The sequence below is a fragment of the Devosia enhydra genome (assembly GCF_900119845.1).
In the GTDB taxonomy this organism is placed as follows: Bacteria; Pseudomonadota; Alphaproteobacteria; order Rhizobiales; family Devosiaceae; genus FPKU01.
This window is the reverse complement of the sequence record NZ_FPKU01000003.1, coordinates 421,895-781,909: the sequence shown is the minus strand read 5'-3', so window position 1 is coordinate 781,909 and position 360,015 is coordinate 421,895. Positions and strand designations below refer to the sequence as shown.

Annotated in this window: 335 protein-coding genes, 3 tRNA genes, 2 rRNA genes, 1 other RNA gene and 1 riboswitch (1 of these 342 running past the window's edge); of the genes, 190 read left to right on the top strand and 151 right to left on the bottom strand. The window is 66.1% G+C overall.

Going from position 1 to position 360,015, the window contains the following annotated elements; all coding sequences use genetic code 11:
- Positions 1-299: 299 nt before the first annotated feature.
- A 23S ribosomal RNA gene (locus BT183_RS18510) occupies positions 300-3,031 on the top strand.
- 86 nt (positions 3,032-3,117) lie between these two features.
- A 5S ribosomal RNA gene (gene rrf / locus BT183_RS18505) occupies positions 3,118-3,233 on the top strand.
- A gap of 339 nt (positions 3,234-3,572) precedes the next feature.
- On the opposite strand, the gene BT183_RS18500 is transcribed toward rrf, so the two are convergent.
- The 3 genes from BT183_RS18500 to BT183_RS18490 form a co-directional block, all read right to left on the bottom strand.
- The gene (locus tag BT183_RS18500; protein ID WP_072346211.1) at positions 3,573-4,586 is read right to left on the bottom strand and encodes a GGDEF domain-containing protein; all 1,014 of its coding nucleotides are present in this window, start codon (positions 4,584-4,586) and stop codon (positions 3,573-3,575) included.
- 258 nt (positions 4,587-4,844) lie between these two features.
- Positions 4,845-6,641, bottom strand: a complete 1,797-nt coding sequence (locus BT183_RS18495) for a phosphoenolpyruvate carboxykinase (GTP) (protein ID WP_072346209.1) — start codon at positions 6,639-6,641, stop codon at positions 4,845-4,847.
- A 99-nt stretch (positions 6,642-6,740) separates the two neighbouring features.
- A complete protein-coding gene (locus BT183_RS18490; RefSeq protein ID WP_072346207.1) occupies positions 6,741-7,265 on the bottom strand; it encodes a heme-binding beta-barrel domain-containing protein in 525 nt (174 codons plus the stop codon).
- 241 nt (positions 7,266-7,506) lie between these two features.
- On the opposite strand from BT183_RS18490, the gene BT183_RS18485 reads away from it, so the two are divergent.
- The 3 genes from BT183_RS18485 to BT183_RS18475 all read left to right on the top strand — a co-directional run bounded on the left by BT183_RS18485 (position 7,507) and on the right by BT183_RS18475 (position 11,756).
- Entirely contained in the window at positions 7,507-8,226 is a 720-nt protein-coding gene (locus BT183_RS18485; protein ID WP_072346205.1) for an ABC transporter ATP-binding protein, read from the top strand.
- Positions 8,226-10,787 carry an ABC transporter permease gene (locus tag BT183_RS18480; RefSeq protein WP_072346203.1) on the top strand — a complete coding sequence of 854 codons (2,562 nt, stop codon included), beginning with the start codon at positions 8,226-8,228 and terminating at the stop codon, positions 10,785-10,787. The genes BT183_RS18485 and BT183_RS18480 overlap by 1 nt, the downstream gene beginning before the upstream one ends.
- Before the next feature lie 141 nt (positions 10,788-10,928).
- Positions 10,929-11,756, top strand: coding sequence for an alpha/beta fold hydrolase (locus BT183_RS18475; protein WP_072346201.1), 828 nt, complete (start codon positions 10,929-10,931; stop codon positions 11,754-11,756).
- A 6-nt stretch (positions 11,757-11,762) separates the two neighbouring features.
- Here BT183_RS18475 and BT183_RS18470 read toward each other — a convergent pair whose 3' ends face one another.
- The 9 genes from BT183_RS18470 to infC form a co-directional block, all read right to left on the bottom strand.
- On the bottom strand, positions 11,763-13,049 hold the full coding sequence (locus BT183_RS18470) for an O-antigen ligase family protein (protein ID WP_072346199.1): 1,287 nt from the start codon (positions 13,047-13,049) through the stop codon (positions 11,763-11,765).
- Positions 13,046-15,469 carry a phenylalanine--tRNA ligase subunit beta gene (gene pheT, locus BT183_RS18465; RefSeq protein ID WP_072346197.1) on the bottom strand — a complete coding sequence of 808 codons (2,424 nt, stop codon included), beginning with the start codon at positions 15,467-15,469 and terminating at the stop codon, positions 13,046-13,048. The genes BT183_RS18470 and pheT overlap by 4 nt, the downstream gene beginning before the upstream one ends.
- Positions 15,466-16,098, bottom strand: a complete 633-nt coding sequence (locus BT183_RS18460) for a 3'-5' exoribonuclease domain-containing protein (RefSeq protein WP_072346195.1) — start codon at positions 16,096-16,098, stop codon at positions 15,466-15,468. Before BT183_RS18460 ends, pheT begins: the two co-directional genes overlap by 4 nt.
- Positions 16,095-16,532 carry a hypothetical protein gene (locus tag BT183_RS18455; RefSeq protein WP_143145884.1) on the bottom strand — a complete coding sequence of 146 codons (438 nt, stop codon included), beginning with the start codon at positions 16,530-16,532 and terminating at the stop codon, positions 16,095-16,097. The genes BT183_RS18460 and BT183_RS18455 overlap by 4 nt, the downstream gene beginning before the upstream one ends.
- Before the next feature lie 69 nt (positions 16,533-16,601).
- Positions 16,602-17,735, bottom strand: coding sequence for a phenylalanine--tRNA ligase subunit alpha (gene pheS, locus BT183_RS18450; RefSeq protein ID WP_072346191.1), 1,134 nt, complete (start codon positions 17,733-17,735; stop codon positions 16,602-16,604).
- A gap of 109 nt (positions 17,736-17,844) precedes the next feature.
- Entirely contained in the window at positions 17,845-18,246 is a 402-nt protein-coding gene (gene rplT / locus BT183_RS18445; RefSeq protein ID WP_072346189.1) for a 50S ribosomal protein L20, read from the bottom strand.
- A gap of 19 nt (positions 18,247-18,265) precedes the next feature.
- Positions 18,266-18,466 carry a 50S ribosomal protein L35 gene (gene rpmI, locus BT183_RS18440; protein ID WP_072346187.1) on the bottom strand — a complete coding sequence of 67 codons (201 nt, stop codon included), beginning with the start codon at positions 18,464-18,466 and terminating at the stop codon, positions 18,266-18,268.
- Between the two features lie 151 nt (positions 18,467-18,617).
- The gene (locus BT183_RS18435) at positions 18,618-19,379 is read right to left on the bottom strand and encodes a hypothetical protein (protein WP_072346185.1); all 762 of its coding nucleotides are present in this window, start codon (positions 19,377-19,379) and stop codon (positions 18,618-18,620) included.
- A 201-nt stretch (positions 19,380-19,580) separates the two neighbouring features.
- Positions 19,581-20,117, bottom strand: a complete 537-nt coding sequence (gene infC, locus BT183_RS18430; protein ID WP_177282628.1) for a translation initiation factor IF-3 — start codon at positions 20,115-20,117, stop codon at positions 19,581-19,583.
- Positions 20,118-20,289: 172 nt separating this feature from the next.
- On the opposite strand from infC, the gene BT183_RS18425 reads away from it, so the two are divergent.
- Positions 20,290-21,066, top strand: a complete 777-nt coding sequence (locus tag BT183_RS18425) for an alpha/beta hydrolase (protein WP_072346181.1) — start codon at positions 20,290-20,292, stop codon at positions 21,064-21,066.
- Here BT183_RS18425 and BT183_RS18420 read toward each other — a convergent pair.
- Genes BT183_RS18420 through BT183_RS18410 form a run of 3 tightly spaced genes read right to left on the bottom strand, consistent with a single transcriptional unit; the run spans position 21,040 to position 23,718 of the window.
- A complete protein-coding gene (locus BT183_RS18420; RefSeq protein WP_072346179.1) occupies positions 21,040-21,924 on the bottom strand; it encodes an SDR family oxidoreductase in 885 nt (294 codons plus the stop codon). The two genes, BT183_RS18425 and BT183_RS18420, sit on opposite strands and share 27 nt — an antisense overlap.
- A complete protein-coding gene (gene queG, locus BT183_RS18415) occupies positions 21,921-23,060 on the bottom strand; it encodes a tRNA epoxyqueuosine(34) reductase QueG (RefSeq protein WP_072346178.1) in 1,140 nt (379 codons plus the stop codon). The genes BT183_RS18420 and queG overlap by 4 nt, the downstream gene beginning before the upstream one ends.
- A complete protein-coding gene (locus BT183_RS18410) occupies positions 23,041-23,718 on the bottom strand; it encodes a glutathione S-transferase family protein (RefSeq protein ID WP_072346176.1) in 678 nt (225 codons plus the stop codon). Before BT183_RS18410 ends, queG begins: the two co-directional genes overlap by 20 nt.
- A gap of 96 nt (positions 23,719-23,814) precedes the next feature.
- Here BT183_RS18410 and BT183_RS18405 point away from each other — a divergent pair, with 96 nt between their 5' ends.
- Entirely contained in the window at positions 23,815-24,627 is an 813-nt protein-coding gene (locus tag BT183_RS18405; protein WP_072346174.1) for an undecaprenyl-diphosphate phosphatase, read from the top strand.
- A gap of 45 nt (positions 24,628-24,672) precedes the next feature.
- Here the strand turns inward: BT183_RS18405 and BT183_RS18400 are convergent, their stop codons facing one another.
- A complete protein-coding gene (locus BT183_RS18400; protein WP_072346172.1) occupies positions 24,673-25,638 on the bottom strand; it encodes a complex I NDUFA9 subunit family protein in 966 nt (321 codons plus the stop codon).
- A 142-nt stretch (positions 25,639-25,780) separates the two neighbouring features.
- On the opposite strand from BT183_RS18400, the gene BT183_RS18395 reads away from it, so the two are divergent.
- Both BT183_RS18395 and BT183_RS18390 read left to right on the top strand, forming a co-directional pair.
- Positions 25,781-26,143 (top strand): GFA family protein, encoded by a 363-nt coding sequence (locus BT183_RS18395; protein ID WP_072346409.1) that lies wholly within the window; start codon positions 25,781-25,783, stop codon positions 26,141-26,143.
- 78 nt (positions 26,144-26,221) lie between these two features.
- A tRNA-Leu gene (locus BT183_RS18390) sits at positions 26,222-26,306 on the top strand.
- A gap of 76 nt (positions 26,307-26,382) precedes the next feature.
- Here BT183_RS18390 and BT183_RS18385 read toward each other — a convergent pair.
- The 4 genes from BT183_RS18385 to BT183_RS21190 form a co-directional block, all read right to left on the bottom strand.
- Entirely contained in the window at positions 26,383-26,877 is a 495-nt protein-coding gene (locus BT183_RS18385) for an SRPBCC family protein (protein ID WP_072346170.1), read from the bottom strand.
- Positions 26,870-27,214: an ArsR/SmtB family transcription factor gene (locus BT183_RS18380; protein ID WP_072346168.1), complete on the bottom strand. Its 345-nt coding sequence runs from the start codon at positions 27,212-27,214 to the stop codon at positions 26,870-26,872. The genes BT183_RS18385 and BT183_RS18380 overlap by 8 nt, the downstream gene beginning before the upstream one ends.
- Before the next feature lie 57 nt (positions 27,215-27,271).
- On the bottom strand, positions 27,272-27,634 hold the full coding sequence (locus tag BT183_RS18375; RefSeq protein ID WP_143145883.1) for a hypothetical protein: 363 nt from the start codon (positions 27,632-27,634) through the stop codon (positions 27,272-27,274).
- Between the two features lie 67 nt (positions 27,635-27,701).
- On the bottom strand, positions 27,702-29,099 hold the full coding sequence (locus BT183_RS21190) for a peptidase inhibitor family I36 protein (RefSeq protein WP_072346165.1): 1,398 nt from the start codon (positions 29,097-29,099) through the stop codon (positions 27,702-27,704).
- Between the two features lie 229 nt (positions 29,100-29,328).
- On the opposite strand from BT183_RS21190, the gene BT183_RS18365 reads away from it, so the two are divergent.
- The 18 genes from BT183_RS18365 to BT183_RS18280 all read left to right on the top strand — a co-directional run bounded on the left by BT183_RS18365 (position 29,329) and on the right by BT183_RS18280 (position 46,318).
- Positions 29,329-29,943 carry a ribonuclease D gene (locus BT183_RS18365; protein WP_072346163.1) on the top strand — a complete coding sequence of 205 codons (615 nt, stop codon included), beginning with the start codon at positions 29,329-29,331 and terminating at the stop codon, positions 29,941-29,943.
- 24 nt (positions 29,944-29,967) lie between these two features.
- Positions 29,968-30,615, top strand: a complete 648-nt coding sequence (lptC, locus tag BT183_RS18360) for an LPS export ABC transporter periplasmic protein LptC (protein ID WP_084603662.1) — start codon at positions 29,968-29,970, stop codon at positions 30,613-30,615.
- Positions 30,612-31,115: an LptA/OstA family protein gene (locus tag BT183_RS18355; protein ID WP_072346159.1), complete on the top strand. Its 504-nt coding sequence runs from the start codon at positions 30,612-30,614 to the stop codon at positions 31,113-31,115. The genes lptC and BT183_RS18355 overlap by 4 nt, the downstream gene beginning before the upstream one ends.
- Complete coding sequence (gene lptB / locus BT183_RS18350; protein WP_072346157.1) at positions 31,112-31,855, top strand: LPS export ABC transporter ATP-binding protein; 744 nt, start codon at positions 31,112-31,114, stop codon at positions 31,853-31,855. The genes BT183_RS18355 and lptB overlap by 4 nt, the downstream gene beginning before the upstream one ends.
- A gap of 144 nt (positions 31,856-31,999) precedes the next feature.
- On the top strand, positions 32,000-33,550 hold the full coding sequence (gene rpoN / locus BT183_RS18345) for an RNA polymerase factor sigma-54 (RefSeq protein WP_072346155.1): 1,551 nt from the start codon (positions 32,000-32,002) through the stop codon (positions 33,548-33,550).
- Between the two features lie 266 nt (positions 33,551-33,816).
- Positions 33,817-34,389, top strand: a complete 573-nt coding sequence (gene hpf / locus BT183_RS18340; RefSeq protein ID WP_072346154.1) for a ribosome hibernation-promoting factor, HPF/YfiA family — start codon at positions 33,817-33,819, stop codon at positions 34,387-34,389.
- A 160-nt stretch (positions 34,390-34,549) separates the two neighbouring features.
- Positions 34,550-35,017 carry a PTS sugar transporter subunit IIA gene (locus BT183_RS18335; protein ID WP_072346152.1) on the top strand — a complete coding sequence of 156 codons (468 nt, stop codon included), beginning with the start codon at positions 34,550-34,552 and terminating at the stop codon, positions 35,015-35,017.
- Positions 35,018-35,181: 164 nt separating this feature from the next.
- Positions 35,182-35,901 (top strand): response regulator transcription factor, encoded by a 720-nt coding sequence (locus tag BT183_RS18330; protein WP_072346150.1) that lies wholly within the window; start codon positions 35,182-35,184, stop codon positions 35,899-35,901.
- Positions 35,902-35,909: 8 nt separating this feature from the next.
- Entirely contained in the window at positions 35,910-37,721 is a 1,812-nt protein-coding gene (locus BT183_RS18325) for a sensor histidine kinase (protein ID WP_244545381.1), read from the top strand.
- Positions 37,722-37,747: 26 nt separating this feature from the next.
- Entirely contained in the window at positions 37,748-38,227 is a 480-nt protein-coding gene (locus tag BT183_RS18320) for an HPr kinase/phosphorylase (protein WP_072346148.1), read from the top strand.
- A 70-nt stretch (positions 38,228-38,297) separates the two neighbouring features.
- Complete coding sequence (locus tag BT183_RS18315; protein WP_072346146.1) at positions 38,298-38,696, top strand: PTS sugar transporter subunit IIA; 399 nt, start codon at positions 38,298-38,300, stop codon at positions 38,694-38,696.
- A 77-nt stretch (positions 38,697-38,773) separates the two neighbouring features.
- Positions 38,774-39,085 (top strand): HPr family phosphocarrier protein, encoded by a 312-nt coding sequence (locus BT183_RS18310; RefSeq protein ID WP_072346144.1) that lies wholly within the window; start codon positions 38,774-38,776, stop codon positions 39,083-39,085.
- Positions 39,086-39,185: 100 nt separating this feature from the next.
- Positions 39,186-39,701, top strand: coding sequence for a DUF2937 family protein (locus tag BT183_RS18305; protein WP_072346142.1), 516 nt, complete (start codon positions 39,186-39,188; stop codon positions 39,699-39,701).
- 297 nt (positions 39,702-39,998) lie between these two features.
- Positions 39,999-41,399, top strand: coding sequence for an adenosylhomocysteinase (gene ahcY / locus BT183_RS18300; RefSeq protein WP_072346140.1), 1,401 nt, complete (start codon positions 39,999-40,001; stop codon positions 41,397-41,399).
- A 321-nt stretch (positions 41,400-41,720) separates the two neighbouring features.
- A complete protein-coding gene (locus BT183_RS18295; RefSeq protein ID WP_072346138.1) occupies positions 41,721-44,084 on the top strand; it encodes a sensor histidine kinase in 2,364 nt (787 codons plus the stop codon).
- Complete coding sequence (gene tsaE, locus BT183_RS18290; protein WP_072346136.1) at positions 44,085-44,555, top strand: tRNA (adenosine(37)-N6)-threonylcarbamoyltransferase complex ATPase subunit type 1 TsaE; 471 nt, start codon at positions 44,085-44,087, stop codon at positions 44,553-44,555. It begins immediately after the preceding gene.
- Between the two features lie 69 nt (positions 44,556-44,624).
- On the top strand, positions 44,625-44,819 hold the full coding sequence (locus tag BT183_RS18285) for a hypothetical protein (RefSeq protein ID WP_072346134.1): 195 nt from the start codon (positions 44,625-44,627) through the stop codon (positions 44,817-44,819).
- Positions 44,819-46,318: an amidase gene (locus BT183_RS18280; RefSeq protein WP_072346132.1), complete on the top strand. Its 1,500-nt coding sequence runs from the start codon at positions 44,819-44,821 to the stop codon at positions 46,316-46,318. Before BT183_RS18285 ends, BT183_RS18280 begins: the two co-directional genes overlap by 1 nt.
- A gap of 162 nt (positions 46,319-46,480) precedes the next feature.
- On the opposite strand, the gene BT183_RS18275 is transcribed toward BT183_RS18280, so the two are convergent.
- The 3 genes from BT183_RS18275 to BT183_RS18265 form a co-directional block, all read right to left on the bottom strand.
- Positions 46,481-48,061 carry an ABC transporter substrate-binding protein gene (locus BT183_RS18275; protein ID WP_177282620.1) on the bottom strand — a complete coding sequence of 527 codons (1,581 nt, stop codon included), beginning with the start codon at positions 48,059-48,061 and terminating at the stop codon, positions 46,481-46,483.
- A 199-nt stretch (positions 48,062-48,260) separates the two neighbouring features.
- On the bottom strand, positions 48,261-49,289 hold the full coding sequence (locus BT183_RS18270) for a dipeptidase (RefSeq protein ID WP_072346128.1): 1,029 nt from the start codon (positions 49,287-49,289) through the stop codon (positions 48,261-48,263).
- 132 nt (positions 49,290-49,421) lie between these two features.
- Positions 49,422-50,192, bottom strand: coding sequence for an IclR family transcriptional regulator (locus tag BT183_RS18265; RefSeq protein ID WP_072346126.1), 771 nt, complete (start codon positions 50,190-50,192; stop codon positions 49,422-49,424).
- A gap of 170 nt (positions 50,193-50,362) precedes the next feature.
- Here BT183_RS18265 and BT183_RS18260 point away from each other — a divergent pair, with 170 nt between their 5' ends.
- The 4 genes from BT183_RS18260 (at position 50,363) to BT183_RS18245 (ending at position 55,923) form a co-directional block, all read left to right on the top strand.
- A complete protein-coding gene (locus BT183_RS18260; RefSeq protein WP_143145899.1) occupies positions 50,363-51,865 on the top strand; it encodes a sugar ABC transporter ATP-binding protein in 1,503 nt (500 codons plus the stop codon).
- Positions 51,866-52,045: 180 nt separating this feature from the next.
- Positions 52,046-53,044, top strand: coding sequence for an ABC transporter permease (locus BT183_RS18255; RefSeq protein WP_072346122.1), 999 nt, complete (start codon positions 52,046-52,048; stop codon positions 53,042-53,044).
- 112 nt (positions 53,045-53,156) lie between these two features.
- Positions 53,157-54,098, top strand: a complete 942-nt coding sequence (locus BT183_RS18250; RefSeq protein ID WP_072346120.1) for an ABC transporter substrate-binding protein — start codon at positions 53,157-53,159, stop codon at positions 54,096-54,098.
- Between the two features lie 187 nt (positions 54,099-54,285).
- The gene (locus BT183_RS18245) at positions 54,286-55,923 is read left to right on the top strand and encodes an MFS transporter (RefSeq protein WP_072346118.1); all 1,638 of its coding nucleotides are present in this window, start codon (positions 54,286-54,288) and stop codon (positions 55,921-55,923) included.
- Between the two features lie 24 nt (positions 55,924-55,947).
- Here BT183_RS18245 and BT183_RS18240 read toward each other — a convergent pair whose 3' ends face one another.
- The 10 genes from BT183_RS18240 to BT183_RS18195 form a co-directional block, all read right to left on the bottom strand.
- A complete protein-coding gene (locus BT183_RS18240) occupies positions 55,948-57,000 on the bottom strand; it encodes a malate/lactate/ureidoglycolate dehydrogenase (protein WP_072346406.1) in 1,053 nt (350 codons plus the stop codon).
- A gap of 19 nt (positions 57,001-57,019) precedes the next feature.
- Positions 57,020-57,820 (bottom strand): SDR family oxidoreductase, encoded by an 801-nt coding sequence (locus tag BT183_RS18235; protein ID WP_072346116.1) that lies wholly within the window; start codon positions 57,818-57,820, stop codon positions 57,020-57,022.
- 7 nt (positions 57,821-57,827) lie between these two features.
- Positions 57,828-58,775, bottom strand: a complete 948-nt coding sequence (locus BT183_RS18230; protein WP_072346114.1) for an ABC transporter permease — start codon at positions 58,773-58,775, stop codon at positions 57,828-57,830.
- Positions 58,772-59,653, bottom strand: a complete 882-nt coding sequence (locus BT183_RS18225) for an ABC transporter permease (RefSeq protein WP_084603658.1) — start codon at positions 59,651-59,653, stop codon at positions 58,772-58,774. The genes BT183_RS18230 and BT183_RS18225 overlap by 4 nt, the downstream gene beginning before the upstream one ends.
- On the bottom strand, positions 59,650-61,728 hold the full coding sequence (locus BT183_RS18220; protein WP_244545380.1) for an ABC transporter ATP-binding protein: 2,079 nt from the start codon (positions 61,726-61,728) through the stop codon (positions 59,650-59,652). Before BT183_RS18220 ends, BT183_RS18225 begins: the two co-directional genes overlap by 4 nt.
- Positions 61,729-61,742: 14 nt before the next feature.
- Positions 61,743-63,290, bottom strand: a complete 1,548-nt coding sequence (locus tag BT183_RS18215; protein ID WP_072346110.1) for an ABC transporter substrate-binding protein — start codon at positions 63,288-63,290, stop codon at positions 61,743-61,745.
- Between the two features lie 44 nt (positions 63,291-63,334).
- Positions 63,335-64,855, bottom strand: coding sequence for a M81 family metallopeptidase (locus tag BT183_RS18210; RefSeq protein ID WP_072346108.1), 1,521 nt, complete (start codon positions 64,853-64,855; stop codon positions 63,335-63,337).
- 218 nt (positions 64,856-65,073) lie between these two features.
- Positions 65,074-65,886 (bottom strand): IclR family transcriptional regulator, encoded by an 813-nt coding sequence (locus BT183_RS18205; RefSeq protein ID WP_072346106.1) that lies wholly within the window; start codon positions 65,884-65,886, stop codon positions 65,074-65,076.
- 68 nt (positions 65,887-65,954) lie between these two features.
- Entirely contained in the window at positions 65,955-67,283 is a 1,329-nt protein-coding gene (locus BT183_RS18200; RefSeq protein ID WP_084603657.1) for a type III PLP-dependent enzyme domain-containing protein, read from the bottom strand.
- Positions 67,280-68,755, bottom strand: a complete 1,476-nt coding sequence (locus BT183_RS18195) for a M81 family metallopeptidase (RefSeq protein ID WP_072346104.1) — start codon at positions 68,753-68,755, stop codon at positions 67,280-67,282. Before BT183_RS18195 ends, BT183_RS18200 begins: the two co-directional genes overlap by 4 nt.
- 315 nt (positions 68,756-69,070) lie before the next feature.
- Here BT183_RS18195 and BT183_RS18190 point away from each other — a divergent pair, with 315 nt between their 5' ends.
- On the top strand, positions 69,071-70,570 hold the full coding sequence (locus BT183_RS18190; protein ID WP_072346102.1) for a M81 family metallopeptidase: 1,500 nt from the start codon (positions 69,071-69,073) through the stop codon (positions 70,568-70,570).
- On the top strand, positions 70,570-70,914 hold the full coding sequence (locus BT183_RS18185) for a RidA family protein (RefSeq protein WP_072346100.1): 345 nt from the start codon (positions 70,570-70,572) through the stop codon (positions 70,912-70,914). Before BT183_RS18190 ends, BT183_RS18185 begins: the two co-directional genes overlap by 1 nt.
- 149 nt (positions 70,915-71,063) lie before the next feature.
- Here the strand turns inward: BT183_RS18185 and BT183_RS18180 are convergent, their stop codons facing one another.
- Positions 71,064-72,929, bottom strand: a complete 1,866-nt coding sequence (locus BT183_RS18180; RefSeq protein WP_072346098.1) for an adenine deaminase — start codon at positions 72,927-72,929, stop codon at positions 71,064-71,066.
- A 175-nt stretch (positions 72,930-73,104) separates the two neighbouring features.
- Between BT183_RS18180 and BT183_RS18175 the strand changes: the two genes are divergently transcribed.
- The 6 genes from BT183_RS18175 (at position 73,105) to BT183_RS18150 (ending at position 79,522) form a co-directional block, all read left to right on the top strand.
- Positions 73,105-74,145: an ABC transporter substrate-binding protein gene (locus BT183_RS18175; protein ID WP_072346096.1), complete on the top strand. Its 1,041-nt coding sequence runs from the start codon at positions 73,105-73,107 to the stop codon at positions 74,143-74,145.
- A gap of 221 nt (positions 74,146-74,366) precedes the next feature.
- Entirely contained in the window at positions 74,367-75,191 is an 825-nt protein-coding gene (locus BT183_RS18170; RefSeq protein WP_072346094.1) for an ABC transporter permease, read from the top strand.
- Position 75,192: 1 nt separating this feature from the next.
- Positions 75,193-75,981: an ABC transporter permease gene (locus BT183_RS18165; RefSeq protein ID WP_072346092.1), complete on the top strand. Its 789-nt coding sequence runs from the start codon at positions 75,193-75,195 to the stop codon at positions 75,979-75,981.
- Positions 75,982-76,036: 55 nt separating this feature from the next.
- Positions 76,037-77,101, top strand: a complete 1,065-nt coding sequence (locus BT183_RS18160; RefSeq protein ID WP_072346091.1) for an ABC transporter ATP-binding protein — start codon at positions 76,037-76,039, stop codon at positions 77,099-77,101.
- 175 nt (positions 77,102-77,276) lie between these two features.
- A complete protein-coding gene (locus tag BT183_RS18155; protein ID WP_072346400.1) occupies positions 77,277-78,605 on the top strand; it encodes an amidohydrolase family protein in 1,329 nt (442 codons plus the stop codon).
- Positions 78,602-79,522, top strand: a complete 921-nt coding sequence (locus BT183_RS18150; RefSeq protein WP_072346089.1) for a nucleoside hydrolase — start codon at positions 78,602-78,604, stop codon at positions 79,520-79,522. The genes BT183_RS18155 and BT183_RS18150 overlap by 4 nt, the downstream gene beginning before the upstream one ends.
- A gap of 96 nt (positions 79,523-79,618) precedes the next feature.
- Here the strand turns inward: BT183_RS18150 and panC are convergent, their stop codons facing one another.
- The 5 genes from panC to BT183_RS18125 form a co-directional block, all read right to left on the bottom strand.
- Complete coding sequence (gene panC / locus BT183_RS18145) at positions 79,619-80,458, bottom strand: pantoate--beta-alanine ligase (RefSeq protein WP_425290583.1); 840 nt, start codon at positions 80,456-80,458, stop codon at positions 79,619-79,621.
- Between the two features lie 8 nt (positions 80,459-80,466).
- On the bottom strand, positions 80,467-81,675 hold the full coding sequence (gene coaBC / locus BT183_RS18140) for a bifunctional phosphopantothenoylcysteine decarboxylase/phosphopantothenate--cysteine ligase CoaBC (RefSeq protein ID WP_177282619.1): 1,209 nt from the start codon (positions 81,673-81,675) through the stop codon (positions 80,467-80,469).
- Positions 81,668-82,468: a type III pantothenate kinase gene (locus BT183_RS18135; RefSeq protein ID WP_072346083.1), complete on the bottom strand. Its 801-nt coding sequence runs from the start codon at positions 82,466-82,468 to the stop codon at positions 81,668-81,670. Before BT183_RS18135 ends, coaBC begins: the two co-directional genes overlap by 8 nt.
- Positions 82,461-83,309 (bottom strand): 3-methyl-2-oxobutanoate hydroxymethyltransferase, encoded by an 849-nt coding sequence (panB, locus tag BT183_RS18130; protein ID WP_072346081.1) that lies wholly within the window; start codon positions 83,307-83,309, stop codon positions 82,461-82,463. The genes BT183_RS18135 and panB overlap by 8 nt, the downstream gene beginning before the upstream one ends.
- A 209-nt stretch (positions 83,310-83,518) precedes the next feature.
- Positions 83,519-84,622, bottom strand: coding sequence for an ATP-dependent DNA helicase (locus tag BT183_RS18125; protein WP_072346080.1), 1,104 nt, complete (start codon positions 84,620-84,622; stop codon positions 83,519-83,521).
- Positions 84,623-84,803: 181 nt separating this feature from the next.
- Between BT183_RS18125 and BT183_RS18120 the strand changes: the two genes are divergently transcribed.
- The gene (locus BT183_RS18120) at positions 84,804-85,634 is read left to right on the top strand and encodes a transglutaminase-like domain-containing protein (protein ID WP_072346079.1); all 831 of its coding nucleotides are present in this window, start codon (positions 84,804-84,806) and stop codon (positions 85,632-85,634) included.
- A 151-nt stretch (positions 85,635-85,785) separates the two neighbouring features.
- Here BT183_RS18120 and BT183_RS18115 read toward each other — a convergent pair whose 3' ends face one another.
- The gene (locus BT183_RS18115; RefSeq protein ID WP_072346077.1) at positions 85,786-86,532 is read right to left on the bottom strand and encodes an SDR family NAD(P)-dependent oxidoreductase; all 747 of its coding nucleotides are present in this window, start codon (positions 86,530-86,532) and stop codon (positions 85,786-85,788) included.
- 238 nt (positions 86,533-86,770) lie between these two features.
- Between BT183_RS18115 and BT183_RS18110 the strand changes: the two genes are divergently transcribed.
- Positions 86,771-88,234, top strand: coding sequence for a DUF2793 domain-containing protein (locus BT183_RS18110; protein WP_072346075.1), 1,464 nt, complete (start codon positions 86,771-86,773; stop codon positions 88,232-88,234).
- Here BT183_RS18110 and BT183_RS18105 read toward each other — a convergent pair whose 3' ends face one another.
- From BT183_RS18105 to BT183_RS18090, 4 genes are all read right to left on the bottom strand, one after another.
- Positions 88,235-89,137 carry an ATP-grasp fold amidoligase family protein gene (locus BT183_RS18105; protein ID WP_072346073.1) on the bottom strand — a complete coding sequence of 301 codons (903 nt, stop codon included), beginning with the start codon at positions 89,135-89,137 and terminating at the stop codon, positions 88,235-88,237.
- Positions 89,134-90,039 (bottom strand): ATP-grasp fold amidoligase family protein, encoded by a 906-nt coding sequence (locus BT183_RS18100; RefSeq protein ID WP_084603653.1) that lies wholly within the window; start codon positions 90,037-90,039, stop codon positions 89,134-89,136. The genes BT183_RS18105 and BT183_RS18100 overlap by 4 nt, the downstream gene beginning before the upstream one ends.
- Positions 90,040-90,119: 80 nt before the next feature.
- A complete protein-coding gene (locus tag BT183_RS18095) occupies positions 90,120-90,863 on the bottom strand; it encodes an anti-sigma factor (protein ID WP_072346069.1) in 744 nt (247 codons plus the stop codon).
- Positions 90,860-91,402 carry a sigma-70 family RNA polymerase sigma factor gene (locus BT183_RS18090; protein ID WP_244545379.1) on the bottom strand — a complete coding sequence of 181 codons (543 nt, stop codon included), beginning with the start codon at positions 91,400-91,402 and terminating at the stop codon, positions 90,860-90,862. The genes BT183_RS18095 and BT183_RS18090 overlap by 4 nt, the downstream gene beginning before the upstream one ends.
- Before the next feature lie 189 nt (positions 91,403-91,591).
- On the opposite strand from BT183_RS18090, the gene BT183_RS18085 reads away from it, so the two are divergent.
- The 4 genes from BT183_RS18085 (at position 91,592) to nagA (ending at position 95,782) form a co-directional block, all read left to right on the top strand.
- Positions 91,592-92,383, top strand: coding sequence for a DUF4394 domain-containing protein (locus BT183_RS18085; protein WP_072346064.1), 792 nt, complete (start codon positions 91,592-91,594; stop codon positions 92,381-92,383).
- A gap of 395 nt (positions 92,384-92,778) precedes the next feature.
- Positions 92,779-93,564: a GntR family transcriptional regulator gene (locus BT183_RS18080; protein ID WP_072346398.1), complete on the top strand. Its 786-nt coding sequence runs from the start codon at positions 92,779-92,781 to the stop codon at positions 93,562-93,564.
- Positions 93,564-94,610: an SIS domain-containing protein gene (locus tag BT183_RS18075; RefSeq protein ID WP_072346062.1), complete on the top strand. Its 1,047-nt coding sequence runs from the start codon at positions 93,564-93,566 to the stop codon at positions 94,608-94,610. Before BT183_RS18080 ends, BT183_RS18075 begins: the two co-directional genes overlap by 1 nt.
- Positions 94,607-95,782 (top strand): N-acetylglucosamine-6-phosphate deacetylase, encoded by a 1,176-nt coding sequence (gene nagA, locus BT183_RS18070; RefSeq protein ID WP_072346060.1) that lies wholly within the window; start codon positions 94,607-94,609, stop codon positions 95,780-95,782. The genes BT183_RS18075 and nagA overlap by 4 nt, the downstream gene beginning before the upstream one ends.
- Positions 95,783-95,842: 60 nt before the next feature.
- Here the strand turns inward: nagA and BT183_RS18065 are convergent, their stop codons facing one another.
- Complete coding sequence (locus tag BT183_RS18065) at positions 95,843-97,768, bottom strand: alpha-amylase family glycosyl hydrolase (RefSeq protein WP_072346058.1); 1,926 nt, start codon at positions 97,766-97,768, stop codon at positions 95,843-95,845.
- Between the two features lie 240 nt (positions 97,769-98,008).
- Here BT183_RS18065 and BT183_RS18060 point away from each other — a divergent pair, with 240 nt between their 5' ends.
- Both BT183_RS18060 and BT183_RS18055 read left to right on the top strand, forming a co-directional pair.
- Positions 98,009-99,766 (top strand): glycoside hydrolase family 13 protein, encoded by a 1,758-nt coding sequence (locus BT183_RS18060; protein WP_084603686.1) that lies wholly within the window; start codon positions 98,009-98,011, stop codon positions 99,764-99,766.
- 123 nt (positions 99,767-99,889) lie between these two features.
- Positions 99,890-101,809, top strand: coding sequence for a diguanylate cyclase (locus BT183_RS18055; protein WP_072346056.1), 1,920 nt, complete (start codon positions 99,890-99,892; stop codon positions 101,807-101,809).
- Between the two features lie 31 nt (positions 101,810-101,840).
- On the opposite strand, the gene BT183_RS18050 is transcribed toward BT183_RS18055, so the two are convergent.
- Together BT183_RS18050 and BT183_RS18045 are read right to left on the bottom strand one after the other, a co-directional pair.
- Positions 101,841-102,776 (bottom strand): nucleoside hydrolase, encoded by a 936-nt coding sequence (locus BT183_RS18050; protein WP_072346054.1) that lies wholly within the window; start codon positions 102,774-102,776, stop codon positions 101,841-101,843.
- The gene (locus BT183_RS18045) at positions 102,773-103,471 is read right to left on the bottom strand and encodes a phosphoribosyltransferase (protein ID WP_072346053.1); all 699 of its coding nucleotides are present in this window, start codon (positions 103,469-103,471) and stop codon (positions 102,773-102,775) included. Before BT183_RS18045 ends, BT183_RS18050 begins: the two co-directional genes overlap by 4 nt.
- 119 nt (positions 103,472-103,590) lie before the next feature.
- Here BT183_RS18045 and BT183_RS18040 point away from each other — a divergent pair, with 119 nt between their 5' ends.
- The 16 genes from BT183_RS18040 to BT183_RS17965 all read left to right on the top strand — a co-directional run bounded on the left by BT183_RS18040 (position 103,591) and on the right by BT183_RS17965 (position 122,551).
- Entirely contained in the window at positions 103,591-104,757 is a 1,167-nt protein-coding gene (locus BT183_RS18040) for a M20 aminoacylase family protein (RefSeq protein ID WP_072346051.1), read from the top strand.
- A 94-nt stretch (positions 104,758-104,851) separates the two neighbouring features.
- Complete coding sequence (locus tag BT183_RS18035; protein WP_072346049.1) at positions 104,852-105,490, top strand: GntR family transcriptional regulator; 639 nt, start codon at positions 104,852-104,854, stop codon at positions 105,488-105,490.
- 68 nt (positions 105,491-105,558) lie between these two features.
- Positions 105,559-106,776, top strand: a complete 1,218-nt coding sequence (locus BT183_RS18030; RefSeq protein ID WP_072346047.1) for an ABC transporter substrate-binding protein — start codon at positions 105,559-105,561, stop codon at positions 106,774-106,776.
- Between the two features lie 287 nt (positions 106,777-107,063).
- The gene (locus BT183_RS18025; RefSeq protein ID WP_072346045.1) at positions 107,064-107,957 is read left to right on the top strand and encodes a carbohydrate ABC transporter permease; all 894 of its coding nucleotides are present in this window, start codon (positions 107,064-107,066) and stop codon (positions 107,955-107,957) included.
- Positions 107,954-108,790: a carbohydrate ABC transporter permease gene (locus tag BT183_RS18020; RefSeq protein WP_072346043.1), complete on the top strand. Its 837-nt coding sequence runs from the start codon at positions 107,954-107,956 to the stop codon at positions 108,788-108,790. The genes BT183_RS18025 and BT183_RS18020 overlap by 4 nt, the downstream gene beginning before the upstream one ends.
- The gene (locus tag BT183_RS18015) at positions 108,787-109,671 is read left to right on the top strand and encodes a sugar phosphate isomerase/epimerase family protein (protein ID WP_072346041.1); all 885 of its coding nucleotides are present in this window, start codon (positions 108,787-108,789) and stop codon (positions 109,669-109,671) included. The genes BT183_RS18020 and BT183_RS18015 overlap by 4 nt, the downstream gene beginning before the upstream one ends.
- Positions 109,668-110,663 carry a Gfo/Idh/MocA family protein gene (locus BT183_RS18010; protein WP_072346039.1) on the top strand — a complete coding sequence of 332 codons (996 nt, stop codon included), beginning with the start codon at positions 109,668-109,670 and terminating at the stop codon, positions 110,661-110,663. The genes BT183_RS18015 and BT183_RS18010 overlap by 4 nt, the downstream gene beginning before the upstream one ends.
- 85 nt (positions 110,664-110,748) lie before the next feature.
- A complete protein-coding gene (locus BT183_RS18005; RefSeq protein WP_210185500.1) occupies positions 110,749-111,513 on the top strand; it encodes an SDR family NAD(P)-dependent oxidoreductase in 765 nt (254 codons plus the stop codon).
- Between the two features lie 243 nt (positions 111,514-111,756).
- A complete protein-coding gene (locus BT183_RS18000) occupies positions 111,757-113,874 on the top strand; it encodes a hydantoinase/oxoprolinase family protein (RefSeq protein ID WP_072346035.1) in 2,118 nt (705 codons plus the stop codon).
- A complete protein-coding gene (locus BT183_RS17995) occupies positions 113,871-115,520 on the top strand; it encodes a hydantoinase B/oxoprolinase family protein (RefSeq protein ID WP_072346033.1) in 1,650 nt (549 codons plus the stop codon). Before BT183_RS18000 ends, BT183_RS17995 begins: the two co-directional genes overlap by 4 nt.
- Before the next feature lie 214 nt (positions 115,521-115,734).
- Positions 115,735-116,796 (top strand): threonine aldolase family protein, encoded by a 1,062-nt coding sequence (locus BT183_RS17990; protein ID WP_072346031.1) that lies wholly within the window; start codon positions 115,735-115,737, stop codon positions 116,794-116,796.
- Positions 116,793-118,766: a CocE/NonD family hydrolase gene (locus BT183_RS17985; RefSeq protein ID WP_072346029.1), complete on the top strand. Its 1,974-nt coding sequence runs from the start codon at positions 116,793-116,795 to the stop codon at positions 118,764-118,766. The genes BT183_RS17990 and BT183_RS17985 overlap by 4 nt, the downstream gene beginning before the upstream one ends.
- A gap of 55 nt (positions 118,767-118,821) precedes the next feature.
- Positions 118,822-119,373: a winged helix DNA-binding protein gene (locus tag BT183_RS17980; RefSeq protein WP_210185499.1), complete on the top strand. Its 552-nt coding sequence runs from the start codon at positions 118,822-118,824 to the stop codon at positions 119,371-119,373.
- A 164-nt stretch (positions 119,374-119,537) separates the two neighbouring features.
- A complete protein-coding gene (gene rirA, locus BT183_RS17975) occupies positions 119,538-120,032 on the top strand; it encodes an iron-responsive transcriptional regulator RirA (protein WP_072346027.1) in 495 nt (164 codons plus the stop codon).
- 64 nt (positions 120,033-120,096) lie between these two features.
- Positions 120,097-121,914, top strand: a complete 1,818-nt coding sequence (locus BT183_RS17970) for an ABC-F family ATP-binding cassette domain-containing protein (RefSeq protein ID WP_072346025.1) — start codon at positions 120,097-120,099, stop codon at positions 121,912-121,914.
- A gap of 421 nt (positions 121,915-122,335) precedes the next feature.
- The gene (locus tag BT183_RS17965) at positions 122,336-122,551 is read left to right on the top strand and encodes a hypothetical protein (protein ID WP_143145881.1); all 216 of its coding nucleotides are present in this window, start codon (positions 122,336-122,338) and stop codon (positions 122,549-122,551) included.
- A gap of 96 nt (positions 122,552-122,647) precedes the next feature.
- Here BT183_RS17965 and BT183_RS17960 read toward each other — a convergent pair whose 3' ends face one another.
- Both BT183_RS17960 and BT183_RS20860 read right to left on the bottom strand, forming a co-directional pair.
- Positions 122,648-122,848 carry a hypothetical protein gene (locus BT183_RS17960; RefSeq protein ID WP_072346021.1) on the bottom strand — a complete coding sequence of 67 codons (201 nt, stop codon included), beginning with the start codon at positions 122,846-122,848 and terminating at the stop codon, positions 122,648-122,650.
- On the bottom strand, positions 122,848-122,997 hold the full coding sequence (locus BT183_RS20860) for a hypothetical protein (protein WP_177282618.1): 150 nt from the start codon (positions 122,995-122,997) through the stop codon (positions 122,848-122,850). The genes BT183_RS17960 and BT183_RS20860 overlap by 1 nt, the downstream gene beginning before the upstream one ends.
- A 76-nt stretch (positions 122,998-123,073) precedes the next feature.
- Between BT183_RS20860 and BT183_RS17955 the strand changes: the two genes are divergently transcribed.
- Both BT183_RS17955 and BT183_RS17950 read left to right on the top strand, forming a co-directional pair.
- Positions 123,074-124,333, top strand: a complete 1,260-nt coding sequence (locus BT183_RS17955; RefSeq protein ID WP_072346019.1) for a glycerate kinase type-2 family protein — start codon at positions 123,074-123,076, stop codon at positions 124,331-124,333.
- A 16-nt stretch (positions 124,334-124,349) separates the two neighbouring features.
- Positions 124,350-125,288: a Gfo/Idh/MocA family protein gene (locus tag BT183_RS17950; protein WP_072346017.1), complete on the top strand. Its 939-nt coding sequence runs from the start codon at positions 124,350-124,352 to the stop codon at positions 125,286-125,288.
- A gap of 159 nt (positions 125,289-125,447) precedes the next feature.
- On the opposite strand, the gene BT183_RS17945 is transcribed toward BT183_RS17950, so the two are convergent.
- Positions 125,448-126,401, bottom strand: a complete 954-nt coding sequence (locus BT183_RS17945; protein ID WP_072346392.1) for an aldo/keto reductase — start codon at positions 126,399-126,401, stop codon at positions 125,448-125,450.
- Between the two features lie 5 nt (positions 126,402-126,406).
- Positions 126,407-126,811 (bottom strand): VOC family protein, encoded by a 405-nt coding sequence (locus BT183_RS17940; RefSeq protein WP_072346015.1) that lies wholly within the window; start codon positions 126,809-126,811, stop codon positions 126,407-126,409.
- A 213-nt stretch (positions 126,812-127,024) separates the two neighbouring features.
- Here BT183_RS17940 and BT183_RS17935 point away from each other — a divergent pair, with 213 nt between their 5' ends.
- The 7 genes from BT183_RS17935 (at position 127,025) to BT183_RS17905 (ending at position 133,361) form a co-directional block, all read left to right on the top strand.
- Positions 127,025-128,605: an ABC transporter substrate-binding protein gene (locus BT183_RS17935; RefSeq protein WP_072346013.1), complete on the top strand. Its 1,581-nt coding sequence runs from the start codon at positions 127,025-127,027 to the stop codon at positions 128,603-128,605.
- Between the two features lie 77 nt (positions 128,606-128,682).
- Positions 128,683-129,669 (top strand): ABC transporter permease, encoded by a 987-nt coding sequence (locus BT183_RS17930; protein ID WP_072346011.1) that lies wholly within the window; start codon positions 128,683-128,685, stop codon positions 129,667-129,669.
- Position 129,670: 1 nt separating this feature from the next.
- Positions 129,671-130,636 (top strand): ABC transporter permease, encoded by a 966-nt coding sequence (locus BT183_RS17925; RefSeq protein WP_072346009.1) that lies wholly within the window; start codon positions 129,671-129,673, stop codon positions 130,634-130,636.
- Between the two features lie 8 nt (positions 130,637-130,644).
- Complete coding sequence (locus BT183_RS17920) at positions 130,645-131,625, top strand: ABC transporter ATP-binding protein (RefSeq protein WP_072346007.1); 981 nt, start codon at positions 130,645-130,647, stop codon at positions 131,623-131,625.
- The gene (locus tag BT183_RS17915; protein WP_072346005.1) at positions 131,622-132,617 is read left to right on the top strand and encodes an ABC transporter ATP-binding protein; all 996 of its coding nucleotides are present in this window, start codon (positions 131,622-131,624) and stop codon (positions 132,615-132,617) included. The genes BT183_RS17920 and BT183_RS17915 overlap by 4 nt, the downstream gene beginning before the upstream one ends.
- Before the next feature lie 110 nt (positions 132,618-132,727).
- On the top strand, positions 132,728-132,919 hold the full coding sequence (locus BT183_RS17910; RefSeq protein ID WP_072346391.1) for a hypothetical protein: 192 nt from the start codon (positions 132,728-132,730) through the stop codon (positions 132,917-132,919).
- 10 nt (positions 132,920-132,929) lie between these two features.
- Positions 132,930-133,361, top strand: coding sequence for a type II toxin-antitoxin system HicB family antitoxin (locus tag BT183_RS17905; RefSeq protein WP_072346003.1), 432 nt, complete (start codon positions 132,930-132,932; stop codon positions 133,359-133,361).
- Positions 133,362-133,383: 22 nt separating this feature from the next.
- Here BT183_RS17905 and BT183_RS17900 read toward each other — a convergent pair whose 3' ends face one another.
- The 4 genes from BT183_RS17900 to BT183_RS17885 all read right to left on the bottom strand — a co-directional run bounded on the left by BT183_RS17900 (position 133,384) and on the right by BT183_RS17885 (position 135,643).
- Positions 133,384-134,001 carry an HAD family hydrolase gene (locus BT183_RS17900; protein WP_072346001.1) on the bottom strand — a complete coding sequence of 206 codons (618 nt, stop codon included), beginning with the start codon at positions 133,999-134,001 and terminating at the stop codon, positions 133,384-133,386.
- 61 nt (positions 134,002-134,062) lie between these two features.
- On the bottom strand, positions 134,063-134,608 hold the full coding sequence (locus BT183_RS17895; protein ID WP_072346000.1) for a TadE/TadG family type IV pilus assembly protein: 546 nt from the start codon (positions 134,606-134,608) through the stop codon (positions 134,063-134,065).
- Entirely contained in the window at positions 134,605-135,150 is a 546-nt protein-coding gene (locus BT183_RS17890; protein WP_072345998.1) for a TadE/TadG family type IV pilus assembly protein, read from the bottom strand. The genes BT183_RS17895 and BT183_RS17890 overlap by 4 nt, the downstream gene beginning before the upstream one ends.
- 34 nt (positions 135,151-135,184) lie before the next feature.
- Entirely contained in the window at positions 135,185-135,643 is a 459-nt protein-coding gene (locus BT183_RS17885) for a pilus assembly protein N-terminal domain-containing protein (protein WP_084603647.1), read from the bottom strand.
- 319 nt (positions 135,644-135,962) lie between these two features.
- Here BT183_RS17885 and BT183_RS17880 point away from each other — a divergent pair, with 319 nt between their 5' ends.
- The 8 genes from BT183_RS17880 to BT183_RS17845 all read left to right on the top strand — a co-directional run bounded on the left by BT183_RS17880 (position 135,963) and on the right by BT183_RS17845 (position 144,074).
- On the top strand, positions 135,963-136,175 hold the full coding sequence (locus BT183_RS17880) for a Flp family type IVb pilin (protein WP_072345996.1): 213 nt from the start codon (positions 135,963-135,965) through the stop codon (positions 136,173-136,175).
- A gap of 112 nt (positions 136,176-136,287) precedes the next feature.
- Positions 136,288-136,788, top strand: a complete 501-nt coding sequence (locus BT183_RS17875) for an A24 family peptidase (RefSeq protein ID WP_072345994.1) — start codon at positions 136,288-136,290, stop codon at positions 136,786-136,788.
- Positions 136,789-136,931: 143 nt separating this feature from the next.
- Positions 136,932-137,846, top strand: coding sequence for a Flp pilus assembly protein CpaB (gene cpaB / locus BT183_RS17870; RefSeq protein ID WP_072345992.1), 915 nt, complete (start codon positions 136,932-136,934; stop codon positions 137,844-137,846).
- Positions 137,843-139,258, top strand: coding sequence for a type II and III secretion system protein family protein (locus BT183_RS17865; RefSeq protein ID WP_084603646.1), 1,416 nt, complete (start codon positions 137,843-137,845; stop codon positions 139,256-139,258). The genes cpaB and BT183_RS17865 overlap by 4 nt, the downstream gene beginning before the upstream one ends.
- A 49-nt stretch (positions 139,259-139,307) precedes the next feature.
- Positions 139,308-140,582 carry a CpaE/TadZ family protein gene (locus BT183_RS17860; RefSeq protein WP_072345988.1) on the top strand — a complete coding sequence of 425 codons (1,275 nt, stop codon included), beginning with the start codon at positions 139,308-139,310 and terminating at the stop codon, positions 140,580-140,582.
- A gap of 4 nt (positions 140,583-140,586) precedes the next feature.
- Positions 140,587-142,074, top strand: a complete 1,488-nt coding sequence (locus BT183_RS17855; protein WP_072345986.1) for a TadA family conjugal transfer-associated ATPase — start codon at positions 140,587-140,589, stop codon at positions 142,072-142,074.
- Positions 142,075-142,084: 10 nt separating this feature from the next.
- A complete protein-coding gene (locus BT183_RS17850) occupies positions 142,085-143,065 on the top strand; it encodes a type II secretion system F family protein (protein WP_072345984.1) in 981 nt (326 codons plus the stop codon).
- Positions 143,066-143,075: 10 nt separating this feature from the next.
- Positions 143,076-144,074, top strand: coding sequence for a type II secretion system F family protein (locus BT183_RS17845; RefSeq protein ID WP_072345982.1), 999 nt, complete (start codon positions 143,076-143,078; stop codon positions 144,072-144,074).
- A 70-nt stretch (positions 144,075-144,144) separates the two neighbouring features.
- On the opposite strand, the gene BT183_RS17840 is transcribed toward BT183_RS17845, so the two are convergent.
- The gene (locus BT183_RS17840; protein WP_143145879.1) at positions 144,145-144,924 is read right to left on the bottom strand and encodes a tetratricopeptide repeat protein; all 780 of its coding nucleotides are present in this window, start codon (positions 144,922-144,924) and stop codon (positions 144,145-144,147) included.
- Positions 144,925-145,121: 197 nt separating this feature from the next.
- On the opposite strand from BT183_RS17840, the gene BT183_RS17835 reads away from it, so the two are divergent.
- Together BT183_RS17835 and BT183_RS17830 are read left to right on the top strand one after the other, a co-directional pair.
- Complete coding sequence (locus tag BT183_RS17835; protein WP_072346387.1) at positions 145,122-146,471, top strand: leucyl aminopeptidase family protein; 1,350 nt, start codon at positions 145,122-145,124, stop codon at positions 146,469-146,471.
- A 72-nt stretch (positions 146,472-146,543) separates the two neighbouring features.
- Positions 146,544-147,740: an AI-2E family transporter gene (locus BT183_RS17830; RefSeq protein WP_072345978.1), complete on the top strand. Its 1,197-nt coding sequence runs from the start codon at positions 146,544-146,546 to the stop codon at positions 147,738-147,740.
- A 188-nt stretch (positions 147,741-147,928) separates the two neighbouring features.
- Here the strand turns inward: BT183_RS17830 and BT183_RS17825 are convergent, their stop codons facing one another.
- Entirely contained in the window at positions 147,929-148,876 is a 948-nt protein-coding gene (locus tag BT183_RS17825) for a 2-hydroxyacid dehydrogenase (protein ID WP_072345976.1), read from the bottom strand.
- 134 nt (positions 148,877-149,010) lie between these two features.
- Positions 149,011-149,970, bottom strand: coding sequence for a c-type cytochrome (locus BT183_RS17820; protein ID WP_072345974.1), 960 nt, complete (start codon positions 149,968-149,970; stop codon positions 149,011-149,013).
- Positions 149,971-150,275: 305 nt separating this feature from the next.
- On the opposite strand from BT183_RS17820, the gene BT183_RS17815 reads away from it, so the two are divergent.
- From BT183_RS17815 to recR, 5 genes are all read left to right on the top strand, one after another.
- Positions 150,276-151,112, top strand: a complete 837-nt coding sequence (locus BT183_RS17815; protein ID WP_072345972.1) for a prephenate dehydratase — start codon at positions 150,276-150,278, stop codon at positions 151,110-151,112.
- Between the two features lie 420 nt (positions 151,113-151,532).
- Positions 151,533-151,628: signal recognition particle sRNA small type (ffs, locus tag BT183_RS17805), an RNA gene on the top strand.
- A 58-nt stretch (positions 151,629-151,686) separates the two neighbouring features.
- Positions 151,687-153,432 (top strand): DNA polymerase III subunit gamma/tau, encoded by a 1,746-nt coding sequence (locus BT183_RS17800; RefSeq protein WP_084603645.1) that lies wholly within the window; start codon positions 151,687-151,689, stop codon positions 153,430-153,432.
- Positions 153,429-153,752 (top strand): YbaB/EbfC family nucleoid-associated protein, encoded by a 324-nt coding sequence (locus tag BT183_RS17795; RefSeq protein ID WP_072345966.1) that lies wholly within the window; start codon positions 153,429-153,431, stop codon positions 153,750-153,752. Before BT183_RS17800 ends, BT183_RS17795 begins: the two co-directional genes overlap by 4 nt.
- Positions 153,753-153,944: 192 nt before the next feature.
- Entirely contained in the window at positions 153,945-154,541 is a 597-nt protein-coding gene (recR, locus tag BT183_RS17790) for a recombination mediator RecR (RefSeq protein ID WP_072345964.1), read from the top strand.
- Positions 154,542-154,547: 6 nt separating this feature from the next.
- Here the strand turns inward: recR and BT183_RS17785 are convergent, their stop codons facing one another.
- Positions 154,548-155,009, bottom strand: coding sequence for a hypothetical protein (locus tag BT183_RS17785; protein WP_072345962.1), 462 nt, complete (start codon positions 155,007-155,009; stop codon positions 154,548-154,550).
- Positions 155,010-155,205: 196 nt separating this feature from the next.
- On the opposite strand from BT183_RS17785, the gene BT183_RS17780 reads away from it, so the two are divergent.
- Positions 155,206-157,605: a bifunctional diguanylate cyclase/phosphodiesterase gene (locus BT183_RS17780; RefSeq protein ID WP_072346385.1), complete on the top strand. Its 2,400-nt coding sequence runs from the start codon at positions 155,206-155,208 to the stop codon at positions 157,603-157,605.
- 58 nt (positions 157,606-157,663) lie between these two features.
- Here the strand turns inward: BT183_RS17780 and BT183_RS17775 are convergent, their stop codons facing one another.
- The 3 genes from BT183_RS17775 to BT183_RS17765 form a co-directional block, all read right to left on the bottom strand.
- Positions 157,664-158,419: an SDR family NAD(P)-dependent oxidoreductase gene (locus BT183_RS17775; RefSeq protein WP_072346383.1), complete on the bottom strand. Its 756-nt coding sequence runs from the start codon at positions 158,417-158,419 to the stop codon at positions 157,664-157,666.
- 109 nt (positions 158,420-158,528) lie between these two features.
- Positions 158,529-158,605 (bottom strand) — tRNA-Arg (locus BT183_RS17770).
- A gap of 114 nt (positions 158,606-158,719) precedes the next feature.
- Positions 158,720-160,156 carry a sensor histidine kinase gene (locus tag BT183_RS17765; protein WP_177282617.1) on the bottom strand — a complete coding sequence of 479 codons (1,437 nt, stop codon included), beginning with the start codon at positions 160,154-160,156 and terminating at the stop codon, positions 158,720-158,722.
- An 83-nt stretch (positions 160,157-160,239) separates the two neighbouring features.
- On the opposite strand from BT183_RS17765, the gene BT183_RS20580 reads away from it, so the two are divergent.
- From BT183_RS20580 to BT183_RS17745, 5 genes are all read left to right on the top strand, one after another.
- Positions 160,240-160,482 carry a hypothetical protein gene (locus tag BT183_RS20580; RefSeq protein ID WP_143145878.1) on the top strand — a complete coding sequence of 81 codons (243 nt, stop codon included), beginning with the start codon at positions 160,240-160,242 and terminating at the stop codon, positions 160,480-160,482.
- 596 nt (positions 160,483-161,078) lie between these two features.
- A complete protein-coding gene (locus tag BT183_RS17760; RefSeq protein ID WP_072345958.1) occupies positions 161,079-161,477 on the top strand; it encodes a thioredoxin family protein in 399 nt (132 codons plus the stop codon).
- Entirely contained in the window at positions 161,477-162,199 is a 723-nt protein-coding gene (locus BT183_RS17755) for a cytochrome c biogenesis CcdA family protein (RefSeq protein ID WP_072345956.1), read from the top strand. The genes BT183_RS17760 and BT183_RS17755 overlap by 1 nt, the downstream gene beginning before the upstream one ends.
- Before the next feature lie 19 nt (positions 162,200-162,218).
- Positions 162,219-163,121, top strand: coding sequence for a sulfurtransferase (locus BT183_RS17750; protein ID WP_072345954.1), 903 nt, complete (start codon positions 162,219-162,221; stop codon positions 163,119-163,121).
- Positions 163,122-163,316: 195 nt separating this feature from the next.
- Positions 163,317-163,985 (top strand): DJ-1/PfpI family protein, encoded by a 669-nt coding sequence (locus tag BT183_RS17745; RefSeq protein WP_072345952.1) that lies wholly within the window; start codon positions 163,317-163,319, stop codon positions 163,983-163,985.
- Here BT183_RS17745 and BT183_RS17740 read toward each other — a convergent pair.
- The 3 genes from BT183_RS17740 to def all read right to left on the bottom strand — a co-directional run bounded on the left by BT183_RS17740 (position 163,982) and on the right by def (position 166,619).
- Positions 163,982-165,238 (bottom strand): hypothetical protein, encoded by a 1,257-nt coding sequence (locus tag BT183_RS17740; protein ID WP_072345950.1) that lies wholly within the window; start codon positions 165,236-165,238, stop codon positions 163,982-163,984. The two genes, BT183_RS17745 and BT183_RS17740, sit on opposite strands and share 4 nt — an antisense overlap.
- A 91-nt stretch (positions 165,239-165,329) precedes the next feature.
- A complete protein-coding gene (locus BT183_RS17735; RefSeq protein WP_072345948.1) occupies positions 165,330-166,070 on the bottom strand; it encodes a type 1 glutamine amidotransferase in 741 nt (246 codons plus the stop codon).
- Between the two features lie 36 nt (positions 166,071-166,106).
- A complete protein-coding gene (gene def / locus BT183_RS17730; RefSeq protein WP_072345946.1) occupies positions 166,107-166,619 on the bottom strand; it encodes a peptide deformylase in 513 nt (170 codons plus the stop codon).
- Between the two features lie 140 nt (positions 166,620-166,759).
- On the opposite strand from def, the gene BT183_RS17725 reads away from it, so the two are divergent.
- A complete protein-coding gene (locus tag BT183_RS17725) occupies positions 166,760-167,875 on the top strand; it encodes a DNA recombination protein RmuC (RefSeq protein WP_072345944.1) in 1,116 nt (371 codons plus the stop codon).
- Here the strand turns inward: BT183_RS17725 and msrB are convergent, their stop codons facing one another.
- The 4 genes from msrB to BT183_RS17705 all read right to left on the bottom strand — a co-directional run bounded on the left by msrB (position 167,876) and on the right by BT183_RS17705 (position 173,066).
- Positions 167,876-168,388, bottom strand: a complete 513-nt coding sequence (gene msrB / locus BT183_RS17720; protein ID WP_072345942.1) for a peptide-methionine (R)-S-oxide reductase MsrB — start codon at positions 168,386-168,388, stop codon at positions 167,876-167,878.
- A 240-nt stretch (positions 168,389-168,628) separates the two neighbouring features.
- The gene (locus BT183_RS17715; RefSeq protein ID WP_072345940.1) at positions 168,629-169,195 is read right to left on the bottom strand and encodes a fasciclin domain-containing protein; all 567 of its coding nucleotides are present in this window, start codon (positions 169,193-169,195) and stop codon (positions 168,629-168,631) included.
- Positions 169,196-169,329: 134 nt separating this feature from the next.
- A complete protein-coding gene (locus tag BT183_RS17710) occupies positions 169,330-171,222 on the bottom strand; it encodes an ABC transporter ATP-binding protein (protein WP_072345938.1) in 1,893 nt (630 codons plus the stop codon).
- Complete coding sequence (locus tag BT183_RS17705; protein WP_072345936.1) at positions 171,222-173,066, bottom strand: ABC transporter ATP-binding protein; 1,845 nt, start codon at positions 173,064-173,066, stop codon at positions 171,222-171,224. Before BT183_RS17705 ends, BT183_RS17710 begins: the two co-directional genes overlap by 1 nt.
- Before the next feature lie 206 nt (positions 173,067-173,272).
- Between BT183_RS17705 and fmt the strand changes: the two genes are divergently transcribed.
- Both fmt and truA read left to right on the top strand, forming a co-directional pair.
- Positions 173,273-174,199 (top strand): methionyl-tRNA formyltransferase, encoded by a 927-nt coding sequence (gene fmt, locus BT183_RS17700; RefSeq protein ID WP_072345934.1) that lies wholly within the window; start codon positions 173,273-173,275, stop codon positions 174,197-174,199.
- Positions 174,200-174,211: 12 nt separating this feature from the next.
- Positions 174,212-174,949, top strand: a complete 738-nt coding sequence (gene truA / locus BT183_RS17695; protein WP_072345932.1) for a tRNA pseudouridine(38-40) synthase TruA — start codon at positions 174,212-174,214, stop codon at positions 174,947-174,949.
- Here the strand turns inward: truA and BT183_RS17690 are convergent.
- From BT183_RS17690 to dapD, 3 genes are all read right to left on the bottom strand, one after another.
- Entirely contained in the window at positions 174,943-175,542 is a 600-nt protein-coding gene (locus BT183_RS17690) for a hypothetical protein (RefSeq protein ID WP_143145876.1), read from the bottom strand. The genes truA and BT183_RS17690 overlap by 7 nt on opposite strands.
- Before the next feature lie 103 nt (positions 175,543-175,645).
- On the bottom strand, positions 175,646-176,809 hold the full coding sequence (dapE, locus tag BT183_RS17685) for a succinyl-diaminopimelate desuccinylase (RefSeq protein WP_072345928.1): 1,164 nt from the start codon (positions 176,807-176,809) through the stop codon (positions 175,646-175,648).
- Positions 176,810-176,845: 36 nt separating this feature from the next.
- On the bottom strand, positions 176,846-177,691 hold the full coding sequence (gene dapD / locus BT183_RS17680) for a 2,3,4,5-tetrahydropyridine-2,6-dicarboxylate N-succinyltransferase (protein ID WP_072345926.1): 846 nt from the start codon (positions 177,689-177,691) through the stop codon (positions 176,846-176,848).
- Between the two features lie 148 nt (positions 177,692-177,839).
- On the opposite strand from dapD, the gene BT183_RS17675 reads away from it, so the two are divergent.
- The 5 genes from BT183_RS17675 (at position 177,840) to BT183_RS17655 (ending at position 182,828) form a co-directional block, all read left to right on the top strand.
- Positions 177,840-178,475, top strand: a complete 636-nt coding sequence (locus tag BT183_RS17675; protein ID WP_072345924.1) for a DNA-3-methyladenine glycosylase I — start codon at positions 177,840-177,842, stop codon at positions 178,473-178,475.
- 112 nt (positions 178,476-178,587) lie between these two features.
- The gene (gene hisS, locus BT183_RS17670) at positions 178,588-180,030 is read left to right on the top strand and encodes a histidine--tRNA ligase (protein WP_072345922.1); all 1,443 of its coding nucleotides are present in this window, start codon (positions 178,588-178,590) and stop codon (positions 180,028-180,030) included.
- Positions 180,027-181,112 (top strand): ATP phosphoribosyltransferase regulatory subunit, encoded by a 1,086-nt coding sequence (locus BT183_RS17665; RefSeq protein WP_072345921.1) that lies wholly within the window; start codon positions 180,027-180,029, stop codon positions 181,110-181,112. Before hisS ends, BT183_RS17665 begins: the two co-directional genes overlap by 4 nt.
- A complete protein-coding gene (hisG, locus tag BT183_RS17660; RefSeq protein WP_072345919.1) occupies positions 181,109-181,891 on the top strand; it encodes an ATP phosphoribosyltransferase in 783 nt (260 codons plus the stop codon). Before BT183_RS17665 ends, hisG begins: the two co-directional genes overlap by 4 nt.
- A gap of 85 nt (positions 181,892-181,976) precedes the next feature.
- Complete coding sequence (locus BT183_RS17655) at positions 181,977-182,828, top strand: LOG family protein (protein WP_143145875.1); 852 nt, start codon at positions 181,977-181,979, stop codon at positions 182,826-182,828.
- Here BT183_RS17655 and BT183_RS17650 read toward each other — a convergent pair whose 3' ends face one another.
- The 5 genes from BT183_RS17650 to argB form a co-directional block, all read right to left on the bottom strand.
- Positions 182,829-183,215 carry a type II toxin-antitoxin system VapC family toxin gene (locus tag BT183_RS17650; protein WP_072345917.1) on the bottom strand — a complete coding sequence of 129 codons (387 nt, stop codon included), beginning with the start codon at positions 183,213-183,215 and terminating at the stop codon, positions 182,829-182,831.
- Complete coding sequence (locus BT183_RS17645) at positions 183,212-183,466, bottom strand: type II toxin-antitoxin system Phd/YefM family antitoxin (RefSeq protein WP_072345915.1); 255 nt, start codon at positions 183,464-183,466, stop codon at positions 183,212-183,214. The genes BT183_RS17650 and BT183_RS17645 overlap by 4 nt, the downstream gene beginning before the upstream one ends.
- Positions 183,467-183,525: 59 nt before the next feature.
- Positions 183,526-184,230, bottom strand: a complete 705-nt coding sequence (locus BT183_RS17640; protein ID WP_072345913.1) for a pyrimidine 5'-nucleotidase — start codon at positions 184,228-184,230, stop codon at positions 183,526-183,528.
- A gap of 62 nt (positions 184,231-184,292) precedes the next feature.
- The gene (locus BT183_RS17635; RefSeq protein WP_072345912.1) at positions 184,293-185,666 is read right to left on the bottom strand and encodes a hypothetical protein; all 1,374 of its coding nucleotides are present in this window, start codon (positions 185,664-185,666) and stop codon (positions 184,293-184,295) included.
- 86 nt (positions 185,667-185,752) lie between these two features.
- Positions 185,753-186,643 carry an acetylglutamate kinase gene (gene argB, locus BT183_RS17630; protein WP_072346379.1) on the bottom strand — a complete coding sequence of 297 codons (891 nt, stop codon included), beginning with the start codon at positions 186,641-186,643 and terminating at the stop codon, positions 185,753-185,755.
- A gap of 199 nt (positions 186,644-186,842) precedes the next feature.
- On the opposite strand from argB, the gene BT183_RS17625 reads away from it, so the two are divergent.
- Together BT183_RS17625 and BT183_RS17620 are read left to right on the top strand one after the other, a co-directional pair.
- Positions 186,843-187,382 carry a sigma-70 family RNA polymerase sigma factor gene (locus tag BT183_RS17625; RefSeq protein ID WP_072346377.1) on the top strand — a complete coding sequence of 180 codons (540 nt, stop codon included), beginning with the start codon at positions 186,843-186,845 and terminating at the stop codon, positions 187,380-187,382.
- The gene (locus tag BT183_RS17620; protein ID WP_072345910.1) at positions 187,379-188,095 is read left to right on the top strand and encodes an anti-sigma factor; all 717 of its coding nucleotides are present in this window, start codon (positions 187,379-187,381) and stop codon (positions 188,093-188,095) included. The genes BT183_RS17625 and BT183_RS17620 overlap by 4 nt, the downstream gene beginning before the upstream one ends.
- A 9-nt stretch (positions 188,096-188,104) precedes the next feature.
- Here the strand turns inward: BT183_RS17620 and BT183_RS17615 are convergent, their stop codons facing one another.
- Both BT183_RS17615 and BT183_RS17610 read right to left on the bottom strand, forming a co-directional pair.
- The gene (locus BT183_RS17615; RefSeq protein ID WP_072345908.1) at positions 188,105-189,541 is read right to left on the bottom strand and encodes a dihydrolipoyl dehydrogenase family protein; all 1,437 of its coding nucleotides are present in this window, start codon (positions 189,539-189,541) and stop codon (positions 188,105-188,107) included.
- Entirely contained in the window at positions 189,519-190,376 is an 858-nt protein-coding gene (locus BT183_RS17610) for a TVP38/TMEM64 family protein (protein WP_143145874.1), read from the bottom strand. Before BT183_RS17610 ends, BT183_RS17615 begins: the two co-directional genes overlap by 23 nt.
- A 326-nt stretch (positions 190,377-190,702) precedes the next feature.
- Between BT183_RS17610 and rpmH the strand changes: the two genes are divergently transcribed.
- From rpmH to BT183_RS17585, 5 genes are all read left to right on the top strand, one after another.
- Positions 190,703-190,837: a 50S ribosomal protein L34 gene (gene rpmH / locus BT183_RS17605; protein ID WP_072345905.1), complete on the top strand. Its 135-nt coding sequence runs from the start codon at positions 190,703-190,705 to the stop codon at positions 190,835-190,837.
- 12 nt (positions 190,838-190,849) lie between these two features.
- The gene (gene rnpA, locus BT183_RS17600; RefSeq protein ID WP_084603643.1) at positions 190,850-191,254 is read left to right on the top strand and encodes a ribonuclease P protein component; all 405 of its coding nucleotides are present in this window, start codon (positions 190,850-190,852) and stop codon (positions 191,252-191,254) included.
- A gap of 2 nt (positions 191,255-191,256) precedes the next feature.
- Positions 191,257-193,098 carry a membrane protein insertase YidC gene (gene yidC / locus BT183_RS17595; protein ID WP_072345903.1) on the top strand — a complete coding sequence of 614 codons (1,842 nt, stop codon included), beginning with the start codon at positions 191,257-191,259 and terminating at the stop codon, positions 193,096-193,098.
- 70 nt (positions 193,099-193,168) lie between these two features.
- A complete protein-coding gene (gene yihA, locus BT183_RS17590; RefSeq protein WP_072345901.1) occupies positions 193,169-193,834 on the top strand; it encodes a ribosome biogenesis GTP-binding protein YihA/YsxC in 666 nt (221 codons plus the stop codon).
- Positions 193,835-193,884: 50 nt separating this feature from the next.
- Positions 193,885-194,220 (top strand): hypothetical protein, encoded by a 336-nt coding sequence (locus BT183_RS17585; RefSeq protein WP_143145873.1) that lies wholly within the window; start codon positions 193,885-193,887, stop codon positions 194,218-194,220.
- Positions 194,221-194,342: 122 nt separating this feature from the next.
- Here BT183_RS17585 and BT183_RS17580 read toward each other — a convergent pair whose 3' ends face one another.
- From BT183_RS17580 to soxX, 5 genes are all read right to left on the bottom strand, one after another.
- A complete protein-coding gene (locus BT183_RS17580; protein ID WP_072345897.1) occupies positions 194,343-195,527 on the bottom strand; it encodes an MFS transporter in 1,185 nt (394 codons plus the stop codon).
- A gap of 112 nt (positions 195,528-195,639) precedes the next feature.
- Positions 195,640-196,308, bottom strand: a complete 669-nt coding sequence (locus tag BT183_RS17575) for a tetratricopeptide repeat protein (RefSeq protein WP_084603642.1) — start codon at positions 196,306-196,308, stop codon at positions 195,640-195,642.
- Positions 196,309-196,423: 115 nt separating this feature from the next.
- On the bottom strand, positions 196,424-197,749 hold the full coding sequence (locus BT183_RS17570; protein ID WP_072345894.1) for a c-type cytochrome: 1,326 nt from the start codon (positions 197,747-197,749) through the stop codon (positions 196,424-196,426).
- Between the two features lie 136 nt (positions 197,750-197,885).
- Complete coding sequence (gene soxA, locus BT183_RS17565) at positions 197,886-198,674, bottom strand: sulfur oxidation c-type cytochrome SoxA (RefSeq protein ID WP_072345892.1); 789 nt, start codon at positions 198,672-198,674, stop codon at positions 197,886-197,888.
- A gap of 4 nt (positions 198,675-198,678) precedes the next feature.
- On the bottom strand, positions 198,679-199,113 hold the full coding sequence (gene soxX, locus BT183_RS17560) for a sulfur oxidation c-type cytochrome SoxX (RefSeq protein ID WP_210185498.1): 435 nt from the start codon (positions 199,111-199,113) through the stop codon (positions 198,679-198,681).
- A gap of 426 nt (positions 199,114-199,539) precedes the next feature.
- On the opposite strand from soxX, the gene BT183_RS21080 reads away from it, so the two are divergent.
- The 7 genes from BT183_RS21080 to BT183_RS17520 all read left to right on the top strand — a co-directional run bounded on the left by BT183_RS21080 (position 199,540) and on the right by BT183_RS17520 (position 212,488).
- On the top strand, positions 199,540-200,376 hold the full coding sequence (locus BT183_RS21080; RefSeq protein WP_244545378.1) for a thiosulfate oxidation carrier protein SoxY: 837 nt from the start codon (positions 199,540-199,542) through the stop codon (positions 200,374-200,376).
- A 481-nt stretch (positions 200,377-200,857) separates the two neighbouring features.
- Positions 200,858-201,319 carry a (2Fe-2S)-binding protein gene (locus tag BT183_RS17545; RefSeq protein ID WP_072345890.1) on the top strand — a complete coding sequence of 154 codons (462 nt, stop codon included), beginning with the start codon at positions 200,858-200,860 and terminating at the stop codon, positions 201,317-201,319.
- 10 nt (positions 201,320-201,329) lie between these two features.
- On the top strand, positions 201,330-203,498 hold the full coding sequence (locus BT183_RS17540) for a xanthine dehydrogenase family protein molybdopterin-binding subunit (RefSeq protein WP_072345888.1): 2,169 nt from the start codon (positions 201,330-201,332) through the stop codon (positions 203,496-203,498).
- Between the two features lie 236 nt (positions 203,499-203,734).
- A complete protein-coding gene (locus BT183_RS17535) occupies positions 203,735-205,570 on the top strand; it encodes a sensor histidine kinase (RefSeq protein ID WP_177282615.1) in 1,836 nt (611 codons plus the stop codon).
- The gene (locus BT183_RS17530) at positions 205,555-206,247 is read left to right on the top strand and encodes a response regulator transcription factor (RefSeq protein ID WP_072345885.1); all 693 of its coding nucleotides are present in this window, start codon (positions 205,555-205,557) and stop codon (positions 206,245-206,247) included. The genes BT183_RS17535 and BT183_RS17530 overlap by 16 nt, the downstream gene beginning before the upstream one ends.
- 221 nt (positions 206,248-206,468) lie before the next feature.
- Positions 206,469-211,886 carry an autotransporter-associated beta strand repeat-containing protein gene (locus BT183_RS20850; RefSeq protein ID WP_177282613.1) on the top strand — a complete coding sequence of 1,806 codons (5,418 nt, stop codon included), beginning with the start codon at positions 206,469-206,471 and terminating at the stop codon, positions 211,884-211,886.
- Between the two features lie 56 nt (positions 211,887-211,942).
- The gene (locus BT183_RS17520) at positions 211,943-212,488 is read left to right on the top strand and encodes an invasion associated locus B family protein (protein WP_072345881.1); all 546 of its coding nucleotides are present in this window, start codon (positions 211,943-211,945) and stop codon (positions 212,486-212,488) included.
- 221 nt (positions 212,489-212,709) lie between these two features.
- Here the strand turns inward: BT183_RS17520 and BT183_RS17515 are convergent, their stop codons facing one another.
- The 6 genes from BT183_RS17515 to BT183_RS17490 all read right to left on the bottom strand — a co-directional run bounded on the left by BT183_RS17515 (position 212,710) and on the right by BT183_RS17490 (position 218,981).
- A complete protein-coding gene (locus BT183_RS17515; RefSeq protein WP_143145872.1) occupies positions 212,710-214,299 on the bottom strand; it encodes an ABC transporter substrate-binding protein in 1,590 nt (529 codons plus the stop codon).
- A 35-nt stretch (positions 214,300-214,334) separates the two neighbouring features.
- The gene (locus BT183_RS17510; RefSeq protein ID WP_084603640.1) at positions 214,335-215,480 is read right to left on the bottom strand and encodes an NAD(P)/FAD-dependent oxidoreductase; all 1,146 of its coding nucleotides are present in this window, start codon (positions 215,478-215,480) and stop codon (positions 214,335-214,337) included.
- Positions 215,477-216,505, bottom strand: a complete 1,029-nt coding sequence (locus BT183_RS17505; RefSeq protein ID WP_072345871.1) for a dipeptidase — start codon at positions 216,503-216,505, stop codon at positions 215,477-215,479. The genes BT183_RS17510 and BT183_RS17505 overlap by 4 nt, the downstream gene beginning before the upstream one ends.
- A gap of 125 nt (positions 216,506-216,630) precedes the next feature.
- Positions 216,631-217,536 carry an ABC transporter permease gene (locus tag BT183_RS17500; RefSeq protein WP_072345869.1) on the bottom strand — a complete coding sequence of 302 codons (906 nt, stop codon included), beginning with the start codon at positions 217,534-217,536 and terminating at the stop codon, positions 216,631-216,633.
- Positions 217,529-218,476, bottom strand: coding sequence for a nickel ABC transporter permease (nikB, locus tag BT183_RS17495; RefSeq protein WP_072345868.1), 948 nt, complete (start codon positions 218,474-218,476; stop codon positions 217,529-217,531). The genes BT183_RS17500 and nikB overlap by 8 nt, the downstream gene beginning before the upstream one ends.
- A 13-nt stretch (positions 218,477-218,489) precedes the next feature.
- Positions 218,490-218,981 carry an Lrp/AsnC family transcriptional regulator gene (locus tag BT183_RS17490; RefSeq protein ID WP_072345866.1) on the bottom strand — a complete coding sequence of 164 codons (492 nt, stop codon included), beginning with the start codon at positions 218,979-218,981 and terminating at the stop codon, positions 218,490-218,492.
- 232 nt (positions 218,982-219,213) lie between these two features.
- Between BT183_RS17490 and BT183_RS17485 the strand changes: the two genes are divergently transcribed.
- The 4 genes from BT183_RS17485 (at position 219,214) to BT183_RS17470 (ending at position 222,558) form a co-directional block, all read left to right on the top strand.
- Entirely contained in the window at positions 219,214-220,281 is a 1,068-nt protein-coding gene (locus tag BT183_RS17485; protein WP_084603639.1) for an ABC transporter ATP-binding protein, read from the top strand.
- A complete protein-coding gene (locus BT183_RS17480) occupies positions 220,278-221,348 on the top strand; it encodes an ABC transporter ATP-binding protein (RefSeq protein WP_425290581.1) in 1,071 nt (356 codons plus the stop codon). The genes BT183_RS17485 and BT183_RS17480 overlap by 4 nt, the downstream gene beginning before the upstream one ends.
- 114 nt (positions 221,349-221,462) lie before the next feature.
- Positions 221,463-221,753 carry a hypothetical protein gene (locus BT183_RS17475; RefSeq protein WP_072345862.1) on the top strand — a complete coding sequence of 97 codons (291 nt, stop codon included), beginning with the start codon at positions 221,463-221,465 and terminating at the stop codon, positions 221,751-221,753.
- 100 nt (positions 221,754-221,853) lie between these two features.
- Positions 221,854-222,558, top strand: a complete 705-nt coding sequence (locus tag BT183_RS17470; RefSeq protein ID WP_072345860.1) for a DUF1045 domain-containing protein — start codon at positions 221,854-221,856, stop codon at positions 222,556-222,558.
- A gap of 12 nt (positions 222,559-222,570) precedes the next feature.
- Here BT183_RS17470 and BT183_RS17465 read toward each other — a convergent pair whose 3' ends face one another.
- Positions 222,571-223,302, bottom strand: a complete 732-nt coding sequence (locus BT183_RS17465; protein ID WP_177282611.1) for a GntR family transcriptional regulator — start codon at positions 223,300-223,302, stop codon at positions 222,571-222,573.
- A gap of 269 nt (positions 223,303-223,571) precedes the next feature.
- Between BT183_RS17465 and BT183_RS17460 the strand changes: the two genes are divergently transcribed.
- From BT183_RS17460 to BT183_RS17445, 4 genes are all read left to right on the top strand, one after another.
- Complete coding sequence (locus BT183_RS17460) at positions 223,572-224,894, top strand: ABC transporter substrate-binding protein (protein ID WP_084603637.1); 1,323 nt, start codon at positions 223,572-223,574, stop codon at positions 224,892-224,894.
- Between the two features lie 74 nt (positions 224,895-224,968).
- Complete coding sequence (locus BT183_RS17455) at positions 224,969-225,889, top strand: carbohydrate ABC transporter permease (protein ID WP_072345854.1); 921 nt, start codon at positions 224,969-224,971, stop codon at positions 225,887-225,889.
- Positions 225,889-226,782 carry a carbohydrate ABC transporter permease gene (locus tag BT183_RS17450; protein ID WP_084603635.1) on the top strand — a complete coding sequence of 298 codons (894 nt, stop codon included), beginning with the start codon at positions 225,889-225,891 and terminating at the stop codon, positions 226,780-226,782. The genes BT183_RS17455 and BT183_RS17450 overlap by 1 nt, the downstream gene beginning before the upstream one ends.
- A 45-nt stretch (positions 226,783-226,827) precedes the next feature.
- A complete protein-coding gene (locus tag BT183_RS17445; protein WP_072345853.1) occupies positions 226,828-227,877 on the top strand; it encodes a mannonate dehydratase in 1,050 nt (349 codons plus the stop codon).
- A 144-nt stretch (positions 227,878-228,021) separates the two neighbouring features.
- Here BT183_RS17445 and purU read toward each other — a convergent pair whose 3' ends face one another.
- The 6 genes from purU to BT183_RS17415 form a co-directional block, all read right to left on the bottom strand.
- Positions 228,022-228,873 carry a formyltetrahydrofolate deformylase gene (purU, locus tag BT183_RS17440; RefSeq protein WP_072345851.1) on the bottom strand — a complete coding sequence of 284 codons (852 nt, stop codon included), beginning with the start codon at positions 228,871-228,873 and terminating at the stop codon, positions 228,022-228,024.
- Between the two features lie 96 nt (positions 228,874-228,969).
- Positions 228,970-229,185: a hypothetical protein gene (locus BT183_RS17435; protein WP_072345849.1), complete on the bottom strand. Its 216-nt coding sequence runs from the start codon at positions 229,183-229,185 to the stop codon at positions 228,970-228,972.
- Positions 229,185-229,997 (bottom strand): ABC transporter permease subunit, encoded by an 813-nt coding sequence (locus BT183_RS17430; RefSeq protein ID WP_072345847.1) that lies wholly within the window; start codon positions 229,995-229,997, stop codon positions 229,185-229,187. The genes BT183_RS17435 and BT183_RS17430 overlap by 1 nt, the downstream gene beginning before the upstream one ends.
- A complete protein-coding gene (locus BT183_RS17425) occupies positions 229,997-230,998 on the bottom strand; it encodes an ABC transporter permease subunit (protein WP_342078975.1) in 1,002 nt (333 codons plus the stop codon). The genes BT183_RS17430 and BT183_RS17425 overlap by 1 nt, the downstream gene beginning before the upstream one ends.
- A complete protein-coding gene (locus BT183_RS17420) occupies positions 230,995-232,143 on the bottom strand; it encodes an ABC transporter ATP-binding protein (RefSeq protein WP_072345845.1) in 1,149 nt (382 codons plus the stop codon). Before BT183_RS17420 ends, BT183_RS17425 begins: the two co-directional genes overlap by 4 nt.
- A gap of 61 nt (positions 232,144-232,204) precedes the next feature.
- On the bottom strand, positions 232,205-233,290 hold the full coding sequence (locus tag BT183_RS17415) for a polyamine ABC transporter substrate-binding protein (RefSeq protein WP_072345843.1): 1,086 nt from the start codon (positions 233,288-233,290) through the stop codon (positions 232,205-232,207).
- 399 nt (positions 233,291-233,689) lie between these two features.
- Between BT183_RS17415 and BT183_RS17410 the strand changes: the two genes are divergently transcribed.
- Both BT183_RS17410 and BT183_RS17405 read left to right on the top strand, forming a co-directional pair.
- Positions 233,690-234,628: a pseudouridine-5'-phosphate glycosidase gene (locus BT183_RS17410; protein WP_072345841.1), complete on the top strand. Its 939-nt coding sequence runs from the start codon at positions 233,690-233,692 to the stop codon at positions 234,626-234,628.
- A 10-nt stretch (positions 234,629-234,638) separates the two neighbouring features.
- Positions 234,639-235,580 (top strand): carbohydrate kinase family protein, encoded by a 942-nt coding sequence (locus tag BT183_RS17405; RefSeq protein WP_072345839.1) that lies wholly within the window; start codon positions 234,639-234,641, stop codon positions 235,578-235,580.
- On the opposite strand, the gene BT183_RS17400 is transcribed toward BT183_RS17405, so the two are convergent.
- From BT183_RS17400 to BT183_RS20845, 5 genes are all read right to left on the bottom strand, one after another.
- Positions 235,559-236,044 carry an SH3 domain-containing protein gene (locus BT183_RS17400; RefSeq protein ID WP_177282609.1) on the bottom strand — a complete coding sequence of 162 codons (486 nt, stop codon included), beginning with the start codon at positions 236,042-236,044 and terminating at the stop codon, positions 235,559-235,561. The two genes, BT183_RS17405 and BT183_RS17400, sit on opposite strands and share 22 nt — an antisense overlap.
- A 119-nt stretch (positions 236,045-236,163) precedes the next feature.
- Positions 236,164-236,382, bottom strand: a complete 219-nt coding sequence (locus tag BT183_RS17395; protein WP_072345835.1) for a tautomerase family protein — start codon at positions 236,380-236,382, stop codon at positions 236,164-236,166.
- A 20-nt stretch (positions 236,383-236,402) separates the two neighbouring features.
- Positions 236,403-236,618: a tautomerase family protein gene (locus tag BT183_RS17390; protein ID WP_072345833.1), complete on the bottom strand. Its 216-nt coding sequence runs from the start codon at positions 236,616-236,618 to the stop codon at positions 236,403-236,405.
- A 3-nt stretch (positions 236,619-236,621) separates the two neighbouring features.
- Complete coding sequence (locus tag BT183_RS17385) at positions 236,622-236,852, bottom strand: tautomerase family protein (RefSeq protein WP_072345831.1); 231 nt, start codon at positions 236,850-236,852, stop codon at positions 236,622-236,624.
- A gap of 213 nt (positions 236,853-237,065) precedes the next feature.
- The gene (locus tag BT183_RS20845; RefSeq protein WP_177282607.1) at positions 237,066-237,233 is read right to left on the bottom strand and encodes a hypothetical protein; all 168 of its coding nucleotides are present in this window, start codon (positions 237,231-237,233) and stop codon (positions 237,066-237,068) included.
- 333 nt (positions 237,234-237,566) lie between these two features.
- Between BT183_RS20845 and BT183_RS17380 the strand changes: the two genes are divergently transcribed.
- Together BT183_RS17380 and BT183_RS17375 are read left to right on the top strand one after the other, a co-directional pair.
- Positions 237,567-239,501, top strand: coding sequence for an autotransporter assembly complex protein TamA (locus tag BT183_RS17380; protein WP_072345829.1), 1,935 nt, complete (start codon positions 237,567-237,569; stop codon positions 239,499-239,501).
- A complete protein-coding gene (locus BT183_RS17375; RefSeq protein WP_244545377.1) occupies positions 239,498-243,820 on the top strand; it encodes a translocation/assembly module TamB domain-containing protein in 4,323 nt (1,440 codons plus the stop codon). Before BT183_RS17380 ends, BT183_RS17375 begins: the two co-directional genes overlap by 4 nt.
- 18 nt (positions 243,821-243,838) lie before the next feature.
- On the opposite strand, the gene BT183_RS17370 is transcribed toward BT183_RS17375, so the two are convergent.
- Both BT183_RS17370 and BT183_RS17365 read right to left on the bottom strand, forming a co-directional pair.
- Positions 243,839-245,434: a gamma-glutamyltransferase family protein gene (locus BT183_RS17370; protein WP_072345827.1), complete on the bottom strand. Its 1,596-nt coding sequence runs from the start codon at positions 245,432-245,434 to the stop codon at positions 243,839-243,841.
- 114 nt (positions 245,435-245,548) lie between these two features.
- Complete coding sequence (locus BT183_RS17365) at positions 245,549-246,460, bottom strand: phytanoyl-CoA dioxygenase family protein (protein ID WP_244545376.1); 912 nt, start codon at positions 246,458-246,460, stop codon at positions 245,549-245,551.
- Between the two features lie 139 nt (positions 246,461-246,599).
- Between BT183_RS17365 and BT183_RS17360 the strand changes: the two genes are divergently transcribed.
- A complete protein-coding gene (locus BT183_RS17360) occupies positions 246,600-247,604 on the top strand; it encodes a LacI family DNA-binding transcriptional regulator (RefSeq protein ID WP_072345826.1) in 1,005 nt (334 codons plus the stop codon).
- Between the two features lie 7 nt (positions 247,605-247,611).
- Here the strand turns inward: BT183_RS17360 and BT183_RS17355 are convergent, their stop codons facing one another.
- The 5 genes from BT183_RS17355 to BT183_RS17335 are packed head-to-tail and all read right to left on the bottom strand — an operon-like array spanning position 247,612 to position 252,816.
- Positions 247,612-248,844 carry an AGE family epimerase/isomerase gene (locus BT183_RS17355; RefSeq protein WP_072345824.1) on the bottom strand — a complete coding sequence of 411 codons (1,233 nt, stop codon included), beginning with the start codon at positions 248,842-248,844 and terminating at the stop codon, positions 247,612-247,614.
- Between the two features lie 16 nt (positions 248,845-248,860).
- Positions 248,861-250,141: a neutral/alkaline non-lysosomal ceramidase N-terminal domain-containing protein gene (locus BT183_RS17350; protein ID WP_072345822.1), complete on the bottom strand. Its 1,281-nt coding sequence runs from the start codon at positions 250,139-250,141 to the stop codon at positions 248,861-248,863.
- Entirely contained in the window at positions 250,138-251,277 is a 1,140-nt protein-coding gene (locus BT183_RS17345) for an N-acetylglucosamine-6-phosphate deacetylase (RefSeq protein WP_072345820.1), read from the bottom strand. The genes BT183_RS17350 and BT183_RS17345 overlap by 4 nt, the downstream gene beginning before the upstream one ends.
- Positions 251,274-252,044 (bottom strand): sugar isomerase domain-containing protein, encoded by a 771-nt coding sequence (locus tag BT183_RS17340; protein WP_072345818.1) that lies wholly within the window; start codon positions 252,042-252,044, stop codon positions 251,274-251,276. Before BT183_RS17340 ends, BT183_RS17345 begins: the two co-directional genes overlap by 4 nt.
- On the bottom strand, positions 252,037-252,816 hold the full coding sequence (locus tag BT183_RS17335; protein WP_244545375.1) for a 6-phosphogluconolactonase: 780 nt from the start codon (positions 252,814-252,816) through the stop codon (positions 252,037-252,039). Before BT183_RS17335 ends, BT183_RS17340 begins: the two co-directional genes overlap by 8 nt.
- A gap of 149 nt (positions 252,817-252,965) precedes the next feature.
- Between BT183_RS17335 and BT183_RS17330 the strand changes: the two genes are divergently transcribed.
- Positions 252,966-254,012: a LacI family DNA-binding transcriptional regulator gene (locus tag BT183_RS17330; RefSeq protein ID WP_072345816.1), complete on the top strand. Its 1,047-nt coding sequence runs from the start codon at positions 252,966-252,968 to the stop codon at positions 254,010-254,012.
- Positions 254,013-254,051: 39 nt separating this feature from the next.
- Here BT183_RS17330 and BT183_RS17325 read toward each other — a convergent pair whose 3' ends face one another.
- From BT183_RS17325 to BT183_RS17315, 3 genes are all read right to left on the bottom strand, one after another.
- On the bottom strand, positions 254,052-254,942 hold the full coding sequence (locus tag BT183_RS17325) for a carbohydrate ABC transporter permease (RefSeq protein ID WP_084603632.1): 891 nt from the start codon (positions 254,940-254,942) through the stop codon (positions 254,052-254,054).
- Entirely contained in the window at positions 254,939-255,826 is an 888-nt protein-coding gene (locus tag BT183_RS17320) for a carbohydrate ABC transporter permease (protein ID WP_072345814.1), read from the bottom strand. Before BT183_RS17320 ends, BT183_RS17325 begins: the two co-directional genes overlap by 4 nt.
- Positions 255,827-255,930: 104 nt before the next feature.
- The gene (locus BT183_RS17315; protein ID WP_072345812.1) at positions 255,931-257,247 is read right to left on the bottom strand and encodes an extracellular solute-binding protein; all 1,317 of its coding nucleotides are present in this window, start codon (positions 257,245-257,247) and stop codon (positions 255,931-255,933) included.
- Between the two features lie 331 nt (positions 257,248-257,578).
- On the opposite strand from BT183_RS17315, the gene BT183_RS17310 reads away from it, so the two are divergent.
- The 3 genes from BT183_RS17310 (at position 257,579) to BT183_RS17300 (ending at position 259,715) form a co-directional block, all read left to right on the top strand.
- The gene (locus BT183_RS17310; RefSeq protein WP_072345810.1) at positions 257,579-258,808 is read left to right on the top strand and encodes a DUF2254 domain-containing protein; all 1,230 of its coding nucleotides are present in this window, start codon (positions 257,579-257,581) and stop codon (positions 258,806-258,808) included.
- Between the two features lie 80 nt (positions 258,809-258,888).
- Entirely contained in the window at positions 258,889-259,380 is a 492-nt protein-coding gene (locus BT183_RS17305) for a YciE/YciF ferroxidase family protein (RefSeq protein WP_072345808.1), read from the top strand.
- A gap of 68 nt (positions 259,381-259,448) precedes the next feature.
- A complete protein-coding gene (locus tag BT183_RS17300) occupies positions 259,449-259,715 on the top strand; it encodes a DUF2934 domain-containing protein (protein ID WP_177282605.1) in 267 nt (88 codons plus the stop codon).
- Positions 259,716-259,834: 119 nt separating this feature from the next.
- Here BT183_RS17300 and BT183_RS17295 read toward each other — a convergent pair whose 3' ends face one another.
- Entirely contained in the window at positions 259,835-261,076 is a 1,242-nt protein-coding gene (locus BT183_RS17295; RefSeq protein ID WP_072345804.1) for an aminopeptidase, read from the bottom strand.
- A gap of 124 nt (positions 261,077-261,200) precedes the next feature.
- Here BT183_RS17295 and BT183_RS17290 point away from each other — a divergent pair, with 124 nt between their 5' ends.
- The 4 genes from BT183_RS17290 to BT183_RS17275 all read left to right on the top strand — a co-directional run bounded on the left by BT183_RS17290 (position 261,201) and on the right by BT183_RS17275 (position 264,830).
- Positions 261,201-262,628 carry a mannose-1-phosphate guanylyltransferase/mannose-6-phosphate isomerase gene (locus BT183_RS17290; protein WP_072346356.1) on the top strand — a complete coding sequence of 476 codons (1,428 nt, stop codon included), beginning with the start codon at positions 261,201-261,203 and terminating at the stop codon, positions 262,626-262,628.
- Positions 262,629-262,711: 83 nt separating this feature from the next.
- On the top strand, positions 262,712-263,068 hold the full coding sequence (locus BT183_RS17285) for a GntR family transcriptional regulator (RefSeq protein ID WP_072346354.1): 357 nt from the start codon (positions 262,712-262,714) through the stop codon (positions 263,066-263,068).
- Positions 263,065-263,946 (top strand): ABC transporter ATP-binding protein, encoded by an 882-nt coding sequence (locus BT183_RS17280; protein ID WP_072345803.1) that lies wholly within the window; start codon positions 263,065-263,067, stop codon positions 263,944-263,946. The genes BT183_RS17285 and BT183_RS17280 overlap by 4 nt, the downstream gene beginning before the upstream one ends.
- Positions 263,943-264,830: a hypothetical protein gene (locus BT183_RS17275; RefSeq protein WP_072345801.1), complete on the top strand. Its 888-nt coding sequence runs from the start codon at positions 263,943-263,945 to the stop codon at positions 264,828-264,830. The genes BT183_RS17280 and BT183_RS17275 overlap by 4 nt, the downstream gene beginning before the upstream one ends.
- A gap of 4 nt (positions 264,831-264,834) precedes the next feature.
- On the opposite strand, the gene BT183_RS17270 is transcribed toward BT183_RS17275, so the two are convergent.
- Positions 264,835-265,380 (bottom strand): DUF924 family protein, encoded by a 546-nt coding sequence (locus BT183_RS17270; RefSeq protein WP_072346352.1) that lies wholly within the window; start codon positions 265,378-265,380, stop codon positions 264,835-264,837.
- Positions 265,381-265,543: 163 nt separating this feature from the next.
- On the opposite strand from BT183_RS17270, the gene BT183_RS17265 reads away from it, so the two are divergent.
- Positions 265,544-266,635 (top strand): threonine aldolase family protein, encoded by a 1,092-nt coding sequence (locus tag BT183_RS17265; protein WP_072345799.1) that lies wholly within the window; start codon positions 265,544-265,546, stop codon positions 266,633-266,635.
- On the opposite strand, the gene BT183_RS17260 is transcribed toward BT183_RS17265, so the two are convergent.
- Positions 266,613-267,530 carry a VOC family protein gene (locus tag BT183_RS17260; protein WP_072345797.1) on the bottom strand — a complete coding sequence of 306 codons (918 nt, stop codon included), beginning with the start codon at positions 267,528-267,530 and terminating at the stop codon, positions 266,613-266,615. The genes BT183_RS17265 and BT183_RS17260 overlap by 23 nt on opposite strands.
- A 169-nt stretch (positions 267,531-267,699) precedes the next feature.
- Between BT183_RS17260 and BT183_RS17255 the strand changes: the two genes are divergently transcribed.
- On the top strand, positions 267,700-268,479 hold the full coding sequence (locus BT183_RS17255) for an SDR family oxidoreductase (RefSeq protein WP_072345795.1): 780 nt from the start codon (positions 267,700-267,702) through the stop codon (positions 268,477-268,479).
- Between the two features lie 26 nt (positions 268,480-268,505).
- Positions 268,506-268,685 carry a hypothetical protein gene (locus tag BT183_RS17250; protein WP_072345793.1) on the top strand — a complete coding sequence of 60 codons (180 nt, stop codon included), beginning with the start codon at positions 268,506-268,508 and terminating at the stop codon, positions 268,683-268,685.
- Between the two features lie 4 nt (positions 268,686-268,689).
- Here the strand turns inward: BT183_RS17250 and BT183_RS17245 are convergent, their stop codons facing one another.
- A complete protein-coding gene (locus BT183_RS17245; protein ID WP_072345791.1) occupies positions 268,690-269,598 on the bottom strand; it encodes a sugar kinase in 909 nt (302 codons plus the stop codon).
- 101 nt (positions 269,599-269,699) lie between these two features.
- Between BT183_RS17245 and BT183_RS17240 the strand changes: the two genes are divergently transcribed.
- On the top strand, positions 269,700-271,169 hold the full coding sequence (locus BT183_RS17240) for a mannitol dehydrogenase family protein (protein WP_072345789.1): 1,470 nt from the start codon (positions 269,700-269,702) through the stop codon (positions 271,167-271,169).
- A 4-nt stretch (positions 271,170-271,173) separates the two neighbouring features.
- On the opposite strand, the gene BT183_RS17235 is transcribed toward BT183_RS17240, so the two are convergent.
- From BT183_RS17235 to ppk2, 3 genes are all read right to left on the bottom strand, one after another.
- Positions 271,174-271,587: a type II toxin-antitoxin system VapC family toxin gene (locus BT183_RS17235; RefSeq protein ID WP_244545374.1), complete on the bottom strand. Its 414-nt coding sequence runs from the start codon at positions 271,585-271,587 to the stop codon at positions 271,174-271,176.
- Positions 271,580-271,975 carry a DUF7662 domain-containing protein gene (locus BT183_RS17230; RefSeq protein WP_072345785.1) on the bottom strand — a complete coding sequence of 132 codons (396 nt, stop codon included), beginning with the start codon at positions 271,973-271,975 and terminating at the stop codon, positions 271,580-271,582. The genes BT183_RS17235 and BT183_RS17230 overlap by 8 nt, the downstream gene beginning before the upstream one ends.
- A gap of 82 nt (positions 271,976-272,057) precedes the next feature.
- Positions 272,058-272,909: a polyphosphate kinase 2 gene (gene ppk2, locus BT183_RS17225; protein WP_143145868.1), complete on the bottom strand. Its 852-nt coding sequence runs from the start codon at positions 272,907-272,909 to the stop codon at positions 272,058-272,060.
- A gap of 82 nt (positions 272,910-272,991) precedes the next feature.
- On the opposite strand from ppk2, the gene BT183_RS17220 reads away from it, so the two are divergent.
- From BT183_RS17220 to phoB, 7 genes are all read left to right on the top strand, one after another.
- Positions 272,992-274,263, top strand: coding sequence for an ATP-binding protein (locus BT183_RS17220; RefSeq protein ID WP_244545373.1), 1,272 nt, complete (start codon positions 272,992-272,994; stop codon positions 274,261-274,263).
- A 170-nt stretch (positions 274,264-274,433) separates the two neighbouring features.
- Entirely contained in the window at positions 274,434-275,471 is a 1,038-nt protein-coding gene (locus BT183_RS17215) for a substrate-binding domain-containing protein (protein WP_072345783.1), read from the top strand.
- Between the two features lie 63 nt (positions 275,472-275,534).
- Positions 275,535-276,914: a phosphate ABC transporter permease subunit PstC gene (pstC, locus tag BT183_RS17210; protein WP_072345781.1), complete on the top strand. Its 1,380-nt coding sequence runs from the start codon at positions 275,535-275,537 to the stop codon at positions 276,912-276,914.
- Between the two features lie 8 nt (positions 276,915-276,922).
- Entirely contained in the window at positions 276,923-278,209 is a 1,287-nt protein-coding gene (gene pstA, locus BT183_RS17205) for a phosphate ABC transporter permease PstA (RefSeq protein WP_072345779.1), read from the top strand.
- Positions 278,210-278,237: 28 nt separating this feature from the next.
- Positions 278,238-279,059, top strand: a complete 822-nt coding sequence (gene pstB / locus BT183_RS17200; RefSeq protein WP_072345777.1) for a phosphate ABC transporter ATP-binding protein PstB — start codon at positions 278,238-278,240, stop codon at positions 279,057-279,059.
- 14 nt (positions 279,060-279,073) lie between these two features.
- Entirely contained in the window at positions 279,074-279,784 is a 711-nt protein-coding gene (gene phoU, locus BT183_RS17195) for a phosphate signaling complex protein PhoU (RefSeq protein WP_072345775.1), read from the top strand.
- 3 nt (positions 279,785-279,787) lie between these two features.
- Positions 279,788-280,483 carry a phosphate regulon transcriptional regulator PhoB gene (gene phoB / locus BT183_RS17190; RefSeq protein WP_072345773.1) on the top strand — a complete coding sequence of 232 codons (696 nt, stop codon included), beginning with the start codon at positions 279,788-279,790 and terminating at the stop codon, positions 280,481-280,483.
- A 128-nt stretch (positions 280,484-280,611) separates the two neighbouring features.
- On the opposite strand, the gene BT183_RS17185 is transcribed toward phoB, so the two are convergent.
- Positions 280,612-281,184 carry a GcrA family cell cycle regulator gene (locus tag BT183_RS17185; protein ID WP_072345771.1) on the bottom strand — a complete coding sequence of 191 codons (573 nt, stop codon included), beginning with the start codon at positions 281,182-281,184 and terminating at the stop codon, positions 280,612-280,614.
- 196 nt (positions 281,185-281,380) lie between these two features.
- The gene (locus BT183_RS20555; protein ID WP_143145867.1) at positions 281,381-281,566 is read right to left on the bottom strand and encodes a hypothetical protein; all 186 of its coding nucleotides are present in this window, start codon (positions 281,564-281,566) and stop codon (positions 281,381-281,383) included.
- Between BT183_RS20555 and BT183_RS17180 the strand changes: the two genes are divergently transcribed.
- The 6 genes from BT183_RS17180 (at position 281,565) to BT183_RS17155 (ending at position 290,289) form a co-directional block, all read left to right on the top strand.
- Positions 281,565-282,767 (top strand): aspartate aminotransferase family protein, encoded by a 1,203-nt coding sequence (locus BT183_RS17180; protein ID WP_072345769.1) that lies wholly within the window; start codon positions 281,565-281,567, stop codon positions 282,765-282,767. The two genes, BT183_RS20555 and BT183_RS17180, sit on opposite strands and share 2 nt — an antisense overlap.
- A gap of 126 nt (positions 282,768-282,893) precedes the next feature.
- Complete coding sequence (gene argF / locus BT183_RS17175; RefSeq protein WP_072345767.1) at positions 282,894-283,826, top strand: ornithine carbamoyltransferase; 933 nt, start codon at positions 282,894-282,896, stop codon at positions 283,824-283,826.
- 159 nt (positions 283,827-283,985) lie between these two features.
- Complete coding sequence (locus BT183_RS17170; RefSeq protein ID WP_072346346.1) at positions 283,986-284,984, top strand: Hsp33 family molecular chaperone; 999 nt, start codon at positions 283,986-283,988, stop codon at positions 284,982-284,984.
- A gap of 177 nt (positions 284,985-285,161) precedes the next feature.
- Positions 285,162-286,463: an efflux RND transporter periplasmic adaptor subunit gene (locus BT183_RS17165; protein ID WP_244545372.1), complete on the top strand. Its 1,302-nt coding sequence runs from the start codon at positions 285,162-285,164 to the stop codon at positions 286,461-286,463.
- Positions 286,464-286,488: 25 nt separating this feature from the next.
- Positions 286,489-289,608, top strand: a complete 3,120-nt coding sequence (locus tag BT183_RS17160; protein ID WP_143145866.1) for an efflux RND transporter permease subunit — start codon at positions 286,489-286,491, stop codon at positions 289,606-289,608.
- A 75-nt stretch (positions 289,609-289,683) separates the two neighbouring features.
- Complete coding sequence (locus BT183_RS17155; RefSeq protein WP_072345765.1) at positions 289,684-290,289, top strand: CDP-alcohol phosphatidyltransferase family protein; 606 nt, start codon at positions 289,684-289,686, stop codon at positions 290,287-290,289.
- Positions 290,290-290,340: 51 nt separating this feature from the next.
- Here the strand turns inward: BT183_RS17155 and metZ are convergent, their stop codons facing one another.
- Positions 290,341-291,546: an O-succinylhomoserine sulfhydrylase gene (metZ, locus tag BT183_RS17150; protein WP_072346340.1), complete on the bottom strand. Its 1,206-nt coding sequence runs from the start codon at positions 291,544-291,546 to the stop codon at positions 290,341-290,343.
- A 60-nt stretch (positions 291,547-291,606) separates the two neighbouring features.
- Positions 291,607-291,686, bottom strand: a riboswitch (SAM riboswitch).
- A 115-nt stretch (positions 291,687-291,801) separates the two neighbouring features.
- On the opposite strand from metZ, the gene BT183_RS17145 reads away from it, so the two are divergent.
- From BT183_RS17145 to BT183_RS17130, 4 genes are all read left to right on the top strand, one after another.
- On the top strand, positions 291,802-292,914 hold the full coding sequence (locus BT183_RS17145) for a 2'-deoxycytidine 5'-triphosphate deaminase (protein WP_072345763.1): 1,113 nt from the start codon (positions 291,802-291,804) through the stop codon (positions 292,912-292,914).
- A 152-nt stretch (positions 292,915-293,066) separates the two neighbouring features.
- Positions 293,067-295,613, top strand: coding sequence for a membrane-bound PQQ-dependent dehydrogenase, glucose/quinate/shikimate family (locus tag BT183_RS17140; RefSeq protein WP_072345761.1), 2,547 nt, complete (start codon positions 293,067-293,069; stop codon positions 295,611-295,613).
- Positions 295,614-295,630: 17 nt separating this feature from the next.
- Positions 295,631-296,395 carry a cytochrome c oxidase assembly protein gene (locus BT183_RS17135; protein ID WP_244545371.1) on the top strand — a complete coding sequence of 255 codons (765 nt, stop codon included), beginning with the start codon at positions 295,631-295,633 and terminating at the stop codon, positions 296,393-296,395.
- Positions 296,392-296,889, top strand: coding sequence for a CopD family protein (locus tag BT183_RS17130; protein WP_072345759.1), 498 nt, complete (start codon positions 296,392-296,394; stop codon positions 296,887-296,889). Before BT183_RS17135 ends, BT183_RS17130 begins: the two co-directional genes overlap by 4 nt.
- Here BT183_RS17130 and BT183_RS17125 read toward each other — a convergent pair.
- Complete coding sequence (locus BT183_RS17125) at positions 296,870-297,418, bottom strand: DUF2231 domain-containing protein (protein WP_084603679.1); 549 nt, start codon at positions 297,416-297,418, stop codon at positions 296,870-296,872. The genes BT183_RS17130 and BT183_RS17125 overlap by 20 nt on opposite strands.
- A 42-nt stretch (positions 297,419-297,460) precedes the next feature.
- Here BT183_RS17125 and coxB point away from each other — a divergent pair, with 42 nt between their 5' ends.
- Genes coxB through BT183_RS17110 form a run of 3 tightly spaced genes read left to right on the top strand, consistent with a single transcriptional unit; the run spans position 297,461 to position 300,962 of the window.
- Positions 297,461-298,114: a cytochrome c oxidase subunit II gene (gene coxB / locus BT183_RS17120; protein WP_244545370.1), complete on the top strand. Its 654-nt coding sequence runs from the start codon at positions 297,461-297,463 to the stop codon at positions 298,112-298,114.
- A gap of 44 nt (positions 298,115-298,158) precedes the next feature.
- Complete coding sequence (ctaD, locus tag BT183_RS17115) at positions 298,159-300,621, top strand: cytochrome c oxidase subunit I (protein WP_084603628.1); 2,463 nt, start codon at positions 298,159-298,161, stop codon at positions 300,619-300,621.
- Positions 300,618-300,962, top strand: a complete 345-nt coding sequence (locus BT183_RS17110; protein WP_143145865.1) for a hypothetical protein — start codon at positions 300,618-300,620, stop codon at positions 300,960-300,962. Before ctaD ends, BT183_RS17110 begins: the two co-directional genes overlap by 4 nt.
- 45 nt (positions 300,963-301,007) lie before the next feature.
- Here the strand turns inward: BT183_RS17110 and BT183_RS17105 are convergent, their stop codons facing one another.
- Positions 301,008-301,838 (bottom strand): transporter substrate-binding domain-containing protein, encoded by an 831-nt coding sequence (locus BT183_RS17105; RefSeq protein WP_072345751.1) that lies wholly within the window; start codon positions 301,836-301,838, stop codon positions 301,008-301,010.
- Positions 301,839-301,989: 151 nt separating this feature from the next.
- On the opposite strand from BT183_RS17105, the gene BT183_RS17100 reads away from it, so the two are divergent.
- On the top strand, positions 301,990-303,840 hold the full coding sequence (locus BT183_RS17100; RefSeq protein WP_072345749.1) for a glycosyltransferase family 2 protein: 1,851 nt from the start codon (positions 301,990-301,992) through the stop codon (positions 303,838-303,840).
- An 11-nt stretch (positions 303,841-303,851) separates the two neighbouring features.
- On the opposite strand, the gene BT183_RS17095 is transcribed toward BT183_RS17100, so the two are convergent.
- On the bottom strand, positions 303,852-305,102 hold the full coding sequence (locus BT183_RS17095) for a D-amino acid dehydrogenase (protein WP_072345747.1): 1,251 nt from the start codon (positions 305,100-305,102) through the stop codon (positions 303,852-303,854).
- Between the two features lie 169 nt (positions 305,103-305,271).
- A complete protein-coding gene (locus tag BT183_RS17090; RefSeq protein ID WP_072345745.1) occupies positions 305,272-306,903 on the bottom strand; it encodes a glycosyltransferase in 1,632 nt (543 codons plus the stop codon).
- 104 nt (positions 306,904-307,007) lie between these two features.
- Here BT183_RS17090 and BT183_RS17085 point away from each other — a divergent pair, with 104 nt between their 5' ends.
- Entirely contained in the window at positions 307,008-308,201 is a 1,194-nt protein-coding gene (locus tag BT183_RS17085) for a hypothetical protein (protein WP_072345743.1), read from the top strand.
- A gap of 36 nt (positions 308,202-308,237) precedes the next feature.
- Positions 308,238-308,311, top strand: a tRNA-Gly gene (locus BT183_RS17080).
- Positions 308,312-308,464: 153 nt separating this feature from the next.
- On the opposite strand, the gene BT183_RS21185 is transcribed toward BT183_RS17080, so the two are convergent.
- Both BT183_RS21185 and nikR read right to left on the bottom strand, forming a co-directional pair.
- Complete coding sequence (locus BT183_RS21185) at positions 308,465-308,593, bottom strand: hypothetical protein (RefSeq protein ID WP_280173935.1); 129 nt, start codon at positions 308,591-308,593, stop codon at positions 308,465-308,467.
- Positions 308,594-308,939: 346 nt separating this feature from the next.
- A complete protein-coding gene (nikR, locus tag BT183_RS17075) occupies positions 308,940-309,434 on the bottom strand; it encodes a nickel-responsive transcriptional regulator NikR (protein ID WP_072345741.1) in 495 nt (164 codons plus the stop codon).
- A 182-nt stretch (positions 309,435-309,616) separates the two neighbouring features.
- Between nikR and BT183_RS17070 the strand changes: the two genes are divergently transcribed.
- From BT183_RS17070 to BT183_RS17025, 10 genes are all read left to right on the top strand, one after another.
- Positions 309,617-311,152 carry an ABC transporter substrate-binding protein gene (locus BT183_RS17070; RefSeq protein ID WP_143145864.1) on the top strand — a complete coding sequence of 512 codons (1,536 nt, stop codon included), beginning with the start codon at positions 309,617-309,619 and terminating at the stop codon, positions 311,150-311,152.
- A gap of 7 nt (positions 311,153-311,159) precedes the next feature.
- Entirely contained in the window at positions 311,160-312,146 is a 987-nt protein-coding gene (locus BT183_RS17065; protein WP_072345737.1) for an ABC transporter permease, read from the top strand.
- Positions 312,143-313,006 carry an ABC transporter permease gene (locus BT183_RS17060; RefSeq protein ID WP_072345735.1) on the top strand — a complete coding sequence of 288 codons (864 nt, stop codon included), beginning with the start codon at positions 312,143-312,145 and terminating at the stop codon, positions 313,004-313,006. Before BT183_RS17065 ends, BT183_RS17060 begins: the two co-directional genes overlap by 4 nt.
- A complete protein-coding gene (locus tag BT183_RS17055; RefSeq protein ID WP_072345733.1) occupies positions 313,006-313,800 on the top strand; it encodes an ATP-binding cassette domain-containing protein in 795 nt (264 codons plus the stop codon). The genes BT183_RS17060 and BT183_RS17055 overlap by 1 nt, the downstream gene beginning before the upstream one ends.
- Complete coding sequence (locus BT183_RS17050) at positions 313,793-314,485, top strand: ABC transporter ATP-binding protein (protein ID WP_072345731.1); 693 nt, start codon at positions 313,793-313,795, stop codon at positions 314,483-314,485. Before BT183_RS17055 ends, BT183_RS17050 begins: the two co-directional genes overlap by 8 nt.
- 21 nt (positions 314,486-314,506) lie before the next feature.
- Complete coding sequence (locus BT183_RS17045; protein WP_143145863.1) at positions 314,507-314,896, top strand: hypothetical protein; 390 nt, start codon at positions 314,507-314,509, stop codon at positions 314,894-314,896.
- 51 nt (positions 314,897-314,947) lie between these two features.
- The gene (locus BT183_RS17040; protein WP_210185497.1) at positions 314,948-315,475 is read left to right on the top strand and encodes a YcnI family copper-binding membrane protein; all 528 of its coding nucleotides are present in this window, start codon (positions 314,948-314,950) and stop codon (positions 315,473-315,475) included.
- 77 nt (positions 315,476-315,552) lie between these two features.
- Positions 315,553-317,154 (top strand): copper resistance CopC/CopD family protein, encoded by a 1,602-nt coding sequence (locus BT183_RS17035; RefSeq protein ID WP_072345727.1) that lies wholly within the window; start codon positions 315,553-315,555, stop codon positions 317,152-317,154.
- Between the two features lie 19 nt (positions 317,155-317,173).
- Complete coding sequence (locus BT183_RS17030) at positions 317,174-318,121, top strand: copper uptake system-associated protein (protein WP_143145862.1); 948 nt, start codon at positions 317,174-317,176, stop codon at positions 318,119-318,121.
- Positions 318,121-318,714 carry an SCO family protein gene (locus BT183_RS17025; RefSeq protein ID WP_072345725.1) on the top strand — a complete coding sequence of 198 codons (594 nt, stop codon included), beginning with the start codon at positions 318,121-318,123 and terminating at the stop codon, positions 318,712-318,714. Before BT183_RS17030 ends, BT183_RS17025 begins: the two co-directional genes overlap by 1 nt.
- A gap of 21 nt (positions 318,715-318,735) precedes the next feature.
- On the opposite strand, the gene BT183_RS17020 is transcribed toward BT183_RS17025, so the two are convergent.
- Both BT183_RS17020 and BT183_RS17015 read right to left on the bottom strand, forming a co-directional pair.
- The gene (locus BT183_RS17020) at positions 318,736-319,548 is read right to left on the bottom strand and encodes a sterol desaturase family protein (RefSeq protein WP_072345723.1); all 813 of its coding nucleotides are present in this window, start codon (positions 319,546-319,548) and stop codon (positions 318,736-318,738) included.
- A 4-nt stretch (positions 319,549-319,552) separates the two neighbouring features.
- The gene (locus BT183_RS17015; protein ID WP_072345721.1) at positions 319,553-319,960 is read right to left on the bottom strand and encodes a tellurite resistance TerB family protein; all 408 of its coding nucleotides are present in this window, start codon (positions 319,958-319,960) and stop codon (positions 319,553-319,555) included.
- A 198-nt stretch (positions 319,961-320,158) separates the two neighbouring features.
- Here BT183_RS17015 and BT183_RS17010 point away from each other — a divergent pair, with 198 nt between their 5' ends.
- A complete protein-coding gene (locus BT183_RS17010) occupies positions 320,159-321,769 on the top strand; it encodes a lysine--tRNA ligase (RefSeq protein WP_072345719.1) in 1,611 nt (536 codons plus the stop codon).
- Positions 321,770-321,878: 109 nt separating this feature from the next.
- Positions 321,879-322,898, top strand: coding sequence for a sensor histidine kinase (locus BT183_RS17005; protein ID WP_072345717.1), 1,020 nt, complete (start codon positions 321,879-321,881; stop codon positions 322,896-322,898).
- 19 nt (positions 322,899-322,917) lie between these two features.
- Here the strand turns inward: BT183_RS17005 and BT183_RS17000 are convergent, their stop codons facing one another.
- Positions 322,918-323,556, bottom strand: coding sequence for a S24 family peptidase (locus BT183_RS17000; protein WP_072346331.1), 639 nt, complete (start codon positions 323,554-323,556; stop codon positions 322,918-322,920).
- Between the two features lie 163 nt (positions 323,557-323,719).
- Here BT183_RS17000 and BT183_RS16995 point away from each other — a divergent pair, with 163 nt between their 5' ends.
- Positions 323,720-324,079, top strand: coding sequence for a DUF952 domain-containing protein (locus tag BT183_RS16995; protein WP_072345715.1), 360 nt, complete (start codon positions 323,720-323,722; stop codon positions 324,077-324,079).
- Entirely contained in the window at positions 324,076-325,188 is a 1,113-nt protein-coding gene (locus tag BT183_RS16990; RefSeq protein WP_072345713.1) for a quinone-dependent dihydroorotate dehydrogenase, read from the top strand. Before BT183_RS16995 ends, BT183_RS16990 begins: the two co-directional genes overlap by 4 nt.
- On the opposite strand, the gene BT183_RS16985 is transcribed toward BT183_RS16990, so the two are convergent.
- From BT183_RS16985 to BT183_RS21075, 3 genes are read right to left on the bottom strand one after another with little or no spacing between them, the layout of a single operon-like run.
- Complete coding sequence (locus BT183_RS16985) at positions 325,162-326,523, bottom strand: MATE family efflux transporter (RefSeq protein ID WP_072345711.1); 1,362 nt, start codon at positions 326,521-326,523, stop codon at positions 325,162-325,164. The genes BT183_RS16990 and BT183_RS16985 overlap by 27 nt on opposite strands.
- Positions 326,524-326,541: 18 nt before the next feature.
- Positions 326,542-327,219, bottom strand: a complete 678-nt coding sequence (locus tag BT183_RS16980) for a nucleoside/nucleotide kinase family protein (protein WP_072345709.1) — start codon at positions 327,217-327,219, stop codon at positions 326,542-326,544.
- Positions 327,216-327,527, bottom strand: coding sequence for a DUF6460 domain-containing protein (locus tag BT183_RS21075; protein WP_244545369.1), 312 nt, complete (start codon positions 327,525-327,527; stop codon positions 327,216-327,218). Before BT183_RS21075 ends, BT183_RS16980 begins: the two co-directional genes overlap by 4 nt.
- Positions 327,528-327,659: 132 nt before the next feature.
- Between BT183_RS21075 and BT183_RS16970 the strand changes: the two genes are divergently transcribed.
- Together BT183_RS16970 and pdeM are read left to right on the top strand one after the other, a co-directional pair.
- The gene (locus BT183_RS16970; RefSeq protein ID WP_244545368.1) at positions 327,660-330,140 is read left to right on the top strand and encodes a ligase-associated DNA damage response DEXH box helicase; all 2,481 of its coding nucleotides are present in this window, start codon (positions 327,660-327,662) and stop codon (positions 330,138-330,140) included.
- Between the two features lie 235 nt (positions 330,141-330,375).
- Complete coding sequence (gene pdeM, locus BT183_RS16965; RefSeq protein WP_072345703.1) at positions 330,376-331,041, top strand: ligase-associated DNA damage response endonuclease PdeM; 666 nt, start codon at positions 330,376-330,378, stop codon at positions 331,039-331,041.
- A 65-nt stretch (positions 331,042-331,106) separates the two neighbouring features.
- Here the strand turns inward: pdeM and mscL are convergent, their stop codons facing one another.
- Entirely contained in the window at positions 331,107-331,580 is a 474-nt protein-coding gene (mscL, locus tag BT183_RS16960) for a large conductance mechanosensitive channel protein MscL (protein ID WP_072345701.1), read from the bottom strand.
- Positions 331,581-331,836: 256 nt separating this feature from the next.
- Between mscL and BT183_RS16955 the strand changes: the two genes are divergently transcribed.
- Complete coding sequence (locus tag BT183_RS16955; protein WP_072345699.1) at positions 331,837-333,486, top strand: ATP-binding response regulator; 1,650 nt, start codon at positions 331,837-331,839, stop codon at positions 333,484-333,486.
- On the opposite strand, the gene BT183_RS16950 is transcribed toward BT183_RS16955, so the two are convergent.
- Positions 333,444-334,115, bottom strand: coding sequence for a response regulator (locus BT183_RS16950; RefSeq protein ID WP_072345697.1), 672 nt, complete (start codon positions 334,113-334,115; stop codon positions 333,444-333,446). The genes BT183_RS16955 and BT183_RS16950 overlap by 43 nt on opposite strands.
- A 231-nt stretch (positions 334,116-334,346) precedes the next feature.
- On the opposite strand from BT183_RS16950, the gene BT183_RS16945 reads away from it, so the two are divergent.
- From BT183_RS16945 to BT183_RS16930, 4 genes are all read left to right on the top strand, one after another.
- Positions 334,347-337,961: a peptidoglycan-binding protein gene (locus tag BT183_RS16945; protein WP_072345695.1), complete on the top strand. Its 3,615-nt coding sequence runs from the start codon at positions 334,347-334,349 to the stop codon at positions 337,959-337,961.
- Positions 337,962-338,152: 191 nt separating this feature from the next.
- Positions 338,153-339,082, top strand: coding sequence for a sulfite exporter TauE/SafE family protein (locus tag BT183_RS16940; protein ID WP_072345693.1), 930 nt, complete (start codon positions 338,153-338,155; stop codon positions 339,080-339,082).
- A complete protein-coding gene (locus tag BT183_RS16935; RefSeq protein WP_072345691.1) occupies positions 339,082-339,972 on the top strand; it encodes a TIGR02186 family protein in 891 nt (296 codons plus the stop codon). Before BT183_RS16940 ends, BT183_RS16935 begins: the two co-directional genes overlap by 1 nt.
- 382 nt (positions 339,973-340,354) lie before the next feature.
- A complete protein-coding gene (locus BT183_RS16930) occupies positions 340,355-340,990 on the top strand; it encodes a response regulator transcription factor (protein WP_072346329.1) in 636 nt (211 codons plus the stop codon).
- Positions 340,991-341,168: 178 nt separating this feature from the next.
- Here the strand turns inward: BT183_RS16930 and hemA are convergent, their stop codons facing one another.
- Positions 341,169-342,449 (bottom strand): 5-aminolevulinate synthase, encoded by a 1,281-nt coding sequence (gene hemA, locus BT183_RS16925; RefSeq protein ID WP_072345689.1) that lies wholly within the window; start codon positions 342,447-342,449, stop codon positions 341,169-341,171.
- 423 nt (positions 342,450-342,872) lie between these two features.
- On the opposite strand from hemA, the gene BT183_RS16920 reads away from it, so the two are divergent.
- From BT183_RS16920 to BT183_RS16910, 3 genes are all read left to right on the top strand, one after another.
- Complete coding sequence (locus BT183_RS16920; RefSeq protein WP_072345687.1) at positions 342,873-344,189, top strand: hypothetical protein; 1,317 nt, start codon at positions 342,873-342,875, stop codon at positions 344,187-344,189.
- A 60-nt stretch (positions 344,190-344,249) separates the two neighbouring features.
- Positions 344,250-345,026, top strand: coding sequence for an SDR family NAD(P)-dependent oxidoreductase (locus tag BT183_RS16915; protein ID WP_072345685.1), 777 nt, complete (start codon positions 344,250-344,252; stop codon positions 345,024-345,026).
- Positions 345,027-345,125: 99 nt separating this feature from the next.
- Positions 345,126-345,791, top strand: coding sequence for a YiaD family glycine zipper/OmpA-like lipoprotein (locus tag BT183_RS16910; RefSeq protein WP_072345683.1), 666 nt, complete (start codon positions 345,126-345,128; stop codon positions 345,789-345,791).
- 79 nt (positions 345,792-345,870) lie between these two features.
- Here BT183_RS16910 and BT183_RS16905 read toward each other — a convergent pair whose 3' ends face one another.
- The 5 genes from BT183_RS16905 to BT183_RS16885 form a co-directional block, all read right to left on the bottom strand.
- Entirely contained in the window at positions 345,871-346,179 is a 309-nt protein-coding gene (locus tag BT183_RS16905) for a hypothetical protein (protein ID WP_072345681.1), read from the bottom strand.
- Complete coding sequence (locus BT183_RS16900) at positions 346,179-346,463, bottom strand: hypothetical protein (protein ID WP_072345679.1); 285 nt, start codon at positions 346,461-346,463, stop codon at positions 346,179-346,181. The genes BT183_RS16905 and BT183_RS16900 overlap by 1 nt, the downstream gene beginning before the upstream one ends.
- Before the next feature lie 97 nt (positions 346,464-346,560).
- The gene (locus BT183_RS16895; protein WP_072345677.1) at positions 346,561-347,235 is read right to left on the bottom strand and encodes a L,D-transpeptidase; all 675 of its coding nucleotides are present in this window, start codon (positions 347,233-347,235) and stop codon (positions 346,561-346,563) included.
- Positions 347,236-347,566: 331 nt separating this feature from the next.
- On the bottom strand, positions 347,567-348,163 hold the full coding sequence (locus BT183_RS16890) for an acyloxyacyl hydrolase (protein ID WP_072345675.1): 597 nt from the start codon (positions 348,161-348,163) through the stop codon (positions 347,567-347,569).
- Between the two features lie 165 nt (positions 348,164-348,328).
- Positions 348,329-348,595, bottom strand: coding sequence for an usg protein (locus tag BT183_RS16885; RefSeq protein ID WP_244545367.1), 267 nt, complete (start codon positions 348,593-348,595; stop codon positions 348,329-348,331).
- Positions 348,596-348,769: 174 nt separating this feature from the next.
- Here BT183_RS16885 and BT183_RS16880 point away from each other — a divergent pair, with 174 nt between their 5' ends.
- Positions 348,770-348,979 carry a hypothetical protein gene (locus BT183_RS16880; protein WP_143145861.1) on the top strand — a complete coding sequence of 70 codons (210 nt, stop codon included), beginning with the start codon at positions 348,770-348,772 and terminating at the stop codon, positions 348,977-348,979.
- Here the strand turns inward: BT183_RS16880 and BT183_RS16875 are convergent.
- The 5 genes from BT183_RS16875 to BT183_RS16855 all read right to left on the bottom strand — a co-directional run bounded on the left by BT183_RS16875 (position 348,961) and on the right by BT183_RS16855 (position 354,097).
- Entirely contained in the window at positions 348,961-349,827 is an 867-nt protein-coding gene (locus tag BT183_RS16875) for an alpha/beta fold hydrolase (RefSeq protein WP_143145860.1), read from the bottom strand. The genes BT183_RS16880 and BT183_RS16875 overlap by 19 nt on opposite strands.
- The gene (locus BT183_RS16870) at positions 349,824-351,023 is read right to left on the bottom strand and encodes a glycosyltransferase (protein WP_072345670.1); all 1,200 of its coding nucleotides are present in this window, start codon (positions 351,021-351,023) and stop codon (positions 349,824-349,826) included. The genes BT183_RS16875 and BT183_RS16870 overlap by 4 nt, the downstream gene beginning before the upstream one ends.
- 16 nt (positions 351,024-351,039) lie before the next feature.
- Positions 351,040-352,344 carry a cytochrome P450 gene (locus tag BT183_RS16865; protein ID WP_072345669.1) on the bottom strand — a complete coding sequence of 435 codons (1,305 nt, stop codon included), beginning with the start codon at positions 352,342-352,344 and terminating at the stop codon, positions 351,040-351,042.
- Positions 352,345-352,411: 67 nt separating this feature from the next.
- Complete coding sequence (locus tag BT183_RS16860) at positions 352,412-353,497, bottom strand: Lpg1974 family pore-forming outer membrane protein (RefSeq protein WP_143145859.1); 1,086 nt, start codon at positions 353,495-353,497, stop codon at positions 352,412-352,414.
- Between the two features lie 129 nt (positions 353,498-353,626).
- The gene (locus tag BT183_RS16855) at positions 353,627-354,097 is read right to left on the bottom strand and encodes a hypothetical protein (protein WP_072345667.1); all 471 of its coding nucleotides are present in this window, start codon (positions 354,095-354,097) and stop codon (positions 353,627-353,629) included.
- Positions 354,098-354,210: 113 nt separating this feature from the next.
- Between BT183_RS16855 and BT183_RS16850 the strand changes: the two genes are divergently transcribed.
- Entirely contained in the window at positions 354,211-355,026 is an 816-nt protein-coding gene (locus BT183_RS16850) for an MBL fold metallo-hydrolase (protein ID WP_072345666.1), read from the top strand.
- 40 nt (positions 355,027-355,066) lie between these two features.
- Here BT183_RS16850 and BT183_RS16845 read toward each other — a convergent pair whose 3' ends face one another.
- From BT183_RS16845 to BT183_RS16830, 4 genes are all read right to left on the bottom strand, one after another.
- Positions 355,067-355,324 carry a hypothetical protein gene (locus BT183_RS16845; protein WP_072345665.1) on the bottom strand — a complete coding sequence of 86 codons (258 nt, stop codon included), beginning with the start codon at positions 355,322-355,324 and terminating at the stop codon, positions 355,067-355,069.
- 72 nt (positions 355,325-355,396) lie between these two features.
- Positions 355,397-355,780 carry a VOC family protein gene (locus BT183_RS16840; RefSeq protein ID WP_072346325.1) on the bottom strand — a complete coding sequence of 128 codons (384 nt, stop codon included), beginning with the start codon at positions 355,778-355,780 and terminating at the stop codon, positions 355,397-355,399.
- Positions 355,781-356,166: 386 nt separating this feature from the next.
- Complete coding sequence (locus BT183_RS16835) at positions 356,167-357,534, bottom strand: hypothetical protein (protein WP_143145858.1); 1,368 nt, start codon at positions 357,532-357,534, stop codon at positions 356,167-356,169.
- 459 nt (positions 357,535-357,993) lie between these two features.
- Positions 357,994-358,683, bottom strand: coding sequence for a response regulator transcription factor (locus tag BT183_RS16830; protein WP_072345663.1), 690 nt, complete (start codon positions 358,681-358,683; stop codon positions 357,994-357,996).
- Here BT183_RS16830 and BT183_RS16825 point away from each other — a divergent pair.
- A protein-coding gene (locus BT183_RS16825) for a sensor histidine kinase (protein WP_084603622.1) crosses the window boundary here: on the top strand, positions 358,661-360,015 show its 5' portion. Its footprint extends 772 nt past the window's final position; only the first 1,355 of its 2,127 coding nucleotides appear in the window; it begins with the start codon at positions 358,661-358,663; its stop codon lies off the right edge, out of view. The two genes, BT183_RS16830 and BT183_RS16825, sit on opposite strands and share 23 nt — an antisense overlap.

Below are 360,015 nucleotides of genomic sequence, written 5' to 3'. Positions count from 1 at the left end.
GGGATGCACTTCCTAGATCTACTGTTTGTTTTTGTCGCTTGGTTCAGAGAGCAAGTTTGGATGCTGTTCATCGCGATTGAGCGGTGAGGCGTCCGGATCTTTCGACATCGTGAAGAGATGGCTCGCTGCTTGTTTGACCCGCACCCCGGGGAGAGACAGCGCGCCACGTGAATTCTGGTTTTTTTTGATCTGACCGATCAAAAGCCACGCCGTGATGGCGTGGATTATCGTTCGGTCCCGTGGCTGCCCGTACCTTTACAAGAGGGGTCGGGCGGGTTGCGGGCATTGATAATGAGAACGATCAAGTGCCTTAAGAGCATCTAGTGGATGCCTTGGCGCATGCAGGCGATGAAGGACGTAATACGCTGCGATAAGCCTCGGGGAGCTGCGAATAAGCTTTGATCCGAGGATTTCCGAATGGGGCAACCCGACCATTTAGGTCACCCGAAAGGGAGCTAACCCAGGGAACTGAAACATCTAAGTACCTGGAGGAAAGGACATCAACCGAGACTCCGTTAGTAGTGGCGAGCGAACGCGGACCAGGCCAGTGGCCTGTGGGTAAGAACGGGAAGGACTTGGAAAAGTCCGCCATAGTGGGTGAGAGCCCCGTACCGGTAGAAAGCCCATAGGTCCTCGAGTAGGGCGGGACACGTGAAATCCTGTCTGAACATGGGGAGACCACTCTCCAAGCCTAAGTACTCGCATGCGACCGATAGCGAACAAGTACCGTGAGGGAAAGGTGAAAAGCACCCCGACGAGGGGAGTGAAAGAGTTCCTGAAACTGGATGCTTACAAACAGTCGGAGCCCAAGGTTTGTCCTGGGTGACGGCGTACCTCTTGTATAATGGGTCATCGACTTAGTCTGTCTAGCAAGCTTAAGCCGTTAGGTGTAGGCGCAGCGAAAGCGAGTCTGAATAGGGCGCGAAGTTAGACGGATTAGACCCGAACCCGAGTGATCTAGCCATGAGCAGGCTGAAGGTAAGGTAACACTTACTGGAGGGCCGAACCCACGTCTGTTGAAAAAGACGGGGATGACTTGTGGCTAGGGGTGAAAGGCTAATCAAACTCGGAAATAGCTGGTTCTCCGCGAAAGATATTTAGGTATCGCCTCGGACGAATACCTTGGGGGGTAGAGCACTGGATGGGCTAGGGGGTCTCACCGACTTACCAAACCTAACCAAACTCCGAATACCCAAGAGTACTATCCGGGAGACAGACGGTGGGTGCTAACGTCCATCGTCAAGAGGGAAACAACCCTGACCTACAGCTAAGGTCCCCAAGTCGTGGTTAAGTGGGAAAGCATGTGGGAATGCTTAGACAACCAGGAGGTTGGCTTAGAAGCAGCCATCCTTTAAAGATAGCGTAACAGCTCACTGGTCAAGCGTTCCTGCGGCGAAGATGTAACGGGGCTCAAACCACGCACCGAAGCTTAGGGTTTGCATGTTTACATGCAAGCGGTAGCGGAGCGTTCCGTAAGCCGGCGAAGGGAGACTCGTGAGAGCTCCTGGAGGTATCGGAAGTGCGAATGATGACATGAGTAGCGATAAAGAGTGTGAGAGACACTCTCGCCGAAAGTCCAAGGGTTCCTGCGCAATGCTAATCAGCGCAGGGTTAGCCGGCCCCTAAGTCGAGGCGGAAACGCGTAGACGATGGGAACCACGTTAATATTCGTGGGCCTGGTGGTAGTGACGGATCGCGCGGGTCTGTATCCCCTTATCGGATTGGGGATGCAGTGAGCCGGTTCCAGGAAATAGCTCCACCGACATAGACCGTACCCTAAACCGACACAGGTGGACTGGTAGAGCATACCAAGGCGCTTGAGAGAACGATGCTGAAGGAACTCGGCAAATTGCACGCGTAACTTCGGGATAAGCGTGACCTCATATTGGGCAACCGGTATGGGGTGGCACAAAAGAGGGGGTGGCGACTGTTTATCAAAAACACAGGGCTCTGCGAAGTTGCAAAACGACGTATAGGGTCTGACGCCTGCCCGGTGCCGGAAGGTTAAAAGGAGATGTGCAAGCATTGAATTGAAGCCCCGGTAAACGGCGGCCGTAACTATAACGGTCCTAAGGTAGCGAAATTCCTTGTCGGGTAAGTTCCGACCTGCACGAATGGCGTAACGACTTCCCCACTGTCTCCAGCATCGACTCAGCGAAATTGAATTCCCCGTGAAGATGCGGGGTTCCCGCGGTCAGACGGAAAGACCCCATGAACCTTTACTATAGCTTTGCGCTGGCATTCGTGTCGGCATGTGCAGGATAGGTGGTAGGCTTTGAAGCCAGGGCGCTAGCTCTGGTGGAGCCGCAAGATGAGATACCACCCTTATCGTCATGACTGTCTAACCGCGATGTAACAGCATCCGGGACAGCGCATGGTGGGTAGTTTGACTGGGGCGGTCGCCTCCCAAAAGGTAACGGAGGCGCGCGATGGTGGGCTCAGACCGGTCGGAAATCGGTCGTCGAGTGCAATGGCATAAGCCTGCCTGACTGCGAGACTGACAAGTCGAGCAGAGACGAAAGTCGGTCATAGTGATCCGGTGGTCCCGTGTGGAAGGGCCATCGCTCAACGGATAAAAGGTACTCTGGGGATAACAGGCTGATACTGCCCAAGCGTCCATAGCGACGGCAGTGTTTGGCACCTCGATGTCGGCTCATCACATCCTGGGGCTGGAGCAGGTCCCAAGGGTATGGCTGTTCGCCATTTAAAGTGGTACGTGAGCTGGGTTCAGAACGTCGTGAGACAGTTCGGTCCCTATCTGCCGTGGGTGTCGGAATATTGAGAGGAGCTGTCCCTAGTACGAGAGGACCGGGATGGACGCACCTCTGGTGGACCTGTTGTGGCGCCAGCCGCAGTGCAGGGTAGCTATGTGCGGAAGGGATAACTGCTGAAAGCATCTAAGCAGGAAGCCCCCCTTAAAACGAGTATTCCCTATCAGAGCCGTGGAAGACCACCACGTTGATAGGCCGGATGTGGAAGCGCAGCAATGTGTGAAGCTGACCGGTACTAATAGCTCGATCGGCTTGATCGTTCTCATTAATCAATGCCCGCAGCGCCAAACGGCACTGCACCAAAGGATCATCAAAACCAGAATTCACCAGTTGTGTTTTTCGCCGATCTGGTGGTTATCGCGCGGGGCCCAGAACCCGATCCCATCCCGAACTCGACCGTTAAATCCCGTCGCGCCAATGGTACTAAGTCTCAAGACTTGGGAGAGTAGGTCGCCGCCAGGTCTGCCAAAAACACAACACAATCTCTTCTCTGACAACCCAAAAGCCCCCGGATAAATCCCGGGGGCTTTTTTGCGTCCACAGCACGGGGGGACGGGGGCGTGCATGCCTAAATCCAGCCAGCGCGCTCGTCATCACTCATGCGGAGCTACATCCGCAATTCCGCTTGACTGCCATTGGGACCGTTCCAGCGCCGAGTGAGACTTTCGCAACGTGAATGTCCGCCGATCGATCGACTATTGGATCAGCCTCAGTCCCACGACCGCGCAGTTCTGCGTGAGCCGCGAACGCATCACGGACTGCCGATAAGACGCCGAGGCCCCTAGCCTAATCGCCGGCAGTCTACCCGGACAGATCGTCGCGGCCCGAAACCACCGTGCAATTCCGGCCCCTGCCCTTCGCGGCATAGAGCGCACAATCGGCAGCCGAGATCAGCGCAGAGAGATCGCCATGGGCGGGCCCGGCGCTGCTGATGCCGATGCTGACGGTCACGCCATGGCCTTGCGTAGCCGGCAGTGCGGCAATGGCATGTTGAAGACGCTGCGCCACGCCGAGGGCACGGCGCTCGTCGGCGCCCGGCAGCATGATGCAGAATTCTTCGCCGCCCAACCGCCCAATGATATCGCTCGAGCGCAGAACTGACCGGCACGATTCAACGATGGCCTGCAACACGGCATCGCCGGCGGCATGGCCCCTTGTGTCGTTGATGCGCTTGAAATGGTCGGCATCGAGCAGCAGGCAACTCAGGGCCTCGTTGCGCGCGCGCGTCTGGCGCATGGCCGTAGCTGCGCTGTCGATGAAGCTGCTGCGCCGCAGCGCGCCGGTCAGGCCATCGACAGCGGCGGTCTGGCGCAACTCGATCTGCTCCACCACCATGTCGGCGAGGTCGGTCAGAATGGCGATGTCGCGGGCGCTGGCCTTGCGCGGCGTGCTGTCGATGGCGCAGAGCGCGCCCAGCACATGGCCTTTGAGGGTGCGCAGCGGCGCGCCGATATAGAACCGGATATGCGGCGGCCCCACGACCTGGGGATTTTCGGCAAAGCGGGGATCTTCGCGCGCGTCCTCGACGATCAGGGGCGCGTTGGCCTGCACGGAATGATCGCAAAAGGATTCGCTGCGCGGCGTTTCGCAGATACTCAGCCCCTGCATCGACTTGAACCACTGCCGGTCGGCATCGACCAGCGTGACGGTGGAGATGGGGACGTCGAAAATCCGGGTGACCAGGCGCGTGATGCGATCGAATTCGGGCTCGGGCGGCGTATCGAGGATGTCATAGGCCTGAAGCGCGTCCAGGCGCTCGGCTTCGCTGCGGCGGATGGGCTCGAAGGGACGAGCAGGTTCGAGTGCGATCGACATTGTCTCTCCTTGCCGGACGCGCCTCTGGCGGGCTTTTGTCCGTCGAAGCCTTTCAGTGCAGGCTTCGACGGCAAAGCCGCTGAAACCCACCCGTGCCAAGTGGCTTCACCGCGACACTGGTGTCATTTTTTCGAAGCGCGCTCCAGACTGCTCTGCATCCAGGATGTTAACAAAAGTTGAACGGGCGACACCGTGATGATGCCGCCCGTTCATATCGCGAGGATGTGACAGCGGATCGGTGTCCGCTGCCTCGAAATGCTAATGCCGCGTCGCGGCTGCCGCGTCGAGCCGGTCGTGGATATGCCGGTACGACGGGGCGAAGGGGCCATCGAGGGCTTCGCCCATGCCGGCCAGATGTCGCTTCTGGCCTTCGAGCTCAGCGCGGATCTCGTCGGGGTCGGAGGCCATCAGGATATCGAAGCGCGCCGCATCGATGCTGCCCGAGCCATTCACGAGGTCCTCGTGCCGCGGCAAGCCGCCCAGAAGGCCCGAGCGGGCCTCGACCCGGCCACGCGCGCGCTCGACGACCCAGCGCAGGACGCGGGTGTTTTCGCGGAAGCCCGGCCAGATGAAGCGGCCGTTCTCGTCCTTGCGGAACCAGTTGACGCGGAAGATCGGAACGTCGACCGTGAGCTTGTCCTTGAAGGCGAGCCAGTGGGCCATGTAGTCGGCGATGTTGTAGCCGCAAAAGGGCAGCATGGCGAAGGGATCGCGCCGGATATCGGCCTGGCCTTCGGCAGCTGCTGTCGCTTCCGAGGAGAGAGTTGCGGCCCAGAGCACGCCTTCGGCCCAGTCCTGCGCCTCAAAGACCAGCGGGAAGGTCTTCGACAGCCGGCCGCCGAACAGCAGGGCCGAAATCTCGACGCCCTCCGGCGCATTCCAGTTGGCATCGAGCGTGCGGCAATTCGTGGCGCGCACCGTGAAGCGGGCATTGGGATGGGCCGCGGGACGGCCGGCATCGGGCGTCCAGGGGCGGCCCTGCCAGTCGATCAGCCGGTCGGGCGGGGTGCCCATGCCTTCCCACCACACATCGCCATCTTCGGTGAGGGCGCAATTGGTGAAGATGCAGTCATGGCCGACCATGTCCATGGCCACCGGGTTGGTCTTGGCGCTCGTACCCGGGGCGACGCCGAAAAAGCCCGCCTCGGGATTGACGGCGCGCAGTTCGCCGCGCGGGCCGGCAAAGAGCCAGGCGATGTCGTCGCCCACCGTGCTCACCGTCCAGCCCTTCATGTCCTCGGGCGGTTCGACCATGGCGAAATTGGTCTTGCCGCAGGCCGAGGGGAAGGCGCCCGCGACATAGGCCTTTTCGCCCTCAGGCGATTCGAGCCCGACGATCAACATGTGCTCGGCGAGCCAGCCCGACTTGTGGGCTTCGACCGAGGCCAGCCGCAGGGCGAGGCACTTCTTGCCCAGAAGCGCATTGCCGCCATAGCCCGAGCCGAACGACATGATCTCGGCTGTTTCGGGGAAGTGGGCGATGTATTTGTGGGTGGGGTTGCTCGGCCAGGACGAGCTGGTCTCGCCTTGGGCGAGCGGCGCGCCGACCGAATGTACGCAGCGCACGAAGGGCTTGCCCTCCATCCGCGCCAGAACATCGGCGCCCATGCGGGTCATGATGTGCATGGAAGCGGCGACATAGGCGGAATCGGTGACCTGAACGCCGAACATCTCGATGGGCGTGCCCGACGCCATGACGAAGGGCAGCACATAAAGCGTGCGGCCGGCCATCGCGCCATCCAATAGCGTATTGAGCTCGGCCCGCATCGCCACCGGCTCGCGCCAGTTGTTGGTGGGGCCGGCCTCGGCGGCATCGGTGGTGCAGATGAAGGTGCGGTGCTCGAGACGCGCCACATCGTCGGGCGTCGAGCGCGCGAGGTAGGAATTCGGGCGCTTTGCCGGATTGAGGGGGATCAGCGTGCCCTCCGACACCAGCCGGGCGCAGAGGGCGGAATATTCGGCCTCACTGCCATCGCACCAGTGAATGGCGGCCGGCTTGCACAGGGCCGCTATCTCCGCCACGAATGCGGCGACGCTCGAATTGGGAGCAGGCATGGTCGATCCCTCTGGCAGTGAACGCCTCAGGACATGCCCGGATAGGGCTCCCAGCCGCAATTGACCATTCCGACTAAGCCTTTTGGCGGGGGCCGCCGATCAGCGCCCGAACGGCACGCTGGAGGTGATGACCTGGCCGGAATTGTTGAACTCCACCTCGAAATCCACCGTGATGCCGGAATTGGCGAGGCTGATGGCCGAGCCGATGCGCACGTCGTTGCCGCCACGGTCGCGCTGCTTTTCGGCGAGGTCGAAGCGGATGCGATCGCCCTGCTGGCGCCCCACCGCGATGCCGGTGAAGCCGGCATTGGAGCTCATGGCGGCCTCGTAGCGGCGGTTCTGGTCGCTGTAGAGGATGGTGCCCGAGACCGACAGGTTCATGTTGGCGAGCGAGCAGCGGCCGGCATAGTTGATGCGCGCCTGGTTGCCCTTGGAAATGGTGAGGCGGCACCGGAAGCTTTCGGGTTTTTCCGTGCCGCGCGTAACGCCTTCGCCGCGCCATTCCCCGACATAGGATTCGAGCAGCGCCATCTCGGCAGGGCCGGCGAGGGCCGGGGCCGAGAAGGCCGTGGCCAGGCTCAGCGCCATGGTGGCCGCAACGGCGCGAAAGACTGTCTTGGTCATGTCACTTGATCCCTGATGACGCAGTTTGCTTCCCATCAACCTCACGAATCTGCGAGGGTCCCGAGCGGATTTGGCGTTAACCTGCCGGCCAGCAGCGGCGGAACGATGCCTGCCGCCGATTCGAAAGGACAAGCCCGTGAACGACATGCCGGCCTCGGAAGGGACCCCTGCAGCGCCGACAGGCAATCCGTCTTCGTCGTTAACTGCAAGTCAAAAAACCGCGTCCGGGATCGATTTGACCATGAGTGCAGCAAATTCGTCCCTCGCGCCGATCATTACGGTCAAGGATGTCGACTATACGCTCGATGTGGCGGGGCGCCCGCTCAACATCCTGCGCAAGATCAATCTCATTGTGCAGCCCGCCGAAGTCGTGGCCATTGTCGGCCCCTCGGGCAGCGGCAAGACCTCGCTGCTGATGCTGCTGGCCGGGCTCGAGCGCGCCACGGGCGGCGCCGTCACCGTGGCGGGTGAAAACCTGGGCAGTCTCAGCGAGGACGAACTGGCCGTGTTCCGCCGCAAGACGCTGGGCATCGTGTTCCAGAGCTTCCATCTTATTCCCTCGCTTTCGGCGCTCGACAATGTGGGGCTGGCGATGGAGATCGCATCACCGGGCATGCCCCTCGCCAAGACACGCGAGGCGGCGGCCGCCGCGCTCGCCGCCGTGGGGCTGGGCGACAGGCTCGATCACCGGCCGTCGGCGCTCTCGGGCGGCGAACAGCAGCGCGTGGGGCTGGCCCGCGCCATGGTGGCACGGCCCAAGCTGTTGCTGGCCGACGAACCGACCGGCAATCTCGACCAGAAGACCGGCGAAAAGGTCATCGACCTGATGTTCGGGCTGGCCCGCAAGCAGGGCACCGCCGTGGTGCTCATCACCCATGACCCCGGCCTTGCCGACCGCGCGGACCGCGTGGTGACCATGACGCAGGGCGAATTGACCGAAACCACGAAGGCCAAGGGCTGATGCGCGCGCTGCTTGCCGCCATCCGCATCGGCCTGCTCGACATGCGGGGCGACCTCAGGCGTTTCGGGCTGCTGGTGGCCTGCCTTGCCGTCGGCACGGCGCTCATTGCCGGGGTCGGCTCGGTCGGGGCCAGCATCACCGAGGCCGTGGAACGCGACGCCGCCGTGCTGATGGGCGGGGATGTCGAGCTTTCGCGTGCGGACCGCGCCGCCACGCCTGAAGAGCTGGCGGTGCTCGAAGGGTTCGGCCGCATCGCGCGCGTCATCGATACCAATGTGCGGGCCGAGGCCGAGGATGGCACGGCCGAGGCCTTTGTCGACCTGATGGCGATCGGCAGTTTCTATCCACTCTTCGGCTCGGTTTCGAGCCCGTCGGTTGTTGCGGGCACGCCGGTGCATGACCTGCTGAGCGCCGTCGACGGCGTGCCGGGCGCGCTCGTCGATCCCCTGATGATGGACGAGCTGGGCATCTCGGTGGGCGATACCTTCCTTCTTGGCGGTACGCCCTTCGCGGTACGCGGTGAGCTCGACGGGCTGCCCGATGCAGCCGTGCGCGGCTTCCGCCTGGGCTCGACCACGCTGATCACGATTGAAGGGTTGGCACTGCTGTCAGATCGCACCTCGCCGCTGCCGGGCCTGGGCACGTTCTTTCGCTACAAGCTGGCGCTCGAGGACATGGATGCCGAGGCCGGCAAGGTCGCCGTCGCCGAGGCCCTTGCCGATCCGGCATGGACGGTGCGCTCGGCCCGCGACGGGCTGGGCCCGATGGTGCGCTATTACGATCTCTTCATGTCCTATCTCGTCATCGTCGGGCTCGCCTCGCTGCTGATCGGCGGGGTCAGCGTGTGGACCGGCATCCAGGCCTATATCGGGGAGCGGGCCGGGGTCATCGCGGTGCTGCGCTCGATCGGCGCGGGACGCAACCGGGTGTTCATCCACTTCTTCTCGCAGGTGGCGATGCTGGCACTGGTGGGGGTGGGCCTCGGCCTCCTCGTGGGTGGCGGCACAGCCTGGGGCGTGCTGCCGGCCGTGGGCCAGGCCGTGGGCATAAACCTCAGCGCGACGCTGCACATCCAGCCACTGGCCGTCGCGGCAGGGGTGGGGCTGCTCATCGCCTTCGCGTTCTCCTATCTGCCGCTGCAGCAGGCGCAGGCGATTTCGCCCGTGTTGCTCTTTCGCTCCAAGGGGCTTGCGGCGCCGCCCATCGACTGGCGGCGCATGCTGGGCAGCCACCGCGTGCTGCCGCTTCTGGTGGCGGGGCTGGGCATTGCGTGGCTGGCCGTGCTGATGACCGGCGATACGCTGCTAGTGCTTGCCTTTGCGCTCGCTGCGGCGGGCGCCGTCGTGATCCTACAGGTGGCGGTGAACCTCGCCAAGCGCGGACTGCGCCGCCTGCCCGAGCCGTCCTTTGCGCTGCTGCGCCGGGCGCTCTCGGCCATTGCCTCGTCGGGCTCCAATGCTGGGGCGGTGGTGGTATCGGTGGGCATGGCGCTCGCCATGCTGGTGGTGGTGCTGGTTCTCGAGGCCAATCTGCGCCAGGAATTCCTCGGCGCCTCGGTGTTCGATGCCCCGACCCTCGTTGCCTCCGACCTCTTTTCCGACGAGGTCGCGGCGCTCGAGACCATGGCCGATGCCGAGGGCGACATCGCGCTCTTTACCGCTACGCCCATGCTGCGCGCCGCCTTTTCCGGCATAAACGACCGGCCCGCCTCGGCAATTGCCGCCAGCGGCCCGGAAGCGGCGTTCCTCATGTCCGGGGAAGTACCCATCACCTATCGCACGGCCCTGCCCACCACCTCGCGGCTGGTGGAGGGGGTGTGGTGGCCCGCCGATCATGCCGGTGCGCCGCTCGTCTCGCTGCACCAGAGCCTGCGGGACGGGCTCGGAGTGCGGCTGGGCGACACGATCCGGTTCGAGATCTTCGGGGAAACCATCAGCGCCGAGATCGCCAATTTCCGCGATTATTCCTGGCAGGGCGGCATCGATTTCCTCGCCACCTTCTCGCCCGGCCTGCTCGAAGCCTATCCCGCCACGCTGTTCGGCGCGGTGACGGCGGTGCCGGGGCGCGAGCAGGCGCTCGAGCGCGACCTGGCGCAGGCGCTGCCCGATGTGCGCTTCATCGCCATCGGGGCCACCCTGCAACAGATCACCAGCGCGCTGAGCCAGCTTTCCTTTGCGGCGGTGCTGGTGGGCGGTCTCGCTGTGGCCAACGGGCTCCTGGTGCTGATCGGCAGCCTCGCCACCGGACGACGCCAGCGCGAAGCCGATGCGGTGATCACCAAGGTTCTGGGCGCGCGCCGCTTCGAGGTGGTGGGAGCGGTGGTGATCCAGTTCCTGATCCTCGCCGCCTTCGCCGCGATCATCGCCACGCCGCTCGGCATCGGGCTCGCCTATGTGATCACCAGCGTGCTGCTGGCCGTGCGGTTCACCGTCGAGCCGCATGTGCTGATGCTCGTCAATGTGGGTGCGGTTGCGCTCACGGCGGTTCTGGGCGCAATGACCATCTGGCGGGTGCTGGGCACGCGCCCCGCGCTGATCCTGAGGCGGCTCGCAACCGACTGAGGTGCCGTGCCGGTGATCGCGAGGCGGCGGGGAGGAGCGCTATAGGCAGACGCCCCCGTGGCATGCGACAATGGCGTTGGCGTCGGGCCGCGATCGGGCCGGTGTCGCAGCTATCCGTCCTGCCCAGCGCCTGAGCCCGCCATGCCCTTATCCATCGCGACCCTGCCACCCCTGCGGCAAGTCGCGACACGCGATGGCGCCGAGATCGCCTATGCCGATTATGGCGGGCCCGCGACCAGAGGCACGGCGATGCTGGTGCATGGGCTGGGCGCCGGCGCGCTGCAATTTGCCCGCGACGCCGAGGCGCTCGCCGTCGAGGGCTATCGCGTGCTCGTGCCCGACCTCCGCGGCCATGGCGCCTCACGATCGCCTTCCGTGCCGCGCGAGGCCGGACACTTCGCCATCCCCGTCATGGCGGACGATCTGCTTGCGGTTCTCGCCGATGCCGGGGCGGGGCCGGTGCATTGGGTGGGCAATTCGTTGGGCGGCATCCTGGGCCTGCACCTGCTGGCGGCGCGGCCCGATGTGTTTGCCAGCTTTGCGATGTTCGGCACCTCCCCCCGGCTCGACCTGCCGGTGCTGGCCGCGACCGGCATTCCGCTGCTCTATCGGCTGCTGGGGCAGCGCCTGCTCGCCGGTACCACGGCCTGGGGCACGACACGCGCGCCCGAGGGCCGGGTCGTAGTCGCGCGCCTCCTCGCCGATTTCGATCCCATGGTGGGCGAGGCCATCGCCCGTAATGTGCGCCGCTACGACCTGCTCGGCGCTGCGCTCGCCCATGAGGGGCGCATGCTGATCCTGCGGGGCGGGCGCGACCGGGGCGTCAACCGGGCGCTCGACCCGTGCCTGCGGGCCTTGCAGCAGAAGCCCCGCCTGAGCCTCGTCAGGCTACCCGAGGCGGGCCATTGCGGCAATCTCGATGGGCCGGAGCGGTTTCGGGCCGAGCTTTTGGCGTTCTGGCAGGCCTGAGGGCGGTCAGGGCCGTGGGGCTGGCTTTTCGGCCCGGCAGAAGCCGAGCACGATGGCAGCGATGAAGACATAGCTCGCGGTCTGCAATTCCCAGCCGAACATCAGATTGGTCGCGCCCAGCACGGCGTAGGAGGACGAGAGGGCCAGCGCGCCATAGAGGCGGGCGCTGCGCCAGCCATCGGAGGGGGAGGCGAGGGCCCCCGCGATCGGGGCAAAAAGGATCAGCGCCAGCGCGGCAATGCCGAGCACGCCGGCGGCCACAGCGAAATCGGCAAGGTCGGAATGCAGATGCCCAAAGGCCGCATATCGCGAGGCCGGGCCCATGCGCTCGCGCACGATGGCATCGGTGGCCGCATAGAAGTGCGCCCAGCCATGCCCGAACCACGGCTTCTGCCAGAAGGCTTCGATCGCGGCGGTGTAGAGATCGAGCCGCACCGCCGCCGAGACTTCCGAAACCTCGCCGGTGCGGAGGAATTCGAGCACCATGGCAAAGCCGGTCAAGGCGCGGCGCTGGTCATCGAGCACGAGAACGGCAAGCGTCCCCGCGAGGACGAGCCCCACAACGGTCGCGACGCTCAGCCTGCGCGACACCCCGTAGTGGCGCAGTGCGACAAGGAGCGCGAAGAGCCCGAACACCGGATAGGCGAGCACCGCTCCGCGCGACTGGGTCCAAAGGACGGCGATGAACCCCAGCACCATTCCCACGATTCCTGCCAGCCGCACGACAGCTTTGCGGGAAAACAGCCCCATAAGCGCAATGCCGGAAAGCACAGTCAGCAGGGCTGCAAAATGCAGCGAATTGTCATTGGGCAGCTGCGCCCTGTCGACCGTATCGAGCGTCAGGCTGTGGCGCGCCACGAGCACCGCAAGGCCAAGGGCGGCGGTCGTGACAAGTGCTACGACCCGCACGCCCAGCGGGCTCGCCAGTCGCCGGCTGGCTGCATAGGCGGGCAAAAACAGTAGCAGCGGCAGGAAGTTGACGATCAGCAGGACATCATTGGGCTCGCGCGCCGAGAGCGAAAAGGCCATGAGCAGGAGCACAAAGGCGAGCGCAAGGAGACGCGAGGCCGGCTCGGCGAAGGTCGCTTCCCGGGCTGCCTTGTCCAGGACCAGCAGCGGCACGAGCAACAGGCACGCGATCATGCCGATATAGGCCCCGACCACCCCCAGCGTGATCGGAAAGACCAGCGCCGAGAGCAGAACAATGAACCAGAGCGTCCTGAGGACGGCGCGCCCGATGGCGCCACTCCCCACCGGGGGAGCGGCGGGGCGCGCCGGCGCCTCGGCCGTCACTGTCTCAGCACCGCACCGGTGGCCTTGGCGACGGCCGTAACGATGGTTTCGGAGACCGCCTCGATCTCCTTGTCGGTCAGGCTGCGCTCGGCAGGCTGCAGGGTCACGGCGAGCCCAACCGATTTCTGGCCTTCGGGCAGGCCGGTGCCGGCAAAGACGTCGAACACCGAGACATCGGTGATGAGCCCCTTGTCGGCTCCGCGCGCCGCCTTGATCAGCGTGGCGGCCGGCACGTCGCGATCGACCACGAAGGCGAAATCGCGCGAGATCGCCATGAGATCGGAAAGCACGAGCGCCGGCTTGGCGCGGGTCGCCTTGCGCTTGGGCTCGGGCAGGGCGCCCAGATCGAGCGCGAAGGCGGCGATGGGACCATCGATGTCGAAGGCCTCGAGCACCTGGGGATGGATTTCGCCGAACCAGCCCAGATGGCCCTTGGGCCCCAGCTGCAGGCGGCCGCCGCGGCCCGGATGGCTCCAGTCCGGCGCTTCGGCCACGAGCTGGACCTTGTCGGCCTCGATGCCCAGCGCATCGAGCGCCGCAAAGAGGTCGGCCTTGGCATCATAGACCGAGACCGGACGCCGCCCGCCCTGCCAGTGCCGGCCTTCGCCACCCATGGCCGCATGGCCGGAGCGGATGCCGGCGGCATGGCTGCGCTGGCCTTCGGGCGTGATGCCGACAAAGACCTGCCCGACCTCAAAGAGCGCGATATCGCCCAGCCCGCGGTTCTGGTTGCGTCGCGCCGCCGCGAGCAGGCCGGGCAGCAGCGAGGGGCGCATGTCGGTAAGGTCAGAGGCGATGGGGTTGGCGAGCTTGAGCGCCGGATCGCCGCCGCCGAAGGCGCGCGCATCGGCCTCCGAGATGAACGACCAGGTCACCGCCTCGACCATGCCGCGCGAGGCGAGCAGGCGGCGGGCGATGCGGCGGCGGTTCTGGAGGCCGGTGATCATGCGCGGGGCGACGTTGGAAAGGCGCGGCAGCGGCTCGACGGGCACGCTGTCGACCCCCGTCATGCGCATGACTTCTTCCACCAGATCGGCCTTCTGCGTCACGTCCGGCCGCCATGACGGCACCCTGACCTGCCGCACCGGACCCTCGCCCGAAACCGCGAAGCCGAGGCGAGAGAGAACCGCGACGATCTCGTCGGGCGTACTGGTGAGCCCGGTGAGGCGCCTGACCTCGGAGAGGGGGAACGCGATGCTGGTATCAGGGAAGACATCCTCGCCCGAAATCACCGGGGCCATCGCCTCGCCGCCGCAGAGCGACAGCACGAGGCGGGTGGCGAGCTCGAGACCCGGCTCGGTCAGCGCCGGATCGACATTGCGCTCGAGGCGGTAGCGCGCATCCGACACGATGCCAGTCTTGCGGCCGGTCTGGGCGATGAGATCGGGATCCCAGCTGGCGCATTCCATCAGCACTGTGGTGGTCGTTTCTGTGACGCCCGAGCGGATGCCGCCCATGATGCCGCCGAGGCAGAGCGGGCCCTGATCGTCGGCGATCACCGTCATCGTGCCATCGAGCGGATAGACGCGATTATCGAGCGCATCGAGGCTTTCGCCCTCGCGCGCCGGGCGCAGCACGGGCTGGCCGACGACCTTTGCGAGGTCATAAGCGTGCAGCGGTCGGCCCCAGCCGAGCGAGACGAGATTGGTGATATCGACCACGGCATTGATCGGCCGCAGCCCCACGGCGCGCAGGCGCTGCTGCAGCCAGTGGGGCGACGGGCCGTTCTTGACATTGGCGATGACGCGGCCGGCAAATTTCCGGATCGCCTTGGGCTCGCCCTCGGCGAACTGATGCGGCAGGGCGGCGACGGGGCTCGCTCCGGCCGATGGCACCGGGCTCATGTCGGTCGATTTGAGCGTGCCGAGCCCGAAGGCGGCAAGGTCGCGCGCAATGCCATAGACGCCGGTGGCATCGCCGCGATTGGGGGTGATGGAGATGTCGATCACGACGCCGTTGACCCCGGCATAGTCGACATAGGCCATGCCCACCGGCGCATCCTGGGGCAATTCGATGATGCCGTCATGATCGTCACTGAGTTCGAGCTCGCGGGCCGAGCAGAGCATGCCGTTGGAGGCCGCGCCACGAATCATGCCCTTGGAAAGCGTGATGCCCGTGCCCGGAATGAAGGTGCCCGGCAGTGCGAACACCGCCTTGATGCCGGTGCGTGCATTGGGGGCGCCGCAGACGACGTCGATGATCTCGCCGGTCCCGGCATCGACCTTGCAGACGCGCAGCCGGTCGGCATTGGGGTGCTGTTGGGCTGAAATCACATGCGCGACGCGGAACGGGGCGAGGGCCGCCGCCTGCCGTTCGACCGCCTCCACTTCGAGCCCGATGGTGGTCAGCGCCTCGGCCACGGCATTGGCGTCGGCATCGGTGTCGAGGTGCTCCTTGAGCCAGGCGAGGGTGAATTTCATCGATAAACGCTTTCACTCGCCTCGTGCTTGTCGAGGCCGTTGGAGATGGCGAACAGTTTGACGAGCACATTGGCAAAGCCGCGCGCATCGTCGATGGCCTTGTGTGTATGGGCGATGTGCCCATACCATTCGGGAGGCACGCGCTGCATGCCCCATTTGAGATAGTCGGCGCCGCGCAGCGTGCCGGCCATGGTGTAAAGACAGACCCCGCCGCCCTTGAAGATCTGGCGCGATTTGAACGGCCCGCCCAGCACCCGGGTATCGGCGAAGGTTTCGAGATAGTGGTCCATCCACAGCCCGTCAAAGCTGATCGGGGCGGCGGCGAAGACCTTGAAGCCCGGCAGCCCTTCCACCCAATCGGCAAAGCGCGGCATTACCGTCTCGGGCGGTTCGGGATCGGTGGTGGCGGCGGCCCAGGCCTCGGGCTGGGTCTGCCACCACGCCATGGTATCGGGGCTGGGAGCGCGATCGGGACGGGGCGCGAGCACCGCCTCGAATTCATCCAGCACCTTGCCCTCAAGCGTGATCGCCACCGAGGCAAAGCTCAGCATCGAGCTCTTGAGCGGGCTCGGGCCATCGGCCTCGATATCGGTGACGACGAAGGTGACGGGGGCTTGTGGGGCGGTCATTGCGTGCGCTCCACGCCATTGAAGAACTCCCGGCCCTGCGTCTGGACGCAGGTGCCGAATTCGAGCCCGCCATCGCGATCGGCGAAAACGAAGCGCATGGGGTCGCGGGACAAGGCGATGCGCAGGCTGGCAAAGCCGCCATGATCCTCGATCCCGACCCAGTGCTGCCGATAGCCCTCGCCATCGGCAAGCACGGTGAGGCTCGCGCCATCGCTGTAAAGCGCGGCGCTGCCGACGGTGCGATAGCGCCAGTCCCCTGTTTCCGTCTCGACCCAGAACTCGGCGCGACCGAGCGTTTCCTCATCATGCAAGGCGACGCGCGGCTCGGCCACGGCCCAGCTGGCCGAGGCATCGGCGAGGCAATAAAGCTCTTTTGCTGTCGCAGGCGCGGCCATTACAGATATCAGCCCAGCAAGCATCGTCATCCGGATCATGGCGGTATCCCCCATCTTGTCCTATGGGACGCGGATCCGCCGCTGCGTCTTGGCACGCTGGCCAGAGCCCTAGCTCGACAATCCCCCGAAAAGCGTGGGCAGGTCGAGGGGGCGGAAGCCGTAATGCTCGATCCACCGGCGGTCGCCATCGAAGAACTGGCGCAGGTCGTTCATGCCATATTTGAGCATGGCCAGCCGGTCGATGCCCATGCCCCAGGCAAAGCCCTGATAGACATCGGGATCGAGCCCGCAGTTCTTCAGCACATTGGGATGCACCATGCCGCAGCCCAAAATCTCGAGCCAGTCAGTGCCCGTGCCGATCCGGACCGCGCCGCCGGAGCGATCGCAACGCACATCCACTTCCATCGAGGGCTCGGTGAAGGGGAAAAAGCTCGGGCGGAAGCGGGTAGTGACGTCGTCGACCTCGAAAAACGCCTTGAGGAATTCCTCGAGCACCCAGCGCAGCTGGCCGATATGGGCGGTCTTGTCGATGACCAGCCCCTCGACCTGGTGGAACATCGGGGTGTGGGTCTGGTCGCTGTCATGGCGATAGGTGCGCCCGGGGATGACCACCCGGATCGGCGGGGCCATCGGCGCGGTGACCCAGGGCGCCTCCGGCTTGCCGGCCGCCGCGTTCATCACCCGCACCTGAACCGGCGAGGTATGGGTGCGCAGAACCCGCTTCCTGCCATCGGGCGAAGGCGCCATGAAGAAGGTGTCGTGCATCTCCCGGGCCGGATGGCCTTCGGGGAAGTTGAGCGCGGTGAAATTGTGCCAGTCGGTCTCGATATCGGGACCTTCTGCGATGGAAAAACCCATATCCGAGAAGATGGCGGTGATCTCGTCGATCACCTGCGAGATGGGGTGGATGCGCCCCGTGGCGGTGGGCGCGGCGCGCAAGGGCAGGGTGACATCGACCCGCTCGGCCGCGAGCCGTGCTGCCAGCGCTTCGGCCTTGAGGGCATCGCCGCGCGTTTCGATGGCGGCGGCGATCTCGGCCTTGAGCCCGTTGATCAGGGGGCCGGCAACCCGGCGCGCCTCGGGATCCATCTTGCCCAGGGACGCCAGCAGCGCCGAGACCGAGCCCTTCTTGCCCAGAGCCGCGATGCGCACCGCTTCGAGCCCCTGCTGGTCCTCGGCCGCGGCGATGGCGGCGTGGAGTTCGGCGCCGAGGCTTGCAATGTCCTGGTCGAGGCTGGGCATGGGTCTGTCCGGTTCGTGGGGGCTTCAGGTAAGGGCTGGAAAACAAAAAGCCCTGCGCCGGCCATGGGGTCGGCGCAAGGCTCGGATAGGCCTCGGAAAAAACCGGAGGCTAGGCGGAGATGCGCTCGTGGGTGGTCGTCTCGATATCGCCGAGATAGCCCAGCGCTTCCTTGGCGCGGGCGACCAGAGCGGCAAAGGCTGCCGGCTCGGTGATGGCGAGATCGGAGAGCACCTTGCGGTCAACCGCCACCTCGGCCTTGCCGAGGCCGTCGATAAATCGACCATAGGTCAGGCCATGGTCACGCACGGCGGCGTTGATGCGCTGGATCCACAGGGCGCGGAAATTGCGCTTTTTGACGCGACGGTCGCGATAGGCGTACTGGCCGGCCTTTTCCACTGCCTGCTTGGCAATGCGGATGGTCGACTTGCGGCGGCCATAATAGCCCTCGGCAGCCTTCAGGACCTTCTTGTGACGGGCGTGGGCGGTTACGCCCCTTTTAACACGTGCCATATGTCGGTTTCCTTACGGCTTAGCGGTTGTAGGGCATGTACCACTTGACAAGACCGGTATCGCCCTTGGCGAGCACCTTGGTGCCGCGGTTGGACCGGATGTACTTGCCCGAGTGGGAGCTGAGCCTGTGACGCTTGCCGGCGACGCCGGCCTTGACGAGGCCGGAAGCCGTCATCTTGAAGCGCTTTTTTGCGCCCGACTTGGTCTTCATTTTGGGCATTTCGCTGTCCTTTCAGTGCCGGCTGGGCCGGACGCATCAAAAACCGCCACGGCATGCCTTTTGGCCGGGCGGTTCGGAAGGTGGCCTTATAGGGAATGACGCCGCTGTGCGCAAGCCTTGCCGGGAACGAGCCTCCATGCCCGATGCGCCCTCAGACCACGATGTGCTGCCAGGCCCTCTGCGCCATGGTCGCCTGCGCCACCGATTTCACCTGCTGCTTTTCAGCGGTGGTGAGCATGTCGGAGACGAAATTATTGGCATTCGCCGGATCGATCGCTGCCCGGGCGACGAATAGGCTCGAAAAATGCGCAAGCACCGACCAGAGATTCATCGCAAGGGCCCCCGGCGGCTTGCCGCGCAGCGCCGCGATCACTGCGAATTCGAGATAGAGCGAGGGTAACTCCAGCCTGTTCTGGTCGCGCCAGAGCTTGATGAGGCGGATTTCCTCGGCCCGGCCGGCGCTGCGCACGTCATGCCGGTGCCAGAGCATGTTGGTGTCGAAGCCACATTCGCGCCGCTCGTTATAGAGCCGCACCTCGCTGGGGCGGCCGGGCAGGAGGCGGGCGGGAATGATGTCGACCATCATGTCATCCAGCCTGATGCCGATCGAGACCGGCCGGCGCACGGGATCGAGCCCCAGGGCATGCAGGTGAAGATGCAGCGATTCGTAGAGTGCCTCGATGGGGATGGGGCAGTCGGGCGTGATGAAGGCGACAAAATCGATCGCTACGCCGGAAGCATTGGCGGTGCCCTTTTCGAAGGCGCCGCCGGGGGCCACCTCCTGCAATGCGCTGCCGATCCAGTCGCCCAGGATCTGCACGATTTCGGCCTCGAGCAGGCGCAATGGCGCCCCCGGGCCGTCATCGACGGCTTCGCGGGCAAGAATTTGCCGCAGATAGTCGTCAGCCGTCACTAAACTTCCGCCATTCCCCCTAAAGCGGCCGGCATACTAGATGAATTTGCCGCCAATTGAAGAGAAACGTTAAAATCTGGTTACCAGACGCGGTAAACGCCGGGTGGCGCCCATCGGTTTGGGCTGCGAGAGGGGGCCCGAAAGAAAACGGCGGGCCCCGAAGGACCCGCCGCATGATGTCTCTGCAAACAGGAGGGGCGCTTATTTGGGCGCCAGCACCATCACCATCTGTCGGCCTTCCGAGCGCGGGGAGGATTCGACTTTCGCCTTTCCCTCGAGCTCGTCGCGCACCTTGAGTAGCAGACCCATGCCGATATCCTGGTGAGCCATCTCACGGCCGCGGAAGCGCATCGTCACCTTGACCCTGTCGCCATCATCGAGAAAGCGGTGAACCGCCTTCATCTTGGTCTCATAGTCATGGGTGTCGATGTTCGGTCGGAGCTGGATTTCCTTGACCTCGATCACCTTCTGCTTCTTGCGCGCCTCGGCCGCCTTTTTCTGGGCAGCGTATTTGAAGCGCCCGAGATCGAGCAGCTTGGCCACCGGCGGCGCCGAATTGGGCGCGATCAGCACCACGTCCAGCCCGGATTCCTGGGCGAGCGCGATGGCGTCGCGGGTGCGCATGACACCCTGATTCACGCCTTCGGCGTCGATCAGCTGGACTTCGGGGCTGTTGATGTCTTCATTGGCAAGCGGCCCATCCTTCTGGGGCGCTACGGGTCTCATAGGACGGCGAATGGCAAACGATCCTTTGCTATTGCAGGAAAGGGCGGAAAAACACGCTTAAAATCGGTGTTCGGGGCTACGAAGTCAACACCAATCCCCCAAACACGCGAGCATCTGCGAAGGTTGCCGTCGATTTTCCCGGCCGATAGACACAGGCCGGCAGAACGGTTGAGAGGAGCGCACCATGGCTGAGGCTTCACGGCTCGCGGTAGGGAGCGGCACAGAGGCGCGGGACATCGCCATTATGGCGCGAGAGGGCAGTGCGCCCGGGCTCTTCTGGCTCGGCGGCTTTCGCTCCGACATGCTGGGCTCCAAGGCCTCTGCGCTCGATGGGCTGGGGGCACGCGAAGGGCTTGCGGTGACGCGCTTCGATTATTCCGGCCATGGCCAGTCTGGCGGCAGGTTCGAGGACGGCAGCATCGGCCGCTGGCTCGAGGAGGCGCTGGCGGTGTTTGCCACCACCTCGGGCCCGCAGATCGTCGTCGGCTCCTCGATGGGTGGCTGGCTGGCGCTGCTGCTGGCGCGAGCGCTCGCGACGGTGGGCGAGAGCCGCGTCGCCGGGATGCTGCTCATCGCACCGGCCGTCGACATGACCAAGGACCTGATGGAGGACCTCTTCACGCCGGCCGAAAAGGCCGCGCTCGCGGAAGAAGGGGTGGTCGAGCAGCCTTCGGACTATTCGGACGCACCCTATCGGCTGACGCGCCTGTTGATCGAAGACGGGCGCAGCTGTTTGCTGTTCGGCGCAACGATCGCAACCGGCTGCCCGGTGGCGATCCTGCAGGGTGGCGCCGATAGGGATGTGCCGCGGGCCCATGCCGAAAAGCTCCTGAGCCACCTCACCCTCGACCCGGTGAGCTATACGCTGGTGCCCGATGGCGACCACCGGCTGAGCCGGCCGCAGGACCTGAAACTGATGGAGCGGCTGGTTCTGTCACTCGTCGCCGACGCTGCCCGCTGATTCCCTCGCCAATATGTCCGCGAGGCCCTCGCGATAGGTGGGGAAGGCGAGTTCGAGGCCCAGCGCCCGCTTGATGGCGGCATTCGAGACGCGCTTGTTGTCCGAATAGAACGAGCGCGCCATCGGCGTCATCTCGGCCAGATCGAAGGGCATTTCGGGCGGCGGGGCGAGGCCGATCAGCCCGGCGGCGTGGGCCACCACATCCTGGGGCGGGGCGGGCAGGTCGTCGGCGAGGTTGAAGAGCCCGGCCAGCCGGCGTTCGGCCGCAAGCGCTGTGACCGTGCCGATGTCGGCGACATGGATGCGGTTGAACACCTGCCCCGGCTTGATAATGCGCCGCGCCGTGCCGGCCCGGAGCTTGTCGAAACCCGAGCGCCCGGGCCCGTAAATGCCGGCAAGCCGCAGGATGGTGAGCGGTACGCCGCGCTTGGCGGCCAATTCCTGCCAGCCGGCTTCGGCGGCCACCCGCCAGGCCGAGCGCGGATTGACCGGGGCGGTGGGGGCGCTCTCGTCGATCCAGGCACCCTGATGGTCGCCATAGACCCCGACAGTCGAATAATAGCACAGCCATTGAAGCCTGGGCGCAGTGGCGATGACATCCGAAAGCGCTCGCAGCACGGGATCGCCATCGGCGCCGGGCGGGGCCGAAACGAGGATGTGGGTGGCCACGGCTACGGCCTCGGTGACATGAGCGCTGGCCGGGGGGCCGGAAAAGGCCAGAAGCTGCGTGTCCCCATCACGGTCGCGATCCGGCTGGCGCTGGGTGGCGACCACCGAAAGCGCATCACCCACTTGCTCGCGCAGGGCTTTGACCGCGGCGCGGGCGGAAAAGCCGAGCCCGAAAACCATCAGCTTCATGCCGCCATCTCCTCGTGCCATTCGTCCCGCACCTGCGCATCGGGATCGTCCGAAAGCCCAGCGGCCGCGCGAAGCCTCAGGGGATCGAGCCGCCCCAGCGCCCAGATCGCCGCGCCCCGGATGAGCGGGGCGGCATCGGTCAGCCGGGCCGCTACGGCATCCACGAGCCCCATCTCACCGCTGTTGCCGGCAGCGATCAGCACATTGCGCAAAAAGCGCGCATGGCCGATGCGTTTGATCGGCGAGCCGGCAAAGAGCGCCCTGAACCCGGCATCGTCGAGCTCGAGCAGGTCGGCGAGCGACGGGGCTTCGAGCGCCTCGCGGGCGGCGAGACCGGCCTCGGCGGTGGCCCTCGCGAACTTGTTCCATGGGCACACGGCAAGGCAGTCGTCGCAGCCATAGACGCGATTGCCCATCGGCGCGCGGAATTCGCGCGGAATGGGCCCCTTGTGCTCGATATTGAGATAAGCGAGGCAGCGCCGCGCATCGAGCTGGAAGGGGGCCGGAAAGGCCTTGGTGGGGCAGATATCGAGGCAGCGCTGGCAGCTGCCGCAGCTTTCGGCATGCGGCGCATCGGCGGGCAGTTCGGCATCGGTGAGGATCGCGCCCAGAAACAGCCACGAGCCGAACTGGCGCGAGACCAGCACCGTGTGCTTGCCTTGCCACCCCAGCCCGGCCGCCTCGGCAAGGGGCTTTTCCATCAGCGGAGCGGTATCGACGAAGACCTTGACATTGGCGCCGCTGCGCCGCGCCAGGAGCCCGGCGATCTCCTTGAGCCGGCCCTTGATGATGTCGTGATAGTCGCGGTTGCGGGCATAGGCCGAGATGACGCCGCGCTCCTTGTGGGCGAGCAGCGCCATCGGATCGCTGTCGGGCCCGTAATTGAGCCCCAGCATGATGATCGAGCGCGCCTCGCCCCAGAGCGCCCGGGGCGACCCGCGCCGCTCGGCGGTCTCTTCCATCCAGTCCATCCCGCCATGCCAGCCGGCGGCAAGCGCCTGCGCGAGCTTTTCAGGCAGGTCCGGCCGCGCATCGGCCGCAGCGATGCCGAAGGCTTCGAACCCCAGCGCCAAGGCCCGCGCGCGAAGCTCGGAGACAAGACCTTTCGCCGGGACCTCAGAAATCGAGGTCTGCATAGCCCTTGGCGGCCGGCATGCCGGCGATGCGATCGCTGAGGAGGGTGCGGAAGGCAGGGCGGGATTTGATGCGGGCATACCAGTCGCGGGTTTCCTGCGAGGTTTCCCACAGGACGTCGCCCAGATAGTCGAGGCTCGAAAGATGCGCCGCCAGTGCGAAATCGGCCAGCGTCATGGTGTCGCCGGCGATCCAGTGCCGAGTGGCGAACAGCCAGTTGAAATAATGCATGTGCTCGACGAGGTTGGCCTTGGCGATGCGCAGCACCGAGGGGTCGGGCACCCCGCCGCGCCGGTCGCGCTTGACGATCTTTTCCTCGATGACGTAGCGCGTCACCTCGTCATTGAGCTTGAGCAGCACCCAGTCGAGCAGCCGCCAGGTCTCGGCATTGGCCTCGGGGCTCTCTGGGATGAGGCCCGCCACCGTATCGGGGGCATAGCGGCTCTCGATGGCGCTGAGCACAGCCAGAACGCCCACAACCGGCAACCCGCCCTCATCGACGAGGATCGGAACGCTGGCGGCCGGGTTGATTTCGAGCAGCGCCGGGTCACGCGTCCAGGGCTTGATGTCCTCGAGGGTCACCGGCACGCCATATTCGGCGAGCATCAGCCGCACGAGGCGCGATGCCGGGTCGAGCCGGTGGATGAGGAGCCTTGGCATCTGTTCGGGTTCCGCTCTGGTCAGGCCATTGGCGCAGCGCCGGAATTCGGGCTAGAAGCGGGCCGCCCGACGCTGGCTCGATGAGTAGGGGAACTGATGAACGCCGATCAAGGTCTTTTTGTGCCGCTTCTTCTCGGCATCATCGAGGGGTTAACGGAATTCATTCCCGTCTCCTCCACCGGCCACCTGCTGCTTGTGGGCCATTTCCTGGGCTTCAACAGCCCCGGCCGCACCTTCGAGGTGCTGATCCAGCTCGGCGCGATCCTTGCCATAGTCGTGGCCTATTTCTGGCGACTCATCGGCATTGCCCGCGATGCGCTGGCCCGCAAGCCCGGCGCCCTGCGCTTCGTGCTCGGCGTGGTGGTGGCATCGGTGCCGGCGGCGCTGGCCGGCGTCCTGCTGCATGATTTCATCAAGACGGTGATCTACGAGACGCCCATCGTCATCTGCATCATGCTGATCCTGGGCGGCATCATCCTGCTTTATGTCGACCAGCTGCGGCTGCAGCCGCGCTATACCGACATCTACGCCTATCCGCCGCTTTTGTGCTTTTACATCGGGCTTTTCCAGATGCTGGCGCTGGTGCCGGGCGTCTCGCGCTCGGGGGCGACCATCGTCGGATCCCTGCTTCTGGGCACCGACAAGCGCAGCGCCGCCGAATTCACCTTCTTTATCGCCCTGCCCATCATGGGCGGCGCCTTCGTCTTCGATCTGTGGAAGAACCGCGAGCTGATCACGGCCGATCTCGGGCTCGGCATCGCGGTGGGTTTTGCGGCCGCCTTCCTCACCGCCTGGGTGGTGGTGCGGCACCTGCTCGACTTCATTTCGAAAAACGGCTTTGCGCCCTTCGCCTACTGGCGCATCTTCGTGGGCGCGGTGGGGCTGTGGGGCATCCTGCTCTTTGGCTGAGAGGCGCGGCACTCCGGCCCGCGCCTGCCCGGTTTCCGGCAGGCGTCAGGCCGCCGTGCTCTTGTCGAACTCGCCATGGCGGCGGAAGCGCCAGAGATAGGACGACAGCACGGCCCCCATCGGGGTGGGGGCGATGCTGAAGGCGGCGAGGGTGCGCTTGTCGCGCTGGGCCTCCTCGGAGACGATATTGTCCATCGAGAGGAGGGTGATCTGGTCGGGCGTGACGATCGGCGGGAGCGGCAGCATCGACAAGATGGTGGCGGGCAGCTTCATGAGGCTGCCCGGCACCGGGATCAGCAGCCGCTTGCGCCCGGTTTCGGCCATGATGCGCTCCATCAGCGCCTTGTAGGTCACGACCTCCGGCCCGCCGAGTTCGTAGACGCGCCCGCCCTTGACCGCGCCTTCGGCCGCCATCACGGCGGCCTCGGCAACATCGCCCACATAGACCGGCTGGAAGCGGCTTGAGCCGCCGATCAGCGGCATCACCGGGGCGATGCGCAAAAGCGTGCCCATGAAGTTGAAAAAACCATCGCCCGGCCCGAAGATCAGCGAGGGGCGCAGGATCACAGCCTGCGGAAAGGCGGCCAGAACCTCGCGCTCGCCCCGCCCCTTGGAGGTGGCATAAACGCTCGGGCTCTCCGGATCGGCACCGATCGCCGACATATGGACCAGCGATTTCGCCCCCGCCTCGCGCGCGGCGCGGGCGACATTGGCCGCGCCCTCGACATTGATGGCGCGGAAATTCTGCTGGCCCTTTTCGAAGCCGACGCCCACGAGATTGATGACGATGCTCGCGCCCGCCACGGCGCGGCGCACCGAATCGAGATTGCGGATATTGGCCTGGATGGGCGTGACCTGGCCCACCGCGCCCAGGGGGCGGACATGGCCGGCCAGATCGGGCCGCCTGACCGCCACGCGGATGCGATAGCCATGCCGGGCGAGAGCCTGAACCACCTGCGTGCCGACAAAGCCGGCGCCGCCGAAGATCGTGACCAGTGTGGTATCCGCCATGATGCGCCTTCCCGAGAGATGAGGGCCCGCGTTGCCCTGTCTGCATGCCTTCTAGACCAGCGGGCGCGGGGCTGTCGAGTGTGGCGGGCTTGACAGGATCGTCAGTCTGTTCCTACTCTGTTCTGGTATAAGGAGTGTGACCATGACGACCCCGGAAACATGGAAGGGACAGTGCCATTGCGGCGCGGTCCGGTTCTCCGTCACCACCGATCTCGAAGGGCTGGCGGACTGCAACTGTTCGCGCTGCAAGCGGCTGGGCTGGGTGATGAAGGGCGTGCCCGAAAGCGCCTTCACGCTCGAGGCCGGCGAGGACCGGCTGGTCGACTACCGATTCAATACCCATGCCATCTCCCATCTGTTCTGCCGCGATTGCGGCATCGAATCCTTCGGGCGCGGGCAGGATGGGGCGGGCAACAAGATGGTGATGATCAACGTCAATTGCCTCGAAGGCGCCCCCGACATCGACCGCAGCACCATCAAGCACTGGGATGGGCGAAACTTCTGACGGGCCATAAGTTTGCGCCAGCCTCAGAATGGCGTTGACAAGCCCGGGGCATCGCCCTAGTAACCCGCTGCTCCCTGTGCCCAGGTGGCGGAATTGGTAGACGCGCACGGTTCAGGTCCGTGTGCCGCAAGGCGTGGAAGTTCGAGTCTTCTCCTGGGCACCAAGGCTTCCGGTTTTACCAGCCGGAACGAGGATGCGCGATGGCGCAGGCTTTCTGCGCCTCTCCAGCCTTCACCTCCTCAAAGATCGTGCAGCACACCGTCGAGCTGCTGCAATTGCTCGGGCAGGGCGACTGCTGAACCCTGCAAAGCTTCCTCGAGCGCTTCGGGCGAGGGATAGATCTCGTGGAAGGTCAGGAGCGTCCTGCCGCCCAGATCCTCGAAGGTCACGGTGGTGATCGCGCCCTCTTCTCCCTCGTCATTGGTCCAGACGATGCGCTGGTTGGGCACCACCTCCAGATATATGCCGTAAAACGCCATTGTCTCGGCGCCGCCGGTGCCGAATTCCAGCCGGTATCGGCCACCGGTACGCATGTCGATGTCGCACGAGACCAGTGAAATGGGCGCCGATTTCGGCACCCACCAGCGCTGGAACAACTTCGCCTCGCTCCACGCCCTGTAAACGGTGCGCGGCGGGGCATCGAAGATCCGCGTGACGATGAGCTCGCGGTCCCCCCGGCGCTCGACCGATGTCGGATTTGGCGGGCCGCCGGCCTCCTCGACATGCTCAGTCATGACTGCCCTCCTCGATTTCGTCGATGATGTCGTCAAGCGCGGCAAAGCGCGCCTCAAATAGCGCGCGATGCGCTTCGATCCACTCGGCTTCGGCCGCAAGACCACGCGCGCCGAGCCGGCAGGTTCTCACCCGCCCCACCTTTTGTGTAACCACGAGCCCGGCCCGCTCGAGCACCTGCACATGCTTTTTCATCCCCGTCAGCGTCATCTGGAACGCCTCCGCGAGGCTGCTGATCGATGCATCCCCCCGCCCCAGCCGAACGATGATGCCGCGACGGGTCGCGTCGGCCAGCGCCGCGAAAGACAGGTCGAGGGTGTGGGGTAAACACTGAACCATTAGGTTCAGTATTAAACTGCGACGGCGGCAAGCGCAAGCTCATCGGACCCCTGTCGATCAAAAGCAGGTCTCGTCACGTGTTCCCGAGATGCTTTGGATGTTTCCCTCGCCCAGAGTCTGCCAGGTTATTCCGATCCTGGCGGTGCAGCCGGAGCGGTACAGCAGATAGTAGGCGGCCCTGGCATCGTCGGACGATTCGAACCCCCATTCCGCTACGCTTGCACGGAGCGAAGCCTCGTCGAATCCGTCTGGAAACGCCGTCGCGAGGATCGGCTGCATCGCCGACACAAAAGCGGCCGGCTCGGCAGGAAGGTCGCGAAAGGGAACGGGATAAGGCTTTTGCATCATCCATTCCGAAACGGAAAGCACGAGGATGGCGATGGCAGCCAGGCTCAGCCAGAGCGGTATCAACCTACCCATTCATCCCCCTTGACGAAAAGGGCCCGGTTGCCCGGGCCCTGCATCGATTGCGATCAGTGTTGCGGGCTCAGTTGGCCCAGGTAGTGTAGCCCAGATTCATCGTCGTGCCGGTAAAGCCATTGACGCGGAACTGGGAGATGCGGCCCTGGTCGGTGCGGGCGCAGACATAGCTGCCCACCGGAATGCTCCAGAGCGGCACGCGGTCGCCCGAAAAACTCGCCGCGCTGCACCCGGCAAAGCCGCGATTGGAGCGGTCGCCCACGGCCAGCAGCGCACCATTGCGGGGAGTGAGATATTTCTCGCCGGCATTGACCGCCTGATACCACAAGTCGACCCCGGGTCCGCCTGACTGGCCATTGTCGAGGTTGACGGTGAAGGTCTGCTGCAGGTCGATCGGTCCGGTCGAATAGGTCACCGGCGCGGGCGGAGCCGGAGGCGGCACGGGCGTGATCGGGGGCAGCGGGAAGATCGGCGGCACCGGCAACGGAACGAGGCCGACCGCCACTTCGAGCGAGGACGCCCGGTCATCGATCTGCGGGGGCAGGGTCGGGCTGTCGCTGCTCACCACGCGGCAGACCCCGTTGAGGTTGGTGTTGGCGCAGAGCCGCGCCGACGCGCCGCCAAAGAGCCGCACCGAGGAGATCTGGTCGTTGATGGCTGGAGGCAGCGCATTGCGCACCCCAACCGGATAGCAGCGCTCGGCGCCCGAGAAGTTGGTGCCGGTATAAAAGCAGGCTTCGGGCGGCTCGGCGGGCGCCGGAGGCTCGGGCACGAAGACGCTGGCCGAGGAGGCGCGATCATTGATCTGCGGGGGCAGGTTGGGCGTGTCGGCATCGAAGCTGCGGCAGGCGCCGCCGAGGTTCGGGTTCACACACAACTCCACCTGCGCATCGCCATAGAGGCGGAGCGACGAGATACGGTCGTTGATCTGCGGGGGCAGGGTGTTGAACGTACCTTCGCCAAAGCAGCGCTCGGTGCCCGAATAATTGGTGCCGGTGTAGAAACATGCTTCATCGCCTGCCGAAGGCGGTGCCGGCGGGCCGGGCGGGGGTGAGGGCGGCGATGGCGGGCCCGGAGGGGCGGGCGGCGTGCCGGTGCCGCAATTGATCGACAGGTTCGGGCCACCCGGCCCGAGGGTGAAGCCGAACGAGCAATCCTCGCCCGAGGCCGGCGGCGCGCCGGGCGGCGGCGCGGGCGGAGCGGCCGGCGGGGCGGTGAGATAGGTCGAGCTCACCCAGCCATCGGCGCCCTCACGATCGACGAAGCACCAGTTGGCGGCGGTGCATTCGCGGATGTCGACGCGCTCGCCGGGGATCATCCGGTCGACGATGGAGAAGGTGGTGCCCGGGCCGGTGCGCACATTGACATTGGTGGTGGCCACGGCCTCGACGGCCAGTGCGCCTCCCCCCAGTGCCAGAAGCGCCACACCGCCGAGCGTAGCCCGGATCAGCAGGTTTCTTGTCATGGCAGTCCCCCTCGGGACACGATCGTCCCATGGCGGCATCAAACCACGCCCAACCCGAACGCAGGATGAACGAGGATGGCGGCCTCCCTTGGCGGCGACAGCCCCGCGAGCCTTTCCATCGCCCGATTGCTGTGGCATCAACGGCGGATGCGCAGCGTTCCGCATGCGCGCCTGCCGGAGACCAGACGGTCGTCCGGCCCGTCATCCGACAATGGAGCCACGAGCGCCAATGACTGTCCGACTGCACCGGGGCGACCTGCCTGATCTTTCCCGCTATGGCCGGGAGGTCGCGATCGATACCGAGACCATGGGGCTCGATCCGCGCCGCGACCGGCTGTGCGTCATCCAGCTTTCGGCCGGTGACGGGCATGCCGATGTGGTGCAGATTCCGGCCGGGGCCGACCGCGCGCCCAATCTCGAAAAGCTGCTCGGCGATCCCGCCGTCACCAAGATCTTCCATTATGCCCGCTTCGACATGGCGGTGCTCAAGCATCGCTTCGGAGTGGTCACCGGCCCGGTCTACTGCACCAAGATCGCCTCCAAGCTCGTGCGCACCTATACCGATCGGCATGGGCTCAAGGATCTCGTGCGCGAACTGCTCAATGTCGACCTTTCCAAGCAGCAGCAGAGCTCGGACTGGGGCGCCGAAAAGATCAGCGACGCCCAGCTCGATTATGCCGCCTCCGATGTGCTCTATCTGCATGATCTCAAGCGTCATCTCGATCGCATGCTGGCGCGCGAGGGGCGTACGGAGATCGCGCGGGCCTGCTTTGAATTCCTGCCCACGCGCATCGCGCTCGATCTTCTGGGCTGGGACGAAACCGACATCTTCGCCCATAGCTGAGGGCGGCGGTAGCGGAGCAGGGCGATGAGCGCGGCGGCAGGCGGGTTGGAGGATCGTTCAGCGCTTTACCGGCGGCTGATGCGCCGCAACCGTGTTGTGGGGCTGCTGCGTCTCGTGGTGCCGGCGGCGGGCGTGCTGCTGGCGCTGGCCTTCGGAGTGCAGGTCTATATCGGCGGGCTGGCGCGGGACTTTTCGGTGGGTGGGGTCAGTATCGATCGCGACAATCTGGTGGTCTCCACCCCGCGCTATAACGGGGTGACCGCCGATGGCGGGCGGTATGCCGTCGTCGCCGAGACCGCCCGCGTCGCCATTGCCGATGCCGAACTGATCGAGCTCGACGCCCCGCGCCTCACGCTTTTGCGCAGCGCCGGTGCGGCGGAAATGACGGCGCGTGCTGCCATGGCGCGGTTTCACGCCACGCGCCAGCAGGTCGATATTCCGGGGGTGACCGAAGTGGGCGATGCCGATGGCATGACGGGTACGCTCACCGATGCCGAGGTCGATTTCGTCAGGCAGACGCTCGTCTCGCAGGGTCCGGTGAAGATCAGCATGGCCAGCGGCCTCGTCGTTGAGGGCGAAAACCTGAACTATGACGGATCGGCGGGCACATGGGTGTTCGAGCGGGCCACCGTGACGCTGCCTGCGATGCCGGGCGGAGACAGCCAGCCATGACACCGATCCGCGCCCTTATACTGGTCTCGATAACGATCGGGCTATTCTCCCTGCCAACGAGCCTAACGCCGGTCCTTGCTCAGGCGACGGCCGCCGCCGGAGCGGCGCAGAGTTCGGTCAAGATCACCGCCGACCGTTTCGTCATCGACGAGAAGGCGAGCACCGCCCAGTTCAGCGGCAATGTAGTGGTACTGCGCCAGGCCATGACGGTGTGGGCCGACCAGGTCGTGGTCAATCTCGGCGATGGCGGGGCCGAGGACATCCGCGATTTCGTCGCCACCGGCAATGTCCGCATCAAGACCGACACGCAGGAAGCGACGGGGCGCCGCGCCGTGTTCGATCCCAAGACCCAGCTTCTGCGCCTCACCGAGAATGTGCGCGTCACCAATGCATCGGGCACGGTGAATGCGCCCGAGCTCGTCGTCAATCTCGAGACCAACCAGACGGTATTTTCTGGCTCCTCGGGCAATCGCGTCACCGGCGTCTTCACCCCGCAATGAGCGAGGGGCTCGACCAGTCGGGCTGGCTGGTGGCGCTGGGGCTGGCCAAGAGCTTCGGACGCAAGAGCGTCGTGCGCGACGTGTCGATCGCCGTGCGGCGGGGCGAGGCGGTGGGGCTTCTGGGCCCCAACGGGGCGGGCAAGACCACCGTTTTCACCATGATCATGGGGCTCGTTCGGCCCGACAAGGGGCGGATCCTGCTCGATGGGCAGCCCATCACGCATCTGCCGCTCTTCCAGCGCGGGCGGCTGGGCATCGGCTACCTGCCGCAGGAGCCCTCGATCTTTCGCGGACTTTCGGTCGAGGGCAATATCCTCGCCATCCTCGAAGGCCATGTCCGCTCGCGCTCCGAGCGCAAGGCGCGGCTCCAGCAGCTGCTCGAGGAATTTGCCATCACCCATATCGCGAAATCGAGCGCTCTGGCGCTTTCGGGGGGCGAGCGGCGGCGCGTCGAGATTGCGCGGGCGCTCGCCGCCGACCCGGTCTTCATGCTGCTCGACGAGCCTTTTGCCGGCGTCGATCCCATCGCGGTCTCGGAGGTCAAGGGGCTGGTGCGGCAGCTGACGCGCAGCGGCATCGGCGTGCTGATCACCGATCACTCGGTTCGCGAGACCTTGAGCCTCGTCGATCGCGCCTATCTCATCCATGACGGCGCGGTGATGATCCAGGGGCGGCCCGACACCATCGCCAACGATCCCGAGGCGCGGCGGGTTTATCTCGGCGACAGCTTCTCGGTCTGATCCCGGCCTATATCGCGGCATCCGGCGCAATCTGGCACATGGCTTGCATGGAATTGTCGGCCGATGCCCCGACTTGGCCTTGACCCCGCCGCCACGAATTTGCCAAGCTTTGTTCCGGGAAGCGAAATCTGTTGGGAGACGGGCATGGGGCTCACTCCGCGCCTCGAGGTGCGGCAGGCTCAGTCATTGACGCTGACGCCACAGCTGATGCAGTCGATCCGGCTGCTGCAGCTGGGTCATCTCGAGCTCAATGCCTTCGTCGAAGCCGAACTCCTGCGCAATCCGCTGCTCGAACGGCAGGACGGGCAGGAGGGTGCGTCCGAGGGCTCGGAGGCTGCGCAATCGGCCGAGAGCGACCTCGCCGACCGGCCGGAGCGCCCCGTCGAGCTTTCGGCCTATGAGGACACGGTCGCTCACGGTGATCGCGTGCAATCGGCCGACAGCATCGCCAGCGGCTACGATACCGAAGTCGAGAACGTCTTTCCCGAGCAGGTGGCGCAGGACCGTCCGGAGGCTGGGGGAGCGGAGCGCATCGGCGCCAACGGGACCGGCGAGAGCACGGAAGCCGCTGATATCGACCAGTATGTCGCCGCCCGCCCGACGCTCGCCGAGCATCTTTCGTCCCAGATCGGGCTCATCCTCACCGATCCACGCGAGCGGCTCATCGCCCAATTTCTGGCGCAGAGCCTCGATGAGGCCGGGTATCTCGGCCAGCCCGTAGAAGCCATAGCCCTCCAGCTCGGCGCGCCTGTTGAACTGGTCGAGGCCGTGCTGAAAAAAGTGCAGGGCTGCGATCCGGCCGGGGTTTTCGCCCGCGACCTGGCCGAGTGCCTCGCCATTCAGTTGCGCGAAAAGAACCGGCTCGATCCGATGATGGCGCGGCTCATCGAGCGGCTCGATCTCGTGGCCGCGCACGACCTGCCCTCGCTGGCCCGTGCCGTGGCGTGCGACCGGGAGGATCTGCTCGACATGCTGGCCGAACTGCGCCGGCTCGATCCCCGCCCTGGCCGCGCCTTCGAATCGGGTCCGGTCGAAACCGTCGTGCCCGATGTCTATGTCCGCCCGGCTCCGCTCGGGGGCTGGCAGCTCGAGCTCAACAGCGACATCCTGCCGCGCGTCCTGGTCAATCGCGAATATTATGCGAGCGTCAGCCGACGCACCCGCGACGGGGCGGAAAAGAGCTTTCTCGTCGATTGCCTCGCATCTGCCAACTGGCTTGCCAAGAGCCTCGACCAGCGGGCCCAGACCATCCTCAAGGTGGCAACCGAGATCGTGCGCCAGCAGGACGGCTTCCTCGCCCATGGCGTCACCCATCTGCGCCCGATGACCCTCAGAATGGTCGCCGACGCTATCGAGATGCACGAATCCACCGTGTCGCGGGTGACCTCGAACAAATATATCGCCACGCCCAGGGGCTTGTTCGAACTCAAATATTTCTTCACCACCGCCCTGGCCTCGAGCAGTGGCGACGCCGATCATTCGGCCGAGACCGTGCGCCACCGTATCCGGCAACTGGTGGATGCCGAACCACCCGACGCCATCCTTTCGGACGATACCATCGCCGAGATGCTGCAAAAGGAGCAGGGCATCGAAGTGGCCCGGCGCACCGTGGCAAAATATCGCGAGGGCATGAACATCCCCTCCTCGGTGATCCGTCGGCGCCAGAAGCGGGCCATGGCCGAAATGATCCGATAGGGCCCGCTTTACGGCCATTTCCTTCTCTTATCGGCACTGCCAGGGCGAAATCGGCGCCGTACCGACCGGTTCCGATTCAAACCCGGTTCGGCTTGGGCTAGACTCCATGGGTCGGCATGACCACCTCCAAAGGAGCCGAAGCGCTGCGGGAGGCGTTCTTCCGGCGCACGGCGCGCCGCGCGAAGACTTTAGGGTCCGAGCGGGCGGGCACTAGACGCCGAAGTCCGATGACCCGGCCTTCGGCACCACCAGAGGAGAGGATTTCCATGACCGTCAGGGTTTCCGGCAAGAACATGGATGTTGGCGATGCGCTGCGCAGCAAGGCTGAGGAGCATATCGACGCCGTCGTGACCAAATATTTCGACGGAGGCTATAGCGGACACCTCACCCTCGAGCCGGAAGGGTCCGGCTACAACGCCCAATCGGTTGTGCATCTCGACAGCGGAGCGGTGCTGCGCGCCAGCGCCTATGGCGCCGATCCCACCCTTGCCTACGAGATCATGGCCAACGCCATCGAAAAGCGCCTGCGCCGCTACAACCGCAAGCTCAAGAGCCACCATCGCGGCACCGGCCAGGCCGACGTCGTCGCGGCGCAGAGCTATGTGCTGGCCGCCTCGAGCGACGACGAGGAACTCGACGAGGATTACGCGCCCCCGGTGATCGCCGAGGCGACCTCCAACCTGCGCCAGATGAGCGTGGGCGAGGCGGTGATGGAACTCGACCTCACCCAGTCTGAAATGGTGATGTTCCGCCATGCTGGACATGGCGGGCTAAATGTGGTCTACCGCCGCGCCGACGGGAACATCGGTTGGATCGATCCCGCGCTCAGGGCCAATTGAGCCCCGGGTGACCGCGCTTGATAGCGCAACCGGGCAGGATATTGCCCGCCTTCCGGGGCTGGAGGCCCCGGAGGGAATGCGTCGCGACACTGCATGAGCCCGTGCATCCCTGCGTTCTTATCAGGGCGTGGGCGATGGGCGAATGAACGTAGGGCCTTCAATGGAACTGAACGACATCCTGAGCGAACGGTCCGTGGTCGTTTTCACGGAACCGATGACCAAGGACACGCTCCTCCGCCGTCTCGCCGACATTGCCGCCGCCGAGCTCGACGAGCCCGGCGAGGCCATCTACGAGGCGCTCGCCGCGCGTGAGGAACTGGGCTCCACGGGGCTGGGCAACGGCATTGCCGTGCCGCACGGCAAATATGCCGCGCTGCCGCGCGTGGTCTCGGTCTTCGCCCGCCTCGAGCATCCGGTCGATTTCGACGCGGTGGACGACCAGCCCGTCGACCTCGTGGTCATGCTGCTCGCGCCGCTCGGCTCGGGTGCCGATCATCTCAAGGCGCTGGCCCGCGTTGCCCGCCTGTTGCGCACCGAGGACATGGTGGCCAAGCTGCGCAACACCAGCGATCCTGCCGAACTCCATGCCATTCTGACCGGACCCGAGGCCGCCTCGCGCGCAGCCTGAGGTCCCGTTTTCCTGTGTTTTCGGCTGCCGGCGCGCAATTCTGGCGCGCCCGGCATGGAACACTTGGCGCCTGCGCCTTATTTATGTGGAATTGTGGCAGTCTACCTCACCCGTGGAATCGGGGAGGCTCGCTGCCTCCCGGCGCAAGCAGGAAAGGGATTTGAATGCCCAAGATCGCCCTGGTCGATGACGACCGCAATATCCTCACCTCGGTATCTCTGACGCTCGAGGCGGAGGGTTATGCTGTCTCGACCTATACCGACGGGGCATCGGGGCTCGAGGGCCTGACCAATGACCGTCCCGATCTGGCCATTCTCGACATCAAGATGCCGCGCATGGACGGCATGGAACTGCTGCGTCGCCTGCGCCAGAAATCCGACGTGCCGGTGATCTTCCTCACCTCCAAGGACGAGGAAATCGACGAATTGTTCGGGCTCAAGATGGGCGCCGACGATTTCATCACCAAGCCCTTCAGCCAGCGCCTTCTGGTCGAGCGCGTCAAATCCATCCTGCGCCGGGCCGCGCCCCGCGATCCCCAGGCCATGCCCGGTACCGCCCCCGAACAGCCGGCGCCCGGCAAGGCGCTGATCGAGCGCGGCGCCCTTGTGATGGACGAAGAGCGCCACACCTGCACCTGGAAGTCGCAGCGCGTGACCCTCACCGTCACCGAGTTCCTGATCCTTCAGGCCCTGGCGCTGCGCCCCGGCGTGGTCAAGAGCCGCAACGCGCTCATGGATGCCGCTTATGACGACCAAGTCTATGTCGATGATCGCACCATCGACAGCCACATCAAGCGGCTGCGCAAGAAGTTCAAGGCGGTGGACGACGATTTCGAGATGATCGAGACCCTCTACGGGGTCGGCTACCGCTTCAAGGAGCAATAGGAGCCCCCTTGGCCATCAGCCAGCACGAGGCTGACGCCACCTCCGACGAGGCAGATGCGCCTCGCCGGCGGGGCTTCACGTGGCCGCGGCCTTTGAGGGCGGTGGCGCGCGGGGTTTCGGTCGCGGCCCGCGCCGTCACCCGGCTGCTCTCGATCACGCTGTTTTCGAGCCTCACCAACCGCATCGTGGTGCTCAACCTCGCCGGCCTCATGGTGCTGGTGGTGGGCATCCTCTATCTCAACCAGTGGCGCGCAGGCCTGATCGACGCCCGCGTGCAGAGCCTCAGGGTGCAGGGCGAAATCATCGCGGCGGCGATTGCCGCCTCGGCGACGGTCAACTCCGACGTCATCACCGTCAACCCGGATCGGCTGCTCGAATTGCAGCCGGGCAATAATTTCTCCTCGCTGTCGTTTTTCGATCCGGGGCTTGAATTCCCGATCAATCCCGAGCGCGTCGCGCCGCTGCTGCGCAACCTCGTGACGCCGACCCGCACCCGCGCCCGCATCTATGACCAGGGCGGGCTGCTGATCCTCGACAGCGCCAATATCTATGCGCGCGGGGAAATCCTGCGCGGTCCGGCCGCTGCCGGGCAGGCCGAGGAATTCTTCCTCTGGCGCTGGTGGAACGGGCTGCTCGCCTGGATGCCGGGGGACAATTTCCCCACCTATCAGGAATATGGCGCCGATGAGGGCCGCCGCTATCCCGAAGTGGCCGCCGCGCTCTCGGGGTCGGTGGCCGATCTCGTGCGTGTCGATGGCCAGCGCCGGCTTGTAGTCTCGGTCGCCGTGCCCATCCAGCGCGTACGCGCCACCGTGGGCGTGCTGCTGCTCTCAACCCAGCCGGGCGATATCGACGCCATCGTCGCCACCGAGCGCTGGGGCCTGCTGCGTATCGCCATGATCGCAGCCTCGGTGACCGTCATTCTCTCGCTGCTGCTCGCCGGCACCATTGCCGGCCCGCTGCGCCGCCTCTCTGAGGCCGCCGAGAAGGTGCAGGATTCCATGAACAGCCGGGCTGAAATCCCCGATTTTACCGACCGGAGCGACGAGGTCGGGCACCTCTCAAAGGCGCTGCGCGCGATGACCGAGGCGCTCTACAACCGCATCGAAGCCATCGAGCGCTTTGCCGCCGACGTCGCCCATGAGCTCAAGAACCCGCTGACCTCTCTGCGTTCGGCCGTCGAGACGCTGCCGCTGGCGAAAAAAAGCGAGGATCGCGAGCGCCTCACCGCCATCATCCAGCATGACGTGCGCCGGCTCGATCGGCTGATCTCGGACATCTCCAATGCCAGCCGGCTCGATGCCGAGCTGGCCCGCGGCACCTCCGAGCGCGTCGATGTGGCTTTGCTGCTCGAAACCCTGGCCTCGATACAGAAGGATCTGGGCAAGAAGCGCAATGTCGATGTGGTGCTCGACCTCGCCGAGATGCGCCAGCCCCCGGTGGTTCTGGGCCATGACAGCCGGCTCGCGCAGGTGTTCAACAACCTGATCGACAACGCCGTGTCGTTTTCCCCCGACGGCGGCACGGTCGCCATCCGCGTCGAGACGGTCGAGGACACGCTCACCGTTACCGTCACCGACGAGGGGCCGGGCATTCGCGGCGACATCACGCGCATCTTCCAGCGCTTTTATACCGACCGCCCCGACGCCGAGAAGTTCGGCGACCATTCCGGCCTCGGCCTCTCCATTTCGCGGCAGATCATCACCGCGCATAATGGTACGATCCGTGCCGAAAACCGCACCGATCGCAGCGGCGCACGGTTCACCGTGACGCTGCCGCGCGGCGGCGACGAGAAGGGCGCTCAGCGAAGCCGCAAATAGCGCCCGCCGGCATCTGGGGGGACGCCATGGATACGCGCATCAACATCCACGCCACCGGCATCGTGCTCGACGCGGCGGGCCTCGTCATCCGCGGGCCGTCGGGGGCAGGCAAGTCGCTGCTGGCGCTCTCCCTCCTGACGCTCTGGGAGGATCTCGGGCGGCCGGCTGCCCTTGTGGGTGATGATCGGCTCGATATCGCGCCGGAGGAGGGGGGCTTGCTGATGCTGGCACCCCCGCGCATAGCCGGGCTCATCGAATTGCGCGGGCGGGGCATCGTCGCGCGGCCCTGGCGGCAATCGGCCCCTGTCGATCTCATCGTCGACCTCGTGGACGCGCTCGACCGCATGCCCGAGGAAACCGAGCAGTCGGTGACCGTTGCGGGGGTCAAATTGTCGCGTTGCCCGGTGCCGCGCAACGGGCTGGTGGAACTGGGCCACCAGATGCTGCTGGTGCGCGAGGCGCTGCGCCTTCTGCCGGCCGATCCGCTGCGTCAAAAAACCACTTGAAACGGCGCCCCCATGAGGTGAGACTCCGCGCCGGGGTGCCGGACTGGCATGGCGAGCCTAGGGATACGCGATGATTGGTCTGGTTCTTGTGACGCATGGGGCGCTGGCCGTCGAATTCAAATCGGCGCTCGAACATGTCGTGGGCCCTCAGGAGCGGGTCGAGGCGGTCTGCATCGGCCCCGATGACGACATGGAAGCCCGCCGCCAGGACATCCTTTCGGCGGTCGATGCCGCCGATGACGGGCAGGGGGTGGTGATCCTCACCGACATGTTCGGCGGCACGCCCTCGAACCTTGCGATTTCCGTCATGCAGAGCCGTGCCATCGAGGTGATCGCCGGGGTCAACCTGCCCATGCTGGTCAAGCTGGCGCGCGTGCGCGGCGAGACCCCGATCAAGCAGGCGGTGCGCGACGCCGCCGAGGCCGGCCGCAAATATATCAATGTGGCGAGCGAGACGCTGGGCGCCTGACAGGGCTCACTATTTTGCCGTTCGCCCGGCGATTCGGGCAATTTTCTTGAGCCCAGAAATCCGCTAGCATTATCGGCATGAACACCTCCGCCAGCCCCGGCCGCGCCGTCGCGCAGCAGATGACCATCGTCAACCGCAAGGGCCTGCATGCCCGCGCCTCGGCCCGCTTCGTGCGCACGGCCGAGTGCTTCGATGCCGCGATCAAGGTTACCCGCGATGGCCAGACCGTCGATGGCAGCTCGATCATGGGGCTGATGATGCTGGGGGCCGGGCCGGGCTCGACCATTCTCGTGCAGGCCTCCGGCCGGCAGGCGCGCGAGGCGCTCGATGCCATCACTTTGCTCGTCGAGAACGGCTTTGACGAAGACAATGAGGGGCTCTCCGCCTGAGCGCGAGCAACTGCGGTCTCGCCCTGCGCATTAAGGATTGGCTCGGCACTTCCGGCTAGACTGGCCGGATGACAATGGAGTGGGCCATGGGAGCGCCACGATGCGCAGAACGCTGAGCCTTCTGGGCGGCGCGCTGATCGGGCTCGCCCTCGGTCAGTTCCCCGAATATGCCCAGCAATACACCCAGCGGCTGGGCGGCGCCGTCGATGAGTTGCGCATCATCACCGCTGATTTCGACCGCGCTGCGAGCGAGGCCGGCCTCAGCCGGCAGCAGGCGCTGGCGCGCTTTACCGCCACCGGCGACGATTTCGTGGGCGGGCGCGGCCGGTCGATGGAAGCCACGTTCCGCCGCTACGAGACCCTGTCGGCAACCCTCGCGCGGATCGAGACGGCCGACCCCTGGACCCGCGTGACGCTTCTGCCCGCCTTCCTCGATACCGATATCGGGCAGCGCACGCTGTCCGCCTACAAGCCGGCCTTGCCCGTGACGGCCGAGGGCCTGGCCTGGGCCGGCGCTGGCCTGGGGCTGGGTTATCTCGTCTTTTCGGGCCTCATCCGTTTCTGCATGCTGCCCTTTTCGCGCCGACACCGGCGTCGGTATCGCGAGGCGGATTAGGATTGCGCGTAGGTCGGCTGGCTTGCGCCACTCGAGCCTAGCTCTCGTGGCCTTGCTGCGCTCGAAAGCCTTCACCGGAGGCTTTCGTCCGGCTGCGCCGGATCGCTCCTAGCGCCATTCGCGCATAGCGCTCATGGCCTTGCCACCTCAAATCCCTCCACCGGAGGGATTTGGCCGCAAAGCGGCCGGTGGCAAGGATATAAGGTTTTCTTTATATCCGGTTGATCCGGCCGGGCGCCGCGCGTATAACCCGCGCAAATCCGCCCTTTCCAAGATCATCTGCCTGGAGTGCCCGTCATGGCCGCCTTCACCGACTACATCGTCAAGGACATCGGCCTCGCCGATTTCGGCCGCAAGGAAATCCTGATGGCCGAGCACGAGATGCCGGGCCTGATGGCCATCCGCGAGGAATTCGCGCCGAGCCAGCCGCTCAAGGGCGCCCGCATCGCCGGCTCGCTGCACATGACCATCCAGACCGCCGTGCTGATCGAGACGCTCAAGGCGCTCGGAGCCGATATCCGCTGGGTGTCGTGCAACATCTTCTCGACCCAGGATCATGCGGCCGCCGCCATCGCCGCCGCCGGCATCCCCGTCTTTGCCAAGAAGGGCGAGTCGCTCGAGGAATACTGGGCCTATACCGACCGCATGATGGATTGGGGCGATGGCGGCACGCCCAACATGATCCTCGATGATGGCGGGGACGCCACCATGCTGGTGCTGACCGGCGCGCGCGCCGAAACCGATCCCTCCATCCTCGACAAGCCGGGCAATGAGGAAGAGGAGATCTTTTTTGCCACCATCAAGCAGCGTCTTTCGACCCATCCGGGGTTTTACTCGCGCATCCGCGCCAACATCCGCGGCGTCTCGGAAGAGACCACCACGGGCGTGATGCGGCTCTACCAGCTGCAGCAGAAGGGCGAACTGCCCTTCCCGGCGATCAACGTCAACGACAGCGTCACCAAGAGCAAGTTCGACAACAAATACGGCACCCGCGAGAGCCTCGTGGACGCTATCCGCCGCGGCACCGACGTGATGCTGGCCGGCAAGGTCGCCATCGTGTGCGGCTATGGCGATGTCGGCAAGGGGTCGGCGCAGTCGCTGCGCGGCGCCGGCGCTCGCGTGCTGGTGACTGAAGTCGACCCCATCTGCGCGCTGCAGGCGGCCATGGACGGCTATGAGGTGGTGACGCTCGAGGAGGCCGCGCCGCGCGCCGATATCGTGGTGACCGCCACCGGCAACCGCGACGTGGTCACCGTCGACCATGTGCGCGAGATGCGCGACATGGCCATCGTGTGCAATATCGGGCACTTCGACAACGAGATCCAGGTTGCCGCGCTGCGCAACTTCAAGTGGACCAATGTCAAGCCGCAGGTCGATCTCATCGAGCTGCCCTCGGGCAAGCGCATCGTGCTGCTGTCGGAAGGCCGGCTGGTCAATCTGGGCAATGCCACCGGGCATCCGAGCTTTGTGATGTCGGCGTCCTTCTCCAACCAGACGCTGGCGCAGATCGAGCTGTGGCTCAATGGCGAACGCCTCGAGCACAAGGTGCATGTGCTGCCCAAGCATCTCGACGAGAAGGTGGCGGCCCTTCACCTGCCCAAGCTGGGCGCCAAGCTCACCACGCTCACCAAGAGCCAGGCAGATTATATCGGCGTTTCGAGCGAAGGGCCGTTCAAGCCGGACCAGTATCGCTACTGAGCCGATCACGGGTCCGTTAACGCTTCGTTCACTGTTCGGACCGAGGTCAACCCTCGAAAGCGGGCCTATGCCCGCTTTCAACAGGCAAGATGCCCCTTTTGCCGTGAATCCCCGGCCGCTATCTTGCCGTTGATTCGTCGGCCCTGTGTTGTGCCGACGACGCCGGAGCCGCCCGTCACGGGTTCCCGCTCCTGGCGCTGTAGTGAGGCGCTGTTGACCGGCGCCGGCGAGTAAGCGGCAAAATGCGGTATAAAGGGGCAGCTTATGGCGCCGGAATTGTTCCGGAACAGGCGGGGATTCGCGGTATTGGCCGCGGCCCCCATGGTTCTATTATCGACCGTTCCGGCTCTTGCGCAGTCCCTCAATGTCGCCAAGCTGATTGGCACCGTGCCGCTCGCTGTCGCCCTTGGGGGCGGCGCGTTCGCGCTGCTCGCCCTCATCCTCTTTCGCCGTCTCAAGCGCGACCGGCTCGCCGCCGAACGTGATTCGGCCGCCCAGGTCGCCTCGCTGCGGGCCCTGCTCGACGAATACGAAGCCCTGCTTGCGGGGGGACGCGAAGTTACGCTCCTCTGGAGCGAGACGGGCGGCAGCCCGCGCATCCTGGGCACGGTGGCCGAACTTGTGCCCGCTGGCCGACGGCCCGAGGCGGTGCTCGATTTCGCCTCCTGGACCACCGACACACAGGCCAAGCTGCTCTCGGGGGCCGTCGAGGGCCTGCGCGTGCATGGCCGGTCCTTCGAGACGAGCCTCAAGACCCGCGACGGGCGGCTCGTGCGCGCCGCTGGCTGGGTTCTGGGTGGGGGCGTCGCCATTCGCTTGAGGCTCGAGGATGAACCGCAGGCTGCGACTCCCGCTGCTCCCGCAGCACCGACCACAGTGCCCGAAATCGATCTGAGGCCCCTTGCCGATGCCCTGAGCCTGCCCGCCTGGGTGCGCGGGCGCGACGGGCGGCTGAGCCACGCCAACCCCGCCTATGGCACGCTGGTGGCCTCGCTGGGTCGCGCCTCGGGGCAGGGGGCGCTGGTCGATCTCGTGACCCCGCCGGGCGCCGAGCGCAGCGGACGCTGCCAGCTCGGACCGGCCGGTGCCTTCGCCTGGCAGGAGGTGGATATCGGCGGGCAGCGGCTGGGGCTTCTCACCCCCGAGCGGCGTGACATGCCGGCACCGGGCGCCGATCCGGCCGGCGGACATCTGGGCGGCATCATCGATGCCCTCGCCACCCCCATCGCAATCTTCAGTTCCCGGCGCGAACTGATTCAGTTCAACCGCGCCTATGCCGATCTCTGGGGGCTCGATCCCGACTGGCTGCGCACCGGCCCCGACGAACGCACCATTCTCGATCGCCTGCGCACCGAGAGCCTGCTGCCGGCCGAGCCCGACTATCACGGCTGGCGCGCCCGCCACCTCGAATCCTATACCCTCAAGACCGCACGCGAGAGCGACCCCTGGCACCTGCCCGATGGGCGCACGCTGCAGGTCATCGCTGCCCCGGCCGGTGGGCGCGGCGGGGTGATCTATGTGTTCGAGGACATCACCGCCCAGCTCAACCTGCGCTCGATCAACCGCGCGCTGCTAGATGTGCAGCGTTCGACCCTCAATGCGCTGACCGAGGCCGTGGCGGTGTTCGGCACCAATGGCCGGCTGACCCTCTCGAACCCGCAATTCGAGACGATGTGGTCTCTGAGCCTGCGCGAGCTCGGCCCCAATCCGCATATCGACCGCATCGCCGAAGCCAGCACACGCGGCCTGCCCGAGGATGGCCCCTCGCTCTGGCGTGACCTCAAGCGCGGCATCATCGACCTGACCCCGGCCCGCACCGATACCTCGGGCCGCGTCAGCCGGTCCGACGGGCGGCTGCTCGACTACAACCTTGTGCGCCTGCCCGACGGGCAGACCATGATGACCTTCCTGGATGTCACCGAGAGCGCCAATTACAGCCGCCTGCTCAAGGAGCACAACGACGCCCTCGTCACCGCCGACCGGCTCAAGGATGCCTTCGTGCAGAATGTCTCCTACGAGCTGCGTTCGCCTCTGACCGACATCATCGGCTTTGCCCATCTCCTCGCTTCGGAGGAGTTCGGCCCCCTCAACGCCCGCCAGCGCGCCTATACCGACTATATCCAGGCCTCGAGCGTCACGCTGGGCGTGCTCATCGACAACATCCTCGATCTCGCGACCGTCGATGCCGGCATCGCGCAGCTGCGCACCGAGCCGCAGGATATTCGCCAGCTGGTGGAAAAGGCGCGGGCCGGGCTGGCCGCGACCTTCCCCGAGATCGATGGCGAGCGGGCCATCGCGCTCGAACTCGATATTCCGCTCGGGCTGCCGCCCCTCGTCGCCGATGGCACGCGGCTCGTGCAGGTGCTCTACAATTTGCTCTCAAGCGCGGCGCGCTTTTCGGAAAAGGGCGGCCGGGTGCGGCTTTCGGCCGAAGCGCGCGGTGGACGCGTCGTGTTCATCGTCGAGGATGAGGGCCCCGGCCCGACCGAGGAGATGCGGGCGGCGCTTTCGGGCGGCGAGGACCTTTCGGCCCGCCAGCGCGGGGCGGGGCTCGGCCTCGCCATCGTGCGCAGCTTCGTGCACCTGCATGGCGGCACCGTCTCGATGGAAGCGCGCGAACCGCGCGGCACCCGCGTCGTGGTCAACCTGCCCCAGACCGCGGCCATGGCAGGCGCCGCCGAGTAGATGACGCAATATTGGCTCGCCGACGATGCCGCGACCGTCCGCTTCGGGCAGGCGCTCGCGGGCCGCCTCGTGCCGGGCGATATGGTTCTGCTCGAAGGCGATCTGGGCGCCGGCAAGACGGCGCTGGCCCGCGCCATCATCCGCGCCCTCTGTGCCGATGCCGATCTCGATGTGCCCTCGCCCACCTTTGCGCTGGTGCAGCCCTACGAGACACCGGCGGGCACGCCCGTGCTGCATTCCGATCTCTATCGCATCGCCGATCCGCACGAGATCGACGAGCTCGGCCTGCTCGATACCCCCGAGGCCATCGTGCTCGTCGAATGGCCCCAGCAGGCGCCCGAGCTCTATGCCCGCGCCACCCATCGCATCCAGCTTGCCATTCCGCCCGGAGGTAGCGGCCGGATGATCGACATGGAGGTCAAGAACGCCGATTTCTTGCGTGATTTCGAGATTCCATCTCGAAATCCGTAAGAAACTGCGCCAATCTCTCCTCATTGCGGAACGAGGGCCGTAGCGGTCCGCCGCCTGGGGGAGTTTGCCATGCCGCCGCGCCTCAGCCTTGACGACCTTGCCGCGCTGGTGCGCCGCGCCGGCCTGCCGATGACACCCGAACAGATCGCCGCCCTGCACCAGGGTAGCTGGGGCTATCTCGAAACCATGCTCGACCGCGTCAGCGGCGCGGGGGTCGACCGCTTCGCCGAACCTGCGGCGACCTTCGATCCGGAGCAGCGCTGATGGCCATTCCCACAATCGCCGAAGCCCATGCGCTTTTTGCCAAGAAGGCGCTTTCGCCCGTCGAACTCCTCGACCAGTGCCGCGAGCGCATCGAGGCGCTCGAAGAGACGCTGCATGTCTTCGTGACCCCCACCTTCGAGCGCGCAGGTGACGAGGCGCGGGCCGCCGAGGCCCGGATGATGTCGGGCGAATTGCTGGGTCCGCTCGATGGCATCCCCATCGGCCACAAGGATATTTTCTGCACCAAAGGCATCCGCACCACGGCGCAGAGCCGCATCCTCGCCGACTACGTGCCCGACGAGGATGCGACGCTGGTGCACCGCCTCGCCGAGGCCGGCACGCTGATGATGGGCAAGCTCACCACCTATGAGTTTGCCATGGGCGGCCCGAGCTTCGATCTCAACTGGCCGCCCGCCCGCAACCCGTGGGGCATCGAGCGGATGACCGCGGGTTCCTCCTCGGGCACGGCGGCGGGCGTTGCCGCGGGTTTCATCCTGGGCGGCACCGGCTCCGACACGGGCGGATCGGTGCGCGTGCCTTCGGGCCATTGCGGCATCGCCGGGCTCAAGCCGACCTACGGCGTGCTCTCGCGCAAGGGCGTGCTGCCGCTCTCGTTCTCGCTCGATCATGCCGGGCCCATGGCGTGGACGGCCGAGGACTGCGCGCTGATGATGAACGCCATGGCCGGGCATGATCCTGGGGATCCATCCTCGAGCCGCCACGACATGCCCGATTTCACCGGCAATCTGGGGCGCAGCCTCAAGGGCCTGCGCATCGGGGTGGTCGGCCATTTCCACGAAACCGATAACCCCGCCAATCCGGCGGTTCTGGGCGCGATCGGCGAGGCCGCCGCGTTCTTTGCCGAGGCCGGCGCCGAAATCACGAGCGTGACGCTGCCCTCGCTCCAGGCGTTCAATGCCGTCTCGCATGTGCTGATCACGGTCGAGGCCGCGGCCGTGCACCAGGGCGATCTGCGCAGCCGCTATGGCGAATATGGCGAATTGCTGCGCAGCCGGCTCACCCCCGGGGCGCTGATTTCAGGGGTCGACTACGTGCAGGCCCAGAGGCGGCGGCGCGAGATGGTGCTCGAAGTGGCGCGTGTGATGGAGGGCGTGGATATCCTCCTCACCACCAGCACGCCGGCCGAGGCCAAGCCGCTTTTCGGCGACCAGAAGCTGCGCAATCTCGACCTGCCGCCCTTTACCGCGCCCTTCAACGTCACCGGCCAGCCGGCCATTTCGGTCTGTGCCGGCTTCGGCGCCGAGGGCCTGCCGCTCTCGATCCAGCTCGCCGCAAGACCCTTCGAGGAGCCTTTGCTGCTCGCCGTCGCCGACGCTTATGAAAAGGCCCATGCCTGGCGCACCCGCCGCCCTGCGCTGCTGGGATACGCTGAGCCTCGTGCTGTGCCTTTGACGCTCGGACCTCACCCCGAGGCTTCCGAGCGACCCGAAAGGGTCCGGGCGCACCACTGGAGCGCCCGGAGCGCAGGAAGGCCATGAGAGCTATGCTCGAATGGCTGGCAGCGCCGCGTCTCGAAGGGCGAGGTCCACTGGCACATTGATTGCGGAGATAAACGCAAAACCCCATCCCGGTTTTGCCGGAACGGGGCTTCGCTCGGTTCTGGTGCTACCCGGCCGGATCACCGGCCGGGAGCTGGGATCTTACTGCTGGAGCCAGAGATTGCGGTAGAACCGGAAGCTCAGGCCGGCATCGCCATTGTAGCCCATGACCTTGTTGGCCAGGACGTCATAGGAGGCCGAGGCCCAGGTCATGCCGACCGGCCCGCGGGTGGCGAGGATGGTTTCGGCTTCCTGGTAGAGCTTTTCGCGCGCATCGCGGTCGAGCTCGGTGCGGGCCTTTTCGATCAGGGCATCATACTCCGGATCGCTCCAGTTGCCGTAATTGAGGCCGCCGCCGGTCGCGAATGCCGAGGAGAAGCGCTCATCCGGATCGAGCGTCATCGAGAAGCCGCTCTGGTAGATGTCGAAGTCGTTGGCCCGGATGGCTGCGTTGGCGACGGTGGATTCCGCCAGCTGCAGGTTCACCTTGATGCCGACATTGGCCAGCTGGTATTGCTCGACTTCAGCCGAACGCACCTGGAAGGCGGAGGTTGAGATCACGAGCAGATTGGTCTCGAAACCATCGGGATAGCCGGCTTCGGCGAGCAGCGCCTTGGCCTTCTCGATATCGGGCGCGCCGTAGATCGGCTCCTTGACCGAACCCCAGCGATCGGGCGGCAGGTAGCCGGCATTGAGCACGGTGCCGTGGCCCGAATTGGCGATATCGAGGATTTCCTGACGGTCGAGCGCATAGAACACCGCCTGACGCACCCGCACGTCATCCCACGGCTTGCGCGAGGTGTTCATACGGAAGTGCAGCGACAGCGAGCCCGAGCCGCCGAACCACTTGACGGCCGGATCGGTCTTGAGCGCATCGATGAATTCGGGCGCGGCGAACCACAGGAAGTCGACCGTGCCCGAGCGGATGGCGGCGGCGCGGGCGTTGTCGTCCGGGTTCCAGGTGATGTCGATGCCGTCGAGATAGGGCTGGCCTTCGCGCCAGTATTCGGTGTGCTTGTCCAGCACCACGCGCTGGCCCACGACATGTTCGCGCAGCTTGAACGCGCCCGAGCCGGCGTCCGTGGTCTGGTTGAGCCCGGTGCCCTCGATCACGGTGCGATCGACAATGGAGGCGCCATAGGTCGAGAGCAGGGTGAGGAACGGCGCGTTGGGCGCATTGAGGTTGAAGACCACCGTGTGGTCGTCAGGCGTCTCGATGCTGGTGATGTTGGAATAGGAGCGGGCGCGCGGCGAGGCGGTGGCCGGGTTCTGGATGCGCTCGATGGAATATTTCACATCGGCCGAGGTCACCGGATTGCCCGAGTGGAATTTGGCGTTCTGCCTGAGCTTGAAGGTGTAGGTCTTGCCGTCTTCCGAGATTTCCCAGCTTTCGGCAAGCGCCGGCTGCAGGCCATCCATCGTGGTTTCGAGCAGCGATTCATAGATCTGCTCGACGATCAGGAAGCCCGAGGTGTCGGACGTCACATGCGGGTCGAGCGTCTGCACGTCGAGGCGGATCAGCATGTTGATCCGGCCGCCCGGGGTCGGGGTCAGGCTGGTTTCCTCGGGGATGGAGAAGCGCTTCTCCATCTGCGCCATGGCCGGGGTCGCCATGCCGATCGCGGTGCCGGCGAGGAGGGCCATCGCGGCGCCGAACGTCACCATCCGGCGGAGTCTGTTCACTTTGGGCTGCTTCATCTTGGTCTCCATGGCACGGGGCCGCAACCCTGCCGGCTTATGCGGGTCTGCACGTCCGGGATGGAGGCGGCTCGTCCGTCCCGGGCCTCGGGTGGTGCCGTCACGCCTCCGCCAGGGGCGCGACGGGTGGTGCTCATGCCATGGCCGGGGGCAGCCCGGAGGCCGCCGCCCGGTAACGATCGGGTCAGGCCTTCCAGCTGGCGGCCATCACGCGCAGCCAGTTGCCGCCGAGGATCTTCTTGATGTCGTCGTCCGAATAGCCGCGCTTGACGAGGCCGGTCGTGATGTTGGGGAATTCGGCGGCGTCGTTGAGCGTCTTGCAGCGGCGTTCGCCCCACGGCCAATTGCCGAGCAGCGCGCCATGGCGGGCGGCGGCGGCCGCGCGCTTTTCGGGCGAATAGGTCTCGTCGAAATCGAGCCCGATGGCGACGCTGTCGATGCCGGCAAGCTCGACGATCTTGTCGATATGCTCCACCAGCCGGGCGATGTCGGGCTGGGTGGTCGGCTTGTCGGGATAGTAGAGATAGGGCGAAAGCCCGGTGATGCCCATCACGCCGCCATGCTTGCCGAGTTCGCGGATGGTGTCGTCGGTCTTGGCGCGGATATGGGGCGACAGGCTGGCGCAGAAGGAATGCGTGATCATGATCGGCTTGTCGGAGGCTTCCATCGCCTCCACCGTAGTGCGCTGCCCGCAATGGGAGACGTCGACCACGATGCCGAGCTGGTTCATTTCCTTGATGAACTGGCGGCCATAGTTGGAGAGGCCGTCATCGGTCTTTTCACCGCAGCCCGAGCCGATGAAATTCTGGCGCTGGTAGGTGAGCTGCATGATGCGGCAGCCCAGATCGTAGAACGTGCCCAGAAGCCCGAGCTCGAAGCCGATCATCTCGACATTCTGGGGCCCGAAGATGATGGCTTCGCGGCCCGAGCGCTTGGCTTCATGGATGTCGGCGACGGTTCGGGCCAGGAGCACCTTGTCGGTATTGGCCTCGATCCAACGACTGGCGCGGTTGAGTTCGAGAAACGAGGTGTAGAGGTCCGAATAGGGGCCAGTGACGGTGTGGTTCACGGCCGTGACCCCGCCGCTCTTGTAGCGGGTGAAGTGGTTTTCGCCCAGTTCCACCACGATGGAGCCATCGATCACGATGGCTTCGGCGTGCAGTTTCTCGATATGCGCCTGCTCGGAAGCGCTGAGGGTCGTCGTATCCAGCATCAATGAAGTCCTCGGTCGGGCGGGCCTTGCGCGGCCCTTTCCCACACCTTATCGCATCTGCGGCGTCCGTCGAGTGCTTTTTGACGAATTTTGCGATGATAAGGTGGTCGTTCTGCGAATTTCGTAAATTCGTCAGTCCACCGAAATGGCGCCGCCGGCCTCGCGCAAAAGATTGAGCGTCTCGGTGCGGCCGGGCTGGTCGGAGCGGTCGAGCCGTCGGATGAAGGGGCAGGTGAGGGCGGCGGCCGCATAGCCATCTGGCGAGAGCACGGGCACCGTCAGGTCTTCGACGCCCTCGATCTGCAGGCTCGGCGCGGCCCGATAGCCGGCCCGCCGGTATTGGGCGAGCGAGGGCTCGATGGCCTCCAGCCTTTGCGCCCTGTCGGTGCCCTGCCAGAACGCCAGCAGGTCCGCCACCGCCTCGGGGGCGCGGAAGGCCAGCAGCACCTGTCCCGATCCCGAGCCTAAAAGATCGATCTCGGTGCCGACGCGGATGCCGAATTCCCAGCTGCCCGAACTGCTGACCTGCTGGGCTACGACAGCGGTGCCCCGCTCGGGCACGACGAGATGGCAGGATTGCCCGGCAAGCCGCGCGAACCGGTCCATCACCGGGGTGGCGCGCGCCACGAGCCGGCGCACGGGCGGATGCCTGTGGGCGAGCACGAAGAGCTTGATGGTGAGCGCATAGCGGTCGCCCTCGGGCGAGCGGCTGACATAGTCGCGCGCCACGAGGCGCTCGAGCATGCGATAGATTTCGCTGGGGCTGCGCCCCATGGCCCGCACGATCTCGCCCCGCGTCATGCCACGCGGCTGCTCGGAGAGCAGTTCGAGAATATCGAGGCCCTTGTCGAGAGCGGGCGCACGATAGCGCTCGGCCGGGCCGTCCTTCACATCGCTGCTCATGCCGCCCCTCCCGTTGGCGTGAGCCTATTGCAGTCCGCGTTCATTTGTGAATAAATCATTCGTATATGGCAAGAGCCATGGCGCGATTGAGCTGGGAGGAGCGATCGGGCATGAGCATCCAGAGCGCGTCTGCGTCTGCTGCGTCCCCCCTTGCGACCCCCATCGTCGCGATGGAGGGCATCGAGAAATCCTTTCCCGGCGTGCATGCGCTCAAGTCGGTGCGGTTCGAGCTGCTGCCCGGCGAGGTCCATGCCCTCATGGGCGAGAACGGCGCCGGCAAGTCGACGCTGATGAAGATCCTGTCGGGCGTCTATGCCAAGGATGCCGGCACCATCCGCATCGACGGCCAGCCCGTGGAGATCGGCTCGCCGCGTGAGGCGCAGGCGCTCGGCATCGGCATCATTCACCAGGAACTGAGCCTGATGCGCGAGCTGACCGCCGCGCAGAACATCTTCATCGGACGCGAGCCCCGAAAAGCTTTTGGATTGCTGCTCGACGAGGCGGCCCTCAATGATGGCGCCGCCAGCATCTTCAAGAGCATGAACCTCGCGCTCGATCCGCGCGCGCCGGTGGAAAGCCTCACCATCGCCAAGCAGCAGATGGTCGAGATCGCCAAGGCGCTGTCGCACAAGAGCCGCGTTCTGATCATGGACGAGCCCACCGCGGCGCTCAACGATGCCGAGATCGCCGAGCTTTTCGCCATCATCCGCCGGCTCAAGGCGGAGGGCGTCGGCATCGTCTACATTTCCCACAAGATGGACGAGATCAAGCGCATCTCGGACCGGGTGACGGTGATGCGCGACGGCGAATATGTCGGCACGGTGCCGGCCGCCGACACGCCGATCGAAACCATCATCGCGATGATGGTGGGCCGGGCGCTGACCACCGAAGTCGCGGCGCCCAGGGCCAGCGAGGATGCGCCCATCGCGCTCGAAGTGATCGGGCTGAGGCGCGGTCGCGAAATCCGCGACGTGAGCCTCCATGTCCGCAAGGGCGAGATCCTCGGCTTTGCCGGGCTGATGGGGGCCGGCCGCACCGAGGTGGCGCGCGCCATCTTCGGGGCCGATCCGCTCGAAGCGGGCGAAATCCGGATCAACGGCAAGGCGGTCTCGATCCGGCGCCCCGAGGATGCGGTCAAGGCCGGCATCGGCTACCTGTCCGAAGACCGCAAGCATTTCGGCCTCGCCACCGGCCTCGACGTGCGCAACAACATCGCGCTGGCCAGTCTCGAGCGCTTCTGCGCCCCCGGCGGGGTGCTCAAGGATGGCGAGATGCGCGATATCGCCAAGCGCTATATCGGCCAGCTCTCGATCAAGACCCCTTCGGACCAGCAGGAGGCGCGCCTGCTCTCGGGCGGCAACCAGCAGAAGGTGGTCATCGCCAAATGGCTTTTGCGCGACTGCGAGATCCTGATCTTCGATGAACCGACACGCGGCATCGATGTCGGCGCCAAGACCGAGATCTACAAGCTGCTCAACGCGCTGGCCGCGCAGGGCCGCGCCATCATCGTGATTTCCTCCGAACTGCCCGAGGTTCTGCGGCTCTCGCACCGCATCGCGGTGATGTGCGAAGGCCGGCTCACCGGCTTCCTGCCCGCAGGGGCCAGCCAGGAAGCCATCATGCAACTCGCCACGCAGCGCCAGAGCGCGGTGGAGGCACCTCATGCAGCCTAGTCCGCGTCACGCGCACCCGGTCTCCTTTCACCTCTCCCTCGGGGGAGAGGTCGGCGCGCAGCGCCGGGCGAGGGGGCCTTTGCTTTCATATCAGCAGGAAGGCCCCCTCACCCCGTCCCTCTCCCCTGAGGGGAGAGGGGGCGCAGGAGCCGCGACGATCAGTTTGAAGGGCCAGACACAATGACCGACACGCTTGCCACCCCCGCCAAGCCCCAGGGCATCCGCATCACCGGGGCGTTCCACCGGCTCCTGGCTTTTTCCGGGCTCATCGCGCTGGTCGTGGTGTTCTCGTTGGCCTCGCCCAATTTCATGCAGACCAACAATGTGCTCGCCATCCTGCAGGCGACGTCGGTCAATGGTGTGCTGGCGATTGCCGCGACCCTCGTGATCATCACCGGCGGCATCGACCTCTCTGTGGGTACGCTGATGACCTTCTGCGCCGTGATCTGCGGGGTGGTGCTGACCTATCTGGGCATGCCCCTGCCGCTCGGCATCCTCGCCGCCATCGCCGCGGGCACCGCCAGCGGGCTGATTTCGGGCACCATCGTCGCCAAGCTCAAGGTGCCGCCCTTCATCGCCACGCTGGGCATGATGCTGATCCTCAAAGGTCTGTCGCTGGTGATTTCGGGCACGCGACCGATCTATTTCAACGACACGCCCGGCTTCACCCAGATCGCGCAGGGGTCCATTATCGGCTCCGTGTTCCCGGCCCTGCCCATTCCAAATGGCGTGCTGATCCTGTTCCTCGTCGCCATCATCGCGGCCTTCATCCTCGGGCGCACGGTGCTGGGGCGCTACACCTTCGCGCTGGGCTCCAACGAGGAGGCCGTGCGGCTTTCGGGCGTCAACACCGATCGCTGGAAGATCGCCGTCTATGCGCTGGCCGGCGGCATCTGCGGGGTGGCCGGGCTGCTCATCGCCAGCCGCCTCAATTCGGCGCAGCCGGCGCTGGGGCAGGGCTATGAGCTCGATGCCATCGCGGCGGTCGTGATCGGGGGCACTTCGCTCTCGGGCGGGCGCGGCACCATCCTGGGCACGCTGATCGGGGCGCTCATCATCTCGGTTCTGGCCAATGGCCTGCGCATCCTGTCGGTGGCGCAGGAATGGCAGACCGTGGTCACCGGCACCATCATCATCCTCGCCGTCTATGCCGATATCCTGCGCCGCAGGCGGCTCTGACGGCCATGTTTCCAGCGCGCCCGCCCTCATGCAGGCAGGCGCGCCAAGACCAAGAAGGGCGGCAAGCCCTCGCAAGGCTTCAACAACAGCAACTCCATCCGGGAGGACTTTCATGAACAGACGCACCCTCATTTCCGCCATCGCGCTTGCCGCCGCACTCGGGTTCGGCGCCCCTGCAATGGCCCAGGACAAGCCCGACATCGCGCTCATCTCCAAGGGCTTCCAGCACCAGTTCTGGCAGGCCGTGAAAGCGGGCGCCGACAAGGCCGCCGCCGAATTCAATGTCAACGTCACCTTCGAGGGCCCCGACAGCGAGACCCAGGTCGACCGCCAGATCGACATGCTGGCCGCCGCCCTCTCGCGCAATCCCGATGCCATCGGCTTTGCCGCCCTCGACAGCCAGGCCGCGACCCCGCTGCTCCAGCAGGCCAAGGATCGCAACATCCCGGTGATCGCCTTCGACTCGGGCGTCGACAGCGACATTCCGCTCACCACCGCCACCACCGACAACGTCGCGGCAGCCGCTCTTGCGGCCGACAAGATGGCCGAACTCATCGGGGGTTCGGGCAAGGTCGCCGTGGTCGCCCATGATCAGACCAGCCGCACCGGCATCGATCGCGTCGACGGCTTCGTCAACCGCATCAAGGAAGCCTATCCCAATATCGAGGTCGTGGCCGTCCAGTATGGTGGTGGCGACCATCTGCAGTCGACCGAGATCACCAAGTCGATCCTGCTCGCCAATCCCGACCTGAAGGGCATCTTTGGAGCCAATGAGGGCTCGGCCATCGGCGTGGTCAACGGCAAGCGCGAGCTTGGCAGCTCCATCGTCGTGATCGGCTATGATTCGGGCGCCCAGCAGAAGCAGGCGATCACCGAAGGCCTGATGAACGGCGCCATCACGCAGAACCCGGTGGGCATCGGCTACGAGACCGTCAAGGCCGCCGTAGCCGCCCTCAAGGGCGAGACGCTGCAGCCGGTCATCGACACGGGCTTTTATTATTACGATGCCTCGACCATGGCCAATCCCGAGATCGCCGCGGTCCTTTACGACTGATCACGCCTGACTGCCGGAGAGGCGGGGGAGTGCCCCGCCTCTCCACGGATGCTGCCGGAGCCCGCAAAGGCCTGACAAGGCTTGCCTTTGCCGGCCAATCGGCTCATGAAACTCCTGCGTCCTCCGTCGCAGTTGTCGTCCGGCACTTCCATCAGCCGGCCTCCGGGGGTCGTGAGGCTGGGAGGCCATGGAGGATACGCGCGTAAAACGGCCGGGGCCGCTGGCACCGTTCCGTCACACCACCTACCGCTCGATCTGGCTGGCCAATCTCGCCTCCAGCTTCGGCGGGCTGATTCAGACCGTCGGCGCCGCCTGGCTGATGACGGCGATCGCCCAGTCGGTGGACATGGTGGCGCTGGTGCAGGCCGCCACGACCCTGCCCCTCATGCTGTTCTCGGTCGTCGGCGGCGCCGTCGCCGATACCTTCAACCGCCGCCGCGTCATGCTCGGCGCGCAGATCTTCATGCTCTGCGTGTCGGTTGCCCTGGCCATCACCACCTATCTGGGGTTGATCAATCCCTGGCTGCTGCTGGCCTTCACCTTCCTCATCGGTTGCGGCACGGCGCTCAACAATCCCTCATGGCAGGCTTCCGTCGGCGATATCGTGCCGCGGGCCGACCTGCCGGGGGCGGTGGCTCTCAATTCGATCGGCTTCAACCTCTCGCGCAGCCTCGGCCCGGCCATTGGCGGGCTCATCGTGGGCGCGGCGGGTGCCACGGCGGCCTTCGGGCTCAATGCGCTCTCCTACCTGCCGCTGATCGTCATCCTGCTGCTCTGGAAGGCGCCGTCCGCGCCCAGCACCCTGCCGCGCGAGACCATGGGCTCGGCGATGATGGGCGGGCTGCGCTACGTCGCCATGTCGCCCAATATCGGCAAGGTCTATCTGCGCGGCTTCGCCTTCGGCATCGCCGCCATCGTGGTGGTGGCGCTGCTGCCGGTGGTGGCGCAATCGCTGCCCGGTGGCGGACCCGAACTCTATGGCCTGCTTCTGGGCGCCTTCGGCATCGGGGCCATCGGCGGGGCGCTGATGACCACGCGGCTCCAGGCCATGCTGCCGAGCGAAACCATCATCCGCATCGCCTTTTGCACCTATGCGCTGGCCGCCGTGATCGTGGGGGCGAGCCCCAATGCCTGGCTCACCGCCCTGGGCTGCGCGATCGCCGGATCCTGCTGGGTTCTGGCGCAATCGCTGCTCAACGTCACGGTGCAGCTCTCCTCGCCGCGCTGGGTGGTGGGGCGGACGCTCTCGCTCTACCAGACCTCCATCTTCGGGGGCATGGCGGCGGGCAGCTGGCTCTGGGGCGTGGTGGCGGACGGGCAGGGCGTGGCTGTCGCAATGGGTGGAGCTGCCCTGACGCTGCTCGCCGGAGCGGCCATCGGTCTCTGGCTGGCGCTGCCGCAGCGTTCGGCCGCCAATCTCGACCCGTTCAACCGCTGGACGGCGCCCCATCTCGAACTCGACGTGCAGCCGCGCTCCGGGCCCATCGTCATCTCGGTGGAATATCGCATCCTGCCGGCCGATGTCGCGGCCTTCCTCGACGTCATGGCCGACAGGAAGCGCGTGCGCATCCGCAACGGCGCCCGCCACTGGGTCCTGAAGCGCGATCTCGAGCATCCCGAGATGTGGACCGAGAGCTATATGTGCCCGACCTGGACCGAATATCTGCGCTTCAACCAGCGCACCACCCAGGCCGATGCCGAGATTACCACCCGCATCCGCGCCCTTCATCGGGGCGAGGGCATGCCGGTGGTGCGCCGCTGGATCGAGCGCCCGCCCGACTGGTTCGCCTCGGTCGAGCGCAAGGATACCATCGATCCGCCCTGAGGCGGCTCGGGATGCCGGGCGGGTTCAGCCGTGGAGCCGCACGCCGAGCCCGGAGGCCGCGAGCACGATCTGGCTCCAGGTCTCGTCGTCGAGCGGAATGCCGTTGGCGAGGCGCTCGGCCCGGTTGGCGCGTTCGGGCATGCCGGGCAGCAGCACCGTGCCGGGGCCGGTGGTGGTCTCAGAGGTGACAAAGTCAGCGACCTCCTCGAGCCGTTCGGCATAGGGGCCGGCCGTACCCAGCCGGTCGGGCGCCACGATCACCGAGAACATCGAATTGACGAGGCCGGTATCGCTGTCGTCGGTGTGCTGGACGGCTGCACCCGTCAGCGCCGCGCCCAGAAGCTCGCAGGCCAGTTGCAGCCCCCAGCCCTTGTGGCGGCCAAAGGTGGTGAGCGACCCCGGCGGGGTGGTGAAGAGATCGGCGGGGTTGGTTGTGGGACGACCGGCATTGTCGAGGAGAGCGCCCTCGGGCAGCGTTTCGCCCTTGTTGCGCGCCACCCGCACCTTGCCCATGGCGAGGGTCGAAGTGGCGAAATCCACCACCACCGGATCGCGGCCCGGCCGGGGGAAGCCGGCGGCGAAGGGGTTGGTGCCGAGCCGGGGCATGGTGCCCCCGAACGGCGCGACATAGGGGCCGGCCACCACATTGACGAAGTGGATCGAGACCATGCCGGCGGCGGCGCATTGCTCAGCCCAGTGCCCGATGCGGCCCACATGGTGGCTTTCGCGCACGGCCACCGAGCAGCTGCCGGTTTCGCGCGCTCGCGCGATGCCGAGCGCCATCGCGTCATGGGCCATCACCTGCCCGGCGCCGCGGCGCGCCTCGCACACCAGCATGCCCCCGGCATCGAGGCTGGTTTCGAGGACCTGGTTGAGCACCAGCCGCTTGAGCCCGGCATTGCGGATATAGGCCGGCACCACGCCCACGCCGTGGGAATCGTGGCCGCAGAGATTGGCCTCGACGAGATGGCGCGCAATGAGCCCGGCCTCGCGCTCGGACGAACCGGCGGCGCGGAACACATCGGTGATCTGCGCCTCGAGGCGGCCGGCCTCGTGACGGGTATACTGGTCTGCCATCATGTCCTCCGGAGTGCCCTCAGAGCTGGGCGGTCAATCCGCCATCCACCGTCAGCACGCTGCCATTGGTATAGGCTGCGGCGGGGGAGACGAGATAGAGGGCTGCCGCCCCGATATCGCTTGCCGGATCGCCCCAGCGGCCCGCCGGCGTCCGGTCCGAAATCTTCTGCTGGAATTCGGGCTGGGCGGTGCGCAGGGGCCTGTTGCCATCGGTCAGGAAATAGCCCGGCGCCAGCGCGTTGACGGTGATGCCATGGGGCGCAAGATCGGCGCAAAGCCCGCGCACCAGCCCGTGCAGCGCCGTCTTGGCGGTGACGTAGGAGCTGATCGAGGGCCGCGCGATGGTGGCGTTGATCGAGGAGACGAAGACGATGCGGCCGTAATGGCGCTCGGCCATCAGCGGGGCGGCGAGACGGGAAAGCCGCCAGCCGGCCAGGAGGCTCTGGTCGAGCACGCCCTGGAACTCGCCCTCTTCCAGCTCGAGGAATGGCTTGCGCACCGTCGATGCGGTGTTGGAATAGAGGATGTCGAGCCGCTTGTGCCGGGCCGCGATGATGGCGAAGGCGGCTTCGGCGGCCTTGGCGTCGCCAGTATCGAACGGCAAGGCCTCGGCTGAAAAGCCCCAGCCGGCGAGGAGGCTGCGCTTTTCCTCCACCGCCTCGGGCGTGCGGCCATTGAGGATGACATGGGCGCCAGCCGCTGCCAGGGCTTGGGCCGCCGCCCAGCCCAGCCCGCGCGAGGCGCCGGTGACGAGCGCCACCTGTCCGGTAAGGTCAAAGAGCTGAGCCGGTCCCGCCGGCTTTGCCACGGGATCGGTCATTTCTGCCTCAGCTGTATTCGATGCGCGGGTCGATATAGGCGTAGAGCACGTCGACCGCCAGGTTGATGGCGATGTAGATCACGAGGATCACGACGATGCAGCCCTGGATGAGCGGGTAGTCGCGATTGCTGATCGCCCCGATCATCAGCCGGCCGATGCCGGGATAGTTGAACACCGCCTCGGTCACCACGGCGCCGCCGATGAAGTTGGCCATCATCAGGCCCACGATGGTGATGAAGGGCAAAAGCGCGTTGCGCATGATGTGGGTGCCCACCACCTGCCGCTCGGGCAGGCCCTTGGATCGGGCTGTGCGCACGTAGTCGGCGCGCAGCTCGGAGACCAGCGACGCGCGGAGGAAGCGCGCGAGAATGCCCGAGACATAGATCCCGAGCGTCAGCGCCGGCAGGGCGACGCTGCGCAGCGCCTGCACCGGATTGTCCCAGAACGCCACATAGGTCGAGGCCGAGGGCAGCCATCGCAATTGCACGGCAAAGAGCAGGATCAGCAGGATGCCGAGCCAGAAGGTCGGCACCCCGAGCGCCAGCGCGCTCCAGCCCGAGAGGATCCGGTCGATCCAGCTGTTGGGGTAGAGCGCCGAGATGATGGCGACCGGAATGCCCAGCACCAGCGCCACGATGGTGGCGGCCACAGCCAGCTGGAGCGTCGCCGGCAGGCGCTCGCCGATGAGCTTGAGCACCGGCTCCTGGCTGTAGACCGAATTGCCCAGATCCCCGGTCAATGCCCCGACGAGCCAGTCGAAATATTGCACCAGCACCGGCCGGTCGAGACCCAGGTCGCGGGTGACGGCGGCGATCTGCTCGGCGGTGGCGTTTTCGCCCAGCAGCATGCCGACGGGGCCGCCCGGCACTGCATAGAGCATGCCCCAGATGCCCAGCGAGGCAATCAGCAGCACGGGCAGCAATTGCGCGATGCGGCGCAGCACATAGCCGATCATGCCTTGCTCCCTTCAGGCTTGAGGCCGGCGCCGGTATCGTGGCGGTCCTCGAGGATTTCGGTCAGCGCCCGCCCGATCGTGTCGAAGGAGAGGATGGTAAGGGTGAGCACGATGCCGGGCAGGATGGCGTAATAGGGCGCCTCATAGAGATAATTCTTGCCCGTGCGCAGCATCTCGCCCCAGCTCGGGGTGGGGGGTGGCACGCCGACGCCGAGAAAGGCCAGCGCCGCCTCGAGCAGGATCGCCACCGAGGAGAGCACCACCACCTGCACGAGGATCGGGCTCCAGCTGTTGGGCAGGATGGTGCGGAACATGTTGTAGCCCGAACTGCCCCCGAAGCTTTCGACGGCCGTGACGAAATCGCGCTTGCGCAACGCCAGTACCTGCGCGCGGGTGATGCGGGCAAAGCTCGGAATGCCGGTGACGCCCACTGCGATCAGCGCCGCCAACTGGCTGCGGCCCAGAACCGCGATCATCGCCATGGCAAAGAGGATGCCGGGCAGGGCCAGCAGCACGTCGATGAACCGCATCAGCACCGCATCGCGCCAGCCGCCGAAAAAGCCCGCAACAAGCCCGATCGGCACGCCCACTGCCGCAGCGATCGCCACCGCGCCTGCCGCCGTGATCAGCGAGGTCCGCGCGCCATAGACGACGCGGGCGATGATGTCGCGGCCCAGCTCGTCGGTGCCGAACCAGTTGGTGCCATTGGGCGGCATCAGCGCATTTGCGACGCGCTGACGCAGCGGGTCGAGCGGCAGGAAATCGGCAAAGATCGCGGCCAGCGTGATGGCGAGGAGGAAGATCACCGATAGCGCGGCGCCCGGCCGCCGCATCAGGGCGACGAGATTGCGCCGCAGCGCTTGGAGCCACTTTTTCATCGGACCATCTCCAGGTCGCGGGCCGGACCGGGCACCTCTTCGGGGCGGAGCGGGCCGGCATGGTGGCAGGCAGCGCGTGTCGGCAGCCCCGGATAGGGCAGGAAGGCGGGCACTTCGCTGCGGCAGCGCTCGGTGGCGCGGAAGCAGCGCGGATGGAAGGTGCATCCCGGCGGCGGCTTGGCCGGGTTGGGGATCTCGCCTTCGAGCACGATGCGGCGGCGCGCCCTGCGCCCCTCGGGGTTGGGCACCGGGGCCGCCGAGAGCAGGCTCTGGGTATAGGGATGGACGGGGCTGTCATAGAGCGCGTCGCGCTCGCTCTCCTCCACGATCCGCCCGAGGTACATTACCGCCACGCGGTCCGAGATGTGCCGGACGACCGAGAGATTATGCGCCACGAAGAGATAAGCGAGGTTCAGCTCCTTCTGCAGATCCTGCAAAAGGTTGAGCACCTGCGCCTGGATCGAGACATCGAGCGCGGCCACCGGTTCGTCGAGGATCAGCAGTTTCGGTTGCAGCGCCAGCGCCCTGGCAATGCCGATGCGCTGCTTCTGCCCGCCCGAGAATTCGCGCGCGAAGCGCCCGAACATGGTTCGCGACAGCCCCACCATGTCCATCAGCTCGGCGATGCGCTTGTCCCCGCCCATCTCGTCATAAAGCCCGTGGATGCGCAGGGGCTCGGCGATGATGTCCTCGACGGCCAGAACGGGATTGAGCGAGGAAAAGGGGTCCTGGAAGACATATTGCATCTGGCGGCGCGCCTTGCGCATCGCTCCGCGCGACAGGCCTACGATCGAGCGTCCCTCGAAACGCACGTCGCCCGACGTCGCCTTGATCAGCCCCATCACGGTGCGGGCGGTGGTGGTCTTCCCGCAGCCCGATTCACCCACAAGGCTCACCGTCTCGCCCGGATCGACCGAAAGCGTCACCCCGTCGACGGCGCGGACATGGCCAACCACCCGCCGCAGGATGCCCTTGCGGATGGGGAAATGCACCTTGAGATCGTCGATCGCCAGCAGCGGTTCGCCACCGGTCCGCGGCGCCGGGGCCGAGCGCACCGTGGCGGCCTGCGGGGTCGGGCGCGGCTCTTCGGCATAATGGCAGGCGGCCATCTGGGTGGGGCCGACTGGGCGCAGCGCCGGGTCCTCGCTCTGGCAGCGCGGCCGGCCATTGCCCAGCATGCAGCGGGGGTGGAAGGTGCAGCCGGTGGGCAGGGCGGCCGGTGTCGGGGGCGTTCCTGGGATGGGCTCGAGACGGGCCTCGGTGGCATCGATGCGCGGGATCGATTGCAGCAGCGCGCTCGTATAGGGGTGCTTGGGGCTCTTGAAGATGTCGCCCACCGGCCCGGTCTCGACGATGCGCCCGCCATACATCACCGCCACGCGGTCGGCGACTTCGGCCACCACCCCCAGATCATGGGTGATGAGGATGACGGCCGCGCCAGTCTCGGCCTGGCGCCTCGCCAGAACGGCCAGCACCTGGGCCTGCACCGTCACGTCGAGCGCGGTGGTCGGCTCGTCGGCGATGATGAGTTTCGGCTTGCCGGCCATGGCCATGGCGATCACGGCGCGCTGGCGCATGCCGCCGGAAAATTCATGCGGGTACTGATTGGCCCGGCCTTCGGGGTCGGCGATATCGACCTCGCGCAGGAGCTCCACCGCCCGGGCGGGCGCATCGGCGGGCTTGAGCCGACCATGGGCCAGTTGGCCCTCGGTGATCTGCCGGCCCACCGGCAGCACGGGATTTAGGGTGGTGGCGGGGTCCTGGAAAATGAACCCCACCTCCTGACCGCGCATCATGCGCAGCGTCTCGTCGTCGGCGCTGGTGACATCGGTGCCGTTGAGACCGATGCTGCCCCGGATGCGGGCGGTTTCGGGCAGGAGGCCCGATACCGCGAGCGCCGTCACGCTCTTGCCCGATCCGCTCTCGCCCACGATGCAGAGCACTTCATTGGGGTAGACGTCGAAATCCACCCCGCGGACCACGGGCACCGGGTGGCCGGAGCCGACAAAGTCGACCTCCAGCCCCCTGACCGAGAGAACCGGCTCGGATACGCTGCCGTTCCCCACGGTCGTCACGGTGCCCGCATCCATCAGTTGGTGAACCCGAGGGTGCGGGCGACCAGCAGGTTGTCGATGTCGAGCGTGAAGCCGCCCACATCGGGCGCCGCCACGATCAGGCCGGTCTCGTAGGAATTGGTGGGAATGCCGAAAGCCGACTCCACCAGCACCTTGTTGAGGTTGTCATAGGCGGCCTGCACATCCTCGCCAAAGGCCGAATTGACCTGCTCGATGGCCGCCACATACTCCGGATGCGGATGCGGGTCCTTGAGCACCGGGTTGTTGACCGTGCGGTAGATCGAGTTGGTGGCGACGCGCGAGGGGAATTTCTGCACGTTGCCGACGCCCCCGAAGGTGGCGAAGAAATCACCGGCCAGCAGCGCCGTGGTGAATTCGGCGCTCTGGCGCACGTCGAGTTCCACATTGATGCCGATTTCGGCCAGCGAGCCCTGCACGATCTGGCTGATGGCCACCGCATCTTCCTGCCCGCCATTGGTCAGGATGGTCCAGTCGCTCTTTTCGGCATCACTGAGACCCGAGGCGTCGAGCAGTTCCTTGGCCTTGTCGAGATTATAGGCGTAGGTCTCGTTATAGGCGGGATCGGCGGCCGGGCTCGCGGGAGCCCAGGGCAGGGCCGTGACTTCGCCGAGGCCGGCATAGCCCACGCGCAGGATGGCATCGCGATCCATCAGATAGTTGAACGCCTGGCGGAAGCTCTCGTTCTGGAACGGCCCGCGGGTGGTGTTGATGCGGAACACCTGCACGAGCTTGCCCGGGCCGGCGACGACGGTGTAGCCGGCATCGCGCAGACGCACGGCAGCGCGCGAGGAGCCGTTGTAGATGAGGTCGAGCGCGTCCGATTCGAGCGCCGCGGTCATCGAGGCGTCTTCGGTGAATACGGTGAATTCGACGCCCTCGAGGATCGGCTCGCCCTCGCGCCAGTAATTCTCGTTGGCCTCGAGCGTGATCGACTGGCCCACGACGCGGTTGGCGAGCTTGAACGGGCCCGTGCCGGCGGGGACCGCCTCGATATTGTCGACCCCTTCGGCTTCGAGCACGATGAGGAACTGCAGGAGGTCAAGGATCTGCTTGTCCGGCACCGCCTGCTTGAAGTTGAGCTTGACGGTGGTGGCGTCCGGGGTTTCCCAGTTTTCGACGACCGCCATGGTGGCAAAGACGTTCTTGCCGCGCTCGGGGTTGGCGCCCTTCTGGAGCGTCGCATCCACGTCGGCCGAGGTCATGGTCTTGCCGCTGTGGAAGGTGACGTCGTCGCGCAGCGTCACGGTCACCGAGCGGTTGTCCTCGGCGATTTCCCAGCTCTCGGCCAGGCTCGGCACAGGCTCGCCATTCTCGGTATATTCGATCAGGCTGTCATAGAGGTTCTTGATCAGCGGGAAATTGATGGTCGAGAACTGCTGCGGGTCGTAATTGGCGATGTCGTTGAGCGTGCCGACGCGCAGCGTGCCGGTCTGCAGATCCTGGGCGAGCACGGTGCTGCCCATGGTCAGGCTCAGCGGGGCGGAAGCGGCCATGAGGGCGACGCCCATGACGCGAAGGGAAGGAAGAAAGGTCATTCTCATTCGACTGCACTCCTGATTACGAGGGTTTCTCTAATGGGCTGCGTCTACTTCAGACCCTTCGGGCCCGGGCCGGGCTGGCTGGAATGGGCGCGCCAGTCGGTGAAGCGTTCAAGCGGGTACATGGGCCGCGGAATGTTCTTCCAGGGCAGGGTAAAGACATCCGACTGCCCCGGGCCGCGCGTGTCGGCACGCACCACGCCCGAGGAAATCGGCGCAAAGAACTGGAAATTGGACGCGGTCTTGACCACGGCGATCTTGTAGTCGGCCGGCTCGATGCCGAGCGCGCGGTAGGAATCGGGGGTATTGCCCGCCACCGCCCGCTTTTCGGTGATGAGCAGCGTCACCGGGCCCACCTCGAACAGCACCGCCTTGCCGAAATCCACCTCGGGTTGATGGTTGTAATCCGAGAGTGCAACGATGCCGCCGCCCACCGCCTTCACGGTGCCGGTGACCTCAAGCGGGGTGAAGAATTTCGTCGCCGCGTCGCCCCCGAGCGGCAGCGTCACGGTCGCCCCGACACCCGCGGCATGAAGCTGCGTTGCTGCCCTGGGCGAAATCAGCGGCACCAGCGCCGGCCCCTTGATCTTGAGGCGCAGCATGGCTTCGAGGATGAGGTTGCTGTCCCCCGCCGCGCCCCCGAAGACGGTATCGCCGGTGTCCGAGAGCACCACCACGCCCTTTTCGGCCGCATCGGCCTTGAGCACGGCCTCGTCCACCGAGATCGCCTCGCGCTCCTGGAAATCGTCGCGCATCGACCAGACGAGGTCGGCCAGTTCGTCGGCGAGGCGTTCGGCAAGGTCCTGGTCGTTGTCGGTGACCACGATGGTGGACCAGCCGCCCTCGGTCACGTCGAGCCAGGGCTGCATCGGATAGTTGGAGGCCTGGAGCACGCGCGGGTCGGCGGCCTCCATCTCGCGGGCCCGGTCGAACCAGCGCTTCATCGGGCCATGGGCGGTGAGGAACTGCTCCTGATGGCTGAGGAGCGGAATCTTGCGCCACGCCATCACCGGCTTCAGATTCTCGGTCAGAAGCCGGATCAGCAGCCCCGTGCCCAAGATGCCGGTGTCGTAGACATCATGCGGCTGGGTGCGGTGGCCCACGATGGCATCGACGTTATCGATGATCTTCTGCGTCACGTTACCATGGTGATCAAGACCCAGCACGATGGGGATGTCGGGCCCCAGGATCTGCCGGCAGAGCGCGGCCTGTTCGCCTTCGACATCGTCGAGGCCTTCGGCGGCGCAGGCGCCATGCAGTTGAAGGGCCAGCCCGTCGATCGGCCCGCAGGTCTCGAGCCCGGTGCGGATCTTGTCCTGGAAATACTCGAAGGCTTCGCGGGTGATGCGCCCGCCCGCCACCGCGAAGGCGCGGATGATCGGCACGGTCTCGATATCGAGCCCCGATCGCCGGATGGCTTCATAGTGCCCGCCGATCTGGCCATAGTCGCGCAGCTGCTCGATGTCGGCACCCTCATAGATGCCGAAGCTTTCATAATCGGCGAGCGTCGTGGGCAGCGGATTGAAATCATCCGTTTCCTGCGCAACCTGAATCAACGCAATGCGCATATCTGTCCCTCGATGCGGGCGCCCATGAACCGGTCAATAAAAGACCGTCATGCGCCAAGTATTGTCAGTCACCCTCCCCGGTTCCGTCCACGATCAACTTGGGACGTCCGGCCTTCATCGCCGGTCTCCCGCAGGAAGCTCGGCAGATTGAGGCTATTAACGGGCAAATTTCGTGTCAAGGACGGCCGGTTCCGCCTCAAGAAACAAGATCAACCCGTCTAGGCCGGCTCGACGACCCGGGTCTCCCCGGCATCCTCCTGGCTCGAGCCCATGGCCTGCGAGATGCGCAGCGCGATGCTTTGCAGGGCCTCGACCGCCGTGGCGACGGCTTCGGGCCGCATCCGCCGCTCGGGAGCCGAAAGGCTCATGGCTGCGAGCGGCAGCCCGTTGCGGTCGAGAATGGGCACGCCGATGCACATCAGCCCGTCCTCGTTTTCCCCGATCTCGATGGCATAGCCGCGCCGCTTGACGTCATCGAGCTGGCGGCGGAAGGCGCGCGCATCGGTGAGGGTCTTGAAGGTCTTGGCCTGCATGTCGAGGTCATCGACGAGATAGGGCGAGATATCGGGCAGGTGCGCCACCATCGCCTTGCCCAGCGCCGTGCAGTGCACCGGGTGCCGGTCCCCGATCCGCGCATGCATCCGCAACGCCCGGTCGGGCTCAACCATTTCGATATAGACGACATGGCGATCGGCGAGCACGGCGAGGTTCACCGTTTCACCGAAGCGCCGCATCAGGTCCACCATTTCGGGCTGGGCGATCTGGCGCAGGCGGTGCAGCGACTTGTCGAGCTTGGCGAGGGTGCGGAACCGCATGCCCACGCCATAGCGGTCGCGCTTGTGGTCATGCTGCAGGAAGGAGGCGGCCGACAGCGTCTGGAGATAGCGAAAGACCGTGGTCTTGGGCAGCTTCAATTCCGAGACCGCCTCGGTCAGGGTCACGTCATGGCCCTGGCGCGCGACATATTCCAGCACCTGCAACGCCTTCATCACGGGCTGCACGATGTAGTCGCCCTGCGGCTTGCTCGTCATGTCCTCGCTCCTTTCAGCCTGGCGCATGCGCGCTGGCCCTTGCCCGTCCCTGCGGCCCGCCCCGCCGCTCAGAAGAATGTCTTCACTGCATCGACAATGCGGTAGTTCTCATCCACCACCATCAGCAGCCCCCATTTGTCGAAGGTGGTGCAGGGGTGCCCGATGCCGAAGGCCACCATGTCGCCAACCTTGAGCGGGCTTTCATGGGGGACCTGCAGATGGGCGTGCTGGTCGTTGAGCCCGGTGAGCTGGTGGCCCTCGGGCATCGGCTCGGGTCCGCTCATCCCGCTGCCGGGGCGATACCAGCGTTCGGGGCGCGGCATGCCGGCATCATTGCCGATGTCGCGCTTGCCCATGGTCAGCAGTGCCTTGCCCGGCTCGGGCCGCGACTGCACATAGGCCCAGACTTCGAGCGCCGGCATCAACTCGCCCTCGGGAAGGGCGAGGCTGGTTTCGGCGACGATGCGCTTGAACGCCTTGGCATAGCTCAGCGCGTCATGGGTCAAATAGCAGCCCGAGCGCAGGAGCTTGATGACCGGACGCGAGAAACTCGCCGGTCCGAACCGCTCGCCCACCCGGTCGAAATAGGCCGAGCCGCCGGCCGAAAGGATGAGCGGCTGGTCGGCGCTCAAAAGCCCCTCGGCCTCGGCGGCGCGCGCCGCAGCCACCACCGCATCCACCATCGCATCCACGGTGGCGGTATTGGGCAACACGCCCTCGAAACACTCGAAGCCGGCCAGCATCAGCGCGTCTTGGCCCGCAACCGCGCGGGCCACCGCCTGTGCCGTTTCGGGCGATTGCGCCCCGGTGCGAGCGCCGGTCATGCCGATCTCGACGAGCACGCGAAGGGGGTTTCTGGCAGCGCCCTGATGTCGCCCGGCGCCTGCGGCAAGCTGCGCCACGCCCTCGAGACTGTCTGCGAGGCAATAGATTTCCACGCTCGGGTCGGCCGCGAGCGCCAGAAAGATCGCATCGACCGCCTTCGGCCCCACCGGCTGGTTGGCCAGCAGCACCCGGCGCGTGCCGAAGCGCAGCGCCACGCCCATCTGCTGGGTGGTGGCCACGGTGATCGCCCAGGCGCCGTCGCGTGCCTGCACATCGTAAAGCTGCGGCGCCATGGTGGTCTTGCCATGGGGCGCGATCCTGAGCCCGTTGAGCCCGGTGAACCGGCTCATCCAGTGGCTGTTGGCGTCGAGGACATCCTTGCGGATGACCGCCTGGGGCAGGGGCAGGTCCTCGGCAAGGAGGTTCCAGCCGGCCGCAGCGATGTCGTTGAGGCTCACCGCACCGGCGCCTGCCGGCAGCCCCTTGGTGGAGGGATCGAGCGGATTCGCCTTGAGCATATCGAGCTCGAGCGGAGGCAGGGCGGCATCGAAGGGCAGGGCTGGTCGGCTCATTGCGCGGCTTCCGTCCGGGCGGGCTCGGGATCGAGCGGATAGAAAGGCCGCCGCACCTTTTCGAGCTTCACCTTGGAGAGGTCGTAGGGGTAGGGGCCCCCGGTATTGAGATAGATCACCTCCGCCGCGATCGGCGCGAAGGCGGCGTAGAAATGGTTCGACGACTTGACCACAACGATCTTCTTTTTGGAAAGGTCGATGCCCAGCTTGGTGAATACCGGCGGGCTGAAGGTCTGCGCCCGTCCGGTGGCGAGGACGATATCGAGCGACCCGATCGAGATCGCTGCGGCCGGCCCCAGCGAGACCACCGACTGCTCGAAGGGATAAAGCAGATCGTCGGTCACCCCAATCACCTTGACCATCGCATCGATCGGCGGGCCGGAGGTTGCGGCCGCCTTGCCCCCGAAGCGCAGCGAAATTTCCGAGCCCACCCCCGCGGCGCGGCAAAAGCTCACCGCCACCGGATCCCACAGCGCGCCGATTGCGGCTGGGATATCGGGATGGGCGAGCAGCGCCGAAACCATCACGGTGGAATCCCCCGCCACCCCGCCGCCCGGATTGTCCCAGCGATCTGCCATGACGATGGGGCCCCGGGGCTGGCTCGCCGCATAGGCGATCGCCTCCTCGGGCGGGTAGTGATAGGGCTGGGCCGTCTTGTCCCAGGACAAGAGCTCTTTCCCCAGCCGTTCGGCCAGCGCCTCGGCCGTCCCGCGATTGGCCTCGCTATCGCCATAGACCAGAACCTTGGTGCCGAGGTCATGGACGTCGGCGGCCCCGAAACCATGCGCGATGGTCACCGACACGATGCCGTCCCTGCCCTCCATCGCCAGCATGCGATCGACGAAGGAGCGGCCGGGCTCGCGGCTCGACATGAAGGCGGCGAACCGGTGAAGGTCGTAGACGGCAGGTTGCGGGTCGATCTCCCCGCGCGCCGCAGCAAGGCACCGGTCGACGAGGTCCTCGCCCCGCGCCAGAAAATCGGTATGGGGGAATTCCTTGAACGCGACGAGGAGGTTGGCCGAGGCCACCATCTGGTCGCTCAGGTGACAATGCATGTCGAGTTCGGCGCCCACGATCGCCTTTGGGCCCGCCACGGCGCGGGCATGGGCCAGAAGGTCGCCCTCGCAATCATCATAGCCCACCGCGACCATCGAGCCATGCAGGCCGAACAGCACCACATCCACCGGCATGGCGGTCCGCAGCTGCCCGATGATCTCGTCGCGTAGGCTTTCGTAAGCTTCGCGCGAGACCGGCCCGGCCGGCTCGGCCCAGGTCGCCGTACCCTCGATCAGCGTGAAGCCGTCGGTTTTCGCCCGTGCGCGCGCCGCCACCATCGGGGCCGAGCACAGCGTGGGCGTGTCCGGATGCGTGCCGGGCGGGCAGTAGAAGGCCTCCTCGAAGGCCCTGCGGTCGACATAAAGGGGCGAGAAGGTGTTGGTCTCCGTCGCCAGCGACGCTACGAACACGCGCATGCCCGAACTCCCTTCCCGCACGGCGCCAGGTCCGTTGTACAATGGCGTACGTGATCCCTGCCGACGGCCTGATTGTAGAGTTGAGGTGGACACGCCTGTCAACTGTCGATGACATCGTTTCGTCACACGGAACAAAAAACACTACGAAATGCAGGGTTTTTGTTGCTTGCGACCGTGCGGATCGACAGGCATAGAATAGGGCGTCAGCAGCGCTCGCCGCTGTTCCACATCGTATGATGCCGGCCCCTGCATCCGCCGGCTCTGTCCCGCACCAGCCCGCAACCGGGCCTCTGCGTCTTGCTTGGAGGAGCATCGATGAGCCCACGCCGCATCGTTCTGGCCGGCATTTTCCACGAGACCCACAGCTTCGTCTCCGAAATTACCTCTTTTGCCGATTTCGAGATCAAGCGGGGCGATGAGCTGCTCGCGCGGCGCGGCGATGGCTCGATGGTCGATGGCTTCCTCGAAATTGCCGAACGCGAAGCCTGGCAGGTGCTGCCGGCGGCCGAATATAATGCCACCCCCTCCGGGGTCATCGACCAGGCGGTCGTCGATGCCTTCAGCGATGAACTCATCGCCGCCTTGCGCAAAGCCGTCGCAGAAGGCGGGGTCGATGGCGTGCTGCTCGCGCTGCATGGCGCCATGGTCTCAACCGGCTCGGTCGATCCCGAAGGCGACCTCTTTGCCGCGATCCGCGCCATCCCCGGCTGCGAGGGGGTGCCCATTGCAGGTGCCTTCGACCTCCATGCCAATTTCACCGAGAAGATGGCGAGAGGCGCAAACATTCTCGTCGGCTATCGCGAGAACCCCCATACCGACGCGCGCGAAACCGCCGTCCGTGCCGCCGATCTTCTCGCCCGTGCCCTCAATGAGGGGCAACTGCCGGTGATGCGCGCCCGCAATGCCCCGGTGATCTGGGCGCCCCCCGGCACTGGCACCGCCGATCGCCCGATGAAGGATCTCGAAGCCCTCGCGCGGCAGCTCGAAGCCGATACGCCCGATTTCCGCGTGGTCAACATCATCGGTGGCTACGCCTTCTCCGATGTGCCCTCGGCCGGCGTCGCCTTCTCGATCGCGACGGTCGGCGATCCGGCCGAGGCCGAGCGGGCCCTCGACCGGCTCGAGGCGCTGGCGGTGCAGTTGCGCGAACTCGGTATCCCGAAGGAATGGGACATCGACGAGGCCATCGGCCGTATCAAGGGCACGCCGGGTCCGCATGTCATCGTCGAGCCGGCCGACAATATCGGGGGCGGTGCGCCCGGCGACATGACCACAGTGCTCCGCGCCTTCCTCCGCCATGATCTCGATGGCGCCGCCGTCATCATCGCCGATCCCGAGGCGGTGGCGGCGCTCGATGGCGCCCATCCGGGCGAGGTGCGCACCCTCACCATCGGCGGCCGACAGAGCCCACTCGACGAGGGCCCGGTCGAGCTCGATGTCACCTTCGTGTCCGCCACCGACGGGCTGTTCGATCTCGAGGATCGCCACAGCCACGCCGCCGCCCGCGGCATCCACTGCAATATGGGGCCTTCGGCGGTGGTTACCGCCAATGATGGCAAGCTTACCATTCTGCTCAATTCGAAAAAGACGGCGCCCTTCGATCTGGGGCAATGGCGCTCGCAGGGCATCACGCCCGAAAACCTGCGCTATATCGGGGTCAAGGCGGCCGTGGCCCATCGCCAGGCCTATAACAAGATCGCCGCATCGAGCCACACCGTGCGCACCCCCGGCCCCTGCACCAGCGATCTGCCGAGCCTGCCCTACAAGCGGCTACGGCCCGGCGTGTTCCCCATCGATCCTGTCTGGAGGCCGTGATGATCGAATATCCCGCCAAGGACGATGCGCCCCGCTCGCACCTGCCCTTCAGCCCGGCCACCAAGGTTGGCGACCTGATCTTCGTGTCCGGCCAGGCCTCGGTGGACGGGACCGGAAAGATCATCTCGGACAGTTTCGAGGGCGAGATGCGCCGCTCGATCGAGAACCTGCGCAAGGTGCTGGAAAGCTGCGGCTCCGATCTCGCCCATGTGGTGCAGACGCGCAATTATGTCCGCGATGCCACCGACAATGCCGAATACAACCGAATCTACATGGACATCTTCAAGGCCCCGTTCCCGGCCCGCACCACCATCACCAACTGCCTCTCGCCGGCCCTGCGCTAAGAGATCGAGGCCATTGCGGTGGTGAAAAAGGGCTGAGCGCGAGCTCCGGGAAGCGTCCTCAATTCCCTTGTCGCCCCTGAGAAAGCAGGGACCTCCGTTGACGCGATCGAAACCGCTCGACCGAGTGCCCTTATCGACCGGCGTTCCCCCTACCACACCACCTTGTGGGTCTCGCCCGTCGCAACGTTGACGAACCCTTCCGGCGCGAGCGGAGAGGGCGCGACCAGCACCCAGCGCCAGGGTGCGCAGGTCAGCGTGGCAAAGGCCAGCCGCTCGGGGAAGCCGGGGAACCAGCGCGGCGAGAAGGTCGGCTCGAACATCCACTCGATCTTTTCGCCCTCGGCATAAAGCGCCTTCATCTCCGCATCGAGCGCCTCGGGCGGGCGCTTGGTCATTAGGCCGGCGATCTCGTAGCGCACCGTGGCCACGAGCTTGCCCTCGCGCACCAGCGCCCAGCCGCCCTGGATGGCGGTGAGCGCGTTGACAGCCTCGGCCATCGCCGCGTCGGACGATCCCACGACCCAGATATTGTGCTTGTCATGCCCCATCGAGCAGGCGAGGGCCGTATCAGGGGTGCGCGGGCCGGTGCCAAGCCAGAACATTTTCGAGGTTCTGCCCTCGCCCGAGAACCGGTCGACGATGGCGAATTTGGTGACGTTGCGGTCGGGGTCGCGCGCGACCAGCCCCTCCTTCACCGGCAGTTCCATGGTGATGAAATCATCGGCCCAGTGGAAGGGCCGCAGGATCGCCGCCTGCATGCTCGCGCGCCCCGGCGCGGCGGGAATGGCGAAATCCTCGGCCGTCATCTTTCGCTTGATATTGACCGTTCTCGTCGCCCAGTCCGGCCAGTCGATGGCCGGCACCTCGGGCAGGTAACGCCCGTTTTCGGCAACGGGCCGCCCGTCGGCCCAGACCTTTTCGACCACAACGCCCGGTACATCCGAGAGCAGTACGATATCGGCGTAGCGCCCCGGCGCGATCGACCCCACCCAGGGGGTGAGCCGCATGTGGCGAGCCGGGTTAATCGTTACCATCTGAATGGCGATCTCCGGGGCCAGCCCCGCCGCGATCGCCAGCCGCACATTGTGGTTGGTGGCCCCCAGCCTCAGCGTGTCGGAGGCGGAGCGGTCATCGGTGACGATGGCGAACTGGCTCCAGTCCGACAGCCCTGCCGCCATCAGCCCCTTGACCATGTCGGGCAGGGAATGGGGCCGCAATTCCATGAAGAGCCCGGCCCTCAGTTTGTCGAGCACCTCCTCAGCCGTCCACGCCTCGTGGTCGGAGGCCAGCCCCGCCGCCGCGAAGGCCGAGATCGAGGGCAAGTCGCGGATGCCGGCGGCATGGCCTTCCACCACGCCGCGCGCCGCAAAGGTCGCCTCGATCATGCCCCAGAGCCGTTCGTGCGAGGGATTGTCTGGGTTCCATACCGCAGGCCAGTCCATCACCTCGTCGAGCCCCGCCACCATCAGCGAGGCCGCCATGAAGCTCTGCTGCTCGTCATGGCCGAAATGCCCGCCGCCCCATTCATAGGCGGTGGGCGGCACGGCCGAGCCGGGCAGGGGGAAGATCTTGAGCGGAGAGCCGCGCCGGCGCGGCTCGAGCCAGAAATCGAGCGTCTGCGGGCCCGCGACATTGGAGAATTCGTGGCTCGCCTCGCAGGTCCAGGTCGTGCCGTGCGGCAGCACCAGCGCCGCCTCCCATTCGGGTGTCAAATGGCTCGATTCGATATGCTTGTGCGCTTCCCCAAAGCCGGGCACCGCTGAAAGCCCGGGCTCGTGCACCCGCTCGGCCGCTTCCCCCGGCCAGCTCCCCGCCGGACCGACATAGGCGATGCGGCGACCGAAGATGACGATCTCCTGATCCTTGAGCCACAGGCGCGAATGCACATCGAGCAGCCGGCCCACGCGCAGCACGCGATCGGCAGGCGCCTTGCCGAGTGCCACGAGCGTGAGCTTGCGGCGGATCAGGGTCTCGTCGGCGGCGGAAATCAGCAGGTCGTCAGGGGTGTTCAGCATGGGCGCACCCTAGCGATTGGGCAGCCGGGGATAAACGGGGTGCGCGGGGGTGCCGCACATTCTTTTGGCTTGCGGGAGAAGGGGCGAAAAAATAGGCTAAGCCTCTCAGGGAGACTGCCACGAGCCGCATCGCCGGCGCTCCCCCCGGGTCCGCGATGCAAGGGAACACCGCAAGATGAACACCACACTGCGTATCACTCTGGCCACGGCGCTTTCTGCGCTCTCGATGGCCTCGGCCGCGCCGGCCCTCGCGCAGGGCAAGACGCTCACCATCTCCTGGTGGGGCTTCAATGGCGAGAAGCTCGAGGAAATCATCCTCAAGCCGTTCCGCGAGCAGTGCCAGTGCGAAATCGTCTTCGAGACCGGCAACAATGCCGACCGTCTCAACAAGATCCAGATCCGCAATGGCGGCGGCGTCGACGTCGCCTATTTCTCGGACAGCTTCTCGCAGATCGGTGTCGAGGCCGGGCTCTTCCAGAAGCTCGATCGCTCGCGCCTGCCCAATCTCGAGGGCATCTACGACATCGCCAAGGATCCGCAGGGTGGCCACGGCCCGGCCTACACCATCGGCCGCGTCGGCATCACCTATGACAGCGCCAAGGTCGATCCCCCGATCACCTCGTGGAACGATCTGTGGCGCGAGGACATGGCCTCTTCGCTCTCTCTGCCCGGCATCACCACCACGGCCGGCCCGATGGTCGTGATGAAGGCCGGCGACCATGCCGGCGTCGATGCGTTCGCCGATTCGGACGCTGCCTTCGCCGCGCTCGAAGAGCTCAAGCCCAATGTGGTCAAGAACTACAATACCGGCTCCGAGATGATCAACCTGTTCTCGACCGGTGAGATCAAGGCGGCCATCGCGCAGGACTTCACCCTCGCACAGATCCGCGCCGCCATGCCAACCGCGACCTGGGCCGAGCTCGAGGAAGGCGCCATCGCGACCCTCAACACCATCAATATCCCGGTGGGCGCCGCCGAGCCGGATCTGGCTTATGAGTACATCAACTTCGTGCTCTCGCCCGAAATCCAGCAGAAGCTGGCCGAAGAGGGCGTCGACGCCCCGGTGGTCAAGTCCGTGACCCTGACGCCCGAGCAGGCCGCTCTCTGGACCTATGGCGCCGATGTCATCGAAGGCCTGCAGCGCATCGACTACCAGAAGATGAACGCCGCCAAGACCGGCTGGATCGACCGCTGGAACGAGCTGTTCGGCAGCTGATCCTGGCAAGCGCGCAGCGGACCTCGTCCTTCGAGGGTCGCTGCGCTCCCGCCTCAGGATGAGGTCCTTCCGAGAGCACCTATGACGCTTTTGGAAGACCTTTATCCTGCGGCTTGAGGGGACACACGCCCACAAGGTCGCCTCATCCTGAGGTGCTCGGGGCAACGCCCCGAGCCTCGAAGGACGAGGCGGCGGCCACTGTCCCAGGAATGACGACGATCATGAAAAAATTCGCCGGATGGACGCTGTCGACCCCCGCCACGCTGGTGGTGGTGGCGTTCCTCATCCTGCCCGTCGCCGCGACGTTCTGGACGACGTTCTCGACGCCCAACGGTCCGCTCGCGCCCTATTTCGCCTTCTTCAACAGCAATCTCCGGCGCACGGTGCTTTTGCGCACCATCAACGTGTCGCTGGCCACCACCGCCATATCGCTCGTCATCGGTTTCCTGACCGCCTATGTCATCTCGCGCACGCCGGGCTGGCTGAAATCGATCCTTATCATCGCGGCGGTCTTTCCGCTCCTGACCGGGGTCGTGGTGCGCTCGTTCGCCTGGCTCATCATCCTGGGGCGCAACGGCATTCTCAACACCTCGCTGATCTCGCTGGGCATCACCGACACGCCCTTCCAGATGCTCTACACGCAGGGCTCGGTGATCGTGGCGATGGTCTATCTCTTCGTGCCGCTGATGATCCTGACCTGCGTCGGGGTGCTCGAATCCATTCCCGACGACCTGATCCAGGCCTCCTCATCGCTCGGGGCCTCGCCCACCGCCACCTTCCTCCAGGTCATCCTGCCGCTCGCCACCCCCGGCCTCATCGTGGGCGCGGTGCTTGTGTTCACCGGCAGCTTCACCGCCTATGCGACGCCCCAGCTTCTGGGCGGAGAGCAGGTGATGATGATGGGCACGCTCATGTACCAGCAGGCCATGGTGGTGTTCGACTGGGTCTCGGCCTCGACCATCGCCGCGATCATGGTGGTCTTCACCATTGCCATCGTGCTGGTGATGACCCGCGTGGCGCGCCGTCTCAACCCGATGGCGGTTTAAGATGACCCGTCCCGTTCATCCGCTGCTGATTGCGCTGACCGTTCTGGTCTTCATCTTCCTTGTCGGCCCGCTGGTCATCGTGGTCGGTTCGGCGCTGTCGGATACGACCTATCTCACCTTCCCGCCGCAGGGCCTGTCGCTGCGCTGGTTCGAGAACATCTTTGCCATCGCCGCCTTCCGCCGCACCATCATCACCAGCCTCCAGATCGCCTTCATCTCGACGGCCATCGCGCTGGTGATCGGCATTCCGGCCGCCTATGCGCTCAACCGGCACCGCATCCAGCTGCCCGCCTGGCTCTCGACGCTGTTCGTGCTGCCGGTGCTGGTGCCAGAGCTGGTGCTGGGCTTTTCTCTGCTGAAATCGGTCGCCACCGGCTTCCAGGTGCCGATCTTTCCGGCGCTGATCATCGGGCACACCCTTTTGGTGCTGCCCTATGTGGTGCGGGTGATCAGCGCCAGCCTCGCCAATTTCGATTTCGCCGCCGAGGAAGCGGCGGTGAGCCTTGGCAGCCCGCCGCTCAAGACCTTCTTCACCATCGTCCTGCCCAATGTGCGCTCGGGCGTGATCGCAGCCTTCATCCTGTGCTTCATCACCTCGATCAACGACGTGTCGATCTCGATCTTTCTCACCGGGCCGGGCATTTCGACCCTGCCGATCCAGATCCTCGCGCATGTCGAGCAATTCTTTGATCCCACCATCGCGTCGGTGTCGGTGCTGCTGATGGCGTTGACCGTGGCCGTGATGGCGGTGGTCGAGCGCACGCTCGGCCTCACCTTCCTTGCCAAATAGAAGCCTTTCCCTGCATGTCGTGCCCAGCCCGCATCGCCCGCCAGAGTAGCCGCAAGTGACCCAGAAGCTCTCCATTAGCAACATTTCGGCCCATTACGGGCAAACGAAGGTGCTGGAAGATCTCTCCCTAGAGGTCGGGGAAGGCGAACTCGTGTCGCTGCTCGGCGCCTCGGGCTGCGGCAAGACCACGACGCTGCGGCTTGTGGCGGGTTTCCTCACCCCCACCTCCGGCACCATCACCCTGGGCGGCAAGGATCTGACCCGGCTGCCCGCCCACAAGCGCGATATCGGGCTCGTCTTCCAGAACTACGCGCTCTTTCCCCATATGAGCGTGGCCGACAATGTGGGCTTTGGCCTAAAGCAGCGCGGCATCAACGGGCCCGAGCGCAAAACGCGGGTCGATGCCATGCTCGAGCGCGTCGGCCTTTCGGCGCTGGCCGACCGGCTGCCGGGGGCGCTCTCGGGCGGCCAGAAGCAGCGCGTCGCGCTGGCCCGGGCGCTGGTCATCGAGCCGCCGCTCCTGATGTTCGATGAGCCGCTCTCCAATCTCGATGCCAAGCTGCGCATCGACATGCGGGTGGAAATCCGTCAGCTCCAGCGGGCCAATGGCACCACCTCGGTTTATGTCACCCATGATCAGGAGGAGGCGTTCTCGATCTCCGATCGCGTCGCCATCATGCATCAGGGCCGCATCATGCAGCTCGATACCCCCGAGACCCTCTACCAGCGCCCGGCGAACGCCTTTGTCGCCCGGTTCGTGGGTTTCGAGAACCTCGTGCCGATGCGCGTCGTCGAGCGCGATGGCGCCAAGGTCACTGCCGAGGCCGAGGGGGGCGTGCGCCTCACCCTGCCGCTCGAAAACTATGGCGGCCACATCCCCGATGCCTTCGTGCTCGCCTGCCGCGACGAGGGCCTTTCGGTCACCCCCGATCTCGCCATGGAAGGCATTCCGGCCACCCTTGGCCTGCGCACCTATCTGGGGCGCGCCTACCAGTACCAGGCGGAGACTCCGGCCGGCCATCTTGTCGCCAACGGTCCGCTGACCCAGCCGCTCGAGCCGGGCATGGCCGTAAAGCTCGTCCCCGTGCCCGAGCAATGCACCATTCTCGCGCCCGAATGATCGGGGTCACGGTGGTGCGAAAGCCATCTCCTTTAAGGCATCGCTGCGCAATGCGCCTCAGGATGAGGGGCAGGTCCGGTGCGTTCCGCCCTCCTCATCCTGAGGTGCGCGCCCTGCCTTGGCAGGGCAAGCCTCGAAGGACGAGGAGGGCGGCCGGCACGGCCCCGGGCCGGCCATGACCCTCCTCCTCACCAATGCCCGCATCCTCACCATGGATGGCGCGCGGACCGAGCATGAGCGCGGCTGGCTGCGCATCGAGGGCACCACCATCGCGGCCCTAGCACCCGGCGATGCACCGCAGGTCGCGGGCGCCGAGATCATCGATTGCGGCGGCGATCTCGTCATGCCCGGGCTGGTCAACACCCATTGCCACCTCGCAATGACGCTGTTTCGGGGGCTGGGCGAAGATGTCGATGACCGGCTCTATCGCTATATCCTGCCGCTGGAGCGGCATTTCGTCGGCCCCGAAATGGTGCGTATCGGCACGGCGCTCGCGGCTTTGGAATCGATCATGGGCGGCACCACGAGTGTCGCCGACATGTATTATTTCGAGACCATGGTCGGCGAGGTCATGGCCGCCTCGGGCCTGCGCGCCATCGTAGGGCAGACGCTGGCCGATTTCTCGCCCCCTGACCATGCCGATTTCGACGAAGGCTTCGCGCGCGTCGAGGAACTGGTCGACCGTTTCGCCGGGCACCCGCTCGTTATCCCCTCCATCGCCCCGCACGCGCCCTATTCCACCGGCAGGGCGGTGATGGCACGTATCGCGGACTGGTCGGCCGATCACCCGCATGTGCCGGTGCAGATGCATCTGGCCGAATCCACCCTTGAGGTCGAGTGGGCGAAAAACACCCACGCCGCCTCGACCGTCGCCGTCACCCGTGATGCAGGGCTTTTGAAGCCCGGCCTCATCGCCGCCCATTGCCTCCAGCTCGACGATGCCGATATCGCCATGATGGCAGAGGCGGGCGTCGGGGTCGCGACCAATCCGCGCTCCAACGGCAAGGCCGGGCGTGGCATCGCCCCCATCGAGGCGCTGCGCAAGGCGGGGCTGCCCGCCGGCATCGGCTCGGATGGGGCGATGAGCGGCAACACGCTCGATCTTTTCGCCCAGTTCGCGCCCGTCTCGATGTTCGCCAAATTGCGCGCCGGCTCGCGCCGTCCGCTACCCGCCGTCGATGTCATCACCATGGCGACCATCGAGGGTGCCCGCGTGCTGGGCCTTGCGGACAAGGTGGGATCGCTGGCGGTGGGCAAGCAGGCCGATCTCATCCGCATCGATCTCTCGGCGCCGCGCCTCCACCCGATCTACGACATCTATGCGATGCTGGTCTTTGCCACCCTGCCCACCGATATCCGTGCCACAATGGTTGCCGGACGCTGGCTGATGGTCGACCGGCAGGTCCAGACGCTGGAGCGCGACAAGGTGCTGGCCGACGCAACGCAGCTCGCCGGGCAGTTCCGCGCCGAAATGGCCCGCATCGACGAAAGGCTGAGGCAATGAGCCGCCGCGTCATCATCGATACCGATCCGGGGCTCGACGATGCCGTCGCCATCCTTCTGGCGCTGGCCGATCCGGCGCTTGATGTCATCGGCATCACCAGTGTTGCCGGCAATATCGGCATCGCGCTCACAACGCGCAATGCCGGCCGGTTGCTGGCCGCTATGGGGTGCGGTGATGTGCCGGTGGCGATCGGCGCCATCGGACCGCTGCAGGGCCGCACCATCGATGAAGCCGCCATTCATGGCGATGACGGCTTGGGCGGGGTCAAGCTGCCCGAGCCGGATCATCCGCCGAAACCTGATGCTGTGCTCTGGCTCGCTGAAACGCTCCGCGCTCATCCCGCCGGCAGCATCGACCTTCTGGCACTCGGGCCGCTCACAAATCTCGCGCTGCTGTTGCGGCAGGACCCCGATGCGGCGCGGCGGCTCGGGCGCGTCATCGCCATGGGTGGGGCCATCGACGAGCCCGGCAATGTTGGCACGCGGTCCGAATTCAACTGCGCCGCCGATCCCCATGCCGTCGCCGAGGTGCTGGCCGCCGGGCTCGATTTGACCCTCGTCCCCCTCGATGTGACGCGCAAGGTGCGCGCCAACCGGCAGGATGTGGCCGAGCTCATGGCAGGATCCACCGTGGCGGCGCAGCTGTCCGGCGCGTTCGTCGCGGCCTATTTCCAGACGGCCATCCTCAAGGAGAGCCGCCCGCTCCACGATCCGCTGGTCATGCTGCTGGCGGTCGCCCCGGAGCTTTTTGCGCTCGAACCCATGTGGCTCACGGTCGAGCGCGACGATCCCATCGAAGCCGGCGCGCTCAGCCGCGATCCCGAGGGCCAGCCCGTGCTCGTCGCCATGGGCATCGACGCGCCCTCTGCCATGGCGCGGCTGAAGGCAGGGCTCGGAGGCGCTGCCGGGCGTCCCTGAGGGGGCAGGCTCTTTGCAACGCCCGTGCGCTGAACCCCTCATCCGGCCCTTCGGGCCACCTCCTCCCCTCGAGGGGAGAAGGAAAGCGTGCGTTTTTCAGCCTGCACCCAGCACCAGATTATCGATCAGCCGCGTCGTCCCGAGATAGGCCGCCACGGCCAGCAGCGCGCCCTCCGGCCCGACCGTTACAAGGGGCGCGAGCGAGGCGGGATGCCGGGCTTCCCAATATTGCTCCTTGAGGCGGGGCTCTCCGGCCAGCACCGTCCGGCCGACGGCCACGAGCCTCTTCGCATCGCGTTCACCGGCCGCGAAGGCCGCCTCTGCCGCAACGAGGCTGCGATGGATCGCCGGGGCGGCCGCCCTGTCCTCGGGCGAGAGGTAGATGTTGCGCGAGCTCATCGCCAGTCCGTCCGCCTCGCGCAGCGTCGGCCCGCGCACGATTTCGACCGGCACGTCGAGGTCGCGCACCATGCGCGCGATCACGGCGCATTGCTGCGCGTCCTTCTGGCCGAAAAACGCCACATCGGGTGCCACGATGTTGAAGAGCTTGAGCACCACCGTCGCCACGCCGCGGAAATGGCCGGGCCGGAAGGCGCCGCAGAGCGGCAGGGACACCTGCTCCTCGACCACGAAGGTCGAGGCGTCCTTGGGATAAAGATCCTCCACCGCCGGCAGGAACAGCGCATCCACCCCCGCCGCCTCGAGCAGCGCGAGATCGTTTTCCAGCGGGCGCGGATAGCGCGACAGATCCTCATTGGGCCCGAATTGCAGCGGGTTGACGAAGATCGAGGCGATCGTCCGGTCGGCCTGCGCTTTGGAGAGCGCCACGAGGCTCATATGCCCCTCATGCAGCGCCCCCATGGTGGGCACGAAGCCCAGCCGCGTGCCGGCCGGCAAGCCCTTCCGCCATGCGCGGACCTGGGGAATGGTGCGCAGGATCAGCGTCATGAGATCGCATCCAGAATGGCGCCGGCCAGGGCGCTCTTGTCCATGATCGGCAGGGGCAGGCTGCGCCCGTCGGCAAACAGCAGCACCCCGCCATTGGTGGGCACGGCAAAGCCGGTCGCGCTGCTTTCGCCCAGCCGCGCCACGGGGTTGGCGAAGAGAAAATCGAGCCCCTTGCGCGCAAGCTTGCCCCGGCCATGGGCCTCGACATCGTCGGTTTCGGCGGCAAAGCCGAGGAACCACTGGCCGGTCGCAGCCTGTCTGAGGCTCGCCAGCACATCGACCGAGGGCGCCATGGCGAGGCTCACCGCCGCCTCGGCGCGCTTGAGCTTACCCGGAGCCGGGCTTTCGACGCGATAGTCCATCACTGCCGCCGAGGCGATCACCCCGTCGCAATGGGGCAGGTGGCGCAGGGCGGTGGCGGCCATGTCCTCGGCCGTCCGCACCTCTTCGATCACCAGACGGATTTCGGCGCCCCTCGGCGCCACCGGTCGCACCACGCCCTTGTCGATGCCCAGAACGTGCCGCACGCTGGCGCCGCGCGCCAGAGCCGCTTCGGCCATGGCCGCGCCCATCCGCCCGGTCGAGCCATTGGTGATGTAGCGCACCGCATCGATCGGGGTCGTCGTCGGCCCGGCGGTGATGAGGATGGTCTTGCCCGCAAGCGGCTGGGCCGGCGGGGTGAGCGCCGCCGCAATCGCCGCCATGATCTCGGCGACCGGCGCGAGCTTGCCCACGCCCACCTCGCCACAGGCCAGAACCCCCGAAGCCGGCTCGACGATCCGCGCGCCGCGCCCGAGCAGGGTCTCGAGATGGCCCTGCACCACCGGCTTTTCCCACATCAGCGTGTTCATCGCGGGGGCGACGAGCATCGGGGCGGATGTGGCGAGCGCCACCGTCGAGGGGAGGTCGTCGGCCAGCCCGAGCGCAAGCTTGGCGAGAAAATCGGCCGAAGCGGGTGCCACGACGAACACGTCGGCCCAGCGCGCCAGCGTGATGTGCTCGGTGCCCGAGACCGAGGGCCCGAACAACGCAGAGAGCGCCGGCCGCCCGCTCAGGGTTTCGAGCACCAGCGGAGAGACGAATTCACATGCCGAGCGGGTCAAAAGGCACTGGGTCTGGTGGCCGGCCTTGCCCAGTTCCGAGACGAGATCGGCGATCTTGAAGGCCGAGATCGAGCCCGAGATCGCGATGAGGATGTTAGCCATTGGCGCGCCCATATTGGTAGAGGCCGGTGAGCGTCAGGTCGGGTTCGAGCCTGAACCGCTCCGAGAGCCGAATGAGGCGCGTGCAGCCGCCCGTGGCGATGAGCGTTGCGCCCGAAAGCCCGGAATCGCGGATCAGCCGGTCGGCCATGCCCTCGATCATCGCCTCATAGCCCTGCAGCACGCCCGAGCGGATCTGGGTTTCCGTGGTGTTGCCCACAGTCGTTTCGGGCCGCACGAGCTCGACCGAAAACAGCCGGGCCGCCCGCGCCTGTAGGGCCCGCCAGCTGGTTTCGAGCCCCGGCACGATGGCCCCACCGATATAGCGGCGGCCCTCGTCGATGAGGCAGAAGGTCGTCGCCGTCCCGGCATCGACGATCATGAGCGGCGGGTCCACGAGCGACAGGGCCCCGGCCACATTGGCCAGCCGGTCCGCCCCGAGGCTATCGGGGATCGGGATCGCCAACTCGAATTCCCGCGCGAGCTTTGCGGTGATCGAGAGGAACTCTACCCGGCGCGGCGCCTCCTTGCAGGCCCGTTCCACCACCGCTTCAAGCGCCGGCACCACGGTGGAAACGATGGCGCGGCTCGCCACCTGCCAGAGGTCGGCCCCGATCCGGTCGTAAAACAGCTGCCGCAGCAGCACGCGATATTCGTCGGCCGTTGCGGCAGCGTCGGTGCGAAAGCGAGTCTCGGCCTCCTGCCGGCCATCGGCGCGGTAGAGGCCGGCAACCGTGTGGGTATTGCCGATATCGAGCAGAAGCCAGCGCCCCTGCGCCCCGCTCGCCTCAGACAAGGGCGGGGCCCTTTCGTCCCTTGCGCGCCGCTTCGGGCGCGGGGGTCGCGGCAAAGCGGGTGGCCTTCACCTCGCCCACATAAGCGCGCACCGCCTTGTCGATGATCTCGGCGAGATTGGCGCGCGGGCGGGCAAAGCTCGGCGCCGGGCTGGTGTTGAGCCCCAGAAGGTCGTTGACCACCAGCACCTGCCCGGCGCAGCCCTCGCCCGAGCCGATGCCGATGGTGGGGATGTCGAGCAGCCCGGTGATTTCGGCGGCCACCTCGGGCACCACCATTTCGAGCACCAGCGCGAAGGCCCCGGCATCCTGGAGCGCCAGCGCTGCATCAATGAGCGCCTGCGCCGCCGGCGCGGTCTTGCCGTGGCGATAATACCCGCCCAGCTGGTGCACGGCCTGCGGGGTGAGGCCAATATGGCCCACCACCGGTATGCCCTGCTCGGTCAGACGCCGGACGATAGGGGCAACGCTTGCGCCGCCCTCGATCTTGACCCCCTGGCAGAGGCTCTCCTGCATCACGCGAATGCCGGCGCGGAGCGCCGTATCGGGGTCGGTGGCCGTGCCGAAGGGCAGGTCGACCACCACCATGGCTCGGCTCGTGCCGCGCACCACCGCCGCGCCATGGCGGATCATGTCGTCGAGCGTGACCGGCACGGTCGTTTCGTGCCCGAGCACCACATTGCCGAGGCTGTCGCCCACCAGCACGATCTCGACCCCGGCGGCATCGACCAGCCCGGCCATCACATGGTCATAGGCGGTCAGCATCGCCACCGCCTCGCCGCGCCGCCGCATCGCGCCGATGTCGCGTGTGGTGAGCCGTCGCGTCTCGGGCCGTGCGGACATGGGCAGATCTCCCGGGGTTCGGGCGAAGGCCTTTTGCCCCCGCGTAACCGTGTCGCAGGGTCACATATAGGCTCGCGAGGCAATTGCAAGCCGACGAAGGGCGGAGGCCTCGTGCGGACAGCGCATGTCGCAGGCGCCGGCGGCTGGAGCATCTGGTCGAAGGCCCGCGGATTTGCCCATGCCGCGTGGGGTTTCAGCCCGCTTCCCCCTTACCGCACGATGGTGATGGCCTCGCTGGCGCGGGTGACGGCGGTGTAGAGCCAGCGGCTGCGATCCTCGCGGAACACATAGCTTTCGTCGAACAGATACACCTTGTCCCACTGGCTGCCCTGCGCCTTGTGCACGGTGAGGCAGTAGCCGAAGGTGAATTCGTCGAACTGGCGGCGTTCGGGCCAGGAGAGCGTCTCCTCCTCGCCTGAAAAGAAGGCGGCATGGGTGGTGACCTTGGCCTGTCCCTTGCCTTTGCCGAGCCCCGGCTCGTCGGGGTCGAGCACCAGCTGGTAGCGCAGCGGCCCGCGCTTCTTGGCCTCGGCCACGGTCCAGATCTGGCCGTTCAGCAGCTTCTTCTGCGGGTTGTTCCTGAGGCAGACCAGCCGGTCGCCTGCCACCGGCTCGTGTCTCGGCAGGCCTTTCAATTCGCGCAGCCGGTCATTGTAGTGCAGGCGGGTCTTGTTGCGCCCCACCAGCACCTGGTCGGCGGTCAGCACCTCCTCGCGGTCCACCTGATCGCGCGCGATCACCTGGCTTTCGCCATAGCGGCCATAATCGAGGTCGCCACCCTCGCGGATATCCATCGAGAGCCGGATGATGGGGTTGTCCTGCGCCTGGCGGTGGATTTCGGTCAGCATCATGTCGGGCTCCTGGGCGGTGAAGAAGCCCGCGCCCTGGACCGGCGGCAGCTGGAACGGATCGCCCAGCACCAGCACCTTTGTGCCAAAGGAAAGAAGATCGCGCCCCAGCGCCTCATCGACCATCGAGACCTCGTCCACCACAATGAGGTCGGCCATGATCGCATCGCTTTCGGGGTCGAGGGCGAATTTGGGCTCGCCCTCCTTGTCCGATACCAACGAATAGATCAGCGAATGGATGGTGGAGGCGCCCTTGCAGCCATTCTTGCGCATCACAAGCGCCGCCTTGCCGGTAAAGGCGGCGTAGCGCACCGACTTCACCCCCTGCGCCAGATGCTGGGCGAGGGTGGATTTGCCGGTGCCGGCCCAACCGAACAGCCGGAAGACCTGCGGGCCCGACTTGTCCTTGAGCCATGCGGAGACCTTGGCGAGGGCTTCCTCCTGCTGCGGCGACCATTGCGTCACGGTCCGGCCCTTCCCAAGCTTTCGTTCTCCCCATGGCGCAAACGGGCGCAAAGCCGCGCGGGCCAAAGCCCGTGATGCCGTGAACAGGACGCGAACGGATCAGATTCGTCGGCCGAAGGCAAAGCGGAACGCTTTGCGGGGCCATGCGTTCATGCCGCTTCCACGCACCGGGGGCCGTTCCATGCGCTTTGCCATCGCCTCAAGCCTTGATTACCAGGCCTTCGGGCCATCGACGCTCATTCTCAACATCGAGGCGATGCGCGAAGGCCAGGCCATCCATTCGGAAGCCTTCTCGATCAATCCCGACATCGCCCATGAAGACCATGTCGCAGAGACCGGCAATCGCTATCGCCGCCTGCTCCTAGGCCCCGGCAGCTACCGGATCACCTACACCGCCGAAGTCGAAACCATGCCCAGCCACGAGTCGCCCGGCGACGTGCCCGAGGTACCGGTGAGCCAGCTGCCGCTGGCGGTTCTGCCCTATCTCTTTGCCAGCCGCTACTGCCCCTCCGACCAGCTGGCACGCTTTGCCATAAGGCAGTTCGGGCAGCTGCCGCAGGGGCATGAACGGGTGACGGCCATCTGCAACTGGATCTACGAGCATGTCGATTATCTGCGCGGCTCGAGCGATACCGGCACCACGGCAGCGGAAACCTTCGCGCAGCGGGCCGGGGTATGCCGCGATTTCGCCCATCTCGCCATCAGCTTCTGCCGCGCGCTCGGCATTCCGGCCCGGTTCGTCTCGGCCTATGGCTGGCAGCTCGATCCGCCCGATTTCCATGCCGTGTTCGAAGCCTGGCTCGGCAATCGCTGGTATGTCTTTGATGCGACGCGATTGAGCCCGGTGGATGGGCTCGTGCGGATCGGCGTGGGCCGCGACGCCGCCGACACGGCGTTTTCCACCTTTTTCGGCGCCATCACGCCCGGCCCGCTCAGCGTCTCGATCACCCCGGCCGGCCCTGCCGACGAAACCCGCCCCTGGACCACCGATGCGGTGAGCCTTTCGGGCTGATGCGATAGAGGACTAGTTTCGAGAACGGCCCTCGGGGTTCGAGACGCCCCTGCGGGGCTCCTCAGCATGAGGGCCGTTATTGTTCCGGAGAGCGTCCTCATAGTGAGGAGCGCCAACGGCGCGTCTCGAACCACGAGGGCGCGGCCGGCCCTCAATACGTCGCGCGGCCGCCCGACAGGTCGAACACCGAGGCGGTGGTGAAGCTGTTTTCCTTCGAGACCAGCCAGGACACCATGTTGGCGGCTTCGTCGACCTCGAGGAAGCGCCCGCGCGGGATGCGGCTCAGCATGTAGTCGATGAATTCGGGCTTGAGCTCATCGAGGATGCGCGTCTTGGCGGTGGCCGGGGTTATGGCGTTGACGGCGATGTCGTATTTCGCCAGCTCCTTGCCGAGCGCCTTGGTCATGGCGATGACGCCGCCCTTGGCCGCCGCATAGGCTGCGGCATTGGGGTTGCCCTCCTTGCCGGCGATGGAGGCGATGTTGACGATGCGGCCGTAATTGCGCGCCTTCATGCCCGGCACGATGGCGCGGTTGACGTAAAAGCAGCCATTGAGATCGATATCGATCACCCTGCGCCATTCCTCGAGCTCATAGTCGTCGAGCGGCGCGTTCTTGCCCGCGATGCCGGCCGAATGGACGAGGATCGAGACGGGGCCGGCTTCGGCCTCGGTCTGGGCGACGGCCTTTTCCACAGCGGCATAATCGGTGATGTTGACCACGACGCTGGTCGCCGCCGCGCCCAGTTCGGCCGCGGCGCTGTCGAGCAGCCCGGCATTCATGTCCCAGAGGCTGACCTTGGCACCCGAGGCCACCAGCCGGCGGGCGATGGCAAACCCGATGCCCTGTGCGCCACCGGTGATCACCGCCACCTGGCCGTTCAAATCGATCTGGTTCAACTCGCCCCTCGCTCTTGTCGCGTTCTTGCTGCTCTTCACGAATGCGAACGAAATTGGAAAACCATTCGCACTTCTGATTTTCGACCCTACACCCTCGAAAGGTGAGCGTCGATAGGGGGAGAAGGGGTCGGGCGGGGAAAGCCCAGCGCCGGCGTGGGCCTGCAGGCTTTGCCCCCCCTGCCGATCGCAGCCCTAGACTTGCGGCGACCTTTTTTGCCCGCAAGGACGCAGGACCCTCATGGATAGCCCCGCCGACCAGACCCTTCGCCTCGGCCTGCCTTTCATCATGGCCGCCCAGAGCCTCAAGCACATCACCCACAACGAAGCGCTGCAACGGCTCGACGCGCTGGTGCACCTGGCCGTCAGCGACCGCGATCGCACGGTGCCGCCTTCGGCCCCTGAAGAGGGCGACCGCCATATCGTGGGGCCAGGAGCGACCGGAGGATGGACCGGCCAGTCCGGCCGGCTGGCGGTGCGACAGGGCGGCGGCTGGGTGTTCTACGTGCCGCGGGCCGGCTGGCGCGCCCATGTGCTCGCCGAAGCCCGTGATATCGTCCATGACGGCGAAGACTGGACGGAGGCGGGCGGCGCCGGGGTCAATCCCGTGCCGCTCGTGGGCATCAACGCCACGGCCGACGAGATGAACCGTCTCTCGGTGAAGTCGCCGGCGAGCCTTTTCGACCATGACGGCACCGATCATCGCCTCAAGCTCAACAAGGCGCACGCCGCCGACACGGCCAGCATCCTCTTCCAGACCGGCTATTCCGGGCGGGCCGAATTCGGGCTTTCCGGCGACAATGACTGGCGGGTCAAGGTCTCGGCAGACGGCGCCGCATGGGTGGATGCGCTGCGGGTGGCGGCGGGTTCGGGCCGCGTAACCCTTCCCGCGGCGCTGTCCCTAACCGATCCCGATCAGGCGGTGGCTGCCCGCCATATCCGCGAGCGGCTCACGGCCAACCGCACCTATTATGTGCGCGCCGATGGCTCGAATGCCAATGACGGGCTCAGCAACACCGCAGGAGGCGCCTTCGCCACCCTGCAAAAGGCCATGGATGTCATCGCCGGGCTCGATTGCGACGTCCATAGCCTCACCGTCAGTGTCGGTGCCGGCACCTACACCGCCGGCCTCGTGCTCAAGAGCTATCTGGGTTCGGGCAGCGTCAGCTTTGTCGGCGACGAGACGACGCCCGCCAATGTGACGATCGAGGTGGCGGGTCTGCCCGTATCGACAAGCGCGGTGGGCGGCAGCTTCAGTGTGGCCGGCTTTCGCCTGCGCTCGACCGGCAGCCAGGATGTGCGCTGCCTAACCCGCACCAGCCTGACACTGCGCAGCAACGAGTATGCGGGGACGAGCAATTACCGCGTCTTCTGCGGCCAGTTCGGGCGCATTTCCTTTGCCGGCAGCAACAATGCCATCTCGAGCCTCGGCGGCGGCTTCCTGCTGATCCAGGCCTATGGCTATGTCGAGATGTTTTCGACCACTTTCACCATCACCGCCAATCTCACCATGACGGGCGCCTTTGCCTTCTGCCAGGCCGGCTTCCTTCAGGTGGCGCTCAATACGTTTACCCTGGGAGGCTTCACGGTCACCGGCAATCGCGCCACCGTCACCCAGAACGGGGTGATCTCGGGCACCGGCGGCACGAGCTATTTCCCGGGCTCGGTTGCCGCCTCGGCGCTCACCGGCGGACAATACAGCTGATCAGCGGGCGCCGGGCCCCAGCGGCGGGAGGTGGAGTTCCCGCCCCATGGCGAGATCGCCCCAGTCCGGCAGGAACGGCAGGTAACCGCCATTGTGGTGGAAGGTGATCTCGTTGAAGAGCACCCGGTCGGGCGCGTCATAGACATCGACGCGGGCAAAGAGCTGTCCGGCCGCCATGCGGTCGGCCATCTCGAACATGGCCTCCAGCCGTTCCGGCCGGGGCGGAAGCGCCTCGGGCATGGGGTAGCGCATGGTATAGGGCTGGCGCTGCCAGTTGCGGTCCATAAGGCTGCGCCGCCGGCCTGATGGGCGTTCGTCGTCCATCCAGAAATACCGCGCCATGCCGGCAAAGCAGTAGATCATGTGCACCTGGGGCACGCGTCCATAGATGACGCCGAGATCGGCTTCGACGAGCAGCCGCGGCGTAATGCCGGAATACTGGTACTCGCGCGCATAGACGCCGTAATCGGTGGCGAGCCAGCCGCGCATCGTCGCCATCGCCGCCGGCCAGTCGAGGCGGCTCTTGTCGCAAAAGAGGATAAGGCCAGAGGCGTGGTTGGGCTTGACCACGAAGCGCTCGGGCAGGGCATCGAGATCGATCGCCTCGGGCCGGTCGGCAGAGGCCAGCAGGGGCACCAGCGCATGGGCGCCCACCCGCTCTTTTACCACCTCCCGCACCGCCAGCTTGTCGGCGAGGATGCTGGCATCCGGGGCGCGGTAAAAGCGCTTGAGGGCGATGATCTTGTCGCTCATCCGCTGCGGGTTGGAGAGGTTCGGCCAGCGCGGGCCCATGCCATGGCTCAGCCGTGCATGGCTCAGCAGCACGAAATCATAGAGCGGATCGGGCAGCGCCGGCACCAGCCTGGTACGGACCCAGTGCCTGAGCCGCATCGGCAGGGTCATTTCGCCCGGCGGCCCTGGCGCTGCAGAGGGGGAAGGACGAGCTGACTGCCCAGAAAGGCATCGGCTCTGTCGGGGATGACGTTCAGGAAGCCGCCATTATGGTGGAAGGTCACTTCCCCCAGAAGGATCTGGCCGGGCGTGTCATAGAGATCGACGCGCGCAAAGGGCAGGTCAGCGGCCATTGCGCGGGCCACCGCAAAAAACGCCTTCAGCCGCTCGGGCGCCGGCTCCGGCTTTTCGGCGTGCGGGGCTCCCTCCGAGAAGGGCTGCAGCCGCCCTTCCGCATCATAGACATTGCGCCGCCGCTCGCCATTGGGCTCGACCTGCCGCATGAAGAGGTAGCGCGGCTCCCCATTAAAGCATAGCACCTTGGGTTCGGGCAGGTCCTCGCCATGCATGGCCTTGAGATCGGGCTGCACGAGCAGGACGCGCCGCGGTGTCGCATACTGATATTCACGCGAATAGCCGGCGTAATCGGTATCGAGCCAGGTCTGGAATGTCCGGCTTGCCTCGACCCAGTCGATGCTGTCGCGGCTGGCCCGCATCACCATGCCCGAGCCGTGATTGGGCTTGACCACGAAGCGCTCGGGCAGGCTCTCCCGGTCGATGGCCTCCGGACTATCGGCGACCTGAAGCAGCGGCATCGCGTATTCCGGCCCCAGCCGCTGGGCCACGATGTCGCGCACGAGCAGCTTGTCAGCCAGCTGTACCGCCAGGGGATGGCGATGGAAGCGCTTCAGCGCCAGCATCTTGTCGCTGAGCCGCGTCGGGTTCGACAGGTTCGGCCAGTGCGGCAGCTTTCCGTTAGTCAGGCGGACGTAGTTGAGCATGATGAGATCATGCAGCCCATCGCTGATCGATCGCATCACCGTGCGCCGCAACAGCCGTCTCACCTGCTTCATCGCATGCCCCCAGACCCCGGTTGTCCCTTAGCGCCGGGCGGGGTCTTTGCACAAGCGTTCAAGCTCGAAAGCGCGCGGGTTTAGACCTCCGGGGGCTGCTGGGCGAGCCCCTTGACGAGGATGGGGCCGGTGGGGCGGCCGGTGGGCGAGCCTGGAGCAGGTTCGAGCGTGATCTCGTAGAGCTGGCCGGACGCCGGCCGGGGCAGGTTAGGACCAGAGAGTACGATCGAGCGCGGGCTGTCGAAGCGCCCCAGCGAGACCGGGCCGGTGGCAGGATTGGGCAGGGTCCAGAGCTCGAGCACCCGGCCTTCGGGCACGATGAAATTCTCGAGCGGCACGACCCGCACGCTGTCATCGGCGAAGGCCTCGATGATGGCGCCGGGAACCTGGGTCCCCTCCGAAAGCAGTACGGCAACCACCACCGGCGCCCCCGGCTCGGGCAGCGGACGGGTCTGCCAACCGGTGAGATAGCCGAGGCCGGCGGCAACCAGCACGCTCGCGGCCATGGGCAGCAGGCGCCAGTCGGCGCGCTTTTCCCGCCTTGGCGCAGTCGGTGTCGCCGCGGCCGTCGGTGCGGCCGGGCGAAGGGGGGCGACCTGGGGGTGCGCATCGAGCTGGTCGGCGAGCCTCTCCCAGAGCCCGGCCGAAACCGGGGCCGGCTCGGCCGTATCATCGAGCGCACCCATGCGGCGGGCCAGCAGGTCGACCTGCGCGGCAAGGGCGGGATCGCGCAGCATATCGGCCTCGAACGCGGCCTGCGCCTCGGGCTCCATCAGCCCCAGCACGTAGTCGCCGGCCCGGCCCATATCGTCGGGTGTGCTCATGCCAGGCACTCCTGCAGCGCGATCATGCCGCGCCGGATCCAGGCCTTCACGGTGCCGAGCGGCGCCTTCAGCGTCGCGGCGGTCTCGCCATGGCTCATGCCGACCACATAGCAGAGCAGGATGGCCTTGCGCTTGGCCTGATCGAGGGTGGAGAGGCAGCCGCGCAGCGCGTCGCGCTCGGCCAGCCGGTCGAAGGCGGCAAGCGCGTCGGCCTCGCGGTCGCCCAGTTCGGCGAGGCTTTCCTCGTCATGGGTTTCGAGCCGCCCGCCATCGCGCAGCATGTTGAGGGCGCGGTTGCGGGTGATCGTGGTGATCCACGCTACGGCCGCGCCGCGCGCGGGATCATAGAGGCGGGCCTTCTGCCAGACGGCGATGAAGGCATCCTGCACCACTTCCTCGGCCAGGTCGTCGCGCCGCACGATGCGCCGGGCGATGGCCTTCATCCGCCCCGCCTGGGCGGTGAACAGGCTTGCGAGTGCCGCCCGGTCGCCTTGCCCGATCCGCACCATCAACGCTTCGGCATCGTCACTTCCGGCCACGCGCGCGCTCCTTCTTGTCGTCTTCCTAACACGGGGAAACCGCGAAACGACGCAAGGCTCGGAAAAAAAGCACGAGGCCCGAAAAAATAATCGCACCCGCTGCATCCAGAAGGGGGAGCCCGTGGGTAATCCCTTCGTAACGGGCGCCAATCGCCCCCCGAGAACAAACAACAAGACTGGGAGACAACCATGACCATCATCCGCCCCGCCGCCCGCCTCGCGCTCGCCGCTTCCGCTTTTGCCCTTACCGCTGCCACCGCACTTGCTGCTCCGGCTGTGGCGCTCGTGGGCGACAAGACCCTCGTGATGATCGACACCGAGACGCTCGCCGTCTCCGGCATGGTCGATGTCGAAGGGGTCGATGCGCTGCACGGCATCGATGTGCGCCCCGCCGACAACCTGCTCTATGGCGTTGCCTCGGACGGCCGCGTCGTCACCATCGATCCCGCCACGGGCGCTGCCACCGACAAGAGCACGCTCTCCGAAACCCTGCCCGATGGCGTGGGCGCCATGGTCGACTTCAACCCGGCCGCCGACCGCCTGCGCATCATGGCCACCGATGGCACCAATCATCGCGCCAATGTCGATGATGGCGCCGTCACCGTCGATGGCTCGCTGAAGTTCGATCCGGCCGGCCCCAATGCCGCCGACCAACAGATGGTGGTGGCCACCGCCTATCTCAATTCCTACGGCAAGCCCGAAGCGACCAAGATGTATGACATCGACGCCGCCAAGGGCCTCCTCCAGCAGACCGCCCCCAATGACGGCACGCTTGCCGTGATCGGGGATGGCGAGGGCTGGGATGCCGAGACCTATGCCTTCGACATCCAGACGACGGCCGACGGCACCAACACCGCCTGGCTGATCGCCGACAATGTCGTGCACACGCTCGATCTCGAGAGCGGCGAAGCCACTGCCGTGGGTGAACTTGCCGGCATCGACGGCATGATCCGCGACGTCGCCATCCTCCCGGCGATGTAAGCCTCGGGATCGTCCTTCCGCCCCGGGCCGGCACCCCAGCCGCTGGCCCGGATCGGCGGAAAGCCGGGTCGGCTCCCTCCGGGGCCGGCCCGGTTTGCTTTTGCGGGTGGTGCGGCAAGCTTGGCAAGCATGCCAACACCATACCACTTGTTCTGAGGACTTAAGCTGGCCTCAAGGGCTTAACCCGGCAGGAAAACTCAGGGAAAGAGCGGGGAACGCGCGATGGGCTCCCGGCCTGCGAGGGCGAGCGGAAATTTCCCTTGGCCGCTGGTCTATTATTGGTATTATGCCGGCAAGGGAGTCCGTCCAGTGCCGCCATGCCCGCCGACGCCAGTTCGCCTGCTCAATCCGGGCCGTTGCGCCCCGGCCTGCCGGCGCGTGAACGGGGGATGGTGATGGCCGAGACCGCGGCCGGGCTGTTCGGAGACGACGCAATCGTGCTGCCCCAGGGCGGCCCCATCTATCTGCGTCTGAAGCGCTGGATAGAAGAGGCGGTGCATTCGGGCAAGATCAACCCCGGCGACGCCCTGCCTTCCGAACGCGATCTGGCGCAGCGTGTCGATGTCTCGCGCGTCACCGTGCGCAAGGCGGTGCAGCAGCTGGTGCGCGAGGGCGTGCTGGTGCAGCGCCATGGCTCGGGCACATTCGTCGCCCCGCAGCTGGGGCGCGTCGAGCAGTCGCTTTCCCGCCTCACCTCCTTTGCCGAAGACATGGCGCGGCGCGGCATGGCTGTGCGCTCGGTGTTCCTCGATCGCGGCCTCTATCTGCCCTCGCCCGAAGAGACCGTTTCGCTTGGCCTCTCATCGGGCGACCGCGTTGCGCGCATCGCGCGGCTGCGCATCGCCGGAGAAACGCCCCTTGCCGTCGAGCGCGCGGCGCTTTCGGCTGATGTGCTGCCCGATCCCGAGGCGGTGACCAATTCGCTCTATGCCCATCTCGAAGTCTCGGGGCGCCGGCCCGTGCGCGCCATCCAGCGCATCCGTGCCGCCAATCTCTCGGCCGAGGATGCGCGACTGCTCGATGTGCCTTCGGGGTCGGCAAGCCTGCATATCGAGCGTATATCCTACCTTGCAACAGGCCGCGTCATCGAGTTCACCCGCTCGCTCTATCGCGGCGATCTTTATGATTTCGTCGCCGAGCTGAGGCTTGGCGATGGAGGCAGCGGGCAGGGGAACCGTTGATGACACACGCGCCGACCACAGCAGCTGCCAAGACCTTCATGCGGGCCGAGATCGAGGAGATCCCGGCTGCAGTGGCGCGGTTGCTGGCACAGCGCGATGCCATCGGGGCTGCGGGCGAGGCCCTGCGCGCCCGCGATCCCGGGCTGGTGGCCACAATCGCGCGTGGATCGTCCGACCATGCCTCGGCCTTCTTCAAATATGCCGTCGAGCTCTCGGCTGGCGTGCCGGTGGCCTCTCTCGGGCCCTCGATCATGTCGATCTATGGGCGCTCGCTGAAGCTTTCCAACGCCGCTGCCGTCTCGGTGTCCCAATCGGGCAAGAGCCCCGATATCGTCGCCATGGCCGAGGCCGCCAAGGCCAGCGGCGCGCTCTCCATCGCGGTCACCAACACGCTCGATTCGCCCCTTGCCGCCGCATCCGATCACGCCATCGGCCTTGCCGCGGGCGAGGAGAAGTCGGTGGCCGCCACCAAGACCTTCGTCAATTCCGTCGTTGCCGGCCTTGCCCTGCTGGCTGCCTGGCAGCGCGACAGCGCGCTCGAAGCCGCGCTCGCCAGCCTGCCCGAGAGCCTGACGCGGGCCATCGCCTGCGACTGGTCGGCGCTGGGGGAGGGGCTGGGCGACCATCGCTCGCTCTATGTGCTGGGGCGTGGCCCGACGCTCGCCATTGCCGGCGAAGCGGCGCTCAAATTCAAGGAAACCTGCGGCCTTCATGCCGAAGCCTACAGCTCGGCCGAAGTGCTGCACGGGCCGGCCCGCATCGTCGAAAACGGCTTCCCCATTCTCGGGCTCGCCGTACCCGATGCCGCCGAGACCTCGCTGGCCGAAAGCGTCGATCGCCTCGCCGCCCAGGGTGCCATCGCCTTTGCCACGACCGACAGGGCGAAATCGGCCACGCGGCTGCCCTCTGTCGTCACCGGGCATCCGCTCTGCGATGCGCTGGGGCTGATCGTGTCGTTCTATGCCTTTGTCGAAGGCCATTCGCGGCATCTGGGCTACAACCCCGATACCCCGCCGCATCTGATGAAGGTCACCCGCACCGTATGAGCCGCCCCGCTGCGCTTACCGCCATTGTCGGCGCCGAACGCCTCTTCGATGGCGAGGCGTGGCATGAGGGTGCGGCCCTGCTCGTTGCTGATGGCATCGTCACCGGCATCGTGCCGGAGGATGCCATTCCCGCCGAGGCGGGGCGCCAGAGGCTCGAGGGCGGGCTCATCGTGCCCGGGCTCGTCGACCTGCAGGTCAATGGCGGGGGCGGGGTGCAGTTCAACGATGCGCCCGATCTCGAGGCGATCAGGACCATCCTCGCGGCCCATGCGGCGGCGGGGGTCACGGCGCTCCTGCCCACGCTCATCACCGACAGCCCCGCCATCACCGCCCGCGCGCTGGCGGCGGGCGCCGAGGCCGCGCGGCTCGAACTACCGGGGTTCCTGGGGCTGCATCTCGAAGGCCCGCATCTCGCCCTCTCGCGCAAGGGCGCACATGATCCGGCGCTGATCCGCCCGATGGAGCCGGCCGATCGCGATGCGCTCATCGCCGCCCGGCCGAGCCTGCCGCATCTCATCGTCACGGTAGCGGCCGAAACCGTGCCGCCGGAACAGATAGCGGCGCTGGCGGCGGCCGGCATCACCGTTTCCATCGGCCATTCCGATGCCGGCTACACGATGGTCGAGGCGGCGGCTTCGGCCGGCGCGTCGATGGTCACGCATCTGTTCAACGCGCAGAGCCAGATGCTCAATCGCGAGCCCGGCGTGGTCGGCGCGGCGCTGGGGCTGGGCTCGCTCTGGGCCGGCATCATCGCCGATGGCATCCATGTGCACCCGGCCGCGCTCGATGTCGCCATGCGCGCCAAGCGCGGGCCCGGGCGGGTTTTTCTTGTTTCCGATGCCATGGCTCCGGCGGGTACCGACATCAAATCCTTTACCCTCAACGGCCGCACCATCACGCGCGCCGATGGTGCCCTGCGGCTGGCCGATGGCACGCTCGCCGGCGCCGACCTGACGCTGATCGAAGCCGTGCGCTTCGTCCATCGCAGGCTCGCGCTGCCTCTGGAGGAGGCGCTGCGAATGGCCTCGCTCTATCCCGCCCAGGCGATCGGCGCTTCGGCCCGACACGGCCACCTTCGGCGCGGGGCGCGGGCCGATTTCGTGCATCTTTCGAGCGATCTCGTGCCCTTGTCGACCCACATCGCCGGTGTGCCGATGGTACCGCGCCCCTAAAGCGCGGCCAACCAGACGGGCATCGGCGTCCCCGGTCCTGAATGCCGGCCGACAAACTCTTCATCCCTCGAGATCGCGCTGGAAAGCCTTGAGCTCCGCGACCTCGGGGGCCGGACGCGGCGCGGCACGCGAGGCGCCGAACAGCAGCGCGCAATCGGCAGGCAGGGTCCAGCGCTCCATCAGGTCGATGGGGGCCCGGCCCGCCCCGCCATAGGCAGGGTCTTCCGTCGACATCATCACCCGCCACTCCGTCCCTTCGGGCGGCGCATAAAGCGCATCGGGGATGGAGCGAATGGCGAGGTCGCGGCCCAGATTGATCAGCAGCAGCCGGTCGGTTCCGCTGCCTTGCGCGAACCAGCGCAGCATGAGGGTGTCCTCGCTCACCACACTGCCATCGAGCCCGCCGCTGCGGGCATTGGGCTGGAGCGAAAGCACCGGGTCGGACTTGCGCAGGCGAATGAGGTCGCGATGCAGCGCCAGCCATTCGCCATGGGCGTCGCGCTCGGCCCAGTCGAGTTTGGTCGCCGCAAAGCATTCAGGGCTGGCCGGGCGCATGACGCGGCTTTCCATGGCCGGATCACGCAGGCTGGGAAACTGGGTCATTTCCTTTTTGCGCCCTTCGGCGATGGCGTCGTCGAGTTCGCCCTGTTCGGAGAAATAGAGAAAGCGCTGTGAGGCGGCAAAATCCTGGCCCTGGAACAGCATGGGCGTTTGTGGACCCAGCAGAAGCAGCGCGGTGAGCGCCCGGGTCCGCGCCGGACTGCCCAGCTGATGGACCCGCATGCCGCGACCCGAATTGGCGATCTGGTCGTGATTGTCGAGAAAATGCACGAACTGCGCGGCGCCGAGATCACGGGCGGGCGTACCGCGGGCGTGCATCTGCCAGTCATAGCGCTGGCCCTGGAACTGGAAGCCGAACTTTGCCGACGAGACGAATTCCTGCGGGCGCCCATGATGGTCGTGATAATAGGCCTCGCGCCGCCCGGTGAGCGCAACGCGCGCCGAATGGTGGAAATCATCGTTCCAGATCGCATCGAGCCCCATGCCTCCCTGGGGTTCGGGGCGGGCGAATTTGGCCTTCTGCGTCTCGATCTCGCCGATCATCACGATGGATCGCTCGCCGGCGGCCTTGCGGCAGGCGGCCACCAGTTCGCCAACGATGTGGCGCGGGCACTCGTCCTTGATCTCTTGCACCGCATCGAGCCGCAAGCCATCGAAATGGAAATCGCGGATCCACTGCACGGCATTCCCGATGACATGGTCGCGAACGCCCTGAGCCTGCGGACCGTCGAAATTGAGTACCTTGCCCCAGTCGTTTTCCTCGGATTTGAAATAGTGGCGCGAGAAATCCGCCGTCCGGTTGCCATGGCCGAAATGGTTGTAGACCACATCGAGGATCATCCCGAGCCCCAGCGCATGGGCGCGGTCGATGAAGGCCCTGAGGTCGTCGGGGCGGCCATAGTGGTGATAGGGCGAAAAGAGATGGGTGCCGTCATAGCCCCAGCCAAACCGGCCGCGAAAGGTTGCAACCGGCATCATCTCGATGAGCGTGATGCCTGTGTCGACGAGCAGCGGCAGCTTGTCCATCGCCGCCGCCCAGGTGCCCTCCGGGGTGAAGCTGCCCACATGCATCTCCATGACCACCTGGCCGGCGATGCGCAGCCCCGGCCAGTCCCGGTCGGTCCACTCATAGTCACTGCCCACAACTTCGGAGGGGCCCTCCGGCCCCTCGGGCTGCCAGCGCGAGGCTGGGTCGGCGAGCCATTCGGAGCTGTCCCCGGGGCGGAGCCAATAGCGATCCCCGATCGCGGCGCCCTCTATGGTGGCTTCGAAATAGCCGTCGGAGGCCTTCTGGAGCCCGAAATCGCCGCGCCCCTCGATGCGCAGGGCCATCTGGTCGTGTTCGGGAGCCCAGACGATAAAACGCACGCCGCCATCGACAGGCAGGGCGCCCGGGCACCGTCCGGACGGTAGGATATCAGTCATTTGAGGCAGGTCTCCGAGGCTGGTCGGCCGGTCAACGTGAGGTTGGCGGGGCGGTTCCGCCGGCCCGTTCATGCAAATGCCGACAGGCCCGCGCTACGACTCCCCAGCCCTGTTCTCATCGATTGGCAGCCTTGTGCGTCCCCGTGCCAACCTTTGGGCGCAGAGCGCATTTAGGGTGGAGAGATCAATGGCGTGGCCGGAGGCGGCGGCGCCATCCCGGCCGCCATCAAGGAGACTGCCATGACCGTATCAGCCGAAAGCACCGCGTCGGGCGCCGCAGCATCGGCAGGGACTGCGGCCAGCAACGTCACCCCGCTGCATCCCGAGCGCGCGCGCTCCGCGACCGATGCTGCCTTGCCCGACCCGTCCGAGCCGTGGTGGAAAAGCACCACGATCTACCAGATCTATCCGCGGTCTTTCGCCGACAGCAATGGCGACGGCATCGGGGATATTCCCGGCATCATCGGCAAGCTCGACTATCTTCAAACCCTCGGCATCGGCGCCATCTGGCTGTCACCGATCTTTGCCTCGCCGATGGACGACAATGGCTACGACATTTCCGACTATCAGGCGGTGGCGCCTGAATTCGGCACGATCGAGGATTTCGACCGCCTCGTTTCCGAGGCGAAGGCGCGCGGCATCGGCATCATCCTCGACCTCGTGGTCAATCACACATCCGACGAGCATCGCTGGTTCACCGAGGCGCGCAAGAGCCGCGACAACCCCTATCGCGACTATTACATCTGGCGCGATCCGGCCCCCGATGGCGGGCTGCCCAATGCCATCCCCTCGGTGTTCGGCGGGCCGGCCTGGCGGTTCGACGATGCTACCGGGCAGTATTACTTCCATCAGTTCTCGCGCCGCCAGCCCGACCTCAACTGGGCCAATCCCCGCCTGCGCGCCGAAATCTACGCCATGATGAACTGGTGGCTCGAGCGCGGCATCGCCGGGTTCCGCATGGATGTGATCGACCTGATCGGCAAGGAGGTCGACAAGGGCATCACCGCCGAGGGCCCGCATCTGCACGATTATCTCAAGGAAATGCATCGCGAGACCTTCGGGGGGCGCGATGTGCTGACGGTGGGCGAGGCGTGGAGCGCGACGCCGGGCTCGGCCCTGCTCTATTCGGGCCGCGACCGCGAGGAGCTCTCGATGGTCTTCCAGTTCGAGCATGTGACGCAGGGCTGGGACGAAGACCATGGCAAGTGGAAGCCGAAGCCCTTAGACCTCGTGGCGTTGAAGGGTGTGCTCGGCAAATGGCAGCTGGCCCTCGCCGAGGATGGGTGGAACTCGCTCTTTTGGGGCAATCACGACCTGCCCCGCGCCGTCTCGCGCTATGGCGATGCCGCCGACTACCATGTCGCCTCGGCCAAGATGCTCGCCACCGTACTGCATCTGCTCAAAGGCACGCCCTATGTCTATCAGGGCGAGGAAATCGGCATGACCAATGCCGGCTTCGAAAGCATCGAGGAGTATCGCGACATCGAGACCCTCAACATGCACCGGCTGCACCTCGAGGCGGGGCGGTCGCCCGAGGATTTCATTGCCGGAGCCAACCAGAATTCGCGCGACAATGCCCGCACCCCGATGCAGTGGAGCGAGGCGCCCAATGGCGGGTTCACCGAAGGGGTGCCGTGGATCGCGGTTAACGCCAATCACCGGCAGATCAATGCGCGTACCGCGGTGGCGGATGAGCAGTCGATCTTCCATCACTACAGAACGCTGATCGGGCTGCGCAAACGTCACGGGGTGATCGTCGATGGCGTCTTCCGCTCCTATCTCGACCAGCATCCGGACGTGTTCGTCTATACCCGAACGCTTGGCGATGAGCGGCTGGTGGTGGTAGCGAGCTTTGCCGACCATCAGGTTTCGCTGACTCTGCCCGACGAACTCCGCCTTTCGGGGGCCTGCCTCATCAGCAATTACCAGCCGGTGAGCAGCCTCGGCGAAACGGTCAGTCTCAGGCCATACGAGGCCTTTGCCATCCTGAAGGGCTAGCCCCGCACGGGGCGATCCCGCCCGCTGCAGCACGCGATCCTCGACAATCGCAGTTTTATGGTAAGCTTGTCTTAGCTTGCCCGTGTCAGGCTCGACGGGCAGAGACTGTCATATGGTAGGATATTGAACGCGCTCTGGTATGGTTTGCTTGCCAATCTGGCCGTCGTCGCGATCTTCGTGATGGCGTGGACGCACCTGCGCGATTACCTGAACTTCCTCAAGCCCCGGGCCGAAGCTCTCGCCTTCGGCACCCATATGGGCATCGCCGCGATCTTTGCGATGAGCGTGCCGGTGGAACTTGCCCCCGGCGTGATTTTCGATCTTCGGCCGACGATCGCCAGCCTCGCTTCGTTTTTCGGCGGACCGATGGCGGCGCTGGTGTTCGGGGTGATTGCGGCAAGCTATCGGCTCTGGCTCGGCGGGGCCGGCGCGATCAGCGGGGTGATCGGGCTGCTGGTCCCGCTCGGGGTCGGGCTGCTGGGCCATTTTCTCCTGCGCAACCGTGAGACCAAGGTCTGGCACATCGCCGTTCTGGCGGCGACCACGGTCACGACCACGCTCATCGGCATTACCGCTCTCGCAAGCCCGTTCCGGCAGGCTGCACTTACAGCCATCGCCCTGCCGCGCGGCCTGATCCTGATCGTCGCCACGATCATCTCCGGGCTGGCGCTGTTGCAGGACAAGCGCCGCCGCGCCGCTGAGCAGCAGAACCGGATGTATCGCACCATCATCGAAACGCTGCCCGACAGCCTCAACGTCAAAGACATCGACGGGCATTTTCTCGCCGCCAATCCCGCCTCCGCCAAAATGCTGGGCGTAGCGAGCCCTGATGTCCTGATCGGCCGGAGTTTTCGCGATTTCTATCCGCCCGAGACGGCCGATGACATCGCGGCCTCCGAACGCGCCGCTCTTCTGAGCGATCGGCCTGCGGTGATCGATCATGATGTCGTTACGGCCGATGGCGTCACGCGACGCCTCGCGACCCTCAAGGTGCCGCTGCGCGATGCCGCCGGCAGCCTCATTGGCATCATTACCCACAATCGCGACGTCTCGGACCGGCATGGGCTTGAACTCAAGCTCGAACAGAGCCGCCAGCAGCTCGAATTCGCGCTCACCCATATGAGCGACGGCGTGGCGATGTTCGATGCCGAGGGGCGCCTGAGCTACTGCAACGAACAATATCGCAAGGCCTTCCCGCTGACCGGCCATCTGCGCGTCCCCGGCACGCCCATCCGCACGATCCTGCGGGCCGTCATCGAAAAGGACGAGCAGACCATTCCCGGCGATCCTGCCAACTGGATCGAGGCCATCGCTGGGCAGCTCTTTGCCAATGCCGAGGAGGAGGTGCACATGACCGATGGTCGCTGGCTGCGCATTTCCACCCGCCCCACCGACAGCGGCACGGCAATGGTTGTAGTGACCGACATCACGCAGTTCAAGCTGACGGAAACCGACCTGATGCGCGTCAATGACCGGTTGCGGCGCGAAGCCTCGACGGACGCGCTGACCGGGCTGATGAACCGCCGCGCCATGGATGAGGCGCTCGCCGCCGAGATCGCGCTATCGATCCGCAACGACCAGCCCATCTCGGTCATCCTGCTCGATATCGACCTGTTCAAGCCCTTCAACGACCGCTATGGCCACCAGGCCGGCGATGAGTGCCTCAAAACCATCAGCCAGTGCTTTCGCGACGTCTTCCGGCGCTCCGGCGACATCGTTGCGCGCTATGGCGGCGAGGAATTCCTCGCCATCCTGCCCGACACCGACGAGGACGGCGCCTATCACCTGGCCAACGCCTTTCGGGCGCGGCTCAACGGGGTGGCGCTGCCCCATCAGGACAGTCCGCGCGGCATCGTCACCGCCAGCCTCGGCATCGCCACCTATGGCCGTGGCGACGAACTGAGACGCGCGTCCGACCTCGTCGCGCGGGCGGACGAAGCCCTCTACGGCGCAAAGCGCGCCGGCCGCGACCGCATCAACGGATGGCACCGCCGCATGGGCGAGCGCCGTCGCGGCGGTCACGTGGCCGATATCGACGCCTGATCAGCTCCCGTCGCTTTCGCGGCAGGCAGGTTCAGCCGGCGATGGAGCGGGCGTAAAGGGCGCGAAGCGCCGTCTCGTCCACGGTTTCAACCAACCGGGCACGCGGCGTGCCGAGCCGGAAGCTCGGATCGACCACGGTCATGCCCCGCGTCACGCCCTCGGCGAGCGCCACATCGACGGACGCTTCGAGAGACGTCGTCACGATCTCCGGCGAAATCACCACGGCCGCCGCGAGCGGATCGACGAAGCGCAGCACATCGGCCCCGCCATAGGAGAGGCTGGTGCGGCGCGCATGCTGGGCGAGGGCCAGCGAAAACTGCGTCACATCGGCCTGGGCGAGGCCCTCGAACGCCGCTTCGACCTCCTCGCCCGTGAGCAGGTGGGTGGTGCAGGGCTCCCACGGCACGATCACGCTCGGCACCGAGCGGAACACGGCGGCCGCAGCTTCGGGATCGGCATAGATGTTGAATTCGGCCGCCGGCGTGATGTTGCCGCGCCCGTTGAGCGTGCCGCCCATGATGGTGAGCGTGCCCAGCCCCTCCACCGCTTCGGGGGCCAGACGCAGCATCAGCGCGATATTGGTCAGCGGCCCGATGGCGAGAATATCGATGCGCTCGCCGATGGCAGCGGCTTCGAGAAGGGCATCGACGAGAAAGCCTACCCCGTCGAGCCCTGACGGTTCCGCGGCGCTGTCGGGCCGGATGGCGCCGCCCAGCCCATCCTCGCCATGGATGTCGCGCGCATCGACGATCGGCGCGACCAGCGGCCGATCCGCCCCGGCATGGACGGGAATGTCGCTGCCGGCAACCGCGAGCACATCGAGGATGTTGGCCGTGGCCGCATCGAGCCCGACATTGCCGAACACGGTTGTGATGGCGAAGGGTGCGCGATCATTGGCCAGGAGCATCAGGAGGGCCTGCGCGTCGTCCACGCCGCCATCGGTGTCCAGAATGAGCCGGTTGGTCATGGAGTGTCCTTTTCGAGCAACGGGTGCCAGAGCACGTCGGCGCCCTTTTCGAGAAGCGGGGAGGCAATGGCGGAGCGGATGACAGGGAGCTGGGCGGCCAGCGGGGCTCGCCAGCGCTGCGATTGCAGCATCGCACAGCCGATGGCGACGGGCGCGATGCCAGCCTTGGCCAGCAGCCGCAGCACGGCGCCGATCGAACTCGCCGTGCTGATCACATCGTCGATAAGCGCCACCCGACGACCCTCGAGCAGCGGCAGCATGCGCGGGTCGAGATAGAGCGTGCGGGTATGATCGGGGCTGGTGATCGAGGCCATCGGCTCGCTGAGCGATGCGTCGTACCAGAATTTGCGCGAGGTGCCGAGCGCCACGAAGCGCGGATGCCCGAGCCGTCGCGCCACATTGGCAGCGAGCGGCAGGCCCAGCGTGGGGACGCCGACCACGATATCGGGCGCAAATTCGGCAACCTGCGCGGTCAAGGCTTCGGCCAGCGCGTCTTCCACCGCAAAGCTCGCCTGGTTGAGGATGAGCGAAGCGACGGCGCGGCTGCCATCGCCGGGCAGCACGCGAATGGGCAACTCGAGCACGCGCCCGTCGGGCAGGCGGGCGGGATAGGCGTCGATCAGTCCGCTGGCTTCTGCGGGCGTGCCATCGGCCGGCAGGATCTCCTGCCAGAATGCATGCGGAAGTCGCGGCACGCCTTTTGCCTCAAATGGGAGAAATCTTGCCCGCAACCGGGTTTTGGCCAATGTTTCGCTTATCGATTGCCCGCAAATCCGGCAAGAGACCTGCTGCCCGCTGATCGAGGATCAAGACCATGCTGCCCGGCGAGAACGACCCTTTCGAACTCACCCGCATGATGGCCCTGCGCCGTGACCTCCACGCCCATCCTGAACTGGGCTTCGAGGAGCATCGGACGGCGGGCATCGTCGCGCGCGAGCTCGAGGAGGCGGGCATCGCGGTAACCACGGGCATCGGCCAGACCGGCGTTGTGGGAACGCTGAGGGTGGGCACCGGACCCCGCGCCATCGCGCTCAGGGCCGATATGGATGCCCTCGCCATGCCCGAACTGGCCGACCGGCCGTGGAAATCGCGCGTGTCGGGGGCCATGCATGCCTGCGGGCATGACGGGCACACGGTAATGCTGCTCGCCGCCGCCCGCCATCTGGCGCGCACGCGAAACTTCTCGGGCACCGTGCATTTCGTCTTCCAGCCGGCCGAGGAGGGCAGGGGCGGCGCCAAAGCCATGCTCGATGATGGCTTCTTTAACCGCTTTCCGGTCGATGCGGCCTATGGGCTGCACAATATGCCGGGGCTCGACCCCGACGAGATGGCGGTGGTCGCCGGCCCGCAACTGGCCTCCTCCGACAGCTGGACGGTGACCTTCACCGGCATCGGCACGCATGGCGCCAAGCCGCATCTGGGCCGCGATGCGGTGACGGCGGCGGGGCACTTCCTCACCATGATCGCAACCATCGTCGCGCGCCGCGTCGACCCTCTGGAGCCTGCCGTGGTTTCGGCCTGCGCGCTTTCGGGCGGCGATTTCAACGCGCTCAACGTCATTCCCGATACCGTCCGGATCGGCGGTACGGCCCGCGCCTATTCTGCCACCGTGCGCGATCAGCTCGAAGCCGAGATCGGCGTTCTGGCGCAGGGCGTGGCGCAAAGCTTCGGCATCACCGTCGACTACCGGTTCCAGCGGCGCATCCCGCCGGTTGTCAACCATGCCGATGCCACCGCCCGTGCGTTGAGGGCCGCCGAGGTCGCAACGTCCGGCCGCGTGCGCACAATGTTTCCGCCTTCAACGGCGGGCGACGACTTCGCCTATTTCGGTGCAGAGGTGCCCGGCTGCTATGTCTGGCTGGGCAACGGACCGGCCGTGGATGGCGCGCTGCACCATAATTCCCGCTATGATTTCAACGATGAAGCGATCCTGACCGGCGCCCGCTACTGGGCGGCGCTGGTCGAAGGCGAACTCCGCTAACACCTCTAACCCAATCGCCTTGCACGCCTATCGGAGCCCTTGACTTCGCTCGCACTCCGTTATCAATATCAATAATGATAATTGAGGGGTGAGCATGCGGCCTCGCGATGCCATCTATGCCAGCGTCAAGCGCCGCATCGTGCTCAACGAGTTGCGCCCCGGCATGGTGCTGACCGAGCTGGCGCTGGCCTCCGAGCTCGGTTGCAGCCAAGGACCCGTGCGGGAGGCCCTGATGCGCCTCCAGGAGGATGGGCTCGTGCTCCGTTCGGGCCACAAGGGCACCTCGGTGACCCCGCTCGATCCGGAGGAAGCCGAGGAGATCCTCGCGGTGCGTCGACGCATCGAAGTGCGGGGGGCGCTCAGGGCTGCTCGCGCCGTCGACCAGGCCGCGTTCCGCAGGCTGGCCGAGTTGCGCACCCAGATGGATTCCGCCGCCGAAGCGGGCGATGAATACGCGCTGATCGCGCTCGATACCGAATTTCACCTCGAAATCTTCCGCCTTTCGGGTCTGCGCGCGCTCGAGCAGATCCTCACGCGCTGCATCCTGCATTCACATCGCCAGAAGCTGTGGGAGCCGCGCCATCGCCGGCCGCTGCTCGAAACTGCTGCCCGGCACGATCGGCTGCTCGAAAAGCTCGTCGAACATGATGGGCCGGGCCTCGCGCAGGCGCTGGGCGCCCATATCGACACCATCGTGGAAGTGGAGATCGACGCGGCTCGCGCCGCATCGTGATTTCGCGCCAGAGGGCGAAGCCCCGGCGCAGCAAACGTCCCGCAACCGGGACATGGGAGGAGACGGGAATGGAACGCAGGACTTTCATCCAGCTGGCGGGTGCCACGGCGCTCGCGACCACTCTGGCGCGGCCGGCGCTCGCGCAGCAGGCCACCGTGCGCTGGTGGTATCATTTCGACAATCCGGAAAACAATCCGGCCGAACTGATCGCCGCCTTCGAAGCGGCCAACCCCGATATCAAGATCGAGGCCGAAAGCATTCCCTGGGGCGGCGGCGCCGACTATTACACCCGGCTTTTCGCCGCGATCGTTGCCGGCGCGGCGCCCGACGCCGCCATGGTCAAGCTCAACAATCAGGCCCAGCTGATCGAGATGGGCGCGCTCGAGCCCATCGATGCGATGGTCTCGGCCTGGGACGGGCGGAGCGATATTTCCGACGATATCTGGAGCGTCAACAAATCCGCAGACGGCCAGCAATATTACCTGCCGCTGCAATATGTTGTGCTCTACCTCTATTATCGGCCCGATCTCTTCGCTGCTGCCGGCCTCACCCCGCCCACCAACCATGACGAATTCCTTGCCGCCGCCAAGGCGCTGACGCAGGGGGATGTCTATGGCTTCGGCATGCGTGGCGGCCCGGGCGGGCACGATAATTGGGGCGCGTTCGTGCTCGGCGGGGGCGCCAGCTTCGAGAAGGGCGGCATGGTGAGCGACGCCGCGCTCGCCGCCAATCGCTGGTACGTTGGCCTCGGCACCGAGCACAAGGTGATCCCACCCTCGGCGCCCACCGACGGCTTCCGCCAGATCGTCGACAATTTCAAATCCGGCCGCGCCGCCATGGCCATCCACCATGTGGGCTCGTCCAACGAGATGGTTGCGGCGCTTGGCGACAATGTCTCGGCCGTGCCGGTGCCGCGCGGGCCCGATGGCAAGGGCTGGACGCTGTTCGGCGATGAATCCAACGCGGTTTTCTCCTCATCGGCCAACAAGGAAGCGGCCTTCCGCTGGATTTCCTTCCTCTCGACCGGGGCCAACAACGTTACCTTCAACCGCCTCACGGGGCAGTTGCCGGTCGTGACCTCTGGCGCCGCCGACTGGGACCTGCACGAAGCCCGGTTCGTCGAAGCCTCCGCCGCCTCGCTGCCCATGGCCTCGGTGCCGCCCGACAGCCCGCTGACCGCCGATTTCGTCCGCACCGTCTGGCCCACCAACATGCAGCAGGCGCTTTTGGGCCAGATCACGCCCGACCAGATGATGGAGGCCATCGAACGGCACTTCCACGGCTAAGGCGGCAGGGGATCTACGGCTAGGGAAGGGACCTCGCCTTTCGAGGCCCGGCGTTGCCGGGCACCTAAGGGTGAGGTCCTCCTTGCCGCATCTCTCGAAGCCTCATCCTGAGGTGCGTCGCCTCGGCGATGGCTTGAAGGGCGAGGTTTCGAAGGACCTCGCGGGCACCCCGGCAGACCCCACCCGTCGCATCTTTTCACCGGGCCGGTCCCGCCAAGGCGGGAACCGCCCTTCACATGTCCGGCCGCGGAGCCCCGCCGCCCGGCGATCAACAGGACCTACCAGCAGTGAAACCTGCCAGCGCCCGCGCGCGCCTGACGATCACGCCCTATCTGTTCCTGCTGCCGGCCCTGCTGGTAACGGCGGCGGTCATCCTTCTGCCGGTGGCGCAGACCGCCTGGATGAGCCTCTTCGACTATGTGCTGTTCCGGCCGCGCAACATTCCCTTTCTCGGCATCGGCAATTTCATCCGCGCCTTCAACGACCCGGTCTTCTGGGTCTCGCTCTGGAACTCGGTGGTCTGGATCGGGGCGGTCGTCTTCTTCCAGTTCATTCTCGGGCTGGGCACGGCGCTGCTGCTCAACCAGAGCTTCTGGTGGCGCAGCGCCGCCCGCGCCCTCATCGTGGTGCCCTGGGCGCTGCCCAGCGTCATCATCGGGCTGATGTGGACCTGGATGTATGATTTCAACCTCGGCATCTTCAACGATGTGCTGCTGAGGCTGGGCGTGATCGGCGAGCCCATCGCCTGGCTGGCGCGCACCGACACCACCCTGCCGGCGGTGATCCTGGCGCTGGTCTGGCAGGGCTTTCCCTTCTTTGCCGTCGTCATCCTTGCCGGCCTCCAGACCGTGCCGTCCGAGCTGCTCGAAGCGGCCGAGATCGATGGCGCCCGGCCCTTCCAGCGCCTGCGCCACGTGACGATGCCGGCAATCATGGAGGTGGTGGCGACCGCGCTGCTGCTCCGCACCATCTGGGTGGCCAACTCGCTCGACGTGATCCTGGTGATGACCGGCGGCGGGCCCGGCTATGTCACCCACACCCTGCCGCTCTACGCCTTCCTCAAGGCCTCCTCGGCCATGGAATACGGCTATGCCGCGGCTCTCGCACTCATCCTCACGGCGCTCCTGCTCGTCGTCGTCTTCGCCTATGTCCGCCGCGCGGCGAAGGATCTTGAAATATGATCGACCGTCGCTCCCGCACCCGCCGCCTGCTCGAAGTCGAACTGCCGATCCTGCTGATCGTCGTCTTCGCGCTCGCGCCTTATGTCTGGATGGTGCTGACCTCCATCAAGCCGGCGGCCGACATAACGGCGCGGCCGCTGCAATATCTGCCCTCTACCGTCACCTTCGAGCATTACGAGACCCTGCTGGCCCGCACGAGCTTTGCCGGCAACCTCCTCAACTCGCTGATCGTGGCGCTGGGCGCAGTGGCTGTTGGGCTCGCCGTATCGGTGCCGGCGGCCTATGCCTTCTCGCGCTTCCGCTTCAGGGGCAGGCGGGTGCTGATGACGAGCTTTCTCGTCATCAACATGTTCCCCATCGTGCTGCTGATCATCCCGCTCTTCGTGCTGATGCGCATGCTGGGGCTGCTCGATACCTTCATCGGGGTCATCGCGGGGCACTCGACCTTCGCCATCCCCTTCGCCATCTGGATGCTGACGAGCTACATGAACGCCATTCCGCGCGAGCTCGACGAGGCCGCGATGATCGATGGCGCCACCCGCCTCCAGACCATCGGCATCGTCATCATGCCGCTGGTGATGCCCGGCATCGTCACCACCGGCATCTACATCTTCGTCACCTCCTGGAACGAGTATCTCTTCGCCATGATGCTGTCGGGGCAGACGGTGCGCACCGTCACGGTGGCCCTGCAGCTCTTCATCGGCGAGTTCTCCATCCAGTGGGGCCTGCTCACCGCGGGGGGCACGCTCATTGCCATCCCCGTCACTATCCTCTTCCTCATTGTTCAAAGACGGCTCGTGGGCGGACTCACGGCCGGAGCGGTAAAAGCATGACCAATCCCATCGGCATCATCTCCATGTTCTATGCCCGGCCCTTCGGGCCCGAGCATCTCGCCATCCTGCCGCGCATGAAGGCGGCCGGCTGCGACTTCGTCGAACTGCTCGTGCCCGAGCCGGGCGAACTCGACCTCGGGGAGACCCGCAGGGCGCTCGAAGCCAACGGGCTGGGCGTGGTGCTGGCGGCGCGCGTCAACCTCACGCGCGATCTGGCGAGCCCCGATGACGCTGCCCACAAGGCCGGCATCGCCTATCTCGAAACCTGCGTGGAAACGGCCGCGGCGCTCGGCGCAACCATCGTCGGCGGCCCGCTCTATGGCGCCCCGCTGGTCTTTGCCGGGCGCCCGCCGACCCCGGTTTCAGAGCCAGACCGGCAACGCAAGATCGATCAGGTGGTCAAAGGCCTCAAGACGGCTGCCCGCCGCGCCGAAGGCGAGGGCGTGGTCTTTGGCATCGAGCCGCTCAACCGCTTCGAGACCGACATCGCCAACACCACCGCCCATGGGCTGGCGCTGGCCGAAGCCGTCGATTCCCCCGCCGTTGGGGTGATGCTCGATACCTTCCACATGAACATGGAGGACCCTTCGATCCCCGAGGCGATCCACCGCGCCGGCCGGCGTATCATTCATTTCCAGGCCAATGAGAACAATCGCGGCTTCGTTGGTTCGGGCCATATCGACTGGCCGGCGGTGGCACGGGCCTTAATTGCAGTGGGCTATGCCGGTCCCATCACGCTCGAACCCTTCCGGCGCGATGGCGACGGGCCCGGCACGCCCCTGGCGCAATGGCGGGCGCCGCATCGCAACGAGGATGAGGAGCTGGCCGCAAGCGTCGCGGTGCTCAAGGGCGCACTGCGCTTTGCGGAGGCGGGACGATGAGCACGCTCAATATCGGCTGGGTCGGCTGCGGCACCCACGCCAATGAAATGCTGTTGCCCCAGATCGGTCGCTTCGATGCCCGCATCGCCGGGCTCTGCGATGTCGACGAGGCGCGCCTCAACGCCACGGCCCGCCGCTTCGGGGTGGCCGAAAAGGACACGACGCGGGACTGGCAGGCGTTGCTGGCGCGCGATGACCTGCACGGCATCGCGGTTGCGGCGGGCCCCGCCATCCACCGCGATATCGCCCGGGCGGCGATCGCGCGCGGATTGCCGGTGTTCATCGAAAAGCCGCCGGCCCCGACCGCCCGCGAGGCGCAGGCGCTGGCCGATGACGCCGAGCGCGCCGGCGTGCCGGTGATGGTGGGCTTCATGAAGCGCTATTCCACCGCCAATCGCATCGCCGCCAATGTCATTCACGCCGAGGGCTTCGGCACGCCGGCCTCGTTCCTGGGGCAATACATGACGGCGCCGACCTATTTTTCCAAGGATGTCGACTACACCGGCTTCTATCTCCACCATTGCGTGCATTACTTCGATCTCGTGCCTTTCCTGATGGGCGATGTGGCCGAAATCTCGTCGCGCCGGCATGAGATCGAGCCGGGCAAGCTTCTCCTGCATGTCGATTTCCGTTTCGTCTCGGGAGGTATCGGCACGCTGGTGGTGGGTACGCACCAGTCGCGCGGCACCCCGATGGAATGGTGGCAGGTGATGGCCGATCACCAGCGCGTCGAGGTGCGCAACGTCCATGAAGTGCGCCACTACCGCAACCCGCCCTTCAAGTTCGGCAAGCCCGAGGCGAGCCTCGTCGATGGCGTCGATACGCTCGTCTGGGAGCCCAACTGGACTGCCGCCGCCAATGAGGATCACAAGGGCTATTATGCCATCATCGCCGATTTCCTTGCGCTGCTGCGGGGGGACAAGGTGAGGGTGCCCACAATCGCGGATGGCGCGCGGGCCATGGCGCTCATGGAAAAGGCGCTCGGCCTCTGAGCGCTCCCCCGGCTCATCCCAATGGGTCTGTTGACCTTTCGGGCTCAGCGGCGGCAGTCTCTGCGCCCCTGACCGAGGAGGATCGATGATGGATATGGGATTGGGCGGGCTGCGCGTGCTGGTCACTGGCGGCAGCTCGGGTATCGGGGCGGCGCTGGTGCGCGCCTTTGCCGGAAGCGGTGCGCATGTGGCGGTGCACTACAACAGCCGCCGCGACGATGCCGAAGCGCTGGTGCGCGAAGCCGAGGGCAGGGGCGTCATCGCGCTGGCGGTGGGCGCCAATCTTGGGTCTCCGGGCCATGCGGACGATCTCGTCAAGGCCGCGGCCGATGGCCTTGGTGGTCTCGATATTCTGATCAACAATGCCGGGGCGCTGGTCGGGCGCCGCCCGCTCGCAGAATTCGAGCCGGAAAGCTTCGATCAGGTGATGGACGTCAATTTCCGCTCCGTGCTCGAATGCGCCCATGCGGCCCACCCGTTTCTCAAGGCCTCGGGCAAGGGCGCCATCGTCAACACCGGCTCGATCGCGGCGCGCCATGGCGGCGGGCGGGGCTCGGGGCTTTATGCGGCAGCCAAGGCCGGCGTCCACAGCCTGACCCGCACAATGGCCAAGGAATTTGCGGTGGATGGCATTCGCGCCAATGCCGTGGCGCCCGGCGTCATCACCACGCCGCTGCATGACACGACGCCGAAGGCGGCGATGGAGACCATGCTGGCCCAGATCGTCATGGGCCGCTTCGGCACGCCCGAGGATTGCGTCGGGGCCTATCTGTTCCTCGCCTCGCCGACGCTTGCCGGCTACATCACCGGCCAGATCATCGACGTCAATGGCGGGCAATACATGCCCTGATTGCCGGCAAAATCCTGAGACGACCATGGGGGCGGCCTGCCATGCGGGCCGCCCTTTCCCATCATCGGCGCACCATTCGCAGAGGCCGCCGCCCGCTTTGCGTCGCCGAGGCGAGAAACTGTGCCGCAGAATGCCGAGCACTTTGCCGCACACTTTGCCGGCACAGCAAAGCATTGACGCAAAAGCGCTTTTTGCGATGATTTGACCCTGAGGCGCCTATCTCCGGCGCATTATGAGGGGCACATGTATCGCATCGGCATCGACATCGGCGGCACCTTCACCGATTGCGTTCTCGTCTCGGAGGCGACCGGCGAGACGCGGCTGCACAAGCTGCTGACCACGCCCGCAGACCCCTCCGATGCGGTGCTCGACGGGGTGGCGGCGCTGCTCGACGCCGGCGGCATCGGCATCAAGGATGTCTCGACCCTCGTGCATGGCACGACGCTTGTCACCAACGCGCTGATCGAGCGGCGCGGCAGCCCCACCGGTATGCTGGTGACTTCGGGCCTGCGCGACAGCCTCGAGATCGCCCGCGAGCGCCGCTACGACCTCTTCGACCTGCGCCTCGTCTTCCCCAGCCCCGTTATCCGCCCCGAGGCGCGGCGGGAGATCGCGGGGCGCCTGCGTCCCGATGGCAGCGAGATGATCGGTCTCGATGAAGCCGCGATCATCCCCGCCGTCGCCGATCTCATTGAAAAGGAGCGTATCGAGGCCCTCGCCATCTGTTTTCTCAATTCCTACGCCAATCCGGCCCACGAGCAGCGGGCGGTGCAGGTCGTTACGGCCGCCTTCCCCGCTCTGAAGGTCTCGGCCTCGGCCGATGTCTTTCCTTACGTGCGCGAATATGAGCGCTGGACCACGGCGACGATGAACGCCTATGTGCAGCCGCTGGTTGATCGCTACATCGCCCGCATCGCCGGGCGGCTGGGCGAAATCGGCTTTGCCGGCGGGTTTCACATCATGACCTCCTCGGGCGGCATGGTCACCGAGGCCACGGCCCGCCGCTACCCGATCCGCCTGCTCGAATCCGGCCCCGCCGCCGGCGCATTGATGAGCGCCCATGTGGGTCGGTCGCAAAGGAACGCGTCCGGCACCACCGGCATCGCCAATCTTCTGTCCTTCGACATGGGCGGCACCACGGCCAAGGGTGCGCTGGTGCGCAAGGGTCGGCCGCTCAAGAAATACGAGCTCGAAGTGGCCCGCATGCATGAGTTCAAGCCCGGCAGCGGCCTGCCGGCCAAGGCGCCGGTGATCGACATGATCGAGATCGGCGCGGGCGGCGGGTCCATCGCCGGCATAGACGGGCGCGGTGTCGTTGCGGTCGGGCCACGCAGCGCGGGTGCCAGCCCGGGGCCGGCCTGCTATGGCCGTGGCGGCACGGCGCCGACCCTCACCGATGCCAATCTCGTGCTCGGCTATCTCGATGCCGATGGTTTTCTCGGCGGGCGGATGAGGCTCGATCGCAAAGCCGCCGAAGCCGCCATCGACCGGGCGATCGCTGCCCCGCTGGGGCTCGATCTGATGCGCGCCGCCTGGGGCATTCACGAGGCGATCAACGAAAGCGTCGCCAGTGCCTTCCGCGTTCACGCCTCGGAACGCGCCTTCGATTATCGCACCGCCGCCATGGTCGCCTTTGGCGGCTGCGGGCCGATCCATGCCGCGCGCATCGCCCGCAAGCTCAATGTGCCGCGCATCATCCTGCCGCCCGGCGCGGGCGTGATGTCGGCGCTCGGGCTCCTGCGCTCGCCCTTTTCCTTCGAGATGGCCCGCTCGCACCGCGTCCGGCTCGATGCCCTCGATCGTGCGGCCTATGAGGCGCTTTTTGCGCCCATGCTGGCCGAGGTCGCCGCCATTCTCGGCGAGGTCGGCATTGCGCCCGAGGCCATGCAGATCAGCCGCAAGCTCGATATGCGCTTTGCCGGGCAGGGCTACGAGATCGAGGTGGAAGCGGGCGCGACGCCCGAGGGCCTCGCATCGGCCTTCACCGCCGCCTATCGCGCGGTGTTCACCAATATCCTCCTCGATGAGCCCATCGAGATCGTCAACTGGAAGATCGAGGCCTCGGGCCCGCCCCCGCTCGCCCATCACGATTTCCGCTTCGCCTCGCGCTATGCGCCTGATGCCAAAGGCCCGCGCGGTCGGCGCACCGGCTGGTTCCCCGAGACCGGCGCGACGGAGATGGCGGTTTATGATCGCTACCGCCTCGCGCCCGACACGGCGATTACCGGTCCCGCCGTGGTGGAGGAGGACGAATCCACCACCGTCATCGGAGTGGGCGACCGCGCCACGATCGACGAACATCTCAACCTCGTCGTCATCCCCGCCAACGCCCCATCCGCCAGCCCGGAGGCTTTTCGATGAGCATCGACCCCGTCAGCCTCGGCATCATCTGGGATCGGCTGATCGCCATCACCGACGAGACGCTGTCGACGCTGGTGCGCACCTCCTTTTCCACCAATGTGCGCGAAAGCTACGATCTTTCCTGCATGCTGTTCGATGCCGAGGGCCGTTCGATTGCGCAGGGCACCTATTCGGTGCCCTCCTTCACCGGCACCGCGCCCGAAACCGTGCGCATGATGCTCGCCGCCCATCCGCCCGAAACGCTGCGCGATGGCGACGTGCTCGCCACCAACGATCCCTGGATCGGCACCGGGCATCTTTACGACATCAATGTCCTCAGGCCCGTGTTCCGCAATGGCCGCATCATCGCCTATTCGCTCTCGATCACGCATCTGCCCGATATCGGCGGGCTGGGCTTTTCGGCCACGGCGCGGCAGGTCTATGAGGAGGGGCTGCGCCTGCCCGTGCTGAAGCTGGTGCATGAGGGCGAGCCCGACACGCTGGTCTTCGACATCATCCGCACCAATGTGCGGGTGCCCGAACAGACCATCGGGGACATCCACGCCAACATCGCCTGCAACGAAGTGGCGGCCCGCCTGCTGCTCGAATTCATGGACGAATACGGGCTCGAAAGCCTGCAGCCGGTGGCCGATGCCATCATCGCGCAGACCGAAAAGGGCCTGCGGAGCGCGCTCTCGGCTATGCCCGACGGCACCTGGCAGCACGCCATCGATATCGAGGGGGCGGACGGGCCGCTGCGGCTTGCCGTCACCATGACCATCGATGGTGACACCCTCCACGCCGATTTCACCGGCACGAGCCCCGCCATTCCCATGGGCATCAACGTGCCGATCAACTACGCCAAGGCCTTCGTGGTCTATGCGGTCAAATGCGTCACCACCCCGGCCACGCCCAATAATATCGGCGCGGTGCTGCCTATTTCCGTCAGCGCGCCCGAAAATTGCCTGCTCAACGCCAAGGCTCCCTTCCCCACCGGGGGGCGGCACGTGATCGGGCATTTTGTTGCGCCCTTGATGATGGGGGCGCTGGCCCAGGTGGTGCCCGATCTGGTTCAGGCCGATTCCGGCATGCTCAGCCTCGTCAACATCCAGGGGCTCCGACCGGACGGACGGGGCGTCTCCTCGATCTATTTTTCCTGCGGCGGCTATGGTGCCCTGAAGGGGCTCGATGGCGCGCCCACCACCCCCAGCCCCTCCAACATGACCGGCACGCCGGTCGAGGTGTGGGAGGAAATCTCGGGGATGACGGTTCTGCGGAAGGCGCTGCGACCCGATTCTGGCGGGCCTGGCCAGTATCGCGGCGGGTTGGGGCAGGATATCGTCCTGCGCAACGATACGGGGTCGGAATTGACCATCTCGTGCCTTTCGGGACGCACCGAATTTCCGGCGCTGGGCTATTCCGGCGGCCGGCCGGGCGCCCTGCGCGCCGTGCTCATCGATGGCCGGGCCGTGCATCCCAAAGGCCGCTATTTCCTCGCGCCCGGCGGCACGCTCACTCTCGTTGAGCCCGGCGGCGGCGGCTTCGGCGATCCGGCCCTCCGTTCGCCGCAAGCGCTGGCCACCGATCTTGCCGCCGGCCATGTCTCCCGGGAGGGCGCCGCCCGCGACTACCCCGAAGCCTTCGCCGAGCTCGGGGGCAGGGGATGAGAGTTTCGACCCTCCCGGCCCCGGACCTCGCGCTTCGAGGCCTTGCTATTGCAAGGCACCTCAGCATGAGGTCCACACGAGTACGGCGTCTAGGTCATACAACGATGCTCAGTACCCGCGTCCCCTCTCCCTGGGGGGAGAGGGGCAGGGTGAGGGGGCCCTGCCCCAGCCCCGAAAGGCTGGAAACGGCAAGCAACCCCATCGGTCCCCGTCCATGATCCATGATCTGCGCAGCGATTTCCTCTCGCCCGCCACCCCCTCCATGGTCGCGGCCATGGAGGACGCGGCGCGCCATCCCGAGGGCTTCGGGCTGCGGGACGATCCGCATCAGCGGGCGCTCGAGGCCCATGCCGCAGAGATGCTGGGCAAGGACGATGCGCTTTTCGTGCCCACCTGCACCATGGCGAACCTTCTCGCCGCCCTCGCCCAGGCCGAGCGCGGCACCACGGTCCTGGCCGATCCCGAAAGCCATTGCGTCCTCTCCGAAGCTGGCGGGCTCGGGGCCATCGGCGGGCTGATGGTGCGCGCGGTGCCGGCGCATCGCGGCGTGCTCGACGAGACGGCCCTCTCCGCCGTCCTCGCCGAAGGCTCCGATACCCAGCGCCCGCCCGTCGGGCTCGTGGTGCTCGAAACCACCCACAACCGCGCGGGCGGGCGGCCGCTCCCCATCGAGCACCTCGTTGCCGTCGGTACGCTTGCCGCCCGCCATGGCGTGCCGTTGCATCTCGATGGCGCGCGGCTCTTCAACGCGGCTGTGGCACAAGGCGTGCCGGCTGCAACCGTCGCTGGCCCGGCTACGAGTGTCACGATCAGTCTCAACAAGGGGCTCTCAGCCCCGTCGGGCGCCATCCTCGCCGGTCCGGGCGCTGTCATCGAAAAGGCGCTGGTCTGGCGCCAGCGGCTGGGCGGCGGCATGCGGCCGGCAGGCGCGCTGGCAGCCGCGGGCCTTGTCGCCCTCGATACCATGGTCACGCGGCTCGCCCATGATCACACCGCAGCTCGCGCCCTTGCCGAGGCGCTTTTGGTGCGCGGCCTGCCGGTCGATCCCCTTGCCGTCGAGACTAATATCCTTCTCATCGATGCCGGCCTGACGGCTCCGGTCCTCGCGCAATGGCTCGCTGCCATGGCCGAGGGCGGAGTGCTCGCCATCCCCTTCGGGGCCGGCCGCATCCGGCTCGTCACCCATCGCGGCATTGCGCCCGATGCCCTCCCCGCCATTGCCGGCATTATCGCCGACGCCTTCCATCGCACCTCATCCGGAGCCATCGCCAAATGAGCAAATGGGGCCCGCTGCCCGCCGACACCTCGCGCGTCGGTCGCGTCACAATCTCGCGCAATGTCATGATCCCGATGCGCGACGGGGTGCGGCTCGCCACCGACATCTACCGCCCGGCGCTCGACAATGGCGATCCGGCGCCCGGCCCCTTTCCGGTCATCCTCACCCGCACCTCCTACGACAAGTCCAACCCCGTGATGCAGGTCGAGCCGGTGGGGCAGTTCTTTGCCGCCCATGGCTATGCGGTGGCGATCCAGGATCTGCGCGGGCGCGGCCAGTCCGAGGATGTCGGCAATTACCACCACGTCGCCAACCCGGCCGAGGGCGATGACGGCTATGACACGGTGGAGTGGCTCGCAGCCCAGCCCTGGTCGACGGGCATGGTCGGTATGGTCGGCACCTCGCACAGCGCCGTCTGCACCAATGCCGCCGCCCTCAAGAGCCCGCCCTCGCTGAAGGCCGCGTGGGTCGATTCCGCGCCCACCTCAGGCATGGACTGGCAATGCCGGCGCGGTGGCGCCATGGCCATGCAGATGTTCCCGGCGCTCTTCGTGCATGCCCATGATGCCCCCGAGATCCGCGATGATCCGGCCGCGCAGGCCCGCATCGAATGGGGCGGACGGCACATGCGCAACCAGCTTTTGTCGATGCCCTTCAAGCCGGGGCAGACGGCGCTTGCCGCCGTGCCCAATCTCGAAGCCATCCTCTTTCACTACTATTATGAGGGTGCGCAAAATGATTTCTGGGCCATGGAGACGCTCGAAAACAAGACGCGGTGGGACCAGTTCGCCGACATCCCCTGCGTCTTTTCCACCGGGTGGTACGACCTTTTCACCGAGGAGGCGACGCAGCAATTCGCCGAGCTCGCAAGGCGCAAATCCTCGCCCATGCGGCTCGTCGTGGGCCCCTGGAACCACACCGCGATGCGCAATGGCTCGACCTTCGTCGGAGAGGTCGATTTCGGCAAGGCCGCCGCCTGGGGCTATCCGGTCTATAATCGCGAGCGCCTGCGCTGGTTCGACCGCTGGCTCAGGGATATCGACACCGGCGTCGAGGCTGATCCGCCGGTGCGGATCTTCGTGATGGGCGGAGGCGACGGCACGGTGTCGGCGCCCGGTGGCAAGGTCTCCGGGCTTTTCGGAGCCGGGCTCGAAACCAGGGGCTATCTCAACCATGGCGGGGTGTGGCGGGAGGAGGCCGAATGGCCGCTTTCGCGCGCAACGCCGACGCCCTTCTACCTTCGGCCCGGCGCCAGGCTTTCGACCGACACATCGGCCGAAACCGGCAGCGTCACCTGGGAACACGATCCGGATCACCCGGTGCCGACGCTTGGCGCCTCGGTGGCGCCGTTCCTCGAATTCCAGCCGCTGCCGCGCGGCATTTCGGCCGATTATCTCTCGACGCGCGGGCGCATGACCACCTTCGTGCATGACGGGCCGATGCATCAGCGCGAGCGGCCTGACCTCTTTGCCTGCCGCGAGCCCTATCCGATGCTGTCCGAGCGCCCGGACGTCGTGGTGTTCGAGACCGAACCGCTGGCAGAGGCCATCGAGGTCTCCGGGCAGGTGCGGGTGAAGCTCTGGATCTCGTCGGATGCGCTGGATACCGATTTCACCGCGCGGCTCATCGATGTCTATCCGCCCTCCGAGGCGGTGCCCGAGGGCTATCACATGAACATCCTCGATTCGATCCTGCGCGCCCGCTTCCGCAACGGCTTTGAACGCGAAGAGCTGATGGAGCCCGGCACGATCTATCCCATCACCATCGTGCTGCCACCCACATCCAACCTCTTTGCCAAAGGCCATCGCATCCGGCTCGATATCGCTTCGTCAAACTTCCCACAGTTCGACGTCAATCCCAACACCGGCGAACCGCTGGGCCGCGAGACGCACCGCAAAAAGGCGCTCAACACCGTGCATTTCGGCCCCGCCACGCCTTCGCACATCCTCCTGCCGGTGATGCCGCGCTGAGGCCCTGGGGCGCCGCGGGAAAACAATTGCCAGTGTTCCCGGAAGCGCTCTAGGCTTGGCCGAACCATCGGGATCAGGCATCGGCATGGGCGGCAAAGAGGCGGACCTCTCGGAGACGGAGGGCTCGACAAACGATGAGGCGCGGCGCCTCTCCGATCTCGAATTCGCGATGATCGTGGGCATCAACGGCTTCTGGCGCTGGGTGGTCCATTGCGCCGAGGCGGCCGGCGCGCGCGGGCTGGGCGCGCTCGACGTGCTGGTGCTGCACGCGGTCAATCTGCGCGCCCGCGACAAGAAGCTCGCCGATATCTGCCTCGTGCTCAATGTCGAGGACAGCCACACCGTCGCCTATGCCCTCAAAAAGCTCGAGGACCAGGGCTATGTCGCCCACCGCCAGGCCGGTCGCGAGCGCGTCTATGCGGCAACAAGCGATGGCGATGAGCTGTGCGATCGCTACCATTCGGTGCGGCGCGAGGCGCTGCTGTCGAGCCTCGACGCCGATGCGGTGGATTTCGCCCGGCTCGACGAGGCCACCAAGGTGCTCAATCGCATGAGCCGCTATTATTCCCATGCCAGCCGCGCCGCGATGATCAAGCCGCGCGCGTGAGCGCCCTGAAACGGCCGTATCACGGGCCATCATGCCGCAGTCCCGACGCGCCGATTTGATGAGCACGCGGCTCAACTTCGGTTGACAAAGATTAGAACCATTATAATCTCTGGACCGATCGCGGGGCTGTCCGGTCTCGCGGCAACGCTTGAAAGCAGGTTCCCATGCGGCTTACGCGCCAGTCCAGCTACGCCATCCGCACTCTCGTCTATTGCGCCGTCAACGAGCCGCAACTGAGCCGGGTGGCAGACATTGCACGGGCGCATGCCATCTCCGAGCTTTTCCTCTTCAAGCTGATCAAGCCCTTGGTCGAAAACGGCCTGCTCAAGACCGTGCGCGGCCGCCATGGCGGTATCCGCCTCGGCCGGCCGGCCACCGAAATTACGCTGCTCGACGTCATCCAACTGACCGAGGAGAGCTTTGCCATGGCGGAGTGCTTCGAGGGTGGCGATGTGTCCTGCCCGCTGGTCGACAATTGCGACCTCAATGGCGCCCTGCGCGAGGCACTCGGCGCCTTCTTCGAGGTGCTGGACGGCTATACCATTGCCGACATGGCCGAAAAGCGCCGGTCGCTGCGTGAGCGGCTGGGGCTCAAGATGGAGCAGATCGAGGACGCAATGGTCGCCGCCGTGACCCCCGCGGCGTCCCCGATCAACTGATCCCCGACACGCGCCGCGATGGCGCGCGTTGTAATCGCGGCGGCCATGTGCTCTATCGCGCGCCATGGCTCTTGCACCCATTCTCGCCCTCAAGGATATCCGCCTCGTCATGGGCTCCCAGCCCCTGCTCGAAGGCGCCGAACTCTCTGTTCTGCCCGGCGACAAGATCGCGCTGGTGGGCCGTAACGGTTCGGGCAAATCGACGCTCATGCGCATCGCGGCCGGGGCGCTCGATCCCGATGGCGGCACGCGCTTTATTCAGCCAGGCACGACCATCCGCTACCTGCCGCAGGAGCCCGATCTCTCGGGCTTTGCAACGACGCTCGCTTATGTCGAGCATGGGCTGACCGAGGGCAATGATGCGTTCCGGGCGCAATATCTGCTCGAATCCCTGGGTCTGACCGGCAGGGAAGATCCGTCCAAGCTTTCGGGCGGCGAAGCCCGCCGCGCCGCGCTTGCCCGCGTGCTGGCGCCCGAACCCGATATCCTCTTGCTCGACGAGCCCACAAACCATCTCGATCTGCCGGCCATCGAATGGCTCGAGGCCGAAATCCGCAGCCTGCGCTCCGGCCTCGTCATCGTCAGCCACGACCGGCGGTTCCTGTCCGATCTCACCCGCGCCACCGTCTGGATCGACCGGGGCATGGCCCGCCGGCTCGACAAGGGCTTTGCCGCCTTCGAGGACTGGCGCGACCAAGTGGTGGAGGAGGAAGAGACCGCCCGCCACAAGCTCGATCGGCAGATCGTGCGCGAGGAGCACTGGCTGACCTATGGCGTCACCGCGCGCCGGAAACGCAATGTGGGGCGCCTCGAACGCCTTGCTGGCCTCCGTCAGGCGCGGCGCGACCAGAAGCGTGCCACCGGCACGGTCAAGTTCAACGTCTCCGAAGCCGACAGTTCCGGTGCGCTGGTCGCCGATGCCGAAGCGATCTCCAAGAGCTTTGGCGATCGTGCGATCGTGCGCGACCTGAGCCTCAGGGTCATCCGTGGCGACCGACTCGGCATCGTCGGGGCCAATGGCGCCGGCAAGACGACGCTGCTCAAGCTGCTGTTCGGCGAAATCGCACCCGACGAAGGCCGCGTCAAGCTCGGCTCCAATCTCGCCATCGCCAGCCTCGATCAGCGCCGCGCCGGGCTTTCGCCCGAGACCAGCCTGCGCGAGGCGCTGACCGCCGGCGGCTCGGATACGCTCATCATCAATGGCCAGCCCAAGCATGTGGTCGGCTACATGAAGGACTTTCTGTTCGCTCCTGAGCAGGCCGGCACCGCTGTCGGCAAGCTTTCGGGCGGGGAGCGCGGCCGGCTGGCGCTGGCGCGCGCGCTCGCGCTGCCCTCCAACATTCTCGTGCTCGACGAGCCGACCAACGATCTCGATCTCGAAACCCTCGACCTGCTGCAGGAGATGCTGGCCGATTATCCCGGCACCGTCATCCTCGTCAGCCATGATCGCGATTTCCTCGATCGAGTCGCGACGTCGGTGCTCGTCGCCGAAGGGCAGGGGGTGTGGACCGAATATGCCGGGGGCTATTCGGACATGGTGGCCCAGCGCGGCGCCGGTATCTCTGCGCCCGCGCCGCAGAAGCGGCAGAAATCCCTGCCGCAGACCGCCTCCCAGCCGCCCTCCAACCCCGCTCCCGCGCAGCGCGCCAAGCTGTCCTTCAAGCAGAAGCATGCGCTCGAGACCCTGCCCAGGGAGATCGAGACGCTCGACGCCCGCATTGCCGAGCTGGCGAAAAAGCTTGCCGATGGCAGTCTTTATGCCCGCGATCCCAAGGGTTTCGAAAAGCTCAGCGGCGAACTGGCCACGGCGCAACGCGCAAAGGAAGCGGCAGAGGAGCAGTGGCTGGAGCTCGAAATGCTCAGGGAGAGCCTTGAAACCTGAGACTCGAGGAACAATTTTCTCTTATCGACGTTCGCTGGGGTAATGACGGTCTGGTCATCCCGCCGCGAACCCACTAGCACTCAAGTAGCGTTTGCGCTGTCGCCGAAAAGCCCTATAAGGGACCTCTGGGCGACACTGCACCGCCCTACCAAAGCTGCGCCGGACAGCGATTGTGTTGCTCGGCGGATCCACGGGACGTGACGCAGCCGGAAAGGAGAATGCCGATGACTGACATTGATCGCATTGACCTCCATGCCGGGTTCATTTGCGTAAAACGCGTATCCCGCACCTGGTGCCTCCGATCCAAACGAATGTGACCGCTCGTCACGTCTTCGTCTCATAATTTCGGTACACCCCGGCCTCGTTGGCAGCGACCAATTCCGTTCTGGAATCGCGTCTGCTCCGGCCGATGGAGAGATCCATGCAGCATTCCTATCCTGCCCCGCAGACGGGCAAGCCCACAGCCATTGAAGTCGACGGAGAACCGCTCGGCGTCGTTCTGCCTTCGGACAAGGGCTTTCGTTTCCTCGCCGTGCGCTTCAATGCGTTCGCCATAGACGGCCAGACCTTCGCCAGCATCGAGGATGCCCGCAGCGCAGCAAGCCGCGCCATCGGCGGCGCCGAGATCGCGCCCTAAGAGGGCGCGGCCAGGGCGGCCATCGCACCCTCGCGAAAACAACAAAGCGCGCCGTCCTGACCGGGACAGCGCGCTTTGTTGTTTTGGTCACTGAATTCAGATGTCGTTCGAGGCGTTGAGCTCGTCGGGTGTCTTGCCGTCGTCGACGCGTTCGCCCGGCATCACCCCATCGCCCCCGAGCGCGGCATCGATGGTCACGGCCAGTCCCATGAGGTCGAGCGATTCGACGGTGACGGCGCCCTTATTGGCCAACTCGCTCTGGAGCACGGCCAGAATGGCCTGTTTGCGGTCATCCATCAGTTCGGCCCCTGCACCCGCACACCACCTTCATCGACGCTGATCGAGAGCGTGGTGCGCTGCTGTTCCTGGTAGACATAGTAAATGCCGAACGCCACCACGACGACGGCGAGCACGGCGAGCACCGCGTAAAGAGAACTGCGGCTCATGGAAAATCCCCCGGATTGACGCTATGGAGACCGCACAACGCCAGAGCGCGCCCAAAGGTTCAAGCGGAGACCCGGCATGGATGATGCAAGGCCCTTCCTGCGATCCCTGTATTCGCAGGCCGTCGAGCGTGCCATGCCGGGGCCGGCTGTTCTGGCGCACCTGCCGCCGCGCCCGCGCGGACGCACGATCGTCATCGGTGCCGGCAAGGCCTCCGCGCAGATGGCGCAGGCCCTCGAACACGCCTGGGAGGGGCCGCTCAACGGCCTCGTCGTCACCCGCTATGGCTACGGCGCCCCCTGCACACGTATCGAGATCGTCGAGGCGGCCCATCCGGTGCCTGACGAGGCGGGGCTTGCGGCAGCCGGGCGGCTGATGCAGCTCGTCTCCGGGCTCGGGCCCGACGATCTCGTCATCGCGCTCATATCGGGAGGCGGATCGGCCCTGCTGCCGGCGCCGGGGCCGGGCATGAGCCTTGCCGACGAGCAGGCCGTCAACCGCGCGCTGCTCGCGTCGGGCGCCCCGATCGCGGCGATGAACGCCATCCGCAACCAGCTCTCCACCATCAAAGGCGGCCGCCTGGCGCTGGCCGCCGCGCCCGCCCGCGTCGTCACCCTCGTGGTCTCCGATGTGCCGGGCGATGATCCGGCGCTGGTCGCTTCGGGCCCGACCGTGCCGATCACCGCGACCCGCGAAGAGGCGCGGCGGCTGGCCGCGCTTTACGGTCTCGACCTGCCGCAATCCGCCGCGAATCTTCTTGCCGGGGATGCCAATCCGGCGCCTCGGCCCGACGATGCGCGCCTTGCCGCCAACTCCACCCGCGTCATCGCCTCTGCCGCGCTGTCGCTCGAGGCCGCCGCCAACTCCTCTGCAGAGGCGGGCATAGCCGCCCACATCCTCTCGGATGCCATTGAGGGCGAGGCGCGCGAGGTTGGGCGCGTCCATGCCGCCATCGCGCGCGAGATACAGGCGCGGGGGCGCCCCTTCACCCGGCCGGCGGTGATCCTTTCGGGCGGAGAAACCACCGTGACGCTGCGGGGCAGGGGCAAGGGCGGGCGCAACAGCGAATTCCTCCTCGCCTTCGCCCTCGCCATCGACGGGGTCGAGGGCATTTCCGCCATCGCCTGCGATACGGACGGCATCGATGGGTCTGAGGACAATGCAGGCGCGTTCGCCGATGGCACCAGCGCTGCCCGCATTCGCCAGGTCGGGCTCGATCCGCAGGCGCTGCTGGCCGGCAATGATGCGTGGACGGCCTTTGCCGCCATCGGCGATCTGGTCGTCACCGGGCCCACGGGCACCAATGTCAATGATTTCCGCGCGATCCTCGTGCGGTAGAACGGGAGACGAGGCGATGCCAAGGCGCAAGATCGCGGTCATCGGCGTGGGCAAGATCGCGCAGGACCAGCACCTGCCGGTGATCGAGAAGGGTGAGGATTTCGAACTCGCGGCGCTCGTCAGCCAGCGGGGCGTGGGGCATGGCGGGGTGCCGGTGTTTTCGACCCCGACCGAGCTCTATGCCGCCATGCCCGAGATCGGCCTCGTCGCCATCTGCACCCCGCCGGGGGTGCGCCACGAACTGGCCCTCGAAGCCATCAATGCCGGCAAGGATGTGCTGCTCGAAAAGCCGCCCTCGACCACGATTTCCGAATTCGACGATCTCTGCCAGAAGGCCACCCGCAAGGGCCGGCTGCTGTTCCAGACTTGGCATTCGCGCGAAAACGCCGCCGTCGACCGGGCCCGCGACATCCTCGCCGCCGAGGGCGTGGCGCGCCTCAGGATCGACTGGCGCGAAAGCGTGCGCAAATGGCATCCGGGGCAGGATTGGGTCTGGGAGCCGGGCGGCTTCGGGGTCTTCGATCCGGGCATCAACGCGCTCTCGATCCTCACCCAGATCCTGCCCTTTCCGGTGTTTGTCGAAGGCGCCTTGCTGCGCTACCCCGCAAACCGCCAGACCCCCGTGGATGTCGAAATCGCCTTCCGCACCGGCGAGCCGCATCGCCCGGAGATTTCGGCCCATTTCAACTGGCTCGAGACCGAGGGCGAAGTCTGGACCATCAGCATCGAGACCAGCGCAGGACGTCGGCTCGCCCTCGAAAAAGGCGGCACGGTGCTGCGCATCGATGGCGAAGTGGCGCTCGAGGCCCCGTCCGAGGAATATGAGCGCATCTATGATCGCTTCGCCGACCGACTCGATGCCGGCCAGAGCGAAACCGATGACCGGCCGCTGCGGCTGGTTGCCGATGCCATGATGCTCGGGCGGCGCGAAACCGTCGCTGCTTTCGACTGGTAAGAGAGGGTCGGCGGGCGTCACCCCTGAGGTGACGCTCACCCTGTCGTGCTTCGACACGCCCGATCTTTTTGCTCGATGGTCCGGGCGATCGAGGCTGCGCGCCCCGGCCCCAGTGGGCCGTAGCGGGCCGGCAGCCGCAGCGCCGGCCCGATCAGGACATCAGGCGTCCGCGCCTGCGGCGGTGAGCTCGGCAAGATCTTCGGCCGCGAGCTTGAGGCGCACGCCGCTCGACAGCATCTTGAGCTGGTCGAGCGACGTCGCCGAAGCGATAGGCGCGGCGACGCCCGGCTGCGCCACCACCCAGGCCAGCGCGATCTCGGGCAGGCCGGCGCCGGTGCGGGCAGAAACCCTGTCCATCGCCGCGAGGATGCGCAGGCCTTTTTCGTTGAGGAAGCGCTGCACGACGCTGGGGCCACGAGCGCTCTTTGCCGCGTCTTCGGGGGTGCGATACTTGCCGGTGAGGAAGCCCGCCGAGAGCCCGTAATAATGCAGGCCCGAGACGCCTTCCCTGAGGCAAAGCTCCTGGATGGCGCCCGAAAAGCCGGCGCGGCTATAGAGGTTGAATTCGTTCTGCACCGTCTGATAGCGCGCAAGGCCCCTGGCGTCGGAGACGTCGAGGGCGGCCTTGAGCTGCTCATGGCTCTGGTTCGACGTGCCGATGAAGCGCACCTTGCCGGCCTTGACCAGCCGGTCATGGGCCTCGAGCGTCTCCTCGATCGGGGTCGCCGGGTCGGGCCAATGGCTCTGGTAGAGGTCGATATAGTCGGTCTGCAGGCGCTTCAGCGATTGCTCGACCGCCTCGGCGATCCACTTGGCCGAGAGATCCTTGTGGCCCTGGCCCATGTCCGAGCCGACCTTGGTGAACACCAGCACCTTGTCGCGATTGCCGCGCGCCTTCATCCAGCGCCCGATGATCTTCTCGCTCTCGCTATCATTTCCCGGCACCCAGCGCGAATAGACGTCGGCGGTGTCGATGGCGGTGAACCCTTCATCCAGAAAGGCATCGAGCACCGTGAACGAGGTCGGCTCGTCCATGGTCCAGCCCAGCACGTTGGTGCCCAGCGCGAGCGGCGCGATTTCGAGGTCGGAACGGCCGAGGCGGCGCTTGTCCATCAGTTTCACCCAGTGTTGTCGGCCGCTTTGGCCGGTTCGATCAGATCCCAGAGATTGCCGAACGGGTCGGCAAACACCGCCACGCTGCCATAGGGCTCGTGGCGTGGCGCCTCGCGGAAGGCAACGCCCGCGGCGAGGAAACGCGCATGGGTTGCGGCAAAATCGTCGGTTTCGAGGAAGAACCCCACCCGTCCGCCGGTCTGGTCGCCGATGCGCGCGGCCTGTTCGGGGCTGCCGGGCATAGCCAGCAGCAGGCGGGCGCCGCTGTCGGCCTCGACCACCACCCAGCGCTTGCCATCGCCGAGCGGGGTATCGGTTACGAGCCGGAAGCCGAGCCGGTCGCGATAGAACGCGACGCCGCTCTCATAGTCGGGCACGAGCAGGCTGACCATGGCGACGCGGTTGGGCATGAGGCTCAATGCCCGGTGCGGGCCGGCCCAGTCAAGCGCCAAGCGCCGCTGGCCCTCTGATCGAAAGCATCCGGCAAGCCCTGCGGCAGAATGACGGCATGGAATTGACCATATGGTCAAACTCCCCCATTGCGCCGAATTGAAAAAGACGCTTTTCTGAGGGGAAGCCCGCGCAACAAGCGCAGGCGTGATCTAATGTTGGGAGACATGCCGATGAATTCAGTTCTTGCCAGGTTCGGCGTAGCGTTGCTTGCGAGCTCCATGCTTGTAGGCGCCGCCAGCGCCGAGACCGTCCGATGGGCCCGTGCCTCGGACGCACTGACCCTCGACCCCCATTCCCAGAACCAGGGCGTGACGCACAATTTCGCCCATCATATCTACGAAACCCTCGTGGATCGCGACGTCTCGGGCGCGCTGCAGCCGCGCCTCGCCACCGAATGGGCCATCAAGGACGGCGACCCCACCACCTGGGTGTTCAAGCTCCGCGAGGGCGTGACGTTCCATGACGGCGCCGCCTTCACGGCCGAGGACGTGGTGTTCTCGCTCGATCGCGCCCGCTCCGACAAATCCAACATGCGCCAGCTGCATGTGGGCATCGAGAGCGTCACCGCCGTCGATGACCTGACCGTGGAAGTGAAGATGGTCGGCCCCTCGCCGCTCTATCCGAACAACCTCACCAACACCTTCATCATGGACAAGACCTGGTCCGAGGCCAATGACGTGGTCGCCGTCCAGGATTATGCGGCCGGCGAAGACAATTACGCCGTGCGCAACACCAACGGCACCGGCCCCTATATCCTGCAGTCGCGCGAAGTCGACGTGCGCTCGGTTCTCACCATGAACGAGAACCACTGGGCCGAGACCAAGCCGGCGGTGACCGAGATCATCTACCTGCCGATCGCCGATGCCGCCACGCGCGTCGCGGCCCTGCTCTCGGGCGAGGTCGACATCGTGCAGGACGTGCCGGTGCAGGATATCGACCGGCTCTCCTCCAGCCCCGGCCTCAAGGTCGAGACGGGCCCGGAAAACCGCGTCATCTATTTCGGCTACAAGTTCGGCGATGCGCCGCTCGCTTCGTCCAACATCACCGACCGCAACCCCTTCAACGACGCGAAGGTGCGCGAGGCCATGGCGCTGGCCATCGACCGCGATGCGATTAAGACCGTCGTGATGCGCGGCAACTCCATCCCGACCGGTGTGGCCAACCCGCCTTTCGTGAATGGCTGGACCCCCGAGCTCGACGCCTATCCGCAGCCCGATATCGAGAAGGCCAAGGCGCTCCTCACCGAAGCCGGTTATCCCGAGGGCTTCACGGTGACGCTCGACACCCCCAACAACCGCTACGTCAATGACGAGGCGATCTCCCAGGCCGTCGTCGGCATGCTGGGCCAGATCGGCATCAACGTGACGCTGGCCTCGCGCCCGGTCGCGCAGCATTCGCCGCTCGTCACCTCCAACCAGACCGACTTCTACCTCCTGGGCTGGGGCGTGCCGACCTTCGATTCGGCCTATGTCTTCAACGATCTGGTCCACACCAAGGAAGGCAGCTACGGCGCCTATAATGGCGGGCTCTATTCCAACCCCGAGCTCGACGCCAAGATCCAGTCGCTGGGCACCGAGGTTGACCTCGACAAGCGCAACGCCACGATCGCCGAGATCTGGGAGGTCGTGCAGGCCGATCGCGTGCTCCTGCCGATCCACAACCAGGTGCTCGCTTATGCGATGAAGGACAACATGACGCTGCCGGTTCACCCCGAGAACCAGCCGCTCATGACCTCGGTCACCTTCAACTAAGCCCTTTCGGCATGCTTGTCCGCCGCGCCGGTCTTCACCGGCGCGGCGGCGCATATTGATCGCTGGAGACCACACCCATGCTGGCCTTCATCATCCGGCGCCTGGCGCAATCCGTCCTGGTCATGCTGGTCGTCGCCCTCATCGCCTTCATGGTCTTTCGATATGTCGGCGATCCCATCGCCAGCATGGTCGGGGTCGATACCCGCCTCGAAGACCAGGAAATCATGCGCGATCGGCTCGGGCTGAACGATCCCTTCTACGTGCAGTTCCTGCGCTTCGTGGGCAATGCCATCCAAGGGCAGTTCGGAATTTCCTATCGCCTGCAGCAGCCCGTGGCGCAGCTGATCGTCGAAAGGCTGCCCGCCACCATCGAGCTGGCCTTCGCCTCGGCCACCATCGCGCTGGTGTTCGGCGTGGTGCTCGGCGTCTACACGGCGCTGCGGCCGCGCAGCTTCTCGTCGGGCTTCATCATGTCGGCGTCCCTGATCGGGGTGTCGCTGCCCACCTTCCTCATCGGCATCGGGCTCATCTATATCTTTGCTGTGCAACTGCGCTGGCTGCCCTCGTTCGGGCGGGGCGGGGTGATCGATCTGGGCTGGTGGCGGACGGGGCTTCTGACCGAGAGCGGCCTGCGCTCCATCATCCTGCCGGCCATCACGCTCTCGCTTTTCCAGCTGACCCTGATCATGCGGCTGGTGCGCGCCGAGATGCTCGAGGTGCTGCGCACCGAATATATCCGCTTCGCGCGGGCCCGCGGCCTCACCCAGCGCGCCATCAATTTCGGCCATGCGCTCAAGAACACGCTGGTGCCGGTGATCACCATCACCGGGCTGCAGCTGGGCTCGGTCATCGCCTTCGCCATCGTCACCGAGACGGTGTTCCAATGGCCCGGCGTCGGCTCGCTCTTCATCAATTCGGTGGCCGTGGTCGACGTCCCCGTCATGGCGGCCTATCTCATGTTCATCGCGCTGGTCTTCGTGGTCATCAATCTCATCGTCGATATCCTCTATTACGTCGTCGACCCGCGTCTGCGCGTCGATGGCGGCGGCAAGGGAGGGCACTGACATGTCCGATGCCAGCCTCACCCCCGCCACCCCGGTGGCCCCACCCCGTCCGCCCGGACGCATCGCGCGCATACTCGACAGCGACATCCTCTATTCCTGGCGGCGCTCGCCCATCACCATCGTGGCCACCATCGTGGCCCTGACGTTGATCCTGCTTGCGGTCTTTGCGCCGCTGATCGCGCCCTACAATCCGTTCAACCCGGCAAGCCTCAAGCTCATGGATGGCTTCACGCCGCCCTGGAGCAAGGCAGCCTTCTCGCCCAATTTCTACGCCCTGGGCACCGACAACCAGGGTCGCGACGTGCTCTCGACCATCATGTATGGCAGCCGCATCTCGCTGTTCGTGGGTGTTTCGGCCACGCTGTTTGCCATGGTGATGGGCGTCTCGCTCGGGCTCGCGGCGGGCTATAATGGCGGCATCATCGATGCGGTGATCATGCGCATCGCCGACGTGCAGCTCTCCTTTCCCGCCATCCTCATCGCGCTGCTGATCTTCGGCATCGCGCGCGGCCTCATCCCTCCGAGCCAGCAGGAAGGGGCGGCCATCTGGGTCCTGATCCTCGCCATCGGGCTTTCCAACTGGGCCCAGTTTGCCCGCACCGTGCGCGGCGCCACCATGGTCGAGCGGCAGAAGGATTACGTCTCGGCGGCCCGCATCATGGGCGTGCATCCGATCCTCATCCTCCTGCGCCATATCCTGCCCAATGTCATGGGCCCGGTTCTGGTCATCGGCACCATCGGGCTGGCGCTCGCCATCATCGAGGAGGCGACGCTGTCCTTCCTCGGGGTCGGCGTACCGCCCACCCAGCCCTCGCTCGGCACACTCATCCGCATCGGGCAGCAATTCCTGTTCTCGGGCGAATGGTGGATCCTGTTCTTCCCGGCGGTGACGCTCATCCTGCTGGCGCTTTCGGTCAACCTCCTGGGTGACTGGCTGCGCGACGCGCTCAACCCCAAGCTGCGATAGGAGACGAGATGACCGAACCCCTTCTCTCCGTTCGCAATCTGACGGTGGATTTCCCCACGCGCCGGGGCATCCTCACGGCTGTCGACGATGTGTCCTTCGACATCATGCCGGGCGAAGTGCTCGGCGTGGTAGGCGAATCGGGCGCTGGCAAGTCGATGACCGGCAATGCCGTCATCGGGCTCATCGAGCCGCCCGGACGCATCTCGGGCGGTGAAATCCGCCTCAAGGGCGAGCGCATCGACAATCTCTCGCCCGAAAAGATGCGCGCCATTCGCGGGCGTCGCATCGGCATGATCTTCCAGGATCCGCTGACCTCGCTCAACCCGCTCTACCGCATCTCCAAGCAGCTCATCGAGACCATCCGCACGCATCTGCCGCTCTCGGAGGCCGAGGCGCGCAAGCGGGCGGTCGGCCTTCTCGACGAGGTTGGCATTCCTGATGCGGCGCGGCGTATCGACGATTACCCGCACCAGTTTTCGGGCGGCATGCGGCAGCGCGTCGTAATCGCGCTGGCTTTGTGTGCCGATCCGGACCTCGTGATTGCCGACGAGCCCACCACTGCGCTCGACGTATCGGTGCAGGCCCAGATCATCGAGGTGATGAAAAAGCTCTGCGCCGAGCGCGGCGCCGCCATCATGCTCGTCACCCACGACATGGGCGTCATCGCCGAAACCGCCGACCGCGTCGCGGTGATGTATGCCGGGCGTCTCGCCGAGATCGGGCCGGTGCGCGATGTCATCAAGGATGCCAAGCACCCCTATACGCAGGGGCTGATGGGTTCGATCCCGCGGTTGGGCGCCAATCTCGATCGCCTGTTGCAGATCCCGGGGTCCATGCCGCGCCTCTCCGCCATCCCGCCCGGCTGCGCCTTCAATCCGCGCTGCCCCAAGGTCTTTGATCGCTGCCGGGTCGAGCGACCCGATGCCGACCCGATCGCGCCCGATCGGCGCGTCGCCTGCTGGCTCTATCCGGAGGTCACCCCGGCATGACCCAACCGCTTCTCGAGGTTCGCAACCTCTCGCGCCGCTTCGACGTCTCCAAGCCCTGGCTCAACCGCGTCATCGAAAAGACCCCCAAGATCTATGTGCGGGCGGTCGACGATGTCTCCTTCTCCATCCCGCGCGGGGAAACCTTCGCGCTGGTGGGGGAATCGGGGTCGGGCAAATCCACCATCGCCCGGCTGATCGTCGGGCTCATCCCGCCATCAGAAGGCGACATCGCCTTCGAGGGCAAGTCGCTGCGCGCCGGGCTGAAGGGGGCCGAAGCGCGCCGCCTGCGCCGCCGTTTCCAGATGATCTTCCAGGATCCCTATGCCAGCCTCAATCCGCGCTGGCGGGTGACAGACATCGTTGCCGAGCCCCTCAAGGTCTTCGAGGGTAGCATGTCCGATCGTGACCGGCGGATGCGGGTGGGCGAACTCCTGACCCTCGTCGGGCTTTCGCCCGAGGATGGGGTGAAATTCCCGCACCAGTTCTCGGGCGGGCAGCGCCAGCGCGTTGCTATCGCCCGGGCCCTGGCAGCCCGGCCCGATTTCATCGTCTGCGACGAACCGACATCGGCGCTCGATGTTTCCGTGCAGGCCCAGATCCTCAATCTGATGAAGGATCTGCAGAAGGAGTTCGGGCTCACCTACGTCTTCATCTCGCACAACCTCCAGGTCGTGCGCCACATGGCCACCCGCATCGGCGTGCTCTATCTGGGGCGGCTGGCCGAGGTCGCCGATGCGGCCGATCTCTTCGCCAATCCGCGCCACCCCTATACGCGCATGCTGCTCGATGCGGTGCCCGACATCGAGATGACGGGGCGGCGGCGCAAGAAGGTCGAGGGCGAAATTCCCTCCCCGATCAATCCGCCGCCCGGCTGCGCCTTCAACCCGCGCTGCCCCTTCGCCAACGAACGCTGCCGCACCGAAGTGCCCAAGGTGCTGCCTTTCGGCACCCACGGCATCGCCTGCCACGCGGTGGAGGAAGGGCGGATCTGACCTTCCCTCCTCCGCTGCCGTCAGACCTTTCCGGGTCGGCGGCAAGCGGTGGTACAGCGCCATCTGCCACGATGGACAGTCGTACGAAATCGTGCGAATTTGGGGGCGAAGTGAAGCGCGACCAGTTGATCCGCAAGCTCAAGGCCGATGCCAGGGCACAGGGGCTAGACCTTCTGGTGGATTTCTCTCGTGGCAAGGGCGGGCATTGTGTCGTGCGACTGCCCGGCCGTTTCACGGTCATCAAGTCCGGTGAGATCACACCCATGATGGAAAAGATCATCCGGTCGCAGCTTGGATTGTGAAGGATGCACGATGCGTTTTTTGGCTCGGCTTGTTTCCGATGACGGCGGTCTGCTCGTGACCTTCCCTGATCTGCCTGAAGCGGTGACAGGTGGGGCAAACTTGGACGAGGCGCTTAACAACGCTGCGGAAGCGCTCGACCTGACTGTACTCAACTACGTCGTCGATCGGCGTCCTTTGCCGGCACCATCATCGCGGCCCCTTCAGGACGGCACGCTTCGATGGATCGATGTTTCAGCTTCCGCGATGGCCAAGATTGCCTTCATCGAGGCCTTTCAGGCTTCTGGAATGACGCGGGTCGGGCTGGCAGCCCGTCTCGGCGCGTCGGAAAACGAGGTGCGTCGTATGCTCAATCCCAACTATCCGAGCAAACTTACGACGCTCGAAACCGGGCTGAGGGCGCTGGGCAAGCGCTTCGTGATTTCCACTGAGGCGGCGGCCTGAGCCGCCCGCCTTCCGGGCTGCCCTATCCCTTGAGCGGCAAGCCGTAGCCGATCAGAGCCTTACGGAGCGCGTCGGGGGTGGTGAAGTGGATCGCTTCCATGCCGATCGAGCGGGCAGAGACGACATTGGCCTCGTTGTCGTCGATCATCACGCAGGATTCCGGGGCCAGCCCGTAGCGGTCGCAGAACAGGCGGAAGAGGCGCGGGTCGGGCTTGACCATGCCTTCGAGCCCCGAGACCACCACGCCGTCGAACTTTTCGAGGAACGACCAGTGCGGCAGCATGGAGGTCCATTTCTCCCAGGAGAAATTGGTGATGGCGAAGGTCGGCGTCTCGGCTGCCACCAGTTCGTCATGGATGGCTATGGTGCCCTCGATCAGCCCGCCGATGGTTTCGGGCCAGCGCGTGTCATAGGCCTGGATTTCGCGCCAATAGCGCGGAAAGCGGGTGATCAGCTTGGCCACGCCTTCGGCATAGATCTCGCCAGCGTCGAATTCGAGGTTCCAGTCCTTGGTGCAGATCTGGTCCTGGAACCACTGCGCCTCCTCCTCGGTCGCAAACAGCTTGCGGAAGAGATACATCGGATCCCAGTCGATGAAGACGCCGCCGAGGTCGAAGACGGGAACGAGCGGCTCGGACATGAGGGATCTCCAGCATCAAGGATGCTGCGTCTTGCCATGCGCGGGCCGCGCCAGCAAGCGGTCACGACAGCGATATGTAGCCGGCAAAGCGGGGCAGGTGGATGGTCTCCTGAAAGAGCGGGAAGGGCCCGTCGAGCACAAGTCCGATATAGGGGCTGTAATTATAGCTCACCTCGGCCACGATGATGTAGCCGCTCCGCGCCAGCAGGCTCATCTGCGTATCGGGCGCGAGCGCATAGGCGCTGCCGACCTCGCGCGCCGCCCCGCCATTATAGCCCCGGCTCCACATCACGCTCGTCGTGCCGTCGGCCGCGACGCGCACACAGCTCACCACCTGGGTCAGCGCATCGGTGGGGAAAGGGGCGACGATCGCCGCGGCGGCGGCAAAATAGTCATCCAGCACGGCCTGGGGGATGGTGGCGTTGCGGCGCGATACCAGATCGCCCACGGTACCGGCGATAGTGGTCACGCGCCTGTCGGCCGTGATCAGCGTCGAGACCTCGACCGCGCCCACATAGAGCGCCAGCATCGCGGGCAGGATGATGGCGAACTCCACCGCCGCCACGCCTCTCGTGTTGCGCAGGAAGCGCAGCAGCAGCGCGATCACGAGAAGGGCTCGTTCTGGAAGACCCTGACCGCGCCGAGCAGCCGCGTTCCGTCGGGCAGGTTCATGAGGTTGAGCCCGGGCAGGTTGATGAGGATCGGCCAGCGGTAATAGGCCTCCACCATCACCACCTCACTGCCCGCGCCGGGCTGGAAATCCTCCACCACCGTCCACTCGCAGTCGTCCTCGGTGCAGTCCTCGCCGCCTGCCACCGGCGCCACGCGCGAGACCGAACTGAAATCGCCCACCACGCTGACCTTCACCCTCAGCCCGTTGCAGTCAAAGAGCCGGTAGAGCCCGCCGCAGATGGCGCGCTTGTAGCCCGCCGTATCGAGCCGCGCGCTCTGGGCCTGTCCCGTGCGGATCAGCCGGGCACTGTCATGCACAGCGCTGTCCAGAACCTGGGAGGCAAAGAAGATCATCGAGGTTTCGAGAATGGCCGCGACGATGGCAAAGAACGGGATGCCCAGAAGCGCGAACTCGATCATCGTCGCGCCGCTGCGATCGGTCCCGAACCGCCGCCATCTGTCTTTCGCTGCTGCCATGCCCGCCCCCGCGGCCGCGCTGGATGCGTCGCAGTTACTGGGTGGCGCTGCGCACGAGGTTCGAGGAAGCCAGCTGGTTGGTGGTGTAGGCGGGGTCGTCGCCCATCATGATGGTGGGGTTGCAGCGCGGCGTGCACGACATCGAGGTGCGCTGGCTGCCCAGGTAGACCGTGACGGTATCGGACTGTGCGATGGTCACCTCCACCAGCGTGTCGGCAATGGGGTTGCCCATGCCGTCGAGCACGATGAGATTGGTCTGCCCGAAGCTCTTGCCGGTCAGCACCAGCGTCTGCGGATCCTGGATGGTGACGTCGGCGATGCCCGGATTGCCCACGATCACCGTTGCCGCCGGCGCGCTGATCCTGAGGATCCGCGCCATGTTGGCCCTGACCGTGACGGCCGACGCGTCAGCCGCAAGGGCCGGCAGGCTCGCTGAGCCCAGGCACATCAGGGCAACACCGGCAACAACACGGGCTTGGCGCTGCAGCGACATGACAAAATCCTTGCAGGAATGGTTGAGCGATCATGGCGCGCAATGGTGAACATTTGGCAAAGACGGGGGTGGGATGCTGGGTGACACGCGTTTTGCGCAAGCCAAGCGTGCAGCGCAAGCAATGGCTTAGCCACGATTTGGTCGCATTTTAAATTCTGGCTTAACGACTTGCTGAGGCAGGGAAATCTTCTGTTGTGCCAGCAGCTTGGCGCCTTGAGATTAACACGATTGCAAGAGATGTGAGGCTATCGTGATCCCATGTTCGATGTGACGTGTCGAACGATGCTGTCACCGAGTTGACGTGTGCAAGGAGCCTAAAATGAATCTGTTCGCTCGTTTCGTGAAGGACGAGTCTGGCGCGACTGCGATCGAGTACGGGCTCATCGCCGCGCTGATTTCGGTCGGCATCATCGCCGCCGCCACCACGCTGGGCACCAATATCGGTGCCGTGTTCAATTCCATCGGCACCAGCCTGTCGACCGCCATCGGCGGCGGTGGCACGGGCACGGGCAATACCCCGGCCAACGGCTGATATAGCCGGGCTGATCGAGTTTTTGCGCAGGGGGCCTTCGGGCCCCCTGTTGCATTTGGGCCTTTGTTAACCCTGTCACGGCCAGGATGCGCCGATCTTCCGGAGCCTCCTGATGAGCTATGTCGCCCTGTCGGTCTTCCCGCTGCTGATGGCGTTCGCCGCGTTTTCCGATCTTTTCACGATGCGGCTCTCCAACGGGCTGGCGCTGATGGTGGTCATCGCCTTCTTTGCCGCCGCGCTGATCGCCGGGCTGCCGTTTGAAACCATCGGCATGCATGTGCTCGCTGCGCTGCTGGTCCTCGCCATCGCCTTCGGGCTCTTCGCTGCCGGCTGGGTCGGGGGCGGTGATGCCAAGCTCGTCGCCGCCATCACGCTGTGGCTCGGCTTCGGGCTGACGCTGCCCTATCTCGTCTACGCGTCTATTCTGGGCGGCATCCTCACCCTCAACATCCTCTTGCTGCGCCGCCTGCCGCTCAATCCCTATTTCGCCCGCTGGCGCTGGCTCGAGCGCCTGCACGATGCGCGTGAGGGCGTGCCCTATGGCATCGCGCTCGCTATCGCAGCTGTGGTTCTTTATGCGCAGACGCCCGTATTCAAGGCGCTGACGGCCTGATCTCACGCAAACCCGTAGATCTGCCACAAAGTCTTAACCAAGCGCGCAAAGTATCGGTTAACCAAGTTTTGACCCTTTGATCCCATAGTGCTCCCATGAGTAGCCGGGCCCGCGATGTCCGGATGTAATGCGGAGTAGGTGCGATGAATCCGGCACGCCTCGTGCTTTTGCTGGTCGCTGTCCTGGCCGGCGGATTGGCCGCCTACCTCGCTACACGCGGCGATCCGGCCCCTCCGCCTCCCGAAACCCGTGTCGTCACCGAGATCGTCGAGGAGGCGCGCACGCAGATCCTCGTGGCCAGCGCGCCCATCGGCGTGGGCCAGCGGCTGTCGCCGGCCAGCGTGCGCTGGCAGGATTGGCCCGAAGGGGCGCTCCAGCCCGATTACGTCACCTTGACCTCGATGCCCGATGCCCTCGACCAGCTTCAGGGCACGATGGCGCGCTTCGAATTCTTCCCCGGCGAACCCATCCGCGAGGTCAAGCTCGTGCGCGCCGAGCAGGGCTATCTGTCGGCCGTGCTCGACAAGGGCAAGCGCGGCATTTCGATCACTGTTTCGGCAACCTCTGCTTCGGGCGGCTTCATCGTGCCCAATGATCGGGTCGATGTGGTTCTGACCCGCTCGAGCTCGTCGGGCGAGGTCTCCGAGACCATTCTATCCAACGTCAAGGTTCTGGCCATCGGCACGCGGCTGGGCGAGGTCGGCACCACGGGCGCACCGGCCAACCCCGACAATCCGCGCACCGAGGTCTTTTCCAACGAGGCCATCGCGACGCTCGAACTCGACCCGGCCCAGGGCGAGCTGCTGATCAACGCCGCCTCGCGCGGCCGCCTGTCGCTTGCCCTGCGCTCGATGGAAGATTTTGCGGAAACCCCGCAGGAGACGCAGCGCCGGGCCACCAACCAGTCCATCCGCGTCATCCGCTACGGGCAGGAGAGCAGCGTCATCGCCGGCACGCCGGCCCCCACCACCCTGCCCGAGCCTGTCCCCGCCGATCCTTCTGCCTACATGCAGCAGGCCACCCCCATATTCTCCCGCGTCGAGACCAGCGAGCCATGACCAGATCGATCGGCCCCCGGACCCCGGCTCCGCAGCCTTTGCGCCTGCGGCTCCTGCGCGCTCTCTCCGCCCTCGCCATGGGCGCGGCCCTCGCGCTGCCGCTCGTGATCACCGTGCCGGCCTTTGCCGTCGATGGTGCGCAGCTGCGCATCAGCGCCAACAGCTATGGGCGGTCCCAGCCCGTCTCGCTCGATGTCAACCGCTCGCTGATCGTCGACCTGCCGGCCGAGGTGCGCGAGGTGGTCGTCACCCAGCCCAGCATCGCGGGCGCCATCATGCGCACCAAGAACCGCGCCATCATCCAGGGGGTCAGCGCCGGCTCGACCAACATCCTGTTCCTCGATGCCCATGGCAATCCGATCGCGGTGCTCGACGTCTCTGTGGCCGGCGACAATTCCTCGCTCGGCTGGGTCATCGCGCGGGTGCTGCCCAATTCCCGCATCACCGTCGACAGCTTCGGCGATCGCGTCGTGCTATCGGGCACCGCCTCCTCGCAGGATGATGCGGCCAAGGCCGTGCAGATCGCCGCCCAGTTCGTCGGCGGGCCGGACAATGTGGCCAATGTCATCACCGTGGAGGGTTCCCAGCAGGTGATGCTCAAGGTCACCATCGCCGAGGTTAGCCGCGAGACGGTCAAGCAGATGGGCATCAACCTGTCGGGTTCGGTCTCGGTGGGGTCGGTCAATCTGGGGCTCAACAGCGCCCAGACCGAGCTCACCAACGGCATATCGGCCGGGCTCGCACTGCCCAATCTGCAGATCGATGCGGCCATCCGCGCCCTCCAGCAGCGCGGCGCGGTGCGCACCCTGGCCGAACCCACCCTCACCGCCCTGTCGGGCCAGCCGGCCGAATTCTTCGTGGGCGGCGAATTCCCCACCCTTTCGGGCATCGAGGACGGGGTGCGCTCCTTCACCTATCGCCGCTTCGGGGTGGAGCTCAACTTCACGCCCACGGTCAAGTCCAACGGCATCATCGGGCTCGCGGTCTCGACCGATGTGTCGGAGCTGGCGGAGAGCGGTTTCGATACCGGCGCGGGTATCATCCCCGGCGTCAATTCGCGCCAGACCAGCACCAGCGTCGAACTGCCTGCCGGCACGACGCTCTCGATCGCCGGCCTCTTCCAGGACAAGGTGCGCCAGCAGATCGCCGGACTTCCGGGCCTTTCGGACATTCCCATCCTCGGCACGCTTTTCCGCTCGCGCCAGTTCCAGCGCAACCAGACCGAGCTCGTGGTGCTGGTCACCCCCTATCTCGCCTATGCCGGGGCCGCGCCCAAGCTGCCGACCGACGACTATGTGGTGGCCGGCGATGCCGAGGCGGTTTTTCTCGGCCATATGGAAAAGATGTATGGGGTCGGGCCCGGGGGCATGCGCGGCAGCTATCGGGGCTCGGTGGGCTTCCTGCTCGAATGAGCAGCGCCCGGCCGATCGCCCTTAGCAGTTTCGGAGGCATTTGGACGAAATGAGTTTTCTGGTCCGCGACGAGAAAAAGCCGGTCGAAGAACCCGCCGCGGAGATCGCAACGGGCGCCCGGCTCGTGCCGCGCATCACCATCCAGGCCTTTTGCGAGCAGTCCCAGACCGCCCAGCGGGTCGAGACGGCGCTGCTCGACCGGCGCATGTCCAAGGTCGCGCTCACCACCCATAATGGCGGCATCGACGGGGCGATCGAGACCTACAAGTCCAACCCCACGCCCAATCTCATCATCGTCGAGACCAACCTGCCGCCCGGCGAAATCCCGGCCGCGCTCGAGCGGCTGGCCGATGTCTGCGATGCCACGACGCGGGTCGTCGTGCTCGGCCATGTCAACGACGTGCTGCTCTATCGCGAGCTGATCCGCTCGGGCGTGTCCGAATATCTGGTGCTGCCCACCGATGCGCACACCATCGTCTCGGCCATCACCGATCTCTTTGCCTCCGAAAACGCCGCACCGATCGGGCGCAGCATCGGGTTCATCGGTGCCAAGGGCGGGGCAGGGGCCTCGACCATCGCGCATAATGTCGCCTGGGCCATCGCCCAGCATCTGCGCCAGGATGTGCTGATCCTCGACATGGATCTTGCCTTCGGTACGGCAGGGCTCGACTTCAACCAGGACCCCCCGCATGGGCTGGGTGATGCCGTGGGCGCCGCCACCAAGATGGATACGGTGATGCTCGATCGCCTGATGTCCAAGGCGGCCAACCATGTCCACCTCTTGGCCGCGCCTGCCTCGCTTGATCGCACCTATGATCTCGAGGAACGCGAGTTCGAGCAGATCCTCGAACTCTCCCAGCGCGCCACGCCGGTCGTCATCCTCGACATTCCGCACCTCTGGAACGCATGGGTCCGCCACACGCTGGGCACCATCGACGAAGTGGTGATCGTGGCCGAGCCCGACCTTGCCAATCTGCGCAACGCCAAGAACATCGCCGATACGGTGAAGGCGATGCGGCCTGCCGAAAGCGAGCCGCTGCTCGTGCTCAACCGGGTCGGCGTGCCCAAGCGGCCCGAGATCGCGCCTGCCGAATTCGCCACCTCCATCGGCTGCCGCCTTCTGGCGCAGCTGCCCTTCGATCCGGCGCCCTTCGGCACCGCCGCCAATAACGGCCAGATGCTGGCGGAGGTCGCGGGCAGCCACAAGGCGACGGAGATTTTCCGCTTGATCGGCAATCATGTCACCGGCCGGGGCGAGCCCGAGGCGTCGGGCAAGGCCCCTGCGCTAAAGCTGCCCTCGCTCTTCCGACGCAAGCGGGCCTGATCCGATGTTTGGCAAGCGCACCAGTTTCGGGGGCAATACGCCGGGCGTCACGGCTCCCGCCATCCCCGCCCGTCCCCTGGTTCCGCCTCCGCGCAGCGAGCCGCCGCGCGGCCGCGAGGAGGCCGCCGCCGCGCGCCTGCGCGGTTCGGCAGACGATGTGCTCGATGTGCGCAGCGCCGAGGCGATGCAGCGCGACAAGGAGTATTTCCAGACCAAGTCGGCGATCTTCAATGCGCTGATCGACTCGATCGACCTCAGCCAGCTCGCCACCATGGAGCAGCAGTCGGCGCGCGAGGAAATCCGCGACATCGTCGCCGAGATCATCGCGCTCAAATCCATCGTCATGTCGATCTCCGAGCAGGAGGATCTGCTCGAGGACATCTGTAACGACGTGCTGGGCTATGGCCCGCTCGAGCCGCTCCTGGCGCGCGACGACATCGCCGACATCATGGTGAATGGCAGCCAGAAATGCTACATCGAGGTCGGCGGCAAGGTGAAGCTCACCAATGTCCGCTTCCGCGACGACGCGCATCTGATGAATGTCTGCCAGCGCATCGTCAGCCAGGTGGGCCGGCGCGTCGATGAAAGCTCGCCCATCTGCGATGCGCGCCTGCCCGATGGCAGCCGCGTCAACGTCATCGCGCCGCCGCTCGCCATCGATGGCGCGGCCCTCACCATCCGCAAGTTCAAGAAGGACAAGCTCACCCTCCAGCAGCTGGTCAAGTATGGCTCGATCTCTCCCGAGGGCGCCGAAGTGCTGCGCATCCTGGGGCGGGTGCGCTGCAACATCCTGATCTCGGGCGGCACGGGCTCGGGCAAGACCACGCTGCTCAACTGCCTCACCGGCTTCATCGATCGCGACGAGCGCGTCATCACCTGCGAGGATTCGGCGGAACTCCAGCTCCAGCAGCCCCATGTGGTGCGGCTCGAAACGCGTCCGCCCAATCTCGAGGGCGAAGGCGAGATCACCATGCGCGACCTCGTCAAGAACTGCCTGCGCATGCGCCCCGAGCGCATCATCGTGGGCGAAGTGCGCGGACCCGAGGCCTTCGACCTGTTGCAGGCGATGAACACCGGCCATGACGGCTCGATGGGCACGCTGCACGCCAACTCCCCGCGCGAAGCGCTGTCCCGCCTTGAATCGATGATCACCATGGGCGGCTATTCGCTTCCAAGCCGCACCATTCGCGAGATGATCATCTCCTCGATCGACGTGGTGGTGCAGGCCGCCCGCCTGCGCGACGGCTCGCGCCGCATCACCCACATCACCGAGGTGCTGGGCATGGAAGGCGACGTCATCGTCACCCAGGACATCTTCCTTTACGACATCATGGGCGAGGACGGGCATGGCCAGCTCATCGGGCGTCATCGCTCCACCGGCATCACCAAGCCGCAATTCACCGAGCGGGCTCGGTACTTCAACGAAGAGGCCAATCTCGTCGAGGCACTCGAGCGTTCCAACATCGAACATCGCGACCTGATTTCGGGATGAGCACCACCCCATGAGCCCGCTGCTGTTCGCCCTGCTCGCCATGATCTTCGTCGCGGCGCTGGGGCTCGCCCTCGTGCCGGGGATACTGGGGCCGAGCCGGGCGGAAAAGCGCATGCAGGCGCTTCAGGGCGATATCCAGGTCAACCGCCGCGAGGTGGTGGTCTCGCGCACCCGCGAACTGCGGCGCCGCTCGGTTCAGGAGACGCTCAAGGCCCAGACCGACGAGATGGCGCGCTCCAAGCGCAAGCGCGCCTCGCTCGCCCGCCAGATCGAGCAGGCGGGCATGAAGGTGAGCCCGCGCGACTTCATCCGCAACCAGATCATCCTGGGCTTCGGCATCTTCCTTCTGTGCTTCCTGCTGCAGGTGCCGCTGTTCTTCGCCCTGATTTTCGGGGTGGCCGTCGGGTATCTCGCGCCGCGCTGGTATCTCGGGCGCCGCATCCGCCGCTTCCAGGACAAGTTTCTCGAGGAGTTGCCCAACGCCATCGAAGCCATCGTCCGCGGCGTGCGCTCCGGCCTGCCGCTCAACGATTCCATGCGCCTCGTGGCCAAGGAGGTGAAGGAGCCGGTCCGCTCGGAATTCCAGCGCGTGCTCGATCAGCAATCGGTGGGCAAGTCGATGACCGAGGCGGTCTCGGTGCTGCTCGAACGGGTGCCGCTGTCGGAGGTCAATTTCTTCGTTGTCGTCATCACCGTGCAGCAGCAGGCCGGCGGCAACCTCTCCGAGGCGCTGGGCAACCTCGCCCGCGTGCTGCGCAACCGCAAGAAGATGAAGCAAAAGGTCAAGGCGATGTCGGCCGAGGCCAAGGCGTCGGCCATCATCATCGGCTCGCTGCCCTTCGCCGTCTCGCTGCTCGTGACGCTGACGACGCCCAATTACATGCTGCCGCTGGTCGAAACGCCGATCGGGCTCTTCTGGCTCGGCATTGCCACGTTGCTCATGGGCACCGGCATCTTCGTGATGAACCGCATGATCAAGTTCGATTTCTGAAGGATAGGCCATGGACATCGTCGCCACCTTCACCAATCGCGAATTCCTCGTCGCCATGCTGGCGGCGATCTCGGCGGCAGCTGTGGTGTTCACCTTCGGCGCCTCGCTATTTTCAGGCGATTCCAAGGTCAAGGAGCGCATCCGTCGCGTCGCCATAGAGCGCGAAAGGCTGCGCGCCGAGGAGATGGTGCGCCTGCGCGGGGCCGGCACGGGCGAGGGCGCGCGACAGACGATGCGGCGCGCCACCGAGCGCGACTACATCCGCAACATCGTCGAGCGCTTCTCGCTGCAAAAGGCGCTGGCGGACGAGAACACCGTCGATGCGCTGGCCCAGGCCGGCTATCGCGGCCCGGCGGCGCTCAACACCTATCTCTTCTTGCGCTTCGTCACGCCCTTCGTGCTCTTTCTCCTGGCCTTCGGCTATCTCAGCCTTACCGTCTTTGCCGATCGGCCGCTTTATCTCAACGCGCTCTACGCCATCTTCATCGGGCTCATCGGCGCCTACCTGCCGGTGCTGCTGCTCAAGAACCAGACGATGAAGCGCCAGGAATCGGTGCGTCGCGCCTGGCCCGATGCGCTCGATCTCATCCTGCTCTGCGTAGAATCCGGGATGTCGGTCGAGCACGCCTTCAAGCGCGTTGCGCGCGAAGTGGGCGAGCAGAGCCTGCCGCTCGCCGAAGAGCTGACCCTCACAACCGCCGAACTCTCCTTTCTCGAGGATCGCACCCGCGCTTATGAAAATCTCGGGCGCCGCACCGGGCTCGATGGCGTGAAATCCGTCATGACGGCCCTGATCCAGGCCGACCGCTACGGCACATCGGTGGGCCAGTCGCTGCGCGTCATGGCCGAGGAAGGCCGCGAGGCCCGCATGATGGAAGCGGAGAAAAAGGCCGCGGCCCTGCCCCCAAAGCTCACCGTGCCCCTGATCCTGTTCTTCCTGCCGGTGCTTTTCATCGTCATCATCTCGCCCGCCATCATCAAGGTGATGCAGCAGAACTTCAACATGTGACGTCTGGTACAAGAAAGCCCCGCCGCATGCGCGCCGGGGCGGATTGCCTGTCCGATAAAGTGTCGAGGGCTCAGCCGGCCTTGCGGATCAGGTCCCAGCGGTTCTGCTGGGTCAGCATGGCGCGGATATAGTCCATGGTTTCGTCCACCTCGGCGGGCGGCAGGTCCATGGCATAGAGCGCGCGGGCTTCATCGAACCGGCCCTGCAGGCCTATGACCAGCGCCAGGTTCTGCCGCACCTTGGGGTTGGCGCCGGGCATGCCCGCCGCGCGCCTCAGATGCCGCTCGGCCAGCGGCAGCTCGTTGGTCAGGGAGTAGGAGAGCCCCAGATTGGCTTCGAGCGAGGGTTCGGCCGGGGCCAGCACCTGCGCCTGCTTGTAAAGCGCGCGCGCGTCCTCATGGCGCCCCAGCTGGTCGAGCGCCGCGCCCTTGATCGAGAGCATCGTCCAGTCCGGCGCCGCCGGGTTGATCGTGGCGTCGATGACGTTGAGCGCCTGCTCGAACCGGCCCGCCGCCACCAGCGCCCGGGCATATTCCACCCGCAGCGCCGGATCGCCCTTGGCACGCGACATGGCCTGTTCCAGCGCCGAGATTGCTTGTTCGGGCTGGCCGGCACTGCGCAGCGCCGCTGAATAGGGGATGACTATGTTTCTGTCGCCGGGATCACGCTTGTAGCGCTGCGACAGGGCCCCGACCGTCTGGCTCAGCTGAGCCTGGCTCTGGCCCGAAAAATCGGGCGCGCGATAATTGGGTGGGGCGCTGTTGGTGGCGCAGCCGCCGAGCACCAGGGCAAGGCCGGTCGCACCGAGCCAGAAGCGCATGCGGGGAAGGGGGTTGGTTACGCGGTACACTTTGGTGAACAGTCCTTGCTGGAGCCAGGCTGCCGCCCGCGCCCTTGCGTGGCGCACCGGACGGCCGACCGGATTCTGGTCAACACCCCACCCGCAATAAATGATTAACCCTAACGTTGGGTTAAGCCACCGGCCCGGGCATTGCCGAGCCCGCGCCGAAGTCCTATCCAATGGAAGAAAATCGCCCGGAGATCGCCATGCTTGCCCCCATCCCGCTCATCCATGTCGAGGACAAGGGGCTCGATGCCGCCGGGCTCACGCCTCTGCAGCGCGGCTTTGCAGAGGCTGCAGGGTTCACCGGCCAGCGCGGCCGGCTGCTGCCCGTCCCCAATGCCGAAGGCGGGCTCGCAGCCATGCTGTTCGGCGTGGGTCCCGTCGCGGATCGTCCGGCCATGGTAACCGGGCTGGCCGCCGCCGCCCTGCCGCCGGGGCGCTACGCCCTCGCCGGCGCCTTCGGCGATCCCGCGCTTGCCGCGATCGGCTTCCGCCTTGGTGCCTATCGCTTCGAGACGTATCGCACCGCACCGCATCCGGCCCCCGAGCTCGAAAGCCCTGAAGGCGTGGATGGCGCCGAGATCGACAGGATGGTTGAGGGCGCGATCATCGCTCGCGATCTCATCAACACCGCGCCCAATGATCTGGGCCCGGCCGCGTTGCACGCCCATGTAGAAGCCTTTGCAAGCGCCCGTGGCATGAGGTTCTCGGCCATCGTCGGCGATGAACTGCTGGCGCAGAATTTCCCCATGATCCACGCCGTCGGCCGTGCCGGGGCCGAGCCGCCGCGCCTTCTCGACCTCGCCTGGGGCGATCCCGCAGATCCAAAGGTCACGCTGGTGGGCAAGGGCGTCACCTTCGACACCGGTGGGCTCGACATCAAGCCGCCCTCGGGCATGCTGATCATGAAAAAGGACATGGGCGGCGCCGCCAACATCCTCGGGCTTGCCCACGCCATCGTCGATGCCGAGCTGCCGGTGCGCCTGCGCGTGCTGCTGCCGGTGGTCGAGAACGCCATCTCGGCGTCGGCCTTCCGCCCCGGCGACGTGTTGCGCTCGCGCGCCGGCGTCACCGTCGAGATCGGCAACACCGATGCCGAAGGCCGCCTGATCCTCGCCGACGCCATCGCCCTGGCGCTCGAGGAGGATCCCGATCTCCTCATCGACATGGCGACCCTCACCGGCGCCGCCCGCGTCGCGCTCGGGCCCGAACTGCCCCCGCTTTATGCCAGCGACGAGGCCCTGGCGCGGGAGATGGTCGAAGCCGGCCTCGCCTGGGATGATCCGCTCTGGCCCATGCCGCTCTGGCTGCCCTATCGCCAGATGCTGTCGTCGAAGATCGCCGACATCAACAATGCCGGCTCCGGCAGTTTTGCCGGCTCGATCACGGCGGCGCTGTTCCTCCGGCGCTTTGCCGAAAAGGCGCGCGCCTGGCTTCATCTCGATATCTATGGCTGGGCGCCCGAGGCCCGCGCCGGCCGGCCATTCGGGGGTACCGATCAGGGTATCCGCGCCGGCTATGGCCTGCTCAAGGCGCGCTATGGTCGCAGGTAAGGGCGAAGCAGTTGCCCGGCACCACTCAAGCTGGTACCGATTCGTCAGTCCCATGAAGAGGTAGTGCCGCGCTTGACCGAGTCACAGAAGGCTTCTCCCCTGCGTGAACCGCGCCTGCTCGGGCTCACCGCCCCGACTCGCGCCGCCCTCATACCGCCGCTGACGCTGGCGCGCTGGGTGATCCTGCTGATCCTTGCCGCGTGCATCTATTTCTTCAACAGCTTCCTCGTTCCCGTTCTGGCCGCGCTGATCATCGGCTTTGCCTCCTGGCCCATCTACAGGCGCGTGCGCGAAGCCTGCGGCGGCAATCGGACGCTGGCAGCGTCGATCATGATCGGTGCCATCACCATATTCATCGTCGTGCCGGCGATGTTCATCCTCTCCTTCGGCGTCGCCGAGGCCCGCGCGCTTGTGCAATGGGCCATCGAGACCAACGCCACCGGCGCGGCCCCGCCCGAATGGTTCGCCACCATTCCGCTGGCCGGCGACTGGCTCACCCAGATCTGGATCGACCGGATCGGTACCCCTGGCGCTCTTGCGGCGCTGGCCCAGGGGCTGGCCGGCGCCAACATCTTCAACATCTATCACGGCATCCTCGCCGTCAGCGGCTCGACGCTGAATTTCCTGCTCAACATGCTCTTCATGATCGTCGCGCTGCTGTTCATCTATCGCGACGGCGCGAGCTTCGTGGCCAATCTCGATCGCATCGGCGAGCGCATCTTCCCCTCGCGCTGGAGCCGCATCTCCCGCATCGTGCCGGCCACGATCAGTTCCACCGTCACCGGCATGACCATCATCGCCATCGGCGAAGGCATCGTGCTGGGCATCGCCTACTGGCTGGCTGGAGCCCCCGCGCCAGTCCTTCTCGGCATCATCACCGGCGTCGCCGCCATGATCCCCGGCGGTGCACCGCTCTCATTCACGCTGGTCTCGATTTATCTTGCCGCCTCGGGCTCGGTTGTCGAGGGCATCGCGCTTCTGACCTGGGGCTCGGTCGAGCTCTTCATCGTCGACAAGACGCTGCGCCCCAAGCTTGTCGGCGGCCCCATAAAGCTGCCGTTCCTGCCGACGTTTTTCGGCCTGATCGGCGGGGTCAAGACCATGGGCTTTGTCGGGCTCTTCCTCGGGCCTGTGCTGATGGCGCTGCTGGTCTCGCTCTGGCGCGAATGGGTGCGCGATCTCGATGATCCGGCGGTCGAGGTGCGCGAAACCATCATGGTCGCGCAAGTGGAAGCCCTGCCGGAGCCTCAACCGAGGCCGGCCGAGTAGGGTCGTTACCACTCTCCTGTGCCCGATGCCTCCCGCCGTCGTCCCTGCGAAAGCAGGGACCTCCGTTTGCTGTGTCGGCCCATGAAACGGAGATTCCTGCTTTCGCAGGAATGACCCTGTGGTCGGATCTCAAAAAGAGGGTGAGTTCGCTAGATCCTCACCCCCACTATCGAACGACGACGGCCTCCTCAATATCCCCGGCTTGTATCCACCTGGTTGCGCAGGGGCCGGCCGGCCATATGGTCGCGGATGGTCTGGGCGAAATAGCGCGCGCCGGCATCCTCGTCGGAGATCGCCGCGATATGGGGCGTGATGTAGCAGGTGGGGATATCCCAGAGCGGGCTGTCGGGCGGCAGCGGCTCGGTCTCGAACACATCGAGGCTGGCGGCTGACAGCGTGCCATCCTTGAGCGCCTGGGCGATATCGGCTTCCACCTGATGCCCGCCGCGCGCCGCATTGACGATGGCCGGCCCGTCCTTAAGCCCGCCGCGCCGGAGCTTGCCGAAAGTGTCGCGGTTGAGGATGCCCCGCGTATCCTCTGTGAGCGGCAGAAGGCAGACGAGGATGTCGGTGCCCGAAAGAAACGCGTCCAGTTCTCCTGCCCCGGCAAAGGTCGTCATGCCCTCGATCTGCTTGGGTGAGCGGGCCCAGCCGCGCAGCGTGAAGCCCAGGGCCTTGAGGCGGGTGGCGGCGTGCTGGCCGAGAATGCCGAGCCCCATGATCCCCACCTGGGTTTCCTTGGACTGGGGCGGATAATACTGCGTCCAGCGCCTCGCCTTCTGGTCGGCCTGGAAGCGGCTGAAGGCGCGGTGGTGCATGGTGACCTGCGCCACCACGTAGTCGGTCATTTTCTGGCTCAGTTCTTCATCGGCATAGCGCACGAGCGGCAGGTGCCGGGGGAGGCCGGGATGCTTGAGCAGCGCATCCACCCCGGCGCCGAGCGACAGCACCGCCTTGAGCCCGGTGAGCCCTTCGAAGGCGTCAGGCTTCGGCTTCCACACGAAGAGATAATCGATCGCTGCCGGGTCGTACGCATCCCCGCGCCGCAGAACCGCGACCTCGGGCAGGGCGGTGCGGAACCGCTCGGCCCAGCGGGCCTCGTCGACATCGGAGAGGTGCAGCAGCAATTGGGTCATGGCGATCCTTTGGCGATCCGGCCGGGCCTGTCGATAAGGGATCGTTTCGCCAAAACCCTGCGCCGGGTCAAGCAAAAGGCCGCGCTTCCGGTTAGGAAGCGCGGCCTTTCAAAGGCTTGCAGAGAGTGTGAGGCTTACTGGCCGACGGTGGGCGCCACCGCATTGCCCGGGACCAGCGTATTGGCCGGCACTGCCGGAGCGGTCGGGGCCGGGGTCGCAGGGGCAGAAGGCGCTGCGGCAGGAGCCATCGGCGCCATGGCGTTGGCAGGAGCCTCGGTCGCATTGGCGGGAGCAGTCGGTGCAGCCGCGGCCGGAGCAGCAGTGTTTGCCGGTGCGGCCTCGGCGGCGGGGGCAGCCTCGGGCACGACCGTTTCGTTGGCAGGCGTCCCGGTCTCGGGCTGCGCCGAAACGCCGGTCGTGCCGCTGGTGGTGGGCGTGCCCACGACTGGGGTCTCGCTCTGCGTGGTGGTCGGGGTATCAGTGACGGGCGGCGTCACGGTCACCGGCTCGGTGCCTTCGGTCGACGGCGGGGCCTCGGCCTCGGGCAGCTCGGCGGCCGGGAACGGCACGGGCGTGGCCGACAGTGTCTGGAGATAGGCCAGGATGTCGGCGCGCTCATTGGCGGTGCGGATGCCGGCGAAGTTCATCTTGGTGCCCGGCGCATGCGCACGGGGGGAGCGCAGGAAGTCCTCGAGCTCCTCATAGGTCCAGGTGCGACCCTCATTGTGATACTGCATGAAGATGTCGCTATAGGCATAATTGTCGAGATGGGCCACGGCCGCTCCGACGATGCCATAAAGGTTCGGGCCGGTCTTGTTGGGCTGGCCTTCGCCGAAATTGTGGCACGACTGGCACTTGGCGGCCGCTGCCGCGCCACGGTCGGCGCTGGCGCTGGCCAGCAGCACCCCGAGCGGAATTTCCGGCTCGACGGGGCCCGCAACCGCGGCGCCGGTTGGCTCGGGCTCCGGCAGGTTGTAGCCGGGGCCTGTCGCGTGCGGATGGTAGACGATCTCCGCCACCAACCCTGCGCCCATGACGAACAGCAGAGTGCCGAGCACGGCGCCCATGATCTTGTTGAGCTCGAACGAATCCATTGGCTGGTCTCTCTGCCTTTTTGCGCCCGTATAGACGATCGGTGGAACGCTGCAAATAGGCCGGCGGCCGGCGTTCCCCCGGTCCCGACGCGCGCGGACCATAATCGCTCGGAAAATGCCACGCAACGGCTAAGCCCGGGGTGCGACAATTCCCCCGGCGCTCTCGTCTCGTTCGGCCGCGCTCCGCTGCCTAGCGGCAACGCCGAGAGTCTCTTTGCCGCGCCCTGCGGTTGACAGCTTTGCTGTGCCCGGCGCATGAGGTTGCCCCGTCGCAACCAGCCCCGGCCAAGGGATTAAGAACACCCATGACGCTCAAGATTGCTTTCCAGGGCGAGCCCGGCGCGTTCAGCCATGCCGCCGCGCATATCCTGTTCCCCGAAGGCGAAGCGGTGCCCTGCACCACGTTCGAGGATACCATAGCCTCCGTGCGGGCAGGGGATGCCGATTTCGGGGTGCTGCCGGTTGAAAACTCGCTTTATGGCCGCGTCACCGACGTCTACCACCTGCTGCCCGAAAGCGGTCTCTTCATAAATGGCGAGCATTTCCTGCGCGTCGAGATGAACCTTCTGGGCGTGCCGGGCGCCTCGATCGCAGACGTCAAGGCGGTGCAGTCGCTGTCAGTGGCGCTCGGGCAATGCCGCAATTTCATCGCCCGGCATGGCTTTCGCACCATCAATGCCGTCGATACGGCCGGCTCGGCCCGCGAAGTGGCGCAAAAGGGCGACAAATCGGTGGCTGCCATCGCATCGCGCTTTGCCGGCGAGATCTACGGGCTCGATTTGCTCGCCGCCAACATCGAGGATGCCAGCCACAACACCACGCGCTTCCTCGTGCTGTCGCGCCAGCGCAACGAGCCGGCCGCCGAGGGCGCCCAGAAGCTCAAGACCACCTTCGTCTTCCGGGTGCGCAACGTGCCGGCGGCGCTCTACAAGGCGATGGGAGGGTTTGCCACCAATGGCGTCAACATGACCAAGCTCGAAAGCTACATGCTCAACGGCTCGTTCACCGCCACCCAGTTCTATGCCGATATCGAGGGCCACCCCATGGACCGTTCGGTGCAACTGGCCTTCGAGGAACTGGGCTTTTTCACCGACTATTTCCACATCCTGGGCGTTTATCCGGCAGCCGACGCCGAGAGCTGACAGGCGAGGTCTCGCGGTTCGAGCACCAATGCTTCCCACCCCGCGCGTCACCCCTGCGACAGCAGGGGCCTCTGTTTGCAGTATGGGTCCGGTCAACAGAGGTTCCTGCTTCGCAGGAACGACCCTGTGTGGGGCTTGATGCTCCACTCCCCCATGGTTCGAGACGCGCCTGCGTCGCTCCTCACCATGATGTCGCTTGACCGCGATACCCGTGAGACCCTCATCCTGAGGAGCCCCGCAAGGGGCGTCTCGAAGGACGAGGTTCGGGCCCTCCATGATTCCCTATCCCGCAGAGATGCGCACACCGTCGCGCCACCCGCCCTCATGCCTTACTCCTAGAGGCTCACCCCCCTGAAAAACCCGGGCGCGGCCTGCCTGCCTGCCTTGCCTTCGCCCCGCTCTTGTCCCATATAGCTCGCTGGGAGGTTGGCGCGGACGTGTTCCTCGCCAACCGGGTCAGGTCCGGAAGGAAGCAGCCCCAACGAGACCTTCACGGGTCGTTGCCAACCTCCTGCTCATGCCCGCGAGGCCTTGTCGGCTGCGGTGAACAGTTTCGATGCGGCAAAGGTCGGGCATGGCGACCCCCGAGGCTCCCAAATCCCCCTATCTGGTCCTGGCGCGAAAATATCGCCCGCAGGATTTCTCCACCCTGATCGGCCAGGAGCCGATGGTGCGCACGCTCCAGAACGCCTTCCGTTCGGGCCGCATCCATCACGCCTTCATCCTCACCGGCGTGCGCGGGGTGGGCAAGACTACCACGGCGCGCATTCTCGCCCGCGCCTTCAACTATGAGGACGATGCCGGCCGCCGCCCCACCCTCGAGCTCGAGCGCGAGGGGCTGCATTGCCGCGCCATCATCGAGGGCAGCCATGTCGACGTCCAGGAGATGGACGCCGCTTCCAACACCGGCATCGATTCCATACGCGAAATCAATGCCATGACACGCACCCCACCGATGTCGGCACCCTATAAGGTGTTCATCATCGACGAGGTGCACATGCTCTCCAATTCGGCCTTCAACGGTCTTTTGAAGACCCTCGAGGAGCCGCCGCCCTATGTGAAGTTCATCTTCGCCACCACCGAGATCCGCAAGGTTCCCGTCACCATCCTATCGCGCTGCATGCGGTTCGACCTGCGCCGTGTCACCCCCGAGGTGATGACCGGCCATCTCGAAACCCTGCTCGGGCGCGAGGGCCTGAGCTTCGAGCCCGAGGCGCTCTCGATGATCGTGCGGGCCGGCGAAGGCTCGGTGCGCGACAATCTCTCGCTGCTCGACCAGGCGATTTCCCACGGCGATGGCGCCGTCACCGCCACCACCGTAAAGGCCATGCTGGGCCTGGGAGACCGGGCGCGGACCATCGATCTCTTCGAGGCGCTGATGGCCGGCGATGCCGGGGCGGCGCTTGCAGGCCTGCGTGATCTCTACGACGCCGGTGCCGATCCGCAGACGGTCATCGCCGATCTCTGCGATTTCACCCATCTGGTCACCCGCATCAAGGTGGTGCCCGCAACCGCCGAGGATCCGGCCCTCACCCCTGACGAGCAGGCGCGCGGCGCCGAACTTGCCGGCCGGCTGGGCATGCGGGCGCTGTCGCGGGCCTGGCAGATCCTGTTCAAGGGGCATGAGGAAGTGTCCAGGGCCGGCAATGCCGTGCAGGCCGCCGAAATGGTGCTGGTGCGCCTCGCTTATGCTGCCGATCTCCCGAGCCCCGAAGAGGTTATCACCAAGCTCCAGGGCCAGCCGCTGCCTTCGGGTGGCGGCGGGGCAGGGGGCGGTGCCGGGGCGAGCCTCTCGCGCGGCGCGCCGCAGGCGGTGCAGGCGCGCTTTGCGCCCCAGGCCAGCCCCGACATGGCGCCCCAGGCGGTGGCCCCGAGCCTGCCGTCGCCGAGATCTTATGCGGAGCTGGTGGCGCTGGCTGGCGAAAAGCGCGACATTCTTTTGAAGCTCGCCCTCGAAGGGGCGCTCCACCCCATTGCCTTCGCCGATGGCCGGATCGAGGTTGCGCTCGCGCAGGGCGCCGATCCCGGCGTGGTGCAGATGCTGTCGGCCCGCCTCAAGGCCTGGACAGGCCGGCAATGGATGGTGACGGTGTCCAACACCGCCCCCGCCGCGCCGACCATCCGGCAGCAGCGCGAGGCTGTGCAGAAAAAGGAGGAGGCCACCGCCCAGCAGGATCCGCTGGTGCAGGCCATTCTCGACACGTTTCCCGGAGCCACAATGCGCGTCCATCTGCGCCAGGAGGCTCCTCCCCTGGAGGCATATGCCGATATCGTCCCAGATGGCGACCGGCTGCCCGATGACGAGGACGACGACGAATGAAAGACATCATGGGCATGATGAAGAAGGCTCAGGAATTGCAGAGCCGTATGGCCGACATGCAGACCGAGCTGGGCAATCTCGAAATGGAAGGTCGCGCCGGCGGCGGGCTGGTCACGGTTACCCTGACCGGCAAGGGTGACCTGCGCGGCCTCAAGATCGATCCGTCGCTCTTTAAGGAAGACGAGGTCGAGGTGCTCGAGGACCTGATCGTTGCCGCCCATGCCGACGCCAAGAGCCGCGCCGAAGCCGAAGCCGCCCGCCGTATGCAGGAAATGACCGCCGGCCTGCCCCTGCCGCCCGGCATGAAGTTCCCGTTCTAGACCTTGGCCAAGCCTCTCCCCGAGGGGCTTCGAGCCGTGCCGCAGGCCAAATCGCTCCAGTGAGCCTCGTAGCCCTCCCGCCCCCTCTCCCCTTATGGGAGAGGGTTGGGGTGAGGGGTTCACGCTCTCTGTTGGCGGTGTACACCCCTCCACCACCGTTTATCCCTAGACCCCGTTGACAGGCATCCCATCATGGCCAATGGCGGACCCGAGATCGAGCAGTTGATCCAGCTCCTGGCGCGCCTGCCGGGGCTCGGGCCGCGCTCGGCCCGCCGGGCGGTTCTGCATCTCATCAAGAAAAAGGATGGGCTGATGGTGCCGCTCGCCGCGGCGCTCGATCGCGCCGTGGCCGCGGTGCGCACCTGCGAGATCTGCGGCAATGTCGATACCAGCTCGCCCTGCTCGATCTGCAGCGATCCGCGCCGCATCGAGGCGGGGCTGCTGGTCGTGGTCGAGGATGTCGCCGATCTCTGGGCGCTGGAACGGGCCGGCGCGGGCGCCGTGCTGTACCACGTGCTGGGCGGGGTTCTGTCCCCGCTCGACGGCGTCGGGCCCGACGATCTGTCGATCGATGCGCTGATCAATCGGGCCAGCGTCGCCAAGGAGGTGGTGCTGGCCGTCAACGCCACCGTCGAAGGCCAGACCACCGCCCATTACATCACCGACCGGCTCGCCGGTACTGGGGTCAAGGTCACGCGCCTCGCCCATGGCGTGCCGGTGGGCGGGGAACTCGACTATCTCGACGAGGGCACACTGACCCAGGCGCTCAAAGCCCGGACCGCCATCTGAGCCTGTTCAGCGCGGGCCGTCCGCGTCGTCCTCGTCGGTTTCATCCAGGCCATCGGCCTCATCCTCGTCGAGCGATTCGAGATCGATTTCCTCGATCGCTTCGAGTTCGTCACTGTCGGGGCTGAGGGTTTCGCGATGATCGAGCGGGTCGATCGCCACCATGCCATCGAGCATGTCGGGCTCGCCAGCGTTCTCGTCGTCGCTCGAAAGCTCGGAGATGGCGCGTTCGATCTCCCCAAGCAGCGCGCGCGCGTCATCGTCCACGAGATCGCCCGAGGCACGCACACGCACTTCATCGGCCAGCTCGCGCAGGCGGTCGACGCGCGCCGCCACCGGCCGGTCATCGCCATAAAGCAGATCCTCGATCTCGGTCTGGCTCACGGCCATGCCGGTAATCATTTCGTCATGGGCATCGCCGGGCGCCGTGTCCTGCGGCAGGATGCGGCCGGGGTGGTTGCTGGCTCTCATTGTCGTCCTCCATTGGCTGCCTGAAGGAACGCGGCCGATCGATCCGGGTTGCTGCCGCCCGCCCGATCCGCCCTTAAGATGCTCCTAACCATCACGCTCGCAAGAGATTGCCGTCGCGGTCACGATTTAACTCCGACAATTGCCCATTTACCGATTCGCTGACATCGCTGTCATCGATGCGGACCCGGAGACCGGTATGGACGCCGTAGTGACGACTTTGTTCGAGCAGCATGATCTGCGCCTCGTGGCCCTTGCAGCCTTCGTGTGCGCCCTTTCTGCCTTTGCAGGCATCGCGCTTCTCGCTCACGCCCGCCGTGCCTCGGGGTCCATGCGCCTCGCCTGGCTGACTGTTGCTGCCATCTCCGTCGGATTCGGCATCTGGGTGACCCATTTCGTCGCAATGCTGGCCTTTTCCACCGGCATGCCAACCGGTTACGATGTTGGCACCACGCTGTTCTCGCTCATCGTCGCAATCCTCATTGTTGGGGCGGGGCTGGGCATGGCAAGCGTCGGCAAGCGCCCCACCGATCGGCTTCTGGGCGGTGCGGTGGTCGGTGTCGGCATTTCGGCCATGCATTATATCGGCATGACGGCGCTGATCATCGGCGGCGAGATCCTGTGGTCGGGCCCCCTCGTGACGCTGTCCGTGCTGTTCGGCATGGGGCTCGGGGCGCTCGGCCTGCATGTGGGGCTGGGCAGTCGTGGACTTCTCTCCCGCCTTTCGGGGGCAGGCCTGCTCACCCTCGCCATCTGCGCCATGCACTTTACCGGCATGGGCGCCGCCGACCTGTCGCGCTGCTTTCCCATCCTCACCGCCGAGGCGGCAACGCCGCGCTGGATGTCGCCGGTGCTTGCCATTTCCTCGATCCTCATCCTGCTGGCCGGGCTGGGCTCGGTTCTTATCGATCTGCGCGAGCGCCGCCGTGCGCTCACCGAGGCCGAGCGCATGCGCGACCTGGCCGACGCCGCGGTAGAAGGCCTCATCGTCTTTTCGGGCGACCGCATCGTCAGCGCCAATCGCAGCTTCCTTCAGCTCGTAGGTCTGGCAAACAGCGCAAAGGGCCTGCCGATTACGGATTTCTTTGCCACGACGGCACTCGAGAGCCTTGCCGAAACGCGCAGCCTGCCCATCGAAGTCGAGCTGCGCACGCTCGACGGACGGGTGTTGCCCGTCGAGTGCATCAGCCGTCCCGTGACCTATGCCGGGCGTCCCCATCAGGCGCTCGCGGTGCGCGATCTGTCTGCCCGCCGCCAGGCCGAGCAGCACATCCGCTTTCTCGCCCATCACGACGCCCTGACCGGGCTCTTGAACCGGGCGAGCTTCTACCGCGTGCTGGGCAACGAGATCGTCACCGCGCGGCGGCTCGGCCAGGTCTTCGCCGTTCTCTGCCTCGATCTCGATCGCTTCAAGGAGGTCAACGACCTTTACGGCCATCCGGCCGGCGATGCGCTGCTTGAAAAACTGGGCGGCGTGCTGATGAAGGCGGTGGGCGATCAGGGCACGCCGTCGCGTCTGGGGGGCGACGAGTTCGCCATTCTCCTGCGCGATATAGAGACGCCCGCTCGGGCCGGGCGCATGGCTGATGCGATCCTCGAAGCCATCATTGCCGCCATGGAGGCTTCGCCCATGTCCGGCATGGTGAGCGCCTCGATCGGCATCGCGCTCTCGACGCCCTCGACCGATGCCGAGCAGCTTATCTCGCAGGCAGATACAGCCCTTTACCGCGCCAAGCAGGATGGTCGCGGGGTGTTCCGGTTCTACGAAGCCGAAATGGGCGCCGAAGTGCGCGACCGCAGGCTGCTCGAGCACGATCTGCGCAATGCGATCGTGCGCGGCGAACTCTCCATCGCATACCAGCCGCAGGTCGAGGTGCAGACCGGCGATGTGGTGGGGTTCGAGGCGCTGCTGCGCTGGCGGCATCCGGCGCGCGGCGCCGTCTCGCCGGCCATCTTCGTGCCCGTGGCAGAGGAAAGCGGCCTCATCCTCCCGCTGGGCGAATGGGTGCTGCGCGCCGCCTGCCGCGAGGCGGCCGGATGGAAGGCCCTGCTCAGCGTCGCCGTCAACGTATCGGCGGTGCAACTGCACGCGCCGGGCTTCCCCGAGCTTGTCGGCGCCGTTCTGGCCGAAACCGGGCTCGATCCCGAGCGCCTCGAGATCGAAATCACCGAAACTGCGCTCATCAAGGACGTTGCGCGCGCCGTCGCCGTGCTCGAGCGCATCCGCAGCATCGGGGTGCGCATCGCCATGGACGATTTTGGCACCGGCTATTCCTCGCTGGCAAACCTGCGGGCCTTTCCCTTTTCCAAGATCAAGGTCGACCGGTCCTTCATCCAGTCCGTTGATACCAATCCGCAATCGGCGGCCATCGTGCGTGCCGTGCTCGGTCTGGGCAGCGGGCTCGATGTGCCGGTCGTCGCCGAAGGCGTCGAGCGCCCCGAGGAACTGGCCTTCCTGCGCGGCGAGATTTGCCAGTCGGCGCAGGGCTATCTGCTGGCCCGCCCCAGCCCCATCGAGATGTTCGCCGACATCACATCGGGCCACATCACCCGCCTCGGGCCGACGAGCGGTACCCCGATGCTGCGCGTCGTGGTGTGAGGCTGGGAGGGCACGGTCCGGCCGTTCCTGGCAGAGCTTGGTCAGCAGAGGCTGTCGGTCAGGCCGCACTCCAGCCCATGTCCACCGGCAGCACGGCGCCGTTGACATGGCGTGCCTCGTCGGAGGCGAGGAACAGCACGACATTGGCGATGTCATCGGGGGCGAGCGTGCCCGGGTTGCTGGCGTGATAGGCCCCCAGCCTGCCCAGCGCCGCTTCGTCGAGGGGCGCTCCCTTGACGCTGTCCATGATGTTGGTCTTGACCCCGCCCACCGCCAGCGCGTTGCAGCGCAGCCCAAGCCTGGCATACTGATAGGCAGTGCTTTTCGTGAGGCCGATCAGCCCGTGCTTTGAGGCCGTGTAGGCCGCTCCCGCCGCCCCGCCGCCGGTTGCCGCCACCGAAGCGATGTTGATTATGGCGCCGCCGCCCTGGGCCAGCATCAGCGGCACGGCGCGGCGCATGGTATACATCGGGCCGTAGAGGTTGACCGACATGCAGCGGTGCCAGGTGTCGTTGTCGACATCGGCGACGGACTGGAAACGGTCCATGACGCCGGCATTGTTGACCAGTACATCGATGCGACCGAACGCGCTCACGGCCCGGTCGATCATGGCGACGCAGTCGGCTTCCTGCGAGACGTCGCCCGGCAAGGCTATGATTCTGTTATCCGTTCCGCCGAACGCGGCCGACAGCGCGTTGGCGTTCCAATCCGCCGCGACGACGCTGGCGCCCTCGGCGAGGGCCCTTTTGGTGATGGCGAGGCCGATGCCAGAGGCGGCTCCGGTGATGACGGCGACCTTGTCTTTCATGCGCATGGGGGGCTCCTTTGCGCTTGCACGATAGAGCGTGCGAAAGGCCGGCGCCTTGATCCAGGTCAAGCATCGCTGCCTGCCGAAACCCTTGATGTCATTGAGAAATCAGAAATGGCGCGCCCGAAGAGATTCGAACTCCTGACCCCCAGATTCGTAGTCTGGTGCTCTATCCAGCTGAGCTACGGGCGCGCGGTGCGTCGGGGTGTTCCCGGCGACAGGGCGGACGTTTATAACGCGAATGGCCCCTTGGCAAGCGTCGATTTCGATTGTTCGCGCGTGCCATTCACATTGATACACGTGAAATCACGCAGCCACACGTGTGGCCGCCGGAAAAACCACCTCGAACCGCGTGCCGACCGGCTGATCGACATGGCGCAGCCGCCCGCCCTGGCCCTCGCTGAGCTCGCGCGCGATGGCAAGGCCGAGCCCGGTGCCGCCGGCGCGGGCCGAGCCCTCGAAGGCGACGAAGAGGTTTTCGCGGGCCCGCGGGGGCAGGCCCGGACCGTTGTCGAACACCCCGATGACGATGCCCTCGCCGGTCTCGGCGACATCGACCCCGACCTCGGGCGCGGTGCCCGGGGTGCTGGACTGGGCCTCGAGCGCCTCGCGGGCGTTCTTGATGAGATTGGCGAGGATGCGGGTGAGCTGGCCGGGATCGAGACGCAGCACCAGCGTGTCTGGCACGCGATTGGCGAAGGCGACGCGGGGGTGGCCGGCAAAACCGGCTTCAAGCGCCGCCTCTTCGACGAGGGTGCGCAGCACGATGGGCACGGGCCGCGGCGGGGTGGCGCTCTGGCGGCCATAATCGAGCACCGACTGGGCAAAGCCGATGGCCCGGTCGATCGACTGCACGAGGCGCGGCACGAGCCGCTGCACCTTGGGGTCCTCGACATCGGCGACCTGATCGGAGAGCAGCTGGGCCGAGGTGAGGGTGTTGCGCAGATCATGGTTGATCTTGGCGACGGCGAGCCCGAGATCGGCCAGGTGCCGGCGCTGGCGCAGGAGCGAGAAGATGTCGCGCTCCATGGCGGCCAGCTCCTCCTCGAGCACGCCGATCTCGTCCCGCCGCGACGAGGGGGCGATGATGAGGCTGGCATTTTCGGGCGCCTGCCGGAAGCCCACGAGATTGCCGGTGAGCCGCCTGATGGGCGCGATCAGGATGATGCGGGCAAAGACATAGAGCACCGCCGCCGTCATCACCGCGACCAGCAGGGAGAGAAAGAAGATGTTGCGCGAATAGATCAGCAGATCCTGCCGCAGGGGCGCCTCGGGCATCAGCACCTCGACCACCCCCCCCGCCTCGTCCTCGGGCTCCCCGATGATGCGCAGCACGCGGTTGGAGCCGAGGATCAGGGTATCGAGCCCACCGCCCACAAGGCTCAGCGGATCGCGCTGGCGGGTATCGATGGTCACCGCCTCGCGCGGCATTTCGGTATCGGCGAGGGTGAGGAGCTGGCTCTGTCCCTCGCGGCGATAGACGATGGCGACGGCCCCGGCCGACACCAGCAGCCTGTCGGTGAGCTCGGGCGGCACCGCCATGATGTCGGGCACCGCATCGAGCACCCGGGCGGCAACCACCCCGACGCGCAGCTTGTCATCGAGCCAGCGCACGCGGAAATTGGCCGCCGACGGCAGGTAGATGATGATCTCGACCAGAAGGATCACCACGACGATGGTGGCGATGAGCTTGAGGGACAGCCCGGCAAAGGGGCCCGGCATCGCGCGGGTGTCGTTGGCCATGGGCCTGATCATAAAGGGGTTATGCTAGGGGAACAAGGCGCGGTCGGGGCGGGTGGATGCGTAACGCGCGAGGGGCGATTTGGTTGGCAGAGACGATCCATGGCCTTGCGATGGTAATGAGGGCGTCGGGCCATGCCCTCAAGGGTGGCGAAGGGGATGTCAGCTCGCGTCGGACATCAATTGGCGCGTCGATCAGCTGTGACGACATCGTGCCGATCACCAGCTTTGGTAACGCCTGGCGCGGCAACAATTTCGCGGTCATGCCTTTGGCTCGGCGACACCGCAACTGCGATGTTCAGGAAATTCGGTATCCCGTCGCTCAATGATCTTCGGCCACTTCGCACCTTCGCTGTCGACGCGATGCGGCGCACTCGCGTTCAAGCTCGGCGAGGCGGTTGAGAAGAGGCTTACTGGACTTGGGACAGACAAGAACGCGGCGATGTGTGCTTGCCCGTCCCAAGCAATGACATGTCTGCCGTCACGGAGCCGGGCTGACTGGCGCTGGCGAACACGGCGAGTAGGCCAGGGGGTCCTCCGCCACAGGTGCTGGCGAACAGGGTGAGTAAGCGAGGGGATCAGCCTCGCCTACCGTCGCAAGCGGAGCGGGCGGGACACGATTGCTCTGCACTGCCACCACGGTTCCAGCGACGGCGGCACCGGCAGCCAGGGCTGCGCCGAAAAGCAGGGTCCTGCGATTGGTCATTGGGTAGGGTCCTTCCGTCTGGGGGTTCGGATCGCCGGCGATGCGCCGGCTCTTAAAAGGCCGGTTCAGCCAGATTGCACCTCACTCCAGCTAACGCAACACATATGACTATCAAGTAGATAGACTTTCTAAGTTTTGGGCCGAATTCGGCATGGCTGACCTCGAATGGCGGGCGATGTTTTGCGAATTTGTGCGCGGAATTTATCGTGAGTGCTCACCATGTTGAATCGGCGTGCTTTTCTGGCAGCCTCAACCCTGCTCGTGGCTTCTGGCATCACCGCCCGTGCCCAGGATCGTAGCGAAGCCAATGCCCTTGCCTACGAATCCATCGACCAGTTGCGTGCGATTGCGGCCCAAGGCCCGGCCATTGTCTACTTTCACGCTGAATGGTGCCCCACCTGCCGCGCTACGATGGTCTCGTTCCGCGGACGCTGGCCAGAAGTGCAGCCGGGCATAACGCTCATCATTGCCGATTACGACACTGAAACCGACCTCAAGACGCGTTACGGCGTCACCTATCAGAACACCTATGTGCAGGTTGGCGTAAATGGCGAGAAGCTCCAGATCTGGAATGGCGGCGGCATCGACGCGCTGAACAGCAAGCCGATTTTCGACTGATGGACGCCTCGATTGTTATCGCCTTCCTGGCGGGCGTCGTCACCGTCGCCTCGCCATGCGTGCTGCCGCTGCTGCCGGTTATTCTCGCCTCTTCCGCGCAGTCGGGGCGTCTGCGGCCATGGGGCGTGCTGGCCGGCTTTGTCGTGTTCTTCACGGCCGTGACCCTGACATTGGCGACAATTGTCAATGCCCTGGGCGTTCACCCTGATGTCGTTCGCATCATCAGCGCCGTAGTCCTGATTGCCTGCGGACTTGTGCTGATCGTTCCACCCCTCAGCCGGCTCTTCGAGCGCTCGACCGGCAGCCTCGCCAATGCGACCCTGCATCTGCCCAATGGCGACGGATTTGGCGGCGGCTTCGTGATCGGCGCCGGCTTGGGCCTTGCCTGGACCCCATGCGTCGGTCCGGTCATGGCTTCGGTTCTGACGCTCGCGATGAACCAGCAGGTTACACTCCAGGCGACCTTGATCACTCTGGCGTTTTCGCTAGGCACGGCACTGCCAATGATTGCTGTCATCTTCGGCGGCAGGGCTGTGCTGAGGCGCTTTTCGATCCTCCAGGCGCACGGCGACCGCATCAAGCAGGTCTTTGGCCTGCTCCTCATCCTGGTCGGTGTTTTTCTGCTCACCGGCTTTGACCGCACCATCCAGCTCTGGCTGTTCGATCTGTTCCCTCATTGGGAAGAGACCCTGACCGGATGGGAATATTCCCTAGCCAACTGAACCCAAAGGAGACTTCGCAATGAAACTGAAAACCCTCGCCGTTTTTGCCGCCCTGGCCTCGAGCCTTACACTGTCCACAGCCGCCCTGGCCCTGCCCGCGATCCTGCAGCAGAGCGAAGGCCTGGGCGCCTATATAAGTCTGGATCAGCTCAAGGGCCTCGGGGACGACGTCGTGCTCGTCGATATCCGCACCGCCGATCGCTATGCTGCTGGACACATCCCCGGCGCCATCAACATCCCGCGCGAATTCATCGAGACCCCTGACGTCAATGGCGTCATCGGCGAAACCAAATCCTATGAGGAACTCGAGCCGATCCTTGCGGGCTATGGCCTCAGCTACGACCAGACCATCGTCGTCTATGGCGAATTCGATGCCAATCCGCTCAGCCCCGACTCGGCGCGCTTCCCCGGCAAGATCTATGTTTCGCTCGATCAGGCCGGCTTCCCCAACGTCCATATCCTGAGCGGCGGTTTCGACGTCTGGGATGGCTACGTCACGACCGAAGCGACGGTGCTGCCGCCTTCGGATCTGAAGCTCACCGACACCAAGCCCTACATCGTGCAGAAGGACTATGTGCTTGCAGCGCTCGAAGGCGGTGAGGCATTCGTGCTCGATGCCCGCGGCACCGCCGGCTACGATCGTGGCCACATTCCGGGCTCGCTCAACGTGCCGATCGGCCTCTTCTCCGATGCCAATACGCTCAAAGAGGATATCGATGGCCTCGTCGCCCGCCTAGCCGAGCTTGGCATTGAAAAGGATGACGAGATCATCACCACCTGCGGCTGGGGCTGGGCGGCTTCAGATCTGCTCGCGATCCTCAAGGATCTCGGCTACAGCAATCTCAAGCTCTATGACGGCTCCTGGACCGAGTGGGTGCAGGACCCCAACCTGCCCAAGGCCGGCACAGATTTCGCCGCTTGATCTGATCGGTCGCCGACCGTGAAACCCTTCGCCCTCCCCGCACAGGGGAGGGTAGAAAAGGCGGTATAGCGATAGACCTGGAATGGCAGATGCTCTTGTGATTTGATGGCTGCATTAGTCATTTGGAGCGATAACCCGCGCATCTCCAATATTCTGTTCGCGCCTTTTGGGAGTTTTGTGTTGTAGTTCGGGCTTTTGCTGTTTCCGCGCCTTACCCAGCTTGACCTGACCGCACCGCTCGAAGTGTTCGGGCGCATGGCAGGGGTGGAGATATCGCTGATCTGGAAGACGCTCGACCCGGTGGCTTCGGATCGGGGGCTGAGGCTTTTGCCCACCCACACATTCGAAGCGGCGCCGGCACTCGATCTGATCTGCGTTCCGGGCGGGCCGGGACAGATCGACCTGATGGATGACGCCGAAACGCTCGCGTTTCTGCGCGCCATGGCGCCGAAGTGCAGGTGGGTGACATCGGTATGCACGGGATCGCTGGTGCTGGCGGCGGCCGGGCTGCTGACGGGCTATCGCGCCACATCGCATTGGTCCTCAATCGACCAGCTGGCGCTATTCGGTGCCACTCCGGTGAGCGAGAGAGTGGTGCGGGACCGCAATCGCATCACCGGGGCGGGAGTGACCTCGGGGATAGATTTCGGGCTAGCGGTTGCGGCTGAAGTTCTGGGAGCCGAGGCGGCCAGCAGGATTAGGTTACAGATTGAATACGACCCGCCTGCGCTGCCCGGGGGCTCACCAGCCACGGCAGACCCGGCGGTGCTGACGCCGGTTCAGCAGGCCATGGCAGGGTTCATCGCAAAGCGCCGCGCAGCATCGGAAGCCGCCGCGCGGCGGCTCCACGCGCATCAAACCTAGCTCCCCGTGCCCTTGCGCACCAGCCAGGTGTAATAATTGCTGAATTTGCCGGGGCGGTAGCGGGCCTGGAAGAAGTCTCGGTCGTCGGCGGGGCGGGGGGAGACGAAGAGTTCAGCGTAATCGCCCTGGGTGAAGGCGGTGAGGGCTTCGGTCGCTTCGGGGGGGAAATCGAAGCATGGGGCGCCAAGGCAGGTGGCGCTCGACCTCACGCCCTCGAACATCGTGGTGCCCGCGCGCCAATCCTCGCGATCGAACATCTCCCATGAGCTCACGGCCGAGGGCAGCGGCGTGGTGCGCGCATAGAGCCGCACGGTGGCATTGGTGAGATGGGCCAGCGCCGCATCGCCAAAGAACATCACCCGCAACCCGCCATCGGGCGAAAGGCCTGTGGCGCTCGAGAGCTCGACGCGATCGGCCTGCGTGTCATTGTCGGGCTCGGGATCGAACAGCAGGTAGCTAGGGCCTTCGACGATGGTGAGCGGGGGCTCGGCGCCGGCGGGATGAACGAGCTGGGCCAGCGTGCGATCGCCCACCACGAACGGCCGCACGAGAAGCCCGCTGGCTTCGGCCGCGACCTCGAAATGCACCTTGCGTAGCGCGTCGCCGCCCTCCATGCGCAGGCTGGAATTCTTCATCATCGCATCGGGATCGGTGATCATCGTGCCCAGCGTGGTGCCCAAACCGAAGCCGCCCTGCCCGAAGGGGTTGGCGGCGGGCAGTTCGCTTGAGGCGATCTCGCGCTGGCGGGCGGCGAAGGTATCGAAGCCCTCGCCATAGAGCTGGCGCAGATAGGCCTCGAAGCCCTGCGAGGCGAGCACCTGCTGGTTATCGATCTTGAGCCGCTCGAGGCTGCCCTCTGGCATCTGCGCGAAATGGAAGGCGAGCGCGAGATCGCGATAGATCTCCTCGGCGGCGCGGGCCTTGGCGGGCAGCAGATAGGCGTAGGCGGCCTGGGTGCAGCCGGCAGCGGCCACGGCGGCATCGACCTTGGCGGTCTGCTCGGCGAGCCAGGCATTATAGTCGGGCTCGGTGAGGCGCCCATCGAGGGAGAGGCGGTTCTGGCTGGTCTGGCCCAGATAGTCGGCTGCGGCGGCGAGCGTGCGCTCATGCTCGAAATATTTGAGCCCGCCACAGGCAAGGTTGATCTTTTCGGCCGCCTTCATGACGATGTAATCATCGAGAGGGGCGGCAAGAGCGGCCGGGCTCAGGCCCAGTAAAAGCCCCAAGGCTGCAAGAGACCGCGCCACATTCATCTGTCATCACCCCCATGAAGTACCACGAGCGTGCCATTGCGGCGGCCCGTGCGCAAGGTGCCGCGTGGCACCGCTCGGGGGTGAGACGCGCTCAGGGGCGCGAGGCTTGGGGGGATTTTTGCGCGGCGGCGGCGATGAGCCAGTCGGCGAGCCAGCGGCCCATGGCCGGGCTGTCGGAGGGGGTTGTGAAGCTTGCGAGCGCCGCATCGACCACCGCATCGGGGGCGCGGCCGCGCCTGAGGTCGGCGAGCGCAATGGCGTAATCGTCGGCGAATTCCGGATGGGGCTGGAGCGTCACGACGCGGCCATTGCGATAGGCGAGGCCGTCATTGGGGGTGAAGGGCGAGGCAAGGAACACCTCGGCCTCGGCGGGGGGCACGATCACCTGATCCTGATGCGAGCAGAGGATGGAAACGCTTTCGCCGACGCCGGGGAGGAAGCCGGGCGCGCCGACGACGCGATAGGCGTGCCGGCCCATGCCCCAGCCCTTTTCGGATTTGCGCACCTCGCCGCCCAGCGCATCGGCGATGATCTGGTGGCCAAAGCAGATGCCGAGCATGGGCAGATCCGCCGCATAGGCCGCGCGGATGAAATCGCGCAAGGGATCGAGCCAGGGCAGGGGATCGTAGACGCCGGCGGGGGAGCCGGTGATCAGCACCGCATCGAGCGTTTGAGGCTCGGGCAGGGGATCGCCGCGATGCACCGCAATGGTCTGGGTGGCTACGGGGCGGCCGGCGCGCGCGAACATTTGGCCGAACATGTCGGCATAGGGGACGAAGCGGTGGCGCAGCGGTTCGGGAATCTCGCCGGTCTCGATAATGGTGAGGTTCATGCCCGACGCTCCCGCTTCACCGCCGCGCGATAGGCATCAGCCGGCGCGGCGGGCCTGCTTTTCGAACTTCTTGAGCACCCGGTCGCGCTTGAGGCGGGAGAGATAGTCGATATAGAGCACGCCATCGAGATGGTCGATCTCGTGCTGGACGCAGACCGCGAGACGATCGGTGGCGTGCTTTTCGACTTGCTTGCCCTCGAGATCGGTATAGCGCACCGTGATTTCGGCGGGGCGCTCGACCTCGTAATAGAGCTCGGGGATGGAGAGGCAACCTTCCTCGGTGATGGCGGTCTCCTCGGAGACCTCGACGATCTCGGGATTGATCATCACCAGGGGATCGTTGGGCTCATCCTCGGCGGAGAGGTCCATCACCACGATGCGCTTCATTTCCCCGATCTGCGGACCGGCGAGCCCAATGCCGGGCGCGTCATACATGGTGTCGAGCATGTCCTGCGCGAGGGCGCGCACATCGTCGTCCACCATCTCGATGGGATCGGCAACGGCGCGCAGCCGCTGATCGGGCAGGACGAGAATGGGGCGCTTGGCCATGGCAACAACCTTCCGCTCGGGACGAGTGCTCAATATGGTAATCGGCCCTGCGCGGTCAACTGCAAGGCAAGGGTACAACGGAGCTGTCCTGCCGAGTTAAGAGGAACAAAGGGTAAACCCGAATCGGCTAGGGTCCGGCCATGGACACCGTGCTTCTCGATTTCGGCTCAGGCCCCGTGACATTGGCGATGGCGCTGCCGGCGCTGGTCGGGGCCGCCGGGCTGCTGCTGCTTGTCATGCTGATCATGCATCTGCGCGAGGCGAGGCGGCGCGCGGCCGCCACAGAGGACACCGGGCGGGCGCTTGAGGATCTGATGCGGGCCCAGGCCGAGATGACCGGGCGCATGCAGACCATGGCGGAAATCTTCGGCACCCGCACATCGGACCTCGCGCGGCTCGTCAATGAACGGCTCGACAGCCACGGCCACAGGCTGGGCGAGGCGATGCGCCAGACGACGGCGCGCACGGAGGACAGCCTCGGCAAACTCGGCGAGCGGCTGGCGGTGATCGACCGGGCGCAGGCGACCATCACCCAGCTCTCGGGCGAGGTGGTGTCCTTGCAGCAGATCCTCGCCAACAAGCAGACGCGCGGCGCCTTCGGGCAGGGGCGGATGGAGGCGATCATCGCCGATGCGCTGCCGATGGGGGCCTACAGCTTCCAGCCCACGCTCTCCAATGGCAGCCGGCCCGACTGCATGATCGGCCTGCCCAATGGCGCGCCCGGCCTCGTGGTGGATGCCAAGTTTCCGCTCGAAAGCTGGCAGCGCTTCCATGCGGCAGAGGATGAAGGGGAACGGCAGAAGGCGGCGGCGGGCCTAAGGGCGGACATGAACGTGCATGTTCGCGCCATCGCGGAGAAATACCTGATCGCCGGGGAAACCCACGACCTCGCCTTCCTCTTCGTGCCCTCGGAGGCGATCTTTGCCGATCTCAACGAGCAGTTCGAGGATGTGGTGCAGCGGGCGGCGCGCGCCCGGGTGGTGATCGTCTCACCGGCGCTGCTGCTGCTGTGCGTGCAGGTGGTGCAGGCGCTCTTGCGCGACGTGCGCATGCGCGAACAGGCCCATCTGATCCAGGCCGAGGTGCAGGAGCTGCTGGCCGATCTGGGGCGGCTCGACGACAGGGTGCAGAAGCTGCGCAGCCATTTCGGGCAGGCCCAGGCCGACATCGATCAGGTGCTGGTCTCGACGCGCAAGCTTGCCAAGCGCGGCACACGCATCGAGACGCTCGATTTCAGCGGCGAGGACAGCGCCTGATCAGGCCGTGGCGGGCTTGAAGGTCAGCGAGACCCCGTTGATGCAGTAGCGCAGGCCGGTGGGGGGCGGACCATCGGGGAAGACATGGCCCTGGTGGCCGCCGCAATTGGAGCAGTGCACTTCGGTGCGCACCATGCCATAGGCGCGGTCTTCGGCCTCGCCGATGGCGCCGGGCAGGGGCTGGTAGAAGCTCGGCCAGCCGGTGCGGCTGTCATATTTGGTGGCGGAATCGAACAGGGCCTGGCCGCAGCCGCGGCAATGGAAGATGCCGGCCCGCTTCTCCTCATTGAGCGGAGAGGTGAAGGGACGCTCGGTACCCTCCTGGCGCAGCACGTCGAATTCAAGCTCGGAGAGCTGGGCGCGCCATTCCTCATCGGTGCGCGTGAACGGGAAGGGGCCCTTTTCCACCGCCGCATGTGCGACCCCCGGCAGAAGGCCGCCGCGCAGGGCGTAGGCGGCAAGCCCGAGAGCAACGAGGCCCGCGCCGCCGAAAAGCACATCACGTCTGTTCATCGCACTGCTCCCTCAAGGCGTCTGCCGGCGAAGCGGCTGGTATTCGCCCGCCGAAAGACGCGACACGACACTTGTCAGTCCCGCACCGCCCCTGCCGGAGGGCGAGGCGGTGCGGGACGTTTCGAGGTGCAGCAATAGGGCATGGGCTGGATTGCTGCACGTCAAAACCCCGTGTGGGGCGGAGCCGCGGTCAGAGGCTGGGGCGACCGCGGCTCCGTGCCACCGGGGATGGGCAGATGCTTAGGACTTGGGGGTCAGCACCGCGTCGATGACGTGGATGACGCCGTTGGACTGGCGCACATCGGCGATGGTGACATTGGCGGTGGTGCCGTTCTCGTCGGTGACGGTGACCTTGCCGTCGGCCGCCTTGAGGGTCAGCACGCAGCCGCCCACGGTGTCGACCTTGTGTTCGCCGCCATCATCCATGACCATCTTGGTGATGTCGGTGGAGAGCGCCAGAGCCGGGATGACGTGGCAGCCGAGCACGGTCTGCAGCATCTCCTTGTTCTCGGGCTTGAGCAGCGTATCGACGGTGCCGGCCGGCAGCGCATCGAAGGCGGCATTGACCGGGGCGAGCACGGTGAACGGGCCGGGGCCCGACAGCGTATCGACGAGGTCGGCGGCCTTGACGGCGGCAACCAGCGTGGTGTGATCGGCCGAATTCACCGCATTCTCGATGATGTTCTTGTCGGCGAACATGGCGGCGCCGCCAACCATCGGATTGTCCTGGGCCAGGGCGTGCCCGGCGGCGAGGGACGTGCCGGCGAGGGCGACGAGCGCGAGGGCGCGGAGGCTGTTGCGGATCATGGGAGTTCCTTCCTTGTCGTCCCCTTGATTTTGTCGTGCGTTGGGGACGCCGGTAAGGACGAGGCCGCGAGGCCGGAAGTTTCGGCCTCGCAAATCCGTGATCGGAAACGGAATTTGGGCAGCGGAGGCGGGGCTCAGCTCGTCGAGGGTGCGCTGTCGTCCTGCGTGCCGGGAAGGTCGTCGAAGGACGAGTAGTTCATGGTGTAGAGCTTGGCATAGAGCCCGCCCAGCGCCATCAGCTCGTCATGATTGCCGCTCTCGATCATCACCCCGTTCTGGAGCACGATGATGCGGTCTGCCCCACGGATGGTGGCGAGGCGGTGGGCGATGACGAGCCCGGTGCGCCCCTCGAGCAGGCGCACCAGCGCCTTCTGGATCAGCATCTCGGTATAGGAATCGATCGATGCCGTGGCTTCGTCGAGAACGAGGATCTTGGCATCCATGACGAGCGCACGGGCAAAGGACAGCAGCTGGCGCTGCCCCAGCGAGATATTGCCGCCGCGCTGGCCCAGCACCGTGTCGTAGCCCTCGGGCAGGCGGGTGATGAAGTCATGCGCGCCCACCGCCTTGCAGGCATTGACCACATCCTCGCGCGTGGCATCGGCCTTGCGGTAGCGCACATTCTCGAGCACCGTGCCGGTGAACAGGAAGGGCTCCTGCAGCACCATGGCGATCTGGTCCCCGAGGCTCTCCTGGGTGACATCGCGCACATCATGGCCGCCGACTTTGACGGCGCCCGAATCCACCTCGTAGAAACGGTGGACCAGCGACATGGCGCTCGACTTGCCCGAGCCGGTGGGCCCCACAAGCGCGACCGTCTCGCCCGGATTGACGCGGAAGCTGACATTTTTCAGCACCGGCTGGCCGGGACGATAGCTGAAGGTGACGTTCTCGAAAGCCACCGAGCCATCCATGTCGCGATTAAGCACGATGGCGCCGGGCTTGTCGGTGATGGCCACCGGCACATCGAGCACCTCGGCGATGCGCCGGCCCGAGCTCATGGCGCGCTGCATGACCGAATATTGCAGCGTCAGCGAGCGGATCGGATCGAAAAAGCGCTGGATGTAGAAGAGGAAGGCGACCATGACGCCGATATCGAGCGAGGTATCGAGCACCATCGAGCCGCCCACGATGACCACCACCGCCATGGCGATGCCGGTGAGCGTATCGACGATGGGCACCATCACCTGCGCGAATTTGGCGGCGGTGAGATGGGTGCGCAGGTTGGCGAAGCTCTTTTCGTCATAGAGGTCGAAATTGACCTGCTGGCGATCGAGGCTCTGCACCGTGCGGACCCCGTTGATGCCCTCGGCCAAAGCGCCATTGGCGGCCGAATTGGTCTCGTGCGCGGCCATGAAGGAGCGGCGCGCCGGTGGCAGCCAGAACAGCCGGACGATGAACAGGATCGGCATGACCGAGAGCGTCAGCAGCCCCAGCCGCATGTCGAGGCTGAGCAGCACCGCGACGATGCCGATGAGCAGAACGATATCGCCCACCGAGAGCACGGAGGTCTCGAGGAACTCCTGCATCGAGTTGACGTCGCCCTGCAACCGGCTCATCAGCCGGCCGACCTCGGTCTTGTCCATGAACGAGAGTGAGACGCGCTGCAGGTGCGAGAACATCGCGCGGCGCATGTCAAAGAGCACGGTCTCGGCGACTTTGCCCACCACAGTCTCCTGCATATAGGAAGCGGCGGCGTTGACGAGGATGGCGGCGAGGAACGCCCCGACGGCGAGATAGAGCGTGGTGCGGCCTTCGGGTCCAGCGGTGATGCCCCTGTCGATGGCATAGCCGATGATCAGCGGAATGGTGAGCTGCATGCCGGTAAAGACCAGCACCGCGCCCACGGCCAGCCAGATCTTGGCGCGATAGGGATGCACGAAGCTCCAGATGCGGCGGATGATCTTGCCGTCGAAGGCTGTGCCGAAGACCTCTTCTTCCTGCTTTTGCGAGCCCACGACGGCGCGGGGCGGCCGCCCGCGCCGCTCGACATCCTCATCCTCGGAGGGAAGCGCCTGTTCAGCCATCAGCCGGCCTCCCTCAGATCGGCTTCGGGCCTGACCTGCAGGTCGTAAAGCGCGCGGTAGCGGCCGCCAAGGGCCAGCAGTTCATCATGGGTGCCGCGCTCCAGAACCTCGCCATTCTCGATGAAAAGGATCTGGTCGGCATGCATGAGCGCGCCGAGGCGGTGCGATATCACGAGGGTGACGCGATCCTTGGCGAAGCGCTTGATGGCGCTGCGGATGCGGAATTCGGTGCCGGCATCGATGGCGGCGGTCGAATCGTCGAACACCAGCACCGAGGGCCGCAGCACGAGGGCCCGCGCGATGGTGAGGCGCTGGCGCTGCCCGCCCGAGAGCGAGGCGCCGCGTTCGCCCACCACCGTCTTGTAGCCAGCCGGCAGGCCCATGACGTAATTGTGCAGCTGGGCGGATTCGGCGGCCCGCTCGATGCGCGGCTCCTTGGCCCAGGGATCGCCATAGGCGATGTTGTTCTCGATGGTGGTGGTGAAAAGGAAGGGATCCTGCTGCACCACTCCGACGCGGGCGCGCAGCGATTCGAGTGTCACCTCGCGGATATCCTGCCCATCGAGCGTAATGGCACCGCCCGTCACGTCGTAAAAGCGCGGGATGAGGTGCGCGATGGTGGATTTGCCGCTACCGGGCGGGCCGACGATGCCCACCGTCTCGCCGGGCCTGGCTGCAAAGCTCACGCCCTTGAGGATGAGCCGTGTGGGGTCGGAGGGATAGGCGAAATCGACATTTTCAAAGCGCAGCTCGCCGCTTTCGGCCGCGAGCGGACGGGCGCCGGGCCGGTCGCGGATCTCGACATCGGTATCGAGCAGGGCAAAGAGCCGGGCCCCGCAGGTGGAGGCGCGGGCAAAGCCGTTGACCATAAGTCCGAGCTGGCGCACCGGCATCTGCAGGATGGTCATGAAGGTAAGGAATGAGGTGAGGGTACCCACCGTCATTTCGCCCGCAATGACCTTCTCGCCGCCCACCAGAAGCACGAGCCCCATCGACAGGAAGAACGAGAACGTCATCATCGAGGTGGCGCGCACGCGCAGGATCACCCGCTCATGCTGAAGCAGGAGCGCATCGGCGGACGCGCGCTCGAATTTCTCCATCTCATGGCGGCCCCCGGCAAAGGCGCGCACGACGCGGATGCCGCCGAGATTTTCCTCCATGACGCGCGAGAGCACCTGCAGCTTGTCCTGGAGGGTGAGCCAGGTGGCGCGCAGCTGCAGCTGCGAGGCCGAGGAGCGCCAGGCCACGAAGGGCACGAAGGAGAGGGCGAGCAGCCCCAGCACCAGATCGGTCGAGATCAGCAGATAGGCCCCGAGCCCGATCAGCATGCCAAGGAGCACGACGCGCAGCAGGGCGGTGGAAAAGAAGACGCGCACGCCCTCGAGATCGAGCATGCCCACGGTGATGAGGTCGCCCGAATGCACCTTGTCGTGGAAGGAAAAGGGCAGGCGCTGGATCTTTTCATAGACCGCGAGGCGCAGCTCGTGGCCGGTGTGGTGGCCGACGGCCTCGGCATAATAGTTCTGCAAGAGCGTGAAGATGCCGCGCATGACGCTGGCGCCCAACAGCATGAGCCCGGTCATGACGAGCGCCGAAGTGCCGGCATTGCTCTCGAGCACGCCCTGCGCCTGATCGACCGCCTGACCAAGAAGGATGGGGATCGAAAGCTGGAAACTCACCGCCACCACGGTCGAGCCGAGCGCGATCGCCACCTGCCAGGGATGGCGGAGCGTGAGCCCGATGATGCGCCTGATGGTGCCCTGTCCCTGGCCGGCATGCGCCGCACGGACATGGGCGAACGAAACCTCGCGCCGCTCGGCGCTTCCGGTTGGATGGGCTTGCAAAGGAACGGACCAAAAGAAAATTCTGCCCAACCCCGAAGGAGCGGGCAATTGACACTCGCCAGATACTAAAGACCGAATCTTTATGCCCCTTCAAGGGCGAGTGACGGGCGAGATGATGAAAAATGCGTCGCGCTGCCGCTTCCGCGCGCCGCGTTGCCGCGCGACCCCCGATGCTGTAGGCATGCCCCCGTCCCCGGGAGCCGCCGATGCGCATCATCTTCATGGGCACGCCGGACTTCGCCGTGCCAACGCTGACCGAAATCGTCTCCGCCGGCCATGAGGTGGTTGCCGCCTATACCCGCGCGCCCAAGCCGGCCGGTCGCGGACAGGCCGAGCGCCGCTCGCCGGTGCACGAGGCGGCCGAAGGCTTCGGCATTCCCGTCTTCACCCCCAAAAGCCTCAAGGGCGAGGCCGAGCAGCTGGTTTTTGCAAGCCATGGCGCCGATCTGGCCGTGGTTGTGGCCTATGGGCTGCTGCTGCCGAAAGCCATTCTCGAGGCTCCGACGCTGGGCTGCCTCAACCTGCATGGATCGCTGTTGCCGCGCTGGCGCGGCGCCGCGCCGATCCAGCGGGCGGTGATGGCGGGCGATGCACGCACCGGCGTGATGGTGATGAAGATGGATGAGGGGCTCGATACCGGCCCGGTCGGGCTCGTCGATGAAATGCCCATCGGCCCCGACGAGACGGCGGGCGAGGTGCATGACAAGATGATGCTGGTGGGCGCCGACCTGATGGGCCGGGCGCTGGCTGCCATCGAGCGCGGCTCGCTCGACTTTTCCCCGCAGGCCGAAGCCGGCGTGACCTATGCCAAGAAGATCGAGAAGGCCGAGGCCCGCATCGATTGGTCGCTGTCCGCCGAGGCTGTCCACAACCATATTCGCGGGCTTTCGCCCTTTCCCGGCGCGTGGTTCGAGGTGGAGACGGCCAGCGGCCGCCAGCGCGTCAAGGCACTGCGCTCGACGCTGGCCCAGGGGCAGGGGCTGCCGGGGGCGGTGTTGCCCGGACCGGGCCTCGTGATCGCCTGCGGATCGGGGGCGGTGCGTCTCGTCTCCGTGCAGCGCGAAGGGCGTGGCGCCATGGATGCCGAGGCTTTCCTCCGCGGCCTGCCGGCGCGGCCCGAGACGGTTGGCTGAGCCTTAAACCCCGTGCATCGCTACAAGCTCATCATCGAATATGACGGAACCCCGTTTTGCGGCTGGCAGCGGCAGGCGGGGCGGCTTTCGGTGCAGGAGGCGCTGGAAACCGCGATCACCCGGTTTTCGGGCGAGGTCGCGGTCACCCAGGCTGCCGGCCGCACCGATGCCGGCGTGCATGCCTTCGGGCAGGTGGCTCATTTCGATCTATCGACCGAGCGCGACCCCTTCAAGGTGCGCGAGGCGCTGAACTTTCATCTAAAGCCGCATCCGGTGGCGGTGATCGAGGCCGAGGCCGTGCCGCAGAGCTTCGAGGCGCGGTTTTCAGCGCTGGCCCGGCACTACGAATATCGTATCCTCAACCGGCGGGCCCGGCCGGCGCTCGACATGCATCGGGTCTGGCACGTGCCGGTGCGCCTCGATCACGAGGCGATGGACCATGCGGCGGGTCTCATCCTCGGCAAGCATGATTTCTCGACCTTCCGCGCCGCCGAATGCCAGGCGTCATCGCCCATCCGCACCCTCGACCGGTTCTTCGTGCGGCGCGAGGGCGAAATGATCGTGGTGGGGGCTTCGGCCCGCTCGTTCCTGCATTCGCAGGTGCGCTCGATGGTGGGCTCGCTCAAGCTCGTGGGCGAGGGCAAATGGCGGCCGCGCCAGTTTCGCGAGGCGCTCGATGCCGCCGAGCGCGCCCGCTGCGGCCCGCTGGCGCCGCCTGACGGGCTCTACTTCACGCATGTGGATTATTGAGCTCTGGCCGCCTGCTGGGCCAGTTCGGCGGCAAGCTCGGGCGGCAGCGGCAGCGTCATGAGGATGATCAGCAGCCCCACCATGCCCCCCACCAGCTGCGCGATGAGAAAGAGCACGATCTGCCCGACGCTGAGGGTGACCACGAGGCGCGCGATGTTGACCTGGACGATGAGGACGAGCAGCATGATCGCCAGTAGCGTCAGCTCGTTGCCCACACCCAGGAGCGACAGGAGCACCGTGACCATCGTGATGGTGAAGATGGCCCAGTTGTCGGCCACGATATAAGGCACGAGCCCATCCTGCCGGCCGATCTGGCGCAGGACCAGCGCGGCAGCGGCAAGCTGCGCGCCCAGCAGCACGACGAAGGTGATGACCGAACGCAGGGCCGAGCCCCTCGCGCCCTCGATGCCCAGGAGCAGCGGCAGACCCGCATTGATGCCGATGACGGCGAGCAGCGCAATGAAGCTGCCCACCAGCCCGCGATCGGAAAAATCGAACCAGCCGGGGCCCTTGCGATCGCCCATGGCAAGAGCTGCCACCCCGCGCATGGCGGAGAGGGCTTCCTGGACGAGGCTGGGCGAAGGGGCGGACACTGGCGGCAACTTTGCTGCTGGGGATGAGGCTGAGCCCGGTTTAGTGCGCGCCGGGCGCGGCCACAAGCTTCAAGCCGCATGAAAGCGGCAAAAGGGGGGCGGTTCAGCCTTTGAGGTAGCGGGAAAAAAACGCCTCGTAGAGCGCGGTCAGCGCCTCGACATCGGCGATGCGCACCTGCTCGTTGACCTGGTGCATGGTGGGGCCGGGCAGGCCCAGCTCCACCACTGGACAATAGGCCGCAATGAAGCGCCCGTCCGATGTGCCACCGCCGGTCGACAGTTCGGGCGCGCGGCCGGTGCGCGCCTTGATGGTTTCGATGAGGAGCACGACCGGCCCCTCCACCGGGGCGCGGAAGACGCGCGAGGGTCGGCCCAGCCGGTCCACCGATACCCCGGCGCTGCCGGGCTCGGCCTTTGCGATTTGCGCTTTCACCCAGCCATCGAGGGCCTCGGGCGTCCACAGATCGTTGAAGCGGATATTGAACCTGAGGCTGCCCTGCGCCGGAATGACATTGCTGGTGGGATTGCCAACATCGATGCTGGTCAATTGCAGGCTCGAGGGCGGAAAATGCGCGGTGCCCGCATCGAGCGGGGTGCCCGAGAGCGCCGCCCCGATGCGCGAGAGCGCCGGCAGCGGGTTGAGCGCCTTGTCGGGATAGGCCACGTGGCCCTGCTTGCCCGAAACCGTGATGCGGTAGCTCACCGACCCGCGCCGGCCGATGCGGATGACGTCGCCGACTTCGGCGGTGGCCGAAGGCTCGCCCACCACCGCGAAATCGAAGCTGTGGCCGCGTTCAGTCGCCCAGGCGAGAAGCTTGTCGGTGCCGTTGATGGCGTCGGCTTCCTCGTCATTGGTGATGAGCAGCGCCAGCGTGCCCGCCTCGTCCGCCCCGCTTTCGGCCATGCGGGCAATCGCCGCGACCATGGCGGCAAGCCCGCTCTTCATGTCCGCGGCGCCGCGGCCGAACAGCACGCCATCCGAGATGGCGCCCGAAAAGGGATCGCGCGTCCATTTCTCGAGATCGCCGGGGGGCACGACGTCGGTGTGCCCCGCCAGCAGCAGGCGCTTGCCGCCCCGGTCGCGGATGGCGAAGAGATTTTCCACCGTGTAGGAGCCGTCGCCCGAAAACACCGGCCGCTCGACTGAAAAGCCGAGCGCGGTCAGTGCCTTTTCGAGGATATCCAGCACCCCCGCCGTCTCGGGGGTGACCGAAGGCGCGCGCACGAGCGCCTGCAGCAGCGGGATGGGATCGGTCAGGGCCGGCATCGGGGACGTTCCTTGAAGGCGGGGTTTGCGGACGGATCAGTCCCGCAGCAGCTCGTTGATGCCGGTCTTGGAGCGGGTCTGGGCATCCACCGTCTTGACGATGACGGCGCAGTAGAGGCTCGGGCCGGGGCTGCCGTCGGGCAGGGGCTTGCCGGGCAGGCTGCCGGGCACGACGACCGAATAAGGCGGCACCTTGCCGATATGGACCTGGCCGGTGGCGCGATCGACGATCTTGGTGGAGGCGCCGATGAAGACGCCCATCGAGAGCACCGCGCCCTCCCCGATCACCACGCCCTCGACCACCTCGGAGCGGGCGCCGATAAAGCAATTGTCCTCGATGATCACCGGGCCGGCCTGCAGGGGCTCGAGCACCCCGCCGATGCCGACGCCGCCCGACAGATGCACGTTCCTGCCGATCTGCGCGCAGGAGCCGACGGTGGCCCAGGTATCGACCATCGTGCCTTCGCCGACATGGGCGCCCAGATTGACGAAGCTGGGCATCAGCACGACGTTGCGGCCGATAAAGGCCGAGCGGCGCACGATGGCGCCGGGCACGGCGCGGAAGCCGGCGGCGCGGAATTCGGTCTCGCTCCAGCCCTCGAACTTGGAGGGCACCTTGTCCCACCACGGCGCTCCGCCGGGGCCGCCCGGAATGGTCGCCATGTCGTTGAGGCGGAACGAGAGCAGCACGGCTTTCTTGAGCCACTGATTGACGGCCCAGTGGCCATCGGCCTGCTTTTCGGCGACGCGCAGCGTGCCGGCATCGAGACGGCGCAGCGCCGCCTCGACGGCCTCGCGCACGGGGCCGGTGGTGGAAAAGCCGATGCCGTCGCGGGCATCGAAGGCGTCGTTGATGGTCTTTTCCAGCGCGGCGGCGTCCATTGCGGCAAGTCTCCCTTGAGGTCGGGCGGGACATTAGCCGCGCCTTGCCCCGTGTCAACCAAAGGTGTTCGGGCCATGCCCCGATCCGCTTGACGCAGCGTCACCGCCGCTGACACTGCTGGGTCGGGGCGTGCAGGGGGGAGCCATAATGAGCACCGCAATCTCGGACGACACTGTGAGCCGCTGCGACTGGGCCGGGTCGGACCCGCTCTACCAGCAGTACCACGACCGCGAATGGGGCCGGCCGGTCATCGACGACAATAGGCTGTTCGAGAAGATCTCGCTCGAAGGCTTCCAGTCGGGGCTCTCCTGGTTCACCATCCTCAAGAAGCGCGAGCGCTTCCGCGAGGTGTTCTTCGGCTTCGATCCCAACCGGGTGGCGATGATGGGGGAGGCCGATATCGATCGCCTCCTCGCCGATCCGGGCATCGTGCGGCATCGCGGCAAGATCGTCTCCACCATCAACAATGCCGCGCGCGTGCTCGAGGTGCAGGCCGAATTCGGCTCGCTGGCCGCCTATGTTTGGGGGTTCGAGCCGCACGCCAAGACGCGGCCGGCCGCCATCACCCGCGAGGCGGTGCATGCCATGCCGCAGACAGAGGCATCGAAGGCGCTGAGCAAGGACCTCAAGAAACGCGGCTTCAGCTTCGTGGGCCCCACCACCTGCTACGCCTTCATGCAGGCCATGGGGCTGGTCAACGACCATTTCGAGAGCTGCTTCTGCCGGGCCGAAGTCGAGGCCGAACGCCGTGCGTTTACCCGGCCCGATGCGACGGGCCGGTGACGGCACGCCGGCTTTCGGCCGGATTTGAGCCATCCCCGCGCCTTGTCTCGCAAGGGGCGTTGCGATAGGAACGGGCCAGATTTCCGGACCCAAGATCCAAGATTCTCGACCCATGACCGAACCTGCACAGCTGATCGAGCCGCGTCTGCCGCGCGGTCTTGAGGACCGTACGCCTCAGGACATTGCCGCGACCGAGGCGATGATTGCGCGGATCAAGGAGGTCTATCGACGCTACGGCTTCGATCCGGTCGAAACGCCGCTGCTCGAATATACCCAGACGCTCGGCAAGTTCCTGCCCGATACCGACCGGCCAAATGCCGGCGTTTTCTCGCTGCGCGACGATGACGAGCAGTGGATGAGCCTGCGCTACGACCTGACGGCGCCCTTGGCGCGGTTTTTCGCGCAGAATTACGACCGCCTGCCCAAGCCCTATCGCTCCTACCGGCAGGGCTATGTGTTCCGCAACGAGAAGCCGGGCCCCGGTCGCTTTCGCCAGTTCATGCAGTTCGATGCCGATACCGTCGGGGCCGCCGGCCCCGAGGCCGATGCCGAAATGTGCATGATGATGGCCGACACCATGGATGCCCTCGGCCTTGCGGGCAAATATGTCGTGCGGGTCAACAACCGCAAGGTGCTCGACGGAGTGCTTGAGGCGGCCGGCGTCGTCGATGCCGGCCAGAAGCTCACGGTGCTCCGCGCCATCGACAAGCTCGACAAGTTCGGCGTCGAGGGCGTGCGGCTGTTGCTGGGCGCCGGCCGCAAGGATGAATCGGGCGACTTCACCAAGGGCGCGGGGCTCGATGACCGGCAGGCCCTGATCGTTCTGGCCGGCATCGGACAGGGCGGCGACAGTTCAGCCCAGTCTGCCCGCCTCGACGAGGGCCGCGCGGAACTCGCCGCGATGCAATCTCTCTTCGATGCCGCCGGCTATGGCCCCGATCGCATCAAGATCGACCCCTCCGTCGTGCGTGGCCTCGAATATTACACCGGTCCCGTGTTCGAGATCGAACTGACCTTTGCGGTCAGGAACGAAAAGGGCGAGCAGGTGGTGTTCGGCTCGGTGGGCGGTGGCGGGCGGTATGACGGGCTCGTCTCGCGCTTCCGCGCCGATCCGGTGCCTGCGACAGGCTTTTCGATCGGGGTCTCGCGCCTCGCCCATGCGCTCAAGCTCACCGGCAATCTGCCGGCGCACGAGGCCGATGGCCCGGTGGTGGTGCTGGTCATGGATCGGGATCAGGTCGCGAGCTATCAGGCCATTGTGTCCGAACTCCGCCGCGCCGGCATTCGCGCCGAGATGTATCTGGGTTCCTCCGGCATGAACGCGCAGATGAAATACGCCAATCGCCGCAATGCCCCGGCCGTGGTCATCGAAGGCTCCAACGAGCGGGCCCAGGGCGTGCTGACGATCAAGGACATGATCGCCGGCGCCGAGGCGGCCCGCAATTTCACCGACAACGCGACGATGCGCGCCGCCCGGCCGGCGCAGGTCAACATCCCACGGGCCGATCTCGTCAAGACGGTGCGCGACATCATCGGGGCGGGGGCGCAAGGGTGAAGACCGCTTCGGAGCGCCGCGCCGCGCTCAACCGGCTGGTGGAATCGCGCACGGTGACGCGGGTGAGCCCGCCGCTGCTGCTTCCGGCGGGTCCATTCTTCGATCTTGCCGGCGAGGAATTCGGCCGCGCCCTGCTGCTGACCACCGCCAGCACCGGCATCGAATATTGCCTGAGGCCCGACTTCACCCTGCCTATCGCCCAGACCTATATCGAGGACGGGTTGGTCGGCGTGCCGGCCGCCTATACATATTTGGGCACTATCTTCCGCCAGCAGGACGGTCTGCCAGTCGAATTTGAACAGGCGGGCCTCGAACTGCTGGGCCAGCCCGATGCCGGCAATGCGCTCGACCAGGTGCTGACCTTCGCGCGCTGGGCGCTGGCCATCTACGACATCAACGCGCCCTTCGTGCGGCTTGGTGGCGTGGGACTGTTCGAAAGCTTCCTTGCCGCCGCCGATATCTCTCCGGCCTGGCAGGCCCGCATCCGTCACCGCTTCGGCCATCCCGATGCCATGGCGCGTGTGATGGAGCGGCTGTCCATTCCGCGCGAGCGCAATGCGGTGGAGGCCCCGGACGGGCGCGAGGCGGTGATCGAGATCGTCACCGATGCCATGCTACAGGGCGGGCTCAGCCTCGTGGGCGGCCGCACGCCAGAGGAAGTCGCCGATCGCTATATCGAAAAGCAGGCGCTCGATGCCGCGCCGCTTTCGGATGGGACGCTGCAGCTGCTGCAGGATTATCTCGAGGTGGAGGACAGCGCGCCCGCAGCGCTCGACCGCATCTGGTCGCTGACGGCGGCGGCCGGCCTCGATATCGAGGAGCCGATCCAGATCGTGCGCAACCATGCGGCGGCCTTGCAGGCGCTCTCGCCCAAGGCCGACGTGATCTTCGATGCGAGCTTTTCGCCGCGCCTCGACTATTATACCGGCGTCGTCTTCGAGATGACCAATGATGAGGGCGAGGTGCTGGCCTCGGGCGGGGAATATGACCGGCTGCTCGACCGGCTGGGCGCCAGCCAGCCCGTGCCGGCCTCCGGCTGTGCGCTCTGGGTTGACCGGCTCGAGCAGGAGGCGACGCGATGAACACCAGCCTCACCACGCTGGGCAACGGCCCGATGCCGGGCCCGAGCCCCATCGCCGGGGGCGGGCTGGTGCTCGCCGTGCCCTCCAAGGGGCGGCTCGAGGAGTTGACGCGCAAGGCCTTCACCAATGCCCGCATGGCGATTGCCCGGCCGGGCGGGGCGCGTGCCTATATCGGGGCCATCAAGGGCCAGCCGCATGTGACGGTGCGCTTTTATCCCGCGGGCGAGATCGCGCGCGGGCTCATCCATGGCAGCGTCGATATCGGGGTTACCGGCACCGATCTCATCCATGAGGCGGCCGAGAACGGGCCGGAAAACGTCGTCTTCGTGCGCGGGCTGGGTTTCGGGGAGGCCGATGTGGTGGTCGCCGTGCCCGACAGCTGGATCGATGTGACGCACATGGCCGATCTGGCCGATGTCGCCTCCGATTTCCGCGCCCGCCATGGCCGCTGGCTGCGGGTGGCGACCAAATATGTCAATCTGACCCGGCGCTTTTTTGCCGAATACGGCATTGCCGAATACCGCATCGTGGAAAGCGCCGGGGCGACCGAAGCGGCGCCCGCGGCCGGCAGCGCCGATCTCATCGTCGACATCACCTCGACCGGCTCGACACTTTCGGCCAACGCGTTGCGGGTGCTCGATGATGGCGTGATCCTCAAATCCGAGGCCAATCTCATCGTCTCGCGCACCGCCGACTGGACGCCCTTGCGCAAGGCCCAGCTCGAAGCCTTCTTCTCCGTGCTGGGCGGCGTGCCGGCGGGAATTTCAACGCTGCTCTGATGGTGCGTGCCTGCCGCCTCCGCCTGGCGACGGCGCATTAACTGCGCCCGTGCGAGACTCTGTCCGCACTTACAAGGAAGATCTCATGGCCCGTCGCGTCGAGACCCCGCTGCGAACATCCAAGCAGGATATCGACGCCACGCGCCACGTGCCCGAAACGCCGCAGACCCTGTCTTCGGCCTATCGGCTGGCCTTCTCCGACGAGGAATTCATGACCTCCGAGGATACGCGCGGCATCCGCTTCCAGCTCGAATATCTCAAGGCCGAGTTTCGCCTGCGCGAGCGCGGCATCCGCTCGACCGTGGTGCTGTTCGGCGGCGCGCGCATCCCCGAGCCCGGCAAGCCGGCCTGGGCGGCGCGGAACCCGACGCAGAAGGCCAACCTCGAAGCCGCTTCACGCTATTACACCGAGGCGCGGCGCTTTGCCCAATACGCTTCGCTGACTTCGAAAGCGCTCGACCATCGCGATTTCGTGGTGGTCACCGGCGGCGGGCCGGGCGTGATGGAGGCCGGCAATCGCGGGGCTGCCGATGTGGGCGCACCCTCGATTGGGCTCAATGTGGTGCTGCCGCACGAGCAGGCGCCCAACGCCTTCGTGACCCCGGAACTGAGCTTCAACTTCCACTATTTCGCCACCCGCAAGATCCACTTCCTGTTGCGGGCCAAGGCAGTAGCGATCTTTCCGGGCGGCTTCGGCACGCTCGACGAGTTCTTCGAAACGCTCACCCTCATCCAGACGGGCCGTATGGAGCGGGTGCCCGTGCTGCTGTTCGGCGCCGAATTCTGGACCAAGGTGATCAATCTCGAGGCGCTGGCCGAAGCCGGCACCATCGCGCCCGACGACACCCGGCTTTTCACGGTGGTCGATTCCGCCGAAGAGGGCTGGAACTGCATCCGCAACGCCTACAACCTGCCTGAGGTGGCGCTGGCGACGTAGTCAGGCTGTGGCCGAGGCGACGTCGGTCTGCGCGAAATCATTGCCTACGAACAGCAATGCGCATTCCTGCGCCATTGCCAGTTGGTAGGCAAAGCAATCCCCAAAATTAAGACCCGCCGGATGACGGCCCTTCCCCCATGTGGCGAAGGCCTGCGCGGCGCGTCGGGCCGCTGCCCCGTCCAGGGCAACGATGGTTACACCAAGTGTGGTGACCAGCGCTTCCAACTCCTCGAGCAGGTCGCGCCGTTCCGCGACGATGAGGGCTTCGGTCAGCGTCGCGGATGAAATGAGGATTTCGGTTTCCCGCAGCAGGCAGTCCTGACAGTCTTCATGACCGGGCTCCTCAAGCAGGATCGCCATCAGCGCAGACGTGTCGACCACGATCATTGCGGCAGACCATCATCTCCATAAAGGTCCGGCGCATCTGGCACTGTCCGCACTTCCGCGCGCTTTCGCCGAGCCCGGACGAGGATGGCCTCAAGCGCGTCGCGCCTGGCCTCGCGACTGGCCGGCGTGGCAATCGCGACGATGCGGGCTGCCGGCACGCCGTGGCGCGTCAGGATGACTTCGTCACCGGTCTCGGCGCGTCTGACCAGATCGGTCAATCGCCCCTTGGCCTCGGATACGGATACCCTCATTTTGCATCCCTTCGCTTTCCGCAGCCAATATGGACCATCGTCTGGTCCATTTCAATTTGTCACGGCAGGCGGGCGAGGAAGCTGGCGAGGTCGTCGGTGATGTGGTGGACGTGCTCGTCCTGGCTGCGGGTGAGTTCCCAGGCTTCGACCTGCTCATGGGCGAAGCCCTGTCCGGCCACGACCTGCACGGTGATCATGCCGGTATCGTGCGGGACCTTCAGGTTCTTTTCGAGGTCGTCGAACATGGCGGCGTTGCGCGAGCCGATGCCGTGGGCGGCAAAGAAGGCCTCATAGGCCACCGGCAGCGGCTTGGGCTGGTACTTCATGGCCCGGATGTCGAAGATACCCTCGAAAAGCCCGGCGGCGCCCACCTTGTCGAGCACAGCTTCGGCATGCCCGACATCGGCATTGGTGAGGATGAACTTACGGCCCGGCAGGGCCTTGATGGCCGCAACCAGATCGGGATGGGGCGCGACGCCGGAATAATCGATGGCGTGGACCTTGCCCAGAAAATGGTCGGGGTCGATCTGGTGGGTGTGCATCAACCCGTTGAGGGTGGTGCCGAAATCCTTGTAGTAGCGCTTCTGCAGCGCCCGCGCCTCGGCGAAATCGAGGCGCGTGACGTCCATGACGTAATGGGTGATCAGGGTATCGATCTGCGCGAACAAATTGCATTCGCGCGGATAAAGCGTGTTGTCGAGGTCGAACACCCAGTCGGTGACGTGGGAGAGCGAGCGGACGGGGCGGGGAGCGATCTGGTTCATGGCGCAATCATAGCGCCAATTGCCGGGAAGCTCACTCGTTTTGCGGTCCGCTCGCGCCGCATTTACCCGCGCGGGTCGGCGCCGGGCCGGGGCAGGCTGCGGGGGGCCTGGTCGGTCTCCTCGCCGGCCTCGTCGTCCTCGAGGAGCTGCTCTTCGAGCCCGCCATCCTCCATCATCATGTCGAGCATCTCATCGACCGGCAGGGTCTCGAGATCGATCGGTACGGGGTTGAGGCCGTTGGCCGAAAGCGTCACCGTCATGCCCTCGGGCGCCGTCTCCGGGGTCTCTTCGGCGGCGAGGAGCGCGAAGCTGAAGGGCGGATCGAAGGCGACGCGCAATTCGAGCGATCGGGGATCGCGCAGGAACGCATCGGCGGCCTCGGCGAGGCGGGCCGCATCGCCCACCGTGCCGCTCGAACCCAGCAGCACCGGCAGCTGGAGCACGAGGCTGTCGACCGCCTCCTCCTTGCTCACGCCCTGCGCCTCGGCCGAAAAGCCCAGCAGCGCATCGATGAGGCCGAGCTCCTCGAAACGCAGGGCGATGTGGCCGAGTGAAATGGCCGAGAGCATTTCCTCGCCGATGGCGAGTTCCTCGGCGGCGCGGGCTTCGGGATCGGTGACACCGGCCAGCGTCCGCTGGGTTTCGGCGATGCGGTCGAGCACGGCGGCGGTGTAGCCCAAAAGCTCGAGCGAGAGATTGAACTTGCCAATGCCATCGATGGTGATGGCGGTTTCGGGAATGTCCATGCGGCCGGTGGCGAGCGACCAGCTCGCCTTCTGGTCGATGCGGCCGGTGAGCTCAGTCTTGCCCAGGATGGCGAGGCCCGCCTCGAGTTCGAGCCCTTCGATGCCGGAGAGGTCCATGGCGATGCCGGTGAGGCTCGACACCGTGTCAAAGACCGGACCATCCGCGCCGTCGGTGACCGCGATGTCGGCCCGGGTGGCGGCGATGGTGAGGGGCGGGGCATCCTCGATGGTGATGGTGATGGGACCGGTGCCGCCCCCGGTGATGAGGCGCATTGCCTCGGTGGCGGAAATGTCGGGGCCGGCCGGCAGGTCTATGCCCTCGAGCACGAGGTCTTCGACCGAAAAGCCGAAGCCCTCCATTTCCATCGCGAAATCGGGCAGCACCATGCGGGTGGCGGTATAGCCGCCATCGGCCTTGGCCGCGACGCCCTCCACCACCACCGGGCCGGGAATGGCGAGCGACCCCAGGAGTTCGCCCATGCCGCCAAGGGCCACCGTCACGCCATCATAGGTGATGGTGCCATCGGCCGCGGTGCCGGTGCCAAAGCTCAGCTCATAGCCCGAATAGGCATAGGCGGCCGCGAATTTGGCGGCAAAGTCGGCGGCGTCCTGAGCGAGCGCCGTGCCGGGCAGCAGGGCGAGCCCGCCCGCGACGAGCGTTGCGCGAAGGGCGTGCAGGCACTTGGTCATCTTCGTCCCCTTGAGCCGATCGCATCGGCCCTGTTGATATCGTCGCCCGGCGCTGAACCGCCGCTGAATGGCTTTCGCTCAGCGCCTCAACGCACGAGCAGCGTGCCGGCGCCATGCTCGGTGAAGAGTTCCACCAGCACCACATGCGGGGTCTTGCCGTTGAGGATGACCACGCCCTCGACGCCCGAATCGAGTGCCTCGAAGCAGGTTTCGACCTTCGGGATCATCCCGCCCGATATGACGCCCTCGGCGATCAGCTGCTTGGCCTCGCGCATCGACAATTCGGGAATGAGCTTCTTGTCCTTGTCGAGCACGCCATCGACATCGGTGAGGAACAAGAGCCGCTTGGCCCCGAGCGAACCGGCGATGGCACCCGCGAAGGTATCGGCATTGATGTTGTAGGTCGCCCCGTCGCGGCCCGGCGCGACGGGCGCGATCACCGGGATCATCTCGGAGCGCGCCAGAAGATCGAGCAGCGTGCGGTCGACCTCGATCGGTTCGCCGACAAAGCCCAGATCGAGCACCCGCTCGATATTGGAGCCGGGATCGCGGAACTTCTTTTCGGCCTTCCTGGCAAAGACCATGTTGCCATCCTTGCCGCAGAGCCCGATGGCCCATTCGCCCTCGGCATTGATGAGCGCCACGATTTCCTTGTTGATCGAGCCGGCCAGCACCATCTCGACGATTTCCATCGTGCGCTGGTCGGTAACGCGCAGGCCGCCCTCGAACTTGCTCTCGATGCCCAGCTTGGCCAGCATCGCCGCGATCTGCGGCCCGCCGCCATGCACCACGATGGGGTTGACCTTGGACTGCTTGAGCAGCGCGATGTCGCGGGCAAAGCCCTGGCCGAGCTTGAGATCGCCCATGGCATGGCCGCCATATTTGACCACGACGGTCTTGCCCTCGTAGCGCTGCATATAGGGCAGGGCCTGGGCGAGGATGGCGGCATCGCGGGAGAAGGCTTCGGTATCGGGCATCAGGAACTTCCGGAGATCGGGCGCGGGCACAAGCTGCTATAGTGAAAAATCACCGGCGGTGAAACCGCCTGGGGTCTTGTAGAGCAATGATTGCGGCAGTTTTCCGCTGCAACCTCCGCCCTTGAACGCGCGAGGCGCGCCAAGGTGCCCGAGACATCTGGCCTTGCGGCTCCGGGCCGGCTAGGGTCGCGCCATGGCCGTGTCGAGCGACGATCTTTCCCAGCTGCTTTCGCGCGTCGCGCTCGGCGACCGCGCGGCGTTCCGGCGTCTTTACGATCTGACCGGCGCGAAACTTTTCGGCGTCGCGCTTCGTATTCTTCGCAACAGGGCTGAAGCCGAGGAGGCGCTGCAGGAGGTCTATATCAAGATCTGGCAGCGCGCCGGCCGCTTCGCCGGCGGCGGGGCCAGCCCCATCAGCTGGCTGGTGGCGGTGATGCGCAACCACTGCCTCGATCGCCTGAGGGGCCGGCGGCCCCCGGCTGCCGATGTCGACGCCGCCTATGACATAGCCGATCAGGCGCCGGACCCGGAGATGGCCGCCATGGCCGGGGACGATTCGGCCGGGATCGCCCGCTGCCTGGCCGAGCTCGAGCCGGCGCGCGCCGATGCGGTGCGCGGCGCCTATCTCGATGGGCTGAGCTATGAAGAGCTGGCGACACGCCACAGCGTGCCGCTCAATACCATGCGGACCTGGCTGCGGCGCAGCCTCATCCGCCTCAGGGAGTGCCTCGAACGGTGAGCGTGGACGACGACATCGGTGAAAGCGATCGCGACAGCGTGCTGGCGGCGGAATATGCGCTGGGCCTGCTTTCGCCTGCCGATCGCGCCGCCTTTGCCGCCCGGCTCGCCGACGAGCCGGGGCTTGCCGCCCTCTTGGCCGGCTGGCAGGCGCGGTTTGCGAGCCTTGATGGCGAGTTCGAACCGGTGCAGCCGCCGGCGGCAGGTTTTGCGCGGATCGAGGCGAGGCTCTTTGAGCCGGCGAACGCGCGCAAGGCGGGCTGGTGGGATTCCCTCGCGCTCTGGCGCGGCCTTGCCGCCGGCGCCTTGGCGGTTGCGGTGGTAACGACGAGCCTTGCCCTGATGCGGCCGGCGCCGGCCGACCCCACCGTTCTTGCCACGCAACTGGTGGCGGCGCTGCGCGCCCAGGAAGGCAGCGGGGTCGAATTCGTCGCTTTCTACGATGCGGCGAGCGCCACGGTGCGCCTTGCTCCGCTATCGGGTGCGGCAGTGCCGCAGCGCGACTACGAGCTCTGGCTGATCGCGGGCAGCGCCGCGCCGGTCTCGATGGGCGTGATCCCGGTGGCGCGCAGCGCCGTGCCGGTGAGCGAACCGCTGAGAGGCGAGCTGGGCGCCGGCGCGACGCTGGCCGTCAGCCTCGAGCCCGAGGGCGGTTCGCCGACGGGGAGCCCGACCGGGCCGATCGTGGCGCTCGGACCCGCCATCGCCATCTGAGGGCGATGATCAGGGCAGCCTGCGCACCAGCGCCATGATTTTTTGCAGCAGCGGGTTCTGCGCCGCCTCGCGATAATATTCGGTGCCCAGCCGCTTCACGATTTCGGTCAGGGTCGGGTAGGGGGCCACGAACGCCATCAGGTGCCGGGCCGACAGCTTGTTGGCAACGCAGAAGGCGAAAAACGCCGTGAGTTCGCCTGCGCCCGGGCCCACCACCGAACCGCCCAGGATGCGGCCGCGGCGATCGGTGATCAGCTTGGCGAGCCCATGCGTCTCGAGCTCGGTGCGCGCCCGGTCGTTCTCGCCAAAGCTCGCCCTGAGGATGCGGAACCGGTCCCCCAGCCTTTTGCGCGCTTCGGGTTCGGTGAGCCCGACCTGCCCGATCTCGGGATCGGTATAGGTCGCGACCGGGATGATGTCGGGGTTCTGCCGGACCGGCAGGCCGAAGAGCGCGTTGCGGATCACGAGACCCGCCTGATAGCTGGCGAGATGGGTGAACTGCGCCCCGCCCGCCGCATCGCCGATGGCATAGACGCGCCGGTTGCTGGTGCGCAGGCCGGCCGAGAGCACGATCCTGTCGGGCGCATCCTTGCGGGTGCGGATGCGCGCCTTTTGCAGATCAAGCCCCTCGAGGTTGGGCTTGCGGCCGGTGGCGAGAAGGATGTGAGAAACGTCGAGCCGCTCCTCGCCATTTTCGGAGCGGATGACGACGCCGATGCCCATGCTGCGCGCGATGACGCGTTCGACTGCGGTATTGGCGCGGATCGCCACCCCGTCGCGCGCCAGCCGGTTGAGCGCGACTGCGGCCAGTTCGGGGTCGGTGCGGCCGAGCGGGGTGCCCGCTTCGACCACCGTCACCTCCGAGCCCAGCCGGCGATAGGCCTGCGCCAGTTCGAGCCCCATCGGCCCGCCGCCAACGATGAGCAGGTGTGTGAGCTTTCGCGTGTTGTCGAAAATCGTCTCGGAGGTGAAATACGGCACCGCGTCGAGCCCGGGAATGGCAGGCACGACCGGCCTGGCCCCGGTGGCGATGACGAAGCGGCGGGCCCTGATTTCGGCTTCGCCAACCATCACGGTGCGCGGATCGGTGAAGCGCGCCTCCCCGATGAGCACAGTGCAGCCCATGGCGCGGAAACGCGCCTCCGAATCGTGCGGGGCGATGCCGGCGATGACCTTCTGGACATGGTCATGCACCTTGCGGAACTGGATGCGCGGCTCTTCGGGCGTGATGCCATAGGCCTGGGCGTTGCGCATGGCGTGCGCCCGATAGCCCGCCGCGATCAGCGCCTTGGAGGGCACGCAGCCGCTGTTGAGGCAATCCCCGCCCATCTTTGCGCGCTCGATGAGCACCACCGACGCCCCGAAGGCGCGGGCCGCGGCGGCAACGCTCAGGCCCGCCGAACCTGCGCCGATCACGCAGAGATCAGGTGTCATCCTCTCGGTCACGGCGCGGCAGTCCTTCGGGTTCGACAGAGGGCCGGGAGGGCTGCGCGAGCGTCGGCCGGAGACGCTTCAATAGCACCGGGATGAGCGCGACAACAGCCAAAAGCAGAAAGGCGACCAGCATCTGGGGGGCGAGGAGGTCGGCCGGCCCGAAGGGCGTGCCACAGGGCGAGACCCCCGCGAGGCAGGCTTCGCCGCGCTCGGCAACGATGGCCCTGAGCCCCGCCCCGGCGGTGACATAGGCGATGGTGCCGGGGATGATCCCGACCAGCGTCGTCCACGCATAGGTGCGGAACGGCACCGCAAACAGCGCGGGCACGATGTTGACGAGGCTGAACGGAATGATCGGCGCGAGCCTCAGGAACAGGAGGTAATTGGCCGCGTCGGCCCGGAAGCCTTCGGCCAGCCGGTCGGTCCACGGGCCGGCCATGTGGGCAAACAGCGGCGAGAGGGCCGAGCGCGCGGCAAGGAACAGCAGGCACGCTCCCGTGGTTGCGGAAAAAAGCGCGATGGCCCCGCCCACCCACCAGCCAAAGAGCAGCCCCACCGCCACCGTCATGATCCAGCCCGCCGGCAGGCTGGCGGCGGTGGCCGCGACATAGATGAGGATGGTGAGAGCGATGGCGAGAGCCGGATTGGCATCGACCCACACCGCAACATGCTGGTAATTGAGCGCCAGCGCGTCAAAATCAAAGAGGCGATTGAGCCCGAGGCCGAGCGCGCCGGCCAGCACCACGGCGATGGCGAGGAGGGGCAGCCAGCGTCGGACGCCCGATGCTGCGCGGCGGGGCGCTCTGCGGCTCTGAAGGACGGGCGGGCTGGCCGATGAGGGGCGCAAGGGATCCTGGCTGGAACTCTGGGCAGGCCCCTTGGCTCAGCGCCGGACCGCCAGACCTGCTTAGGCCAATCGCGCGCCGATGTCGCCCCGTGTCACCGGGAGTTGAGGCGGGCGTGACGGCGGGGGCGGAAGATAAGGCGCCGCAACGGGGCGGATGCGACATTTGGGGGGCTCGAGGACCGTTTCGTCGCGTTGACTTGGCCCGGACGATTCCCTATAAGCCCGGCCAACCGCCGCAGGAGCGCGCGAAACGACGTTTCGTTTCCTGCGGATCCCGTCTTGCGCCAGATCGAGTAGAGGAACCGCGCCCGGCGTGGTCTGAGCCCATGAAACGTACATACCAGCCGAGCAAGCTCGTTCGCACCCGCCGTCATGGCTTTCGCGCCCGCATGGCAACCAAGAATGGCCGGAAGATCCTGAATCTGCGCCGCGCCGTTGGCCGCAAGAAGCTCAGCGCCTAAGGCCGGAGCCCGATGTCGGCCGACATCGGCGATGCCGGATCGACGCTGCACGACGCGCCCCAGCCGGCGCGACTGCGGCGGCTGAGCAAGAGGACGCAGTTCCTGAAGGCCGCCCGGGGCAGACGCGCCGGGCGTTCGGCGTTTACGCTGCAGGCCATAGCGGTCGAAGCGGCCGAGCCCGGCATCGGCTTCACCGTGACCAAGAAGACGGGCAACGCACCCGAGCGCAACCGCATCAAGCGCCGGTTTCGCGCCGCTGCCCGCGCCTCGGCCCTTCGCTTCCGCCCCGATACTGACTATGTGATGGTCGGCCGGCGCGAAGCGCTGGGCCAGCCCTTTTCCGCGCTTCTGGCCGACCTTGCCAGCGCGATCGACAAAGTCCACGCAAAAGCCGCCGACCGGCCCCGGAACCCCTGAGCATGACCCCTGACAATCGCAACATGATCCTTGCCATCGTCCTGAGCGTCATCGTGCTCTTTGGATGGCAATTCTTCGTTGCCGGCCCGCAGCTCGAACAGGCCCAGCGCCGCGCCGAGATCGAGCAGGCCCAGCAGCAGGCCGCCCAGGATGCCGGGCTCGCTACCCCTTCGACCGAAGGCTCGGGCACGGTGCCCGCCGCCGGCGTGCCGGGCGTTGCCGTCTATGCCACCCGCCAAGAGGCGGTTGCCGCAAGCCCGCGCGTCGCCATCGACACCCCCGACCTCACCGGCTCGATCAACCTCACGGGCGCCCGCATCGACGATCTGCGGCTCAAGGATTATCGCGAGACCATCGCGGCCGACAGCCCGATCATCACGCTGCTCTCCCCGGCTGGCGCGCCGGGCGGCTATTATATCGAGCAGGGCTGGGTGCCCGCCGGTACCTCGGGCATCGCGGTGCCTGACACCAATACGCCCTGGGCGGTTGAGAGCGGCAGCGCCGTATCGGTTGGCCAGCCGGTCGTTCTTGCCTGGGACAATGGGCAGGGCCTCGTCTTCCGCCGCACCATTTCCGTGGACGACCACTATCTCTTCACCATCACCCAGTCGGTGCAGAATACCGGCACGGGCGATGTGGCGCTCTACCCCTTCGCGCGCGTCGTGCGCCAGGGCACGCCGCAGGTGCAGAACTTCTATATCCAGCATGAGGGGCCGCTCGGCGTTCTGGGCAGCAACAACTGGGTTGCGCGCAAATATCACGACCTGCAGAACGAACGGCAGGTCGACGTGTCCAACACCACGGGCTGGATCGGCATCACCGACAAATACTGGGCCACCGCCGTCCTGCCGCGCCCCGATGCCGCGGTGAATGCCCGCTTCTCCTATTCAAACCCGGCAGGGGTCGACACCTACCAGACGAGCGTCGTCGAGACTGCGCCGGTCGTGGTTGCCGCTGGCGCCACCGCCACCCATGAGAGCTTTGCCTTCGCCGGCGCCAAGGAAGAGGCGGTCATCGCCTCCTATGAGCGCGATTACGGCTTCGACCGGCTCGAACTGCTGATCGACTGGGGCTGGCTGCATTTCATCACCAAGCCGATGTTCCACATCTTGAGCTGGCTCAACCATGTGCTGGGCAATTTCGGCCTCGCCATCCTGGCGCTGACGGTGGGCGTGAAGGCGATCTTCTTCCCGCTGGCCAACCGCTCCTATGCCTCGATGGCGGCCATGCGCCGCGTGCAGCCGGAAATGAAGGCGATCCAGGATCGCCACAAGGAAGACCGCGTGGCCATGCAGCAGGCCATGATGGAGCTCTACAAGAAAGAGAAGATCAATCCGCTTTCGGGCTGCTGGCCGATCCTGATCCAGATCCCGGTGTTCTTTGCGCTCTACACCGTGCTGTTCATCAGCCTCGAGATGCGCCATGCCCCGTTCTTTGGCTGGATCCAGGATCTTGCAGCGCAGGACCCGACCTCGATCTTCAATCTGTTCGGCCTTCTGCCCTATGAGCCGCGCAACGTGCCGATCATCGGCAGCTTCCTCGGCATCGGCGTGTGGCCGGTGATCATGGGCATCACCATGTGGGTGCAGATGAAGCTGAACCCGCCGCCGCCCGATCCGACGCAGGCGATGATCTTCTCGCTGATGCCGATCCTCTTTACCTTCATGCTCGGCACCTTCCCGGCCGGTCTCGTGATCTACTGGGCTTGGAACAACTTCCTCTCGATCACCCAGCAGTGGATCATCATGAAGCGGCACGGGGTGGAGGTCGATCTCTTCGGCAACATCATCAGTTCGTTCCGCCGCAAGCCGCGCCCCGCAACGGCTGAAAAGCCCAAGGCCTGAGCGCCACAGGGCGTGAGGCGTAAAGGCCTCAGCCCCGCCGCGCAGGCCGCCGACAAGGACGGCAAAGACAATGACACAGGCCGTCTACACCCCTGAAGCGCTCGAACGCGGGCGCCTCCTCTTCCTCCGCCCCTTCACCTTCGTGAAGGGCTGCGTGCGCATTGCCGATCTGCCGCCCATGGACAGGCTGGAGATCGCCTTCGCCGGCCGCTCCAATGTCGGCAAGTCCTCGCTGATCAATGCGCTGGCCGGCACGAGTGCGCTCGCCCGCACCTCGAACACGCCGGGGCGGACGCAGGAACTCAACATTTTCGAAGCCTATTCGGAGCCGCTGCGCATCGTCGACATGCCCGGCTATGGCTTCGCGCAGGCGCCCAAGCCCAAGGTCGAGGCCTGGACGCGGCTGATCCACGCCTATCTTACCGGCCGGGCGACGCTGCGGCGCGTCTATGTGCTGGTCGATGCGCGCCATGGCCCCAAGGCCAACGACCTCTCGGTGATGAACGAGCTCGATGGCGCGGCGGTGAGCTACCAGATCGTCTTGACCAAGGCCGACAAGCCCGGCCATGCCGAGCTGGCCCGCATCATCGCCGAGACCGAGGCGGCCGTGGCCAAGCGGCCGGCTGCGCATCCGCGCGTGATGCTGACCTCGTCCGAAAAGGGCACGGGCATTGCCGAACTCCGGGCCGAGATCGGTGCACTGCTCGATCACGCAGGTGTGATGCAACCGGGCTGATCGCTGACCTATTGTTGAGGCTGCGCGGGGGCGTTGTGATGGAGCTCATCATGAAAGCCGCGTTTGTCTGCCTCGGCCTGATGCTGGCATCGGCCTCGTCTCCCGTTCTTGCCCAGAACATGTCGGTGCCCGATGGGTTCACCTGCACGTGCTGGGCCGATATCGACCAGCCCATGCCGATGCCCGGGGGCGGGAAAAGCTATATCTGTCCGCCCGGCCCGCGCACGATCACGGAAAACCTGCCGCAGCGGACATTCATGCGCGGCGGCGACACCATCATCGCCTCGTGCGAATTGCCGCTTGGCAGCCCCAACGACAATCCCTCGACCTATGACCGCGGCAGCAGTGTCTCGGATGGTGAGGAGGGCGGCGGTCGGCAGCGCTAGAGCGCTATCTGGCCTCATTGATCATGGGTGCCTGCCGGACGCGGCAAGGACCCTAATCGTCGCATCGTTTCGGAGACCGTGCTGGCCGGGTTCCTGGACCAGCCCGAGAGGAGCGACCGGGTTCACACCCGGTCCATCCGCCTGAGCTCAGGATAGCGCCACGCCCAGAGCGCGGCTATGCCGACGCTGCTGATGCCCCCGATAACCACCGCCGGAACCGCGCCGATGAGGGCGGCGGCCGTCCCGGCGCGGAAATCGCCGATCTCGTTGGCCCCGGTATTGAACACCGCATTGATGGCATTGACGCGTCCGCGCGTTTCATCGGGCGTACGCAGCTGGATGAGGATCTCGCGCACGAAGATGCTGATCATGTCGCAGGCGCCGGCAAAGAACAGGGCGGCAAAGGAGAGCCAGTAGAGCGTGGAGAGCCCGAAGACGAGAATGCCGATGCCATAGCCGGCCATGGCGCCCAGCATCACCCAGCCGGTATGCCGGTGCAACGGGCGCCAGACCAGCAGCAGGGCCGCAAGCAGCGTGCCGGCTGCGGGCGCCGCGCGCAGCAATCCGATCTCCGCCGGCCCGATGAACAGCACGTCGCGGCCATAGACCGGCAGGAGGGCCGTGGCGCCGCCAAGGATGACCGCGACCAGATCGAGCATCATGGCGGCAAACAGCAGCCGGTGGGACAGTATGGTCCTGACCCCGCCCACGAGATCGCCGAGCCGCAGGGGCGTCGAGACGCGCTTCTGGCTGGTCGGGCCGATCAGCAGGGCGGCGACCACGGCGACGGCGAAGCCGACCGTGCCGGCCATCAGCGCATGCACGGGCCCTGTCGCATAGAGCAGGCCACCCACCACCGGTCCGGTGACGGCGGCGGCCTTGGTGGTGGTGGTGTTGAAGGCGATCGCGCGCGGCACCTGCGCGAGCGGCACGATATTGATCAGCAGCGACTTGAGGGTGGGCGCGTAGAAAGCCCGCACCACCCCGATGAGCACGAAGAGCAGCAGGATGGGCACGACCTCCGGCCCCCGCTCGGCCTGATGCCAGGTCAGGACGCCGGCTCCGAGCGCCCCGAGCAGGAAGGCGGCGGCGAGCACCTGCTTGCGGTCATGCCGGTCGACGACGAGCCCGGTGACGAAGACCAGCGCCAGCGCCGGGGCGAACATCATCAGCCCGGCGATGCCGAGGAAAAAGGCGTTGTCGGTCAGGTCGTAGAGCGCCAGCCCCAGCACCAGCAGCAGGAGGTGGGTGGAGAAGATGCCGGCAAAGCGGGCCAGAACATAGACGGCGTAGGATCGGGACCACATCGGCTTGCGCGCCTGAAACGAGACCCGCCTCTTAGGCGCGATTGCTGCCGCCGTCTACCGCATTTGCGTCCGATCGTCTCACGATCATACAAACTTTAGCTTCGTAGGCCGGCTAGCCCTGCGGCGTGGTGCGGCGGCATTCCTCGCGCACCACGGTGCCGCGCGGCGTGCAGCCCGAACTGCTCTCGGTCATCATCTCGGCCTCGTTGGCCTCACCGAAGAGCTCGGCGGCGCGGCTGCTGTCGCGCTCCACCCCCAGCCCCTGGCTGTAGAGATTGCCCAGGGCATACATGGCGCGGTGGAATTTGTTCTCGGTGGCTGCCGCCTCGTAGAGCCGTGCGGCTTCGGCGTGATCCTGCGGCACGATGCTGCCTTCTTCATAAAGGATGGCGAGGTTGAAACGCGCCAGCACGTCACCCTGCTCGGCGGCCATGGCATACCAGCGGGCGGCTTCCGCGCCGTCCTGCGCGACCCCGTCGCCCGTTGCAAAGATCAGCCCGAGATTGAACTGGGCCCGGGCATCCCCCTGCTCGGCGGCCTTGCGATACCACTCGACGGCGGCGGCGCGATCGGCAGTAACGCCAAGCCCCTGATCATGGAGCACGCCGAGATTGAACTGGGCGCGGGCATCGCCGGCTTCGGCCAGGGGCTGCCACTGCGCGAGGGCGGCCGCGTGGTCGCCGCGCCCGAAGGCCGAGAACCCGTCCGCCAGCGCATCGGCCAGCGCCCCGCCCATCATCAGCGCCAGCAACGCTCCCGCAACAGCAATCCGCTTTGCCATAGGTGGTCCTCCCTGAAAGCTCTGGTGTCCGGCCGCGGTCTTGCGCCGCTGGGCCGGTGTGGTCCTCCTCAAAGCAGCGACGCCGCCGGGTGGTTCCGGCGGCGTCGCGTGAGGCTTAGTGCGTTCCGGCCGCGCGGGCCGCGGCGATCGTGTCGCCGACTTTCTCCCAGGCCGGGCGATCCGAGAACCGGTCGCGCACGAAGGCGGCGAGATCGGCCATCTGCTCGTCGGTGATCTGGATGGCGCGACCCGGCATCGAGCGGCCCAGCGCGCCGACCGGCGGGGGCTGGATGCCGTAGAACACGATGTTCACGAGGTTAGAGGCATCGGGTGCGTTGACCACGCTCGAGAGCGCCAGCGGCATCGGCTGGCCGTTCTGGCGATGGCACTCGGCGCACTGGCTCTCGAACACCTGAGCGCCGCGCGCCAGCACCGGATCGGTGGGACGAGCAGGGGCATCGGGGTGGTTCCAGTCGAGGGCCTCTGCCGTGGCGCGGATTTCGGCCACCTGATCCTCGATCTCGCTTTCCTCGCGGGTCTCGCCGCGCAGTGTCATCAGGTAAGAGGCGATGGCAAAGACATCATCCTCGGACTGCTCGTAGAGATCGTTGACCACCGGGGTCATCGGGCCGGCCGCGATGCCGTGATCCCCGTCATAGCCATCGATGAGATAGTTGACGAAGGCGATTTCGGTCCACGGTGCCACCGAGATGGACTGAGCGTTGAGCGGGGGCGCATACCAGCCCTCGGCATAACCGCCGCCATAGGCTTCCGGACCCGACTTGACCGCCGCGCCGAACATGTTGCGCGGCGAGTGGCAGGCGCCGCAATGGCCCAGACCTTCCACGATATAGGCACCGCGGTTCCAGTCGTCGCTCTGGTTCGGATCGGGCTGGAATTCGCCTTCCTTGAGGAACAGGAGGTTCCAGCCCGCCATCAGGATGCGGTTATTGAAGGGGAAGGGCATGTCGTTGGGCTTGGCCGGCTCCCGCACCGGCTCGCGCGTCATCAGATAGGCATAGATGGCCTTGAGATCGTCTTCGGTGACGCGGGTGTAATAGTCATAGGGGAAGGCGGGGTAGAGATAGCTGCCATTATTGTCCACGCCGTGCTTCATGGCGCGGATGAAGGCCTCTTCCGACCAGGTGCCGATGCCCGTTTCCGGATCGGGCGTGATGTTGGTGGTATAGATGGTGCCGAAAGGCGTCGGCAGGGGCAGGCCGCCGGCATATTCGCCGCCACCTTCGCGGGTGTGACAGACCCCGCAATTGCCGAGGCCCGCGAGAACCTCGCCGCGCTCGACAAGGCCGGCGTCGAAGGCCGTTGCGACCGGAGGGGTGATGGGAGCGATGGCGGGGAAGCGCATCGCATAGGCGAGCGCACCACCGGCCGCCACCACGACCAGCACGACGAGCACCAGGGCAATTCTTTTCAAGGTCATTGAGGATCAGTCCGGAAGCGAAGGGTTTGGCTCATAAAGATTGGAGCCGTTCCAAAAACCGTAACGGCACGTTCGGCGCGGGGCAAGGGCTGACTGTCCGACGATCGTGCAAGAGGGACCGATTGTCGCAGCCGGCTCACCGGCGCACCGCCGGTGATTCCATCGGCAGCCCACCGCCCCGCCAGGCAAGGTAAAGCTCGAGGGCGAGATAGGTTTCCGACCCCGCCGCCTCGGGCTCGGCCCGCAGCGAGGTGTTGCACCAGGCAAACATGCGATGCCGCGAGGCCGTGGAATTCCACAGCAGCCGGTAGATGGGGAAGCCGTTGATCTGCCCCTGGCTGATGGTGTCGCCCCTCAGCTTCTGGCCGGCAAGCCCGTCATGACACTGGCTGCACGAGAGATCGAGCTGCCCGCGCCGGGTGAAAAAATAGTCGCGCCCGGCCTCGAAATAGGGCCGGGCCGGCCCCTCGATATCCACAGCCATCGGCATGCCGCGCGATTGCAGCGCCACATAGGTGGTGAGGCCCAGCAGTGCTTCCGATTCGTAAGCGAGGGCTTCGGCGCCCATCTCCTTCGTCAGCATCTGGTTGATTCGCCCCTCGAGATTGACGAGCCCGCCGACATCCGGATCGTATTGCGGATAGCGCGCCGCGACCCCCGCCATGCTCGTCTCGGCCGCTTCGTGGCAGGAGGCGCAGGAGAGCCCTTCGCTGCCCATCGGGGTGGACCAGAGCCGCTCGCCCGCCTCGACCGAAAAGAAGGCGGGATTGACGAAATCATCATCCTGCAGCGCCTGGGTCTGGGGCGCCATGAACTCATAGCCCGAGCGCGGGGTGGGCGTGGGGTCCGCCTCCTGGGCTCGGGAGAAGGCACTTGCGGCAAGCCCTGCAGAGACGACGCCGACGAGAAGGACGAGAAATCGCATCGGCTCAGTCCGCCTTGAGCGTTGCAAGATAGGCCACCACGTCTTCGATCTCCTGGGCCGTATAGATCGGGGTGCCCGCATAGCGCGCCAGAACGCCGGTCAGCCCCTCGATGCGATAATAGGACGGCATCAGCGTCTCGGGATTGATGGCCTTGGGGTCGACCAGCCTCAAGCGAAGCTCGGGCACCGAATAGGCCGAGCCGATGCCTTCGAGCGGCGGGCCGATCTGGCCGTGATCGGGCTCTTCGGGGATGGGCATGGCGTGGCAGATGAGGCAGCTGGCCTTGCTGATGTCGCGCACGATCAGCCGGCCGCGATCGGGGCTGCCGGGGACGCTGGTGAGCGGGGCCGGAATGCCGCCATCGACGATCGCGACGGCAACGAGATCCTCGGCTTGCGAAAGAGGCGATGCCATCAGCACGGCCAGCAGAAGCGGCACGCCCGCGCGCCTGCGGCGCAGTGGCCGCGCGTCACGGGCAAATCGGGCAGCAGGGGGCCGACGCATGCGTGCCGCAGCGTTCATAAAGGCGCGGATCACGGCGGTCATGCCCTCCAATGGCCTGCACCGGTTCACCCGGATGGCAGCAGGCGCTGCTCACGATCAGCTTGCGCTTCCGGCACAACGTCCGGCAACGGAAAAGTGTTCGCGCCGGTTCAGGGCAATCGGCACGAGCCAGACTATGACCTGCCCGCGCGCCTCGCACAAGCGGCTCGCGCGGATCCGGATCGCTGCGGGGGTGGGCGGGCTTTGTCGGACCGTCTGACTTTTTTGTGCAGCATATGGACATGGCCGAATCGATCCTTACCCTTCATGCGCGAGGCGCCGAAGATGTGCCCGGGGACCGGCAGGGGAGGGATGGACGCCGTGATCATCACACGTCGCACGCTATTGGCTGGCGCCGGGCTGGGCCTGGCCGGAGCGGTTCTGGGTGGGCGCGGCGGGGTGGCGCAAACCACCGATCTGCACGGGCTCGACGCCATCTGGCGCGATGTGCCGACCGCGCTCAACGCCTTTTTCGGCCCTGTGGACTTCACTGACCACGGTGTCTGGCTGGACCTGCCCCAGCATGCCGATGCCGGCGGCTCCGTGCCCGTCACCGTCGGGTTCGATGCGGCGCCCGAGGATGATCCGCACCCCCGGCTCGTGCATCTATTGGCCGACGGCAATCCGGCGCCGCATGTCCTTTCCGCCTGGTTTTCGCGCCTGAGCGGCAAGGCCGCCTTCTCGACGCGCATCCGGCTCGAGACCTCGCAGACGGTGACGGCGGCTGCCGAGATGAGCGATGGCAGCCATCCGCGCGTCGACCGGCCGGTGACGGTAAGCTTTGGCGCCTGCGCCCAGATCGGGGAGGGGTCCGACGCCGAAGTTGCCGCCTTCCGCCCCGTGCCGCGCGTCAGCGTACCGCGCATGGCCAGAAAGGGCGAGGTGATCACGTTGCGCTCGGTGATCGCGCATCCGATGGAGACGGGCCTGCGGCTGGGCGTTGGGCAGGACTGGATCCGGCAGCGCATCATTTCGGCCTTCCACTGCCATTTCAACGGCGAGGAAGTGTTCCGCGTTCGCCTCTATCCGGCGGTTTCGACCAATCCGTATTTTTCCTTCCACGCCCGGGTGGACGAGCCGGGCACCTTCACGTTCCGCTGGCACGATACGCCGACGGGAGAGACCTATACCGCGAGCGCCGATATCGCGATCGCCTGACGACGCATAACGTCCCATCCAAATATATCTTTCAGTACATATCGCCTGTGATATGTATGTCCGGAAATATCGCTCGGGTCCTGCCGCGACGGGAGGCCGTTGACGGCGCACCGGCGATTCCTCGGGGGGCATTGAAAGTCCCGATTTTCCGGTCAGGTCCCGGCATCGTGATCCGCCCCCCGGCGCTGCAGGGGCCATTCACGGCTTAACATGACATCTATGATCATCAATATAGTGCAGTGCCGATAGCGGCTTGCGGGGAATTTTCATACACTGAAATGTCAGATATGGACCAAAAGCCGATGAAAAGACTTGGGCAATTCTCTGTCGGACAATATTGCGAAGCCTGAAATATCAGTTATTGTGACCTCATCGGTGGCGGCGGTCTTTCAGGGAGGGGCGCCGCCACCCGCGATGGCAGCGCGCCAGAGGCTGGGAGGCCGGCGTCGCTGCTCCACCGAGCTTGAAGGGGAGGAACCACATGAGCTTCAGCCTGACCATCAACGGCACGACCCACGAGGTCGATGTCGAGCCCGAAACGCCGCTGCTGTGGGTCATTCGCGACACGATCGGACTGACGGGCACCAAGTTCGGCTGCGGCATCGCCCAGTGCGGCGCCTGCACCGTGCATATCGACGGCCAGCCGGTAAAATCGTGCAACACCAATGCCGCCAGCGCCGCCGGCCGGCAGATCACGACCATTGAGGGCCTCTCCTCGGACGGCAACCATCCGGTGCAGCAGGCCTGGATCGAGCATACCGTGCCCCAGTGCGGCTATTGCCAGTCGGGCCAGATCATGTCCGCCGCCGCGCTGCTGGCGCGCACGCCCAAGCCGTCCGATCGCGAGATCGACGCCGCGATGGCCGAGAATATCTGCCGCTGCGGCACCTACTCGGCCGTCCGCGATGCGGTCCATCGCGCTGCCGAAATCGCTTCGGCCTGAGGGGGACGCCATGAACCACATCAACATTTCACGCCGTAAATTCATCACCTCTTCGCTCGCCGCCGGCGGCGGGCTGATGATCGGCTTCCACATTCCGGCCGCCCTCGCCGACACGGTGATGGGCGAGGCCTGGAAGGCCCCCACCGAGGGCGCCGAGATCAATGCCTGGCTCACCATCGATGCCGATGGCATCGTCACGGTGCGCTGCCCGCACACGGAAATGGGCCAGGGCGGCTTCACTTCCGTGCCCATGATGATCGCCGAGGAGCTCGATTGCCCCTGGGAGAACATCCGCGCGGTGATGGCCGACGCCAACCGCCACGAGACGCAGGGCCGCGTCTATGTGGAAATGTCCACCGGCGGCTCCAACCTCGTGCGCAACCGCCATCCCCATATCATGCAGGCCGGCGCCTCGGCGCGCGAGCGCCTCAAGGAAGCGGCGGCCCAGGCCTGGGGCGTCGAGCGCTCGGCGGTGACGGCCTCGCAGGGCGTGCTGTCCTCGGGCGACAAGACCGGCACCTATGGCGAATTCGCCTCGGCGGCTGCCGCCGTGACCCTCGATGAGGAGCCGGCGATCAAGGCCTATGGCGACTGGTGGCTCCTGGGTACCGACGTGCCGCGCATCGACGTGGCGCCCAAGACCAATGGTTCGGCGATCTACCCGATCGACGTGCGCCTGCCCGACATGGTTTATGCCGCCGTCAAGGCCAGCCCGGTGCCGGGCGGCAAGGTCAAGAGCTTCGATTTCGAGGCCATCCGCGCCCGGCCCGGCATCATCGCCGCCGTCGAGCTCAAGCAGGCCAAGGACGAGCTGGCCAATGCCGATCTGCGCAGCGCCGTCGCGGTGGTGGCCGACAGTTTTTACCGCGCCAAGACCGCGCTCGACCTCATGCCGATCGAATGGGAATTCAACGGCAACGAGACGATCAGCTATTCGGCGATGGATGCCGAAGCCAAGACCAAGATGACCCAGCCGGCCGACCACGTCGAGGAAATCCGCGGCGATCCGCGGCCGATCCTCGAAGCGGCGGCCGACAAGAAGGTGGTGGGCGAATACAACCGCCCCTATGAGGCGCATGTGACCATGATGCCGCCCGCCGCGGTGGCCAATGTCACGCCCGAGCGCGTCGATGTCTGGAGCTTTACCCAGAACGTCCATCACGTGCTGCTGGTTTCGGCCGACCAGGCCGGCCGCGACCCCAAGGACGTCTATGTGCACGCCACCTATCAGGGCGGTGGTTTCGGCTGCGGCAACGCCGTGGACGTGCCGCGCCAGGCGGTGGAAATCTCCAAGCAGGTCGGACGGCCGGTCAAGGTCATCTGGACGCGCGAGGAAGATATCGGGCAGAACCGCTCGCGTCCGCCGGTATGGGCGCATTTCGAGGCCGATATCGGCGAAGGTGGCCTGCCCACCGCTCTGCTGATGCGCTCGGTCGGCGAGATCAAGAACCCCGCCTATGCCGATCGCGGGCTCGTCAACACGCCCTACAACATCGAGAACCGCCGCTATGAGCGGCATGTGGTCAACTCCAACATGCCTGTCGGGCCGCATCGCGCGCCGGGCAACAACTCCACCGGCTTTCTCATCGAGCAGTTCGTGGACGAGATGGCGCTTGCCGGCGACTGGGATCCGCTGGAGTGGCGCATCAAGATGACCGAGGGCAACGAGCCCTGGCAGCGCGTGCTGCTCAAGATGAAGGAAGTGTGCGGCTTTACCACCGACCTTCCCCGTGGCGAGGGCATGGGCATCGCGGTCGTCGAATCGCACGGTTCGGTGGTGGGCGCCTGCGTCACCGTGGCGGTATCGCGTCGCGGCTCGCTCGAGATCGACAATGTCCATATCGTCTCGAACTCGGGCTACATCATCAACCCGCTCAACTGCGCCGAGCAGATCAAGAGCTGCGTCGCCTGGGAACTGAGCCACGTCATGAATGGCGGGCTGAACCTGCAGAACGGCCGGTTCATGAACGTCAATCTCGACAACTACTCGCTGATGCGCTTCCCCGAAATGCCGCGCGTCACCATCGATCATGCGCTCTCGCAGGATGGCTGGTGGGGTGGCATGGGCGAGACGGCGGGCCCGCCGACTCCGCCGGCGCTGGCCAACGCCATCTTCTTTGCCACCGGCAAGCGCGTACGCTCGACCCCGCTGATCCAGCACGATCTGAGCTGGTCGTAAGATCAATGCAGCCGGCGGCCCTTGGGCTGCCGGTTCTCCTGATCGAAAATCTCCTGATGGGCGGCCTCGGCCGCCCTCTTTTTTTGCCCGCCGCGTCCACGATCGCGCGCCGGCCGGCCGAAACGCTCCGGATGCCTTGCCGCCTTACGGGCTTGGATCGAGAGGGCAAATCTGTTCTTGTGCCCGGCGCTGGCGTGGCATGGTGCGCGCTGCAACGCATCCTGGGGGCGGGGGCGATGGGGCGGATCTGGGGCTGGGCCATCTGGCTCGCGCTGTTGCTGGGGCCGGCACTGGCCCAATCCGATCATGTGCTGACACGGGCCGTCCTCGCCGATCCCGGCGGGCGGCTGACGATCGAGCAGCTGAGCGATGCCGAATTCGCGCCCATGCCCAACATCCTTGCGGCCGGCTACACCGATGCGGTGCACTGGGTGCGGCTCGATATCGCCCCGACGGCCGACGGCCGGCCCCTGATCCTGCGCGTTCGGCCGACCTATCTCGACACGCTGGTGCTCTATACGCCCGACCCCGCCGCGCCGGGGGGCTACCGCCAATCGGTCAATGGCGACACCGTGCCGTTCGGGGCGCGCGAAACGCCGGCGGTGAGCCTGAGCTTCACCATCACGCCCGAGGGGCCCTCGACGCGCTATTACCTGCGCCTCAAATCGACCAGCAGCTCGGTGCTGAACGTCGCCGCCCTGCCGCAGGCGGCTGCCGTCTCCGAAGACGTGCAAATGCTCATCGTGCAGGTGATCCTTCTCGGGCTGATGAGCGGGTTGCTGTTCTGGGCGATCAGCGAATATCTGATGTCGCGCGATTCGGTGGTGGCGTGGTTCCTGCTCGCCCATGCGCTGCAGGGGCTCTACCTGCTCTGCATCTCGGGCTATGCGGCGCCGCTGCTCGGCCGGATCGACCGCACCGCCGACATGCTGACCAGCATCGCGGTGCTGCTCGTTCCGCTCTCGGCGCTGCTCTTTCACCGGGCACTGCTCAAGGCCTTTTCCCCGACGCGGCTGGCGCAGCGGCTCTGGGATGCGCTCATCGTGATCGATGTCACGGCGCTGCTGCTCTATGCCATGGGCTGGGCGCGGCTGGGTTTGCAGCTCAATTCGATCGTGCTGCTGCTGGGCGCGCCGCTCTTTATCTTCGTGGCCTTCACCGTGCAGTCCGAAGGGCTGATCGGGCGCGGGCCATTGCGGGTCGTCTATATCCTCCAGGCGATCTCGCTCGTCATCTTCATGGTGCCGCTCCTGGGCCTGACCGCGGCGCAGCGGCTCAATCTCGACGGCTCGGTGATCCCGGGCGCGATCTCGGCGCTGCTGATGTTCGTGCTCTTGCATCGCCGCTCCCGGCTGCTGCTCGACAACGCCCAGGCGGTGCGGCTCGACCTTGGGCTGGCGCGCCAGCAACTGGCCAATGAACGCGAGCAACGCCAGACCCAGAGCCATTTCCTCGCCATGCTCTCGCACGAACTCAAGACCCCGATCACCGTGGCGCGGATCGCGCTGGGCACGGCGCGCACCACAGGCGAGCCGCGGCGGCTGATCGAGGCGGCGCTCGACAACATGAATGCGGTGATCGACCGCTGCACCTATGCCGATGCGATGGAGCAGCACCAGTTGCAGGTGGTGGCCGAAACCGTCGATATCGAGGCCCTGCTCGAAGAGGCGGTCTCCCGCCTGCCCCCCGCAACGCCGATGGACATGCGGATCGGCGCGGTGCAGGCGCTGGTCACCGATCCGGTGCTGCTGGGCGTGGTGGTTGCCAACCTGCTCGACAATGCGGTCAAATACAGTGCGCCGGGCACGCCCATCGGCCTGATGGCGAGCATTGCCCAGCACCATGGCCGCGCCGGGCTGGCGATCAGCATCGAAAACCTGCCCGGCCGGGCCGGCCTGCCCGACAGCGCGCAGGTGTTCAGCAAATTCTACCGCAGCCCCGGCGCGCGCCGGTCGAGCGGTTCGGGTCTGGGACTTTACATCGTGCGTGGCATCGTGAAGCGGCTTGGCGGTACCGTGCGTTATGACCCCGAAGACGGGAAAGCGAGGTTCACTGTATGGCTGCCACGCTGAGCATCGCGGTTGTCGAGGACAATGACGACCTGCGCACCGCCATTGTGGCGGCACTCGAGCAGGAGGGCCACAAGGTCACCGGCATCGAAAGCGCCGAAGCCGTGATCGAACATCCGGGGCTTTCCGGCGTCGACCTCATGGTGCTCGATCTGGGGCTGCCCGGCGAGGACGGGCTTAGCCTCGCGCGCCGCATCCGCGAGGCCCAGCCTGATCTGGGCATCATCATGGTGACGGCGCGCGGACGCCCGCAGGACCGGCTCGCCGGCTACCAGAACGGGGCCGACATCTACATGATCAAGCCCGTATCGCTCGAGGAGTTGTCTGCCGCCATCGAAGCGCTGTCGCGCCGGCTGGGGCGGCAGGTGAGGCTCGAAGGCGGGGCCTTCCGCCTCGACACACGCAGCCTGACCCTGAGCGGCAGCGAGGGCAGCGTGAGCGTCTCGGCGATCGAAGCGGGGCTGCTGGCTGCTTTTGCCCGCGCGCCCGAGGGGCGGCTCGAGACCTGGCAGATCCTCGAACTCACCGACCCGGCCCAGAAGACCCAGAGCCGCAGTACGGTCAATGTCACCATATTCCGCCTGTCGCGCCGGCTGCGTCAGGCCGGCACCAGCGAGCGACCCATCCGCGCCATCAGGGGCTGGGGCTACCAGTTGTGCGAGCCGCTGCGGCTCGAATGACCCCGGCTGCATTTGCGGCCTATTGTGGCGCGCTCGCCACAGATGTGGCGACATTGGGTCACTCCTTGGTAAGGTTCCGTAATTTTTTGTGACCAGACATCGTTTATGTCACAAACGGGGCGGCTCCGAGTCGCATCTCGTTAGTCTTGGGGGCGTGAGCGATGAAGCGACCGGTGGGTACCGCAAGAGCGGCTGGCTTGGAGGGTATTGGTGCAGGCTTCGTGGGTCGTGAGCGTCGGCGCGCGCTGAGCAGTGTCTCGGTCGCAGCGCTGACCCTCGGCCTCGCCTTCGCAGTCCCCTCCGGCCAGTCGCTCGCCCAGACGATTGTGGATGGCGGCCAATCCAACGGTGCGATGGTGCTGAGCGGCTCCCAGAGCTTCAGCAACTCCACCTTCACCAATTTCAACACCACCGGGAGTTCCGGCAGCGGCGGCGGTGCAGGGCTGGGTGGCGCCGTATTCGTGGGGTCGGGCGCCAATGTCACGATCTCCAATTCCGATTTCGTCGGCAATACGGCGACGGGCGGCACAGGCGGCGTCGGTTCGACCGGCGGTGGCCTCAACGGCTATGGCACGGGCACGGCGGGCAGCAATGGTCAGGCCGGCAGCAATGGCGACGGCGCGGGCGCCTATGTAAACGGTGCCGATGGTCTGCCGGGCGGCAATGGCTTCAAAGGCGGTAACGGCAGTGCAGGTGTCGGCGGCACGGGTGGCGCGGGCGGTGCCGGCAGTGGCGGATCCGCCACGACCGCCGACATCGTCAAGACGATTGCCGAGCAGGCCAAGGCTGTCTTCGATGCGGCTGGTGATAGCACCGAGGCGGGGCTTTACACCACTCTTGCGGCTGAATTCACGGCGGCAGCGGCTGCCGCTTCCTCCGGCGGAGGTGTAGTGACGGCCGCCAACCCGGCGCTGGGCACGGCATTGGGACTCGTGGCTACCCAGATGACGGCCCTGGCTGCCGCAGCAACTGCCAGTGCAGGCGCCGAGGGTACCAAGGCGGCCTATGAGCTTGCTTATCTCACCGCCATTCAGATCACGTCCTATGCAACTGGCGCTGCCGGCAATGGCGGCTCGGGAGGTTTTGGCGCGACAGGTGGCAATGGCTCGTTCGGCTATGGCGGCGGTGCCGGCGGCAATGGCGGAGACGGTGGTGATGCCATCGAGCTTTCCGCGGCTCTTGGTGGCGTGGGCGGCGACGGCGGGGATGGCGGTGCCGGTGGCTTTGGCGCCGGCGGCGGCAAGGGCGGCAATGGCGGCGCTGGTGGCGCGGACGGAACCGGAGCAAATAACGGTCCCCATGACGGGCCTGACGGCGCGGGCGGCGCGGCCGGCTTCGGCGGCGGCGTCGGCAGCACAGGCGATGGCAGCCCGAATGGCACGGGCGGCGGTGGCGGCTCTGGCTATGGCGGCGCCATCTTCGTGCAGAGCGGCGGCACGCTGACGCTGACCGGCAACATGCTGTTCGACGGCAACAGCGTCTTCGGCGGCGACAGCGAGAATGACGGTGCGTCCGGCAATCAGGCCGGCTCGGACCTGTTCATGATGAAGGGCTCTACCGTCCGCCTCAACGCCGGGGCAGGCAACACCATTATCTTCAACGGCAACATTGCCGACGACAGCAAGGCCAATATTTCGGAAAGCTCTATCCGGAGTGGCGTGGGCGCCGGTCTCGAGATCCAGAGCGGCAGGGTCATCTTCAACGGCACCAACAGCTATACCGGCCAGACGAAGATTTCCGGCGGCGTGCTCCAGGCTGTCGATGGTCGCAGCGTCAATGGCGCCGGCGGCATCCATATGGACAGCAACATCAATTTTGCCGGTGGGGTGTTGCAGACGAGCGGTACCTTCAGTCGCTATCTGGGCACGGGATCTGACCGCGTGCAGTGGACGGGCTCCGGTGGGTTTGCGGCGATTGGCGGCGACCTGACGGTCAACCTGCATAATGGGCAGCAGGTCACCTGGAACGCCAACAGCTTCGTGGGCGATGGCTCCGCCCTGCTGTTCGGCTCGGACTCCGCCGATTCCGACGTGCATTTCAAGAACGCCATCAATCTCAACAATGGCGTGCGCACCATCATCGCCAATGGCGGGCCCGAGGGCGAGAACATCGCTTATCTCGACGGCGTGATTTCCAATGGCGGGCTTTCGCTCGGCGACGGCACGACCGAGGGTACGATCGTTCTCACCCGCAACAACACCTATGCGCTGGGCACCACCGTCGCCGAGGGCACGACGCTGAGGCTCGAGGGCGCGGGGGCCATCGCCAGCTCGTCGCAGGTCGGGATCGCCGGGACCCTGGATATTTCGGGCGCCACATCGGGCGCCGCGCTCGTCACCCTTTCCGGGGCCGGCAATGTGGTGCTCGGGGACAAGACCCTGACCCTGACGAACGCCTCTACGACGTTCTCAGGCGACATCGAGGGCGAGGGCAATCTGGCCCTCACCGGTGGCACGCAGACCCTGACGGGCGTCAACAGCTACACCGGCACCACCAGCGTCAGCACCGGTGCGAGCCTCGTGCTCGCGCTCGATGGCGATATCGCCGCCTCGGCCGGGCTTGCCCTCGATGGCAATTTCGACATTGCCGGGGTGACCGCGTCGGGCAGCGAGATCGGTTATCTCACGGGCGGGGCCACCGGCACGGTGACGCTTGGCGACAAGACGCTGACCATCGCCGAGGCGACGGGCCTGTTCGCGGGCGTGATTTCGGGCACCGGCAACTTCGTCATTGCGAGCGGCAGCCAAAGCCTCTCGGGGGCCAATCTTTATGAAGGCCTGACCACTATCGAAAGCGGCGCCACGCTGGCGCTGGTCGCGGGCGGCGCGATCGCCGCCTCCGGGGAGGTGGTCGCCGACGGCACGCTCGACATTTCCGGCATTAGCGGGCCCACGGCCGAGATCATCACGCTTTCGGGCAGCGGCTCGGTGGTACTCGATACGCCCGATACCGACGCCAAGACGCTCGTGATCACCGAGGCCGCCAATACCGTGTTCGCGGGCGAGATCACCGGAAATGGTGGGCTGACGATCCAATCCGCTGCCGGTGCACAGACGCTTTCGGGGGCCAACAGCTATCTGGGCGCCACGGTGATCGATCTGGGCGGCACGCTCAAGCTCGCCGATGACGGGTCCATCGCCTCTTCGAGCGGTGTCACCGCCAATGGCATCTTTGACATTTCAGGCGTCGACAACGATTTCGACCAGGCCCTGATCGCTGCCCTCGATGGGGCCGGCTCGGTCATCCTGGGCGACAACACGCTGTCGGTGATGCAGGCCAGCGGACAGACCTTCTCGGGCGTCATTTCCGGCAATGGCGGCTTCTCGGTATCGGGCAGCGGCACGCAGACGCTTTCGGGCGACAACAGCTATACCGGGGCCACCGACGTCTGGAGCAGCACCACCCTCGCGCTCGAGGGCAGCGGCGATATCGCCGAATCCCTGCGGCTGCAACTGGCCGGCGCCTTCGACATTTCGGGGCTGACCGCGACCTCGGGCACCATCCAGGACCTCTCCGGCGACGGCACGATCGCGCTGGGGGACCGGCGCCTCAATGTCACCAACGCCTCCTCGACCTTCTCGGGCAGTGTCAACGGCACCGGCGGCTTCGCGGTCACCGGCGGCACGCAGACGCTCGAACTGGCCAGCCTCAACACCAGCCTCTTCGTCGACAGCACCGGCAAGGCGCCCAACGCCAATGCCAAGGCCGTGGTGACGGGCGGCACGATCACCGCCAATGGCGGCAATGCGGCGCTCAACATCGTCAATGGCGGCGATATCACCACCACCGGCACCACGGTCACGGCCGATGGCGCGCCGCTGGCTTACGCTGGCTTCGACGAAGCCGACAAGATCGCCAATTTCACCATCGGGACGGGCACCGTGCTGGGGGGTAATTTCGGCGCGGCCAATCCGGGCGATGCGCGCACGCTGCTCAAGGTGGACCGCACGGGGGCCGGCTCGAACGGCATCGTCAATTTCGTCATCGACAATGATGCGGTGATCGAGGGCGACATCATCGACACTGCCGTAAAGACCGGCGAGGGCGGCACCTATGTCACCGTCAAGGCCACCGCCAGCTGGAGCGGGCTCGTCAATGCCGCGAGCTTCACCGTGGAAAGCGGGGCTTCGGCCTTCTTCGAGGACGGCTCGATCATCGACGGCAATTTGACCGCCGAAGCCGGCGCCACGGTGCTGGGCAGCACGCTGACCAACCCGCTGATCGTCACTGGCGACGGTTTCGTTCAGGATGGCGTCATCAGGGGCAACGTCTATTTTGCCGGCGATCTCAATCTCGATGGCCTGCTGACCCCCGGTGCGTCGCCCGGCTATGCCAATATCGGTGGCAACCTCAATGTTGCCGCCATCGATCCCGATGTAACCACCCAGTTCGGTCCCTCGACGCTTCTCGAAGTGACCTTCGGGCTTTTGAGCCATTCTCCGGGCAATCTGGGCACCTATGACCAGCTCAATGTCGGCGGCGACCTCAATGGCGACCTGCCGGTCACCCTCGCCAATGTCGATGCCGGTGGATCGCGCGCCGTTGCGCTGGGCAATCTCGCCGATATCGAACTCGTTCGCATCGGCGGCGCGCTCAATGGCGATATCGTGCAGGCCAACCGGCTGACCCAGAACGGCCGCGAAGTGCGGATCGCCGCGCCCCGTACCGTCGCCGCGACCACCGATGGGGTCGTGGGCATCCCGGTGGACGAGCAGACCTTCTTTGGCGCCGACATCCAGGTCTATGGGCTCGAGGCCTTCGTACAGGACGAGACCTATGGCCTCGCCACGCTCACCGGCACGACCCATCAGGCGCTCGACATGGCGCTCGGTACCTTCGTCGATCGGCGCGGCTCGGGCGGCTATTCCGACATGGAGGCGGGCTGGCTGCGCTTCGGGGTGAACTATCAGGAGGTGACGGACACCGTCTCCACCGTGCAGACCGTGCAATATGGCCAGATTGGCCTCGATATCCTGCGGGCCGGCGATGTGCGGGCGGGCGTCCATGCCGCCTATGGCAATTCGGGCAGCGATGTGGGCACGTTCCTCGGCGATGCGCGGCTCGATGGCGCGCTTTATGCCGGTGGCGTGCAGGCCAGCTGGGCCAGCGGCGGCTCCTATGTCGAAGCGATCGGGCAATACGGGTTCACCGACTGGACCTTCGCCCCAGTCGAGGCGGCAGGCGCCCTCACGGCCAAGGGCCACACGGCCACCGCCTCGATCGAGGCCGGCCTCGGCATTGGCGACGACACGGGCCGCATCACGCCCTGGGGTCAGTTCCTCTACCAGACCACCACCTATACAGATGTGCAGAGCCCATGGGTCGACGGGGTAGATTTCCTCACCCCCGACACCATGCTGCTGCGCGGCGGCGTGCGGGCCGAGGGCAATTATGGCGGCTTTGCCCCCTATGCCGGGGTCGCAGTGGCCCACGACCTCAATGAGTACAAGGAGGTCGAGGTCGATGGCTTCACCTTCGGCACGGGCACCGGTGGCACCCGCGTCGAGTTCGGGGCGGGCTTCGCGGCGGCGGTAGCCGACAATGTCAAGCTCAATGCCGACTTCAAGGGCGCCTATGGCGTCGGGCCGGGCCAGGTTGTAGGCTATTCCGGACAGGCGGGCCTCAAGGCCGCCTGGTAAAACGCAACCGCAAAAGGCGGGCAGGGGCGCCTGGCGCTCCGCCCGGTCGGGGACCAATGCAGAGACTGAACAGCGCGCGGGCCCTGGGCTCGCGCATTTTCGCAGGTGTGGCGCTGGGCGGCATGATGCTGGGTGGCAGCGCCATGGCCCAGACCGCCGAGCAGGCTGCGCCACGCGTCGGGCAGACCTTCGGGGACTGGCTGTTCGAATGCACCGCGCTGGGCGAGGGCCAGACGGCCTGTTCGCTGACTCAGACCATCGTGGTGCAGGAGACCGGACGCCCGATCGCCAAGTTCTCGCTGGCGCGCGGCGCTGCGGCGGGGCAGGGCTTCCTCGTCATCATGCTGCCGCTGGGGCTCGATATCCCGGCCGGCGTGCAGGCGGCCATCGACGGCAATCCGCCCTTTCCGCTGGCAATCGAGACCTGCATCGCAGGGGGGTGCCTCGCATCTTTGCAGGTGGATGCCGCGCGGCTGACCGCGATGAAATCGGGCACCAATTTCAACATCGCCTTCCGTATGCGCGGCGATGCGCAGCCGGTGCAGATCGCCGGCTCGCTCAACGGCATCACGGCTGGCGTCGCGGCTGCGCGGATCGAATAGAGCGTTTTAAGGCCAAGTGGGCGGCGGTTCGCCGTCCGGGAATACGGCCACTGGCAGACTTGGCGTTTTGCGCCGTTTCAAGGAAGTGGTGAAACACCCCGGCGCCTCGTCCCCGTCTCCGATACTCAAATGCAAAACGGCCGCCCGGATCATCGGGCGGCCGTTCTCTATTCGTCATGTGAGAGGCGGACCGGCGCGACGTGTCGCGCCGGCAAACGAAGTTACTGGTCGAGCCACATCGACTTGTAGAAGCGGTAGGACGGCGAGGAATCGCCCTCATAGCCCATGACGTTCTTGGCCACGACGTCATAGTCCCACGAGTTCCAGGTCATCGCTACCGGCCCGCGCGTGGCGAGGATGGTCTCGGCCTGCTGGTAAAGCTTTTCGCGGGCATCGCGATCGAGCTCGGAGCGGGCACGGATGATCAGGTCGTCATACTCGGCATCCGACCAGTTGCCGTAATTGGTGCCGCCACCGGTAACGAAGGCCGAGGAGAAGCGCTCGTCGGGGTCGAGGCTGAGGCTGAAGCCGCTCTGGTAGAGGTCGAAATCATTGGCCCGCAGCGCAGCGTTGGCGACGGTCGATTCCACCAGCTTGAGCTCGGCATTGATGCCGATATTGGCGAGCTGGTACTGCTCGACTTCGGCCGAACGGGTCTGGAAGGCGGAGGTCGAGATCACCGTCAGCGTCGTCTCGAAGCCATCGGGATAGCCGGCCTCGGCGAGCAGCGCCTTAGCCTTCTCGATATCGGGAGCGCCATAGATCGGCTCCTTGAGCGAGCCCCAGCGATCGGGCGGCAGATAGCCGGCATTGAGCGGCAGGCCATGGCCCGAATTGGCGATGTCGAGGATTTCCTGGCGGTCGAAGGCGTAGAACACCGCCTGGCGCACGCGCACGTCGCTCCACGGCTCCTTGGAGGTGTTGAGCCGCACATGCAGCGACAGGGTGCCCGAGGCGCCGTACCACTTCAGCTCGGGGTCGGCCTTCATGGAATCGATGAACTCAGGGGCGGCGCGCCAGAGGAAATCCACCGTGCCCGAGCGGATGGCTGCGGCGCGGGCATTGTCGTCGGGGTTGAACGAGATATCGATGCCATCGAGATAGGGCAGGTCGGCGATGCGGTAATCGTCGAACTTGTCGATGGTGAAGCCCTGGCCCACGCGGTGCTCGCGCAGCTTGAACGGGCCGCTGCCGGCATCGACCGTGGTCGAGAGCCCGCCGCCTTCGATGACGCTCTGGTCGACGATCGAGGCGCCATTGGTCGAGAGCAGCGCGAGGAACGGCGCGCTGGGGGAGGCGAGGTTGAACACGACCGTCAAGTCGTCGGGCGTCTCGATGCTCTGGATATTGGCATAGGACCGGGCGCGTGGCGAGGCGGTCGCCGGGTTCATGATGCGCTCGATCGAATACTTCACGTCTTCGGCGGTCAGCGGCTCGCCGCTGTGGAAGGTGAGGCCCGGCGTGATCTTGAAGGTGTAGACCTTGCCGTCTTCCGAGATCTCCCAGCTTTCGGCGATGGCCGGCTTGATCTCGCCGCGCACGTTCTCGAGCAGCGATTCATAGAGCTGTTCGGCCAGCACATAGCCGGTCGTCTCGGTCATCACATGCGGGTCGAGGCTGGTGGCATCGAGGCGCACGAGCATGCTCATGCGGCCGCCCGGCTCGGGGGTACCGGCAGGCTCGGCGTCCGAGAGCTTGGTCTCGGTCTGGGCAAGGGCCGGCAGAGCGGTGACCGCGGTGATGCCGGACGCGCCGATCATCAGGGCCGCGCTCAGCGCCATGAGCCGCTTCAGGCTGGATGTGCTTTTCATTTTGACCTCCGTGAGGATGCAGAAACTGTCGATGGTCACTGGCCCGTGCCCCGGGCAGCGCCGGGCACGAGCCGCAGCGGCGAAAAGGCCTGGGGCAGGGCGGCGGACGTGCCGGTGATGACGAGCTCGGCCATGGTGCGGCCGGCTGCCGCCGCTTCGGCGATGCCCGACATGGGGGCGGCGATGAAGAGCCCGTCACCGGCCGCGCCGTAGCAGGGCAGTCCGTCCTCGGCGAGCGGGCGCGTGCCGGCATAGCCATGGGTAAAGGGGATATCGGCGAGCTCGGGAAACAGCGCCGACATCTCGCGCCGGATGATGTCGGTATCCCCGCGCCGCACCTTTGCGTCGCCCGAGCCGTGGTGGTTGACTGTGCCGATCCAGAGCCGCCCGTCGGCGCCCTGGCGCAGGTCGCGGGCCGGGCAATCGGGGATGGCGTGGTTGTGCATCACCACCACCAGCGCCTTCACATAGGGCGCCTGCGGCTCGGTGGTCATGATCTGGCCCGAGATCAGGTTGAGCGGCAGATCGAGCCCGGCCATGCCGGCGAGGGGGGCGACCTGGGGGCCGGCGGCAATCACCACGGCATCGGCGACGAAATCGCCCACCGTGCTGCGCACCGTCCAGCCGCTGCCACTGCGCACGAGACCTTCGACGCGCGCACCCTCAGCCACCGCGATGCCCTCGGCCCTGATGGCTGAGGCGAGCCCGTCGCAGAGCGCCGGCGGATCGATGGCACAGTCCTTGGCGCGATAGGTGCCCGCGATGATGCGCGGCGAGCGGATGGCCGGCTCGATCTCGCCCAACTGCTTGAGGTCGAGGAACTCGAAGCCGTCATAGCCGGGAAGGCGCATCTGGTCGGCCAGAAAGGTCCTGCGCTGGCTGACCTGCTCTTCGGTCTCGAGCAGCAGGAACGAGCCGGCCCGCCTGAAGCCGGCATCGGTGCCGATGCGCGCGAGCAGCTCGGGATAATACCCGATGCTGTCGAGCGCAAAGGCCAGTTGCGACTGGTTGCGCCGCCCCTGCGCGGCGACCCAGCCGCCGCCGAGCTGCGAACAGCCCCCACCGAGGGTTCCGGCTTCCACCAGTTGAACCCTCGCGCCGCCCCATTTCAGGTGCAGCGCGATCGACATGCCGACCGCGCCTCCCCCGATGACGACGACAGAAGCAGCGCTACCCGTCATTTCTTCCAGACCGCTTCCATGACGCGCATCCAGTTGCCGCCCATGACCTTCTTGATGTCCTCATCCGAATAGCCGCGCTTGACGAGGCCCGCGGTGATGTTGGGGAACTCGGCCGCATCGTTGAGGTATTTGCAGCGACGCTCGTCCCACGGCCACTGGCCGAGCAGGGCGCCGTGCTTCTTGGCACCTTCGGCGCGCTTTTCGGGCGTGAAGGTCTCGTCGAAATCGAGCCCGATGGCGACGCTGTCGATGCCGGCCAGTTCCACCACATGGTCGATATGCTCGACGAGGCGGGCCATGTCGGGCTGCTTGGTGGGGGCGTCGGGATAATAGAGATAGGGCGAAAGTCCGGTGATGCCCATCACGCCGCCATGCTGGCCCAGCGCCCGGATGGTCTCATCGGTCTTGGCGCGGATATGGGGCGACAGGCTCGCGCAGAACGAGTGCGTGATCATGATGGGATGCTCGGACGCTTCCATCGCCTGCACGGTGGTGGTCTGCCCGCAATGGGAGACGTCGACCACGATACCGAGCTGGTTCATCTCCTTGATGAAGGCGCGGCCATAGTTGGAGAGGCCATCGTCGCTCTTTTCGCCACAGCCCGTGCCGATCCAGTTCTGGCGCTGATAGGTCAGCTGCAGAATGCGGATGCCCAGATCGTGGAAGGTGCCGAGCAGGCTGAGGTCGAGCCCGATCATCTCGGTGTCCTGGGGCCCGAAGATGATGGCTTCACGGCCCGAGGCCTTGGCCTCGTGGATGTCGGCGATGGTGGTGGCGCGCAGCACCTTGTCGGAATTCGCCTTGATCCATTTGTGGCAGAAGTCGACCTGGCGCAGCGAGGTGGCGAGGTCCGCATAGGGCTCGCACACGGTGTGGTTGACCACCGTCACTCCGCCGCTCTTGTAGCGGTCGAAATGGGCCGGCTTCATCTCCACCACGATCGAACCATCCATCACGATGGCTTCGGCGTGCAGCTTTTCGACGCGCGCCTGTTCAGAGGCGCTGAGATCGGTTGTGTTCAGCATGGAAGCTCCCTTTCAGAACGTATCGCCAGTGAGGCTTGATCAAGACAATACGATCAGCGCCGATTTCTGTCTATTGAATTCCGATTATCTCAAGTCTTTTGCGGCACATCTACGAAATTCGCAAATCAACGCATTGCGGCGCGGAGGCGAGGATCGAGGGAGTCGCGCAGCGCATCGCCCAGGAGGTTGAAGCCCAGGACGGTGATGACGATGAACATGCCGGGCACCAGGGAGGGCCAGAGCGAGCGCTCCATGTGCACCTTGCCCGAGGCCAGCATCGAACCCCATGAGGCGGCCGGCGGCTGCACCCCGAGCCCCAGATAGGAGAGCGAGGATTCCACGAGGATGGCGTAGGCGAGCGAGATGGTGATCTGCACCGCGATCGGGGCGGTGATGTTGGGGAGCACATAGCGCAACAGGATGCGCAGGTGCCCCACGCCCACCGACTTGGCCGCCTCGACATAGACTTCGCGCGACACCGACATCGCCGCGCCGCGACTGATGCGCGCAAAGGTCGGCACATAGACGATGGTCAGCGCGATGATGAGGTTGCGGGTGTCGGTGCCCAGCGTCGAGACGACGGCAAGGGCCAAGAGGATGGTGGGGAAGGCAAACAGCACGTCCATCACCCGCATCGACACGCCATCGAGGATGCCGCGGAAATAGCCCGAGGCCACCCCGATGCTGATGCCGATAAGCGCGGCGAAGGTCACCACCGTGATCGAGACGGTGAGCGACACCTGCGCCCCGTAAAGCGCGCGGCTCAGGAGGTCGCGGCCCAGTTCGTCGGTGCCCAGAAGGTAGGTGGCGCTGGGCCCCTGAAGGCGGTCGCGGCCGTTGATCTGGGTGGGATTGCGCGGCGCGATCCACTGGGCGAGGAGGGCTGCCCCCAGCATGAGGGTGACGAGCACCGCCCCGAACATGCCGATCTTGTCGCGCAGCACCGTGCGCCAGATGCTGGGGCGGGGGGACGGCTTGGCGGGGGCCGCCGAAGGCGCGGCGGCGACGGCGTTGGGGGAGGGACTAGCCACGGCGACGCAACCTCGGATCGAGATAGAGATAGATGATGTCCACCACGAGGCTCACCGCCACGTAGAAGAAGGCGAGGAAGATGATGAGACCCTGCAGCAGCGGATAATCGCGCTGGTTGATGGCCCGGACGACCAGATTGCCGAGCCCCGACCACGAGAAGATCTGCTCGACCACCACCGTGCCGCCCAGGAGCGCACCGGCCTGGATGCCGACTACCGTCACCACCGGGATGAGGGAATTGCGCAGCGCGTGCCGGAAGATGACCAGCCGCTCGCTCAACCCCTTGGCGCGGCTGGTGCGCACGTAATCCTGCGACAACACCTCGAGCAGAGAAGAGCGGCTCATGCGCATGGTCTCGGCGGCAAGGCTCGTGCCCAGCGTCACCGCGGGCAGGATCAGATATTTGAAATGGTCCCAGCTGAAGGCGAAATTGTTCGAGCCGCCCGAGGGCAGCCAGCGCAGATAGACCGAGAACAGCGCGATCAGCAGGATGCCGAGCCAGAAATTGGGGATCGAGAGGCCGAGCAGCGAGGCGATGCGCACGCCGCCGTCGAGGGGTGAATTGCGGCGGGTGGCCGAGATGACCCCGAGCGGCAGCGCGATGGCCACCGAGACGAGTAGCGCCGCGAGCGTCAGCTCGAGGGTCAGGGGAAAGCGGTCCATGATCTCCTGCAGCACCGGTCGCCCGGTGCGGAAGGAGGTGCCCAGATCGCCCTGCACCAGCCCGGAGAACCACATCCAGAACTGTTCGTGCAGCGGCAGGTCGAGCCCGAAGATGCGCCGCAGCTGCGCGGCGGCTTCGGGATTGTCGAATTCCTCGCTCGCCAGTGCGTCGACCACATCGCCGGGCACCGCCCGGATGAGGAAGAAGGTGAGCACCGATACGCCGAGCAGCACCGGCACCGTGGCCAGAATGCGCAGGAGGATGAGCTGGAGCATGTCGTCCTTGGTCCTAGGGAGTGGCGTCGGTGGGATCGTCCTCGTCCGAGCCCTCGCCCCAGCGGAAGGACCGCTTGGCGGTCTTCATGATGAGGAAGGTCTGGGTTTCGAGCACGCCATCGAGCCGGCCGAGCGTTCCGGTGAGGAAGTCGCGCAACTGATCGTTGGAATGGAAGAAGGCGACGGCCATGATGTCGAACTGGCCGGTCGTCTGGTACACATAGGAAAATTCGCGCAACCGGGCGAACGTCTCGAGCAATTGCTCGATCTGCCCGGGAGCGACGCGCATGCCGATGACGGCATGGGTCTTGAGCCCCAGCCATTCCGGATCGCCCACGCCGACGATGCGCAGCGCGCCCGATTTGATGAGATTGTCCACCCGTCGCCGCACGGCGCCTTCGGTGAGATCGACCACCCGCGCCAGCGCGACATTGGATGTCCGCGCATCCTGCTGGAGTTCGCGGATGAGCCGGATGTCGATATCGTCGAGCTGCTGCGGTTTCATGTGGGTCAGGTCCTGTTGTTCTTGACTGCGCTCGCGCCTTCTACCACCAGCTCGCGCCGGCCTTCTATGGCCCCTCAGCGCTGCCCCACAGCCCCGCGGTGAATTGACAAAACTCGTATAATTGCCTTTACATGATTACGATAATCGCATCAAGTGCGGCAACGCAATGCCAAATCCGCAATATCCGGTTCGGTCTCACACTGAACTGCACCGGCCGACCAAGGGGATAGACGTGACCACTCCGCTGCTCGAGGTTGACGGGCTCGTCACCGAGTTCAGGACGCGCGGCGGCGTGCTGCGGGCCGTGGACAAGGTGAGTTTCTCGGTTCTGCCGGGGGAAACCCTTGCGCTCGTGGGCGAAAGCGGGTGCGGCAAGTCGGCCACCGCGCTCTCGCTGATGCGCCTTATCGGGCCACCCAACGGCCATATCGAGGGCAGCGTGCGCTTCGATGGCACCGATGTGCTCACGCTTTCGCCGCGCGAGGTCCGCGACATGCGCGGGCGCAACATAGCGATGATCTTCCAGGATCCGATGACCTCGCTCAATCCGGTGCTGACCATCGGGCTGCAGCTGACCGAGACGCTCAAGACCCATCTGGGGCTCACCGGCCAGGCGGCGCGGGACCGGGCGCGCGACCTGCTCGCCATGGTGGGCATCCCCGAGCCGGCCAAGCGCCTCAAGGATTTTCCGCACCAGTTCTCGGGTGGCATGCGCCAGCGCGTGATGATCGCCATGGCGCTCTCGTGCAATCCGCGCCTGATCCTCGCCGACGAGATCACCACCGCGCTCGACGTCACCATCCAGGCGCAGGTGCTCGAATTGCTCAAGCGCCTGAGCCGCGAGACCGGCACCGCCATGGTGCTGATCACCCATGATCTGGGCGTGGTCGCCGGCATGGCCGACCGCGTCAACGTCATGTATGCCGGCCAGATCGTGGAATCGACCCGCACCGGCGAGCTCTTCCGCAATCCGCGCATGCCCTACACCTGGGGCCTGCTCGATTCGGTGCCGCGTATGGATGCCAGCTATCGCGAGCGGCTCGTGCCCATTCGCGGCCTGCCGCCCAACCTGCTCGATCCGCCCAAGGGCTGCCGCTTCGCGCCGCGCTGCGCCTATCGCCGCGACATCTGCGGGCAAAAGGCGCCCGATCTCATCGAGGTGCCGCAGACCGGGGAAAGCCACCTCGCCCGCTGCTGGGGCACACAGGATGTCGCCGGCGGCGGCTGGCTCATCGGGCATGATCGCAAGAGCGCCGCCGCCGCCCTGTCGGCCGCCGCCCAACCGGAGCTCGTATCGTGACTGCCAGCGCTGTTGCCCAATCCGTGCCCGCGGCTTCGGCCGCCACGCCGCTGATCTCGGTGGAAGACCTCGGGGTGGAGTTCCGCCTGCCCGGCTTCGGGCGCCGGCTCAGTGCCGTGGACGGCGTCTCCTTCGACATCCTGCGCGGGGAAACCCTCGGGCTGGTTGGCGAATCGGGCTGTGGCAAGTCCACCCTCGGTCGCGCCGTGATCCAGCTCATTCCGCCCACGCGCGGCCGTGTGCGCTTTGACGGGCGCGACATTGCCGGGCTCAATGCCAGCCAGATGCGGCCGGTGCGGGCGCGCATGCAGATGGTGTTCCAAGACCCCTATGCTTCGCTCAACCCGCGCATGACCATCGGGCAGACGCTCGAGGAATCGCTCGTGGTGCATCGGCTCGAAAGCGGGGCCGCCCGTCTCGCCCGCGTCAGCGAACTGCTCGATGCCGTTGGCCTGCCCTCGACGGCAGCCGAGCGCTATCCCCACGAGTTTTCGGGTGGGCAGCGCCAGCGCGTCGGCATCGCGCGGGCGCTTGCGGTCAGGCCCGACTTCATCGTCGCCGACGAGCCGGTCTCGGCGCTCGACGTCTCGATCCAGGCCCAGACGATCAACCTGCTCGAAGACCTGCAGAAGGAATTCGGCCTCACCTTCCTGTTCATCGCCCACGACCTGGCCGTGGTCCGCCACATCTCGGACCGCGTGGCGGTGATGTATCTGGGCAAGATGGTGGAGCTGGCCGACCGCAACGCGCTCTACGATACGCCCCAGCACCCCTATACGCAGGCCCTGCTGTCGGCCGTGCCGGTGCCCGACCCCGAGGTCGAGGTCAATCGCCGCCGCATCGTGCTCAAGGGCGACGTGCCGAGCCCGATGAACCCGCCTTCGGGCTGCCGCTTCCGCACCCGCTGCTGGAAGGCGGCCGGTCTTTGCGCCGAGCAGGAGCCGCCCTTGGTGGAAAAGACGCCGGGCCATTGGTCGGCCTGCCATTTTCCCTCGCATGTTCCGGGTGCGCCGGTCACCCCCACGGCAAGCGCGGAAAGTGCCGCAGACGCTGCGCCCGCGGCCTGAGCCGAAACGAAGTCTTAATACATGCCCCGCTAGTCATGTTTTGTCGCGGGGCATGCGGGCGGGGAGCGTCGGCGCCGGCACCGGCGCGGCGATTTACTCCTGGGGACTTCCAAAATGATCCGCTATTTCGCGATTGCCGCACTGTCGGCTTCGCTCGCCGCTGGCGCGGCCGTGCCTGTCTCGGCCCAGTCCGGCAATCCGGGCTTCGGCACCTGCTTTGGCCTGATGTTCTCCAATCCCGCCGAGCAGTCTGCCCAGTGCGGCACCTTCCGTGGCGACAACGAGCCCTCCGATGCCATCATGGGCGATGGCGACGCGTCGGACTGCAAGTACAGCTCGCTGCTGCGTGGCCTCGAATATGGCGAGCGCATCCATGTCGCAGAGCCCAATCCCTGCGACCGGTGATTTTTCGTCGCCAAGCATTCAAAGGCCCCTCAAGAGGGGCCTTTTTCTTTGCGTCACTGTCATATGACTGCGCTAAGGCTCCCCGGGTGCGGAGGAGACCATGCGCTGCGCCCTGTATTATGTTCCCGCGCCGGGCGAGCCGTTGACGCTCGCCGCGGCCCGCTGGCTCCGGCGCGATCCGGTGACCGGCGCAGGCATGGTCAGCGCCATCGAGGGGCTGACCGATGCCGACCACGCGCTCATCACCGCCGTGCCGCGCCGCTACGGCTTTCATGCCACGCTCAAGGCGCCCTTCGCTCTGGTCGAGCGGCACGATCCCGATGACCTCGCCGATGCCGTAGGACGGTTCTGCGCCGGCCTGCCGCCGCTCGATGTGCCGGCCCTCCGCATCGCCCGGCGCGATGCCAGCCTGGCGCTGGTGCCGGCGACGCCCGTGCCGGAGCTCGATGCGCTGGCCGCCAGCCTCGTGGTGGAGTTCGACAGCTTCAGGGCCCAGCCGGGGGAGGCCGAGCTGGCGCGTCGCATCAGCGCCGACCTGACGCCGCGGCAGCTGTCGCACCTCGTCTCATGGGGGCACCCACATATCTTCGATCAATTCCGCTTCCACATGACGCTGACCGGGCCGCTCGATCCCGCCGAACGGCCGCATGTGGAGGCCGTGCTTCAGCGCCATTTCGCCGAGGTGCTGCGGCTGCCCCTGCGCATCGATCAGGTCGCGGTGGCAATCGAGCCGGTGCCGCACGCGCCCTTCGTGCTGCATTCGGTGCACAGCTTCCATCGCGTCAGCCGCCGTCGGCGCGCCTGAGAGTTTTCAGCCTCAGGTCGTCAGCACCCGGTGCAGCACGTTGCGGACATGGGTTTCGAGCCCCCGCACCGCGCCTTCGACGTCGCGGGCCTCGAGCGCGTCGATCACCGCCATATGCTCGCGCATCGACAGGATGGTGTTGGCCGGGCCCACCGATTCGGGGGTGAGCAGCCGCAGGATGAACATCTTCTGGGTCAGGCGCTTGTAGATGATGCTGATCTGGTCGTTGTCGAACGCCTCGATGAAGCTGATGTGGAAGCGGTGCTCCACCTCCTTGACCGGCTCGCGATAGGTGGCGCGCACGGGGTGGGCGCGCACATAATCGATGATGTCGCGATGCTCTTCGCGACGCGTGCTGATCCACTGCGGGGTGACCGTCTGGGCGAAGCGCCTGAGGCCCTCGCGCTCCAGCATCTCCCTGAACTGGAACGTGTTTCCCACGAACCGCACATCGGGATAAAAGATCGTCAGCCCCACCCGGCGGCGCACGGTGATGAGTCCTTCGGCTTCGAGCAGCGTCGTCGTCTCGCGCATGGGCGAAAGCGACAGCCCGAGGATTTCGGCAAGCTCCTCCTGCTTCACCGTCTGGCCCAGCCTCAGCCGGCCATCGATGAGGGCGTCGAAGAACGCCACATATCCCGGATTGTCTATGCCCCAGCCCAAGCCGGCCCCCATCATCATCTCGGGGCCTGCATAAGGGCTCGCGCGACGGTTTGAAACCGTTTCCACTGATGCCCGCGCCATGGGCCTGCTGATGCTATCTGTAGGGCTCATAACTCACACATACAGCGTTGACAGCGCTATCTCAAGCTCCGTATAACATAGTTATAAGAACAATAAATATATTTAAACGGCGGCATCGGTTCGTCCTGGCTGTCGTCGAAGGGGAGGGGCGAGCGGCGCCGGCATGGGTCCGGATCGTCAGCGCATGTCTTTTCCAACGATTTGCCGGCCATGGGTCAGAAGGCCCGGGCCTGGTCTCGTGCCTGTCGCTTGTCGTGTGAGGAGGAACCATGAACGACACTCAGTCAACACTGGCCGGTCGCTGGTCGCGCCGTGCTCTCGTCAGATTTGCCGGGGCCAGCGGGCTCGCGCTCGCGGTCGCCATGGCGGCCCTGCCGGCCCATGCGCTCGAGGGCAAGGTCACCTATTGGGGCGGGCTGATCTTCTCGGAAGCCGCCAACAAGCTTCTGGTCGACACCATCACCGCCTGGGGCCAGGCCAATGGCGTCGAGACCGAAGTGGTGATGATCAACCAGAACGAGACCGTGCAGAAGGTTTCGGCGGCGGTTGCCTCCAACACCATGCCCGACGCGCTCGATCTCAATCTCGATCTGCTGCTGCTGCTCTCGCGGCAGGGCGTCTTCACCGAAGTCAGCGACGTCTACGACGCCGTCGGAGCCGCCAATGGCGGCTGGTTCCCGTCGGTCGCGGCGACATCCGACCTGATTTCTGCAGAGTCCGGTCGGTATGGCGTGCCGTTCGGCGTCACCGGCAACCTCATCCTGCGCCGCAACGACCTGCTGTCGGAAAAGGGCTTCGCCGAGGCTCCCGCCACGTGGCAGGAACTTGCCGATCAGGCCGTCGCTGTCACCGCCTCGCCGGTTTTCGGCCTCGGGCTCGCACTCTCCAATGTCGGGGATGGCAACGTCCAGATCGCGGTGATGCAGTCCTTCGGCGGCCGTGTTGCCGATGACGCTGGCGAAAACGCCGCCATCAAGTCCGAAGGCACCCGCGCCTATCTGCAATGGCTCAAGGACGCCTGGGACAAGGGCGCGTTCCCGCCCGGCGTTGCCACCTGGGACGGTGCCGGAGACAATCAGGCCTATCTCTCGGGCCAGGCAGCTTTCATAGCCAATACCGGCTCGGTCGGCATCGCCGCCAAGACGCAGGATCCCGAGCTCTACGACGCCACCCTCTATTCCCCGCTGCCGCGCGGGCCGGTGGAAAACGTCAATCCGATCAACATGCAGTTCCGCGCCATTCCGGCCACCAGCCAGAACCCCGAGGCTGCCAAGGCGCTGATCGAGCACCTCTACAACCCCGAATTCCTCAATGCCTATTACCAGGCGGCGATCTACGGGCCGGTGCTCAATGCCAACAAGGACTTCGCCGCCTTCGACGGCTCCGATCCGATCAAGTCGGGCCTGCTCGGCCTCACCGAGAACGGCACGGCCCCGGCCTGGCCCGATGTCTACAATGCCGCCTATGCCGATATCTACACCAACTACGTCATCCCCAAGATGGCGCAGCGCGTGGTGATCGACGGCTGGGATTTCGATCGCGCCATGGATGAGGCGCAGGCCTCGGCGCAGGCCATCTACGACAAGTATTGAGCCTATGACCCAAAGGGTGGGCGGCCGCGAAGGCTGCCCGCCCGTGTCTGATCAATTTGATGCGGAGGGGCGTGATGACCGACCAGATCGCGGCTGCGGGAGCCGCTGGCAGAAAGCGCTGGCTCAATGGCAATCGCCGCCTGAGCCTCTTTGCCTATCTTCTCGTCCTGCCGGTGGTGCTGCTCATCCTGGGGCTCGTCGCCTATCCGTTTCTCTACGCCATCTATGTCTCGTTCACCGATCGCGTGATCGGCAATGACGGGCAGTGGGTGGGGCTGCGCAACTTCCAGTACATCGCCGGCACCGCCACCTTCCAGAGTGCCATCTGGAACACCATCGTCATCGTGGTGGTCACGGGCGTCCTCAAGCTCGGCATCGGGCTGGGGCTGGCGCTCTTGGTCAACCAGCACATTCCGGGGCGCGGCATTTTCCGCTCGCTGCTGATGCTGCCCTGGGCGATGCCGGCCTTCGTCGCCTTCCTCACCTGGCGCGTGATGTATCAGCCGATCGGCGGCGGCATCAATCTCATCCTTACCCAGACCGGGCTCTACCCGCATGTGGTGGACTGGCTGGGGCAGCGCTCCACCGCCATGCCTTCGGTCATCGCCGCATCGGTATGGCGCGGCTTTCCGTTCTGGTTCATCTCCATCCTTGCCGCGCTCCAGTCGATCCCCAACGAGCTCTATGAGGCGGCGCGCGTCGATGGCGCCAATGCCTGGCAGCGCTTCTGGAACGTCACCTGGCCCGGCATCCTGCCGGTGGTGATCGTCACGACGCTGCTCTCCTCGATCTGGACGGCGAACGCCTTCGAGCATGTGTGGCTCCTCACCCAGGGCGGCCCGTCGGACGCCACGATGGTCTTCCCCGTGCTGGCCTATTTCGGCATGCAGACACAGCGTATCGGCGAGGCGGCAGCCGTCTCGGTCGCCATGCTGCCGGTGCTGGCGATCCTCGTGATCTTTGCCACCTCCCTCATGCAGAAGGATGACGAGTGATGGCCGCCATCACGACCGGCACGGACGCCGCCGCAACCCGCGCCCAGCCGCGCGGCGGCTCGATCCGCCGCAATCTGCTGGTGAGCCGCATCCTCACCTATATCGCGCTGGGCGGAGCGGTGCTGCTGATCCTCTTTCCTGTCTACTGGATGCTGATCACATCGCTGAAGCTGCCGCGCGAAATCTACCGGATGCCCTCGCTCTGGCCGCAGGTGTTCACCCTCGAAAATTATCGCATCCTGTTGCAGGACAAGGAGTTTCTGCTCCCCATCCGCAATTCCATGATCGTGGCGTTTGCCGTCACCATCATATCGGTGCTGATTTCGTCGTTCGCCGCCTATTCGATGGTGCGCTTCCGCTATCGCTTCAAGGGGCTGATCGGCCGGCTGATCCTCTTTGCCTATCTCACCCCCACCTCGCTGCTGTTCATTCCGCTCTCGATCCTCATGGCGCAGCTGGGGCTGGGCAATTCGCTGCACGGGCTGATCCTCGTCTATCTCTGCTTTTCGCTGCCACTTTCGACCTGGCTGTTGCAGGGCTATTTCCGCGGCGTACCGCGCGAGCTCGAGGAGCAGGGCATGATCGACGGGCTCACCCGCTTCGGGGCGCTGCTGCGCATCGTGCTGCCGCTCTCGGCACCCGGCATCGCGGCGGTCTCGATCTTCACCTTCACCCATGCCTGGAACGAGCTGCTGCTCGCGCTGGTGCTCACCACCTCGGAATCGGTGCGCACCGCGCCGCTTGCGCTCAACTACCTCATCACCAGCGACGTGCTGCCCTGGGGGCCGCTCATGGCGGGCGCTACCCTCTCCTCGGTGCCGCTGATGATCCTCTATTTCATCGCCCAGCGCTTCATGGTGCAGGGCATGACGGCCGGCTCGGTCAAGGGCTGAGCCAGCCACCCCCCACTTGCATTGCCCGCAAAGGACGACAGACGAATGAGCATCAGGATTGCCGTTGGCCAGTTTCACGAGCTGACCGATGAAAGGCTGCGCTTCGCCGCCCAGATCGGCGCGACCGGCCTGCAGATGAACAACCCCTATCTGCCCGGCGAGACGCGCTGGCAGGAAAAGGACGTTCGCGAACTGGTGGAGCGCACCGAGGCCTTCGGCCTCAAATTCGAAGCCATCGAGAACGTGCCCACCCATTTCTACAACAAGGTCATGCTCGGCCTGCCCGGTCGCGACGAGCAGATCGAGAACTACCAGGCCACCATGCGGGCGGTGGCGCGGGCCGGCGTGCCGGTTCTGGGCTACCATTTCATGCCCAATTCGGTCTGGTCCACCGATCGTTCGGCCCGGACGCGTGGTGGCGCCGAGGCCCGTCGCTTCGAGATGGCGGCTGTCGATGCCGTCGACACCGATGTCGCCAAGATGAAGACCTATATGCCCACGACGCTCGGGCACCAGTCTTCCATGCCGGTCTTTGCCAAGGGCGACCAGGTCATCACCGAAGACCAGATGTGGGACAATTATTCCTACTTCATCAAGGCCGTGCTGCCGGTGGCCGAGGAAGAGGGACTGAAGCTGGCTCTCCACCCCGATGATCCGCCGGTGCCGATGCTGGGCGGGGTGGCGCGGCTGTTCTACAAGCCCGACAATTTCAAGAAGGCCTATGCGATCGCCGGCTCCAGCGCCTCCTGGTCGCTCGATCTCTGCCTCGGCTGCTGCTCGGAAATGCCGGGCGGCAAGGACAATGTGCGCGAGATGATCGAGTATTTCGCGCCCAAGGGGGCCATCGCCTACATCCATTTCCGCGACGTGCAGGGCACCGTGCCCGATTTCACCGAATGCTTCATCGGCGATGGCAATTACGACCCGGCCGAAGTCATGATGCTGCTCGCCAAGAACGGCTTCGATGGCTTCCTGCTCGATGACCACGTGCCCAAGATGGATGGCGACAGCGACTGGAACCATCGCGGCCGCGCCCACGCCATCGGCTACATGCAGGGCCTTCTGCGCATGAGCGAGTTCGTGCGCGCCGCCTGACGGGCGCGACCCTGCCGACGGCCAAGGCCGCTTCCTGCCCTTTCCACCAAGGAGGGGCAGGGGGCGGCTCTCGTTTTGTCGGTAGACCTTCTCCGGTCGCGCTTCCGAATGGCGAACCGCTGTCCGCTTTACTCGGGAACCGCTCTAGCCGAACACGACCGTCTTGCGGCCGTTGAGCATCACTCGGCTTTCCAAGTGCAGCTTGACGGCGCGGGCGAGGACGCGGCTTTCGATATCGCGGCCGGCGGCGACGAGGTCGTCGGGGCTCATGGCGTGGGTGACGCGCGCCGTTTCCTGCTCGATGATCGGGCCTTCGTCGAGTTCTGGCGTGACATAGTGCGCGGTGGCCCCGATCAGCTTCACGCCCCGCTCATGGGCCTGGTGATAGGGCTTGGCGCCCTTGAAGCTGGGCAGGAAGGAGTGGTGGATATTGATGATCTGGCCGTAGAGCCTCGTGGCGAAACGGTCCGACAGGATCTGCATGTAGCGGGCGAGCACCACGAGGTCCGCCCCCGTCTCCTTGACCAGCCGCAGAACGTCCTCTTCCTGCGCGCCCTTGTCGGCCTTGTCGACGGGCAGATAATGATAGGGAATGCCTTCGTAATCGGCGGTGGCGCGGGAATCCTCGTGGTTGGACACGATCGCGGCCACCTCGGCATCGAGCCAGCCGACACGGATCTGGTAGAGCAGGTGCAGCATGGCATGGTCGAACTTGCTGACCATCACGAGGATCTTCTTGCGCCGCGCCTGATCGACGAGTGCCGTACGCATCCCGAACCGCTCGATGGCGGGCTTCAGAGCGCGCTCGAGGCTGTCCCGATCCACGCCATCGGGGGCGGTGAAGGCGAGGCGCATGAAGAAGCGGCCCGTCTCCCTGTCCCAGAACTGGTTGGATTCCGCGATATTGGCCCCGAGGCCCGCGAGCTCGGACGTGACGGCGGCGACGATGCCGGGACGATCTTCGCAGGAGAGGGTCAGGATGAAATTGAGCGGCATCGCGGGCTCCGGGAGAGGCAGGGGCGAGCTATGGGTAAAGGCGGGGCGCGCGTCAAGCCGCGTGCGGGGCGCAAGGCTCTAGCGGCTTAGCGCCGGTCAGTCGCCGGCGCCGCCATCCTTAGGCGGGGTGCGATCAAACGAGATGATGAGGCTCCAGATCGCGTAGGCGAGGGCCGCGATGGTGAGCCACTGGAACAGCGGATCGTGCCACCAGAGCCATTCCACGAGGCACCACACTCCGACAAAGACCACGAGCCCGATCCGCACCCAGAGCGGGCGCAGCCACGGCACCTCGGACGGCGGGGTCGCCATCAGCCCCTCCCCTGCTTTGTGGCGGGCCTGCGCATCTGCAGGAGCGTCGCGGCGATGACCCCGAGCGAAACCACCCCGATGATGATGGTGGCAAGCGCATTGACGTCGGGCGAGACGCCCAGGCGGATCTTGGAAAAGATCACCATCGGCAGCGTCGAGGAGCCCGGACCCGAGACGAAACTCGCGATCACCAGATCATCGAGCGAGAGCGTGAAGGCCAGCAGCCAGCCCGAAATCAGCGCCGGCGCGATGATGGGCAGGGTGATGTCGAAAAACACCCGCACCGGCGTCGCGCCCAGATCCATCGCCGCCTCCTCGAGGCTGAGATCGAGATCGACGAGGCGCGACTGCACCACCACACAGACATAGGCGAGGCAGAAGGTGGCGTGGGCGATGGTGATGGTGAGGCTGCCGCGGCCGCGCGGCCAGCCCAGGAGCGATTCCATCGCAACAAACAGCAGCAGCAGCGACAGACCGGTGATCACATCGGGCATGACCAGCGGCGCCGAGGACATGCCGGCGAGCGCGGTGCGGCCCCGGAACTTCTTGAAGCGCACGAGCGCCACGGCGCAGAGCGTGCCCAGCACGAGCGCTATGGTGGCGCTGACCGCCGCGATCTGGAGGCTGAGCCAGGCGGCCGACAGCATCTGCGGATCGCGGAAGAGCTCGCCATACCATTTGAGCGAGAAGCCGGACCAGACCGTCACCAGCCGGTTCTCGTTGAACGAGAAGATCACCAGCGACAGGATCGGCCCATAGAGGAAGCCGAAGCCCAGCGCCGTCGTGATGGGAAGGAACCAGCCCCGGCGCATCAGCGACGCTCCACCACGGCGCTCTGGGCGCGCTGCATCAGCATGATGGGGACGACCACAACCACCAGCATGGCGATGGCGACGGCGGCGGCGCGCGGCCAGTTGGTGTTGGCAAAGAACTCATCCCAGAGCACGCGGCCGATCATCAGCGTGCCCGGCCCGCCGAGCAGCGAGGGAATGACGAATTCGCCGATGGCGGGAATGAAGACGAGCATCGAGCCGGCGATGATGCCGGGCATAGAGAGCGGCAGGGTGATGGAGACGAATGTCCGCCACGGCCGCGCGCCGAGATCGGCGCTGGCTTCGAGCAGCGCGCCATCGAGCTTCACCAGCGTCGTATAGAGCGGCAGGATCATGAAGGGCAGGTAGGTGTAGACGATGCCGACATAGACGGCGAAATCGGTCTGCATCATCTGGATCGGCGGAATGCCGAACAGCCCGAGGAAATTGTTGATGACGCCATTGCCGCGCATGAAGGTGGAGAGCGCATAGACGCGCAACAGGAACGACGTCCAGAACGGCAGGATGACCAGCATCAGGAGGATATTCCGCCAGCGATCGGGCGCCCGCGCGATGGCATAGGCCATCGGGTAGCCGATCAGCAGCGCGATCAGCGTCGAGATCAGCGCGATGCGGATCGAGGAAAAATAGGCGCTGACATAGAGGCTGTCCTGGAACAGCCGCATGTAATTGGAAAGGTGCAGCGTCATCTGCACCGTGCCATCCTCGGCAAAGCTCAGCATATCCGAATAGGGCGGGCGGCCGAACTCCTTGATCGAAAAGGAGATCTGCAGCACCACGGCCAGCGGCACGAGGAAAAACAGCGTCAGCCACAGCGCCGGCGCGAAGATCACGAGCGCCTTGCCCGAAAGCCCGACGGCGGCGAGGCCGCGTTCGATCATCGTCCAGGGGCGCGGCGGGGGCGGGGCATCCTCGCGCCGGCTGGCTGCCTTTTCGGGCTCGACGGGGCCGGGGTGCAGGGCGGGGCCGTGGATGCTCATACCGTCAACACGGAGCCGGCATTGTCTCCCCAGGAGACATAGACCTTCTCTTCCCAGGTGATGGCGTCGGGGTTGCCGCGCACGGTGTTGGTCTGGCTCACCCGGATGCGTTTGCCGCTGTCGAGCGCGATCTGGTAGACGCTCATGTCGCCCAGATAGCCGATCTCCTCGACGACGCCCGAGGTTACATTGGCGTCGTGCGAGGCCTCCGGCTTCTCGCGGCTCAACTGCATCTTCTCGGGGCGGATGGCCCACCACAGGATCTGGTCGGGGGCGCAGTCGACGCCATGGGCGACATAGATGTCGCAGCCGAGCTCGGCAGAGCGGATGCGGACATGGTCGGGTTCGTCCTCGGTGACGACGCCTTCGACCATGTTGACCGAGCCGATGAAGCCGGCAACGAAGCGCGAATTGGGGAATTCGTAGATGTCGGTGGGCTCGCCGATCATGGCGATCTCGCCCTGGTTCATCACCCCGATGCGGGTGGCAAGGGTCATCGCCTCCTCCTGGTCATGGGTGACCACGATGAAGGTGACGCCGAGGCTCTCCTGGATCTTGACCAGCTCGAACTGGGTCTCCTCGCGCAGCTTCTTGTCGAGCGCGCCGAGGGGCTCGTCGAGCAGCAGAAGCTTGGGGCGCTTGGCGAGGGCGCGGGCGAGGGCGACGCGCTGGCGCTGGCCGCCCGAGAGCTGGTGCGGCTTGCGCGGGCCGTAATCCTCGAGCTTGACGAGGCTGAGGAGCTCGGCGACGCGATCATTGATCTCGCCGCGCGGCAGGCGGTCGCGCTTCAGGCCATAGGCGATGTTCTGCTCCACGCTCATGTGCGGGAAGAGCGCGTAGGACTGGAACATCATGTTGACGGGACGGTTGTAGGGCGGCACGCCCGACATGTCCTGTCCGTCGATCTCGATCGTGCCCGATGTCGGTTCCTCGAAACCGGCCAGCATGCGCAGAAGCGTCGACTTGCCGGAGCCCGAGCCGCCGAGCAGGCAGAACAGCTCGGTGCGATAGATGTCGAGCGAGACGTTCCACACCGCCGCCACGTCACCGAATTTCTTGGTGACGTCGCGGATGCGGACGAAGGGCTTGGCCGAGGGGTCGCGCCAGGGGCGCGTGTCGGCTGCGATCTCGGGCTTCCTGGCCATGGCACTTCCGATGGAAACGGGGCGGGCGGCGAGTGGTCCCGCCGCCCGCCCGGAGAGCGGTTTACTGCCCCGTCTTCACCCGCGTCCAGCTGCGGGTCAAGAGCTCATCATACTGGGGCGTGTGGGCATTGAGGGTAAAGAGCTTCGCGGCCACTTCTGCGGGCGGATAGATGGCCGGGTCGTTCTTGACCGCATCGTCGATCAGCTCGAGCGCGGCGGCATTGCCGGAGGCGTAATAGACATAGTTGGTGTTGGCGGCCGCGATATCGGGGCGCAGCATGAAGTTGATGAAGGCGTGGGCGTTGTCGACATTGGGCGCATCCGCCGGGATGGCGAACATGTCGAACCACTTGAGCGCGCCTTCCTCGGGGATCACATAGGCGACCTCGACACCCTGGCCGGCATCGGCAGCGGCGGCCTGGGCGATGAACACGTCACCCGAATAGCCCAGCGCGATACAGATTTCGCCATTGCCCAGATCGTCGATATACTGCGAGGAATGATAATAGCGCACATGCGGGCGCACGGCGGCGAGAAGCTGCTCGGCGGCCTGCAGGTCAGCCTCAGCCTCGGAATTGGGATCGAGCCCAAGATAGTTCAGCGCCGTCGCGTAGACCTCGGCCGGCGCATCGAGCATGGCGACGCCGCAATCGGCGAGCTTGGCGACGGTCTCGGGGTCGAACAGCAGCTTCCAGGTATTGAGCGGCGCATCGGCGCCCAGTCGCTCGGTGACGGCCGCGACATTGTAGCCGATGCCCGTGGTGCCCCACATATAGTCGAGCGCATACTCGTTGCCCGGATCATGGGAGGCGGTCTCCTCCATGATCGTGGGGTCCATGTTCGAGATGTTGGGGATCTTGGACTTGTCGAGCGGCTGGAAGAGCCCGGCGCGGATCTGGCGCTCGAGGAAAAAGCCCGAGGGCACCACGACGTCATAGCCGGAATTGCCGGCCAGCAGCTTGGATTCGACGAGCTCGTTGCTGTCGAAGACGTCGTAATTGACGGTGATTCCGGTTTCGGCGGTGAACTTGGCGATCGTGTCTTCGGCGATATAGTCGGACCAGTTGTAGACGTTCACCTGGCCCTGGGCCAGGGCGGGGCCGCTCGCGAAGGCGGCGCCAAAGGCAAGGATCAGCGCTCGGTTCATCGGGTGTCTCCAGTTCGAATAAAGGACAGAGGAAGGCCAAGGCCCGGCCACGGCAGGGGAATGGGTTTCCCCTGTCACGCCCGGTCAGACATCTGAATGAAGGCTCAGGCCATAAGGCCTGCGGCGCGCCGCCGCGCCGGGGTGCACGAGCCGTGCGATCCGCCGCATGGGACACGGATATCGATCCGGCGGCAGAGCCGGGTCAACACTGGTCGGTTTCAGCGAAGTGACCCTTTTCGTAAAGAGAGCGGCACCGACGGGCAAGCTAATGCGAATCCCCCGCTCTCACAAGACTTTCACGGGCTAGAATTTTGGCCCGGCACAGGTCATTGTCGCGCCCAAACGACGCACCCGGCAAGCCCGCTCCAATGGCCTGCCGCACAGAGCAGGACCTTCGCCATGCCGCATCCTTCCTATTTGACCCTTGGCTCCGAGGTTGCGGCGGCGCTCGAGGCCGGCAAGCCGGTGGTGGCGCTCGAATCGACCATCATCACCCACGGCATGCCGCATCCCGACAACCTTGCGATGGCGCGCCGGGTCGAGGCCCTCGTAAGGGCCGAAGGGGCCGTGCCCGCCACCATCGCCATCATGGACGGGCGCATCCGCGTGGGGCTCGACGACGCCGATCTCGAACGCCTGGCCGAGACCGGGCAGGCGGCCGCCAAGGCGTCGCGGCGCGACGTGGCGGCGCTGCTCGCAAGCGGCGCGCTGGCCGGCACCACGGTGGCCACCACCATGCAGGCCGCAGCGATGGCGGGCATCCGGGTGTTTGCAACGGGCGGCATCGGGGGCGTGCATCGCGGCGCGAGCGAGAGTTTCGACGTCTCGGCCGATCTCGAGGAACTGGGGCGTACCCCCGTCGCGGTGGTCTGCGCCGGTGCCAAGGCCATTCTCGATCTGTCCAAGACGCTCGAGGTGCTCGAAACCAAGGGCGTACCGGTGATCGGCTATGGCACCGATGCGTTCCCGGCCTTCTGGACCCGCGACAGCGGGCTCAAGGCCGGGCTGCGCGCCGATGATGCGGCGGACGTCGCGCGCATCCTCTCGGTGCAGTTCGCGCTGGCCATGGGCGGCGTGCTTATCGCCAACCCCATCCCCGAGGCCGCTGCGATGGACAAGGCCGAGATCGATGGCTTCATCGCGACGGCGCTGGCTGCTGCGGACGCCGAGGGCATCGCCGGCAAGGCGGTGACGCCTTTCCTCCTGGGCAAGATCGTGGCGCTGAGCGGCGGACGGAGCCTTGCGGCCAATATCGCGCTGGTCGAGAACAATGCGCGGGTCGCGGCAGGCATTGCCCGCGCACTGGCGTCAAGCCCGGCTGCGCAGCGTCAGCGGTGAGGGCAGGGGCATGAGCGGAGCCGGCGTCGTCGTCATCGGCGATGTGATGACCGACATCATCGTGCGGCCCGAGGGCCCGTTGCGGCGTGGCTCGGATCGTCGCGCCACGATCAGCCGCCACGCCGGCGGCTCGGGCGCCAATCAGGCAGCGTGGCTGGCATCGGCCGGCGTCGATACGGTGCTCGTGGCGCGGGTCGGCGAGGGCGACGCGGCGGGGCTCGAAACGCATTTCCGAAGTATCGGGGTCGTGCCTTATCTTGGCCGCGATCGGGAGCGGCCCACCGGCACGCTCATCAACATCATCGATCCCGATGGCGAGCGCAGCTTCCTCACCGATCGCGGCGCCAATCTGGGGCTCTGCGATGCCGACCTGCCGCCCAATCTGTACCAGGAGGGGGCGGCGGTGCTGGTTTCTGGCTACAGCCTCTTTGCCGAAGGCCCGCGGCGGGCAGTGATGCGCTTCATGGCGCAGGCCCGCGCGGCCGGGCTTCTGGTTGCGGTAGACCCCAGCTCTGCCGGTTTTCTCGAGGATGTGGGGCCGCAGGTCTTTCTCGACTGGGTTTCGGGCGCCGATCTCGTCTTCGCCAATGCCGAGGAAGCGGCGCTGCTCTCAGGGGAGGCCGAACCCGAAGCGCAGGCGGCGGCGCTGGCGAACGTCTTTGCGACCGTGATCATCAAGCGCGGCGCCGAAGGGGCCATCGCGGCCGTGGGCGGGCGCCTAACATCAGCGCGGCCGCGCGAGGCCTTGCAGGTGGTCGATTCCACCGGGGCAGGCGATGCTTTCGCAGCCGGCTACCTCGCCTGCCGGCTGCGGGGCGGAGAGGTCGATGCTTGCCTCGCGACGGGCGTGGCGCTTGGCGGGCAGGCAGTGATGCAGGTGGGCGGCCAACCCGCGATTGGGGTCGTACCGGTGCACCAGTTCGCCGGCAATCAGCCGTTCATGCGCAGATAATCGCCATAGACCCAGCCCGTGACGCCATCCGAGGTGCTGATCTGGCGCCAGCCATTGGCTTCGCCGATCACTTCGACCTCTGCATCGCGCACCAGCCGCCCGACCACGCCCTGCGACGAGGAGGGGCCGGAGCGCACATTGAGCGCACCCGCATTGACCACGGCGGTCATCGCAGCGGCTGATTGGGTGACCGGTTCCGGCCCGGCGGCGCGGGGCTCGACGACCGGGGCACGCGCGACTGCGAGCGCGACCTGCGGTTCGTCCGGAGCATCGACAAGCGCCATGCTGCGCAGATTGTCGATCAGCCTCTGCTCGGGCGATGCGGGAATAGCCTCGGCCGATGCCGCGATCGCGGGCTTCGCGCCGGCTGCCGGCTCGTCGGCGGCGGGCAGGACCATGGCCCCGCCCAGCACCAGCATGACCGCAGGTACGATCCAGCGTTTGCGTCCATATCCGTAAGCCATGATGGTGCTCCTTTCACCCATGATAAGGCAGCAGGGGGCGAAAGGTTCACAGGCGCGGACATCAAAAAAACACTGGGGAAAACTCCGCCGCCGCGCGCGCGGCAACGGAGCGGTGCCGCTTACTCGCGATTGCCGTTGGTGACGAGGCCGGGGCCGCGACGATCGAGCTGGAGCTCGCCGCCGATGGCCCAGTTTTCCTTGGTGTAATCGTCGAACAGCACGTGGCAGCCCGAGGCCTTGGTGGCGAGGCCCTCGACGGCGGCCTTGGTCAGCGCTTCGGCGGCGCGACGCTTGGTGTCGTCGTTGCGGCCCTTTTCCATCTTCACGATGATCATCATGGCGAAAGCGTCCTCGTCTTCTACTTGTAGGTTTCGGGCTTCAGCGGCCCGTGGCGATCGAGCTGGAGATTGCCGCCGATGGCCCAGTCGTTGCGCTCGTAATCCTCAAAGAGGATGGTGACCCATTTGCGCTCGCCCCCGAGGGTGTTGACGATGGCATCGGTGACGGCGGCCGCCACTTCGCGCTTGGTCTGGACCGAGCGGCCCTTGTCCATCTGGATGGTGATGATGGGCATGGCTCAGGCCTTTCCTTCTTCTGCGGCCTTCTGGGCGGCGAGGCGCTTGGCCATCTTGTCGCTCAGCAATTCGCCTTCGATGGCCCAGTCGGGGCGATCGAAATTCTCGTAGATGACGGTGACCCATTCGGGCTGAACGCCGAGCGTATCGACGGCCGCCTGGGTGAGCAGCTTGGCGCCGAGACGCTTGGCGTCATCGGTGCGGCTGCTTTCCATATAGACTTGGATGATCATGTAAGGCCTTTCCAGGACGCATCAGATGTCCCAGCCCCGCAGGCTTCGACGTCTCCGGACCGATGAGCCCGAAGTCGCGGCGTGCGAGGTGGAGCCCGGAGGCTAGACCAGGGAGGGGCGGGGACGCGACCTGCGCAAGGCCGATCCCGCAAATATCATGAGGTCAGGAATTTACGGAAAGCGGCGGCTTTCCCGTGATTTTCCCGTGACTTGTCAGCGGAAGCGACGCACCAGCATCAGGCCGCCGATGACTATGGCGGCGATGAGCACGATGAAGAAGAGCGCCACCATCGCGAATGCGCCCAGCACCGAGCCCATCGCGTCCCAGAACCCGACCTGGCCGATGAGGATGGCAAGCAGGATGATGAAGATGATCGGCATGTGACTTCCCCCGGGGTTTGACGCTTAGCTCGCCCAACGCCTGATCACGCCCCGCGTTCCCGTGAAGGTCTTTTCGAAGGGCAAATCAGCCAATGTGCGGTTGCGCCGAGGGGGCGGGTCGCCTATCGGCTACCTATCGCCGCGCTTTTTCGCAGAGGGTTTGCAGGCGATGCAGGGTTGCCACAGCGACGCCACAGTGTTGCCCAGAAGCTTAGTCGCTATGGGCGCGAGGCCAGCCAGCGTCGAAAGGGTTGCCTGACTGCCGCCATCGGGCGGCACGCCGCAAGGCTTTGCTAACCATGTCTCTTCAGCGGCTGGTTAGGTTAGCAGCGGATGATCGTGGGGCAACAGGACACCAGACCACTGACTCTCCGGCCACTCATTCTCGCCCTTCTTGCTTCGGTTGCCGCAGTTCCGGCGACCGGCGCCACCGCGTTCGAACTCTTCGGTATCCGCCTTTTCGGCGACCAGGCCGATGAGGACGCCGCCGCCGTGATCGCGGAGCCACAGGGCTATGCGGTCACCTTCTCGACCGGCAGTGCGACCGGCGAGCTCGAAAGCGCCATTCGCGGTGCCTCGCAGCTTCTCGCCGACGAGAGCGAGCCGGCCTCGGGAGCCGCAGGCCTCATCGCAAAGGCGAGGGGCGACTATCGCCGCATCCTCGGCGCGCTGCAGCAGCAGGGCTATTATGGCGGAGCGATCTCGATCCTCATCGCCGGGCGCGAAGCGGCCAACCTGCCGCCCGACACGCGCCTCCCCGATCCGGCGCCGGTAACGGTCACCGTCGATCCGGGCCCCGAATTCCGCTTCGAGCGCGTGACGATCAGCAATCGCGCGCCGCTGACCGATGACCCGGACGATATCGTCGATCCCCCCGAATCGGTCGGCTATGGACGCGGCGAAGTCGCCAAGGCCGGCGTGATCCTGAGGGCCGAGCAGCTGGCGCTCGAAGCCTGGCGGCAGCAGGGCTTTGCCCGCGCCACCGTGGTGTCGCGCGATGTGGTCGCCGACCACCGGACGCGGCAGGTGGACGTCGCCATCCTGATCGATCCGGGCCGGCGGGCCTTTGTGGGACCGGTCTCGGTGACCGGTGCGCAGGCGGTCGATCCGGGCTTCATCGCCGAGCAGACGGGCCTGCGCGGCGGCGATGAATATGATCCCGATGATGTGCGCCGGGCCGAGCGCCGGCTGATGCGCCTCGAGGCCTTCCGCGCCATGCGCGTCGAGCCGGCCGAACGGATTTCCGACACCGGGCTTTTGCCGTTCACCGTGACGGTCGAAGAGTTGCCGGGCCGGCGCTTCGGGGCTGGCGCCACCTTCTCGACGGTGGATGGGCTGGGCATCGAGGGCTATCACCTCTGGCGCAACGTCTTCGGCCGGGCCGAGCGGCTGAGGCTCGATGCCAAGATCGCCGGCATCGGCTTCCCGGTCAGCACCGCCGATTTCGACTACGCGTTCGGTGGCACCTTCACCAAGCCGGGTTTTCCGGACCCCGATACCGACCTCATCGCCGCCATCGCGGCCGAGCGCACGGTTCTGCCCGCCTATACCGAAACCTCGGCCAATGCGCGGCTGGGTGCGACCCACTACCTGCTCGATACCACCACCATCGAGGGTGCGGCCTTCTACGAGTTCGCCCGCTTCGAGGACAGCTTCGGCACCCGCGATTTCTCGCTTGTCGGCCTCAGCGGCACGGCCACCTTCGACAATCGCGACGAGCCGCTCGACGCCACGGAGGGCTTTTATGCCCAGGCGACGGTCGAGCCCTTCTATGAATTCTTCTACGGCAACCCCGCTTTCCGCACGACGGCCGAAGTGCGCGCCTATTGGGGCGTTTCGGCCGATCCGACTGTGGTGCTGGCGGCCCGGGCCAAGCTCGGCGCGCTGGTCGGTCCCCCCATCGAGGAGGCGCCGCCCGACCGGCTGTTCTTTGCCGGTGGCGGCGGATCGGTGCGCGGCTATGCCTATCGCGGCATCGGGGTGGATGGCCCGGGCGGCACGGTGACCGGCGGGCGGTATCTGATGGAAGGCTCGGTGGAGGCGCGGGCGCGCCTCATGGGCGATTTCGGCGCCGTGGCCTTCCTCGATGCGGGCGCCGTCACCGCCGAGGGCTTTCCCGGCGTCGACGATATCCGCTTCGGCGCCGGTATCGGGCTGCGCTATTTCACCGGGCTCGGGCCATTGCGGCTCGATCTCGCCTTTCCTCTCAACAAGCGCGAGGGCGACCCCGATTACGCGCTGTATGTCGGTATAGGACAGGCGTTTTGAGACGGGTTTTCGTACCATCGCTGATTGCTGCCGGCCTTCTGGCCTCCCCGCTCGCCCTGCCGCTCATCGCGCAGGACCAGATGAGCCCCGAGGAGCAGCGCGACTGGTTCGTGCAGTTCGTGGAAGGCCAGCTCTCGACGCCGGAACGGCAGATCCGCATCTCCAATATCGAGGGGATTCTGTCCGAAGAGGCGACGATCCGGCAGATCACCATTTCCGACGGCGAAGGCGTGTGGCTCACCATCGTCAATGCTGCGATCAACTGGGATCGTGGCGCGCTGTTCGGCGGGCGCCTGCAGGTGCGCAGCCTTTCGGCCGAAAGCATCGACTATGCCCGAAATCCCGTGGCCACGCCCTCGCCGACGCCCGCCCTGCCCAGCCCCGAGGCGGGCGGCTTCGAGGTGCCGGAATTTCCCGTCGCCATCATTCTCGAAGAGTTGAGCGTGCCTTCCGTGCGCTTTGGTGAGCAGGTGTTCGGGCTCGGCTCGGAGCTTTCGGTCACCGGGGCGCTGCGCCTCGAAGGCGGCTCGCTCGATACCGATCTGGCCATCCAGCGGCTCGACGGCCCGGGCGGCTCGCTGACCCTCGATGTCACCTACGCCAATGCCGACCAGCAGGTCGATCTGGCGCTCTCGCTGGTGGAGCCGCCCAACGGCATTCTCGCCAATCTGCTCTCCATCGAAGGCCGTCCGGAAATCGCGCTGGGGGTGACCGGTGCCGGGCCGCTCGACGCTCTCAACGCCCAGCTGACGCTCGATGCCGGGGGCACGCGGGCGCTGGCCGGCACGGCCCGCATCTCCGGGGTTGCGGAGGGTCTCCAGATCAATGCCGATCTCGGCGGGCCGCTCGCACAGCTCGTGGCGCCGGCCTATCGCGACTTTTTCGGGCCCGAGACCAGCCTCAGCGCCGAAGCGCTGGTGCGCTCGGCGGGCGGGGTCGATGTTTCGCGTTTTTCGCTCTCGGGCGGGCAGCTGGGGCTATCGGGCGCCGGGCGCACGAGCGCCGACGGCTTCCTGCGTCAGCTCTCGCTCGAAGGCCGTATCCTCAATCCCGGCGGCGGCACGGTGCTGCTGCCGGTTCCCGGTGCCGCGACGCGGGTCGGCCGCGCCGATCTCACCGTCGATTTCGGCCGCGCCGGCAGCGAGGACTGGACGGCGGCGGTGACGGTCAACGGCTTCGCCAATGGCACGCTGGCGGCCGAGCGGCTGACGCTCGCCGCTTCCGGCGTCGCCGCCGGGCTCGATGATCCGGCAACGCGACGGGTCACTTTCAATGGCGATGGCGCGCTGGCGGGCATCTCAGCCAGCGATGCCGAGATTTCGGCGGCGCTCGGACAGAGCGCGGCCCTCGGATTTGCCGGCCAGTGGAGCGCGGGCGAGCCGCTGCAACTGGCTCAGTTGCGCCTCGTGGCGCAGGCACTCGAACTGGCGGTCTCGGGGACCGTTGCCGATACGGTTTTCGATGGCACGGTCACTGTCTATGGGCAGGTCGCGCCGTTCTCCGAACTGGCCGGGCGAGACCTCGGCGGGGCGCTCAGCCTTGCGGCCGAAGGCACCATCGCGCCCTTGACCGGCGGCTTCGACCTTGCGCTGCAAGGGCAGACGACGGACCTGGTTCTTGATGACGAGATCGCCGACCGGTTGCTGGCCGGGCAAGCCTCGGTAACCGGCCGTCTCGCGCGCACCGAAACGGGCTTTTCGGCCACTGGCTTCCGGATAGGCAATGAGCGGGTTGAATTGACTGCAGATGGTCGCTTTGCGACGGGCGCTGCCGATTTCCGCTTCGCCGGGCGGCTGAGCGATCTTGGGCTCGTTTCCCCTGACGCGTCTGGCGCGGTGACCGTCACCGGCACCGCGCGCGGCGAAGGCACCATCGCGCTGTCGCTGGTGGGCGAAGCCCCCACCGGGCGGCTCGCGGGCCGCAGCCTTGCGGGGGGACGCTTCGGCTTTGATGGCGCGATTTCCCCCGAAGGCGTCGTCACCGGCACGCTCGATGGTGGCGCGACGCTCGAAGGCCAGCGCGTGGCGCTGGCGGGCACTCTCGCGGTCGACGGCGCCGTGCGCCGCATCGAGGGCCTCTCTTTCACCGCCGGCGGCGCGGCCCTCACCGGCGGCATCGTGCAGGATGAGGCCGGGCTCCTGACCGGACAATTGCGGCTGGTTGCGCCCGATATTTCGACCGCCGCCGCGCTCTTCCTGCAGCGCGCGTCTGGCGCGGCAAATGCCGATATCAGCCTTTCGCCGGTCGACGGGCGCCAGAGCGCGACGGTTTCGGGCTCGGTGCGCGGCCTGTCGCTGATGGACACCCGGCTTGCTGCCGCCGAGATTTCTGCCGAGATCGACGATCTCTTCGGGGTTCCGGCGATCGATGGCACGGCGACCGGCTCGGGCCTCGTGGCCGGCGGGGTCGAAGCCTCGCGCTTTTCGGCCATGGCGCGGCGCTCGGGCGCCAGCACGGGCTTTGAGGGCCAGGCCGATCTTGCCACCGGGGCCAGTATTTCGGCGGCCGGCAGCCTCTCGCCCATCGGGGAGGCCGGCTATCGCCTGGCGCTCGAACGGGCGAGCCTCGTTCAGGGCGGGCTGACGGCGCGGCTGGCTCAGCCCACGGCCTTTGCCATCGATGACGGACGGGTGAGCCTTGATCGCGTGCAGCTCGATGTCGGGGGCGGGCGGCTCGTCGCAACCGGCACGGCCGGCGAGGCGCTCGATATCGCGCTCTCGCTCGAAGCCTTGCCGCTTTCGGCCGCCAATGCCATCCAGCCCGGCCTCGGGCTTGCCGGCACGGTTTCGGGCACGGGCCGCATCACCGGCAGCGCATCCGACCCGCAGGCGAGCTTTTCGCTCACCGGAACGGGGATCGGGGCGACGGCCATCGAACCGTTCGGCATCGCGCCCCTGCGCTTTACCGCCCAGGGCAGCTTTGCCGACAATGCGGTGCGCATCGCCTCGGCCGAGGCGAGCGGGGCCGGCGGGCTGGCTCTCACCGGGTCTGGCACCGTGCCGCTTTCGGGCCGGGGCCTCGATATCCGTGCGTCGGGTTCGGCGCCGCTGGCGCTCGGCAACCGCTTCCTCGCCGATCGCGGCGGGCAGCTTTCGGGCGTCGCTCGGCTCGAGGCGAGGGTCACCGGTTCGCTCAGCGACCCTCAGGCAACAGGCACGGTTTCGACCAGCGGGGCCGGCTATGTCGATCCCGAGCTCAATCTGCGGCTCGTTGATATCGCCGGCAGCGCCACGCTGTCGGGGGACCGGGCCGAGATCGGCACGCTGACCGCGCGGCTCGCGACGGGCGGCAGCATCGCGGCCTCGGGGTCGGTGGGGCTTTCTGCCGGCAATCCGGCCGATATCCGCCTCTCGCTCAACCAGGCGCGCTATGCCGATGGTGACCTTTTCGTCGCCACGCTCTCGGGCGATCTGCGGGTCTCGGGCCAGCTGATGCGCAATCCGCTGCTTTCTGGTCAGGTCTTCGTCGAACGTGCCGACGTCACCGTGCCCGAAACCTTTGGCGGCGCGGCAAGTCTGATCGATGTCACTCACCGCGCCCCGCCACCGCCGGTCGCGGCCACGCTGCGACGGGCGATGATCGATGCCGGTGGAGCGCCGATTCCGCAGACGCGTCCGTCGGTGGTGCAGCTCGACATCACGGTGTCGGCGCCCAACCAGATCTTCGTGCGCGGTCGCGGCCTCGATGCGGAACTGGGCGGGTCGGTGCGGCTGACTGGACCGATCATGGACATCCGGCCGGTGGGCGGCTTCCAGCTCATTCGCGGCCGGCTCTCGATGCTGGGCCAGCGCATCACGCTCGAAGAAGGCTCGCTGACCCTGGTGGGCACGCTCGATCCCTCGCTCAACCTCGTGGCGCGCACCGAGGGCGAGGGCATCGTGGTGTTCGTGACAGTGTCGGGACGGCTTTCGGACCTGTCGGTCGATTTCTCCTCGTCTCCGGCCTTGCCGCAGGATGAGGTGCTGGCCCGGCTCTTGTTCAACCGCTCGATGGGCGAGCTTTCGCCGCTACAGGTGGCGCGGCTCGCCGGCGCGGCGGCAGAACTCGCAGGTGGGGGCGGGGGCAATTCCATCGTCGATTCGCTGCGGGAACGCGCCGGGCTCGACGATCTCGACGTGGTCACCGACGAAGAGGGCAATGTCGCCGTGCAGGCCGGCCGCTACATCCAGGACAATATCTATCTGGGCGTGACGGCGGGGGCCGATGGCAACAGCCGGGTGAACGTCAATCTCGACATCACCGACGATATCCGCGCGCGCGCCTCGACCGGGCTCGACGGGGATTCGAGCATCGGCATCTTCTACGAGGCGGATTACTAGTTCTTGGACGCAGGGCCCTCAGAAGCCCTGCGCCGAACCGTCCTTGCGGTGATCGGAGCCGGCGACATAGGCCTCTCCATGCCGGCGCACCAGCTGCGCGCCGCCAAAGGCAAAGGGCGCATCTGGCGGATCGCGCGAGACGATGTGGCCGCGCGCCGACAGCGCTTCGGCGGTGGCATCATCCATGCTGTCCTCGAGCGCCAGCTTGCGGCCCGAGACTACGCGCCAGCGCGGCGCGTCGCTCGCCGATTGCGGATCCTGCCCATAAAGGCAGGTGCGCAGCACCATCTGCAGATGGCCTTGCGCCTGCATCGGCCCGCCCATGAGGCCGAAGGCCATCAGCGGACCGGCCCCCTTCATCACAAAGCCGGGAATGATGGTGTGGAAGGGCCGCTTGCGCGGGCCGACCTGGTTGGGGTGGCCCGCTTCGAGGGTAAAGCCATAGCCCCGGTTCTGCAGCGCGATGCCGGTGCCCGGCACCACCACGCCCGAACCGAACCCGCCATAATTGGACTGGATGAACGAGACCATCATGCCATCGGCATCGGCGGTCGCCAGATAGACCGTGCCGCCGGTGGTGGGCGCGCCGGCGCCGGGATCGCCGGCTTTGTGCAGGTCGATGAGCCGGGACCGGGAGGCGAGATAGGTGGGATCGAGAAGGGCCTCCGGCGGCAGGTGCATGGCGGAGGGATCGGCGAGATGGCGATGGATATCGGCCAGCGCGAGCTTGGTCGCTTCGATGGAAAGATGCAGCGCCTCGGGGCTGTCGGGCGCGAAATCGGCGATGGGCGTATGGGCCAGCATGCCGAGCGCCATCAGGGTGGCGATGCCCTGCCCATTGGGCGGAATCTCGTGGACGGTGACGCCGGCAAAATCCTGCGAGACGGTGCCGCACCAGTCATTGGCGTGGCGCGCCATGTCCTCGACCGACAGCGCCGCGTCATGCTCGCGCGCGAAGGCGGCGATCTTTTCGGCCAGCGCGCCGCGATAGAAGGCCTCGCCACGGGTCTCGGCGATGGTTTCGAGCGTATGGGCAAGGTCTTCGCTCTTCCAGATGTCGCCGGGGCTGGGCGCGCGGCCCCCTTGCAGGAAATGCTCGGCAAAGCCGGGCTGGTCGCGGAGGATGGCAGCGCCCATCTGCCACTGCCGCGCGATCTTGGAGGCGACCGGAAAGCCGTGGCGTGCATAGCCGATGGCGGGGGCAAAAAGATCGGCAAAGGGCAGGCGGCCGAAGCGGTCCGAAAGCGTCACCCACGCCGAGACGGCGCCAGGGATTGTCACTGTGTCCCATCCGCGCATCGGCATGCGCTCGTAACGCGCAAAGCGCTCAGGCGTCCAGCCGGCAGGCGAGCGGCCAGAGGCGTTGAGACCGTGCAGTCCCTTGCCATCCCAGAGGATGCAGAAGGCGTCGCTGCCGAGCCCGTTGCCCGTGGGTTCGACGACGACGAGTGCGATGGCGGCGGCGAGCGCGGCATCGACCGCATTGCCGCCGGCCCAGAGCATCCGCAGCCCCGCCTGCACGGCAAGAGGCTGCGAGGTGGCCACCACATTGCGCGCGAAAAGCGGCACGCGCGTCGTGGGATAGGGGCTTTCATAGGCGTCGAAGGCGGACATGGGAGAGACCTCGGATGAAGCGGCATCGGCTACGACGCGCAGGGTCGCCGCATCATCCGATCTTGGGACAGTTGGCGGCGGCCTGCAAGTTCGGCCCGGCCGCCGCCAAAGTCGCTACATGCTCGCAGCCTTGCCAAAAAAGCTGTTCTTGCTCTCGCGCTGGATCTCGTAGATCGAGCCGGAATGGCGCGGGCCCGGCAGTGGCAGGCGCACCGGCACGTCGGCAAGGCGCGGCGCGACCGGATCGAAGCTGCCGCACAGGAGGCGGCTGTTCCATTCGGCCCAGTCGCCGGGCTGCGTGGCCAGCGGCCAGGCATCGGCGGCGGAATATTGGAACAGCAGCAGGCGGCGGGGCTTGGTCGAGGTGTTGACAGCCGAGCCATGGATGGTGCGGGCGTGGTGGATGGAGATCGACCCGGCCTTGCCCGTGCAAGGCACGGCGGCGGAAAAATCGATGCCGCTGGCCTTGCCGTCGATGGCGCCGCAGAAATAGCCATCGGCATGATGGTCGTGGATCGGGCCGAGATGGCTGCCGGGGACGCAAAGCAGGGGGCCGTTCTCCATCTCGCAATCGTCCATCATCACACCAACGGCGGCGAGATCGTCATTGGTATGGGGATAAAAGGCCCAGTCCTGGTGCCACTCCACCGCCGCGCCATAGCCGGGCGATTTCATGTTGAGCTTGGACGTATCGAAGCGGATGGCTGGCGATAGCAATTGCTGGAGCGCGGCGAGGATCTTGGGGTGCCGCATCACCCGAACGTAGATTTCCGCCTGCACATGCGGTGTCTTGATGCGCCGCACGCGCGGTTCGCTGGCGGTATGGCCGGGCTCGAGATCGAACACATCGGTATGGGCCGAGACGCCGCGCGACTGCTCGACAAACCCGTCCGTCACCGCGCGCAGCTCGGCGATCTCCTGCGGCGAAAGCACGTCCGGCACGATGATGAAGCCATCGCGGCGGTAGGCGTCGATCTGGTCCTGGGTCAGCATGGCGGGTCTCTCCTCATCTGCTGAGGCCAGCATGCCATGGTCCATGGAAACGTCAACATGCATTCTTTTGGGTTAGCACGGTGGTTTCCGAGGCTGTTGATGTAGACGTTTCCACGGTCAGCTTGATCTGCTTGCGATGAGCGGGCATGAGAGGTCAAAGAGCGGAGCGGTCATGCGCGGGCGGGCAACCATCAAGGACATTGCGCGGGAGACGGGCGTTTCCAACGTCACCATCTCACGCGTCGTCAATACGCCCGATCAGGTGGCGCCCGAAACCCGCGCCCGCGTCGAGGCCGCGATGGCGCGGCTGGGCTATGTGCCGAATCTTGCCGCCCGGGCGATGCGCACGCGCGCGACCCGCACCATCGGCTGCCTCGTGCCCGATATCCTGTCTTTCTCGAACGCCGCCGTGGCGCAGGCGGCCGAGCGCGCGCTGGCGGCGGAAGGCTATGGCATGATGCTGGTTTCGGCCGGCGAACGCCCCGAGGACGAGGTGCGTGCCCTCGACATGCTGCGGCTCCACCGGGTGGATGGGCTTTTGGTCTATATCGGGTCCGAAAGCGATGCCCGCATGATCGAGGCGTTGCGCGGGCTCGAAACGCCACTGCTCGTGCTCGACCGGACGCTGCCGATCGCCGCCGATACCGTGTTTTCAGACCATGGACCGGCAATGCGCGAGGCGGTCGCCTATCTGCGCGCGCTGGGGCATCGGCGGATCGTGTTTCTCTCGACCGAAGCCCCGATCCGTCCTGTGGTCGAACGCAAGCGGGCCTTTGCCGAGGCGACGGGTGATCTGGGCGAGAGCGCCCGTATCATCGGCGTGCGCGGCCCGGACAAGGCGCATTTTCGGGCCGAGGCGCTCTTTTCCGGCTCGGATGCTGCTACCGCCGTGATCGTCGATGGCAGCCGGCTCCTGCGCAGCGTCGTCGATGCGGTGCGGGTGCTGGGGCTGTCGGTACCCGGCGATCTCTCGATCATCGGGCTCGATGTCGAGGATGTCGCGCCCACCATGACGCCGGAGGTCACCCGCATCACCCGCGATTATGGCGAGATCGGCCGGACGGCAGCGCGGCTGGTGCTCGACCGCATCACCGAGGGTGCCAAGGGCCCCAAGCGCAGTGCGCTGTTGGGCTCGCATGTGGTGCTCAAGGGCTCCTGCGGGCCGGCGGAGCACTGATCTCGCCTCAGTGCTTGCCCATGATGGCGTCGATGGCCTCGATCGCGCCGAGGAATGAGAGGCCGGTATGGTAGCCGGGGTCGAGATCGGGCGTTGCCGGCACGAAATCGAGCGGCCCCTCGGCCGTGCGGGTCTGGTAGGCGACAGGCGGGTTGCCGCGCCAGTAATGGGCAAAGAACGCCTCATGCGCCGTCTTCCAGATGCGCAGCGTATCGGGCGAGCCGGTGCGGGCATGCATGAGGCCGGCGGCCCGGGTCGTCTCGGGCAGCGACCACCAGGGGCAGTTGGGGCTGAGCTTTTCGCCCGACAGCGAGACGGTCAGCCTCAGGCCGGGCGGATCGAAGCCCGCATTGAAGGAGGCGATGAGCGCGCGCTCCAGCGGGCCCGACAGGCCGGCTTCCGCGCCGCGCGGCAGGTATTCCATGGCAAAGCCGACGAATTCGATGGCATGCCCGACATTGGAGGTGCTGCCCCCCTCGAAATCGCGAATGAGATCGGTGGCGCGCGGCCCGTGCCCATCCCAGTGGCGATCAAGCACATGGGCGATGAAGCGATCGCCGAAGCGAGCCTCGGCCTCCAGCCCCAGCCGCCGCAGCAGCGAGGCAGCGCCCATCAGGATCATGCGCGGGCCATATTCGGGGTGCTGGCGATGCGCGGCTTCGGCCGAGAGCAATTGCTGCTCGTCCATGATGAAGCGCTTGTCCTCGATCGCGGCGATGAGATCGGCAAGGCGTGCGAGCCAGGGCGCTCGGCGCTCGGGCGCGTAGCGGCTGGCGGCGGCGATCAGCCCCTTGAGCACGAAGGCATCCGAATAGGTGAAGAACTCTGTACCCTTGGCCTGCGGCAGGGCCGTGCCATCGGACCCGCGATAGACCGGTTCGAGCCCCACATCATAGGTAAAGAACGCCCCGCCATGGCGGTCATGCAAATCAGCGAGGGCCTCGAACAGGGGCTGGGCCGCCGCGTCGAGCCGCTGGGCAAGCGCCGGATCTTCGGTCTCGAAAAACGCGGCATGGGTAACCAGCGCCTCGAGCCCGCGCCCCTGGATCCAGCCGTAAAGAATGTCCGGCCCGCGCCAGCCATCGGCTGCGGTGTAGTCCTTGAGCGTCACAGAATTCATCTTGGTGTTGAGATAAACCCCGTGCAGCGCCGGGCGGTCGAGCATCCAGCGGAGCGTAGCCGCATTGGCAGCCACATAGGCGGCGCGCGCCTCGGCGAGAAAATCGAGCGTGTCGCTCACGAGCAGGTCCTCCCGATCAGGCCTTTGAACGGCCCCTCAATTCGCGCACCGCGTCTGCGGCGGCCTCAGCCAGCGCCTCGGCCGAACCCGGCGCGAAGGTGGCCGGCTGGCCATAATAGCGGTGCGCATCATCCACCTCATAGCCACCAAAGGGAAATTCCGAGGCGGGCGGGATGTAGCCTGGATTGTCGTCGGCAAAGCCGATGACGATGGCGTCGGGATTGCCAATCAGCGCGCGCACCGTATGGGCGGTTTCGGCGAAGATTTCGCCGGGCAGGGCGACGATCTCGATATCGCCCCAGCGGAGTGCCGCGATTTCGACGTCGAGGCGACATGTTGCTAGATCATCCGGCAGGCCGCGCTCGGCCCAGGCGATCCAGCCCGACAGCAGCGCCTTGCGCGCCGCGTCCCCCGCCTCGGACTCGGCCCGCCAGCGTGCGGCGAGGGCGTCCATGGTCTCGGTTTCGCGCCGCGCAAAGCCCAGCGGCACGGTGCGGCGCGCGATGCTGGCGCCCGTGGCGGCGTGCAGGCCAAGAGGCGCGGCAAGCGCCTTTTCGGCGACGGCCGTACCGATGCGGTCGGCGGCGTCGAAGGTGCGGGTGTTGCTGGCCGAGAGCGTCCATGACGCATAGGCCGAGTGCCCGGTATTGGCATCGCCCGTGCAACCGGTGGCGAAGATCGCCATCGTGCCGGGCCGCGCCACCTCGATCCGCGCGCGGGTGACGCCGGGATAGTCGGCGGTCCAGAGGCGGTTGTCGGCGCCCAGCACCACCGGGTGGCAGGCATGGGCGACAAGCGTCGCGATCGGGCTGCCATCGGTGCCGGTGAAGCTCAGCACCGGCAGATGCGGATCGGTCAAGCCGCCCGGATGCCGGCGGTTCTTGGCGACGCCCGGATCGGCGCCGCTGCCAAAGCTCATGACCGCCGGTCGGCGGGCTGTCAGTGCGTCCGAGATGGCGCGGACCACGGCGTCTTCGAGCCTCTGCATATAGGCTGCATCGAGGCCGGGGATGAAGCGCCCCACCAGCGTCTGCGGCCCACCATGGGTGTGCAGCGCGGCAATCACGATGTTCTCGGCCGGCAGCGCGGCGCGCGCCTTCATCGCGCCGATGGTGGTGCGGTCGAGCCCCAGGACGTCGACGATGACCAGCGCCGTCTCCTCCACCACCAGCGCGCGGACGGTCAGCGCGTCGTGGGCGCCGGTGGCCGGTTCGGACCGGGCAGCAAAGCCGGCCATGGCCAGCCCTGCCGGCGGGGTGATGTCGACGAGCGCGGCGCCAACCCTCAGCGTGCTCATGCCGCAACGCCTCCCAGCAGCACCGTGTCGAGCCTCAGATCGCCATCGCCTTCGGACCAGTCGAAGCGGATGAGATCGGCCGGCGCGCCGATTTCGAGCCGCCCATAATCGCCGACGAGGCGGCCGGGATTGCGGGTGGCGAGCATGAGCGCTTCGGCCAGCGGAATGCTGGCCATCGTCGCGGCCCGCGCCACGCAGGCCTTGAGCGGCAGGGCCGCACCCGCAAGATAGGGCGTGCCCTTGAGAGACAGCCGTCCATCGGCAGAAAGCTCGACCGTGCCGCCGATCGGCTGGGCATAGGTGCCGGGCGGCAAGCCGCCGGGCGCCGCAACATCAGAGACGAGATACACCCGGTCCTGCCCTTTGGCGCGCAGCATCGCCTTGAAGGTCGCGGCCGGCAGATGGTGGCCGTCGGCGATCAGGCCGGCCATGGCGCGATCCTCGGACAACTGGGTCCAGATCAGATTAGGGTGACGGGGCAGGGTGGCTGCGGCGCCATTGCCCAGATGGGTCGAAAGCGTCGCGCCGGCATCAAAGGCCGCGGTGATTTCGTCCGGGCTCGCATGGGTGTGCCCGATGGCCACCAGCACGCCGCGCGCGACAAGGCCCTCAACCACCTCCGGCGTTAGGGGCCAGTGCGGCGAGAGAGTCACCTTGCGCACCAGGCCCTCGGCGGCCTCCTGCCAGCGATCGAACTCGGCAAGATCGGGTGCCCGCACATGCTGGCGCGGATGGGCGCCGCGCGCTCCATCCTCGGGCGAGAGCCAGGGGCCCTCGACATGAACGCCGGGGATCATCCGGATCAGTCTGGGGTCGGCCCGGCGCGCCGCGACGATGGCGCGCAGGCCGGCGATCAGCGAGGCTTCCGATGCGGTGATCAGCGTCGGCAGATAGCAGGTGACACCATCGGCTAGCATGGCATCGGAAAGCGCGACCACCGTTTCGGGCGTCAGCGCGCCGCTGTTGAGATCATGGCCGAGAAAGCCGTTGACCTGCAGGTCGACGAGCCCGGGCGCGAGGAACCCCCGGGCATCGGCCGGCCCCGGCGTGATGGCGGTGATGACCCCATCGGCATAGGTCACCGCCAGCGGCGCGCCGGTCGCCGGATCGCGGCCGGTGAGGGTGCCGCTCGTCACAGCTGGCGCACCCGGTGGCGGAAGCGTGCGAGGAAGCGGGCATTGGCCTCATCGCCGCCCGGCGCATTGCCCGAGCGCCACACCGGCGGCTCGATGCCGCGATCGAGCAGCTTGGCGACGGTGCGCAGCACCAGCGCATTGAGCGCAATCGCATTGGCGAAGGTCGAGCTGGCGCCGATCGGCTCGCCCATGCCGGGCAGCCGCATCAGCGCATCCCCGATCGGCACCTTGGTGTCGATGGCGATATCGACCACGTCATGCAGATTGTGCTTGGTCGGGTGCCGGGCCGGATGCTCGGGCTTGGTTTCGCTGGCATGGCGGCGCGACGAAACACCGATGACGAAGGCGCCGCGCCTCTTGGCTTCGAGGGCCGCATCGATGAGCGCGGCGTTGATGCCATAGGCGTTGACGAGGATGAGGAGGTCGTCGGGGCCCAGATCGCGGTCCGAGATCACCACCTTGCCATAGCCGGGGGTGCGCTCCATCGCCATCGAGCGCAGGGCACCCGAGGAGAGCAGCGTGCCTTCGTCGAGGATGGCCGAGACATGCATCAGCCCGCCGGCGCGGAAGAAGATTTCCTGGCTCGCGAGGTTGGAATGGCCGCCCGGGCCATAGACATGCACAAGCCGATCAGCGGCGATCTGGTCGGCGAGCTTGGCGGCCGCGGCATCGAGATTTGCCGCCTCCTCGGTGAGGATGGACTGCATGAGGGCCTGAACGCGGCCGAAATAGTCCATGCAGAGCGCGTCGGGATCGATCTCAGCCATGTGGGTTCGCGTCCTTGTCGAGATAGAGCTTGCAGTCGGGATGGGTGCGCAGGGCGCTTGCCGGGCAGGCGGTTTCGATGGGGCCGTGCAGCGTGCGGCTCACCGCATCGCGTTTGATGGCCCCCGGCACCACCGCGAACATCCGGTCCGAGCGCAGGAGGCGCGGGACGGTGAGGGTGATCGCTTCGGTGGGCACGGCGTCGAGCGCGGGGAAGCACTCTTCGTCCACCTGCTGCTGGCGGCAGGTTTCGTCGAGGGTTACGATCTTGACATCGAGCGGGTCTGAGAAGTCGGCCACTGGCGGATCGTTGAAGGCGATGTGCCCGTTGACCCCGATACCGAGGCAGACGATATCGATGGGCGCTTCGGCCAGAAGTGCTGCATAATCATGCGCCGTTGCCATGGGATCGGCGCCCGGTTCGATGAGATGGGCGGCACCGATGGGCACGCGGCCGAGGAAGTGGCGCACGAGCCAGGGGCCGAAGGCGGCGGGGTGCTGCAGGTCGAGCCCGACATACTCGTCCATGTGGAAGGCAATGACCCGGCTCCAGTCGATGCCGGGTGCTGCGGCCAGCGCGGCAAGCATGTCGGCCTGGCTTGGAGCCGACGCAAAAATCATGCGGACCAGGGACTTATGGGCAAGCAGGGTGCGCAGGTGATCGGCAATGTCCCGGGCGGCGGCTGCCCCCATGGCGGCGCGATCGGGATAGGTTTCGTGGCGGAAGCCGGGGGAGCGATCGGCGGCCCGTTCGGGCGCGGTGGCGATCTTCATGCAACACCTCCTTGCGGCGTTGTTCGGAGATTGTCGTGCAACCGGTTGCCTCGCAGAAGCAGCCCGTGGCACAAGATGGAGCATCGATGTTGCGCAGCGCGCGCCGAAGCGGCAGCATCGCGCAGCAGCGCAGGGCAGGGGGATAGAGGGTGATCAAGAGGCGGGCGACCATCAGCCAGGTGGCGAGCGAAGCGGGCGTTGCGCGCTCCACCGTTTCGAGGGCCTTTACCCGTCCCGATCGGCTGTCGCCCGAGACGGTCGAGCGCGTGCTGGCAGTGGCCGACCGGCTGGGCTACCAGCCCAACCCGGTGGCGCAGGCGCTCTCCACCGGTCAGTCCAAGAATATCGGGCTCATCGTTCCCGATGTCGCCAATCCGTTCTTTCCGCCGCTGATCCGGGCGGCGCAGCGCAAGGCCGAGGATTTCGGCTATTGCGTCTTTCTGGGGGATTCCGATGAGAAGCCCGAGCGCGAGGACCAGCTGGTCGATCGCTTCACCCACCAGGTGGCGGGGCTGATCCTCGTCTCCTCGCGGTTGGCCGAGGCGCAGATCCGCGAGCATGCGCGGCGCCGGCCGCTGGTGCTGATCAACCAGGACGTGCCCGAGATGCTGCGCGTGCTGATCAATTCCGGCGCCGGGGTGACGCAGGCCGTCGCGCATCTGGCCGAACTCGGGCACCGGCATATCTGCTACGTCTCTGGCCCGACGACGAGCTGGGCCAACCGGCAGCGCCGGGCCGCCGTCAAGCTGGCGGCCAAGCAGCACGGCGTGACGGTCAGCGCGGTTTCGGCCCACAAATCGACCCATGAGATCGGCCGGGCCTCGGCCCAGGCGGTGCTCGGCACCGGGGCGAGCGCGGCGCTGGCGTTCGACGACCTGCTGGCTCAGGGCCTGCTCGCCGGCCTGCGGGACGCCGGGGTGAGCGTTCCGTCCGAATTCAGCGTCATCGGCTGCGACGACGTGCTGGGTGCAACCACCTATCCGCCGCTGACCACGGTATCGAACCGCTGCATCGAGGTCGCGGAGATCGCCGTGACGCTGCTGATGGACGCGCTGGGCAGCCGCGGCTCGACCGATGTGCGCCATGTGCTCGACACCCACCTCGTCATCCGCGAGACGACCGCCGCGCCGGGCCGACCGGTGCCCGCCAAGGCCGCGCGCCGCAAGGGCGGGGCGGCCGGCAACGAGCAGCCCTGACAGCGATGGGGAAAGGCCGGAAAGCATGGCGAGCCGGCCTCAGTCCTTGAGGCCGGTGGAGGCGATGCCTTTGACGAAGTTTCGCCGAAGGAAGACAAAGAAGATGATCGAGGGGATCAAAACCACGGCCGATGCGGCGCTGAGGCGCCCCAGATCGACCGTATAGCCGGTCTGGAAGAGCGCCAGCCCGATCTCGACGGTGTAGCTTTCGCGCGTCGTGGTGACGATCATCGGCCAGGCAAAGACCGTCCAGCTCTGGAAAAAGGCGAGCACGCCCAGGGCGCCGAGCGCCGAGCGCAGCAGCGGCAGCACGACCTTCAAAAAGATCCACCACTCGCCAGCGCCATCGATGCGCGCGGCCTCGAGCAACTCGTCGGGGATGGTCTGGATGACGTTCTGGCGGATGAGGAAGATGCCGAAGCTCATTACCAGATAGCCGACCAAGAGGCCCCAGACCGAGTTCAGAAGCCCCAGTCCCTGCACCTGGAAATAGAGCGGGATCATATAGACTTCGAACGGCACGATGGCGGTTGCCAGCATCACCGCGAAGATCACGGTCATGATCTTGGAGGGGAATTTCGCGAGGATGTAGCCGGTGATCGCCGAGGTGGCGAGGATCGACAGCGTCGAGAGCACCGAGAAGACGAGGCTGTTGAAAATCCAGCGCATCAGCGGGGTATCGCTGAGCACGGCGCGGAAATTCTCGAGCGTCGGCTGGATCGGAATGAGGGTCGGCGGCCAGGCCAGCAGTTCGGCCGGGCTCTTGAAGGCGTTGGCGACCAGCAGGATCAGCGGCAGCACCATCACGCAGGAGAAGGCGACGAGCACGACGTCGATCAGGAGATCGGTGGCGCTGCGGCGGGCCTTGTGAGCCCGTGCGGCCTCCCGCGTGGCGAGGGGCGCGGCGGCGTCCTTGTCCATGGTTGTCATCTCCGACCCTTTTCGCGCAAGAGACCGAACTGGATGAGGGTGAGGCTGAGCACGATGACGAGCAGCACCACCGCCTCGGAGGCGGCATAGCCGACCCGGTAGTTGCGGAAGGAATTCTCGATCATGTCGAGAACCAGCACACGGACCTGCCGGCCCGGCGCGCCCTGGCTATCCGAAGCGAGAACGAGGGCCTGGGCATAGACGTTGAAGGCGGAAATCAGCGTCACCACAGAGACATAGAGGGTGATCGGCTTCAGCATCGGCACGGCGACATGCCAGAAGGCCTGCCGGCCGGTGGCGCCATCGAGCTTGGCCGCCTCGAACACGCTTTCGGGCAGCGAGCGGAAGCCCACGATGTAGATCAGGACCGCGTAGCCGAGCGCTTGCCAGGAGCACAGGATGATGATGCAGACGATCGACCAGACGGGATCGAAAAGCCAGGCCTGAGCGGGAATGCCGAAGACGCCGAGCAGGGCGTTGAGGGGCCCGAGCTGCGCGTCGAAAATCCACTTCCACGCCATGGCGGCGGGCACGAGCGACACGATGTGCGGCACGAAGATGGCGCTCTCGTTGAAGGGCCCGAAGCGCGATCCCGTACGGTGATGGATGAGAGCGGCCAGAACGAGGGCCAGCGGAATGGTGACGATGAGAACGCCGAAAGCGATGATCGAAGTGTTCAGCAGGGCTTCGCGGAACAGCCGGTCACCCATCAGTTCCTGGAAATTCGCGAGCCCGATGAAGGGCTTGTTGCGCGACAGGATATCCCATTTGTGGAGGCTGAGGCGCAGCGTCTCGACGATGGGGAAGAGCCGGACCCAGGCGAAGATCGCGAGGGTGGGCAATATGGCCAGTGCGGCGAATAACCAGAGGCGGCGGTGCAGCATCGGCGCTCCTTGAGCTTTTGCCGGGGGTGTGCGGATCCCCGGTTGCGAGCCGTGCCGGGGCGGCGAACCGCCCCGGCGTTGCAGGTCCCGGGAGGGAGACCGGCTTACTGGGCCAGAAGGCCTTCGCGCTCGAGGATCGAGTTGGTCTCGGCGGCGGCTTCGGCAAGGAAGGCATCGATGGCGGCATCGTCGCCGGCGAGCGAGGCATTGCCGAAGGCTTCGACGAGGCGGGCGGCGAGGCGGGTCAGCACTTCTTCGATCGGCCCGATGGCGGGCAGGGTGAAGAAGACATAGTCCTCGGGCACGTTGAGGAAGCCCGAGAAGCCCGGCTTGGCGTCGGTCACCGGCGAATAGTCGACATTGACGCGGTTGGGGAGCCAGCCGACATTGTCGAGCAGCCAGATGAGGTTTTCCGGCTCGTTGGTGGCGAGCGCGAACTTCCAGGCGGCCTCGGCCTCGGCGCCATCGGCGCTGACATAGAGCTGTGCCGGCAGGGCGATCGAGCCGGTCGGCAGGGGCGCGGTGGCATAGGGCAGGTCGGGAGCCTTGGCGGCGATGTCGCCCACCACCCACGACTCGCGGATGAACATGGCGGTCTGCTCGCGCTCGAACGCCTCGGCATCGGCCGGGAGTTCGGGCGTTACGGTCTTGAGCGTATGGACGTTTTCGAGATACTGGCCGAGCGCCTTGCGGCCGGCTTCATTGGCGAAATCGGCTTTCCACTTGCCGTCTTCGACTTCGGTCAGCAGCGCCCCGCCGTACTGGTGCAGGTTGATCCAGAACTTTTCAGCAATGCCCTGGCCGCCGCCCGAAAGCCGCATGCTCCAGCCCGAGCGGGTGGGGTTGCCATTGGCGTCGCGGACGGTGAGCTTTTCGGCGTAGTCGGTGAATTCTTCCATCGTCGCCGGGGGGGCGGTGAGGCCGGCGGCTTCGAACATCTCGGTGTTGTAGAACAGGGCGCCCTGGCCGCGGAACAGCGGCACGCCATAGACTTCGCCCTGATAGCTCGCCTGGTCGATGAAGAACTCGTTGAAGTTGCCATCGGCGCGCACGAAGGCCTCGATGTCATCGGGGGCGGGCGGCAGGAGCTCGTTCTCGATGTAGCGGGCGGCGGTGGAGCCGGGCATTTCGAGCACGAGGGCGCCCGAGGAACCGGAGGTGAGGCCGAGCGCGATGCGGCGCTCGTGCTCGCGCAGCGGGATGGCTTCGACGCGGACTTCGAGGCCGGGGTTCTCGGCCTTAAGCCCTTCTGCGACATGGGTATAGAACGGCGCCAGCTCCGGATAGCCGCTCCACACCGTGATGGTCTGGGCCATGGCGCCCGAGGCCGTGGCGAGGAGCGCGGCCGTGACGAGGCCGGAGACGGCCCCGGCAGGTGCGGCGCGGCGAAGCGCGTGGGTGAATGCGGCGTAAGTGGTCATGCTGTTCCCCTTTTCCCTTGAGGTCCGCGATGGGTCCCTGAAGGCGAGGTTTGCATGCAACCGGTTGCGCGTCAAGCGCCAGACAGAGCGTGTGCGGGCCTGTGGAAAGGCCTCCAGCCCTGTGGTTTTCCCGCTCCATCACACGCAGCACCGTGTTTGTACGTGAATAACACGGTGTGGCCGTACCGGATGATCCAAAAGCGTTCGGCAATGGAGCGAATTCCGAGAAACCGGTTGCACAACCTTTCGGCAGGATGCCGCAATGGTTGCCAAATGCAGCGGCGGGCGTCAGGGTCGGGACATCTGGGCGCGAACGGGGACATCTTCCGGCATGATCAGCAAATGGCGTTGGCTCATGCTGCAATTGACCCGCCAGCTCTGGGTGCGCGCATCGCTGTTTGCGGTGCTGGGGGTGATCACGGCGCTGCTCGCCATGGTGGTGGAGCGCTTCATCCCCTGGGAGCTGCCGAGCGACCTGGGTTCGGATGCCGTCGACAGCATCCTCAATATCCTGGCCACCAGCATGCTCTCGGTCACCACCTTCTCGCTTTCGGTGATGGTCTCCGCCTATAGCGCCGCCACCAGCAGCGTGACGCCGCGGGCGACACGGCTCCTGATGCAGGATTCCACGACCCAGAACGCGCTCGCCACCTTCATGGGCTCGTTCCTCTTCAGCCTCGTGGGCATCATCACGCTCTCGACCGGGGCCTATGGCGAGCGGGGCCGGGTGGTGCTGTTCGTGGTGACCATCCTCGTCATCGCGCTTATCGTCGTGACCATGCTGCGCTGGATCGACCATCTGTCGCGGCTGGGGCGGGTGGGGGAGACGACCGACCAGGTGGAAGAAGTGGCCGCAGAGGCCATCGCCGAGCGGCTCAGGCATCCGGCGCTGGGGGCGCGGCCGGCCGATGCGGCAACGACGCTGGTTTCCGGAACGACGCTTAGCGCCGATCGCGTCGGCTATGTGCAATATGTCGACATGGCCGCCCTCGAGGCTGCCGCCGAAGCCGGCAAGGGCGAGGTGATGGTGCTCGCCATGCCGGGCATCTTCGTGCACTCGGGCAAGCCGCTCGCCCGCTTCACCGGGGAGTGCGATCCCGAAACGCTGCGCAAGGCCTTCTCAATCGGCACGGCGCGTTCTTTCGATCAGGACCCGCGCTTCGGGGTGGTCGTGCTGGCCGAGATCGCGGCCCGGGCGCTTTCGCCGGCGGTCAACGATCCCGGTACCGCCATCGACGTGATCGGGCGCATGGTCCGGGTGCTCGAGCCCCTCGCCCTCCCGCCCGAGGCGGAGGAGCCAGGCTGCGCCCGCGTCCACGGGCCGGCGCTTTCGATCGATGACCTCTTCGATGATGGCTTCGGCATCATCGCACGCGACGGCGCCGGGGCGCTCGAGGTGCAGATCCGCCTGCAAAAGGCGCTGCAGGCGCTGGCCGAGGCGGGGGACGGGCGGCTGTCGTCCGCCGCGCGCCGGCATGCCGAACTCGCTTTGGCCCGGGCCGAGGCGGCGCTGAGCTTTGCGCCCGACAGGGAGGCGCTGCGCCATCTGGCGCGCCAATGATTCTCAATCGCGAAACCGGAACCAGTGTCGGCCGCGGCAAGTTGTGGAGGCAGCCGAAACACATACGCCGGAGAAGCAACATGGCTCAGGACAAAACTCTCGACGACCTCTTTCTCGATACGCTCAAAGACATCTACTACGCCGAAAAGCAGATCCTGAAGACGCTGCCCAAGATGGCCAAGGCCGCGCAGTCGCCGCAGCTCAAGGCCGGCTTCGAGCAGCATCAGGACGAGACCGAGACGCATGTGGAGCGCCTCGAGCAGGTGTTCGAGATGCTCGGCAAGCCGGCCCGCGGCAAGACCTGCGATGCGATCCTCGGCATCATCGAGGAAGGCAAGTCGATCATGGAAGAGTTCAAGGGCACCTCGGCGCTCGATGCCGGGCTGGTCTCTGCCGCCCAGGCGGTGGAGCATTACGAGATGGCGCGCTACGGCACGCTGCGCACCTGGGCCCAGCAGCTGGGCATGAACGATGCCGCCAAGCTGCTCGCCCAGACGCTGTCCGAAGAAGAAGCCACCGACAAGAAGCTCAGCGGTCTTGCCACCGCCGAGGTCAACAAGAAGGCCGCCTGACCCGGCCGGGCCGGAGGGTGGGCCAAGGCCCGCCCTCGGCTCATCGCGAAAACCGCACCGGAGAAATGATGCGGAAAGATACCAACCTGGCCGAAGCCATCAGGCGTACGGCCTATTTTCTTTGGGAACAGGATGGCCGGCCGGAAGGCCGGGAAGTGGACTATTGGGTGCGGGCCAAGGAGGCCCATCTGCGCCAGATCGCCTATGATGCCTGGTTGGCCGAAGGCGCGCCTGCCGAGACGCCCGCCGAAGACTTCTGGCGCAAGGCGGAAGCCGTGATCGCCCCCATCGAGGCCGATACGTCCCCCGACGAGGAGGAGGCGCCCGGCCACTGAGCCGGGCTGCCCGAAGACGGTGTTTGCGAGCCGAAGCGCTATGTCCTTCGGCTCGAAACGCTGCGGGACCTGAGGCAGGTCACCGTTTCCGAAGATGACAGGGACGAGACCCTGCTGCCTCAGACGGCCCATTCGCCCTTGCGGAAGACGGGCGTAGCGCTGCCATCGGCGGCGATGCCGTCGATGTCGATCTCGCCCGACCCGATCATCCAGTCGATATGGATGAGGCTCTGGTTGCCGCCCTGCGATTTGATCTGCTCGGGCGAGAGATTGGCGCCATCGACGAAGCACTTCGAGTAGCACTGGCCGAGCGCGATGTGGCAGGCGGCGTTTTCATCGAACAGCGTGTTGAAGAACAAAAGCCCGCTTTTCGAGATCGGCGAGGAGTGGGGCACGAGCGCCACTTCGCCCAGCCGGCGGGCGCCCTCATCGGTATCGAGCACCTTTTGCAGCACGGCCTCGCCCTTGGAGGCCTTGGCCTCGACGATGCGGCCGCCCTCGAAGCGCACCGCGATATCGGTGATCAGCGTACCCTGATGCGAGAGCGGCTTGGTGGAGCGGACATGGCCATCCACCCGCAGCGCATGGGGGGTGGTGAACACCTCCTCGGACGGGATGTTGGGGTTGCAGGTGATGCCGTTCTTGGCGGTGGAGGCGCCGCCATGCCACTGATGGCCATCGGCGAGCCCGACGGTGAGATCGGTGCCCGGGCCGGAAAAGCGCAGGCTGGCAAAGCGCTTGTCGTTGAGCCAGGCGGTGCGGGTGTGCAGCGCATCGTTATGGGCCTGCCAGGCGCCGATGGGGTCGGCCTCGTTGACGCGGCTCGCTGCGAAGATCGCCTCGGCAAGCTTTGCGATCGCTTCATCCTCCGGCAGATCGGGGAACATCTGCCGCGCCCAGGCGGGGTTGGGATAGGACACGATGGTCCAGTTGATGTCGAAATTGACGATGCGCTCCATGGCCGGCTTGTAGGCGATGGAATTGGCGCGGTTGGCACGCGCCACCTTCTGGGGGTCTTCGTTGGCCAGCATCATCGGGTTGTCGCCCGAAATCGCGAGGCGGGCGGCATTGTTGCCGAAGGCCTTGGCCATGCCCTCATAGAGCCAGCCGGTGGCCTTGTCGAAGCTCTCCTCGGGCGCGTGGCGATAGCGGGCGAGGGTGGTTTCCTCATCCGAATAGAGCGTGGTGACGATGCCGGCACCCGCCTTGTAGGCATGTTCGGTGATGCGGCGCACGAGCGGCAGGGCCGCCATCGGCGCGGTCATCACCAGATCCTGCCCCTTTTCCAGCCGCAGCCCGACCTTGACCGCCACTTCGGCGAGCGTATCGAGCTTGGCGGGGTCGACGAGAGATGCGGGCATGACACAATCCTGAGCTTTGGCAATCACTAAGACAAATTCATAGCGTCTCGCGCAAAGCCCTGCCAGAGGGTTGAGCCGGGCGCGCAATTGCGGCTAGACCTTGTGAATGAATGGGAGCGGCACCATGGCTGAGCGGATGATACCGGTGATCCTGGCAGGCGGGCAGGGCACGCGGCTCTGGCCGATGTCGCGGGCGGCGCGGCCCAAGCAGTTCCTGCCGCTGACCGGCGAGCGCTCGCTGTTCCAGGAGACGCTGGCGCGCGTCTCCGATCCTGCGCGCTACGGGCCGGCCATCATCGTCACCAATGCCGATTATCGCTTCCTCGTGGCCGAACAGGCCCAGGAGGTGGGCGCGGCGCTGGCCGGCGTGCTGCTCGAGCCGGTGGCGCGCAACACCACGGCGGCGATCGCGGCGGCGGCCTTCCATGCCATCCGCACCATCGTGCCCGATGCGCTGCTGCATGTGCTCCCCTCCGACCATGCGGTTATGACCGACGAGAATTACTGGGCAACGCTCGAGATCGCCCGCAAGGCGGCGGTGAGCGGCAGGCTCGTGACCTTCGGGATCACCCCGACGGGGCCCGAGACCGGCTATGGCTATATCGAGGCCGGCACAGAGGCGGCTCCGGGGCTCTGCGCGGTGGCGCGGTTCGTGGAAAAGCCCGATCGCGAGCGGGCCGAGGCGATGCTGGCCAAGGGCGGCTATTACTGGAATTCGGGCATGTTCCTTTTAGGCGCGCGGGCCTTTCTCGAGGAATGCGCGGCCCTCTCGCCCGAAAGCCATGCGGCCGCCGAGGCGGCGGTGCGGGATGCGCGGGTCGACCTCGATTTCGTGCGGCTCGACGAAGCCGGCTTTGCCGGGGCGCCCAACATTTCGGTCGACTACGCGATCTTTGAAAAGACCGCGAAGGTGTCGCTGGTGCCGGTGGCCTATTCCTGGTCGGACCTGGGCAGCTGGGATGCGGTGTGGAAGGTTTCGGACAAGGATGGCGCGGGCAATGTGGCGTGGGGGCCCGCGACGCTGAGCGACACGCGCAACTCCCTCATCGTCAGCGAAAAGGCCCATGTCGCGGTGGACGGCATGGAGGATATCGCGGTGATCGCGTCGGAAGATGCGGTCTATATCGGCCGGCTCTCGGCCGCGCAGCGGGTGGGGCCGATGGTCAAGGCGCTGAAGGCGCGGCCCGAGACGGCGGGGCTGACGGAAATCCACCGCACCGCCTACCGGCCCTGGGGCGGCTATTCTTCGGTGCTGTCGGGGCAGCGCTTCCAGGTGAAGCGGCTCTTCGTCAAGCCGGGCAAGCGGCTCTCGCTGCAAAAGCACTTCCACCGCTCCGAGCATTGGGTTGTGGTCTCGGGCACGGCCGAGGTGACGGTGGGCGAGACCACGACCATGCTGGGCGAGAACCAGTCGATCTATATTCCGCAGGGCGAGGTGCACCGGTTGGCCAATCCGGGGCGCATCCTGCTCGAACTGATCGAGGTGCAGACCGGCTCCTATCTCGGGGAAGACGACATCGTGCGCATCGCCGACGAGTTCGGCCGGGCCTGACCGCGGTGGAGCCGGGCGGGCGGCATCGTGCTTGCCTGTAGTGGTATGGTGTGCTAGAAGACTATATCACCAAGACGGATGCCATGACCGGGTTCGACGACAGCCAGCCGATCTTCCTGCAGATCCGGGACCGCCTCTCCGCCATGATCCTTTCGGGCGGAGTGGGGGAAGGCGAGGCGCTGCCATCGGTGCGGGCCATCGCCGCCGACCTTTCGGTCAACCCCCTGACCGTGACGCGGGCCTATGAGCGGCTGGTCGATCTGGGGGTGGTCGAGACGCGGCGCGGGCTGGGCATGTTCGTGGCCCATGGCGCGCGGGTGCGGCTTCTGGCCCATGAGCGCGAGAAATTCCTCGCCGAAGAGTGGCCCCGCATCCGCGCCCGCATGAAGACCCTGCAACTCGACCCCGCCGACCTCCTTTCCCGGGACGATCCGAAATGACCGCTGCCGCCGAGCCCATCGTCACCGTCAGGGGACTGAAAAAGCGCTTCGGGCGCACCGAGATCCTGCACGGGCTCGATTTCGACATTCCATCGGGCCGGATCTACGGGCTCGTGGGCCATAATGGCGCGGGCAAGACCACGACGCTCAATGCCATCCTCGGCCTCACCGATTATGAGGGCGAGGTGAAGGTGCTCGGGCGCGATCCCTATCGCAACCGCGCCAGGCTGATGGAAGATGTCGCCTTCATCTCAGACGTGGCGAGCCTGCCGCGTTTCCTCAAGGTCTCCGAAGTGCTCGATCTCGTGGAGGGCATTCACCCCAAATTCTCGCGCCAGCGGGCGATGGGGTTTCTCGAGGGCACCGATGTCAAGCCGCGCGCCAAGGTCGGCAATCTCTCCAAGGGCATGATCGCGCAGCTGCATCTGGCGGTGGTGATGGCGATCGATGCGCGGCTTCTGGTGCTCGACGAGCCGACGCTGGGGCTCGACATCACCTATCGCAAGCGCTTCTACCGACGGCTGATCGAAGACTACATGACCGAGAACAGGACGCTGCTCATCACCACCCATCAGGTGGACGAGATCGAGTTCATGCTCTCCGACATCATCTTCATCCGCGATGGGGCGATCGTGCTCAACCGGCCGATGGAACAGGTGGCCCAGACCTATGCGCAACTGGTGATCGCCGATGGCGACAGGGCACCGGCGGCCCGCGCATTGGGGCCAATCTATGAGGAAACGCGCTTTGGCCAGACGGTGATGGTGTTCGAAGGCCGCCCACGCGGCCAGCTTTCGGGCTTCGGCGCCCTCTCCACGCCCACCCTCAGCGACCTCTTCGTGGCGCTGATGGAACGCCCGAGCGGAGCGAGATCATGAAGACGACGCTGGCGCTGATGAAGCGCGAATATCTCGAACATCGCGGCGCGTTTCTCTATGCGCCGCTGATCATTCTCGTGCTGTTCGGGCTCTCGGTAGCCGGGTCACTGTTCACCGATCGCGTCGACATGGCCGTGAGCGTGGGCGCGCCGACGCTGGGCAAGATGTTCGAGGTCGGGCTTGTGGTGATGGGCGGGCTTTGGTGGGCCTATCTCATGGCGGCGCTGTTCTTTTATTTCGCCGACAGTTTTTCGGCCGACAGCCGCGGCAATTCCATGCTGTTCTGGAAGTCGATGCCGGTCTCGGACCTGCGCGTGCTCGCAACCAAGGCGCTCTCGGGTGCGCTGCTGTTCCCGGCCATCATCTTCGCCTTTGCGCTTGCCTCGGCCACGCTGCTCTATCTGGCGGTGACGGTCGGGGCGGTGCGCCTGCCGACGCTGGCGCCGCCGCTGCCGGCCGATGCGCTGAGCGCGCTCGCCAATGTCGGCGCGCTTGCGCTGGGCTATCTCGGGCTGTCGCTGCTCTGGTATGCGCCCTTCTATGCCTGGGTCGGCATGCTCTCGACGGTGTTCCGCCGCTGGTCGATGCCGCTGGCTTTCCTCATTCCCGGCATTGTCGGGATCATGGAAAACCTTCTCCTTTATGGCTCCGGTGGCCCGGATGGCGGCTATATCCTGTCGTTCCTGCGCAGCCGCTTCCAGTTCGGCTTCGAGCGCGGTGAGATGCAGGGGGCGCTGTTTTCCGACACCCCCATCTCCGCCCCCGCTCTGCTTTCAAGCCTTGTCGAGACCATCGACTGGACGCAGATGGGGATCGGACTTGTGGTGGCGCTCGGTTTCATCGTCGCGGCCAGCGAGTATCGGCGGCGCGTGCTCGACAAATAGGGTTTTAAAAGCCCCGGCCGGCGTTTTCGGCCATATAGGCCTCCTCCTCGGGCGTCGATGTCCGCCCAAGGGGAGCGTTGCGGAAGGGGTAGCGGCCGAAGCGGGCGATGGCGGCCTGGTGCTTGCGCTCGTAGTCGAGCGTGTCCGGATTGCCCAGCGCCGTGTAGAGGCGCAGCGCCTCGTCGTGGATCGCCAGCGATTCCGAGTGCATGTAGGGCAGATAGACGAACATGCGCCGCTCATCGGGCAACGCCCTGTCGAGCCCCTGCGCCACCATTTCCTGCGCCAATGTCAGCGCCATCGGGTCCTGTGCATAGGCGCGCGGATCGTTGCGAAAAAGCTGGCGCGAGAACTGGTCGAGCACGATGATTTCGGCGAGCCGGCCATCGGCCGTCTGTCGCCACTGCCACGCCTCGCCCCTGGCGATGCCGGCATGGGCCTCGCCGAATTTTTCGGCGATCAGCGCATCGAAGGCCGGTCCGCCGCCGAACCAGTCCGACTGCCCGTGCTCGGAAAACCAGAAGGTGAGGACGGCATCGGGCCTGATCATCGTGGATGTCTCCATTTGGGCGCAAGGGTAGGGCGTTTTGCCTTTGGGCGAAACCCGGAGGAGCGGGCCGGGGTTGCGCAACCGGCGGCGGCCCCCGGCGCGGTCCGGGGGTTGCAAAAATCGGGGCTTCCGCTTCCCGAGCAAAAACACTAGCGTCCGGCTCATGAATTTTGCCAGCGACAACTGGGCCGGTGCAAGTCCGGCCGTGATGGCGGCGCTCCAGCGCAACGCCGATGGTTTTGCCCCGGCCTATGGGTCGGATGCGCTGTCTCGCGGCGTCGTCAGCCGGTTCGAGGCGCTGTTCGAAACCAGCCTCGAAGTGGCGTTCACCGGCACCGGCACGGCAGCCAATGTGGTGAGCCTTTCCGCGGCCGCGCGGCCCTCGGGGGCGATCCTCTCGAGCCTTTGCGCCCATATCCATGTCGATGAATGGGGCGCGGCCGAATTCCATACCGGGGGCATGAAGATCGTGCCGCTGCCCACCCGCTTCGGGCGCATCGCGCCCAAGGGGCTGATCCAGAAGCTCGAAGAGCTGCCCGAGACCGGCCGCTTCGGGCGCCCCACCGTGCTGTCGCTGACCCAGGCGACCGAGATGGGCACGCTCTATTCGCTCGATGCGCTTGCCGAACTCTCGGACATCGCGCACCGGCGCGGGCTCGTGGTGCAGATGGATGGCGCGCGCTTTGCCAATGCGCTGGTGTCGCTGGGCTGCACGCCGGCGGAAATGACCTGGAAGGCGGGGATCGACATCCTATCGTTCGGGGGCACCAAGAATGGCTGCTGGGCGGCCGAGGCGATCCTCTGCTTCAAGCCCGACCGGTTTCCGGACCTCAAGCTGCTGCGGGCGCGGGCCGGGCACCTGTTCTCGAAATCGCGCTTCGTGGCGGCTCAGTTCGAGGGCTATCTCGAAGCCGATCTCTGGCTGGCCAATGCCCGGCACGCCAACGCCATGGCGCAAAGGCTTGCCGATGGCATCGCCCAGAGCGGGGCGGGGCAACTGGGCTGGGATGTCGAGGCCAACGAGGTCTTCGCGGTGTTCAGCGACAAGACGCTGGCCCGGCTGCGCGAGGCGGGCGCGCAGTTCTATGCCTGGCCGGTGGATGCCGGCATGGGCGATCTGCGCCTGTCGCAAGGCGAAAAGCTCGTGCGGCTGGTGACGAGCTTTGCCACCAGCGAAGCGGAGGTCGACCAGTTTCTCGACCTCCTGCCGGACGAACGCGCCGGCCTCGCCGCTATGCTCTCGCCACCAATCTGACGCGGTTCTGCGCCGGATCGCGCGCTTCGAAGCCGCCATCGATGGGCGTGACCGTGACCCCGATGGCCGAGAGCCGGTCGCGCATGGCTGCGAGCGTTTCGGCATCGGGCACAACGATGGTGAAGTGCCTGAGGCCTGCCGCGCCCGCGGGTGCCGGGCGGGCATTGGGCCCGGCCCAGATGTTGAAGGCGATGGCGTGCGGCATGTAGTCGAGCGTCACATCGCCCATGCCCCACTCGGCCATGATGAAGAGCCCGCCAAAGCCCAGCCCGTCGCGATAAAAGCGCAGGGCGGCGTAAAGATCGGTGACATGCACATGCACATGCCCGATGCGCGTGCCCTGCGGCATGCGCGACGGGATGGGGCCCTGGCCCAGTTCGGCCAGAAGCCCGCGCAGGTCGATGGGCTCGCGACCCGAATGCGGGCGACCATCGGTGGCGATGGCATAGGCGCCTTCCTCGGGGCCGCCGGGCCTGCCGCGCCACGGGGTTTCGAAGGTGATCTCGATGCCGTTGCCATCGGCATCCCAGAGATAGATCGCCTCGCTGACGAGGTGGTCGGTGGGCGAAATCCGCACGCGGCGCTCGAGCGCCCGGGCGGCCATGGCGGCAAGATCGCGCCGGGTCGGCACGTGGATGGCGACGTGGTAGAGCCCGGTGGTGTTGGGCACCACGGGCCGGACCGCATCGCGCACGAGCTCGATGAGCACGGCCTCGCCGATCCCGAGCGAGAGGGTGTCGGCGGTCTCTGCCAGCACATCGAGGCCGACGACATCGCGCCAGATTGCCAAGGCGCGATCGGTGTCGGTGATGCCGATACGCACCGGACCGAGCGTGGTGGTGACAGGCAGGATGGGCGCGCTGCGCACGGCAGCCTGCGATTCGACGGCGAACATGGCACCCTCCGGGTGGGACTGGAACTGACAGCCATGTAAGTGGCAAACGGTCGTTCGACCATCGGCAACGGACCGACCGCTGCGTTCGTTATTTCATGACCCCGGCCGGAACTTGCCAGCCCGGCCATCATTCCCCTTGCACGGCAAAAAGACTGCAAGGAGGCATGGCATGGAGCTCGAAGGCAGGATCGCGATGGTGACGGGCGCAGGCTCGGGCCTCGGCGAAGCCACGGCGCTGAAGCTGGCGGAGGAGGGCGCCGACGTCGTTCTCGTCAGCCGCAGCCGCGACGAGCTCGAAACGGTTGCCGCCGGGATCGAGGCCATGGGCCGCCTGGCGATGATCGCAGATTGCGACATCTCCGACGACAAAGCCATGAAGGCGCTGTTTTCGAAGGTGCGGGAGCGCTTCGGCCGGCTCGACATCCTCTTTGCCAATGCCGGGGTCAACGGGGTCTGGGCGCCCATCGAGGAGCTCAAGCCAGAGGAATGGGACAAGACCATCGCGGTCAATCTGCGCGGGACCTATCTTTCGATCCACTACGCCGTGCCGCTGATGAAGGCCAATGGCGGGGCGATCGTCATCACCTCATCGATCAACGGCACGCGCACGTTCACGACGGCCGGCGCGAGCGCCTATTCGACCACCAAGGCCGGTCAACTGGCGCTGGGCCAGATGCTGGCCCTCGAGCTGGCCGAGCACCGCATCCGGGTGAACGTGGTGTGCCCCGGGGCGATCGAGAGCGAGATCGACGAGAACACCGAGCGGCGCAACACCGAGGATGCCGAGGTTCCGGCCGAATTCCCTGAAGGCGACATTCCGCTGACCAAGGGCAAGCCCGGCGCTTCGGAGGATGTGGCGGACCTCGTCGCCTTCCTCGTCTCGGATCGCGCCAAGCACATCACCGGGACGCCGGTGTGGATCGACGGAGCGCAATCGCTGCTCGTCTGACGCGCGCGGCACAAAGGAGACTGACGATGGATTTTCTCGGACCCTATTTCTGGCTTTTCGCCGTGCTCGGCGGGGCCATCATCCTCGGGCTTGCCATGGCCTTCGGCATGCGCCGCTCGGCCCATGCCACCCCGCGCGAAAAGGCCGTGACCGAAGCGGCGACGCGCGCCGACTACGCCAAAGAAGACGCCGAGCGGCCCGACTGAGGGCTCAGCGGACGAGCTCGGGGTCGATCAGCGCGCCCTTGTGGCCGATGACGATGCCGGCGACCCGATGGGCGGCCCTCGCCGCATCCTCGGGGCTCGCGCCCGCAATGCGCGCCGAGAGATAGGCGGCGTTGAAGGAATCCCCCGCCGCCGTCGCGTCGACGATGCGCTCGGGCCGCGTCGCCGGGACGAGCACCGAACTGCCTCCGCCAACGACCAACGCGGGCTCCGCCCCGTTCTTGACCACGACTTCATCGACCCCGATGTCGCGATAGCGTTGCGCCGTGGCCTCGGGATCGGCGTCCCCGAAGATCGGCTTTTCGTCCGAATGGGTGGGCAGCACCACGTCCGCGATGGTCGCGGCGGCGGTCAGCGTCGAGGCCATGATGGCCTGCGAGGTCCAGAGCGCGGGGCGCACATTGGGGTCGAAGGCGACGCGGGCGCCGGCATCGCGGGCCGCGACGATCGCCTTCATCAGCCGGCCGCGGGCGCGCGGGTGGAGAATGGCCAGCGTGATGCCGGAGAAATAGACCATGTCGGCCCCGGCCAGCGCCGCCTCGAGCGCCGAGCGGTCCTCGGCCATCATGCGGGCGGCGGCCTGGCCGCGCCAATAGGTGAAATGGCGATCCCCATCCTGCTGGTGGATCATGTAGAGGCCCGGCCGGCGCCCCGGAATGGTCTGGATGTGGCTGGTGCCGATGCCCGCCCCATCCATGAAGGCGCGCATCTGGGCCGAGTAGAGGTCATCGCCCAGCGCCGTGACGTAATCGACCTGCCAGCCCTCGGGCAGCAGCGCCTTCATGTACCAGGCGGTGTTGAAGGTATCGCCGGCAAAGCCGAGACGGTAGCTGCGGTCTTCCCCGCCGCTCATCTCGATCATCGCCTCGCCGATGCTTACCAGCCGCTTGGTCATGCTCTGCCTCCTGAAGGTGGACAGCGATATAGGACGGCGATAAACCCGCTGGCAATCGTCGCGGCCGGTGCGCCGCGGGTTCTTTGAGCGGGAGAGAGGGTATGACCAGACTGTCCGAGGTCGCATTGGCCGGGCTGCCGAACGCGGTGGAGCGTCCCGCCTATGTGCGCAGCGCGGTGACGCCGGGCATCGTGCATCTGGGCATCGGGGCCTTTCACCGCGCCCATATGGCCGCCTATGTCGACAGCCTTCTGGGCGCGGACCCGAGCTGGGGCATCATCGGTGCCTCGCTGCGCCGCCCCGATACCCGCGATGCGCTGGCCCCGCAGGATTTTCTCTATACCCTCGCGGTGCGCGACGCCTCGGGCACGCGCTGCCGCATCATCGGGTCGCTGCTCGATGTCATCGACGCCAATGCCGATCGCGAAGGGCTTCTGGCCCGTATGGCCGATCCCCAGACGCGCATCGTCTCGCTCACGGTGACCGAGAAGGGCTATTGCCACGATCCGGCGACCGGCGCGCTCGACCAGAACCATCCCGATATCCGCCACGACCTCGGCGATCCGGCCAACCCGGTGAGCGCGCCGGGCATGCTGGTGGAGGCGCTGGCGCGGCGCAAGGCGGCGGGTATCGCCCCCTTCACCGTGATGAGCTGCGACAACCTGCCGGCCAATGGCCGCACGGTGCGCCGCATTCTCATCGCTCTTGCCCGCCTGCGCGATCCGGCGCTTGCCGACTGGCTTGAGGCGGGGCTTGCCTGTCCCTCGACCATGGTGGACCGCATCGTGCCGGCCACGACCGATGCCGACCGGGCCGAGATTTCCGGGCTGACCGGGCGCGAGGATGGCTGGCCGATCGTCACCGAACCCTTCACCCAATGGGTGATCGAGGACCATTTCCCGCTCGGGCGTCCGGCCCTCGAGACGGTGGGGGCGCAGCTGGTCGAGGATGTCGAGCCCTTCGAGCTGATGAAGCTCAGAATGCTCAATGGCAGCCATTCGAGCATCGCTTATCTCGGCTATCTCGCCGGCTATCAGCATGTAAGCGAAGCCATCGCCGATCCGGGGATCGCAAGGCTGATCCACGGGTTGATGACCGAAGAGGTCATGGCGACGCTGCCGATGCCGCGCGCCGATCTCGAGGCCTATCGCGATGCGCTGCTGCAGCGCTTCGCCAATCCCGCGCTCAAGCACCGCACCTGGCAGATCGCCATGGACGGCACCCAGAAGCTGCCGCAGCGGCTTTTGGGCACCATTGCCGACCGGCTGGCCGAGGGCCTGCCCGTGACGCGTGCCGCGCTCGGGGTGGCCGGCTGGATGCGCTATGTCACCGGCATCGATGAAAAGGGCGCGCCCATCGACGTGCGCGACCCCCATGCGGCGCGCCTCCGTTCGATCGCCGACGCCGCCGGCCGCGACGCCACGCGCCTCGCCGACGGGCTCTTTGCGCTGGAGGAGGTGTTCGGCACCGAGCTGCCGCAGCACAAGGGCTTCCGCGAGACGGTCACACGTCATCTCGACAGCCTCTTCGCCGTGGGTGCGGCCGAGACGGTGCGGAAGGTGGCGGGCTGAGGGATCAGCAGGGCAGGGCACGGACGTGCCCTTGCGCTGCGTAATTCAGGATCGCGTCGTCGCGCGTCACGAGGGTCAGATCCAACTCTCGTGCCGTTGCGATCATGATCCGGTCGGCCGGATCGTTGTGCGGCTTGCCCGGCAGGAAGGACGCCTGCGTCAGAATGGCCGGGCTGAGGTCGGCCAGCCCGATCTCGGGCCGGTCGAGCAGTCGCTCGAACCAGGCCAGGGGCGGGATTGGCGAGGCCAGCCGCCCCTTGGCGATCAGCATCCCGCGTTCCCATGCCGAAAACGGCGAGACCATCACGGGCACACCCTCGACATAGGACTGGTCGACTGCCGCCAGGGCCTGCTCGGAGAGCGGCTCGCCTTCGACGAGCCAGATCAGCGCGCAGGTGTCGAGCAGCAGCCTAGTCATAGACATTGCCCCATTCGCTATCGGCGGGCTTGGTCAGATCGACGCCGGGCATGACGATCGTCGTGCCCTTCAGGCAGCCATGAAGCGGGCTGCGGCCGCTGCGCGGGGATGTTGCCTGTGATGGAGCCGATGCCGCCGGTGCCTTGGCCGATACGGCAGAGAACACCACGTTTTCGTTGGCGACATCGACCTGCTCGGTGCGGTAGCCCGCCTTGAGCCAGGCCTTCGTCATCACGTTGTTGGAGGGATTGTTGCTCCACCATGCCGGGTATCGTTTGGACGACGGCAGAGGGAACCCCAGGACCTGCTCGATCTCCGCAAAAGTGAGCTTGAGCCGGCGCGGCGCGGCGTTGGCGAGAAACGCTGTCAGGGGCGTGTATTTCGACATGGCGGCCTCCCGGCGCGAGACAATCTGCACTGAACATCGGCGGTGCAAGCTGTCATGTCAACACATTAAGTCTTTGTAGACTTCAGCACCCGTCGGTCTGGTCGAGGAAGGCAGGGCCGGGGAGGGCGATGAGGGGGTCGACGGCGCCGATGGCGGCGAGGTCCTTGCCCTCGTAGTCGAGCCCGAGCAGCACGGTGCGGATGAGGTTGAGCCGCGCCCGGCGCTTGTCGTTGGCGCGGATCACCGTCCAGGGGGCGTGGCGGGTGTGGGTGGTTTCGATCATCCGCGTGCGTGCGGCGCTGTAGGCGTCGTAGCGCGCCAGCGCCTCGAGATCGACCGGGGAGAGCTTCCAGTGCTTGAGCGGGTCGTGCCGCCGGTCATGGAAGCGCTTCATCTGCATCTCGCGGCCGATGGCGAGCCAGAACTTGAAGAGCTTGATGCCGTCATTGACCAGCATCTGCTCGAAACGTGGCGCCTCGGCGAGGAATTTCTCGGTCTCCTCGGGGGTGCAGAACCCCATCACCGGCTCGACGCCGGCCCGGTTGTACCAGGAGCGGTCGAACAGGGCGGTCTCGCCGGCCGCCGGCAACCAGTCGACATAGCGCTGGAAATACCATTGCGTGCGCTCCCGGTCGCTCGGCTTGGGCAGGGCGACGTGATAGGTGAGGCGCGGGTTCAAATGCTCGACATAGGTGGCGATGGCGCCGCCCTTGCCGGCCGCATCGCGCCCTTCAAAGACGATGACCGTGCGCTGCCCGGTGGCGATCTCGTGCTTTTGAAGCAGGGCCAATTGCAGGTGAAGCTGGTAGAGCGCCGCCTCGTATTCCTCCTTTTCCATGCCCGCCGCATAAGGATAGCCGCCCGAGGTGATGGCGCCCTTCTTGATCGAGCGGGGCAGTTCCGGGGCATCGAGATCGAAATCGAGATCGCTCATGGCTGGCTCTCCGTTGGTCGCCAAACGTGCTATGGAGCCGCCCGCGACGCAAGTCGCGCGCGCGGGGGCCATCGAGGTGCGATTGACCACAGACACGAACGCCGGGGCCACTGCAAGGTTCGCGCACCACATTCGGCAGCGCGCGCCGGCGCTGCTGGTCGCGGCGCTCGGGCCGCTGGGTTTTGTCGTTGCGGGACGGATCGGGGCGGGAGAGGCGATGCTTGCCGTCGCGCTGCTGGGCGCCCTCGTGCTGGCGCTGCCGGTGCCGGCCCGCCGAAGCGAGGATGTGGTCGAGGGAACGTCGCGCAGCGAGGGCCGGCAGGCCGCGCTCGCCATCGTTTCGCGCTTTGCCGATACGCTGGTCGACCCCTGCCTGCTCGTTGATCATCGCGGCACGATCATGCATCGCAACGGCGCGGCCGGCCAGCAATTCGGGGTTGCGGCGCCGGGCACCCAGATCGCCCTGGGGCTGCGATGGCCGGCGCTGGGCGCCGCGATTGCCGCCGTGCGCGAGACCGGGGCGCCGGCGAGCGCCGAAATCCACCTCACTGTGCCCAACGAGACCTGGTACGCCCTGTCGGTGATGCCGCTGCCCGAGGGCTCGGGCGTGCCGGCCGGGGTGCTGGTGATCACCCTGCGCGACCTGACGCCCGAAAAGCGCATCGATGCGCTGCGCACAGATTTCATCGCCAATGCCAGCCATGAGCTGCGCACGCCGCTGACCTCGCTGATGGGCTTCATCGATACGCTGCTCGGGCCGGCCGCCAGGGATGCGGCGGCGCGCGAGCGCTTCCTCGGCATCATGCGCCAGCAGGCCACCCGAATGTCCAAGCTGATCGATGACCTGCTGTCGCTCTCGCGCATCGAGATGCGCCAGCACATGCGGCCCACCGACAGCGTCGATCTTGCACGTCTTCTCGCCGATGTGCGCGACGGGCTGGAGACCCAGGCGGAACAGGCGGGAGTTGCGGTGGCGCTCGATATCGGAGTCGTGCCCGCGACGGTGACGGGGGACCGCGACGAACTCTACGAAGTGTTCGAGAACCTGCTCGAGAATGCCATCAAATATGGCGGCGATGGCGGGCGGGTGGAGCTGGTGCTCGGCAGGGCGACGCGGCACGGCTACGACCTCGTGGTCAGCGTCGAGGACCATGGGCCGGGCATCGCGGCCGAACACGTGCCGCGGCTGACCGAGCGCTTCTATCGGGTGGATGCCGACCAGAGCCGGAAAAAGAAGGGCACGGGGCTCGGGCTCGCCATCGTCAAGCACATCGTGGCGCGCCACCGGGGCGTGCTCACCATCCGCTCGACCCCCGGAGTGGGCACGAAGGTCGAGGTGCTTTTCCCGCGTTGAGGGAAATGATGAGGGGAATCAACGCCTTGGCCTGTCATAAAAGCGTTGCCTCGCTGTCATAAATCCATTGGTAAGGAGCAAATAGGGTGCGCCTCGTCAAAGCGGGCGGCCGGGAGATACCGGCGCCTCGCACCGGGATCCGCCCGACATCCAGTCCGAAAGGAACGACCATGAAATTCTCGACCTTCGCCAGCGTCGCCGTGCTCGCGACCGCTGCCCTGGCCGCCACCAATGCCGCCGCGCAGACCCGTGACCAGATCCGCATCGTCGGCTCCTCGACCGTGTTCCCCTACACCCAGGCCGTTGCCGAGCAGTTCGCCGCCATGACCGGCGGTACCGCTCCGGTCGTCGAATCGACCGGTACCGGTGGCGGCTTCCAGGTGTTCTGCGGTGGCGTCGGTACCGATTTCGCCGACATCACCGGCGCGTCGCGCGCCATGACCAAGAGCGAATACGACCTGTGCATGGCCAATGGCGTCGACTCCATCACCGAGGTCCTCATCGGCTATGACGGGCTTTCGGTCGCCCATTCCCAGCAGGGGCCGGACCTGGCTCTGACGAAGGCGCAGATCTTCCAGGCGCTGGCCGCCAAGGTGGAAGTCAATGGCGAGATCGTCGACAATCCGTACCGCAACTGGTCCGATATCGATGCCTCCCTGCCGGCCGCCCCGATCACCGTGTTCGGCCCCCCGCCGACCTCGGGTACCCGTGACGCCTTCGTCGAGCTGGTGATGCACGATGGCTGCGAAGCCTTCCCGGCCATCGACGCGCTCGAAGGCGACGCCAAGGACGAAGTGTGCGAGCGCATGCGCCAGGACGGTCCGTTCGTCGAAGCCGGCGAGAACGACAACCTGATCGTGCAGCGGCTCAATGCCGACCCCAATGCTCTGGGCATCTTCGGCTACTCGTTCCTCTATGAGAACACCGACACCCTCAAGCCCGTCGCCGTCGATGGCGTCGAGCCCAGCCCCGAGACCATCGCCGACGGTTCCTACGGCGTCTCGCGTCCGCTGTTCTTCTACATCAAGAACGCGCACAAGGGCGTCATCCCCGGCCTCGACGAATTCGTCACCGAGTATGTTTCCGAGGAGTCCTTCGGCGAGGGCGGCTATCTCTCCGAGCGCGGCCTGATCCCGCTGCCGGCTGCCGACCGCGATGCCACCCGTGCCGCCGTTGCCGGTGGCGAGCACTTCTCGCGCTACCAGTAAGCACTACACAGGCGGTCGGCCCCTCGGGACCGGCCGCCTTTCCTCGGGCCCGGAGACCAGGTCATGGCCGGCTATCTGCTCCTCGCGATCATCGTCTTCGCCCTCGTCGCCTTTTACGTAGGGCGTCTGGCGGGCAGTCGATTTGCCACGGACAGTGCGGTGCAGGCGCATTCCCTTCCCGGCTATCACGGGGCCTTTGTCGCTGTATGGGTCGGCGTGCCGGCGCTCGTGCTCGTGCTGCTCTGGCTGGTCGTGCAGGGCTCGATCATCGACAGCCTCCTCATGGCGAGCCTTCCCGCTTCCCTCGTCGAAGGCACCACGGTGGCACAGCGCTCGCTGCTGCTGTCCGAAATCAAGAACGTCGCGGCGGGCGTGATCTTTGGCCAACCCACTCCCGAAGTGATCGCGGCGGCCGAGACGTGGGTGCGCTGGAACCAGATCGCCGGTTGGGCGATGGTTGTGGTCGCCCTGTGCGTCATGCTGCTTGCGCTGTTTGTAACCACCTCGCGCCTCAGCCCGCACTTCCGCGCCCGCACCAGTTTCGAGCGGTTCACCCTGATCACGATGATCCTGTGCTCGGTGGCCGCCATCCTGACCACGGTCGGCATCATCGTTTCGCTGATCTGGGAGTCGCTGGCATTCTTCCGCATGGTGCCGGTGCACGAATTCCTTTTCGGGCTGCGCTGGGAGCCCCAGATCGCCATGCGCGCCGACCAGGTCGCAGGTCAGGGCGCATTCGGTGCGGTGCCGGTGTTCCTCGGCACGATCGTGATCGCTTCGATCGCCATGATGGTGGCCATACCGATCGGCCTGTTTACCGCGATCTTCCTTGTGGAATATGCCGGCGACAGGGTCCGCAACATCGTCAAGCCGATCCTCGAAATGCTGGCGGGCATCCCGACCGTGGTCTACGGCTTCTTCGCCGTGCTCACGGTGGCCCCTGCGGTGCGCAACGCCGGCTCGCTTTTCGGCATAGCGACCTCGCCCAACAGCGCCCTGGCGGCGGGGCTGGTGATGGGCATCATGATCATTCCCTTCATTTCCTCGCTCGCCGACGACGCCATCCGCGCCGTGCCCCGCAACATGCGCGATGGCTCGCTGGCCATGGGCGCCACCCGCGCCGAGACCATGACAAAGGTGATGCTGCCCGCTGCTCTGCCCGGCATCGTAGGGGGCATTCTGCTGGCCCTGTCGCGCGCCATCGGTGAAACCATGATCGTGGTGATGGCGGCCGGACTGATCGCATCGCTCAATATCAACCCGCTCGATTCGGTGACCACCGTGACCGTGCAGATCGTCTCGCTGCTCACCGGCGACACCGCCTTCGACAATCCCAAGACCCTTGCTGCCTTCGCCTTGGGCCTGATGCTGTTCCTCGTGACGCTGGCCCTCAACGTGCTCGCACTCAGCATCGTGCGCAAATATCGCGAACAGTACGATTGAGGCCTGAGATGACCGACGCATCGCTTTCGCGCCCCGCATCTGCGCAGCCCTATGATCGCCAGCGGCTTCGCAAGCGGCGTGCAGCCGCCGATTTCCGGCTGCGCGCTTACGGCATCGCCGCCATCAGCGCGGCGATCGGGATGCTCGGCATCCTGCTCGTCACGATCTTCGTGGGCGGCTACCAGGCCTTCGTACAGACCCATATCCGCGTCGATTTCGATATCGCAGCGGATGCCGTCGATCCGGCCAACCCTGCCGCTGCCAACTGGCGCGCCATTGTCGCCGATGGCCTCGATTCCCTGCTGCCAGGGGTGGAAAGCCCTGCCCAGGTGCGCGCGCTCGGGCAGTTGCTGACCAACAACACCCAGTTCTTCGTCCGCAACGCGGTCGTCGCCAATCCCGCGCTCATCGGCGGGACGCTGACGCTGGAAGTGCCGGCGGCCGACATCATCGATCAGCTCAACAAAGGCGTCATCCGCCGCGACACGGCCTCAGAAAATCGTCGGGTCAGCGACCAGCAGATCGCCTGGTTCGACCAGCTCGTCGCGGATGGACGCGTGTCCACACCCTTCAACTGGGGCCTTTTCACCAACCCGGACAGTCGCTTTCCCGAAATCGCCGGGCTGCTCAACGGGATGGTGGGATCGCTCTATGTAGTCGCCGTCTGCTTTCTCGTCAGCTTTCCCGTCGGTATCGGGGCTGCGATCTATCTCGAGGAATTCGCGCCCCGCAATCGCTGGACCGACCTCATCGAGGTCAATATCAACAATCTCGCGGCGGTGCCCTCCATCGTCTTCGGTCTCCTGGGGCTGGCGGTCTTCATCCAGATCTTCGGCATCCCCCGATCGGCGCCGCTGGCGGGTGGCCTCGTGATCGCGCTGATGACCCTGCCCACCCTCATCATCGTGACGCGCAATGCCCTCAAGGCCGTGCCACCCTCGATCCGCGAGGCCGCCTATGGCATGGGCGCATCGCCCCAGCAGGTGATCTTCCACCATGTGCTGCCGCTGGCTTTCCCCGGCATCCTGACCGGTACGATCATCGGCATGGCCGCTGCGCTGGGCGAAACCGCGCCGCTGCTGCTGATCGGCATGAACGCCTTCATCACGAGCCCTCCGGGCGGCGTTCTGGATGCGGCCACCACCTTGCCCACGCAGATCTATATCTGGGCAGACAGCCCCGAGCGTGGTTTCGTCGCCAGAACCAATGCAGGCATCATCGTGCTCCTGGGCTTCCTGCTGATCATGAATGCCCTCGCCATCTTCCTCCGCCAGCGCCTCGAGCGCCGCTGGTAACGGGCCGCAAGACAGGGATGTTTGAAAGATGAACGACATGACTGAGATCGCGGAAGCCGGCCGCGCCGGGCCCACAGCATCCAGGGGCGCCAGCGCCGTGGCGATGGAAGGCCGGGACGTCAAGGTCTTCTACGGCGAAAAGCAGGCGCTTTTCGGGGTGAGCCTCGCCATCGAGCGCAATTCCGTAACGTCCCTCATCGGACCCTCAGGATGCGGCAAGTCGACCTTCCTGCGCTGCCTCAACCGCATGAACGACACCATCCCCATCTGCCGCGTTGAGGGCACCATCACCCTCGATGGCGAGGACATCTATGATCGCAGCCTGGACGTGGTGGAGCTGCGCGCCCGCGTCGGCATGGTGTTCCAGAAGCCCAACCCCTTTCCCAAGTCCATCTTCGACAATGTCGCCTACGGACCCAAGATCCACGGCATGGTGCGCACCAAGGCCGAGACCGAGGAGATCGTCGTCTCCTCGTTGCGCCGCGCCGGCCTGTTCAACGAGGTCAAGGATCGGCTCAATGAGCCCGGAACGGGACTTTCAGGAGGCCAGCAGCAGCGCCTCTGCATCGCTCGGGCGATTGCGACGCGGCCGGAGGTGCTGTTGATGGACGAGCCCTGCTCGGCGCTCGACCCCATCGCCACGGCCATCATCGAGGAACTGATCGATGAGCTGCGCGAGACCTACACCATCGTCATCGTCACCCACTCCATGCAGCAGGCGGCGCGCGTGTCGCAGAAGACGGCGTTCTTCCACCTCGGCAAGCTGATCGAGGAGGGCAGGACCGAGGACATCTTCACCAACCCCGTCCACAAGCAGACCCAGGACTACATCACCGGCCGCATCGGCTGAGGAAGGGACGAGCCATGCCCGGCTACAGAAGCGAACATATCGTCTCCTCCTATGAGGAGGAACTCACCCAGATCGCCCAGCACATCTCGCGCATGGGCGGGCTCGCCGAACAGGCCGTGGCGAGCGCCGTGCAGGCGCTGCTCAAGCTCGATCATGACCTCGCAAAACAGGTGGTGGCCGGCGACAAGGCGCTCGATGCGCTGCATCGCGGGCTCGACGAGATGGCCGTTTCGATCATCGCCCGCCGCCAGCCGATGGCGAGCGACCTGCGCATGATCGTGACCTCCATCCATATCGCGTCGGACCTCGAGCGGGTGGGCGACATGGCCAAGCAGGTGGCGCGGCGCGCCCTGCAGATCGAAGGGCTGAGCCTCAATCCGCGCTTTTACAACGGGGTCAAGCACCTCTCGGACCTGATCCTGCGCCAGCTCAAGGGCGCGCTCGACGCCTATGCCACCCGCAACGCCGCCGAGGCCATCGCCATCTGCAATGGCGACGACGAGGTCGATGCGCTGCACACCTCGCTCTTTCGCGAGCTCCTGACCTACATGATGGAAGACCCGCGCACGATCTCGCAGTGTACCAACCTGCTGTTCTGCGCCAAGAGCCTCGAACGGGTGGGCGACCATGCCACCAATATCGCCGAGGCCGCCTATTATCTCGAGACCGGCAAGCAGCTTTCAGGCGATGTCGAAGAGCTGCAGCGGGTCCAGCACAAGATCTGAACCATGAGCGCCAGCATCCTGATCGTCGAGGACGAGGCCGACCTCGTCGAACTCATGCGCTACAATCTCGAGGCCGAAGGCTATCGGGTCCTCACCGCCATGAGCGGCGACGAAGCGGCCGAGGTGATGCGCGAGACCATCCCCGACCTCATCCTGCTCGACTGGATGCTGCCCGGGCTCTCGGGCATCGAGCTCTGCCGGCGCTGGCGGGCCCGCGAGGAAACCGCGCGCGTGCCCATCATCATGACCACGGCGCGCGGCGAGGAGGAGGAGCGGGTGCGCGGGCTTGCCACCGGCGCCGACGACTACGTGGTCAAGCCCTTCTCGGTGCCCGAACTCGTGGCGCGGGTCGGGGCGCTGTTGCGCCGGGCCAGCCCGCTCCTGGTTTCGACGCTGCTCAAGGCCGGCGATCTCGAACTCGATCGCACCAGCCACCGCGTCCGCCGCTCGGGCCGCGAGGTGCATCTGGGGCCCACCGAATACCGGCTGCTCGAATATCTCATGCGCCATCCCGGCCGCGTCTATTCGCGCGAGCAGCTGCTCGACGGGGTGTGGGGCAACGACGTCTATGTCGATGAGCGCACGGTGGACGTGCATGTGGGCCGCCTGCGCAAGGCGATCAATCGCGGCCGCCACCCCGACCCGATCCGCACCGTCCGCGGCGCCGGCTACGCCTTCGACGAACATTTTTCGGGGTAGTCGTCAGGCTGCCGGGGGCTTGGGGCTTGGCGCCGTTTCCCTGAAACCGGCGCGCAGATCCAGGGCCCTCTCCTGTCGCGTTTCCGGACGGCGAAGCGGTATCCACTTCGCCTCGGAACGCCCTGACGTCAGCGCTTCTTTTTTTCCATCTGGTGGAAGGCGCGGCGGGCGTGGAATTCGCAATAGGGGCGGCCTTCGTCCGAATGCTGGCCGCAGAAGTAGAAGTCGGCGGACAGGGGGTCCCCGATCGGCCATTTGCAGGTGTGCTCGTTGAGCTCGAGCAGGCTGATGCGCTGCTCGACCGGAATGACGAGCTCTGCCTGCTGCTGCACGACCTCGACTTCGCGGACCACTTCTTCCTCGATCTTGAGGGCGGTAGCGCCCTGGACGGCCGCGGTGGCGCTACCGCTCATCGGCATGCCGCGCGGCTTGGTGGAAATGGTCGCCTGGGGCGAGGGCAGGGCCGGCCGGCCGGCGCTCTGGGGCGTGACAGGACGCCGCACCGGCGGCCGGACGGAGGGACGCACGCGCGGTGCCGCACTGGTCGGCTTGGCGCGTCCGGACAGCTTGAGGCGGTGCACCTTGCCGATGACGGCATTGCGGGTGACGCCTTCTCCCAGGGTTGCGGCGATCTGGCTGGCACTCAGCCCCTCGAGCCATAGTTTCTTGAGTAGCTCGACGCGCTCTTCAGTCCAGCCCATCGATCGAAAACTCCTGGTCAATAAAACAAAGGCCGACCCGTAGCCCATGCTGTCATGGCGACATCATGGCAAGTACTCTACACATGGTAGGTCAAGCGGGTATGCCACACGAGATATCGTGTCCCGATGGCGTGCATACTACACGGCTGGCGGAATCCGTGGCAAGAGTCCTGCCGGTTTTTCACGGGGAAAAGCCTCAGACGACCGCCATGTCGCAGGCTTGAGGCAGAAGCGGAGTCGGATCAGCGACTTGCCCGGCCATGTTGACTTTGAAGGTCCGCAGCGGCATATGATTTGCATCCAACGCGCCGCCTGTCAGCAGCGCGTTTTTGGTTTTTCTGGGCCTTTTTGCAACACCTTGCATCTGGAGGAAATCCGCCATGTCCGCGCTTTACGGCACTTACGCCCGCTCCGAACTCGCCTTCGAGCGGGGCGAGGGTGTACGCCTTTTCGCGCAGGACGGGCGCCGATATCTCGATTTCCATTCCGGCATCGCGGTGAACGCGCTCGGCCATGGTGACCCGCATCTGGTCAATGCGCTGAAGGCGGCCGCCGAAAAGGTCTGGCACACCTCCAACACCTTCACCATTCCCGAGCAGGAGCGGCTGGGCCAGCGGCTGGTCGATGCCACCTTCGCCGATGCGGTGTTCTTCACCAATTCGGGCGCCGAGGCGGTGGAATGCGCCATAAAGACGGCGCGGCGCTACTTCTACGACAAGGGCGAGAAGGATCGCTACGAGATCATCGCCTTCACCGGCTCGTTCCACGGGCGCACGCTGGGCACCATCGCGGCGGGCGGCAATCCCTCCTATCTCGAGGGCTTCGGCCCGCCGGTTGAAGGGTTCAAGCATCTAAAGCCCGGCAATCTCGAGGCGGTCGCCGCCGCCATCGGGCCCAGGACCTGCGCCATCCTCATCGAGCCGGTGCAGGGCGAGGGCGGGGTCACCGCGTTCCCGGCCGAATACATGCAGGGGCTGCGGGCGCTCTGCGACGCGCACGGGCTGCTGCTGGTGCTCGACGAAGTGCAGTGCGGCTATGGCCGCACGGGCCGGTTCTTCGCCCATGAATGGAGCGGCATCACGCCCGACATCATGGCGGTGGCCAAGGGCATCGGCGGCGGCTTTCCGCTCGGGGCCTGCCTCGCGACGGCCGAAGTCGCCAAATCCATGGTGCCGGGCACACATGGCTCGACCTATGGCGGCAATCCGCTGGCGTCGGCGGTGGGCAATGCCGTGCTCGACCGGATCCTCGCCCCCGGCTTCATTGCCGAGGTCGACCGGGTCGGCCAGCTCTTTGCCTGGCATCTGCGGCAACTGGCCCAGCGCTTTCCCCAGTATGTGGTGGAAACGCGCGGCAAGGGCCTTCTCGCGGGCATCAAGATCACCCCGCCGGTCAAGGATTTCGTCGTGCGCCTGCGCGACGATCACCAGATGCTGTGCATCGCGGCGGGCGACAACGTCGTCCGGCTGATCCCGCCGCTGGTGGTGACGGACGCCGATATCGAGGAAGCCATCGGCAAGCTCGCCGATGCCTTCACCGCGCTCGATGCCGAGGCCGCAGCATCCGGGAAGGCCGCAGGCTGAGACCGATGCTGACCTTTTATCACTTTGGACGCCGCCGAAGCCGTTTGTCCCTGCCTGCCCGATAGGGCAGAGTGACATCGCGGCTTCGGCCGCTCCATTTCCAGGCGTCGCAAAGGATCCCGGCCCATGACATCGACCGGAACCCCACGGCATTTTCTTTCGATCGACGATTTCTCCCATTCCGACCTGCGCTTCATGCTCGACCAGGCGGTGGCGCTGAAGCAGCGCCTCAAGGACGGCGACCGGCCGCTGCTGCTTGAGGACAAGGTCCTGGCGATGATCTTCGAGCGCCAGTCGACCCGCACCCGCGTCTCCTTCGATGTCGGCATGCGCCAGCTCGGGGGCGAGACGCTGATGCTGACCGGGCAGGAGATGCAGCTGTCGCGCGAGGAGACGCTGGCCGATACGGCGCGGGTGATGAGCCGCTATGTCGACGCCATCATGATCCGCATCCTCAGTCATGCCGACCTGCTCGAGCTGGCCGAAAACGCCTCGGTGCCGGTGATCAACGGGCTCACGCGGCGCGCCCATCCCTGCCAGATCATGGCGGACCTCCTGACCTTCGAGGAGCATCGCGGCCCCATCGAAGGCGCCAAGGTCGCCTGGGTCGGCGACAGCAACAATGTGCTGCATTCGTGGGTCAATGCCGCCGAGCTCTTCGGCTGCGAACTGACCATCGCGGTGCCGGACGAATACGCCCCCGAAAAGGACCTGATGCACGACATCAACCGCGCGGGACCCAAGGTCAAGCTGATCGAGGACCCGCGCGAGGCGGTCGAGGGCGCCGATCTCGTCATCACCGACACCTGGGTGTCGATGGGCGACACGGATGCGGCTGAACGCCGGCGGGTCTTGAAACCCTACCAGGTCAATACCAGCTTGATGGCTTTGGCGAACAAGGACGCCCTGTTCATGCACTGCCTGCCTGCCCATCGCGGCGACGAAGTGACCGACGAGGTGATCGACGGTCCGCAGTCGGTGGTGTTCGACGAGGCCGAAAACCGCCTCCACGCCCAGAAGGCCATCCTGTGCTGGGCCTTCGGGGTCGCGACCAACTAGCAGCTCTCGCCTTTCGCATGCGCCCGCTCCGCCAGCGGAGAGGGCGGTGAGGAGGCCTTCGGCTCGGGCCGGGCAGTCGCGGATGATCCGCGGCGATCCGGCCGCTTGCGGTCTCGGCCCGATCACGAAAAGAGCAATTGCATGACCACGGAAATCAACATGACCGACGCCCCGCTCTCACCCCTTGGCCTCGATCGCCCCGAGAGCGGCGACGACGTGGCCCTGCCCTTTACCCTCGATGCGCTCGATTGCCGGGGACGCGTGGTGCGGCTCGGCGACGCGCTCGATGCCATCCTCACCCGCCATGACTATCCCGAGCCCGTCGCACGCCTTCTGGGCGAGGCGGTGGTGCTGGCCGGGCTCATCGGCTCGTCGCTGAAATTCTCCGGCCGCTTCATCCTCCAGACCCAGACCGACGGGCCGGTGAACCTGCTGGTGGTCGATTTCGACGTGCCCGATGGCCTGCGCGGCTATGCGCGCTTCGATGCCGAGGCCGTGGCCGAGGCGATCGCGCGCGGGGAAACCCAGCCGGGCCAGTTGCTCGGCAAGGGCCATCTCGCCATGACCGTCGACCAGGGACTGCATATGGAGCGCTATCAGGGCATCGTTCCGCTCGATGGCGGGTCGCTCGAGGATGTGGCGCACACCTATTTCCAGCAATCCGAGCAGATCCCCACCCAGGTGCGGCTGGCGGTGGCGCAATTGTCGCGGCGCGGCGAGCCGGGGCCGAACTGGCGCGCCGGCGGCGTGCTGCTGCAATTCCTGCCGCCCGAGGGCGGACGGCTGCCGGACCTGCCGGGGGACGGCAATTTCGACAATCCCGATGCCCTCGACCCCGATTTCGTCGAAGACGACAAGTGGACCCAGGCGCGCACCCTGCTTGCCACGCTGGCGGACGATGAACTGGCCGATCCCGACCTTTCGCCCGAGCGCATGCTGTTCCGGCTCTATCACGAGACGGGCGTCAGGGTCTTTGATGCCATGCCGCTCGAGGAGCGCTGCACCTGCTCGGCCGAGAGGATCGAGGCGATGCTGCGCGACAGTTTTTCGCCCGAGGATCGCGCCGAAATGGTCGTGGATGGAGAGATCGAAGTCGTCTGCGAGTTCTGCTCGGCCGACTATCACTTCTCGCCCCACGAGTTCGACGAGACGCATTGACCTTCGCGCCTGCCTCTTTGCGAGGCAGGCCGATCAACCCCGAGGCATCTGGGCGGGTGAACGGGATGACAGGGGCAGGATGGCGGTAAATTTCCCGCCACCTTTCCAATGTTTCATTTGTACGCCCCGGTTCCGGCGCCTAGTCTCCGCCCGACGTGGCCCGCGATGGACGACCCCGTGAACCAGCACATTCCGACCCTTCCGCCTGCCGATGCCGATGGCAGCCCTGCTCCGGTGACCCCGGTCAATGCCCGGCGCGGCACGCCCGTGTGGAAGCAGCTCTTGCTCTGCATCGTCGTGCTCGGGCTCGCCTTTGCCGGCTGGTACTGGTTCTATCCGGGCGCCCCGCAGATGCTGGCGCAGAACGGCATCGTGCTGCCCATCGCCCCTCCGGCGGCAACCACCGCCGAAACCCCCGCAGCGCGCGGGCCGGGGCAGGCTGGGCCGGGTGCCGGTGCAGCCGGCGGTCCGCCGGGCGGCGGGCGCGGCGGCTTTGCCCGTGCCACTCCGGTCGTCGTGGTTCAGCCCGTGGGCGTCGCGACCATCAATGATCGCCTCTCCGCCGTGGGTGAAGGCACCGCCGCGCGCTCGGTAAGCGTCGTCACCCCGGTGGCGGGTACCCTCACCACCCTTGCCGTTGCGCCAGGCGAGGTGGTTTCGGCTGGAACGCTGATCGCCGAACTCGACAGCGAGAGCGAACAGGTGGCGCTCGACCGGGCCCAGCTGGCCCTGCGCGAGGCCGAGGCGGCGCTGACCCGTTCGCAGGAATTGCGCAATGCCAATGCGGTTTCGGTGGTGCAGCTCTCGGCGGCGCAGCTGGCGGCCGACCAGGCGCGGCTCGAAGTGCGCAATGCCGAACTGGCGCTGGAGCGCCGATCGATCCGCAGCCCGATAGCGGGCACGGTGGGGCTGATCCAGGTGAGCCAGGGCAATCTAGTGGCGGCGCAGACGGCGGTGACCACGGTGGAGGACAACGCCACCATCAGGCTCGATTTCTGGGTGCCCGAGCGCTATTCGGGCGCCATCGCCATCGGCCAGCCGGTGAGCGTGAGCTCGGTGGCGCTGCCCGGACAGACCTTTTCGGGCGTGGTGCGCGCCATCGACAACCGCATCGATACCACGAGCCGGACGCTTCAGGTGCAGGCCTCGATCGACAATCCCGACCGGCGCATCCGCCCCGGAATGTCCTTGTCGGTGACGCTCGATTTCCCCGGCGATACCTATACGATGGTCGATCCGCTGTCGCTGCAATGGTCGGCCGAGGGCGCCTATGTGTGGACCTATGCCGAGGGCGTGGTCAATCGCGCCTCTGTCGAGATCGTCGAGCGCAACAGCAATGGCGTGCTGGTGATCGGCGAGATTGCCGAGGGTCAGCAGGTGGTGACCGAGGGCGTGCTGCAATTGCAGCCGGGCGCCAGCGTGCGCCTGCTCGACGACCTTGCAGCGGGAGCGCCGGCCCGCCCCGCCGCGCGCAGCTGATCACGACTTCCAAGGGAGCCTGACGATGTCGATTGCCAGCCAGAATGCACGCGGCGGCGCGATCGCCGGCCTCTTCGTCCGCCGCCCGGTTCTGGCGGTGGTGGTCAACGCGCTGATCGTGGTGGCAGGCCTTGCCGCGCTCTTCGGGGTGGAGGTGCGCGAGCTGCCCAGCGTCGAGCGGCCGGTGCTCTCGATTAATACCAGCTTTTCGGGCGCTGCCGCCGAAACCGTCGACCGCGAGGTGACGGCACTGGTTGAAGGCGCGGTGGCGCGCGTCCAAGGCGTAACCTCGATTTCCTCGCGCTCCTCCTATGGATCGAGCCGGGTGACGCTGACCTTCGCGGACGGCACCAATCTCGACAATGCCACCTCGGACGTGCGCGACGCCACGGCGCGGCTGGTCAACCGGCTGCCCGAGGGCGCCGATGCGCCCACCATCATCAAGGCCGACCCCGACGCCAACGCCATCATGCAGCTGGCCGTGACATCGGACACGCTGCCCATCGACCAGCTGACGACGCTGGTGGAAGACACGATCTCGGAGCGCCTCGCCGCCGTGCCGGGGGTCGCCGACGTGCAGGTCTATGGGACGCGCACGCCAGTGTTCGAGGTCGATATCGACCCGCTCAAGCTCGCGGCCTTCGGCCTGACGGTAGCCGATGTGCGCGGCGCCATGGGCACGCTGACCTTTGACAGCCCGGCCGGCTCGATCAACGGCACCAACCAGAACATCAATGTCCGCGCCGTATCGGAGGTGACCACCCCGGCCCAGTTCGAGGACATCGTCATCCGCGACGGCGTCAAGGTGGGCGATGTGGCGCGCGTTGTTTTCGGCGCGACGGCGAGTTCGTCGGGGCTGCGCTCGGATGGCAAGCCGGGCCTGGGGCTCGGGATCGTGCGGCAGGCGCAGTCCAACACGATGCAGATCTCGGAGGGCGTCAACAAGGCCGTGGCCGACATGGCGACGGTGTTGCCGGCCGGCGTCGACCTCAAGATCTCGAGCGACGATTCCGTGTTCATCGCCGGCGCGCTGCACGAGGTCGAGCGCTCGCTGATGGTGGCGGTGGGCGTCGTGGTCGCCATCATCTTCATCTTCCTCATGGATTGGCGGGCGACCCTCATTCCCGCCGTCGCCATGCCGATCGCGCTGATCGGGACGGTGGCGGGCATCTACGCGGCCGGCTTCTCGATCAACATCCTGACGCTGCTCGCCATCGTGCTGGCCACGGGGCTGGTGGTGGACGACGCCATCGTCGTGCTCGAAAACATCGTCCGGCGACGACAGATGGGCATGGGGCCGCGCGCCGCAGCGGTTCTGGGCACGCAGGAAGTGTTCTTCGCGGTGATCGCCACCACGGCGACGCTCGCGGCCGTGTTCGTGCCGCTCTCCTTCCTGCCGGGACAGACGGGGCAGCTTTTCCGCGAATTCGGCTTCACCCTCGCCATTGCCGTGCTGCTCTCCTCGGTCGTGTCGCTGACGCTCGCCCCGATGCTGGCCTCGCGCCTGCTCAAAGGCGCCGAGGCCGGGCATGGCCGCAATCCGCTGGCGGGTCTTGGTCGGCTGTTTGGCGGGTTCTATCGGGTGTCGCTGCGCTTTTGCCTCGACAATCCCCTCATCGTGCTGCTCGTGGCAGGCCTTTTCGCCGCCTCGGCCTATTTCGTCTTTACCAACCTGCGGCAGGAGCTGACCCCGCCCGAAGACCGCGCGCAGGTGCGGCTCTTCGTTTCGGCGCCCAATACGGTGAGCCTCGATTTCACCCGCTCGCAGATGCAGCGCGTGGAAGAACTGTTGCAGCCCCTGGTCGATAATGGCGAGATTGCCAGCATCTTCTCGATCTCGGGCTTCGGGTCCTCGACCAGCAGCGGCGCGCTCACCTTGACGCTCGCGCCCTGGGAAGAGCGCAGCCGCACCCAGCAGCAGATCGTCGCTGAGATCAACCAGCTCGTACAGGCGGTGCCCGGCGTGCGCGTCAATGCCGGCCAGCCCAACAGCCTCGGCATCCGCGGTGGCGGCAGCGGGCTGCAATTCGCGCTGCTGGGCAGCAATTACGAACAGCTCGCCGAGACCGCTCGCGCCATCGCCGATGTGATGGAGGAGGACACGCGCTTCGGGCGGGTGAGCGTCGGGTTCGATACCACCCAGCCGCAGCTGACCCTGCGCATCGATCGCGACCGCGCCGCGGCGCTCGGCATCGACATCAACGGGCTGGGCACCACCATGCAGGCGATGATCGACGGCTCGGATGTCGGCACCGTGTTCATCAACGATTCCAGCTATTCGGTGCGCATGGTCTCGACGGTTTCCCCGGTCAACGATCCGCGCGATCTCGAGCGGCTGTTCGTGCGCACATCCGATGGCCGCTATGTGCCGATGTCGACCATCGCGACGCTGAGCGAGGCGCCGATCGCGCCCAACCTGACGCGCGAGGAGCAGCGGCGCGCCGTGTCGGTCAGCGCCAGCCTCGACGGGTTTGCGCTGGGCGATGCCTATCAGAGCGCGCTCGCCATCGCCCAGCCGCTCCTGCCCGAGGGCGTGACCATCGCGCCGCTGGCCGAAGCCCGCACCATCGGGGATGCCAATAACGGGCTGCTGATCACCTTCGGCTTTGCGCTCGTGGTGATCCTGCTGGTGCTGTCGGCGCAGTTCGAGAGCGTCTGGAGCGCCATCATCGTCATGGCCACGGTGCCCTTCGGGCTCGCCTGTGCCATCTATGCGGTGCTGGTGACGGGCGGGTCGATCAATGTCTACAGCCAGATCGGGCTGATATTGGTGGTCGGCATCATGGCCAAGAACGGCATCCTGATCGTGGAATTCGCCAACCAGCTGCGCGATCGCGGCCTGCCGGTACGCGAGGCGATCGAGGAGGCCTCCAATATCCGCCTGCGCCCGGTGGTGATGACGATGCTGGCCACCGTGCTGGGCGGCCTGCCGCTGGTGATGGCGGGCGGCGCCGGGGCGGAATCGCGCGCGGCACTGGGCTGGATCATCGTGGGCGGGCTCGGTTTTGCGGCCGTGATGACGCTCTATCTCACCCCCATCGCCTATCTGATGATGGCGCGCTTCTCCAAGCCCAAGGCCGAGGAAGAGGCCCGGCTGCGGCGCGAGCTGGAGGCGGCGGATCTGCGGCCGGCCGCGGCCGAATAGGCCCGCTCACCGAGAAATGAGGCCGCGTTGGCGCGGCTTCGGTGCTAAGGCTCGCGGGTTGCCCGAGGAGCCAGCATGCTCGACGCCGCCCTGCGCCGCTATATCGACCCGCCGCTCGACCGCATGGGCGCGGCGGTGCATCGGCTGGGGCTTTCGGCCAATCAGGTGACGCTGATCGGGCTCGGGGCCGGGCTCATGGCCGCCGGCGCCATAGCGCTCGGGGCCTATGCCGCAGGGCTCGTGCTGATCCTGGCCTCACGGCTGGCCGACGGGCTCGATGGCGCCGTGGCGCGACGCGCCGGCATCACCGATTTCGGCGGCTATCTCGATATCGCCTGCGACTTCCTGTTCTATGGCGCTATTCCGCTCGGCTTCGTGCTCGCCGATCCGGCCAACAATGCCGTGCCGGGGGCGGCGCTGCTCGCGGCCTTCTATTTCAACGGCACGACATTTCTGGGCTATGCGGTGCTGGCCGAGCGGCGCGGGCTCGAAACGGCGGCGCGCGGGCTCAAATCGCTCTATTTCACCGGCGGACTGCTCGAGGGTACCGAGACGATCCTGTTCTTTGTCGCCTTCTGCCTTTTTCCGCAGGCGTTTCCGCTGATCGCGCTGGTGTTCGCCGCCGGCTGCGTGATCACCGGCACGAGCCGGGTGCTGCTCGCCTGGCGGCTGTTTCGCTGAGGCGCAAAACCGGATGCCGGCTCTCGGCGGCATCCGGGCGCGGAGCCGCACTCAGACCTGATCGAGCGCGTAGCTGAGATCGGCGATGAGGTCGTCAGCCGATTCAAGCCCCACCGACAGCCGCAGGAGCCCCGGGGTGATGCCGGATTCGAGGCGGATCTCCTCGCTCAGCCGCTGGTGGGTCGTGGTGCGCGGATGGGTAATGATCGACTTGGCATCGCCCAGATTGTTCGAGATCAGGATGATGGCCAGAGCATCCGACACCTTGAAGGCATTCTCCTGACCGCCCGCGACCTCGAAGGCGATGAGGGTGGAGCCCGAGCTCATCTGGCGCTTGGCCAGCTCATATTGCGGATGATCCTTGTGGTGCGGATAGAGCACCCGGGCGACCTTGGGGTGGCCGGCGAGGAAATCGGCGATACGGGCGGCGTTCTGCGCCATGCGCTCGACGCGCAGCGACAGGGTTTCGAGGCCCTTGAGCAGCACCCAGGCGTTGAACGGGCTCATCGAGGGCCCGGTCTGGCGGATGAAGGTGTGGATGTCGCCCCCGATCAGCTCCTGGCTCCCCAGGATGGCGCCGCCCATGGCGCGCCCCTGGCCATCGATATGCTTGGTGGCCGAATAGCAGACGAGATCGGCCCCGAGCTTGAGCGGGGACTGGAAGATGGGGGTGGCAAAGACGTTGTCGACGATGAGCTTTGCGCCATGGGCATGGGCGATCTCCGCCACCGCCGCGATATCGCAGAGTTCGAGCGTCGGGTTGGTCGGGGTTTCGAGGAACACGACCTTGGTGTTGGGCTGCATGGCGCGGGCGAAATTCTCGGGATCGCGGCCATCGACCAGCGTCGAGGTGACGCCCCAGCGCGGCAGGAAATCCTCCACCACATAGCGGCACGACCCAAAGAGCGCCCGGGCCGAGACGACATGGTCGCCGGCGCGCACCTGGCTCATGAGCGCGGTGGTGACCGCCGCCATGCCGGTAGCAAGCCCGCGCGCTGCCTCTGCGCCTTCGAGCAGCGCGATGCGCTTCTGGAACATCTCCACCGTGGGGTTGGAGAAGCGCGAATAGATGTAGCCGGGATCCTCGTTCTTGAAGCGGCGCTCGGCGGCGCCTGAACTGGGATAGATATAGCCGGAATTGACGAACATCGCCTCCGAGGTTTCCCCATGCGGGCTGCGCTCGGTGCCGCCATGCACCAGCAGCGTATCGGGGGCGCGGCGCGCGGGATCGCTGAGGGGGTTCCTGGGATCGGGCATTTTCGTCCTTCCGAAAATGAAAAAGGCCGGCACGATGGCCAGCCCCCTTGCGGTCGGCAGGAGGGCGAGCCTCCGGCATCCTTTAGCGACTTGTTTAAAGTGGCTGCAATCGGACCGGCCAAATCACCACTGTGGATGGCGTTCTAAGCCCAGCACGGTCGATCCGTCAATCGGCAAGCGTGCTTCGGGCCCGATTGCGCCGGCGCGGTGATTGTTGCTAGGGAAGGGGCCGAAACGGTGCCCGGGCGAGGCAGGATGGACACGCAGAATTGGCCTGAGGGCGTCTTTCCGGCCCGCCTGATCGAACGGCTGGCGTCGGCGGGTGCCATCCGCGCGGCGCGCAGCTTCGACCCCGACCAGGTGCAGCCGGCCAGCCTTGACCTGCGGCTGGGCCCCAAGGCCTGGCGCATCAGGGCGAGCTTTCTGCCGGGGCCGGGCCACACGGTGGCCGACCGCATCGACAGCCTTGTGCTGCACGAACTCGATCTCAGCGACGGCGCGGTGCTCGAGCGCAACTGCGTCTATCTCGTGCCGCTGCTCGAGGCGCTGGACCTGCCGGCCGACGTCAGCGCCAGCGCCAACCCCAAATCCTCTACCGGGCGGCTCGATGTGTTCACCCGCGTCATCGGGGACCATGCGCGCGGCTTCGACATCCTGCCGGCAGGCTATGAGGGCGCGCTCTATCTCGAAATCAGCCCGCGCACCTTTCCGGTGCGGGTGCGTACAGGTTCGCGGCTTTCGCAGATGCGGTTCCGCGTCGGGGATGCACGGCTCGATGCCGATGGCCACCGGGCCCTGCATGCCGCCGAGACGCTGGTGGTGGACGAGAACGAGCCGGTGGCCGACGGGGTCTCGCTCTCCATCGACCTCAAGGGCGAGGGGCGCAACGGGCTCATCGGCTTTCGCTCCAAGCGGCATACGGCGGTCATCGACATGGACCGCAAAGATGCGCTCGATGTGCTCGATTTCTGGGATCCGCTCGTCAATCGCGGCTCGGAGCAGTTCATCCTCGATCCCGATGAATTCTACATTCTCGTGAGCCGCGAGGCGGTGCATGTGCCCCCCGGCCATGCCGCCGAGATGGTGCCGTTCGATCCGCTGGTGGGGGAATTCCGGGTGCATTATGCCGGGTTTTTCGACCCCGGCTTCGGGCATTCGGCAGCGGGCGGCACGGGCGCGCGGGCGGTGCTCGAGGTGCGCAGCCGCGAGGTGCCGTTCCTGCTCGACCATGGCCAGACCATCGGGCGCCTCGTCTATGAGCGGCTGGCGGCGCCCGCCGACCGGCTCTATGGCACGGGGCTGGGCTCGAACTACCAGGCCCAGACGCTGAAACTCTCCAAGCATTTCCGCCCCTATCGGCAAAGCTGAGGGCGCCTGCCTCCGGCCCGCCGCCGGGCGGACGCGAAATTGCCGCCGGTTTTTCGCTTTTTTGCCGGAACCGCAGCCGCGCATCCGCCGTTGCGCCTAGAAGGTTCCCACAAATGTGGGCGCCGGGGCATTCAGCATGGGGCAGATGCGGCATGGCAAGACTTCACACGACTTCGACGAGAACCCGCATCGGCCATTTCGCCATCTACCTGCTTGCAGCGGTGCTGGTGCTGTTCGGGCTGCCGATCTTTGCCGGCGGCATCTGGCTGATGACGCTGGGCGGGTCGTGGTATTACACCTTCGCCGGGCTGGGGCTGCTGGTCACGGCCTATTACCTTGGGTGGCGCTCCATGGCGGCGGTCTGGGTCTATCTGCTGACCTTTGCGGTGACGCTGGCCTGGGCGCTGTGGGAATCCGGGCTCGATGCGTGGGCGCAGGTGCCGAGGCTCCTGGCCCCCAGCATCGTTCTCGTGCTCGTGCTGCTCGCCATACCCGGCCTGCGCCGCATGGTGCCGCCGCTCGATCGCCGCTCGGGCGTTGCCGCAGCCATCGCGGTGGCGGTGGGCGGCATGGCGGCGGTGACGCTCTATATCGATACCGAAAATCATCCCCTGCGCGCCCAGGAGACGCTCGGCGCCCCCGGTACGGCGCAGGTGGAGCCGGCCCCGGCCACCGCGCCCCAGGGCGAAGCCAACGCGCCCCAAGGCGAAATCGTGCCCGAGGTGCCGACCTCGGGGGTGCCCCAGGAGATCGCTGCGACGCCCGTGGTCTATGAGGACCCCATCGTCGGGGAGGACTGGTTCGCCTATGGCGGCAACAATCACGCGACGCGCTATTCGCCCCTGAGCCAGATCACCCGCGACAATGTCGGGCAGCTCGAAAAGATCTGGGAATTCCGCACCGGCGACCTGCCGGAAAACGACGAGCCCTTCGGCAACCAGAACACCCCGATCAAGATCGGCAACCGGCTGTTCCTGTGCTCGGCGCTCAATAAGGTCAGCGCCATCGACGCAGCGACGGGCGCCGAGTTCTGGACCTATGACCCGCAGACCCCGACGGACGCGATCGGCTACAATGCCTCGTGCCGGGGCCAGGTGTATTTCGCCGACCCCGCCGCGGCCCCGACCGATCTTTGCGCCGCGCGCATCGTCTTCATGACCCATGATGCGCGCATGATCGCGCTCGATACCGAGACGGGCCAGCTCTGCCCCGATTTCGGCAATGCCGGTATCGTCAACCTGCTGGTAGGCATCGGCGACACGGCGCCGGGCTTTTATGCCCCGACCTCGCCGCCGACGCTCGTGCGCGACGTGCTGGTGGTGGGCAGCCAGGTCAGCGACGGACAGACCCGCGAGGCGCCCTCGGGCGTCATCCGCGGCTTCGACGTGCTGACGGGCGAACTCAACTGGGCCTGGGACATGGACCGGCCGGGCGAGAAGGGCCTGCCGCCAGAGGGCGAGATCTATACGCCGGGCACGCCCAACATGTGGACCCTCGCATCGGCGGACAACGAACTGGGCCTCGTCTACCTGCCGATGGGCAATTCGGCGGTCGATTACTGGGGCGGGGACCGCTCGGAGGCCGAGAACACCTATTCGACCGCCATCGTGGCGCTCGACGTGGAAACCGGCGATGTCGCCTGGCACTACCAGACGGTGCATTACGACATCTGGGACTATGATCTGGGCGGGCAGGGCACGCTGGTCGATTTCCCGACCCCGGAAGGGCCAGTGCCGGCCATCATCATGCCCTCCAAGCAGGCGCAGTTCTATATTCTGGATCGCCGCACCGGCGAGCCGCTGGTGACCATCGAGGAACGGCCGGCCCCGCAGGGTGGGGTGGAGCCCGAGCGGCTGTCTCCGACCCAGCCCTATGTCACGGACTTCCCCAACCTGATCAAGCCCGACCTGACCGAGGCCGACATGTGGGGCGCCACCCCGCTCGACCAGCTCTGGTGCCGCATCCAGTTCCGGCAGGCCGCCTATGACGGGGTCTATACGCCCCCGACCGTCGACCGGCCGTGGATCCAGTTCCCCGGCTACAATGGCGGGGTGGACTGGGGTGGGGTGGCCGTCGATCCCGAAAAGGGGATCATGATCACCAATTACAACAACATGCCCAACTACAACCAGCTGGTGCCGCGCGAGGAGGTTGATGCCATGGGCATCGTGCCGATCACCGACCCAGACTACGACGCCTCGGCCGGTTCGGGCTCGCATGGCAGCATCAGCCCGCAGGCACTGTCGCCCTATGGCATCAGGGTGAATGCCGGCTGGCGCGTGCCGTTCACGGGGCTCTTGTGCAAGCAGCCGCCCTATGGCGGGATCGCGGCCATCGACCTCAACACCCGCGAAGTGCTTTGGGACCGGCCTTTCGGCTCGGCGCGCAAGAATGGGCCCTTCGGCATTCCTTCGATGCTGCCGCTCGAAATCGGCACGCCCAATAATGGCGGCGGGCTGATTACCAGCACCGGCCTGTTCTTCATCGGCGCCACCACCGACGACATTTTCCGCGCCATCGACATCGAGACGGGCGAAGAGGTGTGGCAGGTGACGCTGCCCGCCGGCGGGCAGGCGACCCCCATGACCTATGAGGCCGGCGGGCGGCAGATCGTGGTGATCAATGCGGGCGGCCACGACTTCATGGAGACCCCGGTCGGCGATTATTTCATCGCCTACGCGCTGCCCGGCAACAGCTGATTGCCGGGGGCTGGGGGATGAACCAGATCGATGCCCTGATGGGCGGGGCCAGTTACTGCGGGCCGCCACCGACGCTTGCCGATCTCTGGTCGCGCTGGAATTTCGATCCGCTGCTGCTGGCCGCCCTGGCGCTGGGGCTGGGGCTCTATCTGGGGCTGGCTCGAACCAGCGCACGCGCCCAGATGCAGTTCGCTGCCGGCTGGGCGGTGCTGGCCGTTGCCTTCGTGAGCCCGCTCTGCGCGCTGACGGTGGCGCTGTTTTCGGCGCGCGTCGCCCATCACCTGCTGCTGGTGGCAGTTGCGGCGCCGCTTCTGGCGCTCGGCCTGCCCGAGGCCCTGCGCCGCTGGGCGAGCCCGCATGGGGCGGTGCTTCTTCTCGCTCATACCGGGCTCTTCTGGCTCTGGCACGTGCCCGACGCCTATGCCGTGGCGCTGGGCAATGATGCCGTCTACTGGCTGATGCAGACGAGCTTGCTCACAAGCGCCATGCTGTTCTGGGCCGGCATGCTCGACAGAACTGCGCGCCCGGCCGCCGCCATCGGCGGGCTCGTGGCCGCGAGCATGCAGATGGGGCTTCTGGGGGCGCTCTTGACCTTCGCGCCCGAGCCGCTTTATGCGCCGCATCTGGACACGACCGCCGCCTATGCGCTCTCGGCCGTTGCCGACCAGCAATTGGCGGGGCTGATGATGTGGGTGCCCGGCGCGCTGCCTTATCTCGCCGGTGCGCTCGTGGTGCTGATGCGCGTGCTGGGCACGGCGCCGCTGCGCGGGGAGGGCCGATGATCATCGCGCTCAAATCGATCCATGTGATCGCCATCGCGCTGTGGTCGGCAGGCCTTTTGAGCCTGCCCTTCCTCTACAGGCAGCGCAACGGCGCGAGCGACAAGGCGCTGCATCGCATCCATGCCTTCACCCGCAGGTTCTATGTGGTGGCGATCTCGCCGGCGGCCTTCCTCGCCATCGGAACGGGGACGGCGCTGATCTTTTATCGCGAGACCTTCACCACCTGGTTCAGCCTCAAGCTCCTGGCCGTTGCCCTGATGATGGTGATCCACGTGCTGCTCGGCCTCAGGATCCTGTCGCTGTTCGAGGAGGGCAAGCGCTATCCCGGCTGGCTTGCCGGCACGATGACCTCGTGTGCCGCGCTCGTCATCACCGCCATCCTGACGCTGGTGCTGGGCAAGCCCGAATTCGTCGGGCAGGAGCCTTTTCACGATCTCTTCGAACCCGGTCATCTCGCCGAAATGGCGGACGGCCTCATTTCCTGGATGAGATGAGGAGCCCGACCCCGTGATCGAAGACCAGCTTGCCGCCGTGCCAGCCCGCCATGCCGGTGACGAGCGCGGCCAGAACCGACAGCATCAGCCCATGGGGCAGAACCGCATCGGGCACGTTGAGGCGCAGGCCCCAATTGGCGCCCGCAATGGCGATCAGCACCATGGCGGCAATCGCATGGTTCCAGCTCGCCACCCGCACCCTGATGCCGGGCACGAGCAGCAATTCGGCCGTGCCCACGATGGCGGCGGCAACCCCGAAGGCAAAGGCGAAGCCCGCGGACCACAACCCGGCCCGGACCCAGAAGGGATCGGCGCTCCACCAGTAGAAGATATCGGCGCCCAGCGTCGCCACCACGAGCGCGATGGGGAAATGCACCATCATGGCATGGAGCGGATGGCCGGCGACGGCGATGGCCGAGCCGATATCCTTTTCGGCCACGGCGCGCAGCACCGGACTGGCATGATCGGACGAGGCTTCCTCGGTCCGCTCTTCCTGCTTTTCCAGTTCGCGTGTCGGATCTTCGCTCATCGTCTTCCCCCTTCGATCAAGGCGCCAGGCCGGCTTTTCCCCTTGGCAACGGCTGCCATGGTTTCGGGTTGCACCGGCCCGCTCTCCACCCTCGATGTCGCGGGCCCAGCGGCCGGGTCGGTCGCGACGCTGTGGTGGGTGATGCTGGCCGGCTCGGTCGTGCTCTTTCTGCTTGTAGCGCTGTTGCTCTGGGCAAGCTACCGGCGTCCCGGCCTCATCGCCCGGATGGAGCCGGGACGGTTCGTGTTCTGGCTCGGGCTCGTGATGCCCGCCCTCGTGCTTACGGCGCTGGTGACGACGGCGCTCGCGCTCGGGGAGCGGTTGCTGCCCCAGCCCGGCACGCCGCAGCCGATGCGCATCGAGGCGCGGGCCGAGCAATGGCGCTGGGTATTCTCCTATCCCGACCTGCCCGGCGCCGCCCCGACACCCGACGTGCTGCACATGCCGGCGGGGCAGCCGGTCGACATCGTGGTCACCTCGGCCGATGTGGTGCACGCCTTCTGGATCCCCCGCCTCGGGGGCAAGATCGACGCAATACCGGGCCATACCAACATCATCCGCCTCCTGGCCGACCGGCCGGGCAGCTATCATGGCGTCTGCGCCGAGTTCTGCGGCACCGGCCACACCATCATGCGCTTCATGGCCGAGGCGCACCCCGCCGAGACGCTGGCGACCGTATTGGGAGTTGACCCGTGACACCAAACCATCACGGCTCGCCCATCGCGCTGCATCGCGCCTTGATGGCCATCTGGGGGACGGGACCGGGGCTTCAGCGGCTCGCGGCCGTCAACCACAACATCCTTGGCCGGCGCTTCATCGTCGTGGCGTTCTTCTTTTTCGCGGTCGGCGGCGTTCTCTCGATGCTGATCCGGGCGCAGCTGGCCACCTCGCATTCGGCCTTTGTCGGGCCCGAAATATACAACCAGATCTTCACCATGCACGGCACGGTGATGATGTTCCTCTTCGCCATCCCGATGTTCGAGGGGCTGGCGATGTATCTGCTGCCCAAGCTCATCGGGGCACGCGATCTCGCCTTCCCGCGGCTCACCGCCTACGGCTTCTGGTGCTATCTGTTCGGAGGCGGCATCATTCTCGTCGCCATGCTGATGGGCGTGGCGCCCGATGGCGGCTGGTTCATGTATACCCCGCTGTCCTCGCGGCCCTATACGCCGGGCATCAATGCCGATGTCTGGCTCTTGGGCATCACCTTCGTCGAGATTTCGGCGGTGACGGCAGCGGTGGAGATCACCGTCACCATCCTCAAGATGCGGGCGCCGGGCATGACGCTGGCGCGGATGCCGATCTTTGCCTGGTACATGCTGGTGACGGCCGGCATGATGCTGGTGGGGTTTCCGCCGCTGATCCTGGGCTCGATCCTGCTCGAGATGGAGCGGGCCTTCGACCTGCCGTTCTTCGACCCCACGCGGGGTGGCGATGCGCTGCTCTGGCAGCACCTGTTCTGGCTTTTTGGGCATCCGGAAGTCTACATCATCTTCCTGCCCGCCGCAGGGGCGCTCTCGACCATCATCCCGACCTTCGCGCGCACTCCGCTCGTGGGCTATCGCGCCATCGTCGCGGCCATCGTGGCGATGGGGTTCCTGTCCTTCGGGCTCTGGGTGCACCACATGTTCACGGTGGGCATTCCGCATCTGGCGCTGGCGTTCTTCTCGGCGGCGAGCGCGCTCGTGGCCATACCCACCGCCGTGCAGATCTTTTCCTGGATCGCGACCCTGGCGCAGGGCCGGCCGCGCTTCGACATCCCCATGCTCTATGTAGCGGGCTTTTTCATCGTCTTCGTGATGGGCGGGCTGACCGGGGTGATGCTCGCCATGGTGCCGTTCAACGCGCAGGCCCATGACAGCTATTTCGTGGTCGCGCATCTCCACTATGTGCTGGTGGGCGGCTTCGTGTTCCCGATGCTGGCGGCGGCCTATTACTGGCTGCCCCATTTCACCGGCCGGCTGCCGGTGTTCAAACTCTCGATCCCGGCCTTCTGGCTGATCTTCATCGGGTTCAACCTCACCTTTTTCCTTATGCACCTCACCGGCCTCATGGGCATGCCGCGGCGCATTTACACCTATCCGGGCAATTTCGGCTGGGACTGGCTCAACCTGCTGTCCTCGGTGGGCGGCTTCATCCTGACATCGGGATTCGTGCTGATCCTCGTCGATATCGTGCTGCAATTCCGGCTGGGACTGCCGTTCCGGCGCGATCCCTGGCAGGCGGGCACGCTGGAATGGGCGATGCCGACCCCGCCGCCGGCCTATAATTTTGCCGCCATCCCCCGCATCGACCGGCGCGCCGACCAGCTCGAACCCCATCGCATGGGCGCCGAGATCGCGGCGGGGCGCGGTTATCTCGGCTTCACCCGGCTGGGGCGGCAGGAGACGCTGGGGGTGGACATGATGACGGGCGAGCCCGACCAGGTCATCGTGCTCCCGCGCCCGACCTTTTTGCCGCTGATCACGGCACTGGTCACGGGCGTCGTCTTCCTCGGGCTGCTCTTCAAGCTCTACTGGCTGGCCGCTGCGGCGGCGCTCTGCGTGCTCGGCATGTTCCTGCTCTGGCCGCTCGAAATCGGACAGAAGCGCGATACCGGGCCCATCGATATCGGAGAGGGCGAGGCGGTGCCGGTGTCCGACGAAGTCGGGGCGAGCCCGGTCTGGTGGGGCACGCTGGCCTCGCTCGCCGTCGACGCCGCGCTTTTTGCCTCCCTGGCCTTCGGAGCGCTGTTCCTGCTGGTCATCGCGCCGGGCTGGCCGGGACCGCAGGCGGGCGCGGCGCTCTGGCCCTATGCCGCAGCGGCCGGCCTTGCGATGGTAGTGGCGGCCCTGGTGCGGCGGCGGGCCGAGGCGGTCAACGGGGCCGGGGGATCGCCGATGGTACCTGTCGGAGCGGCCCTGCTGCTCCATGCCGGGGCGATCGTTGCGCTCGTGCTGCTCGGGTTCAACCTGCCCGATCCGACGGCGCATGCCGCCGGGGCGGTCTGCCTCGCGCTGATCCTGTACGCCATTGTGCATTGCGGGGTGGGGTGCCTGCTCTCGATCAACACCATGCTGCGGATCGGTGGCGGCTTCGTCTCGGCGATCCGCAATGTCGATTTCCGGCTCGGCCGGGCCTGGGCCGATTTCACGGTTGTGACGGGGCTCGTCGCGCTGGCGCTGGTTTTGGGCGTGCCGGCCATGGCCGAGGTGCTGCGATGAGAGCGATGCGCGCCGGCCTCATGCCGCTGATTGCGGGCTTCGTCCTCTGGTCGCTGGGCTTCGTGGCGCTTTACGGTCTCAATGCTGTCGGCTGTGCCATGGGGTGGCATCTGCTTGGCAGCGAGCCGCTGACGCTCCAGCGTCTGATGCTGGTGCTGGTGCTTGCCGCGACGCTGGCGGGCGTCGGGGCACTGACGCTTGCCCAGCGCCGGGAGGTCGGCAGGCAGACGCAGGGCAGGGAGGGGCTGATTTTAAGGGCTGGCTACTGGGCGAGCCTTGCCGCATTGGGCGCGACGCTCTTCACCTTCGCGCCGGTCTTCGCGCTTTCGACCTGCATCTGAGCGCGCTTCCGGACGCCGAACCGCTGCCCGCTTCGGCTGGAAGCGCTAGTAAAAGCTCACCGGGAACCAGCGCAGATAGAGCTCGTCGAGCGCGCCGGAGCGCTTCATGCGGATGAGGCCGGCATCGAGCGCCACGCGTACCGCATCGCGACCCTCGGGCACCGCCATGGCCATGCCGGGCCCGAAAAGGTCGGGGCGGAAATAGGCCTCGCCGGCGAAATGACAGCACTCGAGATTGGCGTTGAGCCAGAACGAGGCGCGCAAGCCATCCGCGAACACCGCATCGACCGCGCCGGCCTTGAGGGCATCGAGCGCGGCGATTTCGGTTTCGAACGGCACCTGAGCGATGGCGGGCAGGTAGCGGGTGAGGAATTGCGCATGGGCTGAGCCCTCGCGCACCCCGACCCGGCGGCCGGCAAAGCTGGCCGGATCGAAGGCCGAGACCGGAGTGCCGGCCATGACGAAGCGGCCGGGAAACATAAGGTAGATGCTCGAAAACGCAAAGGATTCCGCAGTTTCGGGCGTGATGCCGAGCCCGGCGATCAGCACGTCGCCCTGATTGTCCTCGAGCGCCCGCGCCGCCTGGTCCCACGGCCAGGCCTGCACCGTGCAGGCCACCTCGAGCGCCGCGCAGAGCCCGCGGGCCAGATCGATATTGAAGCCCACGAGCTCGCCCGTCGCGTCGCGGTAATTGAAGGGCGGGTAATCGGCGGTGGTGAGGAAGCGGATGGCGGGCACGGCCGACAGGTCGGCCTGCACGTCCCGCGCCGAAGGATCGATGTGATAGGGCAGGTTCTGGGCAAGCAGCGGCGCCGGGGCGAGCAGGGCGGCCAGCACCGTGAACAGCAGGCCGAAAACCGTGCGAAATGCGCGCATGGGGAGGTCCGACGTCGAGAGACCCCCCTTATGCCCCAGCCGGGCAGCGGATGCGAGGTGCCGCGAGAGCTTTTCTCGTATCGATACAAAAAGAGGCTTGAGCCCGAATGATTGTACAGGCCATAGTCGAGCCGGGGGAGACTAGTGTTGATTGCTGAAATTTCTTGACCAGACCGGCTCCGTTTCGGACGCTGAACGTGTTGAACTGCTGCTCGCGATTGCTCCGCATCTGGCAACCACAGACGCCGCATTGGCGGTGCTGGCCGATGCGCGGCGTCTCGGGGTCGATCCGATCGATCATCTTGCCCACCGGGCCGGCATCAGCCACGAGGACGCCCATGGCCGCGCCGCGCACTGGGCGGGGCTGACCTTCTTTCCCGCCGTGCCGCCCATTCCCGAAGGGGCGCCGGTGACCCTGCCGGGGCTGGATTCGCTGGCCGATGTGCGCATCATCGGCACCAAGCTCTACGATCGCGACGTGTCCTACATGGCGCCGCGCTTCGATGGCTTCGTCATCCTGAGACGGGCCTGTGCGCGCAGCCCCGACGTCTTTCGCCACACCTGCCTCGTGCCGCCCGGTGCGCTGCAGAACCGGCTCGTGGCGGTGGGCGGGGAGACGCTCCTCTCCGAAGCGCGCTGCCGGCTCTCGCGGCGATGGCCCGAGGCCAGCGCCGATTTCGTGCTGACGCTGAGGGCCCGCATCCTCTTCGTGCTGGCGCTGGTGCTGCTGGCGGGGCTCGTTGCGGCCCTGCCGCTCGTCTATGCGCCCCTGGCGCTGCCGCTGCTCTGCCTCATCCTGCTCGTTCCGGCCCTTTTCCGGCTCTATGCCGTGCTGGCACCCGTGGCTCCCGGACCCGAGCCGCAGGGGATGGCCGATGCCGACCTGCCGGTCTATTCGGTGCTCATCCCGCTGCGGGACGAAGCCCATATGGTGCCGCTGCTCTATGAGGCGATGTCGGAGATCGACTATCCGCCCGAAAAGCTCGACATCACCTTCGTGGTCGAAACGACGAGCCGGTCGACGATCGCCGCCGTCGAGGCGGGGCTGGGCGATCCGCGCTTCGGGCTCGTGCTGGTGCCCGATGCCGAGCCCCTGACCAAGCCAAAGGCGCTCAATTACGCGCTGCCGCTGGCGCGGGGGACGCTGCTGGTGGTCTATGATGCCGAGGATATTCCCGATCGCGACCAGCTACGGCGGGCCGCCGCGCTGTTTGCCGCCGATCCCGGGCTCGATTGCCTGCAGGCCGAGCTGGTCATCGACAATGCCGCCGAAAACCCGCTGACGGCGCTGTTTTCAGGCGAATATGCCGGCCAGTTCGGCTTCGTGCTGCCGCTTCTGGCCCGGTTGCGCCTGCCCATGCCGCTGGGCGGCACCTCGAACCATTTCCGCGTCCGCTCGCTGCGCGAACTGGGCGGATGGGACGCCTATAATGTCACCGAGGATGCCGATCTGGGCGTTCGCATGGCCCGGCTGCGCTATCGCACCGCAACCTTTTCGGCCCGCACCGGCGAGGAGGCGCCGATCAGGCTCGGCGCGTGGATGAACCAGCGCACCCGCTGGCTTAAGGGCTGGATGCAGACCTTCATCGTCCACAACCGCAGGCCGAAGGCTTTTCTCGGAGATATCGGCTGGACGGGCTTTGTCGCCTTCCAGCTCTATGTCGGCTCGATGATGTTCTCGGCGCTGCTGCACACGCTCTTTTTCGTCAGCGCGCTCATGGGGCTCGCGACGGGACGGCTGAGCCTTGCGCCCACCGATGGCTGGGGCCTCGCCATGCTCGCGGTAGCGGCCACCGGCTATGGCGCGGCGCTGATCGTGGCGATGGTCGGGCTCTGGCGGCTGGGGCAGCGCGGCGTGATCGGCTGGCAGTTGCTGCTGCCCATTTACTGGCTGCTGCATTCGTGGGCGGCCCTGCGCGCCGCCCTCGAACTGCTGACCCGCCCCTATTTCTGGGCCAAGACCAGCCATGGCCAGTCCCGCCTGCGCCAGGAGCGTCAGTAACGCCAAGAGCGTCAGTAGCGGCTGATGGCGAAATCCTGATGCTCGATTTCGGGGGTCTTGCCCGAAATCAGGTCCGCGATCAGCTTGCCCGAGCCGGCCGAAAGCGTCCAGCCCAGCGTGCCATGGCCGGTATTGAGATAGAGGCCCCTGACGCTGGTGGGCCCGATCACCGGCGTGCCATCGGGCGTCATCGGCCGCAGGCCACACCAGAAGCTGGCGCGCGAGAGATCGCCGGCTTCGGGGAAGAGGTCGCGCAGCGAGCGGTCGAGCGGACCGCGCCGCTTGGGATCGAGGGTCAGATCGTAGCCGGCGAGTTCCGCCGTGCCGCCCACCCGGATGCGATCGCCCAGCCGCGTGGTAGCCACCTTGTAGGTCTCGTCCATGACGGTCGAGACCGGCGCCACATCGGCATTGATGATCGGCACGGTCAGCGAATAGCCCTTGACCGGATAGACCGGCAGGTCGATGCCGAGAGGGCGGACGAGGCCGGGCGAATGACTGCCGAGGGCCACGATGACGATGTCGGCGGTAGTGAGCCCGCGGTCGGTCCTCACCCCCGTCACGGCGCCCCCCGATTGCTCGAGCCCGAGAATGGTCTCGTTGTAGCGGAAGCTCACGCCATCCTCGGCGCAGAGGTCGGCAAGACGCTCGGTGAACATCTTGCAGTCGCCGGTCTCGTCATTGGGCAGCCGCAGCGCGCCCACGAACGGCGCCCGAGCAGTGGCGAGGCCAGGCTCGGCGGCAATGGCGCCGCGTGGATCGAGCACCTCGAAGGGCACGCCGGCCTCGCGCAGAACGGCGATATCCTCCTCGGCATGATCGAGCTGCTTTTGCGTGCGGAAGAGCTGCACCGTGCCCTGCATGCGCTGGTCATAGGCGATGCCGGTCTGGCTGCGCAGGTCGCGAAGGTTGAGGCGGCTGTATTCGGCCAGCCGCACCATGCGCCCCTTGTTGCGCTCATAGGCGGCATGGGTGCAGTTGGCGAGCAGTTGCAGGCCCCAGCGCATCATGGCCGGATCGAGCCGCGGACGGATCAGCAGCGGACCGTCCTCCATCGTCAGCCAGCGCAACGCCTTGAGCGGAATGCCCGGCCCGGCCCAGGGCGAGGCATAGCCGAACGACACTTCGCCGGCATTGGCAAAGCTCGTTTCGAGCCCCGGTCCCGGCTGCCGGTCGATGACGGTAACCGCGTGGCCGGCCTGTGCGAGATACCAGGCCGATGTGACCCCGACAACGCCGCTGCCGAGAATCAAGATGTTCATGCCAAACTCCTGAGCGCCCCCGGCGCGAAGTCTACAGGCTCCGCAGACCAGACAAAACCTTGCCGCGAGAAAAGCCCACCCTTGCTACGGATCAGCCGTCACGCGGGATTGGATGATTTTGCTGCCAAATCGCCTTCCGCGTGATTTGGCGGCGCGGGAGGCCGCTGCGCTAATCGTGGCGCGGATGTACCACGATGAGGCCGGGCAGCCCGCACACCTCGAAGCCATGATCGCGCGCCATCAGCCCGAAGCCCTCGGTTTCGATATGGAGCTTGTAGGGCTCGGAGGGAAAGACGACGCCGGCCCGGAAGACATCGCAATCCACCAGCAGCATGGTGCCGCCCACCGCATCGAGCGGGGTGATGTTGAGATAGGCAAGGTCTGGCAGGTAGTGGCGGCGGTTGCCGGAAGGGGGCTGCAACAGCCCCTCGAGCGCGCCATAGCGATAGAGATAATAGAAATCGGGCCGCTCGACATAGAGAAAGGCGTTCTGGTCGAACACCTTGCCCTCCTGGTCGAGACAATTGGCCATGACGACCGGACGCCGCGCCGCGAGCATTGTTCGCAGCCCATCGGGCGGCATCTCTGTGAGATCGACATCGAGGAAGAGGCAGTAATCGGCGATTTCGGCGGCCCGCTTGGCCATCGCGGTGCGGCAGGCGCCCAATATGCCGCGACGGCGCAACTGGATGCGGCGGCGCCAGCGCGGCGTCTTGCCAAGGAAAAAGCCGAAATTCTGCTCGGTGACTTCCACCGATGCGAAGCGGCCCGACCACTCCGCGGCGATGGCCTTGCAGGCGGCGAGCGTACCATCGACGCTGTCGGACACGAGCAGATGCACGCTCAGCAGCTCGGGCGGATAGTCGATGGTTTCGACCAGCGCCTTCCAGGCCGGCAGGAAGGCTTCCGCATCCTTGACGGGAGTTGCGATGCGTATGCGGGGCAGGGTGTCGACCGGCTTGAGCGACTGCTCGTCATAGTCCGCCCGGACATGGGGAAAGCTCTGCGCCATCGTTTCGATCTCGGGGTGGCGCCATTTGCGCCAGCGCCATTTGAGCCGGCTCGGCGCCTTGACGATGGATTTCTCGTTCCAGTCCTTCATGCCGAAGCCGACCCAGGTCTGGTGCCAGAGATGGGAACAGATCGGCTCCTGCCCGAAACCGCGCACGGTGAAGCGACGCGCGATGGTGCTGATGAAGTCCTGCGTCGGCTTGTCGGTGGAGCCATCATAGGTGATGGGGCTCCAGTAATCGGGCGAGAGCACATCGGGCCGCGCCGCATCGGGGGCGGTGAGGCCAGCCCCGGTCAGGAACCACGGGCCGGTGCTGGTCAGCACCTCGCCATGCTGGCATCTGGGCAGCATGGCGATGACATGATCCCATAACGGATGGCCGGGTTCGGAGCCCATGAAGGCGTTGCAGAGGAGGTAGGGCAGCCCGTTCTGGTTGTAGGACTTGCGCATGTGGAACTGCGGCTCGATGCCCAGAAAGCACGCGCTCTCCTCGGCGAGCGTATCGATCGCCTCGTAGGGCTCGACATCAAGATCGGAATAGACCCCGCCCACCCGGCTCAGCACCATGTAGCGAAACACATCGACGCGCTGGATGGCGCGCGGATAGGCATCATAGAGCGCCAGCTGCTCGGGGAATTCGCGGGCGACGAAATCGCGCAAGCCCGCATCGTCATAGAACCTGAACTCCCAATCGGGATGCAGGCTCTTCCACTTTTCGAGGATCGCTGCCATCTTCGCCGGCAGCCTGCTGCCCTTCCAGGTGAAGTGGAAGATTTTCGGAATGCTCATGCAAAGTGCCTCGCGCGCAGCCAGGCAAGCTCTAGCCTCTGGCGGTCCTGCTTGTCCACTAGGGGCGCCGCCTGCACATCCCTGCGCAGCGCGGGGCGCCCGTCGTGGCTGAACCCGCGCTTGTGATCGATGCGGCGCCGTCGGCGCTGTTCCTGCCCCGCGACGCCGGCATTTCGCGCCGGCCGCGGCTCGACAAGCGACCGCGGCCCGCAGACTTTCTCGACGCCTTCGAGGCGCACGCGCTCTATTACGACATCTTCTGGCATGCCGATGGGCGCCGGGTGCTGATGGTGGGGCCGCCGCCGGTCAACCTCAAAGGGCTCTACAAAGGGGCCCGCTTCACCGCACTGCCGTCCGGACGCGCGCTCAAGGCACGCCGCTATCGGTCGCTTTCGGTGATGACCACCGCGCTCATGGACGTGCCGCCCGATACCACCGCCATTGCCGTCAGTATGGCGGGGATGGAGATGCAGGCTCCACCGGGGCGTAGCCTCGTGCCGGCCTTTGCCGGCCGGCGCATCCTCTTTACGATGAACAAGGACAACGACCTCGACTGGATCCGCTTCTGGGCGGCCCACCATGCCGGCCAGCATGGCACCGACGCGGTGGTGGTGTTCGACAATGGCTCGCGCCGCTATGGCACCGAGAATATCGCCGAGACGCTGGCGAGCGTGCCGGGGGTGCAGGTTGTGGCCACACCCTCCTGGCCGTGGGCCTTCGGGCGCACCGATCCGGCTGTGTCGGTGGACCCCTATTGGGCGCATTTTCTCCAGATCGCCAGCATGGGCGTGCTGCTGCGGCGCTTCGGGGCGAAGGCCGAGGCGATTCTCAATTGCGATATCGACGAACTCGCCTATGCCCCGGATGGGGCAAGCATTTATGCCCTGGCGCGGGGCACATCGCACGGGCTTCTGGCGATGAAGGGGCAGTGGGTGGAGCCGGTGCCCGAGCCGGGCACAGAGCCGCGCGACCACGCCGATTTCCCGTTCCGCCTGCGCAATGCCAAGGCCCGCTTCTGCCGGGCCGGGAAATGGGCCATCGAGCCGACGCGGCCCTGGCTGCAACGGCTGGGGGTGCACCCCTACTGGCACTGGATCGAAGGCCGGCCGCTTCTGGCCAAGCGCTATGCCGGGGGCGCATTCTTCTGGCATTTCCGCGGCATCAACACCGGCTGGAAGGAAGACCGGACAGGTTCGGAGCCCGATTTTTCGGGGCTCGAACGCGATCCGGTGCTGGCAGCGACGCTGCCCGAGGTCACCTCCATGCGTCGCCCGGCAAAGGCTGCCTCCCCGGCTTGACGCGCGCCCGGTTTTGCCGCATCTATCGCGCCACTGGCGGGTGTAGCTCAATGGTAGAGCAGAAGCTTCCCAAGCTTACGACGAGGGTTCGATTCCCTTCACCCGCTCCAATCCTCCCCCGACATCGATTTTGGATCGCGCCCTGGAGCGTTTCCGCGTTTCATTGAAGCGGCACAAGGCGCTCTGTCCTTGCGTGTTTGTTCTCTCGGACTTGGTGTGACGCTGAGCTGAGGTCTAGCCGACAGCGCATCCGGCCGTGTCGGCTAGGCCGTTTCCCACCCACCGGACTTGAGGCGTTCGGCGAGGAGGGATGCCTGGACGCGGATGTCGGGCATGGCCTCGATCTCAAAGAAGGTGCCGCGGGTCAAGGGCCCCAATGCAAAGGTCAGCATGCGCCAATTCTATCCAACGGAGCATCGATCGGCACCTCGTATATTCTATCGAGCCGGTCTACAACGACATGCGGGGCGTGATGGTGTCGCAGCATGCCGGGGGAGGATTTTCCCCCGCAGCGCTGCTCGACGCAACAGCAATACTCGACTTGGTCACTAGATATTATAAAGATTACGCCGTCGGTCGGCATCCGAGCGACTGGGCGGGTCTCTGTCTGCCAGCGCCGATCCCGTCGCGTCTTCCCTCCTCCCTTGGGCGCGACGGGACCTGCGGCCGTCATCCCGTCTCGCCGAACCGACGCATCAGCTTAGGGCGCGGCGTCTTGGCGCCCGCGCGGCCATCGTCTCAATGCTCGTGATCGTGCTCGTGGCCGTGATCTTCGCCGTGATGGTGACCGTGATCGTGGCCCTCGCCGCGCGAGTGCTTCTGCTCACCTCCCGCCACGACCGGGACCACCTGAAGGCTACCATGGCGCACCGCCCGTTCGGCGATGACATGGTCGGCAAAGTGCTGCACCTGCGCCATCGGGCCCTTGAGAATGCCGACTTCAAGGCAATTCTCGGGATCGAGATGCACATGCAGACTGGCGATGGTGAGGTCGTGGTGGTCGTGGAAGGTGCTCGTCAACCGGCGGGCGAGATCGCGGGCGGCATGGTCGTAGACATAGCTCAGCACCCCCACGCATGCAGCGTCCGAACCCGTATCGCTGGCAGCCGCCTGCAGCCCGGCGCGGGCGAGATCGCGGATGGCTTCGGAGCGGTTCTGATAGCCGCGCTGGGCGATCAGCTGGTCGATCTCGGCCATGAGTTCGTCGTCGAGAGTGACCGTTACGCGTTGCATGATGCTGTCTCCGTATGATGTTTTGGCCTAGACATCATACTTTGTGTCGCCTAGGGTTCGGTCGTTGTGGGTCAGCAGGGCTGACCGAAATCGGTACCGTCATGAACTGGTATAGGGGCAGGGGGATGGCCAAGGCAATTGTCGGCAGGGGCCTGGTCGCCGTGGGCTTAGTGAGCGTAGCCATGCTGAGCGCCGGTATCGTGCCGGTTGTGGCGGCGTCTCGCGATGCCCTGGTTCTCGCCATCGGGGGCGAGCCGGAGGGCGGCTATGATCCGCTCCTGGGCTGGGGGCGGTATGGTCATCCGCTGTTCCAGTCCACCCTGCTCAAGCGCGATGCCGATCTGGCGACCGTGCCCGACCTTGCCACCCAATGGCGCCTGTCGGAGGACCGGCGCGTCTGGACCATCACGCTGCGCGACGATGTCCGCTTTTCGGACGGCACGTCGCTGACCGCGCGCGACGTCGCATTCACCTTCAACGCCGCCAAGGCGGCCAGCGGTGCGCTCGATCTCGGGGTGCTGGAAGCGGCCACCGCGCTGGATGACCAAACGGTCGAGATCCGGCTGTCACGGCCCTGGATCACCTTTGCCGACAGTTTCTATACCCTCGGCATCGTGCCCGAGGCGGGCTATGGGCCCGGCTATGCGCGCGCGCCCATCGGCTCGGGCCCCTATCGCCTCGTCTCGTGGACCGAGGGCGAACAGCTCATCGTCGAGGCCAATCCGCATTACTATGGCCCGGCCCTGCCGTTTTCGCGCCTGACCTTCGTCTTTACCGCCGAGGATACGAGCCTGGCTGCGGCACAGGCGGGGCAGGTGGACATGGTGGCGGTGCCGGCCTCGGCCGCCGACCTGCCGCCGCAGGGCATGCGGCAGGTGGTGGTGGCTTCGGTGGACAATCGCGGCCTCACCTTTCCGATGCCGCCCGCGACCGGCCGCGTTTCGCCCGCCGGCGCCCCCATCGGCAACGCGGTCACATCCGACCCGGCCATACGCCGCGCCATCAATCTTGGCATCGACCGGCAGCAGCTTGTCGACGTTGCGCTTCTGGGGCACGGCACGCCCGCCTTCGGGCCCGCCGATGGCCTGCCGTGGTCCAATCCCGAGGCGGCGATCACCCCTGATCCGGCGGCTGCGGCCGCGCTGCTCGATGCGGCAGGATGGCTGCCGGGCGCCGATGGCGTGCGCGAAAAGGCCGGTGTCAAGTCGGCGTTCCCGATCAACTATCCGGCCTCCGATTCCACCCGGCGTGCCCTCGCCATAACGCTTGCCGAGCAATTGCGCGGGCTGGGCATCGCGGCAACGCCCAGGGGGCTCAGCTGGGACCGGATCGAGGCGGTGATGCATTCCGAGCCGGTGCTGTTTGGCTGGGGCAGCCACTCCCCGCTCGAGATCTACAGCCTCTATGCCAGCACCTATGGCGGGGTGGCGTTCTACAATCCCGGCTTTTTCTCCAATGCCGCGGTCGATGCGCATTTCGCCGCCGCGCAGGGTGCCGAAAGCCCAGAGGCCTCCTATCCGCACTGGCAGAAGGCCGAGTGGGACGGGACGACGGGGTTCGGGGCCAAAGGCGATGCCGGCTGGGCCTGGCTCGTCAATCTCGATCACATCTATTATGTCGATGAGTGCCTTAATATCGGTGCCACGCAGACCGAGCCGCATGGCCATGGCTGGCCGATCACCGCATTGATCGAGAGCTGGACATGGACCTGCCCGTAGGATCGCCGTGACCGCCCTTGCCGGCTCCCTATTGTCGCGCTTTGTGCGGCTGGCCCTGGTGCTGGCTGCCGTTGCGGTGCTGGCTTTTGCGCTTCTGAAGCTGTCACCCATCGACCCGGTCGATGCCTATCTGGGCGCCGATATCGCGCGGGTGGGGCCCGAACAGCGGGCGCTGATCGCCGAGAAATGGGGGCTCGACGCCCCCCCTTATGTGCAGTTCGGCACCTGGGCGGGCACCGTGCTCGGTGGCGATCTCGGCTTTTCGATGACGTACAACGCGCCGGTTGCGGAGGTGCTGGCGAGCCGGTTCGCCGCCTCCCTGCCGCTGATGGGGCTGGCCTGGCTGCTTTCGGGGGTGCTGGGCTTCGGGCTGGGCGTGCTCGCCGGCGCGTTTCCGGGCAGCTGGCTCGATCGCGTCATCCGGTTCTATGCGTTCGTGCTTGCCGCCACGCCGACCTTCTGGCTGGCCATCGTGCTGCTGATCGTCTTTTCGGTCGGGCTGCGATGGACGCCGGTGTGCTGCGCCGGACCCATCGGCGTGCTGCCGCAGGACGTGACGCCATGGCAGCGGCTCCATCATCTCATGCTGCCGCTCGTGGCGCTGACGGTGCTGGGGGTGGCGCAGATCGCGCTGCATACCCGCGCCAAGATGGTCGAGATCATGCAGTCCGACTACGCGATCTATGCAAGGGCACAGGGCGCCTCTGAACTCGAAGTGGCCTTGCGGCACGGGGCGCGCAATGCCGCTCTGCCCGCCATCACGGTGCTGTTCGCCTCGCTCGGTGAACTGTTCGGCGGCTCGGTGCTGGCTGAACAGGTCTTCGCCTATCCCGGCCTCGGCAACGCCACGGTGGAAGCGGGCCTGCGCGGCGACGTGCCGCTGCTTCTGGCGCTGGCGCTGTTCCTGACGCTTTTCGTGGTCACCGGCAACATGATCGCGGACCTGCTCTATAGCCGGCTCGATCCGCGCATGGCGGGGGTGGTGGTGAAATGAGCGAGGCCATCGATCTCCCCGTGGCGAGCCCGGGCCCGGCGCGGCTGGGCAACCGGGTGTGGACGCTCGTGGCGGCGCTGCTCGGGCTCGTTCTCATCGCCGGCATCGCCATCGGCGCGCCGATGCTGGGCAGTCTCGGCATCGCGCCCGATTTTTCCGCCCGCCTCGCCGAGCCGTCGCTGGCCCACTGGTTCGGCACCGATCCGTTCGGCCACGACATGCTTGCGCGCACGGTGCATGGGCTCAATGTCAGCCTGTGGGTGGGGCTCGTGGCCGCATCGATCTCCGTGGTTATCGCCACAGCGCTGGCGATCTTTGCTGCCACCTGCGGGCGCTGGGCCGATGCGGTGGTGGCGTTTCTCGTTGATACGGCGATGGGCCTGCCGCATCTGGTACTCCTGATCCTGATTTCCTTTGCGCTGGGCGGGGGCACGACGGCGGTGATCATCGCGGTGGCGGTGACGCACTGGCCGCGTCTTACCCGCATCCTGCGCGCCGAAATCCTGCAATTGCGGCAGGCCGATTTCATCATCGCGGCTCGCCGGATGGGCAGGTCATGGGGCCATATCGGGTTCAGGCATATCCTGCCCCATCTCTGGCCGCAGATCCTCGTGGGACTGGTGCTGCTGTTTCCCCATGCCATCCTGCATGAGGCCGCGCTGACCTTTCTCGGCTTCGGCCTCGAACCCAGCCGGCCCGCCATCGGCGTCCTGCTCGCCGATTCCCTGCGCTATCTGATGGCGGGCAAATGGTGGCTGGGGCTCTTTCCCGGCCTGTGCCTGCTGATGCTGGTGCTGTGCTTTGATGCCATCGGCAATGGCCTGCGCCTTCTGGCCGATCCGCGGCAGGGGCAGCTCTGATGCTGGCGATCGAGGCGCTGACGGTCGGGTTCCGGCGCTATCGCGGGCTTTTGGCCCAGGTCGATGTAAGGGCATTGGGGCCGCTCGAAATCGGCCTTGCGCGGGGCGAAGTGCTCGCTCTCGTGGGCGCATCGGGGGCGGGCAAGAGCCTTCTGGCCCATGCGCTGTTCGGCGTGCTGCCGCCCAATGCGCTGGTTTCGGGCCGGATGCTGTTCGATGGCATTGCGCTTGAGGCTCAGACGCTGCCGGCCCTGCGTGGCCGCAAGATGGGGCTCGTGCCACAATCGATCAGCCATCTCGATCCGCTGGTGCGGTGCGGCCGGCAACTGGGCTGGGCGGCGCGGCGGGCCGGGCGCCCAGTCGATCGCTCCGGCCTCGAGGCGGCATTGGGGTGGTTCGATCTCGACGCTTCGGTGCTCGATGCCTTTCCCCATGCGCTCTCGGGCGGCATGGCGCGGCGGCTGATGCTGGCCATGGCCATTATCGGGGGACCCGATCTGGTGGTGGCCGACGAGCCGATCAGCGGCCTCGATGCCGACAACGCCGCGCTGGTGCTCGGCTATTTTCGCCGCCTCGCCGATGAGGGCCGAGCCGTGCTGCTGATCACCCATGATCTGGTGCAGGCCATACCGGTCTCCGATCGCGTCGCCATCCTGCGCGATGGCCACCTCGAGGGCATCGCACCGGCTGCCGCCTTTTCGGGCGATGGATCGGCACTTGCGAGCCCCTATGCCAGGGCCCTATGGCGGGCGATGCCTGAAAATGGCTTCGGGCTGGAGCCGGTCGATGCTTGAGGCCCGCGACATCAGTTTTGCCTATGGCCGGGCGGCGCCCGTGCTCAGTGGCGTCTCGCTCGGCGTGGGGCGCGGCGAGATCGTCGGGCTGTCGGGGCCGTCGGGATGCGGGAAGTCGACATTGGCGCGGCTTTTGGCGGGGTACCTCACCAGCCGCAGCGGCGCGGTGCTGGTCGATGGCGCGGCCCCCGCCAAGGGCTGGTCGCCGGTGCAATATGTGCATCAGGCGGCTTATCTTTCAGTCGATCCGCGCTGGCGCATCGGCGCCATCCTCGATGAAGCCGGGCCTGTCGATGAGGCACTGCGCAACCAGCTCGGCGTCTCGCGACGCTGGTTCGAGCGCTATCCGCACGAAATCTCGGGCGGCGAGTTGCAGCGCGTGGTGCTGCTGCGCGCGCTGGGGCCAAGGACGCGGTATCTCGTCGCGGATGAGGTGAGCGCCATGCTCGATCCCATCACGCAGGTCGAGGTCTGGCAGGCCCTGCAGGCGCGGGCCGGCGCCGGCCTCGGCATTTTGGCCATCAGCCATGGCGATGCGCTGCTGGAGAGGGTTGCGACGCGCCGCCTGCATCTTGAAGCCGGCCGGCTTCTGCCGGTGTCCGGCAGCGCCACGAAAGCCATAGGCAATGCCGGTTCGCCCCAATGCGGCAAATGGCCTCTTGAGCCGGCAAACCTTCCAGCATAGGAAGCTTGCGCTGGAGGCGTGATGTCGCAGAGATCGCATGCAATCGTCAGGGAGATGGGCGCCGCCGTCGCGGTGCTGGCCATCTATGTCCTGACGCTTTTGCTGCCGCTGCATCAGGCCGCCGGTCTCCAGCGCGACCTTGCCACGATCGGCTACGAAACCGTCGGCGCCTGGACCATCTGCGCCCCGCTGGCCGTGGATGACGATGGCGATCCAACGACGCCTGCCGCGCTCACCTGTCCTGCGACCGGCGTCTCCAAGCAGGAATTCGTCGCCGTGCTGCCGCCGGCGATCCGGCTCGAAGCGCCCGTGCTGTCGTCCCCGATCCGTTTCGAGCTGCCCCAGCCGCTTGCCCCGCCTGCGGTGGCGGCACATTTCGCCCAATCGAGAGCCCCTCCAGTCTCGGCCTGATCGCATCCGGGTACCCGTTGCCCGCTATCAGACCTTTTTTGACTGGAGATCATGATGATCCGTCTTGTTACCCGCGCGGCCCTCGCCGCTGTCGCTCTCGCTTCCGTTTCCGCGCCTGCCTTCGCCCATGTGACGCTCGAAGTGCGTCAGGCCGCAGTAGGTTCTTCCTACAAGGCAGTGGTGCGCGTTCCCCATGGCTGCGGCACCGAGGCCACCAATGTCGTCCGCATCCAGATCCCCGAGGGGTTCTTTGCGGTCAAGCCGATGCCCAAGGCCGGCTGGACGCTCGAGACCGTCACCGGCCCCTACGAGAACGCCTATGACAATCACGGCACAGAGGTGACCGAGGGCGTTCGCGAGATCGTCTGGAAGGACGGCAACCTGCCCAATGAGTGGTATGACGAATTCGTCTTCCGGGGCACCTTCGCCTCCTCGCTGACCCCGGGCAAGTTCTACTTCCCCGCCATCCAGGAATGCGCCAATGGCGAGGAAGCCTGGATCGACGTGACGGGCGAAGCCGGCGCCGACATGCCGGCCCCGAGCCTCGAGCTCGTTCCCGCCGGCACCCCGGCCCACTAAGCCGCACTACCGCTGCGTTTGAAGCAGACGCGGGTCCTCTGGTCCGCGTCTGCCCCCAGCAAGCTCACGAGGTCGGCATGTTCGTCACTTCGCCTTTCGGCCGGATGGTGCTCGTCCTCGGCCTGCTTTTCTCGCTCATCTCGATACAGCCGGCCTGGGCCCATGCTCAGCTTTTGTCGACGACGCCGCCTGCCGGTGCCGTGCTTGCCGATGAGCCTGAAAGCCTGAGCCTCGCCTTCAACGAGCCGGTGACGGCTCTCGTGATGACGCTGGTTGCGCCCGATGGCACGCGAACCGACCTGCTCGATGGGACGCAGAGTGGGGAAACCGTCGTCGTCGCGCTGCCGCCGAGCTCTTCTGAGGGCACCCATGTGCTGAGTTGGCGTGTCGTCTCCACCGACGGCCATCCCATCGGGGGATCGCTGGTCTTTTCCATCGGCATGCCCTCCGGCGGTCCGGTGGCGAGCGGGCCGGAGGGCGACCGGGTCGTCTCGGTCGCGCTCTGGGCTGCGAAGGCGGGGGTGTTCATCGCGCTGTTTTTCGGGGTCGGCGGCGCGGTGTTTGGCGCCATGACCGTCTTGCCGCCCCTGGCGCGGACCCTTGCTTTGGCGCTCGGGACCGCAGGACTGGTGCTGGCGCCGGTGAGCCTCGGGCTGCACGGGCTCGATGCGCTGGCTCTGCCGCCTGGCGACATCGTCACCCCGTCCCCATGGTCGGCAGGGCTCGCCACGAGTTATGGCATGACGGCCGTCGCGCTTGCACTGGCCATGCTGCTGGCACTGGTTGCGATGCTGCGGCCCGGCCTGCGGCTGCTGGCCGTGCCGGCCTGGCTCGGCGGTGCGGTTGCGCTCAGCCTCAGCGGCCATGCCGGAGCCGCCGAACCGCAATCGCTGACGCGGCCTGCCGTGGCGCTGCATGTGGCGGGACTGCTGTTCTGGGTCGGCGCCCTGCCGCCGCTCCTGCTGCTGCTGGCGCAAAAAAACGCCGATGCGGACAGGGGGCTCGCGCGCTTCTCGCGCGTCGTGCCGCTGGCCGTTGGCGCGATCCTCGTCTCCGGCGTTGCGCTCGCCGTTATCCAGATGGGGCCGCCGGGAGCGCACTGGCTCTCGCCCTATGGCGGCATTCTGGCCAGCAAACTCCTGCTGCTGGCACTGCTTTTTGCGCTCGCGATCTGGAACCGCTGGCGCCTGACGGGGCCGGCACTGGCCGGTGAGATCATCGCCCGCCACCGCCTGCGCCGGTCGATCCGGGCCGAGATCGTCATCATCGTCCTGATCCTCGGCCTTGTTGCAGGCTGGCGGTTCACGCCGCCGCCCCGGGCGCTGGCAGAGGCGACCGCTGCTGCCGATCGCGGTGTCGAGGCCACCTTCGTGCATGTGATGGATGCGAACGCCATGGTCGACATGACCGTCACGCCCGGCCGGGCCGGCCCGGTCAGCATTGATCTCGCCGTCTCGGACGCGGCGGGTGCCCCCGCCGTACCGCAGGCCATCATGGTGACGCTGTCTGCGCCCGAACTCGGCATCGAGCCTCTGCGCTACGAGGCGGTTGTGGCAGACGGGTTCTGGCGGGTCGAAGGCGCCACCATTCCCATCGCCGGCCAATGGACCATATCTCTCGATATCCGCATGAGCCGGTTCAGCCTAATCCGTCTCGAAACCCAACTCGATATTCCCTGATCCCCAAAAGGAGTTTTCCATGCTGTTCCGTCCCCTTCTCGCCGGCCTTGCCGGTCTCGCTCTGCTCTCCACGGCCGTGATGGCGCAGGATGCAGCCCATCACGGCGCCGCACACACCCAGGCTGATGCGCCGACCATTTCCGGCGAGGTGAAGCTGGGCGACATTGCGATCTCGGGCGCCTTTTCCCGCGCCACCCTGCCCAACGCCCCGGTGGGCGGCGGGTTTTTGACCATCGCCAACACCGGGACGCTCGATGACCGCCTGGTGTCGGCCAGCGCCGATGTCGGGCGCGAGACCCAGATCCACGAGATGGCGGTGGTCAATGACGTGATGCGCATGCGCCAGCTCGACGGCGGCATTCCTGTCGCGGCCGGAGAAACCGTCACGCTGTCGCCCGGCGGCCTGCACCTGATGTTCATGGGGCTCAACGGGCCGCTCGTGGAAGGCGAAAGCTTCCCCGTGACCCTGACCTTCGAGAAGGCCGGCAGCATCACCATCGACATGTCCATCGCCGGCAGCGCGGCGCGCGAGGGAGCGATGGATCATGGAGCTCATGGCGGGGCACATGGTGCCGGGCACGGCAGTGCCTCGCCCCTCGATCAGAGGGGGCTGAGCGATGTCGATGCCATTGCGGCCATGCAGAAGGCCTTGTTCGAAACGCCCGGCAATCCGCTTGAGATGGGTCCGATTGTGGTTTCAGGCGACTACGCGATCAGCGGCTGGACTCAGAACGGGGCAGGAGGACGTGCCCTTTTGCGCAAGACGGCGCGTGGCTGGGGCATTCATCTGTGCGCCGGCGATGGCCTCAAGGACGTCGACAATCTGATTTCCATCGGTGTTCCCGAGGATGCCGCCCGCGCTCTCGTGGCTGCGCTCGCGGTAGAGGAAGGCAAGCTCTCCCCGGCAACGGTGGCGCTCTATGATGCCTTTGACGGCACCGTCATGGTCGATGAGGACCTGATTTGATGGCCGCGCTCAATCGCACCCGACTCGTGCTCTGGGCTCTGGTGGCCGTTCTGGCGATCGTGGCGACGGGGCTCTATCTCCAGACCATTCTTGGCCGCCCCACCCAGGCGGCCGGGCTTGGGGCCGGGGATTACCGGCTGGAAACCACCGATGGCGGCACGTTCGAGCGGGCAAGTCTCAACGGCCACCCGTCGGCGCTGTTTTTCGGCTTTACCCATTGTCCCGATGTCTGCCCCACGACGCTGTCGGAAATGGTCGCGTGGTACGCCGCGCTGGGCGCAGACGCCCGCGACCTCAAGGCCTATTTCGTCACCGTCGATCCCGAGCGCGACAGCGCTGCGATCCTCGCGGACTATGTGGGCTGGACCGAAAAGGTGATCGGCGTCACCGGTAGCCGCGCCGAGATCGACAAGGCCATCAAGGCCTGGGCTGTGCATGTCGAAAAAGTGCTGCTCGAGGGCGGCGATTACACCATGGACCATACGGCCTCGGTGTTCCTGCTCGATCGGCAGGGCGATTTTCAGGGCACCATCGCCTATATGGAAAGTCAGGAGACGGCGATCGGCAAGCTCAGGAGGCTGATCGGCAGCTGAACTTGTGGCCCGGCAGATGGCTCAGCGTCGGCGAAAGGGCAGGGCGATGAGCCAGCCGAGCCGGTTGGGGCGGCTGTCGGCCTGCCATTCGGCCAGCCCGGTGGTCATGCCCTCATGCCCGGCGCGCGGCTGGGCGCGGTAGGTAGAAAACAGCCGGTCCCAGATCGAGAGGGCGAAGCCGTAATTGCTGTCGGTTTCCTCGCGCTCGACCGAATGATGCACCCGGTGCATGTCGGGGGTGACGACGAACAGCCGCAGGACGCGGTCGAGCGCAGGCGGCAGCCGCAGATTGGCATGGTTGAAGAGGGCCGCCGCATTGACCATGGCTTCGAACAGCACCACCGCGAGGGGCGGGGCGCCCAGCACCACCACCGCCGCCGCCTTGACGAGGATCGAAAGGACGATCTCGACCGGGTGAAAGCGGATGCCGGTGGTGGCGTCGAGATCGTGATCGGTGTGATGCACACTGTGCACCCGCCAGAGCATCGGCACCTTATGGAAGACGAGGTGCTGCGCCCAGATAACCAGATCGAGCACGACGAACGCCACGATGCCGGCCACCCAGCCCGGCATGGGCAAAACGTTGAAGAGCCCGATGCCGGCAGTTTCGGCCCAGATGGCGGCGATGACCGCCGTGACCGGCACGAGCACGGTAAAAACGCTCACCGCAAGGAAGTCGCTGACCAGAAGGCCGATATTGGTCGTCCAGCGGCTTTTGCGCGGATGGCGGCGCTGGCGTCGCGGCAGCCAGGTCTCGAGCGCGGCCATGACGAGGAGCACGAGCACGAAGAGCCCGAAGCGGAACGGTCCTTCTCCGAGCCCGAGGATTGTCATCGGCTCACGGCCGGCGCATGCGGGCGCGGGCCGCCACCTCGATCGCCGCAGTGGTCAGCCGATCGATGGCGAGACGGTCGCGGATCATCTCGAGCAGGCGCAACTGTTCCTGGGGCAGGTCGAGATCGACCACGGCGACTTCGACGGCCAGGGCATAGGCGGTATCGTGCAGCCGTTCGGGAATGACGGCGATGATCTCGTCGAGCGCCCCGTCGAGCCCGTCCGGCCCGTTGATGCGGTCGGCGCAGCGGTTGGCCGCGACAGCGATGCCGTCATGCCCATAGCCGGCAAAGACCGGCAGGCGGCCGACCAGCGTGCCGATCCGGTCGAGCTCGAGCTGGCTGATGTCGACGTCGGACGACGCGGTGGCCACCATCAGCTGGATAAGGGCATCCTGGAAGGCGAGCGGCATGAAATATCCCCGATGGAGTTGTCGGCAATACCTAGGAAGGGCCGGCCGGCTTGGCAAGACGGACCGCTCCTCATCGCGCGGCCGGTCCCGGGGTACTGGCGGGCCAGCGGGCCGGCGGGCCAGCAGGCATTGACGGGCCCGCGACAGGGTGCGAAACACCGCTCCTCCCCGTTTCCCCCAAGAAAGAGGCCCGGAGCCTTGACCGCGACGCTGCCCGCACTTGATCCCGACTTTTTCGAGCCCGCCCAGACGGCGCGCGCCTGGCCCTTCGAAGAGGCCCGCAAGATCGTCAAACGGCTGGAAAAATCGGGCAAGTGCGAGGCCCTGTTCGAGACCGGCTACGGCCCCTCGGGCCTGCCCCATATCGGCACCTTCGGCGAAGTGGCCCGCACCACCATGGTGCGCACGGCGTTCCGCCTCTTGACCCGCGACCAGGTGCCGACCCGGCTCTTGTGCTTTTCCGACGACATGGACGGGATGCGCAAGATCCCCGACACCGTCCCCTCCAAGGAGGCGATGGAGCCGCATCTGCAAAAGCCGCTGACGTCGGTGCCCGACCCCTGGACGAACCAGTATCCGAGCTTTGGCGCCCATAACAACGCCATGCTCCGGCGCTTCCTCGACACTTTCGGGTTCAGCTACGAGTTCGCCAGCGCCACGGATTATTACAAGAGTGGCCGCTTCGACGACGTGCTGCGCCTCGCCGCCGAGCGCTATGACGACATCATGAAAGTGATGTTGCCAACCCTCGGGGCCGAACGTCAGGCGACCTATTCGCCCTTCCTCCCGATCTCGCCGATTTCTGGCCGCGTGCTCTACGTGCCGATGAAGGAGGTCGATGCAGTAAACGGCACGGTGACCTTCACCGACGAGGATGGCCGCGATACCACGGTGCCGGTGACCGGCGGCCATGTGAAGATGCAGTGGAAGCCCGATTTCGGCATGCGCTGGGCAGCGCTTGGCGTCGATTTCGAGATGTTCGGCAAGGATCACCAGACCAACGCGCCGATCTATGACCGGATCTGCGAGATCCTTGGGGGCAAGGCGCCCGAGCATTATGTCTACGAGCTCTTCCTCGATGCCGAGGGGCAGAAGATCTCGAAGTCCAAGGGCAATGGCCTCACCATCGACGAATGGCTGACCTATGCCGGCAACGAGAGCCTGGGGCTCTACATGTTCCAGAAGCCGCGGACGGCCAAGCGCCTGCATTTCGACGTCATTCCGCGGGCCGTAGATGAATATTACGCCTTCATCGCCGCCTATGAGACCCAGGATGCGGCGGCGCGGCTCGAGAATCCCGCGTTCCACGTGCATTACGGCGCCGTGCCCAGCCCGGATGTGCCGCTGAGCTTTGCGCTTCTGCTCAACCTCGTGGCGACGGCCAATGCCGAGGACGCCAAGGTGATGTGGGGCTTCATCTCGCGCTACATCCCCGGTGCGACCCCTGAGACGCATCCCGAACTCGACAAGCTCGCCAGCTATGCCGTCCGGTATTTCAACGACAAGGTCAAGCCGTTCAAGACCTATCGGGCTCCCACCGAGCAGGAGCGCGCCGCGCTTCAGGACCTGCACGACCGGCTCGGGGCCCATATCGGTTCGACCGATGGCGGGGCCTTGCAGGATCTCGTCTACGAGATCGGCAAGGCGCATGGCTTTGAGCCGCTGCGCGACTGGTTCAAGGCCATCTACCAGGTGCTGCTCGGCGATGACCAGGGCCCGCGCTTTGGATCCTTCATCGCGCTTTACGGGGTGGACGAAACCCGTAAGCTGATCGCCGATGCCCTATCGGGCCGATTGCATGTAAAATGAAGTTGGCGGGCCGTCGGCAGAGTTGCTAGAGGGCTCGCAACGAATGCGGCCCGGCGGGGGCCGCGATCCCGATCCGGGCGCGGATTTGCCCCTTCAATCGAGGTGGGCAATGGATACCGGCCCTGTGTCATCGAGACTGTTCGGGGCCGCTGCCGATCTGCGCCAGCGTCCCCGGCTCGGCTATGCCATCGCCGTCTCGGCCTTCCTCATTGCGCTTCTGACCCGGTTTGGCGTCAATGCCTTCCTGCCAAGCGGATTTCCCTATCTGACGTTTTTTCCCGCCGTCCTGCTCACGGCGTTTTTCTGCGGCACGGGGCCGGGGCTCCTGGCCGCGCTGCTCTCGGTTGCGGCGGCATGGTACTGGTTCATCCCACCGCTCGACTCCTTTGCGCTTGATGTGCAGAGCGGCGTGGCGGTGCTGTTTTTCGTCGCCATCCTCTCGGCCGACCTGTTGATCCTGCACATCATGCACTCGGCCCTCGCCGATCTCAGGCGCGAGCAGGCGCGCAGCCGCGACCTGCTCGAGCAGCAAAAGACGCTGTTCGCCGAATTGCAGCACCGCACCGCCAACAACATGGCCTTCATCAGCGCGCTGCTCTCGATGCATAAGCGCAAGGCCAAGGACCAGCCCGAAGTGGTGGCGGCCTTCGAGAGCGCGTCGGGCCGGCTCGACACCATGGCCCGTGTGCACCGCCGGCTTTACGACCCCACCAGCATGGACATGCCAGTCCAGACCTATCTCAGGGAATTGCTGGCCGACGTGATCGGCAGTTCTGGGCGGGAGGGTGTAGACATCGTCGTCGATTGCGAGGTCGCCCATCTCGACGTCAACCGGCTGACCACGGTGTCGCTGATCGTCAGCGAACTGGCGGTCAACGCCGCAAAGCACGCCTTCGACGGACGGGGAGGACGGCTCGAAGTCAGTCTCCTGCGCAGCCCGGATGGCGGGACCTATACCCTGCGCGTGCGCGACGATGGTCCGGGCTTTCCGGATGGCTTTGATCCATCGACGAGCGACCGGCTGGGCTTTCGCGTGCTCAACAGTTTCGCGCGCAGCCTCAACGGGCAGATGGCGTTTCGCACCGATGGCGGCGCAGTGACCGAGATCACCTTTCCCGCAAAGGCCTGACCGGCCTTTAGCGTCACCCCTACTGGCTGGCCCAGATGATGCGCGCCACCCATTCGACATCGGTGAGTTCGAGGATGCGCGGCTCATAGGCGGGATTGAGCGAATGCAGCTCGATCTGCCTGGCGCTCTGGCGCGCCAGGATCTTGGCCATCACCTCGCCATCGCGCGTCTTGACCACGACGCGGTCGCCGCGCCGCACCTGTTCGGTGGGCGAGACCACGATGCGGTCACCCTCGCGATAGAGCGGCTCCATGGAATCGCCGCTGACTTCGAGCGCGTAGATGCTGCTGTTGCCCGACATGGGCAGGGTGATCTCGTCCCAGCCCTGGCCGGCGGGAAACCCGTCGCCATCGAAAAACCCGCCATTGCCGGCCTGTGCGAGCCCGATCAGGGGCACCGTGCGCACCCGGGCGCCCGTGTCGGGCTGGATGAAGGTGCCGCCGGCAAGGAAGGTGTCGATCGTCTCCCCGGTCGCCTCGAGGATCTTGGCAATGCTCTCGGTGGAGGGCCAGCGCTCCCGCCCGTCCTTGCTCACCCGCTTGGAGACGTTGAAGGCGGTGGCATCGAGCCCGGCCAGTCGGGCCAGGGCCGAAACCGAATGTCCATGCCGCCGCGCGAGCGCGTCAATCCCGTCCCAGATTGCCCGGTGTGAAAGCATGGTGCCAACCAAAGGAATTATGTCTCGGGTGCGGACATTGGTCCTATTCCTAATGGCAGCGCCGAGGCGTGTAAAGAACAAAACGTGTTCAAATTGCAGCCGCCATTCCCACATCGGCGGGGATGGGCTAAACGACCGGCCATCACGAACGAGGAGCGATGGCATGGCGGGCGAAGCGGGCGGGTTGATCTACAAGGTGGCCGATCGCGCCCTGTTCGAGGCCGCAGCGGCGACGGGGGTCTTCATCGGCATGCCGGTGGATCTGGCCGATGGCTACATCCATTTTTCCGCCGCCGATCAACTGGCCGAAACCATCCGCAAGCACTTTGCCGGCAAGCCCGACCTCATGCTCTTTGCCGTGCCCGTCGACCGGCTGGAGCCCGACCTCCGCTGGGAACCCTCGCGCGGCGGGGCGCTCTTCCCGCATCTTTACCGGCCTCTCGACATGAGCCTCGTGGTCCATCACCAGCCGCTCGCCGTGGCCGCCGACGGCAGCGCCACGCTGCCCGGGTGGGTCGAATGATCCTCTCGCGGCTTTCGAGCCTTCTCGCCAATCCGGCGGTCAGCGGCTTTGCCCGCGATTCACTCCTGCGCATGGAGCCCGAAGTGGCCCATGGCGCCACCATCGCCGCCCTGAAGCTCGGCCTTGCGCCGCCCGCCGATCCTGATCCGCAGGAGCTGGCCACGAGCCTGGCCGGCCTCGTGCTGGCCAATCCGGTGGGCATGGCGGCAGGCTTTGACAAGAATGGCGAAGTGCCGGTGCCGCTCGCGCGCATGGGGTTCGGCATGGTCGAGGTGGGCACCATCACGCCCCGCCCGCAGACGGGCAATCCCAGGCCGCGGCTCTTCCGCCTGCCCGCGGCCGAGGGCGTCATCAACCGCATGGGCTTCAACAACGAAGGCCATGAGGCGATGCTCGAAAACCTGCGCGGCAGGCGCGTGGGCGCGGCACTCGGCATCAATATCGGCGCCAACAAGGACAGCCCCGACTTCGTCGCCGATTACGTGCTGGGGGTGCGGCGCTTTGCCGATCTCGCCGATTACCTCACCGTCAACATCTCCTCTCCCAACACGCCAGGCCTGCGCAACCTTCAGGCCGAGGAGGCGCTGAAGCAGCTTCTGGGCGCGGTTCTGGCCGAGCGGGCGCGGGCGAAAATCCGCGTGCCGGTGTTCCTCAAGATCGCTCCCGATCTCGACGAGACGCAGATGGATGCCATTGCCCGCACGGTGCTCGCCACCGATCTCGACGGGCTCATCGTCTCCAACACGACCTTGTCGCGCGACCCGGTGGCCGGCATGGACCACGCTGCCGAGGCTGGCGGGCTTTCGGGCCGGCCGCTCTTTGCGCTCTCGACGCAGCGCCTGGCGCAGATGCGGCAGCGCGTGGGGCGGCTGCCGATCATCGGGGTGGGCGGCATCCATTCGGCCGAGACCGCCATCGCCAAGCTCGAAGCCGGCGCCGATGCGGTGCAGCTGTATTCGGCTCTGGTGTTTTCCGGCCTGGGGCTGCTGGGTGAGATCAAGCAGGGCCTTCTCGCAGCCATCAGGGCTCGAGGGCTCAAGGACATAGCCGGATTGAGCGGCCGTCGGACCGCGGAATGGGCGTCAGGCACGGCCGGGATCGGGAAATAGCGACGGCTCGCGCACCCTCACCATCGCGAAGAGGATGAGCGCCCGGAAGACGAACAGAAGGTGCAGCGCCACCCAGAGCCCGCTCATGCCCCAGAGCGGCTCGAGCAGGAGAGCGAACGCAAAGAAGAGCGCGCTTGCCACCACCATGCCGTTGCGCATCTCGCGGGCCATCGTCGCCCCTGTCACCACCCCGTCGGCGATGAAGGCCGGCATGCCGGAAAGCGGGGTCAGCGCCGCAAAGATCAGCATGCCCTTGGCGGCGATGCGCACGTCTTCGGCCGTGGTCATCCAGTCGATGAGCGTGCTGCCGGCCGCAAAGAGCAGGAGGCTGAGCCCGCTCGCGATCACGAGGCCCCAGCCGAGCCCGAGCCGCGTCGCGCGGCGAAAAGCGGGGCGATAGCCGGCGCCCACCGCCTTGCCGCAGAGCTGCTCCGTCGCGGTCGCCAGCCCATCGAGAAAGAAGGTCGAGAGCGCGAAGAAATTGAGAAGGATGGCGTTGGCGGCGAGCACCGTCGCGCCGGCGCGCGACCCTTGCGCCGAAAAATAGGCGAAGGCCGCCATCAAGGCGACTGAGCGGATGATGAGGCTGGCGCTCAACGAAAAGAGCCGTTTGAGCGGCTCCACCTGCCTCAAGGCATCGGCAGGCACGAGCGCGAGGAACCGCGCAACGCCCTCGTAATGGCGCAGGACCAGCCAAAGCCCGCCGAGCGTTGCCACCAGCTGCGCCAGGACCGTGCCCCACGCCACCCCGGGAACCCCCAGGCCGGCGCCCAGCACCAAATAGAGACTGGCCGCGGCATTGACCCCGTTGATCACCAGCGCCAGCAGCAGCGCAGTCCGCGCATCGCCGCGGCCATAGAGCCAGCCGGCGAGGGTGAAATTGAGCAGCACCAGCGGCAGGCTCCAGAGCCGGATGCCGAAATAGTCTCGGAACGCCGCTTCGACGGCCGGCTCGGGCCCGAAGATGCGCACCATGATCTCGGTCACCGGCCAGGCGAGCGCGAGGAACAGCCCGCCCAGAATGAGCGAAATGATGAGTGCGCGCATCAGATGCACCGCCGCCCCGGCGCGGTCGGCCGCGCCCACAGCCTGCGCCACGAGCCCGGCGGTGCCGAGCCGCAGGAAGAAGAACAGCGCAAAGAGCACGTCGAACGCCACCGCCCCCAGCGCGACGCCCCCGAGCAGCGCCGCATCGCCGAGCCGGCCGATCAGTATGGTATCGACCATGCCCACCACCGGCTCGGTGATCAGCGCCAGCGCGGCGGGAAGAGCAATGGCGAGCAGCGACCGGTGCGTCACCGCAAAGGGGCGGATGGTCGCGGCTTTTTCATGCATTCGGGATCGTCCTGCGGCTCAGCCCTCGGGGGTGAGCGCGATCACCAGATGCGCGCGGCCCCGGCAGCGGTTGACCCGGTCATAATTGGGCAGGTCGACGCTGTCGATATGGCGGGCAATCTGCTCGGGCGTGAAGAGCCCGTGCTCGGCATGCCGGATCGCGAGCCGGCGGGCGACCGCCTCGCGCGGCAGATCGATATGCACGGCGAGATCGAGCAGCGGCAGGATGGGCCACCAGGGCGCCGTGGCCATCAGGAGGTAATTGCCCTCGGCAATGAGAAGGCGCGCCGAAGCCGGAACGACGAGCCCGTCATCGACCACATCCTCGATGGCGCGCGAATAGACGGGAAGCGTGTGCTCCGTCCGGGCCTCACGCAACGCGGCAAGCGTTGCAATGAACGCCTCTGCCTCGAAGGTCTCGTGCGCGCCTTTGCGGTCGGCAAGGCCCAGCGCGACGAGCTTATCCTGTCGCATATGGAACCCATCGAGCGGCACCAGCGCGGCGAGGCCGGGAGCCTCTTGATTGAGCCGAGCGAGGAGCGCCTGCGCCAGGGTGGACTTGCCCGTACCCGGCCCGCCGGCAATTCCGAGGACCGCGCGGCGATGTGTGCCGGGGGCGATGAGCGTCAGGGCCCGCTCGGCCAGAAGCGCGAGCGCGGCGTCATGGGAGAGGCTGAGGCGCTCGGGCCCGATCATCGCCGTCCGCGCCCCGCCGACATCAGCCGCATGATGAGCCAGACGGGGATGACGATCGCCGCCCCAGTCAGGGTCCAGGTGACGGCCTGGCGCACGATATGGCCCGAATTGTCAAAGACATCGGCGATGGAATTCTGCACCCAGTCGAACACGGCTTCCACCTCGATGCCGAAGATCGACATCAGGAAGCCCACGAACAGCGAGACCAGAACGAGACGGAGGAGGACGGCGCCGGGACGATCCCCGATGATGCGCTGCAAGGCCGTGCGCCGCCTCGGCTCGATGTCGTTGCTCAATGGCTGGCTCATGGGCTGGCCCCTTCACGTGTGCTCTCAGGCTGCGCCCTCTTGGCGCCGTATCGCGTTCATATAGGCTGTTTGTGCGCCGGCGCGAATCCCCCCTCCGGCACTGTGGCCTTCGCCCATGGATCCTCGCCCCGCTTGACCGGACTTGCCCCCATCATCGAGAGCTGGTTTGCCGGGCGCGGCTGGGCGCCCCGGCCGCACCAGCTCGCCGTGCTGGAGACGACGCGGCGTCGCGCCTCGGCGCTGCTGATCGCGCCCACGGGCGCCGGCAAGACCATGGCGGGGTTCCTGCCGACGCTCGACGAACTGGCCCCCGAGCGCAAGAAGGGCATCCACACGCTCTATATCTCGCCGCTGAAGGCACTGGCCGTGGATGTGGCGCGCAACCTCACCGATCCCATCGCCGAGATGGATCTCGGCATCACGGTCGAGACACGCACCGGCGATACCCCGGCCTCGCGCCGGCAGCGGCAGCGGCGCGATCCGCCCAACATCCTGCTGACGACGCCAGAGCAACTGGCATTGCTGCTCTCGCATGGCGATGCCGAGACCATGTTTGCGGGTTTGAAGCGCATCGTGCTCGATGAACTTCATGCCATGGTGACGAGCAAGCGCGGCGAGCTGATGGCGCTGGGCCTCGCGCGGCTGGCGCGCTTTTGCCCCGACATGCGCATCACTGCGCTCTCGGCCACGGTGGCGCGCCCGGACCTCTTGCGTGACTGGATCGGAGCGCTCCAGCCCCATGCCGATGCCGAGCTTCTGGTGACGCGCGGCGGCGCCACGCCCGAAGTCTCCATCCTGCCTTCGGACGAGCGCATGCCATGGTCGGGGCATTCGGCCGCCTATGCGGTGGCCGATGTCTATGAGGTGATCAAGCGCAACAAGACGACGCTGATCTTCGTCAACACACGCTCCCAGGCCGAAATGCTGTTCCAGAACCTCTGGGCGGTGAACGAGGACGGGCTGGCCATCGCGCTCCATCACGGTTCGCTCGCCGTCGAGCAGCGCCGCAAGGTCGAGAATGCGATGGTGGCGGGCAAGCTGCAGGCGGTGGTCTGCACCTCGACGCTCGACCTCGGCATCGACTGGGGCGATGTCGATCTCGTCATCCAGATCGGCGCGCCGAAGGGCGCCTCGCGCATGCTGCAGCGCATCGGCCGCGCCAATCACCGGCTCGACGATCCCTCCCGCGCCCTGTTCGTGCCGGCCAACCGCTTCGAGGTGCTCGAATGCGAGGCGGCGCTCGAGGCCGTGGCCATGGGGGCGCAGGACAGCGAGGACCCCGTTTCGGGCGGGCTCGACGTGCTGGCCCAGCACGTGCTGGGCTCGGCCTGCGCCGAGGCCTTCGACGCCGATGCGCTTTTTGCGGAAGTGCGGCGCGCCTGGCCCTATCGCGATTTGCCGCGCGAGCAGTTCGACCGTGTGGTCGATTTCGTCGCCACGGGCGGCTACGCGCTGCGCGCCTATGAGCGCTTCGCCAAGCTGCGCCGCACGCCCGAAGGTCTTTGGCGGGTGGCCAATGCCGGGGTGGCGCAGCAATACCGGCTCAATATCGGCACCATCATCGAGGAGCCGATGGTCAAGGTACGGCTGGTGCGGGGCAGGGGGCACAAGGCGGGCGCCACCACCGGGCCCATCGGCCGGGGCGGGCGCGTTCTGGGCGAGATGGAGGAGTATTTCTTCAACACGCTCACCAAGGGCGACACCTTCGTCTTCGGCTCCGAGATCGTCGCCTATGAGGGCATGCACGAGACCGAAGCCTATGTCTCGCGGGCCTTTTCCAAAGACCCCAAAGTGCCCTCCTATATGGGCGGACGGTTTCCACTCTCGACCTATCTCGCCGACCGGGTCCGCAAGATTCTCTCCGAACCCGACAGCTGGGGCGTGCTGCCCCCGCAGGTGCGCGACTGGCTGTCGCTGCAGCGCGACGTGTCGCTGCTGCCGGGGCGCGAGAGCCTCCTCGTCGAGACGTTTCCGCGCGGGGACCAGAATTTCCTCGTCTGCTATCCCTTCGAGGGGCGGCTGGCCCACCAGACCCTCGGCATGCTGTTGACCCGCCGGCTCGAGCGCGCCCGTGCCCGGCCGCTCGGCTTCGTTGCTTCGGACTATTCCCTCGCGATCTGGGGGCTGGGCGATCTTTCGGCGCTGATCCGCACCGGGCGGCTGTCGCTCGACGAGCTCTTTGCCGAGGACATGCTGGGCGACGACCTCGAATCCTGGCTCGATGAAAGCCAGCTGATGCGGCGCACCTTCCGCAACTGCGCCATCATCGCCGGGCTGATCGAGCGCCGGCATCCGGGCAAGGAAAAGACGGGGCGGCAGATCACCGTCTCCTCCGACATCATCTATGACGTGCTCTACCAGCACGAGCCCGACCACATCCTGATCCAGGCCACCCGCCGCGACGCCGCGCGCGGCCTGCTCGACATCGAACGCCTCGGCCAGTGCCTGCGGCGCATCCGTCATCACATTGTGCACAAGCCCCTTCCGCGAATCTCGCCGCTCGCGGTACCGGTGCTGCTCGATATCGGCAAGGAGCCGATCTTTGGCGAAGCGCGCGAAAGCGCCATGGCCGATGCGGCCGATGAACTGATCAGGGAGGCGATGGGGCAGTGAGGGGCAGTACCGCGGCAATCATGCGCCCGACCCTCGTCCTTCGAGGCCTTGCTGCGCAAGGCACCTCAGGATGAGGGCCTTGCATCGCCGGGAGGCCGCTCGACCGGCCAGTCAGTCGCCAGCGCTCGATAGGGCCCATGAGTCGCAAGTGCAGCGAACCGAGAGGCCTCATCCTGAGGTGCGAGCGGAGCGAGCCTCGAAGGACGAGGCCGGGTATCAAGAGACCGACACCGTGATGCTGCGCTTTGCCGGCGAGACCTTCGAACCGCTGCCATCGGGCGCGCTGTTCTGGCGCGCCGAAAACGCCCTTCTGGTCGCAGACCTGCATCTCGAGAAATTCTCGTCTTATGCACGGCGCGGCCAGTTGCTGCCGCCCTATGACACGGCGATGACGCTGCGGCGGCTCGCTGCCGATGTCGCGCGCACCGGCGCCTCCCATGTCGTGGCGCTGGGCGACAGTTTTCACCGCGACGAAGGCGTCGAAACGCTGCTGCCGGCCGATCGCGCGCGGCTCGGCGACCTGACGGCGCGCGCGGACTTCACCTGGCTCGCTGGCAATCACGATCCGCGTCCGCATGCCCTGGGCGGCACCTGCCGGCCTGTGCTGAGCCTGCGCGGCCTGACGCTCGCCCATGAGCCGCGCCGTGCGCAGCCGGGGCTGGTGGCCGGGCACCTGCACCCGGCCGCCCATGTGCATATCAACGGCCGATCGGTGCGCCGGCCGTGTTTCGTCCATGATGGCCGGCTGATGATCCTGCCCGCCTATGGCGCGGCCACGGGCGCCATCAACATTCTCGGCCCGGCCTTCACCGGCCTTTTCGATCACGCCGGGCTCGAAGTGGTCATGCTCGGGCGCGACCGGCTCTATCCGGTGGGCCGGCGTCGGCTGGTGCTGGGTTAGCGCGCTCGGGCCGGCAGGCAGTGCCGGCCGCCTGTGCGGGCCTTGTTGAGAGGCCTGTTCGGCTCTCAGACGCGCGGCGCACCGTTCTTGACGAGCGCATCGCGGATTTCGGTCAGCAGGATTTCCTGCTTGCTGGGGGCGGCCGGTGCCGGATCCTTGGCCGCTTGGCGTTTCATGGCGTTGATGCCCTTGACCACAAGGAACAGCACGAACGCGATGATGGTGAACTTGACCAGCGCGTTGATGAAGATGCCGACATTGAGCGTCGCCACGCCCGCCGCCTTGGCCGCCGCAACCGAGGGCACCGGAACGTTATTGGGATTGGACAGCACGAAGAAGAGGTTGGAGAAATCAACGCCGCCAATCAGCAGGCCGATGATCGGCATGAACACGTCGTCCACCAGGGAGGAGACGATGGTGCCGAAGGCGGCGCCGATGATCACGCCGATGGCGAGATCGATCATGTTGCCCTTGACGGCGAAGTCACGGAATTCCTTCAGGAAGGATGTTCCACGCGTGCTGATTTCCGAAATAGCCATGGCTAGCCTCTGTCGGGCGGTCATGGAAATGAAGGGCGGGCCGCCCGGCGCCCGGCTTCGGCCTTCGGTGCAGAGCATTTCGCAAGCCCGCGCGACTTGCAAGTACCTCCCCTGCTTATCTTGTGAGCAGAATGCGGCATATCGCCATTCTGCCCGGCACGGATGCGCGAACATCTCTGCGACAGCAAGACTTTCGGCCAGCTTGTAGGCCCGTTGCCGATCCTCGATACTGAAGGGACAAGGATGGAGAGACAGGGTGGAGGAGCGGGCAGAGACGTCAAACGGTGATGGGGCGCTTGCCGCTGCATTCGATTTCATTCCGCAAGGCCTGGCGCTTTTCGACGCCAATCTGCATCTGCTCCGGGCCAATTCGCGCTATCGCGATCTGCTTGCGCTGCCCGAAATCATTATGCGTGCCGGCACGCCGCTCTATGACATCGCGCTCTTTCTGGGCCGGCGGGGCGATCTGGGGCCGGGCGATGCGATCGTGCTGGCTGCCCAGCGGGTGCAATCCCTGACCGAAGCCCCCACCACGACCACCAAGCGCCGGGGCGCCTCGGGCCAGACCCTCGAATTCCAGTCGGTGCGCCAGCCCGATGGCGGGCTCGTGCTCTCGGTGCTCGATGTCTCTGCGCGCATCGAGGCCGAAGCGGCGCTCGAAAAGATGAACCAGTCGCTCGAGCGGCGCGTCGAGGAGCGCACGGCGGCGCTGACGCGCGTCAATATCGAGCTCGAACAGGCGCGGTCCAAGGCCGATCTCGCCAATCGCGACAAGACGCGCTTTCTCGCGGCGGCCAGCCACGATCTCCTCCAGCCCCTCAATGCGGCACGGCTCTATACCTCGACCATGATCGAGCGGGCCGGCGGCACGCCGGTGGGGGAACTGGCCCGCTCCATCGAGGCTTCGCTCAGCGCGGTGGAAGAGATCATGTCGGCCTTGCTCGACATTTCCCGCATCGACAGCGGGGCGCTGAAGCCGACGCCCACCACATTTCGCCTGCGTGACCTGATGGCCAAGGCGCAGGTGGAGTTCGGGCCCCTGGCGCGCGAGCGCGGCGTGCGCCTCAAGATCCTGCCCTCTTCAAAAAGCGTGACCACGGACCGGGCGCTGGCGGGGCGCATTGTGCAGAACCTTGTGTCCAATGCCATCAAATACACCCGCCCGGGGGGACGGGTGCTGATCGGTTGCCGGACCCGAGGCACCCGCATCCGCATCGATGTCATCGACACCGGCATCGGCTTCAACAAGGACCAGCATGCACTGATCTTTGCCGAATTCTCGCGGCTCGAACACGGGGCGCGCATGGCCCAAGGCCTCGGGCTGGGGCTGTCGATCGTCCGCCGCCTCGTCTCGGCGCTGGGGCTGACGCTCGAACTCGACAGCGTCGAGGGCAGGGGCTCGCGGTTTTCGCTCTATCTGCCGCGTGCCCGCGAAAAGCCCGGGATCGTTGATGGCGATGCCCAGCCGCGCGAGCAGGTTTCAAACATCGCTGGGCTCAAGGTGCTCTGCGTCGACAACGAACGCTCGATCCTCGATGCGATGGAGGGACTGCTGACCGGCTGGGGCTGCGATGTGCGTTCGGCTCGCTCGCTGCGCGACATCGATCGCGACGGGCTGCTCCTAGGCTGGCTGCCGGACCTGGTGCTGATGGATTACCATCTCGACCAGACATCGGGCCTCGATGCCATCGAATGGCTGCGCCACAATGTCGGAGGGCATCTGCCGGCGGCGCTGGTGACCGCCGATCGCAGCCCGCAGGTGCGCCAGATCGCCGAGGAGCGCGCCATTCCCATCGTCACCAAGCCGGTAAAGCCTGCGGCGCTCAGGGCGATCATCAGCGGGCTCGCCGGGCAGCGCCCGCGTCAGCCGGGGTCGCGCACCGCCGAGAGCAGAGCCTCGAACTGACCCTCCTCGATGCGCGAGGCGGCAATCACCGCCTGCGTGCGACTGTCGACATCGAGCTTTTGCAGGATGGCCGAGACATGGGCCTTCACCGTCGCCTCCGAGATCGACAGCTCGTAGGCGATCTGCTTGTTCATCAGCCCATCCGACAGCATCATCAGCACCCGCACCTGCTGCGGGGTGAGGCTCGAGAGCCGCTGCATCAGCGCCGAATGCTCGTCCTTGACCGCCAGATCGGTGCCTTCGGGCACGAAGACATCGCCGGCCAGCACCGTCTCGATGGCCCGCCGGATTTCCTGCGGACCAACCGATTTGTAGAGATAGCCGGCCGCGCCCAGTTCGAAGGCCCGCCGCACCACCGCCCCGTCATCGACCGCCGAGATGATCATCACCGGCACGTCGGGATATTGCGCGCGCAGCAGCAGCAGGCCGGAAAAGCCGCGCGCACCCGGCATGTTGAGATCGAGCAGCACCATGTCGCAATCGCGGTCGGCCTCGAGCCCGGCATTAAGGGCGGCAAGATCGCCCGCTTCCTCGACGCTGATGGCGGGATCGCCAGCCGCGAGGGTCTGGCGCAGGGCGGCGCGAAAGAGCGGGTGGTCGTCAACGATGATGATGCGGCGGCGGGTCATCTGTCATCCGGGCTGGTGGCGGTTCGGCTGCGGGCCGGAGCGACTTCTAGCAAGATCGAACGGCACCTGACACCCTGACAATGGTGGTATCGGCAGAAAGCGGGTCGCTTTCGTTGCAGAACGCATCACCGCTTAACTTGTTCTTTACCATGTTTTCCCAAGATCATTTTGAAGATCGCCGCATTGCACGTGCTGCGCGGGTCTTTGCCCCGATTTGGCTGGGAACGGTTCATGGCCCGCGCTTTTTCTGAGACATCGCCGAACAGCCCCGGGCCCGGGGCCGAGCAGGATGGCTGGCAGGCACTGCGCGGCGAACTCCTCGCGCTGCTCGACCAGGTCGAAGGGCAGGTGGCGCGCAACGGCCGGGGTGCTCCGGCTCAGCAGCCACCGATCGCCCAGCGCATGCGCGACCTGCGCCAGGCCCTGCCCGAAGCCGCGCTGCGGCTGCCCGAGGCGCCGCGCATGCCCGAACCCGCGGCCCGTCAGCCCGCGCCGCGCATCCCCCAGGGTCCCGCTTCGCCAGCAGCTGAAGCCGCCGACGGCCTCCGCGCCGCGATCCAGCAGATCCGCGCCCGCCACATGCAGCAGGCCCAGCCGGCCGCCGCCCAGCCGCAGATGACCGCGTCGCCAGCGCGGCAACAGGCCTCTCCCCAGCCGCGCCAGAGCTATCAGGCGCCCGAGCAGCCGCGGCTCGATGCCATGGCCGAGGCCGTCAACGCCTTTTCCTCGCGCCTCGAGCGCCTCGAAGCGGAAATCCGCACCCAGGCCCGCAATGGCGGCAATGTGCGCGAAGTGGCCGAGCAGATGGCCCAGCTCACCCAGGTGGTGGAGCTGCTGGCCGGGGCCGTGGGCGAAAGCGGGCAGGTGCGCCGCCTCGAGGCGCAGATCTCGGGGCTCGCACATGTGTTTTCGCAGGCGCCGCAGATCGATTTTTCGGCCCTGACCCGCCGGCTCGATGACCTCTCGGGCAGCGTCTCGCACCTGGCCGACATGCAGATCGCCGCCGCCGACCGGGCCGATGCGGTCGGCCGCCCCGATGCCGGGCTGGTCGAGACGATGGGCGCCATCGAGGCGAGCCTGCGCAACATCTATGACCGCATCGATGCGCTGGAGCGCGGTTCGAGCCAGCCCTCGCCGGAATTGGAGCGGCTGACCGGCGAACTGGCTCTGGTTGCCGCAGCCCTTCAGGCCGGCCCTCCCGAGCCCGAGCGGCTCATTGCCATGGTCGAGGGCCTCAGCGAGCGCATCGGCGGGTTCGAAGCCCGCGACTGGTCGATCGCGGGGCTCAAGGACGACATCCTCTCGCTCCGGGAGACCATCCTCGACTCCACCGCGCCGCGCTTCGCGACGCTGGAATCGCGGCTGTCCACGATCGACGATCGGCTCGACAGCGGCTTTGCGGCTGACCGCGACGACACCGCGCTGAGCCAGATCGAGGCGCAGGTGCGCCAGCTGGTGCACCGGATGGACCAGACCGGCGAGCAGCTGACCGGGCTGGCGCGCCTTTATTCCGAGCCCGAACCGCGCCAGGAACTGCCCGATTTCGAGGCCATCGCCGACATGATCGCGATGCGGGCCGAAACCGTGGGCGTCGAGGCGCAGGCCCAGACCGCCGAAGCGTTGCGGCGCATCGAAAGCCGCATCGCTGAACTCGCGGCCATCCCCGAGCCCGGGGAGACCGACAGCGACCTCGCCGGCGTGCAGCGCGGCATCGAGGCGGTCAATGCGCGGCTCGAACGCATGGAGCAGGCACTGCTCGCCCGCCCGCCCGAGCCCCGGGCCGCGCCATCGACGCGCAGCATTGCCGACCGCTTTGCCGAACTCGAAACCAGCGTCGGAAGCGATGCCGACGAGATGATCGGCGCGGCTGCGGTCCTCAACCGCGCCGACGATATGCCGATGCCGCGCGCCGCCGCTCCGCGTGCCGATACCATGCCGATGGACCCGGCAGCCGAAAGGCCGCTGGTCGACCGCAGCTTTGCCGATCCCGTGCGGACGGCCCTCGCAACGAACGGGGCAAGCCCGCGCAGGCAGCATCCGGGCCTTGATCAGGCCGTCGCGCCAGCCGCGACGCCGGAGCTTCGCTCGGGCCCGACCGCGCCTCTCCAGCCCGCATCGCCCCATTTCGATCCCGCGACCGTCGAGCGTCCGCCTGCGCCGCGCTCGAGCTTTTCGGCCAGCGAAGCCGACTTCGGCGGCGCGCAGCGCCCGGCCGCGACCGCTGCCGCCGCGCCGATGCCCGCAAGCGCTGCGACCACCAGCACCTTCATCGCCGCGGCCCGCCGCGCTGCCCATCGCCAGAATGAGGCACGGGTTGCCGAGGCGCAGTCGTCCTCTTCGCTGATCGGCCGCGCCCTGGCCCGGTTCCAGTCGGGCGATGCCGAGCCTGTGCCCGCTGCGCGCGCCGAACCGCGCGTTCTGGCCGGCGACAAGCCGGTCCGCGAGGAAAAGCCTGCACGGCCGTCGCTGTTCGCCAAAGTGCGGAGCGCCGCCGATCGCGAGGGCGTTGCGGCGCCCGATGTCGCGATGGCGGCTGCCGCCGAACCGCATGGCGAGAGGCACGGCGCTGCGCCCGAGGATGACGTTGAGCCGGCCGAGAGCTTTCTCACCCGGCATCGTCGCCCCATCCTGCTTGCCGTCGCGGTCATCGCCCTGTCCTTCCTGACCCTCAATCTGGTGGGACAGCGCCTTTCTGCGCCGCGCGCGCCCGAAGCGCCGACGCCGACGGCCCTCGACCAGCCCGCAGCCCAGCAGGGCGACGTCTCCACCGCTCCGCGCCAAATTCCGCGCATCGATTCGCTGGCGACCGGCTCCATCGATCCTGCCGCGAGCCGGGGCTTTGCGCGCACGCCCGTACCGTCCGAACTGCCGCTGGCTTTCGCGCCCGCGGCCCCCGCGCCCAATGCTGCCGCAGCGGCGAGCACGGCGCTGGCGACCGTGCAGGCCGCAAGCTTCCAGCCCGTGCCCGAAGTGCCTCAGCCGACCGCGCTGTTCGACCTGCCCGACGAAGCCGTCGGGCCGCTGGCGCTGCGTGAGGCGGCGGCTTCGGGCGATGCGCGGGCTCAGTTCGAGGTCGCGGCGATCCTGACCGAGGGCCGCGTCGTCCCCGAGGATCTCGAGGCCGCGGCCACCTGGTACACGCGCGCCGCCATGCAGGGATTTGCGCCGGCCCAGTATCGGCTCGGCAGCCTTTACGAGCAGGGTCGCGGTGTTACAAAGGACCCCGAACAGGCGCGCCTCTGGTACCAGCGGGCCGCCGATGCGGGCAATCGCATGTCGATGCACAATCTGGCTGCCGTCTATGCCGGCGGAGATCTGGGCAAGCAGGACTTTGCCGCCGCAGCGCAGTGGTTCGAGAAGGCGGCGCGGCTCGGCCTTGCCGACAGCCAGTTCAATCTCGGCATGCTCTATGCCCGCGGCCTCGGCGTGCCGCAGGATTTCGCGCAATCCTATGCCTGGTTCACGCGGGCGGCGCGCCATGGCGATGGCGATGCAGCCAAGGCGCGTGACGACGTGGCGCGTTCGCTCGATGCCGCCACCGTGACGCGCCTTGCCGCAGAAGCCGAGGCCTGGACGGCCGAGCCCTTCGACCTTGCCGCCAATTTCGCCCCGATCGGCACCTGGTCGCGCGATTTCGATCCGGGCCTGCCGGTGGAGAACCGCGACGTGGTGCGCAGCGTTCAGGCGGCGCTCGTGCGGCTGGGCTTTGATGTGGGCACCCCTGATGGCGTGCCCGGGCCGCGCACGGCCGAGGCCATCAAGGCCTTCGAGCGGGCCACCGGCATGAGCGAAAGCGGCGGCATCAACCCGCGCCTTCTCGCTGTTCTGGGCAGCCAGCCGGTCTGATCCGAAGCGCGCCGGCAGATCGCCGGCAGCATCAATAAAACCTTTGCGTTTTGCCGCTACGGTTGTATTCGGGACAGGCATTTGCCAGTTCCGCGTGGTCGGTTGCCCGGCGTCCGAAGCCCTCGGACGGTCGGCAGAGGCCGCCATTTTGTACCAACCGGCCGTCAGGGCCGTCAGCCAGGCCTCCGGTCGTGCAGATCTATCTGCCCATCGCCGAACTCTCGATGAACCTGTTCTATCTGGCAGGGATCGGGGCAGCCGTAGGCTTCCTGTCGGGGTTGTTCGGTGTCGGCGGCGGGTTTCTGCTGACGCCGCTGCTGATCTTTTCGGGCGTACCGGCCCCCGTGGCCGTCGCATCGGTGACAGGGCAGGTGGTGGCGGCTTCGACGTCCGGAGCGCTGTCCTATTTCCGGCGCGGCGGCATCGATCTGCATCTGGCGCTTTATCTCATCCTGTCGGGCGTTCTGGGCGCCTTTGGCGGGGTGGCGACCTTCTCGGCCTTGCAGAAGCTAGGCCAGATCGACCTCGTCATCTCCTTCGGCTTCCTGATCCTGCTCGGCTTCGTCGGCACGCTGATGCTGGTGGAATCGGTGCGCTCCCTCCTCAAGTCGCGGTCCGGAATGGTGGTGCGCGAGCGCATGCCGCACCAGCACAACTGGGTACATGGCCTGCCCTTCCGTACCCGGTTCAAGAAGTCCAAGCTCTATATTTCCGTGCTGCCGGTGATCGCCATCGGTGGCGTCATCGGCTTTCTAGGGTCGCTCCTGGGCATTGGCGGCGGGTTCGTGCTCGTGCCCGCGCTCGTCTACATCCTGCGCGTGCCGGGCTCGGTGGTGATCGGCACATCGCTGCTGCAGGTCGTCGCCATCATGGCCGCCACCCTGATGCTGCATGCCTGGCAGAGCCAGAGCGTCGATATCCTGCTCGCCTTCTGCCTGATGGTGGGCGGCGTGATCGGCGCGCAGTTCGGGGCCTCGGCAGGCAAATATCTGCGCGGCGAGCAACTGCGCGCCCTCCTTGCGCTCCTGGTTCTCGCGGTGGCCATCCGCTTCGGGCTCTCCCTCGTGCTGACCCCCGCCGATATCTTTTCGATGGCCGTGCTCGGGCCGGGGCGGGGCTGATGGCGATGCGCCCGCTCATCGTGCTGGCTCTCATGGCTGCCCTTGCCGCCCCGGCGCTGGGGCAGGAGATCGTGCCCGAGGTCGCCGCGCCGGCCGAGGCGGCGGCGCCCGCCGAGACGCCGTCGGCGACCCTCGAAGCCGTTCCCCTCGCGCCGGTCGAGCCCGATGGCGCCGCGCAGCCGGGTCAGGAGCGCCTCACCGCCGCGCTGTCGACGCGCACGGTGTCTATTTCCTCATCCTTTGATGGCGAGACGCTGACCCTGTTCGGGGTGGCCGAGGCCGACCCCAACAGCGGGGCCACCCATCTCGAGGGCACCTATAATGTCGTGGTGGTCGTCGTGGGGCCGCTCCAGTCCCGCGTCGCCCGGCTTGCCACCCGCAATCTCGGGGTGTGGATGAACACCGAGCAGGTGAGCTTCTCCCAGGTGCCGTCCTTTTACCATGTGCAGTCTTCCGGACGGCTCGCGACGATCATCGATCCGGAATTGCTCGCGGCCGAAGCCATATTGCCCTCGGCGCACCTGCAACAGACCGACGAGGCGGACCCCGAACAGCGGGCCCGATTTGCCGCCGAGCTCGAGCGCCTGATGACCGAGGAAGGGCGCTTTGCCGTCAACGAGCAGGGCGTGAGCTTTCTTTCGAGCACCGCCTATACGGCGCGGGTGTCGCTGCCTCATGACATCGTGACGGGGCCCTTCCTCGCGCGCACCTATCTCGTCAAGGACCGGCAGATCGTCGCCCGCCGCACCGACAGCTTCATCGTGCGCAAGGTCGGCTTCGAGCGCTTCCTGGGCAATGCGGCGACGCAATATCCCTTCCTCTACGGGCTGGTCGGCGTGCTTCTCGCCGTGGGCACCGGTTGGCTGGGCGGCGTGGTCTTCCGCCGCTAGACCGAGTGTGTGAGCAAGCGAAGCGCTCCGCTGGAGCCGATTGGCGATCACCCAATGTCTATCCGCAGGAATAGAGGCGTGCGGCGGCATTTCTGCGCTCCCCGCGCCTGACCTGCCATCCAATGATATCGTAATCATACGAGCTGGCGCCGGCCCGGAATTTGCGACACACCAGCAAGGCGTAGGAAAAAAGTCATTTGACGGCACAAAATAGGTATGTATACCTATAATCTAGGTAGTTCATCCTAAGGGTATAGCCTCACGTCGCCAACCGATCCGTATTGCACAGTAGACCCGTCACCCGCCCAGAGACGCGGCCCGTTAATGGCACGCAATCGGTTGGCCTTGTCGATGGCCCCGCGAACGCTTGGAGTATTCAGCCGTGACCAGCGAGATCTATTATCATCCCTATCATAATCGCGATCGCCTCGTGCACATTCTCGATCACGACCTGAGTACCTGCGAGGGGCTCAGCGTGCTGTTCAGACTTGAAGGGTTTCAGACAGTATTCTCGCAGACGACCGAACAATTCTATCCGGCGATCGAGCGACGGCGGCCCGATATCGTCATCCTCAACGGCCGGCTTGGGCCTGCCGATGGCCTCGAGGTGCTGCGAACGGTCCGCGCGCAGCGGGGCGGCACGCCGGTCTTCGTACTCGTGGATCGCGACAGTCTCGACATCGCAATCCAGGCGATGAAGTACGGCGCGGCAGATGTCATCACTCGCCCCATCGATACCGAGCGCCTTCTACGCGCGGTGCGCGACTGCCTGCGCCGGGACGTGCATATCGGGCCGCTCGTGAGCGGGGTGCGGCCGGTGGAGGTGCGCGGCTTCAACCAGCTGACCCCGCGCGAGCGCGAGGTGCTGCAATTGATCACCAATGGCGAATCCAACAAGGAGGCTGGCCGCAAGCTCGGCATTTCCCCCCGCACCATCGAGGTGCATCGCGCCCGGGTGATGGAAAAGCTCGGCGCCCGCAACACCGCCGATTTGCTGCGCATCGTGCTGACCAGTTGAGGCGGATGGCGGGGTGCGATTGGGCGGGGCGCCGGCAGTGCTGTGAGGCGCAATGCATGCCGGCCCATCGATCAGCCGGGAGCTGGGCCAACCGGCCTTAACCGATTCAGCGAACCTGTGAAGGCCAAGGGATGTCCGAGGACATGAAGGGTCGCTCGAAGGCGACCCCGATCGAGGCTCAGCCGCCCAGGCTCGGCAGGGTCAGGTCGCCCGAGGTCAGCTTCATCGCGGTAATGGCGGCATCGGCCTTTTCGCGCGGCAGCTCGAGGCTCGTCCACACGCTGACCAGCGCGTGGCGGAGCTCGAAGATCATCTCGTCGGTATGCAGCGGGGTCGGGGTGATGCGCAGCCGCTCGGTGCCCTTGGGCACGGTGGGGTAGTTGATCGGCTGGATATAGATGTTGTGCTTGTCGAGCAGCATGTCGCTGGCAGCCTTCACCGCCCGCGCATCGCCCACGATCAGCGGCACGATATGGGTCTCGGTATCCATGACCGGCAGCCCGGCATCGGCCAGGATGGCCTTGGTGAGCCGCGCCTGGCGCTGATGCAGCACCCGCTCCTGCCCATTGCCCTTGAGGTGTTCGATCGAGGCGCGCGCCGCCGCGCACAGCGCCGGGGGCAGGGCGGTGGTGAAAATGAATTCGGGCGCATAGGACCGCACGGCATCGATAATGGCGCGATTGGCGCTGATATAGCCGCCCATCACGCCAAAGCCCTTGGCCAGCGTGCCCTCGATGATGTCGATCCGGTCCATCAGGCCGTCGCGCTCGGCAATGCCGCCGCCGCGCGGACCATACATGCCCACGGCATGGACTTCGTCGATATAGGTGAGGGCGCCGAACTCGTCGGCCAGGTCGCAGATCTCCTTGATGGGGGCGACATCGCCATCCATCGAGTAGACCGATTCGAACACGATCAGCTTAGGCCGCTTGCGATCGGTGGCTGCCAGCAATTCGCGCAGATGCGTCACGTCATTGTGGCGGAAGATGTGCTTCTGCATGCCCGAGAGGCGCACGCCGGCGATCATCGAGGCGTGGTTGAGCTGGTCCGAGAAGATCACGCAATCGGGCAGCAGGCGGGCAATGGTCGAAATCGCCGCCTCGTTGGAAACGAAGCCGGAGGTGAAGACCAGCGCCGATTCCTTGCGGTGCAGGTCGGCGAGCGAACGCTCGAGCTCGACAAGCGGCCGGTTGGTGCCCGAGATGTTGCGCGTGCCGCCGGCGCCGACGCCCAGCTTGCCCGCCGCATCCTGCATCGCGGCGATCACCTTGTCGTTCTGGCCCATGCCAAGATAGTCGTTGGAGCACCAGATGGTGATCTCGCGCGCATTGTCCGATGCGTCGCGATAGATGGCACGGGGAAAACTGCCGGCAATGCGCTCGAGATCGGCAAAGACGCGATAGCGCTTTTCCTGCCGCAGCGCGTCTACGGCATCCTCGAAATAGCCGCGATAGTCCATGATAAGGCCTGACCTTTCGTTCGCCCGCCGGCTTGCCCAGCCTGCAGGCGAGGGGAACCTATTCCTCCGGGCAGCGCCATGACATAGGTCAATTCGCCGCGCGCGCAGGCACCTTCAAGTCATTGAATCACAAGGGTAGCGACCTCAGACGTTAGAACCATCCTAATGATCATCGGGCCGCCTGCCAAGAAAGGCGGGCAAAAAATCGTCGTGAAGGGGCGTGCGCCAACATCCCGTTCACCCTTTGCAACCTCGGCCCTTGCGGCGAATTCCGCATCGAGCGCAGATGCGCTAGAGTGAACCCAAGGCAACGCTGACGTGAAGCGTTTCGGCAACGACCTGAAAGCATTGCTGCCGGGTTGATTGACCGCCGCGCCGGCTGCACTTTAATGACCGGCTGAGGGAACAAGGAAGGGGATACGCGTGAAGAGCTTTTCATCGACCAGCTTTGCCAGCGACCAGGCCGAACTGCTTGCCATCGCCCAGGCCGCCGTCAGCCGCAACCCCCAGGCGCTGTTCACGGACTTCCAGTGGTTCCTCTACAAGGGCAGCGATACGGTCTTTTACACGGCCTTCTCGCGCCAGGGCTTCGACAAGGAGTCCGTGAGCAATCTCGTTGCCGAAATGGTGACACTGGCGCCCCAGCTCACACATGGTTTCGTGGGCGCCAAGCCCGGCCAGCCATTCCCCAAGCATGTCCTCGATGCGATCACCTCGGTCGAGACGGTGGAAAGCTTCGACGGCTATCCCGACAAATGGCTCAGCAAGTCCGAAGACATTTTCGAGCGCAATGACCTGCCGCTGTTCCGGGTGATGGTGGCCGTCCGCCGCGATGGCGCCGATGAGCAGGGGCGCGTCAGCTGCATCCAGGTGCGGTCGAGCCATGCCCTGCTCGAGGGCTCGGATTCGGCGCTCCTGACGCGGTCGCAGTCGGCCAGCCACGGGGTTATGTCCGACAAGTCCAACAAGATCGATTTCGGCTCCCGCTTCAAGAGCACGCTGCGGGGATGGATGACGGCAATCATCTATATCACGCTGGGCAATCTGCTCGCCCCGCCGGAAAAGCCCTGGGGCTTCCGCACACTGGCACTGGGTCGCCACCGTCTGCGCCGCCTGGCCAACAGGCTGGGCGTGCGTCAGCGCTCGCTGATGTTCGCGCTCGTCACCCACGCCCTCAATGGCGAGGGCGAGGACCGGCATATGAGCAAGAAGGTCATCGGCGCCGCCTACACGATGCTCGATACCAAGCGCAACAATGCCGATGACGATTTCTTCCGCGTGCGCGCGCTCGAGGCCAAGTTCCAGGTGCTCGATGATTTCGTCGCCTATGTGCGCAAGGTCGACGAGACGGTCGGACAGATCGAGCAGAAGGACATCACCAAGTTCCAGGTGACGATCAACGCGATGTTCCGCGCGCTGCGCAGCATCAATCGCATCATCCCCGCCCTGCCCAACAAGCGCTTCTGGCGCTTCAATGCCGGCATGCATATCGTTTTGACCCTGGTGCCGCCGCACCGCACCTATGGGCCCATCACCCATGGCATGATCGAGCCGATCTATTGCGGCGCGTGGCATTCGGCGGCCAATATCTGCACCTTCTGCCCGGGCCGCGATTATGTGACGCTGAGCTTTTCCATGGAAACGCGACACATCGACAATGTCGGAAAGATCGAGGCCCTGCTCGATCGTGTCGAGGCCATGGACATTCCGCCCGCTCCCGCAGTGCCGGCCATCGGCTGAAGTGCCGAAACGCCAAGGCGTCAGCAGTGATATGACCATGCCCCGGGAGGCAGCACCCTCATGACTGAAGCCAGCTTCGGCCGCTATCCGAGCCTCGAAGGCATGCCGGTGGTGATCTCGGGCGGTGCTTCCGGGATTGGCGAGGCACTCGTGCGCGCCTTTGCCGGCCAGGGCGCCAAGGTCGGCTTCGTCGATATCGCGCGGGAGGCCGGCGAGCGACTGGCCGAGGAGCTCAATGCCGCAGGCGGCACGGTTGCCTTCACGCCCTGCGACATCACCGACATTCCGGCCTATATGGCGGCCATCGCGGGCTTCGCGGACAGGCATGGCGCCGCCGGCGTGCTCGTCAACAATGCCGCCAATGACCAGCGCCATGACTGGCAGGAGGTCGACGAGGCCTATTGGGACAGCCGGGTCAACGTCAACCTCAAGCATTACTTCTTTGCCATCAAGGCGGTAGCGCCGGCCATGATCGCGGCGAGGCGCGGCTCGATCATCAATTTCGGCTCGATCTCGTGGATGATCATGAGCCCCAGGCTGCCCGTCTACGAGGCTGCCAAGGCCGCGGCCCATGGGCTGACGCGCGGCATGGCGCGGGAACTGGGGCCCCATGGCGTGCGCGTCAACACGCTTGTGCCGGGCTGGGTGATGACGCAGCGCCAGCTCGACCTCTGGGTCGACGAGGTCGGCAATGCCGCCATGGATGCCAACCAGGCGCTGGCCGGCCGCGTCTATCCCGACGACATCGCGCGGATGGCGCTGTTTCTGGCCGCCGACGATTCCCGCATGGTTTCGGCGCAGAATTTCGTGGTGGATGCCGGCTGGGCAAACGGATAATCGTTGCAGCCCAAGCTGTGGCCCGGTGAACACGCGGCCATCAACATGCTGCCGCATTCAGCCTTAACAAGCGGCGAAATCGTTCAGAGGTCTCGCAACATGAAGTCCAACGTCATTGTCGCCGGCATCGCCGCGCTCTCGCTTGCTGCCTGCACCACCACAAACCCCTATACCGGGCAGGGGCAACTGACCAATACGGCGGGCGGCGGCCTGATCGGCGCGGGCGGTGGTGCTATCGCTGGCGCGGTGATCGGCGCGGCGACGGGTACCGATCCGCGCATCGCCGCGCTCATCGGCGCAGGCGTGGGCGGGCTCACGGGCGCTGCCATCGGCTCCTATATGGACCAGCAGGAAGCCGAATTGCGCGCCCAGCTGCAGGGCACGGGCGTGTCCGTCACCCGCGTGGGCGACCAGATCATCCTCAACATGCCCTCCAACATCACCTTCGCCACCGATTCCTCGGCGGTGCAGCCGCAGTTCAGCGAGACGCTGATTTCGGTCGGGCTGGTGCTGCGCAAGTTCAACCGCACGGTTGTCGACGTCTATGGCTATACCGACTCCACCGGATCGGACAGCTACAATCTCGACCTCTCGCAGCGTCGTGCCGTGGCCGTTGCGACGGTGCTGCGCACGCAGGGCATCGATGAGCGGCGCTTCTATATCGAGGGTCGCGGCAAGGCCAACCCGATCGCCTCCAACGCCACCGAAGCCGGCCGGGGCCAGAACCGCCGTGTCGAGATCCAGCTGTCGCCCATCCGCGGCTGATAGCTTTAAGCGCTGGCGCCTATGCAAAGAGCGGCCCTTGGCCGCTCTTTTTGTTTTGCAGGATGTCGGTCCGACCGCGTCAGGGGCTCTGAGGTGCCGGCGCCGAGGCCGGCGTGCCCGGCACGACGTCGGTATTGGCCGGCCCGCCGGCCATCAGCTGCAACACCAGCAGCATGGCCACGACGATCCCCAGGCCGATAAGGCTCAGCCGCCACCATTTCGAGGGGCCGGTCCGCGCCGCGGCGCGCGGCTCCGGTGCTTCGGCGGGAACGACGATCTCGTCCTGAGGGGGCGGCACCGCAGCGCCGGTCTCATCGACCAGATGATCGACGGCGATGCCGGGGGTGCGGGCTCGGTCGGCGGGCGTGATGCTGGGGTCGATGGCCATCAGAACCGCCCTCCGGCCATCTTTCGGGCGGGCTCGGACGTTGTGAGCCGATCGGTTTTTCCAGTCGCGGCCATCTGGCGAAGCTCGCCGAGGGCTTTGTCGATATCAGCAGTACCGAACTCGGCCGCGCCATCAGCCACATCGCCGCCCAGCTGGAGCCGGATGTCCTCGAGCAACTCGATCTTTTCGCGCACGGTCAGCGCGTTGTGCTGCACGATCGCCTTGGGCGAAAGGTCGATGGCCCGGCGCGGAACGGCTATTGCGCTCTTTTGGGGCTCCTGCATCGTCGTCTTCCTCTGCCAATCACTGTCTTTGTGTTTGGCAGAGTAATGAGAGGGGAGCCCTCGGGGTTCCCCGTCTCAGCTTCGATGCGGCGAGTCGTCAGGTGTAGACGAGGATCGGAGCGCCCACCGGGGTACGATTGTAGAGATCGATGATGTCGTGGTGCAGGAAGCGCACGCAGCCGCTCGAGACCGCCTCGCCGATCGACCAGACCTCGCCGGTGCCATGCAGGCGATAGATGGTGTCGCGGCCGTTGCGGTAGATATAGAGCGCGCGGGCGCCGAGCGGATTTTCAAGCCCGCCGGGCATGCCATTGGCAAACTCGGCCACTTCGGGCTGGCGCTCGATCATCTCGCGGGGCGGCGTCCAGGTCGGCCAGGCCGCCTTGCGCGCGATGTCCGCACGGCCCTGCCAGGTGAACCCGTCGCGGCCGATACCGACGCCATAGCGGATCGCCCGCCCGCCCTCCTGGACCAGATAGGCATAGCGCGCGCCGGTATCGACGACGATGGTGCCGGGGCGCTCCCCGGTCGGGTCGGCCACCTCAGCCCGGAAATGCGAGGGCTTGAGCTGGGTGAGATCGATGGCCGGCACCGGGAACTTTTCGTTCGGCAGCGGGCCATACATCTGCAGGTAATAATCGGAAAACTGGGGGGCAGCCTGCGCGATACGGCGGCTGCCGCCCGAAACGGCGCAGCCGGACAAGGCAAGTCCGGCAAGGCTGGCCGCGCCGGCAAGAAAGGCGCGGCGGGATGTCTGGGCGGTGGCAGGCATCAATGGGTCTCGTTCAATAGGCATGATGACGGACTGCGACGACACGGCGCGCTTCCCCAATGCTGCCGTTCGTTCAGGGTTCCGGTGTAACGCACACCGATTAAGACAAAGTGCGCAACTGTATCTATTTGGCCGATGCCGGGCGCTGCGCACGCGCTCCGGGGCGTCGTTCATCCAGCACTTCGTCAATCATTGTGGTCAAGGCAAGGCGAGCGGCCGTGCCCGAGGCGGAGCGTGGCAAAGACGCATCAATCGAGGCAACCGACGGATGTGCCCAAGTCCGGATCAGCGGGCAGGGCGAGGATGATGCTCGTCCTAATGGCGATTGGCCTCAGAACCGATAGCCCAGCGAGACGCCGAAATTGTTGATGCCGTCATTGGGTGCATCCCCGCACAGGAGCGCGTGCGAGACATGCTGGAGCCTGGCGATCACAGACCAGTTCGGGTCGATTTCGGCGCCCGCCGACAAAGACCAATGGACGAGCGGATTGCACCCCACATTGCGGTAGGGCGCGGTGGCGCCTTCGAGCGCGGCGTCATGGATGCCGATGCCCCAGCCCATCTCCAGAAACAGCGGGGTCTCGAAGACCGGCACGTGCCAGTTGAGCCCGGCATGGGCGACGCTCTCGCGGCCGCGCAGGTTGAGCACGCCGCCCAACTCGATGCGCGGCGACCCCAGCCACTGGAATGCCGCGATATCGGGCAGCCGGAACAGCGCCTCGAAGGTCACCGTATCGAGATTGGAGATATCGAAGCTCGATACCTCCGGCACGAAGATCGAATAGGGGATGAGCTCAACCGAGGAGATGGCGCCGCCCACCCGCACCTCTTCGAGCGGTAATAGCCATTGCGCGGCATCCTGCGCTATTGCCGCCCCGGAGAGTGCGGTCGAGGCCATCATGGCGATGCAGGCGATGATGGACTTCATGGCAATCGGGCCCCCGCCGAAATCGATGCTTCACTCTGCCGAACCGGCCTTGGCCGGCAAGGGGCAGGGGCCCTGACTTTACGTATTAAGTCTGCCTGTTGCAGACTTGCATTGGCCGGCCCGCAGCCGGCGCGATGTGACCGCGTGTGAACGCTTCGCCTCCGCTCAGTTGATGGTGATGATGCCGTTGACGGCGCGGTATTCGGACGGGCGGATCAGCCGCTGATGGGCCACGCGCACCGAATGCAGCGGGCCCTCCAGTTCCCGCGCCCAGAAATCGAGGAATTTTTTCAGCACCGGGAAGTCCGGAGCCATATCGTAATTCTGCCAGAGATAGGTCTGCAGCAGGCTGGGCGTATCGGGCAGGCGATAATGGATTTCCGCCGTGGTCAATCCATAGCCCTTGAGCTGGCGGATGAAGTCGTGGTCCATGAGGCACTCCATGCAGGAAAGCGCCTTGCAGGCGGTCGCGCCGCCCAGGCAAAGCAGCACCTGCACTATGGCTTCGACGCGATGCGATGTGAAATCAGCACTCCGGCGCGGCGAGTAGCAGAGGAACCTGGGGGTCGACGCGGCGTTTTCCCCAACACGCCAAGGGAGATGCCGATGTCCAATCCGCCGATCGAACCCTTCCCCGGTCCGGTGACAGTTCCCGAACCCGGCCCTCTGCCGCCCGGGCCCTCGCCGGCACCCGATCCCCAGCCTGTGCCGGAACCCTTTCCCGAGCCGTTTCCCACGCCCGTCGAACCGCCGGGGCCTGACCTGCCTCCGCCCGTCGAGCCCTTTCCCGACAGCGATCAGCCGCTGGTCGCCTGAGCCGGGGTGGCGGCGTCCGAAAGTCGATCGAGCGCCGTCATCAGCATGCGCTGCTCGTCGGGCCGCGTGAAGAGAAAGGCCGAGGGACTATCCGCCACCATCGCCTCGGGTCCCGCGGCAGGGTATCCGTCGCGCCGCAGGGATATGACCTGCGTCGGCGCGGTGATCGCCGGCAGCACCTGGGTAATATCGTAGACGCGGTTGCCGGCCTGTTCCTTGCCCAGCACGAGGGCAGGGTCGAAGGCCGGCTTCCAGCCTTCGCCGTCAGCGATGAGGCGTCCTTTGGCCAGATTGACGGCGTGGCCGGGATCGGCGCCCCTGAAGCGGCAGCCCGCCAGAACATGGTCGATGCCGGCCGCCTGGGTGGAGAACCGCAGGCCTGCATCCCGCGCGGCCTCGACCAGTTCCTCATCCTCACCCAGATGCCATGACAGGGGCACTCCGCAAAGCACCACCCCCTTGACCATGGGCAGTGTCGCCATGGTGAAGGTCAGGGCGATGATCACCCCGCCCCAGCCGATGCCGGCCAAGATGACCGGCCTGTCGGCAAACCGGTTTATGAGGGCAACCAGCGCGCGCCCATGGGTTGAGAAGCGGTAATGCGCGGGGTTGTCGAACCACACGCTGCGGCCGCGGCCCGGCATGTCGGGACAAAGCACGCGATAGCCAGCCCGTGCGAGAGGGCCGGCAACCGCATCGAAATCGCGCCCGTTGCCGGCAAAGCCATGCACCATGATCAGCGTGGTGTGCATCTGCGCGGCCTCGAACACACCCACTGACAGCGTGGCGAAGCTGCCGCCGAGCGGCACGAGGATATCCTCGCGCGTTGCTGAGACCGGTCCGGTCAAACAGCGCCCCCGGCACGGCGGGCCGCCACTGCCTCCTCGAGCAGTTTGACGATGCCGGGAAGGCGCCGCGCGGGATCATGGTCGGCCCAGCGCGCGAGCGCGGCCTTACGGTAATGGTCGTATTCAGTTGCATCGGTGAGCAGCGCCCGCAACGCCTCGACCCAGGGGATCGCCTCGCTGATCGGGGGGATGAGCCAGTGATTGCGCACCAGCGGTTCGGGCGGGGGAATGACGATCGCCGCCTCACCCGCCAGTTCGGCAACGCCGCCGCGATCGGTGGTAACGAGCGGAATGCCGAGCGCGCAGGCCTCCACCACCACGCGCGGTCCGCTGTCATGCCAGAGCGAGGGCACGAGCAGCACCTTGGTCGCGCCAAAGACGGCGCCCATGTCGCGCTGCAGCCCTACACGCCTGAGATTGGGGAAGTGCCCGAACGGCATGTTGGTGCGCTCGGACACTTCTTCCAGCGTCTTGCGGCTTTCGACCACGAGGAACTTCGCCTCGGGAAGCGTCTCGGTCGCAAGTTCGAGGATGCGATAGAACAGCGTCACGCCCTTTTCGGCGCTCGGATTGATGAAGGTCACATAGCTGCGCTCGCCGCTGCGCGCCGGGATCGCCGGCGGCTCGATGAACTTGCCGATCACCTTGGGGTCGAAGTCGAACCGCTCGCGATAGAGCTGGCGCGTTGCCTCGGTATCGGTGAACACGAGGTCGACATGCTCGAAATTGCGTTCATCCTTGTAGCTTGGATTGACGAGGTAAAAGACCGTCGCGATGCCACGCTCCCGGGCGACCTTGAGCAATGTCCGCTCATAGCGCCGGTTGCCGTAGAGCATGAGGATGTCCGGCTTGTAGGCATCGAGCACCGCCAGCGCCCGGTTGAGCAGCAATTGCTCGTGCGCCAGCGGAAAATCCTGCTGCCGCATGCCCGGCACGAACTCGATATAGTGGGAGACGGCCTCGTCCATGCCCAGCCAGAGAGTCTGGGGCATGCCCGGCTCCTGCACCGGCAGGGCCCCTGTCGCCCCGATATTGTCGAGCGCCGAGCCGGGCGCCGGACGATCATAGATCGAAGCCGAGAAGGATCGGCATTCGACGCCCTGTCGCGCCAGCATGCGCAAAAAGGTGCGGATGCTGATCGCAGCGCCATTGCTGGCATCGAGGGTGCAGTTGATGGCACTGAACAGCAGCCGCATGGCAATATCCTGGTGGTCAGGCCGCAGGGGACAGCGAAAAGCGGTGGCCGCCTTTTCGCCTGAGGCTGGCCTGGTAGTCGAACAGCATGGGTCCGGCGGGTGGCGGGTCGATCTGCAGCCGATCAAGCATCAGCGCAATGGCCGTGGTCAACTCGATATTGGCGATGCGCGCGCCCCCGCACACCCGCCGGCCGAGACCAAAGGGAATGAACTGCCCATCGCGGTCGCGCGGCCCGTCGGCGGAATGGCGTGTCAGCGAGACGCGTCTCGGCTCGGGAAAAATGCGCGGATCGTGATGAAGCCCGACGATGGAAACGAGAACGATCTGCCCGGGCGAGACGGGAATATCGCCGATCCGGTCGTCCACGAGGGCCTTTCGTCCCAGGATCGGGATGGGCGGGAAGATCCGCAGCACCTCGTCCTGAAACGCCATCACCTGCGGCATCAGGGCCAGCGTCCGCGCACTGGGCGGGGCGCCATCGAGCGCCTGTCGCACCTCATCGCGCAGCTTGCGCTGCAGGTTTGGGGCGCCTGCAAGAAGCCACATCGCCCAGCCCATCGCCGCAGCCGAAGTGTCGAAGCCGGCAAAAAGCAGGCTCGAGACTTCGCCCAGCAGGTCGGCCTCACCCCGCCGCGACGCCGCCGCGAGGTCGGACAGGACCGACGCGCCGCCAACCTCGCCCTGGCGGGCCACAAGCCGGTCGAGGCCCGCCCCGATCCGCGATCGCGCGTCCAGCGCCCTTTCAAGTGCATCGTCGAAGCCTGCTGGCTGGCGGGCCCCGGGCACGTTCCAGGCGATCCGCGACGCGTAGCTGAGGATGTTGCGGAAATCGGCGAAGAGGCTCGGCGAAAGATCATCCGGACCGAAGCCGAACGTCACATCGGCCACGACGGAGGCTGCGGCGCGATTGAGAGCCTCGTCGACCTCCACCGCGTCCGCCGGGGGGGCGCCGAGGAGCCCATCTAGAGCCGCGCCGACATGCCGGGTGGTGGAGTGAACGATGCGATCGGCCGGCGCGGCGGTGATGTAGGGCTGCGACAGTTTCTGAAGCCGCCGCCAGTCCGGTTCGTCCGCCGTCAGCCGGCTCTCGCCGAAAAATCCGAGAAAGGCGCCGAAATGCTTGCCATAGGCTTCGGAGTTAAGGTGCAGGACGTGGCGCGCCGATGCTGCATCCTGGATCAGCAGCAGGGTGACGCGATCCCCCAGCTGCATGGCCACGGGTTGGCCTGGAAAACGCTGGGCCAGCTCGAACAGCACGCCGCAGGGATTGTCCCGCCATGCGCTCGCGAGAGGACCGGTGAAGAAATCGAGGGTGATCATGGTGCGATCAATAGCACGGGCCGCGCCCTCGCGGACGCGGCCCGTTGCAACATCAATCCATCCGCAATCAGAACGAGGACTGGAACTTCAGGAACGGACCATGCACCAGCTTGTTGCTGTCCGATGCATCGAAATCATCGGTGGCCCCGACATTGTAGAGGCTCTTGGCCTGGTAGCCGAAGGTCAGCGTCGAACTCTGGTCGAGATAATAGTCGACGCCAGCCGAAGCCTCGACCCCGAGCACGATCTTGTCGACTGTAGACACTTGGCTGGTGATCGGGAGAACGCCAGGGAAGCTCGAGCCCGAGGAGACCGACGGCTCCTGCACGCCGCCACTGATGGTCCCGGAATAGGAGCTACCTTCGCCAGCAGCATTGAAGGTGGTGGTGTTGGTCTGGCGTCCAAAGACCGCCGATCCGGCGAGCGATCCGGAAAGCCCGAAACCGTTGCCGAAAGCCTTCGATCCACTCACGCCGATTCGCGGACCCGCTCCAAAGAACTCGGACCGCAAGCCGACATTGCCGCCTATGATATATTCGCCGCCGCTGTAGGTGCCGTTGCCGGATGTATTGAAACTGCCATTCTCACCGCTTGCGCCCAAAATTCCGGCAAAATCGACGTTACGGTCAAAATGCAGAGCCTGAATGCCGGCAAACAGGCGAACATTCAGATCAGCATCGAGGACAGGACGGAAGCCGACGTCGAACTCCATCGTTTCAAAGCTGAAGTTCGAAACGCCGGTAATTTCAAATCCGCCGTCAAAGCCAGAATACGATCCCGAAACACCGGGCGTGTAGCTGCTGCTTCCCGAGAAGCTGCTGCCAGATCCAAAAGACTCGTATGTCGAATCGATCAATCGATTGACCGACGCACCGAACATGACGTCCCACTCACTGTTGAGACGCTTCCCGACGGTGACGCCAGCCGTATAGCCGAAATTGTCCGGGATCTCGGATTCGACAACCCCGATCCCGCTGACAGGACCGCCCTTGTCACCTTCCTTGTCGAGGAAAGCCTGGTCAGCCTTGCTGAGGAGCGCGCCGCCCTGCACGGAGAAGGTGTAGCCCTGATCCTGCGCCTGGGCCGGAACAGTGGCGACTGCCCCTGTGGCCAGTGCTGAAACTGAACCCATAAGAACTGTCTTGAGCCGCATTTTGGCCTCGAATCTGGACTGTGTCAGTCACCGGTATCGGTGCGTTTGCTTGGGCGCAACTGCATTCGGCCATTTTGAGCCGCATTCTGGCCGTCTGTGGCGCGCCCGCTACAAATACAGCGCTTATGCTTAAGCCTCCGTTGAGAAATTGAGCACCGAGGCCTTCTTGGGCCCGCGCACTTCTCCATCATAGCTGCGCTTGAAATAGACGCGGACGCCTTTGTTGAGCGCACGCGCGCCGCGCATCAACCGCATCGTGGCGCGCGGGTCGGAAACGGCCACAACCGTCAGCGCGGCTGCATCGTGTGCCTGACCATCCAGATGCTGCAACGGACCCTGATCCAAAGCCCAGAGTTCTGCGCTGACCGACGAGGTGTGGATCCACCCGGCATAGCCGACCATCTCCCTGCGCCCGTTCAGCGCCGCCAGATTATGGCCCCGTGCCAGTTGCTGGCGGATGATGCCGCCGAATTTTCCGAGCTCGAACCCGGCGAACGGCGCGACCCGTGAGAGATAGTCCATCACGAGCCCGAAGGCTTCGAAGGAGGAGGTGAGGCCGACCACGGTCAGATCGTCGGTGTCATTACTCTGCTGGGTCATCGCGGCATTTCCTTTTCGGGCAGAGATAGCGGCAGTCGGCAGGCGCGGCAATCGAGATGGCCAAGGCACCGGGCGGCTGCTAGGCAAGGCGCCGAGAACACGCCGAGGTCCGCATGGCTTTCCTGACTGAACCCGAGCCGTCCCGCGGGGTCTTCGAGGCTGTCGCCCCCGGGGTGAGCCGCATGGTTGCCGCCAATCCCGGCCTCATGACCTATCACGGCACCAACACTTATCTCATCAAAACCGATGGCGGGCGCTTCATCCTCGATCCCGGCCCGGCGCAGGACAGGCAGCATCTCGATGTCATCGCAAGGCTCGAGGATGTCGCGGGCATCATCGTTTCCCATCATCATGCCGACCATTTCGGCGCCGTCGAGGCGTTGCGTGCCGTCACCGGACTGCCCGTGTACGCCTTCGAGCGGTTTGCCGACGATGCCTTCCTGCCCGACATCCTGCTGCGGGATGGCGATCGGGTTGGCGGCCTCGAGGTGCTGCACACGCCGGGCCATGCCAGCGACCATCTCTGCCTCGCGCGCAACGATGGCCTGCTGTTTTCGGGCGACCATGTCATGGGCTGGAATAGCAGCATCGTGCCGCTGCCCGATGGCGACATGGGCGATTATTGCCGCAATCTGACGCGTCTGCTTGAGCGGGATGATCGGCTCTATCTGCCCGGCCATGGCCCCGCCATCATCGATCCGCAGCCGCATGTGCGGCGGCTGCTCGATCACCGGCTGAAACGCGAAGCCGAAATTCTGTCGGCCATCGCCAGCCAGCCGCAAGCCCCTGCCGATCTGTCCCGGCGCCTCTACGACAAGGCCGATCCCCATCTGGCACGGGCCGCCCTGCGCAATGTCGAGGCGCATCTCAAAAAGCTTGAAGGCGAGGGCCGGGCCCGGCGGGAGGGCGACATTTGGCGCGCGCTTTGAAGCGTTTCGCGGCGAACTGGCTGAGAGGCGGTGAACATCTCTAGAGCCGCGGCATCGGCACCACGATCTGCGGAATGACCACGGGCAGCTGGGGCGCCATGCCGCTCTCGCTCAGCGGCGAGGGCGCATCGCGCGCCGAGGGGCAGGTTCCGGTGCGGGGCACGGGGAGGGTGTCGCCGTTGGAATATCGGCAGTAGCGCTGCGTCTGCGCCCCGCCCGTCTCGCCATTGAGGAAATTCGTCCACGCAAATGCGGGCGTGCTGCACATCAGCATCATGGCGGCAAGAACTGTGCGCATCGTCTCTCTCCGGTGGCTCTTGCGCGTCACTACAGGATGATGATGGCGGAGTTTCGCCACGATCCCGGCGCGTCACGCGCTGGTGAGGTGCAGGATATTGCCGTCAGGGTCCTTGAACCACACCATCCTGAAGCCGCCGGCATCATGCACGCCATCGCGAAACCTCACGCCCTCCATCTCGTAGCGTTCGAACGTCACGCCGCGCGCCGCCAAGGCGGCCGCGATCGCTTCGATGTCCTCCCCGCAATCCCACACAACCGCATTGGCCCTGTTGGTGCCCGCAACGTCGGATGAATAGATCACGAGCCGCGTGCTGCCCGTCCGGTAGACCAGCACCCCCGGCATGGTCCCGGTCTCGCTCTCAAGCCCGAGCACCTCGCCATAAAAGCCCCGCGCCCTCTCGATATCGCTCACCGCGATGATCGCAGATGAACTTTTCTGCCTGAACGCATCCATTTTCATCTCCAACGCCGTGAAGGAGTACAACGCGGAGACGAGCGTTCGGTTTGCAGGAAGCGGAGCGAAATGGTGCTGTGAGAGAGGATTGAATTCCGCCTCTTTTCGAGCACGCCGTTGATTTTACTGCAAAATATCGCGCTTGTTTCTGCCGTTGTGTATCACCGTCGTGACTCAGCGGCAAGCGGTTGGAACGCTGGATGGCGATAACATGCAGGCTCGCAAGAACTCGTTCTGGACGGAAAACGTCACGGGAGCATGCTGAACCGCGAACTGTCCGCGCAAGGCCGGGTGCTTGATGATACGTCAAAGCGGCAGGGCAGGGCCCGCAAATCAGCACGGAAGGCGCTGGCGGCGCCCCCCGCTCTGTCATCGGGCAGTTCGGCTCAGAACTGGCCGGTGAGTCCGATCGTCGCCTTGTAGGACATCGCATCGCCAAAGGTCAGGATGGTGCTGCCAGTGGCGTTCGAGCTGTCAAAATCGGCGTCCGGGACGCCGACATCGTCTCCCGCGGTGTCGCTAACGGTCATGCCATTGCTTCCAGCAAAGCGGGCCGAGGCGACGCGCGACAGATATTCGGCGCCGAGACCGAAATTGAGCTGCAGCCGCTCACCGATATGGGCCGAGAACTTGCCGTCTGCCTTGGCGGTATAGGCAAAGCCGGTCTCGGGCTCGAGGTTGAGAGTGCTGAAAACGCTCTCGTCGGCCGCTGCACTGCCACCTGAAAGAGTGGCTTCGGTCTCGGATGCATAGTGCGAGGAGGCGTAGTAGGCGCCGCCGCCAACGCCCAGCGACAGGGTCGAGCCGCTCCACAGCGATACATCGATATTTCCGCCCACCACGCCGCCGGCATAATAGGTGTCGATGGTCTCGATCGTGTCGAGGCTGAACATGGCATATTCGAAGTCGGGCGCGTACTCGGCGAACTGGCGCGGCGTGACGGACGTCTGGGTCGTCGTCTCCGTGCTGAGATAGCGGAAGCTCGGTCCGGCATAGCCGGTGAATGCCACGTTGCCGCCGTCGGGCGAGGACGTCTGCGAGAAGGTGAGGTCGGCGCCGGAATGCACCATGTTCTGGGTCACGTCGGTCGAGACTTCCCAACCCAGCAATTCGCCATAGCCGACAAACATTGCGCCGTCAGTGGTGGCCAATGCACCCAGCGAGAAGGTCTGATAGTCGCCGATGACGCCGGCATAGGTGAACCCGTCGGGGCTGGACTCCACGTCCTGGACCGGGCCCAGGATGGTTGCGGCATTGGCAGTCGGAATGGCAACGCCGCCGCCCGCGGTCACGGTGGACTCGGCATCGCCGAGGTCGCCCACGCCGGTCCCCGTGGCAATGCCATCGAGATCCCAGGTGTACATGCCGATCGTGCCAACCGGCAGGGTCGGCCCGTGGATCACCAGCAGCCGCTCGTCGTCCAGTACCCGCGACTGGCTGCCACTGCGCGTGGCAAAGGCGCCAAAGCCCGAGACAGTGACGCCTGCGCCGCTGTCGTTGATCGGTGCGGAAAACTTGGCTGCGAGATTGCCGCCAAACAGCATGTCGTCGAGCCCCTCGAACAGCACTTCGTCGCCGTTCAGCCCGCCGATATTGGTGGTGCCGATGGTATCGGTACTGGGCATGCCGAATGCACTGACGCCGCCTTCGATCGTCAGCGAGAAGAGTGCCGGCTCCTCGAAGACAACTGTGGCCGGCATGACGGGCGCGGGGGTTATGGCGTCAGCCGCCGATACGGCAGTCGATAGCAGCAAGGCTGCGTTCATGCCCAAGAGGAGCGCGTGTGGCCGCATTGAAGTGGATCCCTGGTTATCTCGATATGGAAAGCCGCCGTAACCTGGGCGATCGCCAGAAAAATTCTGGAATCGATCTGCTTTGGTTTCAACACATTTCCCGTGAACAGTAGTTTTTAGCCAAGGATGCAACAACGACAGAAACTATGCGCCACTGTCATATCCTGTCACCTTCTTTCAATTTCAGTGTTGTATATTTTCACCACTTTGTATTTGCAGCGACGTGGGGGCAGAACTAGATTGCCGCAGGGGTCAAGTCACGGTTGCCCGGAGCCGGCTTGAGCTGACGTGCTTCAGCTCAAGCCAGTCGCAGGCAGAGCCAGCCGTTAGCCGGGTCGATCCGCGCCCGGCCCGTCCAGGGTCAGTTGAACCCCGTAAGGGGGCGTATGGGAGAGTTGCGTGCAGGCTTTAGTTGCCGCGTCAGTCTGTGAAGGTGAAGCCTTGGCCCCGAACGGCGTGCAGCGGAACGACCATGTTGGACTTTTCAGCCCTGCGCCGCAGCCGGCTGGCGATGGTGTCGAGATGGGCGTAGTTGAAGTCGTAGACGTCCTCGCCCAGGGCTTCGACCAGCGCCCGACGCCCGACAATCTGCCCTCGCTCACTGAACAGGCGTCCGAGGAAATTCCTTTCGGAGGTGGTCAGCTTCAGGCTGTTTCCACGCCCATCGGAAAGCAGCCAGCCGCCCTGCTCGAGGCGCCATTCCTGCCTGTCCCTGTGCGATGCGGGTTGGCTCCTCTCGAGCCGCTGATAAAGCGCGGTCACCGTTGCCGCCAGTTCGCGAACGGCAATCGGCTTGACCAGATAGGCATCTGCACCGGTCTGCAGGCCGATCACCCGGTCCTCCACCGTGCCGCGCGCCGTGGCCATGATTATGCCTACCGGCTGGGAGGCACGCAGGTGCGCGGCAATGGACAATCCGTCTTCGTCGGTGAGCCCGATGTCGAGGATGACGACATCCGCCGGTCTGGCCGCATAAGACCGATAGAGGGTGGAGGCGCTGTCAAAGCCCTGCACATCCAGCCCCATCCGGGTTAGTCCTTCGACCATCTCCTCACGATAATCACCATCGTCATCGACCAGATAAACGATGGCGCTCGACGCCCCGTGCATCGACTTCCAACTCGATCCCAATCCGAAGGCCTCCATGACGCGCCGCTTTACCCATCGATTCCACGCATTGATTTTGTTGTCCATTGTGCTGGCGTGTATGGGCTGGTCAAAATCTGGTTGGGCGCTGGAGTTGGGGCCGACCGACGGCACAAAGGCGCCGGTGTCGCTCCGCGGCCAACTTGCCGTGCTCCAGGATACGTCAGGGGACATGACCATCGAGGATTTCGCGTCCGGCCGGTCTAGCGACCTGTTCATGCCGCTCGCCGCCATGGTCACGGAGGGTTACCGCCGCGGCGCAGTGTGGATCCGCTTTTCCCTTTCGGCACCCACCGCCCCGGGCGAGTGGATCCTTCAGATCGAGCGGCCCCTGATCGAAAGCGTCACGCTCTTTGGCCCAGACGCAACAGGCCGGCTGGCGCCGGTGCAGCCGGCTCCGCTCCCCGGCGGCGGCGAGGTGCGGCCCGCCTATCCGACGCTTTTTCCCATCGCCGTCGCAGCCGAGGACAACACCTATTATCTGCGGCTGGCCTCATCGACGTCTCTCACCACCGCCCTCAACATCTGGAAAGACGATGGCTATGAGAACTATCGAAATCTCGATCATTGGCTGATCGGCATCGTGATCGGCGCCGTGGCGGCAATGATATTTGCCAACCTGCTCTATGGCTACTTCCTCAGGGAATCGATCCACTTTGTCTATATCGCCGTGCTGGTCGAATCGGCGCTGCTGCCCATCTTCCATCTCGGTTATGCCAGCGAATTGCTCAGCGCGTTCCAACCCGCGCAGATCCACCTCAGCTGGGGCATCATTGTCTGCCTCTACAGCATCGTCATGGTCTGGTTCATGGGGCGCCTGTTCGAATTCCGCCGGCACAGCATCTGGGCCTGGCGCGCCATACAGCTCTTCATCGCCCTCAACGCCATTGCGCTGCTCTTTTCCCTTGCCGGGCGCTATGGCGATGTCGGGCTGTTCGTGTCGCGACTGCAGCAGATCTCCTACCTCTTCATCTCGGCGGTGGTGCTCTACCTGCTCATCGTTCGCCGGCAGCACCAGTATCTGTTCTCAGCCTTCGCATTTTCCGGCGTGATCATCGTCAGCCTGGTGATGCAAAGCCAGTATCTGGGCAGCAACTTTCTTGGCGTTGATAGCTCACTGGCCCGCTTCATGGCCATCGGCACCCTTGCCCATCTGGTGCTGCTCAGCGCCGCCGTTGCCCAGCGCGCCCGACAGGCCGAAGTCGATCTGGGCCGGGAGAAAGATCGCACCATTGCACTTACCCGGGCGGCTGAGCGTGACCTCACCATCAAAGTCGCGGAGAGAACCTCCGAACT

Bases quoted from the DNA above. Each gene is read 5' to 3' on its own strand.
- BT183_RS18365 (WP_072346163.1), top strand. From the start codon at position 29,329: ATGACTGTCCGACTGCACCGGGGCGACCTGCCTGATCTTTCCCGCTAT.
- BT183_RS17755 (WP_072345956.1), top strand. From the start codon at position 161,477: ATGGACGCCTCGATTGTTATCGCCTTCCTGGCGGGCGTCGTCACCGTC.
- BT183_RS18295 (WP_072346138.1), top strand. From the start codon at position 41,721: ATGGTTCTATTATCGACCGTTCCGGCTCTTGCGCAGTCCCTCAATGTC.
- BT183_RS17260 (WP_072345797.1), bottom strand. From the start codon at position 267,530: ATGTTCGCCGTCGAATCGCAGGCTGCCGTGCGCAGCGCGCCCATCCTG.
- BT183_RS18225 (WP_084603658.1), bottom strand. From the start codon at position 59,653: ATGAAAAAGTGGCTCCAAGCGCTGCGGCGCAATCTCGTCGCCCTGATG.
- BT183_RS16870 (WP_072345670.1), bottom strand. From the start codon at position 351,023: ATGCGGCTGCTGTTCAGTGCCATCAACTGCACCCTCGATGCCAGCAAT.
- BT183_RS17925 (WP_072346009.1), top strand. From the start codon at position 129,671: ATGTCCGATGCCAGCCTCACCCCCGCCACCCCGGTGGCCCCACCCCGT.
- BT183_RS17110 (WP_143145865.1), top strand. From the start codon at position 300,618: ATGAGAGCGATGCGCGCCGGCCTCATGCCGCTGATTGCGGGCTTCGTC.
- BT183_RS18050 (WP_072346054.1), bottom strand. From the start codon at position 102,776: ATGACCAACCGGCTCATTCTGGACACCGATGGCGGCGTGGACGACGCG.
- BT183_RS17935 (WP_072346013.1), top strand. From the start codon at position 127,025: ATGAATTCAGTTCTTGCCAGGTTCGGCGTAGCGTTGCTTGCGAGCTCC.
- BT183_RS18490 (WP_072346207.1), bottom strand. From the start codon at position 7,265: ATGACCAAGACAGTCTTTCGCGCCGTTGCGGCCACCATGGCGCTGAGC.
- BT183_RS17645 (WP_072345915.1), bottom strand. From the start codon at position 183,466: ATGAGGGTATCCGTATCCGAGGCCAAGGGGCGATTGACCGATCTGGTC.
- BT183_RS18175 (WP_072346096.1), top strand. From the start codon at position 73,105: ATGAACACCACACTGCGTATCACTCTGGCCACGGCGCTTTCTGCGCTC.
- BT183_RS17860 (WP_072345988.1), top strand. From the start codon at position 139,308: ATGAGTTTTCTGGTCCGCGACGAGAAAAAGCCGGTCGAAGAACCCGCC.
- nikR (WP_072345741.1), bottom strand. From the start codon at position 309,434: ATGCAACGCGTAACGGTCACTCTCGACGACGAACTCATGGCCGAGATC.
- BT183_RS17245 (WP_072345791.1), bottom strand. From the start codon at position 269,598: ATGACCAAGCGGCTGGTAAGCATCGGCGAGGCGATGATCGAGATGAGC.
- cpaB (WP_072345992.1), top strand. From the start codon at position 136,932: ATGAATCCGGCACGCCTCGTGCTTTTGCTGGTCGCTGTCCTGGCCGGC.
- BT183_RS17040 (WP_210185497.1), top strand. From the start codon at position 314,948: ATGATGATCCGTCTTGTTACCCGCGCGGCCCTCGCCGCTGTCGCTCTC.
- BT183_RS17235 (WP_244545374.1), bottom strand. From the start codon at position 271,587: ATGACTAGGCTGCTGCTCGACACCTGCGCGCTGATCTGGCTCGTCGAA.
- BT183_RS18230 (WP_072346114.1), bottom strand. From the start codon at position 58,775: ATGATCGGCTATGTGCTGCGCCGCATCGCGCAATTGCTGCCCGTGCTG.
- phoB (WP_072345773.1), top strand. From the start codon at position 279,788: ATGAGCGCCAGCATCCTGATCGTCGAGGACGAGGCCGACCTCGTCGAA.
- BT183_RS17915 (WP_072346005.1), top strand. From the start codon at position 131,622: ATGACCCAACCGCTTCTCGAGGTTCGCAACCTCTCGCGCCGCTTCGAC.
- BT183_RS17795 (WP_072345966.1), top strand. From the start codon at position 153,429: ATGAAAGACATCATGGGCATGATGAAGAAGGCTCAGGAATTGCAGAGC.
- BT183_RS17270 (WP_072346352.1), bottom strand. From the start codon at position 265,380: ATGATCAGGCCCGATGCCGTCCTCACCTTCTGGTTTTCCGAGCACGGG.
- dapE (WP_072345928.1), bottom strand. From the start codon at position 176,809: ATGCCGGCCCTGACCGATCCCATCCCGCTGCTGCAGGCGCTCGTGCGC.
- BT183_RS17130 (WP_072345759.1), top strand. From the start codon at position 296,392: ATGATCATCGCGCTCAAATCGATCCATGTGATCGCCATCGCGCTGTGG.
- BT183_RS17090 (WP_072345745.1), bottom strand. From the start codon at position 306,903: ATGAGCATTCCGAAAATCTTCCACTTCACCTGGAAGGGCAGCAGGCTG.
- BT183_RS17820 (WP_072345974.1), bottom strand. From the start codon at position 149,970: ATGGATTCGTTCGAGCTCAACAAGATCATGGGCGCCGTGCTCGGCACT.
- yihA (WP_072345901.1), top strand. From the start codon at position 193,169: ATGACACAGGCCGTCTACACCCCTGAAGCGCTCGAACGCGGGCGCCTC.
- BT183_RS17055 (WP_072345733.1), top strand. From the start codon at position 313,006: ATGCTGGCGATCGAGGCGCTGACGGTCGGGTTCCGGCGCTATCGCGGG.
- lptC (WP_084603662.1), top strand. From the start codon at position 29,968: ATGAGCGCGGCGGCAGGCGGGTTGGAGGATCGTTCAGCGCTTTACCGG.
- BT183_RS20845 (WP_177282607.1), bottom strand. From the start codon at position 237,233: ATGCCGATCATCTTCATCATCCTGCTTGCCATCCTCATCGGCCAGGTC.
- BT183_RS16860 (WP_143145859.1), bottom strand. From the start codon at position 353,497: ATGCGGCTCAAGACAGTTCTTATGGGTTCAGTTTCAGCACTGGCCACA.
- BT183_RS17885 (WP_084603647.1), bottom strand. From the start codon at position 135,643: ATGTCGCTGCAGCGCCAAGCCCGTGTTGTTGCCGGTGTTGCCCTGATG.
- BT183_RS17490 (WP_072345866.1), bottom strand. From the start codon at position 218,981: ATGAAACCGCAGCAGCTCGACGATATCGACATCCGGCTCATCCGCGAA.
- BT183_RS17455 (WP_072345854.1), top strand. From the start codon at position 224,969: ATGACCGACCAGATCGCGGCTGCGGGAGCCGCTGGCAGAAAGCGCTGG.
- BT183_RS17985 (WP_072346029.1), top strand. From the start codon at position 116,793: ATGAGCAAATGGGGCCCGCTGCCCGCCGACACCTCGCGCGTCGGTCGC.
- BT183_RS17890 (WP_072345998.1), bottom strand. From the start codon at position 135,150: ATGGCAGCAGCGAAAGACAGATGGCGGCGGTTCGGGACCGATCGCAGC.
- BT183_RS18200 (WP_084603657.1), bottom strand. From the start codon at position 67,283: ATGAGCCGACCAGCCCTGCCCTTCGATGCCGCCCTGCCTCCGCTCGAG.
- argF (WP_072345767.1), top strand. From the start codon at position 282,894: ATGACATCGACCGGAACCCCACGGCATTTTCTTTCGATCGACGATTTC.
- BT183_RS18065 (WP_072346058.1), bottom strand. From the start codon at position 97,768: ATGACTGATATCCTACCGTCCGGACGGTGCCCGGGCGCCCTGCCTGTC.
- BT183_RS18150 (WP_072346089.1), top strand. From the start codon at position 78,602: ATGAGCCGCCGCGTCATCATCGATACCGATCCGGGGCTCGACGATGCC.
- fmt (WP_072345934.1), top strand. From the start codon at position 173,273: ATGCGCATCATCTTCATGGGCACGCCGGACTTCGCCGTGCCAACGCTG.
- panB (WP_072346081.1), bottom strand. From the start codon at position 83,309: ATGTCCGCACGGCCCGAGACGCGACGGCTCACCACACGCGACATCGGC.
- BT183_RS17815 (WP_072345972.1), top strand. From the start codon at position 150,276: ATGACGCTCAAGATTGCTTTCCAGGGCGAGCCCGGCGCGTTCAGCCAT.
- BT183_RS17285 (WP_072346354.1), top strand. From the start codon at position 262,712: ATGACCGGGTTCGACGACAGCCAGCCGATCTTCCTGCAGATCCGGGAC.
- BT183_RS17735 (WP_072345948.1), bottom strand. From the start codon at position 166,070: ATGAACCTCACCATTATCGAGACCGGCGAGATTCCCGAACCGCTGCGC.
- BT183_RS20555 (WP_143145867.1), bottom strand. From the start codon at position 281,566: ATGGCGGATTTCCTCCAGATGCAAGGTGTTGCAAAAAGGCCCAGAAAA.
- BT183_RS17930 (WP_072346011.1), top strand. From the start codon at position 128,683: ATGCTGGCCTTCATCATCCGGCGCCTGGCGCAATCCGTCCTGGTCATG.
- BT183_RS18010 (WP_072346039.1), top strand. From the start codon at position 109,668: ATGAGCACGCTCAATATCGGCTGGGTCGGCTGCGGCACCCACGCCAAT.
- BT183_RS18375 (WP_143145883.1), bottom strand. From the start codon at position 27,634: ATGGGTAGGTTGATACCGCTCTGGCTGAGCCTGGCTGCCATCGCCATC.
- nagA (WP_072346060.1), top strand. From the start codon at position 94,607: ATGAGCCGCCCCGCTGCGCTTACCGCCATTGTCGGCGCCGAACGCCTC.
- BT183_RS16830 (WP_072345663.1), bottom strand. From the start codon at position 358,683: ATGCACGGGGCGTCGAGCGCCATCGTTTATCTGGTCGATGACGATGGT.
- BT183_RS17380 (WP_072345829.1), top strand. From the start codon at position 237,567: ATGATCGTGGGGCAACAGGACACCAGACCACTGACTCTCCGGCCACTC.
- BT183_RS16980 (WP_072345709.1), bottom strand. From the start codon at position 327,219: ATGATCGGGCCCGAGCGCCTCAGCCTCTCCCATGACGCCGCGCTCGCG.
- BT183_RS17570 (WP_072345894.1), bottom strand. From the start codon at position 197,749: ATGACCTTGAAAAGAATTGCCCTGGTGCTCGTCGTGCTGGTCGTGGTG.
- BT183_RS17315 (WP_072345812.1), bottom strand. From the start codon at position 257,247: ATGACCACTTACGCCGCATTCACCCACGCGCTTCGCCGCGCCGCACCT.
- rpmI (WP_072346187.1), bottom strand. From the start codon at position 18,466: ATGCCCAAAATGAAGACCAAGTCGGGCGCAAAAAAGCGCTTCAAGATG.
- BT183_RS17095 (WP_072345747.1), bottom strand. From the start codon at position 305,102: ATGAACATCTTGATTCTCGGCAGCGGCGTTGTCGGGGTCACATCGGCC.
- BT183_RS18270 (WP_072346128.1), bottom strand. From the start codon at position 49,289: ATGCTGGATACGACGACCCTCAGCGCTTCCGAGCAGGCGCATATCGAG.
- BT183_RS18095 (WP_072346069.1), bottom strand. From the start codon at position 90,863: ATGAGCACACCCGACGATATGGGCCGGGCCGGCGACTACGTGCTGGGG.
- BT183_RS17390 (WP_072345833.1), bottom strand. From the start codon at position 236,618: ATGCCCATCATCACCATCCAGATGGACAAGGGCCGCTCGGTCCAGACC.
- BT183_RS17785 (WP_072345962.1), bottom strand. From the start codon at position 155,009: ATGAGAGCCAGCAACCACCCCGGCCGCATCCTGCCGCAGGACACGGCG.
- BT183_RS17865 (WP_084603646.1), top strand. From the start codon at position 137,843: ATGACCAGATCGATCGGCCCCCGGACCCCGGCTCCGCAGCCTTTGCGC.
- BT183_RS17035 (WP_072345727.1), top strand. From the start codon at position 315,553: ATGTTCGTCACTTCGCCTTTCGGCCGGATGGTGCTCGTCCTCGGCCTG.
- BT183_RS17420 (WP_072345845.1), bottom strand. From the start codon at position 232,143: ATGGCCAGGAAGCCCGAGATCGCAGCCGACACGCGCCCCTGGCGCGAC.
- dapD (WP_072345926.1), bottom strand. From the start codon at position 177,691: ATGGACGCCGCCGCGCTGGAAAAGACCATCAACGACGCCTTCGATGCC.
- BT183_RS17760 (WP_072345958.1), top strand. From the start codon at position 161,079: ATGTTGAATCGGCGTGCTTTTCTGGCAGCCTCAACCCTGCTCGTGGCT.
- BT183_RS16935 (WP_072345691.1), top strand. From the start codon at position 339,082: ATGGCGATGCGCCCGCTCATCGTGCTGGCTCTCATGGCTGCCCTTGCC.
- BT183_RS18255 (WP_072346122.1), top strand. From the start codon at position 52,046: ATGACCGACACGCTTGCCACCCCCGCCAAGCCCCAGGGCATCCGCATC.
- BT183_RS17825 (WP_072345976.1), bottom strand. From the start codon at position 148,876: ATGACCCAATTGCTGCTGCACCTCTCCGATGTCGACGAGGCCCGCTGG.
- BT183_RS18335 (WP_072346152.1), top strand. From the start codon at position 34,550: ATGGAACTGAACGACATCCTGAGCGAACGGTCCGTGGTCGTTTTCACG.
- BT183_RS18240 (WP_072346406.1), bottom strand. From the start codon at position 57,000: ATGGCAGACCAGTATACCCGTCACGAGGCCGGCCGCCTCGAGGCGCAG.
- BT183_RS17725 (WP_072345944.1), top strand. From the start codon at position 166,760: ATGGACACCGTGCTTCTCGATTTCGGCTCAGGCCCCGTGACATTGGCG.
- pheS (WP_072346191.1), bottom strand. From the start codon at position 17,735: ATGCCCAGCCTCGACCAGGACATTGCAAGCCTCGGCGCCGAACTCCAC.
- BT183_RS16950 (WP_072345697.1), bottom strand. From the start codon at position 334,115: ATGACCCGCCGCCGCATCATCATCGTTGACGACCACCCGCTCTTTCGC.
- BT183_RS17430 (WP_072345847.1), bottom strand. From the start codon at position 229,997: ATGCGCCGGGGCTGGTTCCTTCCCATCACGACGGCGCTGGGCTTCGGC.
- BT183_RS18405 (WP_072346174.1), top strand. From the start codon at position 23,815: ATGAACGCCGATCAAGGTCTTTTTGTGCCGCTTCTTCTCGGCATCATC.
- BT183_RS17465 (WP_177282611.1), bottom strand. From the start codon at position 223,302: ATGGCGCGGGCATCAGTGGAAACGGTTTCAAACCGTCGCGCGAGCCCT.
- BT183_RS17765 (WP_177282617.1), bottom strand. From the start codon at position 160,156: ATGGCCAACGACACCCGCGCGATGCCGGGCCCCTTTGCCGGGCTGTCC.
- BT183_RS17030 (WP_143145862.1), top strand. From the start codon at position 317,174: ATGCTGTTCCGTCCCCTTCTCGCCGGCCTTGCCGGTCTCGCTCTGCTC.
- BT183_RS17835 (WP_072346387.1), top strand. From the start codon at position 145,122: ATGCTTGCCCCCATCCCGCTCATCCATGTCGAGGACAAGGGGCTCGAT.
- soxA (WP_072345892.1), bottom strand. From the start codon at position 198,674: ATGCGATTTCTCGTCCTTCTCGTCGGCGTCGTCTCTGCAGGGCTTGCC.
- BT183_RS18320 (WP_072346148.1), top strand. From the start codon at position 37,748: ATGGATACGCGCATCAACATCCACGCCACCGGCATCGTGCTCGACGCG.
- pheT (WP_072346197.1), bottom strand. From the start codon at position 15,469: ATGAAATTCACCCTCGCCTGGCTCAAGGAGCACCTCGACACCGATGCC.
- BT183_RS17310 (WP_072345810.1), top strand. From the start codon at position 257,579: ATGATCAGCAAATGGCGTTGGCTCATGCTGCAATTGACCCGCCAGCTC.
- rplT (WP_072346189.1), bottom strand. From the start codon at position 18,246: ATGGCACGTGTTAAAAGGGGCGTAACCGCCCACGCCCGTCACAAGAAG.
- purU (WP_072345851.1), bottom strand. From the start codon at position 228,873: ATGCCGCTCAATTTCATCCTGACCCTCTCCTGCGAAGATCGTCCCGGC.
- ahcY (WP_072346140.1), top strand. From the start codon at position 39,999: ATGGCCGCCTTCACCGACTACATCGTCAAGGACATCGGCCTCGCCGAT.
- hisG (WP_072345919.1), top strand. From the start codon at position 181,109: ATGAACACCAGCCTCACCACGCTGGGCAACGGCCCGATGCCGGGCCCG.
- BT183_RS17540 (WP_072345888.1), top strand. From the start codon at position 201,330: ATGAACCACATCAACATTTCACGCCGTAAATTCATCACCTCTTCGCTC.
- BT183_RS18080 (WP_072346398.1), top strand. From the start codon at position 92,779: ATGGCCGAGACCGCGGCCGGGCTGTTCGGAGACGACGCAATCGTGCTG.
- BT183_RS17025 (WP_072345725.1), top strand. From the start codon at position 318,121: ATGGCCGCGCTCAATCGCACCCGACTCGTGCTCTGGGCTCTGGTGGCC.
- BT183_RS17995 (WP_072346033.1), top strand. From the start codon at position 113,871: ATGAGCATCGACCCCGTCAGCCTCGGCATCATCTGGGATCGGCTGATC.
- BT183_RS17950 (WP_072346017.1), top strand. From the start codon at position 124,350: ATGCCAAGGCGCAAGATCGCGGTCATCGGCGTGGGCAAGATCGCGCAG.
- rnpA (WP_084603643.1), top strand. From the start codon at position 190,850: ATGTCGGCCGACATCGGCGATGCCGGATCGACGCTGCACGACGCGCCC.
- BT183_RS17145 (WP_072345763.1), top strand. From the start codon at position 291,802: ATGGACACGCAGAATTGGCCTGAGGGCGTCTTTCCGGCCCGCCTGATC.
- BT183_RS17800 (WP_084603645.1), top strand. From the start codon at position 151,687: ATGGCGACCCCCGAGGCTCCCAAATCCCCCTATCTGGTCCTGGCGCGA.
- BT183_RS17060 (WP_072345735.1), top strand. From the start codon at position 312,143: ATGAGCGAGGCCATCGATCTCCCCGTGGCGAGCCCGGGCCCGGCGCGG.
- rpmH (WP_072345905.1), top strand. From the start codon at position 190,703: ATGAAACGTACATACCAGCCGAGCAAGCTCGTTCGCACCCGCCGTCAT.
- BT183_RS18410 (WP_072346176.1), bottom strand. From the start codon at position 23,718: ATGCCAAGGCTCCTCATCCACCGGCTCGACCCGGCATCGCGCCTCGTG.
- BT183_RS17875 (WP_072345994.1), top strand. From the start codon at position 136,288: ATGAGCTATGTCGCCCTGTCGGTCTTCCCGCTGCTGATGGCGTTCGCC.
- msrB (WP_072345942.1), bottom strand. From the start codon at position 168,388: ATGAACAGACGTGATGTGCTTTTCGGCGGCGCGGGCCTCGTTGCTCTC.
- BT183_RS18185 (WP_072346100.1), top strand. From the start codon at position 70,570: ATGATCGAATATCCCGCCAAGGACGATGCGCCCCGCTCGCACCTGCCC.
- BT183_RS18330 (WP_072346150.1), top strand. From the start codon at position 35,182: ATGCCCAAGATCGCCCTGGTCGATGACGACCGCAATATCCTCACCTCG.
- BT183_RS18210 (WP_072346108.1), bottom strand. From the start codon at position 64,855: ATGCGCATTGCGTTGATTCAGGTTGCGCAGGAAACGGATGATTTCAAT.
- recR (WP_072345964.1), top strand. From the start codon at position 153,945: ATGGCCAATGGCGGACCCGAGATCGAGCAGTTGATCCAGCTCCTGGCG.
- BT183_RS17215 (WP_072345783.1), top strand. From the start codon at position 274,434: ATGAAATTCTCGACCTTCGCCAGCGTCGCCGTGCTCGCGACCGCTGCC.
- BT183_RS17450 (WP_084603635.1), top strand. From the start codon at position 225,889: ATGGCCGCCATCACGACCGGCACGGACGCCGCCGCAACCCGCGCCCAG.
- def (WP_072345946.1), bottom strand. From the start codon at position 166,619: ATGGCCAAGCGCCCCATTCTCGTCCTGCCCGATCAGCGGCTGCGCGCC.
- BT183_RS16865 (WP_072345669.1), bottom strand. From the start codon at position 352,344: ATGATCACCCTCGATTTCTTCACCGGTCCTCTCGCGAGCGCATGGCGG.
- BT183_RS18040 (WP_072346051.1), top strand. From the start codon at position 103,591: ATGCTGCCCGGCGAGAACGACCCTTTCGAACTCACCCGCATGATGGCC.
- BT183_RS18100 (WP_084603653.1), bottom strand. From the start codon at position 90,039: ATGAAGCAGGTGAGACGGCTGTTGCGGCGCACGGTGATGCGATCGATC.
- argB (WP_072346379.1), bottom strand. From the start codon at position 186,643: ATGCCCGATACCGAAGCCTTCTCCCGCGATGCCGCCATCCTCGCCCAG.
- BT183_RS16915 (WP_072345685.1), top strand. From the start codon at position 344,250: ATGACTGAAGCCAGCTTCGGCCGCTATCCGAGCCTCGAAGGCATGCCG.
- pstA (WP_072345779.1), top strand. From the start codon at position 276,923: ATGACCGACGCATCGCTTTCGCGCCCCGCATCTGCGCAGCCCTATGAT.
- BT183_RS18265 (WP_072346126.1), bottom strand. From the start codon at position 50,192: ATGAGCAGCGATGTGAAGGACGGCCCGGCCGAGCGCTATCGTGCGCCC.
- BT183_RS17585 (WP_143145873.1), top strand. From the start codon at position 193,885: ATGAAAGCCGCGTTTGTCTGCCTCGGCCTGATGCTGGCATCGGCCTCG.
- BT183_RS18310 (WP_072346144.1), top strand. From the start codon at position 38,774: ATGAACACCTCCGCCAGCCCCGGCCGCGCCGTCGCGCAGCAGATGACC.
- BT183_RS17510 (WP_084603640.1), bottom strand. From the start codon at position 215,480: ATGACGGGTAGCGCTGCTTCTGTCGTCGTCATCGGGGGAGGCGCGGTC.
- BT183_RS17505 (WP_072345871.1), bottom strand. From the start codon at position 216,505: ATGCTGAACACAACCGATCTCAGCGCCTCTGAACAGGCGCGCGTCGAA.
- BT183_RS17960 (WP_072346021.1), bottom strand. From the start codon at position 122,848: ATGGATGACCGCAAACAGGCCATTCTGGCCGTGCTCCAGAGCGAGTTG.
- BT183_RS18000 (WP_072346035.1), top strand. From the start codon at position 111,757: ATGTATCGCATCGGCATCGACATCGGCGGCACCTTCACCGATTGCGTT.
- BT183_RS17445 (WP_072345853.1), top strand. From the start codon at position 226,828: ATGAGCATCAGGATTGCCGTTGGCCAGTTTCACGAGCTGACCGATGAA.
- BT183_RS17105 (WP_072345751.1), bottom strand. From the start codon at position 301,838: ATGCGCGCATTTCGCACGGTTTTCGGCCTGCTGTTCACGGTGCTGGCC.
- BT183_RS18495 (WP_072346209.1), bottom strand. From the start codon at position 6,641: ATGCCTGCTCCCAATTCGAGCGTCGCCGCATTCGTGGCGGAGATAGCG.
- BT183_RS17515 (WP_143145872.1), bottom strand. From the start codon at position 214,299: ATGAAAAGCACATCCAGCCTGAAGCGGCTCATGGCGCTGAGCGCGGCC.
- BT183_RS17170 (WP_072346346.1), top strand. From the start codon at position 283,986: ATGACCGACGCCCCGCTCTCACCCCTTGGCCTCGATCGCCCCGAGAGC.
- BT183_RS21075 (WP_244545369.1), bottom strand. From the start codon at position 327,527: ATGAGCCAGCCATTGAGCAACGACATCGAGCCGAGGCGGCGCACGGCC.
- BT183_RS18285 (WP_072346134.1), top strand. From the start codon at position 44,625: ATGCCGCCGCGCCTCAGCCTTGACGACCTTGCCGCGCTGGTGCGCCGC.
- ppk2 (WP_143145868.1), bottom strand. From the start codon at position 272,909: ATGAGCGATCTCGATTTCGATCTCGATGCCCCGGAACTGCCCCGCTCG.
- BT183_RS18480 (WP_072346203.1), top strand. From the start codon at position 8,226: ATGCGCGCGCTGCTTGCCGCCATCCGCATCGGCCTGCTCGACATGCGG.
- metZ (WP_072346340.1), bottom strand. From the start codon at position 291,546: ATGCCCGATCCCAGGAACCCCCTCAGCGATCCCGCGCGCCGCGCCCCC.
- BT183_RS17940 (WP_072346015.1), bottom strand. From the start codon at position 126,811: ATGCCCAACCGCGTCGCCATGGTCAGCCTGCTCGTGCCCGACTATGAG.
- BT183_RS16985 (WP_072345711.1), bottom strand. From the start codon at position 326,523: ATGCATGAAAAAGCCGCGACCATCCGCCCCTTTGCGGTGACGCACCGG.
- BT183_RS17070 (WP_143145864.1), top strand. From the start codon at position 309,617: ATGCTGAGCGCCGGTATCGTGCCGGTTGTGGCGGCGTCTCGCGATGCC.
- BT183_RS18260 (WP_143145899.1), top strand. From the start codon at position 50,363: ATGGAGGGCATCGAGAAATCCTTTCCCGGCGTGCATGCGCTCAAGTCG.
- BT183_RS21185 (WP_280173935.1), bottom strand. From the start codon at position 308,593: ATGCTGACCTTTGCATTGGGGCCCTTGACCCGCGGCACCTTCTTTGAG.
- BT183_RS17545 (WP_072345890.1), top strand. From the start codon at position 200,858: ATGAGCTTCAGCCTGACCATCAACGGCACGACCCACGAGGTCGATGTC.
- BT183_RS20860 (WP_177282618.1), bottom strand. From the start codon at position 122,997: ATGAGCCGCAGTTCTCTTTACGCGGTGCTCGCCGTGCTCGCCGTCGTC.
- BT183_RS17990 (WP_072346031.1), top strand. From the start codon at position 115,735: ATGATCCATGATCTGCGCAGCGATTTCCTCTCGCCCGCCACCCCCTCC.
- hisS (WP_072345922.1), top strand. From the start codon at position 178,588: ATGACCGAACCTGCACAGCTGATCGAGCCGCGTCTGCCGCGCGGTCTT.
- BT183_RS21190 (WP_072346165.1), bottom strand. From the start codon at position 29,099: ATGACAAGAAACCTGCTGATCCGGGCTACGCTCGGCGGTGTGGCGCTT.
- BT183_RS18180 (WP_072346098.1), bottom strand. From the start codon at position 72,929: ATGCTGAACACCCCTGACGACCTGCTGATTTCCGCCGCCGACGAGACC.
- BT183_RS17240 (WP_072345789.1), top strand. From the start codon at position 269,700: ATGACCAGACTGTCCGAGGTCGCATTGGCCGGGCTGCCGAACGCGGTG.
- BT183_RS18235 (WP_072346116.1), bottom strand. From the start codon at position 57,820: ATGACCGATCCCGTGGCAAAGCCGGCGGGACCGGCTCAGCTCTTTGAC.
- BT183_RS18355 (WP_072346159.1), top strand. From the start codon at position 30,612: ATGACACCGATCCGCGCCCTTATACTGGTCTCGATAACGATCGGGCTA.
- BT183_RS17275 (WP_072345801.1), top strand. From the start codon at position 263,943: ATGAAGACGACGCTGGCGCTGATGAAGCGCGAATATCTCGAACATCGC.
- BT183_RS16850 (WP_072345666.1), top strand. From the start codon at position 354,211: ATGGCTTTCCTGACTGAACCCGAGCCGTCCCGCGGGGTCTTCGAGGCT.
- BT183_RS17775 (WP_072346383.1), bottom strand. From the start codon at position 158,419: ATGCGCATGAAAGACAAGGTCGCCGTCATCACCGGAGCCGCCTCTGGC.
- BT183_RS17340 (WP_072345818.1), bottom strand. From the start codon at position 252,044: ATGGCTGAGATCGATCCCGACGCGCTCTGCATGGACTATTTCGGCCGC.
- BT183_RS17715 (WP_072345940.1), bottom strand. From the start codon at position 169,195: ATGATCCGCAACAGCCTCCGCGCCCTCGCGCTCGTCGCCCTCGCCGGC.
- BT183_RS18190 (WP_072346102.1), top strand. From the start codon at position 69,071: ATGAGCCCACGCCGCATCGTTCTGGCCGGCATTTTCCACGAGACCCAC.
- BT183_RS17405 (WP_072345839.1), top strand. From the start codon at position 234,639: ATGAGCGGAGCCGGCGTCGTCGTCATCGGCGATGTGATGACCGACATC.
- BT183_RS16880 (WP_143145861.1), top strand. From the start codon at position 348,770: ATGTCCAATCCGCCGATCGAACCCTTCCCCGGTCCGGTGACAGTTCCC.
- BT183_RS18250 (WP_072346120.1), top strand. From the start codon at position 53,157: ATGAACAGACGCACCCTCATTTCCGCCATCGCGCTTGCCGCCGCACTC.
- BT183_RS17250 (WP_072345793.1), top strand. From the start codon at position 268,506: ATGGATTTTCTCGGACCCTATTTCTGGCTTTTCGCCGTGCTCGGCGGG.
- BT183_RS17425 (WP_342078975.1), bottom strand. From the start codon at position 230,998: ATGAGCATCCACGGCCCCGCCCTGCACCCCGGCCCCGTCGAGCCCGAA.
- BT183_RS18120 (WP_072346079.1), top strand. From the start codon at position 84,804: ATGCGCTTTGCCATCGCCTCAAGCCTTGATTACCAGGCCTTCGGGCCA.
- BT183_RS17015 (WP_072345721.1), bottom strand. From the start codon at position 319,960: ATGCCGCTCGCCTTCCAGGATGCCCTTATCCAGCTGATGGTGGCCACC.
- tsaE (WP_072346136.1), top strand. From the start codon at position 44,085: ATGACGCAATATTGGCTCGCCGACGATGCCGCGACCGTCCGCTTCGGG.
- BT183_RS17400 (WP_177282609.1), bottom strand. From the start codon at position 236,044: ATGGCTTACGGATATGGACGCAAACGCTGGATCGTACCTGCGGTCATG.
- pstB (WP_072345777.1), top strand. From the start codon at position 278,238: ATGAACGACATGACTGAGATCGCGGAAGCCGGCCGCGCCGGGCCCACA.
- BT183_RS18165 (WP_072346092.1), top strand. From the start codon at position 75,193: ATGACCCGTCCCGTTCATCCGCTGCTGATTGCGCTGACCGTTCTGGTC.
- BT183_RS17640 (WP_072345913.1), bottom strand. From the start codon at position 184,230: ATGAACCAGATCGCTCCCCGCCCCGTCCGCTCGCTCTCCCACGTCACC.
- BT183_RS17945 (WP_072346392.1), bottom strand. From the start codon at position 126,401: ATGGACAAGCGCCGCCTCGGCCGTTCCGACCTCGAAATCGCGCCGCTC.
- BT183_RS17185 (WP_072345771.1), bottom strand. From the start codon at position 281,184: ATGGGCTGGACTGAAGAGCGCGTCGAGCTACTCAAGAAACTATGGCTC.
- BT183_RS18110 (WP_072346075.1), top strand. From the start codon at position 86,771: ATGGATAGCCCCGCCGACCAGACCCTTCGCCTCGGCCTGCCTTTCATC.
- BT183_RS17335 (WP_244545375.1), bottom strand. From the start codon at position 252,816: ATGAAGATCGCCACCGCGCCCGAACGGGCCGCCGATCGCTCCCCCGGC.
- BT183_RS18170 (WP_072346094.1), top strand. From the start codon at position 74,367: ATGAAAAAATTCGCCGGATGGACGCTGTCGACCCCCGCCACGCTGGTG.
- lptB (WP_072346157.1), top strand. From the start codon at position 31,112: ATGAGCGAGGGGCTCGACCAGTCGGGCTGGCTGGTGGCGCTGGGGCTG.
- BT183_RS17385 (WP_072345831.1), bottom strand. From the start codon at position 236,852: ATGATCATCCAAGTCTATATGGAAAGCAGCCGCACCGATGACGCCAAG.
- BT183_RS17045 (WP_143145863.1), top strand. From the start codon at position 314,507: ATGTCGCAGAGATCGCATGCAATCGTCAGGGAGATGGGCGCCGCCGTC.
- BT183_RS17460 (WP_084603637.1), top strand. From the start codon at position 223,572: ATGAACGACACTCAGTCAACACTGGCCGGTCGCTGGTCGCGCCGTGCT.
- BT183_RS18245 (WP_072346118.1), top strand. From the start codon at position 54,286: ATGGAGGATACGCGCGTAAAACGGCCGGGGCCGCTGGCACCGTTCCGT.
- BT183_RS17360 (WP_072345826.1), top strand. From the start codon at position 246,600: ATGCGCGGGCGGGCAACCATCAAGGACATTGCGCGGGAGACGGGCGTT.
- BT183_RS18460 (WP_072346195.1), bottom strand. From the start codon at position 16,098: ATGACCGCCCCACAAGCCCCCGTCACCTTCGTCGTCACCGATATCGAG.
- hpf (WP_072346154.1), top strand. From the start codon at position 33,817: ATGACCGTCAGGGTTTCCGGCAAGAACATGGATGTTGGCGATGCGCTG.
- BT183_RS18280 (WP_072346132.1), top strand. From the start codon at position 44,819: ATGGCCATTCCCACAATCGCCGAAGCCCATGCGCTTTTTGCCAAGAAG.
- queG (WP_072346178.1), bottom strand. From the start codon at position 23,060: ATGCAGACCTCGATTTCTGAGGTCCCGGCGAAAGGTCTTGTCTCCGAG.
- BT183_RS17140 (WP_072345761.1), top strand. From the start codon at position 293,067: ATGGCAAGACTTCACACGACTTCGACGAGAACCCGCATCGGCCATTTC.
- BT183_RS16895 (WP_072345677.1), bottom strand. From the start codon at position 347,235: ATGCCTGCCACCGCCCAGACATCCCGCCGCGCCTTTCTTGCCGGCGCG.
- BT183_RS18015 (WP_072346041.1), top strand. From the start codon at position 108,787: ATGACCAATCCCATCGGCATCATCTCCATGTTCTATGCCCGGCCCTTC.
- BT183_RS17290 (WP_072346356.1), top strand. From the start codon at position 261,201: ATGGCTGAGCGGATGATACCGGTGATCCTGGCAGGCGGGCAGGGCACG.
- BT183_RS17300 (WP_177282605.1), top strand. From the start codon at position 259,449: ATGCGGAAAGATACCAACCTGGCCGAAGCCATCAGGCGTACGGCCTAT.
- BT183_RS18020 (WP_072346043.1), top strand. From the start codon at position 107,954: ATGATCGACCGTCGCTCCCGCACCCGCCGCCTGCTCGAAGTCGAACTG.
- BT183_RS17740 (WP_072345950.1), bottom strand. From the start codon at position 165,238: ATGAATGTGGCGCGGTCTCTTGCAGCCTTGGGGCTTTTACTGGGCCTG.
- BT183_RS17435 (WP_072345849.1), bottom strand. From the start codon at position 229,185: ATGGCGACCCCGCCGTCCGAGGTGCCGTGGCTGCGCCCGCTCTGGGTG.
- BT183_RS16910 (WP_072345683.1), top strand. From the start codon at position 345,126: ATGAAGTCCAACGTCATTGTCGCCGGCATCGCCGCGCTCTCGCTTGCT.
- BT183_RS18400 (WP_072346172.1), bottom strand. From the start codon at position 25,638: ATGGCGGATACCACACTGGTCACGATCTTCGGCGGCGCCGGCTTTGTC.
- BT183_RS18060 (WP_084603686.1), top strand. From the start codon at position 98,009: ATGACCGTATCAGCCGAAAGCACCGCGTCGGGCGCCGCAGCATCGGCA.
- BT183_RS17470 (WP_072345860.1), top strand. From the start codon at position 221,854: ATGCGCTGCGCCCTGTATTATGTTCCCGCGCCGGGCGAGCCGTTGACG.
- BT183_RS17005 (WP_072345717.1), top strand. From the start codon at position 321,879: ATGGATACCGGCCCTGTGTCATCGAGACTGTTCGGGGCCGCTGCCGAT.
- BT183_RS18475 (WP_072346201.1), top strand. From the start codon at position 10,929: ATGCCCTTATCCATCGCGACCCTGCCACCCCTGCGGCAAGTCGCGACA.
- BT183_RS17050 (WP_072345731.1), top strand. From the start codon at position 313,793: ATGCTTGAGGCCCGCGACATCAGTTTTGCCTATGGCCGGGCGGCGCCC.
- BT183_RS17900 (WP_072346001.1), bottom strand. From the start codon at position 134,001: ATGTCCGAGCCGCTCGTTCCCGTCTTCGACCTCGGCGGCGTCTTCATC.
- phoU (WP_072345775.1), top strand. From the start codon at position 279,074: ATGCCCGGCTACAGAAGCGAACATATCGTCTCCTCCTATGAGGAGGAA.
- BT183_RS17955 (WP_072346019.1), top strand. From the start codon at position 123,074: ATGGATGATGCAAGGCCCTTCCTGCGATCCCTGTATTCGCAGGCCGTC.
- BT183_RS18035 (WP_072346049.1), top strand. From the start codon at position 104,852: ATGCGGCCTCGCGATGCCATCTATGCCAGCGTCAAGCGCCGCATCGTG.
- BT183_RS16900 (WP_072345679.1), bottom strand. From the start codon at position 346,463: ATGCAGGAGCCCCAAAAGAGCGCAATAGCCGTTCCGCGCCGGGCCATC.
- BT183_RS16845 (WP_072345665.1), bottom strand. From the start codon at position 355,324: ATGCGCACAGTTCTTGCCGCCATGATGCTGATGTGCAGCACGCCCGCA.
- pstC (WP_072345781.1), top strand. From the start codon at position 275,535: ATGGCCGGCTATCTGCTCCTCGCGATCATCGTCTTCGCCCTCGTCGCC.
- BT183_RS17415 (WP_072345843.1), bottom strand. From the start codon at position 233,290: ATGAACCGAGCGCTGATCCTTGCCTTTGGCGCCGCCTTCGCGAGCGGC.
- BT183_RS17410 (WP_072345841.1), top strand. From the start codon at position 233,690: ATGCCGCATCCTTCCTATTTGACCCTTGGCTCCGAGGTTGCGGCGGCG.
- BT183_RS17180 (WP_072345769.1), top strand. From the start codon at position 281,565: ATGTCCGCGCTTTACGGCACTTACGCCCGCTCCGAACTCGCCTTCGAG.
- BT183_RS18425 (WP_072346181.1), top strand. From the start codon at position 20,290: ATGGCTGAGGCTTCACGGCTCGCGGTAGGGAGCGGCACAGAGGCGCGG.
- BT183_RS17265 (WP_072345799.1), top strand. From the start codon at position 265,544: ATGAATTTTGCCAGCGACAACTGGGCCGGTGCAAGTCCGGCCGTGATG.
- BT183_RS18315 (WP_072346146.1), top strand. From the start codon at position 38,298: ATGATTGGTCTGGTTCTTGTGACGCATGGGGCGCTGGCCGTCGAATTC.
- BT183_RS17155 (WP_072345765.1), top strand. From the start codon at position 289,684: ATGCTCGACGCCGCCCTGCGCCGCTATATCGACCCGCCGCTCGACCGC.
- BT183_RS17370 (WP_072345827.1), bottom strand. From the start codon at position 245,434: ATGTCCGCCTTCGACGCCTATGAAAGCCCCTATCCCACGACGCGCGTG.
- BT183_RS18485 (WP_072346205.1), top strand. From the start codon at position 7,507: ATGAGTGCAGCAAATTCGTCCCTCGCGCCGATCATTACGGTCAAGGAT.
- BT183_RS18195 (WP_072346104.1), bottom strand. From the start codon at position 68,755: ATGCGCGTGTTCGTAGCGTCGCTGGCGACGGAGACCAACACCTTCTCG.
- BT183_RS17850 (WP_072345984.1), top strand. From the start codon at position 142,085: ATGAGCCCGCTGCTGTTCGCCCTGCTCGCCATGATCTTCGTCGCGGCG.
- coaBC (WP_177282619.1), bottom strand. From the start codon at position 81,675: ATGGCTAACATCCTCATCGCGATCTCGGGCTCGATCTCGGCCTTCAAG.
- BT183_RS18085 (WP_072346064.1), top strand. From the start codon at position 91,592: ATGACCATCATCCGCCCCGCCGCCCGCCTCGCGCTCGCCGCTTCCGCT.
- BT183_RS17635 (WP_072345912.1), bottom strand. From the start codon at position 185,666: ATGACCAAGTGCCTGCACGCCCTTCGCGCAACGCTCGTCGCGGGCGGG.
- BT183_RS17535 (WP_177282615.1), top strand. From the start codon at position 203,735: ATGGGGCGGATCTGGGGCTGGGCCATCTGGCTCGCGCTGTTGCTGGGG.
- BT183_RS18500 (WP_072346211.1), bottom strand. From the start codon at position 4,586: ATGTCGATCGCACTCGAACCTGCTCGTCCCTTCGAGCCCATCCGCCGC.
- BT183_RS18155 (WP_072346400.1), top strand. From the start codon at position 77,277: ATGACCCTCCTCCTCACCAATGCCCGCATCCTCACCATGGATGGCGCG.
- BT183_RS17395 (WP_072345835.1), bottom strand. From the start codon at position 236,382: ATGATGATCATCGTGAAGATGGAAAAGGGCCGCAACGACGACACCAAG.
- BT183_RS18205 (WP_072346106.1), bottom strand. From the start codon at position 65,886: ATGACGAGCAAGCCGCAGGGCGACTACATCGTGCAGCCCGTGATGAAG.
- BT183_RS16905 (WP_072345681.1), bottom strand. From the start codon at position 346,179: ATGGCCATCGACCCCAGCATCACGCCCGCCGACCGAGCCCGCACCCCC.
- BT183_RS17135 (WP_244545371.1), top strand. From the start codon at position 295,631: ATGAACCAGATCGATGCCCTGATGGGCGGGGCCAGTTACTGCGGGCCG.
- BT183_RS18005 (WP_210185500.1), top strand. From the start codon at position 110,749: ATGATGGATATGGGATTGGGCGGGCTGCGCGTGCTGGTCACTGGCGGC.
- BT183_RS17920 (WP_072346007.1), top strand. From the start codon at position 130,645: ATGACCGAACCCCTTCTCTCCGTTCGCAATCTGACGGTGGATTTCCCC.
- nikB (WP_072345868.1), bottom strand. From the start codon at position 218,476: ATGCTCCAGCTCATCCTCCTGCGCATTCTGGCCACGGTGCCGGTGCTG.
- BT183_RS18105 (WP_072346073.1), bottom strand. From the start codon at position 89,137: ATGACCCTGCCGATGCGGCTCAGGCACTGGGTCCGTACCAGGCTGGTG.
- BT183_RS17320 (WP_072345814.1), bottom strand. From the start codon at position 255,826: ATGCTGCACCGCCGCCTCTGGTTATTCGCCGCACTGGCCATATTGCCC.
- BT183_RS17530 (WP_072345885.1), top strand. From the start codon at position 205,555: ATGGCTGCCACGCTGAGCATCGCGGTTGTCGAGGACAATGACGACCTG.
- BT183_RS16840 (WP_072346325.1), bottom strand. From the start codon at position 355,780: ATGGATGCGTTCAGGCAGAAAAGTTCATCTGCGATCATCGCGGTGAGC.
- BT183_RS17475 (WP_072345862.1), top strand. From the start codon at position 221,463: ATGATCCGCTATTTCGCGATTGCCGCACTGTCGGCTTCGCTCGCCGCT.
- rpoN (WP_072346155.1), top strand. From the start codon at position 32,000: ATGGGGCTCACTCCGCGCCTCGAGGTGCGGCAGGCTCAGTCATTGACG.
- mscL (WP_072345701.1), bottom strand. From the start codon at position 331,580: ATGGCTATTTCGGAAATCAGCACGCGTGGAACATCCTTCCTGAAGGAA.
- BT183_RS18215 (WP_072346110.1), bottom strand. From the start codon at position 63,290: ATGAGAATGACCTTTCTTCCTTCCCTTCGCGTCATGGGCGTCGCCCTC.
- BT183_RS17845 (WP_072345982.1), top strand. From the start codon at position 143,076: ATGGACATCGTCGCCACCTTCACCAATCGCGAATTCCTCGTCGCCATG.
- hemA (WP_072345689.1), bottom strand. From the start codon at position 342,449: ATGGACTATCGCGGCTATTTCGAGGATGCCGTAGACGCGCTGCGGCAG.
- BT183_RS16890 (WP_072345675.1), bottom strand. From the start codon at position 348,163: ATGAAGTCCATCATCGCCTGCATCGCCATGATGGCCTCGACCGCACTC.
- BT183_RS16990 (WP_072345713.1), top strand. From the start codon at position 324,076: ATGATCCTCTCGCGGCTTTCGAGCCTTCTCGCCAATCCGGCGGTCAGC.
- BT183_RS16945 (WP_072345695.1), top strand. From the start codon at position 334,347: ATGGCCCGCGCTTTTTCTGAGACATCGCCGAACAGCCCCGGGCCCGGG.
- BT183_RS17350 (WP_072345822.1), bottom strand. From the start codon at position 250,141: ATGAGCACGCTGAGGGTTGGCGCCGCGCTCGTCGACATCACCCCGCCG.
- BT183_RS17365 (WP_244545376.1), bottom strand. From the start codon at position 246,460: ATGCTGGCCTCAGCAGATGAGGAGAGACCCGCCATGCTGACCCAGGAC.
- BT183_RS18075 (WP_072346062.1), top strand. From the start codon at position 93,564: ATGACACACGCGCCGACCACAGCAGCTGCCAAGACCTTCATGCGGGCC.
- BT183_RS17655 (WP_143145875.1), top strand. From the start codon at position 181,977: ATGGCCCGTCGCGTCGAGACCCCGCTGCGAACATCCAAGCAGGATATC.
- BT183_RS18380 (WP_072346168.1), bottom strand. From the start codon at position 27,214: ATGGTTCAGTGTTTACCCCACACCCTCGACCTGTCTTTCGCGGCGCTG.
- BT183_RS17970 (WP_072346025.1), top strand. From the start codon at position 120,097: ATGGCTCTTGCACCCATTCTCGCCCTCAAGGATATCCGCCTCGTCATG.
- BT183_RS17710 (WP_072345938.1), bottom strand. From the start codon at position 171,222: ATGGCTGAACAGGCGCTTCCCTCCGAGGATGAGGATGTCGAGCGGCGC.
- BT183_RS17580 (WP_072345897.1), bottom strand. From the start codon at position 195,527: ATGTGGTCCCGATCCTACGCCGTCTATGTTCTGGCCCGCTTTGCCGGC.
- BT183_RS18030 (WP_072346047.1), top strand. From the start codon at position 105,559: ATGGAACGCAGGACTTTCATCCAGCTGGCGGGTGCCACGGCGCTCGCG.
- BT183_RS17520 (WP_072345881.1), top strand. From the start codon at position 211,943: ATGCAGAGACTGAACAGCGCGCGGGCCCTGGGCTCGCGCATTTTCGCA.
- BT183_RS17650 (WP_072345917.1), bottom strand. From the start codon at position 183,215: ATGATCGTGGTCGACACGTCTGCGCTGATGGCGATCCTGCTTGAGGAG.
- BT183_RS17125 (WP_084603679.1), bottom strand. From the start codon at position 297,418: ATGAGCGAAGATCCGACACGCGAACTGGAAAAGCAGGAAGAGCGGACC.
- BT183_RS16855 (WP_072345667.1), bottom strand. From the start codon at position 354,097: ATGACCCAGCAGAGTAATGACACCGACGATCTGACCGTGGTCGGCCTC.
- rirA (WP_072346027.1), top strand. From the start codon at position 119,538: ATGCGGCTTACGCGCCAGTCCAGCTACGCCATCCGCACTCTCGTCTAT.
- BT183_RS17000 (WP_072346331.1), bottom strand. From the start codon at position 323,556: ATGCTTTCACACCGGGCAATCTGGGACGGGATTGACGCGCTCGCGCGG.
- BT183_RS17575 (WP_084603642.1), bottom strand. From the start codon at position 196,308: ATGGCAAAGCGGATTGCTGTTGCGGGAGCGTTGCTGGCGCTGATGATG.
- BT183_RS18455 (WP_143145884.1), bottom strand. From the start codon at position 16,532: ATGATCCGGATGACGATGCTTGCTGGGCTGATATCTGTAATGGCCGCG.
- BT183_RS18305 (WP_072346142.1), top strand. From the start codon at position 39,186: ATGCGCAGAACGCTGAGCCTTCTGGGCGGCGCGCTGATCGGGCTCGCC.
- BT183_RS17305 (WP_072345808.1), top strand. From the start codon at position 258,889: ATGGCTCAGGACAAAACTCTCGACGACCTCTTTCTCGATACGCTCAAA.
- BT183_RS17230 (WP_072345785.1), bottom strand. From the start codon at position 271,975: ATGTCGAAATACACGCCCCTGACAGCGTTTCTCGCCAACGCCGCGCCG.
- BT183_RS18395 (WP_072346409.1), top strand. From the start codon at position 25,781: ATGACGACCCCGGAAACATGGAAGGGACAGTGCCATTGCGGCGCGGTC.
- BT183_RS16885 (WP_244545367.1), bottom strand. From the start codon at position 348,595: ATGGACCACGACTTCATCCGCCAGCTCAAGGGCTATGGATTGACCACG.
- BT183_RS17160 (WP_143145866.1), top strand. From the start codon at position 286,489: ATGTCGATTGCCAGCCAGAATGCACGCGGCGGCGCGATCGCCGGCCTC.
- BT183_RS18420 (WP_072346179.1), bottom strand. From the start codon at position 21,924: ATGAAGCTGATGGTTTTCGGGCTCGGCTTTTCCGCCCGCGCCGCGGTC.
- BT183_RS17880 (WP_072345996.1), top strand. From the start codon at position 135,963: ATGAATCTGTTCGCTCGTTTCGTGAAGGACGAGTCTGGCGCGACTGCG.
- BT183_RS17855 (WP_072345986.1), top strand. From the start codon at position 140,587: ATGTTTGGCAAGCGCACCAGTTTCGGGGGCAATACGCCGGGCGTCACG.
- BT183_RS17325 (WP_084603632.1), bottom strand. From the start codon at position 254,942: ATGACAACCATGGACAAGGACGCCGCCGCGCCCCTCGCCACGCGGGAG.
- pdeM (WP_072345703.1), top strand. From the start codon at position 330,376: ATGCTGCGCTTTGCCGGCGAGACCTTCGAACCGCTGCCATCGGGCGCG.
- BT183_RS17255 (WP_072345795.1), top strand. From the start codon at position 267,700: ATGGAGCTCGAAGGCAGGATCGCGATGGTGACGGGCGCAGGCTCGGGC.
- yidC (WP_072345903.1), top strand. From the start codon at position 191,257: ATGACCCCTGACAATCGCAACATGATCCTTGCCATCGTCCTGAGCGTC.
- BT183_RS17675 (WP_072345924.1), top strand. From the start codon at position 177,840: ATGAGCACCGCAATCTCGGACGACACTGTGAGCCGCTGCGACTGGGCC.
- BT183_RS17905 (WP_072346003.1), top strand. From the start codon at position 132,930: ATGCGTTTTTTGGCTCGGCTTGTTTCCGATGACGGCGGTCTGCTCGTG.
- BT183_RS17280 (WP_072345803.1), top strand. From the start codon at position 263,065: ATGACCGCTGCCGCCGAGCCCATCGTCACCGTCAGGGGACTGAAAAAG.
- BT183_RS18385 (WP_072346170.1), bottom strand. From the start codon at position 26,877: ATGACTGAGCATGTCGAGGAGGCCGGCGGCCCGCCAAATCCGACATCG.
- BT183_RS17750 (WP_072345954.1), top strand. From the start codon at position 162,219: ATGAAACTGAAAACCCTCGCCGTTTTTGCCGCCCTGGCCTCGAGCCTT.
- BT183_RS16995 (WP_072345715.1), top strand. From the start codon at position 323,720: ATGGCGGGCGAAGCGGGCGGGTTGATCTACAAGGTGGCCGATCGCGCC.
- BT183_RS17780 (WP_072346385.1), top strand. From the start codon at position 155,206: ATGGACGCCGTAGTGACGACTTTGTTCGAGCAGCATGATCTGCGCCTC.
- ctaD (WP_084603628.1), top strand. From the start codon at position 298,159: ATGGCCATCTGGGGGACGGGACCGGGGCTTCAGCGGCTCGCGGCCGTC.
- BT183_RS17020 (WP_072345723.1), bottom strand. From the start codon at position 319,548: ATGACAATCCTCGGGCTCGGAGAAGGACCGTTCCGCTTCGGGCTCTTC.
- BT183_RS17965 (WP_143145881.1), top strand. From the start codon at position 122,336: ATGCAGCATTCCTATCCTGCCCCGCAGACGGGCAAGCCCACAGCCATT.
- BT183_RS17295 (WP_072345804.1), bottom strand. From the start codon at position 261,076: ATGCCCGCATCTCTCGTCGACCCCGCCAAGCTCGATACGCTCGCCGAA.